General features: G+C 69.8%; 419 protein-coding genes, 4 tRNA genes and 9 pseudogenes (2 of these 432 cut by a window edge). 164 read left to right on the top strand and 268 right to left on the bottom strand.

The annotated features are described in order from the left end of the window. On the top strand, positions 1 to 442 hold the end of the coding sequence (locus AC3E6M_RS02410) for an ABC transporter ATP-binding protein (RefSeq protein ID WP_138175898.1). The gene continues 443 nt to the left of window position 1, outside the view; 442 of the gene's 885 nt are visible here — the last part of the coding sequence; its start codon lies off the left edge, out of view; the stop codon is at positions 440 to 442. Beyond that, positions 439 to 1,560 (top strand): ABC transporter permease, encoded by a 1,122-nt coding sequence (locus tag AC3E6M_RS02405; protein ID WP_138175888.1) that lies wholly within the window; start codon positions 439 to 441, stop codon positions 1,558 to 1,560. Before AC3E6M_RS02410 ends, AC3E6M_RS02405 begins: the two co-directional genes overlap by 4 nt. 61 nt (positions 1,561 to 1,621) lie before the next feature. Here the strand turns inward: AC3E6M_RS02405 and AC3E6M_RS02400 are convergent. The 11 genes and pseudogenes from AC3E6M_RS02400 to AC3E6M_RS02350 form a co-directional block, all read right to left on the bottom strand. Continuing rightward, positions 1,622 to 2,001: pseudogene (locus AC3E6M_RS02400) on the bottom strand (VOC family protein). Between the two features lie 14 nt (positions 2,002 to 2,015). After that, complete coding sequence (locus AC3E6M_RS02395) at positions 2,016 to 2,699, bottom strand: hypothetical protein (protein ID WP_138175890.1); 684 nt, start codon at positions 2,697 to 2,699, stop codon at positions 2,016 to 2,018. 144 nt (positions 2,700 to 2,843) lie between these two features. After that, positions 2,844 to 4,401, bottom strand: a pseudogene (locus AC3E6M_RS02390) (glycoside hydrolase family 32 protein). A gap of 76 nt (positions 4,402 to 4,477) precedes the next feature. Further along, positions 4,478 to 5,872 (bottom strand): glycoside hydrolase family 32 protein, encoded by a 1,395-nt coding sequence (locus tag AC3E6M_RS02385; RefSeq protein ID WP_138176887.1) that lies wholly within the window; start codon positions 5,870 to 5,872, stop codon positions 4,478 to 4,480. After that, the gene (locus AC3E6M_RS02380; protein WP_138176884.1) at positions 5,869 to 6,858 is read right to left on the bottom strand and encodes a LacI family DNA-binding transcriptional regulator; all 990 of its coding nucleotides are present in this window, start codon (positions 6,856 to 6,858) and stop codon (positions 5,869 to 5,871) included. Before AC3E6M_RS02380 ends, AC3E6M_RS02385 begins: the two co-directional genes overlap by 4 nt. A gap of 16 nt (positions 6,859 to 6,874) precedes the next feature. Next, positions 6,875 to 7,786 (bottom strand): carbohydrate ABC transporter permease, encoded by a 912-nt coding sequence (locus AC3E6M_RS02375; protein WP_138176881.1) that lies wholly within the window; start codon positions 7,784 to 7,786, stop codon positions 6,875 to 6,877. Then, positions 7,786 to 8,664, bottom strand: a complete 879-nt coding sequence (locus AC3E6M_RS02370) for a carbohydrate ABC transporter permease (protein ID WP_138176893.1) — start codon at positions 8,662 to 8,664, stop codon at positions 7,786 to 7,788. Before AC3E6M_RS02370 ends, AC3E6M_RS02375 begins: the two co-directional genes overlap by 1 nt. A gap of 73 nt (positions 8,665 to 8,737) precedes the next feature. Next, positions 8,738 to 10,075 (bottom strand): ABC transporter substrate-binding protein, encoded by a 1,338-nt coding sequence (locus AC3E6M_RS02365; RefSeq protein ID WP_138176878.1) that lies wholly within the window; start codon positions 10,073 to 10,075, stop codon positions 8,738 to 8,740. A gap of 50 nt (positions 10,076 to 10,125) precedes the next feature. Next, positions 10,126 to 11,592, bottom strand: coding sequence for a glycoside hydrolase family 32 protein (locus AC3E6M_RS02360; RefSeq protein WP_138176875.1), 1,467 nt, complete (start codon positions 11,590 to 11,592; stop codon positions 10,126 to 10,128). Positions 11,593 to 11,829: 237 nt separating this feature from the next. Beyond that, on the bottom strand, positions 11,830 to 12,501 hold the full coding sequence (locus AC3E6M_RS02355) for a hypothetical protein (protein WP_138176872.1): 672 nt from the start codon (positions 12,499 to 12,501) through the stop codon (positions 11,830 to 11,832). Between the two features lie 27 nt (positions 12,502 to 12,528). Beyond that, positions 12,529 to 14,298 carry a glycoside hydrolase family 15 protein gene (locus AC3E6M_RS02350; RefSeq protein ID WP_212743526.1) on the bottom strand — a complete coding sequence of 590 codons (1,770 nt, stop codon included), beginning with the start codon at positions 14,296 to 14,298 and terminating at the stop codon, positions 12,529 to 12,531. A gap of 114 nt (positions 14,299 to 14,412) precedes the next feature. Here AC3E6M_RS02350 and AC3E6M_RS02345 point away from each other — a divergent pair, with 114 nt between their 5' ends. Beyond that, positions 14,413 to 15,780, top strand: coding sequence for a glucose-6-phosphate dehydrogenase (locus AC3E6M_RS02345; protein WP_138176866.1), 1,368 nt, complete (start codon positions 14,413 to 14,415; stop codon positions 15,778 to 15,780). A 57-nt stretch (positions 15,781 to 15,837) separates the two neighbouring features. On the opposite strand, the gene AC3E6M_RS02340 is transcribed toward AC3E6M_RS02345, so the two are convergent. From AC3E6M_RS02340 to AC3E6M_RS02330, 3 genes are read right to left on the bottom strand one after another with little or no spacing between them, the layout of a single operon-like run. Beyond that, positions 15,838 to 16,884, bottom strand: a complete 1,047-nt coding sequence (locus tag AC3E6M_RS02340; RefSeq protein ID WP_212743525.1) for an ABC transporter permease — start codon at positions 16,882 to 16,884, stop codon at positions 15,838 to 15,840. Then, a complete protein-coding gene (locus AC3E6M_RS02335) occupies positions 16,877 to 18,478 on the bottom strand; it encodes a sugar ABC transporter ATP-binding protein (protein ID WP_490528965.1) in 1,602 nt (533 codons plus the stop codon). The genes AC3E6M_RS02340 and AC3E6M_RS02335 overlap by 8 nt, the downstream gene beginning before the upstream one ends. Positions 18,479 to 18,480: 2 nt before the next feature. Further along, positions 18,481 to 19,575 carry a sugar ABC transporter substrate-binding protein gene (locus AC3E6M_RS02330; protein ID WP_490528943.1) on the bottom strand — a complete coding sequence of 365 codons (1,095 nt, stop codon included), beginning with the start codon at positions 19,573 to 19,575 and terminating at the stop codon, positions 18,481 to 18,483. Positions 19,576 to 19,791: 216 nt separating this feature from the next. Here AC3E6M_RS02330 and AC3E6M_RS02325 point away from each other — a divergent pair, with 216 nt between their 5' ends. From AC3E6M_RS02325 to AC3E6M_RS02315, 3 genes are read left to right on the top strand one after another with little or no spacing between them, the layout of a single operon-like run. After that, positions 19,792 to 20,574: an SDR family NAD(P)-dependent oxidoreductase gene (locus tag AC3E6M_RS02325; RefSeq protein WP_138176857.1), complete on the top strand. Its 783-nt coding sequence runs from the start codon at positions 19,792 to 19,794 to the stop codon at positions 20,572 to 20,574. Between the two features lie 56 nt (positions 20,575 to 20,630). Continuing rightward, positions 20,631 to 21,845: a serine hydrolase domain-containing protein gene (locus tag AC3E6M_RS02320; RefSeq protein ID WP_212743489.1), complete on the top strand. Its 1,215-nt coding sequence runs from the start codon at positions 20,631 to 20,633 to the stop codon at positions 21,843 to 21,845. Then, a complete protein-coding gene (locus tag AC3E6M_RS02315) occupies positions 21,845 to 22,675 on the top strand; it encodes an SDR family NAD(P)-dependent oxidoreductase (protein ID WP_490528942.1) in 831 nt (276 codons plus the stop codon). Before AC3E6M_RS02320 ends, AC3E6M_RS02315 begins: the two co-directional genes overlap by 1 nt. 72 nt (positions 22,676 to 22,747) lie before the next feature. Here the strand turns inward: AC3E6M_RS02315 and AC3E6M_RS02310 are convergent, their stop codons facing one another. From AC3E6M_RS02310 to AC3E6M_RS02300, 3 genes are all read right to left on the bottom strand, one after another. Continuing rightward, positions 22,748 to 23,137, bottom strand: coding sequence for an FmdB family zinc ribbon protein (locus AC3E6M_RS02310; RefSeq protein WP_138173984.1), 390 nt, complete (start codon positions 23,135 to 23,137; stop codon positions 22,748 to 22,750). Beyond that, complete coding sequence (locus AC3E6M_RS02305) at positions 23,137 to 23,955, bottom strand: N-acyl homoserine lactonase family protein (RefSeq protein WP_138173982.1); 819 nt, start codon at positions 23,953 to 23,955, stop codon at positions 23,137 to 23,139. Before AC3E6M_RS02305 ends, AC3E6M_RS02310 begins: the two co-directional genes overlap by 1 nt. 144 nt (positions 23,956 to 24,099) lie before the next feature. Next, positions 24,100 to 24,786 (bottom strand): GntR family transcriptional regulator, encoded by a 687-nt coding sequence (locus AC3E6M_RS02300; protein ID WP_171024238.1) that lies wholly within the window; start codon positions 24,784 to 24,786, stop codon positions 24,100 to 24,102. Positions 24,787 to 24,916: 130 nt separating this feature from the next. On the opposite strand from AC3E6M_RS02300, the gene AC3E6M_RS02295 reads away from it, so the two are divergent. The 5 genes from AC3E6M_RS02295 (at position 24,917) to AC3E6M_RS02275 (ending at position 29,501) form a co-directional block, all read left to right on the top strand. Further along, positions 24,917 to 26,029, top strand: coding sequence for a zinc-binding dehydrogenase (locus AC3E6M_RS02295; RefSeq protein ID WP_490528941.1), 1,113 nt, complete (start codon positions 24,917 to 24,919; stop codon positions 26,027 to 26,029). 11 nt (positions 26,030 to 26,040) lie between these two features. Continuing rightward, positions 26,041 to 27,474, top strand: a complete 1,434-nt coding sequence (locus AC3E6M_RS02290) for an aldehyde dehydrogenase family protein (RefSeq protein ID WP_138173980.1) — start codon at positions 26,041 to 26,043, stop codon at positions 27,472 to 27,474. Next, positions 27,474 to 28,397 (top strand): NAD(P)-dependent oxidoreductase, encoded by a 924-nt coding sequence (locus tag AC3E6M_RS02285; RefSeq protein WP_138173978.1) that lies wholly within the window; start codon positions 27,474 to 27,476, stop codon positions 28,395 to 28,397. The genes AC3E6M_RS02290 and AC3E6M_RS02285 overlap by 1 nt, the downstream gene beginning before the upstream one ends. Next, positions 28,394 to 28,789: a 4-carboxymuconolactone decarboxylase gene (gene pcaC / locus AC3E6M_RS02280; protein WP_138173976.1), complete on the top strand. Its 396-nt coding sequence runs from the start codon at positions 28,394 to 28,396 to the stop codon at positions 28,787 to 28,789. Before AC3E6M_RS02285 ends, pcaC (AC3E6M_RS02280) begins: the two co-directional genes overlap by 4 nt. Before the next feature lie 127 nt (positions 28,790 to 28,916). Continuing rightward, complete coding sequence (locus AC3E6M_RS02275) at positions 28,917 to 29,501, top strand: nitroreductase family protein (protein WP_138173974.1); 585 nt, start codon at positions 28,917 to 28,919, stop codon at positions 29,499 to 29,501. 164 nt (positions 29,502 to 29,665) lie between these two features. On the opposite strand, the gene AC3E6M_RS02270 is transcribed toward AC3E6M_RS02275, so the two are convergent. The 4 genes from AC3E6M_RS02270 to AC3E6M_RS02255 all read right to left on the bottom strand — a co-directional run bounded on the left by AC3E6M_RS02270 (position 29,666) and on the right by AC3E6M_RS02255 (position 33,197). After that, the gene (locus AC3E6M_RS02270; RefSeq protein ID WP_490528940.1) at positions 29,666 to 29,998 is read right to left on the bottom strand and encodes a winged helix-turn-helix transcriptional regulator; all 333 of its coding nucleotides are present in this window, start codon (positions 29,996 to 29,998) and stop codon (positions 29,666 to 29,668) included. Then, a complete protein-coding gene (locus AC3E6M_RS02265; RefSeq protein WP_490528939.1) occupies positions 29,995 to 30,399 on the bottom strand; it encodes a VOC family protein in 405 nt (134 codons plus the stop codon). Before AC3E6M_RS02265 ends, AC3E6M_RS02270 begins: the two co-directional genes overlap by 4 nt. A 43-nt stretch (positions 30,400 to 30,442) precedes the next feature. Beyond that, a complete protein-coding gene (gene rraA, locus AC3E6M_RS02260; protein WP_490528938.1) occupies positions 30,443 to 30,910 on the bottom strand; it encodes a ribonuclease E activity regulator RraA in 468 nt (155 codons plus the stop codon). Between the two features lie 82 nt (positions 30,911 to 30,992). After that, positions 30,993 to 33,197: an ATP-dependent Clp protease ATP-binding subunit gene (locus AC3E6M_RS02255; RefSeq protein ID WP_490528937.1), complete on the bottom strand. Its 2,205-nt coding sequence runs from the start codon at positions 33,195 to 33,197 to the stop codon at positions 30,993 to 30,995. Positions 33,198 to 33,342: 145 nt separating this feature from the next. Here AC3E6M_RS02255 and AC3E6M_RS02250 point away from each other — a divergent pair, with 145 nt between their 5' ends. Continuing rightward, positions 33,343 to 34,719 carry a DUF2252 domain-containing protein gene (locus AC3E6M_RS02250; protein WP_252370924.1) on the top strand — a complete coding sequence of 459 codons (1,377 nt, stop codon included), beginning with the start codon at positions 33,343 to 33,345 and terminating at the stop codon, positions 34,717 to 34,719. Positions 34,720 to 34,736: 17 nt separating this feature from the next. Here AC3E6M_RS02250 and AC3E6M_RS02245 read toward each other — a convergent pair whose 3' ends face one another. The 5 genes from AC3E6M_RS02245 to AC3E6M_RS02225 are packed head-to-tail and all read right to left on the bottom strand — an operon-like array spanning position 34,737 to position 40,824. Beyond that, a complete protein-coding gene (locus AC3E6M_RS02245; RefSeq protein WP_138173964.1) occupies positions 34,737 to 36,143 on the bottom strand; it encodes an FGGY-family carbohydrate kinase in 1,407 nt (468 codons plus the stop codon). Beyond that, positions 36,143 to 37,606, bottom strand: a complete 1,464-nt coding sequence (locus AC3E6M_RS02240) for an FAD-binding oxidoreductase (protein ID WP_138173963.1) — start codon at positions 37,604 to 37,606, stop codon at positions 36,143 to 36,145. Before AC3E6M_RS02240 ends, AC3E6M_RS02245 begins: the two co-directional genes overlap by 1 nt. Before the next feature lie 31 nt (positions 37,607 to 37,637). After that, positions 37,638 to 38,417, bottom strand: a complete 780-nt coding sequence (locus AC3E6M_RS02235; RefSeq protein WP_138173960.1) for an SDR family oxidoreductase — start codon at positions 38,415 to 38,417, stop codon at positions 37,638 to 37,640. Between the two features lie 2 nt (positions 38,418 to 38,419). Continuing rightward, positions 38,420 to 39,898: an NAD-dependent succinate-semialdehyde dehydrogenase gene (locus AC3E6M_RS02230; RefSeq protein WP_490528936.1), complete on the bottom strand. Its 1,479-nt coding sequence runs from the start codon at positions 39,896 to 39,898 to the stop codon at positions 38,420 to 38,422. Continuing rightward, entirely contained in the window at positions 39,895 to 40,824 is a 930-nt protein-coding gene (locus AC3E6M_RS02225; RefSeq protein WP_252370923.1) for an NAD(P)-dependent oxidoreductase, read from the bottom strand. Before AC3E6M_RS02225 ends, AC3E6M_RS02230 begins: the two co-directional genes overlap by 4 nt. 152 nt (positions 40,825 to 40,976) lie before the next feature. Here AC3E6M_RS02225 and AC3E6M_RS02220 point away from each other — a divergent pair, with 152 nt between their 5' ends. From AC3E6M_RS02220 to fae, 6 genes are all read left to right on the top strand, one after another. Beyond that, entirely contained in the window at positions 40,977 to 41,840 is an 864-nt protein-coding gene (locus AC3E6M_RS02220) for an IclR family transcriptional regulator (protein ID WP_138173954.1), read from the top strand. Positions 41,841 to 41,945: 105 nt separating this feature from the next. Then, positions 41,946 to 42,611, top strand: a complete 666-nt coding sequence (locus AC3E6M_RS02215) for an ABC transporter permease (protein ID WP_138173952.1) — start codon at positions 41,946 to 41,948, stop codon at positions 42,609 to 42,611. Beyond that, the gene (locus AC3E6M_RS02210) at positions 42,604 to 43,641 is read left to right on the top strand and encodes an ABC transporter ATP-binding protein (RefSeq protein ID WP_490528935.1); all 1,038 of its coding nucleotides are present in this window, start codon (positions 42,604 to 42,606) and stop codon (positions 43,639 to 43,641) included. The genes AC3E6M_RS02215 and AC3E6M_RS02210 overlap by 8 nt, the downstream gene beginning before the upstream one ends. Next, positions 43,638 to 44,429: an ABC transporter permease gene (locus tag AC3E6M_RS02205; RefSeq protein WP_138173948.1), complete on the top strand. Its 792-nt coding sequence runs from the start codon at positions 43,638 to 43,640 to the stop codon at positions 44,427 to 44,429. Before AC3E6M_RS02210 ends, AC3E6M_RS02205 begins: the two co-directional genes overlap by 4 nt. Positions 44,430 to 44,481: 52 nt before the next feature. Then, positions 44,482 to 45,426 (top strand): glycine betaine ABC transporter substrate-binding protein, encoded by a 945-nt coding sequence (locus AC3E6M_RS02200; protein ID WP_138173946.1) that lies wholly within the window; start codon positions 44,482 to 44,484, stop codon positions 45,424 to 45,426. Then, positions 45,426 to 45,935: a formaldehyde-activating enzyme gene (gene fae, locus AC3E6M_RS02195; protein ID WP_490528934.1), complete on the top strand. Its 510-nt coding sequence runs from the start codon at positions 45,426 to 45,428 to the stop codon at positions 45,933 to 45,935. Before AC3E6M_RS02200 ends, fae begins: the two co-directional genes overlap by 1 nt. 53 nt (positions 45,936 to 45,988) lie before the next feature. Here fae and AC3E6M_RS02190 read toward each other — a convergent pair whose 3' ends face one another. Continuing rightward, positions 45,989 to 46,978, bottom strand: a complete 990-nt coding sequence (locus tag AC3E6M_RS02190) for a GlxA family transcriptional regulator (protein WP_490528933.1) — start codon at positions 46,976 to 46,978, stop codon at positions 45,989 to 45,991. A gap of 85 nt (positions 46,979 to 47,063) precedes the next feature. Between AC3E6M_RS02190 and AC3E6M_RS02185 the strand changes: the two genes are divergently transcribed. Continuing rightward, entirely contained in the window at positions 47,064 to 47,381 is a 318-nt protein-coding gene (locus AC3E6M_RS02185; protein WP_490528932.1) for a hypothetical protein, read from the top strand. Here AC3E6M_RS02185 and AC3E6M_RS02180 read toward each other — a convergent pair. From AC3E6M_RS02180 to AC3E6M_RS02165, 4 genes are all read right to left on the bottom strand, one after another. Next, a complete protein-coding gene (locus tag AC3E6M_RS02180; protein ID WP_490528931.1) occupies positions 47,357 to 48,571 on the bottom strand; it encodes a glycosyltransferase in 1,215 nt (404 codons plus the stop codon). The two genes, AC3E6M_RS02185 and AC3E6M_RS02180, sit on opposite strands and share 25 nt — an antisense overlap. Positions 48,572 to 48,575: 4 nt before the next feature. Beyond that, entirely contained in the window at positions 48,576 to 49,784 is a 1,209-nt protein-coding gene (locus AC3E6M_RS02175) for a glycosyltransferase (protein WP_490528930.1), read from the bottom strand. A 143-nt stretch (positions 49,785 to 49,927) separates the two neighbouring features. After that, positions 49,928 to 51,955, bottom strand: a complete 2,028-nt coding sequence (locus AC3E6M_RS02170) for an ABC transporter ATP-binding protein (protein ID WP_138173934.1) — start codon at positions 51,953 to 51,955, stop codon at positions 49,928 to 49,930. After that, positions 51,952 to 53,679, bottom strand: coding sequence for an ABC transporter ATP-binding protein (locus AC3E6M_RS02165; RefSeq protein WP_138173932.1), 1,728 nt, complete (start codon positions 53,677 to 53,679; stop codon positions 51,952 to 51,954). The genes AC3E6M_RS02170 and AC3E6M_RS02165 overlap by 4 nt, the downstream gene beginning before the upstream one ends. Positions 53,680 to 53,820: 141 nt before the next feature. On the opposite strand from AC3E6M_RS02165, the gene AC3E6M_RS02160 reads away from it, so the two are divergent. Then, entirely contained in the window at positions 53,821 to 54,414 is a 594-nt protein-coding gene (locus AC3E6M_RS02160; RefSeq protein ID WP_138173930.1) for a hypothetical protein, read from the top strand. Between the two features lie 75 nt (positions 54,415 to 54,489). On the opposite strand, the gene AC3E6M_RS02155 is transcribed toward AC3E6M_RS02160, so the two are convergent. The 6 genes from AC3E6M_RS02155 to AC3E6M_RS02130 form a co-directional block, all read right to left on the bottom strand. Further along, complete coding sequence (locus AC3E6M_RS02155) at positions 54,490 to 55,299, bottom strand: potassium channel family protein (protein WP_490528929.1); 810 nt, start codon at positions 55,297 to 55,299, stop codon at positions 54,490 to 54,492. Positions 55,300 to 55,399: 100 nt separating this feature from the next. Continuing rightward, complete coding sequence (locus tag AC3E6M_RS02150) at positions 55,400 to 55,837, bottom strand: heat shock protein transcriptional repressor HspR (RefSeq protein WP_138173926.1); 438 nt, start codon at positions 55,835 to 55,837, stop codon at positions 55,400 to 55,402. A 67-nt stretch (positions 55,838 to 55,904) separates the two neighbouring features. Then, a complete protein-coding gene (locus tag AC3E6M_RS02145) occupies positions 55,905 to 56,900 on the bottom strand; it encodes a DnaJ C-terminal domain-containing protein (protein ID WP_490528928.1) in 996 nt (331 codons plus the stop codon). 8 nt (positions 56,901 to 56,908) lie between these two features. Then, on the bottom strand, positions 56,909 to 57,514 hold the full coding sequence (locus AC3E6M_RS02140) for a nucleotide exchange factor GrpE (RefSeq protein ID WP_138173922.1): 606 nt from the start codon (positions 57,512 to 57,514) through the stop codon (positions 56,909 to 56,911). A gap of 11 nt (positions 57,515 to 57,525) precedes the next feature. Beyond that, positions 57,526 to 59,397, bottom strand: a complete 1,872-nt coding sequence (dnaK, locus tag AC3E6M_RS02135; RefSeq protein ID WP_138173920.1) for a molecular chaperone DnaK — start codon at positions 59,395 to 59,397, stop codon at positions 57,526 to 57,528. 286 nt (positions 59,398 to 59,683) lie between these two features. Further along, a complete protein-coding gene (locus AC3E6M_RS02130; RefSeq protein WP_490528927.1) occupies positions 59,684 to 61,429 on the bottom strand; it encodes a DEAD/DEAH box helicase in 1,746 nt (581 codons plus the stop codon). A 138-nt stretch (positions 61,430 to 61,567) separates the two neighbouring features. Between AC3E6M_RS02130 and AC3E6M_RS02125 the strand changes: the two genes are divergently transcribed. Continuing rightward, positions 61,568 to 62,950 carry an MFS transporter gene (locus tag AC3E6M_RS02125; protein ID WP_490528964.1) on the top strand — a complete coding sequence of 461 codons (1,383 nt, stop codon included), beginning with the start codon at positions 61,568 to 61,570 and terminating at the stop codon, positions 62,948 to 62,950. A 291-nt stretch (positions 62,951 to 63,241) separates the two neighbouring features. Here the strand turns inward: AC3E6M_RS02125 and AC3E6M_RS02120 are convergent, their stop codons facing one another. Next, positions 63,242 to 63,757 (bottom strand): MarR family winged helix-turn-helix transcriptional regulator, encoded by a 516-nt coding sequence (locus tag AC3E6M_RS02120; protein ID WP_138173916.1) that lies wholly within the window; start codon positions 63,755 to 63,757, stop codon positions 63,242 to 63,244. Between the two features lie 106 nt (positions 63,758 to 63,863). Between AC3E6M_RS02120 and AC3E6M_RS02115 the strand changes: the two genes are divergently transcribed. After that, positions 63,864 to 64,562 carry a hypothetical protein gene (locus AC3E6M_RS02115; RefSeq protein ID WP_490528926.1) on the top strand — a complete coding sequence of 233 codons (699 nt, stop codon included), beginning with the start codon at positions 63,864 to 63,866 and terminating at the stop codon, positions 64,560 to 64,562. Positions 64,563 to 64,681: 119 nt separating this feature from the next. Here AC3E6M_RS02115 and dcd read toward each other — a convergent pair whose 3' ends face one another. Next, a complete protein-coding gene (gene dcd / locus AC3E6M_RS02110; RefSeq protein ID WP_138173912.1) occupies positions 64,682 to 65,287 on the bottom strand; it encodes a dCTP deaminase in 606 nt (201 codons plus the stop codon). Between the two features lie 200 nt (positions 65,288 to 65,487). Between dcd and AC3E6M_RS02105 the strand changes: the two genes are divergently transcribed. Continuing rightward, a tRNA-Gly gene (locus tag AC3E6M_RS02105) sits at positions 65,488 to 65,561 on the top strand. A gap of 202 nt (positions 65,562 to 65,763) precedes the next feature. Here the strand turns inward: AC3E6M_RS02105 and AC3E6M_RS02100 are convergent. The 11 genes from AC3E6M_RS02100 to AC3E6M_RS02050 all read right to left on the bottom strand — a co-directional run bounded on the left by AC3E6M_RS02100 (position 65,764) and on the right by AC3E6M_RS02050 (position 76,553). Then, positions 65,764 to 66,030, bottom strand: coding sequence for a GlsB/YeaQ/YmgE family stress response membrane protein (locus tag AC3E6M_RS02100; RefSeq protein WP_138173909.1), 267 nt, complete (start codon positions 66,028 to 66,030; stop codon positions 65,764 to 65,766). Between the two features lie 194 nt (positions 66,031 to 66,224). Next, on the bottom strand, positions 66,225 to 66,512 hold the full coding sequence (locus tag AC3E6M_RS02095) for a hypothetical protein (protein WP_490528925.1): 288 nt from the start codon (positions 66,510 to 66,512) through the stop codon (positions 66,225 to 66,227). 90 nt (positions 66,513 to 66,602) lie between these two features. Then, the gene (locus AC3E6M_RS02090; RefSeq protein ID WP_138173905.1) at positions 66,603 to 66,992 is read right to left on the bottom strand and encodes an ester cyclase; all 390 of its coding nucleotides are present in this window, start codon (positions 66,990 to 66,992) and stop codon (positions 66,603 to 66,605) included. Positions 66,993 to 67,183: 191 nt separating this feature from the next. Beyond that, positions 67,184 to 68,794: a GMC oxidoreductase gene (locus AC3E6M_RS02085; RefSeq protein WP_490528924.1), complete on the bottom strand. Its 1,611-nt coding sequence runs from the start codon at positions 68,792 to 68,794 to the stop codon at positions 67,184 to 67,186. Then, positions 68,787 to 70,301, bottom strand: coding sequence for an MFS transporter (locus AC3E6M_RS02080; protein ID WP_490528923.1), 1,515 nt, complete (start codon positions 70,299 to 70,301; stop codon positions 68,787 to 68,789). Before AC3E6M_RS02080 ends, AC3E6M_RS02085 begins: the two co-directional genes overlap by 8 nt. A gap of 130 nt (positions 70,302 to 70,431) precedes the next feature. Next, the gene (locus AC3E6M_RS02075) at positions 70,432 to 71,424 is read right to left on the bottom strand and encodes a fumarylacetoacetate hydrolase family protein (RefSeq protein ID WP_490528922.1); all 993 of its coding nucleotides are present in this window, start codon (positions 71,422 to 71,424) and stop codon (positions 70,432 to 70,434) included. Continuing rightward, positions 71,421 to 72,431 carry an amidohydrolase family protein gene (locus AC3E6M_RS02070; protein ID WP_490528921.1) on the bottom strand — a complete coding sequence of 337 codons (1,011 nt, stop codon included), beginning with the start codon at positions 72,429 to 72,431 and terminating at the stop codon, positions 71,421 to 71,423. The genes AC3E6M_RS02075 and AC3E6M_RS02070 overlap by 4 nt, the downstream gene beginning before the upstream one ends. Beyond that, a complete protein-coding gene (locus AC3E6M_RS02065; RefSeq protein WP_490528920.1) occupies positions 72,428 to 73,561 on the bottom strand; it encodes an FAD-dependent monooxygenase in 1,134 nt (377 codons plus the stop codon). The genes AC3E6M_RS02070 and AC3E6M_RS02065 overlap by 4 nt, the downstream gene beginning before the upstream one ends. A gap of 36 nt (positions 73,562 to 73,597) precedes the next feature. Then, the gene (locus AC3E6M_RS02060; RefSeq protein ID WP_490528919.1) at positions 73,598 to 74,590 is read right to left on the bottom strand and encodes a cyclase family protein; all 993 of its coding nucleotides are present in this window, start codon (positions 74,588 to 74,590) and stop codon (positions 73,598 to 73,600) included. Beyond that, positions 74,587 to 75,534 carry a fumarylacetoacetate hydrolase family protein gene (locus tag AC3E6M_RS02055; protein ID WP_490528918.1) on the bottom strand — a complete coding sequence of 316 codons (948 nt, stop codon included), beginning with the start codon at positions 75,532 to 75,534 and terminating at the stop codon, positions 74,587 to 74,589. Before AC3E6M_RS02055 ends, AC3E6M_RS02060 begins: the two co-directional genes overlap by 4 nt. A gap of 2 nt (positions 75,535 to 75,536) precedes the next feature. Next, positions 75,537 to 76,553, bottom strand: a complete 1,017-nt coding sequence (locus AC3E6M_RS02050; protein WP_138175394.1) for a VOC family protein — start codon at positions 76,551 to 76,553, stop codon at positions 75,537 to 75,539. 216 nt (positions 76,554 to 76,769) lie between these two features. Here AC3E6M_RS02050 and AC3E6M_RS02045 point away from each other — a divergent pair, with 216 nt between their 5' ends. Then, complete coding sequence (locus tag AC3E6M_RS02045; RefSeq protein ID WP_138175392.1) at positions 76,770 to 78,044, top strand: ROK family protein; 1,275 nt, start codon at positions 76,770 to 76,772, stop codon at positions 78,042 to 78,044. A 115-nt stretch (positions 78,045 to 78,159) separates the two neighbouring features. Then, positions 78,160 to 78,438: pseudogene (locus AC3E6M_RS02040) on the top strand (cytochrome P450); the annotation flags it as partial. A gap of 12 nt (positions 78,439 to 78,450) precedes the next feature. On the opposite strand, the gene AC3E6M_RS02035 reads toward AC3E6M_RS02040, so the two are convergent. The 5 genes from AC3E6M_RS02035 to AC3E6M_RS02015 all read right to left on the bottom strand — a co-directional run bounded on the left by AC3E6M_RS02035 (position 78,451) and on the right by AC3E6M_RS02015 (position 82,662). Beyond that, positions 78,451 to 79,455, bottom strand: a complete 1,005-nt coding sequence (locus AC3E6M_RS02035) for a sugar phosphate isomerase/epimerase family protein (protein ID WP_490528917.1) — start codon at positions 79,453 to 79,455, stop codon at positions 78,451 to 78,453. 11 nt (positions 79,456 to 79,466) lie between these two features. Next, positions 79,467 to 80,654, bottom strand: a complete 1,188-nt coding sequence (locus tag AC3E6M_RS02030; RefSeq protein ID WP_490528916.1) for a Gfo/Idh/MocA family protein — start codon at positions 80,652 to 80,654, stop codon at positions 79,467 to 79,469. Further along, positions 80,651 to 80,794: a hypothetical protein gene (locus tag AC3E6M_RS02025; RefSeq protein ID WP_490528915.1), complete on the bottom strand. Its 144-nt coding sequence runs from the start codon at positions 80,792 to 80,794 to the stop codon at positions 80,651 to 80,653. Before AC3E6M_RS02025 ends, AC3E6M_RS02030 begins: the two co-directional genes overlap by 4 nt. 66 nt (positions 80,795 to 80,860) lie before the next feature. Then, positions 80,861 to 81,697, bottom strand: coding sequence for a carbohydrate ABC transporter permease (locus AC3E6M_RS02020; protein ID WP_490528914.1), 837 nt, complete (start codon positions 81,695 to 81,697; stop codon positions 80,861 to 80,863). After that, positions 81,697 to 82,662, bottom strand: a complete 966-nt coding sequence (locus AC3E6M_RS02015) for a carbohydrate ABC transporter permease (RefSeq protein WP_490528913.1) — start codon at positions 82,660 to 82,662, stop codon at positions 81,697 to 81,699. The genes AC3E6M_RS02020 and AC3E6M_RS02015 overlap by 1 nt, the downstream gene beginning before the upstream one ends. Positions 82,663 to 82,819: 157 nt before the next feature. Here AC3E6M_RS02015 and AC3E6M_RS02010 point away from each other — a divergent pair, with 157 nt between their 5' ends. The 4 genes and pseudogenes from AC3E6M_RS02010 to AC3E6M_RS01995 form a co-directional block, all read left to right on the top strand. Next, positions 82,820 to 85,981, top strand: a complete 3,162-nt coding sequence (locus tag AC3E6M_RS02010) for a glycosyl hydrolase (RefSeq protein ID WP_490528912.1) — start codon at positions 82,820 to 82,822, stop codon at positions 85,979 to 85,981. 141 nt (positions 85,982 to 86,122) lie between these two features. Continuing rightward, positions 86,123 to 87,406, top strand: coding sequence for an extracellular solute-binding protein (locus tag AC3E6M_RS02005; protein WP_138175382.1), 1,284 nt, complete (start codon positions 86,123 to 86,125; stop codon positions 87,404 to 87,406). 179 nt (positions 87,407 to 87,585) lie between these two features. Next, positions 87,586 to 88,524 carry a LysR family transcriptional regulator gene (locus tag AC3E6M_RS02000; RefSeq protein ID WP_138175380.1) on the top strand — a complete coding sequence of 313 codons (939 nt, stop codon included), beginning with the start codon at positions 87,586 to 87,588 and terminating at the stop codon, positions 88,522 to 88,524. A gap of 53 nt (positions 88,525 to 88,577) precedes the next feature. Next, a pseudogene (locus AC3E6M_RS01995) lies at positions 88,578 to 88,841 on the top strand (amino acid permease); the annotation flags it as partial. Between the two features lie 29 nt (positions 88,842 to 88,870). Here the strand turns inward: AC3E6M_RS01995 and AC3E6M_RS01990 are convergent. The 7 genes from AC3E6M_RS01990 to pcaH all read right to left on the bottom strand — a co-directional run bounded on the left by AC3E6M_RS01990 (position 88,871) and on the right by pcaH (position 95,641). Continuing rightward, positions 88,871 to 90,349 (bottom strand): C-glycoside deglycosidase beta subunit domain-containing protein, encoded by a 1,479-nt coding sequence (locus AC3E6M_RS01990; RefSeq protein WP_490528911.1) that lies wholly within the window; start codon positions 90,347 to 90,349, stop codon positions 88,871 to 88,873. Between the two features lie 11 nt (positions 90,350 to 90,360). Further along, on the bottom strand, positions 90,361 to 91,662 hold the full coding sequence (locus tag AC3E6M_RS01985) for a C-glycoside deglycosidase beta subunit domain-containing protein (RefSeq protein ID WP_490528910.1): 1,302 nt from the start codon (positions 91,660 to 91,662) through the stop codon (positions 90,361 to 90,363). 144 nt (positions 91,663 to 91,806) lie between these two features. Then, positions 91,807 to 92,187 carry a 4-carboxymuconolactone decarboxylase gene (pcaC, locus tag AC3E6M_RS01980; RefSeq protein ID WP_138175372.1) on the bottom strand — a complete coding sequence of 127 codons (381 nt, stop codon included), beginning with the start codon at positions 92,185 to 92,187 and terminating at the stop codon, positions 91,807 to 91,809. Then, positions 92,184 to 92,954 carry an alpha/beta fold hydrolase gene (locus AC3E6M_RS01975; RefSeq protein ID WP_138175370.1) on the bottom strand — a complete coding sequence of 257 codons (771 nt, stop codon included), beginning with the start codon at positions 92,952 to 92,954 and terminating at the stop codon, positions 92,184 to 92,186. Before AC3E6M_RS01975 ends, pcaC (AC3E6M_RS01980) begins: the two co-directional genes overlap by 4 nt. After that, the gene (locus AC3E6M_RS01970; protein WP_490528909.1) at positions 92,951 to 94,276 is read right to left on the bottom strand and encodes a lyase family protein; all 1,326 of its coding nucleotides are present in this window, start codon (positions 94,274 to 94,276) and stop codon (positions 92,951 to 92,953) included. Before AC3E6M_RS01970 ends, AC3E6M_RS01975 begins: the two co-directional genes overlap by 4 nt. Beyond that, positions 94,266 to 94,829, bottom strand: coding sequence for a protocatechuate 3,4-dioxygenase subunit alpha (gene pcaG, locus AC3E6M_RS01965; RefSeq protein WP_490528908.1), 564 nt, complete (start codon positions 94,827 to 94,829; stop codon positions 94,266 to 94,268). Before pcaG ends, AC3E6M_RS01970 begins: the two co-directional genes overlap by 11 nt. Beyond that, entirely contained in the window at positions 94,829 to 95,641 is an 813-nt protein-coding gene (gene pcaH / locus AC3E6M_RS01960) for a protocatechuate 3,4-dioxygenase subunit beta (RefSeq protein WP_490528907.1), read from the bottom strand. Before pcaH ends, pcaG begins: the two co-directional genes overlap by 1 nt. A gap of 90 nt (positions 95,642 to 95,731) precedes the next feature. Here pcaH and AC3E6M_RS01955 point away from each other — a divergent pair, with 90 nt between their 5' ends. Together AC3E6M_RS01955 and AC3E6M_RS01950 are read left to right on the top strand one after the other, a co-directional pair. After that, on the top strand, positions 95,732 to 96,484 hold the full coding sequence (locus AC3E6M_RS01955) for an IclR family transcriptional regulator (protein WP_138175364.1): 753 nt from the start codon (positions 95,732 to 95,734) through the stop codon (positions 96,482 to 96,484). A gap of 221 nt (positions 96,485 to 96,705) precedes the next feature. Next, positions 96,706 to 97,884 carry a 4-hydroxybenzoate 3-monooxygenase gene (locus AC3E6M_RS01950; RefSeq protein WP_138177354.1) on the top strand — a complete coding sequence of 393 codons (1,179 nt, stop codon included), beginning with the start codon at positions 96,706 to 96,708 and terminating at the stop codon, positions 97,882 to 97,884. Between the two features lie 66 nt (positions 97,885 to 97,950). On the opposite strand, the gene AC3E6M_RS01945 is transcribed toward AC3E6M_RS01950, so the two are convergent. The 3 genes from AC3E6M_RS01945 to AC3E6M_RS01935 are packed head-to-tail and all read right to left on the bottom strand — an operon-like array spanning position 97,951 to position 101,167. Continuing rightward, positions 97,951 to 98,949: a magnesium and cobalt transport protein CorA gene (locus tag AC3E6M_RS01945; RefSeq protein WP_138177352.1), complete on the bottom strand. Its 999-nt coding sequence runs from the start codon at positions 98,947 to 98,949 to the stop codon at positions 97,951 to 97,953. A 57-nt stretch (positions 98,950 to 99,006) separates the two neighbouring features. After that, positions 99,007 to 99,876, bottom strand: coding sequence for an EamA family transporter (locus tag AC3E6M_RS01940; protein ID WP_138177350.1), 870 nt, complete (start codon positions 99,874 to 99,876; stop codon positions 99,007 to 99,009). 19 nt (positions 99,877 to 99,895) lie between these two features. After that, positions 99,896 to 101,167, bottom strand: coding sequence for a serine hydrolase domain-containing protein (locus AC3E6M_RS01935; RefSeq protein WP_490528906.1), 1,272 nt, complete (start codon positions 101,165 to 101,167; stop codon positions 99,896 to 99,898). Between the two features lie 173 nt (positions 101,168 to 101,340). Between AC3E6M_RS01935 and AC3E6M_RS01930 the strand changes: the two genes are divergently transcribed. Continuing rightward, positions 101,341 to 101,994 (top strand): biliverdin-producing heme oxygenase, encoded by a 654-nt coding sequence (locus tag AC3E6M_RS01930; RefSeq protein WP_490528905.1) that lies wholly within the window; start codon positions 101,341 to 101,343, stop codon positions 101,992 to 101,994. On the opposite strand, the gene AC3E6M_RS01925 is transcribed toward AC3E6M_RS01930, so the two are convergent. Together AC3E6M_RS01925 and AC3E6M_RS01920 are read right to left on the bottom strand one after the other, a co-directional pair. Beyond that, positions 101,982 to 103,358, bottom strand: a complete 1,377-nt coding sequence (locus AC3E6M_RS01925; RefSeq protein WP_138177344.1) for an ATP-dependent DNA helicase — start codon at positions 103,356 to 103,358, stop codon at positions 101,982 to 101,984. The genes AC3E6M_RS01930 and AC3E6M_RS01925 overlap by 13 nt on opposite strands. Before the next feature lie 9 nt (positions 103,359 to 103,367). Further along, positions 103,368 to 103,823: a MerR family transcriptional regulator gene (locus AC3E6M_RS01920; protein ID WP_138177342.1), complete on the bottom strand. Its 456-nt coding sequence runs from the start codon at positions 103,821 to 103,823 to the stop codon at positions 103,368 to 103,370. A gap of 6 nt (positions 103,824 to 103,829) precedes the next feature. Between AC3E6M_RS01920 and AC3E6M_RS01915 the strand changes: the two genes are divergently transcribed. After that, positions 103,830 to 104,711: an NAD(P)/FAD-dependent oxidoreductase gene (locus tag AC3E6M_RS01915; RefSeq protein ID WP_490528904.1), complete on the top strand. Its 882-nt coding sequence runs from the start codon at positions 103,830 to 103,832 to the stop codon at positions 104,709 to 104,711. Between the two features lie 38 nt (positions 104,712 to 104,749). Here the strand turns inward: AC3E6M_RS01915 and AC3E6M_RS01910 are convergent, their stop codons facing one another. The 6 genes from AC3E6M_RS01910 to AC3E6M_RS01885 are packed head-to-tail and all read right to left on the bottom strand — an operon-like array spanning position 104,750 to position 112,510. After that, a complete protein-coding gene (locus tag AC3E6M_RS01910) occupies positions 104,750 to 105,874 on the bottom strand; it encodes a serine hydrolase domain-containing protein (RefSeq protein WP_138177340.1) in 1,125 nt (374 codons plus the stop codon). Then, positions 105,871 to 107,457, bottom strand: coding sequence for a CocE/NonD family hydrolase (locus tag AC3E6M_RS01905; RefSeq protein WP_490528903.1), 1,587 nt, complete (start codon positions 107,455 to 107,457; stop codon positions 105,871 to 105,873). The genes AC3E6M_RS01910 and AC3E6M_RS01905 overlap by 4 nt, the downstream gene beginning before the upstream one ends. Positions 107,458 to 107,494: 37 nt before the next feature. Then, a complete protein-coding gene (locus AC3E6M_RS01900; protein ID WP_490528902.1) occupies positions 107,495 to 108,349 on the bottom strand; it encodes a carbohydrate ABC transporter permease in 855 nt (284 codons plus the stop codon). Positions 108,350 to 108,351: 2 nt separating this feature from the next. Next, positions 108,352 to 109,263, bottom strand: a complete 912-nt coding sequence (locus AC3E6M_RS01895; protein ID WP_490528901.1) for a carbohydrate ABC transporter permease — start codon at positions 109,261 to 109,263, stop codon at positions 108,352 to 108,354. After that, positions 109,248 to 110,564: an ABC transporter substrate-binding protein gene (locus AC3E6M_RS01890; protein ID WP_490528900.1), complete on the bottom strand. Its 1,317-nt coding sequence runs from the start codon at positions 110,562 to 110,564 to the stop codon at positions 109,248 to 109,250. The genes AC3E6M_RS01895 and AC3E6M_RS01890 overlap by 16 nt, the downstream gene beginning before the upstream one ends. 14 nt (positions 110,565 to 110,578) lie before the next feature. Beyond that, complete coding sequence (locus AC3E6M_RS01885) at positions 110,579 to 112,510, bottom strand: glycoside hydrolase 5 family protein (RefSeq protein WP_490528899.1); 1,932 nt, start codon at positions 112,508 to 112,510, stop codon at positions 110,579 to 110,581. A gap of 93 nt (positions 112,511 to 112,603) precedes the next feature. Here AC3E6M_RS01885 and AC3E6M_RS01880 point away from each other — a divergent pair, with 93 nt between their 5' ends. Both AC3E6M_RS01880 and AC3E6M_RS01875 read left to right on the top strand, forming a co-directional pair. After that, positions 112,604 to 113,215 carry a TetR/AcrR family transcriptional regulator gene (locus AC3E6M_RS01880; protein WP_138175716.1) on the top strand — a complete coding sequence of 204 codons (612 nt, stop codon included), beginning with the start codon at positions 112,604 to 112,606 and terminating at the stop codon, positions 113,213 to 113,215. Positions 113,216 to 113,269: 54 nt separating this feature from the next. Then, positions 113,270 to 114,352 carry a hypothetical protein gene (locus tag AC3E6M_RS01875; protein WP_138175718.1) on the top strand — a complete coding sequence of 361 codons (1,083 nt, stop codon included), beginning with the start codon at positions 113,270 to 113,272 and terminating at the stop codon, positions 114,350 to 114,352. Between the two features lie 15 nt (positions 114,353 to 114,367). Here AC3E6M_RS01875 and AC3E6M_RS01870 read toward each other — a convergent pair whose 3' ends face one another. From AC3E6M_RS01870 to AC3E6M_RS01780, 19 genes are all read right to left on the bottom strand, one after another. Then, on the bottom strand, positions 114,368 to 116,365 hold the full coding sequence (locus tag AC3E6M_RS01870; protein WP_490528898.1) for a bifunctional copper resistance protein CopD/cytochrome c oxidase assembly protein: 1,998 nt from the start codon (positions 116,363 to 116,365) through the stop codon (positions 114,368 to 114,370). 77 nt (positions 116,366 to 116,442) lie between these two features. After that, the gene (locus AC3E6M_RS01865; RefSeq protein ID WP_022878194.1) at positions 116,443 to 116,730 is read right to left on the bottom strand and encodes an HU family DNA-binding protein; all 288 of its coding nucleotides are present in this window, start codon (positions 116,728 to 116,730) and stop codon (positions 116,443 to 116,445) included. Between the two features lie 259 nt (positions 116,731 to 116,989). Next, a complete protein-coding gene (gene rpsN / locus AC3E6M_RS01860) occupies positions 116,990 to 117,295 on the bottom strand; it encodes a 30S ribosomal protein S14 (RefSeq protein WP_022878196.1) in 306 nt (101 codons plus the stop codon). Between the two features lie 4 nt (positions 117,296 to 117,299). Further along, entirely contained in the window at positions 117,300 to 117,470 is a 171-nt protein-coding gene (gene rpmG, locus AC3E6M_RS01855) for a 50S ribosomal protein L33 (RefSeq protein WP_013584775.1), read from the bottom strand. Continuing rightward, positions 117,470 to 117,706 (bottom strand): 50S ribosomal protein L28, encoded by a 237-nt coding sequence (rpmB, locus tag AC3E6M_RS01850; RefSeq protein WP_013584774.1) that lies wholly within the window; start codon positions 117,704 to 117,706, stop codon positions 117,470 to 117,472. Before rpmB ends, rpmG begins: the two co-directional genes overlap by 1 nt. 139 nt (positions 117,707 to 117,845) lie before the next feature. Then, positions 117,846 to 118,544 (bottom strand): DNA-3-methyladenine glycosylase, encoded by a 699-nt coding sequence (locus AC3E6M_RS01845; protein WP_138175722.1) that lies wholly within the window; start codon positions 118,542 to 118,544, stop codon positions 117,846 to 117,848. Beyond that, entirely contained in the window at positions 118,541 to 119,947 is a 1,407-nt protein-coding gene (locus AC3E6M_RS01840; RefSeq protein WP_490528897.1) for a hypothetical protein, read from the bottom strand. The genes AC3E6M_RS01845 and AC3E6M_RS01840 overlap by 4 nt, the downstream gene beginning before the upstream one ends. After that, positions 119,937 to 120,794 (bottom strand): TIGR03943 family putative permease subunit, encoded by an 858-nt coding sequence (locus tag AC3E6M_RS01835; RefSeq protein ID WP_138175726.1) that lies wholly within the window; start codon positions 120,792 to 120,794, stop codon positions 119,937 to 119,939. The genes AC3E6M_RS01840 and AC3E6M_RS01835 overlap by 11 nt, the downstream gene beginning before the upstream one ends. Continuing rightward, entirely contained in the window at positions 120,787 to 121,821 is a 1,035-nt protein-coding gene (locus AC3E6M_RS01830) for a permease (RefSeq protein WP_138175728.1), read from the bottom strand. The genes AC3E6M_RS01835 and AC3E6M_RS01830 overlap by 8 nt, the downstream gene beginning before the upstream one ends. Then, positions 121,802 to 122,215, bottom strand: coding sequence for a Fur family transcriptional regulator (locus tag AC3E6M_RS01825; RefSeq protein WP_138175730.1), 414 nt, complete (start codon positions 122,213 to 122,215; stop codon positions 121,802 to 121,804). The genes AC3E6M_RS01830 and AC3E6M_RS01825 overlap by 20 nt, the downstream gene beginning before the upstream one ends. A gap of 49 nt (positions 122,216 to 122,264) precedes the next feature. Further along, entirely contained in the window at positions 122,265 to 123,125 is an 861-nt protein-coding gene (locus AC3E6M_RS01820; RefSeq protein ID WP_138175732.1) for a metal ABC transporter permease, read from the bottom strand. Beyond that, positions 123,122 to 123,934 carry a metal ABC transporter ATP-binding protein gene (locus tag AC3E6M_RS01815; RefSeq protein ID WP_138175734.1) on the bottom strand — a complete coding sequence of 271 codons (813 nt, stop codon included), beginning with the start codon at positions 123,932 to 123,934 and terminating at the stop codon, positions 123,122 to 123,124. Before AC3E6M_RS01815 ends, AC3E6M_RS01820 begins: the two co-directional genes overlap by 4 nt. Next, positions 123,931 to 124,950, bottom strand: coding sequence for a metal ABC transporter solute-binding protein, Zn/Mn family (locus AC3E6M_RS01810; RefSeq protein WP_490528896.1), 1,020 nt, complete (start codon positions 124,948 to 124,950; stop codon positions 123,931 to 123,933). Before AC3E6M_RS01810 ends, AC3E6M_RS01815 begins: the two co-directional genes overlap by 4 nt. Positions 124,951 to 125,040: 90 nt before the next feature. Continuing rightward, positions 125,041 to 127,623, bottom strand: coding sequence for a family 78 glycoside hydrolase catalytic domain (locus AC3E6M_RS01805; RefSeq protein WP_490528895.1), 2,583 nt, complete (start codon positions 127,621 to 127,623; stop codon positions 125,041 to 125,043). After that, positions 127,620 to 128,660 carry an NAD(P)-dependent alcohol dehydrogenase gene (locus AC3E6M_RS01800; protein ID WP_490528894.1) on the bottom strand — a complete coding sequence of 347 codons (1,041 nt, stop codon included), beginning with the start codon at positions 128,658 to 128,660 and terminating at the stop codon, positions 127,620 to 127,622. Before AC3E6M_RS01800 ends, AC3E6M_RS01805 begins: the two co-directional genes overlap by 4 nt. Continuing rightward, entirely contained in the window at positions 128,657 to 129,550 is an 894-nt protein-coding gene (locus tag AC3E6M_RS01795) for a carbohydrate ABC transporter permease (RefSeq protein WP_138175742.1), read from the bottom strand. Before AC3E6M_RS01795 ends, AC3E6M_RS01800 begins: the two co-directional genes overlap by 4 nt. 6 nt (positions 129,551 to 129,556) lie before the next feature. After that, positions 129,557 to 130,441, bottom strand: a complete 885-nt coding sequence (locus AC3E6M_RS01790; RefSeq protein WP_138175744.1) for a carbohydrate ABC transporter permease — start codon at positions 130,439 to 130,441, stop codon at positions 129,557 to 129,559. A 67-nt stretch (positions 130,442 to 130,508) separates the two neighbouring features. Next, a complete protein-coding gene (locus AC3E6M_RS01785; protein WP_490528893.1) occupies positions 130,509 to 131,801 on the bottom strand; it encodes an ABC transporter substrate-binding protein in 1,293 nt (430 codons plus the stop codon). 93 nt (positions 131,802 to 131,894) lie between these two features. Next, complete coding sequence (locus AC3E6M_RS01780; RefSeq protein WP_138175752.1) at positions 131,895 to 132,917, bottom strand: LacI family DNA-binding transcriptional regulator; 1,023 nt, start codon at positions 132,915 to 132,917, stop codon at positions 131,895 to 131,897. Between the two features lie 153 nt (positions 132,918 to 133,070). Here AC3E6M_RS01780 and AC3E6M_RS01775 point away from each other — a divergent pair, with 153 nt between their 5' ends. Further along, entirely contained in the window at positions 133,071 to 134,513 is a 1,443-nt protein-coding gene (locus AC3E6M_RS01775; protein ID WP_138175748.1) for an MFS transporter, read from the top strand. A gap of 117 nt (positions 134,514 to 134,630) precedes the next feature. On the opposite strand, the gene AC3E6M_RS01770 is transcribed toward AC3E6M_RS01775, so the two are convergent. The 6 genes from AC3E6M_RS01770 to AC3E6M_RS01745 form a co-directional block, all read right to left on the bottom strand. Then, positions 134,631 to 135,272 carry a hypothetical protein gene (locus AC3E6M_RS01770; protein WP_490528892.1) on the bottom strand — a complete coding sequence of 214 codons (642 nt, stop codon included), beginning with the start codon at positions 135,270 to 135,272 and terminating at the stop codon, positions 134,631 to 134,633. A 190-nt stretch (positions 135,273 to 135,462) separates the two neighbouring features. Further along, on the bottom strand, positions 135,463 to 136,776 hold the full coding sequence (locus AC3E6M_RS01765; protein WP_490528891.1) for a dihydrolipoamide acetyltransferase family protein: 1,314 nt from the start codon (positions 136,774 to 136,776) through the stop codon (positions 135,463 to 135,465). Positions 136,777 to 136,897: 121 nt separating this feature from the next. Continuing rightward, the gene (locus tag AC3E6M_RS01760) at positions 136,898 to 137,875 is read right to left on the bottom strand and encodes an alpha-ketoacid dehydrogenase subunit beta (protein WP_490528890.1); all 978 of its coding nucleotides are present in this window, start codon (positions 137,873 to 137,875) and stop codon (positions 136,898 to 136,900) included. Continuing rightward, positions 137,872 to 139,002, bottom strand: coding sequence for a thiamine pyrophosphate-dependent dehydrogenase E1 component subunit alpha (locus tag AC3E6M_RS01755; protein ID WP_490528889.1), 1,131 nt, complete (start codon positions 139,000 to 139,002; stop codon positions 137,872 to 137,874). Before AC3E6M_RS01755 ends, AC3E6M_RS01760 begins: the two co-directional genes overlap by 4 nt. A gap of 95 nt (positions 139,003 to 139,097) precedes the next feature. Next, complete coding sequence (locus tag AC3E6M_RS01750; RefSeq protein WP_490528888.1) at positions 139,098 to 140,573, bottom strand: glycoside hydrolase family 43 protein; 1,476 nt, start codon at positions 140,571 to 140,573, stop codon at positions 139,098 to 139,100. 8 nt (positions 140,574 to 140,581) lie between these two features. Continuing rightward, positions 140,582 to 141,658 carry a histidinol-phosphate transaminase gene (locus AC3E6M_RS01745; RefSeq protein WP_490528887.1) on the bottom strand — a complete coding sequence of 359 codons (1,077 nt, stop codon included), beginning with the start codon at positions 141,656 to 141,658 and terminating at the stop codon, positions 140,582 to 140,584. 59 nt (positions 141,659 to 141,717) lie between these two features. Here AC3E6M_RS01745 and AC3E6M_RS01740 point away from each other — a divergent pair, with 59 nt between their 5' ends. The 4 genes from AC3E6M_RS01740 (at position 141,718) to AC3E6M_RS01725 (ending at position 145,222) form a co-directional block, all read left to right on the top strand. Next, positions 141,718 to 142,122, top strand: coding sequence for a phage holin family protein (locus AC3E6M_RS01740; RefSeq protein ID WP_138176088.1), 405 nt, complete (start codon positions 141,718 to 141,720; stop codon positions 142,120 to 142,122). Positions 142,123 to 142,156: 34 nt separating this feature from the next. After that, positions 142,157 to 142,663, top strand: coding sequence for a low molecular weight protein-tyrosine-phosphatase (locus AC3E6M_RS01735; protein WP_138176086.1), 507 nt, complete (start codon positions 142,157 to 142,159; stop codon positions 142,661 to 142,663). A gap of 27 nt (positions 142,664 to 142,690) precedes the next feature. Continuing rightward, positions 142,691 to 144,070: an adenylosuccinate lyase gene (gene purB / locus AC3E6M_RS01730; RefSeq protein ID WP_138176084.1), complete on the top strand. Its 1,380-nt coding sequence runs from the start codon at positions 142,691 to 142,693 to the stop codon at positions 144,068 to 144,070. A gap of 111 nt (positions 144,071 to 144,181) precedes the next feature. Beyond that, the gene (locus AC3E6M_RS01725) at positions 144,182 to 145,222 is read left to right on the top strand and encodes a zinc-dependent alcohol dehydrogenase family protein (RefSeq protein WP_490528886.1); all 1,041 of its coding nucleotides are present in this window, start codon (positions 144,182 to 144,184) and stop codon (positions 145,220 to 145,222) included. A 3-nt stretch (positions 145,223 to 145,225) separates the two neighbouring features. Here the strand turns inward: AC3E6M_RS01725 and AC3E6M_RS01720 are convergent, their stop codons facing one another. The 5 genes from AC3E6M_RS01720 to AC3E6M_RS01700 form a co-directional block, all read right to left on the bottom strand. After that, entirely contained in the window at positions 145,226 to 145,576 is a 351-nt protein-coding gene (locus AC3E6M_RS01720) for an amino acid transporter (RefSeq protein WP_138176080.1), read from the bottom strand. Continuing rightward, the gene (locus tag AC3E6M_RS01715) at positions 145,573 to 146,208 is read right to left on the bottom strand and encodes an acyl-CoA synthetase (RefSeq protein WP_252371007.1); all 636 of its coding nucleotides are present in this window, start codon (positions 146,206 to 146,208) and stop codon (positions 145,573 to 145,575) included. The genes AC3E6M_RS01720 and AC3E6M_RS01715 overlap by 4 nt, the downstream gene beginning before the upstream one ends. Before the next feature lie 94 nt (positions 146,209 to 146,302). Continuing rightward, the gene (locus tag AC3E6M_RS01710) at positions 146,303 to 147,376 is read right to left on the bottom strand and encodes an NEW3 domain-containing protein (RefSeq protein ID WP_490528885.1); all 1,074 of its coding nucleotides are present in this window, start codon (positions 147,374 to 147,376) and stop codon (positions 146,303 to 146,305) included. A 59-nt stretch (positions 147,377 to 147,435) separates the two neighbouring features. Then, positions 147,436 to 149,427 carry a purple acid phosphatase family protein gene (locus AC3E6M_RS01705; protein WP_490528884.1) on the bottom strand — a complete coding sequence of 664 codons (1,992 nt, stop codon included), beginning with the start codon at positions 149,425 to 149,427 and terminating at the stop codon, positions 147,436 to 147,438. A 119-nt stretch (positions 149,428 to 149,546) separates the two neighbouring features. Beyond that, entirely contained in the window at positions 149,547 to 150,761 is a 1,215-nt protein-coding gene (locus AC3E6M_RS01700) for a HupE/UreJ family protein (protein ID WP_490528883.1), read from the bottom strand. A 123-nt stretch (positions 150,762 to 150,884) separates the two neighbouring features. Between AC3E6M_RS01700 and AC3E6M_RS01695 the strand changes: the two genes are divergently transcribed. Further along, the gene (locus tag AC3E6M_RS01695) at positions 150,885 to 151,541 is read left to right on the top strand and encodes a type 1 periplasmic-binding domain-containing protein (protein WP_490528882.1); all 657 of its coding nucleotides are present in this window, start codon (positions 150,885 to 150,887) and stop codon (positions 151,539 to 151,541) included. Positions 151,542 to 151,565: 24 nt separating this feature from the next. On the opposite strand, the gene AC3E6M_RS01690 is transcribed toward AC3E6M_RS01695, so the two are convergent. Beyond that, positions 151,566 to 151,898, bottom strand: a complete 333-nt coding sequence (locus AC3E6M_RS01690) for a hypothetical protein (protein ID WP_490528881.1) — start codon at positions 151,896 to 151,898, stop codon at positions 151,566 to 151,568. A gap of 226 nt (positions 151,899 to 152,124) precedes the next feature. On the opposite strand from AC3E6M_RS01690, the gene AC3E6M_RS01685 reads away from it, so the two are divergent. From AC3E6M_RS01685 to AC3E6M_RS01665, 5 genes are all read left to right on the top strand, one after another. Further along, positions 152,125 to 152,994, top strand: a complete 870-nt coding sequence (locus AC3E6M_RS01685; protein WP_490528880.1) for a pyruvate, water dikinase regulatory protein — start codon at positions 152,125 to 152,127, stop codon at positions 152,992 to 152,994. After that, the gene (gene ppsA, locus AC3E6M_RS01680) at positions 152,991 to 155,408 is read left to right on the top strand and encodes a phosphoenolpyruvate synthase (protein WP_138176076.1); all 2,418 of its coding nucleotides are present in this window, start codon (positions 152,991 to 152,993) and stop codon (positions 155,406 to 155,408) included. Before AC3E6M_RS01685 ends, ppsA begins: the two co-directional genes overlap by 4 nt. Positions 155,409 to 155,483: 75 nt before the next feature. Beyond that, the gene (locus AC3E6M_RS01675; protein ID WP_212743520.1) at positions 155,484 to 156,227 is read left to right on the top strand and encodes an ABC transporter ATP-binding protein; all 744 of its coding nucleotides are present in this window, start codon (positions 155,484 to 155,486) and stop codon (positions 156,225 to 156,227) included. Continuing rightward, on the top strand, positions 156,224 to 157,537 hold the full coding sequence (locus AC3E6M_RS01670) for an FtsX-like permease family protein (protein WP_490528879.1): 1,314 nt from the start codon (positions 156,224 to 156,226) through the stop codon (positions 157,535 to 157,537). The genes AC3E6M_RS01675 and AC3E6M_RS01670 overlap by 4 nt, the downstream gene beginning before the upstream one ends. Before the next feature lie 65 nt (positions 157,538 to 157,602). Further along, positions 157,603 to 158,010 carry an NUDIX hydrolase gene (locus AC3E6M_RS01665; protein ID WP_490528878.1) on the top strand — a complete coding sequence of 136 codons (408 nt, stop codon included), beginning with the start codon at positions 157,603 to 157,605 and terminating at the stop codon, positions 158,008 to 158,010. On the opposite strand, the gene AC3E6M_RS01660 is transcribed toward AC3E6M_RS01665, so the two are convergent. The 5 genes from AC3E6M_RS01660 to AC3E6M_RS01640 all read right to left on the bottom strand — a co-directional run bounded on the left by AC3E6M_RS01660 (position 158,011) and on the right by AC3E6M_RS01640 (position 164,910). After that, positions 158,011 to 158,592: a TetR/AcrR family transcriptional regulator gene (locus AC3E6M_RS01660; protein WP_490528963.1), complete on the bottom strand. Its 582-nt coding sequence runs from the start codon at positions 158,590 to 158,592 to the stop codon at positions 158,011 to 158,013. It abuts the gene before it with no gap. Between the two features lie 14 nt (positions 158,593 to 158,606). Further along, positions 158,607 to 160,580, bottom strand: coding sequence for an acetyl/propionyl/methylcrotonyl-CoA carboxylase subunit alpha (locus AC3E6M_RS01655; protein ID WP_490528962.1), 1,974 nt, complete (start codon positions 160,578 to 160,580; stop codon positions 158,607 to 158,609). Then, positions 160,580 to 162,136, bottom strand: a complete 1,557-nt coding sequence (locus AC3E6M_RS01650; RefSeq protein WP_490528877.1) for a carboxyl transferase domain-containing protein — start codon at positions 162,134 to 162,136, stop codon at positions 160,580 to 160,582. The genes AC3E6M_RS01655 and AC3E6M_RS01650 overlap by 1 nt, the downstream gene beginning before the upstream one ends. 126 nt (positions 162,137 to 162,262) lie before the next feature. Beyond that, positions 162,263 to 163,750 (bottom strand): SDR family NAD(P)-dependent oxidoreductase, encoded by a 1,488-nt coding sequence (locus AC3E6M_RS01645; protein WP_490528876.1) that lies wholly within the window; start codon positions 163,748 to 163,750, stop codon positions 162,263 to 162,265. An 83-nt stretch (positions 163,751 to 163,833) separates the two neighbouring features. Further along, positions 163,834 to 164,910, bottom strand: coding sequence for a LacI family DNA-binding transcriptional regulator (locus tag AC3E6M_RS01640; protein ID WP_490528875.1), 1,077 nt, complete (start codon positions 164,908 to 164,910; stop codon positions 163,834 to 163,836). A gap of 172 nt (positions 164,911 to 165,082) precedes the next feature. On the opposite strand from AC3E6M_RS01640, the gene AC3E6M_RS01635 reads away from it, so the two are divergent. The 5 genes from AC3E6M_RS01635 to AC3E6M_RS01615 are packed head-to-tail and all read left to right on the top strand — an operon-like array spanning position 165,083 to position 169,782. Beyond that, complete coding sequence (locus tag AC3E6M_RS01635; RefSeq protein ID WP_490528961.1) at positions 165,083 to 165,943, top strand: ABC transporter substrate-binding protein; 861 nt, start codon at positions 165,083 to 165,085, stop codon at positions 165,941 to 165,943. 35 nt (positions 165,944 to 165,978) lie between these two features. Beyond that, on the top strand, positions 165,979 to 166,767 hold the full coding sequence (locus AC3E6M_RS01630) for an amino acid ABC transporter permease (RefSeq protein WP_138176066.1): 789 nt from the start codon (positions 165,979 to 165,981) through the stop codon (positions 166,765 to 166,767). Further along, a complete protein-coding gene (locus AC3E6M_RS01625) occupies positions 166,764 to 167,534 on the top strand; it encodes an amino acid ABC transporter ATP-binding protein (protein ID WP_490528874.1) in 771 nt (256 codons plus the stop codon). Before AC3E6M_RS01630 ends, AC3E6M_RS01625 begins: the two co-directional genes overlap by 4 nt. Beyond that, positions 167,534 to 168,577, top strand: a complete 1,044-nt coding sequence (locus AC3E6M_RS01620; protein ID WP_490528873.1) for a Gfo/Idh/MocA family protein — start codon at positions 167,534 to 167,536, stop codon at positions 168,575 to 168,577. Before AC3E6M_RS01625 ends, AC3E6M_RS01620 begins: the two co-directional genes overlap by 1 nt. A 29-nt stretch (positions 168,578 to 168,606) precedes the next feature. Further along, on the top strand, positions 168,607 to 169,782 hold the full coding sequence (locus AC3E6M_RS01615; protein WP_490528872.1) for an NAD(P)/FAD-dependent oxidoreductase: 1,176 nt from the start codon (positions 168,607 to 168,609) through the stop codon (positions 169,780 to 169,782). Positions 169,783 to 169,995: 213 nt separating this feature from the next. Here AC3E6M_RS01615 and AC3E6M_RS01610 read toward each other — a convergent pair whose 3' ends face one another. The 3 genes from AC3E6M_RS01610 to AC3E6M_RS01600 all read right to left on the bottom strand — a co-directional run bounded on the left by AC3E6M_RS01610 (position 169,996) and on the right by AC3E6M_RS01600 (position 173,234). Continuing rightward, positions 169,996 to 170,154, bottom strand: coding sequence for a hypothetical protein (locus AC3E6M_RS01610; protein WP_490528871.1), 159 nt, complete (start codon positions 170,152 to 170,154; stop codon positions 169,996 to 169,998). A 377-nt stretch (positions 170,155 to 170,531) separates the two neighbouring features. Further along, positions 170,532 to 171,719 (bottom strand): acyltransferase family protein, encoded by a 1,188-nt coding sequence (locus AC3E6M_RS01605; protein ID WP_490528870.1) that lies wholly within the window; start codon positions 171,717 to 171,719, stop codon positions 170,532 to 170,534. Positions 171,720 to 172,625: 906 nt separating this feature from the next. Beyond that, complete coding sequence (locus tag AC3E6M_RS01600) at positions 172,626 to 173,234, bottom strand: TetR/AcrR family transcriptional regulator (protein WP_490528869.1); 609 nt, start codon at positions 173,232 to 173,234, stop codon at positions 172,626 to 172,628. Between the two features lie 106 nt (positions 173,235 to 173,340). Between AC3E6M_RS01600 and AC3E6M_RS01595 the strand changes: the two genes are divergently transcribed. The 4 genes from AC3E6M_RS01595 to AC3E6M_RS01580 all read left to right on the top strand — a co-directional run bounded on the left by AC3E6M_RS01595 (position 173,341) and on the right by AC3E6M_RS01580 (position 177,990). Next, on the top strand, positions 173,341 to 174,177 hold the full coding sequence (locus tag AC3E6M_RS01595; RefSeq protein WP_490528868.1) for a sugar phosphate isomerase/epimerase family protein: 837 nt from the start codon (positions 173,341 to 173,343) through the stop codon (positions 174,175 to 174,177). Beyond that, positions 174,174 to 175,301 carry a Gfo/Idh/MocA family protein gene (locus AC3E6M_RS01590; RefSeq protein WP_490528867.1) on the top strand — a complete coding sequence of 376 codons (1,128 nt, stop codon included), beginning with the start codon at positions 174,174 to 174,176 and terminating at the stop codon, positions 175,299 to 175,301. The genes AC3E6M_RS01595 and AC3E6M_RS01590 overlap by 4 nt, the downstream gene beginning before the upstream one ends. A 518-nt stretch (positions 175,302 to 175,819) precedes the next feature. Beyond that, positions 175,820 to 176,299 (top strand): GNAT family N-acetyltransferase, encoded by a 480-nt coding sequence (locus AC3E6M_RS01585; RefSeq protein ID WP_490528866.1) that lies wholly within the window; start codon positions 175,820 to 175,822, stop codon positions 176,297 to 176,299. A 191-nt stretch (positions 176,300 to 176,490) separates the two neighbouring features. Continuing rightward, entirely contained in the window at positions 176,491 to 177,990 is a 1,500-nt protein-coding gene (locus AC3E6M_RS01580) for an HNH endonuclease signature motif containing protein (RefSeq protein WP_490528865.1), read from the top strand. Between the two features lie 397 nt (positions 177,991 to 178,387). On the opposite strand, the pseudogene AC3E6M_RS01575 reads toward AC3E6M_RS01580, so the two are convergent. From AC3E6M_RS01575 to pdxH, 9 genes and pseudogenes are all read right to left on the bottom strand, one after another. After that, positions 178,388 to 178,558 (bottom strand): annotated as a pseudogene (locus AC3E6M_RS01575) (MBL fold metallo-hydrolase); the annotation flags it as partial. A gap of 53 nt (positions 178,559 to 178,611) precedes the next feature. After that, the gene (locus AC3E6M_RS01570) at positions 178,612 to 178,881 is read right to left on the bottom strand and encodes a VOC family protein (protein WP_490528864.1); all 270 of its coding nucleotides are present in this window, start codon (positions 178,879 to 178,881) and stop codon (positions 178,612 to 178,614) included. A 21-nt stretch (positions 178,882 to 178,902) separates the two neighbouring features. Continuing rightward, positions 178,903 to 181,134, bottom strand: a complete 2,232-nt coding sequence (yicI, locus tag AC3E6M_RS01565) for an alpha-xylosidase (protein ID WP_490528863.1) — start codon at positions 181,132 to 181,134, stop codon at positions 178,903 to 178,905. Beyond that, positions 181,134 to 182,021, bottom strand: coding sequence for a carbohydrate ABC transporter permease (locus AC3E6M_RS01560; RefSeq protein ID WP_490528862.1), 888 nt, complete (start codon positions 182,019 to 182,021; stop codon positions 181,134 to 181,136). Before AC3E6M_RS01560 ends, yicI begins: the two co-directional genes overlap by 1 nt. Then, positions 182,018 to 182,983, bottom strand: a complete 966-nt coding sequence (locus tag AC3E6M_RS01555; RefSeq protein WP_490528861.1) for a carbohydrate ABC transporter permease — start codon at positions 182,981 to 182,983, stop codon at positions 182,018 to 182,020. Before AC3E6M_RS01555 ends, AC3E6M_RS01560 begins: the two co-directional genes overlap by 4 nt. Beyond that, on the bottom strand, positions 182,983 to 184,308 hold the full coding sequence (locus AC3E6M_RS01550) for an ABC transporter substrate-binding protein (protein ID WP_138173365.1): 1,326 nt from the start codon (positions 184,306 to 184,308) through the stop codon (positions 182,983 to 182,985). Before AC3E6M_RS01550 ends, AC3E6M_RS01555 begins: the two co-directional genes overlap by 1 nt. Before the next feature lie 114 nt (positions 184,309 to 184,422). Then, the gene (locus AC3E6M_RS01545) at positions 184,423 to 185,439 is read right to left on the bottom strand and encodes a LacI family DNA-binding transcriptional regulator (protein ID WP_490528860.1); all 1,017 of its coding nucleotides are present in this window, start codon (positions 185,437 to 185,439) and stop codon (positions 184,423 to 184,425) included. 150 nt (positions 185,440 to 185,589) lie between these two features. Next, positions 185,590 to 185,940: a hypothetical protein gene (locus tag AC3E6M_RS01540; RefSeq protein WP_490528859.1), complete on the bottom strand. Its 351-nt coding sequence runs from the start codon at positions 185,938 to 185,940 to the stop codon at positions 185,590 to 185,592. Between the two features lie 51 nt (positions 185,941 to 185,991). Next, positions 185,992 to 186,633: a pyridoxamine 5'-phosphate oxidase gene (gene pdxH / locus AC3E6M_RS01535; protein WP_490528858.1), complete on the bottom strand. Its 642-nt coding sequence runs from the start codon at positions 186,631 to 186,633 to the stop codon at positions 185,992 to 185,994. A gap of 214 nt (positions 186,634 to 186,847) precedes the next feature. Here pdxH and AC3E6M_RS01530 point away from each other — a divergent pair, with 214 nt between their 5' ends. Then, positions 186,848 to 187,924, top strand: a complete 1,077-nt coding sequence (locus AC3E6M_RS01530; protein ID WP_490528857.1) for an alkene reductase — start codon at positions 186,848 to 186,850, stop codon at positions 187,922 to 187,924. On the opposite strand, the gene AC3E6M_RS01525 is transcribed toward AC3E6M_RS01530, so the two are convergent. After that, the gene (locus AC3E6M_RS01525; protein WP_490528856.1) at positions 187,903 to 188,346 is read right to left on the bottom strand and encodes a nuclear transport factor 2 family protein; all 444 of its coding nucleotides are present in this window, start codon (positions 188,344 to 188,346) and stop codon (positions 187,903 to 187,905) included. The genes AC3E6M_RS01530 and AC3E6M_RS01525 overlap by 22 nt on opposite strands. A gap of 107 nt (positions 188,347 to 188,453) precedes the next feature. Beyond that, the gene (locus tag AC3E6M_RS01520; RefSeq protein WP_490528855.1) at positions 188,454 to 189,092 is read right to left on the bottom strand and encodes a DsbA family oxidoreductase; all 639 of its coding nucleotides are present in this window, start codon (positions 189,090 to 189,092) and stop codon (positions 188,454 to 188,456) included. Positions 189,093 to 189,193: 101 nt separating this feature from the next. Between AC3E6M_RS01520 and AC3E6M_RS01515 the strand changes: the two genes are divergently transcribed. Then, complete coding sequence (locus AC3E6M_RS01515; protein WP_212743477.1) at positions 189,194 to 189,787, top strand: TetR/AcrR family transcriptional regulator; 594 nt, start codon at positions 189,194 to 189,196, stop codon at positions 189,785 to 189,787. A 26-nt stretch (positions 189,788 to 189,813) separates the two neighbouring features. Here the strand turns inward: AC3E6M_RS01515 and AC3E6M_RS01510 are convergent, their stop codons facing one another. From AC3E6M_RS01510 to AC3E6M_RS01480, 7 genes are read right to left on the bottom strand one after another with little or no spacing between them, the layout of a single operon-like run. After that, positions 189,814 to 191,061, bottom strand: coding sequence for an MFS transporter (locus AC3E6M_RS01510; protein WP_490528854.1), 1,248 nt, complete (start codon positions 191,059 to 191,061; stop codon positions 189,814 to 189,816). Continuing rightward, positions 191,058 to 191,954 (bottom strand): nitrilase-related carbon-nitrogen hydrolase, encoded by an 897-nt coding sequence (locus tag AC3E6M_RS01505; protein WP_138173395.1) that lies wholly within the window; start codon positions 191,952 to 191,954, stop codon positions 191,058 to 191,060. Before AC3E6M_RS01505 ends, AC3E6M_RS01510 begins: the two co-directional genes overlap by 4 nt. Continuing rightward, positions 191,951 to 192,805: an ATP-binding cassette domain-containing protein gene (locus AC3E6M_RS01500; RefSeq protein WP_138173397.1), complete on the bottom strand. Its 855-nt coding sequence runs from the start codon at positions 192,803 to 192,805 to the stop codon at positions 191,951 to 191,953. Before AC3E6M_RS01500 ends, AC3E6M_RS01505 begins: the two co-directional genes overlap by 4 nt. Then, a complete protein-coding gene (locus tag AC3E6M_RS01495) occupies positions 192,802 to 194,538 on the bottom strand; it encodes an ATP-binding cassette domain-containing protein (protein ID WP_490528853.1) in 1,737 nt (578 codons plus the stop codon). The genes AC3E6M_RS01500 and AC3E6M_RS01495 overlap by 4 nt, the downstream gene beginning before the upstream one ends. Before the next feature lie 4 nt (positions 194,539 to 194,542). Further along, the gene (locus tag AC3E6M_RS01490) at positions 194,543 to 195,478 is read right to left on the bottom strand and encodes an ABC transporter permease (RefSeq protein ID WP_138173401.1); all 936 of its coding nucleotides are present in this window, start codon (positions 195,476 to 195,478) and stop codon (positions 194,543 to 194,545) included. 60 nt (positions 195,479 to 195,538) lie between these two features. Beyond that, a complete protein-coding gene (locus tag AC3E6M_RS01485; RefSeq protein ID WP_490528852.1) occupies positions 195,539 to 197,056 on the bottom strand; it encodes an ABC transporter substrate-binding protein in 1,518 nt (505 codons plus the stop codon). A 49-nt stretch (positions 197,057 to 197,105) separates the two neighbouring features. Then, positions 197,106 to 198,443, bottom strand: a complete 1,338-nt coding sequence (locus AC3E6M_RS01480; protein ID WP_138173405.1) for an amidase family protein — start codon at positions 198,441 to 198,443, stop codon at positions 197,106 to 197,108. A gap of 159 nt (positions 198,444 to 198,602) precedes the next feature. Here AC3E6M_RS01480 and AC3E6M_RS01475 point away from each other — a divergent pair, with 159 nt between their 5' ends. Next, the gene (locus AC3E6M_RS01475; RefSeq protein ID WP_490528851.1) at positions 198,603 to 199,850 is read left to right on the top strand and encodes an ROK family protein; all 1,248 of its coding nucleotides are present in this window, start codon (positions 198,603 to 198,605) and stop codon (positions 199,848 to 199,850) included. A 128-nt stretch (positions 199,851 to 199,978) separates the two neighbouring features. Here the strand turns inward: AC3E6M_RS01475 and AC3E6M_RS01470 are convergent, their stop codons facing one another. Continuing rightward, positions 199,979 to 200,545: a hypothetical protein gene (locus tag AC3E6M_RS01470; RefSeq protein ID WP_490528850.1), complete on the bottom strand. Its 567-nt coding sequence runs from the start codon at positions 200,543 to 200,545 to the stop codon at positions 199,979 to 199,981. A gap of 239 nt (positions 200,546 to 200,784) precedes the next feature. On the opposite strand from AC3E6M_RS01470, the gene AC3E6M_RS01465 reads away from it, so the two are divergent. Then, a complete protein-coding gene (locus AC3E6M_RS01465; RefSeq protein ID WP_490528849.1) occupies positions 200,785 to 201,606 on the top strand; it encodes a hypothetical protein in 822 nt (273 codons plus the stop codon). A gap of 135 nt (positions 201,607 to 201,741) precedes the next feature. On the opposite strand, the gene AC3E6M_RS01460 is transcribed toward AC3E6M_RS01465, so the two are convergent. From AC3E6M_RS01460 to AC3E6M_RS01450, 3 genes and pseudogenes are all read right to left on the bottom strand, one after another. Beyond that, the gene (locus AC3E6M_RS01460; RefSeq protein ID WP_490528848.1) at positions 201,742 to 202,074 is read right to left on the bottom strand and encodes a WCX domain-containing protein; all 333 of its coding nucleotides are present in this window, start codon (positions 202,072 to 202,074) and stop codon (positions 201,742 to 201,744) included. Between the two features lie 42 nt (positions 202,075 to 202,116). After that, positions 202,117 to 202,173 (bottom strand): annotated as a pseudogene (locus AC3E6M_RS01455) (WYL domain-containing protein); the annotation flags it as partial. Between the two features lie 94 nt (positions 202,174 to 202,267). Beyond that, entirely contained in the window at positions 202,268 to 202,507 is a 240-nt protein-coding gene (locus AC3E6M_RS01450; protein WP_490528960.1) for an MmyB family transcriptional regulator, read from the bottom strand. A gap of 375 nt (positions 202,508 to 202,882) precedes the next feature. Between AC3E6M_RS01450 and AC3E6M_RS01445 the strand changes: the two genes are divergently transcribed. Then, entirely contained in the window at positions 202,883 to 203,221 is a 339-nt protein-coding gene (locus tag AC3E6M_RS01445; RefSeq protein WP_490528847.1) for a hypothetical protein, read from the top strand. A 285-nt stretch (positions 203,222 to 203,506) separates the two neighbouring features. Next, complete coding sequence (locus AC3E6M_RS01440) at positions 203,507 to 203,914, top strand: hypothetical protein (RefSeq protein WP_490528846.1); 408 nt, start codon at positions 203,507 to 203,509, stop codon at positions 203,912 to 203,914. A gap of 79 nt (positions 203,915 to 203,993) precedes the next feature. Here the strand turns inward: AC3E6M_RS01440 and AC3E6M_RS01435 are convergent, their stop codons facing one another. Continuing rightward, entirely contained in the window at positions 203,994 to 204,116 is a 123-nt protein-coding gene (locus AC3E6M_RS01435; RefSeq protein ID WP_490528959.1) for a hypothetical protein, read from the bottom strand. 35 nt (positions 204,117 to 204,151) lie between these two features. Continuing rightward, positions 204,152 to 204,955, bottom strand: a complete 804-nt coding sequence (locus AC3E6M_RS01430) for an MmyB family transcriptional regulator (RefSeq protein WP_490528845.1) — start codon at positions 204,953 to 204,955, stop codon at positions 204,152 to 204,154. 547 nt (positions 204,956 to 205,502) lie between these two features. Between AC3E6M_RS01430 and AC3E6M_RS01425 the strand changes: the two genes are divergently transcribed. Continuing rightward, the gene (locus AC3E6M_RS01425; RefSeq protein ID WP_490528844.1) at positions 205,503 to 206,720 is read left to right on the top strand and encodes a beta propeller repeat protein; all 1,218 of its coding nucleotides are present in this window, start codon (positions 205,503 to 205,505) and stop codon (positions 206,718 to 206,720) included. Between the two features lie 191 nt (positions 206,721 to 206,911). Here AC3E6M_RS01425 and AC3E6M_RS01420 read toward each other — a convergent pair. The 6 genes and pseudogenes from AC3E6M_RS01420 to AC3E6M_RS01395 all read right to left on the bottom strand — a co-directional run bounded on the left by AC3E6M_RS01420 (position 206,912) and on the right by AC3E6M_RS01395 (position 213,015). Next, positions 206,912 to 207,502: pseudogene (locus tag AC3E6M_RS01420) on the bottom strand (MmyB family transcriptional regulator). A gap of 133 nt (positions 207,503 to 207,635) precedes the next feature. Beyond that, positions 207,636 to 208,733, bottom strand: a complete 1,098-nt coding sequence (locus AC3E6M_RS01415) for a glycoside hydrolase family 172 protein (RefSeq protein ID WP_490528843.1) — start codon at positions 208,731 to 208,733, stop codon at positions 207,636 to 207,638. Between the two features lie 20 nt (positions 208,734 to 208,753). After that, a complete protein-coding gene (locus tag AC3E6M_RS01410) occupies positions 208,754 to 209,605 on the bottom strand; it encodes a carbohydrate ABC transporter permease (RefSeq protein ID WP_490528842.1) in 852 nt (283 codons plus the stop codon). Next, a complete protein-coding gene (locus AC3E6M_RS01405; protein ID WP_490528841.1) occupies positions 209,605 to 210,522 on the bottom strand; it encodes a carbohydrate ABC transporter permease in 918 nt (305 codons plus the stop codon). Before AC3E6M_RS01405 ends, AC3E6M_RS01410 begins: the two co-directional genes overlap by 1 nt. Positions 210,523 to 210,576: 54 nt before the next feature. Then, positions 210,577 to 211,899, bottom strand: a complete 1,323-nt coding sequence (locus tag AC3E6M_RS01400; protein ID WP_490528840.1) for an ABC transporter substrate-binding protein — start codon at positions 211,897 to 211,899, stop codon at positions 210,577 to 210,579. Between the two features lie 87 nt (positions 211,900 to 211,986). After that, positions 211,987 to 213,015 (bottom strand): LacI family DNA-binding transcriptional regulator, encoded by a 1,029-nt coding sequence (locus tag AC3E6M_RS01395; RefSeq protein ID WP_490528839.1) that lies wholly within the window; start codon positions 213,013 to 213,015, stop codon positions 211,987 to 211,989. Positions 213,016 to 213,238: 223 nt separating this feature from the next. Between AC3E6M_RS01395 and AC3E6M_RS01390 the strand changes: the two genes are divergently transcribed. Continuing rightward, a complete protein-coding gene (locus tag AC3E6M_RS01390; RefSeq protein ID WP_490528838.1) occupies positions 213,239 to 213,817 on the top strand; it encodes a DinB family protein in 579 nt (192 codons plus the stop codon). Positions 213,818 to 213,997: 180 nt separating this feature from the next. Here the strand turns inward: AC3E6M_RS01390 and AC3E6M_RS01385 are convergent. Together AC3E6M_RS01385 and AC3E6M_RS01380 are read right to left on the bottom strand one after the other, a co-directional pair. After that, positions 213,998 to 214,768, bottom strand: a pseudogene (locus AC3E6M_RS01385) (nucleotidyl transferase AbiEii/AbiGii toxin family protein). Then, on the bottom strand, positions 214,768 to 215,445 hold the full coding sequence (locus AC3E6M_RS01380) for a type IV toxin-antitoxin system AbiEi family antitoxin domain-containing protein (protein WP_354646057.1): 678 nt from the start codon (positions 215,443 to 215,445) through the stop codon (positions 214,768 to 214,770). Before AC3E6M_RS01380 ends, AC3E6M_RS01385 begins: the two are co-directional and overlap by 1 nt. Between AC3E6M_RS01380 and AC3E6M_RS01375 the strand changes: the two genes are divergently transcribed. After that, the gene (locus tag AC3E6M_RS01375) at positions 215,386 to 215,574 is read left to right on the top strand and encodes a hypothetical protein (RefSeq protein ID WP_490528966.1); all 189 of its coding nucleotides are present in this window, start codon (positions 215,386 to 215,388) and stop codon (positions 215,572 to 215,574) included. The genes AC3E6M_RS01380 and AC3E6M_RS01375 overlap by 60 nt on opposite strands. Before the next feature lie 48 nt (positions 215,575 to 215,622). Here the strand turns inward: AC3E6M_RS01375 and dnaB are convergent, their stop codons facing one another. Next, positions 215,623 to 216,990, bottom strand: coding sequence for a replicative DNA helicase (dnaB, locus tag AC3E6M_RS01370; protein ID WP_138176249.1), 1,368 nt, complete (start codon positions 216,988 to 216,990; stop codon positions 215,623 to 215,625). 604 nt (positions 216,991 to 217,594) lie between these two features. On the opposite strand from dnaB, the gene AC3E6M_RS01365 reads away from it, so the two are divergent. Together AC3E6M_RS01365 and AC3E6M_RS01360 are read left to right on the top strand one after the other, a co-directional pair. Beyond that, positions 217,595 to 218,665, top strand: coding sequence for a hypothetical protein (locus AC3E6M_RS01365; RefSeq protein ID WP_490528837.1), 1,071 nt, complete (start codon positions 217,595 to 217,597; stop codon positions 218,663 to 218,665). Positions 218,666 to 218,745: 80 nt separating this feature from the next. Further along, on the top strand, positions 218,746 to 220,296 hold the full coding sequence (locus AC3E6M_RS01360) for a hypothetical protein (RefSeq protein WP_490528836.1): 1,551 nt from the start codon (positions 218,746 to 218,748) through the stop codon (positions 220,294 to 220,296). A gap of 745 nt (positions 220,297 to 221,041) precedes the next feature. On the opposite strand, the gene AC3E6M_RS01355 is transcribed toward AC3E6M_RS01360, so the two are convergent. The 6 genes from AC3E6M_RS01355 to rpsF form a co-directional block, all read right to left on the bottom strand. Beyond that, entirely contained in the window at positions 221,042 to 221,473 is a 432-nt protein-coding gene (locus AC3E6M_RS01355) for a cupin domain-containing protein (RefSeq protein WP_490528835.1), read from the bottom strand. Further along, positions 221,466 to 222,791 carry an amidohydrolase family protein gene (locus AC3E6M_RS01350; protein WP_490528834.1) on the bottom strand — a complete coding sequence of 442 codons (1,326 nt, stop codon included), beginning with the start codon at positions 222,789 to 222,791 and terminating at the stop codon, positions 221,466 to 221,468. Before AC3E6M_RS01350 ends, AC3E6M_RS01355 begins: the two co-directional genes overlap by 8 nt. A gap of 91 nt (positions 222,792 to 222,882) precedes the next feature. Continuing rightward, a complete protein-coding gene (gene rplI, locus AC3E6M_RS01345) occupies positions 222,883 to 223,335 on the bottom strand; it encodes a 50S ribosomal protein L9 (RefSeq protein ID WP_138177627.1) in 453 nt (150 codons plus the stop codon). A gap of 10 nt (positions 223,336 to 223,345) precedes the next feature. Then, positions 223,346 to 223,600: a 30S ribosomal protein S18 gene (gene rpsR, locus AC3E6M_RS01340; protein ID WP_013584646.1), complete on the bottom strand. Its 255-nt coding sequence runs from the start codon at positions 223,598 to 223,600 to the stop codon at positions 223,346 to 223,348. Positions 223,601 to 223,701: 101 nt separating this feature from the next. Then, positions 223,702 to 224,214: a single-stranded DNA-binding protein gene (locus AC3E6M_RS01335; RefSeq protein WP_138177629.1), complete on the bottom strand. Its 513-nt coding sequence runs from the start codon at positions 224,212 to 224,214 to the stop codon at positions 223,702 to 223,704. 5 nt (positions 224,215 to 224,219) lie between these two features. Next, positions 224,220 to 224,612: a 30S ribosomal protein S6 gene (rpsF, locus tag AC3E6M_RS01330; RefSeq protein WP_138177630.1), complete on the bottom strand. Its 393-nt coding sequence runs from the start codon at positions 224,610 to 224,612 to the stop codon at positions 224,220 to 224,222. A 188-nt stretch (positions 224,613 to 224,800) separates the two neighbouring features. Here rpsF and AC3E6M_RS01325 point away from each other — a divergent pair, with 188 nt between their 5' ends. Further along, positions 224,801 to 225,892: a hypothetical protein gene (locus AC3E6M_RS01325; protein WP_490528833.1), complete on the top strand. Its 1,092-nt coding sequence runs from the start codon at positions 224,801 to 224,803 to the stop codon at positions 225,890 to 225,892. Positions 225,893 to 226,125: 233 nt separating this feature from the next. Here the strand turns inward: AC3E6M_RS01325 and AC3E6M_RS01320 are convergent, their stop codons facing one another. Both AC3E6M_RS01320 and AC3E6M_RS01315 read right to left on the bottom strand, forming a co-directional pair. After that, entirely contained in the window at positions 226,126 to 226,875 is a 750-nt protein-coding gene (locus AC3E6M_RS01320) for a 3-hydroxybutyrate dehydrogenase (protein ID WP_490528832.1), read from the bottom strand. A gap of 5 nt (positions 226,876 to 226,880) precedes the next feature. Then, a complete protein-coding gene (locus AC3E6M_RS01315; protein ID WP_171024380.1) occupies positions 226,881 to 228,239 on the bottom strand; it encodes an MFS transporter in 1,359 nt (452 codons plus the stop codon). Between the two features lie 104 nt (positions 228,240 to 228,343). Between AC3E6M_RS01315 and AC3E6M_RS01310 the strand changes: the two genes are divergently transcribed. Then, complete coding sequence (locus tag AC3E6M_RS01310; protein WP_490528831.1) at positions 228,344 to 229,246, top strand: LysR family transcriptional regulator; 903 nt, start codon at positions 228,344 to 228,346, stop codon at positions 229,244 to 229,246. Positions 229,247 to 229,306: 60 nt separating this feature from the next. Here the strand turns inward: AC3E6M_RS01310 and AC3E6M_RS01305 are convergent, their stop codons facing one another. The 9 genes from AC3E6M_RS01305 to AC3E6M_RS01265 form a co-directional block, all read right to left on the bottom strand. After that, a complete protein-coding gene (locus AC3E6M_RS01305) occupies positions 229,307 to 230,659 on the bottom strand; it encodes a carboxylesterase family protein (RefSeq protein ID WP_138177635.1) in 1,353 nt (450 codons plus the stop codon). Beyond that, a complete protein-coding gene (locus AC3E6M_RS01300) occupies positions 230,656 to 232,380 on the bottom strand; it encodes an ABC transporter ATP-binding protein (protein ID WP_490528830.1) in 1,725 nt (574 codons plus the stop codon). Before AC3E6M_RS01300 ends, AC3E6M_RS01305 begins: the two co-directional genes overlap by 4 nt. Continuing rightward, the gene (locus AC3E6M_RS01295) at positions 232,377 to 233,315 is read right to left on the bottom strand and encodes an ROK family protein (protein WP_490528829.1); all 939 of its coding nucleotides are present in this window, start codon (positions 233,313 to 233,315) and stop codon (positions 232,377 to 232,379) included. Before AC3E6M_RS01295 ends, AC3E6M_RS01300 begins: the two co-directional genes overlap by 4 nt. 50 nt (positions 233,316 to 233,365) lie before the next feature. Beyond that, positions 233,366 to 235,846 carry a glycoside hydrolase family 2 protein gene (locus AC3E6M_RS01290; RefSeq protein ID WP_490528828.1) on the bottom strand — a complete coding sequence of 827 codons (2,481 nt, stop codon included), beginning with the start codon at positions 235,844 to 235,846 and terminating at the stop codon, positions 233,366 to 233,368. Beyond that, the gene (locus AC3E6M_RS01285; protein WP_490528827.1) at positions 235,843 to 236,745 is read right to left on the bottom strand and encodes a carbohydrate ABC transporter permease; all 903 of its coding nucleotides are present in this window, start codon (positions 236,743 to 236,745) and stop codon (positions 235,843 to 235,845) included. Before AC3E6M_RS01285 ends, AC3E6M_RS01290 begins: the two co-directional genes overlap by 4 nt. After that, positions 236,742 to 237,686 (bottom strand): carbohydrate ABC transporter permease, encoded by a 945-nt coding sequence (locus AC3E6M_RS01280; protein ID WP_138175936.1) that lies wholly within the window; start codon positions 237,684 to 237,686, stop codon positions 236,742 to 236,744. The genes AC3E6M_RS01285 and AC3E6M_RS01280 overlap by 4 nt, the downstream gene beginning before the upstream one ends. A 64-nt stretch (positions 237,687 to 237,750) precedes the next feature. Beyond that, complete coding sequence (locus tag AC3E6M_RS01275) at positions 237,751 to 239,046, bottom strand: ABC transporter substrate-binding protein (RefSeq protein WP_490528826.1); 1,296 nt, start codon at positions 239,044 to 239,046, stop codon at positions 237,751 to 237,753. Positions 239,047 to 239,117: 71 nt separating this feature from the next. After that, positions 239,118 to 242,333, bottom strand: a complete 3,216-nt coding sequence (locus AC3E6M_RS01270) for a cellulase family glycosylhydrolase (protein WP_490528825.1) — start codon at positions 242,331 to 242,333, stop codon at positions 239,118 to 239,120. 99 nt (positions 242,334 to 242,432) lie between these two features. Further along, positions 242,433 to 243,281 (bottom strand): LacI family DNA-binding transcriptional regulator, encoded by an 849-nt coding sequence (locus AC3E6M_RS01265; RefSeq protein ID WP_490528824.1) that lies wholly within the window; start codon positions 243,279 to 243,281, stop codon positions 242,433 to 242,435. A gap of 67 nt (positions 243,282 to 243,348) precedes the next feature. Between AC3E6M_RS01265 and AC3E6M_RS01260 the strand changes: the two genes are divergently transcribed. Next, positions 243,349 to 244,575 (top strand): ROK family protein, encoded by a 1,227-nt coding sequence (locus AC3E6M_RS01260; RefSeq protein WP_490528823.1) that lies wholly within the window; start codon positions 243,349 to 243,351, stop codon positions 244,573 to 244,575. A gap of 44 nt (positions 244,576 to 244,619) precedes the next feature. On the opposite strand, the pseudogene AC3E6M_RS01255 reads toward AC3E6M_RS01260, so the two are convergent. After that, positions 244,620 to 244,976: pseudogene (locus AC3E6M_RS01255) on the bottom strand (LLM class flavin-dependent oxidoreductase); the annotation flags it as partial. Between the two features lie 123 nt (positions 244,977 to 245,099). Here AC3E6M_RS01255 and AC3E6M_RS01250 point away from each other — a divergent pair. Next, positions 245,100 to 246,161: an LLM class flavin-dependent oxidoreductase gene (locus tag AC3E6M_RS01250; RefSeq protein WP_490528822.1), complete on the top strand. Its 1,062-nt coding sequence runs from the start codon at positions 245,100 to 245,102 to the stop codon at positions 246,159 to 246,161. A 135-nt stretch (positions 246,162 to 246,296) separates the two neighbouring features. Here the strand turns inward: AC3E6M_RS01250 and AC3E6M_RS01245 are convergent, their stop codons facing one another. After that, positions 246,297 to 247,241, bottom strand: coding sequence for an ATP-grasp domain-containing protein (locus AC3E6M_RS01245; RefSeq protein ID WP_490528821.1), 945 nt, complete (start codon positions 247,239 to 247,241; stop codon positions 246,297 to 246,299). 141 nt (positions 247,242 to 247,382) lie between these two features. On the opposite strand from AC3E6M_RS01245, the gene AC3E6M_RS01240 reads away from it, so the two are divergent. The 8 genes from AC3E6M_RS01240 to AC3E6M_RS01205 all read left to right on the top strand — a co-directional run bounded on the left by AC3E6M_RS01240 (position 247,383) and on the right by AC3E6M_RS01205 (position 254,556). Beyond that, positions 247,383 to 248,213: a class I SAM-dependent methyltransferase gene (locus AC3E6M_RS01240; RefSeq protein WP_490528820.1), complete on the top strand. Its 831-nt coding sequence runs from the start codon at positions 247,383 to 247,385 to the stop codon at positions 248,211 to 248,213. An 8-nt stretch (positions 248,214 to 248,221) separates the two neighbouring features. Then, complete coding sequence (locus AC3E6M_RS01235; RefSeq protein WP_490528819.1) at positions 248,222 to 248,692, top strand: hypothetical protein; 471 nt, start codon at positions 248,222 to 248,224, stop codon at positions 248,690 to 248,692. Between the two features lie 137 nt (positions 248,693 to 248,829). Further along, on the top strand, positions 248,830 to 249,366 hold the full coding sequence (locus AC3E6M_RS01230) for a hypothetical protein (RefSeq protein WP_490528818.1): 537 nt from the start codon (positions 248,830 to 248,832) through the stop codon (positions 249,364 to 249,366). 86 nt (positions 249,367 to 249,452) lie between these two features. After that, a complete protein-coding gene (locus AC3E6M_RS01225) occupies positions 249,453 to 250,388 on the top strand; it encodes an ABC transporter ATP-binding protein (RefSeq protein WP_490528817.1) in 936 nt (311 codons plus the stop codon). Further along, entirely contained in the window at positions 250,385 to 251,182 is a 798-nt protein-coding gene (locus tag AC3E6M_RS01220) for an ABC transporter permease (RefSeq protein ID WP_490528816.1), read from the top strand. Before AC3E6M_RS01225 ends, AC3E6M_RS01220 begins: the two co-directional genes overlap by 4 nt. A 20-nt stretch (positions 251,183 to 251,202) precedes the next feature. Next, the gene (locus AC3E6M_RS01215) at positions 251,203 to 252,309 is read left to right on the top strand and encodes a sensor histidine kinase (RefSeq protein ID WP_490528815.1); all 1,107 of its coding nucleotides are present in this window, start codon (positions 251,203 to 251,205) and stop codon (positions 252,307 to 252,309) included. Between the two features lie 54 nt (positions 252,310 to 252,363). Then, entirely contained in the window at positions 252,364 to 252,969 is a 606-nt protein-coding gene (locus AC3E6M_RS01210; protein ID WP_490528814.1) for a response regulator, read from the top strand. Positions 252,970 to 253,458: 489 nt separating this feature from the next. After that, positions 253,459 to 254,556 (top strand): ImmA/IrrE family metallo-endopeptidase, encoded by a 1,098-nt coding sequence (locus tag AC3E6M_RS01205; protein WP_490528813.1) that lies wholly within the window; start codon positions 253,459 to 253,461, stop codon positions 254,554 to 254,556. Here AC3E6M_RS01205 and AC3E6M_RS01200 read toward each other — a convergent pair. Both AC3E6M_RS01200 and AC3E6M_RS01195 read right to left on the bottom strand, forming a co-directional pair. Then, on the bottom strand, positions 254,553 to 255,488 hold the full coding sequence (locus tag AC3E6M_RS01200; RefSeq protein ID WP_490528812.1) for an alpha-glutamyl/putrescinyl thymine pyrophosphorylase clade 3 protein: 936 nt from the start codon (positions 255,486 to 255,488) through the stop codon (positions 254,553 to 254,555). The genes AC3E6M_RS01205 and AC3E6M_RS01200 overlap by 4 nt on opposite strands. Next, positions 255,488 to 256,435 carry a thymidylate synthase gene (locus AC3E6M_RS01195; protein ID WP_490528958.1) on the bottom strand — a complete coding sequence of 316 codons (948 nt, stop codon included), beginning with the start codon at positions 256,433 to 256,435 and terminating at the stop codon, positions 255,488 to 255,490. The genes AC3E6M_RS01200 and AC3E6M_RS01195 overlap by 1 nt, the downstream gene beginning before the upstream one ends. 96 nt (positions 256,436 to 256,531) lie before the next feature. Between AC3E6M_RS01195 and AC3E6M_RS01190 the strand changes: the two genes are divergently transcribed. Continuing rightward, positions 256,532 to 256,963 (top strand): (deoxy)nucleoside triphosphate pyrophosphohydrolase, encoded by a 432-nt coding sequence (locus tag AC3E6M_RS01190; protein ID WP_490528811.1) that lies wholly within the window; start codon positions 256,532 to 256,534, stop codon positions 256,961 to 256,963. A gap of 143 nt (positions 256,964 to 257,106) precedes the next feature. On the opposite strand, the gene AC3E6M_RS01185 is transcribed toward AC3E6M_RS01190, so the two are convergent. From AC3E6M_RS01185 to AC3E6M_RS01170, 4 genes are all read right to left on the bottom strand, one after another. Continuing rightward, entirely contained in the window at positions 257,107 to 257,514 is a 408-nt protein-coding gene (locus tag AC3E6M_RS01185; RefSeq protein ID WP_490528810.1) for a DUF779 domain-containing protein, read from the bottom strand. A 63-nt stretch (positions 257,515 to 257,577) separates the two neighbouring features. Continuing rightward, the gene (gene exaC, locus AC3E6M_RS01180) at positions 257,578 to 259,128 is read right to left on the bottom strand and encodes an acetaldehyde dehydrogenase ExaC (RefSeq protein WP_490528809.1); all 1,551 of its coding nucleotides are present in this window, start codon (positions 259,126 to 259,128) and stop codon (positions 257,578 to 257,580) included. A gap of 236 nt (positions 259,129 to 259,364) precedes the next feature. After that, positions 259,365 to 259,889: a hypothetical protein gene (locus tag AC3E6M_RS01175; RefSeq protein ID WP_490528808.1), complete on the bottom strand. Its 525-nt coding sequence runs from the start codon at positions 259,887 to 259,889 to the stop codon at positions 259,365 to 259,367. Positions 259,890 to 259,917: 28 nt separating this feature from the next. Further along, complete coding sequence (locus tag AC3E6M_RS01170; protein ID WP_490528807.1) at positions 259,918 to 261,225, bottom strand: GAF domain-containing protein; 1,308 nt, start codon at positions 261,223 to 261,225, stop codon at positions 259,918 to 259,920. Positions 261,226 to 261,599: 374 nt separating this feature from the next. On the opposite strand from AC3E6M_RS01170, the gene AC3E6M_RS01165 reads away from it, so the two are divergent. Continuing rightward, positions 261,600 to 262,634 (top strand): NAD(P)-dependent alcohol dehydrogenase, encoded by a 1,035-nt coding sequence (locus AC3E6M_RS01165; protein WP_490528806.1) that lies wholly within the window; start codon positions 261,600 to 261,602, stop codon positions 262,632 to 262,634. A gap of 187 nt (positions 262,635 to 262,821) precedes the next feature. Here AC3E6M_RS01165 and AC3E6M_RS01160 read toward each other — a convergent pair whose 3' ends face one another. Both AC3E6M_RS01160 and AC3E6M_RS01155 read right to left on the bottom strand, forming a co-directional pair. After that, complete coding sequence (locus tag AC3E6M_RS01160) at positions 262,822 to 263,823, bottom strand: helix-turn-helix domain-containing protein (protein WP_490528805.1); 1,002 nt, start codon at positions 263,821 to 263,823, stop codon at positions 262,822 to 262,824. A gap of 164 nt (positions 263,824 to 263,987) precedes the next feature. Continuing rightward, the gene (locus AC3E6M_RS01155; protein WP_490528804.1) at positions 263,988 to 265,427 is read right to left on the bottom strand and encodes a hypothetical protein; all 1,440 of its coding nucleotides are present in this window, start codon (positions 265,425 to 265,427) and stop codon (positions 263,988 to 263,990) included. Between the two features lie 267 nt (positions 265,428 to 265,694). Here AC3E6M_RS01155 and AC3E6M_RS01150 point away from each other — a divergent pair, with 267 nt between their 5' ends. Then, positions 265,695 to 266,054, top strand: coding sequence for a PadR family transcriptional regulator (locus AC3E6M_RS01150; RefSeq protein WP_138174058.1), 360 nt, complete (start codon positions 265,695 to 265,697; stop codon positions 266,052 to 266,054). Continuing rightward, positions 266,051 to 267,142, top strand: coding sequence for a hypothetical protein (locus AC3E6M_RS01145; RefSeq protein WP_490528803.1), 1,092 nt, complete (start codon positions 266,051 to 266,053; stop codon positions 267,140 to 267,142). Before AC3E6M_RS01150 ends, AC3E6M_RS01145 begins: the two co-directional genes overlap by 4 nt. 243 nt (positions 267,143 to 267,385) lie before the next feature. Here AC3E6M_RS01145 and AC3E6M_RS01140 read toward each other — a convergent pair whose 3' ends face one another. Both AC3E6M_RS01140 and AC3E6M_RS01135 read right to left on the bottom strand, forming a co-directional pair. Continuing rightward, positions 267,386 to 268,813 carry a CCA tRNA nucleotidyltransferase gene (locus tag AC3E6M_RS01140; protein WP_138174054.1) on the bottom strand — a complete coding sequence of 476 codons (1,428 nt, stop codon included), beginning with the start codon at positions 268,811 to 268,813 and terminating at the stop codon, positions 267,386 to 267,388. Between the two features lie 118 nt (positions 268,814 to 268,931). Next, on the bottom strand, positions 268,932 to 270,446 hold the full coding sequence (locus tag AC3E6M_RS01135; RefSeq protein ID WP_490528802.1) for a DUF7059 domain-containing protein: 1,515 nt from the start codon (positions 270,444 to 270,446) through the stop codon (positions 268,932 to 268,934). Positions 270,447 to 270,545: 99 nt separating this feature from the next. Here AC3E6M_RS01135 and AC3E6M_RS01130 point away from each other — a divergent pair, with 99 nt between their 5' ends. From AC3E6M_RS01130 to trxA, 4 genes are all read left to right on the top strand, one after another. Next, complete coding sequence (locus AC3E6M_RS01130) at positions 270,546 to 272,699, top strand: DUF6049 family protein (RefSeq protein WP_490528801.1); 2,154 nt, start codon at positions 270,546 to 270,548, stop codon at positions 272,697 to 272,699. Beyond that, positions 272,696 to 274,294, top strand: coding sequence for a murein biosynthesis integral membrane protein MurJ (gene murJ, locus AC3E6M_RS01125; RefSeq protein WP_490528799.1), 1,599 nt, complete (start codon positions 272,696 to 272,698; stop codon positions 274,292 to 274,294). The genes AC3E6M_RS01130 and murJ overlap by 4 nt, the downstream gene beginning before the upstream one ends. Positions 274,295 to 274,367: 73 nt before the next feature. Beyond that, entirely contained in the window at positions 274,368 to 275,354 is a 987-nt protein-coding gene (trxB, locus tag AC3E6M_RS01120) for a thioredoxin-disulfide reductase (RefSeq protein WP_138174046.1), read from the top strand. Positions 275,355 to 275,416: 62 nt separating this feature from the next. Beyond that, positions 275,417 to 275,740 carry a thioredoxin gene (trxA, locus tag AC3E6M_RS01115; protein ID WP_138174044.1) on the top strand — a complete coding sequence of 108 codons (324 nt, stop codon included), beginning with the start codon at positions 275,417 to 275,419 and terminating at the stop codon, positions 275,738 to 275,740. A gap of 227 nt (positions 275,741 to 275,967) precedes the next feature. Here the strand turns inward: trxA and AC3E6M_RS01110 are convergent, their stop codons facing one another. The 3 genes from AC3E6M_RS01110 to AC3E6M_RS01100 form a co-directional block, all read right to left on the bottom strand. Beyond that, positions 275,968 to 276,315, bottom strand: coding sequence for a tryptophan synthase subunit alpha (locus AC3E6M_RS01110; protein ID WP_138174042.1), 348 nt, complete (start codon positions 276,313 to 276,315; stop codon positions 275,968 to 275,970). A gap of 83 nt (positions 276,316 to 276,398) precedes the next feature. Then, positions 276,399 to 277,373: a ParB/RepB/Spo0J family partition protein gene (locus tag AC3E6M_RS01105; protein WP_490528798.1), complete on the bottom strand. Its 975-nt coding sequence runs from the start codon at positions 277,371 to 277,373 to the stop codon at positions 276,399 to 276,401. Continuing rightward, a complete protein-coding gene (locus tag AC3E6M_RS01100; RefSeq protein WP_138174038.1) occupies positions 277,373 to 278,290 on the bottom strand; it encodes a ParA family protein in 918 nt (305 codons plus the stop codon). Before AC3E6M_RS01100 ends, AC3E6M_RS01105 begins: the two co-directional genes overlap by 1 nt. A 4,480-nt stretch (positions 278,291 to 282,770) precedes the next feature. Here AC3E6M_RS01100 and AC3E6M_RS01095 point away from each other — a divergent pair. After that, positions 282,771 to 283,142, top strand: a complete 372-nt coding sequence (locus AC3E6M_RS01095) for a hypothetical protein (protein WP_490528797.1) — start codon at positions 282,771 to 282,773, stop codon at positions 283,140 to 283,142. Positions 283,143 to 283,162: 20 nt separating this feature from the next. On the opposite strand, the gene rsmG is transcribed toward AC3E6M_RS01095, so the two are convergent. From rsmG to rpmH, 6 genes are read right to left on the bottom strand one after another with little or no spacing between them, the layout of a single operon-like run. Next, complete coding sequence (rsmG, locus tag AC3E6M_RS01090; protein WP_252370926.1) at positions 283,163 to 283,792, bottom strand: 16S rRNA (guanine(527)-N(7))-methyltransferase RsmG; 630 nt, start codon at positions 283,790 to 283,792, stop codon at positions 283,163 to 283,165. A 10-nt stretch (positions 283,793 to 283,802) separates the two neighbouring features. Beyond that, a complete protein-coding gene (locus AC3E6M_RS01085) occupies positions 283,803 to 284,309 on the bottom strand; it encodes a Jag family protein (RefSeq protein WP_490528796.1) in 507 nt (168 codons plus the stop codon). A 13-nt stretch (positions 284,310 to 284,322) separates the two neighbouring features. Next, positions 284,323 to 285,393 (bottom strand): membrane protein insertase YidC, encoded by a 1,071-nt coding sequence (yidC, locus tag AC3E6M_RS01080; protein WP_490528795.1) that lies wholly within the window; start codon positions 285,391 to 285,393, stop codon positions 284,323 to 284,325. A gap of 3 nt (positions 285,394 to 285,396) precedes the next feature. Continuing rightward, entirely contained in the window at positions 285,397 to 285,753 is a 357-nt protein-coding gene (yidD, locus tag AC3E6M_RS01075; RefSeq protein ID WP_138174032.1) for a membrane protein insertion efficiency factor YidD, read from the bottom strand. Beyond that, a complete protein-coding gene (gene rnpA, locus AC3E6M_RS01070) occupies positions 285,750 to 286,088 on the bottom strand; it encodes a ribonuclease P protein component (protein WP_490528794.1) in 339 nt (112 codons plus the stop codon). Before rnpA ends, yidD begins: the two co-directional genes overlap by 4 nt. An 8-nt stretch (positions 286,089 to 286,096) precedes the next feature. Next, entirely contained in the window at positions 286,097 to 286,234 is a 138-nt protein-coding gene (gene rpmH, locus AC3E6M_RS01065; protein ID WP_076492700.1) for a 50S ribosomal protein L34, read from the bottom strand. A 294-nt stretch (positions 286,235 to 286,528) separates the two neighbouring features. Between rpmH and dnaA the strand changes: the two genes are divergently transcribed. The 10 genes from dnaA to AC3E6M_RS01015 all read left to right on the top strand — a co-directional run bounded on the left by dnaA (position 286,529) and on the right by AC3E6M_RS01015 (position 297,200). Beyond that, complete coding sequence (dnaA, locus tag AC3E6M_RS01060) at positions 286,529 to 287,956, top strand: chromosomal replication initiator protein DnaA (protein ID WP_138174028.1); 1,428 nt, start codon at positions 286,529 to 286,531, stop codon at positions 287,954 to 287,956. Between the two features lie 451 nt (positions 287,957 to 288,407). Beyond that, a complete protein-coding gene (gene dnaN, locus AC3E6M_RS01055; RefSeq protein ID WP_138174026.1) occupies positions 288,408 to 289,559 on the top strand; it encodes a DNA polymerase III subunit beta in 1,152 nt (383 codons plus the stop codon). Positions 289,560 to 289,607: 48 nt separating this feature from the next. Continuing rightward, positions 289,608 to 290,759, top strand: a complete 1,152-nt coding sequence (gene recF, locus AC3E6M_RS01050; protein WP_490528793.1) for a DNA replication/repair protein RecF — start codon at positions 289,608 to 289,610, stop codon at positions 290,757 to 290,759. Beyond that, on the top strand, positions 290,746 to 291,240 hold the full coding sequence (locus tag AC3E6M_RS01045; RefSeq protein ID WP_138174022.1) for a DciA family protein: 495 nt from the start codon (positions 290,746 to 290,748) through the stop codon (positions 291,238 to 291,240). Before recF ends, AC3E6M_RS01045 begins: the two co-directional genes overlap by 14 nt. A gap of 119 nt (positions 291,241 to 291,359) precedes the next feature. Beyond that, a complete protein-coding gene (gyrB, locus tag AC3E6M_RS01040) occupies positions 291,360 to 293,393 on the top strand; it encodes a DNA topoisomerase (ATP-hydrolyzing) subunit B (protein WP_490528792.1) in 2,034 nt (677 codons plus the stop codon). Positions 293,394 to 293,424: 31 nt separating this feature from the next. After that, positions 293,425 to 296,052, top strand: a complete 2,628-nt coding sequence (gene gyrA / locus AC3E6M_RS01035) for a DNA gyrase subunit A (protein WP_490528791.1) — start codon at positions 293,425 to 293,427, stop codon at positions 296,050 to 296,052. Next, on the top strand, positions 296,049 to 296,453 hold the full coding sequence (locus AC3E6M_RS01030; protein WP_138174016.1) for a DUF3566 domain-containing protein: 405 nt from the start codon (positions 296,049 to 296,051) through the stop codon (positions 296,451 to 296,453). The genes gyrA and AC3E6M_RS01030 overlap by 4 nt, the downstream gene beginning before the upstream one ends. Before the next feature lie 68 nt (positions 296,454 to 296,521). After that, positions 296,522 to 296,595 (top strand) — tRNA-Ile (locus tag AC3E6M_RS01025). Between the two features lie 14 nt (positions 296,596 to 296,609). Continuing rightward, positions 296,610 to 296,682 (top strand) — tRNA-Ala (locus tag AC3E6M_RS01020). Positions 296,683 to 296,768: 86 nt separating this feature from the next. Beyond that, positions 296,769 to 297,200 carry an NUDIX hydrolase gene (locus AC3E6M_RS01015; RefSeq protein WP_138174014.1) on the top strand — a complete coding sequence of 144 codons (432 nt, stop codon included), beginning with the start codon at positions 296,769 to 296,771 and terminating at the stop codon, positions 297,198 to 297,200. 7 nt (positions 297,201 to 297,207) lie between these two features. Here AC3E6M_RS01015 and AC3E6M_RS01010 read toward each other — a convergent pair whose 3' ends face one another. Next, on the bottom strand, positions 297,208 to 297,681 hold the full coding sequence (locus tag AC3E6M_RS01010; RefSeq protein WP_138174012.1) for an aminoacyl-tRNA deacylase: 474 nt from the start codon (positions 297,679 to 297,681) through the stop codon (positions 297,208 to 297,210). Further along, positions 297,678 to 298,250, bottom strand: a complete 573-nt coding sequence (locus AC3E6M_RS01005; RefSeq protein WP_138174010.1) for a DNA helicase — start codon at positions 298,248 to 298,250, stop codon at positions 297,678 to 297,680. The genes AC3E6M_RS01010 and AC3E6M_RS01005 overlap by 4 nt, the downstream gene beginning before the upstream one ends. Before the next feature lie 100 nt (positions 298,251 to 298,350). Here AC3E6M_RS01005 and AC3E6M_RS01000 point away from each other — a divergent pair, with 100 nt between their 5' ends. Together AC3E6M_RS01000 and AC3E6M_RS00995 are read left to right on the top strand one after the other, a co-directional pair. Then, complete coding sequence (locus AC3E6M_RS01000) at positions 298,351 to 298,908, top strand: peptidylprolyl isomerase (protein ID WP_138174008.1); 558 nt, start codon at positions 298,351 to 298,353, stop codon at positions 298,906 to 298,908. 17 nt (positions 298,909 to 298,925) lie between these two features. Then, positions 298,926 to 299,855: a rhomboid family intramembrane serine protease gene (locus tag AC3E6M_RS00995; protein WP_490528790.1), complete on the top strand. Its 930-nt coding sequence runs from the start codon at positions 298,926 to 298,928 to the stop codon at positions 299,853 to 299,855. Between the two features lie 61 nt (positions 299,856 to 299,916). Here AC3E6M_RS00995 and AC3E6M_RS00990 read toward each other — a convergent pair whose 3' ends face one another. Further along, positions 299,917 to 300,156: a cell division protein CrgA gene (locus AC3E6M_RS00990; RefSeq protein WP_138174004.1), complete on the bottom strand. Its 240-nt coding sequence runs from the start codon at positions 300,154 to 300,156 to the stop codon at positions 299,917 to 299,919. A gap of 54 nt (positions 300,157 to 300,210) precedes the next feature. On the opposite strand from AC3E6M_RS00990, the gene AC3E6M_RS00985 reads away from it, so the two are divergent. The 3 genes from AC3E6M_RS00985 to AC3E6M_RS00975 are packed head-to-tail and all read left to right on the top strand — an operon-like array spanning position 300,211 to position 301,777. Then, on the top strand, positions 300,211 to 300,984 hold the full coding sequence (locus AC3E6M_RS00985; protein WP_138174002.1) for a class E sortase: 774 nt from the start codon (positions 300,211 to 300,213) through the stop codon (positions 300,982 to 300,984). Further along, positions 300,984 to 301,139 carry a DUF4175 domain-containing protein gene (locus AC3E6M_RS00980; protein WP_138174000.1) on the top strand — a complete coding sequence of 52 codons (156 nt, stop codon included), beginning with the start codon at positions 300,984 to 300,986 and terminating at the stop codon, positions 301,137 to 301,139. The genes AC3E6M_RS00985 and AC3E6M_RS00980 overlap by 1 nt, the downstream gene beginning before the upstream one ends. Next, entirely contained in the window at positions 301,136 to 301,777 is a 642-nt protein-coding gene (locus AC3E6M_RS00975) for an anthranilate synthase component II (RefSeq protein ID WP_490528789.1), read from the top strand. Before AC3E6M_RS00980 ends, AC3E6M_RS00975 begins: the two co-directional genes overlap by 4 nt. Here AC3E6M_RS00975 and pknB read toward each other — a convergent pair. From pknB to AC3E6M_RS00940, 7 genes are read right to left on the bottom strand one after another with little or no spacing between them, the layout of a single operon-like run. Then, the gene (gene pknB, locus AC3E6M_RS00970; protein WP_138173996.1) at positions 301,759 to 303,459 is read right to left on the bottom strand and encodes a Stk1 family PASTA domain-containing Ser/Thr kinase; all 1,701 of its coding nucleotides are present in this window, start codon (positions 303,457 to 303,459) and stop codon (positions 301,759 to 301,761) included. The genes AC3E6M_RS00975 and pknB overlap by 19 nt on opposite strands. A 41-nt stretch (positions 303,460 to 303,500) precedes the next feature. Beyond that, positions 303,501 to 305,246 (bottom strand): serine/threonine-protein kinase, encoded by a 1,746-nt coding sequence (locus AC3E6M_RS00965; RefSeq protein WP_138178117.1) that lies wholly within the window; start codon positions 305,244 to 305,246, stop codon positions 303,501 to 303,503. Next, positions 305,243 to 306,697: a peptidoglycan D,D-transpeptidase FtsI family protein gene (locus AC3E6M_RS00960; RefSeq protein WP_138178118.1), complete on the bottom strand. Its 1,455-nt coding sequence runs from the start codon at positions 306,695 to 306,697 to the stop codon at positions 305,243 to 305,245. The genes AC3E6M_RS00965 and AC3E6M_RS00960 overlap by 4 nt, the downstream gene beginning before the upstream one ends. Before the next feature lie 46 nt (positions 306,698 to 306,743). Continuing rightward, complete coding sequence (locus tag AC3E6M_RS00955) at positions 306,744 to 308,144, bottom strand: FtsW/RodA/SpoVE family cell cycle protein (protein ID WP_138178120.1); 1,401 nt, start codon at positions 308,142 to 308,144, stop codon at positions 306,744 to 306,746. Continuing rightward, on the bottom strand, positions 308,141 to 309,379 hold the full coding sequence (locus AC3E6M_RS00950) for a PP2C family protein-serine/threonine phosphatase (RefSeq protein WP_490528788.1): 1,239 nt from the start codon (positions 309,377 to 309,379) through the stop codon (positions 308,141 to 308,143). Before AC3E6M_RS00950 ends, AC3E6M_RS00955 begins: the two co-directional genes overlap by 4 nt. 9 nt (positions 309,380 to 309,388) lie before the next feature. Then, the gene (locus tag AC3E6M_RS00945; RefSeq protein WP_292898533.1) at positions 309,389 to 309,925 is read right to left on the bottom strand and encodes an FHA domain-containing protein FhaB/FipA; all 537 of its coding nucleotides are present in this window, start codon (positions 309,923 to 309,925) and stop codon (positions 309,389 to 309,391) included. Beyond that, the gene (locus AC3E6M_RS00940) at positions 309,922 to 310,659 is read right to left on the bottom strand and encodes an FHA domain-containing protein (RefSeq protein ID WP_138175946.1); all 738 of its coding nucleotides are present in this window, start codon (positions 310,657 to 310,659) and stop codon (positions 309,922 to 309,924) included. The genes AC3E6M_RS00945 and AC3E6M_RS00940 overlap by 4 nt, the downstream gene beginning before the upstream one ends. Before the next feature lie 149 nt (positions 310,660 to 310,808). Here AC3E6M_RS00940 and AC3E6M_RS00935 point away from each other — a divergent pair. From AC3E6M_RS00935 to lanKC, 4 genes are all read left to right on the top strand, one after another. Then, positions 310,809 to 310,892 (top strand) — tRNA-Leu (locus AC3E6M_RS00935). Positions 310,893 to 311,095: 203 nt separating this feature from the next. Beyond that, positions 311,096 to 312,415 (top strand): sensor histidine kinase, encoded by a 1,320-nt coding sequence (locus AC3E6M_RS00930; protein WP_490528787.1) that lies wholly within the window; start codon positions 311,096 to 311,098, stop codon positions 312,413 to 312,415. Continuing rightward, positions 312,408 to 313,097 carry a response regulator gene (locus AC3E6M_RS00925; RefSeq protein ID WP_490528786.1) on the top strand — a complete coding sequence of 230 codons (690 nt, stop codon included), beginning with the start codon at positions 312,408 to 312,410 and terminating at the stop codon, positions 313,095 to 313,097. The genes AC3E6M_RS00930 and AC3E6M_RS00925 overlap by 8 nt, the downstream gene beginning before the upstream one ends. 181 nt (positions 313,098 to 313,278) lie before the next feature. Further along, positions 313,279 to 315,852, top strand: a complete 2,574-nt coding sequence (lanKC, locus tag AC3E6M_RS00920; RefSeq protein WP_490528785.1) for a class III lanthionine synthetase LanKC — start codon at positions 313,279 to 313,281, stop codon at positions 315,850 to 315,852. Between the two features lie 429 nt (positions 315,853 to 316,281). Here the strand turns inward: lanKC and AC3E6M_RS00915 are convergent, their stop codons facing one another. Continuing rightward, positions 316,282 to 316,593 carry a hypothetical protein gene (locus tag AC3E6M_RS00915; RefSeq protein WP_138175954.1) on the bottom strand — a complete coding sequence of 104 codons (312 nt, stop codon included), beginning with the start codon at positions 316,591 to 316,593 and terminating at the stop codon, positions 316,282 to 316,284. A gap of 205 nt (positions 316,594 to 316,798) precedes the next feature. Between AC3E6M_RS00915 and AC3E6M_RS00910 the strand changes: the two genes are divergently transcribed. Genes AC3E6M_RS00910 through AC3E6M_RS00895 form a run of 4 tightly spaced genes read left to right on the top strand, consistent with a single transcriptional unit; the run spans position 316,799 to position 320,245 of the window. Then, positions 316,799 to 317,545 (top strand): 3-oxoacid CoA-transferase subunit A, encoded by a 747-nt coding sequence (locus AC3E6M_RS00910; RefSeq protein WP_490528784.1) that lies wholly within the window; start codon positions 316,799 to 316,801, stop codon positions 317,543 to 317,545. Continuing rightward, positions 317,542 to 318,189: a 3-oxoacid CoA-transferase subunit B gene (locus tag AC3E6M_RS00905; protein WP_490528783.1), complete on the top strand. Its 648-nt coding sequence runs from the start codon at positions 317,542 to 317,544 to the stop codon at positions 318,187 to 318,189. The genes AC3E6M_RS00910 and AC3E6M_RS00905 overlap by 4 nt, the downstream gene beginning before the upstream one ends. 1 nt (position 318,190) lies before the next feature. Continuing rightward, entirely contained in the window at positions 318,191 to 319,366 is a 1,176-nt protein-coding gene (locus AC3E6M_RS00900) for a thiolase family protein (protein WP_490528782.1), read from the top strand. 57 nt (positions 319,367 to 319,423) lie between these two features. Beyond that, complete coding sequence (locus tag AC3E6M_RS00895; protein WP_490528781.1) at positions 319,424 to 320,245, top strand: IclR family transcriptional regulator domain-containing protein; 822 nt, start codon at positions 319,424 to 319,426, stop codon at positions 320,243 to 320,245. A gap of 48 nt (positions 320,246 to 320,293) precedes the next feature. On the opposite strand, the gene AC3E6M_RS00890 is transcribed toward AC3E6M_RS00895, so the two are convergent. Genes AC3E6M_RS00890 through AC3E6M_RS00880 form a run of 3 tightly spaced genes read right to left on the bottom strand, consistent with a single transcriptional unit; the run spans position 320,294 to position 323,108 of the window. Further along, a complete protein-coding gene (locus AC3E6M_RS00890) occupies positions 320,294 to 322,510 on the bottom strand; it encodes a heavy metal translocating P-type ATPase (protein ID WP_490528780.1) in 2,217 nt (738 codons plus the stop codon). Next, on the bottom strand, positions 322,507 to 322,809 hold the full coding sequence (locus tag AC3E6M_RS00885; protein ID WP_138175970.1) for a heavy-metal-associated domain-containing protein: 303 nt from the start codon (positions 322,807 to 322,809) through the stop codon (positions 322,507 to 322,509). The genes AC3E6M_RS00890 and AC3E6M_RS00885 overlap by 4 nt, the downstream gene beginning before the upstream one ends. 17 nt (positions 322,810 to 322,826) lie before the next feature. Then, on the bottom strand, positions 322,827 to 323,108 hold the full coding sequence (locus AC3E6M_RS00880; protein WP_228162000.1) for a metal-sensitive transcriptional regulator: 282 nt from the start codon (positions 323,106 to 323,108) through the stop codon (positions 322,827 to 322,829). Positions 323,109 to 323,212: 104 nt separating this feature from the next. On the opposite strand from AC3E6M_RS00880, the gene AC3E6M_RS00875 reads away from it, so the two are divergent. Then, on the top strand, positions 323,213 to 323,506 hold the full coding sequence (locus AC3E6M_RS00875) for a hypothetical protein (protein ID WP_490528779.1): 294 nt from the start codon (positions 323,213 to 323,215) through the stop codon (positions 323,504 to 323,506). A gap of 10 nt (positions 323,507 to 323,516) precedes the next feature. Here AC3E6M_RS00875 and AC3E6M_RS00870 read toward each other — a convergent pair whose 3' ends face one another. Beyond that, on the bottom strand, positions 323,517 to 323,945 hold the full coding sequence (locus AC3E6M_RS00870) for a hypothetical protein (RefSeq protein WP_490528778.1): 429 nt from the start codon (positions 323,943 to 323,945) through the stop codon (positions 323,517 to 323,519). 60 nt (positions 323,946 to 324,005) lie between these two features. Further along, complete coding sequence (locus tag AC3E6M_RS00865; protein ID WP_138175978.1) at positions 324,006 to 324,623, bottom strand: GntR family transcriptional regulator; 618 nt, start codon at positions 324,621 to 324,623, stop codon at positions 324,006 to 324,008. Between the two features lie 315 nt (positions 324,624 to 324,938). Between AC3E6M_RS00865 and AC3E6M_RS00860 the strand changes: the two genes are divergently transcribed. After that, positions 324,939 to 325,145: a cold-shock protein gene (locus AC3E6M_RS00860; RefSeq protein WP_076492588.1), complete on the top strand. Its 207-nt coding sequence runs from the start codon at positions 324,939 to 324,941 to the stop codon at positions 325,143 to 325,145. 36 nt (positions 325,146 to 325,181) lie between these two features. Here AC3E6M_RS00860 and AC3E6M_RS00855 read toward each other — a convergent pair whose 3' ends face one another. The 4 genes from AC3E6M_RS00855 to AC3E6M_RS00840 all read right to left on the bottom strand — a co-directional run bounded on the left by AC3E6M_RS00855 (position 325,182) and on the right by AC3E6M_RS00840 (position 330,198). Continuing rightward, on the bottom strand, positions 325,182 to 327,245 hold the full coding sequence (locus AC3E6M_RS00855) for a bifunctional lysylphosphatidylglycerol flippase/synthetase MprF (protein ID WP_490528777.1): 2,064 nt from the start codon (positions 327,243 to 327,245) through the stop codon (positions 325,182 to 325,184). Between the two features lie 40 nt (positions 327,246 to 327,285). Continuing rightward, positions 327,286 to 328,491 carry a hypothetical protein gene (locus tag AC3E6M_RS00850; protein ID WP_490528776.1) on the bottom strand — a complete coding sequence of 402 codons (1,206 nt, stop codon included), beginning with the start codon at positions 328,489 to 328,491 and terminating at the stop codon, positions 327,286 to 327,288. Further along, positions 328,484 to 329,203, bottom strand: a complete 720-nt coding sequence (locus AC3E6M_RS00845; protein WP_138175984.1) for an HAD hydrolase-like protein — start codon at positions 329,201 to 329,203, stop codon at positions 328,484 to 328,486. Before AC3E6M_RS00845 ends, AC3E6M_RS00850 begins: the two co-directional genes overlap by 8 nt. Before the next feature lie 65 nt (positions 329,204 to 329,268). Further along, a complete protein-coding gene (locus tag AC3E6M_RS00840; protein WP_490528775.1) occupies positions 329,269 to 330,198 on the bottom strand; it encodes an AraC family transcriptional regulator in 930 nt (309 codons plus the stop codon). Positions 330,199 to 330,401: 203 nt separating this feature from the next. Here AC3E6M_RS00840 and AC3E6M_RS00835 point away from each other — a divergent pair, with 203 nt between their 5' ends. Beyond that, the gene (locus AC3E6M_RS00835; RefSeq protein ID WP_490528774.1) at positions 330,402 to 331,679 is read left to right on the top strand and encodes a nitrilase-related carbon-nitrogen hydrolase; all 1,278 of its coding nucleotides are present in this window, start codon (positions 330,402 to 330,404) and stop codon (positions 331,677 to 331,679) included. 74 nt (positions 331,680 to 331,753) lie between these two features. On the opposite strand, the gene nucS is transcribed toward AC3E6M_RS00835, so the two are convergent. Continuing rightward, the gene (nucS, locus tag AC3E6M_RS00830) at positions 331,754 to 332,446 is read right to left on the bottom strand and encodes an endonuclease NucS (RefSeq protein ID WP_138174074.1); all 693 of its coding nucleotides are present in this window, start codon (positions 332,444 to 332,446) and stop codon (positions 331,754 to 331,756) included. Positions 332,447 to 332,468: 22 nt separating this feature from the next. Beyond that, positions 332,469 to 332,642, bottom strand: a complete 174-nt coding sequence (locus AC3E6M_RS00825; protein ID WP_171024243.1) for a hypothetical protein — start codon at positions 332,640 to 332,642, stop codon at positions 332,469 to 332,471. Between the two features lie 506 nt (positions 332,643 to 333,148). On the opposite strand from AC3E6M_RS00825, the gene AC3E6M_RS00820 reads away from it, so the two are divergent. From AC3E6M_RS00820 to AC3E6M_RS00800, 5 genes are all read left to right on the top strand, one after another. Then, positions 333,149 to 333,871: a DUF305 domain-containing protein gene (locus AC3E6M_RS00820; RefSeq protein WP_490528773.1), complete on the top strand. Its 723-nt coding sequence runs from the start codon at positions 333,149 to 333,151 to the stop codon at positions 333,869 to 333,871. A gap of 121 nt (positions 333,872 to 333,992) precedes the next feature. Further along, positions 333,993 to 334,784, top strand: coding sequence for a hypothetical protein (locus tag AC3E6M_RS00815; protein ID WP_138174078.1), 792 nt, complete (start codon positions 333,993 to 333,995; stop codon positions 334,782 to 334,784). A 37-nt stretch (positions 334,785 to 334,821) separates the two neighbouring features. Next, positions 334,822 to 336,510: a copper amine oxidase gene (locus tag AC3E6M_RS00810; protein ID WP_490528772.1), complete on the top strand. Its 1,689-nt coding sequence runs from the start codon at positions 334,822 to 334,824 to the stop codon at positions 336,508 to 336,510. A gap of 183 nt (positions 336,511 to 336,693) precedes the next feature. Further along, the gene (locus AC3E6M_RS00805; RefSeq protein WP_490528771.1) at positions 336,694 to 338,016 is read left to right on the top strand and encodes an APC family permease; all 1,323 of its coding nucleotides are present in this window, start codon (positions 336,694 to 336,696) and stop codon (positions 338,014 to 338,016) included. Position 338,017: 1 nt separating this feature from the next. Beyond that, positions 338,018 to 338,329: a helix-turn-helix domain-containing protein gene (locus tag AC3E6M_RS00800; protein WP_138174084.1), complete on the top strand. Its 312-nt coding sequence runs from the start codon at positions 338,018 to 338,020 to the stop codon at positions 338,327 to 338,329. A gap of 373 nt (positions 338,330 to 338,702) precedes the next feature. Here the strand turns inward: AC3E6M_RS00800 and AC3E6M_RS00795 are convergent, their stop codons facing one another. Continuing rightward, a complete protein-coding gene (locus AC3E6M_RS00795; protein WP_490528770.1) occupies positions 338,703 to 339,944 on the bottom strand; it encodes an MFS transporter in 1,242 nt (413 codons plus the stop codon). A gap of 75 nt (positions 339,945 to 340,019) precedes the next feature. Here AC3E6M_RS00795 and AC3E6M_RS00790 point away from each other — a divergent pair, with 75 nt between their 5' ends. From AC3E6M_RS00790 to mnhG, 7 genes are all read left to right on the top strand, one after another. Further along, on the top strand, positions 340,020 to 341,069 hold the full coding sequence (locus AC3E6M_RS00790) for a LacI family DNA-binding transcriptional regulator (RefSeq protein ID WP_490528769.1): 1,050 nt from the start codon (positions 340,020 to 340,022) through the stop codon (positions 341,067 to 341,069). A gap of 95 nt (positions 341,070 to 341,164) precedes the next feature. Continuing rightward, entirely contained in the window at positions 341,165 to 344,098 is a 2,934-nt protein-coding gene (locus AC3E6M_RS00785; RefSeq protein ID WP_490528957.1) for a Na+/H+ antiporter subunit A, read from the top strand. Next, a complete protein-coding gene (locus AC3E6M_RS00780) occupies positions 344,095 to 344,712 on the top strand; it encodes a Na(+)/H(+) antiporter subunit C (protein ID WP_490528768.1) in 618 nt (205 codons plus the stop codon). Before AC3E6M_RS00785 ends, AC3E6M_RS00780 begins: the two co-directional genes overlap by 4 nt. Further along, entirely contained in the window at positions 344,709 to 346,268 is a 1,560-nt protein-coding gene (locus AC3E6M_RS00775; protein WP_490528767.1) for a Na+/H+ antiporter subunit D, read from the top strand. The genes AC3E6M_RS00780 and AC3E6M_RS00775 overlap by 4 nt, the downstream gene beginning before the upstream one ends. Further along, positions 346,265 to 346,879 carry a Na+/H+ antiporter subunit E gene (locus AC3E6M_RS00770; protein ID WP_138174098.1) on the top strand — a complete coding sequence of 205 codons (615 nt, stop codon included), beginning with the start codon at positions 346,265 to 346,267 and terminating at the stop codon, positions 346,877 to 346,879. Before AC3E6M_RS00775 ends, AC3E6M_RS00770 begins: the two co-directional genes overlap by 4 nt. Continuing rightward, entirely contained in the window at positions 346,876 to 347,142 is a 267-nt protein-coding gene (locus AC3E6M_RS00765; RefSeq protein WP_138174101.1) for an MrpF/PhaF family protein, read from the top strand. Before AC3E6M_RS00770 ends, AC3E6M_RS00765 begins: the two co-directional genes overlap by 4 nt. A 2-nt stretch (positions 347,143 to 347,144) precedes the next feature. Further along, the gene (gene mnhG / locus AC3E6M_RS00760) at positions 347,145 to 347,519 is read left to right on the top strand and encodes a monovalent cation/H(+) antiporter subunit G (RefSeq protein ID WP_138174151.1); all 375 of its coding nucleotides are present in this window, start codon (positions 347,145 to 347,147) and stop codon (positions 347,517 to 347,519) included. Positions 347,520 to 347,950: 431 nt separating this feature from the next. Here mnhG and AC3E6M_RS00755 read toward each other — a convergent pair whose 3' ends face one another. The 8 genes from AC3E6M_RS00755 to AC3E6M_RS00720 all read right to left on the bottom strand — a co-directional run bounded on the left by AC3E6M_RS00755 (position 347,951) and on the right by AC3E6M_RS00720 (position 356,974). Continuing rightward, positions 347,951 to 349,909, bottom strand: coding sequence for an MDR family MFS transporter (locus AC3E6M_RS00755; protein ID WP_138174104.1), 1,959 nt, complete (start codon positions 349,907 to 349,909; stop codon positions 347,951 to 347,953). 204 nt (positions 349,910 to 350,113) lie between these two features. After that, positions 350,114 to 350,656 carry an SRPBCC family protein gene (locus AC3E6M_RS00750; RefSeq protein WP_138174107.1) on the bottom strand — a complete coding sequence of 181 codons (543 nt, stop codon included), beginning with the start codon at positions 350,654 to 350,656 and terminating at the stop codon, positions 350,114 to 350,116. Positions 350,657 to 350,734: 78 nt separating this feature from the next. Further along, positions 350,735 to 352,630 (bottom strand): YhgE/Pip domain-containing protein, encoded by a 1,896-nt coding sequence (locus AC3E6M_RS00745; protein WP_138174110.1) that lies wholly within the window; start codon positions 352,628 to 352,630, stop codon positions 350,735 to 350,737. Then, the gene (locus tag AC3E6M_RS00740; protein WP_138174113.1) at positions 352,627 to 353,259 is read right to left on the bottom strand and encodes a hypothetical protein; all 633 of its coding nucleotides are present in this window, start codon (positions 353,257 to 353,259) and stop codon (positions 352,627 to 352,629) included. Before AC3E6M_RS00740 ends, AC3E6M_RS00745 begins: the two co-directional genes overlap by 4 nt. Further along, positions 353,256 to 353,864, bottom strand: coding sequence for a TetR family transcriptional regulator (locus AC3E6M_RS00735; protein ID WP_138174115.1), 609 nt, complete (start codon positions 353,862 to 353,864; stop codon positions 353,256 to 353,258). Before AC3E6M_RS00735 ends, AC3E6M_RS00740 begins: the two co-directional genes overlap by 4 nt. A 129-nt stretch (positions 353,865 to 353,993) precedes the next feature. Then, positions 353,994 to 355,436 (bottom strand): argininosuccinate synthase, encoded by a 1,443-nt coding sequence (gene argG, locus AC3E6M_RS00730; protein WP_138174117.1) that lies wholly within the window; start codon positions 355,434 to 355,436, stop codon positions 353,994 to 353,996. Between the two features lie 79 nt (positions 355,437 to 355,515). Continuing rightward, positions 355,516 to 356,202, bottom strand: a complete 687-nt coding sequence (locus AC3E6M_RS00725; RefSeq protein ID WP_252370929.1) for a peptidylprolyl isomerase — start codon at positions 356,200 to 356,202, stop codon at positions 355,516 to 355,518. A gap of 79 nt (positions 356,203 to 356,281) precedes the next feature. Then, on the bottom strand, positions 356,282 to 356,974 hold the full coding sequence (locus tag AC3E6M_RS00720; RefSeq protein WP_252370930.1) for a Pr6Pr family membrane protein: 693 nt from the start codon (positions 356,972 to 356,974) through the stop codon (positions 356,282 to 356,284). Between the two features lie 119 nt (positions 356,975 to 357,093). Here AC3E6M_RS00720 and AC3E6M_RS00715 point away from each other — a divergent pair, with 119 nt between their 5' ends. Continuing rightward, positions 357,094 to 358,380, top strand: coding sequence for an adenylosuccinate synthase (locus AC3E6M_RS00715; protein WP_138174121.1), 1,287 nt, complete (start codon positions 357,094 to 357,096; stop codon positions 358,378 to 358,380). 1 nt (position 358,381) lies between these two features. Then, positions 358,382 to 359,581, top strand: coding sequence for a lactonase family protein (locus AC3E6M_RS00710; protein WP_138174123.1), 1,200 nt, complete (start codon positions 358,382 to 358,384; stop codon positions 359,579 to 359,581). 30 nt (positions 359,582 to 359,611) lie between these two features. Here AC3E6M_RS00710 and AC3E6M_RS00705 read toward each other — a convergent pair whose 3' ends face one another. Then, positions 359,612 to 360,736 carry an AI-2E family transporter gene (locus AC3E6M_RS00705; RefSeq protein WP_138174125.1) on the bottom strand — a complete coding sequence of 375 codons (1,125 nt, stop codon included), beginning with the start codon at positions 360,734 to 360,736 and terminating at the stop codon, positions 359,612 to 359,614. Positions 360,737 to 360,804: 68 nt separating this feature from the next. On the opposite strand from AC3E6M_RS00705, the gene AC3E6M_RS00700 reads away from it, so the two are divergent. The 4 genes from AC3E6M_RS00700 (at position 360,805) to AC3E6M_RS00685 (ending at position 364,693) form a co-directional block, all read left to right on the top strand. Next, positions 360,805 to 361,110, top strand: a complete 306-nt coding sequence (locus AC3E6M_RS00700) for a chorismate mutase (protein ID WP_138174127.1) — start codon at positions 360,805 to 360,807, stop codon at positions 361,108 to 361,110. A gap of 324 nt (positions 361,111 to 361,434) precedes the next feature. Beyond that, on the top strand, positions 361,435 to 362,757 hold the full coding sequence (locus AC3E6M_RS00695; RefSeq protein ID WP_138174129.1) for a quaternary amine ABC transporter ATP-binding protein: 1,323 nt from the start codon (positions 361,435 to 361,437) through the stop codon (positions 362,755 to 362,757). Continuing rightward, positions 362,757 to 363,728: an ABC transporter permease gene (locus AC3E6M_RS00690; RefSeq protein ID WP_490528766.1), complete on the top strand. Its 972-nt coding sequence runs from the start codon at positions 362,757 to 362,759 to the stop codon at positions 363,726 to 363,728. Before AC3E6M_RS00695 ends, AC3E6M_RS00690 begins: the two co-directional genes overlap by 1 nt. Positions 363,729 to 363,784: 56 nt before the next feature. Then, the gene (locus tag AC3E6M_RS00685) at positions 363,785 to 364,693 is read left to right on the top strand and encodes a glycine betaine ABC transporter substrate-binding protein (protein WP_490528765.1); all 909 of its coding nucleotides are present in this window, start codon (positions 363,785 to 363,787) and stop codon (positions 364,691 to 364,693) included. Positions 364,694 to 364,755: 62 nt separating this feature from the next. On the opposite strand, the gene AC3E6M_RS00680 is transcribed toward AC3E6M_RS00685, so the two are convergent. Then, complete coding sequence (locus AC3E6M_RS00680) at positions 364,756 to 365,487, bottom strand: YqjF family protein (RefSeq protein ID WP_252370932.1); 732 nt, start codon at positions 365,485 to 365,487, stop codon at positions 364,756 to 364,758. A gap of 47 nt (positions 365,488 to 365,534) precedes the next feature. Here AC3E6M_RS00680 and AC3E6M_RS00675 point away from each other — a divergent pair, with 47 nt between their 5' ends. Next, a complete protein-coding gene (locus AC3E6M_RS00675) occupies positions 365,535 to 365,795 on the top strand; it encodes a DUF3253 domain-containing protein (protein WP_490528764.1) in 261 nt (86 codons plus the stop codon). 9 nt (positions 365,796 to 365,804) lie between these two features. On the opposite strand, the gene AC3E6M_RS00670 is transcribed toward AC3E6M_RS00675, so the two are convergent. From AC3E6M_RS00670 to fdhD, 6 genes are all read right to left on the bottom strand, one after another. Next, positions 365,805 to 366,533 (bottom strand): hypothetical protein, encoded by a 729-nt coding sequence (locus tag AC3E6M_RS00670; RefSeq protein WP_490528763.1) that lies wholly within the window; start codon positions 366,531 to 366,533, stop codon positions 365,805 to 365,807. A gap of 9 nt (positions 366,534 to 366,542) precedes the next feature. Next, positions 366,543 to 367,460, bottom strand: coding sequence for a hypothetical protein (locus AC3E6M_RS00665; RefSeq protein ID WP_490528762.1), 918 nt, complete (start codon positions 367,458 to 367,460; stop codon positions 366,543 to 366,545). 110 nt (positions 367,461 to 367,570) lie between these two features. Continuing rightward, the gene (locus AC3E6M_RS00660; RefSeq protein WP_171024245.1) at positions 367,571 to 367,708 is read right to left on the bottom strand and encodes a hypothetical protein; all 138 of its coding nucleotides are present in this window, start codon (positions 367,706 to 367,708) and stop codon (positions 367,571 to 367,573) included. 101 nt (positions 367,709 to 367,809) lie between these two features. Continuing rightward, positions 367,810 to 370,161, bottom strand: coding sequence for a phosphoribosylformylglycinamidine synthase subunit PurL (gene purL, locus AC3E6M_RS00655; RefSeq protein ID WP_490528761.1), 2,352 nt, complete (start codon positions 370,159 to 370,161; stop codon positions 367,810 to 367,812). A gap of 176 nt (positions 370,162 to 370,337) precedes the next feature. Next, complete coding sequence (locus AC3E6M_RS00650) at positions 370,338 to 372,659, bottom strand: FdhF/YdeP family oxidoreductase (RefSeq protein ID WP_490528956.1); 2,322 nt, start codon at positions 372,657 to 372,659, stop codon at positions 370,338 to 370,340. 61 nt (positions 372,660 to 372,720) lie between these two features. Then, positions 372,721 to 373,599: a formate dehydrogenase accessory sulfurtransferase FdhD gene (fdhD, locus tag AC3E6M_RS00645; RefSeq protein WP_490528760.1), complete on the bottom strand. Its 879-nt coding sequence runs from the start codon at positions 373,597 to 373,599 to the stop codon at positions 372,721 to 372,723. A 119-nt stretch (positions 373,600 to 373,718) separates the two neighbouring features. Here fdhD and AC3E6M_RS00640 point away from each other — a divergent pair, with 119 nt between their 5' ends. The 3 genes from AC3E6M_RS00640 to AC3E6M_RS00630 all read left to right on the top strand — a co-directional run bounded on the left by AC3E6M_RS00640 (position 373,719) and on the right by AC3E6M_RS00630 (position 375,748). After that, entirely contained in the window at positions 373,719 to 374,318 is a 600-nt protein-coding gene (locus AC3E6M_RS00640; RefSeq protein ID WP_490528759.1) for a hypothetical protein, read from the top strand. A 69-nt stretch (positions 374,319 to 374,387) separates the two neighbouring features. Continuing rightward, on the top strand, positions 374,388 to 375,128 hold the full coding sequence (locus AC3E6M_RS00635; protein WP_138174147.1) for a YcnI family copper-binding membrane protein: 741 nt from the start codon (positions 374,388 to 374,390) through the stop codon (positions 375,126 to 375,128). Positions 375,129 to 375,130: 2 nt separating this feature from the next. Further along, a complete protein-coding gene (locus AC3E6M_RS00630; RefSeq protein WP_490528758.1) occupies positions 375,131 to 375,748 on the top strand; it encodes a copper resistance CopC family protein in 618 nt (205 codons plus the stop codon). 427 nt (positions 375,749 to 376,175) lie between these two features. Here AC3E6M_RS00630 and AC3E6M_RS00625 read toward each other — a convergent pair whose 3' ends face one another. After that, complete coding sequence (locus AC3E6M_RS00625) at positions 376,176 to 376,664, bottom strand: DUF1990 domain-containing protein (RefSeq protein WP_490528757.1); 489 nt, start codon at positions 376,662 to 376,664, stop codon at positions 376,176 to 376,178. 122 nt (positions 376,665 to 376,786) lie between these two features. Here AC3E6M_RS00625 and AC3E6M_RS00620 point away from each other — a divergent pair, with 122 nt between their 5' ends. Genes AC3E6M_RS00620 through AC3E6M_RS00610 form a run of 3 tightly spaced genes read left to right on the top strand, consistent with a single transcriptional unit; the run spans position 376,787 to position 378,848 of the window. After that, complete coding sequence (locus AC3E6M_RS00620) at positions 376,787 to 377,995, top strand: molybdopterin molybdotransferase MoeA (RefSeq protein WP_490528756.1); 1,209 nt, start codon at positions 376,787 to 376,789, stop codon at positions 377,993 to 377,995. Continuing rightward, a complete protein-coding gene (gene mobA, locus AC3E6M_RS00615) occupies positions 377,992 to 378,576 on the top strand; it encodes a molybdenum cofactor guanylyltransferase (protein WP_490528755.1) in 585 nt (194 codons plus the stop codon). The genes AC3E6M_RS00620 and mobA overlap by 4 nt, the downstream gene beginning before the upstream one ends. Next, positions 378,573 to 378,848: a DUF6457 domain-containing protein gene (locus AC3E6M_RS00610; RefSeq protein ID WP_490528754.1), complete on the top strand. Its 276-nt coding sequence runs from the start codon at positions 378,573 to 378,575 to the stop codon at positions 378,846 to 378,848. Before mobA ends, AC3E6M_RS00610 begins: the two co-directional genes overlap by 4 nt. A 59-nt stretch (positions 378,849 to 378,907) precedes the next feature. Here AC3E6M_RS00610 and AC3E6M_RS00605 read toward each other — a convergent pair whose 3' ends face one another. Continuing rightward, positions 378,908 to 379,282 (bottom strand): hypothetical protein, encoded by a 375-nt coding sequence (locus AC3E6M_RS00605; RefSeq protein ID WP_490528753.1) that lies wholly within the window; start codon positions 379,280 to 379,282, stop codon positions 378,908 to 378,910. A 78-nt stretch (positions 379,283 to 379,360) separates the two neighbouring features. Here AC3E6M_RS00605 and AC3E6M_RS00600 point away from each other — a divergent pair, with 78 nt between their 5' ends. Continuing rightward, on the top strand, positions 379,361 to 380,107 hold the full coding sequence (locus tag AC3E6M_RS00600; protein WP_490528752.1) for a DUF429 domain-containing protein: 747 nt from the start codon (positions 379,361 to 379,363) through the stop codon (positions 380,105 to 380,107). A 49-nt stretch (positions 380,108 to 380,156) separates the two neighbouring features. On the opposite strand, the gene AC3E6M_RS00595 is transcribed toward AC3E6M_RS00600, so the two are convergent. Continuing rightward, entirely contained in the window at positions 380,157 to 380,909 is a 753-nt protein-coding gene (locus AC3E6M_RS00595) for an SDR family NAD(P)-dependent oxidoreductase (RefSeq protein ID WP_490528751.1), read from the bottom strand. Positions 380,910 to 381,090: 181 nt separating this feature from the next. On the opposite strand from AC3E6M_RS00595, the gene AC3E6M_RS00590 reads away from it, so the two are divergent. Further along, positions 381,091 to 381,474, top strand: a complete 384-nt coding sequence (locus AC3E6M_RS00590) for an ArsR/SmtB family transcription factor (RefSeq protein ID WP_490528750.1) — start codon at positions 381,091 to 381,093, stop codon at positions 381,472 to 381,474. 18 nt (positions 381,475 to 381,492) lie between these two features. After that, positions 381,493 to 382,470 carry an SRPBCC family protein gene (locus tag AC3E6M_RS00585; protein ID WP_490528749.1) on the top strand — a complete coding sequence of 326 codons (978 nt, stop codon included), beginning with the start codon at positions 381,493 to 381,495 and terminating at the stop codon, positions 382,468 to 382,470. 50 nt (positions 382,471 to 382,520) lie between these two features. Here the strand turns inward: AC3E6M_RS00585 and fdhA are convergent, their stop codons facing one another. The 4 genes from fdhA to AC3E6M_RS00565 form a co-directional block, all read right to left on the bottom strand. Continuing rightward, positions 382,521 to 383,738, bottom strand: a complete 1,218-nt coding sequence (fdhA, locus tag AC3E6M_RS00580) for a formaldehyde dehydrogenase, glutathione-independent (protein ID WP_490528748.1) — start codon at positions 383,736 to 383,738, stop codon at positions 382,521 to 382,523. A 252-nt stretch (positions 383,739 to 383,990) separates the two neighbouring features. Further along, complete coding sequence (locus AC3E6M_RS00575; RefSeq protein ID WP_490528747.1) at positions 383,991 to 384,434, bottom strand: iron chaperone; 444 nt, start codon at positions 384,432 to 384,434, stop codon at positions 383,991 to 383,993. 247 nt (positions 384,435 to 384,681) lie between these two features. Continuing rightward, on the bottom strand, positions 384,682 to 385,137 hold the full coding sequence (gene sufU / locus AC3E6M_RS00570; protein ID WP_138176486.1) for a Fe-S cluster assembly sulfur transfer protein SufU: 456 nt from the start codon (positions 385,135 to 385,137) through the stop codon (positions 384,682 to 384,684). Then, complete coding sequence (locus AC3E6M_RS00565) at positions 385,134 to 386,375, bottom strand: aminotransferase class V-fold PLP-dependent enzyme (RefSeq protein WP_490528746.1); 1,242 nt, start codon at positions 386,373 to 386,375, stop codon at positions 385,134 to 385,136. Before AC3E6M_RS00565 ends, sufU begins: the two co-directional genes overlap by 4 nt. Positions 386,376 to 386,487: 112 nt before the next feature. Here AC3E6M_RS00565 and AC3E6M_RS00560 point away from each other — a divergent pair, with 112 nt between their 5' ends. Together AC3E6M_RS00560 and AC3E6M_RS00555 are read left to right on the top strand one after the other, a co-directional pair. Further along, positions 386,488 to 386,919, top strand: a complete 432-nt coding sequence (locus AC3E6M_RS00560; RefSeq protein WP_490528745.1) for a chemotaxis protein CheY — start codon at positions 386,488 to 386,490, stop codon at positions 386,917 to 386,919. Next, positions 386,916 to 387,227, top strand: coding sequence for a winged helix-turn-helix domain-containing protein (locus AC3E6M_RS00555; protein WP_138176492.1), 312 nt, complete (start codon positions 386,916 to 386,918; stop codon positions 387,225 to 387,227). Before AC3E6M_RS00560 ends, AC3E6M_RS00555 begins: the two co-directional genes overlap by 4 nt. 494 nt (positions 387,228 to 387,721) lie before the next feature. Here AC3E6M_RS00555 and AC3E6M_RS00550 read toward each other — a convergent pair whose 3' ends face one another. From AC3E6M_RS00550 to AC3E6M_RS00520, 7 genes are all read right to left on the bottom strand, one after another. Then, positions 387,722 to 388,393, bottom strand: coding sequence for a response regulator (locus tag AC3E6M_RS00550; protein WP_490528744.1), 672 nt, complete (start codon positions 388,391 to 388,393; stop codon positions 387,722 to 387,724). Continuing rightward, positions 388,393 to 390,993: a DUF4118 domain-containing protein gene (locus AC3E6M_RS00545; RefSeq protein WP_490528743.1), complete on the bottom strand. Its 2,601-nt coding sequence runs from the start codon at positions 390,991 to 390,993 to the stop codon at positions 388,393 to 388,395. The genes AC3E6M_RS00550 and AC3E6M_RS00545 overlap by 1 nt, the downstream gene beginning before the upstream one ends. Before the next feature lie 92 nt (positions 390,994 to 391,085). Further along, positions 391,086 to 391,670: a potassium-transporting ATPase subunit KdpC gene (kdpC, locus tag AC3E6M_RS00540; RefSeq protein WP_490528742.1), complete on the bottom strand. Its 585-nt coding sequence runs from the start codon at positions 391,668 to 391,670 to the stop codon at positions 391,086 to 391,088. An 11-nt stretch (positions 391,671 to 391,681) separates the two neighbouring features. After that, positions 391,682 to 393,838, bottom strand: a complete 2,157-nt coding sequence (gene kdpB / locus AC3E6M_RS00535) for a potassium-transporting ATPase subunit KdpB (protein WP_490528741.1) — start codon at positions 393,836 to 393,838, stop codon at positions 391,682 to 391,684. Next, the gene (kdpA, locus tag AC3E6M_RS00530) at positions 393,838 to 395,523 is read right to left on the bottom strand and encodes a potassium-transporting ATPase subunit KdpA (protein ID WP_490528740.1); all 1,686 of its coding nucleotides are present in this window, start codon (positions 395,521 to 395,523) and stop codon (positions 393,838 to 393,840) included. The genes kdpB and kdpA overlap by 1 nt, the downstream gene beginning before the upstream one ends. Position 395,524: 1 nt before the next feature. Then, complete coding sequence (gene kdpF / locus AC3E6M_RS00525; RefSeq protein ID WP_138176504.1) at positions 395,525 to 395,605, bottom strand: K(+)-transporting ATPase subunit F; 81 nt, start codon at positions 395,603 to 395,605, stop codon at positions 395,525 to 395,527. Beyond that, positions 395,602 to 395,781 (bottom strand): hypothetical protein, encoded by a 180-nt coding sequence (locus tag AC3E6M_RS00520; protein ID WP_394529637.1) that lies wholly within the window; start codon positions 395,779 to 395,781, stop codon positions 395,602 to 395,604. The genes kdpF and AC3E6M_RS00520 overlap by 4 nt, the downstream gene beginning before the upstream one ends. Before the next feature lie 229 nt (positions 395,782 to 396,010). On the opposite strand from AC3E6M_RS00520, the gene AC3E6M_RS00515 reads away from it, so the two are divergent. The 4 genes from AC3E6M_RS00515 (at position 396,011) to AC3E6M_RS00500 (ending at position 398,338) form a co-directional block, all read left to right on the top strand. Beyond that, positions 396,011 to 396,340 (top strand): PadR family transcriptional regulator, encoded by a 330-nt coding sequence (locus AC3E6M_RS00515; protein ID WP_138173211.1) that lies wholly within the window; start codon positions 396,011 to 396,013, stop codon positions 396,338 to 396,340. Position 396,341: 1 nt separating this feature from the next. Beyond that, positions 396,342 to 396,701 (top strand): DUF1048 domain-containing protein, encoded by a 360-nt coding sequence (locus AC3E6M_RS00510; RefSeq protein ID WP_138173209.1) that lies wholly within the window; start codon positions 396,342 to 396,344, stop codon positions 396,699 to 396,701. Positions 396,702 to 396,791: 90 nt separating this feature from the next. Next, a complete protein-coding gene (locus AC3E6M_RS00505) occupies positions 396,792 to 397,580 on the top strand; it encodes an ABC transporter ATP-binding protein (protein WP_490528739.1) in 789 nt (262 codons plus the stop codon). Then, complete coding sequence (locus AC3E6M_RS00500; RefSeq protein ID WP_138173205.1) at positions 397,577 to 398,338, top strand: ABC transporter permease; 762 nt, start codon at positions 397,577 to 397,579, stop codon at positions 398,336 to 398,338. Before AC3E6M_RS00505 ends, AC3E6M_RS00500 begins: the two co-directional genes overlap by 4 nt. A gap of 7 nt (positions 398,339 to 398,345) precedes the next feature. On the opposite strand, the gene AC3E6M_RS00495 is transcribed toward AC3E6M_RS00500, so the two are convergent. The 7 genes from AC3E6M_RS00495 to AC3E6M_RS00465 form a co-directional block, all read right to left on the bottom strand. Beyond that, positions 398,346 to 398,711, bottom strand: coding sequence for a PLD nuclease N-terminal domain-containing protein (locus AC3E6M_RS00495; RefSeq protein WP_138173203.1), 366 nt, complete (start codon positions 398,709 to 398,711; stop codon positions 398,346 to 398,348). Between the two features lie 81 nt (positions 398,712 to 398,792). Then, complete coding sequence (locus AC3E6M_RS00490; protein WP_138173201.1) at positions 398,793 to 399,677, bottom strand: CPBP family intramembrane glutamic endopeptidase; 885 nt, start codon at positions 399,675 to 399,677, stop codon at positions 398,793 to 398,795. 11 nt (positions 399,678 to 399,688) lie between these two features. Beyond that, the gene (locus tag AC3E6M_RS00485) at positions 399,689 to 400,066 is read right to left on the bottom strand and encodes a hypothetical protein (protein WP_138173199.1); all 378 of its coding nucleotides are present in this window, start codon (positions 400,064 to 400,066) and stop codon (positions 399,689 to 399,691) included. Then, positions 400,066 to 400,548 carry a hypothetical protein gene (locus AC3E6M_RS00480; protein ID WP_138173197.1) on the bottom strand — a complete coding sequence of 161 codons (483 nt, stop codon included), beginning with the start codon at positions 400,546 to 400,548 and terminating at the stop codon, positions 400,066 to 400,068. The genes AC3E6M_RS00485 and AC3E6M_RS00480 overlap by 1 nt, the downstream gene beginning before the upstream one ends. Positions 400,549 to 400,629: 81 nt before the next feature. Continuing rightward, positions 400,630 to 401,451, bottom strand: a complete 822-nt coding sequence (locus AC3E6M_RS00475) for a MarR family winged helix-turn-helix transcriptional regulator (RefSeq protein WP_138173195.1) — start codon at positions 401,449 to 401,451, stop codon at positions 400,630 to 400,632. Between the two features lie 103 nt (positions 401,452 to 401,554). Further along, complete coding sequence (locus AC3E6M_RS00470) at positions 401,555 to 403,666, bottom strand: APC family permease (protein WP_171024198.1); 2,112 nt, start codon at positions 403,664 to 403,666, stop codon at positions 401,555 to 401,557. Between the two features lie 78 nt (positions 403,667 to 403,744). Continuing rightward, on the bottom strand, positions 403,745 to 404,602 hold the full coding sequence (locus AC3E6M_RS00465) for a serine hydrolase domain-containing protein (protein WP_138173193.1): 858 nt from the start codon (positions 404,600 to 404,602) through the stop codon (positions 403,745 to 403,747). 74 nt (positions 404,603 to 404,676) lie between these two features. Between AC3E6M_RS00465 and AC3E6M_RS00460 the strand changes: the two genes are divergently transcribed. Further along, on the top strand, positions 404,677 to 405,765 hold the full coding sequence (locus tag AC3E6M_RS00460) for a VanZ family protein (RefSeq protein WP_252370898.1): 1,089 nt from the start codon (positions 404,677 to 404,679) through the stop codon (positions 405,763 to 405,765). Positions 405,766 to 405,770: 5 nt separating this feature from the next. Next, positions 405,771 to 407,024 (top strand): wax ester/triacylglycerol synthase domain-containing protein, encoded by a 1,254-nt coding sequence (locus tag AC3E6M_RS00455; RefSeq protein WP_212743475.1) that lies wholly within the window; start codon positions 405,771 to 405,773, stop codon positions 407,022 to 407,024. Positions 407,025 to 407,169: 145 nt separating this feature from the next. Here AC3E6M_RS00455 and ypfJ read toward each other — a convergent pair whose 3' ends face one another. The 3 genes from ypfJ to AC3E6M_RS00440 are packed head-to-tail and all read right to left on the bottom strand — an operon-like array spanning position 407,170 to position 409,868. After that, positions 407,170 to 408,048 carry a KPN_02809 family neutral zinc metallopeptidase gene (gene ypfJ / locus AC3E6M_RS00450; protein ID WP_138173191.1) on the bottom strand — a complete coding sequence of 293 codons (879 nt, stop codon included), beginning with the start codon at positions 408,046 to 408,048 and terminating at the stop codon, positions 407,170 to 407,172. 55 nt (positions 408,049 to 408,103) lie between these two features. Next, positions 408,104 to 408,607 (bottom strand): hypothetical protein, encoded by a 504-nt coding sequence (locus AC3E6M_RS00445; protein ID WP_138173189.1) that lies wholly within the window; start codon positions 408,605 to 408,607, stop codon positions 408,104 to 408,106. A gap of 46 nt (positions 408,608 to 408,653) precedes the next feature. Then, positions 408,654 to 409,868 (bottom strand): amidohydrolase, encoded by a 1,215-nt coding sequence (locus AC3E6M_RS00440; RefSeq protein WP_138173187.1) that lies wholly within the window; start codon positions 409,866 to 409,868, stop codon positions 408,654 to 408,656. A gap of 214 nt (positions 409,869 to 410,082) precedes the next feature. Between AC3E6M_RS00440 and AC3E6M_RS00435 the strand changes: the two genes are divergently transcribed. Then, positions 410,083 to 411,276, top strand: coding sequence for an NAD(P)/FAD-dependent oxidoreductase (locus AC3E6M_RS00435; RefSeq protein WP_490528738.1), 1,194 nt, complete (start codon positions 410,083 to 410,085; stop codon positions 411,274 to 411,276). Positions 411,277 to 411,394: 118 nt separating this feature from the next. Here the strand turns inward: AC3E6M_RS00435 and AC3E6M_RS00430 are convergent, their stop codons facing one another. Both AC3E6M_RS00430 and AC3E6M_RS00425 read right to left on the bottom strand, forming a co-directional pair. Further along, complete coding sequence (locus tag AC3E6M_RS00430; protein WP_138173251.1) at positions 411,395 to 412,393, bottom strand: LacI family DNA-binding transcriptional regulator; 999 nt, start codon at positions 412,391 to 412,393, stop codon at positions 411,395 to 411,397. A gap of 27 nt (positions 412,394 to 412,420) precedes the next feature. Continuing rightward, positions 412,421 to 414,100, bottom strand: a complete 1,680-nt coding sequence (locus AC3E6M_RS00425) for a glycoside hydrolase family 13 protein (RefSeq protein ID WP_138173183.1) — start codon at positions 414,098 to 414,100, stop codon at positions 412,421 to 412,423. A gap of 165 nt (positions 414,101 to 414,265) precedes the next feature. Between AC3E6M_RS00425 and AC3E6M_RS00420 the strand changes: the two genes are divergently transcribed. Beyond that, complete coding sequence (locus AC3E6M_RS00420; RefSeq protein WP_138173181.1) at positions 414,266 to 414,790, top strand: adenine phosphoribosyltransferase; 525 nt, start codon at positions 414,266 to 414,268, stop codon at positions 414,788 to 414,790. A 78-nt stretch (positions 414,791 to 414,868) separates the two neighbouring features. On the opposite strand, the gene AC3E6M_RS00415 is transcribed toward AC3E6M_RS00420, so the two are convergent. From AC3E6M_RS00415 to AC3E6M_RS00400, 4 genes are all read right to left on the bottom strand, one after another. After that, positions 414,869 to 416,089: a DUF418 domain-containing protein gene (locus tag AC3E6M_RS00415; protein WP_138173179.1), complete on the bottom strand. Its 1,221-nt coding sequence runs from the start codon at positions 416,087 to 416,089 to the stop codon at positions 414,869 to 414,871. A gap of 62 nt (positions 416,090 to 416,151) precedes the next feature. Continuing rightward, positions 416,152 to 418,683, bottom strand: a complete 2,532-nt coding sequence (locus tag AC3E6M_RS00410) for a bifunctional lysylphosphatidylglycerol flippase/synthetase MprF (RefSeq protein ID WP_138173177.1) — start codon at positions 418,681 to 418,683, stop codon at positions 416,152 to 416,154. A gap of 131 nt (positions 418,684 to 418,814) precedes the next feature. Beyond that, positions 418,815 to 420,023 carry a cation:proton antiporter domain-containing protein gene (locus tag AC3E6M_RS00405; RefSeq protein ID WP_138173176.1) on the bottom strand — a complete coding sequence of 403 codons (1,209 nt, stop codon included), beginning with the start codon at positions 420,021 to 420,023 and terminating at the stop codon, positions 418,815 to 418,817. Between the two features lie 43 nt (positions 420,024 to 420,066). Then, complete coding sequence (locus AC3E6M_RS00400) at positions 420,067 to 420,576, bottom strand: hypothetical protein (RefSeq protein ID WP_138173174.1); 510 nt, start codon at positions 420,574 to 420,576, stop codon at positions 420,067 to 420,069. Positions 420,577 to 420,725: 149 nt separating this feature from the next. Between AC3E6M_RS00400 and AC3E6M_RS00395 the strand changes: the two genes are divergently transcribed. Next, the gene (locus AC3E6M_RS00395) at positions 420,726 to 421,403 is read left to right on the top strand and encodes a response regulator (protein ID WP_138173172.1); all 678 of its coding nucleotides are present in this window, start codon (positions 420,726 to 420,728) and stop codon (positions 421,401 to 421,403) included. After that, complete coding sequence (locus tag AC3E6M_RS00390) at positions 421,400 to 422,503, top strand: sensor histidine kinase (RefSeq protein ID WP_138173170.1); 1,104 nt, start codon at positions 421,400 to 421,402, stop codon at positions 422,501 to 422,503. The genes AC3E6M_RS00395 and AC3E6M_RS00390 overlap by 4 nt, the downstream gene beginning before the upstream one ends. 59 nt (positions 422,504 to 422,562) lie before the next feature. On the opposite strand, the gene hpxO is transcribed toward AC3E6M_RS00390, so the two are convergent. From hpxO to uraD, 3 genes are read right to left on the bottom strand one after another with little or no spacing between them, the layout of a single operon-like run. After that, on the bottom strand, positions 422,563 to 423,747 hold the full coding sequence (gene hpxO, locus AC3E6M_RS00385; protein ID WP_138173168.1) for an FAD-dependent urate hydroxylase HpxO: 1,185 nt from the start codon (positions 423,745 to 423,747) through the stop codon (positions 422,563 to 422,565). Positions 423,748 to 423,753: 6 nt separating this feature from the next. Beyond that, positions 423,754 to 424,074 carry a hydroxyisourate hydrolase gene (gene uraH / locus AC3E6M_RS00380; RefSeq protein ID WP_138173166.1) on the bottom strand — a complete coding sequence of 107 codons (321 nt, stop codon included), beginning with the start codon at positions 424,072 to 424,074 and terminating at the stop codon, positions 423,754 to 423,756. Next, positions 424,071 to 424,598, bottom strand: coding sequence for a 2-oxo-4-hydroxy-4-carboxy-5-ureidoimidazoline decarboxylase (gene uraD, locus AC3E6M_RS00375; RefSeq protein ID WP_138173164.1), 528 nt, complete (start codon positions 424,596 to 424,598; stop codon positions 424,071 to 424,073). Before uraD ends, uraH begins: the two co-directional genes overlap by 4 nt. 283 nt (positions 424,599 to 424,881) lie before the next feature. Between uraD and allB the strand changes: the two genes are divergently transcribed. From allB to AC3E6M_RS00345, 6 genes are all read left to right on the top strand, one after another. Then, entirely contained in the window at positions 424,882 to 426,210 is a 1,329-nt protein-coding gene (gene allB, locus AC3E6M_RS00370; RefSeq protein WP_171024197.1) for an allantoinase AllB, read from the top strand. After that, positions 426,207 to 427,391 carry an acetamidase/formamidase family protein gene (locus AC3E6M_RS00365; RefSeq protein WP_138173162.1) on the top strand — a complete coding sequence of 395 codons (1,185 nt, stop codon included), beginning with the start codon at positions 426,207 to 426,209 and terminating at the stop codon, positions 427,389 to 427,391. Before allB ends, AC3E6M_RS00365 begins: the two co-directional genes overlap by 4 nt. Continuing rightward, complete coding sequence (locus tag AC3E6M_RS00360; protein WP_394529625.1) at positions 427,388 to 427,540, top strand: hypothetical protein; 153 nt, start codon at positions 427,388 to 427,390, stop codon at positions 427,538 to 427,540. Before AC3E6M_RS00365 ends, AC3E6M_RS00360 begins: the two co-directional genes overlap by 4 nt. Continuing rightward, positions 427,537 to 429,153, top strand: a complete 1,617-nt coding sequence (locus AC3E6M_RS00355; protein WP_138173160.1) for an AtzH-like domain-containing protein — start codon at positions 427,537 to 427,539, stop codon at positions 429,151 to 429,153. Before AC3E6M_RS00360 ends, AC3E6M_RS00355 begins: the two co-directional genes overlap by 4 nt. 334 nt (positions 429,154 to 429,487) lie before the next feature. Then, a complete protein-coding gene (locus tag AC3E6M_RS00350; RefSeq protein WP_394529626.1) occupies positions 429,488 to 430,735 on the top strand; it encodes a pyridoxal-phosphate-dependent aminotransferase family protein in 1,248 nt (415 codons plus the stop codon). Beyond that, entirely contained in the window at positions 430,732 to 432,009 is a 1,278-nt protein-coding gene (locus AC3E6M_RS00345) for an allantoate amidohydrolase (protein WP_138176390.1), read from the top strand. Before AC3E6M_RS00350 ends, AC3E6M_RS00345 begins: the two co-directional genes overlap by 4 nt. Here AC3E6M_RS00345 and AC3E6M_RS00340 read toward each other — a convergent pair. Further along, positions 432,006 to 433,313: a hypothetical protein gene (locus tag AC3E6M_RS00340; protein ID WP_138176388.1), complete on the bottom strand. Its 1,308-nt coding sequence runs from the start codon at positions 433,311 to 433,313 to the stop codon at positions 432,006 to 432,008. The genes AC3E6M_RS00345 and AC3E6M_RS00340 overlap by 4 nt on opposite strands. Before the next feature lie 221 nt (positions 433,314 to 433,534). Here AC3E6M_RS00340 and AC3E6M_RS00335 point away from each other — a divergent pair, with 221 nt between their 5' ends. The 4 genes from AC3E6M_RS00335 (at position 433,535) to AC3E6M_RS00320 (ending at position 437,382) form a co-directional block, all read left to right on the top strand. Further along, entirely contained in the window at positions 433,535 to 434,392 is an 858-nt protein-coding gene (locus AC3E6M_RS00335; RefSeq protein ID WP_138176386.1) for a helix-turn-helix transcriptional regulator, read from the top strand. A 274-nt stretch (positions 434,393 to 434,666) separates the two neighbouring features. Continuing rightward, complete coding sequence (locus tag AC3E6M_RS00330) at positions 434,667 to 435,737, top strand: Fic family protein (RefSeq protein ID WP_252371021.1); 1,071 nt, start codon at positions 434,667 to 434,669, stop codon at positions 435,735 to 435,737. A 340-nt stretch (positions 435,738 to 436,077) separates the two neighbouring features. Continuing rightward, positions 436,078 to 436,464 carry an antitoxin HicB gene (locus AC3E6M_RS00325; RefSeq protein WP_138176382.1) on the top strand — a complete coding sequence of 129 codons (387 nt, stop codon included), beginning with the start codon at positions 436,078 to 436,080 and terminating at the stop codon, positions 436,462 to 436,464. A 63-nt stretch (positions 436,465 to 436,527) separates the two neighbouring features. Then, the gene (locus tag AC3E6M_RS00320) at positions 436,528 to 437,382 is read left to right on the top strand and encodes a PhzF family phenazine biosynthesis protein (RefSeq protein WP_138176380.1); all 855 of its coding nucleotides are present in this window, start codon (positions 436,528 to 436,530) and stop codon (positions 437,380 to 437,382) included. Between the two features lie 13 nt (positions 437,383 to 437,395). On the opposite strand, the gene AC3E6M_RS00315 is transcribed toward AC3E6M_RS00320, so the two are convergent. The 11 genes from AC3E6M_RS00315 to AC3E6M_RS00265 form a co-directional block, all read right to left on the bottom strand. Further along, entirely contained in the window at positions 437,396 to 437,629 is a 234-nt protein-coding gene (locus AC3E6M_RS00315; protein ID WP_490528955.1) for a DUF8462 domain-containing protein, read from the bottom strand. 440 nt (positions 437,630 to 438,069) lie between these two features. Further along, entirely contained in the window at positions 438,070 to 439,080 is a 1,011-nt protein-coding gene (locus AC3E6M_RS00310) for a Gfo/Idh/MocA family protein (RefSeq protein ID WP_138176378.1), read from the bottom strand. Positions 439,081 to 439,159: 79 nt separating this feature from the next. Next, positions 439,160 to 440,251, bottom strand: coding sequence for a nitrilase-related carbon-nitrogen hydrolase (locus AC3E6M_RS00305; RefSeq protein ID WP_138176376.1), 1,092 nt, complete (start codon positions 440,249 to 440,251; stop codon positions 439,160 to 439,162). 290 nt (positions 440,252 to 440,541) lie between these two features. Beyond that, positions 440,542 to 441,534 carry a LacI family DNA-binding transcriptional regulator gene (locus AC3E6M_RS00300; protein WP_138176374.1) on the bottom strand — a complete coding sequence of 331 codons (993 nt, stop codon included), beginning with the start codon at positions 441,532 to 441,534 and terminating at the stop codon, positions 440,542 to 440,544. 140 nt (positions 441,535 to 441,674) lie between these two features. Beyond that, positions 441,675 to 442,388: a gluconate 2-dehydrogenase subunit 3 family protein gene (locus AC3E6M_RS00295; protein WP_138176372.1), complete on the bottom strand. Its 714-nt coding sequence runs from the start codon at positions 442,386 to 442,388 to the stop codon at positions 441,675 to 441,677. A gap of 29 nt (positions 442,389 to 442,417) precedes the next feature. Then, a complete protein-coding gene (locus tag AC3E6M_RS00290; RefSeq protein ID WP_138176370.1) occupies positions 442,418 to 444,070 on the bottom strand; it encodes a GMC family oxidoreductase in 1,653 nt (550 codons plus the stop codon). A 34-nt stretch (positions 444,071 to 444,104) separates the two neighbouring features. Beyond that, on the bottom strand, positions 444,105 to 445,067 hold the full coding sequence (locus AC3E6M_RS00285; protein ID WP_490528737.1) for an aldo/keto reductase: 963 nt from the start codon (positions 445,065 to 445,067) through the stop codon (positions 444,105 to 444,107). Beyond that, positions 445,064 to 446,086 carry a LacI family DNA-binding transcriptional regulator gene (locus AC3E6M_RS00280; RefSeq protein WP_138176366.1) on the bottom strand — a complete coding sequence of 341 codons (1,023 nt, stop codon included), beginning with the start codon at positions 446,084 to 446,086 and terminating at the stop codon, positions 445,064 to 445,066. The genes AC3E6M_RS00285 and AC3E6M_RS00280 overlap by 4 nt, the downstream gene beginning before the upstream one ends. 93 nt (positions 446,087 to 446,179) lie before the next feature. Then, on the bottom strand, positions 446,180 to 447,247 hold the full coding sequence (locus AC3E6M_RS00275) for an ABC transporter permease (RefSeq protein ID WP_138176364.1): 1,068 nt from the start codon (positions 447,245 to 447,247) through the stop codon (positions 446,180 to 446,182). Between the two features lie 29 nt (positions 447,248 to 447,276). After that, complete coding sequence (locus tag AC3E6M_RS00270) at positions 447,277 to 448,836, bottom strand: sugar ABC transporter ATP-binding protein (RefSeq protein ID WP_138176362.1); 1,560 nt, start codon at positions 448,834 to 448,836, stop codon at positions 447,277 to 447,279. An 86-nt stretch (positions 448,837 to 448,922) separates the two neighbouring features. Continuing rightward, entirely contained in the window at positions 448,923 to 450,002 is a 1,080-nt protein-coding gene (locus AC3E6M_RS00265; protein WP_138176360.1) for a sugar ABC transporter substrate-binding protein, read from the bottom strand. 339 nt (positions 450,003 to 450,341) lie between these two features. Between AC3E6M_RS00265 and AC3E6M_RS00260 the strand changes: the two genes are divergently transcribed. Continuing rightward, entirely contained in the window at positions 450,342 to 450,470 is a 129-nt protein-coding gene (locus AC3E6M_RS00260; RefSeq protein ID WP_289508588.1) for a hypothetical protein, read from the top strand. An 88-nt stretch (positions 450,471 to 450,558) separates the two neighbouring features. Here AC3E6M_RS00260 and AC3E6M_RS00255 read toward each other — a convergent pair whose 3' ends face one another. Next, positions 450,559 to 451,505: the 3' end of a molybdopterin-dependent oxidoreductase gene (locus AC3E6M_RS00255; RefSeq protein ID WP_138178180.1), read on the bottom strand. The gene runs 1,846 nt beyond the window's last position; only the last 947 of its 2,793 coding nucleotides appear in the window; the start codon falls outside the window, past its right edge; the stop codon is at positions 450,559 to 450,561.

Raw genomic sequence — 451,505 nt, 5'->3', positions numbered from 1 at the left:
CGACGTGCTCATCCTCGACGAGCCGTTCTCGGGGCTCGACCCCCTCGCGGTCGACGTCGTCGCGGCAGTCCTGCAGGAGAAGGCGGCCACGGGCGCCGCCGTGCTGTTCTCGTCGCACCAGCTCGACGTCGTCGAGCGCCTGTGCGACGACCTCGTCATCATCGCCGGGGGCACGATCCGCGCCGCCGGAAGCCGCGACGCGCTCCGCGCCGAGCACGCCACGCACCGGTACGAGCTGCTGTCCGGCGGTGACGCCGGGTGGCTGCGCGAGCAGCCGGGGATCACCGTCCTCGACTTCGACGGCGGGTACGCCGTGTTCGACGCGGTCGACGACGAGGCGGCGCAGGCCGCCTTGCGCTCCGCGGTCGCACGTGGCGACGTCGCCAGCTTCGCGCCGCAGCGTCCGACGCTCGCGGACATCTTCAAGGAGGTCATCCAGTGAGCACCGTGAACCGTTCCCGGCCCGACCGGGCGCCGAGCGAACTGCAGAGCGTGTGGCTGGTCGCCGAACGCGAGATCGGCTCGAAGCTGCGCAGCAAGGCGTTCGTGATCTCGACGGCGATCCTCGTCGTCGCCGCCCTCGCCTCGGTGCTGTGGGGCGGTTTCGCCGCGCGCGACGCGGGCGGAAGCGGCATCCCGGTCGCGGTGACGGGTCAGACCCAGTCCGCGCTCTCGGGGATGGACGGCATCGACGTGACCGTCGCGGACTCCGACGACGCCGCCCGCGGCCTCGTCGAGGACGGCACGGTGGATGCCGCCCTGGTGTCGGGATCGTCGAATCCGGCGTTCGACTACACCGTCGTGGTCAAGGACGGCGTCCCGGGCACGCTGCTGCAGATGCTGAGCGAGACGCCCGAGGTGCAATCGCTCGAGCCGGGCGCCGGTGCGGCCGACGCGCTGCGGTACCTGATCGCCCTCGGGTTCGGCCTCGTGTTCCTCATCGCCGCGAGCACGTTCGGCGGCACGATCGCTCAGAGCGTCGTCGAAGAGAAGCAGACGCGGGTCGTCGAGATCCTGATCTCGGCCATCCCGGTGCGGGCGCTCCTCGCGGGGAAGGTGCTCGGCAACACGATCCTCGCGATGGCGCAGATCGTGCTGCTCGCCGCCGTCGCGGTGGTCGGTCTCGCCGTGACGGATCAGGTGGGGGTGCTCAGCGCCCTCGGCGCACCGATCGCGTGGTTCGCGATCTTCTTCCTGTTCGGATTCGTCCTGCTGGCGTCGCTGTTCGCGGCGGCGGCGGCGATGGTGTCGCGCCAGGAGGACATCGGAGCGACGACGACACCCATCACGATGCTGATCATGGCGCCGTACTTCCTGGTGATCTTCTTCAACGACAACCCCGTCGTGCTGACGATCATGTCGTACGTGCCGTTCTCGGCACCGGTGGGGATGCCGCTGCGGATGTACCTCGGCGACGCGCAGTGGTGGGAGCCCGTGCTGTCGCTGCTCGTCCTGATCGCCTCGTGCGTCGCGGCCATCGCGGTCGCCGCTCGGATCTACCAGAACTCCCTGCTGCGCATGGGGGCCCGCGTCAAGCTGGCAGAGGCGCTGCGGGGCTGACCGGCTCGGGCCCGGTCACCAGCGGGATGGATGCCATGGCTTCTGGCATCCATCCCGCTTCTCATTCTTCGAGGACCGCGAGGACGTTGCCGGCCGGGTCGCGGAACCACGCGATCAGCGGGCCACCCTCGCGCATGATGCCGCGCGGGTCGGTGGGGAAGTCCGCGTCGTCGTAGATCTTCGTCTCGACGCCGCGCGAGCGGAGATCGTCGACGGCGGCCTCGACGTCGGCCACGGGGAAGTTCAGCACCGTGAACGACGCCGGGACGTGGTGCGGCTTGCCGTACACGAGGACGATCCCCCAGATGCCAGATGGAGGCGGAGGAATCCTGATCCCTCGAGCACCTCCACGCGCAGGCCGAGGGTATCGGCGTAGAAGCGGTGGGCGGCGTCGAGGTCGTCGACGGCGAATCCGGAGAACGCGCCTTCGGAGTGGAACATGGTCGTGCCCTTCTCTAGTTCTGCCTCACATAGGCCGTGACGCTCTCGGACGGCCGGACCGGCGTCCCCGCGACGGCGTCATCGGCGGGGTCGCCGATCGCGACGGTGAGCTTCTCGTCCACCCCGAACACCGCGGCCCCGGGCCGGCCGCCGCTCGCGCACCCCGCCGACCACGGCCGGTTCTCGGTGGAGGTGAAGACCGCGATGCATTCCCCATCCCCGTCGTCGGGGACGGCGAGGTAGATGCGGAAGTCGCGGATCGTCGCGATGTAGCGGATGCTCGCCGGGTCGATGCCGCTGTCGGACAGGATGTCGCCGGAGATGACCTCCTCCGCGGTCTGCGCGAACGCGAGCTCGGGAAGGGCCGGTGCCGAGGCGTCGGCGGGAGCTGGCTGGGTGGCCGCGGCGAAGCCGATCGCGGCCCCGAGGCCGACCAGGGCGACCGCGGCGAGCGCGGTGAGGATGCCACGGGTGACGGGACGGGGCGTTCGCGGGGTGGCATCCATCGGCTCGTCGGGCGCGGGTGGCGTGGACGGTGCGGGCGGCGCGGGCGGTGCCGGCGCATCCTGTGCGGGGTCCGCCCGGATCTGATCCTCGAGCGTGCTGAGCCGGGCGATCTCGTCGGCGGTGGGCGCGGTCCCGCGCCCGCCGCACACGCGCTCGCGCAGCCGCGCCAGCTCGACGTCCTCGTCGCTCATGCCTCGACTCTGGGGCGCGGCGGGTGGGGCGGCGCTGTGGGGGTGGGGTCGGGCGGCGCTGCGTCAGTGATCTGCGCGAGCGCTGCGCACCCGAATTGCTGTCCGCGCGGAGGCGGCCGGGGCGGAGCCCCGGCCGCCCTCGGCTCACACGGGCGTCGCGAACTCGCGGATCGTGATGCCGGTGAAGGTCGCCGCGCCCCCGTCCGAATAGAACGAGATGCCGGTGTCGGTGTCCAGGAAGTGGACCTGCTGCGACAGCACCGTGTGGCCGGCGTTGACGAACACCTCGACGCTCTGCCGGTCGACGAAGATCCGCAGGTGGACCGAGCGAGCGGCCGGATCTATCGGAGCCGCGGCTCGTGTGTAGGGGACGAGGGAGTATCCGCTGCGATCCGACGGCGCCCGATCGACGTAGAGATCGGAGCCGTACTTGCCGATGTTCGTGTGCCGGGACCCGTCGGCCGAGCGCCCTACGGAAACGCCGACGTTCGTGGCATCCGTCCACGAGATGTCGAGCTCAAGCTCGTACGCGCGCCCGCTCCACGGGAGCACGGCACTGCCGTTCACCGTGCGGTCGGGAAGAGTCACGGTCGACGTGGCGTGGGCCGCCAACGTCGAGATCGGGCTGCTCAGAAGCGCGTACCGTCCGTCGGGCTGGTGCTCGAGACGGAGCTCCCGGACGATCGAGTTCTGCCCGTTGTAGCCGTCGGTCGCGTCGGTGGGGACGTCGCGCGCGGCGTACTTCCAGTTGTTCATCCACGCGATGGCGAGTCGCCGCGTGGTGGGTGCCTCGATGCTTGGCCACGTCACCGCGGCGTACCAGTCCCCCCCAGTCCAGCCACTGTGGGGTGAGGTCGTCCGCCACGAAGTGCGTGCCGTTCCAGGTGCCGGTCCAGTAGGCATAGGTCATCGGGAGGCCGACACCGTACGCGTCCATGCTCGCCCCGATCACCCAGTGGCTCGTGCCGTCACCGGCCGTCATCTGGAAGATGTCGGGGCATTCGATGCCGCCGAGGTCGTGGTTCGGGTAATCGAAGTTGCTCCGCCACGTCCAGTTCCGCAAGTCGGGCGACGTGTAGATGCCGGCGTACCGCGCGCGCCCGAGGATCAGGACCCATTCGCTGCGCCCCGCGTCCCAGTGCACCTTCGGATCACGGCACCACTCGGCGTTGTCGATCTCCGCGGGCGTCTGCGCGGTTCGGCCGTCGTTGTTGACGAGCACCGGGTCGGGCAGCATCGTGAAGCTGAACCCGCCGTCCGTCGACCAGTACAGATACTGCTCCTGGTACTTGCGGATGTTGTTCGTCGGACGCGTGGCGAGTGCGATCACCGCACCGGCACCGAAGCCCGCCGTATTGCCCGTATCGACGACGAGGCATCCCGACCAGACGGGCACGCCCCCCGAGATCGGCATCACGGTGCCGTGATGCGTGAAGCTCACGCCGTCGGTGGTCGCGTGATCCCACCCACCCGGACCGTTGTTGATGTTCGAGTGCAGGTAGTACAGCTGATACTGCCCACCCGAGACGATCGGGCGCTGCGGATCGCAGAGCCAGGCCGTCGGCGGGGTCATGTGGTAGATGGCACGCTGTGACACGGTGTCGGCGCGAGCCGCCGCGGGGACCGCGGCGGTGAGAGCAAGGCCGAAGGCCCCGGCTCCTGCGCCCTGCAACAGCGTGCGACGGGAGATCTCGAATGACATGATGCTCACTTCCTCGTTCGGTGGCGGGCGCGACGAATCGCCCGCCGGGTGGCCCGGCGGTGAGAGGGGAGTTGGATCAGACGGTCGCCGGAACCGCCCGACCCTTCTGGACGACGCCGTCGGAGACGACGAGGCGCACTCCGGGAGCCCCCGTCCCGGTCTGAGCCTGAGCCGAGACGGTCACCGGGCTTGAGCCGAGGGTCACAAGGTGCGACAGCACGGTCGCGCCGTCGTCGGCGAAGATCTCGAAGAGCGGTCCGTCGAGGATCGCAGTGAGGACGCCGGTGGGGCCGTCGAGAAGCGGGGCGACCCGGGTGCCCGCGAAGTCGGGATGCAGGGATCGGGCAACCGTTCCGTCCCTCGACACGGACAGGGTGCCGCCGGCGGGGTCATGGACGATCTCGACCGTGGCATCCCCCTCCCCCTCGAGGGTCAGTCGCAGGGCCCCGGTCACCGCCGGGTCCCACCGGACGTCCACGAGAACGTGCGGCTCGACCGTGACCGGAGCCTCGACCGCGTCCGCACGTTCGTCGCGGAGGTCGACGGACGGTCGCTGCACGAGACGCAGCTCCCCGTCGACGTCACGGAGTCCGAGGGTGCGCGGGATCGACATCGCGCCCCGCCACGGCGACGTCGGGACGACGTGGGCGTAGCGCCAGTTGCTCATCCAGGCGAGCATGACCGCCGCTCCGTGAGGGGCATCGTGGAAGGTCACGCCCGCGTACAGGTCGCGACCGTGATCGAGGGGCACGAGAGCGTCGTGATCCGCGCGGAATGCACCGTCGATGAGGTCGCCGACCACGTAGTGCATCGCGGAACCGGCGGGGTCGGGATCCTCCCCGACGGGGTTCGTGCTCAGCAGCAGCACCCAACGCCGACTGCCGGGCCGTCCTTCCACGGGGAGGTGAACGAGGTCGGGGCACTCCCACACCACGCCGTCCACACCGATCGGGTCGAAGGATCCGGACTCCCGCCACGAGAGCAGGTCGTCGGAGGCGTAGAACACCACGCGCCGCTCGACCGCTTCGACGGTCAGCATGAGCCATCCGCCGTGCGGGAGCCGCACCACCTTGGGGTCGCGGAAGTCGGAACTCCCCCGGTCGATCACCGGGTTGGCGGCATCCGGGATCCAGGTCTCGCCGCCGTCGACGCTCGTCGCACGGGACTGCGCCTGGATGCCATAGCCGTAGGCACTCGTGTAGAACGCCGTGAGCGTTCCGTCGGCGTCGATGACGGTCGAACCCGAGTAGATCTGCTCACCGGGCCCATACGGCAGGGCGACGGGATGCTCTTCCCACTGCAGGAGGTCGCGGCTGGACGCGTGTCCCCAGCTCATGTTGCCCCAGTCGTTCCCCTCGGGGTTGTACTGGAAGAAGGCGTGCCAGCAATCGTCGACGAAGACCAGACCGTTGGGGTCGTTCATCCAATTGCGGACGGGGGCGAGGTGGAATCGCGGCCGGGGAAGGTTCACAGCGACTCCCGCGGAACGGAGGGGCAGGAGACCAGCTGGCGAGCGCCCACGGCCGGAGCATCGAGTCCGAGCAGCGTCCGCACGCCGGCCGCGCCGAGTTCATAGTGCGGCAGGGCGACGGTCGACAGGGGCGGTCGGAGATGTGCCGCGATGACGTCCTGGTTGTCGAAGCCCATGACCGCCATGTCGTCGGGGATGCGCAGGCCGCGTTCACGGAGGCCGTCGTACAGTCCCATCGCGACCCGGTCGTTGTGGCAGAAGACCCCGGTGGCGCCGGAGGCGAGCACGCCGTCGACCGCCGCGTATCCGCCCTCCTGGTCGGGGGCGGTTTCAAAGGCGAGCCCGGCATCGAAGGCGATTCCGGCCTCCTCCAGCGCCGACCGGTAGCCGGCGAACCGCCCCTCCCGGGCAGGCGAGGGCGTCGTGGTGTTCAGGAAGGCGATCCGGCGATGCCCGGCCGTGAGCAGGTCCTCGGTCGCCGTCCGACCGCCCTGCTCCTCGTCGGGGACCACCGCGGGGAACGAGTCGTCGCCGGCGAAGCAGTTCACCAGCACCGTCTCCGTGTGCTGCAGCGACGGGGGGACCTCGATCTCGCGGTGATACCAGGTGGAGTACAGGATGCCGCGCACCTGGTGCTCCAGCATCATCGCGATCGCATCGTTCTCGGCGGCGGCATTGCCCTCGGTGTTGGCCACGAGGAGGACGAAACCGTGGCGCCACGCCTCGTCCTGGGCGCCGTGGATGATCTGTCCGGCGAAGGGCGTGGTGGCGATGGCATCCGCCACCAGACCGATGAAGCGGGAGCTGCCCTCCGACAGCGTCTTGGCGAGAGCGTTCGGACGGTAACCGAGCGCCGCGATCGCCTCGTGCACGCGACGCCGGGCATCCTCGCCGATGCGCGCGCCGGGCTTGTCGTTGACGACGTGCGACACGGTCGCGACCGAGACGCCGGCCGCCTTGGCGACATCGCGCATGGTGGTGGTCATGAGGGGATCCTCGTATTCATCCCTTGGTGGCTCCGCTCTCGAGGCCGGCGATCATCGCCTTGTTCAGCACCAGGAAGACCAGCAGCAGTGGCGTCACCGTGACGCACACGGCGGCGAACGTCGCTGTCCAATCGGTGTTGCCCATCGCTCCGATGTAGTTTTGCAGGCCCAGCGGGATCGTCTTCAGTCCGTCGGACAGCACGAAGGTGTTCGCGAAGACGAAGTCGTTCCAGATGAAGATGCTGTTGACCAGCACGACGGTGATGATGGTGTTCACTGACAGCGGCGCCGTGATCTGCAGGAAGATCCGGTACGGACCGGCACCGTCGAGCGAGGCCGCCTCGTACAACTCTCGCGGGATGTACTCGTAGAACGACGAGAAGAGGTAGACGCCCATCGGAAGCGAGAACGCCGCCAGCGGCAGGATCATCGACAGGTGGGTGTCGAGCAACCCCACCTGCGAGTAGTCGATGAAGAGCGGGACGAGCGCGATCTGCACCGGCACGATGATTCCGAGCAGGAACAGCGCACGGACGAGCCCGCTGAAGCGGAACCCGAGCACCTGCAGGGCGTAGGCGGCCATCATCCCGGCCACCACGATGAGCGCGCTGGCACCGAGGGTGACGATGAAGCTGTTGCCGATGTTCAGCGCCAGGTTGCCCGTCGCGAACGCACGCGCGTAATTGTCGAGCGTCCACTCCCGCGGAAGGGCGAACGGGTCGCCGCCCGCGAAGTCCGAGGCTGTGCGGAAGCTGGTGAGGAAGAGCCACAGCAGCGGGTACACCTGCACGACGACGATCAGGATCACGGTGACCGTGAGAAGCGTGCGCTGGACCGGCAGGCGCGGCGAGTGGTGCACCGGCCGGGGTTCGATCTCGGGATTCCGGGGGGCGGATGCCGCGGGCGCGGGGGCGAGAGTCGCGGTCATCACGCGTCCTTTCGACGGAGGAGCAGGAAGATGAGCCCGACCGCGACGAGGCATTCCACCACGATGAAGACGGAGAGGGCGCTGGCATAGCCGTAGTCGGTGTGCACGAATGCGGTCTTGTACATGTACGTCGTCAGGAGCTCGGATGCCTGCCCCGGACCGCCGTTCGTGAGGAGGTAGGGGATGTCGAATCCGCGCAGCGCGAAGGTGGTCGCCATCACGGTCGTGGTGATCCAGACGGGACGGATGTAGGGGAACCGGATGCACCAGAACGTCTGCCACCACGAGGCGCCGTCCAGCCGGGCGGCCTCCTCGAGCTCCTTCGGCACGGCGATCAGCGCCGCGTAGATGATGAGCATGTAGAGGCCCGTGAAGCGCCAGCCTTCGGGAATGGACACGGCGGCCAGCACGGTCTGGAGGTTCGACAACCACGCGGTCTGCAGCCCGTCGAGGCCGACGAAGGCGAGCAGCTGGTTGATCAGGCCCACCGGTTCGAGCGAGTAGATCCGGAGGAACAGGAACGCGATGGCCACCGTGGAGATCACGGCGGGCAGCAGGTACAGCGTCTTCACGAGCTCCCGTGCGCGCGGCAGCGCGGTGAGCAGACCCGCGACGGCCAGGGCTCCACCGAGCTGGAGGACGAGGCAGATGGCGAGGTAGCCGAGCGCGTTGCCGAACGCGGTCCAGAAGACGTCGTCGCGGGTGAACATCTTCACGTAGTTGTCCAGGCCCACGAAGGTCAGACGGGTGATGCCGTCCCACGAGAAGAGGCTCAGCACGAGGGACTGCACGATCGGCAGCAGAACGGCGGCCCCGTACAGGAGCAGGGGAGGCACGAGGAAGACGGCGACGGCCAGCCCGGACCGGCGGGGAAGCATCGAGGTGCTCATGGGCCGCCGACGAGTGGGCCGGCCGGCCCCGGTCACCCGGGGCCGGCCGGACGTCAGGACATCAGCCACCGACGTTCTCCTTCAAGGCGGCATCCATCGTCCCCACGAACTCGCCGGGCGTGATGTCGCCCTGAACCAGCAGGGTCAGCTCCTGCTGGAGACGCGTGTTCGTGGCGGGGTCCAGCTGCGTGTCCCACGGCATCGCGATCTTGGTGCCCACGTCGCCGGATTGGGCGATCGCCCGGTCGTACAGAGGCGTCGCATTGGACGGGATCGTGGTCTGGACGTCGGTGGTCGGCGAGAGCGCGCCGGATGCGGCGACCTCAGCGGGGTAGCGCTCGAGCGCGAACTTCAGGAAGTCCCGGACCAGGGGGTCGTACGTGGCGGTGTTCACGGCCATCCCGATCCCCGACGGGGTGACGTATTCGTTGTCGGCCGTGGCAGCCCCGGGAAGCGTGGGGAGTGTGAAGTAGTCGACCTTGTCGCGGACGCCCGCGTCGAGCTTGTCGGTCGCCAGGTTTCCGAGCTCCCACGTGCCGATGTTGTACACGGCCGCCTTGCCGGACGTGAACTGCGCCTGCGCGTCGGCGTACCCGGTCGAGGAGAAGCCCTCCTGGAAGCAGCCGGCCTTACCCAGCCCGGACAGCCACTCGGCCGCGGCGAGGCCGGGGGCATCCGAGAACTTCGCTTCTCCGGTCTTGAGCTTCTGCACGTACTCCGGGCCGACCTGGCGGAACGGGTAGTACGCCATGTACCGCTCGAGCGGCCATCCGTCGGCACCGTCCAGCGCGATCGGGGTGATGCCCTTCGCGCGGAGCGCCTGACACATCGGCGCGAAGTCGTCGAGCGTGGCCGGAACCGGGACTCCGGCCTGCGAGAGCAGATCACGGTTGTACCAGAAGAACTCGAGCTGGAATTCGAAGGGCACCATGTACAGCGAGCCGTCGTCGAAGCGCTGGTAGTTCAGGGCGGCTTCGCGGTAGGTGTCGGCGAGGCCGAGGTCCTTCAGCAGCGCGTCCACGTCGATCATCCGACCCTGCTGCGCGAGCTTCTGGGCGAACGGGGTGGCATCCGTGTCGAAGAGTTCGGGCAGCTTGTTGGCTGCGGCGAGCGTCTCGTACTTCTGAATGTAGCTGGGTCGGTCGGGCGTCGTGATGAGGTTGAGCGAGAAGCCCGGGTGGTCGGCGGCGTATTCGCCGGCGATCTTCTGCATGGCGGTGATGACGCCGCCATCCGCGGGGCGCGAGAGAAGCCACGAGATCTCGCGGGGCTTCACCTCGCCCTCGGGGTGGACGTCGGTGGGGTCCGCGCCGCCGCCGGAAGCGCCGCAGCCCGACAGGACGAGGGCAGCGGCAGCAGCGAGGGCGACCCAGGATGCCGTGCGCGTGAGGTTGACCATAGGAATCTCCGTTGATGTGTGGTTCGGGTGGCGGGAAGGAAAGGAGCGAATCAGGAGGACGCGACCAGGAGGTCGTCGTGCAGGGCGTCGGTCACGTCGGGGGTCCGCGCGGACACATCGAGTTCGAGGACGGTGACGGTCCCCTCCCCGACGAAGGCGCCGACCGCTCCCTCGGTGCGGTCGTAGAGCCGCGTACTGAGGGTCACGGCACCGTCGACGGCGGCCACGCAGAGGTCGTCGACGACGACGACGTCGAGCCGATGCCGGCCGGGCTCCAGGAGCACGGGACGCTCGAGTTCGATGGCGAACGGGACGTCGCCCGAGATCTGCCACTGCTCACCGCCGGTGCGACGGCGAGGCCAGCGATCGAACACGAGGCGGTTGCGACGGGGTTCGAGGCGCAGCACGTAAGCCTCGCCACCGTCAGCGCTCGCCCGCAGCAGGAGCCCGCATTCGGTGGTGCCCGGGGCGATGTCGAACTCCGCCTGCACCCGGAAGGTGGTGGGCGCCGTCCCGGGGAGGACGAGGTCGGAATATCCGTCGGGTGCGGACAGAACGGTCGCGGATGCCAGTCCTCCGACGCCGCGATCGAAGGTCTCGAGCAACTCGCGCGGCGGGTGGAAACGCAGCGTGCCGTCCGAATTCTGCTCCGCCTCCAGGATGGAGAGGGTACCGGCCCACTGCCAATCGCCGTCGTCGGTCGAGCCCTCTCGCGAGGAGATCCACCCGAAGAAGAAGCGGCGTCCGTCGCGCGCGGCCGATTTCGCCGCGTAGTACGCCCGCCCGTCGAGGGTGTCGTTCTCCGGCACGTTCCAGGGGCCGTGCAGGCTGCGCGAGACGCGATAGCGCGTGGTGAAGGACTCGCTGAACTCGGAGTAGACCAGGTACCACCACCCGTTCCATTCGAAGACCTCCGGGCATTCGTGCGCGAGGTAACGCCGAGGGTCCCAGAACGGCTCGGCGGGCTCCCACGACCGGAGGTCGTACGAGACGCACTGCGCGATGACACCGCGGCGGCGCTCGGGGCCGTGCGCGTGCCGGGCGGTCACGAGCATGCGCCACAGCCCGGCTTCCTCGTCGCGGAACACGAAGGGGTCGCGCCAATCGGCCGTCTCGTAACCCGCCGTGGCGCCGAACGCGTCCTCCGGATGACGTTCCCAGGTACGCATGCCGTCCGCGCTCGTCCCATGCAGCACGAGCTGAAGGGGGAGACCGTCGTTCCCGAGGACGTCCGGGTTCTGTCCGGTGTAGAAGACGTGGTGGATGCCGTCGGCCACGACGACGCTTCCGGTGTAGACGTTGAAGTCGTCGGCATCCGGTCCCCCGGAGGCCAATGCCGGGCCGGTCTCGGTGAAGCTGACGAGGTCGTCGGTGACGACCCGGTGCCACGGCATGCCGATCTTGGGCGTGCGACGTGACTCGTGCAGGTAGAAGAGGTGGAACCTGCCGTCCTCCTGCCACGGGATGACGTCACCGACCCAGCCTCCGGACGGTCGGAAGAACCCTCTTTGGTCCATGCGGATGACTCCTCGACGAGACGCTGTCTCCGATGAACCCGGGGTGGTTAATCGGTTACGCAGACCATAGCAAGGGACGCCGCGCATGGTCAATCGGTTAATCACGGCTGTTTCGGCGACGGTCCGGACTTCACCCACGGGTTCGCGTCATCACCTCAGCGATCTGCACGAACTCAGTGGCATCCGGCCCGATCGGACTGACGTTGCGCGAATCGCTGAGTAAGCGCGTGGCCGCGGTCACTCCGTCAGGTACGCCGTCACCGACTCGGACAGCCGCACGGGCAGGCCGCGGATCGACACGCGGGACGGGTCGCCGAGCGCGATGCTGAGGCGACGGTCGACGCCGAACACCGCGCCGTCGTCGAGCGCGCCGCCGGCGGTGCATCCCGCCGACCAGGGCTGGTCGTTGACCGCGATGAACGTCACGACGCACACGCCGTCTCCCCGCTCGCGCTCGGCCAGGAACACGCGGAACCCGCGCATCACGGCGATGTACCGGGTGCTCGTCGGGTCGATGCCGCTGTCCGCGATGATCCCCGACGAGATCTTGTCGTCGTCGGTCTGCGGGAACGCCAGTTCGGGATACGGGGATGCCGTCGACGCCGACGGCGCGGGGGAGGCTGCGGCGAGCGAGGGCGACGCGGCGCCCGCGGCGTAGCCCGCCCCGATGAGCGCGGCCGCGGCGACGACCGCCACGATCACCGCGAGCGCGCGGGGGCGGTGGGGCGTGGCATCCACGATCAGTTCGGGAGCGGCGGGCTCGGCCGCGGTCGACGTCGGGGCGCGGTCGAGACGCAGCTCCTCCTCGAGGGCCGCGAGTCGCGCGATCTCGGCCGCGGTGGCCGGGCCTCCGGCTTCGCCGTAGACGCGCTCGCGCAGGTGGTTCAGCTCGACGTCATCGTCGCTCATGCCCCGACTCTAGAACCGCCACGGGGGTCAGGGGGCGGTTGCGCCGAGGGCATCCGAGGCGCCCACGAGCGCTAGGTGCGACAGCGCCTGCGGGGTGTTGCCCGCCTGCCGGTTGCCCTTCGGGTCGTACTCCTCGGACAGCAGGCCGACGTCGTTGGCGACCGCGGTGAGCCGCCGCATGAGGGCGACCGCGTCGGCGCGCCGCCCGCTGTGCGCGTATTGCCGCACGAGCCAGAACGAGCACGCGAGGAACGGATGTTCGTCACCGGCGAGACCGTCGACGCCGGTCGTGCGGTAGCGCAGCAGCCAGCCGTCGGGCATGAGGGTCTGCTCCATCCGTGCGACGGTGGCGAGCATGCGCGGATCGTCGTAGGCGCAGAATCCCACCTGGGGCAGGATCAGGAGCGACGCGTCGACCTCGTCCGTATCGAAATGCTGGGTGAACCAGCCGTCCGCGTGCACACCACGGGAATCGATGTCGGCCCGGACACGGTCGCGCAGCGCGCGCCACGTGTCGACCTCGCCGTCCAGACCGTCCTGCTCGACGGCGCGGATGCCACGGTCCAGCGCCGCCCACACCATCGCGCGCGAATGCGTGAAGAAGTGGGGGTCGCCGCGCATCTCCCAGATGCCGTTGTCGGGGCGGTCGAACCAGTCCGCCAGCTGGTCGAGGAGCGCCCGCTGCAGCGACCACGAGAACGTCGTCTCCTCGACACCGGCGTTCCGCGCCGCCTCGAGGGCGACCATCACCTCGCCGATGACGTCCGCCTGATACTGGTCGACCGCCCCGTTCCCGATGCGGACCGGGCGTGCGCCGTCGTACCCGGGCAGGCTCGTGATCTCCCGCTCGGGCAGGTCGCGTTCGCCCGCGATGCCGTACATGATCTGCACATCGGCGGGATCGCCGGCGATCGCCCGCAGCAACCAGGTGCGCCACCGATGCGCCGCTTCGAGGTAGCCGTGGTCGATGTAGGCGCTCAGGGTGAGAGCCGCGTCGCGCAGCCAGACATAGCGGTAGTCCCAGTTGCGCTCTCCCCCGAACGCCTCGGGAAGCGACGTCGTCGCCGCCGCCACGATGCCCCCGGTCTCGGAGTGCGTCAGCGCGCGCAGCACGAGCAGGGAGCGCGTCACGAGGTCGGCGTGCTCACCGGCGGCTTTGACCCGTCCCGCCCATTCGGCCCACCACTCGGTGGTGCGCTTGAGGGTGGCATCCACATCGATCGCCGCGGGCGGCTGCTGCCATGACGGCCCCCAGGACAGGACCGAATCGACGGACTCCCCCGCCACGGTCGTCCACAGGGCGCGGTGCGCGGTGTCGACGGCGATCAGGCGCGGACCGCGCAGCACGACCGAATCGGGACCGGCGACGGCGAGGATCGCGTGGTCGTGCGCGTGGCCGATCTGCCGTACCCACGGGATGGCGCGGGCGTAGTCGAACCGGAATCGCACTTCGCTGACGAAGTCCATCCCGCCCGAGATCCCGACGACACGGCGCACGAGCGCCTCGACCCCCTCGTCGATCGGCATGGCATCGTGCACCTCGGCGACGCCGGTGGACGTCTCCCAGCGCGTGACCAGCACGAACGTGTCGGCGTCGTAGTGCCGGGTGACCGTGGCATCCGGATCCGTCGGACGCAAGGACCACGCCCCGTGCGACTGGTCGCCCAGCAGTGCCCCGAACATCGATGCACTGTCGTACCGCGGCAGGCACAGCCAGTCGACGCTGCCCTCCCGGGACACGAGGGCGGCGGATCGGCAGTTGCTGAGGACGGCGTAGTCCTCGATCGCGGTGCTCACCCTCGTGATTGTGGCAGGGGATGCCGACATCGCGGCCGTGCATCTCGCTAGCGGCATCCGTGTGCCCGCTGCAAGCGACCTCCCGGTGTCGGACCCGGGCGCTACGGTGTCCCCATGCCGGCGGACACCACCCTCATCATCCTGGGCGCTTCGGGCGACCTCACCTCGCGGCTCCTGCTGCCCGCCCTCGGGCAGCTGCTGACGCGCGAGCCGGGCCGCTCGGTGCGTCTGCACGGCGCCGGCATGGAGGACTGGACCGACGACCACTGGCGCGAGGTGGTGCGGACCTCCTTCGCGACGACCGACTCGGAGGCGGCGTTCGCGATGGTCGCCGAGACCACCTACAGTCAGGCCGACATCACGAAGGCCGCCGATCTCCAGCAGCTTCTGGATGCCGCCGAGGGACGGCCCGCGCTGTACTTCGCGGTTCCGCCCGCCGTCGCCGAGAAGGCCTGCGTCGCCCTCGCCGACGTGACGATCCCCGAAGGAACGATCCTCGCGCTCGAAAAGCCCTTCGGCACCGACGAGGCCAGCGCCCACGCACTCAACCTGCAGGTGGCCAAGCTCGTGCCCGAAGAGCAGGTGTTCCGCATCGACCACTTCCTCGGCCGCTCGACGGTGCTCAACCTCTTGGGCGTGCGCTTCGCCAACCGCCTCATCGAGAGCGTGTGGTCGGCAGACGACATCGCCGGGGTCACGGTCGACTACCCCGAGAAGCTGGGGCTCGAAGGGCGTGCGGGTTACTACGACCACGCGGGCGCCCTCGTCGACATGATCCAGAGCCACCTGCTGCAGGTCATGGCGTTCGTGACGATGGAGCCACCGTCCTCGCTCGATCAGCTCGACCTGCGCGATGCGACCTCGACGGTGCTGCGCGCCACTCACGTGTGGGACGACGATGCCGTGACGAACTCCCGTCGCGCGCGCTACACCGCGGGCACGATCGGCGACCGGCACTTCACCTCGTACGTCGACGAGCCCGGTGTCGACCCGGCGCGGCAGACCGAGACGCTGGCCGAGATGACCGTCGAGGTGCGCACGGCCCGGTGGCAGGGCGTGCCGATCGTGCTGCGTTCGGGCAAGGGGCTCGGCTCCGACGCGGGTGACCCCGCGGTGACGGTGACCTTCAAGCCGGTGCGGCACCTGCCGGATGGGTTCGTCGGGGAGAGCACCCCCTCGGTGCTGACGTTCTCGCTCGGCCCCGACACGATGAGCCTCGGCCTCAACGTCAACGGCGCCGACGACCCGCTGGAACTCGAACGCGTCACCCTCGCGGCCGACCTGGGCGAGGGCGGCCTCAAGGCGTACGGAGAGGTGCTCTCCGGCATCCTGGACGGAGACGCGATGCTCGCCGTGCGAGGCGATGCCGCCGAGCAGTGCTGGCGCATCGTGCAGCCGGTCATCGACGCGTGGCGCGCCGACGAGGTGCCGCTCGACGAGTACCCGGCGGGGACAGCCGGCCCGGCATCCTGGGGCCTCTGAGCCCGCGGAGGCGAGCCGGCCGCGCACTCGGCCGCCGACTCGCCCCCTTCGGCTGAGCTACCCCCGGCGCCGTCGAGCGAACGCGTCGAGCGCGACCGCGCCCACGACGATGGCACCGGTGATGACGGATTCGACGTTCACGTCGAACCCGCTCGACTGCGACACGTTGCGGATGATGGCGATGATGAGCAGTCCGACTGCCGTCCGCCACATCGCTCCCTCTCCTCCGAAGAGTGACGTGCCACCGATCACGACGACGGCGATGACATCGAGGACGATCGTCGAGCCCACGTCGGCCTGACCCACGGACAACCGCGACGCGATGATGCAGCCACCGATGGCGGCACATACGCCGACGAGGGTGTAGGTACTCGCGCTGAGAGCCTCGACGCGCAGGCCCGCGAGCCGGGCTGCCTCGGGATTGCCGCCGATCGCGAAGATCGATCGCCCGTATGCCGTCCGCGACAGGATGAACCCCGCGATGAGGAAGACGATCACCATCAGCCAGACCGACACGGGGACCGCTGCGATCATCCCCAGTCCGAGCCAGTCGAACCCGGGCTCGTTGTTGAGGACGGGCGAGGAATTCGAGAACAGGAAGGCGGCGCCGCCGAACACCGAACCCGTTCCCAGCGTCGCGACGAACGGGTTGACCTTCAGCAGTGTGATGATGGCCCCGTTGATGGCTCCCGCCGCCGCTCCGACGAGGAGGGTGAGCACGAAAGCGAGAGGGATGGGGAGAGTCAGCGCCAACTGGGCGTACACGACGGCACATCCCGCGTAGGTCGCCCCCACCGAGAGATCCAGGCCGCGCGCGATCATGACATAGGTCATGCCGACCGCGATGATGCCGAGCTGCGCGTTCTGCGACAGGAGGTTCTGCAGATTTCCCCAGGCCAAGAAGCCCGGGTAGGTGAGTTGAGCCCACAGGACGAGAAGCAGAAGCAACCACACCATGCCGAACCGGAACATGGTGTCTTTCGCTCGGCGAGCAAACTGCTTCTTCTGGGGCTCCTCGACGCCGAGCTTCTTCTCGCCGCCGAGCTTCTTCTCGCCGCCGAGCGCGAGCGCCGGGCCGCGCGAGTGTTGGTCGGTACTAGACATGTGTGTTCTCCACTTGGAACGCCGAATAAAGGATTCGCGCGACGAGGTCCTGCTCGGAATTGCGCGCGCGGTCGATGTCGAACTCGTCGACGATCCGCCCGGAGGACATCACCAGCACGCGCCCCGCGGTCTGGGCGACCTCCTCGAGCTCGGAACTGACGACCAGGACACCGGCGCCGGCCGCCGCCCGTTCGCGGAGGGTGTCGAGGATGTCGGACTTCGCTCCGACATCGATCCCGCGCGTCGGCTCATCCGCCAGGAGAAAGCGGGGCGGCCGGTGGCCCCACCGCGCCAGAAGCAGCTTCTGCTGATTTCCCCCAGAGAGGTTGCGGGCAGGCTCCCCCAAGCGCGCAGGATCGAAACCGTAGGCCGCAGCGACGCGGGTCGCACCGTCGCGGATGCGGCGAGGGGTGACGATTCCGCGACGCGAAATCGAGCGGTAATCGGAGATGACGACATTGTCAGCCGCGGAGAGCATCAGGACGAGGACCTGAGTCTTCCGATCCTCCGGCAGCAGGGCGATCCCGAGGCCGAGGGCACGACGCACCGAACGCGGCCACGGAACCTCCTTCCCATCCACCCAGAGACGCCCCACCGCGCGGGGATCCAGCCCGGCGAGCGCGTGCAGGACCGAGGAGCGGCCCGCGCCGACGAGCCCTCCGATGCCGAGGATCTCTCCCGAACGCAGCTCGAAGTCAATGCCTTCGACGGATCCGCCCACCTTGAGGCCTTCGACGCGGATCCCCTTGTCGGATCGCGAACGCCGCATCGGCTGCGCCGGTGACGTGCCCCCGTCCGCTGCCGCCGCCGCGTCTACTTTTTCGGCTGCCGCCGCGGCGACGTCCCGACCCAGCATCTCGTTCACCAACGTCTGCTTCGTCCACTCGGCGACCGGTCGACTCGCCGTCTGCCGACCGTCGCGGAACACCGTCACGTGGTCCGCGATGTTCAGCACCTCGTCCAGGGCGTGGGAGACGAACACCATGGTCACGCCGTGTGCCCGCAGGTCGCGCATGAGAGCGAAGAGCGACTCCCGTTCCGACGCACCGAGCGGCGCCGTCGGCTCGTCGAAGAAGATGATCCTGGCGTCGGAATCGAGCGCTCGCATGATCTCGAGGATCTGCTGCTGGGCGACGGAGAGATCCCTCGCGAGAGCGCCCGCCGGCACGGACACTCCCATTTGTGAAGAGAGCTCCTCGTAGCGACGACGCATTGCGCGTTCGTCGAGCACACCCGCTCGCGATCGTGGTCGTGACACGAAGACATTGGCCACCGCGGTGAGTGGGTCGATGATCGTCAGCTCCTGATAGATCGCCGCGATCCCGGCATGCTGCGCTGCTCGGGGGCTGCCGAGCGAGACCGATTCGCCGAAGACCGAGAACGATCCCTCGGATTGCTGGATCCGCCCCGCCAAGATGCCGAGCAGCGTCGACTTGCCCGCACCGTTCTCACCGACCAGAGCGTGGATGGTGCCCGCTTCGATGTCGAGATCGATGGACGACAGCGCCTGCGTCTTGCCGAACCTCTTCCCCAGCCCGCGCGTGGAGATCGCCTTCGTCGACCGTGAGGCATCCCCGTCGTTCGCCGTCATCATCGTCACGATTCGGGGGTGAAGGACGACGCGGTCTCCTTCGTGATCACGAAGAACCCCGTCTTCGCATCGGCATCCGCGGGCAGCGGGGCACCGCTGTTCTTCAGGAAGCGGGTCGGAGCCTTGCCGTCGAGCGCGTCGACGACCTGCTGCAGAGCGGAGGTGATCGTCGTACGCGGGTATTCCGGTGCCGAGGCGAGGATCGTGCCGGCCTCGAGCTGCTCGATCGAGTACTTGGAGGATCCCTTGTCGTAGATCTTGATCTCACCGGTGCGACCGGCGGCCTGCACGGCCTGCACAGCACCCTGCGTGAGGGTCACGTAGGCGGAGAACAGGATGGTCGCGTCAGGGTGCGCCTGGAGCATGTCGGCAGCCTTCTGGTTGCCCTGGGGGATCGAGTAGTCGGTGTTCGCCTCTGCGACGATCTGGAAGTCGGGGTGTGCCGCCGTCACCTTCTCGATCGCGGCATCGAGGTTGATGGTGATGCCGATGTTGTCGGGGCCCTTGAGCATGATGACCTTCTGCGGGCCCGGATTCTGCGCGATGACGTACTCGAGGTAGTCGGTCCAGTACTCGACGGTGTCCACGCCGCCGACGAACGCGAGGGTGCCCGGCGCCCAGAGCTCGTCGCCCTCGTTCACCGTCCGGCCGCACAGCGCCGTCGTCATGGCGACGACCACGATGTTCTTCGCCGGCGCCTGCTCGGTGGCCACCTTGCAGTTGAGATTGGAGTCGAGAGAGGGAAGGAGGATGGCGTTGTACTTGCCGGACTGGATGATCGTCTGCAGTGAGTTGTACTGGGTGGTCGCGTCGAACTTGCCGTCGAAGATGGTGACTTCGGCACCCGGGATCTTCGCGATGTCCGACTTCACCTGCTCGATCTGCGCCTGCAGGTAGCTGTTGTTGGTCCCGGGGAGAGCCACGGCGACGCGCAGGAGCGTCGACGCCGAGACGGGAGTGCTCGTTCCCACGTCGATCTGGACGGTCTCACCGGCCGGAGCCGGAGAGCCTCCGGGCGAGCTGCACGCGGTGGCTGTCAAAGCGAGCGTGGTGAGAGCAGCAGCCAGAATGGCGACGCGGTGCTTGCGGGTGCGGGACATGACTGTGTCCTTTCTTCATTGAAGGAGACATGGATCGACGTGCGTTACGGACTCGGATGTGTCGCGGCACTATCGATCTCGGGGGCCACGTTGTATTATCGTACGACAATAGTTCAATGTCTACCCCATCTTTCGCTCCCCCTCGGATCGAGGTGGCGAGACCCCCCGCAGGGGTATGACATGTGAACCGCTCGTCAACGAAGACCAGGAGTTCGAATGTCCCGTACCCCGTCCGACCCGCGCTCGTACATCGTCACCGGCGGCGCCAGCGGGATCGGCGAGTCCACCGTGCGCCAACTCACGCAGCGCGGGGATCGTGTCGCGATCGTCGACCGCGACACGACCCGACTCGCCGCCCTCGCCGATGAGTTCGGAGATCAGGTTCTTGCCCTCCCCGGCGACGTGAGCCAGGAAGAGGACGTCGTCGAATCAACGGACCGAGCGGCGGCCCACTTCGGTGGGCTCGACGGCGCGTTCCTCAATGCGGCGGTCCCGGGCCCGTTCCAGTCGCTGATGGAGACATCCGTCGAGGACTTCGACCGCGTGATCGCGATCGACCTGCGCGGAGTCTTCCTCGGACTGCGTGAGACCATGCGGCACCTCAGCGAGAGCACGGCCGGTGGATCCATCGTCGTCACTTCATCACTGGCCGGACTGAGCGCAGGCCGGGGGCTCGCCGCCTACACGGCCGCCAAACACGGCGTGATCGGGCTCGTCCGCAACGCGGCAGTAGAAGGCGCGGCGCACGGCATCCGCGTCAACTGCGTCGCCCCGGGCCTCACGGACACCCCCTTGCAGGCCCCCCTCCGGGAGTTCCACGGGGCGCAGGCCGATGCGCTCCAGGCACAGGTCCCCCTCGGCCGAATGGGCCGGCCGGGCGAGGTGGCCGACCTCGTGTCCTTCCTCCTCTCGGACGCTGCGGCCTACCTCACCGGCGCGGTCATCCCCATAGACGGGGGTGCACTCGCCGACTCCCCGCTGCGCACGCCCGAGAGCTGACCCCTCCCCGCGCCCCCTCGTCATCCGCCACTCATCACCACACGAAGGAACAGACAATGTCGTCCACCACCGCAACGCCCACCGCTGCCGCAGCCGAGATCGGCCGCGCCGAGAAGAGCGGGATGTCGACCCCTCAGCTGGCTCGACTCCGCTCGACGATCGAGCAGGACATCGAGGCCGGGGAGTACCACGGCGCGACCGTGATCGTCGCACGCCACGGAGACGTGGTCCTCGAGGCTGCGATCGGGTCGACGGATGCGTCCACGCAACGAAGCGCCGCCCTGGACGACGTCTTCCGCGTGCTGTCGGTCACCAAAGCCCTCACGAACACCGCCGTCTACCGCGCGATCGATGCCGGGCTCCTCACTCTGAACACCCGGGTGGTGGATGTCATCCCCGAGTACATCGGATCAGATCGATTCCTCGCACGGGGCAAGGAGACCGTCACGGTGGCGCACCTCCTGAGCCACCGGTCGGGGATGAACGGCACTCCCGAGCCCCTCCCCTACGCGCAGCTGGGCGACCTCTCGGCCGTGATCGAGAAGATCTGCGAGATGCCCCTCGCGGGCGAGCCCGGTACGACCGTGGACTACTCCCCGACCCTGAACCATGCCCTGCTCGGCGAAATGGTGCGCCGCGTGCACGGGGACACCTCCTTCTCGCAGATGATGGCGCGCGAAGTGCTGGATCCGATCGGCATGGTCGACACGGCTTTCGGTCTCCCCGAGCGTCTCGCAGAACGTGTCGTTCCGATCAGGGCGATGTTCGGCAATGAGGGGTGGCTCACGGCTCACGATCTCGAGGTTCTGAACGACGTGATCTCCGGGGACGCGGAGATGCCGTGGGTCGGGTCCGTCACGACGGCGCGGGACATCTTCCGACTGGCGGAGGTCTACCGCCGGCGCGGCAAGACGGAGAGCGGCGAACAACTGGTGTCCCCCGCCATCATCGACGTGGCGACCCGCGTGCAGACCGGCGACGACCCCAACAACCTCTATCTGGGGATGGCGAAGAAGCGCGGATGGCCGTGGGCTCCGGCGAACCTCGGATACGGGTTCCAGCTGTCGGGCCTCGGCGCAGCACCCTCCATGCTCGGCACGCTGACATCGGCGCGGACGTTCGGCAACCACGGTGCCGGATCCACGGTGTTCTGGGTCGATCCTGAGCGCGATGTGACCTTCGTGCTGCTCACCGCAGGGTCGATGGAGGAGAGCGACAACTACCTGCGCTGCCAGCGGCTGTCGGACCTCGCGATCTGCGCGGCGCTCTGATGGCGCACACCGACATCGAGGCCCGCGCGGACCACTCGACGGCCATCGTGACGGGCGGCGCATCGGGCATTGGAGCCGCGGTCGCCCATCGCCTGGCGGAGTCGGGCGTCCGCGTGTGCCTGGTCGACGTGTCCGCGGATGCTCTCGCGACCGTAGCGAGAGAGATCGGGCCCCTCGCCGTCACGTGCGTCGCGGACGTGACCGACGAAGACAGTTGCGCGCAGGCCGTGCAGACGGCGGAGGAGTTCGGTGGCGGTGCCGCTGACATCCTGATCAACACCGCGGGAGTCAGCCTCGTTCGCGCCACCACCGAGATGACCCTCGGAGAGTGGAACCGCGTCTTCGCCGTCAACGTGACGGGCCCCTTCCTCATGGCCCGTCACGCGCTTCGCGGCATGGTCCGACGGGGTCGCGGTTCCATCGTGAATGTGGCGTCGCTGGCCGCACACCGGTCACTCCCCGAGACCGCCGCCTACAGCGCCTCGAAAGCCGCGCTGGTCGCGTTCACCCGGCAGCTCGCGGCAGACTACGGCTGCCACGGCATCCGCGCCAACAGCGTCAGCCCCGGCCCCACCGCGACGCCGATGCTCCTGGGTGAGGCCCGCGAGGGCGCCGCGCGCGCGGGAATGGACCTCGATCAGTTCCTCGACCTCGTCTCCGCGGAGCTACCTCTGCGTCGCATCGGGCGAGGTCGCGACGTCGCCGAGGTCTGCGCGTTCCTCGCGAGCGACGCGGCCGCCTCGGTGACCGGGGTCGACATCCTCGTCGACTCCGGAACCGCCGGCCTGGACGCCTTCGCTCTCGCCATGACGCGCGCCGCGGGGGCGTGAGGCCCGATATGAGAAGAGGACACCCCGCCGGCATCCCGCCGCGTGGGTGTCCTCTTTCGGCCGATTCTCGCGTCAGGCTTCGGCCGAGCCCGGGGCCGTCATCGACGGCCAAGGGTCACCGGCCCGTAACGGCCTGTCCGCAAAGCGCCCCTCGTGCGCGAGGACGGGCCGACGATCCGGCGCGAGTTCAGGATGACGCTCTTCGAGCCTCTCGCGCCGCACCGCGGCGTCTCGCCACCCGCGCACCACATCCCTGTCGCCACCGCGAGTGGCCTGCCAACTACGCGGCATCTGGCTGCGCGCGGGACCTGCGGCAGCAGCGCCACCGATTCGCACACCGCTGACGAGCTTGACCAGGGTGTCGCTCCCGCAAGAGGGGCACAGCGGGGTCGCGGAGTTCATCGAAGGGACGCGCAACTCGAAACGTTCCCCGCAGGGAGGGCAGCGATAGTCGTAGAGCATCAGCTGTAATAGCCGTTCGGCGCCGTGCGAAGAGAGGGAAGCTGGTGGTCGTCATGACCGAAGATCAACTCGGCGCCGGTCCGATCCGCGATCGATCTGATCTTCTCCACCGACTCGAGCCACTTGACGTTGTCCCATACGATTGCCGCCCCCACGGCCGGCGGGCCGTAGCTTTCGGAGAGGTACAGCGCGTCAGAGGTGAAGATCTTCGTACCGTCGTTGGGCAGGTCGATCTGCAAGGACATCGTTCCCCACGTGTGCCCGGGGGTGTTGATGAGATGGACGCCCGGCACCAGTTCTTCGTCGCCCGGTGTGCCGTGGATGGGGAGGCCCTCGAACTCGCTCATCAGATGAGCGCCGTTCACGATCCCGCTCAGTGTCTTCACGCCGGCGATCTCATCGTTGTTCGCGATGATGCGCGTCTTGCCGTTGTCGAACATCCTGGCGTTGCCGACGTGGTCGTAGTGAAGGTGCGACAGGACCAGTACATCGATGTCCTCGGGCGTGAGCTCCAGCGACGCCAGGCCGGAGTCCAACCAGCCCTCGGGGGCGTCGACATCCTCGGCGACCGGGAAGTAGTCCTGGAAACCGGCGGGCTCCCACTGCGTCTCCCAGTTGCGGGGCACACCCGTGTCCCACAGGATCCGCCCCTCGGGATGCTCGATGAGGACGGCATGAGTAGGCATGTTCGCCCACACACGGGGCTCGTGGCGATGGTTCTTGTCCATCAAGGTGGTGCCCGACTTCAGCAGCAGCCAGGCCAACTCGCCCTGCAGGGTTCCGGTGCGGAGAATGTGGACTTTCATCTCATCGGTCACGTCACTGTGCCTTTCTCAAGTCGTATACGACAAACATATTGTAGGACAAAGATGAGGGCAAGCACTGGCCTCTCCCGAACGCGACGGAAGGGCGCCCGCGGACCGCGCAGCGCGCCCCGCTGGTCGATGCGGGGTCGCGAGACGTCAGCTCGCGGCGTCGCCGAGGTCGTAGTTCGCCAGCGCGAGCGCCGCCGCTCGATCGACGTGGTCCGAGAGGAGTTTCGCGATCAGGTCGCCGTCGCGGCGACGCGCCGCGTCGACGATCTCTTCGAGTTCCTGCGTCGTCTGCACCAGCCTCCCCGGCTGGGACAACGACACCCGGCGGAGCATCGTGACGCGATTGTTCAACTGCTTGAGCAGCTGAGCGATGGTCGCGTTCCCCCCGCCGGCGAGCAGTGCTGCGTAGAACTCGTTCTTCACGACCAGTTGGCGATGGGGGTCGTCCTGGACACCCGGATCCCGCAGCGCATCGACCGCCGCGGCGAGCGCATCGACATCATCGTCCGTGGCGTTCTCGACGAAGTCGCGTCCGGCACGGCTCTCCAACAACGCGCGAACAGCGTAAATCTCCCGCGCCTCGTGCTCAGTGATGACAGCGACCGACGGGCCACGGTGCAGCACGTTGACGATGAGGCCTTCGGCCTGCAATTGCTGCAAAGCCTCTCGCAAGAGAGAACGACTCACGCCGAACGCCTCGGTCAGGTCGCGCTCGACCAGCTTCTGCCCGGGCGTGAGATCGCCGTCCAGAATGAGGTCGCGCAAGCGGTTGACCAGGAGAGAACGTAACGACGTCTCCTCGCGGGCAAGTCTCAGATCAGTGGGCCTGGACACCGGAGCTCAGTCCTCTCATAGAGCGATCTTATGTGCGGCACCGTCCGAAAGGAAGGTGCCGACGGATTGACGGACAATCCGTCATTCGCTAACGTAGCGCTGTCACCATCACTATCAAGGGAGATAGCCCGTGGAAGCGCGAGCAGACACACCCGTCACCGGCCGCTTGGCCTATATGAGCGAACCCCGCGTGCTCGCTTATGCCGAATACCCCCTCCCCGAGCTCGAGCCCGACGGCATCCTCGTGGAGGTCCTGCGCGCGAACGTGTGCGGCTCTGAGTTGCACATCTGGAACGGAAAGCACCCCGTGAAGAAGCGGGGCGGACTGGGCCACGAGATGGTTCTGCGCGTCCTGGCATTCGGTGATCGCCGAACCACCGACAACCGAGGCGTCCCGCTGGCCGTCGGCGACCGCATCGTCTGCACCTATTTCCAGACCTGCCAGCGGTGCCCCCAGTGCGTGGGCGGTCAATACAACCTCTGCGACAACGCGTACGAGTTCTTCGGACGCCAGCCTGAGGAAGCTCCCCACTTCCACGCCGCATTCGCGACGCACTACTACATCCACCCCCTGCAGAACGTGTACAAGGTTCCGGACGAGATCCCCGACGCCGTCGCGGCGGGGGCCAACTGCGCACTGAGTCAGGTCTTCTACGGGATCGACCAGATCGCGCTGCAGCAGGACGAGACCGTTCTCATCCAGGGCGCGGGGGGTCTGGGTCTCTATGCGATCGCCGTCGCGAAGGAACGAGGAGCGCGCGTGCTGGTCGTCGACGGGGTGGCTGCCCGTCTCGCACAGGCCCGCGCATTCGGCGCCGACCACGTCATCGACATCAACGAACTGCCCGAACTCGAAGATCGGGAGAGAGCCGTCTTGGAGCTCACCAACGGTCGCGGAGCCGACGTGGGTGTGGAGGTGGCCGGGGTTCCCGCAGCGTTCGCCGAAGGACTTCGACTCGTGCGACGAGGCGGCCGCTACCTCGTCATGGGGAACCTCTCCCCCGGGGCCACGGTGCCGTTCGACCCCGGCTACGTCACACGGAAGGCTCTCACCATCCGGCACGTCGACCGCTACGAGGCCCGCTATCTCTGGAAGGCGCTGACGTTCCTGGCCGAACACGGGGACAAGTACCCCCTGGAAGAACTCGTCGACGCCGAGTTCTCGTTCGCCGACATCCAGGTGGCGCTGGAGAAGTCCCTCAACCGCGAGGTCACTCGCGCCGTCATCACCATCACCGACTGAGGGGAATCGATATGAACACGGCTACACCCGAACCTCTCGACCACTGGATCGACGGGGCGCCCCACCGGCCGCAGTCCGATGAATACACCGTGGGCACGAATCCTGCGACCGGTGGCTCCACCGTACGGATCGCCGCCGGCACCGCCGCAGACGTCGACTCCGCCGCCAAAGCGGCTACCCGCGCCTACCCCGGCTGGCGGTACTTCTCGGCGCCCGAACGGGGCCGAATCCTTCGCCGCATCGCAGATGCGATCCGCGCCCACGCCGACGAATTCGCCGATCTCGAGATCCAAGACACCGGCAAGCCGCGCGCAACAGCCCTCGCCGAAGTCGAGAACTCCGCGGCCTATTTCGAGTTCTACTCCGGGCTGGTGAACATCCCCGTCGGCGACGTCCTCGACGTCGAACCGGGACAGCACATCTATACCCGACGGGAGCCCTACGGCGTCGTCGGCATCATCACCCCGTGGAACGTGCCGCTGAATCAGGCGGCTCGCGCCGTCGCCCCGGCTCTCGTGACCGGCAACGTCGTGATCCTGAAGCCCGCCGAGACGTCATCGCAGACGACGATTCTGCTATGCCGCCTCGCCACCGAGATCGGGCTCCCCGATGGCGTGCTGAACGTGGTGCTGGGTTCCGGGTCGGTCGTCGGAACCGCGATCGTCAGCCACCCCGCCGTTCGCAAGGTCGCTTTCACCGGTTCTGTGCAGACCGGACGCACAATCGGTCGTATCGCGGCCGAACGCGTCATCCCCCTCACTCTGGAGCTGGGCGGCAAGTCCGCCAACATCGTCTTCGCCGACGCCGATCTGCCGAAAGCGGCCCGGGAGGCTGTCCGCGCCTTCGCCGCCAACGCGGGCCAGGTGTGCTCCGCGGGAACGCGGCTGCTCGTCGAGCGATCCATCCACGACGAGTTCGTCGCACAGGTGGCCGCGATCGCCGGCGAACTGCGCGAGGGCGACGACATCGGCCCCCTCATCACGCGCGGGCAGTTCGCACAGGTCCAGGAGTACTTCCACATCGCTCAGGACGAGGGCATCGCCGCGGTCATCGGCGGATCCGTGAGCGGCGATCCGGCTCTGGGCGGAGGGTTCTACGTGAAGCCCACCATCTACGCCGACGTCGACACCGACTCGCGGATCGCCCGAGAAGAGATCTTCGGGCCGGTGCTGGTGACGATCCCCTTCGACGACGAAGCGGATGCCATCCGCATCGCCAACGATTCGGAGTTCGGCCTGATCGCTGGGGTGTTCACGCGTGACATCGGGCGCGCACTCCGCGTGGCCGACAGCATCGAAGCCGGTCAGGTCTTCATCAACACGTGGTCCACGGGCGCGGTGCAGACGCCGTTCGGCGGGCACAAGAACAGCGGGTACGGGCGAGAGAAGGGGATCGAAGCGATGCTCCACTATTCGCACCTGAAGACGGTCGTGGCGGTGTACTGATGACGGACGTCACCTTCATCGGCCTGGGAACGATGGGCGCACCGATGGTCGCCCGCCTCGTTTCGGCCGGCCACCGCGTGAGCGTCTCCGATGCCTCACGGGAGGTCGCCGACCGGGTCGCCGCCGACACGGGCGCACGGGTGGCCGACGACGCGGAGATCGCCGCGAGCCGGATCACCATCCTCATGCTGCCGAACAGCACCGTCGTCGCATCCGTGCTCGGCACACGACGCGAGGCGGGATCCCTCGCCTCGCGTCTGAGTCCGGGCGCCCTGGTCATCGACATGGGTTCGTCCCAACCGGATGCGACGCGCGCTCATGCCGATGATCTGGCGGCCGGCGGCATCCGATTCATCGATGCCCCCGTGTCGGGAGGACCGAGGCGCGCAGCGACCGGGGAACTCGCGATCATGGTCGGCGCCCCCGACGACGAGGTGTGGAATCAGGCGCAACCGCTCCTCGCCGCCCTGGGGGCGAGCGTCACGAGGACGGGGCCCGTAGGCTCCGCTCACGCGCTGAAGGCACTGAACAACCTCCTGTCGGTCATCGGGATCATCGGGGCCGTCGAGGTCCTCAGCGTCGGCGCGAAGTTCGGCCTGGATCCGCGAGTCATGCTGGACGTCATCAATCACTCGACGGGTCGCAACCACGCGACCGAGGTCAAGATCGGGCCGCACGTCCTCGATCGCCAGTGGAACGTCGGCTTCTCGCTCGAGTTCACGGTGAAAGACATCATCACCGCCCAGCAATTGGCCGAAAGCGTCGGGATCTCGACACCCCTCTCCGACAGCGCGGTGCGCGTGGCCCGCGCGGCGCTCGCATCTTTCGACGGTGCACCCGCCGACCAATCGCACATTGCGCACTATCTCGAAGCCGTCAACGGCGTCGCCCTCGGCTCGACCGACAAGAAGGACCCCTCATGAACCACCAGCTCTTCGAAGAGGGCCTCGCCATCCGCCGGGCAGTCCTGGGCGACGACTACGTCGATGCGGCACTGGCGAAAGCCGATGACTTCTCGCAGGACATGCAGGAACTCGTCACTCAGTACTGCTGGGGAGACGTCTGGAGCCGGCCCGGACTCGCGCGCCCGCACCGTAGCCTGATCAACCTCGCGATGCTCACCGCTCTGAACCGCTCGCATGAGCTCGCCACCCACGTGCGGGGCGCGATCAACAACGGCGTGACTCGGGAAGAGATCAAGGAAGTGTTCCTGCAAGCCGCGATCTATTGCGGAGTGCCAGCCGCGTTGGAGAGCTTCCGAGTCGCAAGGGAAGTCTTCGCCCAGATGGATCTCGAACGGTCCGTTGAGGCGTAGGCGGCTGGACGGCCGGACGGGCTACCACAGGACTTTCTCCGTCATATGGGAACACCGGCGGCTGCATCGGCGTTCGATGGGACAGGTCAACGACGCCCCGGCTTCGTTCTCATCCTGAGGAGTACCCATGTCCCACGTTCTCGACCGCACCGCTCAGACCGACGTCCCGATCCTCGACGTTCTGGCCGAGCGTTGGAGCACCCGCGTCTTCGACGCCGAGACCCCCATCGACGAGGAAGCGCTGCGCGCTGCGTTCGAAGCCGCCCGCTGGTCGCCGTCGGCGAACAACACGCAGCCGTGGCGTTTCCTGCTCGCTCGCCGCGGCACCGACGCGCACGCCCGCGTCGTCGAGTCCCTCGTCGGCTTCAACCAGGGCTGGGCCCCGGCGGCCGGCGCGCTCGTCGTCGTGCTGGCGGAGACGGCCGACGCCGATGGGAACCCCCGGCCGTGGGCGACCTACGACGCCGGTCAGGCCGCCGCGTTCTTCACCGTCGAGGCCCACGCCCGCGGTCTCGCCACCCACACGATGGGTGGCTTCTCGGGTGACGGCCTGCGCGCGTCGTTCGACCTCGACGCCCGCTTCACGCCCGTGACCGTGATCGCCGTGGGCGCCTTCGGCGACCCGGATGCCGCAGACGAGGCCGTCCGCGCCCGCGAGAACGCCCCGCGCACGCGCCGTCCGCTCGCCGAGACGCTGCTGCTCGACGCCTGAGTCGCGCCGGCTCCCGGCATCCGTCCGCCCCTGCATCCGCGATCGCGGTGCGGGGGCGGGCAGGTTTCCGCCCCGGCATCACCGTCCGACGCCGGTTCTGCGCGCGGCCCGGACCGCGCGGCATCCCGCTGCTTCTTCCGCCAGATCACGCGAAGTGGCCGAGATCACCCGTTCTGGCGCGCACTGTCGGGTGGTCTCGGCGAGATCACGTGATCTGGCGCCCGGGCAGCACCCCACCGCTCCAGCGCGACGATCGTCTCGCGCAAGGCCTCGCCGCGCGGGGTCAGGGCGTAGGCGCGGGTGTTGTGTTTCAGCGGGAGCCGGACGAGCACGCCGGCTTCTTCGAGCTCGCGCAGACGCACGGCCAGGATCGCCGTGCCGACGCCGAGGTCGCGCTGCAGATCGCCGTATCGCTGCGGGCCGTCGAGCAAGCGCTCGACGATGAGCAGCGCCCAGCGCGCACCGACGACATCGAGGGCGGCTTCGAGGCCGCTCACTCGGACGCTTCGGCGTCCGGCTTCATCCAGAACGGCGAGTAGTGGTATCCGTCCGGGTCGTCGAACTGACGCTGGTACATGAACGGATAGTCGTCGGTGTCGCCGATGCGCCCGCCGGCTGCGCCCGCACGCTCGACCAGCCCATCGACCGCCTCGCGGCTGCCGAGGTCGAACGACACCGTGATCTTGGAGGGCGTGTCGGGTCCGCCGATGAGATCGTCGGTACCGCCGACGGCGGCGTACATCTCCCGGCTGCCGAGCATGACGTACTGCTCCGGAGCGATGGCGAAGCACGAGACGTTGTGGTCGGACATCTCGGCGTTGAGGGTCCAGCCGAGGGCGGTGTAGAAGGCGGTCGAGCGCGCGACGGACTCGACCGGGCAGGTGAGGAAGAGGCTCATGGCCGTGATACTTCCAAAAGTGAAGTGCTCCGTCAAGACCCGATCAGCGCTCGACCAGCACCCCGTCGGCATCGGCCCACACGTGCCGGCCCGGGGCGAAGACGACACCGCCGATCGTGACCGGCACGTCGACCTCGCCCACACCGTCCTTCGCGCTCTTGCGCGGGTTCGACCCCAGCGCCTTGACCCCGAGCGGGAGGGATGCCAGAGCCTCGCGGTCGCGGATCACCCCGTGCACGATGATCCCGGCCCATCCGTTCTGCACCGCCGATCCCGCGATGAGGTCGCCGACGAGCGCGGACTCGAGGGATCCACCTCCGTCGACGACCAGGACCGCACCGTCGCCCGGAGTGGCGAGCACGCGCTTCACCAGCGCGTTGTCGCGGTGACAGCGCACGGTGCGCACGAGCCCGTCGAACGCGACCCGACCGCCGAGGTCGAGCAGCTGCAGCGAGAGTGAGTCGAGTTCGTCGCCGCGCTCGTCGTAGAGGTCGGCCGTTGCGATCGTCATGGCGCCAGGGTAGCGAGGCGCTCCGCGAGGACACCGACGAGGGGATGCCACGCACCCGGCGCGGCATCCCCTCGGCATGCGACTACTCGACGATCTCGGCCTCGATCACGTCGTCGTCGCCGGGATCTTCGGCCTCGGCGGACGGCCCCGCGCTCGTGAGCACGAGGGACTCGCCGTCGCTCGCGACGTCGACCTTCACGAGGTCGCCGTCGTGCACTCCCCCCGCGAGGATCGCCATCGCGAGGCGGTTCTGCACCTCGGACTGGATCAGGCGGCGGAGGGGCCGCGCGCCGTACACCGGGTCGTAGCCGCGCTCGGCGAGCCAGGACCGCGCATCGGGCGTGACCGCCAGCGTGAGCCGGCGCTCCCGCAGCCGCTTGTGCAGCGCGTCCACCGCGAGTTCGACGATCTGGGCGAGGTCGTCCTCGCTGAGCGCCTGGAAGATCACGATGTCGTCGAGACGGTTCACGAACTCCGGCTTGAACGCCTGCCGGACGAGCGCCTGCACCTGCTCGCGCTTGACCTCGATCGGCAGCGTCGGGTCGATGAGGATCGACGAACCGAGGTTGGACGTCAGGATCAGGATGACGTTGGTGAAGTCGACCGTGCGACCCTGACCATCGGTCAGCCGACCGTCGTCCATGACCTGCAGCAGGATGTCGAACACCTCGGGGTGGGCCTTCTCGACCTCGTCGAGGAGCACCACACTGTACGGTCGGCGACGCACGGCCTCGGTGAGCTGACCGCCCTGCTCGTAGCCGATGTATCCCGGAGGTGCACCGACGAGGCGGGCGACGGAGTGCTTCTCGCCGTACTCCGACATGTCGATGCGCACCATGGCGTGCTCGTCGTCGAAGAGGAAGTCGGCGAGCGCCTTGGCGAGCTCGGTCTTGCCGACGCCCGTGGGGCCGAGGAAGAGGAACGAGCCGACCGGGCGGTTCGGGTCGCTGATTCCCGCGCGCGAGCGGCGCACCGCGTCGGACACCGCCTTCACGGCATCCTTCTGGCCGATCAGGCGCTTGCCGAGCTCGCGCTCGAGGTGCAGGAGTTTCTCGGTCTCGCCCTGCAGCAGGCGACCCACCGGGATGCCGGTCCACGCGGCGATCACGGCGGCGATGTCCTCGTCGGTGACCTGGTCGTTGACCATGCGGTCGCCCGCGGGCTCCTCGCGCTCGGCCGTCATGAGCTCCCGCTCGAGGGCCGGGATGTCGGCGTACAGCAGGCGCGATGCGCGCTCGAGGTTGCCCTCGCGCTGGGCGCGCTCGGCGTCCCCCCGGGCCGCGTCGAGTCGGGTCTTCAGGTCTCCGACGCGGTTGAGCGAGGCGCGCTCCTGCTCCCACCGCGCTTGCAGCTCGTCGAGCTTGGACTGCTCGGCGGCGAGGGTCTCGCGCAGCGTCGCCAGGCGCTCCTTCGAGGCGGCATCCTTCTCTTTCTTCAGCGCGAGCTCTTCGAGCTTGAGCCGGTCGACGTGCCGGCGCAGCTCGTCGATCTCGAGCGGAGCCGAGTCGATCTCCATGCGCAGGCGCGACGCGGCTTCGTCGATGAGGTCGATCGCCTTGTCGGGCAGCTGGCGCGACGGGATGTAGCGGTTGGACAGGGATGCCGCCGCCACGAGCGCCGCGTCGGCGATCGCGACCTTGTGGTGCGCCTCGTACCGCTCCTTGAGACCGCGGAGGATCGCGATCGTGTCTTCGACCGTCGGTTCGCCGACGTAGACCTGCTGGAAACGGCGTTCGAGCGCGGCATCCTTCTCGATGAACTCGCGGTACTCGTCGAGCGTCGTCGCGCCGATGAGGCGCAGCTCGCCGCGGGCGAGCATGGGCTTGAGCATGTTCGATGCCGCGACCGAACCCTCGCCGCCGCCCGCGCCCATCAGCACGTGCAGTTCGTCGATGAACGTGATGATGCGTCCGTCGGACTCGGTGATCTCTTTCAGGACGCTCTTGAGGCGTTCCTCGAACTGGCCGCGGTACATCGCCCCGGCCACGAGTGCGGAGATGTCGAGGGCGACGAGCTCTTTGTTCTTGAGGCTTTCGGCGACATCGCCCGCGACGATGCGCTGAGCGAGGCCCTCGACGACGGCGGTCTTGCCGACGCCGGGCTCGCCGATGAGGACCGGGTTGTTCTTGGTGCGGCGTGTGAGGACCTGACTGACCCGCCGGATCTCGCTGTCGCGACCGATGACGGGATCGAGCTTGCCCTGGCGGGCGCGGTCGGTGAGGTTGATGCCGAACTGCTCGAGGGCGCTGCGCGCGTCCTCCTGCCCCGGCTGCTGAGTGGCGTTCATGGTGTCTCCTGGAAATCTGTCACGCTTCAAAGTTGAGTTGCGTTGACTCAAGTTTAGCAGTCGGGTGCATTCGAGGCAATGGAGGGTGCGCGACCGGCAGGACCCTTCCCGACGACGCGAGCACCCCCGGGTCTAGGGTGAGCGCGTGAGCACGCCGCCTGCCGCCGCACCCCGCCCGGACATCCCGTGGAACCCGCCGCCCTCGGCCTCCGAACGCCGCGCGCGCGGACGAGAGGCGCGGCAGCGCGTGCCGCGACGCGACCTCGGGCGCCTCACCGTCGAAGGACGTGACCCGCTCGGCATCCTCGAAGCCCAGAACGCCACCCGCATCCCCGAACTGGTTCCGCTGCGGATCGAGCGGATGTCGGCAACCCCGTTCGCCTTCTACCGCGGCGCGGCGGCCGTCATGGCGGCCGACCTCGCCCGCGATCCCTCGACGCCCATCCACGTCGCATCGTGCGGAGACGCCCACGTCGCGAACTTCGGTTTCTACGCCTCACCGCAGCGCACGCTCGTCTTCGACCTCAACGACTTCGACGAAGCAGCGTGGGCGCCGTGGGAATGGGACCTGAAGCGACTGCTCACGAGCGTCGTCCTCGCCGGAGGCGAGACCGATCGCGACCCCGCGATCGTCCGCGACGCCGTCGCCTCGACGGTGCGGGCCTATGTCCGGGCGATCGCGGGACTCGTCGAACGGGACCCCATCGACCGCCACTTCGAGCACTTCAACGCGCACGAGGCGATCGGCTCCTACGACCGCGCGTCGCGCGAAGTCCTGACGCGCGCGATCGCCGACGCCGAGCGCCGGACCGGGGCACGGGCAGTGCGTCGACTGACCGCCGACGCGGGCTCCGGCCGCCTCACCTTCACGCATCAGCCGCCGACGATGACCCCCGTCGACGCGGAGGTCGCCGCCCGGGTCCTCGCCGTCGACGGGGCATACCGCACCTCGGCGAACGTCGATGTGCGGATGACGCTCGAACAGTACGACCTCAGCGACGTCGCCCGCCGCGTCGTCGGGGTCGGCAGCGTCGGGACGCGGTGCTACCTCTTGCTGCTGCAGGACGGCGACGGGCACGCCTTCGTCCTCCAGGGAAAGCAGGCCGGAGCGAGCGTGCTGCAGCAGTTCGGCGGCATCCGCCAGCCCGAGGCGCTGACCTCGCTCGTCGCCGCCGACGGCGAGGGCGCGCGCGTGGTGGCGCTGCAGCGTGTCCTGCAGGGCGTCTCCGACCCGTTCCTCGGCCACGTGCGCGGCGTCGACGCCGACTTCTACGTGCGGCAGTTCCACGACATGAAGGGTGGGATCGAGATGGTCGAGCTCGCGGACAAGCCCTTCCGCCGCTACGCCCAGGCGTGCGCGATCACGCTCGCCCGCGCCCACGCGCAGTCCCCGCAGGCCCCCGACATCGCCGGCTACGCCGGCGCCGGGCACGCGTTGACCGAGGCTCTCGTGCCGTGGGCGTTCGCGTACGCCGACGTCGCCCGCGAGGATCACGCCGCGTTCGTCGCCGCACACGTCTGACGCGCGCGACCGCGGCGTCACGGGCGGGCGGTGGCCATCCAGTCGGACATCTCCGCCACGCGGGACCGGATGCCGCGGTGCCACGCGCGCAGAGCCTGGTAGGTCTCGGCCGTGTCGGAGGGGAGCACGGGCTCCCCGGTGCCCGCCATCGCGGCGACCGCGCTGTCCCAGTCGCGATGCATGCCCGAACCGACCGCGGCGCAGATCGCGGCACCGATGCCGGCCGCGTCGTCGACCAGGGCACGGCGAACCGGGCGCCCCACGACGTCGGCGACGATCTGGACGAGAAGCGGCGACTGCGCGCCGCCGCCGGTGACGATCACGCCGTCGGCGACGGCCCCGCGCTCGCGCTCCATCGCGTCGATGTGGTCGGCCATGGTGAACGCGATGGCCTCCAGCACCGCTCGATAGAGGTGCCCCCGGCCCTGCGCTCCGGAGAACCCCACGAAAGCCCCTCGCCGGTTCGGTTCGTCGCCCGGGGCGAGCCAGTCCAGCACGGTCGCGACACCGTCGCATCCGGGACTCACCGCCTCGGCCTCGGCGCCCAGAACGCGATCGAACGCGTACAGATCATCGTCGGGTGACGTCGGGTGCAGCAGATCGCGCAGCCAGCTCACCGTCCACATCCCCCGACGGATGCCGGTCGACTCCGCCAGGTACTGTCCGGGGCGGCATCCGAAGTTGACCCAGTGGTGGGCACCGCCCCCGGGCCGGTCGGCGACCGTCATCGCGGCGATGTAGGTTCCCAACGACAGCAGCACGTCCGCATCCGAGGCCAGGCCGGCCCCGAGTGCTTCGACGGCCTTGTCGTTCGAGGTGGCGTAGACGGGGACCCCCTCGGGCAACCCGGTCAGGGCGGCAGCCGCCGATGTCACCCGACCGAGTTCTGCACCCGGATCCACGAGGTCGCTCAGCAGGGCCCGGTCCATCCCGGTGGAGACCGCGGCATCCGGGTCGTCCGACCACCGCCAGGTCTGCTGATCGATGGGCCAGACGCCCTGGTAGTTCCCCGCCGCGTCGCGGAACTCCCCCGTGAGCCGGTGCGCGATGTATCCGGAAGAGGTCGACACGTGCGCCACCTCGGGAGAGGCGACGTGCCGGCGCGAGACCCTCTCGTCCATCCAGCTGAGCAGCGGCTCGGCCAGCGTGCCGTCGGCGCGCAGAAGCGCGCGGCAGAACCGGATCGTGCACAGCCCGATCCCCACGATCTCGCCGGGGTCGCCGTCGAAACGCTCCATCGCCGTGCGGCACGCGCGGGCGATCGAGTCCCAGACGTCGTCGTCCGGGTGGACGCTGTGCCCCGACTCCGGCGTCGCGTAGGGCCGCAGCCCCACGCGCGCCTGCGCACGCACTCGCCCCTCCTCGTCGACGACGAGGACCTTCGTCGACTGCGATCCGTTGTCGATCGCGACGACGACCGGCATCAGGCCTCCAGCGCGAAGATGGTGCCGGGGTTCATGATGCCGTTCGGATCGAGTGCGGCCTTCATGCGCTCGAGCAGAACGAGGGCACTGCCGTGCTCCTGCGCCGTCCACGGCGTGCGGTACTTGCCGATTCCGTGGTGGTGCACCATGGACCCGCCCAGGCGCAGCGCCTCCTCGACGACGATCGCGTTCAGCGGCTCGTGGTATTCGGTGATCTCCTCGCGCGGTTCGCAGCGGATGTCGTAGTCGTACACGAAGTACAGGTTCGTGCCCGTCTGGTAGCTGTGCGAGGAGTGCGCGCCCAGCATCGTCAGATCGGCCGCTCGGGGGAATTCCCGGCGCACGCGCGCCATGACGGATTCGTACAGCTCGACCACGCGCGACCAGTCGACCGAGACCTCGGTGGTATAGCCGAGGTGCGCGCTCTCGAGCATCTCCCGCTTCTCGCGGTCGATCTTGTCCTGCCCCCAGTTCAGATTGTCGAACCAGGTCTCGATCAGGGAGTCGTCGACGCGCTCGAGCGACGTGCCCTCGGCGGCCTCCTCGATGGCCTCGGCCGTCGCCTCCGCCAGACGGCGAGGCCCCTCCGCCACCAGCACGACGACGCTCTTTCCCTCGTGGAAGTGCGAGAAGTGCTGGCGAGCGTCCTCCGGCGAGTACACGCGCGCCACGGAGGGACGGTACCCCTGTGTCACGAGTTCACGGAGCAGGTCGACACCGGCGCCGAAATCGTCGGTGAGGAACCCGAAGTACCGGTTGTTCTCGGGCGTATACGGCCAGATCTTCACGGTGACCTCGGTCACGAACGCGAACGCACCCTCGTTCCCGATGATCAGGTGACGGATGTCGGGGCCGGCCGCGCGCCGCGGCACGTTCTTGATGCGCGTCACGGTGCCGTCGGCGAGGACCGCCTCGAGCCCCACCACCATGTCTTCGATGCCTCCGTACAGCGTGGAGAACTGCCCGATCGACCGGGTCGCGACGAGGCCGCCGTACTGGGCCAGCGGCTTCGACTGGGGCGAGTGCCCGGTCGTGTAGCCCCGCGCGCGCAGTTCGTCCTCGACGCGCTGCAACGGAGCCCCGCACTGCACGGTGACCATCATGTCCACGGTGTCGATCGCGAGGGTCGCGTCCATGCGCGAACCGTCGAGCACGATCGTGTCGGCGACGACGGTCTCGAGACCGCCCTCGGTGGCGGTGCGGCCCGTGCGGGGCACGATCGCGATGCGGTTCTCGTCGGCGAAGCGCAGCACCGCGGCGACCTCGTCGGTCGAGCGGGGGTACACGATCGCCGCCGGGAAGGGCCCGTCGAAGATGCCGTGCACGGCGGAGTACTTCTTGAAGCGGTCGACGCTGGCGTCGCGCAGCTCGGCTTCACGGGTGTCGACGGCGTCGGCGCCGAGCAGGTCGGTCAGACGCGTGGCGATGTCGGAACGGGTCAGCGGGGAACGGGAATCGGCCATGTCGGTCTTCCTGGATCGGTGGGAAATCGGGTCAGCGCAGCAGGTAGCCGCCGTCGACGACGAGCGTGTGCCCGGTGACGTAGTCGCTGGCGCGGCTGGCGAGGAAGACGACCGCGCCCATGAGGTCGGCGGGGTCGCCCCACCGACCGGCGGGGACGTGGTCGACGATGCGGCGGTTCGCCTCGGCATCCGACCGGGTCTTCTCGGTGAGCGCCGTCGCGAAGTACCCGGGCGCGACGGCGTTGACCTGGATGCCGAATGCACCCAGCTCGTCGGCGTAGGCCTTCGTGAAGCCGACGATACCGGCCTTGGATGCCGCGTACGCGGGCGACTGGCGCCCGCCGAGGAACGAGAAGAGCGAGGCGATGTTGATGATCTTGCCGCGGCGGTGCGGGATCATGACCTCGGCCGCCGCGCGCGCGAAGTCGAAGGCGGCGGTGAGGTTGACCGCGATCATCGGGTCCCACTTGGCGCGATCGAAGGCGACCACGTCCTCGCTCAGCAGGTTGATACCCGCGGAGTTGACGAGCACGTCGACGCCGCCGAAACGGTCGACGCACGCGCGCACGACACGATCGGGTTCGCCCGCCGCGGTGATGTCGGACTGCGCGAACGCGTAGGCCCGTCCGTGCGCCTCGACCAGCCGGGCGGTCTCACCGTCGTCGTCCATGAGCGACGGGACGAACACGTTCGCTCCGGCCGCGGCGAGCGCGACGGAGAACGCCCGACCGAGGCCGCCGTTCCCCCCGGTCACGATGGCGGTCTTGCCGGCCAACGAGAAGAAGTCGGGCGTGAATTCGCTGATGTCCATGGTCAGGCGCTCCGGGAGGCGAACGGGTCGGCGATGCCGACGTAGACGGTCTCGAGGTATTCGTGGATGCCTTCGGCCCCGCCCTCGCGGCCGAGGCCCGATTGCTTGACGCCGCCGAAGGGCGCGGCGGGGTTGGAGACGACGCCGGCGTTGAGCCCCAGCATGCCGGTCTCCAGGCGCTCGGCCAGGCGGAGTCCCCGGTCGAGATCTCGCGTGTAGGCGAAGCAGACGAGGCCGAACTCGGTGTCGTTGGCCAGGCGGATCGCCTCCTCCTCGTCGCCGAACGTCAGGATCGGCGCAACGGGACCGAAGATCTCCTCGCGGAGGATGTCGGCGTCGGCGGGCACGTCGACGAGGACAGTCGGCTGGTAGAAGTATCCGGGGCCGGGGATCGCGGCACCGCCCACGGCGACGCGGGCACCCTGGGCGACGGCCCCGTCGACGAGGGACGCGACCTTGTCGCGAGTGGCCGCGTCGACGAGGGGTCCGACCGTGGACGACGGGTCGGTCCCGCGCGCGGGGACGAAGGCGCCGATGCGGGCGGAGAAACGCTCGGCGAACTCGGCTGCGACGGACTCGTGCACGAGGAAGCGGTTCGCCGCCACGCACGCCTCACCCCCGTTGCGCATCTTCGCCAGCACGGCACCGTCAACGGCGGCATCCAGGTCGGCGTCCTCGAAGACGAGGAAGGGTGCGTTTCCCCCGAGCTCCATCGACACCCGCAGTACCTGGGCGGCCGAGTCGGCGATGAGTCGCTGGCCGACGCCCGTGGAGCCGGTGAAGGAGAGCTTGCGGAGCCGGGGGTCGCGCACGAGCGGGCCGGTGACGGCGCCGGCGTGCGTCGTCGGGATGACGTTGAGCACGCCGTCCGGAAGGCCGGCCTCGCGCAGTACCTCGGTGAGGAGGAGCGCCGTGAGCGGGGTGAGGGCGGCGGGCTTGAGCACCATGGTGCAGCCCGCGGCGATCGCCGGAGCGATCTTGCGGGTGGCCATGGCGAGGGGGAAGTTCCACGGCGTGATGAACAGGCACGGACCGACCGGCTTCTGAACGACCAGCAGACGGTTGCGACCGTCGGGCGCGGTCGAGTACCGCCCGGCGATGCGGGGAGCCTCCTCGCTGAACCAGCGGAGGAACTCCGCGCCGTAGGCGACCTCGCCGCGTGCCTCGGCGAGAGGCTTCCCCATCTCGAGCGTCATCGCGAGGGCGAAGTCCTCGGCGCGCGCGGTGACGAGGTCGAACGCGCGGCGCAGGATCTCGGCGCGCTCCCGTGGGGCGGTGCGCCCCCACGACTCCTGCGCACGGTGGGCCGCGGCGAGCGCGGCGTCCCCGTCGGCGACGCTCGCATCGGCGACGGTGGCGAGCACGTCGCCGGTGGAGGGGTCGATGACGTCGAACCGGTCGCCGGTCGAGGCGGGGAGCCAGGCGCCGTCGATGAAGAGGTCGGTGGGGAGAGAGGCCAGGAAGGCGCGTTCGTCGGTCATCGCGTGGCTCCCGCGGGAGCGGCAGCGCGGCGGAGCGGGTCGCCGAGCAGGTCCTCGTACAGGCGGAACGGCACCATCTCGCCGGCACGGTCGCCGTACATCGCCTTGGCGCGACGGAACTGCTGGTCCACGAGGCCGGACAGCTCGTACGGCATCCCGACCGAGCGCGCCAGGTCCACCGAGAGGCCGAGGTCCTTGCAGGCCAGCGCGAGCGCGAAACCCTCGTCGTAGTCGCCGTGATCGAGGATCGACAGAACGTCGTGCTCGACGAAATTGCTGTTCGCGGGGCTCGCGACCAGGGCGCGACGCAGCACCTCGAGGTCGACCCCGGCCTTCACACCGACCGAGAGCACCTCCGCGGTGGCGATGAGGTGGGAGAACCACAGCTGGTTGATCATGAGCTTCACCGCGTATCCCGCACCGTGGCCGCCCACGTGCAGGATCCGCTCGGGCTCGCCCATGGCCTCGAACACCTCGCGGAGGCGCTCGACGTCGTCGGCGTCGCCGCCGATGAAGATCTGCAGCGTCCCGTTGGCGGCACCGACGGACATCCCGCTCACCGGCGCGTCGAGGATGTGCAGGTCGGGACGATCGGTGCGAGCGCGGTCGGCGACCTCCGGCACGGACGTGGACATGTCGACCCACGTCCCCCCATCCGGCAGTGCCTCCAGCAAGCCGTCCGGCCCGCGGAGCACCTGCTCGACGTGGCGCGGGGTGGGCAGCATCGTGATCACCAGATCGGACCGGGATGCCACCTCGGCCGCCGTCTCCACCCAGACGGCGCCACGGGACACCGCCTCCGCGGCGACTTCCGGCCGCACGTCGGTGACGACCAGGGGGAAGCCGGAGGCCTGCAGGTTGCGGGTCATTCCGCTTCCCATGCTGCCGAGGCCGATGAATCCGACGGTGAGTGTGCGCTTCGTCACGGGACCAGTCCTTGAGATCGTGGATCGGGGGCGGGCGCTCCTGCGGCTCTCGTCATCGAGCCCGCCATCGGCGACCGCAGGGACACCATAGATCGAGGATGCCGTGGGAGCATCCCTTGATGTGAATATGGCAACGGGCTAGGGTTCCCGCCATGACAGATCACTCCCCTGCCCCGCGTCGCAACTCCTCGGGCCTCGCCCGCGACGTGGAGATCCTCGAGATCCTCGGGTCGGCGGAAGCCGTCGCCGGCGGGGGGCTCGGGGTCTCGAGGGTCGCGCAGATCACCGCCCGAGACAAGGCCGTCGTCTCCCGCAGCCTGGCCACCCTGGCCGACGCCGGGCTGGTCGACCGTGACGAGAACACCCTGGCCTACCGCCTCGGCGCCCGTCTCTACGCCCTCGCCGCCCTCACCGTCGAAAGCACCCTCACGCGGGAATCGCAGCCGATCCTGCGACGAGTCGCGCAACGGGCCCGCGAGACCACCCACCTCTGCGTCCTCCGCGGTGGGAACGTGCTGACCATCGCGAGCGAGCTCAGCCCGCACGAGTTCCGCACCACGGGATGGGAGGGGGTCACGACCGCGGCATGGCGGACACCGTCGGGCCGCGTGCTGCTGAGCGATTGGGACGAGGACTCCCTCGAGCGGTGGTACGCCGAGCACGGCCAGGATCAGGCGATCGTAGGCCCGGTCCCCCCGCACGCCGCGGGGTTCTCCGTGCTGCCCAGTCCTCCCGCCGATCGTCAGGTCGTCTCCGACCTGGGAAGCCTGCGTGCCGAGCTGTCCCGCATCCGAGCGACGGGATACGCCCTCCTCGACGAGGAGCTCGAGTTGGGCGTCGTGGGGGCGAGCGCCCCGGTGCGCGACTTCACCGGGCGCATCGTCGCGGCGTTGAACGTGAGTGCGCCCAAGACCCGCATCGGCGATCGGCTCGAGGGCCTCGCGCGCTTCGTGGCCTCCAGCGCGAAGGACCTCTCCCGGTCGATCGGTTTCGCGGGGAACACCCCGGGCGCCTGAGATTGCCATATGCGCAACACCGGTTGAAGATAATCATCCCCCCGCTTTACAGTCAGCCGCAGCCGTGATCCACGGCCCATCTCGATGAGGAGAGGAGTGCGACGCATGTCCGACTTCGACCTCGGCGGACTCCTCACTTTCTGGAGCCGCCGCAGCGACGACATCCTGGAGCTCGTGCTGCAGCACGTCGCCGTCGTGGCGCTGAGTATCGTCATCGCGGCGGTGATCGGCATCGCGATCGGCATCGGCGTCTGGAACCGCCCGGTCTCCCGCGCCGTCACGATCGCCGCCGCCGGCGTCGCCCTGACGATTCCGTCCCTCGCCCTCCTCGCGCTGCTGACCCCCGTGCTGGGGCTCGGCTGGACGCCGACGGTGTTCTCGCTGGTCTTCTACTCGCTGCTCCCGATCGTGCGGAACACCGTCGTGGGGCTCCGCGAAGTGCCGGCGGCCATCATGGAGTCCGCGAAGGGCATGGGGATGTCGCCCGCGCGCATCCTTCTATCCGTACAGCTCCCGATCGCGTGGCCGATCATCCTCACCGGCGTCCGCGTGGCCGCCCAGCTCACCATCGGTATCGCCGCGATCGCCGCCTACGTCGCGGGACCGGGCCTGGGCCAGTTCATCTTCAAGGGGCTCTCGTCGCTCGGCTCGAAGAACGCGCTGAACTTCGCGCTGACGGGAACCCTCGGCGTCATCGTCCTGGCTCTCCTCATCGATGCCGCCTTCGTCCTCATCACCCGCGTCACCACCTCAAGGGGGCTCCGTGTCTGACACCACCACCACTTCCCGGCCGGCCGGCGCGAACGCCTCATCGGGAGTCGGCATCCGCCTCGAATCCGTGACCAAGGTGTACCCGGGGCAGTCGGTGCCCGCCGTCGACGCGTTCTCGATGGACGTCGATCCGGGCGAGCTGATCATGTTCGTCGGCCCGTCCGGGTGCGGCAAGACCACGACCATGAAGATGATCAACCGGATCATCGAACCCACGTCGGGCACGATCTCGATCGACGGCCGCGACGTGCTGTCGCTGAACCCGAACGAGCTGCGCCGTCACATCGGCTACGTCATCCAGCAGATCGGGCTCTTCCCCCACATGACCATCGGCGAGAACATCGCCGTCGTCCCGAAGCTGCTGGGGTGGTCGAAGAAACGCACCGCCGACCGCGTCGAAGAACTCCTCGACACGGTTCAGCTCAGCGGCGATTTCTCCTCGCGCTATCCGCGACAGCTCTCGGGTGGCCAGCAGCAGCGCGTCGGCGTCGCCCGCGCCCTGGCAGCCGACCCGCCGGTCATGCTGATGGACGAGCCGTTCGGGGCGACGGACCCGATCACCCGCGAGCGCCTACAGGCGGAGTTCCTCCGACTCCAGGAGTCGATCGGCAAGACGATCATCTTCGTCACGCACGACTTCGACGAGGCCATCCGCCTGGGCGACCGGATCGCGGTGCTGTCCGAGCGCAGCCGCATCGAGCAGTTCGACACGCCGGCGGCGATCCTCGCCGCCCCGGCCAACGACTACGTGCGCTCCTTCATCGGGCGCGGGGCCGCCCTCAAGCGCCTCGCCCTCATCCCGGTCGCCGACGCCCCCCTCGGACCGGTGACGGATGCCGGACCGGTCAGGGTCGCGCTCACCGACAACCTCCGTGATGCGCTGGATCTGCTCATCCTCCACGGCTCGCCCTCGGTCCCGGTCGTCGACGGCGACGACCGGGTGCGCGGAACCCTCACGATCGAGCGGATCTCCGCGGCCCTCGGTGTCGAGGTCACCGACCTCTCCGCCCGTTCGAACGGCGCACGATGACCACCGTCACCACCGAGACGCAGAGCATCGGCGCCGCGCGCCTGGCCGCGACGCGCCGGACGCGTTCCACGAAGGTGTGGCGCCGGCTGCTCACCCCCGCGATCGTCGTGGTCGTCCTCGCCGCCCTCTTCCTCTGGGTGTCGTCGCTGACCCTCGACTCGATCGAGCAGCGGACGATCAACGCCGACTACCTCTTCCTCCGCATCGGCGAGCACCTGAGCCTCACGGTCGCCGCCTCCGCGCTCGTGGCCGTCCTGGCCATCCCCCTCGGCATCGCGCTCGCCAAGACCCCCTCGCGCACCGTCCGGGCCGTCGTCCTGGCGCTGGCCAACATCGGCCAGGCCACGCCGGCGGTCGGTGTCGTGATCCTTCTCGCCATCGTCTGGCAGACGGGATACACGACCGCGCTGGTGGCGCTCGTGATCTACGCGTTCCTCCCGGTGCTGCGCAACACGATGATCGGCATCGAGCAGGTCGACGGCGCGATCCGGGAATCGGCCCGCGGCATGGGGATGACACCCGTCCAGGTCCTCGCCCGCATCGAACTCCCGCTCGCCGTCCCCGTCATCCTCGCGGGGCTGCGCACGGCGCTCGTCTTCTGCGTCGGCGTCGCGACCATCGCGACCTTCATCAACGCCGGCGGCCTCGGCGACATGATCGTCAACGGCCTCAAGCTGCAGCGCTACCCGGTCCTCGTCGTCGGCGCCGTCCTGGTCGCCTGCATCGCTCTGCTCATCGACTGGATCGCCGGCGTCGCCGAAGACCTGCTCACCCCCAAGGGGATCTGATCCCCGCCGCTCCACCCGCACCATCCACCGCACCACACCCCAAGGAGACACAATGAAGCGTCGTCCGCTTCTCTCGCTGACCGCCGTCGCGGCGCTCGGCGCCCTCGCCCTCACCGCCTGTTCCGGAGGTTCCGGCTCCACCGGATCCGCCGCCGGTGGCAGCGACGAACTCGCCGGCCTCACGGGCCAGATCGGCTCCAAGGACTTCTCGGAGCAGTACATCCTGGCCCACATCACGACCGAGCTGCTCAACGCCCGCGGCGCGGACGTCGAGGCCAACACGAAGCTCGTCGGTTCCGCGAACGTGCGCCAGGCGCTCGAGAACGACGAGTTCCTCGGGTACTGGGAGTACACCGGCACCTCGTGGATCACCTACAACGGCAACACCGCACCCGTCCCCGGCGCCGAAGCGCAGTTCGAGGCGACGAAGAAAGCGGATGCGGCCAACGGCATCGCCTGGCTCGACCCGGCCCCGTTGAACAACACCTACGCGTTCGCGATCCGCGCCGACAAGGCCGAGGAGCTCGGGGTCAAGACCCTCTCGGACGTCGCCAAGCTGCCGGTGAACGAGCAGACCTTCTGCATCGAGAGCGAGTTCTCGACCCGTGACGACGGCTGGCCGGGGCTGAAGGCCGCGTACGGCCTGAACGTGCCCGACTCCAACGTCGCCCTGCTGGACACGGGCGTCATCTACACGGCCACCCAGAAGGGCGACGACTGCAACTTCGGCGAGGTGTTCCAGACAGACGGCCGCATCCCCGCGCTCGATCTCGTCGTGCTGGAGGACGACAAGGAGTTCTTCCCCGTGTACCAGGGTGCCTTCACCCTCAAGCAGTCGACCCTCGACGAGTACCCCGCCATCGCGGACGTCATCGCCGAGATCTCGTCGTTGCTCACGACGGAGGAGATGCAGAAGCTCAACGCCAAGGTCGACGTCGACGGAGAAGACCCCGAGGACGTCGCGACGGACTGGCTGAAGGAGCAGGGGCTCATCTGATGTCGGTCGACGTGCAGATCGGGGAGAGCTTCGTCGGCGACGGGGCGCACGCGGCCCACATCAACACGGTGCTCGGACATCGCGACGGTCCCGTGGGAACGGCGTGGGCGACGGCTCTGGCGTCGCCGACCGCGGGCCACGTGCCCTTCGTGGCCGTCCTGCGCCCCTCCCTCCCAGTGAAACCGCTCACGCTGTTCGTCACCAAATCCGCTCCCGAGAACGATGCCCACGGGCTGCTGATCTGGGGCCCCGCGCAGGCAGGTGTGGCATCCGGTGTCGCCGATGCCCTTGCGGAGGGAGACATCCCGGCCGAGTGGGCGGACTCTCACGCGGTCATCGCCGCTGTGTGGGTCAATCCCGCCGCGACGGACGCCGAGCAGATCTACCGCAACAACCGCCAGGCCGCCCGCGAGGCGATCCGCAACGGGGCGCGGTCGCTTCCGGCGACGGAAGACGTGCTCGCGGCGCGCACCGCGCCCTCGAACCCGTTCTTCACTCCCGCGTCCTGATCCGACGCCGAATGCGGCCCCACCCCTTCGGGGGGCGGGGCCGCATTCGTCCGTCAGGCCGGGATCGCCTCGCGGGACGCCGCGACCACGTCATCCGCGCACGAGAACCGCGCCCGATAGGCGGTCGGGGTCAGCCCCATCGTGCGGGCGAAGTTCTGGCGCAGCACCGCGGCGGACCCGAAGCCGCATTCGGCCGCGATGCGGTCGAGGCCGAGATCGGTCTCTTCCAGGAGCCGCTGCGCGTGCAGCAGCCGCTGACGCGCGAGCCACGCCGCCGGGGTCGCCCCGAAGTCGGCCTTGAACCGCCGAGCGAACGTGCGCGGCGACATGTGGGCGCGCGCCGCGAGACGCTCCACCGGCAGATCGGCGTCGAGGTTCTGCAGCATCCACTCGGTGACCGGGGCGAGGGAGAGCGAGGTGTCGACCGGGAGCGGTGACGCGATGAACTGCGCCTGGCCGCCATCCCGCTGGGGCGCGACGACCATGCGCCGGGCGATGCGGTTCGTGAGCTCGGCGCCGAGCTCCTGCCGCAGCAGGTGCAGGCACGCGTCGAGACCGGCCGCCGTGCCGGCGCTCGTGATGATGTTGTCCGACTGCACGTAGAGCACGTCGGGATCGACCTCGATCCGGGGGTACATGCGGGCCATCAACGGCGCATACCGCCAGTGCGTGGTGGCCCGGCGTCCGTCGAGCACTCCGGAGTCGGCGAGGACGAACGACCCGCTGCACACGCTCAGCAGCCACGCGCCGCGCGCGTGCACGCGGCGCACGAGGTCGAGAACGCGGACGTCGACGGCACCCCACCGCTCCCGGGGGATGGGGGCGAGCACGAGGATGTCGGCATCCTCCGCGGCGTCGAGGCCCCGCTCGACGTTGATCGAGAACCCGATGTTCGACGGCACCACGCCCGGGTCGGGACTGACGATGCGAAAGTCGAAGTTCGGGACACCGTCGTCGGTGCGGTCGAGGCCGAACGCCTCGCACGCGAGACCGAACTCGAACGGGGCGAAGCCCGGCTGGACGACGACGGCGACGGAACGCATGAATCCTCCGGTTGGCAGAAAAGCGGCGATTGACGTCCATCATGCCACTCGTGGGCACTATTCGTACAGACGTAGCTTATCTGCCATGGCTTACCTCATCGCTCTCGCCGCCCTCGCCCTCGTCGCGATCGTCGCCACGGTGTGGCTGATCGGCACCGACGGCTACGGTCGCGTTCCCACCGACCCGCGGCGTCTGCCCGCCGGGACGGATCCCGCACCGTCCCGCAGCGAGAAGGCGGCTCCACCGACCGCCGCGGCCCCGGCCCACCCTGTGGACGCCCCGGCGCTCCGCGCTCAGCGCGACGCGGCGCGGGTAACCACCCGGTCCCGGCGCGCTGAGCGCGACGCGGCACGGGCGACCACCCGGTCCCAGCGCGCTCAGCGCGACGCGGCGCGGGCGTAGACCGCGACCATCGCGGCTGTGCGCGACGACTGGCGGAACCGTTCGCCGATCGTCGCGTCGGGCGCGACCGGAGTCCCGGCGGCGATATCGGCGGCCGCGCGACGAAGGGCATCGGCGAGGGCCGGGACCGTGGCATCCGCGACACTCCACACCCCGCCGCCGAGTTCCGCGGCGATGTCGGGGTCGCTGACGACGGCGGGAGTCCCCAGGGACGCGGCCTCGAACACCGTCATCCCCTGCGTCTCGAAGCCGATCGACGTCTGCACCACGGCGTCGGCGTCGGCGAGCCGGGCGAGCGTCTGGGCGTACGTCATCCGGCCCGAGAACCGGACGGATGCCACCGGACGCGTGCGCTCCACGAGGCGGCGTGCCGCGCGCGACTGCGCCCCTCCGCCGATCACCTCGACCTCGGCGTCGACGCCGGAGGCCGCGACCGCCTCGAGGAACGGTAGCAGCCGCTTCTCGGGGCTCATGCGACCGATCCACACGAAGCGCGGGCGGCCGGGGCGGCGCTCGCCCACGCCGGAGGAGACGGCCGCGTCGAGGACGTCGTCGTCGATGCCGTTCCAGATCACGTCGACTCCCCCGCCAGGCGGCACCGCGGCGTGCGCCTCGAGGCGCCGCGCGAAGTGCGCTGAGGGCGCGGTGACCGCCGCCGACAGGGCGGCGAGCCGGCGAAGGTAGGTCCACCCGTCGCTCCCGCGAGCGGCATCGCGGGTTCCTCGCGCGCGCGACGCCGGGCGCAGCGCCCGTCGCGCCCACCCGTTCAGCAGCCGCAGCACCGCGCCCGGGAACGGCGCGGTGGCCTCGATGCCGACGTCGACGCGGTTGTGCATCGTGTGCACGACCGGCAGCCCGTGGCGCGCGGCGAACCGGTGCCCGATGAACGCGCCCCAGAAATCGGCCTGCACATGGACGACGTCCACGGGCGGACGCGCCGCGATCGCGGCATCCACGAACCGGTCGGTCCGGCGCCCTGGCCAGCTGAGGGCGTACTCACGGTCGAGGGTGACCGGGATCGAGGGCATGTCGACGTACGCGGCGTCGGTTGCGGCGGGGCGGTGCAGCCGCGGCGCCACGACGGTCACCGTGTGCCCGGCGCGCTCGAGGAAGCGCCGCTGCAGCCGCATCGACACTTGTGCACCGCCCAGCGACTCGACGTGCTGGTCGGCGAACATCACCACGTGCACGAGGTCACTCCGGCAGGGGGCGTCCGCGGTACAGCGCCTCGAAGGTGTCGAGCGTGCGACCGATGTCATGCACTTTCACGCCGTCGAGCGAGGCCTGCTGCATGCGTCGACGCTCGTCGGGGCCGGCCGTGAGGACGTCGGTCAGGCGAGCGGTCAGCTGGTCGACGTTTCCCGGCTCGAAGAGGTAGCCGTTCTCGCCGTCGTGCACGAGGTGCGGCAGCGCCACGGCGTCGGCGGCCACGATGGGGAGACCGGATGCCATCGCCTCCATCGTCGCGATCGACTGCAGCTCGGCGATCGAGGCGATCGCGAAGACGCTCGCCCGCGTGTACAGCGCGCGCAGGTCCTCTTCGGAGGCGTGACCGTGGAAGGTGACACGGTCCGAGACACCGAGCTGCTCGGCCAGCTGCTCGAGGTTGCGGCGCTGATCGCCGCCCCCGACGATGTCGAACGTCGTGTCGAGCGCGGGGTCGAGCCGGGCGAGCGCGCGCAGGATGACGTCGATCCCCTTCTCGGTGGTCAAGCGGCCGACGAACAGGATGCGGTTCGCCTCGCGCGGTTCGAAGTCGGGGGTGTAGTTCGACCGGTCGATGCCGCACGAGATCGGGATGACGCCGTGGACGTCGATCGTCGACTCGAGGAAGTCCGCGGCGCGGCGCGTGGGAGTGGTCACCGCCCGCGTGAGGGCGAACGTGCGCTTCGCGTCGGCCCACGCGAGCTTCACGAAGATGCGGTCGAGGAAGTCGGGCAGGGTCGTGAAATCGAGGATGTTCTCGGCCATCACGTGGTTGGTCGCGATGACCGGGATGCCGCGCTTGCGGGCCTCGCGCGCAAGGCCGCGGCCGATGATGATGTGCGACTGGATGTGCACCACGTCGGGCTTCACCTCGTCGAGCACCCGCCGGGCGTAGTGCTTGGACCGCCACGGGAGCACGAACGTGAGCCAGTCGTGCGGCAGGAAGCGCCACGACGGGAGTCGGTGCATCGTCAGGGGCTCGCCCTCGATCACCTCGGTGAACGTCCCGGCGTTGCCGCGACCCGCGCTCGGCGCCATGACGTGCACGTCGTGTCCGCGAGCGACGAGCCCCGCGGCGAGGCGCTCCGCGAAGCGGGCAGCACCGTTCACGTGCGGGAGGAAGGTGTCGGCTCCGATGAGGATCGTGAGGGGTCGATCGGCCGTGGGGTGGTCGGCGGGCGTCGCAGGAGTGGTCACGTGTGGTGAGGCCTATCTGTGCGGCGGAACAGGTCGCACGGTGCGGTGCATGCGAACGACCACTGTACCCGAGCGGTTTCGCAGCACCCCGGAGGCGGGGCGCGGGGCGGCACCGCTGCTCTGGGCAACGTGAGGAAGGCTGCTCAGCGCGCGTCGTCGAAGCGGACGGGGGCGACGGATTCCTCGTCGCCGGCGGCGCTCTCGAACTGCGACTGGTACAGACGCCAGTACGCGCCGTGGCCCGCGATCAGCTCCTCGTGCGTGCCCTGCTCGACGATGTCGCCGTGCTCCATCACGAGGATGAGGTCGGCGTCGCGGATCGTCGAAAGCCGGTGGGCGATGACGAACGACGTCCGGCCTGCGCGGAGCGCCGCCATGGCCTGCTGCAGCAGCAGCTCGGTACGCGTGTCAACCGACGAGGTGGCCTCGTCGAGGATCAGCACCGACGGCCGCGCCACGAACGCGCGGGCGATCGTGATGAGCTGCTTCTCTCCGGCCGAGACGTTCGCGGCGTCCTCGTCGAGCACCGTGTCGTAGCCCTCGGGCAACGAGTGCACGAACTGATCGACGCGGGTGGCGACGGCGGCCTCGACGATCTCATCGTCGGTGGCCGACTCGCGGCCGTAGCGGATGTTGTCGCGGATCGTGCCGGCGAACAGCCACGGATCCTGCAGCACCATGCCGGTGCGCGCGCGGACATCGTCGCGGCGGAGGTCGGCGATGTCTTGCCCGTCGAGCAGGATCCGCCCGCCGTCGAGCTCATAGAACCGCATGATGAGGTTCACCAGCGTCGTCTTGCCCGCTCCGGTCGGGCCGACGATCGCGACCGTCTGCCCCGGCTCCACGCGGAACGACAGGTCGCGGATGAGCGGCCGGTCGGGGGTGTACGAGAACCGGACCGACTCGAACTCGATGACGCCCCGCCCCTCGACGTGCGCGGGGGCATCGGCGGCATCCGGGTCCTGCTCGTCGGCGTCGAGCAGCGCGAACACGCGCTCGGCCGAGGCCGTTCCCGACTGCACGACCGCAGCCATGCCACCGAGCTGCGACAGCGGCTGCGTGAACTGCTGCGAGTACTGGATGAAGGCCTGCACGTCGCCGAGGCGGATCTGCCCACCCGCGACCATGACACCACCGAGTACCGCGATACCCACGTATGTGAGGTTTCCGACGAACATCATGCCCGGCATGATCATGCCGGAGAGGAACTGGGCCTTGAAGCTCGCTTCGAAGAGCTCGTCGTTCTCGACCTCGAACTTCTCGCGCGCGTCCTTCTCTCGGCCGTAGACCTTGACCAGCGCGTGACCCGAGAACGACTCCTCGACGCGGGCGTTCAGGCGGCCCACCTTCTTCCACTGCTCGCCGAACGCCTTCTGAGACTTCGGGCCGATGACGCCGAAGATCACGGCCATGAGCGGGAGCGAGACGAGGGCGACGAGGGCGAGCTGCCACGAGATCGTGAACATCATGATGAGGACGCCCACCACCGTCAGCACCGATGTCAGGGCGCTCGAGAGCGACTGCTGCATCGTCTGCGTGATGTTGTCGATGTCGTTGGTCACGCGCGAGATCAGCTCACCGCGCTGGACCTTGTCGAAGTACGACAGCGGCAGCCGGTTGATCTTGGCCTCGACGTCTTCGCGCAGACGCCACATGGTGCGCACCATGATCACGTTGATGACGTAGCCCTGGATCCACGACAGCAGCGACGAGCCGACGTAGATCGCGAGGACCGTCACGATGACCATGCGCAACGCATCGAAGTCGACGCCCGCGCCCACCTGGAAGTTCTGCATCGCGGACACGATGTTGGCGACGTCGCCCTGACCGGCCGAGCGCAGGCTCTCGACGACGACGTCCTTCGACGTGCCCGCGGGGAAGTTCTCGGCGAGTCCGCGCGAGACGACGCCCTCGAAGATGATGTTCGTGGCGTCGCCGAGGACGCGGGGCGCGAGCACCGCGAGCACGACGCCGGCGGCGCCGAGCACGGACACGAAGGTGAACGACCACGCGTGCGGACGCAGCAGACCGATGAGTCGCCGGAAGCTCGGGCCGAACGCGGCCGCCTTGCCCGGCGCGACGCTGTTCCAGTCGCCGGAACTCTGGCGAGCCTGTTCGGCGAGTTCGAGCTCGGCGCGGTCTTCTTCGGTGAGGGCGTCGGGAGTGCTCATGCTTCCACCCCCAGCTGCGACTCGACGATCTCACGGTACGTGGGGCTCGTGCGGAGGAGTTCGTCGTGCGTGCCGAGGCCCACCATGCGCCCGTCCTCGAGCACCACGATGCGGTCGGCCCCGGTGATCGTGGAGACGCGCTGCGCGACGACGACCTTGGTCACGTCGGGCAGTTCTTCCCATAGGGCTTTTCGCAATCGCGCATCGGTACTGAGGTCGAGCGCCGAGAACGAGTCGTCAAAGACGAGGACGCGCGGCCGGTGCACGATGGCCCGCGCGATCGCGAGGCGCTGTCGCTGGCCGCCCGAGACGTTGGTGCCGCCCTGGGCGATGCGGGCCTCGAGGCCACCCTCCATCTCGTGGACGAAGTCGCGCCCCTGCGCGATCTCGAGCGCACGCCAGAGCTCGTCGTCGGTCGCGTCCTCTCGACCGAAACGGAGGTTGGACGCGACCGTGCCGCTGAAGAGGAAGGGCCGCTGGGGCACGAGGCCGATCCCCCGCCACAGCTCGTCGAGGTCGGCCTCGCGCACGTCGACACCGCCGATGCGCACGGCACCGCCGGTGACGTCGAACAGGCGCGGGATCAGCGAGACGAGCGTGGTCTTTCCCGACCCCGTCGACCCGACGATCGCGACCGTCTCACCGGGAGCCGCGGCGAAGGTGATGCCGGACACGACCGGCGCCTCGGCACCCGGGTAGGCGAAGGCGACGTCGTCGAAGACCACTTCGCCCGGGGTGGGGAAGGTCGAGACGGGGTTCTCGGGGCGGACGAGAGTGGACTCGCTCTCGAGCACCTCGCCGATGCGCTCCGCCGAGACGGCGGCGCGCGGGATCATCACCGTCATGAAGCTCGCCATCAGGACGCCGCCGAGGATCTGCGCGACGTACTGGATGAACGCGAACAGTGTCCCGATCTCGACACCGCCGGCGTCGACCTGGATGCCGCCGAACCAGATGACACCGACCACGGTGACGTTCAGCACCAGCATCGCAAGCGGGAAGAGCAGCACGAAGAGCGAGCCCACCTTGCGGCCGACGACCATGATGTCGGTGTTGGCTCCGCGGAAGCGCTCTTCTTCGATGCGCTCGCGCACGAACGCCCGCACGACACGGACGCCGGTCAGCTGCTCGCGCAGGATGCGATTGACGGCGTCGAGCTTGACCTGGAAGCTCCGGAACAGCGGGACCATGCGCGCGATGATCAGGGCGACGGCGACGAGCAGCACGGGCACCGCGACGCCGATCAGCCAGCTCAGCCCCACGTCCTGCTGCAGCGCCATGATGATGCCGCCGATGGCGAGGAGCGGCGCGCTCACGAGCATCGTCGCGCCCATCATCGCCAGCATCTGCACCTGCTGGACGTCATTGGTGTTGCGAGTGATGAGGGAGCCGGCGCCGAACTGCGAGAGCTCGCGCTCCGAGAAGCCGCTCACGCGTTCGAAGATGTCGCGGCGGATGTCGCGGCCGGCCGCCATCGCCGCGCGGGCCGCGAAGTACGTCGCGATCACGGCCGCGAGGATCTGCCCCAGGGAGATGACGAGCATGATCGCGCCCCGCGACCAGATGTAGCCCGTGTCTCCGCGGGCGACGCCGAGATTGATGATGTCCGCGTTCAAGCGCGGCAGGTACAGCGTCGCGATGGCCGACGCGGCCTGGAAGGCGAGGATGCCGACGAGGAGCCAGCGGTACCGCGAGAGGTAGCGGGTCAGGAGCTTTCCGAGCACGGCGTTCTCCGGGTGTCAGGTCGGTGCGGCGCGACCGCCGCGGAACAAGAGTGGCACGAACCTCCGACACGGAGGGAGCGCTTCCGCCGACGGCGTACGCCTCCCTCGGCATCCCGGCATCCCGCCTCGTAGGCTGGGGCCATGCCTCGACTCCAGGCCGACGCCCCCGCCGCACGTTGGGTGCCCGTCACGGGCTCCCTGGGCTTCGGCGGGCGACGCCACCGCAAGGCCGCCATCCGGATGCTGCTGACCCAGGCGAACCGCGCGGCGGGGGCGACCGAACGCCCCGGCAGCGGGCTTTTCGCCTGGGTGGCGAGCCAGGCCGCCCCGCTCCTCATGCGACGGGCGGCCGGCCGCGTTCTCGTGTGGGTGTGGCGGGACGCGCCCGACATGCTGGTCGTCATGGCGCAGCTGCAAGAGGCCACCCCGCAGCTGCGCGCGGCCCGGGCCATGATGCCGATGGAGTACGACGACACCGAGTCGTTCCGCAATCCACACCTGGGCGTCGGCGAGAAGCTCGCGATGCCCCTGCCGTCCGATCCGCGCACCCCGCCGTTCGCGACCTACACGTGGGACACCGGCGCCCATTTCGTCACCGTCACGGCCGTGTGCGCCGAGAGGGAGCGGTTCGGCACGGTGATCGGCGCGGTCGACGACCTCGCCCGCACCCTCCGCGTCGTGGACGAGCTGCGCGTGGGCGAGTCCGCGACGGTGCTCCGGCTCGACCCGGCCTGAGCAGACGCGTCGATCGGCGCGGACGCTCGATCGGCGCGGCCCGCTGCCGCGGCATGACATCGCGCGCGCCCCCGGTCACCCGCGGTTCTGCGGAACGCTCCCGTCCGAGACCGGAGCGGGCAGGGCGGCCAACACGCGCTCGATGTCGGCACGGGTGGCGGGAAGCTGGTCCTCGTGCCCGCGGGTCACGCGCTCGAGCACCCACGATGCGAACGTCGCGGTGATGAGGCCCACGAGCACGACGCCGCTGAGCATCAGCAACACCGCCACGACGCGCCCCTGCACGGTGATCGGGGTGAAATCGCCGTAGCCCACGGTCGTGATCGTGCAGAACGCCCACCAGACGGCGTTGCCGAAGCTCGTGATGCTCGCCCCGGGCGCATGCCGCTCGGCGGAGAGGACGGCCAGAGACGCCTGCCAGATGAGGAGCAGGGCGACACCCGCGCCGTAGATGAGCATCTGGGCGCGAAGAGAGCTGCCCACGCTCTTGCTGAAGGATGCCAACCGCGTGAACGCGCCGAGGAGCCGCACCGGGCGCAGGGTCGGGAGGATCACGACGAGGACGTCGAAGAGGTGCGCGCGCACCCACCGCCGCTTCGGGCTGCTCAGCGACAGACGCACGAGGTAGTCGGTGATGAACATGACCCACGTCAGCGCGACGACCGCCGAGCAGACGATCGACCACACCCCGACGAGGTCGCCGATCACCTGGAAGGTGTAGGCGAAGAGGAAGGCCAGGGCGGCGATGGTGAGCGGCCAGTACGTCGCACGCCCCCACGCGACGCTCGCACGCGTCTCGCCCCTCCTGCCCGCGACCGCGCGACGGAACGGCCCCGCGGTCACCGCCGCGTCCTCACCCGGAGCGCTTGTCGTGGTCGAGCCCATGCATGAACTTTACGGCTCGGGATGCCGCCGGCCGCTCGACCCTCTGCGGGGTGATCCCGGGCGAACAGCGCCTCGCCGAACGCCCGCGGTCATCCCCCGCTCAGTCGTCGTGCGGGGTGTGCGGACGCCAGAGGACCACGTCGGTCGCCCGGCGCACGCGCGCCCCGTGGCGCAGCGTCACGACCGCCCCGGTGGCCCCGGCGGCGAACACGCGCGCCCCCGGACGCGACTGTCGCTCGGCCATGAGCTGGCGCTCGAGGTCGTTCACGCGTCGCGCGAGCTCGTGCACGCGCTCTTCGAGGGCCAGCAACCGCGCGATCGCGGGAAGGCTCATCCCCTCGCTCGAGAGACGCGCCACTTCCCGCAGCTGCTGCACGTGGCGGCTGGAGTACCGCCGCGACCCGCCCTGCGTGCGGGCGGGAACGACCAGACCGAGCCGGTCGTACTGCCGCAGCGTCTGCGGGTGCATGTTGGACAGCTCCGCCGCAACGGCGATCGCGAAGATCGGAGCGTCTTCGTCGAGTTCCCTGTCGGACACGGCCTCTCCTCTCTCGTCGATCGCCTGCTCCTGGCATCCGATCATCGCGGATGCCAGGAGCCCGGCATTACTGGCGCGCCTTGGACATCAGGTCGGCGCGGGGGTTTTCTTTGGGTTCGAGCGCGTGGAAGCGCTCGAGGGCTTCGCGGGCAGCATCGTCGAGGTGGTCGGGCACGGCCACCTGGACCTCGGCGAGGAGGTCGCCGGTGCCCTTGGACGAGTGGATGCCACGACCCTTGACTCGCAGCACCCGGCCCGACGGGGTGCCCGGGGCGACGCGAAGACGCACCGGGTCACCACCGAGCGTCGGCACTTCGATCGTCGCGCCCAGCGCCGCCTCGGTGAAGGTGACCGGGACGGTGAGCCGCAGGTTGAGGCCGTCGCGCGAGAAGACCGGGTGCGTGCGGACCGCGACCGTCACGACGATGTCGCCGCTCTCGCCGCCGTCCGGCGACGGGCGGCCCCGTCCGCGCAAACGGATCTTCTGGCCGTCCGACACCCCGGCGGGGATCTTCACCTTGAACGGGACGTTGTCCTCGCCCTGGAGCGTGATCGTCTCGCCCTTGGCGGCGGTGACGAAGTCGAGGGTCGTCCGGGCCGTCACGTCGGAACCGCGCTGCGGACCGCCGAAGCCGCGGTAACCGCCGGTCGTCTGACCGAACCGGCCCGACCCGAAACCACCGGGCTGCTGGCCGAACATCGAGAAGAAGTCGTCGAACCCACCGGGCGGGGGACCCGACGCACCGCCGCGTTGCTGACCGAAGCGGCTGAAGACGTCGTCGAAGCCGCCTCCGGCGCCCGATCCCGGGGCGGAGAAGCGCGCCCCCGAGCCCATGGCCCGGATCTGGTCGTACTCCTCGCGCTGCTCGGGGTCGTTCAGCACGGCGTACGCCTCGCTGATCTCTTTGAACTTGGCCTCGGCCTTCGCGTCACCCGGATTCGAGTCGGGGTGGTACTGGCGCGCGAGCTTGCGGTACGTCTTCTTGAGATCGGCTGCACTCACGCCCTTGTCGACGCCGAGGACCTTGTAGAAGTCCTTGTCGAACCAGTCCTGACTCGCCATGCGTCCTCCTACTCGGCCGGCACGGCCACGACGACCTTGGCCGGTCGCAGCTCGATCGAGCCGAGGCGGTAACCGACCTCGACGACCTCGAGGATCGTCGCTTCGGTCACGCCGGGGGTGGGCGCCTGGAAGATGGCCTCGTGCTGCTGCGGGTCGAAGGGCTCGCCAGCGGCGCCGTACGACACCACGCCGAGACGCTCGGCCACGGCGCGCACCTTGTCGCCGATGGCCGCGAAAGCGGTGCCCTCGACGAGGTCGCCGTGCTTGACCGCGCGGTCGAGGTCGTCCATGACGGGCAGCAGGCCCTTCACGGCCTCGCCCTTGGCGCGCTCGATCTCGCGTTCGCGCTGCTCCTCGGTACGCCGACGATAGTTGGCGTACTCCGCCTGCAGGCGCTTGAGATCGACCAGCAGCGAGGCCTCCTTGTCGGAGGACGCCCCCTCTGCGGCTGCCTCGTCGGTCTGCTCGGCACCGAGGATGTCCTCGATGGTCAGGCCCTCGGCATCCGGGGTCTGGTCCGACGGCGCGGGGCCGGAGGTGTTCTCCTCCGGCCCCGTCGTCTCGTCAGGACCGGCGCCCGAGCCCTGGGGCTGTTCGTCGTCCTTGTGTGCCATGGTTCTGTCGCTTACTTCTTGTCGTCGGTCGGCTCGTCGTCGACGACCTCGGCGTCGATCACGTCTTCCTCGGGGTTCGGCGTCTCACCGTTGCCGGGCTGACCGACGTTGGGGTCGGCCTGCTCGCCCTGGGCCTGCGACGAGGCGTAGATGGCCTCGCCGAGCTTGCCCTGGCTGGCGTTGAGCTTGTCGAACGCGGTCTTGACCGCGTCGTCGTCGTCGCCGGCGAGGGCCGTCTTGAGCGCGTCGACGTCGCCCTGGACCTCGGTCTTGACCTCTTCGGGCAGCTTGTCCTCGTTCTCCTTGATCAACTTCTCGATCGAGTACGACAGGGTCTCGGCCTGGTTGCGGGTCTCGGCGGACTCGCGGCGCTTCTTGTCCTCCGCCGCGTTCTCCTCGGCCTCGCGGACCATGCGCTCGATGTCCTCCTTGGGCAACGACGAGCCGCCCGTGATGGTCATCGACTGCTCCTTGCCGGTGCCCTTGTCCTTCGCGGACACGTGCACGATGCCGTTGGCGTCGATGTCGAAGGTGACCTCGACCTGCGGGATGCCACGGGGAGCCGGGGCGATACCCGTGAGCTCGAAGGTGCCCAGCGGCTTGTTGTCACGGGTGAACTCGCGCTCGCCCTGGAAGACCTGGATCGCGACCGACGGCTGGTTGTCGTCGGCGGTCGTGAAGGTCTCGCTGCGCTTGGTCGGGATGGCGGTGTTGCGCTCGATGAGCTTGGTCATGATGCCGCCCTTGGTCTCGATACCGAGGCTCAGGGGGGTGACGTCGATGAGGAGGACGTCCTTGCGCTCGCCCTTGAGGACACCGGCCTGCAGGGCAGCGCCCACGGCCACGACCTCGTCGGGGTTGACGCCCTTGTTGGCGTCGCGACCGGTCTCCTTCTTCACCAGCTCGGCGACCGCGGGCATGCGGGTCGAGCCGCCGACGAGCACGACGTGCGCGATGTCGTCGACCTTGACGCCGGCTTCGCGGATGACATCCGAGAAGGGCTTGCGGGTGCGGTCGAGGAGGTCCTTGGTGAGGTCCTCGAACTTGGCGCGCGTGAGGGTCTCGGACAGCGACACGGGACCCGAGTCGGTGAGCGAGAGGTAGGGCAGGTTGATGCTCGTCGACGTGGACGACGAGAGCTCCTTCTTGGCCTGCTCCGCGGCCTCCTTCAGACGCTGCAGGGCGATCTTGTCGCCCGAGACGTCGACACCGGTGGTGTCCTTGAACTGCTTGATGAGGTAGTCGACGACGCGCTGGTCCCAGTCGTCGCCGCCGAGGCGGTTGTCACCGGCCGTGGCACGCACCTGGATGGTCGAGAAGTCGTCGTCCTTGCCCACCTCGAGGAGCGAGACGTCGAACGTTCCGCCACCGAGGTCGAAGACGAGGATGAGCTCGTCCTCTTTGCCCTTGTCGAGGCCGTACGCGAGGGCCGCGGCGGTGGGCTCGTTGATGATGCGCAGGACGTTGAGGCCCGCGATCTCGCCGGCCTCCTTCGTGGCCTGACGCTCGGCGTCGTTGAAGTACGCGGGCACCGTGATGACGGCATCCGTCACCGAGTCGCCCAGGTACTCCTCGGCGTCGCGCTTGAGCTTCTGGAGGATGCGCGCCGAGATCTCTTGCGGCGTCCACTTCTTGCCGTCGACGTCGAAGCTCCACGTGGTGCCCATGTGGCGCTTCACGCTGGAGATGGTGCGGTCGACGTTGGTGACGGCCTGGCGCTTGGCGGTCTCGCCGACGAGCACCTCGCCGTCCTTGGTGAAGGCGACGACCGAAGGGGTAGTCCGGAAGCCTTCGGCGTTGGCGATGACCTTCGGCTCGCCACCCTCGAGCACGCTCACGACGGAGTTGGTCGTACCGAGGTCGATTCCCACTGCACGGGGCATATGTGTCTCCTTGATCATGAGCCGGACGGATGCCACGACTCGGTGTTGATGAAGTCTGCTCGCGGGTTGAGCCGCGATGACTCAAGGTTATCGCGGGACTTCCGGCGCGTCAAGCAGACTTGATATGAATCGGCTCAACTTCCGCGCGGCGCCTCGGGCTCTTGCCCGTGGCCCGGGGGCCACGCACGACGCCCCGGGGCCACGCAGAACGCCCCGACCGCGTGGCCACGCATCGACGCCCCCGCAACCACACAGGTCGCGAGGGCGTCAGAGGGATGCCGCGGGGTCAGTCGCGATCGCGATCGCGGCGCTGCGGCCGGTCGCTGCGCTTGGCGGAGCGGCCGCCCTGGTCGAGGCGCAGGTCGATGAGCTGGCCCGAGATGCGCGTGTCGGCGAGGCGGGCGATCGTGTCGCGCGAGAGGTCGGCCGGGAGCTCGACGAGCGAGAAGTCCTGGCGGATCTGGATCGCGCCGAAGTCGTTGCGGCGCAGGCCGCCCTCGTTCGCGAGCGCGCCCACGATCTGACGCGGCTCGACGCGCTGCCGGCGCCCCACCGCGATGCGGTACGTCGCGAAGCGCCCGTCGCGCTCGCGGCGCGGGCCGCCCTCGCGGTCCCCACCCCCGCGGGGCGCACGGTCGCGGTCGCGGTCGAAGCGCGGCTGCGAGATGGTCTCCTCTTCCATGAAGAGAGGAGTGTCGCCCTGCGCCACCACGGCGAGCGCCGCCGCCACGTCGGCCTCGGGAACGTCGTGGTGCGCGACATAGTGCGCCACGACGTCGCGGAACGTTGCGATCGCGGCGGTGTCTTCGAGGGCGGTGGTGATCGCGTCGTCGAAGCGCGTCAGGCGCGTGGCGTTGACGTCGTCGACGCTCGGCAGCGTCATCTCGGTGAGCGGCTGGCGCGTGGCCTTCTCGATCGCGGTGAGCATGCGGCGCTCGCGCGGGGTGACGAAGCTGATCGCGTCGCCGGTGCGGCCGGCACGGCCCGTGCGACCGATGCGGTGCACGTACGACTCGGTGTCGATCGGCAGGTCGTAGTTGACGACGTGGCTGATGCGCTCGACGTCGAGACCGCGCGCGGCGACGTCGGTGGCGACGAGGATGTCGAGCTTGCCCGACTTCAGCTGGTTCACGGTGCGCTCGCGCTGCACCTGGGCGACGTCGCCGTTGATCGCGGCCGCGGTGTATCCGCGGGCGCGCAGCTTCTCGGCGACCGTCTCGGTCTCGTTCTTCGTGCGGGTGAAGACGATCATGCCCTCGAAGTTCTCGACCTCGAGGATGCGCGTGAGGGCGTCGATCTTCTGCTGGTACGACACCACCAGGTAGCGCTGCGTGATGCTCGCCGAGGTCGTGGTCTTGGTCTTGACCGTGATCTCTTCGGGGTTGTTGAGGTACTGCGCCGAGATGCGGCGGATCTGCGCGGGCATGGTGGCCGAGAACAGCGCCACCTGCTTGTCGGACGGGGTGTCGGCGAGGATCGTCTCGACGTCCTCCGCGAAGCCCATCTTGAGCATCTCGTCGGCCTCGTCGAGCACGAGGTACTTCAGCTCGCTGAGGTCGAGCGTGCCCTTGTCGAGGTGGTCCATGATGCGGCCGGGGGTACCGACCACGATGTCGACGCCGCGGCGCAGGGCCGAGAGCTGCTGGCCGTAGCCCTGGCCACCGTAGACGGGGAGCACCGAGACGCCCTTGATGTGCGCGGCGTATTTCTCGAACGCCTCGCACACCTGCAGCGCGAGCTCGCGCGTGGGGGCGAGCACGAGGGCCTGGGGGTTCTTGTGGCCGGTCTCCATCTGCGAGAGCACCGGCAGAGCGAAAGCCGCGGTCTTGCCGGTACCGGTCTGGGCGAGGCCGACGACGTCGCGGCCCTGCAGGAGGACGGGGATGGTGGCGGCCTGGATGGCCGACGGGGTCTCGTAGCCGACGTCTTTGAGGGCCTTGAGCACAGCGGCATCCAGTCCCAGATCGGCGAACGTGAGCTGCTCGGGGGCGGTGTCCGCCTCGACGGAGGGGGCGGGGTTTTCGGATGCCATGACTCCACGGTAGTGCGCCACCCCGGGAAACCGCCGCTTGAGGGCACGGAAGGGTCTACCCTGAGCGGACGTGCCGACGTCGGCACGTCCGCGGCCGACGTATCCGCGCGTTCACCGAAGGGTCCTAGCGTGAGCGACATGTCCTCGCCCGACACCGCCTCCGCGGCATCCGCCCCTTCCACCGACGTTCGACGGCCCGTCCTCGCCTGGGCGCTGTGGGACTGGGGCTCGGCGGCGTTCAACGCGGTCGTGACGACGTTCGTGTTCAGCACGTACCTCTCGAGCACGCTGTTCGTCGACCCGGCCATCGTGGCTGCGGCCGGCGACAACGCGAACGGCCCCGCGCTGGTGAGGGCTCTCGCCTCGAACGCCAGCCTCATCGGCACCGCGCTGATGATCGCCGGAGTCCTCGTGGCGCTGCTGGCCCCGGTGATCGGCCAGCGCAGCGACGGCACAGGGCGCCGCAAGCTGTGGTTGGGCGTGAACACCGGCGTGATCGTGCTCGCGATGGCCGCGATGGTGTTCGTCGAGGGCACGCCGGCCTACCTGATACTCGGGGCGACGCTCCTGGCGGTCGGCAACGTCTTCTTCGAGTTCGCGAGCGTCAACTACTACGCGATGCTGTCGCAGGTCTCCACGCGCGAGAACATCGGCCGCGTCTCGGGCTTCGGCTGGGGCATGGGATACGTCGGCGGCATCGTGCTCCTCCTCCTGCTGCTCGTGCTGTTCATCCAGGGGTTCGGGAATCCGGATGCCGCGGGCCTTCTCGCCGTGTCGAAGGACGGCGGTCTGAACGTGCGGCTGGCCGTGCTGGCATCCGCGGTCTGGTTCGCGGTGTTCGCGATCCCCGTGCTCGTGCGGGTGCCCGAGATCCCGGCGCAGCACCGACAGGTGCGGGTCGGGTTCTTCCAGTCGTACGTCGTGCTGTGGGGGACGCTGCGCTCGCTCTGGCGCGACAGCCGCCCGGTGCTGATGTTCCTCATCGCCAGCGCGGTGTTCCGCGACGGGCTCACCGGGGTGTTCACGTTCGGCGCGATCATCGCCGCGCAGGTGTTCGGATTCTCCTCGACCGAGGTGCTGTACTTCGCCGTCGCCGCCAACGTCGTCGCCGGCATCAGCACGATGTTCGCCGGACGCCTCGACGACCGCTTCGGCCCGAAGCGCGTGATCGTGGTGTCGCTGATCGGACTGATCGTGCTCGGCTCCGCGGTGCTGTTCATCGGCACGTCGCAGCCCGCGTTCTGGGTCGCGGGGCTCGGCCTCGGGCTGTTCGTCGGCCCCGTGCAGTCGGCGAGCCGCACCTATCTCTCCCGCGCGACGCCCGAGGGCCGCGAGGGCGAGATCTTCGGCCTCTACGCCACGACCGGCCGCGCCGTGTCGTTCCTCGCGCCGGGCTCGTTCGCGCTGTTCGTCGGGATCACGGGCGACACGCGCCTCGGCATCCTGGGGATCGTGCTGATCCTCGCCGTGGGCCTGGCGCTGATGATCCGCGTGCCCAACCGCGGGGCCGTGATTCGCTGAGGCGGGGGGCCGGGGTGCGGGCGGCCCGCGCCGCCGTGCGAAACTCCTGAGTTTCTGCCATCGACCACGCGTGGACCGGCGGAATCCCGCCGGTGCCGGCCGCGGTGCCGACGATTTCTCAGGAGTTTCGCACGCGAACCGATCCCGAACCGGATGCCGCGGGCTCAGTCCTGCGGCCGACAGCCCGGGGCCAAAACAGGCCATGCACCCAGAACAGGCCGAAACCCCGCGAACCCCCCCTGTTCTCGCGGCATCCCCTGTTCTGAGCGCACCGAACCGGATGCCGCGGGCTCAGTCCCGCGGCCAGGCGTCGGCGAATTTCGCCAGGAGACGGGCGAAGTCGGCGCGCTCGGCGTCGGTGAAGGACTCGAGCGCGGAGCGCACGGCATCCCGTCGCCGCCCGCGGACGCTCGAGACGAGGCGCTCGCCCTCGGCGGTGAGGCGGACGCGGGTGCGGCGGGCGTCGTCGGGGTCGGGCTCGCGCTCGACGAGGCGCATCTGCACGCCCTGCTGAACCAGGCGTGAGGCGCGAGGCTGATCCACGCCGACGGCCTCGGCGATCTCGCTCACGGACAGCGGGCCGGATGCCGCGACGAGCGCGTCCAGCATGCGCAAGCGTGCGACTCCGGCGAACCGGCCCTGGCCGGGGTCGGCCCAGGGCGGTCCGCCGTGGAACGGATGCCGTCCGTGCCCGTGGTGCTCGTGCTCGTGGCCGCGCGGACCGCCGGGACCGAACGGCGGACGCGGGCGACGCCCCCGCAACTGGGCGAGCGCGGCGGCGATGTCGTCGGCAGGATCGGTGGTCACATCCGGATTTTACATGTCGCTTGACAAGCATTCGGAATACATGTCACAGTACATCCGTTGTCACATGACATGTATCGGCGGATCTCCCGCCACGAAAGGACCTCCCATGAACACCTCCACACCTCTGGATCCCCGCAGCCTCGCCCACCGCCTCACGACGGTCGGCTCCGCGCTGCACCACCGCCTGTTCGCGCAGCTGCGCGACGGCGACCTCCACCCGAAGACCGCGCTGATCCTGGGCGTGATCGACGGGCGCGTCGACTCCCCGTGGATCCGCGATCGGATCGCCCGCGGAGGCAAACGCGTCACCGCCCTCGCCGAGCGCGGGTGGATCGAGCGCACCGACGACGGCTGGGCGCTCACCGCGACCGGCCGCGAGATCCTCGATCGAATGGATGCCGATCGCGCGGCGCTCCTGTCCGACGTCCCGGCCGAAGAGCTGGAGCGACTCGTCGCCTCGCTCGATGCGGTCGCCGAGGCGATGGGCATCGACGACGCCCAGGAGCGTCGGTTCGGCCCACGCGGACGCGGCGGCTTCGGCCCCGGCTTCGGCCCGGCATTCGGCCCCGGCATGCGCGGCGGCTTCGGCCCCGGCTTCGGGTCGGGCATGCGCCGAGGCTTCGGGCCCGACGCCTTCGGCGAGCACGACGCGGAACACCGCGGACACGGCGAGCACGGCCACGGGCACGGCGAGCACGGCCACCACGGCCACGGCGAGCGCGGTCACCGTGCGGCGCAGCGCGCCTACGAACGCGGCTTCGACGCCGGGTTCAGTCGCGGCCGCGAGTCCTCGACATCCGAGTGATCACCGATAAACGCTCAACCGAGTGAGACACGCCGCGAGATGGCGTGTCTCGCTCGGGGCAGCGTTTATCGGCGGGGCCGCGCGACGGGCGCGGCAGCGCGGGGCCGCGCAGGCGCGGGTCAGCGGCCGGGGGCGCCGGCGTCGCTCGTGCCGACGTCGGTGCGGTGGAAGTTGAGCGCCGAGCGCGACGCGGTCGGACCGCGCTGGCCCTGGTAGCGGTTGCCGTAGGGGCCGGAGCCGTACGGGTTCTCGGCGGGCGAAGTCAGGCGGAAGTAGCAGACCTGACCGATCTTCATGCCCGGCCACAGCTTGATCGGGAGCGTCGCGACGTTCGAGAGCTCGAGCGTGACGTGGCCCGAGAATCCCGGGTCGATGAACCCGGCGGTCGAGTGGGTGAGGAGGCCCAGCCGGCCGAGCGAGGACTTCCCCTCGAGCCGCGCGGCGACATCGTCGGGGAGGGTGACGCGCTCGAACGTCGAGCCGAGCGCGAATTCGCCCGGGTGAAGGATGAACGGCTCATTCGGCTCGACCTCGATCAGGCGCGTGAGCTCGGGCTGGTCCTCGGCCGGATCGATGAACGGGTACTTGTGGTTGTCGAACAGCCGGAAGTAGCGATCGAGCCGCACATCGACGCTCGACGGCTGCACCATGGCCGGGTCGAAGGGGTCGAGACCCAGGCGTCCGGCGGCGAGTTCGGCTCGGATGTCGCGATCGGAGAGCAGCACGCGCCCAGCCTAGGGCGTGGGACTGCACCCGCACGGGCCCACGTCGTCCAGATCACGCGATCCGGACGAACGCACCCGCGACATCGAGGCATAGGGGGTGATGTCGGCCAGATCACGTGATCTGGCGGAAGAGGGGCTCCCCGCCGACCCGGATGCCGCGGGAGACGCTGTTATGCTGGCGGAAGTGCCGTCAGGCGCTCGGGGCTGTAGTTCAATGGCAGAACATCTGCTTCCCAAGCAGATAGCGCGGGTTCGATTCCCGTCAGCCCCTCCACGGCCCTCACGGGCGGCCACCGGCCGCGCGGGAGGGCTTTCGCGTTGCCGCTCGCGTCTGTCCTCGCGCCGTGCCGCACGCCCCCGACCACCACGGGCCGCTTGCACACAGCCACAGGCCCCCAGACACTCCACACGGCCGCACGCCCCCGGACACACGACAGGGCCGGATGCCATGGCATCCGGCCCTGTGAGAGTTCGCGTCAGTTCTTGGCGCGACGTCCGACGATGAGGCCGTAGATCAGCAGCACGATGATCGAACCGCCGATGGCGAGGAGCCACGTCTGGATCGAGAAGAAGTCCTGGAGCGGTGCGTTGAACAGCAGCCCGCCGAGGAATCCGCCGAGGAGGGCGCCGACGACGCCGAGCAGCAGCGTGATGAGCCAGCCGCCGCCCTGCTTCCCGGGGAGGATCAGCTTGGCGATGGCTCCCGCGAGGAGTCCGAGGAGCAGGAATCCGAAGAAGCCCATGATGTTCCTTTCGAAGTGAATCAACGTCCGGAAACCCGGACGCTCTTTCCAGCATGGGGCGTGACGTGCACGAAACAGGGGGCCTTGCAATCCGGCGGAAATTCAGGCTGTGTTCTCAGCAACGCTGCGATCCGGGCCGCGACGCGCGACGCGACTGTGCGCCCATACGCCCGTCGGGACGATGACGAGGGGCATCAGGACCAGCGCGCGACCGACCCCGGCGAAGCGTCGCGGACCTGGCGCAGCTCGATGACCGCGGGCTCGGCGACCGAGTCGGCGTGGGCGTGGGAGACGGCGGTCATCGCGGCGACGAGGTTCGGGAAACGCCCCAGGGGACGGGAGCGGCGGCTGTAGGCGAAGTAGGTTCCGTCGGCTTCCCGGTCGACGTAGCCGAGGAAGACGCCGTGCGCGGTCGCGACATGGAAACCCTCTTCGACGCGCGCCCAGACGACCCCCGAACCGGGGCGACCGTCAGCGACCATGCGCGTACGTCCTTCCACTCCCGCGGCGGGAGTCGTGTGAGAGCGTCCGCGTGGATTCGCCTGGCCGACCGTCGAAGAGAATCCCCGGCCTCACGACAGGGCCGTCCGGATGGCTCCGGCGTCGTCGGTCCCGGATGCCTCGACGATGCGCCCGCGAGCGAGTCGGTACATGGCGAACGAGGCGATACTGACCCGCCGTCGCGTCGGAGCGAGACCGTCGAAGACTCCCGTGTGCGCGCCGCTTCCGCGCAGATGGACGGCCGCCCGGTCGTCTTCGACGAGCAGTTGGATGCGCCGCCACTGCCAGTCGGGGAATCCGCGCAACAGATCCGCGTACTCGGACACCCAGGCATCCGCACCGGCGGGAAGGTGCGCGCGCCGCACATCCGGCGAGAGGAGGTCCCGCAACGCGACGAGATCGTGGCGGTTGAGCACATCGAGGAACTCCTGGAACCAGTCGCGCGTCTCCCAGGGTTCCACGTGTTTATTATCGGGTGCGCGGCGGGGCGCGGCCGCCACGGCGTCGCCCGGCCCCCGATCCCCCCCTCCCCCCGAGGGACCTCCACCGAACCGGCGACAGGGTGCACCCGCACCCTGCGCGGCCGCGGTCCGCCCGCGGCCCGTCGCCGACCCGCCGGTGGATCGGTCCGGCCTGCCCCCGTCCCTGCCCGTCAGACCTTCGCCGGCTCCTCGTCCGCCGTGGCGGAGGAAGCGTCCTCGCGCAGTTCTTCGGCGAGCCGGCGAGCGCCGCGCACGGCGATCGCCACGCTCATCAACGTCGGATTCATCGTGTTGGCCGTGGGGATGAGCCCATTGCCTCCGACGAGCAGGTTTTCGAAGCCCCACACGTGGGAGTGCGGGTCCGCGACCGATGTGGCCGGGTCGGTACCGGCGCGCATCGTGCCCATGTAGTGCAGGCTCGATCCGTTCGGCAGCAGCCGCGGCTCGGCGATGAACTCGCCCAGGGCGTTCCCGGCGCGACGCAGGCGTTCGGTCGCCTCCGCGATCTCCGCATCCTCCCGGTCGGTCAGCGCGTACTCGATCGTGAAGTTCGGCAGTCCGCGGTAGTCCCGCTCGTCGTCGCTGAAGGTGACACCGTCCTCGACGCGCGGGAACTTGCGCACGCCGAAGCCCATGTTCACGTACCCCCACCGGTTGCCCGAGGCCGGGTGTGCGGGATCGAGGGCGAACGGGGGATCCTCGGCGTACATGATCTGCGCCGAGTACGGGTGGTCGGGCTCCGAGAACGGGATGCGATTCACCGCCGCCACGGGGTCGGCCGGGTTCGTCGCCCGGCGCGCGAGCTCCTGCTGCAGCTCGTCGTCCGACACGAGGGCGCTCATGCGCTCGGCATCCAGGGCGACGGTGCTGATGACCACGTGGTGCTCGGTCAGGTAGCGGCCGAGCGGTGCGGGGCGAATGCCGGACGCCCACAGCAATTGGGGCGACCGGAACGCGTCGGCGGCGACGACCACGGCATCCGCGGCCACGACCGACTGCTGCCCCGTCCGCAGATCCTCGACGACGACCCCCGTCGCCCGGCGACCGTCGTGCTCGACGCGGCGCACGAGCGTGAGGTCGCGCAGCTCGAAGCGCGACGCGACCTCGCTGTCGGAGTCGAGGAGCGGCCCCAGCACGGTGTCCGCACCCGCCCAACGCATCGAGCCGTCGGGCTGCGGGTCACCCGCGACGGGAAGGGTGCTCACGCCGTACCCGTCGGGCAGCTCGGCCCCGAACTCCCGGTCGAGCAACGTCCGGATCGCCGCGCCGACCGGGGAGTCCGCGAACGCCGCGCTCTGCGCGTGCAGCAGCCCCTCGGCGGTGGTGATGAGGTCCTCCCACTCCTCGCCCGCGATGAAGTCGAGCTTCTCGCTGAACGCCGGGCGCGGGATCGCGCAGGTCCAGTGCGCTCCCTGACCGCCGACGTTCGTCGCCGCGGCCGCCGCCGGGAAGGTCGGGGCGTGCGCCGATCCCTCGCCGCCGAAGTCGAGCAGGTGCGTCCCCTGCCGCGCGGTGAACATGCCCTCGACGACGGTTCCGGCGGGGATGCCGAGCGAGGCGCGGAACTCCCCGGCCTGCGGCCCCTGCGAACGCTCGCGGGCACGGGCTTTCTCGTCGGCATCGACGATGTTGCGCACGCTCGCGCCGGCGGGATCGGTGACCTGCGGTCCCGCCTCGAACATCACGACGCGCGCCGCGGGGACGCTCTCGAGGATCACGCGGGCGTAGGCGGCGCCGATCGGGCCACTGCCCACGACGACGACGGTGGGGGTGTCAGACATGTTCTCTCCTTCGAGGTCGGACGGATTCAGGGGTCGAGACGGGGGCGGATGCGGGCATCTCGTCCGAGAGCCGCCCCGCGGGCAGGAGAAGGGCGATCACGAAGCCACACGCGTACACCGCCGCCAGGCCGAGGAACACCGGCGCGAACACGTCGTGGTAGGCGACCGCGATCTCGCCCTGCACCGCGGGAGTCGCCGCGCGGGCGGCCGCGGGCGTCAGGGTGGCGGCATCCAGCCCGGCAGGGAGCGCGGCAGCCACGCCGAACCCGACGATCCCGCCGATGACCGCGGTGCCCACCGCGGAGCCGATCTGGCGCACGAGGTTCGTCGTCGCCGTCACCGCGCCGAGGTCCTCTCGGGAGGCTGCGCTCTGGACGACGGCGAAGATGATGTTCATGAAGGAGCCGGTGCCGACACCCACGACGGCCATGACCGCCATCGGGACCCACAGCGGCATCCCGGCCGGAAGCGCCGCCATCGTCGCCAGACCCGCCGCCGCCATCCCCGTGCCGAGCACGGGGTACAGGCGGTAGCGCCCCGAGCGGCTCACGAGCCACCCCGTGAGCAGGTTGCTCACGAGCATGCCGAGCACCGTCGCGATCGGCACGAGCCCCGAGACCGTCGCGCTCGTGCGGTACGCCATCTGCACGTAGGTGGGCACGTACGCAACGATCGCGAACAGCCCCGTGCCGATGATCAGCGACAGGCCGAGGCACGCGAGGACCGTGGGGTTGCGGAACAGCCTCGGCGGCAGGATCGGCGCCGCCGCGCGCCGCTCGATCACGACGAGGGCCAGGATGCCGATGACCGCCACCGCCGCGCACGCGAGCGCGGCCGGCCGCAGGACCTCGTCGCCGACCCAGGTCACGGCCAGCACCAGGGCGACCAGAGCACCCGTGAACACGAGCGAGCCGGGAACGTCGAACCGCGGGTGCGCGCCGCCGGGCAGGCGAGGAAGAGCCACGAGCGCCAGGGCGAGGGCCGCGAGACCGAGGGGGACGTTGATCCAGAAGACCCACGACCAGCCCCAGAAGTCGGTGATGAGCCCGCCCACGACGGGTCCGACGACGATCGCCACGGGGAACGCGGTTCCGATGATCGCCATGTATCGGGGACGCTGACGGGGGCTCGTGACGCGGGCGATGATCGTCTGCGACATGAGCTGGAGGCCCGCGGAGCCGAGGCCCTGGATCACGCGGGCGGCGATGAGCCAGCCGAGGTCGGGGGCGAAGCCGCACGCCAGCGAGGCGACGAGGAAGAGACCGAGCGACACGACGAAGACGCGGCGGGGGCCGACGACGTCGCCGAGCTTTCCGAGCACGGGCAGCATCACGGTGGCGGCGAGGGTGTAGCCGACCATGATCCAGCTCATGTGCTCGAGCGCGCCGAGATCACCGGCGATCGTGGCGAGCGACGTCGACACCACCGTGTGGTCGAGGGCGCCGAGGAACGACACTGCGAGAAGAGCGACGACCAGGATGCGGACGCGCGCAGGGGAGAGAGTCATACGCGGGGCGCCCGTACGACCGGGCGATCGACGCGACCGTATGTGCCGCTCCGGCTCCCTCACCGGGCGAACGGACCCGCGGGCCCCGACGTCTCGCCCAGCATACGCCGACTTTTGTCTTATTTCAACATTAGTGCGCGGTGTGCGCTTCGGCCCGGAACCGTGCCCGCGACCGTTCCCGCGCCCGAGACACCGCCGGTGCGGCGACCCGCTCCCCCACGACGTTGACGATCTCGCCGACGCCCTCGATGACCATGCGCACCTCGTCGCCGGGCTCCAGCGGACGCGGGTCGAGGCCGCCGCGGCGGCCCCACAGTTCCCCGAGGCACCCGCCGTTGCCGACGGTCCCCGAGCCGAGCACGTCGCCCGGCACCACCACGGAGTTCCGCGCGGCGTACGCCACCAGCTCGGGGAACGGCCAGCCCATGTTGGACACGAGGTCGTGCCCGATGAGCTCGCCGTTGACGAACAGCTCCGCGCGCACCGCGAGGAACCCGTCGGCATCCACGAACGGCTCGAGCTCGTCGGCCGTGACGATCCACGGACCGAGGGTCATCGCGAAGTCCTTGCCCTTCGCCGGCCCCAGCCGCACCTTCATCTCGCGCGACTGCAGGTCACGTGCCGACCAGTCGTTCATCACGGTGTACCCGAAGATGTGGGCCGCGGCCGAAGCGGCATCCAGGTTCTCGCCCTCGGAACCGGGCACGCCGCCGATCACCGCCGCGAGTTCGAGCTCGACGTCGAGCCGCTGCGTCTCGGGGATCGCGACCACATCGCCCGTCGCGCGCACAGTGTGCGGGTTGGTGAAGTAGAACGTCGGGGCCTCGTACCACTCGGGCACGACCTCGCTCTTGCCGTCGACCGACGCGCTCACGCCCTCGACGTGCTCTTCGAACGCGACGAAGTCACGGATCGAGGCCGGTACGAGCGGGGCGAGCAGCCGCACCTCGGCCAACGACCGCGCCGTCGCCGTGCCGCGCCGCGCGAACAGCGCCCGCGCCGAAGACAGCCCCTGTGCGAGCACCTCCGCCACCCGCAGCCCGTCGGGGAACGGGATCACCGAATCCCCGTCGACGAACCCCTCGCCGATGTCGGCACCGTCGACCCACCGGGCGATCCTCACGCGCGCACCCGCGTGCGCAGCAACGCCTCGGCGTTGGCCCCGAGAATCGCCGCGACGTCGGCCTCGGGCAGCCCCGATCCGCGCACGAACGCGGCCGGGTCGTCGAGCCCCATGTCGAACGGGAAGTCACTGCCCAACAGCACCCGATCGGCCCCGACGGCCTCGACGAGCCAGCGCAGCGCCCGCTCGTCGTGGACCACGGTGTCGAACCACAGCTTCGACAGGTACGTCGAGGGGGCCTCGGCGCACGCGTGCGCTTCGGGCCGCACCCGCCACGCGCGGTCGGAACGCCCGATCGCCGTGGGCAGGTACCCGCCGCCGTGCGCCGCGACCAGGCGCAGCTCCGGATGCCGATCGAGCACGCCCGCGAAGATGAGGTGCGACAGCGCCACGGCGTTCTCGACGGGCTGCCCGACCGTGTTGGAGAGGTAGAACCGGTCCAGTCGCTCGTCGAGCGAGCAGCCGAACGGGTGCAGGAACACCACGGCGCGGAGCTCGGCGGCGCGGGCCCAGAACGGCTCCAGGCGCTCGTCGCTGAGCTCGACATCGCCGGCGAACGACGAGATCTCGACTCCGGCGAGCCCGCGACCGAGCACCGCGTCGTCGAGCGCGTCGACGGCGAGGTGTGGATGCTGCAGCGGCACCACCCCGAGACCCACCAGCCGATCCGGAGCCTGAGCGACGTGCGCGGCGATGAGACGGTTCGCCTCGCTCGACGCCCACGTGGCGAGCCCCTCGCCGGCCCACGGGTAGAAGTGGTTCGGCGACGGACTGACCCACTGCCGGTCCACCCCTTGCGCATCCATGGCGGCGAGGCGCGCGGTGATGTCGGTCAACCGCGGGAAACGTTCGCCGATCATGCGGCCCGAGGCCTGGAGGCTGGCGAGACCGTTCCGACGCAACTCGAGATCGGCCGCGGCCTGCACCTCGTCGGGCACGCGCCGCTCGACCTCGGCGTGCAGCCCCGGCATCAGCAGGTGGGCGTGGACGTCGACGACCTCGCTCACGCGCGGGCCGCCGTGAGCTGTGCGACGCGGAACATCAGTCCGCCCATGTCGGCGTCGCGGACGCCGTCGAGCTGCCACTGCCCGAGCTGGACCGAGGCGTCGACGATGGCGCTCGCCCGGGCGACGCGGCGGTCGTGGAACTCGTCCCAGAGCGCCGAGTCCACGGCATCCCGGTTCACGAGCAGCTCGGTGAGGACGGCGGCATCCTCGAGCCCCTGGGCCGCGCCCTGGGCGATCGTGGGCGGGCAGCTGTGCGCCGCATCGCCGATGACGACGGCGCGGCCGCGGTTCCACGGCACGTCCACGAGGTGCCGCGTGAACCACGTGTAGTTCGCGTCGGCGCCGGCCTCGATGTCGGCGCGGATGGAGTTCCACGGTCCGTCGTACGCGCGCGACTGCTCGACCATGATGCGGCGGGCGTCTTCGGCCGAGACACCCGAGCGATCCTCGGACTTCTCGACCAGGAACGCGTACATCGTGTCGTCGCCCGTGGGGGTGTAGCCGGCGATGTACATCGGGCCGCCGTAGTACAGCTCGCTGCGGTCGACATCGGCGGGGAGCGAGACGAACGTGCGCCAGATGCCCATCCCGGTCTGTTCGGGCACCACCCGGATGCCGATGAGCTCGCGCACCGTGGAGTGCAGACCGTCCGCGCCGATGAGGAGGTCGAACACACCCGCCGACTCCCCGTCCACGGTCAGCTCGACGCCCGCGTCGCTCTGCTCGACACCGGTCACCCGACGCCCGAAGTGCACGCGTGCGCCGTTCTTCTCGGCGGCGGCGAGGAGGATCCGCGCCAGGTCGGGGCGCGACATGCCCATGGTCGAGGGGTAGTCGGGTCCGCCCGTCTTCAGGTCGGGGAGGGCGGCGACCACGGGCGCACCGGGCCCGGGCGCGCGCAGGTTGAGACCCTCGAACGCCTTCCCGGCGGCCGCGACCTCGTCCCACACGCCGAGCTCGTCGAAGACGCGCAGCGCGTTGCCCTGCAGGGTGATGCCCGAACCGCGAGTGGGCAGCGACGGTTGGGCGTCGAAGACGTCGACGTCGACTCCGGCCCGGGCGAGGAAGATGGCGGATGCCAGGCCGGCGACGCCGGCGCCGGCGATGGCGACTCGTTGGACGGCGGTCATGTCAGAACCTCTCTGTTCTTTCGACGGGGATCAGGCTTACAGCAGGGCGACGGGATTCACGGGTGATCCCACGGCGCCGGTGATCGGGAGGGGCGGCGCCGAGACGAGGAACTCCCAGCGTCCCGCAGACGCGCACGCTTCGGCCAGCGCGTCGAGGTTCCACATCTCGCCGATCGTGAGTCCGATGTTCGGGATGACGACCTGGTGCAGCGGCTGGAAGGCGGGAACGTCGAACTCGTTCGGCCGCACCTCGAAGCCCCACGTGTCGGTCGCGATCGCGGCGATCTCGGTGCGGTGCAGCCACCCCGCCGTGGTCAGCGACAGTCCCGGCGCGGGGCCGCCGGCGTAGTCGCCCCACCCCTCGCGCTGCACGCGCGTGAACTGTCCGGTGCGCACGAGCACGATGTCGCCGCGCCCGACCGCGACGCCCTGTGCCGCGGCGCACGCGTCGAGGTCGGCGGCGGTGATGGCGTAGCCGTCGGCGAGCTCGGTCGTGTCGGGGGCGAGGTGCCGACCGAGGTCGAGCAGCACTCCGCGCGAGACGATGACGTCGGCGGCGTGCTCGATCCCGGTGACGAGGTCGCCGTCGCTCGTGACGACGTCACCCGCCCGGCGCCCGTTCCAGGCGAAGCCGTGGTCGAAGATGTGGCCGAGACCGTCCCACTGCGTCGAGCACTGCAGGGGCATCGCGATGACGTCGTCGGCGCCACCGATGCCGTGCGGGAAGCCCTGGTTGCCGCGCTCGGCATCCGTCCCCGTGTCGGTCATCGTGTGCACGGGGTTGGTGCGTCGGCGCCAGCCCTTCTGCGGACCGTCGGTGTCGAAGCGCTGCGAGAGCGAGATCGAGACCCCCTCGCGCACGAGCGCGGCAGCCGCGCGACGCTTCTCGGCGTCGATGAAGTTGAGCGTGCCCAGGACATCGTCCTGCCCCCACCGCCCCCAATTCCGGTAGGCCTCGGCGCGCGCCGCGATCTCGGCCTCGGGGTTCTGGCGGTCGAGGTGGCGGGGGTCTTCCGAGAGCGCGCTCACTCCGCCGCCTCCGCGACGCAGCGCACCGTCTGCGTTCCGAGCGCCCCGATCGTCCCGGTCATGACGTCGCCGTCGCGCAGGAACCTCTTCCAGTGCTGGCCGTTGCCGGCCGGGCTGCCGGTCAGCAGCAGGTCGCCGGGGAGCAACGGGTGGGTCTGGGATGCCGCCGACACCAGCCCGGGCACGTCGAAGAGCAGATCGGAGGTGGTGGCATCCTGCATCACCTGACCGTTGAGCTCGAGTCGCACGGGGGTGTCCGCGGGGTCGACGAACCGCGCCGGCACGAGGAGCGGTCCCGTCGGCAGGAACCCGGGAGCGTTCTTGGCGCGGTACCAGTCGGTGCCGATCTCCTTCATGTCCGTGCGGAACACGAGATCGCGCGTGGTGATGTCGTTGACGATCGTGTACCCGGCGACGTGGTCGAGCGCGTCCTCCCGCGAGACGCGGAACGCCTCACGACCGATCACGACGGCGAGCTCGAGCTCCCAGTCGTGCACCTCGCTGTACGCCGGCAGGATGAGCGGGACGTCGTCGCCGACGACGCACGCGGGAAGACCGACGAAGAAGTACGGCTCGCCGCTGCGGGCGCGCTCGTCCATCATGTCGGCGGCGAACGCGCGCGCCTCCTCGGGCGTGCGGTCGGTGTTCTGCGTCAGCCCCGCGGCCACGAGCTCGATGACGTGCTGCCGGTAGTTGGCTTCCGTCTGCAGCACCTGCCGCGGCTCGACGGGCGCCGTGAGAGTGACCTCCGAGAGCGGATGCCACTCCCCCGGCGCCTCGATCAGGGCTTCCAGCCGATCCCAGTCGGGGTCGGCGAGGAAGACGTTCAGCCCGCCCCCGAGCTCGCCGTCGGAGAGCGCGCGGATGCGGTCGCCGGCCACGAGACCGATGCGCACGGCATCCCCGTCCCGGAATCTCGCCAGGGCGAAGGGGGCGGTCGTCATCGTCAGCCCCGACCCTGGACGGCGTACGGGTTGAGCAGCGCGTCCTTGATCTCGTCGGGCACGCCCTCTTCGGTGGCGCTGGGGCCGTCGGCCGGCGGGAACGACTCGGTCATCGACATCGGCATGGCGCCGTTGCGGTACATGTTGTTCGACCCGAGCGACGGCTTCCAGGTGTTCGCCTCCCAGTCGGGGACGTAGTTGCGGTAGCCGCCGGTGTTCAGCTCGATGCGCAGCGTCGACGGTTCGCGGTAGTAGAGGAAGGTCTGCTCGCCGATGCCGTGGATGTTCGGGCCGTACTCGATCGGGATGCCGTTCTCCATCAGGGTGTCGGCGGCGATGAGGAGCTCTTCGCGGGTGTCGACCCAGAACGCGTAGTGGTTGATGCGACCGGCGCGCGTGGAGCCGTCGAGCACGACGCCGAGGTCGTGCGACTTCTCGTTGGTCGTGAGCACCGAGAACACCGAGATCGGCGCCTCGTCGAGCACGGTGCGGGCCATGAAGCGGAAGCCGAGCGTGTCGACGTACCACTGCACGAACGCGTCGACGTCGCTCGTGGCGACGGTGACGTGATCGAGCTGACGCGGCGCCCCGGCGACGGAGCTGCGCTTCTCGGGGCGGTCGGGGAAGATCGACGCGGTGTGCGGCTCGGCGCCGTGGCGCTCGACGTCCCAGTGCAGCGTCATGTTGTGACCGAACGGCCCGGTGAAACGATAGGCGCGTCCGATGCCGCGGCCCTCGAACCACTCGCCCTGGATGCCGGTGGCCTCGACGCGCTTCGCGGCCTCTTCGAGGGCTTCGGCCGACGAGGTGCGCCAGGCCATGGTCTCGAGGGCCGGCTCGTCGCCGCGGACCACGACGACGGAGTAGGCGTAGTAGTCGCCCCAGCAGCGCAGGTAGACACGGTCGTCCTCGCGCGCGACCTCGGTCAGGCCCACCTGTGTGACATAGAAGTCCACCGAGGCATCGACGTCGGGCGTCGTGATCGCGACGTAAGACAGGTGCGAGAGAAGCTTGATCATCTTCGATCCTTTCGGGGAATCGGGCCGTTCCGACTCTTCTTCCACTATCCGACCGAAGTCGGTATCAGGGAAGCCGATCCCGTGGATGCCGAGTATCGATTCAATTGATGACGACCCGCCCGCACTTCAGTATGAATCATGCGGAAGTGCGAGGTTAGTGAACAATAGCGGCCTCGAAACTCGGGGTCGAGGCACGGGCTTATGTGAAGATCGAGCATGGCCAACGACTCCACCCTTCGATTCGGGGCTCAGACCGACGAGGTGACCAGCCTGCTCCGGATCGTCAACATGGTCCGCCTCGGCGAGGCGGTCACCCGGCCCGAGATCGGCCGCGTGACCGGCCTCGGGCGCGGCGTCGTGACTCAGCGGGTCGATCGCGCCATCGAGATGGGCTTTCTCGAAGACGCCGAGTACGCCCCGTCCTCCGGGGGGCGAGCACCCCGCACTCTGCGTTTCCGCGCCGAGCGCGGTCGGATCGTGGTGTGCGCGCTCGGCGGCCTCCACATTCACGTCGGCGTCACCGACCTCGACGGCGAGATCCTCGCCGAGGCTCACCGGGAGTGGGACATCGCCCGGGGCCCCGAGTCGACGCTCGCGACCGCGACCGCGATGGTCGACGACCTGCTCGCCACCGGCGGGGACCCGTCGGTCTGGGCGATCGTGGTGGGCCTGCCCGGCCCCGTCGACTTCGAAACCGGACGGCCGGTGGCGCCGCCCATCATGCCCGGGTGGAACAACTACGACGTGCGTTCGCACTTCGAGCAGCGGTACGACGCGCCCGTGTGGGTCGACAACGACGTCAACCTGCTCGCGGCGGGAGAGCGTGCGCGGCGCCGCGACGACCACCCCGACCTCATCTATTGCAAGGTGGGCACGGGCATCGGCGCCGGACTGGTCTCGCACGGTCGCCTGCACCGCGGGGCCAACGGCGCCGCCGGCGACGTGGGCCACGTCCGCGTCCCGGGCGCGCAGCAACAGTGCCGGTGCGGAAAGACCGGATGCCTCGAGGCCGTGGCCGGCGGGTGGGCGCTCGTGCGCGATGCCCACGACGCCGTGGCCTCCGGCGACACCGGGGCGATCGCCGACATGCTCGCCACGGGCGACACACTCACTCCCGAACACATCTCCATCGCCGCCGACCGCGGCGACGCGCTCGCGATCTCGCTCGTGCGGTCCTCGGCGCGGCAGGTGGGCGAGGCGATAGCGACGTTGGTGAACATGTTCAACCCCGGCGTCATCGTCGTCGGAGGCGCGGTCGCGGCGGCCGGCGAGCTGTTCCTGGCCGAGGTGCGGCACCGTGTCTACGAACTGTCGCTGCCCCTGGCCACGCGCGACCTGTCGATCGTGATGAGCGTCAACGATGCCCGGGAGCCGGTGCGCGGAGGAGTGGACCTGGCCCGCGAGCAGCTGTTCGAGGTCGTCTTCCCCCGCTGGTTCGCGGTTGGGCGGCCGACCCTGGCGGCGATCCGCGGCACGACGGCATCGTCCTGATCCGAGTTCCTCCTCTTCTCGACATCCGCCACCCGGCACCCGGCACCCGGCCGCACCTCGACTACCACACCCACTCCGCCACCGCCGCCCCCTCGGAGTCCCCTCCCGTCCGTGGTTCGACCCCGAGCGCTTCCGCGGCGTCGATGACTACGAAGCACTCGCCGCGTTCGTCCCGCACGGCGGTGCCGACGTGGCCACCGGCCACCGCTGCCCCGGCGAGAAGCTCGCCATCGCCGGCCTCGCCGCCGCGATCGCGACCCTCAGCGACCCCCGCATCCGCATCAGCGGCCGCGGGCTCGGGGTGAACCGGCGACGGATGCCGACCAAGCCCCGTTCCGGTGGGCGCGTGCGCCGCGCGGACGCACCGTCGAGCTGCCCCTTCCACCGGGGCTGAGGCCCGGCGGCGTCAGCCCTTCGTCGAGAACGCCGCGTCGAAGAGCTGGTGCGGCGGGGTGATCTCGCCGAGCTTGCGCACGAAGGCCAGAGCCTCGGGCCCGCCGACGAGGCGGTCCATGCCGGCGTCCTCCCACTCCACGCTCGTCGGACCGTCGTAGCCGATCGCGTTGAGCGCCCGGAACAGCGGCTCCCAGGGCACGGCGCCGTGACCGGTCGAGACGAACGTCCATCCGCGGCGGGGGTTGTCCCACGACAGGTGAGAGCCGAGCACGCCGTTGCGGCCGTCGAGGTTGGTCGTGGACTCCTTGCAGTGCACGTGGAAGATGTGGTCCGCGTAGTCCAGGACGAACGCCACCGAGTCCAGCTGCTGCCAGACGAAGTGCGACGGGTCGAAGTTGAACCCGAAGCTCGGGCGGTGCCCGATCGCCTCGAGGGTCTTCTTCGCCGTCCAGTAGTCGTAGGCGATCTCGGACGGATGCACCTCGAGCGCGAAGCGCACGCCCACCTCGTCGAAGACGTCGAGGATCGGGTTCCACCGGTCGGCGAAGTCCCGGTACCCGGCCTCGATCATCGCCTCCGAGGCGGGCGGGAACATCGCGACGTACTTCCAGATGCTCGACCCGGTGAACCCGGTGACCGTCGTCACGCCGAGCTTCGCGGCGAACCGCGCGGTGTTCTTGAGGTCTTCGGCCGCGCGCTGCCGCACGCCCTCGGCATCCCCGTCGCCCCACACCCGCGCGGGCAGGATGTCGTGGTGCCGCTCGTCGATGGGGTCGTCGCACACGGCCTGCCCGACGAGGTGGTTCGCGATCGTCCACACCTTCAGACCGTGGCGCTCGAGGATGTCGAGCCGCGACTGCACGTAGGCGGCGTCGTCCCAGCGGGACACGTCGATGTGGTCGCCCCAGCAGGCGATCTCGAGGCCGTCGTAGCCCCACTCGCCCGCGAGGCGCGCGACCTCGTCGAACGGCAGGTCGGCCCACTGGCCGGTGAACAGGGTGATCGGGCGTGCCATGACGAGACCTTTCACGCAGGAAGGGAGGATGTGACGCTCGTCCACGCGGACTCGCGTGCCGAACTGCGCTCGACCGCGTCGAGCACCCGCTGCACGGCGAGGCCCTCCGCGAACGAGGGGTGCGGGTCGGTGCCGCCGTCGATCGCGCCGACGAGGTCGACCACCTGATGGGTGAAGCCGTGCTCGTAGCCGAGCAGGTGACCGGCGGGCCACCACGCCGACACGTACGGGTGCACGGGCTCGGTGACGAGGATCTGCGTGAACCCCTGGCGTCCCTCGGGAGCCGTGCGGTCGTAGAACCGCAGGCTGTTGAGGTCCTCGAGGTCGAAGGCCAGCGCTCCGCGGTCGCCCGACACTTCGATCGTGAGGGCGTTCTTGCGGCCCGTGGCGAAGCGCGTCGCCTCGAACGAGGCCAAAGCGCAGTTCGACAGTCGTCCGGTGAAGATCGCGGCGTCGTCGACCGTGACGTCGCCGACCCCCTTGCCGGCCAATCCCGACAGTCCCGACCCGGCGGCCTGCAACGGCCGCTGCTTCACGATCGTCTCGAGGGTGCCGGTGACGCTCTCGATGCCCAGGCCCGTCACGAACCGGGTCATGTCGATGATGTGCGCACCGATGTCGCCGAGAGCCCCCGATCCGGCGTGCTCCTTCTGCAGGCGCCAGGCCAGCGGCATCCCGGGGTCGACGAGCCAGTCCTGCCGGTACGCCGCGCGCACCTGCTGCACGGTGCCCACGGCCCCCTCGGCGATCATGTCGCGCATCAGGGTCACCGCCGGCACGCGACGGTACGTGAATCCGACCATCGACCGGATGCCACGTGCCCGCGCCCGCTCCGCCGCCTCGGCCATCGCCTCGCCCTCGGCGACGGTGTTGGCGAGCGGCTTCTCGCACAGCACGTGCTTGCCCGCCTCCAGCGCCGCGATCGCGATCTCGGCGTGCGAGTCCCCCGGGGTGACGATGTCGACGACGTCGATGTCGTCGCGCGCGATCACCTCGCGCCACTCGGTGGACGACTCCGCCCACCCCCATTTCATGGCGGCGGATGCCACGGCATCCGCGTTCCGGCCCACCACGACGGTCATCTCTACCGCGCGCGGGAGGTCGAACACGCGGGGCGCTTGGCGCCAGCCGACCGAGTGGGCGGCCCCCATGAAGCCGTAGCCGATCATGGCGACGCGGAGCGGCCGGGCAGTGGTCATGCCAGCACCGGCTCGCGCTCGACCCCAACACAGGCGAGCCCATCGTCGGTGCGGCGGACGTCCTTCTCGGGGAGGAGCGAGTCATGGCCCCACGCGGCCTCGGTGAAGAGCAGGTCCAGGTTCGGAGCGAGCTGGTACATGGTGTCCTTTCGACGCGGCGCGACGGTCGACGGATGCCGGATCTCCTGGCATCCGCGGGGCGGGTCTCACCCCTTGAGGCCGCCCGCGAAGCCCTGGATGAAGCGCTTCTGAGCGAACATGTAGAACACGAGGATCGGGATCATCGAGATGATCACGACGGCGAAGATCTTGTTCCAGGCCGAGACCAATCCGCCGACGTAGGTGTACATCGCGACCGGTAGCGTCTGCGTCGTCGAGCCGCCGAGGAAGATCAGCGAATTGAAGAAGTCGTTCCAGACGATGAGGCCCGCCAGGATCGCCACGGTTCCGGTCGCCGGGGCCATGAGCGGCAGGACGACCCGGAAGAACGCCTGCGTGGGTGAGGCGCCGTCGATCACCGCCGCCTCTTCGTACTCGGTCGAGAGTCCGCGGAAGAAGCTCGCGTACAGGAAGACCGACAGCGGCATCAGGATGCCGATCCACAACACGATCATGCCGACGGCGTTGCCGGTCAGCCCGACCGAGCGCGCCCCGATGTACAGCGGCACCGTACCGAGCTGCGCGGGCAGGATGATCGCGATGAGCACCAGGTAGTACGTGATGGTCGTCCACCTTCGCGTCCGGCGGGCGATGACGTAGGCGGCCACCGAGCCGAACAGCACGAGACCGAGAATCGACCCGGCAGTGATCACGACGCTGTTGAGGATGCTCATCGGGATGCTGTTGCGACCGGTCGAGGTCAGCACCGCGACGAAGGCGCTGACGTCGATGCCGCTCGGCGGGGCGACGGCGCTCGAGGTGAGAGCTTCCTGGTCGCTCTTCAGCGACGTGGAGACGAGGATGTACAACGGCAGCAGCCCGATGAGTGTGATGACCCAGACGAGCGCCTCGCGGACGGCGGTGAGTTTGGTGTAGCGGAACATCACGAGACCTTCCCGACCGTGCGGTCACGGGTGGCGTACTGCTGGGCGATCGCGAAGACCAGGATGATGACGGTGAGCACGAGCGCGAGCGCGGAACCGAAACCGAATTGCCCGAGTGAGAAGGCGTTCTTGTACACCTCGGTCGCGAGCGTCTCGGTGGCCCCGGCCGGACCGCCGCCCGTGAGGGCGAGGATCTGATCGAAGATGCGCAGGCCCTGGATCAGCCCGAGGGTGGTCGCGATCGCGATCGAGGGGCGGATGGCCGGGACGACGACGTGCCAGAATCGGCCCCCCACACCGGCGCCGTCGAGGGCAGCGGCTTCCTCCACCTCGATCGGGACCGACGCGAGCCCCGCCAGGTAGATGACCATGGTGAAGCCGGTCTGCTGCCAGACGACGGTGATGAGGATCGCCCAGATCGACCACGTGGGATCGGCGAGCCACGTCTTCTGCAGCGACTCGAGCCCCAGCGCACCGAGCATCCCGTTCAGCGGGCCGTTGAACTGGAAGATGAACTTCCATACGTAGGCGACCGCGAGCGGACTGAGCACGACCGGCATGAACAACAGCGTGCGCAGGATGTAGCGCGTCTTCAGCGTGCGGTTGATGGCCAGGGCGAACATCAGGCCCAGCACGTTCGTGAGGACGACCGACCCGAAAGCGAGGAACAGCGTGTTCCCGACAGCGCCGAGCAGCCGCGGCTCCGCGAAGATCCGGGCGAAGTTGTCGAAGCCGGTGATCTGGAACGAGCCGAGACCCGTCCAGTTCGTGAAAGCGAAGAAGCCGCCGGTGAGGGTGGCGGCGTAGTGCACGCCGAGCACGAGGACAATCGCGGGGAGCGCCCACCACCACTGGCCGTAGCTGATGAGGGGCCTGCCCCCGCGTGCCGGCCGCTGAGACGTCCGACGCGCAGAGGGAGGCACGGTGAGCGTCCGCGTGGTGTCCTGTTCGATGGTCACTGTCATGTGCTCTCTGACTTCTTCGTCATTGCGCTGCGTTGCTTTGAGCGCCCGATCCTTCGACTATTGCACCCTTGTGTCGAAAAGACACATTAGTGGGATGGATGGACCGCATAAGGAGGTGGATCCTCCTTCTCCCCGCCGTCGATGCGAGGATTCGGCAGTGACGACGACGCCGCACGATGACTCTCCCGACGACCTCTGGACCCGCTTCATCGACCCTCCCGACGAGGCCCGCCCCCGCGCCTGGTGGCACTGGATGGACGGCAATGCGGATACCGCAGGCGCCGTCGCCGACCTCGAGTGGCTGCACCGGATCGGCGTGCGCGGCGTGCACATGTTCGACGGAGGCATGGGCATGCCGCTCGTGGTCGACACGCCCCGGCATCCGGGAACTCCCGAGTGGGACGACGCCATCGAGGCGGCCACGCTCACCGCCGCGCGCCTTCGCATGGAGATCGCGATCGCCACCTCCGCGGGCTGGAGCGCGTCGGGTGGCCCCTGGGTCGAGCCCGTCGACGCGATGAAGAAGATCGTATGGAGCGAGACCGTCATCGACGGCGGATCGATCGACATCGCTCTCCCCCCGCTCCCGGACGTCGCGGGCGGCTTCCAGGACGCCCCCCGCCACGGCGGCGACGGCTCGCCCCGGTGGAGCACCGACTGGCGAGTGGTGGCCTTTCCCGCGGATTCCGGGCACGAACCCCTTCTCCCGGCCGCGTACCGCGTGGACGGGAGCGACATCGAGGCGACGGCACTCACCGACCGTTCCTTCGGTCCGGCCGTCCGCCTCCCCCGCGATCCCGATGCGTGGTCGTCGACGACGCTCGAGGCGGTGTTCGACGAGCCGGTGACGGTGCGTTCGGTCGTGCTCGGCCTCCCCGGCCCCCGCGGCTTCGGCGCCGCACCGGCTCCGCACGCGACTCTGCAGGTCGAGAGCGATGGCGTTTTTCACGACATCGTCCGGCTCGAGCCGACGACTGTGACGGCTCGGACGGCATCCTTCGCCGCCATCACGGCCCGGCGGTTCCGTCTCGTGCTCTCGGCGGCGAGCGCGGCCGAGGCTCTGCCGCCGGTCGCCGCGGGGGTACGGATGCCACCCGTGCTGCGTCGCGCCGACGCGTTCGAGGTCAGCGAGTTCGCGCTCTTCGCCGCTGCCCGCGTGCATCACGCCGAGACGAAGGCGGGTTTCGCGACCGAGTCGGACTTCTACGCCTCCGACACCGTCGACGACCCCTCAGCGCGAGTGATCGACCCGACCGAGGTCGTCGATCTGACCGATGCGGTCGAGGGCGGGCGCCTGCGATGGGATGCCCCTCCCGGGTCCTGGCGCATCCTGCGCCTGGGTGCGTCGCCGACCGGACAGACGAACGGCCCCGCCCCGGCGATCGCCACGGGTCTGGAGGTCGACAAACTCGACGCTCGACGGGTGGCGGCCTACCTCCAGACCCACCTCGAACGGTACCGACCGCGCACCGGACGCTTCGATGCGCTGCTCAGCGACAGCATCGAGGCCGGGGCGCAGAACTTCACCGACGACATCGCTCGGCGCTTCGCGGACGCCCGCGGATACGACCCGACCCCGTGGCTGCCCACCCTCGCGGGGTACGTCGTCGGCGGGGCGGCACAGAGCGACGGCTTCCTCTACGACTACCGCCGCACGCTGAACGAACTGCTCGCGACGGCGTACTACGGCACCCTCGCCGACGAGGCCCACCGGCGCGGCATGACCTACTACGCCGAGGCGCTCGAAGACGGCCGGCCGCAATGGGGCGACGACCTCGCCATGCGCGCCCCGGCCGACGTGCCGATGGGCGCGATGTGGACGTTCGACCCCGCAGCGGGGCCCCGACCGACCTACGTCGCCGACCTCAAGGGAGCCTCTTCGGTCGCGCACGTGCACGGTCGGACCTGGACGGGTGCGGAGGCGTTCACCTCTTTCGGCGACCCCTGGGGATGGATGCCGTCCAACCTCAAACACATCGCCGACCTGCAGCTGACGCTGGGGGTCACACGGTTCTGCGTCCACCCGTCGCCGCATCAACCGGCATCCACCCCGCCGCCGGGCATCGCTCTGGCGCCGTTCCTCGGACAGGCGTTCACCCGACACGAGACGTGGGCCGAGATGGCGGGGCCGTGGATCGACTACCTCGCGCGCTGCTCGGCACTGCTCGCGGCCGGGCGGCCCGCCGTCGACATCGCGGTGTTCGTGGGGGAAGAGGCGCCGGTGACCGGCTTGTTCGAGCACGAGCTCGACGAGGCCGTCCCCGGCGGCTTCGACTTCGACTACCTGGGCATCGACGGTCTCGATCTGCTCCGCGTCGAGGGGGACGAGCTCGCCGTTGGGCACTCGCGCTATCGCGTGCTGTTCCTCGGCGGGTCGAGTCGGCGTCTCACGGTGCCCACGTTGCGCCGCCTGCGCACGCTGGTCGCGGCGGGAGCGAGCGTCGTGGGAGCCCGCCCCGAGAGCACGCCGTCCCTCGGCGACGACCGTGCGGAGTTCGCGGTCCTCATGGCGGCGATCTGGGGCGCCGCGAACGTGCACGACACCGCCGACCTCGCCCGGGCACTCGCCGACCTCGGCCTCTCCCCCTCCCGCCCGATCGAAGGGGGGAGTGCGCGACGCATCGCTCGGGTCGTCGACGGGCGCCGGGTGGAATTCCTCGCCAACCCGTCGGCCGACGCGGTGACCCTGACGCTGTCGGGGTTGCCCTCGCGGGTGGAAGTGTGGGATCCGGTGCATCGGCGGCGCGGCGCCCTCGCCCCCGTCCACGGCCGCGCGGACGTGACCCTGCCGCCCTTCGGGTCGGCCTTCGTCGTCGACGGCGGCGACGCACCTGCGCTCACCACGAGCACGCCCCTCGCCCTCGACGGATCGTGGCGCGTGGAACTGCCCGGCCTTCCCGCCGTCGCACACGGCGACCACCCGCATCCGTGGACGGAGGACGGCGTACGCGCTCGCGGCTTCTCGGGGGTCGGCGTGTACCGAGCGCGGCTGACGGCCCGGGAGGCCACGGTCGGCGGCGCCCTGGATCTCGATCTGGGCGACGTGCACGGCGTTGCCCGCGTCCGCGTGAACGGGCGGGACTGCGGGATCGCGTGGACGACGCCCTACCGCGTCGACGTCACCGCCGCGTGGCGCGACGGCGCGAACGACGTCGAGGTCGATGTCGCCGTCCCCTGGCGCAACCGTCTGATCGCCGAGGCCGAGCGGTCCACCGGCGAGATGTTCGCACCGATGACCGAGGTGTTCACGCTCGCAGCGGTGCCGCGGCCGGGAGGCCTGGCCGGCCCCGTGCGGCTCGTCCGGGCCGCGGCCGACTGACGGGGATCGCTCCCACTATTGCACGGCATCAGCAAATCTAATGTCGGTTTCCGACAGATGTGTGCCACGCTGATTCTGCGGTCACGCGGCCGAGCCAGCGATCCCCGGCTGGCGACAATGAAGTCACGAAAGGGTACGTCCATGCCACAGCACTCCACCCTGCGGCCCCTGCGCCTTCCACTGCTCGCAGCGCCCCTCGCCGGCATCCTCCTCCTCGCCGGCTGCTCGGGCGGCGGCGATTCCGGCAGCGGTGGCGCGGCGACCGGGTTCACCGTCATGGTGGCCCAGGCCAACGACGACGACCAGGCCTACGCCAAGACGCTCGAGGCGTACGGGAAGGAGAAGGGCATCGACATCGAGGTCATCCCCTACCCCTCCGACGCGTACAACACGCAGGTCACCACGCAGTTGCAGGCCGGCAACGCCGCCGACGTCATGGTTCTGGCGCCCGGGACCGGCCAGCCGATCTCGATCATCTCGCTCGCCGAAGCAGGCCTGTTGGCACCCCTGGCGGATTCGTCGGCCAGCGTCATCCCGAAGAACTCCGAAAGTCAGTATCAGGTCGACGGCAAGACCTACGGCCAGCCGACGTCGCTGATCCCCGTCGGCCTCGTCTACAACAACGGCGCCGCCGCCGAGGCGGGCGTGTCGAAGTACCCCGAGAGCTACAAGGCGCTGCTCGAGGACTGCACCACGGCGCGCACTGCCGGCAAGAGCTTCACGGTTCTCGCGGGAGCCATCCCGTTCAACACGGGCCTCATGGCCCAGCTCGTCTCGGCCACCCGCGTGTACGAGGCCCAGCCCGACTGGAACGCTCAGCGCGCCGCAGGCAAGGTGACCTTCGCCGGGACCGCCGGCTGGAAGGAGACGCTCCAAGACCTCGTCGACATGAACGCGGCCGGGTGTTTCCAGGACGGCGCCGCGGGTGGCACGTTCGACAACATCACCGCGGGGCTCGGCGGCGGTACCGCCCTCTCAGCGGCGATCCCGGGGAGCGCGGCCAGCTCGATCGGCGCGGCCACCGGTGCCGACCTGACGGTGCAGAGCTTCCCGCCCTCCTCAGGGCAGAAGCCGTTCCTGCTCGCCTCGGCCAACTACGCCTGGTCGGTCAACGCCAAGGTGGACGACTCGAAGAAGCAACTCATCCAGGGCTTCCTCGACTGGGTGGCGACCCCGGAACAGGCCGCGGCCTTCGCCGACCTGTTCGGCGGCGTACCGATCGTCGGCGCGTCGGAAAGCAGCCTGCTCCCCCAGTACAAGAACGTCGGTTCGCTGCTGGAGTCGAACTCCTACACGGGCCTGCCGAACGCCGCCTGGCCGAACCCCGCCGTCTACGACGCGCTGGGCGCCGGCGTCCAGGGCCTGCTGACGGGCCAGAAGACGGTCGACGCGGTGCTCACCGACATGGACAACGCCTGGGGCTGATCCCTCGTCCGACGATCGGCTGCCGCCTCCGGGCGGCAGCCGATCGTCGTTTCTGGGCCCGCTGGGGATCGCCGTGCGCAGATCACGATCAGGAATGCGATCAGCCATCCCATCGACGTCATTGATACGCTCGAGGTTCCCGATTCGTTCCGCGCCCGGCACGAGGAGAACACGACGACGTGTCCGACAACTCCGCACTCTCCCGCCTCGACCTGAACCTCCTGGTCTCCCTCGACGCGCTGCTCACCGAGCGCAGCGTCACCCGTGCGGCCGAGCGGCTGCACCTGAGCCAGCCCGCCCTCAGCGCCTCGCTCGCACGATTGCGCACCCACTTCAACGACCAGATCCTCGCCCGCCGGGGGAACGTCTACGAGCTCACGCCGTTCGCGGTGCGCCTGACCGATCACACGAGCACGGCCCTGGAGGCGGCACGACGCGTGTTCGAGAGCCAGGCCTCGTGGTCACCGTCCGAGTCCTCGCGCGAGTTCTCGATCTACGGCTCCGACTACGGCTTCGTCACCGTCGGCACCGTGGTCTCGCAGCTGGCCGCGGAGCGCGCGCCCGGCGTGCGCTTCCGGTACATGCTGCACAATCCGGGCATCGTCGAGGACGCGGCGAACCGTCTGCGCTCGGCCGACGCGATGATCATCCCCCACGGCCCCGTCTCGGATCTGCCCTACCTCGACCTCTGGCAGGACGACTGGCTCGCCGTCGTCGCCTCCGACAACGACGAAGTCGGCGAGACCCTCACGATGAAGAATCTCGCGGACCTGCCCTGGGTACTCACCTTCCAGTCGAGATCGGCGTTCACCTCGGCCGCCCGCCAGGTACAGCAGCTCGGGGTGGAGGCAAGGATCGAGGTCGTGCTCGAGAGCTTCCTCTCGGTGGGCCACTTCGTCAGCGGTACGCGACGCGTGGGCCTCGTTCAGTCGGCACTCGCACCGCACCTCCTGCGCATAGGCGGGATCCGCGTGGTGCCGCTTCCCTTCGCGGCGACGCCCCTCGTGAGCGCGCTGTGGTGGCATCCCTCCCACACGCGCGACCCCGAACACGAGTGGATGCGCGGGCTCTTCGCCGAGGCGGGGCGGATGATCGCCGCCGGCACCGCACCCGCCTGAAGATCGGTGTCAACCCGACACGACCATCCTGTGTTCGCGCCTACAGTCGGCCGGTGAGCACAGACACCTGGCATCCCTCCACCCTCCGGCGCGGAATCGGCGGACCGCTGCTGTTCGCCTTCATCCTCGGTGACGTCCTCGGAGCGGGGATCTACGTGTTGATGGGCGTGCTCGCCGAGCGTGTCGGCGGGATGCTCTGGGCTCCCCTCCTGCTCGCCCTCCTCCTGGCCCTGCTCACCGCCGGATCGTACGCAGAGCTGGTCACGAAATACCCCCGTGCCGGAGGCGCCGCCGTCTTCGCCGAGCGCGCGTTCAAGAACCGAGCGCACCCGCGCCCCGGAGTCGGTCAGGCCGACGCCGTCACGGCCCGCATCGCCGACCGGATGAGGTCGTGCTGGCGCCGCACGAGCAGCAGCGGGTCGACCTCGCCGAGTTCGGCGAAGGCGTGCCCCTCCCACTCGCTCGACCAGAAGCCGCGGTACCCGCCCTCGATGAACACGCGGACGAGTTCGGGGTAGTCGATCGCGGGCTCCTGCCCGGCGTCGTCGATGTCGTAGAACTTCGCGTGCACGTGCAGGATCTGCGGCATGATGTCGGCCCACTCCCGCGGATCGACGTGACCGTGCATGTTGAACGCGAGGTGGGCGAACGAGCCCAGACGCCCCGGGTCGAAGTCCCGCCCGCGGAGGTAGCCCAGGAACTCCTGCTGACGCGCCGGCATCGTGGCATCCGTCGCCCAGATCTCCTGCAGCTTCGCGACCGCGTCGTCGTCGAGCCCGGCCCGACGCACGGCGCGCAGCAGGGTCGGCGACATCGCGTGCATCGTCGACGAGAAGTCGGCGACGAAGCCCAGCAGGGGCGAATCGAGGTCGGCGTACGTCTCGCGCACGCGCAGGATCGCCTCGGCGTTCGGCCCCATCGGGGCGTGGATCTCGTACGCGAGCTTCAGCTCGAGATCCTCGGCGATCGGCAGCAGCCGGCGCAGCAGCTCGGGCTTCGCCGACTGGATGCGCACGAGCGGGAACCCGAGCTTCTTCGCGCCCTCGAACATCAGCTTCGAGAAGGCGAACTCCTCGTCGGGCGTCATGTCGCGATCGCGTCGGCGACCCATGTCGAGGTTCGCCCCGAACGAGCTCTCGACGAAGCCGTGCCGGTCGAACGCGTCCCTCCACGTGCGGACGAAGTCGTCGCCGACGACGGGGTAGGTCGGCACCATCTGGGATGCCACGATCTCGATGCCGGGGCCGATCCCCAGCTCCGCCACCCGGTCGAGGAGGCCGTCGAAGTCGTACCAGCCCGCGCGGAACTCGGCGCTGGCCGAGTAGAGGGTGAGACCGAGGCGGAACGGATCGTCGGCGGCGGCGACCGGCGGCGGAACGACCTCGTGCACGAGCGCCGGAGGTACGGCATCCGCGTCGACGACCGTGAGGGACCTCGCATCGTGGACGACGTTCGGCACGTAGATCCCCGGCCCACCGTTCTGTCCCGGCGCGATCTGCATGTACGGCAGGCGCAGCTCGCCGTGCAGGACGACGTCGTGCGTCTCCCCGAGGGCGACGGGCGTCGCACGGCGGGCGACGAGCAGCGGGTGCTCCTGCAGGAACCACAGGGTCTCGCTCTGCGCGGGCAGCTCGTCGAGGCGCCAGGACCGGTCACCGAGTTCGAACCGGAGGTCGGCGGCATCCACCCGTTCCCCGTCGACGGTGAGCTCGAGCGTGGTCACGGACGAGAGCCACAGGCTGCGATACCAGGGGAGGGTGAGCCTCAGCGCGAGCCCGTCGGGGTGCGCGCGCAGGCTGTCGTCGTGGATCAGTCCGTTGGGCATGGTCGTCTCTCTCAGATCCGGTCGGTGATCTGGCGCATCAGCGAGTGCTGACGGCGCACCTGCTCGATCGAGCGCCACGGTTCGCGCTCGCCCTCGTACTCGCTCGAGAGGTAGCCGGTGTACCCGGCGTCCTTCAGCGCTTTCAGCACGGGCTCCCACGGGATCTGCTGGTCCTCGAGGTCTTCGTCGATGTCGTGGAACTTCGCCTGGATGAACACGACGTGCTCGATGATGTCGAACACGTCGGCGGGATCCACATGGATGCCGTCGAGGAACGCCGGCCGCCGGCCCGGCAGCTCGTCGGGGCGGAGCGGAATCGGCCGGTCCTGGAAGATCCCGGTGTCCAGCAGCAGACCGAAGTGCTTCGTGCCGGTGCGGCGGATGAAGGCGATGTAGTCGTCGACGACCTCGTGCGTGATGGGCGTCGGCGAGTGGATCTCGGGGCAGATGATGACGTCGAGCTCTTCCGCGAGCGGGAGGGACGCCTCGACGACCTCGGTCCAGATCGGGTGCGGGATGAGGTCGCTCGACACCACGCCGATCTTGGGCCGGACGAACCCGAACCCGAGACGCTTCGCCAGCCGTAGGTCGCGCTGCAGGGCGGCAGCTCCCTCCTCGACCGTCATGTCGCGGGCGTGCGGGCCGCTGGAGTGCAGGCGCGTGTCGATCCACGAGCCGTAGTTCGTGGGTTCGAGGCCGTACTTCTCGAGCAGATGGAACCACTCGTCGACCCACTCCTGCGGGGGGTCGGGGTAGTTCGGCACATGCCCCTCGCCGAGGATCTCGACGCCCGTGGCCCCGAGGTCGGCGATCGAGGCGAGAGCGGTCTCGAGGTCCATGACCGTGCCGTAGTCCCCCATGTAGCTGTAGAGCGAGACGCCGTAGCGGAAGGGAGCACCGGATGCCTCGGGCGCGAGGGTCACGCTCTTGGCGACGCGGTAGGTGCTCGGCTGGTGCTCCTCGGGGATGTACGACATCCGCAGACGCAGGTCGATCGCCAGCTCGTGCACGCCGTCGGGGAGCCCGCCGGGCAGCGGCACCGTGATGATCGCGGCATCCTCGAGCGGCCAGCGCACGCCGTCGCCGTCCCACAGCTCGGCGAGCGTGTACTGACGACCCTGGAGGGTCCACCGCGGCACGTCGGGTTCGACGTCGACGAGCCCGGGGATGCTCACCCCGATGCCGTCGATGAGCGAGGCCGCCATGCCGCGGTACGACGGCATCCGGACGCGGAACTGGAAGCCCGTGATCTCGCCGCCCTCCCGAACGTTGCGGAATCCGACGGACTGGATGAGGTCTCTCTCGAGAAGCATCGTCGCTCACTCTCTGTGGTGTCGCTTCGACGCTACCCGCTTATGCCCGATTCAGACATAAGCGTTCCTGATCCCCCACATCAGACCGCGTGAGGGGTCAGTTTCTGTCGCTTGCGGCATCTCGAAGCGACAGAAATTGACCCCTCACGCCTCCGAGCGGAACACCTCGGTCGCGATGCGGAACGCCGTGTTCGCGGCGGGGACACCGGAGTAGATCGCTGACTGCAGGATGACCTCGCGGATCTCGTCCACGGTCAGGCCATTGCGGATCGCCGCACGCAGGTGCATCGCGAGCTCCTCGTGATGCCCGTGGGCGATGAGCGAGGTCAGCACGGCGATCGAGCGCGAGCGCCGGTCCAGGCCCGGCCGCGACCAGATGTCGCCCCACGCCACGCGCGTGATGAAGTCCTGCCAGTCGGCGGTGAGCTCGGTCGCCGCCGCGGTGGCGCGGTCGACGTGGGCGTCCGAGAGCACCTCGCGCCGCACCGTCATGCCCTGGTCGTAGCGCTCCTGATCGGTGGTCATCGCGTGCCTCCCTCGGCGATGGATGCGAAGAACGAGCGCAGCAGCGCCGCCACGGCCTCGGACTGCTCGGCGGGTGGCAGATGCCCGGCGTCGTCGATGCGCGCGACGCGGCCGTGCCGCACTCCCTCGGCGATCTCGACGGCCTTGGCCTCGGGGGCCACCGCGTCGAACTCCCCCCAGGCCGCGAGAAGCGGGGCCTCGATACGCCCGAGGTCGCCGCGCACGTCGTACGCCGCGAGCGCCTCGCAGCAGCGGGCGTAGCTCTCGTCGTCGGCGTCCTGCAGGACGTGGAGGAGGCGCCCCGTCAGGACGGGTCGCCGCGCGATCGAGTCCGGAGCGAACCACCGCTGCGCGGAGCCGATGAGAAGGCTCGACGTGCTCTGCGTCCGCGCCTGCGCGGCGCGGTCGGCCCACGCGGCCGGGTCGCCGAGCTGCGCTCCGGATGCCACGATGGCCGCCGCCCGCACCCGGTCGCCGTGGCGCAGGGCCAGTTCGAGACCGGTGGCCCCGCCGAGCGAGACGCCCGCGTAGAGGAACGTCTCGTCGGGCACCGCCGCAGCGACGGCATCGGCGAGGTCGGCGACGGTGAACGGCTCGCGGGCGACGGGAGCCGCGCCGTGGCCGGGGAGGTCCCACGCCGAGACGCGGTAGTCGTCGATCAGGAGCGGCACCACGTCGTCCCACAGGATCGTCGAGGTACCCAGCGACGGGCCGAGCACGACCAGGGGCGCGCCGGCGGGTCCGACGGGAGCGGTCAGGGCGATCATGCGCGCCCCTCCTCACGGGCCAGGCACGGCGCGAGACCGAGGTAGCCGGCCGGGTCGAGCAGCGCGTCGATGTCGAGGTCGCGAGCCTCGGGGAGCGTGCGCAGCGCGTCGCCCAGGTCGGCGTCACCCGCGACGAGCGCGGTGAATCGCTCGGCGCCGATCAAGGGCACGAGGACGCCGCGCAACCGCTCGCTGACGATGCGGCCGCCGGTGAGCGCGACGGTGCGGGCCGCGGCATCCGGATCCACCCGGAGGTGCGCGGCGAGCGAGGAGGCGTGCCACGACGCCCCGAGAGCGAGGCGCAGCAGTTCGCGCAGCGTCGGCCACTCGGCGTGCCACGCCCCATCGGGCCGCTCGTCCACGGCGAGCGCGGCGGCCAGGTGCAGGGTTGCGCCCAGCTGCGGGGCGCGCAGGGCCGCCGAGCGCAGGAGCACGGCCTCGGCGGGGTTCTGCTTCTGCGGCATCGCGGAGGAGCCGCCCCCGGTCCCCTCGGCGACCTCCGCGATCTCGGTGCGGCTGAGGGTCGCGACGTCGGCGGCGAGCTTGCCGACCGCATCGATCGCCTGCACGAGCGCGTCGCCGAGCTCGGTCACGGGCCAGCGCGTGACGTGCCACGGAGCGTCGGGCGCCTCGAGCCCCGCCGCTCGTGCGAAGGCCGCGGGCAGGGCGACCGCGGCATCCTCGGATCCGGTGATCTCGACGAACGACGCGAGCGTTCCGCCGGCACCGGCGAGCTGCGCGGGGAAGACGAGGGCGTCGAGCCGGTCGACGGCGCGACGGATGCCACGCTCCCACGCCGACGCCCGGGCACCGACCGTGGTGGGGACCGCGTGCTGCGTGAGGGTGCGGGCCGCCGCGACGGTGTCCGCGTGCGCCTCGGCTTGCGCGCGCAGCCACTGCGAGGTGTGAGTGAGCGAGGACCGCACCTGGGCGACGGCACGGCGCGCGACGATCATGGTCGCGGTGTCGAGGACGTCCTGACTCGTGGCTCCGCGGTGGATCCACGGCGCGTACTCGGCCGGGACGCGGGCCTTCAGCTCGCCGACGAGCGGGATGACCGGGTTGCCGCCGGCGACCGCGGCGACCGCGAGAGCCTCGACGTCGATCCCCTGCGACGGCCGCCCGTACTTCTCGTCGAGACCGAACGCGTGGTCGACGGCGACGGCCGCCTCCGACGGCGCGATCCCGAGCTCCGCGTAGGCCGTGACGAGGGCGCATTCGGCCCCCACCATCGCATCCAGGTAGACCCGATCGGCGACGAGATCGTCGTGACCGGCGGTGACGGGCGAGAGGAGCCCGGCGTCGAGGGGGTCAGAAGGCAAGGAAGACCGTCTCCTTCTCGCCCTGCAATCGGATGTCGTGCCGGAGGTGGCCGTCGGGCGTGCGCGTCGCCACGAGGCTAGCGCGCTCCGCCTCGTCCAGCGAGGACAGCAGCGGGTCGGCGGCGAGCGCCGCGGCGTCGCCGGGCACGTAGATGCGGGTGTGCAGCTTGTTCGGCAGCCCGCGGGCGAACACGATCGCGGCGAAGAAGCCGGGACGGTCCTGGATGCCACCGGGCTCGCGCGTCCAGAACTCGAAGTGCCCCTCGTCGTTCGTGAAGGCCCGTCCGAAGCCGGTGAAGGTGTGGTCGTCGCGACGGAACGCCCCGCGGGCGCGAGGCACCGCGCCGTCGGCATCCGCTCCGAAGATCTCGACGAGGGCGTCGGGGATCGGGGACCCCGCACCGTCGAGGACCGTGCCCGAGAGCACGATCGCGCCGGGCGAATGCGGGAAGACGACCTGGTGTTGCTTCGGGAACTCCAGCCCGTACGCGAAGAACGGACCGACCGTCTGCCCCGGGGTGGGCCGGTGGGTCTTTGCGGGAACCGTGCTCATCACTCGTCGCCTTCCTGCTCGAACCACGTCGCGTCGGCGCCGTTGACGACGATGTCGAAGCGGTAGCCGGTCGCCCACTCGGGCGACGTGAGGTCGTGGTCGTAGACGCCGACGAGGGCGTCGCGATCCTTCTGTCGGGGGATGCTGTTGTAGATCGGGTCGAGCGCGAACAGCGGGTCGCCCGGGAAGTACATCTGGGTGATCAACCGCTGCGTGAACGACGAGCCGAACACCGAGAAGTGGATGTGCGCGGGGCGCCAGGCGTTCCGGTGGTTCTTCCACGGGTAGGGGCCGGGCTTGATCGTCGTGAAGGCGTACTCGCCGTTGTCGTCGGTGATCGCGCGACCGGCACCGGTGAAGTTCGGGTCGAGCGGGGCCGGATGCTGGTCGCGCTGGTGGATGTAGCGTCCGGCGGAGTTGGCCTGCCAGATCTCGATGAGCTGGTTCGCGAGCGGACGACCCCACGAGTCGAGCAGGCGTCCGCGCACGGTCAGGCGCTCGCCGAGCGGCTCCCCCGCGTGCTGCAGCGTCAGATCGGACTCGATCGCGGCGACGTCGCGCTGCCCGAACGCGGGCGAGAACAGCTCGATCGTCTCGGGGTCGACGAGCTTCGGGTTCTTCGTCGGGTGGCGCAGCACGCTCGAGCGGTAGGCCGGGAAGTCGTACGCGGTCGCCGGCACCGCCTCGCCCGCGGCCTCGCGGGCGGCGAGCGCCGCGTGGGCTGCGCGGATCTCGCGCGTGATCTCTTCTTGCGTCGCCTGGTCGGGGGCGGCCAGCAGCGTCTCGGGCGCCGCGGCGGAGGGGTGGGACATGGGGTCTCCTTCGACCAGGCCATGTTCCGGCACCGCGCGGCGCGGGCGCCAGCCAGTTCCCGCTGAATGGGAATCGTGGCATCCTGAAGCATGGCCAACTCCCCCTCGGGCGACTCGGTGACCGACCGTCTCGTGCGGATCCTCGAGACCTTCACCCCCACGCGCACGGCCCAGACCACCGCCGAGATCGGCCGGCGCGCGGGCCTGCCGAGCTCGTCCGCGCACCGGATCGTCAACGAGCTCGTGGATGCCGGTCTGCTCGAGCGCGACGAGGAGCGCCGGGTGCGCGTGGGCATGCGGCTGTGGGAGCTCGCGACGCGGTCGTCGCACGCACTGCGACTGCGCCAAGCCGCGCTGCCGTTCATGGAGCGCGTCCAGATGCGCGTGCGCGAGCACACCCAGCTGGCGATCCTCGAGCAGGAAGAGGCGCTGTTCCTCGAGCGGCTGAGCGCGCCGGATTCGGGCGCCAACATCACCCGCGTCGCGGGACGGCTTCCGCTGCACGCCTCGTCCTCGGGACTCGTCCTGCTGGCGTTCGCCCCGCACGACCTGCAGGAACGGGTGCTCGGGGGCCCGCTCGCGCCCGTCACCCCCGCGACGATCATCGACCCCGCGGCACTGCGGCGCACCCTCGCCGAGATCCGCACCCTCGGCCGGGTCATCGCGCCCGGGTACGTCGACGAGGTGTCGACGGGTGTCGCGGTGCCCGTGCGCGACGAGACGGGGGCGGTGATCGCGGCACTGTCGGTGGTGCTCCCCCGCGACGCCGAGACCCAGTTCGCCCTCGGCGAGCTGCACCGCGCCGCCCGCGACACCGAGCGCGCCCTAGGCTACCGCCGCTGACCCCCTCCCCCCCTCTCCCCTCTCCCCTCTCCCCCCTCCCCCCTCCCCCCTCCCCCCCGCGTGAGGGGTCAAAATCTGTCGCCTGCACCGCGTCGAAGCGACAGATTTTGACTCCTCACGCCCGGAGTCGCGGCGGCAGAAGAATGCCGTTCAACGGGAATGGGGCGGCGAGGCTCCGGCATCCACGTCAGCATCGGCGGGTACCCGTCGAAGGAGACGTCATGACCCCCACCGTCCGCACCCGCGTCGCGATCGTCGGCGCCGGCCCCGCCGGGCTCCTCCTGTCCCACCTACTGGATGCCGCCGGCATCCCGTCGATCGTCATCGACCAGCGCTCTCGCGACGAGATCGAGAGCACGATCCGCGCCGGCATCCTGGAGCAGGGCACCGTGGAACTGCTCGACACCCTCGGCGACGCCTCGCGCGTGCGCACCGTCGGGCACCGCCACGACGGCATCGAGCTGCGATTCGCGGGCGAAGGCCACCGCATCGACTTCGCGTCCCTCGTCGGCCGCGGAGTCTGGCTCTACCCGCAGCACGAGGTGCTCAAGGACCTCATCGCCGCGCGACTGGCCGCGGGGCAGGACCTGCGCTTCGGCGTCACCGCCGAACGTGTCGAGGACGCCGAGACCGATCGGCCCCGCGTGATCGCCCGCGACGCCGACGGCCAGCCGTTCGAGATCGAGGCGGAGTTCGTCGTCGGCTCCGACGGCTCCCGCAGCGTGGCACGCGCCGCGGTGACCGGATCCAGCACCGGCGGCTACTTCCGCGAATACCCCTTCGCCTGGTTCGGCATCCTGTGCGAAGCCCCGCCGAGCTCGGAGGAGTTGATCTACAGCAACTCCCCCGACGGCTTCGCCCTCGTCAGCCAGCGCTCGGACACCGTGCAGCGCATGTACTTCCAGTGCGACCCCGAGACCGACACGGCCGCCTTCAGCGAGGCGCAGTTGTGGGACGAGCTGCAGAAGCGCGTCCCCGGCACCACGCTGAAGGAGGGCCCGATCTTCCAGCGCGACGTGCTGCGCTTCCGCAGCTTCGTCGCGCACGAACTGCGTCTCGGCCGCGTCGCACTCGTCGGCGACGCGGCCCACACCGTGCCTCCCACGGGTGCGAAGGGCATGAACCTCGCCATTGCCGACGTCCGCCTGCTCGCCGACGCGCTGCGCGCCCTGCTGCTCGAGGACGACACCCGTCTTCTCGACACCTACCCCGAGCGGGCGCTCCGCCGCATCTGGAAGGCGCAGCACTTCTCGTGGTGGATGACGAGCCTGCTGCACGTCGCCCCGGATGCCACCGACTTCGACCGCCACCGCCAGCTCGGCGAGCTGCACGCGGTCGTCGAGTCGCGTCATGGCCAGGCGTACTTGGCCGAGGCCTACTGCGGCTGGCCCTCTGCCTGAACGCGTGAGGGGTCACTTTCTGTCGCCTGGAGCTGCGCCAGGCGACAGAAAGTGACCCCTCACGCGTTACAGCCAGTGCTTGCGCTTGAACGTCAGCCAGAGGCCGAAGGACGTCGCCGCCATGAGCGCCAGTGCCATCGGATAGCCGAGGGTCCAGTCCAGCTCGGGCATGTTCTTGAAGTTCATGCCGTAGATCGCGCCCACGAGCGACGGGCCGAACAGGATCGCCGCCCACCCCGAGATCTTCTTGACCTGCTCGTTCTGTTCGAGGGCGGTGTCGGTCTGCCGCTGCGTGACGAGCGTGGCGTTGACGGTGAGGGCGTTGTCGAGGATCGCGCGGAGCGAGCCGAGCTTGTCGCACTGGCGCAGCACGTGATCGAGCACGTCGCGCAGCGACCGCTGCAGCTCGATGTCGACGCCGTACTTGTCGGCGCCGCGCAGGAGTGCCTGCAGCATGTCGCGCAGCGGCTCCGTCGCGCGCTGGAAGTGGATGACCTCGCGCGCGAGCTCGTAGATGCGCTGGGTGAGTTCGGCGTCGCCGACGCCGAACAGCTGATCCTCGATCTCATCGACGTCGTTCTGCAGACCCGCGGCCACCGGGTCGTACTGATCGACGACTTCGTCGAGGATCGCGTAGAGAACGGCTTCGGGACCGCGCGCGAGCAGCTCGGGCTGCCCTTCGAGACGGCGGCGCACGCGCGACAGATCGGGGACCTCCGCCTGGCGGACGGTCACGACGTAGTCGGCACCGACGAAGACGTGCAGCTCGCCGAAGTCGACCGTCTCGGTCGCATCGTCGTAACGGGCCGGGCGCAGCACCGCGAAGAGGTTGCCGCCGTAGCGCTCGAGCTTCGAGCGCTGGTGCCCCGACAGGGCGTCCTCGACCGCGAGCGGGTGGAGGGAGAACTCGGCGGCCACTCGCTCGAGTTCTTCCGGCGAGGGGCGCAGCAAGCCGATCCAGGCCATGCCGCCGTGCGCTTCCATGTACTCGAAGGTCTGGTCCAGGCTCGCCGGGTTCTTGATCCGGAAACCGTCGACGTACACCGCGCTGTCGATGATGGGCATGGGGTCCGTTCTACCGCCCCCAGGTGGACGAATGATGACCGTTGCGCTCGGGCCGTGTCAGCCCACGGGCTGCGCGGCGGCCCGCCGGGACGCCCCCCGCACTGCGCCGATGCTGGCGACGATGACCAAGGCGATGCCGCAGATCTCCAGCCACGAGAGGCGCTGACCGAGGAGCAGCAAGCCGGCGATGGATGCCGTGGCGGGCCCCAGACTCATCATGATCGCGAAAGCGGAGGCGGGTAGCCGACGCAGGGCGATCAGCTCCAGCGCGTACGGGATCGTCGACGACAACAGCGCCACCGCAGCGCCCAGCGCCAAGATCTCGGGCCGGAGGAGCACCGCGCCGGCGTCCAGGATGCCGAAGGGCAGCGCGAGCACCGCCCCCACCGTCATCGCGAGCGCGAGACCATCGAGGCGCGGGAACTCCCGCCCCACCCGGGCCGAGGCCACGATGTACAGCGCCCAGCTCACGGCAGCGGCGAGCGCGAACAGGACGCCGAGCAGGTCGAGGCGATCCCACCCGCCGGCACCGAGGGCGACGACCCCCGCCAGGGCGAGGCCCGCCCACAGCCATCGGGCGATCCCGACGGCGGTGATGATCGACAGGGTCAGCGGGCCCAGCACCTCGATCGTGACGGTGACGCCCAGCGGGAGCCGCGCGAGCGCGAGGTAGAAGAGCCCGTTCATGGATGCCAGGACCACGCCGAATCCGATGACCGACCGCCACGCCCGCGCGCCGTGTCCGCGGAGCTTCGGGCGGGCGATCGCCAGCAGCAGGAGCGCCGAGAACACCAGGCGCAGCATGACGATGCCGAGGGGTCCCGTGTCCGGGAAGAGCATCACCGCGAAGGACGCCCCGACCTCCTGACAGGCCAGACCCACGAGCACGAGCGCCGCGGCGGGACCCTGCCCGAAGCGCGTCGTCATCGCGCGACCGCGGACCCGGTCACTGTGCGGGCGGCGGGCAGATGGCGATGGTGCCGAGGTTGTCGCGCATCTGCTGCGCCGTCCACGGCAGACCGGCCTCGGGGATGCTGCGTCCTTCGGCCGCGGGGGCCTTGGAGGCGATCGCCGCGAGCTCCCACGCCAGCCACGCACCGGCGGCCTGGTTGGCCCCCGAGTTGTTGAGGACGACCGCGACGGACATACCGGTCTGGGGGTCGGCGAACGCTCCGACGATGTACCCGGGGGCGGACCCGAACTGGCCGATGAGCGATCCGGCCTGGTAGGCGCCGCCCGCGGCGGTGAACCACGTCGGGGTCTCGGGGCTCACCGGGACGGGCGCGGCGAAACGGTCGGTGCCTTCGGGCAGAAGGGCACTCGTCGCCAAAGCCTGGGCGTATCGCCCGAGGTCGGTGATGTTCGTCACGACACCGGAGTCGGCGCCGCCGATGCTCGCGGACGAGACGGTGTAGTCACCGGGGTCGGTGCAGTTCCACGCGCCCTCGGCGTTGGTCTGCGACCAGTACCCGTTGAGCGCGTTGTCCGACGGGGGCGCCGCCGCGGGCCCGGGCAGCGACGTCGCGCCGAGCCCGAGCGGGTCGGCGACGCGCTCGGCGATGAGGTCGGACAGCTTCTCGCCGGTGGCCCGCTCGACGGCCAGGCCCGCGAGGAGGTAGTTGGTGTCGGAGTCGGCGAAGGCCGCCCCGGGCGCATTGCGCCGCGGGCTGGCGATGCCGTACGCCATGAGTTCGCGGGCGTTCCACACGCGGTCGGGATTGATCAGCATCTGGCTGCGCAGGATCGCGCCGTACTCGCCGAGGCCCGAGGTGCCGTCGCACAGCTGGCGCAGCGTGATGTCGTCGAAACCGGGCAGACCGCTCACCCACGTCGACACGGAGTCGTCGAGCGAGAAGGTGCCGGCGGCGGCGAGCTCGTAGACGATGTCGCACGTCATGGCGCGCGTGACGTCACCCGCGCGGAAACCCATGTCGGCGGTGACGTCCGCGCCGCCCGGGCCCTGCGTGCCGAGGCCCGTGACCCACGTGCCGCTCCAGGGTGCCCAGACACCGACGATGGCGCCCGTCGACCCGGTGATCGCCATCGCCGAGGTCACGGCATCCTGCAACTGGGCGACGGTGTCGTCGGGAAGCGAGCCCTGCACCTGCTCGGGGACGTCGATGGATGCCGACCCCCGCGGCGTGCAGCCGGAGAGGACGAGGGCGACGATGCTGGCTCCCGCGACCGCCATGGCCGCCGAACGACGCCATCCCCGCATGTGAACCCCCACCATTCCGCGCGCGATGAAGCATGCGCTCCAAGAATTCAAACACACGCCGAACGGACGGAGTGGCGGCTTGCGTTCCGGAGCAGTCACGGCTGCATCACATCTGCGACGCCGGCCGGGCATCAGGGGTTAGGTTTACCTAACTCGTTGCGTATGATGGCCGCATGAACGCCGTCGCTTCGTTCTCCGCCGCCCTGCGGGAACGGTCGAGCGCCGCCCACGCTCCGTCCGAGATCGCGGATTTCCTCCTCGGTCTGCTCACCGGCGCCGGCACCCGCGAGGATTACATCGCCCACGTCGCGCAGCAGTGGTTCATCTACGAGGCTCTCGAGGCCGGTGCCGCTCGGCTGCACGACGACCCGGTGGTGTCGGTCTTCCTCAGCGACAAGCTGACGCGCCTCCCCGCGATCGAAGCCGACCTGGAGTTCCTCATCGGGTCGGACTGGCGCGAGCGCATCGCTCCCTTGCCGACGACCCAGGCCTACGTGTCGCGCATCCGCCGCTTGACCGCACGGTGGCCGGGCGGCTTCGTCGCCCACCACTACACGCGTTACCTCGGCGACCTCTCGGGTGGTCGCTCGATCGGTCGCGTCCTGCAGCGGCGGTTCGGGTTCGAGACGAACGGCATCGGCCTGTACCTCTTCGCCGACATCGCCGACCCCACGGCGTTCAAGCGGGTCTACCGCGACCAGCTGGATGCCGCGCCGTGGGACGACGACGAGAAGGAACGCGTCATCGACGAGGTGCTCGTCGCCGCCCGCTTCACCACCGAGCTGTGCGAGGACCTCGCGCGCGCGAAGGCCGCTCAGGTCGCCTGAGCCTCCTGCTGGCGGCCGAGCCAAGCCTGCTTCATGAAGCGCCGCACGTCTTCGTCGACGCGGATGTCGCTCGGGCGCAGCGGCCGCGTGAGATACAGCCCGTCGAGCGAGGTGAGACGGCTCAGGGCGACGTAGGTCTGCCCGGGAGCGAAGGCGCCCGCACCGAGGTCGACGACGGCGCGGTCGTAGGTCTTGCCCTGCGACTTGTGGATCGTGACCGCCCAGGCCAGGCGCAGGGGGAACTGGGTGAACTCCGCCACGATCTCGCGCGAGAGATTCTTCGTCCCCGGGTCGTAGGCGTAGCGGTACCTCTCCCACACCGCGGGCTCCACATCGTGCTCGACGCCGTCGACCTCGACGCGCACGCTGTCGCCGGCGATGCGCGTCACGGTGCCGATCGTGCCGTTGACCCAGCGGGGCGCCTCACCGAACTGCGCGCCGTCGTTGCGCAGGAACATCACCTGCGCCCCGATCTTCAGGGTCAGCGCCGGTTCCGCGGGGTAGTTGGCCTCGCCGCGCCCGAAGTCCCCCGAGATCTCGGCGTTCGCCGTCTGCGTGCGGCCCACCAGTTCCTCGAGGTGGCGCCGGTTGATCTCGTTCACGCGGTCGTTGCGCGTCGCGAGCGTGATGATGGGGTGCTCGCCGTCGGCGGGATGCGGCGGCGTGCGCGCACCGGCGCCGTTGAGCACCCCCGCCATCTCGGCGGTCACGCGCCCGTAGCGCACGGCGTTCAGCAGCGCCCGGAACCCGGGGTCGGCCTGCCGGTGAATCTCGACCAGTTCGTTCACGTGCAGGTCGGCACCGTGGCGCCCGATGTCGATGAGCCCGTCGCCCGCGGACTCCCCCGACCACACCTTCGCGTCGAAGAACCAGAACGAGCGGTAGTGGTCGCGGATGTAGCGCGCCTCGTCCCCCCGCGGCGGCACGGGGGCGAGCTGATACGGATCGCCGAACATGACGATCTGGGTGCCGCCGAACGGCTCGGCGCGACGGCCGCGCGCTTGCCGGAGCGAGCGGTCGATGGCATCCATGAGATCGGCGTTGACCATCGAGATCTCGTCGATCACGAGCGTGTCGATCGCGTTGAGGATCTTGCGGGTCGCGTCGTTCTGCTCGATGTCGCCGTTCGCGATGAGCCCGATCGGCAGGCGGAACAGCGAGTGGATCGTCTGCCCCTCGACGTTGAGCGCAGCCACGCCCGTGGGCGCGCAGACGGCGATCTGCTTCTGCGTGTTCCAGGCCAAGTGCTGCAGCAGTGTGGACTTGCCCGTCCCGGCGCGGCCGGTGACGAACACGTGCTCGCGCGTGTCCTCGATCAACCGGAACAGCGCCTGCTGCTCGGTGGACAGGGGTGGCGTGGTCACCGGTTCATGCTAGTTCGCGACGGATGCCGAGACACCGGCCGGCGGCTCGGTGTGGACGACGAGCCAGCGGGCCTGTCCGGACAGCACGTCCTCGACGTGACTGCGGAAGCGGGGGCACTCGGTGATGTCGTGCGCCCGGCACCGCAGCGCGTGCTCGGTCATCGCGCGGGCCTGGGCGATGTCGGCGGCCCGGCGATCGAGCTCCGCGACGTGCTCCTCGAGCACGCGATGACGATCGGGGGCGTCCTCGTCGAGGAGGACGCGGATCTGGTCGAGCGACATGCCCGCCGCCTTGTTGCGGAGGATGACCGCGATCCGCACGAGGTCGTCCTCGCCGAAGAGCCGTCGCCCGGCGGTGTCGCGGGCGGGGCGGAGAAGCCCCGCGTCCTCCCAATGGCGCAACACGTGGGTGTCGAGCCCGAACCGTGCTGCCGCATCGCCGATCGTCTCGCCGTTTGACTTCATGTCGACATGAAGTCACACGATGGTCGCGAACGCAAGCGAGAGGAGCCCGTCGTGTACGAGGCCATCATCATCGGAGGCGGCCCGGCCGGCCTCCAAGCCGCCCTGACCCTGGGGCGCATGCACCGCCGCACCCTGCTGCTCGACTCGGGCGAGTACCGCAACGCCACCGTCGACCACGCCCACAACCTGCTCGGCAACGACGGCGTCGCGCCCGCCGATCTGCGCCGCCGCGGCCGCGACGAACTCGCCGCCTACCCGACGGTCGAGGTCCGGGATGCCGCGGCCTCGGCGGTCGCAGCCGACGGCGACGGCGTGGACGTCGAGGTGGACGGCGAGACGCTCCGGACCGCGCACCTCGTGCTCGCGACGGGGCTGGCCGACGACCTGCCGCCGATCCCTGGCCTGGCGGAGCACTGGGGAGGGCGCGTCGCCAACTGCCCGTTCTGCCACGGTCACGAGTTCGCCGGCCGCCCCGTCGCCGTGCTGAACGCCTCGCCGCACGCCGCGATGCTGCGCGGAATGCTCGCGCCCGTGGCATCCGAGGTCGTCGTCCTCGATCCGGCGCGCGTGTCCCGCGTCGAGCCCGCGGCCGACGGTCTGCGCCTCGTCCTCGACGACGACGCGACGCTCGAGGTCGCCGGCGCGTTCGTCGCCCCCGCGTCGCGTCAGCGGGCCCCGTTCGCCGCGCAGCTCGGGCTCGAGGTGCAGGAATCCGGTGCGGTGCGCATCGACCCGTTCGGCCGCACGAGCGTGGAGCGCGTCTTCGCCGCCGGCGACATGGCCCACCCCGACCACTTCCCGGGGCCCATGGCGACACTCGCGGCGGCGATCGCCGCGGGGCAGCTGGCGGCCGTGGCGATCGTGCAGTCCTTCGCGACCGCGCCCTGAAACCCAGGGGTCGGGCACCCGACCGACCGGGCCCGCACCTACCCCCGGGCTCGTCCCGCGGCCACCCGCGCCAGGCTCGACAGCTCGATCGCGCGCGCGTCCACCCCGCCGGGGACCGTCATCCTCGTCGGGATGTAGCCGAAGGCGAGATCGTGCGCGGGGTCGGCGAAGGCGATCGCCCCGCCTGCACCGTCGTGGCCGTAGGCCCGGAAGCTCGCGAACGGCATGTCGAGGTGCGGCTTCATGAAGACGATGCCGAAGGCCAGGGACGCATCCAGGACGACATCGCGCCCGCGCACGTGCATCTGCGCCATCTCCGCGAACGTCTCCGGCGGCGCGATCGGGTCGCCGACGTGGCCGAGCGTCGCCGCGTACAGCCGCGCCAGGCCCCGCGCGGATCCGACGCCACCCGCGGCCGCCGTCCCTCGGCGCCGGACGGCCGCGGAGTGCGGTCCGAATTCGGCGAGGAGCCCGTCGCCTGGGCGGCCGAGCGGGCCGAATGCCGCGGCGGCGAGGTCGTCCCGCGGGCCGGGATCGGCCGAGCCGTCGAGCACGGCCGGACGCGGGTCGACGTACCGGGCGGCCTGATCGTCGGGGAGACCGAGGAAGAACTCGATGTCGCGCGGCGCTCGTATCCGCGACTCGTAGAGGTCCTGCAGCTCTTCACCGGTGGTGCGGCGGACCAGCTCCTCCATCAGGATGCCGATCGTGATGCCGTGGTAGCCGAAGGCGGCTCCGGGTCGCCACAGCGGCCGCTGGCGCGCGAGCCGTTCGGCCCCCGCGCGGGAGTCGATCGCGTCCTCGGGGCGGATGCCGTCGTCCGCCGCCGGCAGCCCCGCCTGGTGCGACAGGAGCTGGCGGACCGTGATTTCACCTTTCCCGGCCGCGGCGAACTCCGGCCAGTAGTACGCGACGGCGCGATCCAGCTCGAGGTTGCCCTCGCCGAGGAGCATCGCTATCACGGTCGCGGCCACGCCCTTGCTCACGGAGTACACGCCGGTGAGGGAATGCGCGCCCGGCCCGCATGCGAGGTCGACGACGACCTGGTCGCCGACGAGGATGCACAGCTGCGCGCCCCAGTCCGGATCAGCCGCGGACCACTCCGCGAGACGGGCGCGAACCGGTGCGAAATCGGGGCGGGCCCCACCCTCGACAGAGTTCACGGCATCCTCCTCGTGAGGGTCCCTCCGGCGGCGCCCCAGCCGCCGATGACCGGCAGCTCGAGGATGCTGCGGGCCTCCGATGTGGAGAGCAACCGCCGTTCCTCATGGCGCGTCGGCGCGGGGTGGAAGGGGTGGGCCGCCCCCGCGACCTGCAGCCGAAGGCGGTGGCCGGGGCGGACGGTGAAGGCCGAGGGCGACAACGTGACGGTCGCCTCGGCCGCCCCCGCCTCGCTTCGGACGAACCCGTCGGCGATGTTGCGCGACACTCCGCGCGGGTCGACGTCGCACAGACGGACGAACCAGTCCTGCGAATGGGCGAGCGGCGCGGTCGCGATCCGGACGGAGGCGCGGCCGGCGAGAGTGAGCGGATGCCGAAGCACGTCGGTCGAGAAGACCTGCACGTCGTTCCGCTTCTCGCGCGGCCGCTGGTTCCGGCGTCCGGCGAAGTCCGGATTGAGCCCCCGGCCCCCGGCCGCGGGCGGGAGATCGGACGGATCGACGGTCCAGCGCACGTCTACGCGACCGCGTGGCTCGGAGCGCAGCGAGCCGCCCTCATCCAGGATCAGTCGTCGTGTCTCCGCAGCGGGGGGCCACGCGGGGAGCTCCACCCAGCGGGACAGCCCCTCGTCCCACACCGCGGCGCCGCGACGGGCGTCGCCGTCGAGCGCCCGCAGGGTCTCGCGGATCAGGGCGGTCGCGATCGGTGCCGAGCCGTGCGTCCACGGCCCCACGACGAGCCGGACGTCACGCCCCGCCGACGTGAGCGCGTCATGATCGTCGAGCTCGCCCACCACGAACGGGTCGTACCAGCCGGCGACGAGGGTGGCCGGTGGCATCCGGTCCCGGATCCCGGTGCGACGCAGCGGGTCCCACCAGGGATCGTCGGGCGCGTCATGCTTCACCCACTCCCGGTAGGGCGGATACGACTCGCCGGCCAGCAGCACGCGGTCGGCGGCAGCGGGCGCCGCCGCGAGGGCCGCCGGCATCCGCCGCTGGAGCGCGCGAGCGGCGCGCACCCGGCGCAGGCGTGGAAGCTCCTGCGTGAGGAGCCCGCCGATCCACATCAGCGCCATCTCGGGCGCGAACACCCCGTGGGGATACACGGCCGCGGCGTGCATGTCGGTGGCGGTCACGGCGGTGGCCACCGACGCCACCCGGCCCGCATCAGCGGCGATCACCGAGTACGCGGTGTGGCCGAAATAGCTCGCACCGAGGAGCGAGATCGGTCGGTCCGCCCACGGCTGATCGGACAGCCACGCGAGGGTGTCGGCGCCGTCCTCGAGCTCGCGGGCGAACGGGTCGAACTCCCCACCCGATCCGAAGGTGCCGCGGCAGCTCTGCACGACGACCGGGTGCCCGCGCTCGGCGAGCAGCCGGGCGAGCAGATCCATGCCGTCGCGGCCGTACGGAGTACGGATGAGAACCAGCGCCGACGACGGATCGAGGGGCCGCGGGAGCCACACATCGCACAGCAGTTCGACACCGTCGCGCATGCGCGTCGGCACCGCGCGCCGGACCTCCGGGCGCGCGTTGGGCGCCGGCAGGCGCCCGATCATCCCGACCACCCGGCTGCGAAGCGTCATCCTCGTCCTCCCCTTCCGCGGGCCCGTCTGGCGCCCGTCATCCCTTCACGGCCCCCGCGGCGAAGGCGTCGATGAGGCGGCGCCGCAGGATCGCGTACATCACGAACACGGGGATGACGCTGATGACGACGCCCGCGGCCAGCCGACCGAGGTCGACGTCCGCCCCCTGGAACGCGCCCTCGCTCCGCAGCAGCGGCAGCGCCACCTGCACGGTGTACGACGCGTTCGTCGTGATGACCTGGGCGAAGATGTACTCGTTCCAGGCCGCGAGGAAGCACAGGATCGCCACCGTCGTGAGCCCGGGGAGCACGATCGGCATGAGCACGTGCCGCATCCGACTGACGATATTCGCTCCGTCGAGTTCTGCCGACTCCTCGATCTCCTTCGGGATCGCCCGGAAGAACGGGATCAGCAGCAGCACCGCGAGCGGGACGTTCATCGCGGCGTAGAACAGCACCAGGAAGAGCAGCGGCACCTGGATCAAGCCCGACCGCACCGCCATGAGGTACGTCGGCACGAGAACCGCGAACTGCGGGATGAGGAACGCCAGGCCGAACGCGATCTGGGCTCCCGTGGCGAACCGCGAGCTGCGCCGGGCGATGCCGTGCGCGGCGGGCGCGGCGAGGAGGATCGTGAGGAGCACCGACCCGACGGCCACGGCGAGGGAGTTGGCGGATGCCGCGATCAGACCGACCGCGTCATTGGCATCCGCGAATTTGGCGAACGAGAACGACCCCGGAAGACCCAGCGGGTCGAGGGCGATCTGCGTGTTCTCCTTGAACGCGCTGACGACGAGGTAGTACAGCGGGAGCACGATGAGCGCGGCGTAGAAGAGGACCGGCACGTAGGCGGCCGTCCAGCCGAGCACGCGACGGGGTGAGGACGCGGTCATAGTCACTCCTTGGTCCGGAAGGCGAAACGGATGATGCCCATACCGAGGAGGCCGACGAGGAGGCCCACGACGCCGATCGCCTGGCTGTAGCCGATGCGACCCGAGACGAATGCCTGGTCATAGAGGTAGAACGCGAGGGTCATGGTGTTCGAACCGGGGCCGCCGTTGGTGAGCAGGAGCACGGTCCCGGCGGACCCGAGCAGCAGCCACAGGAACTGCAGCATGGTCATGAGACCCACGAAGTCCTTCGACATCGGCAGGGCGATGGACACGATCTCGCGCCAGATCCCCGCACCGTCGAGGCGCGCGGCCTCGTAGACCTCGTCGGGCACGCGGCCGAGCGCCGCGGAGAAGATGACGGCGGTGGCCCCGATGCCGGCCCACGCCTCCGTCGCGATGATCGCCCACAGGGCGGTCGAGGGATCGGCGAGCCAGAGCCGCTGCAGATCGCCCAGACCGACCGCGGACAGGATGCTGTTGATCGCTCCCCGCGGTTGGTAGAGGCCGGTGAACATCATCGCGCGGGCCGAAGCCGACACGATCCACGGGGTGAAGAAGATGATCGACAGCACCGCGTGCCCGGGCGGTCGGCGGCTGAGGAAGAAGCCGAGCAAGAACCCGAGCGGGATGATCAGCAGCAGCCCGACACCGACGTACAGGACGGTGTTGACGATCGCGACGCGCAGGATCTGGTCCTGGAACAGGTAGGCGTAGTTCGCCAGCCCGCTCGGCGTCGGGATCGCGACGAGGCTGTTCCAGGTGAAGAAGCTCAGCACGATCATGGCCAGCAGCGGCACGACCATGAACAGCCCGTACCAGACGAGTGCGGGCGAGACCTCGAGCACCTGGCCCGCACCGCGGCGGCGCGCGGACGCGCGCCGTCGCGGTGCGGAAGCGATCACTGTGCTTGCCACGCCTGCTCCAGGCTCGTGGTGATCTGCTCCGCCGTGGATCCCGCCACGAAGGCCTGGGTGGATGCGCGGAAGAAGGCCGAGGTCACCGTCGGCGACAGGATGTTGTAGGTCGGCTGATACACGGTGGTCTCCGACGGCAACTCCTTCTGCGACGCGACGTTCAGCGGCGGGAGGACCGACTCGTCGAGCGTGAGGTAGCCGTCGCGAGCCGGGGAGATGTAGCCGATGTCCACGAACTGGGCAAGGTTCTCCGGCTGGTAGAGGAACGAGATGAACTTGCCGACCTCATCGATCTTCTTCTGCCCGTTGGGGCTGACCCATATGCCCGTGGACTGCCCGGCGAAGCTCACCGGCTTCGACACGGGGCTCCCCTGCGGCAAGGGGAAGCCGCCCAGCTGCACGTCGATCTGCGGGAAGGTGGCTTGCGCGTTGCCGTAGCCCCAGGACCCGTCGAAGAGCATCGCGGCTTTTCCGGCTCCGAAGGCCGCGACCTGGTCGGGGTACTTCAGCCCGGCGGAGTCGTCGCTGAAGACGCCCGCGTCGCGCAGCTGGAGCATCCCGTCGATGACCTTCTGGCCGTCGGCCCCGGCCCAGTCACCGCTCTGGAAGAGGGCGGTGACCTCGTCCTCGGTGAGGAGGGTCAACGCCACGAGCGTCAGCACGCCGGGCGCGGGGTAGTCCGCACCGCCGACCGCGAAGGGCTGCACGCCGTTCGCCCGCAGCGCTTTCGACAGCGAGATGAGCTCGTCCCACGTCTTCGGGGGTGCGCTGAACCCGGCCTGCTTCAGGAGGTCCATGTTGTACCACATCGGCCAGTTGTAGCCCTCGAGCGGGAAGGCCTGCAGCTGCCCGTCGGCGTTCGTCCACGCCTTCAGCGCCGAGTCCGAGAACACGTCTTTCAGGCCCCACTGATCGAGGTATCCCGACACGTCGACCGTCGCGCCGTTCTTCAGCCACGTCGTGGGGTCGCCCACGAGGTTCGTCATGACGATGTCCTGCTCGGTGCCCGACACGACCGACTTCCCGTAGGTCGTGGGCAGGTCGGTCTGGACGACGAACTGGTTGGTGACGGTGACGCCGGGGTTCGCCTTCTCGAACTCGTCGGCCATGGTGTTGAGCCACTTTCCGGCCGGGCTGTCGGCGGAGTAGAGGCTCAGCGTGGTGATCTCGTCCGAGCCGCCGCCCGTGTCGGAGTTCTGGGCGGTCGAACAGCCGGCCATCGAGAACGCCAGGGCAGCGGCTGTGGCGAGGCCGACGACGGCGCGGATGCGCCGGCCGTGGCCGAGGGTGTGGTGCGTCATTGCAGGGACCTTTCTCAGCGTTGAGAGGTGGGGGTGGGAAGGGGGACGACGGTGGCCCCGCGGGGAGGCAAGGACAGGTCTCGAGAGCCCCGCGGGGTGGTCAGGCGGACGTCGCGCGGTTCGTCCGCCTGACTCACGACGACGGCGAACTCCGTGCCGTCCGGGTGGACCAACAGGTCGGCGAAGACGTCGTCCGACGACGTCGTGGCGACCTCTCGCGCGCCGGACCCCTCGCCGAGGGCGCGGTACAGCCGCACGAGACCGGCGCGGTCGACGAACGGCACGCGCGCGGCGTGGAGTTCCACGGGGTAGGTGCACAGCAGCAGACGCCCCTCGCCGGTCACGCGTTCGACGATGGCCGGGCGGCCGAGGGCGTCGCGCGCGATGACCGTGTGATCCTCGGCGTCGACGGGCAGCATGACCCGGGCGACGGCGGACCCGCCGATCGGCAGGACGATCTCTTCGCCCGCGGCGATGTCGCCGAGGTGCCGTTCGAAGCGGAACGTCACGGTGTCGCCCTCGACGGGGCGCGTGAGCCCATAGCGAGCCTGCTGACGGATGCCGAAGCTCGCGTTCACGTCCGGCCACCACCATCCGCGCTGGTTGAGGGATTCACCGGAGCAGAAGCTGACCCACACGGTCGACCCCTGCTCGGCGGCAGCCTGCAAACCGCGGGCCGCCGGCGCGGTGATCGGCTTGGTGGCCGGCACGAGCAGCAGTGGAAGAGCCGGGATGCCGCGCGTCTCACGAACGAAGCCCGGCTGCAGGTCCGCCAGGCGAGCCGCGATGTACCCCTCGAGGAGCGAATCCCGGATGCCACCGGCCTCCTCCGGATTCCAGAAGGGGTAGTCGCCGTCGAGGAAGGCGCTGACCAGGATGCCGGTCCTCGACGCGACGCGGCGCGCACGGGCGAGATCGTGCTCCCGGACGGTGGCGGCGAAGGACGCGAGCTCGCCGAGCGCGGGCTTGGGCGTGCCGTCGGCGGTCGTGAGCCCGAAGTTCATCTCGTACGGGTGGTGCGAGTAGGGCTCGGCATCCGGGATCGCGAAGTCGGTGTTGTTCCACCCGAGCCATCCGGTCACCCCGGCGGCGAGGGTCGAGTGCAGCACCTGGCGGTAATAGTCGGCGGCGTTCTCGTGCGACGCGAACTCGCTGGTGACGCCGAACTCCTCGAGCACGACGGGCCGGCCGAAGGGGGCGCAGAGCTCGGCGTTGAACGCGGGGATGAGGTGCTGCCGGACCGGGTCGTCGCTCATGTGGTAGGAGTGCGGCCCGATCCAGTCGATGAGGGGAGCGGTCCAGCTGAGGCGGAAGCCGTTGTCCTGGCCCATGACTTCGCTGCCCCAGGCCCCGTCCCCGAGCGACACGGGCTGCGTTCCGCCCGCGGCGCGGACGGCCGCGACCATGAGCTCGCCCCACGTGCGGACGGCTTCCTTGTTCGTCTGCTCGGCGGGGCCCATGAGCCCGCCGCCGCCGCCGTAGAGGGGCATCTCGTTCGAGACGAGCCACGCCGACACCGCGGGATGTCCCGCGAACCGCTTCACCATCTCACCGATGAACCACGCCTGCCGCCCGACCATCCACACATCGCTGTAGAGGTCACGGCCCCCGCGCCACGCGGGATCCCAGTTCTGCCCCGACATGTGGCCGACAATGAAGGTCGGGATCGTGCGCAGCCCCGCCTCGATGTGGAGATCGAGGAAACGGGCGAACAGCGCGCACTTCTCCTCGTCGATGCGGTAGGGCTCGGGGTGGAAGTCGGGCCAGAAGAAGAACGTCCGCGTCACCGTGAGCGAGTGCTCCGCGAGAAGCGCGAGTTCCTCCGCCACCACTGCCTCGTCGAACTGCCGCCACATGTGCGGGCCGCCCGCGCGCGACCAGAAGTTGACACCGATCCACGTGTCGCCCATCGCCCGCATCGGCCGGTCGAATGTCGTCGTCGCCACGTCGCTCCATCTCATTCACGTCGTCGTTGAACGGAATGACGATAACTCGAAAACAGCTCACGTGCAATATTTTCATCGAGCTACGCTGAGCCCGTGGATCAGAAGCGCAGCCGAGGCCCGTACGCCAAGTCCGCGGCACAGCGGCAGAACATCCTCGCGGCCGCGCGCCGGACGTTCGCCCAGCTGGGGTACAACGGGGCTTCGATGCGCGGAATCGCCGAGGATGCGGGTATCACCTTCACCGGGCTGCGGCACCACTTCGCGACCAAGGACGAGCTGCTCGTGGCGGTCCTGACGCAGCGCGACGAGGAGCATCAGGCCCAGCAGGCCGACATCCACGGCACGGATCTGCTGGACGCCCTGGGCGCACTGCTGCACCAGACCCTCGACGAACCCGCCATCACCGAGATCTTCACCACGGTGTCGGGCGAGGCCGTCTCGCGCGAGCACCCCGCCCACGCGTTCTTCACGTCGCGATACGAGCGCATCCGACGGGAGTTCTCCGCCGAGCTGGAGGCCTCTCCGGGCGACACCCCCGCCGTCACCATCCCCCCGGCGAGCGCCGCGATCCTCCTGGCGGCCGTCATGGACGGCCTGCAGTTGCAGTGGCTGCTCGACGAGTCGGTCGACGTGCAAGGTGCCTTCGCAGACTTCATCGGGCTCCTGAGACCCCCGTCGAGCCCGGACATCGAGACACCCGGATAGTCAGCCCACCGACGCATTCCGCTTGTACGCAGGCGCCTTTCCTAGACTGGGTCCGTGCACGCGACGGATGGGGGCCCGGCAGCGCCTACGGGTGCTGCTCCGACGCGTCCGCGCCGCTTGGCTCGCGACCTCACGATCCTCGGCGTCATCGGCATCCTGCTGATCGCCGCGCTCGGCGCCGGGACCGCCGCCGCCTACCGCGAGCTGTACAGCCCCCGCGCCTTCGTTCTGCACTACCTCGACCTGCTGCAGGACCGCCGCGCGGCCGAGGCCCTGGCGGTGCCGGGCGTCGCGGTGGACTCCACCGAGCTCGAGGCGGCGGGATTGCCCGCCACCTCGTCCGAGGCGCTCCTGCGCACCGACGCGCTGCAGTCGATCACCGATGCCCGCGTGGTCGACGAGACCGCCGACGGTGACGTCACGCGCGTCACGGTCGAGTACCGCGCCGGCACCTACAGCGGCCGCACGGCCTTCACCGTCGGCCAGGACGGGTGGACGGGCGTGGTCCCGCGCTGGCGCTTCGAGGTGAGCCCCCTGGCGGTGGTCGATCTCACCGTGCGCGGCTCCATGAGGTTCTCGGTCAACGGCTTCGAGATCGACAAGCGCCAGGTGTCGGTCGACGGCGTGGATGCCGATCCGAGTGCGGCCGTACCGTTGCTCGTGTTCTCGCCCGGCCTGTACTCGGTGTCCGTGAACACCGCGATCTCCGCCACCCCGGGGGTCGCGATCCTGGCCGACGCGCCACTGACCGGCGTCCCGATCGACGTGCAGGCGGAGCCCACCGAGGAGTTCGTCTCGGTCGTGCAGCAGCGCGTCGAGGACTTCCTCAGCTCGTGCGCCGAGCAGAAGGTGCTCCAGCCCACCGGGTGCCCCTTCGGCTTCACGGTCCGCAACCGCATCGACGACGCCCCGACCTGGTCGATCACCGAGCAGCCGACCGTCACGGTCGTGCCCGACGGCGCGGGCTGGCGGATCCCCCAGGCCAAGGCCGTCGCCCACATCGAGGTCGACATCCGCTCGATCTTCGACGGGTCCGTGCGCACCGTCAAGGAAGACGTCCCGTTCACCGTCGACGGCGAGATCACGGTACGCCCCGACGGGTCGGCATCCATCGCCGTCGGCGGCCGCGCCGACTGACGGCGGGAACTGGCCTCAGCGCCCCTTCGCCGCCTGGCGTTCGGCCACGCGGGCGTCGCGATCGGCCATTCGCTGGAGCTCGGCGTTGTACTCATCGAGCTCGATATCGCCCACCCGGTCGACGTGGCGATCGCGTCGGCGCTGCTGGCGCTCGTCGCTGCGGCTCCACTGGATCGCCACGGCGATGGCGAGGATGAGCGTCGGGATCTCGCCGACGCTCCACGCGACACCGCCACCGGTGTACTGGTCCTGCAGCGGCGTGGCGCCCCACTGACGGCCCATCGCCCCGAACCACTCGGCCGCCATGAGCCCGGAGTTCATCATGATCGCGATGCCGAAGAAGGCGTGCATCGCCATGACTCCGATGAGCACGATGAGCCGCATCGGGTAGGGCAACCGGTAGGGGACGGGATCGATGCCGATGAGGCTCAGCACGAACAGGTATCCGGTGATGAGGAAGTGGGCCACCATCCAGATGTGGCCGACGTGGTCGTACAGCGACCACCGGAACAGGTCGGTGTAGTAGAACGCCCACAGCGACCCGATGAACAGGCCCGCCGCGACGTAGGGGTTGGTGAGCACCGTCGCGACCGGATTGTGCACCGCCCACATGATCCACTCCCGGCCCCCGCGTGTGCCGTCATCGCGCTTGCGGATGGCCCGCGCGGCGAGGGTCACGGGAGCACCGGACACCAGGAGCAGCGGGATCGCCATCGACAGCAGCATGTGCTCGATCATGTGCACGCTGAACAGGTAGTCCTGGTAGACGTTGAGCGGACCCGAGGTGACCCAGAACACCGCGAGCATGCCGAGCGACCACAGGACGGTGCGGTGGAGCGGCCACGCGTCGCCGCGCCGGCGCAGGCGCCAGACGCCGGCGAGATAGAAGAAGAGACCGAACCCCGCCACGAAGGCCCACAGCAGGTCGATGTCCCACGCGGTGAACCAGCGGTCGATGGTGAACTCGGGCGGCAAGGGCGACCCGGTCAGCACCTCGGCGGGTGTGCGACCGATCGGGGGCAGCTCGTTGGCCGGCGGAGGCGTGCGCGCCAGAGCGACGGCGACGCCGCTCGCGACGCCCATGAACGCCAGCTCCAGCAGAATGACGCCCCAGAACCGCCGTGACCCGTTCTGGTCGTCCATACGGGCGATGAGACGGCGGCGGTACCAGGCGCCGAGCACGCCGATCGCGACGAGCGCCGTGACCTTGACGAGCACGAGCACGCCGTAGGGCGAGAACAGGTTCTGCCAGCCCACCAGGCCGATCGTGGCGCGCACCGTGCCGGACACGGCCACCACGAGGAACGCCACGAGGGCGATCGAGGAATACCGCAGCATGACCGTCTGCAGCTGTGAGCGGTTCATCGCCGGGCGGACGACCACGAGCAGCACGAGACCGCCGAGCCAGACGGCCGCGGCGATGATGTGCAGCACCAGCGACGTGACCGCCGCGGTGTGGCTCGCCTCGGTGCCGGCGTGGCCCTGGGTGCCCATGGGGATGAGCGAGGCGAGGGCGAGGATGGCCACGAGGAGGGTCGGCACCCACGTGCGCACGGCGAAAGTGAGCACGGTGAGAACCGCACCGGCGATCGTCGTGAGGAGCCACGCGGGGCCGATCTCGGTCTCGACGAGGAAGCGTCCGAGCTGCTGGCCGAACACCGCGTCGAGGGTGGGCGTGGCGTTGATGACGTTGAGGAACGTCAGGAATCCCGTCGCCGCCGCCGAGACGGTGAAGACCGCCGCGCCGATGGATGCCGTGTCCAGGGCGATCTCGAACGGTCGCTCCCCCGCGCGCAGGGCGAACAGCGCGAGCACGAGAGACCCGACCATCGTCGCCGCCGACAGGTTGACCACGAGCGTGGCGACCGGGAGTCCCCAGCGCACGACGGGTCCGGGGTCGGCCAGGAGCGAGGGGGCCGCACCGCCGCCGTAGGCGAGACCCGCGACGACGCTGAGAGCCGCGACCACGATCAGGATGACGGGTCCGGCCACGCGCAGGGCTCGGGGATTCACCCCCCAAGCCTACGTCGCCGCAGAACGCAAGAGGGGGGATGCCGGGTGGCATCCCCCCTCTCGAGGTCTACGACGTCTTACTTGACGGCGGCCTTCAGCTTCGAGCCGGCGGTGACCTTGACGCGCTTGCCCGCGGGGATCGAGATCTCCTCGCCCGTCTGGGGGTTGCGGCCCGTGCGAGCCGAGGTGGCGACCTGCTCGAACGCGATCCAGCCGGGGATCGAGACCTTGCTGCCCTTGGCGACCGCCTCGGAGACGGTGGAGAAGAGGGAGTCGAGCACGCTCGACACGGCGGACTGGCTCTGCCCGGTCGCGCTGGCGATGCTCGCGACGAGCTCGGTCTTGGTGATGGACTTGTCGGCCATGTGGTTGTCCTCCAGGCGACGCTCGTGTCGCCTCTCGTTACATCGGACGAGGAGGGTTCCTCCTCGGTGGTCGGGAGACCGCCTCGACAGTATCAACCGAACCGCGGAATTACGCGGATTTTGACCGATTTCGCCCCAGACGCACCCGCGTGTCGCGTGTCGGATGTGACGCGTGTGAACCGTGAGGGCCGCGAGACGCCGAACGCCGAAGGGCGAGGGCCCCTTTCGGAACCCTCGCCCTTCGATCGTGAACGGGTGCTTACCAGCTCGACTTGGTCACGCCGGGCAGCTCGCCACGGTGCGCCATGTCGCGGAAGCGGACACGCGAGACGCCGAACTTCGTCAGCACGCCGCGGGGGCGGCCGTCGATGACGTCGCGGCTGCGCACGCGCGCGGGCGACGCGTTGCGGGGCAGCTTCTGCAGGCCCACGCGGGCGGCCTCGCGGGCCTCGTCGGTCGCGTTGGGGTCGACCAGGGTCTTCTTCAGCTCGGCGCGCTTCGCGGCGTAGCGCTCGACGACGACCTTGCGCTGCTCGTTGCGCGCGATCTTGCTCTTCTTGGCCATGTGCTTAGCGCTCCTCTCGGAAGTCGACGTGCTTGCGGACCACGGGGTCGTACTTCTTCAGCACGATGCGGTCGGGGTTGTTGCGGCGGTTCTTGCGCGTCACGTAGGTGTACCCCGTGCCGGCGGTCGAACGCAGCTTGATGATCGGACGGACGTCCTGAGCCTTCTTCGCCATTACAGCTTCACGCCCTTCGCCTGCAGGTCACGGACGACGGCTTCGATACCGCGCGCGTCGATGACCTTGATGCCCTTCGCCGAGACGTTGAGCTTGATGTTGCGACCCAGCGACGGAACGAAGTAGGTCTTCTTCTGCACGTTCGGGTCGAAGCGGCGCTTCGTCCGGCGGTGCGAGTGCGAGATGTTGTGACCGAAGCCGGGAACCGCTCCAGTCACCTGGCACACTGCTGCCATGGTGATGTCTCCTTCTGTACCGTGACACCGGACGGTGTCACCCAAGATCCCTTGTCTGCACCCCGTTCTGGACACAGCACGAGGCCGGGATCAGAGGGAGGGGTACGTACCACGCGCTGGAGTGCGCGCAGACAAGCGATCAGTCTAGCACGCTCGGCGTGTCGCCTTGACGGCCCGCCGCCTCGGCCGCGCCGCGCCCCCACCGGAACGCCGAGACCGTGGGGTCGCCGGTGAGCCAGAAGCGCCACGGGAACGCCGCCGTTCCCGCGATCCCGGCGACCCCGACGCGCGGCCCCGACGAGACGGCCGAGGCGGGGTGCTCCGGCAGCAGCAGGCGCGCCCGGGCCCCCGCGTGCTCCGCCCCGGTGACGGCGTCGATCCCGTCGTGGACCGGATGCCGTAGGCCCACGGCATCCCCCAGCCGTCCGGGGCCCCGCGCGAGATCGTTTCGCGCCCGCACGACCCCGCGCTCGCGGCGCCGCCGCTCCGCCACCTCGGCGCCCTCCAGGACCTCGCCGCCGCGCAGAAGCACACCGCCCGCAATCCCTTCCGGACCGCACACGACGTTGACGCAGGAATGGATGCCATGACTCAGGTACACGTACAGGTGTCCCGGCGCGCCCCACATCGTCGCGTTGCGCGCCGTCGGTCCGCCGCGGGCGTGCGAGCCGGGGTCGGGGCGATCGCCCGTGCCGAGCCCGTGATACGCCTCGACCTCGGTGATGCGGAGCACGACGCGCTCCCCCGCGACGTCCGTCTCGAGGTGCGCGCCGAGCAGGGTCGGCGCGACCTCGACCGGCAGCGCCGCCAGATCCACGCGGGACGCGGGTCGCGTCATCCGGGCGGCACCTGACACCAGGACAGGTCGAAGCCCTGCAGCGCGACGAGCTCCTGCCCGGTGTCGATCTCGACCAGGTGGGTCAGCAGGCGGCCCGGCAGCGGCAGCTGGTACCGGTCGAAGGGATTGTCGATCGCCTGCGGCGCGACGAGCACCGCGGCGTAGCGGCCGCTCGGCGACACGCACGTCTGCAGCACCGTGTCGCTGCCCGGCACCTCCAGCAGAGGGCGCACGGTGCCGTCGGTGTCGACGTGTCCGATCGTCGTGGCGCGATAGGCGCCGTCGGCGTCGATGTCGGCGAAGGAGCGGATCGTGCCCGCGCCCGCACCGGGGACGGGCGTCGCGCGGCCCGGCATCCCGGGCGGGTCCACCGGCTCCTCGAGAGGTTGCTCGGACCCGTCGGTGAGGTCGATCTCGCGGATCCCCTCGAGCCGCTCGACGATCGCGATGGACGACCCGCGGGCGATCCCGTCGATGGACACGGCGCTGCCGAGCGGCGCGGCGTTCCCGCCCTGCGCATCGGTGAGCAGCAGCCGCGAGTCGAACGTGAGCACGAGCATGCTGTCGGTGTCGGGCACGAAGCGCCAGTCGGCCACGCGCACGTCGCCGCCGTTGAGGCCGACCTCGACCGGCGGCGCGTCGTCGGCGGCGGATGCCGTGAACAGCTTGCTCTCACGCCCTCCCGCGGCGCCGAGGGTGGCATCCGAGAAAGTGAAGCCGACGCGCTCACCGCGGTCGGCGGACTGCAGGTTGGACACGAACCCCGGACCCGGCAGCGCGATGTCGTGCGCGTTCTGCCCGTCGAGATCGGTCACGACGACACGGGCCCGATCGCCCTCGCGCACCGAGACGACGAGGTGGTTCGCCGTGGCGCGGAAGTCCTCGATGTGCTCGTGGGTGAAGACGGGCAGGCCCGCCTCGCCTTTCAGATCGGTGCGGAAGATCGTGTCGCCCTCGGGGGTGCCGCGCTGCATGAGGAACGCGTGCAGCGGCGGAGTGCGGAACGTCTCGCTCAGCTCGGACGCGGGCCCGGCACCGAGTCCGCGCACGTCGCGCACGGTCACGCGGTAGTCGGAGTCGTCGCGGAGCGGCAGGGTGAACCGGATGCCGACGCTCCGCCCCGAGGTGTCGACGGTGAACGGCGTCGCCGGCTCGACCTCGACCTGCGCGGGGTCGACCTTCTCGAGCGATTGCGTCGTGGTGAGGATGACGCGGGCCCCGGATGCCGCGATGGCGGCGGCGGGGTCGACCTGGACGTCGGTCACGCGCGGCCCCTGCGCCACGGCGACGACACCGCCCACACCGCCGACCAGGACCAGTGCCCCGAGGACCGCCGCGAAGGCGAGGACGAATCCGCGACCGCGGCGGCGACGCGCGCGGGCGCGGCGGGAGTCAGTACTCATACGGGTCCGTCGGCTCGTCGATGGCCGCGACCTGGTCGGCGCGGACCTCGAGCGCGCCGTCGCCCGTGGACCGCACGGTTCCGGTCACCGTGACCCACTGCCCCGTCCCCGGTGCGGAGCCGGTCGCGGTGATCGGCAAGCGGGCGGTCTGCGCGTCGATGACGCAGTGCGTGATGACCAGGCGCGTGAGGTCGAAGCTCGCGCCGTCCTGCCCGGGCGTGATGAAACCCGTGAGCGTGACGGGCTTGCCGTCGAAGGTCTCGGGGTTGGTGGCGTGGGCGAAGATCGCCGACCAGTCGCCGATGCCGAAGGTCGAGGTGTCGCCCGAGGCGGCGAGGGTCACGACGTCCGAGCCGACGAACAGCGGCGGGGCACCGACGTCGCGCGAGACCGCGAGCTCGGCCGACAGCGAGGCGGGCGGGGTCAGCAGCACCGCGATGACCGCGCCCGAGGCGAGGAGCCCGCCGCTGAACGCGGCGATCCCGCCGGGTGTCAGTCGCGGCCGCGCGGCGAGGTGGTCGTGGGCGGCGTGGTCGTGGTCGTCGGGGGCGTCGGCGTGCTGGTGATCGGCGTGCGCGAACGCCTCGCGACGGGCGGGAGCCGGAGCCGGAGCGTGCCCGTGCTCGTGATCGTGTCCGTGATCCGCTTCGGCGCCCAGCGGCAGGGCGAACGTCGCGATCGAGCCGACGACGGCGACGACGGCCATGCCGATGGCGAACCACGCCGAATCGGGGTTCACGTACAGCGCGATGCGGCCGGTGAGCCACAGTGCGATCGTGGTGACGGCCAGGCACGAGGTGAGCCCGACGCCGAGCCACCGTGTCGCGAGAGCACCCGTTCTAGACAAGGAGATTCACCACCGTTCCCATCGCGAAGGCGGACAGCACCACGACGGCGGTGAGCCCGACGAGCACGCGCGTCGTGAAGGTCGTGCGCAGGAGCGCATACATCTTCAGATCGACGACGGGTCCGACCAGGAGGAACGCCACGATCGATCCGGGCGTGAAGGTCGACGCGAACGACAGGGCGAAGAACGAGTCGACGTTCGAGCACAGCGACACCACGACCGCCAGGAGCACCATCGCCGCGATCGACAGCGCGGGATCCGAGCCGATCGCCAGCAGCGCGCTGCGGGGGATCAGCACCTGCACGGCGCCGGCGATGAGCGAGCCGATGATGAGCGCCGGCATGACCGAGCGCAACTCGACGACGAACTGAGCGAGCGAGCGGCGCCCGCGGCCGCCACGCTCCTGCACGACGATCTCGCACGTCTCGAGGAACCGCTCGGTGAGCAGCTTGTCGGGATCGGGATGCCGGCTGTACAGCCAACCGATGAGGTTGGCGACGAGGAAGCCGCCGATCAGGCGCGCCACGAGGATGCCGTCGCTGAAGCCGAACGCGGCGTGTGTGCTGATGATGACGATCGGGTTCACGATCGGGGCCGCGACGAGGAACGTGAGCGTGTCCGAGACGCGGAACCCCCGCATGAGCAGACCCCGGGCGAAGGGCACGTTGCCGCACTCGCACACCGGGATGAACATGCCCAGGAGCGACAGCACGGCGCGGCGGGCCCAGGGGGCTCGTGGCATCCATCGCTCGATCGCTCCCGGGGGCACCCACACCTGCACGACGATCGAGAGCAGGACGCCCAGCACGACGAACGGCAGGGACTCGATGAGCACGCTGAGCGCGAGCGTCAGTCCGTCCTGGGCGCGGGTCGGCAGGGGGGCGGCGAAGAACGTCGGAGCGAACGCATCGATGAGAAAGAGCGCGGCGATGACGACGACACCCAGGCCGAGGGCGACGAGGGTGCGCGTGACGCCGGTGCGCGGGGGCGCCGACGTGACGGATCGACTAGTCGTCGCCACGCTCACGAGCGCGCGCCTGAGCGCACGCGGCGCACACGCCGAAGATGTCGACCACGTGCTCGGCCTGCGAGAAACCGTGCTGGGCGGCGGTGCGCTGCGCCCACTCCTCGACGGCGTCGGCCTCGATCTCGACCGCGACGCCGCACGACCGGCAGATCAGGTGGTGGTGGTGGCCGCGGGTCTCGCACGCGCGGAAGAGATTCTCGCCCTCGGGGCTCTGCAGTGAATCGGCATCACCCTGGGCGGCGAGTCCGGCGAGTGCGCGGTACACCGTGGCCAGGCCGATACCGGTGTTCTCTTCGCGCAGGGTCGCGTGCAGCGCCTGCGCGCTGACGAAGCCGCCCGCACCGGACAGCGCTTCGCGCACGCGCTCGCGCTGCCACGTATTGCGCTGGACCATACCCCGAGTCTAGCGAGGCGACCGGTGAAACGGCTGGGGACGCCGGCGGCTACAGCGCCCGCGTCGTGCGGTCGCGGCGCGCTCCGACGAGACGGCACACGAGGTAGATGAGGAACGAGATCGTGGTGATGTACGGGCTCACCGGCAGGGTCCCCGCGACGGCGAGCAGCACGCCGCCCACCGCGGACACGAAGCCGAACAGGGCCGCGAGCAGCGGCACCGACAACGGACCGGATGCCACCCGCATCGCGGCCGCGGCCGGGGTGACCAGCAGCGCCATCACCAGGAGCGCCCCGATGATGTGGACCGCGACGGCGACGATCAGGCCGAGCAGCAGCATGAATCCCAGCGACACCGCCGTCGTCGGCACGCCGCGGGCGGCGGCGGACTGCGGGTCGAGGGAGTCGAAGCGCAGCGGGCGCCAGATCATCAGCAGCGCGATCAGGACGACGAGCCCGATGACGACGAGCCACCCCAGTTGCGCGCTCTGCACCGAGACGATCTGGCCGGTCAGCAGACTGAACCGGGTGGCGCTGCGCCCGTTGTAGAGCGACAGGCACAGGATGCCGACACCCAGGCCGAACGGCATGAGCACGCCGATGATCGAGTTGCGGTCGCGGGCGCGCGCACCGAGCAGACCGATGATCGCCGCGGCGATGAGCGACCCCACGATCGAGCCCGAGACGACGTCGACGCCGATCAGCAGGGCCACCGCCGCACCGGCGAACGACAGCTCGCTGATGCCGTGCACCGCGAACGCCATGTCGCGCTGCATCACGAAGACGCCGATGAGTCCGCCCACGAGCCCCAGCACGGCGCCGGCGTAGACGGAGTTCTGCACCAGCTCGAGGATCGCGCCGTATTGACTCACGCCGCCGAACAGCGCGTTGCCCACGTCGGCCCAGTTCATGCGTCGTCCTCGTCGTGGTGGTGATGGGCCTCTTCGGCGTCGGGGGCGCCGACGACGACGAGCCGGCCGCCCGCCCGCGTCACGTAGACGGGGGCGCCGTAGAGCGAGGTCAGCGTCTCGCTGGTGAGCACCTCGTCGGGCGTGCCGAGCGTGAAACGCCCGTGGGCGATGTACAGGATGCGGTCGACGTGCGCGAGGACCGGGTTGACGTCGTGGGTGACCAGCAGCACGGCGGCGTCGCGCTCACGACGGTGCCGATCGATCAGTCGCACGACCGCCTGCTGGTTCGCCAGGTCGAGGCTGGTCAGCGGCTCGTCGCACAGCAGCAGCCGGGGGTCGTCGGCGAGGGCCTGCCCGACCCGCAGCCGCTGCTGCTCGCCCCCCGAGAGCAGGCCCACCGGGCGGTCGGCGAAGGCCGTCGCCCCGACCGCCTCGAGCAGTCCGTCGATGCGCGCACGGTCCTTGCGGCGCGAGAGCGGAAGGCCGAACCGGTGGCCGTCGACGCCGAGTCCGACGATGTCGCGTCCGCGCAACGGCGTCTCGCGCGGAAGCGGCCGCTGCTGCGGCACGTAGCCGATGTGACGGTTCCCCGCTCGACGGACCGGGGAGCCGAGCGCCTCGATCGTCCCGCGGCTCAGCCGCTCGAGGCCGAGGATGGCGCGCAGCAGCGTCGTCTTGCCGGAGCCGCTCGGACCGAGGACGGCGACGAGCTCGCCGGGCTCGACCTCGAGGTCGAGCCCGGCCCACAGCTCACGGCCGCCGCGTTCGAGGGCGGCTCCGCGGATGCGCAGGGGTGGGGCGTCGCTCACGCCGGGAGGGCGTCCGACAGTGCGGCGATGTTGCTCTGCATCCACGAGATGTAAGTCTGGCCCTCGGGGAGCGTCTCGGTGAACTCCAGCACCGGAATGTTCTTCGCCTTGGCCGCGTCCATGACCTGGGTGGTCTCGGCGCCGCCGGTCTGCGGGTTGACGATCATGACCGCGATCTGGCCCGACTCGATCAGCTGCAGCGACTCCAGCAGCGTGGCGGGGGGCACGTCCTGGCCCTCTTCGACCGACTCGCTGAACTCGTTCGGGGTCGCGTTCGACAGACCCGCCGCTTCGATCAGGTAGACGGGCACGGGCTCGGTGACGAAGACCTTCGCCCCGGCATCCTTCGCCTCGATCTGGCCGAGCGAATCCTCGAGACCGGCGATCTTCGTCGTGAACGTCTCGGCGTTCGCGGTGAAGTCGGCCGCGTGGTCGGGGGCGAGCTCCCCGAGGTGCTCGGCGATCGCCTTCGCGAGGTCTTCGACGGTGTGCGGGTCGTACCAGACGTGCTCGTTGAAGCCCTCGATGTGGTCGTGGCCGTCGCCCTCGGCGTGGTCGTGACCGTGGTCGTCCGCGGTCTCGCTCGGCGCGGGGCTCGCCGAGGCGTCGTCGGCGTGGTCGTGCGACTCGGCGCCCGGGTAGTCGTGGTTGTACTCGACGGCGGTGAGGACCTCGGCCGACGAGCCGCTGGCCTCGATGAGCGACTCCATGAAGGAGTCGTAGCCGGCGCCGTTCTCGATGACGAGCTGGGCGCCCTTGAGGGTCAGCTGGTCCTGCGCGCTGGCCTCGTACTCGTGCGGGTCCTGCGCGGTCGAGGTGATGATCGCGGTGACGTCGACGAAGTCTCCGCCGATCTCTTGGGCGATCGAGCCGTAGACGTTCGTGGATGCCACGACCGAGACCTTGCCGGCATCGTCGGTCGAGCCGCCCGCCGCGGGGGTGCCGCCGGCGCAACCGGCGAGGGCGAGCACGGAAGCCGCACCGAGGACGAGGGGAACGAGAACGCGTCGGGTCATGCCCCCACTGTATCGCTGACGATAATCGTTCTCAACATCAGCATCGAGGGAACGGCATCCCCGCCCGCGAAGGGAGGGGATGCCGTCCGCTCACGCGCCGACGGGCGCCGGGACCGGCGCGGCGAAGGTGTGCACGCCCGCGGCGACCTCGAACTCGCGACCGTCCGGGAGGCTGACGACACCCGTCGCACCGGTGGGCACGCGCACCTCGACGTGGAGCTGCTCGTCCTCGATGCGCCACGCGACCGCCGCGCGTCCGTACGGGGTCTCGTGCTCGGCCGCGGCGTGGGTGAGCCCGCCACCCGGTCGCGGCGCGAAGGCGATGCGACGGTAGCCGGGCTCCACCGGGGCGAGGCCCGCGACCGTGCGGTGGATCCAGTCCGCGACCGCGCCGAGGGCGAAGTGGTTGAACGAGGTCATGCCCCCGGGGTTGACCGTGCCGTCGGGCAGCAGGCTGTCCCACCGCTCCCACGTGGTCGTCCCGCCCGAGAGCACCGTGTACATCCACGACGGGCATTCCTTCTCGAGCAGCAGGTCGTAGGCGACCTCGACGTGCCCGGAACGCGTCAGCGCGTCGGTGATGAGCGGCGTTCCGGCGAAGCCGGTGGCGATGCGGTTGCCGCCGGCGCGCACCAGCTCGGCGAGGCGTGCGCCCCAGACGTCGCGCTCGGCGACATCGGAGTACAGCTCGAACTCGATCGCCAGCGCGTACGCGGTCTGCGCGTCGCTGCTGAGCAGCCCCGAGGCCGTGACGTACTCCCCGCGGAAGGCCTCGCGGACCTCCGCGGCCAGGCGCGCGTACGCGGCGGCGTCCTCGGCCCGGCCGAGCACCTCGGCGGACTTCGCCAGGTGCAGGCTGGACCACGCGAAGTACGCCGTCGCCACGAGGTAGCGGTCGGTCGTGGCATCCGCGGGGTCATGCGGAGGAGCGGCGGGGTCGAGCCAGTCGCCGAGCTGGAAACCGGTGTTCCACAGTCGGGACGGGCCGGCCAGTTGGGCGACGAGATCGACCCACTTGCGCGCCGAGTCGTACTGGTCGCGCAGGATCCGCGCGTCGCCGAACTGCCGGTAGAGGGTCCACGGCGTCAGCACCGCGACGTCGCCCCACGCGGCGCCCGGACGGATCGGCGTCCACTCCTCACCGCCCGGAATCACCGGCACGTACCAGGGAACGGTTCCGTCGGGGAGCTGCTCGACGGCGACGTCGCGCAGCCACGAGCGCAGCATCCCCGAGCAGTCGTACAGGAAGGATGCCGCCGGCGCGAAGACCTGCAGGTCACCGGTCCAGCCGAGGCGCTCGTCGCGCTGCGGGCAGTCGGTGGGGATGTCGACGAAGTTGTCGCGCATCGACCACCGCACGTTCTCGTGGAGGCGGTTCAGCAGCGGATCCGACGAGTCGAACCAGCCGGTGCGCTCCATGTCGGTGTGGTACACCCGGGCCACGATCGCGCCCGGCGCGACCTCGCCCGGCCACCCCGTGACCTCGGCGTACCGGAAGCCGTGGATGGTGAACCGCGGCTCCCACTCCTGCTCTTCGCCGTCCGCCACCAGCACGTCGGTCGCCGCGGCCCCGCGCAGCGGACGGGTGTAGAGCTCGCCGTCCTGCAGGACCTCGGCGTGCCGGAGCGTGATGATCTGCCCCTCGTCGGCCGCGACCCGCAGACGCAGACGCCCCGAGATGTTCTGGCCGAAGTCGAGGACCCACCCACCCGTCGCCGACCGCGTCACCGCGACCGGCTCGAGCTCTTCGGTGCAGCGCACCGGCGGCCCCTCGGGGGCGACGAGCGTGGAGTGATCGACGGGGAGCAGGCGCGCGGGCGTCCAGTCTGCGGCGTCGGCGGCGGCCCAATCGGCCCGCTGCAGGCGCGCGTCGTAGTGCTCGCCCTCGTAGATGCCGGTGGTCAGGATGGGGCTCGGGGCCGCCTCCCACGCGTCGTCGGTGGCGACGACCGTCCGGGTGCCGTCGGCGTGCTCGATCTCGAGCTGAGCGATCAGGCCGATGTCGCTGCCGTAGAGGTTGGGGTACCCGCCGTGGAAGCCGAGACGCCCGCGGTACCAGCCGTCCGCGAGCCACGAGCCGATCGCGTTCGCTCCCGCGCGGAGGTGCTCGGTCACGTCGTACGTGTAGTACCGCAAGCGTTGGCCGTAGACGGTCCAGCCCGGGGACAGCGCGTCGTCGCCGACCCGGCGACCGTTGATCTCGACCTCGTACAGACCGTGCGCCGAGACGTACAGGCGGGCGCGCGCGACGTCCGAGGCGACCTCGAACGACCGGCGGACGCGCGGAGGACGGCGCAGCGATTCGGGCTCCTCGGGCCACGCGGGCCCGACGACGCCGGCGATCCAGTCCTCGGCATCCAGGAGTCCGGCCTCCACGCGCGCGGCGGGAGACCACGCGGATGCCGTGTCGTCCGCGCCGAAGAGCCGGACGCGCAGCGTCGCACGCTCGCGCGACGCCAGCGGTGCGAAGGGCCAATCGACGAGCACCGACTCGGCGCTCTGCACGACGCCGGAAGTCTCGACGCCGCGTTCCGTCTCGATCTCGATCTCGTACGCGGTCTGCCGCCACCCCGCGGGGGCGTCGGTCTTCCACGACAGCCGCGGAGCGGCCACACCGATGCCGAGGGCATCGCGGAGGTGCTCGAACGTGAGGGGGGATACGTCAACGGTCATGCGGTGGTCGTCTCATCCTGCTGCGGGTGGATCATGGGCTTGAGGGCTGTGCGGTCTCCCCCGGGGAGGAGGAGCGCGGTGTGCACGTCGCCGAGCGCGTGCACGCTGGTCACGAGGCGACGCAGATTCACTCGGCCGGTCGCCGCCAGCTCGATGGCATCCGGGTACTGGTGGGCGTAGCGGAACGTGCCGGTCAGGGCGATCTCGCGCGACTGGATCACGTCCAGCGGCAGCGTCACGTCGCCGTCGGCGGACATGCCGACGAGCACCGCACGGCCGGCGGGGGCCAGGGCCGTGATTCCGGCGCGGATCGCCGACGACACCCCCGAGCACTCGATGAGCACTGTCGTGTCGCTGGGGAGCGGGTCGGTGAGCGGGTCGATGACCCGGGTGGCACCGAGCTCGGTGGCGACGCTCCGCCGCTCGGCAGAGACGTCACTGACCCGCACCTCGGCACCCGCGGCACGCGCGACCTGGAGCACGAGCAGGCCGACGGGGCCCGCGCCGCTGACGAGCACACGGTCGCCGATCCCGACCGCCGCCTTCCGGACGGCCCACAGGGCGACCGCGAGCGGCTCGATGAGCGCGGCCTCGTCGTCGTCGACGGCGTCGGGCACGTCGTGCGCGAAGTCGGAGGCGATCACGACGTGCGTCGCGAAGGCACCATCGATCGGCGGGGTCGCGAAGAAGCGCACACCGGGGCACAGGTTGTACCGACCGGCGCGGCACTGCGTGCACCGTCCGCACGGGACGCCGGGCTCGAGGGCCACGCGGGCGCCGACACGGTCGCGCGAGACGTCCGCGCCGACCTCGACGATGACACCGGATGCCTCGTGCCCGAGGACGAGCGGATCCTCGACGCGCGTGGAGCCGATACGCCCGTCGCTGTACCAGTGCACATCGGAGCCGCAGATGCCGACGGCGCGCACCTCGACGAGCACCTCGTGCGCGCCGAGGGCGGGCACGGGCCGCGTCTCGATCTCGGTCGTGTCGATCGCCGTCATCACGGCCGCACGGATCGTCGCCGGGGCGGTCATCCCTTCACCGCGCCGCTGGCTAGGCCCGCCATGATGCGCTGGTTCAGCACGAGGTAGATGGCCAGGATGCCGAAGACGTTGATGCAGATGGCGGCGAAGAGCGGCCCGTACTGCGTCGCGCCGAACTGCCCCGTGAAGTTGAGCAATCCCACCTGCACCGTGCGCAGCTGCGAGGAGTTGGTGAAGGTCAGGGCGATGAGCAGGTCGTTCCAGAAGAAGAAGAACTGCACGAGGCCGACCGTGACGATGGAGTTGCGCGCCATGGGCAGCGCGATCGAGAAGAAGGACCGGAAGATCGACGCGCCGTCCAGCGTCGAGGCCTCGAACACCTCGCGCGGGATCGCGCGGAAGTACGTCGCCATCATGAACACGGTGAGGGGCAGACCCGTCGCGGTGTACGTGATGATGAGCGGCCACAGCGAACCGGTGATCCCGGCCTGGAAGTAGACCGAGAACAACGGCAGCAGGATCATCTGACCGGGCACCATGATGCCCGCGAGGAACAGCAGCAGGATGCCGCTCCGCCCGCGGAAGACCATGACCTCGAGCACGAAGCCGGCGGCGACGCCGAGGAGCAGCATGAGGGCCAGGGCGGGGAACACCGCGACGATGCTGTTGCCGAGGTACTGGCCGATGTTGCCCGTGACCCACGCGTCGACGTAGTTCTGCAGGTTCAGTTCGCGGGGCAGCGCCCACGTGGGGGCGTTGAGGAATTCGTCCTGGCTCTTGAAGGAGTTCATCAGCAGCCACAGCAGAGGGAGCACCTCGATGGCGACCAGCAGGACGATCAGGACCGTGCCGGGGGTGCGGCGCAGGGCTCCGGCCCGCGGGGCGGGCTTGCGGCGCGTGCGGAGCCGGTCGGGGGACTGGGGAAGGGTGGCGGTGGACATGCGGGATCAGCCCTTCGTGACGTCGCGGCGAGACGACCGGAAGATGAAGACGGTCACGATCAGGCACAGGATCGTCAGCAGCAGCGCGATCGAGGCGCCGTAGCCGTATTCGCCGTAGCTGAACGAGGTCTGGAACATGTAGAGGGTCAACGGCGTCGTGGCCGTCCCCGGTCCGCCGTTGGTCAGGGCGACGATCGAGTCGAAGACCTTGAGCGTGCCGTTGATCGAGAAGATCACCGACGACAGCAGCACCGGCAGCGACAGCGGCAGCACGATGCTGCGGACCAGACGCCAGCCGTTCGCCCCGTCGAGCCGCGCCGATTCCATGATGTCGTCGGGGATGTCGAGCAGGCCCGTGTACAGCAGAACGGCGTAGAAGCCCATCGAGCGCCAGAGGTCCATGATGACCAGGACGACGATCGCGCTCACCGGGCTGCCGAACCAATCGACGGATGCCACCCCGAACACGTTCAACAGCGCGTTCACGGGGCCGGTCTGCGGCGCCACCTCGAACAGCTTCTGGAACATCAGGGCCACGGCGACCGTCGGGATGATGACGGGGAAGAAGACCAGGGTGCGCACGACGCTTCCGCGGTTGCGGAGCACGAAGACGTAGAACAGGGCGAGCAGGTACCCGAGCAGCACCTGGCCGACGGTGATGATCACGGCGTACAGCAGCGTGAACCGCAGCGCCTCACCGACGCGGGGGTCCGTGAACAAGCGCGCCAGGTTGTCGACCCCGACGAACTCGAACCCCGAGATCGCGTTGCCCTCGAAGAGCGTGTAGCCGAGCGACCACACCACCGGGATGAGCATGACGAGGGTGTAGACGATGAGTGCCGGGCCGAGCAGCAGCGCGATGGCGCGCGGATCGCCGAGGACTTTGTGCATGGGTCTTCCTTAGAGGTGGGGCGAGGGGTGGGGGCGGTGATGGCCGCCCCCACCCCCGGAGGATGCGTCAGCGCAGGTCGGCCTGCACGAGGCCCATGAAGTCCTGCGGCGAGATCGCACCGGTGATCAGCTGTGCGGCGTTCTTCTGGCTCGTCTCGGTGGCCTTGGCGCTGAAGAGCGCCTCGAACCACAGCACCGATTCCTTGGTGGACGAGATCCGATCCTGGACCAGCGCGGTCAGGTCGTCGACCTTGACGTCACCGTCGACCTTGAAGCCCGAGATCGTGGCGGCCTCGGAGAGCGACTCGGCACCGTAGTTGTTCGCGATGCAGGTCAGCCACTTGCCGGTGTTGTCGTTGTACGCCTTCGCCGACAGCGCCATCGGCAGACCGACGTTGGCCGGGGTCTGGCTCGAGTCACCGGCGCCGCCGGTGACGTTCGGGAACGGCAGGAAGCCGATGTTCTCGGAGCCGATCTGGTTCGCGGACGCGTCGGCGAAATTCGCCAGCGCCCAGCTGCCCATGTAGAAGAAGGCGGCCTTGCCGGTGAGGAAGGTGTTGAACGCGGTGTCGTAGTCGATCGAGCCGACGCCCTGACCGAAGTAGCCCGCGGTACCCAGGTCGGCGACCGCCTGGGCGGCGGCGACGTACTCGGGGTCGGTCAGCTTCGCCTCGCCGTCGGCGACCTTCTGCAGCGCGTCGGGACCGAGGTCGCGGAAGATGTAACCGCTGATGAGGCGGGTGAGGGGCCAGCCCTGCTCTCCCGAGGCCGCGAAGGGCTGGACGCCCGCGCCCTGCAGCTTCGCGGCAGCGGCGGTGAGCTCGTCCCACGACTCGGGCGCCTGGATGCCGTTGTCGCTGAGGAGCTTCTTGTTGTACCAGATGCCCTCGATGTTGTACTGGTACGGCAGGACGTTGAAGCCGCCGTAGAGCTGCTCGATGGTCGAGATCGCGGCGGGCTCGATCTTGTCGATGACACCGAGGTCGGTGAGGGTCTTGTTCAGGTCGAGCACCTGGCCGCCCTTGGCCAGTTCTTTGGTGAGCGCGGGAGCGTTGCCCGCGGCGTACTGCGTGGGGAGCGCGTTCTGGCCGGCCAGGAGCTGCAGCTTCTGGTCGAGCTGCGTCTGCGGCACGGTCTCGACCTGCAACGGCTGCGCCTCGTTCTCGGCCTTGCACTGGTCGGTGCTGAGGCTCGTGAGCAGCTCGGGGATCGTGGTGTTCTCCTGGTTGACCAGGAACGAGAACGACGACCCTCCGCCGGCGTTGCCGCCACCGGCGCATGCCGTGAGAGCCAGGACCGCGGCGGCACCGGTCGCGACGATCGCGGCGGCCCGACGTGAGCGCGTGAATGCTGTGGACACTTTTCCTCCTCGAAAACGCGCCTCGCTCATTGAAGCGCTTCAAGAGGATTATGCAAGGTCGTCACGACATCGTCAAGAACTTTTTGAAACGCTTCAGATTTCCCCGGCCACTGCTCGCGGGCGCCCGACCGTGCTCTCCCTGATCACGAGCTCGGGCTGCAGCAACGTCGTGACGTGCTCGTGCACCGGCCCGTCCTCGATCTCGGCCATGAGCAGTCGCACCGCCTCCCGCCCCATGTCCAGACCCTGCATCTGCACCGAGGTCAGCGGGATCATCCCGCCCCACGCGGCCGAGTTGTGGTCGCATCCCATGACCGCCACGTCGTGCGGCACGGCGATGCTCTGCGCGTTGAAGACCTGGATGATCGCCATGCCCAGCAGGTCGGTGACGGCGATGACCCCGTCGAGCCGGCCGGCGCGCACCTCTTCGGCCAGCTCCTCCCCCGCCCGCAGACCGCCGGGAGGGTCGAGGTTCTCGGTCGGGACCTCTTGCAGCGACACGCGCCCGCCCTCTTCGGCGACCGCGCGTCGCACACCCCGACGGCGCAGGGCCACGGGCTGCAGGTAGTCGCGTCCGCCGACGAAGGCGAGTCGCGTGCGTCCGATGTCGATGAGGTGGCGAGCAGCCAGATAGCCCACCTGCTCGTTGTCGACGAGCACCTGGCAGCAATCGCCCTTGCCCGAGTCGTAGTTGAGGACGACGGTCGGGCGGCCGTGACTGCGGATGCGGGCGACGTCGCCGCTGGCATCCTCCATCGGAGCGAGCAGGATGCCGCTGACCCGGGCTTCGTCGAAGAAATCGAGATCCGCCCGTTGCTGATCGGCGCGGTTGTCGCTGTTGGCCACGAGAACGTTCATGCCCAGCTCGGCCGCGAAGCGCTGAGCGCCACGCGCGATGTCGACGAAGAGCGAGTTGCTGATGTCGATGACGACGAGGCCGATGCTGCTCGAGCGCCCCGCCGCCAACTGCTGGGCGTTGGAATTGCGGACGAAGCCGAGCTCGGCGATCGCGCCCTGCACCTTCGCGAGGGTGGCCGGCGACACCTTCGCCGGGTGGTTGAGCACGTTCGAGACCGTCCCCAGAGCGACACCGGCGACCCGGGCGACGTCCGACATGCTCGGCGTCTGCTTCCCGTTCGGCACCCGCGCCCCCTTCGTCGACCCCGACCGTCTGTTTGGGATGCTACTGGATCGACGAGCGAGTTTGATGCGCTTCAAAACGGAGCCCCCGGGCGCGCCTCCCCCGCCCGGACGGATAACCTGGCATCGATGTCACGGGACGAGAAGGCGCGCAGAAGACTGTCCCGGAGCACCCCGCAGGGTCCCGTCGTGCTCGTCCTGGCCCTCGCGGGCCTCTGCTCGTCGTTCATGTTCACCCTCGTGGTGCCCATCCAGTCGCAGCTCCCCCAGTTGCTGAACGCCTCGCGCGACGACACCGCCTGGGTCGTCACGTCGACCCTCCTCGCCGCTGCGGTCATCACCCCGATCGCGGGTCGCCTCGGCGACATGTACGGCAAGCGGAGGATCGTGCTGGCTCTGCTGGCGGTCATGATGCTCGGCTCCGTGATCGCCGCGCTCTCCACGGGCCTCATCGGGTTGATCGTCGGTCGAGCCCTGCAGGGAGCGATCGTGGGCGTGGTGCCCCTCGGCATCTCGATCATGCGCGACGTGCTCCACGAGAACCGCGTCGACAGCGCGGTCGCGCTGATGAGCGCGACGCTGGGGGTCGGTGGCGCCCTCGGACTTCCGATCAGCGCTCTGGTGGCCGAGAACGCCGACTGGCACTGGCTGTTCTGGATCGCTGGCGGGCTGGGCGCGATCGTCTTCGCCCTCACCGTGTGGATCGTCCCGGTCAGCGTGCTGCGCACGGCCGGTCGATTCGACTACCTCGGTGCCGCCGGCCTCGCGGTCGGACTGATCGGTGTGCTGTTGGCCGTGTCGCGCGGCAACACCTGGGGCTGGACGTCGCCGCTCACCCTCGGACTGGCCGCCGGCGGCATCCTGATCCTGCTCGCCTGGGGCTGGTACGAGCTGCGCATCGACAGTCCCCTGCTCGATCTCCGCGTGGCTGCCCGTCGCCCGGTGCTGCTGACCAACCTCGCGTCGATCGCGATGGGCTTCGCGCTGTTCGCCTCGAACGTCGCTTATCCGCAGATGCTCGAGCTGCCCGTCGCCACCGGTGTCGGCCTCGGCCTGTCGCTCTTGGCCGCGAGTCTCGTCGTGATGCCGTCGGGTCTGGTCATGATGGTCCTCTCGCCGCTCTCGGGAGCGTTGGCGCGCACGATCGGACCGCGTGTGCTGCTGGTCGCCGGCGCGGTGTCGCTCATCGTCGCCTACGGGTTCAGCCTGGTTTTCTCGACCGAGGTGTGGCACTTCGTCGTGGCCAACATCCTCATCGGTTTCGGGATCGGCTTCGGCTACGCCGCCATGCCCATGCTCATCATGCGGTCGGTTCCGCCGAGCGAGACCGGCGCGTCGAACGGGCTGAACGCTCTCGCGCGCTCGCTCGGGACGAGTACCGCCGCCGCGATCGTCGGGGTCGTCCTGGCCACGCTCTCGACCGGCGAGGGCGACACCCGGGTGCCGACGGCGCAGGCCTTCAGCGTCTCGTTCGCGCTGGGCTTGGGCGCGGCCATCGTCGCGCTGGTCCTCGCGCTCCTGATTCCCACGCGTCAGACGCCGAGCGAACGGCATCCCGCGCTGCCGGAGTGACGCCCGCGTGAGAGGTCAGTTTCTGTCGCTTCGCAGCGTGGTCAGGCGACGAATATTGACCCCTCACGCGGAAGCGGCGCCACCCCGAAGGGTGACGCCGCTGAACTGCCCGCTTTATCAGCGCAGGATGCCGCCGAGGTCGAGCGCACCGTCGACCACGTCATCGACACCGGACGTGACGTCACCCACGACGTCATCCACCGAACCGGAGATGTCGTCCAGCGAGGCGCCGTTGTCGCCCGTGGAGACGTCGGCGTCACCGGTGGAGACGTCCGCGTCACCGGTCGAGACGTCCGCATCGTTGCCCGAGCCCACGGGCGCGTCGATCGGGGCCGTCACGTCGTTGCCGGAACCGAGGTCGTTGCCCGAACCGATCGGCGCCGAGGTGTCGTTGCCCGAACCGATCGGCGCCGAGGTGTCGTTACCGGAGACGACCGGGGTCTGGTTGTCCGAGGCGACGTCGCCGTTGAGCGAGTCGCTGACGAGCGGTCCCTGCACGAGGGGCCCGATGTTCGCGATCTCACCGACCGCGGTCTGGGGGCTGGCGGTGAAGTCGCCGCTCTCGATGAGGCCGCTCACCCACGTGTAGAACGGGTCGGACGCGTCAACGAACTGCGTCGCGGTCGTCGAGGCATCCGTCGCGGTGACGTTGTCGTCGGCCGATGCCGGCAGCGCGAGTCCGGCGACGGCGAGAGCCGCAGCTCCGGTGCCGGCCGCAGCGATCATGCCGATTCGGGTCTTCGTGTTGTACGTACGCATCAGGTTTCCCTTTCCGTTTCCGTCTACGGCGCTTCCGCCGCATGTGGGGTCATCCGAAGAGACCCCGGAATCGGATGGGTGAGAAACCGGCGGGATGCCGATCCGGGGCACCTCCCGCGCGCCACGATCCGCGCCCTGACGGCGATCGCGGGAAACCCTGGCAGAAACCTGGCAATGCCCGATCCGCGCCTCAGTCGAGCAGCAGCGCCGGCTCCTCCAGCACGGATGCCACGTCCGCGATGAACCGCGAAATCCCGTCGCCGTCGACGACGCGGTGATCGAAAGAGCCCGACACCGTGGTCACCCAGCGCGGGCGCACCTCGCCGTCGACGACCCACGGCTTCTGCCGGATCGCGCCGAGGGCGATGATGCCGGCCTCGCCGGGGTTGATGATCGGGGTGCCGGCATCCACGCCGAAGACGCCGATGTTCGTGATCGTGAACGTGCCGCCGGCCTGATCGGCGGGGGTCGTCTTGCCCTCGCGCGCGGTCAGGGTCAGGTCCTGCAGGGCGCGGGCGAGCTCGCGCGTGTTGAGCGCCTGCGCGTCCTTGATGTTCGGCACCAGCAGGCCCCGCGGGGTGGCGGCGGCGATGCCGAGGTTGACGTAGTGGCGCACGCGGATCTGCGCGCCGTCCTCGGTGTCGACCCACGTCGCGTTGACCATCGGCGTCCGGCGCAGCGCCCAGATCACGGCGCGCGCCATGATCAGCAGCGGGGAGATCTTCACATCGGCGAAGTCGGGTGACGCCTTGAGCCGCTTGACCAGCTCCATCGTGCGCGAGGCGTCGACGTCGACCCAGATCGAGACGTGCGGCGCCGAGTACGCGCTCGAGGTCATGGCGTTGGCGGTGGCCTTGCGGACGCCGCGGACGGGGATGGACTCCTCGCGCGCGTCGTCGACGGGCGCCGGTGCGGCCGGAGCCGGGACGGGGATCGTCTCCTCGCGCACGGCACCCCACTCGGGCGTCTCGATGTTGCGGAAGACGCTCGCCTGCTCGGCGTGCTTCACCACGTCATCGCGCGTGACCTCGCCGGCTTGACCGCTCGGGGTCACCGTCGCCAGGTCGACGCCGAGGTCGCGGGCGAGCTTGCGGATCGGGGGCTTGGCGACGACACCGACGGATGCCGTGACCGGGCGCTCCACCGGCTTCCGCCGCCGCGACGACACCGCGCCACCCGTGCCGTACCCGACCAGGACGGCGCCGCCCGGGTCGTCGGCCTCGGGGACCGTGGTCGGTGCCGCGGGCGCGGGGGGCGTGGCATCCACCGATCCGATCGTGATGATCGGGGCGCCGACCTCGACCGTGGCCCCCTCGGTCGCGAGCAACTCGCCCACGGTTCCGGAGAAGGGCGAGGGGAGTTCGACCAACGACTTGGCCGTCTCGATCTCGACGAGGACGTCGTTGACGGCCACTTCGTCGCCCGGCGCGACGCGCCACTGGACGATCTCGGCCTCGGTGAGTCCTTCACCGACATCGGGGAGGACGAAAGTCTGCTCGGTCACGGTGTGTCCTTTGCTCGCGAGACAGCATCTCACTGACGAGACGGCGGCGGAATGCCGCTGTCTCGTCAGGGGGCTGCAGTCTCGCGGTCCACGGGGGCGGGGAGGGGAGGGGCGGGAGGGGTCAGTAGGCCAGCGAGCGGTCGACGGCCTCGAGGATGCGGTCGGCGTCGGGCAAGTAGGTGCCCTCGAGCTTCGCGGGCGGGAACGGCACGTCGAAGCCCGACACGCGCAGCACCGGGGCCTCGAGGGCGAAGAACGCCTTCTCCATGACGGTCGCGGCGATCTCGGAACCGAGGGAGGTGAAGCCCGGCGCCTCCTGCGCGTAGACCATGCGGCCGGTACGGCGCACCGAGTCGAGCAGCGGACCGTAGTCGACCGGCGACAGCGAACGCAGATCGATGACCTCGCAGCTCGTGCCCTCGCTCTCGGCGAGCGCCGCGGCCTGCAACAGCGTCGTGACCATCGCGCCGTGGCCGACGAGGGTCACGTCGGTGCCGCGGCGGACGACGCGGCTGGCGTGCAGCGGCAGCGCCGGGGCTTCGGTGTCGACCTCGCCCTTCTGCCAGTACTTCGCCTTCGGCTCGAGGAAGACGACGGGGTCGGGCGACTCGATCGCCTGCTGGATCATCCAATACGCGTCGTTCGCCGTCGACGGGCTCACGACCCGCAAGCCCGGGGTGTGCGTGAAGTACGCCTCGGGGCTCTCCTGGTGGTGCTCGATCGCGCCGATGTGCCCGCCGTAGGGAATGCGGATGACGACGGGCATCTGCAGCGCACCCTCGTGGCGGTTCGTGATCTTCGCCAGTTGCGAGGTGATCTGGTCGAACGCCGGGAACACGAACCCGTCGAACTGGATCTCGAGGACGGGACGGAAGCCCCCCATCGCGAGACCGATCGCGGTGCCGACGATGCCGGACTCCGCCAGCGGCGAGTCGATGACGCGGCGCGGCCCGAAGTCCTTCTGCAGGCCCTCGGTGACGCGGAAGACGCCGCCGAGCGGACCGATGTCCTCGCCCATGAGCAGGACGCGGTCGTTCGTCTCGAGCGAGCGACGGAGGCCGGCGTTGAGGGCACGGCTGATCGGCATGTTCTCGGTCATTCCGCTCCCCCTTCCATCGACGCCTCGTAGTCGTCGAGCCAGCGCTGCTCCTCGGTGATGAGCGCGTGGGCCTCGGAGTAGACGCTGTCGAACATGTGCGACCGCGGCAGCCCGCCCAGCTCGTTCGTGCGCACACGGACGTCGTCGGCGAGCGCGTGGCCCTCGGCATCCGCGTCGTCGAAGAACTGCTGCGACGCACCGCGGGCCTCGAGGTAGGTGCGGAGGCGGGCGATCGGGTCGCGCCCGGCCCACGCCTCCTCCTCGGCGGACGTGCGGTACTTCGTCGGGTCGTCGCTCGTGGTGTGCGCGCCGCGGCGGTAGGTCATCGCCTCGATCGCGCGGGGGCCACCACCGGCGCGAGCCTCGTCGAGCGCGAGCTTCGACACCGCGTAGCTCGCGAGCACGTCGTTGCCGTCGACCTGAATCGACGGGATGCCATAGCCCGCCGCGCGCTGGTACAGCGGGGTGCGGGACTGCGTGGCGACGGGCACCGAGATGGCCCACTGGTTGTTCTGCAGGAAGAACACCTCGGGCGTCTGGAAGCTCGCGGCGAACACCATCGACTCGTGCACGTCGCCCTGGCTGGACGCGCCGTCGCCGTAGTAGACGATCACGGCTTCGTCGCGCTCGGGGTCTCCGGTGCCGCACTTGCCGTCGAACACGAGCCCCATGCCGAGGCCGGTGGCGTGCAGCGTCTGGGCGCCGAGGACGAGCGTGTAGATGTGGGTGTTGCCGTTCTTCGGGTCGGACGGATCCCACCCGCCGTGCGTGAGCCCGCGCATGAGCCGGATGATGTCGAGCGGGTCGACGCCGCGGATGCGGGTGACCACGTGCTCGCGGTACGAGGGGAAGATGTGGTCCTGCGGCCGGGCGGCGCGAGCCGAGCCGACCTGCGCGGCCTCCTGGCCGAACGACGGCGGCCAGAGGGCCAGTTGCCCCTGGCGCTGCAGGTTGGTCGCTTGCACGTCGAACGCGCGGATCGAGACCATGTCGCGGTAGAAGGTCTCGAGTTCCGCGTCGGTGAGGGCCTCGATCACGGGCAGATAGCGCTCGGCCTCAGGAGTGGGCGTGAGCGTGCCGTCGGCCGCCAGAACGCGCACGAGAGCCGGGTCGTCGAGCGGGGTCATGTACCCACGCTAACGCTCGCGTCATGCCCCGCACCGCATGAGGTGCACAACGGATGCCGCGTTTCGGCATGGGTTTCCGACAACGCACGTCGACCTTACTCGTCGCCGAGCGGGACGTAGCGCACCTCGACCACGCGCGCCGGGGTCGGGCCGAGCGCCCGCAGCCCGAGGGTGCGGCCGGTGAACCCGCCCGCCACCTCGGTCGAGAGGTAGCGGCCGTCGAGCGTCGCCAGCCACCGTTCGCCGTCGTCGTCGACCAGGCCGAACCGCACGTCGTCGGGGCCGTCGCGGGTGGCATCCACCGCCTCGACGACGAGCGTCACGACGTCGCCCGTCGCGCGAGCGGAACCCACGGATGCCTCGAGCGGACCGATACGCGCCCGCACCTCGGCCGCGTCGCCGTCGAGCGTGATCTCGTACCAGTGCTGATCGTCGAGCCGGACCCGCAATGCCACCGGGGCCGACGCATCGACCCGCACCTCGTACCGCCAGCGCAGGTCACGCGCGCGCACCGAGAGTGCGGCGGGAGTCGGACGGGAATCCAGCGCGACACCGCCGTCGGGGTGCGGGCTGACGAACGCGGCGAGCGCCGCGCCGGGCGACACCCAGCGCGGGTCCAACTCGGCGGAGGAGAAATCGTCGGCGAACGCCGTATCCGGACGCGCGGGCAACACGTCGTCGGTGTGCACCACCGGCCAGCCGTCCACCCACTCGACGCGGGCGAGGAACGTCTCGCGCCCGTTCACGTGGAACCCGGGCGTGAAGCCGCGCGGGCGCACGCCGAGGTACACCATCGCCCAATCCCCGTCGGGGCGCTCGACGAGGTCGGCGTGGCCGGTGTTCTGTACGGGGAAGCCCGTGCTGCGGCGGCTGAACAGCGGGGTGGAAGGCGCGAGCTCGAACGGTCCGTCGATCGACCGCGAGCGGGCGACGCACACCGCGTGCCCGCGTTCGGTGCCGCCCTCGGCGGTGAGCAGGTACCACCACTCCCCTCGGCGATACAGGTGCGGCCCCTCGGGGTGGGCGAGCCCGCTCCCCCGCCAGATCTCGCGAGGTCCGTCGAGCAGGATGCCGCGATCGAGGTCGATCCGCGCCTGCGCGATGACGGGGAGCGAACCGCCCTCGGGCCGCAGCGCCTCGTCGAGCGCGCAGTACGTCAGGACGCACGTGCCGTCGGCGTCCCACGCCAGGTCGGGGTCGATGCCCCCGAGCCCCGGGAGCACGATCGGGTCCGACCACGGTCCCGCCGGATCGGGCGCGGTGACGACGAACTGCTCGCCGCCGCGCTCGACGTTCGTGCCGACGACGAAGAACAGTCCGTCGCGGTGGCGGATGGTCGGCGCGTAGATCCCGCGGCTCGCCGCCGAGACTCCGGCGGGGAACTGGCTCTCCCGCGTCAGCACGTTGCCGAGCTGCGTCCACGTCCGCAGGTCACGGCTGTGCCAGATCGGGATGCCGGGCGCGTACTCGAACGAGGAGTTGACGAGGTAGTAGTCCTCGCCGACGCGGCACACCGACGGGTCGGGGAAGAAACCCGGGATGACCGGGGTGGTCGCGGCATCCCGAGTCATCGTGCGACTCAGCGCGGAGCGACCGAGGCGGCGACCTCGACCAGACGGTCGATCGACTCCTCCTCGCCGATCGAGATGCGGACGCCGTCGCCCGCGAACGGCCGCACGATGAGCCCGGCCTCCTCGAACGCCGCGGCGACCTCGAGGGCGCGGTCGCCCGCGGGGAGCCACACGAAGTTGCCCTGCGCGTCGGGGACGTCCCAGCCGGTCTCGCGCAGGCGGGCGACGAGGGCGTCGCGCCGCTCGGCGAGGACCGCGACGCGGTGCAGCAGCTCGCTCTCGGCATCCAGGCTCGCCAGCGCCGCCTCCTCGGCCGCGGCCGTCACCGACAGCGGGATCGCGGTGCTGCGCGCGGCGTCGAGGACACGGGTGTGTCCGATCGCGTAGCCCACGCGCAGGCCTGCGAGACCGTAGGCCTTCGAGAACGTGCGGAGCATGATGACGTTCGGGCGCGCGAGCAGCGCGCGGACGCGGTGGCCCTCGACGGCATCCGGATCGGTCACGAACTCGGCGTAGGCCTCGTCGAGCACGATGAGGACGTCGGCGGGGACCGCCTCGACGAACGTCGTGAACTCATCGAAGCCGACGGTCGGGCCCGTGGGGTTGTTCGGGCTGCAGACGATGATCAGGCGCGTGCGCTCGGTGACCGCGGCCGCCATCGCGGGCAGGTCGTGGCGGGCATCCGCCGTCAGCGGCACCTGAACGCTCGTCGCGCCGGACACGGCCACGAGAGAGGGGTAGGCCTCGAACGACCGCCAGGCGTAGACCACCTCGTCGCCGGGGCCCGCCGCGGCGAGCAGCAGCTGCGCGAGCAGCGACACGCTTCCGGCTCCGACGTGCACGTCGTCGGGCGACACCCCGTAGCGGGCGCCGAGCCGTTCGCGCAGCCGTGCGGCCGTGGCATCCGGGTAGCGGTTGATCGCCGTCGCCGCGCGGACCGCGTCGAGGACCCCGGGGAGCGGCTCGAAGGGGTTCTCGTTGCTGGACAGCTTGAACGCGTCCGGGCTGGCCTGTCGTCCCTGCCGGTAGGCGGGGAGGGCGGCGATCTCGGGGCGGATACGGGGGAGGACCGGCTCTTCGCTCACGAGCCGAGCCTATCCGCGACCCCCGTGCGCGTGTCAGACCCCCGTGCCACGATGGGTCCATGCGCTTCGTCGTCCGCGTCGCCGTCAACGCCTTCGCCATCTGGATCGTCACGCTGATCCCGGCCCTGCAGGTGAGGCTCATCCCGTTCGCCCCCGGCGAGGGGCTGCAGGTCGCCCTGACCCTGCTACTGGTCGGGCTCATCTTCGCCCTCGTCAACGGCATCATCGGCACGATCGTCAAGGTCGTCGCCATCCCGCTCTACATCCTGACCCTCGGGCTCATCTCGCTCGTCATCAACGGCTTCCTGCTGTGGCTGACGGCGATCATCACCGAGAACTGGGACTGGGGACTGCGCACCGGGGAGTTCTGGCTCACGGTCGTCGCGGCGCTGCTGATCGGCATCATCAACGCGATCCTCGGCGGCCTGTTCCGGCCGAGCCGCGACGACCGGTCACATCGCTGATGCGCTGAGCGCCCGTCCCCGACAGAATGGGGGGATGACCGCGAGTGCCGACGCGCCCTTCCGCGTCGTCTTCGTCTGCAGCGGCAACATCTGCCGGTCGCCGATGGCCGACGTGGTGTTCCGGCGTATGGCCGACACCGCCGGCCTCGGCTCGCGGGTCGTGTCGACCTCGGCCGGGACGGGCGACTGGCACGTCGGCGAGCGCGCCGACCACCGCACCCTCGCGGCGCTGGATCGTCTCGGCTACGACGGCGCGGCCCACCGCGCGCGGCAGTTCCAGTTCTCGGACTTCGAGCGCAACGACCTCGTGGTCGCCCTCGACCGCAGCCATGAACGCGTACTGCGCGGCTGGGCCCGGCACGACGACGACGCCGACAAGATCGCTCTGCTGCTGTCGTTCCTTCCGGATGCCGAGACCCTCGACGTCCCCGACCCGTACTACGCGGGGCCCCCGATGTTCGACGAGGTGCTCGGTATGATCGAACGCGCCAGCAGGGCCCTGTTCCGGCAGCTCGAGCCCGCCATCCGTTCCGCGGGCTGACCCGTTCGCTCGACCCCCGGGAGACCCGTGTCCTCTCTGCCCCCGCAGCCCCTCAGCCCGCTCGACGGCCGCTATTTCGCCACCGTCGCCGAACTCGGCGACTACCTTTCGGAGGCCGGGCTCAACCGCGCCCGCGTCGAGGTCGAGGTCGAGTGGCTCCTGGCCCTCACCGACCGATCGCTGTTCGGCACGTCGCCGGTGAGCGACGACGACCGCACCCGGCTGCGCGCGCTGTACGAGGAGTTCGGCGCCGACGAGATCGCCTGGCTCAAAGAGAAAGAGGCGGTCACCCGTCACGACGTCAAGGCCGTCGAGTACCTCGTGCGCGACCGTCTCGACAGCCTCGGACTGACGGCCCTCGCCGAGCTGACCCACTTCGCCTGCACGAGCGAGGACATCAACTCCACCGCCTATGCCCTCACCGTGCAGCGCGCGGTCGAGCGCGTGTGGCTCCCGAAGCTGCGGAGCGTCACCGCGGCCCTCCTCGAGCTCGCCGTCGAGCACCGGGATGCCGCGATGCTCTCCCGCACGCACGGCCAGCCCGCGACACCCACCACGATGGGCAAAGAGATCGGCGTCTTCGCGTGGCGCCTGGATCGTGTCATCCGTCAGCTGGATGCCGGCGAGTACCTCGCGAAGTTCTCGGGCGCCACGGGCACGTGGTCGGCCCACGTCGCCGCCGAGCCCGAGGTCGACTGGCCCGAGCTCACCCACGCCTTCATCGAGTCGCTGGGCCTGGGCTTCAACCCGGTCACGACCCAGATCGAGTCGCACGACTGGCAGGTCGAGCTGTACGACCGCGCACGCCACGCGGGTGGCATCCTGCACAACCTCGCCACCGACATCTGGACGTACATCTCGCTCGGGTACTTCACGCAGATCCCCGTCGCCGGAGCGACCGGCTCGTCGACGATGCCGCACAAGATCAACCCGATCCGCTTCGAGAACGCCGAGGCGAACCTCGAGATCTCGGGCGGACTGTTCGCGACCCTGGCATCCACCCTCGTCACGAGCCGGATGCAGCGCGACCTCACCGACTCCACGACGCAGCGCAACATCGGCGTCGCCTTCGGCCACTCCCTGCTCGCGCTCGACAACCTGCAGCGGGGGCTCACCGAGATCTCGCTCGCCGAGGACGTGCTGCTGGCCGACCTCGACACGAACTGGGAAGTGCTCGCCGAAGCAATCCAGACCGTCGTGCGCGCCGAGATCGCCGCGGGCCGCTCGCAGATCACCGACCCCTACGCCCTGCTGAAGGACCTCACCCGCGGACGCCGCGTCGGCGGGCCCGAGCTCGCGGAGTTCGTGCGGGGCCTCGACATCGGCGACGCCGCGAAGGAGCGCCTGCTCGCGCTCACCCCCGCGACGTACGCGGGTCTGGCGTCGCGGGTCGTCGACTCGCTGTAAGCCGCCGACAAACGCGATTTCCGGCAGGCAACGCCGAGGCAACGCGTTTCCCTGCGGGAATCGCGTTCCTCGCGAAGAGCGGCGGCGGGCGTGCCCGGGAGAATGGATGCCATGCGCGCGATGATCATGGATGCCGAGGCCCAGCCCCTCGAGATCCGCGAGGTGCCCTCTCCGACCGCTCCGACGGGCGGCGTCGTGGTGGAGGTGCACGCGACGGGGCTGTGCAGGAGCGATTGGCACGCGTGGGTCGGCCACGACGACATCGCGCTCCCCCACGTGCCCGGGCACGAGTTCGCCGGCGCGATCGTCGAGGTCGGGGCCGGCGTGCGCGACTGGGCCGTGGGCGACCGCGTGACGGTGCCTTTCGTGATGGGCTGCGGCGACTGCGAGTGGTGCCGGACCGGCAACGCGCAGGTGTGCCCGCGCCAAGAGCAGCCCGGCTTCACGCAGTGGGGCTCCTTCGCCGAACGCGTCGTCGTGCGATCCGCCGACACCAACCTCGTCGGCATCCCCGATGCGGTCTCGTTCGAAGCCGCGGCGGCCCTCGGATGCCGCTTCGCCACCGCCTTCCGCGCCCTGACCGCCCGCGCGCGCGTGCGCGCCGGGGAGTGGGTCACCGTCGTCGGGGCCGGGGGCGTGGGGTTGAGCGCCGTCATGATCGGCGCCGCCCTGGGCGCCCGCGTCATCGCTGTCGACCGGACTCCCGCGGCGCTCGAGGTGGCGCGACGCCTCGGCGCAGAGCACACGATCCTCGCCGACGGCGCGGACGTGCCCGCGGCGGTCGCCGCGATGACCTCGGGTGGGAGCCACGTCTCGATCGACGCCGTCGGCAGCGCGCAGACCGCGCGCGACGCCGTGCTGAGCCTGCGTCGGCGCGGTCGGCACGTGCAGATCGGGCTGCTTCCCACCGCCGACGGGATGACACCCATGCCGATGGCGCGGGTGATCGCGTGGGAGATCGACGTGCTCGGAAGTCACGGCATGGCCGCCGTCGACTATCCCGAGATGCTCGCCCTCATCGTCGGGGGAGCGCTGCGCCCGCACGACCTCATCGAACGGGTCGTCCGCCTCGACGAGGCGGCACGGCTGCTGCCCGCGATGGACTCCGCCGCCCCCGCGGGGATGACGATGATCGACCCGCGACGGGTCTGAGGGTCAGCTGCGCGGAGCCTCGGGCTCGTCGTCGCGCTTCGGCGCCTCGGCGGCATCCGCCGCGTCGGGCTCGTCGTCCTGGGGGACGAGCAGGGGACGGTCGACCTGCTTCGTCACCTGCGCGGGGTCGACGGCGAGCAACAGGAGCGCCACGCTGACGAGCACGACGATGAAGGTGACACCGGCGGCGATGCCGCCGATCACGAGCGCGCGCTGGATCTCTTCGGCGGGGCGGGCCTGGAACGCCCCCATCGACACGAGAGTGACGACTCCGGCGAACACGGCGGCGCCGAGGGCGAGCCCCAGAAGCTGGACGGGCTTCATGAGGTCGCGGCGTGTGGGCTTGTCCGTCATGATGCGGCCTCCTCGGCGGGTGCGACCGGAACCGGCTCGCTGCGGCGCGGCGAGAACCCCGCGATCGCAAGGTAGACGGCGACGATGGCCGCGTATCCGCCGAAGATGCCGACGGCGATGACGATCCCGGTGAGGGTGAACGACCCGGCGCCCTCGATGGAGTAGTCGTAGGTGTACTGCATCGGGGTGAGCAGGAAGGCGAGCGCGAGCACCAGGGTCAGGATGCCGACGGTGAGCCCGTCACGGGCGACGGCTGCCGACCGCCCGGCACGCCGATCCCGCACTGCACCGAGGATCTCGACCGCCCCGGACAGGATCGCCCACACGATGACGAGCACGAAGAAGAACGTCGTCGACCGCCACGTCCCGATGCTGGCCGCGAGTCCGGCGACACCGGTGACGACGGCGAGGAGAAGAGGCGTCGACCGCTGGCCGCTCGGGAAGACCAGCCACGCCGAGAGGACGAGGACGAGCGCCGTCGCGAGGGCGAATCCGCTGAACACGCTGGAGCCGACCGCCGCGGAGTGATCCGACGAGAACGTGACCATGACCGCGGCCAGAGCGGCGAACAGGGCGCGCGCGAGTTGGACGTGGCGCACGTCGAAGGCGCGCGCAGAAGCGGAAGTGGTCACAGAAGGCCCCGGAGAGACGGTGTCGATGGCATCCAGTCTATTCCTCGGCGGCTGGGCGCCCTCCGTGTGCGCCGATGTCGAGATATCGCGGACCCTAGCCCGCGGGTGTCGAGACGTCCTCGTTCTCGGCGAGCGTCCGGGCCACGGCCGCGGCGACCCGCGCATCTTCGGCGTCCTGGCGACGGCGACGGCGGGCCCGCACCCATCGCGGTCCGAAGACGGCCGCCGCGACGATCAGCAGCACGACGACGAGCAGAGGCCACGGGACCGCCCACCCCATCGCCGAGGCGACGACGGGAGCGAGATCGGTGGTCGAGCCCGAGGCGTCGGTGACGGTGGGAGTCGCGGTGACGGACGCCCACACCACGCCCATCGCGGCCACCGCGGGCATGCGCACGTCACGCTGCCACGATTCCCCGGGAAGGAGCACGGGCGCGGCGTCACCGGGGACGGCCGAGACCTGTCCCCAGCCGAAGGGGCCCGCGACGGCGTCGGCCTCGTCCGCGCTGAGCGAGACGTTGCCCGCGTTGTGCACGCGGTAGTGCACGGTCGCGTCGCCGAGCAGGAACGGCACGGCGCCGCCGTCCCAGTCGACGCTCACGTCGTCGATACTCAGCGCGGGCGCGAGGTCGCCGCCCACCCGGATGCCGGTACGGATGCCGAGTCGGCGGTCGACGTTGACGTTGGCCGACTGGTCGGCGACGGTGAGCGAGGTCACGACCCCGCCGGCGTAGTCGCCCGGAGTCGCGTTCGCGGGGATGTCGACGGTGAAGGGCACCTCGACGGTCTGCCCCGCGGGCACCGTCACGTGATGCTGCGGCACGACGATCCACGCGCCGACGCCCACCGGCTCCTGGGTCGCCAGGCGCAGGTCCAGCGCGCCGGTCGAGGTCGTGTAGCCGTCCGCGGCGTACACGTCGAGCTCGACCGGCTCGGTGCCGCGGTTGGCGACGACGATGCCGTCGTCGAGGTGCGCGCCCGGGTTCAGGACGTACGAGAAGTTCGTGCGGTCCGCGCCGAGCGCATTGGATGCCGTGCGCACGGTCCACGTGACGTCGTCCGTGGCCGCGGTGGCCGCGGGGGGCACGCCGATCAGCGCGGCGGCGGCGGCCAGGAGCGGCGCGAGGGTGACGGCGACGAGGCGGGGGGTGCGGGCAGAACGGTTCATGAGGGTCCTTCGGGAGGGACCGGCGGGGAGGGTCGCTCCCCGCCGGTCCGGTTCGCTGGTCAGCCGGCCAGCGCGGTGAGGGTCAGGGTCGCGCGGTAGCTACCCTTGTCGATCGAGTTGGGGATCTTCAGGTCGAGGTCGGCACCGACGACTCCGGCGCCGCGGTCGTGGCCCAGGGGGGCCGAGCTCAGCGAACGCGAGGTCGACAGACCGTCGCCCCCGTCGTAGCCCGAGCCCACGGGGTCACCCGCGACGGCACCGGCACCCGGCGTGACGACCTTCGGCGACCATCCGAGGTACTTGCCCTCGATCTTCTTGTCGCCGTCGACGAACTCGCCCACCGACGCCGAGACCGACCAGGCGGCCTTGCTGCGGCGGGTGTCGGTCACGGTGATCGGGTTGATCTCGCCGGTGGCCTGGAAGTACTGGAAGTTCTTCTCCTCCGCCGTGCCGAGGTCGACGAGACCGTTGTGCCCGTTGATCGTCCAGCCGAACTCACCGGGAGCGCCCGTGGGGACGTCGACCTGGATGTCCTGGCCGTCGCCGTGGTTGGGGTGGATGGTCACTTCGTCCTGGATCGAACCGACCGCCTCGGCCGGCTGCGTCCCGTTCTCGGGACCGCACCACACCACGCGGTTCAGCTCGACGGCCGCGTTCGGGGCCGAGCAGTCGCCGGAACGGATGTTCTGGACGACGAGCTGGTCCTTCTTCACCTGGACCTTGACGTACGTGCGGACGTGCTCCTGGTTCTGCACGGAGTTGTACCAGTAGCTGCTCGGGTTAAGCGGGTCCGCACCGTTGCCGGCACCACTGGTGCCGCTGTCGTCCGGCGCCGTGATGTCGTAGTACTTCGACCCGGAGGCCGAGTTGGCGGTGACGTACACGACGCCGCCCGGGCCCTGGAAGACCTCGTCCTGGCCCGGCTTCTCGTCGGGGTTGGCCTTGACGCCGTTCTTGATCTCGTAGCTGCGGGTGTAGACGTGGTCGTGGCCCTGGAGCACCAGGTCGACGCCGAGGTTCGAGAACACCGTCGGGAAGTCGACGCGACGGACCTTGTTGTCGGAGTCCTTGGCGTGCGCCGCGGCCGAGTAGATCGCGTGGTGGTAGACGAGCACGGTGTACTTCGCCTCCGCGCCGTGCTTGTTCACGATGTCGGTGACGTAGGCCACGTGCGCGTCGTCGCCGCCCCCACCCTGCGAGGTGGCGTAGCTGTTGCTGTTCAGGTCGATGAACAGCGTGTCCTTGTAGATGAACCAGTAGTCGCCGCCGGACTCGGTCTCGATGCTCGAGGCGCCCTTGCGGTAGTACTCCGCGGAGCGGTCCGTGTTCGGGGTGTAGAGGTGCTGCTCGTACGCCTTGCCGCCCACGTCGTGGTTGCCGATCGTCGCGACCCAGGGGTACTGGCGCAGCTGGTCGGGCGCGAGGAACGCGTCCCACTGGGGCTCGATGTTGGCCTTCTCGACCTGGTCGCCGCCCGAGACGAGGAGCTCGGTGTTCGGGTTGGCGCCGACCGCGACGTTCATGGTGTCCTGCCACCCGGCCTGGTCCTTGGACACGTCGCCCGAGGAGCCGATCTGGGGGTCACCGAAGAAGAGGAAGTCGTAGTCGCCCTCGAACGACCGCGTCGCGAACGCGTAGGTCGACGACCAGTTGCCTTCCGAGCCGACCCGGTACGAGTACGCGGTGTTCTCGGTCAGACCGGTGATGGTTGCGTGACGGTTGTAACCGCCGCTCGAGACGATGTTGGCGGTACCGGATGCCGAGAACGTGGTCGCCGAGGCGGGGAACTCGCCGTTCACGAGCGCCGAGGTGGGAGCCATCTGCACCGTCTGGGCGGTGTCGGCAGAGGAGTACCAGGTGACGATGCGCTGCGATTCGTCGGCTCCGACACCGAGGATGATGCCGGAGAGGCTGGCCGTGGTGTCGGCCAGGGCTGCCGGAGCCGTCGCTGCGCCCGAAAGCACGAGCGAGACGCCAACGGCCGCCGTTGCGATCCACGAGACACGGCGACGCGTGTGCGCCCCGTGCGACGTCGATGCGGTGAGGAACATGGCTGTCCATTTCTCTAGGTGGGGGCCCGCGGTGGGGCGGGCCCCTCCACGCTCCGCCCGCCCGGTGTCCATCACGTGAATGCTTGACTCAGCACACCTATCGCGTGGCGCAACGCCCGTCACTCGATGCCCAGGATGCGCTGCACGAACCAGATCAGCCCGGCGACCGTGACGGTGACGGCCAGCAGTCCACTCGCCCAGACGCCGATGCGGGGGGCGCGTCGGCGCAGGAGGACGAGCAGGGGGAAGACGAGCACGATGATGCCGATCTGCACCGCCTCGATCCCGATGTTGAACACGAGCAGCGACCACAGCAGCGTCCAGGACCAGGGTTGGTCGATGCCGAGCGCCGAGGCGAAGCCCAGACCGTGGACGAGACCGAAGAGGAAGACGACGCCGACGCGCACCCACCCCGCGCGATCCAACCGCAGGAATCCGTGCGCGTCCGAGAGGTCCTGGTCGACCTTCCCCCCGCGCCACTGACGCCACAGGTACCAGGCGCCGACGACGGCGATCGACAGCGCGATCGTGGGCTCGACGATCTCGGCGGGCGCGGAGACGACCCCCGTGGCGGCCAGGATGAAGGTCACCGAGTGCGCCACGGTGAAGGTCGTCGCGGCGATGACCACTTCCCGCAGCCGCCGCGAGCCGACGATGAGCGCGAGCAGGAACAGGATGTGGTCGATCCCGGTGAGCAGATGCTCGGCGCCGAGCCGGAAGAACTCCCAGAACCGCTCCAGGGTCGTCTGCGCCGTGGTGAACGAGGGGTGCTCGGCATCCAGGACCGTGCTGCCCTCGTGCAGGTCGAGCGCGTACGTGAGGATCGTCTTTGTGTCGGAGACGAATCCCTCGTCGTCGGGGAAGAGCGTCGAGACGACCTCGTGGCCGTTCTCGGACGGAGGGCACGCGTAGTCCAGGTCGAGCACCGCGTACGGCACGCCGTCCTGCCGGGTCATCGTGATGTCGTCCGCGAGCGCGGGCACACAGCTCGCCCCTCCGGCGTCGATGCGGAAACGTTCGGCCACGTAGGCCGAGACCGCGTCCCGGTGCGCCTGCAACGCCGCGACCTGCGCGGCGGAGTCCTCGGCCTCGAACGCGGCGATACCCTCGCGGAAGAGCGGGTCCTCGTGCGCCGCGTCGGCGGCCGAGACCACGAACAGGTCGTACTCGACCTGCAGCTCTGCCCGCACGACACCCGGGCCACCGCTGGAGAGGTCGGCGTAGACCACCGAGAGGATGCCGTGCGCCGAGGCGGGCGACGCGGAGGCGAGGAGCGCGACCATGCCCGCGCCGAAGAGGAGGACGCGCAGCACGCGCCGAGTGACTGCAGACATGAGGACCTTTCCGCGTCGAGGCTGCTCCTCGGGTGTGAACGGTTGTGCGCGGTGGGGCGAACGGAAACGGAACGTGTGCCCGGCGTTCGCCCGCGCGCCACCCGCGTCGCAGAGGGTGGAGCCGTGAGACGCAGGATGACGACGGCGGCGGCGACGCTCGCGTTGGTGACGATGCTGGCCGGCTGCACCGCCGCGACCGGATGGAGCGAGGTGCGCGCGGACCCGGCACCGATCGGGACGCCCGCCGCGGGCTTCTCTCCGGCGACGCCTCCGGCGCCCGAGTCGACGCACTCCCCCGCGCCGGGATCGTGGGACGGGGTGCGTGCCCCCGCGGGATACCGCGTGGTGCTCCTCACCGTCGGCGACGACGCCCCGACCGCCGTCCTCGTCCGCGCGGTGCAGGACTGGGCGGACGAGACGGCGGCCGACCTCGAGGTCGTGCACGCCGACAACAACATGATCGACGGCGCAGTCGCGGCGATGCGGCTGAACCCCGACCTCATCATCAGCGCGGGCGATGCCCTCGTCGACCCGCTCTCCACCGTCACCGCGAACCACCTCGACCGGCAGTTCCTCATCGTCGGCGCGGAGCTCGCCGAACCGACCGAGAACGTCACCGCCGTGGACTGGACGGGGGCCGCCTACCGCGGCGAGGGCCTCGGCACGGCATCCGCGTACGACCCGGCGTCGTTCACCCCGGAGCGCGCCGGCGCGGCCGTCCGCGCGGGCGTCGCCTCCGTCCTCACCGGGCAGCGCGGCATCGTCCTCTGGATCGACTGACGCCGCCGGCTCGTCGGCGGCGTCTCAGACGCGTCGGCGACGGGAGCGGGCGAGCGCGATGCCCCCGGCGAGGGCCGCGGTACCCAGCGCGACCGCGACGGCGAGGGCGGCGGCATCCCATCCGGTGGCCGGAAGGCGACCCTCCGTGTTCGGGGTGGCCGAGGGCGGCGAAGCGGCGGGGCCCGGCGTCGTGGGCGATGGGGACGGCGTCGTGGTGGGCGACGGGGACGGCGTCTCCCGTCCTCGCGCGGGGACCTGCACGACGATGATCTGGGAGTCGGGGACCGCCGTCGGGGCGACGGGCGCCGGCGACGCGGTCGCGGTGAGAGCCAGCGCGATCACCCAGGCAAGCGACATCCGGACCCCCTCTCGGCTCTTCACTGTGTCGGACCCGTGTGTCCGACGTGCCCGGGCTGACTTACCGATCGTCGAACGGGAGACGAAGGGAGAACGTCCGCGCGGTCGGATCACCGAGCCGGTCCCGCATCGACGTCGCTCAGTCTCTTAGCAGGATCGCAAGATCCGTGGATCTTTATCGCGATGAGGGCGAGAAGACCCCGATTTCACACCCTAACGTCATCCCATGGCCCCACCTTTCGACACCTCCGCCGCGCGCGCCACCGGCGCACGCGCGGTGTTCTTCGTGTCGGACAGCACCGGTATCACGGCCGAAACGCTCGGCAGCGCCCTGCTGGCCAACTTCCCCGGGGCGCGATTCGAGCGCCACACGGTGCCGTTCGTGGGCAGCGTCACCGCGGTCGAGGCGGTCGTCGCGCGCCTGCACCGCGCCGCCGCGGCGGGAGAAGCCCCGATCGTGTTCGCCACGGTCAAGGATGCCGGCATCCGGGCGCGCCTCGCCGATGCCGCCGCGGTGGTCATCGACCTGCTCGCCGGGCATCTCACCGAGCTCGAGGCCGAGCTCGGCGCGACCGCCGAGACGCGCGCCGGGCAGTACCACGGCCTCGGCGACCTCGAGCAGTACTTCCGCCGCATGCGTGCCGTGGAGTTCGCCATAGAACACGACGACGGCCAGAGCGGTCGCGACCTCGCGAGCGCCGACGTGATCATCGTGGCGCCCTCCCGCTGCGGCAAGACGCCCACGACGATGTACCTCGCCCTGCACTACGGGCTCCTGGTCGCCAACTATCCGCTCACCGACGACGACTTCCCCACCGACGGCCTGCCCCGCATCGTCGCGCCGCACGCCGACCGATGCTTCGGCCTCACGACCACCGCCCTGCGCCTCAGCCAGGTGCGGCATGAGCGGCGCCCGCACTCGACGTACGCCAGCCTCGCGCAGTGCACCCTCGAGATCCGCCGCGCCGAAGACCTCTACCGCCGTACCCGCCTCCCCTTCCTCAGCTCCGCGACCCGGAGCGTCGAGGAGATGTCCGCCGTGATCCTGCAGTCCATGAACCTGCGCGACCGACCCCACGAAAGGCCCACCCCATGACCAACATCCTGCGTTTCGACGAGATCGGTATGACCGACCTCGCCCGGGTCGGCGGCAAGAACGCCTCGCTCGGCGAGATGGTCTCGCACCTGGCATCCGCCGGCATACGGGTCCCCCCGGGTTTCGCCACGACGTCCGAGGCCTTCGGGCGCTTCCTCGGCCACGCGGGTCTGGACGCCCGCATCCGCGCCGCTGTCGACGGCATCGACGTCGACGACGTCGCGGCCCTGAGCCAGCTCGGTTCCCGGGTGCGCGCGTGGATCGAGGAACAGCCGTTCCCGGCCGACCTCGAGGCCGACATCCGCACCGCCTACGCCGCGCTCGTCGCCGACGAAGCGGACCCCGAGGCCGTGACGTGGGCGGTCCGGTCGAGTGCCACCGCCGAAGACCTGCCGGATGCCTCGTTCGCGGGGCAGCAAGAGACCTTCCTCAACATCGGCGGCATCGAGAACATCCTCCAGGCGATCCGTCGCGTGTTCGCCTCGCTCTACAACGACCGCGCGATCGCCTACCGCGCGCACCACGGTTTCGACCACCACGAGGTCGCCCTCTCCGCGGGTGTGCAGCGCATGGTGCGCTCGGACATCGGATCCTCGGGTGTCATGTTCACCCTCGACACCGAGTCGGGCTTCGACGAGGCCGTGTTCCTCACGAGCTCGTACGGGCTCGGCGAGGCCGTCGTGCAGGGCGCCGTGAACCCCGACGAGTTCTACGCCTACAAGCCGGCGCTGCGCGCCGGCCGCCCCGCGATCCTCAAGCGCTCGGTCGGCGAGAAGGCCATCGCGATGCGGTACACCGACGGTCAGCACGTCGACGGCAGCACGGCCTTCGTCGAGGTGGATGCCGCGGACCGGGGCCGGTTCTCTCTCACGGACGCGGAGGTCGAGGAACTCGGTCGCATCGCCCTCGTGATCGAGGCGCACTACGGACGTCCGATGGACATCGAGTGGGGCAAGGACGGCGTCGACGGGCAGCTCTACGTCCTGCAGGCCCGCCCCGAGACCGTCGTGTCGCGGCGCTCGACGAACGTCCTGCGCCGCTTCGTGCTCGCCGAGCGCGGCCCGGTGCTCGTCGAGGGACGCGCGATCGGTCAGCGCATCGGCGCGGGACGCGTCCGCGTGCTGAGCTCGATCGACCAGATGGCCGACTTCGCCCACGGCGACGTGCTCGTGGCCGACATGACCGATCCCGACTGGGAACCGATCATGAAGCGCGCCTCGGCAATCGTGACCGACCGCGGCGGCCGCACCTGCCATGCCGCGATCATCGCGCGCGAGCTCGGCATCCCCGCCGTCGTCGGCACCGGTGTCGCCACGCACGCCCTCCGTGACGGTCAGGAGGTGACCGTCTCGTGCGCCGAGGGCGACGACGGCGTCGTCTACGACGGCATCCTGCCCTTCACCGAGGAGCAGACCGAGCTCGATCGGATGCCGGAACCCCCCGTCAAGGTGATGATGAACGTCGGCACCCCCGACCAGGCCTTCGCGTTCTCGCGGCTGCCCCACGCCGGGGTCGGACTGGCTCGCCTGGAGTTCATCATCAACCGGCAGATCGGCATCCACCCGCGGGCGCTGCTCGAACTCGACCGGCTCGACGGCGCGCTCGCGGACGACATCCGCACGCGCATCGCCGCCTACCCCTCCCCCGAGGAGTACTTCATCCAGCGCGTCGCCGAGGGCGTGTCGATGATCGCCGCGGCCTTCGCTCCCGAGCCGGTGATCGTGCGCCTGTCGGACTTCAAGTCGAACGAGTACGCCAATCTCATCGGCGGTCCCCTGTACGAGCCCGACGAGGAGAACCCGATGCTCGGCTACCGCGGCGCCGCCCGGTACGTCTCTCCCGAGTTCCGCGCGTGCTTCGACATGGAGTGCGAGGCGCTCCGCCGCGTGCGCGACGACATGGGGCTGACGAACGTGCAGATCATGGTGCCGTTCGTCCGCACGGTCGCCGAGGCCGCCGCCGTCATCGAGCTCCTCGCCGCCAACGGCCTGCGCCGCGGCGAGAACGGCCTGCGCATCGTGATGATGTGCGAACTGCCGTCCAACGCCATCCTCGCCGAGAGCTTCCTGGAGTACTTCGACGGTTTCTCCATCGGTTCGAACGACATGACCCAGCTGACCCTGGGGCTCGACCGCGACTCGGCGCTCATGGCATCCGCGTTCGACGAGCGCGACCCGGCCGTGCGGCACCTGCTCGGGATGGCGATCGACGCGTGCTTGCGCCAGGGCAAGTACGTCGGCATCTGCGGACAGGGGCCGAGCGACCACCCCGACTTCGCGCAGTGGCTGGTGGCGCGTGGCATCCAGTCGCTGTCGCTGAACCCCGACACCGTCGTGGAGACGTGGCTCGCGCTCGCGGCGAACGAACGGCCCCGGGCCGAGATCCTCGCGGAGGCGCAGCTGTCGGGCTCGTGAGGATCGATCCTCCGATGGACCCGGATACTCCCTGCGATGGACGCCCCGGATGCCACGGCCCGGTGGGATGGAGACATGTCCGCTCTCATTCCTCCCGTGCTCACCGCCTCCGGCCTGGTCAAGCGCTACGGCGAGGTCGCCGCGCTCGACGACGTCTCGCTGACCATCCGCGCCGGGGAGTCGGTCGCGGTCATGGGCGCCTCCGGCTCGGGCAAGACCACGCTGCTGCACTGCCTCGCCGCGATCCTCCCACCGGACTCCGGGTCGGTCGTGCTGAGCGCCCCGGGAGTGGAGCCGCGTGAACTCGTCGGCCTCGACGAGGGCGAGCGCGCGCGGGTCCGCCGCACCGCTCTCGGCTTCGTCTTCCAGGAACACCTGCTGCTCCCGGAACTGACCGCGGTCGAGAACGCGGCCCTGCCGCTGCTGCTGCAGGGAATGCGCAGACAGGATGCCGAGCGGCACGCGGCCGCGTGGCTCGCCGCGCTCGGCCTCGCCGGCCTGGAGCAGCGCCGGATCGGTCAGCTCTCGGGCGGTCAGGCGCAGCGGGTCGCGATCGCCCGCGCCCAGGTCACGGGCGCACCGGTGGTCTTCGCCGACGAACCGACCGGCGCCCTCGACTCGGCCACGTCGTCCGAGGTGCTCCGCGCCCTGCTGGGTGCGACCACCGGCCAGGGCCGCACGCTCGTGATGGTCACGCACGATGCCGACGTCGCACGTCGCTGCTCGCGCATCGTCCGGCTCCGCGACGGACGGATCGTCGACGACTCGGCGGCGGCCACCGGCACCCCCGCCGACAGCGTGAGCGAGGCGGGGCGATGACCGCCGTCCTGCCGCTCGCCCGGATGCTGTCGCGCCCGAGCCGTCAGGGCCGGGCCGCGATGGTGCTGCCGATCGTCGCCTTCGCGGTGACCACGGCTCTCCTCCTCGTGGTGGCCGGCGGGGCGCGCATGTTCCTCGTCGACCCCCGGGCGGTCGCGGGAGGCTTCTACGGCACCCTCGCCGTCCTCGCCCTCGTGCTGCTCGCCGTCCCGCTCGCGACGCTCGGCGCCGCGGCCGCGCGCCTGTCCAGCCGCCGCCGCAATGACCGGCTCGCGACGCTGCGGCTCCTCGGCGCGAGCGGCCGCGAGATCTGGTCGTTGACGGTTCTGGAAGCCACGGCCACCGCCGCGATCGGTGCCCTCGCGGGAGTCGTGCTGTACGCGGCGCTGCTGCCGGCGGTCGGGATGCTGCCCTTCTTCGGCGGCCCGATCGGAGTCGGGGCCGTCGCCGCCGATCCGCTGCTCGTCGCCGCGGTCGTCGCGGTCGTCATCGCCATCGCGGCCGTCAGCGCCGCCGCGGGCCTGCGGCGGGTGACAGTCACGCCCCTCGGCGTGCGCACGCGTCAGTCGGCACCGCCGAAGCGGACGTGGGTGCTCGTGGTCGGTGGCATCCTGATCGCGCTCGTCGTCCTGGCCGTGGCCAACGTCGATGTGTTCGGGCCCGCCGCGTCGACGGCGGTGCTGCTGGCGCTGTTCGGCGCCGGCTTGGGGCTGCTGAACCTCGTGGGGGCGCCGATCATCGCCGCCCGCGGGCGCGCGATGGCCCGGAACGCCCGCACGGCTGCGCGTCTCATCGCGGGTCGCGAGCTCGCCGCGCACGCGGGTCCGGCGTGGCGTCGGGTGTCGGGCATGGCGTTGGTGTCGTTCATCGCCGTGGTGGCCGGCTGCGGCTTGGCGCTCGTCGGCCTCTCCGGCGACGTCGACACGATGCTCCTCGACATCCGCACGGGAGTGCTCGTGACCCTCGGGATCGCGTTCGTGCTCCTCGCGTGCGCCGTGGGCGTCACGCAGGCGTCGGCGGCGTTGGAGGACCGCGAGCTCATCGTGGGCCTCGATCGCCTCGGCATCCCGGACGCCGAACTGCGGCGCGCCCGCCGGCTGACGGTCATGGTGCCGCTGCGGTGGGCGGCGATCGGCGGGGCGGCTCTCGGAGCGGTGCTGGCGTTCCCGGTCGTGGGGCTGAGCCTCGTCGCCGCGCCGCTGTCGGTGGCCACGGTCGCGGGCACGTTCGTCGCGGGCTTCGCGCTCGTGGCCGCAGCCCTGGCCTCGACGCGGCCCATCGTCACCGGCATCCGCCGCGGCACGCTCTGACGCGGGCACCCGTGGGCGCTCGCCGGCGACCCGGCCGAAGCCCGCGCGGGTGCTAGCGTGCGGGGGTGAACCCGGATGCCACTTCCCCACGCCTGATCCACGTGTCCGCCGCGGTCATCACCGACGCCGACGGGCGTCTGCTCCTCGTGCGGAAGGCTGGGACCACCGCGTTCATGCAGCCCGGCGGAAAGCCCGAGCCGGGCGAGACACCCGCCGAGACCCTGGCGCGCGAACTCGCCGAAGAGATCGGCATCCGCGTCGCGCCCGCCGACCTCGAGTCCCTCGGATCCTTCACCGCCTCGGCCGCGAACGAGCCCGGCTTCGCGGTGGTCGCCGAGGTGTTCCGTGTCGAGATCGGCGAGCAGCGGCCGATCCCGGATGCCGAGATCGCGGAACTCCGCTGGGTCACCGCCGCAACGGCATCCGAGCTCGAGATCGCCCCGCTCGCGCGGGAGTACTTCCTGCCCGCCTGATCAGGCGCCCGCGAGGGCTCGCAAGGCCATGGCGGCGAGGATCTCCGACGCGTTCGCGGCCACGGCGCTGTGCGGCGTCGAGTTGAGCAGACCGAAGGTGGCGAGCAGCCGCGTCTGACGTTCGTCATCGCCGAGGTGGGGACGCAGCCGCGCGAGCACGGCATCCCACTCCTGCACGTATTCGCGCTGCAGGCGACGCACCTCGTGGTTGGCGTCGGGCGCGAGCTGCGCGAGTTCGCGGTCCTGCAGCCGGATGGTGTCGGGGTCGGCGGTGGCGAAGTCGAGGTGGAACCGCACGAGCCGCGCCAGCGTGTCAGCGGGCGCGGTCTGCTCCGCGACGATCTCGCGGCACCCGTCGAGCAAGCGTGCACTGGCGTCGGTCAGGAGTTCGGCGAGCAGAGCATCCTTGCTGGGGAAGTAGTTGTAGAGCGCCGGGCCGCTCATGCCGACGGCTTCGCCGAGCTCGACGGTCGACACCGCGGCGAACCCGCGCTCGGCGAAGAGCCGGGCCGCCGATCGCATGAGGGATGCGCGGCGGTAGGCCTTCTGCGTCGCTCGCCAGGTCGCGGTCACGGCATCCATCGTAGGTTCACGGGTCACTCGGCCTCGGGCGCGATGACGGCGAGGGTCTGCCCGCGCGACACGACGTCGCCGACACGGGTGCGGAGGGCGATGCGCCCGGCGACCGTGGAGCGCACGACGTGCTCCATCTTCATCGCCTCGACGACCGCCACCGCGTCACCGACCTCGACCCGGTCGCCGTCGGCGACGCGCAGCACGACGACGCTGCCCGGCATGGGCGACACGACGAGAGGATCGGCGTTCACCGCGGCGTCGGCCGTGTACCGCGGTCGGGCGATCTCGACGCGCAGCACGGCGCCGTCGCGCGCGAGCCAGACCCCGCCCGCGTCGACCTCGGCGGCGAACGTGCGGACCTCGCCGTCGACGGCGACCGAGACCCGCCCGTCGTCGGTCGCGCGGACGCGCGTCGGTCGCTCACCCGTGTCATCGACGAGGGTCGGATGCCGCGGGGAGCCGCCGAGGGCGGCCTCGCGCTCCGCGCCCGCCGCAGCCAGCCGGAACCGGCGCGGGGCCGCGGGTCCCAGCCGCCAGCCGTCGCCCCGCGACCACGCGCCGCCCGACGGCGAAGCGGTGGCGGCGTCGAGCAGTAGTGCCGCCTCGGCGAACGCCCGTCCGTCCGCGGCCACGGGCACGAGTCCGGCGGACTCCCGGGCGATGAGCCCCGTGTCCATCGTTCCCGCGACCACGTCGGGCACCTCGAGCAGCGCCCGCAGGAACGCCACGTTCGTCGGGAACCCGAACACCGCGGTGTCGCCGAGCGCGGCGACCAGCCGGCGGCGAGCGCTCTCGCGATCGGGGCCCCACGCGATGATCTTCGCGAGCATCGGGTCGTAGTCGACCGAGACGTCGAGGCCGTCCTCGAGCGCGGTGTCGACGCGGATGCCCGCGCCGGCGGGATGCCGCACGCGCGTCACCCGCCCGCCGGTCGGCAGGAATCCGGATGCCGGGTCCTCGGCATATACGCGCGCCTCGAACGCGTGCCCGGTCAGGGTCACGGCATCCTGGGTCACCGTCAGCGGCTCGCCGGCGGCGATGCGGAGCTGCTGCTCGACGAGGTCGAGGCCCGTGACTTCTTCGGTGACGGGGTGCTCGACCTGGAGCCGCGTGTTCATCTCCATGAAGAAGAACTCCTCGGGGGCGTCGGCCGAGACGAGGAACTCCACCGTCCCCGCGCCCCGGTAGCCGACGCTGCGGGCCGTCTCGCACGCGGCTTCGCCGATCCGCGCGCGGGTCGCGGCGTCGAGCAGCGGCGAAGGCGCCTCTTCGATGACCTTCTGGTGCCGGCGCTGCAGCGAGCACTCCCGCTCGCCGAGATGGATGACGCCCCCGTGCGCGTCGGCGAGTATTTGCACCTCTATGTGCCGCGGCGTGCGCACGTACCGCTCGAGGAAGAGCGTGTCGTCGCCGAAGCTCGCGGCCGCCTCCCGCCGGGCCGCGGCGAGCGCCGAAGCGAGCTCGCTCTCGACCTCGACGACGTGCATGCCCTTGCCGCCGCCGCCGGCCGAGGGCTTGATCAGCAGCGGATACCCGACGCCCGGGGCGGCGCCGATCAGCTCGGCATCCGTCATTCCGGCGTGCGCGACGCCCGGAACGGTCGGCACCCCGCGGGCCTCGACGGCGTGCTTGGCGGTGATCTTGTCGCCCATGACGGCGATGGCATCCGGGGTCGGACCGACGAAGACGATCCCGGCGGCCGCGCACGCGCGCGCGAATCCCGCGTTCTCGGCGAGGAAGCCGTACCCGGGGTGGATCGCCTGCGCGCCCGTCGCGCGCGCGGCGCGCAGCACGGCGTCGACGTCGAGGTAGCTCTGGGCCGCGGGAGCCGGGCCGAGACGCACCGCGACATCGGCGAGACGCACGTGGCGGGCGTCCGCATCGGCGTCGCTGTACACCGCGACCGAGCGGATGCCGAGGCCGCGCAGCGTGCGGATGATGCGGCAGGCGATCTCGCCGCGGTTGGCGATGAGGACGGTGTCGAACACGGCGATCACATCCGGAAGACGCCGTAGCCCGGCGCGTCGAGGGGCGTGCGCGAGACGACGTCGAGCGCGAGGGCGAGGACGTCACGGGTCTGGCTCGGCTCGATGATCCCGTCGTCCCACAGCCGGGCGGTGGAGTAGTACGGGCTCCCCTGCTCCTCGTACTGCGCGCGGATCGGCGCTTCGAACGCGGCCTGGTCCTCGTCCGACCACGCGCCGCCGCCGCCCTCGATCTGGTCGCGGCGGACGGTGGAGAGGACGGATGCCGCCTGCGGGCCGCCCATGACCGAGACACGCGCGCCCGGCCACAGCCACAGGAACCGCGGCGAGTAGGCGCGACCGCACATCGAGTACGTGCCGGCGCCGAAGGAACCGCCCACGACGACCGTCAGTTTGGGCACCGACGCGCAGGCCACGGCGTTGACCATCTTCGCGCCGTGCTTGGCGATGCCGCCGGCCTCGTACTCCCGACCGACCATGAACCCGGTGATGTTCTGCAGGAATACCAGGGGGATGCCGCGCTGGTCGCACAGCTCGATGAAGTGGGCACCCTTGAGCGCCGACTCGCCGAAGAGCACGCCGTTGTTGGCGACGATGCCCACGCGGTGCCCCTCGATGCGAGCGAACGCGGTGACGAGGGTGTCGCCGTACTCCCGCTTGAACTCGTGGGTACTGCCGGCATCCACGATCCGCGCGAGGATCTCTCGGGCGTCGTAGGGGGCGGTGAGCTCGACCGGGACGACGTCTTCGAGCTGTTCGACGGGGTGCTCGGGTGCGCGCGAGGCCTCTGGAGCGACCCGCAACGGCGGCATCGGCGGCAGGGTCGCGACGATGTCGCGGACGATCTCGAGCGCATGAGCGTCGTTCTCGGCGAGGTGGTCGGTGACGCCCGAGACGCGCGCGTGCACCGCCCCGCCGCCGAGATCCTCGGCGCTCACGACCTCGCCCGTGGCGGCCTTCACGAGCGGCGGCCCGCCGAGGAAGATCGTGCCCTGGTTGCGCACGATCACGGTCTCGTCGCTCATCGCGGGGACGTACGCCCCACCCGCGGTCGACGAGCCGAGCACCGCGGCGATCTGCGGGATGCCGTCGCGCGACATCCGCGCCTGGTTGTAGAAGATGCGGCCGAAGTGGTCGCGGTCGGGGAACACCTCGTCCTGCATCGGCAGGAACGCCCCGCCCGAGTCGACGAGATACACGCAGGGCAACCGGTTCTCGGCGGCGATCTCCTGCGCGCGGAGGTGCTTCTTCACGGTGACCGGGTAGTAGGTGCCGCCCTTGACCGTCGCGTCGTTGGCGACGACCATGACGTGCCGCCCGTGCACGAGCCCGATCCCGGCCACCACTCCCCCCGCCGGGCAGTCCCCGCCGTACATCCCGAAGGCTGCGAGCGGCGCCACCTCCAGGAACGGACTCCCCCGGTCGAGCAGCGCGTCGATGCGGTCGCGGGCGAGCATCTTGCCCCGGGCCACGTGGCGTTCGCGGGAGTTCTCGGGACCGCCGAGCGCGGCTTCCGCGCGGCGCTCGCGAAGGTCGGCGACGAGGGCGCGGTAGGTGGGCACCATGACAACTCTCCATCGGGTTATCGATCGGTAACTGGATCCAGATTACGGATCAGTAATCGAGTTGTCCAGAGGAGTGCGGGCGTTGCGGATGTGGGGCGGCGGGTGCGGGCGGGGGCCCGCGTCAGCTCACCAGGAGCCCTTGCGGTAGTCCTTCAGAAAGATGCCGAAGAGGTCCTCACCGGCCTCGCCGCGCACGATCGGGTCGTACACGCGCGCGGCGCCGTCGACGAGGTCGAGCGGGGCGTGGAAGCCCTCTTCGGCCAGGCGCACCTTCGTGTAGTGCGGCCGTTCGTCGGTGATCCAGCCGGTGTCGACGGCGGTCATGAGGATGCGGTCGCTCTCGAACATCTCGCGGGCGCTCGTGCGCGTGAGCATGTTCAGCGCGGCCTTGGCCATGTTCGTGTGCGGGTGGCCCGGACCCTTGTAGCCGCGGCCGAAGACGCCCTCCATCGCCGAGACGTTGACGATGTACTTCCGCCGCGCCGTCGAGGCCGCCATTGCGGGCCGCAGTCGGCTGACGAGCAGGAACGGCGCGGTCATGTTGGCCAGCTGCACCTCGAGCATCTCGAGGGGCTCGACCTGGTCGACGTGCTGCGTCCAGCTGTTGATGCGGTCCTCGTCGGGAACGAGGCCGCCGGCGTCGATCGCGGTCCCCGCGGCCAGACGCTCGAGCGACGACGACCCCGCGGCCATCGCCTCGGCGGTGAGCTCCTCGGCCGTGCGCGCGGCCGACGCCAGGATCGGGTGCGCCGACACCGATTGCGCCAGCGCGAGCGGGTGCGCGTCGTTGGTGTGACCGAAGGTGACCAGCTCGGGCAGCGGTCCGTCGGGGAGCGGGGCGAGTTCGGCATCCACCAGGGGTTTGTACGCCCCCGGCGACCGCCGCACGGTCTGCGCGGCGTTGTTGATCAGGATGTCGAGCGGGCCGTCGGATGCCACCGACTCGGCGAGCCCGATCACCTGGGCGGGGTCGCGCAGGTCGATGCCGACGACCTTGAGCCGGTGCAGCCAGTCCGCACTGTCGGGGAGCGACGAGAACCGGCGCACCGCGTCGCGCGGGAAGCGCGTGGTGATGGTGGTGTGCGCGCCGTCGCGCAGCAGCCGCAGCGCGATGTACATGCCGATCTTCGCGCGGCCGCCGGTCAGCAGCGCGCGCTTGCCGGTGAGGTCGGTGCGAGCGTCGCGCTTGGCGTGGCTCATCGCCGCGCAGTCGGGGCAGAGCTGGTGGTAGAACGCGTCGACGAGGGTGTAGTCCTCTTTGCAGATGTAGCAGGCGCGGGCCTTGATCAGCTCTCCCGCGTACGGCGTCTCGACGCGGGTCGCGAGCGGGATGCCGCGCGTTTCGTCGTCGATGCGGTCGGGGGCGCCGGTCGCGGTGGCGGCGACGACCGCGCGGTCGGCGTCGGCGATCCGCTGGCGCTTCTCTTTGCGGGACTGCCGCTTGACGTCTTTGTAGAGCTTGCCGGTCTGGCGGCGCAGCGCGATGTAGGCCGGATCTTCGGGGTCGAGCGAGGCTGCGGCGTCGAGCACGCGGAGGGCGATCTCGAGCTCGGCGGGATCGATGGATGCCACGCGGCGGGCCTCGCGATCGGGTGTCGGGAGTGTTTCGGGCACGGGAGAGTGTACCGAGGTGCGGCTGAGAGGCGTCGCCGGGGCGCGGCCCTGCGCTACGGCGCGGCCCTGCCGCGGGAGCGCGCCTACCGCCGCGGCGCGGCCACCGACCCGCGCTCGATGAGCCGCTGATCGAGCACGCGGACGACCGGCGGGGCGTTGTCGCCACGGATGCGACGGATGAGCAGGCGCGCGGCCTCGGCACCGATCTCGCGGATGGGCTGGGCCATCACCGTCACGCCGGGGGTGCTCACGCCGGTCCAGTCGGCGTCGTCGAACGAGATCAGCGAGAGATCGTGCGGGATGCCGAGCCCGAGTTCGCGCGCGACGCGGAACACCTGCAGCGCGATGAGGCTGTCGGAGCCGATGATCGCGGTCACCCCCGAGTCCCCGGTGAGCAGCCGCCGCGCGACTTCGGCGACACCGCCGCGCCGCGCGTTCAGGTGCACGAACGCGGCGGGGTCGGCCACCCCGGCCTCGGCGAGCGCACTGATGAACCCGTCGACGCGATCGGCGACCGACGACATCGACAGCGTCGCGCCGAGGCGGTACGGCTCCTCGTGGTCGAGCGTGGAGATCAGCGCGATGCGCCGGTGTCCGGCATCCAGGAGGAGCTTCGTCGCGGTGCGTGCGCCGCTCCGGTTCGCGGCGATCACCGCGTCGACGTCGACGCCCGCGACCGAGCGGTCGAAGAGCACCACCGGACGTCCGGCGTCGAGCACGCTGCGGAGATTGGCGGGATCGGTCGATGAGGCCGGCGCGAGGAGCAGCCCGTCGACGCGCTTGGCCAACTGCACCGAGAGCGCCTGCGCCTCGGTCTCGGGATCTTCGTCGGAGTTGGAGAGGATGAGGTCGAGTCCCGCCGCCCGCGCCACGTTCGCCGCGCCCCGGGTCGCTTGCGCGAAGAACGGGTTCTCGATGTCGCCGACGACGATGCCGAGAGTGTTGGAGCGACCCGTGCTCATGGTGCGGGCCAGGGCGTTGGGTCGGTACCCGAGCCTGTCGGAGGCGGCGAGCACGCGATCGCGCACGCTGTCACTGACGGCCCCGTAGTCGCCGAGGGCACGGGCGGCGGTCGCCTTGGACACGCCGGCGGCCTCGGCGACGTCGGCCACGGTCACTTCGCGACGGGAAGAGCCGTCTGCGTTGTCGCCTGCCTTCACTCGTCCTCCGTTCGAGAGTTGACGTCTCCGGTCATCTTCGCGTACGGTTCCGGGAAACGAACTGAGACCGGTCTCACTCTACCGGATTGAGACCGGTCTCATCGTGAAGCACCGCCGCTCCACCCCCTATGCACCACCGAACAGCTGCATCCGAGAGGACCTTTCCGTGACCATTCGCCGCACCTTCCGCCGTGCCGCCCTCGGCGCCGTCGTCGCCGTCGCGACCGCCGTCGCCCTGACCGCCTGCGCCGGCACCGCCGCGTCGTCGGGCGACGACAACCCCTACGGGCTCATCACCCCCGGCCAGATCCGCGTGGCCAGCCTGGGCGACTCCAAGCCCTACACGTTCACCGACGAGAAGGGTGAGTTCACCGGCTTCGACGTGGAACTCTTCCGCGACGTCGCCTCGCGCATCGGTGTCGACGACGTCGTCTTCACCGGCCAGGACTTCTCGGGCCTGCTAGCGGCCGTGGCCAACGGGCAGTTCGACGTGGGCGTCGCCGCGATCGGCATCACCGAGGAGCGCAAGAAGACCGTCGACTTCTCCGACGGCTACCTCGCCGGCTACCTCACCGTCATGGCCAGCCCCTCCGCCGGCATCGCCGACGTCGCCGACCTCGACGGAAAGCGCCTCGGCGTCGTGCAGGGCACCCTGCAGGAGGCCTACGCCGTGAAGAACTTCACCGACACCGACCTCGTGCGCTTCCCTGACAACAACGCCGCGATCTCGTCCGTCAACAGTGGAGCGATCGACGCGCACTTCCTCGACTACGAGGCGGCCAAGGAGTACGCCGCGCAGTACGGGCTCGTGAACGCGATCGACATCCCCTCCTTCGACGCTCCGGCCGGTTTCGCCATCGCCAAGGACAAGAGCGAGTTCCAGGACGCCCTGAACGAGGCCCTGCGCGCCGCGATGGAAGACGGCACCTGGAAGACGCTCTACCAGAAGTGGTTCCCGGGTTCGCCGATGCCCGAGCAGTACCTCCCCTCGTCCGAGCAGACCTCCAGCCCGTCGCCCTCGCCGACCAACTGATCGGCCGCTCCGCGGTCGTCTGAAAGGAGCCCCCGATGGACTGGCTCGACAATCTCACCAAAACGTTCCTCGACTTCGACGCGATGTGGCAGGTGTTCCCGCAGCTGCTGGGCACCGGCCTCGTCAACACGCTCGTGATCTCGGTCTGCGCGACCGTGATCGGGATCGTGCTCGGCATGATCGTGGCGATCATGGGCATCTCGCCCTCGCGCTGGCTGCGCACTCCCGCCCGCATCTACACCGACATCTTCCGCGGGCTGCCGGCGATCCTGACCATCCTGTTGATCGGTCAGGGGTTCGCCCGCCTCAGCCAGCAGCTGTTCGGGCCGTCGCCGTACCCCCTCGGCATCCTGGCCCTGTCGCTGATCGCGTCGGCGTACATCGGTGAGATCTTCCGAGCCGGCATCCAGAGTGTCGACCGCGGACAGCTCGAAGCCTGCCGCGCCCTGGGGATGAGCTACGGCAAGGCCATGCGCCTGGTCGTGGTCCCCCAGGGCGTGCGCCGGGTGCTCCCCGCCCTGGTCAACCAATTCATCGCGATCGTGAAGGACTCCTCGCTGGTGTACTTCCTCGGCCTGCTGGTGTCGGAGCGCGAGCTGTTCCGGGTGGGTCAGGATGCCGCCGTCCTCACCGGCAACCTGTCGCCGCTGGTGATGGCCGGGGTGTTCTACCTCGTGATCACCGTCCCGCTGACGCACCTCGTGAACTACTTCGACAACCGCTTCCGCACCGGGCGCCGCAAGCCCACCCCGCCCAAGAGCGGTCTGGACGAGGTCGAAGACCTCACGCCGCCGCCCGCCCTCACCTACGGAGCCAACACATGACGTACACGTCTCCGGTCCCCGTCACCGACGGGCACTTCTACGCCGGGTCGAGCCTCGAGCTGCGCGACCTGACCATGGCCTACGGCGACATCGACGTGCTGCGCGGGGTGAGCCTCGAGGTCAAGCCCGGCACCACCACCTGCATCATCGGGCCGTCCGGCTCGGGCAAGTCGACCCTGCTGCGCGGGGTGAACCGGCTGCACGAGCCGAAGTCGGGCGACGTGCTGCTGGCGGGCGAGAGCGTGCTGACGCAGAAGCCGGATGCCGTGCGCAAGCGCATCGGTCTGGTCTTCCAGCACTTCAACCTCTTTCCCGACCACACCGCCCTCGAGAACGTCGCTCTCGCCGTGCGGCACGTGAAGGGCCTCTCCGCGGCCGAGTCCCGGCGGATCGCCGAGGACCGCCTCGCCGAGGTGGGCCTGGCCGAGCGCAGCGACCACCGGCCGCGCGACCTGTCGGGTGGTCAGCAGCAGCGCGTCGCGATCGCGCGGGCCCTGGCCATGGAGCCCGAGGTCATGCTGTTCGACGAGGCCACCAGCGCCCTCGACCCCGAGCTGGTCAAAGGCGTGCTGAACCTCATGGCGAACCTCGCCCAGCGCGGGATGACCATGCTCGTGGTGACCCACGAGATGGGCTTCGCCCGCAAGGTCGCCGACCAGGCCGTGTTCATGGACGAGGGACGCGTCGTCGAGGCGGGCGCCCCGGGCGACCTCTTCGAGCGACCGCAGAGCCCGCGCCTGCAGCGCTTCCTCTCGGAGGTGCTGTGATGGCATCCACTCCCCTCCGTACCGCGGTCATCGGATTCGGCGTCTCGGGACGGGTGTTCCACGCCCCCTTCCTCGAGGCCGACCCCGCGTACCGGCTCGACCTCATCGTCACGGCGAACCCCGACCGGCGTGCCGAGGCCGAGACACGGCATCCCTCGGCCCGTGTGGTGTCCGACGTCGCCGAGGTGTGGGCTGCGGCATCCGAGCTCGATCTCGTCGTGATCGGCTCGCCGAGCGGCACGCACGCCGACCTCGCCGCGCAGGCGCTCGACGCCGGTCTCGACGTCGTGGTCGACAAGCCCTTCGCCGTCACCTCGGCCGAGGGGCGCGCGCTGATCGCCCGGGCCGAGCGGCTCGGGCGCACCCTCACGGTGTTCCAGAACCGCCGGTGGGACGGCGACTTCCGCACGCTCCGCGCGCTCGTCGACGGCGGGGAGCTGGGGGAGGTGCGGCGTTTCGAGTCGCGCTTCGAGTGGTGGAAGCCCGAGCCGCCGGCCTCGTGGAAGACCGAGGCGCGCGCGTCGGAGGGGGGTGGCATCCTGTACGACCTGGGGACCCACCTCATCGACCAGGCCGTGCAGCTGTTCGGCGCCGTCGACGACGTGTACGCCGAGGTCCACCGCCGCCGTGCGGCCACGGCCGCCGACGACGACGTGTTCCTCGCGCTGCAGCACGCCTCGGGCACCACGTCGCACCTGTGGATGAGCGCCGTGGCACCGCTGCAGGGGCCGCGCTTCCACGTGCTCGGCGACCGCGCCGGGTACACGTCCTGGGGGCTCGACCCGCAGGAGCCGGCGCTGATCGAGGGCGCCCTTCCCGGCGACCCCGGCTTCGGTGAGGTCGCCGAGGACCGCTGGGGTGTGCTCGGTGCGGGCGCCGACACACGCCGCCACCCCACGCAGCGCGGCGACTACGGCGGGTTCTACCGCGCGCTCGCCCTCCACCTGCGTGACGGAGGACCCCTCCCCGTCGACCCGCATGACGCCGTCGGCGTGCTCGAGATCATCGAGCGCGTGCACGCCGCGTCCCCCGTTTCCGCCTGATCACCGATCACAAGAGAGAGAGATTCTCCATGACCACCGGCACCTCCCCCCACGTCGCCGTCATCGGCGGCGGCATCCTCGGCACCTCCACCGCGGCGTACCTCGCCCGCGCGGGGGCCCGGGTGACGCTCGTCACCTCCGGCGAGCTCGCCGACGGCGCCTCCGGGCGCTCGATCGCGTGGCTGAACTCGTCGGGCGACCGGTCCGCGTCCTACCACTACCTGCGCCTGGCGGGCATCGACCGCTACCGCTCGTGGCAGGCGCACCACCCCGAGAGCGAGGCGTACATCCGCTTCGACGGCGCCCTGAAGTGGGCCGGCCCCGGCGAGAGCTTCCGCTCGACGTTCGACTTCGAGCGTCGCAACGGCTATGACTCCCTGTGGGTCGATCGTGCCGACATCGCCAGCATCGCCCCCGACGTCGACCCCGCGGCCGTCGCCGAGGAGGGCGCCATCTACAACCCCGGCGAGGGCTGGATCAGCATGCCCGACCTCATCGCCGCACTGGCCGCCGACGCGGTCGCCGCCGGCGCGACGGTGCACGAGAACGTCGGCCACGCGCGCGTCGACGTGCAGGGCGGCGAGGCCGTCGGGGTCGTGCTGGCCGACGGCACCCGCATCGCCGCCGACCACGTCGTGCTGGCCACCGGTCCCGCGGTTCCCGCCGACCTCGCCTCGCTCGGCGTGACGATCCCGGATGCCACCCCCGCGGCGTTCGTGCTCTTCACCGACCCCGTCGATGTCACCGTGCGCACCGTGCTCAACACCCCGCGCGTGGCCGTGCGCCCCACCCCCGACGGGCGCCTCGTGCTCGACGCCGACTGGGCCGAGCAGTCGGTGCAGGTGGCCGACGACGGCTCGCTCACGGTGCCCGAGGCGTCGGTCGAGGGCCTGCTCGCCGAGGCGTCGCGCGTTCTCGCCGGCAACCCCACCCTCACCGCGCAGCACGTCGGCGCGGGCCTCAAGCCCATCCCGGGCGACGGTGATCCCGCGGTCGGCGAGGTTCCCGGCATCCGGAGCCTGTCGGCGCTCTTCACGCACTCCGGTGCGACACTGGGGCTCATCCTGGGCGAGCTGCTCGCCGACGAGATCGTCACCGGCACGCCGTCGCCGCTGCTGGCCGACTTCCGGTTCCACCGCTTCGTCGACACGGCCGCACTCGAGCCGATCGCCACGGGTGCGTGGTCGCCGGTGGGCGAGGACTGACCGGAGAGATTCCCGGGGGGCGTGGCCGCGAGGCTGCGCCCCCTTCGTCGTTTCGGGGGGGGGCGCCGCGGGATGCCGGGGGCGCCGCGGGATGTGGGGGGGGCGCCGGTGTGCCGTCACCGAAACAGGGGGTGCGACGAGAACAGGCCGATCCGGCGCAGATCAGCCTGTCTCCGTGGCATCCCCTGCTTCGTGACGGGCGGTGGCCGCGCGTCAGGGTTTGCCGTTGTCGATCCAGCGCGTGTGCGTCTTCAGCGCGTGCGTGACCGCGAGCCTGACCACGACGTAGAGCGCCGCACCCACCACGGCCAGGCCCACGATCCAGATCAGAAGCAGCATGATCACGTGGAGTCCGTTCATCGCTGTCATCATCCGGCGACTCTAGCCGCCGACGTCGCCCCCGTCTGCCCGCCGCGATCCGGTCGCCAGAACAGGGGATGTCACGAATCGGGCCGATCGGGTGAGAAACGGCCTGTTCTCAGTGCATCCCTGTTCTCCGCACACGCCCGCGCCGCCGGCGCTGCGAGCCCACGCCGACGGTCCCCGGCCGGTCGCCCGAACCACCCCTGCCCCACCGGCCGGGCCGTCCCGGGTCGCCCCTGCCGCCCCTGCCGCCCCGGGTCGCCCCTGTCGCCCCGGGTCGCCCCTGTCGCCCCTGCCGCCCGGACAGGGGATGCCACGAAACAGGCCGATCCAGCCGAAGCAGCCTGTTCTCAGACCATCGCCTGTTCTCAGCGCGCCGCCTGTTCTCAGCGCACCGCAGCCGGCGCGGGGCTCATTGCCGGCGACGGTTGCGGCGCCGCGGACCCGCGCCGGTCGGGGTCGAAGCGCAGCAGGACGCGCTGCATCCGCGCCTCGACGCCCCGATGCAGCACCCACGCCAGGCCGAGCGAGATCGCGAAGGCGAGCACGGCGAGCGCGATCGCGCGAGGCCAATGCAGCTCGGGATGCCCGTCGGGCCAGGCCGACGAGACCGAGGCGATCACGAGCAGGTGCACGAGGTAGAACGCGAACGACAACCGCCCGAGCTCCTGCCACATCGGCCGCGCGAGGAACGTCGACGACCGGTGCGCATCGGCCGACGCGAGCGAGGCGACGAGCAGCGCGAACCCGCCGACGGTGACGGCGAGCCCGGGGCGGATCTCGGTCCCGGGCAGGGCCGGCGCTTCCGAGAGCGCGTAGCCGAGCACCGCCAACGGCAGCGCGAACCGCAGCGACGCGGGCCGCCACGACGTCTGCGCCATGAGCAGCGCGAGGGCGACACCGAGCACGAACTCGGGCAGCCGTAGGAGGGGGGTGGATGCCGCGGACATCGGCACGGGCGAGACCGTGGCGATCTGCGGGGCGAGGGCGACGAGGGCGAGCGATGCCACGACCACCGCCCAGAGCACGCGGGCTGATCGTCCGGCGACCAACCGGATGATGAGCGGGAACATCAGGTAGAAGAAGGCCTCGCACACGAGCGACCAGCTCGCCGGGTTCCCGGCCTGCCACCAGTCCGGGTTCCACCCGCTGACGAGCAGGAGGTTCGCCCCGAGCGGCGCCAGACCGTCGGTGCGGATCTCGGGCACGAGCGTCGCGGCGGCGAACAGTGCGAGGCCGAGGCCGACGACGTGGAGCGGATAGATGCGTGCGGCGCGGTGCAGCCAGAACGACCGCGCGGTCTGCGCGGGCTTGTACCCCCACGCCAGCACGAACCCCGACAGGATGAAGAACAGCGTCACGCCGGTCTTCCCGGCCTCGAACACGAAGCCCCACACGTCACCGGCGCGACCGCCGAAGTACTCCACGGCCATGATGTGGTGCCCGAAGATGAGCAACGCCGTCGCCCAGCGCAGACCGGTGAGCGACGGAAGGTGTCGGGCCGCTCCCGAGCGAGGGGATGCCACGGGCCGAGCGAGCGGACGCGGAGCCGCCACGGTGGTGCTGATGGTCATCGCCTCCTGGAACGCTCGTTTCGGCGGCGCGAGAGCCGCGCGGACCCGGGAACGTTACCCGTTCGTGATGAAAAGAAGCCTGAAAGCCGCCGGGCTTGACGCGCGGCGGTGCGCAGTGGCATCCATCGGCATCCTCGTCCCTCTTCTGGCGGGGCGTGTCCCACTTATGGCCATCTCGGCGCCCTCGAAGCCGCAGAGGCTGGGACAAGGGCGACCACCCCCGCCGCGCGAGCCCGCAGCCGCGGGGAGCGGAGGAGATTCGGCGAGCGGAGGACGCATCACGGGGTTCTGGTCCTCCCTCCGCCGCATTTCCTCCGCTGCCCGGGCGCCACCCGAGCGCCACACCCGCGCCCCGCCGCGCTCACCCCGCGCCACCCTCGCCACCCGCGCCACACCGCCGCATTCCACCCGCACCCTCCACCGCGCGAGCCCACAGCCGCAGGGAGCCCCCAGCCGTGGTGAGCGGAGGAGATTCGAGGAGCGGAGGACGCATCACGGCGTTCTGCTCCTCCCCTGGCGGAATCTCCTCCGCTGCCCGGGCGCCACCGCCCGAGCGCCGCACCCGCGCCCCGCCGCGCTCACCCCGCGCCACCCGCGCCGCCCGCGCCACACCGCCGCATTCCACCCGCACCCTCCACCGCGCGAGCCCACAGCCGCAGGGAGCCCCCAGCCGCGGTGAGCGGAGGAAATACGGGGAGCGGAGGACGCATCACGGCGTTCTACTCCTCCCCTGGCGGAATCTCCTCCGCTGCCCGGGCGCCACCGCCGGGCGCAACCGCCCGCGCGCCGCGCCCGCCCCGCCGCCCCAGCCGCCCCGCGCCACCCGCCCCGCGCCACCCAGCCGCCCCGCGCCACCATGCGACCCCACCGCCGCTGCAGCCCGCGCCGCGTCAGCCGCCGCTCTCGTCAGCCCGCGCGCGGAGGCCGCAGCAGCATCCCGAACGTGCGGAGCGTGTCGCTGAGCCCCACCGACGCATCGAGCAGCCACTGGATCTGCAGGCCGTCGGAGGCGGCGATGAGCAGGGCGGCGAGATGATCGGCCGAGACGTCGTCGCGGATGCGCCCCTCGGCCTGTTGCGCGCGAAAGATCTCGCCGAGCTCGGCGCGCAGCCGCACGAACCGCGACGTGAAGTACTCCTTGCCGACGCCGCTGTCGACCTCGAGCGCCGCGGCGACGAGCGTGGAGTACAGCTGCACGAGGCCCGGCACCTCCACGTTGGCGGTCGCTGCGGCGATCATCCCCTCGACGCCCGGCTCGACGGGGTGAGCGGCTTCTTCCTCGGCGCGTTTCGCGGCCGCGTGGTCGTACACGGCGACGAGCAACTGTTCGCGGGAGTCGAAGTAGTGCAGGAGCGCCGCGTGCGAGACGCCGATGGACTCGGCGATGCGGCGCAGCGAGGTGCCGTCGGCGCCGCGCTGGCGGAAGACCTCGATCGCGCGGTCGAGGATCTCCTGCCGACGCTCGACACCGCGCCGGCGCTGTCCGGGCCGCCCGATCGTCGCGTCGTCAGCCATGTCCCCACCTTTCCTCACTCCACTGCGCTAGCGTAACCTCCACGTGGAGGTTAGAGTATCGACACGGCCACCCGGCCCCTCCGACGACGACGTGCAGAAGGACCCCATGACCACGCCCACCTCCCTCCCCGTAGCCTCGGTGCAGCTGTACTCGCTGGCATCCGAGTTCTCGGCCGACATGTCCGGCTCGCTCGACAAGCTTGCGGCGCTCGGTCTGCGCAACGTCGAGGCGTTCGCGTTCGTCGATCGCCCCGCCGAGATCCGCGCAGCCCTGGATGCCAGCGGCCTGGCCTCCCCCACCGGCCACGCCCCGCTGCTCAGCGATGAGCTGTGGACCCCCGACGGCTCGATCCCCACGCCCGCGCCCGAGGTGGTGTTCGAGGCGGCCGCGACCATCGGCATCCAGACCGTCATCGACCCGTTCGTCTCACCCGAGCGCTGGCTCACCGAGGACGGCGTCGCCGACATCGCCGAGCGCCTGAACCGCGCCGCCGACGTCGCCGCGACCTTCGGCCTCTCGGTCGGTTACCACAACCACGCGCAGGAGTTCGTCGCCGACTTCGGCGGCCAGACCGCCTACGAGCGTTTCGTGGCGCTCACCGACGAGCGCGTACAGCTCGAGCTCGACCTCTTCTGGGCGCTCACCGGTGGCCAGAACGTACCCGCACTCGTCGCGGCCCTCGGCGACCGGCTCACGGCCGTGCACGTCAAGGACGGTGTGGTTCCGGCATCCAACCCCTGGGGTCCGGACGCGGGCGAACTGTCCACCGCGAGCCTCGACCAGCGCCACGCCGGCACCGGCGAGGTTCCGCTCGCCGACGCGCTGCGCGCCGGCACGGGCATCAAGTTCGCCGTGATCGAGTACGACCGCGCGCCCGGCGACGTGTTCGCCGACATCGCCGCGAGCCTGGCGTTCCTCACCGAGGGCGGGTTCGTCCGATGAGCCGGCCCCTCGGAGTCGGCATCATCGGTGCCGGAGTCATCAGCCAGACCTACCTCGAGAACCTCACCTCGTTCCCCGATGTGAGTGTCGTCGCCGTCGGCGACCTGTTCCCCGACCGTGCCCGGGCCAAAGCCGACGAGCACGGCGTCGCCGTCGCAGGAACTCCCGACGAGGTGCTGTCGAACCCCGACGTCGACCTGGTCGTGAACCTCACGATCCCGCAGGTGCACGTCGAGGTGTCGTCGGCGGCGATCGCGGCGGGAAAGCACGTGTGGACCGAGAAGCCGATCGGCCTCGACCGTGACGCCACGCGTGCGCTCCTGGAGCAGGCGGATGCCGCGGGCGTGCGCATCGGCTCGGCCCCCGACACCCTGCTCGGCCCCGGTTTCCAGTCGGCCAAGCGCGCGATCCAGAAGGGCGTCATCGGCGAGCCGCTGTTCGTGCAGACGTCGTTCCAGACGCAGGGGCCCGACCTGTGGCATCCGGACCCCGCGTTCCTCTTCGCGCGCGGCGCCGGTCCGCTGCTCGACATGGGGCCGTACTATTTCTCGGCGCTCGTGAGCCTCCTCGGCCCGATCGCCGGGGTCACCGCACGCGGCTCGCGGCCGCGGACCGAGCGCACGATCCACACCGGACCGCGCGCGGGCGAGACGTTCCCGGTCGAGGTGCCCTCGACCGTGCAGGTGCTCACGTCGTTCGCGGCCGGCCAGCACGGCACGCACCTGCTGAGTTTCGACTCGGCGCTCGAGCGCCACGGCGTGGTCGAGATCCACGGCTCGGAGGGCACGATGGTGCTCCCCGATCCAAACCGCTTCGAGGGACGCATCGCATACGTGAAGCCGCTCGGCGTCTTCCGCGACGGCATGAAGACCGAGCAGGAGTGGATCGAGGTGCCGAACGAGGGCACCGTCGTCGGCCGCGGCCTCGGCGTGCTCGACATGGCCCGCGCGATCGCCGCGGACCGCCCGCACATCGCCACCGGAGAGCTGGGCTTCCACGTCCTCGACGTGATGCTGTCGGCTGAAGAATCGGCCGCGACGGGCCAGACGCTCGAGATCGGCAGCACCGTCGCGCCTGTGCCGCTGCTTGAGGAGGGCTTCGACCCCTTCGCGTCGACGCTGTAGCCCGTTCGGCCTCCCGCCCCGTGGTGTCGTGTGGATGCCACGGGGCGGGGGTGTTTTCGGGGAGCGCTGCGGGTGGTTGCATGGGCGGGGCATTGCGGGCGGTTGCATGGGCGGGGCATTGCGGGCGGATGCCGCGGCGCCGGGCGAGCGGAGGAGATCCGGCGCACGGAGGGAGATCCGCGCGGCATCCATCCTCCGATCCCCGAATGCCCTCCCGTCGCGCGGTGCCCGGCAGGTGCAGGCAGTGGTGTTGCCGGAACCCGGATGCCGGAACTCCGGGCGAGCGGAGGAGATCCGGCGCACGGAGGACGATCCGCGCGGCATCCATCCTCCGCTCCCCGAATGCCCTCCCGTCGCGCGGTGCCCGGCAGGTGCGGTGGGGGATGCCGTCGGGCGGGCGGACGCTGGGCGGAGGACGGGTTCGGGAGATCGGCGCACGCGTGGGCCTTCGCGCGGACGGGCACACCGGGAGTCGCGATCAGGGCGGGCGCGGGCCCGAACCCGGACGGCGTGCGTGCGTGACTCGGCGGGTGGAGCTCGAGCGGTGCCGTCCGGAAGACGTCGAGGCGCTGACGGCGTTCCTCGAGGCGGTCGACCTCACGCTCAGCGGCCTGGACGCACCGAGCGTGCGACTGTGGGTGGAGCGCGATGAGACCGGTGCGATCGTCGGCAGCACCGGCTACGAGCTCAGCGCCGACGGTTGCCACGCGTTGATCCGCAGCGTCGCGGTGCGTCCGACGCACCGTTCCCGCGGGAGCGGCAGTGCCCTCGCGACCTTCGCGCTGACGCGAGCCGCCGAGGAAGGAGCGCGCACGGCCTGGCTCTTCAGCCGCCGATCCGGGCCGTTCTGGCAGAACCTGGGGTTCGAACCCGCCGATCGCAACGAACTGGCCGCGGCACTGGCGGATACGCATCAGGTGCGGCTGTTCCAGCAAACCGGGCAACTGAAGCGCGAGATCGCGTGGTCGAGGCCGCTCGGAGAGCGCACCGGCGCGTGAATGGGCGGGACCGTGAGTCTTCGAGACTTCACCCGCAGCGCTTCCTCCTACGGAAATCGCAGGTCGCTGGTTGATTCTTAGCGCCCCGCTATCGGCGGATCCCTCCTCCCCAGCGGGTGATGCGGCGGATCTCTCCCCATTTCGGCTCGTGGGCCGGGTTCGATGTCGGAGGTCGTGGTTAGCATGCATGCATGTCTTTCGATCGCCCTCCGACACCACCCGATGACGGGGCTTCGGCCCTCTCCTCGGTGCTGGTCGAGGTGCGCGGGGTGGATGCCGAGGTGGCCTCCGCCGAAGCCCGACGCGTGCGCGCGCTGGCCCGGGCGGGGCACCTCGCGCTCGACGCGTCTGCGGGGGTGCGGGCGTCGGCGAGGGCGGCGGAGTTGGCGTTGCGGGAGGTCGCATCCGAGATCGCGGCGGCATCCTCCCTGTCGGATCGGAGTGTGCAAGCGCAGATCGGTCGTGCGATGACCCTCGCCGATGACTTCCCGGTCACGCTGGATGCGTGGGAGGCGGGGGCGCTGACCCGGACCCACGTGCGGGTGATCGTGGATGCCGGGCTGCCCCTGCCGTCCGAGCGGCGGCACGAGTTCGACGTCCTCGCCGTCGCCACCGCCGACGGGCTGAGTCCGGGGCGGTTGAAGGCCCGACTGGCGGCGTTGGCGGAATCGCTGCAGCCCACGACCTTGGCGGAGCGGCACCTGCGCGGACGCGCGACCCGGTGCGTGCGGGTCGTGTCGGGGGAGGACGGGATGTCCGACCTGATCGCGACGCTCCCGACGGTGCTGGCGGTGGGGATCTACGACCGGCTCGTGCAGCAGAGCGCCGCGATCGTCGACATGCGCCGAGACGCCGGGCGCGGTGACGCGTCGACGGTGGAACACGCCGGCTGCGGTGACGCGTCCGTGGGGCAACACGCCGGTCGGGGCGCCGGTAGCGACGGACGCGGCGACCGCTCGGCGAACGCGACGACGACCACGCCCGATACACGGACCGCCGATCAGGTGCGCGCGGACATCCTCGCCGACCTGCTGCTGACTGCCGCACCCGAAGCCGACCCCACCCGTGGCGACGACGGCCCCGGCACCCTCGGCGCGATCCGCGCGCGGGTGCAGGTCGTGGTCCCGGCGTTGACGATGCTGCGCCCCGGGGCGGAGAAGTCCGACCCCGCCGACCTCGTCGGGCACGGACCCATCGACGCCGACACCGCCCGCGCCCTCGCCGAAGCCACCCCCGTTCCCTGGGACCGTGTCATCACCCACCCGGTCTCGGGCGAGGTGCTCCGCACCGACACCTACCACCGCACCGCCGCGATCGACCGGCACCTCCGCGCCCGTGACCGCCACTGCCGGTGGCCCGGCTGCGTCGCCCCGGCCGTGCGCTGCGAAGTCGACCACACCCACGACTGGGCGCTCGGCGGACCCACCGCCGTGCGAAACCTCGCCCACCTCTGCCAAAGACACCACACCCAGAAACAGTTCACCCGCTGGACAGTCCGACAACTCCCCGGCGGGGTCCTCGAGTGGACCTCTCCGACGGGACGCGTCTACACCGACGAACCCCTCCCCTACACGCCAGCGGTCCGATTCCTCCCCGACGAGCCCACCCCGCCCCAGCCCTCGACCGACCCGCCACCCCCGACCGACCCGCCACCCCCGACCGACCATGAACACGAACCGGCACCGTTCTGAAACCGGACGTCGGCGCGTCCGCGCGGGCGGGCGAGGGCGCGCGGATGCGCGGCCGCGCGGGGGCCGGCGCGTCCAGAAGGGCGGGCACCGGGTCGCACGACTCCGCCGTCTGCCGCACGTCGGCGAGGTACCGCCGGTCGGCCGCCAGCCGCGCCAGCGCGTCCGAACCCACCGATCCGTGCCCGGGAATCACGAACCGCGCGGCCCGCGCGTACGGCTCCAGCACGTCGAGCGCCCTCTCGTACGCCGGAACGTCGTCCGGATCGAACGGCAACGGCAGCTCGACATCGCTCAGCATGTCGCCGGCGACGAGCACCCGCGGCCCCGGCAGCCAGACCGCCGTATGTCCCGGCGGGGAACTCCGCCCCGACGCCCACCGCGGCACGTCTCCGAACAACGGATGCCACAGAAGATGGTCGTGATGCGCGTGGGTCGCGAACCCCTCAGCGACCGTCAGCCCCCGCTCCCGCAACGCCGCGGCGAGCGCGTCGAGTTCGTCCGGCATCCATCCCGGATCGATCAGCAGCGCCCGACCGGCCTCGACGACCACCGTCGTGTTCGTCTGCATCACGCGGCTCGTGGCGACGGGCACACCCGGTGCCACCTCGCGGAGCGGAACCATCACGGAGCCGCGTCGATCACGCAGAACCGGTTACCCTCGGGGTCCTGCAGGATCACGTAGTCCGCGTCGGCGGGCCTGCCGTCCCATTCCACCTCGGTCGACCGCTGCGCGTCGAGGGACAGGTTCGGCCCGGTGCCGTCGGCCGAGTGCAGCAGCGCGAAGTCGTTGTCGATCGGCTCCCGCACGGTGTACCCGAGCGCCGCCGACCAGAACCGGATCTGGGCGTGCAGATCATCGACGCGGATGACGATCGACCCGACCACGAGCATGCCGTCAGCGTACGCCGGGGGTCACTCCGTCACCTCCGCGCGATCCACCAGGAACGTCTCCGTCCGCCCGTCGGGCGCCGTCACCGTCACTTCGGCCATGCCCTCGCCGCCGGGGAAGACGCGCAGCGTCAGCCCGTCGAGGTAGTCGTAGTCGGGCCGGTCGTCGCGCGCACCCCACGGCAGAACAGCCCCGGGCCGCACGTACAGCGGCAGCGAGTCGAAGCCGTGCTGCTCGCGCCGCCACCCGCCGCCGGTCACGCGCTCCCCGGTCAGCAGGTGCGTCCACTCCCCCGCGGGCAGGTAGACGCTGACGTCACCGGATGCCGAGAACACGGGCGCCACGAGCAGGTCCGGGCCGAGCATGTACTGTCGGTCGAGGTGAAGCGTCGTGGGGTCGTCGGGGAACTCCAGCGCCATCGGCCGCATCACGGGTGTGCCGGTGACCGTGGCATCGCGCGCCGCGGCATAGAGGTACGGCATGAGCCGGAGCTTCAGCTTCGAGAACAGCCGCGTCACCTCGACTGCCTCGTCGTCGAACGCCCACGGCACCCGATACGAGTCCGATCCGTGGAAACGGCTGTGCGACGACAGCATCCCGTACGCGACCCAGCGCTTGAATACCGCCGGGTCGGGCGTGCCCTCGAAGCCGCCGATGTCGTGGCTCCAGAACGCGAACCCGCTCCAGGCCAGCGACAGCCCGCCGCGCAGGGTTTCGGCCATCGACGCGAACGTCGAGGAATTGTCGCCGCCCCAGTGCACCGGCATCGTCTGCCCGCCCGCGGTCGCCGACCGGGCGAAGAGCACGGCCTCGCCCTCGCCGCGCTCGTCGACGAGCACCTCGTGCACGGCGGCGTTGTAGAGCTGCGCGTAGAGGTTGTGCATGCGCTCGGGGTCGGTGCCGTCGAAGTAGACGACGTCGGTGGGGATCCGCTCGCCGAAGTCGGTCTTGAAGCAGTCCACGCCCTGAGCGATCAGCCGGCGCAGGTACGACTGGTACCAGCGCACGGCATCCGGGTTGGTGAAGTCGACGAGCGCCATGCCCGGCACCCACAGGTCCCACTGCCACGTCGAGCCATCCGGCCGACGCACGAAGTAGCCGTTCTCGGCCCCCTCGGCGAACAGCGGTGAGCGCTGCGCGATGTACGGGTTGATCCACACCGACACGCGCAGACCGCGATCGTGGAGGCGGCGGAGCATGGCATCCGGGTCCGGGAACACGCGCTCGTCCCACGTGAAGTCGCACCAGTTGAACTCGCGCATCCAGAAGCAGTCGAAGTGGAACACCGAGAGGGGCAGGTCGCGCTCGGCCATGCCGTCGATGAACGCGTTCACGGTCGCTTCGTCGTAGTCGGTGGTGAACGATGTCGTGAGCCACGTGCCGAACGACCACGCGGGCACGACGGGCGGGCGACCGGTGAGCGCGGTGTATCGCTCGAGAACGTCCTTCGGGGTCGGACCGGCGATGACGAAGTACTCCAGCGCCCCGCCCGAGACCGAGAACTGCACGCGTTCGACGTTCTCAGAATCGACTTCGAACGACACGTGTCCTGAGTCGTTGACGAGCACGCCGTAGCCGCCCGACGAGACGTAGAACGGCACGCTCTTGTACGCCTGTTCGCTCGAGGTGCCGCCGTCGGCGTTCCAGATGTCGACCGTCTGGCCGTTCTTCACGACGGGTCCGAAGCGTTCGCCGAGGCCGTAGATCGTCTCTCCGACGCCCAGGTCGAGCTGCTCGTGCAGGTAGTGGCGTGCGGCCGGCACTCCGGTGTCGGCGCCGGCGTTGCCGATCACGCCGGTCTCGACGTCGGCTCCATCGGCGAGGCTCACCCGACCGAGTGACCGGATGCCACTGCCGGTGAGCCGCGTCCCGTCGAGCTCGAACGACAGGTCCCACGGGGCGCCGGGCGCAACGCGGGCGACGAGCCCGCCGGTCGTGAGGGCGCCCCCCTTGTCGGTGACCTCGACGGAACCGCCGCCGGCCGCGGCGCCGGGGAGTGCGAACCCCGTCGCACGGGTATCTCCGGCGTGGTGGACGACGCGGACCCGCACGACCCCCTCGAGCGGAGACGACAGGGTGACGGTCAGGACCGTGCGGTTGAGCACGTCGCCGCGTTTGGCGATGACCTTCGTCGGTGCGTGCACGACCAACCCCGGACCATCGGGGGTGTCGGTCGAGCCGATGTCGTACGCCTCGGCGGCGTAGTCGACGGTGACGCCCGGACGCATCAGCCAGAACCCATCGGTGAACTTCATTACTTGACTGCTCCTGCCGTGATGCCGCGTGTGAGCGTGCGCTGAAAGATGAGGAAGAAGATGAGCGTCGGGATGATGCCCAACAGGGCCGACGCGCTGATCGTGGTGACGTCCATGAGCCGGTCGCCCTGGAGCACGCTGATCGCGACCGGGACGGTCTGGTTGTCGTTGGATGCCAGGAACGTCAGGGGGATCAGGAACTCGTTCCACGTCCAGATCAAGAAGAAGATGACGAGCACCGACAGCGTCGGGCGGCTGATCGGGAAGATCACGCGCCACAGGATCTGCCAGCGGCTCGCGCCGTCGATCGCGGCGGCCTCGAGGATCTCGCGGGGGAACGTGCCGTACACCGACGACAGCAGGTAGGTGCCGAACGCCGCCTGCACCACGGTGAAGACGATGATGACCGACCACACGTTGTCGTACAGGCCCACGGATTTGAACATGTAGTACAGCGGGTACAGCAGCGCCTCCTGCGGCAGCAGGTTCGCGAGCAGGAACAGCAGCACGATCCCGGTGCGTCCGCGGACGCGCCCGATGCCGATCGCGAAGGCGTTCAGCACTGAGATCAGCACCGCGAGCACCGCGACGACGCCCGAGATGAGGATCGAGTTGCCGACCTTGCGCGGGAAGTCGACGCGGTTCCAGAAGTCGACGATGCCGCCGAAGTCGAGCTGCTGCGGAAGGGCGAGCGGGCCCGAGGTCGCGTAGTCGACGGGCGACTTGAACGAGTTGACGAGCACGAGGTAGAAGGGCGCGAGCACGAGCAGCGCGCCGACGACGACGAGCGCGAGCAGCAGCCAGTCGACGGGGCGGCGACGGGTCATGCCGCCGCGGCCTCCGCGGCGCCGGGGACGTCCCGTGGTGATGACGGCGGTGGTGGTCATAGTCCCGCCCTTTCCTTGCGTTCGAGCGAGGTCTGCACCCGGATGAACACGATCGAGACGATGACGACGACGATCGTGAGCACGGTGGCGATCGTCGCGCCGTAGCCGACGTTCCGCTTGGTGAAGAACTCGAGATAGGCGTAGTACGCCGGGACGATCGTCGATCCCGCCGGACCTCCCTGCGTGATGACGTACACGGGCCCGAACACCTTGAGCGCGGCGATCGTGCAGGTGAGGGTGACGACGAAGATCTCGGGGCGGATGATGCTCATCGTGATCGCCGTGAACCGCTGGAACCAGTTGGCGCCGTCGAGTTCGGCGGCCTCGTAGAGCTCGGGGTCCACGCGCTGCAGCGCGGCCATGAACACCACGACCGGGTACCCGATCTGCACCCAGACCAGCACGACCATGAGCACGATGAGCGCCGAGGGCATCTGCCCCAGCCAGTCGTACGAGGGGAGGCCGAGCCCGCCCAGGATCTGGTTGAGCGCGCCGTTGTCGCCGGGGCGGACGATCCACCCGATGACGATGCCGGCCACCGCGACCGGCAGGATCTGCGGCAAGTAGTAGGTGGCGCGGAGGAAGCTGCCGACCTTGCCGCCGAACTTGCGGCCGACGACGTCGAAGAGCAGGGCCGCGACAGCGAGGCCGACGACGGTGGGGACGACGACCATCGCGAGGACCATCCACACCGAGTTGGTGAACGAGGTCCAGAAGTCGTCGTCGGTGAGCAGCTTGGCCCAGTTCTCGAGCCCGATGAACTCGGGGTCGCCGACGCCGCGCCACTTGGTGAAGGTGAGGAACACGTTCCACACGAGCGGCACGATCACGATCACCAGCAGCAGCACGAAGCCGGGCAGCAGGTACAGCCAGTAGCCGGCAGTGCCGCCGCGGCGCTGGGGGATGGCCGGCTGCTCGGGCGGGAGTGCCACCCGAGCAGCCGGACGCGTGAGGAGGGCCATCAGCGGAAGTCCGCCGTGCCTTCGTCGTACTTCTTGCCGAGGTTCGCGTTCGTGGTCGCGGCATCCTGCGATCCGGTGACGAGACCCTGGAGCTCCTGCACGAGCACGTCGTAGAAGCCGGGAGCGGGCCAGTCGGGGTAGAACGACAGGCCGTCGTCGGCGAGCACGCCGTTGAACGTGTCGATGAGCTCCTTGCTCTTGGCATCCGTGATGTCGGCGGTGTTCGCCGCGACGGGAACGCCGCCGTTGTTGCCGATGATCGCCTGGATCTCGGGGCTCATCGTGATGTCGATGAACTGGTAGGCGAGGTCCTTGTTCTTCGAACGCTCCGGGACGACCCACAGGTTGCCCGACGAGCCGAGCGAGAGCTTCGACCCGGGGAAGGCCGCGAGCGTCCAGTCGAACGTCGTGGCTTCGCTGGCCATGCGGCCGTACCACCACGAGCCCGACACGAAGATCGGCGAGGTGCCGTTGATGAAGGAGACGCCGGCGTCCTCGGCCTTCACCGACGAGACGTCCTTGGCGATGTAGCCCTTGTCGACGTACTCCTTGAGGGTGTCGGAGGCGTAGGTCACCTCGGACCCCTTCCAGTCGACCGGGTTCTTGTAGAGCTGGTAATCGTCGACCCACGATCGGTCGGCCTTGCTCAGCGCGAGCTGGTACCACAGCTGCCCGAGCGGGTACTCGGCACCCGCCTCGGCGAGGGGCGTGATGCCCTTCGCGACGAAGGCGTCGAGCACCTTCACGAACTCGTCGTAGGTCTTGGGCACTTCCAGGCCCGCCGCGGCGAAGGCGTCGAGGTTGTAGTAGACGCCGACGAACTCGCCGTAGTTGGGCACGCCGTACCAGGTGTCGCCGCCCATGACGCCGTCGGAGGAGTACTTCGCCGTCGTCTGCAGCGACGGGGCGAGCTTTGCATCCCAGCCGTACTGGGTGACGGCGTCGCTGATGTCGGCGATGAGCCCGGTGCTCGCGAGGAAGCCCGCGGTCGCGTTGCCCTTGTTGAACTCCATGAGGTCGGGCGCGGCGTCGGTGTCGAGCACCTGGCTCGCCGTCTTCTGGATCTGCTCGAAGGACTTCTCCTCGATCTTCACCGTCGCACCGGTCTTCTCCTCGAAGATCGGGACGGCGGCGTTCCAGGCCTTCGCCATGGCGCTGTCGGCGCCTTCGTAGTGCCACAGGGTGAGGGTCTTGCCCTCGCCGTCCGTGGATCCGCTGTCGCCTCCCCCACCGCTGCAGGCGGCGAGGGTCAGGGCGGCGACGGCGATGGAGCCGACGACCGAGAGGGCTCGGGTCGCGCGTCGTTGGGCGTTCGTGCGTGCCATCGTTGGCACTCCTTTCACTGTGTTCCGCTGGTTCAGGGGTGTCCGCTAGCGGAGGCGGATGTGTCGAAGCGCTTCGATTATGGGCGAACGGCACAGGCTGTCGAGTTGGGCGGGTCAGGCGGAGCCGGGCGCGGCGACGGAGCCGCGCTCGAGATAGGTCGGCGGGATGAGATGGAGGCCGGATGCCACGGGGCGCCCGGCGACGAGCTCGATCGCCAAATCGACCGCGAGCTCGCACGAGTTCTGCGGGACGAGCGGGATCGAGTCGACCGGGGTGGCGAGGGCGTCCGTGTCGAAGCTGCTGCCGACCGAGACGATCGACACATCGTTCGGCACGCTCTTGCCGAGCGCGGCGAGCTCGACGAGCATCACCTGCAGCACTTCTTCGGGCGCGTGCAGGACGATCCCGGTGACCCCGGCCCCGACGAACGCGCGCACCGAGCGGCGCACGAGATCGCGGTCGGTGACGACCTCACCGGATGCCACTGCGGTGGCGTTCATCCCGCGTTCGGTCGCCCGCTCCAGGACGGTGCTGCGGACACGGGGCGGGAAGTTCGACTTCTCGTACGCGCGGCGAGACCCGCCGATGAGCCCGATCTCGCGGTGCCCGGCGTCGGCGAGCCGGTCGACGGCCTGGACGGCGGCGCTCTCGAAATCGAGGTCGACGCACACGAGTTCGTCGTGCTCGTTCGGGATGCCGACGAACACCGTCGGCGTCGCGCTCGCGCGGGCGATCGCGACGCGCGGGTCGGCGGGGGCGACGTCGAGCACGAGGATGGCATCCACGAGTCCGCTCGCGGCGACGCGCTTCATCCCGGCCGAGGCGTCCTCGTCGGTGAGAAGGAGCATGTCGTACTCCTTGCGCCGCGCCGCGACGGTCATCGCGTGCATGAACGCCATGTGGCTGGGCGCGTGACTGTCGGCGCGGAGCGGCTCGGACAGCGCGAAGATGTTGGTCTGGCTGCCGGCGAGCATCCGCGCTCCGGCGTTGGGGCTGTACCCCAACTGCTGCACGGCATCCTGGATGCGCCGGCGCGTATCGGCCGAGACCGGACGCTTGCCGCTCAGCGCGTAGGAGACGGTGCTGATCGACACGCCCGCAGCGCGGGCGACCTCGTCGATCCCTGCCATAGCGACTCCTTCGTAGCTGTCGAAGCGCTTCCGAGAAGCGCTTCGACGGCAAAGCTAAACCACGTTCGCCGTCGAGCGCAAGAGGTAAGTTGGCGCGGGCAACAAAAGGGCACCTCCCACCGAGGGCCGGGCACGCGGGGGACGAATGACTCAGCGCTCGTCCGACTCCCGACGCCGCTGGATGGCCTCCGCGATCGGGTCCATCGGGAGAGCCGGCCCGAACTGGGCGTTCGGCTTCGTGTCGCGGTGCGGATGCCGCGGTCGCCCCCGTCCGAGGGAGATGTCGCTGTACGCGTCCGACGCGTAGAGGTCTTCACCGCGACGGGACGGCGCGCGACGACGGGTCGAGAGGAGCGAGACCGCGGCCAGGGCGACCACAGCTCCGACCGGCAGCGCCCACAGCGGAGTGTCCCACTCGAAGGCGAGCGACGCCCAGTAGAGGGCGAAACCGCCCACGAGGATCACGGCGATCGCGATCCGCCGCCAGAGCTGCAGGGCCATACTCGACGGTATCCCGCCACGGGCGATCCCGCGACCCCGACGAACGGCCGGTCAGGGCTGCCGCCGCACCGCCGCCCATCCGTCGCCCTCGCGCGTGAACACGATCCGGTCGTGCAGCCGCGACGGGCGGCCCTGCCAGAACTCGATCTCACGCGGCTCGATGCGGTAGCCACCCCAATGCGGTGGCCGCGGCACGGGCGCGTCGTCGGCGAAGCGCGCTTCGACGGCATCCATGGCGTCCTCGAGGGCGGCTCGGGATGCCACGGGCTGCGACTGCGCGCTCGCCCAGGCCGACAGCTGCGACCCGCGCGGACGCGACGCGAAGTACGCGTCGTCGCGCTCGGCCGGCAAGGGCGTCGCCGCGCCCAGGACGATGACCTGCCGCTGCAGCGCGTACCAGGGGAACAGCGCCGACACTGCCGGATTCCCGGCGAGAGCCCGGCCCTTCCGCGACAGCCGGTTGGTGAAGAACCACAGCGCACCGTCGTCGTCGATCCCGCGCAGCAGCACGGCGCGCGACGACGGTCGGGCCTCGGCATCCACCGTCGACACGACCATCGCGTTCGGCTCGGGCAGGTCGGCGGCGTCCGCCAGCCACCGCTGGAACAGCGCGATCGGCGAGGCGGCGAGCGCGCCGTCGTCGAGTTCGGCGAGGGTGTAGTCGAGCCGATGGGCGAGGGGGTTCTCGGTCATCGCGCGGTCCTCCGGATCGGGCTCGGGAGGCACCATCGTACGGCCGGCTCGGCGCGACGAGCGGAGGACTCTCGCCCAGCGGAGGACGATTCCCGCGGCCTTCGTCCTCCCCTCCCCGCTTCTCCTCCGCTCCTCCCGGCGCCGATCCGGAATATCCGCCGAACGCAGCGAGTTGAGCACACCCGGCCCCGTTCCCCCTCGAAAGGACCCCCGCGTGAGCCTGTTCAGCCCCACCACCGTCGGCGATGTCGACGTCCGCAACCGCGTGTCGCTCGCCCCGATGACCCGCCTGCGCGCAAGCGCCGACGGCGTCCCCGGGCACCTCGTCGCGACTTACTACGCGCAGCGCGCGGGCATCGGTCTGCTGGTGACCGAGGGCGTGTTCCCGAGCGCCGAGTCGCGGGCGTACCCCGGTCAGCCGGGCATCGTCACCGACGAGCAGGCAGCCGGCTGGGCGAAGGTGGCGGATGCCGTGCACGCCGAGGGCGGAGCCGTCTTCATGCAGCTCATGAACGGCGGACGCGTCTCGCACCCGCTCCTCACCGGAACCGACCGCATCGTCGCCCCCTCGGCGATCGCGATCGAGGGCTCGACCCGCCTCGCTGACGGCACGAAGGTCGACTTCCCCGTGCCGCACGCCCTCGCGACGGAAGAGCTCGCCATCGTGCGCGACGAGTTCGTCGCCGCGGCCCGTCGAGCGGTGGATGCCGGCATCGACGGCGTCGAGCTCCACTCGGCCAACGGCTACCTGCTGCACGAGTTCCTCTCCCCCGCGTCGAACCAGCGCACCGACGCCTACGGCGGCTCTCCCGAGGCTCGTGCCCGGTTCGTCATCGAGGTCGCGCGGGCCGTGGCCGCCGAGATCGGCGCCGGTCGCGTCGGCATCCGGATCTCGCCCGCCCACAACATCCAGGACGTGTGGGAGAAGGACGAGGCCGAGACCCGCGCCACCTACGAGGCGCTCATCGCCGGCCTCGCGCCCCTGGGCCTGGCGTACCTCAGCGTGCTGCACGCCGACCCCGCGGGCGACTTGATCCAGGACCTGCGCCGCGCCTTCGGCGGCACGTTCATCGTGAACTCCGGATTCTCGGTCGTCACGACGCGCGACGAGGCCGTCCAGGCGATCGACGACGACATCGCCGACCTCGTCGCCGTCGGCCGCCCCGCGATCGCCAACCCCGACCTCGTCGCCCGCTGGGAGCGCGGCGCCGACGAGAACGAGGTGCACCAGCCCTCGGTCTACGGCGGAGACGAGCGCGGATACACCGACTACCCGTTCCTCGAGGGCTGAGCGACGAGATTCGGCCCGACGTTCACCATCGACCCCATGCGGACGATGCGGCGACGGATGCGCAGGCCCGAGTCGGTCCGGACCATCTCGTCGTCGTACCAGGCGTTCGCGATCGTGCCCGCGAGGTTGTCGCCCTCGAGCACGAGCGCGTCGCCGTAGGTGCGAGCGGTCAGGGGGTCGACCCCGGTGATGACGGTGTTGGTCATGCGGTGGAGGGTCCGCCCGGCCGGGTCGTGCGTTTCCTGCATGAAGGCGCTGAAAGCGTCGCCGCTTTCCCAGCGCGCGAAGCCGAAATCGACTTCAGCGTCGTCGGTGAAGACGGTGCGGAAGAGGTCCCAATCCCGCGTGTCGATTCCGGTCGCGTACCGGTAGACGAGGTCGAGGACCTCGAATCGCAGGTCGGCACTGATGGTGGCGCTCATGGTGTCCTTTCGATTGTCGTTCACGGGTATTTCGGGAACGGTGCAGGCGCCATCGGCACAGACGATGGCGACCCCGCCGCTCAGATCGCGAAGCGGGGGCGACGCCGTCATGCGTTCGCGACCTGGGCGAGGATGCTCTTCAGCTGGTCCACCTCGACCGCGCCGGGGATCGCATAGGCGCCGTCGATGACCACGAACGGAACGCCGCGCGCTCCCAGCTCGTGGGCCGTGGCGGCATCCCGGTCGACGGCCTCCGCGAACTCGCGCGACTCCAGCGCCCGTCGAGCGGATGCCACGTCGATCCCGACGTCGGCCGCGAGGTCGAGCAGCGACTCCACCGTGCCGATGTGCCGCCCCTCGGCGAAGTACGCGGCGTAGAGGCGGTCGCTGAGTGACGCCCGCGCTCCAACGGTCTCCGCGTAATGCAGCAATTCGAGCGCCAGATGCGAATTCGTGGGGCGAATTCTCTCGGGTTCGTACCCCAGCCCCTCCGCGGCGGCCGTCTTCTTCATCGCGGCGAACACGCGTTCCTGCCCGGCGGCATCCATTCCGCGGTTGGCCTCGAGATATTCGCGAGCGTCGAAATCGACGGGGAAACCGGGCTGCAATTCGAAGGATCGATGCACCACGTCCACCTCCCCGGGAAAGTCCGCCAGCGCCTTCTTCCACCGGGCATCTCCGACGTAGCACCAGACGCACTGCACGTCGGACCACACCTCGATCCGCATCGGTCGGCTCTCTCGCATGGTTCCTCCTGGCTGGCATCCGTCCGGCAGCGGACGTAAAGTGGGGGGTGGCTCCGTTTCACAATATGGGGTCACCCCCCACTTGTCAAAGAATGGATGCCATGGCCAGGCCCCTCCGCGCAGATGCCCGCCGCAACTACGACGCGATCGTCCAGGCGGCGGTGGAAGAAGTCGGATCACGGGGGGCGACGGCATCCCTCGAAGACATCGCGAAGCGCGCGGGCGTCGGATCGGCGACCCTGCACCGCCACTTCCCCACCCGCAATCTGCTGCTGCAGGCCGTCTTCGCCGACGGTATTGCGGCGCTGGCCTCCCGCGCGTCCGACCTGGCGCAGGAACGCGATGCCGGAAGCGCCCTGCGCACCTGGCTGTCGGAGCTCGCGGCCTACAGCGCGAGCACGCGCGGCCTCGCCGACACCCTCGACCTGTCCGCCGGGGTCGACGCCGACCCCGACATGCACACGTGCGAGATCCTGCTGCTGGGGGCGGCCACCACCCTGCGGGATGCCGCGGCGAGCGCCGGCGCGATCCGCCGCGACGTCGGCGCGTACGACCTGCTGTCGCTCGTCAACGCGATCTCGCTCGAGGCCCGGAACCACACCGATCCCGAGGCGTTCGCGACCCGTCTGCTCGACCTCGCGTTCGACGGCATCTCGCGTTCGACGCCATCTCCCGCGACGGACAGTCGCACCTGATTGGGGCGCGTCGCCGGGCGGGCCGGTCAGGACCGACGTGCCCTTCCCAGCGTCAGCCAGGCGAAGAGCACGCAGACGAGAACCGTGGCCCCGAGGACGGCCGAGGCCGAGCGGGGATCGAGCGAGTCCGCGAGCACCCCGAAGACCGGCGCGCCGACGGGGATGCCGATGAGGAGGAAGACCGAGAACACCGCGGACACCCGCCCACGGAGCTCCGCGGTCGCGCGCGCCTGGACCGTGCTGCCGGATTGCGTGACCAGCATCATCGCGGCGAACCCGGCCGCGACGAGGGTGCCCATGTAGACCGCGATGTTCGGGCTGGCCAGCGCGAGGATCGCGAGCACCCCCACTCCCACGGCTCCCCATCGCACCAGGACGACGGACGTGCTGTTGCGCCAGGCGGCGACGAGGGCGCCCGCGATCGTGCCGACCGCGAGGGCCGTCGCGGCCAGCCCCACCTGCTCGGGGCCGGCATCGAAATCCTCCGTGAGGATCAGCGTCGCGAAGGTGACGAAGTTCGGCCCGACGAGTCCCCCCACGGCGGCGATGACGAGCACCTCGGGGAGGACCGGGTCGCGTTTGATGAACGCGAGCGCGGGCCCGAGCCCCCTCGACACGGATGCCACGACCGTGTGGCGCGGCCCTCCCAGCGTCGCGAGGACGATGGCGAATCCCCCGAACAGCGCGGCCCCCACCGCAAACGGCAGAACGAACCCCGTTGACGCCACCAGCACGCCCCCGACGGCGGGGCCGACGAAGCGACCCAGCTGGAGGAAGAGGGCGTTGAGGCTGACGGCGTTCGCGATCCGACCCGTGGACACGAGGTCGACGACGACGGCCGATCGCATCGTCTGCTCCATGAGCGAACCGAGGCCGAAGAGAGCGGCGAGGACGAGCACCGAGGTGATCGAGGCGAGGCCGAGGGCGATGAAGGCCGCTTGCGTCGTGGCTACGGTCATCATCACCAGTTCGCCGACCATCAGCACCCGTCGGGGGCCGATGCGATCGGCCAGCACTCCCGTCCACGGCCCGAACAGCAACAACGGGAGCGACTGGATTGCGAGCGTGAGTCCCAGCAGCGCGCCGCTCCCGCCGGAGAGCTCGAGGATGAGCAGGGACTGCGAGAGCTGGATCATCCAGCTCCCCGTGTAGGCGAACTGCGCACCGAGCGCGTACCGGCGGAATCTCAGGTCGGCGAAAGACGAGAACATGCGCGCCAGGGTGGCGAGGAGCCCGCGACCGGCAGACTCCTCGCCGTACGTGCCCTGCGTCACGGAAGGGGCAGAGCCGCGAGCGGGTCCGCGTCGAAGATCCGGCGTACGCGCGACAGGTCGATCTCGGCGACGAGGATGCCGTCGTGGTCGTGCGCGAGAGGCTCGACGACATCCTGGCCGTCGGGGCCGAAGATATGCGTGGCTCCACCGCCGACGCTGATCTTGCCGGCCCGTTCCGGCGTGTCCGAGTACCGCTGCGCGAACTCCTCGCCGATCACCTGCGTCGGCGCGACGACGAACATGCCGCCTTCGGCTGCGTAGAAGCTCGTCGCCCCCATGTTCACCTTGGCGCCCATCGTGACGACCTCGGGGACCAGCCCGAACGCGGGCCACGCGGCCACGTGGATCTCCTCGCCCAGCCCGTACATCACATGACGGAGCATCGGTCGCTTGTGCTCAGAGCAGTTCAGCGCGCCGATCGTTCCGATACTCGTGTCCGTGACGACGAGGTTGGTCTCGGGGTCGCCCGGGGCGAAGAACGAACCCTCGACCGACGACGGCTTGAGCTTGCGGCGCGCGAGAACCGTCGCGCCGGTCTCGTCGATGATCCACTGCGCCATGTAGATGCGGCCGGCGTCATCGCGTTCGCTCAGACCGAGGACGACCTGGATGCCGTGCTCGGCCGCGGCATCCGCGATGCGAACGTGCTCGGGCCCGCCGTGCACCGCCGAGTTGGCGATGTAGTGCTCCCGCTGGTCCGCCTGCCACTCGTCCGTCCCGAGCCAGAGGAACACCGGGTAGCCCGGGAGCCACACCTCGGGGAACGCGATCAGGTCGGCGCCGGCGGCGGCCGCCTCCGCGATCAGTGTCAGCGTTTTCTGCGTCGTCGCCTCGAGATCGAACCACACGGGCTCGCTCTGTACGGCCGCGACGGTGAATCGACGTTCGCTCATGGGGTGTTTCCTTTCGAAGCCGCGTCGAGGAGGCGGAATTCCGTCCTGCGTTCGCGTTGGCGGATGGGGTCGGGGACAGGGGATGCCATGATCAGGCGCTGGGTGTATTCCTGCGTCGGCTGGGCGGTCACGGCATCCGCCGGACCGGATTCGACGATGCGGCCGGCCTCGAGCACGGCGACATCGTGGGCCATGTGCCGCACCACGGCGAGATCGTGGGAGATGAAGAGGTACGTGAGCCCGAGTTCCCGCTGAAGGTCGAGGAGCAGGTTCAGCACGGTCGCCTGTGTCGAGAGATCCAGCGCGCTCGTGGGCTCGTCGCAGACGATCAGCTCGGGGTCGACCGCGAGGGCCCGCGCGATCGCGATCCTCTGCCGCTGCCCGCCGGAGAAGTCCCGTGGGAGGCGCCGGGCGGCATCCGTGGGAAGGCCGACGTGATCGAGAAGGCCCCGGACCTTCGCCCCCGCGTCCACGGACGACAGCCGCTGGTGGAACTCCAGCGGCTCGCGAAGCGACTCCTCGATCGTCTTCGTCGGGTTGAGGGAGCTGTACGGGTCCTGGAAGATCATCTGGATGCGAGAACTCATCTCCCGACGGGCTCGCTTCGCGGTTCCGGCGAGATCGTTCCCTTCGAAGAGGATGCGGCCCCGGGCCGGACGGACGAGACCGACGACCGCGCGGCCGATGGTGGATTTTCCCGATCCGGACTCGCCGACCAACCCCAGGGTCTTGCCGCGGGCGATCGAGAGGTTCACGCCGCTGACCGCGCGGTGGAGGCGGGTGCGCAGTCCCCGCCGCCGGTAGGTCACGTCGAGTTCCTGGATGTCGAGGAGGACCGTCTTGTCGTTCATCGCGACTCCATCAGGGCGTTCAAGGTGGGCAGCGCGGTGAGCGGGACACGTCCGTAGGGGTTCGCCGCCAGAAGGGCCCGCGTGTACGGGTGCGTCGGCGAGGCGAAGAGCTCTTCGACCGGCGCCTCCTCGACGACAGACCCGTTGCGCATCACGACGGCGCGATCGGCGATGTCGGCGACGACCCCGAAGTCGTGCGTCACGAGGACCAGCGCCATCCCGGTGCTCTCGGTGAGCGAGCGCAGGAGCAGCAGGATCTCCGCCTGCACTGTGACATCGAGCGCGGTCGTCGGCTCATCGGCGATCAGAAGCGTGGGTTCGCCGGCGAGGGCCATGGCGATGCACACGCGCTGGGCCATGCCACCGGACAGCTGATGCGGGTACGACGCGGCGACGCCCGCGGCATCCCGCAGATTGACCTTCGTCAGGAGCTCCATCACCCGCGCGCGAACCTGAGGGCGCGGCACGATGCGGTGCGTCTCGAGGACCTCACTGATCTGGCTGTAGACGGTGCGGACGGGGTCCAGCGCGACCATGGGTTCTTGGCCGATGTAGGCCAGACGAGTCCCGCGGATCCGGTTGAGCTGCGCATCGGTTCGTCCGAGCAGTTGCTGCCCCTCGAATCGGATGCTCCCGCCGTCCACCTCGACGCCGCGAGGGATGAGCCCGAGGATCGCCATCGCGGTCATGGTCTTGCCGCTGCCGGATTCCCCGACCAGAGCCACGCGTTCACCGGCTCGGACGGAGAGATCGACCCCATGGAGGATCGTGGCCCCGCCGTCGGTCGCGACGCGAACGGTCAGGTCTCGCACGTCGAGGACGCCGTCGGCCTCGCCCGACTCCGTGATGCGGAGCGGTCGCTTCCGCAGGGTGGGCCGCCACGGCGCGCCGGAGACCTGTGCTCCGCGGAGCCGCGAACGCAGGTGGTCGCCGATGACGGCGAACGAGAGCACCGTGAAGACGATGACGAGTCCCGAGGGGACCATGAGCCACGGCTGGCGGTTGATGGCGGCGCTCGCGTCACTGACGAGTCCGCCCCAGCTGGGCGCGGGCGGTGGCGCCCCGAGCCCGAGGAAGTTCAGTCCCGACTCGGTCAGCATGGCGATACCCAGGATCACGCTGGCCTGTACGAGAACCGGCGTGACGATGTTCGGTGCCACGTGCCGCAAGAGGATGCGATGTTCCGGCAGGCCCGAGACGCGGGCGGCGTCGACGTACGCCTCGGCGCTGGCCGACCTCGCGGCATCCCGCGACAGTCGGTAGAAGACCGGACTGGTGATGAGTCCGAACACGGCCATCGCACTGTAGATGTTGCGACCGGTCATCGCCAGGATCGCGAGAAGCAGCACGATCACCGGCACGCTCTGCACCACGTCGAAGACGCGGGAGATCACCGTGTCGACCGCGCGGCTGGAGTATCCGGCGATCAGCCCGAGTGATACGCCGATCGTCGCGGCCACCAGAACCGCCTCCGTGGCGCTCAAGAGGCTCACCCGGCCGCCGTAGAGCAGACGAGAGAGGACGTCGCGGCCGAGCGCATCCGTGCCGAGAGGATGCACCAGCGAGGGAAGCTGCATGGCGCTGGAGAGGTCCTGCTGGATGGGATCGTATCCCGTGAAGAGCGGCGCACCGAAGCACCCGACGACGATCACGATCAGCCAGAGGGCCGCCAGCGCGAGACCGAACGTCGGACGCGGAAGGCGGGGACGACGGGAAGCGGACGAGGATGCCATGAGGTCACCGCACTTTCGGGTTGAGCCAGGCGACGATGACGTCGCTGATGAGGTTCACGACGATCACGAGAAGAGCCATGACGAGCACGAGCGCCTGCATGAGCGGGAGGTCGAGACGGTTGACGGCCTCGAAGATGAGGCTGCCGAGCCCGGGGAGTCCGAAGACCTGCTCGATCACGACGACGTTGCCGAGCATCGTGATGAACTGCAGGCCGACGACGGCGATGATCGGTCCGGCCGCGTTGCGGAGGAGATGACCCCACACGATCGAGCGGGGGCTGATCCCCTTCGCCCTCAGCGTGCGCACGAACTCCTGGTTCATGAGGCCGAGCATCGCCGCGCGGGTCTGCAGTGCGACCGCGGCGGTCGCTCCGGCCGCCAGCGCGACGGCGGGAAGGATGATGTACCGCGCCCATTTGCCCGGGTCGTCGAACAGGTCGGTGTAGCCCGACGGAGGAAGGACGCGCAGCCAGATGGCGAACACGATCACGATGACGAGACCGAGCCAGAAGCCCGGCACCGACATGCCCAGGGTCACCACGACCTGCGCGACGCGATCCAGTGCCCCACCTCGCACCGCGGCCGCCGCCCCCAGGGAGACGCCGACGAGGACGGTCAACACGGTGGCGGCGCACGCGAGCGACAGCGTCACGCCGATGCGGCCCGCGACGACGTCCGCGACGGGCTGCGACGAGAAGTAGCTCTGCCCGAGGTCGCCGGTGAGGGCGGACCCGAGCCACTGCGCGTACCTTTCCCCGATCGGCAGGTCCAGGCCCAGCTGCGAGCGCAGGGCGGCGATCTGCTCCGCGGACGCGGACTCGCCCAGGATCGCCGTGGCGGGGTCACCGGGGAGAAAGGGCACCAGGAGGAAGGTGAGGAGCGAAACGACGAAGAGGATGGGGAGGGCGAGGGCGATCCGTCGCCCGATCACAGCGAGCATCGTGCCTCCTTTCGAGGAAGGGGTGGTGAGCGGAAGGGCGCTCCGCTCACCACCCGGTCGTCAGGACGTGGGAGCGAACGAGTAGATCCACGGGGTGCTCATCCCCGGCCAGATCTCGACGTTCACACCGGGGTCGGCGTAGGCGATCGTGTAGCCGTTGTAGATCGGCACGAACCACGCTTCTTCGGTCAGGATGCCGTTGATCTTCTGCCACTTCTCGGCGGCGTCCTCGGGCGTCGCCGTCGCGATCTGCGCGTAGAGGTCGCTGATCTCGGTGTTCTCCGACTTGAAGGGGTTCTGGAGCCCACCGGGGAAGAGGATGTTCGGCGCGAGCGAGAAGAGGTCGAGCTGGGCGTTCTGGAGCGTGTACGCCGGGGTCACGCCCTTCTGAACGTCGGGGAAGAAGTTCGCTTGGGAGTCGTTGATCGTGACGGTCACTCCGATCTCGGCGAAGTACCCCTGAATCGCCTGGATGAGAGCGGTGTGGATCGGCGGGATCGTGATCGCCATCTCGAACCCATTCGGGTACCCCGCCTCCGCGAGGAGCTTGCGCGCCCGGTCGGGGTCATACGTGTACGTGCCCTCGAGGGCTTCGTCGTAGCCGGCGGTCTGGGGCCCGAACCACTGGTCGGTCACCGTCCCGTAGCCGAGCGCGACGGTGTTCAGGATCGCCTCGCGGTCGATCGCGAAGTTCAGCGCCTGCCGTACACGGACGTCGCCGAGCGCGGGAAGCATGGTGCCGTCGCGGTCGGAGAGAACGATGCCGACGGTGTTCGTCTCCGCCGTGATGACGTTCAGACCCGCCGACTTCGCCGCGTCGGCCGTGTCGGCGGCACCGTAGGCGATCTGGACTTCGCCCGCTCGCACGGCATTGAGCACCGCGTTGGCATCCGCGTACTTCTTGAATCGCAGCTCGTCGTACGGGAATGCGTCGGCACCGCCCCAGTAGTCCGGGTTGCGGACGAAGGTCCAGTGATCGCCGGTGAGCGAGTCGGCGGCATCGAGGGTGTACGGCCCGGTGCCGACTGGCGCGGTCGCCAGGGTCCCGCCGTCGATCGCGGCGGGGCTGGCCATCATGCCCAGGTTCTTCGAGAGCGTCAGCTCGAGGGAGGGGTCGGGCGAGGTAAGGGCGAGCGACACGGTCGAGTCGTCGACGACGGTGACCGACGCGACCTTCGAGAAGAGGCTGGCGTCGGGTCCCGCGGCGGTGGCGACGCGGTCGAGGTTCTCCTTGACGGCTTCTGCGTTGAACGGGGTGCCGTCGCTGAACGTGACGCCCTCACGCAGCGTCATGACGAACTCGAGGTCGGACGGACGCTCCCACGACGTGGCGAGGTTGGGTTCGAAGCCGCCGTCGACCGTGTAGCGGATCAACTGGTCGTAGACCGGCTGCAGCATCCACGGCGCGACGCCGGAGTCGGAGAGGATCGGGTCGTACGTCGTCAGCGGTCCGATGACGGCGATGCCCAGTTCGTCTGTTGCGCCCTCGGCGGAGCCGGTGGCGGTGGAGCCGGAGCAGCCGGCCAACAATGCGCCGGTCATGACGACGGCGAGGGCGGAGAGGAGAGTTCTTCGCACGCGATTTCCTATCGTGTCGGGGATTGCAAAGAGAACGGAGAGGGGCGGGTCATACCTCGGGCAAGGGCGCGGATGCCGGTGCACCGAGGTTCTTCTCGAGTCCGTAGGCGAGATCGAGAAGCATCTGCTCCGCATCCGGCTGCGTCGCCAGTGCGGTGGTGAAGTGCATGAGTCCGTCGGCGCCGACGGCGCCCGGGATCGTGAGGGCGGGATACCCCGACTTCGAGCTGAAGTAGGCCGCACCGCCGCCGGGGAACAGCACGACATCGACCGAGAACCGCTCGTGGATCCGCTCGAGGGTGCGACGCGTGCCGGATCGCTCGAGCTGCCAGACGTCATCGCGATGGGATCGGTCGCGCTCCAAGTCGACCTTCGCCGAGCGGAGCAGATTGTCCGCGCCGTACGGCATCCGGGCCGTCGGGTCGGCGAGGTAGTGGGCGACGAGCGAGTCGAAATCATCGACGCCGGTCGGTGCCCGTACGCCGGCGAGGTAGGGGTCGATATTCTCGCGGAAATCGTAGGTGGGCACGGTGAGGTCGCCGTGCCCTCGCCAGGGGAGGTCCTCGAGCAAAGGGACGAGGGCGGCACCGGCGGCCCGTAGGTGTGCGAGCCGCTCGCGCCAGTGGGCGAGGTCCTCGCCGGAGACCCCCGCGAGCATCGGGATTCCGACCGTCAACGACTCCATGCGGCGGTCGTCGAGGCGGGAATGGAACTCGTCCGCGCGCTCGTGCACGATCGCCGACATCGTGGCCGCCAGGTGCCGCGACGAGAGCGACATGGGTCCCGGGGTGTCCTGACGCGGTGAGATCGGAACGACTCCGCGGACGCTGACCCGGCCCACCGTAGGGCGGAGACCGAAGACACCGTTCAGGCCCGCCGGATTGAGGATGGATCCGCCGGTATCAGTGCCGATGGCGACATCGACGTACCCTGCCGCGACTGCGACGGCGGCACCCGAGCTCGAGCCGCCCGTCGACAGTCGTGGGTTGTGGGGGTTGAGCGGGCGGCCACCGAGTGCGCTGTAGCCCGCCGGCGCGGCGAACGTCACCCAACCGGACAGTTCGAGCTGGGTGGTCTTGGCGACGAGCAGTGCCCCCGCGTCACGGAGCGCGTCGACGACGTCGGCGTTCCGCACAGGCTCAGCGCCCTCGAGAGCGAGAGATCCCGTCGTCGTCGGAAGTCCCACGACGTCGATGTTGTCTTTGACGGCGACGGTCAGCGCGCTCAGGGGCCCCTCGGGATGGGTGGCCGGTCGGGGCGCCAGGGAACTGATCGCGTTCAGCCCGTTGTGGCCGCCGTCGAACGCGCGGATGCGACTCCTGGCCGCGTTCCATTTTTGCTCACCGAAGGACGAAACCGGCGGTGCAATAGGCGTCGGGTTGATCACAAAAGCAGTAGACCACGCCGAATACGCCGCGCTTTCCTGCGGAAGCGAGACTTAATGGACGTGCAACGTCACGGAAACATGCCGACGTTTACAGGAAAGATCTCAGCAATTTTGTCGCCAAAAGCACCGAACCGGACGGATTAACGTATCGTGGCGTCCATGACCGATCTCTCCCATCGCAGCGTCTCCTTCGCGTCGTACAACCGCGCTGCCGCCCTCGATCTGATCCGGCGGAGCGGTCCGCTCACTCGACGTGAACTGGCGGATGCGCTCGGACTCTCACGCGCCGGGATCGCCACGGTCGTCGATCAGCTCGTGATGAGCGGCGCTGCCGTGGAGGAGCAGGGGGAACGAACGAAAGGGGGTCCCGGACGACCTCCGCGGCTCATCACCCTGGTCGAGGAGGGAGGCGCGAGCGTCCTCGCCCTCATCGTGCGGCCTCGACGCGTCGAAGCGGCGCTCGTGTCGTCCGGTGGCGAGGTCACGGCGTCGAGGTCCGCGGAGATGCCCTTGAGTTCGGATGCCTCGGCTTCCGCGCGAGAGCTCATCGCCCTCGCGAAGGCGGTGACGGCGGGCGTCGAACCTGGCCCGTCGGCGGCAGCGCTGGTTCTGCCGACCCTCGTTCACGACGGCGGACGCATCGACCACCACGGTGCACGGGAGTTGATGCCGACGTGGCTCGACGAGGACGTGGTGCTCTCCCTCGAACGTGAGCTCGGACTGTCGGTGGACGTGGTGAACGAGACGGTCGCGGCGGCCGTGGGCGAGGCGGCGCTCGCGGGCACGGGGGTGGAGCGCTGCGCGATCTACGTCAAGGTCGGCGCCTCGGGCACCGGGATGTGCACCCTCGTCGGCGGCGTTCCGTTCGGCGGCGCCTCGGGCATCGCCGGCCAGCTGGGGCACATCAGCATCCGCGGCCAGGGGGTGCGCTGCCCGTGCGGTCAGCGCGGGTGCATCGCCGCCGAGATCGACTATCAGGTGCGCGAAGAGCTCGAACGGCGTCGCGGGCACCTCACGCGCTTCTCCGTCGAAGACCTCGTCCGCGAGGCGAAGGACGGCGAGCCCGCCACGCGACGGTTCTTCTATGACATCGGCATCCAGCTGGCCCCCGCTCTGGGCGCGGCGATCAATCTTCTGCAGCCGTCCACCGTCGTCATCGGCGGGGATCTCGCGGACGGGGACACCGGCTTGCTCGCCGGCCTGGAGGGCGAGCTGTCCCTCTCCGTGCACCCCGGTATCGCGGAGGGACTGCAGGTGTCGGTCTCGCGCTTCGGCTCGATCTCTACCGCAGTCGGGGCCGCGTCGTTGATCGGTGATCGTGCGCGGAGCCAGGGGCCGCGGATGCCGGTCCCCCTGACGCCTCATCCCGCGGGTGCGCCGACCGCGACCATCGTCTCGCCACGTTGACGGCCGTAGTGACGAAGTGTGCACTCGACGAGCTCGAGATTCAGCTCCACCCCGTCGAGCAGCCGCGGCCCGCTCCGACCGACCCAGGGCGCTTCAGTGCCCCTATCGTGTGTTCCCGGTGGAACCGGTCAGCCCTGTGTGTAGAAGAATCGTTCGCCGGTGATTTGCCCGTTCTGGTTGTTCGTCGCGACGACTTGGGCGACCACGTGGTCACGGGTGTAACCCGCCGGCAGGACACCAGCGACGTGGAGGTACTGGCGAAGTGGCATCTGTGCGCCCGCGGGAAGCGGCGAGGCGTTGGCCAGCCGAATGTAGGCGATTCCGTCGCTTGTCGTGGCTGTGCCGATCATGTTCCACCCAGATGCGACGCCCACATAGTTCGGGATCAATGCCGAAGGCTGGCTGATCTGAACGTAGAAGGCCCCCGCTGCGAGGTCGCAATCTCCGACGTTGGCAAGCACCAGGTCAACGAATGGCTCATCGTTGGCGTGATACAGGGGCTCGCCGTTGTGGACGGCGGTGGGGTACAGGTCCATCGAGAAGATCCCGACGCTGGTCGTGCAGGTGGTCGAGGCCGACGCGGCGGGCGCGGCGACAGCGACCGCGATGGCCGGGATGGACCAGGCGGCACCCTTCATGATCGTGCGACGAGGAATCCCCGTCCGGTCCTGCGCGGTGCTGTTCTTGTCGTCCATGGAAGACCTCTTTCATTCTCAATTGCGCACGGTTGTTGGACTGGCACGAGTTTGGCGAGCGGGGCCGTCGAAGAATGGTGCGATCCAGGGATTTGCAACAAACCAGTCCCTGTGACGCACATTTGTCGCCGCAACTTTGTGGACGGCGCTCTTATGCGGGAATGATTGCTTGCGCGGCTCACTGGGGAGAGTCAGCCACGAGCTAATCGAAGCCGGAGGTACCGAAACCCATGACGTCTATGGGCGAGGAAGCAGCAGAGAATTGCGACGAGTTCGGGTGGCATCCGCACGGCTTCATTGACCCCGCCTTAGTCGCGGAAACAGCGCAGAGTCCGCGGCACGGATACGGTCGTGCCTGGTCCAAGACCTCCACATACTCCCTTCGGCCCGACGAGCGACTGCTGTATCTCGTGCACACTGTCGAGGGGGCCTTTGATTTCACGATCGAAGGGGAAACCGTGCGAGCCGAACCCGGGCAAACGGTGTGCTTTGACGGGAGCGCGTCGGTGCACGCGCAGACCGTCATGGACACTGCCCGCTACGTGTGGTTCTTCCCCGGCAATCGCCTCGGACCCGACCGATCGCTGCTGCGCGCACACGAGCCCATCGTGCTGACGAACGCCTCTATGCAAGGGCTGATGTCCATGACGAACGCCCTGCTGAACGTTGACGCTTTACCTGCCGGCCCAGCTCACGAACAGGTTGGATGGGCGATGGAGAGCCTTGTTGCCGCTGCTTTGCACCAATCGACGCGCGTCACCGACGAAGACGCCATGCACCGTGACGGCCTCTTCACGGCGGCACAGTCCGTGATCCGCGCCCGCTTCCGGGATCCCGGCTTCACCGTGGCCGAGCTGGCGCGAGATCTGTCCAGCAGCCGCAGCAACGTCCACCGATCGTTTATCTCAATGGGGACGACGCCCCGCCGAGAGATCGAACGCTACCGCCTCACAGAAGTCGAACGGCAACGCGCTCTGGTCCCCCCGCTGAGCGAGCTCGTCGAGGCGGCGGGGTTTACCTCGGTTCGCCAATATCGAATGGCGCTCACCCGTTCCGAGTGAACAGGCCCCATAATCATCGACTTCTGAGCGGTGCGCAGCCCGTCTATTCGGACGCGCAAATCCAAGCCTCCCACTCTGTTCCACGCCTGCCGCGTCTAGCGCACGCTGACCGTGGATACCTGCAAACTTTCGCGCCTACCTGAGGAGCCGGTTATCACCGCTCTTAGCCCCTGCGCGCGCGAACCGCTCCGCCAACCCCGCGAACGCCTCTGCCAACTCCGGCGGCCCCACGACCTCCATCTCGGCCTCGAACCGCCCGAACGACGCGGCGAGCGCTCCCCACGACCACGACCCCGCCTCCAGCGTGCAGCTCCCCTCGTCGACCGCGGTGACCGTCCCGTCGCCGGCGAAGGGCAGCACGTCGCGCGCCGGGAGGCGCAGCAGAACCGTTCCGCGGCACGGCCAGGCGTTGGCATCCGCTCCCTTGAATCGGGCCGAGACGAACGCGTCGACGTCGCCGCCCGGCACCGTGCGCGGGGTGAAGGGGGCGCCGTGCGGGATACGCGGATGGAGGCGATCGACCCGGTAGATCCGCCAGTCGTCGCGGTCGAGGTCCCACGCGACGAGGTACGCGGGTCACGCCGCCGTCAACCAGGGGGCACGAGCGACGCACACCGTCGGTCCGGATCGCCGACTTGGCATCCTGCGCCAACCTGTCTCGTTATGTACACACCCCATCGTGAGCGACGTTGTTCGCGTAGCGCGGCGGCGAGATCTGCCGTTCACCCGCCGCTAGACTTCCCATCGCCGCCGGGTGGGGATGCAGGCGCTGGCCGTCACTGTCGGGCAAGTACAGCACATCGTAAGGCAGTTCGAGGTCGCCCACCTGCGGGTGATGCAACCGCCTTGTTCCGCTCGACACCAACCGCCCGTCGTGCTCCGCCCACAGGCGCGCGTGAATTCCCGACTGTCCATTGACAGCTCACCCACGAACTCGCAAGAGCGGGACCGTCCGCATATTGCCCCGCCGCCAACCACAGCGACGCCACCGCCCATGCCGCGTCTCTCGCCCAAGAAGCGTGCCTCCGGCGACATCCTGCACCATAGTGGCGCTGGCTCGCGCCGACGACGATTGGAAAAGCGAGCGCGAAGATCGGACCGTGCCGATGTGGTGAGCCAAGTCCGGGCTGGCACCGGCTGGACCTCCCCTCATGGACTTGATCGTCTATTTGTTCGGTCCACGCGGATCTTATGCATTCCTGGTGGCTGAGTTGTGAACATCTTGAGACTGTGTGCCTATTCTTCAGATCACACAAGCCCATGAAGGGGGCACAGCATGGAGGTTTGGAGCATCTTGGCGCTCGTCATCGCGGTGGTGTCGGTGGCCGTTGCCTTGTGGCAGGGCTTCATTTCGAAGCAGCAGTTGCAACTGGCGAGAGACACCGAAAAGCGAACGGAGGACACACTGACTGAGATCAGGAAAGAGACGGGGGAGACGCGGAGGGTTGCGCAGGACATCAAGTCGAACATCGACGAGCGAATTACCAAGATCCTCGACAGCAAGCTCGCTGCCGAACAGCAGTCTCAGGCGGCCTCAGCTCAGATGAGTCAGATGTTCACTCAAAAGCTCTTTGAAGGCCTCGGGGTCACCCAGCCAAAGCCTGATGCGAACTAGTACCAGAAGGCGCTTCAGAGGACTGAGCGCTTTCTCAGTGGGGGCGATCGTGGTGATCGCCATCGGATGCGTGGGCTTTGTCGAGGTGTCCGGGCCACACGACGCATTCTCTGGTGGGCAGAGCTATTCATCCCGGCACTGGTCGGCGCGGGGACGGTTTTGGTCTCGTACGCAGCGTTCGCGGCTTCGCGCCGCGCAACAGACGTAGCGGCAGAGTTCGAGAGGCAGCGCGAGTTCAATGAGGCACAGCGCGCCAGAGACGAGCGCAAGCGGAGGCTTCAGGATATGGCGCTCGAAGAAGCACGGGCACTGAACCGACTTGTCGTCGAGACGTACGTGTCCGACCCTCGAATGCCCCACCACCGGTCGCAACTGAAGCAGGCCGAGATTGATGCCCGCGTTGCGCTCGAGCAGAGCATCGTTCCTGGGGCTGAAACGCTCTACAACATCACGGTCTACGATCTGAAGAATCGGTCCATGTACGTCATGATCCACGACGAAGAGTCGGTGGTTTCGAAGGCACGCAAGCGCCGGATCGCGAGCATGCGCCGTGAACGCACGAAGGATCGCATCCGGGCTTGGGCACTGGACCCTGAGGCGCAGGTTGCGTCGCTCGAGGCGGAGTCCCGCGACATCGAGGATGCCCCACTCGACTACCTGATGTTCGGCGAAGACCCCAGACCCGCCGCCTGACGCGGTCTACGGCCCCGTAGATTCGGGGTTCCCCGGTTAGGCGAACGATTGCGGCGACTGCACAAGCAGAAGCAGTGGACTAGCGCTCAGCCAGACCGCGGCCACGCTGTATGGGTATTCGCCCGACCCACCGCTTGATGAAGAATCGGATGTTGGCGTGGCGGCACTGGTCGCGGCTGTGCCTCACCCAGTCCGGAACCATCGGGCGGTGGTGTGGGGCGGGCTTGACGCCCTTGATCACCGACTCATTCCCGTTGGGACCTTTCCCGGCAGGGCGGCGATGCAGCATGCCCGGAGCGGCGCAGCTCGTCGGCTGAGAACGCCATCGACCTGGCATCCGTCGGGAGACGCGCCTTGTAACGCACGAACCGGTTGAGTGTCATGTTGGTTCCGAGCCTGCGGCCGGATCTGGCATCTGCTCGCCATAAACGTTGTCCTCACCCCAGCAGCGCCAACGCATCGGCCGACGCGCTTTCCCACCGCCGCCGTATGCGTGAGCAGCCGCTGCCCGTTGCTGTCGGGCAAGTGCAATACCTTGTAATGCAGGTCGAGGTCGCCCACCTGCGGGTGGCGCAACCGCTTCGTTCCGCTCGAACACAACCGCACGTCGTGCTTCGCCCACAGACGCGCGAACTCCCGACTGCCCATCGACAACTCGCCCACGAGCTCAGTGAGCGCGCAATCGTACGGATACTGCCCCGCCACATACCGCAACGACGCGACCGCCGACGCCGCCTCATCCGCCCAAACGCGGTGCAGCCCACGCGTATGCCGGTCGAGGAACAGCAGGCGCATCTGGTTCGGACGCGTCGCCGGATCCTCCGGATCCGTGAACGCCAGATGCCCCGCCACCAGCGCGTGCCCCAGCGGATTCCACGCCAACACGTCATTCCGCCGCCCCAGCAGCAACGCCGGCACCGACGGCATCGACGCCAGCAGCGCCAACGCCCCGGGCACCGCCACCTCCGCGCGCGTCACGCGCTTGCGCCGCGGAGGAACCGGACGCGCCAGCTCATACAGATGCAATGGTTCGCCTCGCAAGTTCCCGACCGTTCAACGACAGCTACGACGAGCTCACCCGGCGCGTGCGCACGTCACGCCTGAGGTGAAGTCGTGGGGCGAGTGAGGTGAGCTCGAGGGTGCTTCGAGAATGACGGTCCACCGCAGCGCCAGTCCGCGCCGGCCGGCCGTCCGGTGCGCACCAGCGAATTGGCGCGAAGTCGCAGCGCGCCAAGGGAGCCGCATGCATCAGAAGTGAGCTTCACCACCGAGAAACAGGACGCTCTCGGGGACCTGGGGTTCCTAAAAGGTTCGGAGAATCGACCGTTACTCCGGTCATCTCAGCAACGACCTCACCCGAAAGGCACCTCCATGTCTCAGACGCCCGACAACACGTCAGCCATTACCCCCCCCCCCCCCCCCCGCTGATCTGAATCGCCGCACCATCCTGCAGGGCGCGGCTTGGACCATCCCCGCCATCGCCGTCGCCACCGTCGCCCCCGCGGCATCCGCGTCCACCAACGCCGTCCTCGCCTTCAACCAGGCCAGCTACTCCGGCACCGCTTGCGGCACCATTACCGGCGCCTACGTGACCGTCACCGTCGGCGGCACCCCCACCCCCGGCCGCTCCGTCACCACGACGTTGAGCAACGGGTACACGTTCGCGGGTGGTTCGACCACGAACACTCAGGTGAGCGACGCCAATGGGCGTGTGAACCTGCCGAGCATCTCTGTGGCGTCCGTGGTCGGTTCGGGAACGCTGACGGCGACTACGTCCGGGAGTCCGGCGGCCACCGCAAGCATCGTTTCCACGAGCCCGGGCGCAGCCGTGGCGTTCACGCAGGACTCGGGGACGTCCACCGGCTGGCCCGCACTCCCCGCCGGGGTCACCGCCAGGTCCATCAACGCCGGCTCACCTGACAACATCAGCCGCGTCTGGGTCTACGGCAGCGACAACAACGTCTACCGCAGCAGGGGCTACGGCGCCTGGACCAAGGTCTCCACCGGCACCGTCGACGCCTTCACCGCAATCAACAACACCACCGCCGGATTCTGGGCCGCGGGATCTACCGTTGGATTCTCGGATGACTCGGGAACCTACACGGACTGGCCAGCACTGCCCGCCGGGGTCACCGCCAGGTCCATCAACGCCGGCTCACCTGACAACATCAGCCGCGTCTGGGTCTACGGCAGCGACAACAACGTCTACCGCAGCAGGGGCTACGGCGCCTGGACCAAGGTCTCCACCGGCACCGTCGACGCCTTCACCGCCACCAACAACACCACTGGCGGAATCTGGGCCGCGGGATCTACCGTCGGCTACACGGATGATTCCGGAACCTTCACCACCTGGCCTGCACTCCCCGCCGGAGTGACCGCCAAGTCCATCAACGCCGGCTCGCCCGACGGAACTAGCCGCGTCTGGGTCTACGGCAGCGACAACAACGTCTACCGCAGCAGGGGCTACGGCGCCTGGACCAAGGTCTCCACCGGCACCGTCGACGCCTTCACCGCAATCAACAACACCACCGCCGGATTCTGGGCCGCGGGATCTACCGTTGGATTCTCGGATGACTCGGGAACCTACACGGACTGGCCAGCACTGCCCGCCGGGGTCACCGCCAAAGCCATCAACGCCGGCTCACCTGACAACATCAGCCGCGTCTGGGTCTACGGCAGCGACAACAACGTCTACCGCAGCAGGGGCTACGGCGCCTGGACCAAGGTTTCCACCGGGACCGTCGACGCCTTCAACGCAATCAACAACACCACCGGAGCGATTTGGGCCGCATCTCCCGTTTGCTAACAATCAATCGGTAGATCGCAGAACACCGACACGGCACCCGGCGAAGCTCGCAGCTCGCCGGGTGCCTTGCCGTTCAGGGTCCGAACAGGTGAGCCGGTCGGCCCAGAACACCTCTACTCGGCATTCGGCGGTTGTCGCGCCTCATGAACACCCGTCGAGAGCGACGTTGATCGCGTAGCGCAGCGGCTGAGTCATGGCATCCATTCGCCCGACACCACGCACTCACCCAGCAGCGCCAGCGCATCCGCTGCCGCACTCCCTACCTCCGCCGTATGCGTCAGCAACCGCTGGCCGTTGCTGTCGAGCAGGTGCAGCACCTCGTAGAGCAGGTCGAGGTCGCCCACCTGCGGGTGGTGCAACCGCTTCGTCCCGCTCGAACACAACCGCACGTCGTGCTTCGCCCGCACGCGCGCGAACTCCCGACTGTTCATCGACAACTCACCCACGAGTCCGGCGAGCGCACGATCGTCCGGATACTGCCCCGCCACCTACCGCAACGACGCGACAGCCGACACCGCCTCCTCCGCCCAGTCGCGATGCAGCTCACGCGTATGCCGGTCGAGGAACAGCAGGCGCATCTGGTTCGCACGCGTCGCCGGATCATCCGGATCCGTGAACGCCAGATGCCCCGCCCCCAGCGCATGCCCGAGCGCATTCCACGCCAGCACGTCATTGCGCCGCCCCAGCAGCAACGCCGGCATCGACGGCATCGACGCGACCAACGCCAACGCCCCGGCACCGCCACCTCGGCGCGCGCGCTTCCGCCGCTCGGGGGCATCCACGACAGCGACTCCATCTCGGTGACCGCACCGGGCGCGATCAGCACCCATCGTCGATGACACCGCCCCACCCGTCGTGTCCACGGTGCCCGGGATCCGGCCGTGCGAGCGCCGAGGCCCGCACGGCCGTGCCGCCTCAGCGTGGCATCCGGTCGGCCGCGCGCGGCAGCTCAGGGAAACGTGATCCGACCGACGACTGGTACCAATATGCCGTGGTCGCGATGTCGTCCGACCGCTCGAACAGCCCGTGATCCCACGTACCGATCTGCTGGAGCGTCACGCGCAGGTCTTCGCCGAAGAAGATCGGGTCGGGCAGATGCCAGCGGTACAGGCCGTGCATCGGCATCATCGCCGTCGTGAACTCCGACGCCCGCGTGGTGTCGATCGCGCTGGCGAACGGGTAGCCGAAGTACGGTGCGGAGAAGGTGAGCGCGCGGGGCTCCGGGTCGGCCCGCAGCGCGTCTTGGAATGCCCACGCACCGCCGGCGTAGTCCTCGAGGCCCGTGCTGCACAGGGTCGGCAGGTCAGTGTCGCCGTCGACGAAGAACTTCACTTCGCCTTCGCCCCACCAATACCGGTGCAGCGAGGTCAGCGCGACGTACGTGCCCACGTACGTACCGCTTCCCCGAACCCCATCGAGAATGACGTGGTCCTCGCCGAGAGCCGTGGTGCCGTTGCTCCGCCGCCACTGCGCGTGGAAGTAGCCGGGCCACTCATCGAAATCGTCGCCGGTGGTGTAGTCGACCTGGAAGAAGACGTGCCCCAGGTCGCCGCCGTGCTCGCTGTGCAGTTCCAACCGCGCGCCGGTACGGAACGGCATCGGGAAGTACGAGTTCATGCCGCCGGTGGGGGCGACCACGATCGGCTCCGACGTGACGAGGGCCCGCTCGCCGAACCCGTTGCAGAAGAAGTCGCCGAGCGGGACCTCGACGGATGGGTGCGGCGAGTCGTCCCAGAACGCGCGCAGCACGAGATCGCGCAGGACGAACGGCCCCGCGGGAGTCTTGTCGGTCACGGTGATCCAGATGTGGCGGATCACCCCGGGGCCGGAGATGTCGGCGAGAACCACGGTCTCACCGGCCGGCAACGCGTACCAGGCGCTTCCCTTGCGGCCCGGGCCGAGGTGCGAGCTCGCAGACCCCGCCGCGCCGACTGCCCCGTCGGGGTTCTCAGCGTTGATGGCGCGGCTACGTCGGGTTCCGTCGTTGCGAAGGGTGTTCCACTGCGTGGGCATGGTGATTCTTTCGTGTCGAGTTACTTCACGGCACCCGCGGTCACACCGCGGCTGATCGTCCGTTGGAAGAGGAGGAAGAAGATGAGGGTGGGAATGAGCGACAGCAGCGATCCCGCGTTCACGACGGTGATGTCGATCGAGTGCTGCCCGCGCAGCGTCGACAGCGCGATGGGAACGGTCTGCGACGCGGGGTCACCCAGCAGGATGAGCGGGATGTAGAACTCGTTCCACGACCAGATGAAGATGAACACCACGAGCACGCTGAGCGTGGGCCGGACGATCGGGAACACCACGGTCCAGAGGATCCGCCAGCGCCCCGCACCGTCGATCGCCGCCGCTTCCAGCACCTCGCGCGGGAACGTCGACAGCACGCTCGAGAGGATGTACGTGCCGTACGCGGCCCACAGCACGACGAACACGATGATGATCGACCAGATCGAGTTGAGCGTGCCCGTGGCCTGCGCGCCATAGAACAGCGGGTAGATCAGCGCTTCGTGCGGCACCATCGTGGCCACCAGCAACAGCGCCGTGATCGCCGTGCTCGCGCGGATGCGACCGATCCCGATCGCGTACGAGGCGAGGAGCGCGAGCCCGGTGCCGGCGAACGCGATCACCGTGGAGCTGAGAATCGAGTTCCACAGCGCTCGGAAGAAGTCCACGCGACCGAGGTAGTCGGCGAAGGCGTCGAAAGTGAACGTCGTCGGCCACGCCAGCGGACCGTTCGTGGAGTAGTCCGCTCCGGTCTTAAACGCGTTGAGCACCAGCAACAGGAACGGAGCCGCCATGAGCAGAGCAACGACACCTGCGACGACGAGCATCGCCCAGTTCGCGAGGCTCCGGCGAGGGGTGCGGTGAGTGATGGTGGCCGACATCAGCGGCGTTCCTTCCGGCTCTCGCGGTGCTGCCAGGTGAGCATCACCGCGGCGACGATGAAGATCACGACCGACATGACCGTGGCGATGGTGGAGCCGTAGCCCACGCGGGACAGCTCGAAGAAGCTGCGATACGCGTAGTACGAGGGCACCACGGTGGAGTTCTCGGGTCCTCCCCCGGTGAGGATGAGGATCGGAGCGAAGACCTTCAGCGCGGCGATGGTCGCCGTCAGGACCACGACGAAGATCTCCGGGCGGATCTGCGGAATGGTGATCGCCTGGAAGCGCCGCCACCACCCGGCACCGTCGAGCTCCGCCGCCTCATACAACTCCGGGTCGACGCGCTGGAGAGCGGACATGAAGATGACCACCGGGTAGCCGATCTGCAGCCAGACCAGCATGAGCATGACCGAGTAGATCGCGATCGCCGGGTCGCCGAGCCAGTCCGGCGGCGAGGCGATACCGATGCTCTCGAGCAGCACGCTCAAAGAACCCTGCTGCGTGTTGAGGATCGTCGACCAGATGAACCCCGCGACCGCGATCGGCAGAATCTGCGGCAGGTAGTACGTCGCCCGCAACACGGCGATCGCTCGATCTCCGAAGCGGCGCCCCAGATAGTCGAACAGGAGGGCAGCGAGCAGGATGCCGATGATGGTGGGGATGACGGTGATGGCGACGATCATCGCGATGCTGTTCTGGAACGAGCGCCAGAACGTTTCATCGGCGAGGAGGGTCGCGTAGTTCTCGAGCCCCGCCCACCGCATCGGGCTCTGCCCGCCCTTCCAGTGGAACAGGCTCGTGTAGACGTTCATCGCGAACGGCGCCGCGACGACGACGAGGAACCCGGCCGCCAGGGGTAAGAGATAGAGCCAGTAGGTGCCCCGTCGCTCCGAGGAGGCGCGCTTGGTGTCGCTCATGGTGTGGTGTCTCCGGGAAGGGGGCCCGCCCGCGCCAGCGGGCGGGCCCGGGGGTCAGCCGGCGAGCGCGGTCTCGCGGCCCTCGTCGTAGAACTTCTGCAGGTTCGCGGTCCACTCGTCGGCAGAGGTGTTGCCGTTGGACATCGCCTGCATCCCCGACTGGATGAAGTCGAGGAAGCCGGGCACGGGGTAGTCCGGGTAGAAGCTCAGGGTGTCGGCATACAGGAGTTCGTTGAAGCGCTCGGTGTACTCGCGCGTCAACGGGTCTTCGATGGTGGAGGCGTCACCGGCGAGCGGAAGTCCGCCGAGCTGGCCGATCCTGTTCTGCACCTCTTCGCTGAGCGTGATGTCGATCCAGTCGTACGCGAGCTCCTTGTTGGTTGCGTTGGCGGGCACACCCCAGAGGTGGCCGCTCGAGCCCATCTGCATGTTCGCTCCGGGCAGCGTGAAGTAGCCCCATTCGAACGGCGCCTGCTCGCGAATGCGCGCGAATTCGCCCTGGTTCCAGATCAGCATGGCTTTTTCGCCGCTCAAGAAGTTGACGGTCGCCTGCTCGAAGTTGAGCCCGCCGAGTTCGGTACCGACATAGCCCTTGTCGATCCACGATTCGAATTTCTTCGCCCCGTCGATCCAGGGCGCGGCCGAGAAATCGACCGGCTCGCGGAGGAACATGAAGTCGTCGATCGACTTCCGGTCGGCGGCCGCCGACACGAGCGAGTACCAGACCCACATCTGGTTGAAGCCCTGGCTCGTGGCGGCCGACGACGAGATCGGCGTGATTCCCGCGGCCACCAACTTGTCCATGGCGGCCTCGAAGCTCGCCAGATCGGTCGGCTCCTCCGTGATACCCGCCTGCGCGAACAGGTCTTTGTTGTAATAGAACATCACGTACTCGCCGATGTTCGGGATGCCGTACCAGTCGCCCGATCCGGCCAGTCCCTGCTCGTCGTACTGGGCGAAGGCCTGCATGGCGCCGGTGATCTTCTCGTCCCAGCCGCGCTCGGCGACGACGTCGGTGAGGGGTTCGAGCAGCCCCTGAGCCGCGAGCTGGCCCCCATCGGCGTTTCCCTTGTTGAACTCGATGACGTCGGGGACGCTGCCACCGGTGAGCGTGATCTTGGAGTTCTGGCGGGCCGCGTCGAAACTGGTGGTCTGATAGTCCACCTCGACGTCGGGGTGCTTCTCTTTGAACAGCTCCAGAGCGAGCGCCCAGCCCTGCCCTTGAGCGGTGTCGGGGTTCTCGTACTGCAGGATCGTGAAGGTGTTGTCACCGGAGTCGGCGCCGGAGCCGGCGCATCCGGCGAGTGAGACGGACACGACGGTCGCGGCGAGGATGCCGAGTCCGACACGCGCCGCACTGCGCTTGGTCGCTTTCATTTCTCTCCTCTGATGGGGGCGGCCGCGTTCGCGGGCGCGCCGGATACCGGCCATGCGCGTGCACGGCCGGACGGTTCGGGGCGGTGGCTAGGTTCGGGGCGGGGGGCCCACGGACCCGCGCTCGATGAGGGGGCATGTCAACGTCGTCACGCCGGGCGGCGCCGACACCCTGCCGTGGATGCGGTCGATCACCCGGCGGGCCGCCCATGCGCCCATGTCGTGATGGGGGAGGCGCATCGTCGTGAGACCCGGTCTCAGGGCATCGGCGATGAACCGCTGATCGTCGAAGCCCACGACAGACAGGTCGTCGGGGATGCGCAGCCCGAGATCCGTTGCCGCTTGGAAGACCGCGAAGGCGATCTGGTCGGAGAAGCAGAACACGGCAGTGGGCCGGTCGGGACGCTCGAGGAGCCGTCGTACCGGCGCATACGCCGCGGCGGTAGCGGGTTCGGGCAGCTCCACGATGAGCGACGGGTCACCCACGATGCCGTCAGCGTCAAGGGCATCCTGGTAGCCGGCGCGCCGCAGTTCCGTGGCGACAAACGTCCCGCTCTGCACCGTGCAGAACGCGATCCGTGTGTGGCCGTGTCGGATGAGGTGGGTCGTGGCGTCGAAGGCGGCGCCGCGTTCGTCGGGAACCACGCCGTCCGCCACAGCGTTGGCGGCGGCGAACCCGTCGAGCACCACCACCGGCAGGGTCGGCGGGATGACAGGGAGCCTGACCTCGCGATGGAACTGCGCTGCCACGATCACGGCGTCGATGTCGCGCTGCAGCAGAGCGCGCGACGACTGGTCGAGCATCTCGGCGCGATCGGTGGTGTCGATGATCATCGCGAGGTAACCGCTGTCCCACGCCTCGCTCTGCACCCCCTCGAGCATCCGCCCAGCGAAGGGCACGCTGGCGACCTGGTCGGACAACACCCCGATCGTGTGCGTGCGCTTGGTCTTGAGTCCTCGCGCGAGCTGGTTGGGGATGTACCCCATGTCTGCAGCCATCACACGGATGCGGGCCGCTGTTATCGCATTCACTCGTCCGACGTGGCGGTCGTTGAGCACCAGCGACACCGCGGAGGGCGATACGCCCGCTGCGGCGGCGAGGTCTTTCAACGTGATCACGACGGCTCCTTCGACATCAATCGTTTGACGCTTACGGTGAGAACCCGCGTCAAACGTTTGATGTGACCGTAGGAGCGTCAAACGCGTTGACGCAAAAGGTCGTTACCGATTCGTTGCCGGATCGCACGGGCGACCTCCGCGCCTGTCGCCGAGGGTCGCCGTGGGCGCTAGGTCTCGCCCGTACTCCTGGTTCATGTCGGTGACCGGGAGTACCGTCGGCGCCATGAAACCGGACGAGCTCTTCCTCCATGCCGACGCCGCCATTCGCGAAGTCATCGACCGCATCGATCCCGCCGACTTCTCGGCCCCTGTTCCAAAGGAGTGGAGCCAGCTCGAGTCGCCGACGCTGCTCGGCATCATCGGCCGGCACGCCTACGACGAAGCGTGGATCCCCGACGTGATCGCCGGACGCGCCGCCGCCGACGGCGATCCGTACGCCGACGCCGACCTGCTCGGCGACGATCCGATCGCGTCCTACGACGCGCTGAACGATGTGGCCACCGCCGCCGTTCGCACGGGCGAGTTCGCCGAGACGTTCCGGTTCACGTACGGCGACTACCCGGCGGCCGAGGGTTTCGCGCACATGGCGACCTACCGCGCATTCCAGGCGTACTCGATCGCGAAGCACTTCGGCATCCCGTTCCGCCTCTCCCCCGAACTGATCGACGGGCTCAACGAGCACGTCGTGCCGCACGCCGACGAGTGGCGCCAGTGGGGCGTGTTCCCTCCCGCGATCGAGCCGCCCGCGGACGCGGACGACGAGACTCGGCTGCTGTGCGCAGTGGGGTTCTGGGTGGAGTAGGTGCGACCCACCCGACTCACTCGAACCAGGACCGCGTTTCTCGATTCCAGGTACCGGACGTTCGTTCACCCGACAGAATCGGATCCAGGCACGCACGGGCCTCGTCCAAGACGCATCGAGCGGATAGAGCCGGCTCGGGTATTCGGCGAACGTCCTCGCCTGGCGCGGGAAAGCATCGCGCTACTGATCTGACGGCGCCACCAGACGGTCTGGCAACGTCATCCTGCGTCGACCTGATTCACGGCGCAGCACCGTGATCAAACGTGCAGCGTTCAGGGGACCGGCATCCAAGATGCGGACGATGTCGGCGAGATCTCGGTAGCGAGTTGACGGAGATGTCCCCCCGCGGCCATGCAACTCATACATGGCGCACACCTTGTCGGCCAGGTGATTCTCCAGCGGAGTCGTCGGCACCGACGGAAGGTCGGTCAAAGTCTCGTGCTCAATGACCGCCCTGAGTGGCACTCGGTCGACGGGCACGTCGAGATGACGCCGCTCCGTGAGGTCGATCGTGAATGCCTCGAAGACCTATGAACGAAGTCGAGCCTGCACCTTGGCGTTTGCCGTCTTCGTTCCATAGCCAAACGGGTCCACTTCGGAGTGCTCTTCGACCGAGGCGATGACGAAGGTGAACGGGTCCCGAGCAGCCGGTGCGTCAGCGAGCGACTGCAATTCGCGTCGCACGTCTTCGCCCGTTGTCCATGCACTCTGACGGGCCAGGTCGATGTCCTGTGTGAAACGTCCTCCACCCGTTCGGATGAGCAGTGCGTTCCCCCCGAGGAGCACCCACGGCGGCTGTGGGTCCGCGTCGAAGAGTCTGCTCAGGAACAGCGTGAAGACGTACTGCTTGCGGATAACATCCGCTGCGACGCCCCGCTGGCGGGCCTTCGCGTTCAGCTTCGCGCCGAGCGAACGGGCAAGGCGGCCAAGTTCGACTGCTGTCGGCGCCACTAGGTGTCCTCACGCACGGGTGACTTGCCTCTAGCGAGCCGGTCGTGGACGAGTGCCAGGAGCGCGTTCGAGCCGCCCGGCTCTTCGAGCAGATCCAGCGCCTGCTGTCGAAACTGGCTCGAAAGCATCACGGCTTCGTCAACAACACCGCGGAGCGCCGCAGCGAGGTACCCGGGTGCCATCCCCGCCAGCAATGCGCGTCCCGAGTCGAATCCGTACCGGGCAGCATGGGGTGTGAGCGCGGTCGCAAGAGCCTCCATACCCACACCGGGGCGCTCGACTGCATCGGACAGCACACGCGCGAGCTGATCCGAATCCAGCGACGACGCGGCGAGATCGCCGACAGTGCGCACCACGCTCGTGACGGGAAGGCCATCGACCAGAACCACCTCGTCGTCGCTCAGAGCGGCGCGGTGGAAACGAACGTCGGGCAGCGTGCTCTGTCTGCGCACGGCCGCGGTGAACTCATGCGTCGCGGGGACGAGGTCGCCGAGGCGATGCACAGCCGCCGCAGACGCCCTCGAGACAACGACGTCGCCGTTCGCCGAGGCTGCCAACCATGCGGCCCGCAGCTGCTGCAGGCGATCCACGCCCGCTGAAGGCAGTACGTACACGCCGTGGCGAACGCGAAGAAGCCGGCCGGCGTCGGCAAGGCGTGTCAGATCTACCCCGGCCAGACCCGCTTCGCGCGCCTGAGCGGTCGTGACCAGACCGCGCTGCGTAGAACCCGCGAGCTCGAGGGCCTCCAGCGCATCTACAGCTCGCATCGCGACACCTCCCATCGGCGCTTTGAATATTACACCTGAATGTAATTTTCCGAGCACTAAAGCAACCGAGCGGCTTCGATGCCCCGACTACATCCCCGGCGCCATGTCGGCGAACCGCGAGTAGTGCCCCTGGAACGCCACGGTGATCGTGTCGGTCGGACCGTTACGGTGCTTCGCCACGATCAGGTCGGCCTCACCGGCGCGCGGCGAGTCCTTCTCGTACGCGGCCTCACGGTGGAGGAGCACCACCATGTCGGCATCCTGCTCGATCGATCCGGACTCACGCAGGTCGGACAGGGCGGGCTTCTTGTCGGCCCGCTGCTCGGCGCCACGGTTCAGCTGCGACAGCGCGATGACGGGAACCTGCAGCTCCTTCGCCATCAGCTTCAGCGCACGCGAGAACTCACTGACCTCCTGCTGGCGCGACTCCACGCGCTTACCGCTTGTGAGCAGCTGCAGGTAGTCGATGACCACCATCTTCAGCCCCTCGCGCTGCTTGAGGCGACGGCACTTCGCCCGGATCTCGACCAGCGTCATGTTCGGGCTGTCGTCGATGTAGAGGGGGGCGTCGTTGATGCGACCGCGGGTCGAGGCCACCGTCGTCCAGTCGCGCGAGTCGAGCGTTCCCTTGCGCATGCTCTGCAGTGGGATCGACCCCTCGGCACTCAGCAGACGCATCGCGATCTCGCTGCGCCCCATCTCGAGTGAGAAGAAGATGCAGGGCGCGTTCGACTTGATCGCGGCGGCGCGAGCGAAGTCGAGCGCGAGCGTCGACTTACCCATAGCGGGACGCGCGGCCAGCACGATCATCTGGCCCGGGTGCAGACCGTTCGTGAGCTGGTCGAGGCCGGCGAAGCCGGTCGGAATGCCGGTCATCGACCCGTCGCGACCGCGAGCAGCCTCGATCTCTTCGACCGCGGCATCCACCGCCATCGTCAGGGGGATGTAGTCCTCGGCACTGTCGTCGCCCGACACGTTGTAGATCTCGGCCTGGGCGCTGTTGACGAGCTCGGTCGGGTCGCCCTCGCCCGCGTAGCCCATCTGCACGATGCGCGTGCCGGCCTCGACCAGGCGGCGGAGCAGCGCACGCTCGGCGACGATCGACGCGTAATACCCGGCGTTGGCCGCCGTCGGCACGATCGAGGTGAGCGTGTGCAAGTAGTCGGCTCCGCCGGCGCGCTGCAGCTCACCCGTCTTGATGAGCTCGTCGGTGACGGCGACGACGTCGGTCGGCTCACCGTGCGAGTAGAGCGTGAGGATCGCCTCGAAGATCAGCTCGTGCTTCGGGACGTAGAAGTCGGGCCCGCGCAGCGTCTCGATGACGTCGGCCACCGCGTCTTTCGACAGCAGCATGCCGCCCAGGGCGCTCTGCTCGGCCAGGATGTCGTGCGGCGGCGTGCGCTCCTGACGCTGGGGTCCCCCGAGACGCTCGTTGGCGATGTCGGCAATCGACACAGGCACTCCTTCTCAGTTTTCGGACGCACTCGCCCCATCGACGACGTCCGGCAACGGATCACGTCGGGTGGGTCGAGACGACGACCTCGAGCAGCATCGAATCACCAAGTTCCGACATCGACGCGCGGATGGTGACGGGTGTGCCCGATGGGATGCACCCACGCTAAGGACGACCCTTCCTCCACGCAAACAGGCCTGTGGATAACTCTGTGGACAGCTTGCGAGAAACGCCGCGATTGCTGTGCACAACTGCTGTGGACAACTCCGTGGATCATGTGGAATCCCGTTTCGAAAAACAACCACGACCAGGCTTTTATCTATCCACAGGAAAGCTGGGGGAATCCTGTTTGAAGGATGAGTTGAAGGTTCTCGGACTTGACAAGAACATGTGTACAACTCGGGGGATAACTGCGCCGGTCAGCTACTGACAACCGCGCTCGCTGTCAAGTCACGTTCGCATGCGGCGTGTCGGTCGCTTCCCCGCTGGTCACCGGCTGGTAACTGGGGGTTCGCTGAGACTCTGGCCTTCGTTCGGCGAGCGGCGTAGAGTCGCGCGTCATAGACACGTCATAGACGCGTGTCGATCGACTGTGGGGAGTCAGATATGGATGCCGTGGCCCGGCGAAGCGCACCTCCTGCGCTCCGCCTGCTCGGCCTCTCGCTCCTCGCGGCTCTCGCGTGGGTCATCCTGTCGCTGACTCTCTCGACCTCGTCCGCGTCGGCGAACGACGACTCCCCCTCGGGCCTTCTCGGTGCGATCTCCGACACCGTGAACGACACCACGAGCACCGTGAAGGGCCTCGTCGGCACGGTCGACGACACCGTGGCATCCGTAGTCCAGACCGTCGAGCCGGTCACCGCTCCCGTCACGGCCGTCGTTCCCGAGCCCGTCCGCCAGCCCGTCACCGAGGTCACGCAGACGACGGTGGATGCCGTGAACACGGTCGTCCACCGCGTCGACGACACCGCGGCGAGCGCCGTGGACACCGTGACAGAGACCGTGTCGCAGGTCGCCGACGCCGCGGTCGTCGGAACCGTCGTGACCCCCGTCGTCGAGACCGTCGTCTCGGTGCCCGTGGTCGGCGGAATCGTCTCGGAGGCCGGCCTCGACGACGTGCTCACGGGCGTGGCCGACACGGTCGACGAGGTCGTCCCTGCCGTCGTCGGGACGCCCGGGGCCACCGACCCCCTGCTGCCCACGATCCCGGGCGGCACGGTCGACGCGGTCATCGGCCCCGTCGCCCCTTCCGCTCCCGCGACGCCGACTCCTGGCATCCCCCCTCTCGACGGCACCGCGGTGCCCGCGCAGCCCGAGACGACGGATGCCACGGCGCCCACGTCCGCGGCCACCACCGTCGCGCACGGCTCCCCCGCAGAGCGCGTCCGTGCGGCGGCCGCGGCGTTCGCCGCCTCGGCGTCGTCGGGTACGGGCGAGAGCTCCGTCCACGCCAGCGGCTCCCCCGCGCCCGCCGGATCGCCCGTCACGCACGCCCTGGGCGATGGCATCCCGGGCTCGTCTTCGGCATCCGTGTCGTCCGGCGGAGCCGCCCCCGCGGCCGCGCGCCTCGATGACCGCGCGGGCTCGCCGACCTTCGTTCTTCTCTCTCGCAGCGCACTCGTCGACGACGATCTCCCCGGCGCACCCACCTTCGCCACCGACGTCTCCCCTGACTGAGGCGGGCCGCGTCGTGCTCCGGCACGACACACGGTCCCGCGCGTTCGCGCACCTCATTCACAACTCAGGAGAGAACTCTCATGCGCAAGATCTACTCGCGCGCCATCCTCGGCGCGCTGATCGGCGGCGGCTTGGCCGTCGTCGGAACCGGCATGGCACATGCCGCGGAGACGTCGGGCACCGACGGCCTCCTCTCGGGCGACCAGGCGATCATCTCGGTCGACCTGCCCGTCACCCTCGGCGGCAACGCCGTGTCGGTCCTCGGCGACAGCCATTCCTCGGATGCCGAGACCTCGGTGCCCGCGTCGCAGCCGGCGCCGGACGTCACCACCGACGGCGGTGACAGCCTCCTCGGCGGCAACCAGGGCCTCGTCTCGGTGGACGTGCCCGTGACCGTCGGCGGCAATGCCGTGTCGGTCATCGGTGACAGCCACAGCGAGGATGCCGAGACCTCGGCGCCCGCGGCGGCACCCGCGGCCGCTCCCGCTCCCGCTCCGGAGGCGGCGCCGGTCGCCGACGTCGAGACCGACGGCACCGACAGCGTCGCCGGCGGCAACCAGGCGGTCGTGCCGATCGCGGTGCCCGTGACCATCGGCGGCAACGCCGTGTCGGCCGTCGGTGACAGCCACAGCGAGGACGCGGGCACGACCGGCGGCTCGGTGGGCTCGGGCTCGGGAGCGGGCGGCTCCGGCGACGTTGAAACCGGCGGATCCGACAGCCTGCTCGGCGGCAACCAGGCGGTCCTGCCGATCTCGGTGCCCGTGACCATCGGCGGCAACGCCGTCTCGGTCATCGGCGACAGCCACACCGAGGACGCGGCCACCGCAGGCGGCTCGGCCTCGGGCTCGGGCGGCTCCGGCGACGGGTCCGGCGACGTCGAGACCGACGGATCCGACAGCCTCGGCGGCGGCAACCAGCTGGTCGCCCCGGTCGCTCTGCCCGTCACCATCGGCGGCAACGCGGTTTCCGGTATCGGCGACAGCACTTCGGAGAAAGCCACGACCATCGGCGGTGCGGCCTCGGGCGGATCGGTCGACGACGTGTCGACCGACGGCTCCGACAGCATCCTCGGCGGCAACCAGGCGGTCCTTCCGATCAGCCTGCCCGTCACCATCGGCGGCAACGCGGTCTCGGGCATCGGTGACAGCACCTCCGAGAACGCCACCACCACCGGCGGCACCAATGGCGGCCTGATCGGTGGCGTGACCACCGACGGCAGCGACAGCATCCTCGGCGGCAACCAGCTGATCATTCCGATCAGCCTCCCCGTCACCATCGGCGGAAACGCGGTCTCGGTCATCGGCGACAGCACGACGGTCGGTTCCGAGACGGGCACACCTGGAACCCCGGGCACCCCCGGCACGCCGGGCACCCCTGGAACGCCGGGCACTCCGGGCACCCCCGGCACCCCTGGCACCCCGGGAACGCCGGGCACTCCGGGAACCCCGGGAACGTCGGTCGTGACCGGCTCCTCCGCCTCGGTGTCGTCGTCGTCGGCCGTGGCCTCGGGTGCGCGCACCCTGGCCGTGACCGGCACGGACGCGGGAGCGCTGTGGGGCCTCGGCCTCTCCGCTCTCGTGATGCTCGCGCTCGGAGGCACGGCGCTCGCCCGCCGTCGCGTCACCGCCTGACACCCACCGCCGGGAGCGGCTTCGGCCTCTCCGGGCACCGGATGCCGCGGCCGTTGGGGGCGTGGCATCCGGTATCCGGCGTGTCCGGGGTCAGTCAGTCAGGTGCATGATCGCGGCGCCGCACCTCGCCCCGCGCCACCCCGCACCACCGCACCCCGGGCCACCGCACCCAACGGCCCCAGCCTGAGGCACCACACCCCACGACGGGAGGAGAATCTCGCAGCGGAGGGCCGCCGGCATCCCTTCCATCCTCCGCTCCCCGAATCTCCTCCGCCGCCCGCACCCGCAGCGCCGGCCCGAGGCGTTCGCCCCAAAGCCATCGCGCCCGAACCGCCCCAGGGCCACACCCCACCCCTCAGCCCGCGGCACCACACCCCACGACGGGAGGAGAATCTCGCAGCGGAGGACCGCCGGCATCCCTTCCGCCCTCCGCTCCCCGAATCTCCTCCGCCGCCCGCACCCGCAGCGCCGGCCCGAGGCGTTCGCCCCAAAGCCATCGCGCCCGAACCGCCCCAGGGCCACACCCCACCCCTCAGCCTGAGGCACCACACCCCACGACGGGAGGACAATCTCGCAACGGAGGACCGCCGGCATCCCTTCCATCCTCCGCTCCCCGAATCTCCTCCGCCGCCCGCACCCGAACCGCCCCGGCCCGCGCCCGCCGCACCCCCACCCGAGGCAACCGCGCCAGACCAACCGCGCCAGACCAACCGCCCCAGACCAACCGCCCCCGAGCGGCCCCGGCTCAGTCGGCCAGGCGCCAGTCCTCGAAGCTGAACCCGGGCGAGACGAGGCAGCTGACGACACATTCCGCGTCGTCGACGAGGCGTGCGGCCTGCCACACGCCCGCGGGGACCGTGGCCTGCAGCCGCTCCCCCGCCGCGAGGTCGGCGCCGAGGACGACGGCATCCGTGAGCTCGGGAGAGAGCCCGTCGCCGCCGAACGACAGCTCCAGGCGGCCCGGTCCGTGCCAGAGCCACACTTCGTCGCTGGTCACGACGTGCCACGCGCTGTGCTCCCCCGGAGTGAGCAGGTAGTGGATGCAGGTCGCCGCCGGCCGCACTCCCGCGGGCGTCTCGACCGCGTACGAGCCGGTCCACATGCGACGAAACCACCCGCCCTCGGGGTGCTGCGCGAGGTCGAGCAGTCGCGCGGTGGTGGGGCGGTCGTCAGTCACAGGACACTCCGGTCTCTCGGGTGAAGGCGGCGGATGCGAAGCGCACCTCGCCGTCGATGAAGGTCGCCGCCGCGCGCCCGGCGCCGTCGACGACGAGGTGCTCGATCGTGTCGTCGACGTCAGCGGGAGCGATGTCGAAGAACGCGAGGTCGGCCACGGCGCCGACCGAGAGGTATCCGGTGCGGTCGGGTCCGGTGTCGAGCCCCATCGCATGCGCCCCGCCGAGCGTCGCCGCCCGCAGCAGCAGCGCGGCCAGGTCGCGGTTCGCGTATCCCTGGGCGCGCGCGAGGCGGTGCAACGCCGCCACGTCGGCGAGCAGGTCGAGCGACGGCGACGACGACAGCGAGTCGGTGCCCACGGCGATCGCATTGCCCTCGACGAGGTACGCGGCCACGGGCGGCTCGTCGAGCCCGATCACAGCGTTCGACCGCGGACACAACGCCACGGTGGTCCCGCGTTGCCGCAACACCGAACGGTCGCGCGCGGTCATGTAGACGCCGTGCGCGATGTGGCAGTCGGGTCCGAGCACGCCGAGCTCGTCGACGAACTCCGTCGCCCCCGTGCCGAAGCCCTCGTCGCGCAGCGCCTGGAAGCTCGCGGGCCGCCGCTCTCGCCACGGCAACGCCTCACCGTGCTCGCGCTCGAACGCCGCCTCACCGAGGTGGATGTGCAGCCGGCTCCCCCGCTCGCGCACGATGTCGGGGATCTCCAGCAGCGGCTCGACGTCGAGCGAATACGGCGCGTGCGGCGACAGGCCGGTTCCGGGCGGTGACGGCAGCGAGTCCAGCCGCGCCTCGACCTCGGCCCTCCCCCGCTCGGCCCACGCGGCGTTCGTCCAGCTCATCACCTCCCAGTAGGTGATGCCGTGCAGCCGGGCGTCATGCAGAGCGGATGCCGCCTCGACGTCGGTGACGATGTCGGCCACGGCGGTCGTGCCGGCGGCGATCATCTGTGCGGCTCCCGCCCTGGCATCCGCCGCCCAGTCCAAGCCCGACTCGTAGACCGGCTCGAAAGCCTCGGCCCAGTCCTCGAACCCGGTGTACGAGCCTCGGCCGACCTCGGCCATGCCGGTGTACTGCAGGTGGGAGTGGGCGTTGACGAGCCCGGGGGTCAGGATGCCGGGCCAGTGGACCTCGTCGAACTCCACGCCGCGCTGGCGCAGCTCGTGCCGCACCCACTCGCGCTCCCCCACGTGGCGGATGCGCCCACCGGCCACGGCGATCGCCCCGCCCACGATCGGAGGCGCGGTGATGGGGACGACGAGGGATGCCGAATACAGCACGACCCGCGGGCGCTCGGGTGCGCGATCGACGGTCATGCTGCTCAGCCTAGAAGGCCTGCGTTACGGTCTCGGAACGCAGAACGGCCCCGGCCTGCCGAAGCAGAACCGGGGCCGTGTCAGGCGCGAATTACTTCGCGGCGACCACCTGGAGGGTGATCACGGCGGTGACGTCGTCACGCAGGCGAACGGTCGCCTCGTGCTCGCCGACCGACTTGATCGAGGAGGTGATCTGGATCTTGCGCTTGTCGAGCTCGCCCAGGCCGGCAGCCTTGACGGCGTCAGCGACGTCGCCGGTCTTGACCGAACCGAACAGACGACCCTCGGCACCGGCCTTGACGGCCAGCTTGACGGTGGTCGACTCGAGCGAGTTCTTCAGGGCCACGGCGTCTTCGTGGTCGTGGATCGCGCGGGCTTCGCGGGCGGCGCGAATCGACGCCACCTGCTTCTCGCCACCACGGGACCAGGACACGGCGAAGCCCTGGGGGATGAGGTAGTTACGGGCGTACCCGTTCTTGACCTCGACAACGTCACCGGCGCTACCGAGCCCGGTGACCTCATTCGTGAGAATCAGCTTTGCCATCGGGTGCTCCTTAGCGGCCGGCGCCGGCGTAGGGCAGGAGAGCCATCTCGCGCGCGTTCTTGATGGCGCGGGCGATCAGGCGCTGCTCCTGCACGGAGACACCGGTGATACGACGGGCGCGGATCTTCCCGCGCTCCGAGATGAACTTGCGGAGGGTCGCGACGTCCTTGTAGTCGATGACGCCGACGCGGATCGCCTTCGCGGGGGCTGCGTTCTTCGCGCCCTTCCGCGGCTTGCGGCGGTCGCCAGTGGCCTTTCCAGCCATGCTTCCTTCTTTCGTGTGGGTTCGGATGCCGGGGCGGGCGAGCCGCCTGGCGGGTGGCATCCGGAATTTTCGGGGTCGTCACGCCGTGAGGCGCAGCGAGATCAGAACGGGGTGTCGTCTCCGTAGGAACCGGGAGTGCTCCACGCGTCGGCGCCGCCGCCCTGGTTCGACCCGGGGGTCGACCACGGCTCGTCGGCACCCTGCTGGACCTGCTGACGCTGTCCACCGCCGCCACCGGCGCCGCCCGAAGAGGCAGCGCGGGTGACCTGAGCGGTCGCGTAGCGGAGCGAGGGGCCGATCTCGTCGACCTCCAGCTCGATCGAGGTGCGGTTGTTGCCCTCGCGGTCCTGGTAGGAGCGCTGCTTCAGGCGACCGGTCGCGATGACACGGGAACCCTTCGTCAGCGAACCGGCGACATGCTCGGCGAATTCGCGCCACACCGAGGCGCGCAGGAACAGCGCCTCGCCGTCCTTCCACTCGTTCGCCTGACGGTCGAACGTGCGGGGGGTCGACGCGATGGTGAAGTTCGCCACCGGCAGCCCGTTCTGCGTGTACCGCAGCTCGGGGTCGGCCGTGAGGTTGCCCACGACGGTGATGACGGTTTCGCCGGCCATCGTCGTTACTTCGCAGCCTTCTCGGCGGACTCGACCTTGCGGGGAGCGGCAGCCTTGCGAGCGGCCTTCTCCTCGGAGCGCTTCGCCTCGGCGGCGACCTGAGCGATGGCCTCTTCCGCACGGAGGACCTTGGTACGCATGATCTGCTCGTTCAGCTTCAGCTGACGGTCGAGCTCCTGCGTGGCCTCGCTCGTGGCGGTGAAGTCCACGACGGCGTAGATGCCTTCGTTCTTCTTCTTGATCTCGTAGGCCAGACGGCGGCGGCCCCAGACATCGACCTTCTCGATGGTTCCCCCATCGTTGGTGATGACCTTGAGGAACCCGTCGAGCTTCGGAGCGACCTGGCGCTCGTCGACCTCGGGGTCGAAGATGACCATGAGTTCGTACTGGTGCGTCACTAACCCACCTCCTTCGGACTAGAACGGCTGACGGGCATTTCCCGGCAGCAGGAGGGTGTGTTGCACGTCGTCTCGGGCTTACACGCGCATGGGCGTCGCCAGACAACCTTCGTAGTCTAACGGATGCCACTCCCCTGCGGGAATCGAGCCTCTCGGCCGCAGTCCGCGACGCTCGGTAGCGTGGGGACATGAGCGGTACGGCACTGGACACCTCTGCCCTGACACAGCCGGTCGACCGCGCGGAGGTGCGCGCGTTCACGGCCCGACTGCGGCGCGAGGGCAAGCTCACGAGCATCGTCATCACGGTGGTGGGGTTCGTCGTGGTGGGCGGCATCCTGCTGCTCTCGGCGACGCTGCTCGCCGCGGTCGTGAGCTTCGGGCTGCTCGCGGACGCCGACGGACGGCCGAGCCCGATCGGCATCCTCTTCCTCCTGGTGTTCGTCGCCGCGGTGCTCGCCGTCGGATACGCGCTGGCGAAGCTGTTCCACGGGCGGGCCGAGCGCCGCTACCGGCTCGCGCGCTTCGCCGAAGCCAACGGCATGTCCTGGACCCCGACGGTCCCGAACCCCGCGCTGCCCGGCATGATCTTCAGCGAAGGACGCGACCGTGAGGCGACCGACGTCGTGCGGGGACCGCTCCCCCGCGGCGTCGAGATCGGCAACTACACGTACAAGACCGGGTCGGGCAAGAGCGAACAGACGCACAAATGGGCGTACGTCGAGATCCGGCTCGACACGCCGCTGCCCCACATCGTCCTGGATGCCGTGGGCAACAACGGCCTGTTCGGCGGGTCCAACCTCCCGGCGATGTTCAGCCGCGATCAGCGTCTGAGCCTCGAGGGCGACTTCGACCGGTACTTCGCGCTGTACTGCCCCAAGGGCTACGAGCGCGACGCCCTGTACCTTTTCACCCCCGACGTCATGGCGCGGTTCGTCGACAACGCCGCCGCCCTCGACGTCGAGATCGTCGATGACCGCCTGTTCCTCTACGCCCGGCGCGAGCTCTCGACCCTCGACCCCGCCGTGTGGGAGTGGATCTTCGGCACAGTGGATGCCATCGACGACAAGCTCGCGCAGTGGGCGCGGTGGCGCGACGAGCGTCTCTCCGCCGACGCCGCACCCGCCGGGTCGGGCGTCCCGCTCCTCACTCCCCCGCCGGCGGGCGTGGCCCGCGAAGGCCGGCGGCTGCGCCGCGGGTTCTCGTGGGTCGGGGCCGTGATCGCGGTGCTCGCGATCGGGTGGTGGCTGTTCTCGGTCGTCGTGGACATCGTCGGCGGCTGACCACGGGGCGGTCGGTGACGCGCGGCGCGCGTCGAACTTCTGAGATCCGGGCGGCCGCTGGTCGGCGGCCTGGGCCGAACTCCTGACTTTTCGCCGGTAGACGGCTTTCGCCGCGGCATACGGCGGCTGAACCATCGGATGTCAGGAGTTCGGCCCCGGGCGACCCGCCATCGGCGTCTCGGAACTCAGGAGTGTGGCGCACACTCCCGCCCCGGCCGGACTCGCCGCTGCGCTCAGTGCGCCGACCAGCCGCCGTCCATGACGTAGCTCGTGCCGGTGACCATCGCGGCATCCGGGCCCGCCAGCCACAGGGCGAGAGACGCGACCTCGGCCGGCTCGACGAGCCGTTTGATCGCGGCATCCTTCAGCAGCACCGTCTCGAGGACTTCGGATTCCGGGATGCCGTGCGCCCGCGCCTGATCCGCGAGCTGCTTCTCGACGAGCGGCGACCGCACGTACCCGGGGTCGATGCAGACACTCGTGACGCCGTGCGGGCCACCCTCGAGAGCCGTGGTCTTCGACAGACCCTCGAGTCCGTGCTTCGCCGTGACGTACGCCGACTTATATGCCGATGCGCGTATTCCATGCACGCTCGACACGTTCAGCACACGACCGAAGCCGCGCGCGTACATCCCCGGCAGGGCCGCGCGGATCAGCAGAAATGGCGCCTCGAGCATCAGCCGCAGCATGAACGAGAAGCGCTCGGGCGCGAAGTCCTCGATGGGGCTGACGTGCTGGATGCCGGCATTGTTGACGAGGATGTCGACGTCGAGGCTGAGGTCGGCCAGGGCCGCCGTGTCCGACAGGTCGACCGCCCAGGAGCGACCGCCGATCTCGTCCGCGAGCGCCGCGGCACCCTCGGCGTTGAGATCGGCGACCGTCACGGTGGCGCCGGCCTCGGCGAACGCACGCGCGATCGCGGCACCGATGCCGCTGGCACCGCCGGTGACGAGGGCGCGGCGTCCGCTGAGGTCGATGCTCATGGTTCCTACTTCCCCCGTGCCGCGTCGGCGGCGTCGATGGCGCGCAGCGAGATGCCGCGCGTCTCCTTCAGCGACAGTACGGCGACCGACGTGACGATGCAGGCCGCCACGATGTACATCGCGATCGGCAGCCACGAGCCGAAGTCGCGCAGCCACTGCGTCGCGAGGATCGGCGCGAGCGAGCCCGCGAGGATCGCGGTGACCTGGGCTCCCAGCGAGACGCCCGAGTAGCGCATGCGCGTCGGGAAGAGCTCGGCCATGACGGCCGGCTGCGGCGCGTACATACCGGCGTGGAACACCAGGCCGATCGAGACGGCGGCGACGATGACGACGGGGTTGAGCGTGTCGAACATCGGGAAGGCGAAGAACGCCCAGGTCGCGCTGAGAATCGCGCCGGCGAGGTACACGGGCTTGCGACCGATGCGGTCGGCGAGACGGCCGAGCGGGGGGATCACGGCGAAATGGATCACGTGCGCGATGAGCAGCGCGAGGAGCAGCTGGCTCGTGTCGTACGAGTGCACGAACTTCAAGTAGACGATCGAGAAGCTCACGACGATGTAGTAGACGATGTTCTCCGCGAAGCGCACGCCCATCGCCTGGACGACACCCTTGGGGTAGCGGCGCAGCACCTCGACGACGCCGAACGACGTGGCCTTCTCTTGCTCGACCTGCTTCTTGGCCTCGAGGAAGATCGGCGCCTCTTCGACGTGCGTGCGGATGTAGAAGCCGACGAGCACGATCACGGCCGAGAGCCAGAACGCGATGCGCCAGCCCCAGTCGAGGAACGCCGCGGGCGAGAGCACGAACGACGTGATCAGCAGCACGGTCGTGGCCAGGAGGTTTCCGACGGGAACGGCCGCCTGGGGCCAGCTCGACCAGAACGCGCGCGTGCGGTCCGGGCTCTGCTCCGCGACGAGCAGCACGGCGCCGCCCCACTCGCCGCCGACGGCGAAGCCCTGGATGAAGCGCAGGGCCACGAGCATCGCGGGCGCCCAGTATCCGACGGAGGCGAAACCGGGGAGGCATCCCATCAAGAAGGTCGCCGCGCCGACGATGACGATCGTCGCCTGCAGCGTGGGCTTGCGGCCGAACCGGTCACCGATCTGGCCGAAGACGATGCCGCCGAGCGGGCGGGCGATGAAGCCGACCGCGTACGTGACGAAGGCGGCGATGATGCCGTCGAGGGGAGACCCCGACGACGGGAAGAAGAACGTGCCGAACACCAGGCTCGCGGCCGTGGCGTAGAGGAAGAACTCGTACCACTCGACGACCGTGCCGGCCATCGAGGCGGCGACGACGCGGCGGATCTTGCTCGTGGGGGCGGTGGGGGAGGCGCTGTGGTGCGCGGTGGTGGGGGATTCCATGCTGCTCCTTCGGTGTCGACGGTGACACCCGCGAGACAGTCTGCGGAGGCACGGACCATGCGGCAATGCCCAATGGTGCGGGTCCTGTGTGCAGAATTGCACACATGGATGCCACGAACGTCCGCGCCGACGACCTCTTGATGCTGCTCGCGGTTGCCCGCACCGGCCGCTATACCGCCGCCGCGCAGGTCCGCGGCGTCGACCACACGACGGTCGCGCGGCGTATCGCCGCACTCGAGGACGCCCTCGGTGGGCGCGTCGTCGCCGCGTCCGGCCGGGGGTGGGAGCTGACGGCGTTGGGGCAGCACGCCGTCGAGACGGCCGGACGCATCGAGGCGGCGATGTCGCGCTTGTCTGGCGGGGGAGAGGAGCCGGATCCGGTCTCGGGCGTCGTGCGGATGTCGGCCACCGACGGCTTCAGCGCCTACATCGCCGCACCCGCGATCGCGGCGTTGCGACAGCGGCATCCGGAGCTGTCCGTCGAGATCGTGGCGACGCAACGGCGAGCGGCGCTGCACCGGCCGGGCCTGGATCTCGAGGTGGTGGTGGGGGAGCCGCAGACCTCGCGCGGCACCGCGACCCGTCTCGGCACGTACACGCTCGGCATGTACGCCTCGCGGGCGTACCTGGATCGCGAGGGTACGCCCGCGGATCTCACCGAGCTCGAGCGGCACCGGCTCGTGTACTTCGTCGACTCGATGCTGCAGGTCGAGGCGCTGGATCTTCCTCGGCGGCTCGTGCCGCGCATGCGCGACGGGCTCACCTCGACCAACGTGTTCGTGCACGTCGAAGCGACACGGGTAGGTGCCGGAATCGGCATGCTCCCGTGCTTCGCCGCCGACCGGCATCCGGATCTGGTCAGGTTGCTGCCCGAAGTCGTTTCCGAACGGTTGCCGTACTGGATGATCGTGCGCCCCGACTCGCTGCGGATCCCCGCCGTCGCGGCCCTGGGCGACGCGCTGTGGGCGCAGACCGCGGCCGCCCAGTCCATGCTCGACGGGGCATGAAGCCCGCCAGCGTGCGTCAGCGCCGCGCTCGGTTGATGCGGATTGGGGAAGGGCTCGGCCTCACAAGCGTTCGCAGAAGGCGCCCGACTCGGCCAGTGTGGCACGCAGCTGCGCGTCACTCGAATCCACGAAACGCGGCTCGCGCGTCCACGCGTAGAGTCCATGAAGGGACGAGCTCCAGTCCGGTTCGCTCGACGGGCGGCCGTCGCGCGCGAACGAGCCCCAGGCGTTCATCATGCGTCGGGACAGGCGACCCGTCGAACGTGAACGGGCGGCCGCCGTTCCGAAGACGAGCGGCAGTTCACCGGAGTGTCCAGGATCGACCCCGTCGACGCCCACGGGATCGAAGACGTAGGCGAACGTCGGGGCGTTCCCGCGTGCTCGGACGACACGGTCGACCGGGGAGCGGTACATGAGCTCCGATAGCACGGCCTCGCGAAGGCGCCGTGCGGTCGGGGTCCGACGGTGATCGTGCTCGAAGGCAGCCGAGAGGTCGGCGACACGAAGGCGTGGGGCGACGTCGTGCAGCAGCGCGTCGAGGGCCCGATCGTCGCCGGACTCCGGTCCCATCCAGGGCAGGGCCTCGCGACGGTTCGATCCGATGAGCAACGGCACGTCCGCTCCCTCGCCCGCGGCGAGCGCGTCGAGCGGGCGCCGCTGCACGAGGGCGCCGTCGACAACCGGTCGGAACGGCAGCGAGTCGATGGGTGCGGATGCCGCGCGCTCGTCGATCACCTGCGTCTGCGCGCGGATCAGGTCGGTGACCGGAAGATCACGCAGGGCTTGCGCGGAGGGAACGCCGGCGGCGTTGACCAGCTGATCGCGGACCTCGGCCGCCGTCGTGGGGGTCAGCGTCCGCTCGGCCGTGCAACTATGCGCGATGACGCGGTGCAGGAGCGAACGTCCGGCCGCCAGAGAGAGGAGCGCGAGCGCGTCCACCCCGCCCGCCGACTGACCCATGACCGTCACCGACGCGGGGTCTCCTCCGTAGGCGCCGATGTTCTCGCGCACCCACCGCAAGGCGGTGAGCTGGTCGTGGAGGGCCGCATTCGCGGCATCCGGGAACGGGTCGTCCAAGAGGAGGTGGCCGAGCGCACCGAGGCGATACTGCACGGCGACGACGACAAGCCTCTGTGCCGCGGCGAGGCGGGCGCCGTCGGTGACGGGGTCAGACGCGCTGCCGCTCACGTGCGCGCCGCCGTGGATCCAGACGAGAACGGGGGCGGTGTCCGCGCCGACGGCCGCCCACACCGTCAGGTGCAGGCAGTCCTCCGAGCCGTCCACGCCGGGTTGCGGAGCGGGAGCCGACAGCCGGTCCGCCCCGCGCGGTTCCGCGACGGGGAGCCGGAAGCGCGCCGCCCGGGCGTACCGGATGCCGCGATCCACGCGCACCGCCCCGTGCGGCGCGCTCACCGCGCCGCCTCGGCGCGTTCCAGCATCGTCCGGTAGTACCCGTCGACGGCGGAGAGGGCGCGGTGATCGCCCTGCTGCACGATGCGCCCGCCGTCGAGCACGACGATGCGGTCCGCGGCACGGATGGTGGTCAGCCGGTGGGCGACGATGAGGGTCGTTCGTCCCGCGCGCAGCGTGGCGAGAGCGTCCTGAACGGCCGCCTCGGACTCGCCGTCGAGCGCGGCCGTAGCCTCATCCAGCAGAAGCACCCTCGGATCGCGCACCAGTGCGCGCGCGATCGCCAAGCGCTGGCGCTGACCGCCCGACAGGCTCCCCCCGCGCTCGCCCACCACCGTGTCCCACCCCTGCGGTAGATCGCGGACGAACCCGGCAGCGTTCGCGCCGACCAGCGCCGACCAGACCGTCGCGTCGTCGAGGTCGGGAAGACCGTAGGCGACGTTCTCCCGGATGGTGGCCGCGAACAGGACGGGTTCCTGCGGCACCACCGATACGAAACGTCGGTACGTGCGGCGATCGATCTGGCGGAGGTCGTGGCCGTCGATCGAGACGCTCCCACTCTGCGGTGCCATCAGACCGAGAGACAGGTGCAGCAGGGTGGACTTCCCCGACCCCGACGGCCCGATGAAGGCGATGGTCTCGCCGGGACGGATCGTCAGATCGATGTCTCGCAGCACGGGCTCATGCGCGTAGGCGAAGGTCATCCCCTCGAACCGGATCTCGCCCGACACCCGCGTGAGGGCGGGCTTGCCCTCGTTCTGCTCGATTTCATCGGCGGCGAGAAGCTCGTGCATCGACGAGATCGACTCGCGGCCGCGCGTGATGAGCGGAGCGAGCTGGAACACGGCGACCATCGTCGCCGTGAGCAGCCCAAAATAGCTGCTGAGAAGGATGACATCGCCCGCCGACACCGCGACGGTCCCCGTGAGCGCGGCCAGCACCGCGCCGAACAGGCAGGCGAGACTGAGTGTCTGGAAGCTCGCCCACGACATGGCACCGAAGCGTCCGTTGATGCGGTCCAGGTCGAAGCCCGCGGCGCGGACGTGCTCGGCGCTGGTCGCGACCCGCTCGACGGCCACGGCCTCGAGGCCGTGGGCGCGAGTGACCGACAGCAGAGAGCCCATCTCGCTGATGCGTGTCGACAGGTGCTCCACCTCGCGGCGGAACCGTTCGTTGGCGGCGGTCGTCCTGAGCCGCAGCCATCGGATGAGCACGACGGCCACCGGTACGGTCACGGCGAAGAACACGAGGAATGCCGGAGCGCGTACCGCCATGGTGGCGCTCGCCCCCACGAGGACGGACGCCGCGGTGAGGACCGGTCCGAAGCACTGCTGCAGCATCAGTTCGACGTTCTCGACGTCGCGCACGAGCTTGGTCTGCGCGAGCGCACTCGCCGACCGGGAGTGGTAGCTCAGCGAGAGCGTCTGTAGGCGATGCGTAAGGCTACGACGCAGGTCGAGGCCGAGGCCGCGGACCACCGAGAAGTAGGCGCGCACGTAGACGGCGTTCGCCACCACGTTCACGGTCACGACCGCCGCCGCCAGCAGCGCCCACGGGACGAGCCGGTCGGCTGATGCGCCGGTGATGAGCAGGTCGATGACCTCCGCGGTGACGATGGGCAGCACCCACAGGGGACTGTCCTTCACCACGAATGCCACCGCGGCCAGGGCGACACGCCACCGGTGCGGACGTAGGAACGGGCGCAGGGTGCCGAGAGCCGTCACGGCGCCACGGGTGGGAGGGAGGCCGCGCCCCCGTGGAGCGCGAGGGCGGCCGCTCCGAGCAGCGGCCCCTCGTCGCCGAGACCCGAGGGGGCGATGCGCACGCGGCGGGCGTAGGCGAAGAGCGCGTTGTCGTGCGCGGAGCGCCGCACGATGTCGACGTAGTCGGGGCGGACGCGCGCGAATCCCCCGCCGATCGCGACCGACTCGAGATCGAGCAGGGTCGCGGTACTCGCCACGGCCTGTCCCACGAGTCGCGCCGAGCGTCGCGTGGCCTCCTCCGCGATCGGGTCGCCAGCGAGGACGCCCCGGGCGAGGTCCTCGCCGCTCCTCCCCTCCCACCCGCGTGCGCGCGCCCATCGCACGGTCGCCGGACCGGATGCCACGGCCTCCAGGGTGCTGTCCTCGACGGCCGCGGTCGGTTCACCGACGTGGACGTGGATCTGCCCGATGTGTCCCGCGTTGCCGGAGGCGCCCGCCAGAGGGCGCCCGTCGACGACGATCCCGCCGCCGACGCCGGTGGAGACCACCATGCTCATCGACACCTTGCTGCCTCGCGTCGCCCCGAGCCAGCTCTCGGCGACGGCGATGCACGTTCCGTCCAGACGGAGCACTGCGGGTACGCCCGCGGCGTCCGCCACGATCTCCCGAACGGGCAGCCCTCCCAGCAGGGGGAGATTGTGAGGACTGACCGTTCCGGCGAGGAGGTCGACGGGACCCGCCGATCCGATGCCTGCGGCGAACACCGGCGACGGCGCGGCCGCGAGGCTCTCGGCGATGCTCGCGCGCAGTGCCGCGACGGTCTTGCCCCTGTCGCGTGCCCGTCCGGTCGCGCGACGCAAGCGTGTGCCCGGAACGATCGAACCGTCGCCGCCGACCACGGCGGTCTCGAACTTGGTGCCGCCGATGTCGACGGCGAGGACGAAGGTGTCGTGCATGGGTCTTCCCCCGGTGGACGCGGGCAGGGCCCAGCCCTGCCCGCGTGCGATCAGTTCCAGTCGGCGACGAGCTGGTTCGACGAGCGCAGCACGTCGGGTGCGCAGAAGCGCTCCGGCTCGCCGTCCCAGGCGGTCTGTACCCGGAACGTGACCGACTCCCCGGGCAGCAGGGTGACGAGCATGTCGTCGACCACCGCCGCGGGGTCGACCTTGTCCACCAGCAGGGCGATGTCGCGCACGAGGTTGTGGGCCTCCACCGTGATTTCGACTCCGGATGCCGTGCGCCGAGCGCTCGTGGTCACCTCGGCGCGGGCGAGCGCCGATTCGCGATGCTCAGCGAAGAACCAGAACGCCCGCGTCCCGGCGGATTCGACGACGATCAGTTCGCTCGCGGCATCCACGGGTACGGCCACGTCGTCGGGCAACGTGAGAGTGGCCTCGCCGCGCGCGTCGATGTCGGACGAGAAGTGGGCCTCGGCACGGACCGTCCCGTCGAACGAAAGCCGCCGGGCGACGACCGGTCCGCTCCATGGAACGGACGTGTCGTTGACCGCGATGGCGGCGAGACCGCCGTCACGCGGCTGGACCGTGAGCAGACGATCGGCGTACACGTGGCGCAGCGCGTAGAGCAGCGGCTTCGCGCGACCGTAGCCGTCGACGGCCGCCCACGAGGTGACCGGCCAGCAGTCGTTGAGCTGCCACACCACGGATCCCATGCAGCGCGGCGACTCGGAGCGCATGTGCTCGATCCCCACGGTCACGGCGAGCGCCTGGTTCAGCGACATCGCCCAGTGCCAGTCCTCGGTGGTGTCTGGCAGCGGCAGGTGGGCGACGAGTCCGTCGGTCAGCTTGTCGTTGCCATCGGTCGCCTTCTGGTGATGGAACATCCCGGGCGACTCGGGCGTGAGGGGCGAGTCCGAGATGGCGCGGGTGATGCTCGACCAGGTCGCCGGGCCCTGCCATCCGAACTCGGCGACGAAGCGCGCGTGGATGTCGCGGTACGCGGGGTAGTCGACGCGGTTCCACAGCTCCCAGAGGTGAACGGAACCGTGATCCGGGTCGTTGGCGAAGATGGACGGGTCTCCCGACCACGGGCTCGCCGGGGTGTACGACCGCGCCGGGTCCAGCTCGGCGACAAGACGGGGGAGAAGGTCGAGGTAGTATCCGAGGCCCCAGGTGCGACCCTGGAGGCGCTTCGCCCAGCCCCACTCCTCGTATCCCCAGACGTTCTCGTTGTTACCGTTCCACAGCGCCAGGCTCGGGTGCGGCATGATCCGCGCGATATTGTCGCGCGCCTCCGCCTCGACCTCGGACCAGAGCGGCTCCTCCTCGGCATAGCTCGCGCACGCGAAGAGGAAGTCCTGCCAGACGAGGATGCCGCGCTCGTCGCACAGGTCGTAGAAGTCGTCCGACTCGTAGTAGCCGCCGCCCCAGATCCGCAGGAGGTTCATGTTCGCGAACTCGGCTTGGTCGAGGCGCTGGGCAAGACGCTCGCGTGTGACACGGGTGACGAACGCGTCGTCGGGGATCCAGTTCGCCCCGCGGATCCAGACCGGCTCGCCGTTCACGACGAAACGGAACGAGGTGCCCTCATCGTCGCGCTCGAGCTGCACGTCGACGGTTCGAAACCCGATGCGGTGAGTCCGCTCGGCGATCGTCACCTTCTCGCACTCCAGAGTGACGGTGAGGTCATACAACGGCTGCTCGCCGAATCCGCGAGGCCACCACAGCTCGACATCGGCCACCCGCAGCTCGACCACGCCCGCGGTCGCCCCGTCGGTGAGGTCGAGGTGGGAGGTACGACCGTCGGCGAGCGCCACCACGACGCGATAGTCGGCATCGTCGGCGCGCTCGATCTCAACGTGCACCGATACGACACCCGTGGTGTCCTCGACCGTCACCACCGGCCGAGCGGCGGCCAGACGAGCCCCCGACCAGGCTTCGAGGCGTGCCTGCTTCCAGATGCCCGACGACGCCGCATCCAGTCCCCAGTCCCATCCGAAGTTGCAAGCGGCCTTGCGCACGGCGTTGAAGGGGTGGAAGTAGGTGTGCGGGCGGTACCCGATCTCCAGGCTCGCCCGGTCGGCCTCCGCCACCGGGGAGGCGAAGGTCACGACGAGCTCGTTCTCGCCCTCTCGCAACGCCTCGTCGACCCCGAAGCGGTACGTGCGGTGCTGATTGCGCGTGCGCCCGAGCGAGTGGCCGTTCAGCACGATCTCGGCGAAGGTGTCGAGACCCTCGAAGACCAGTTCGTGACGATCTTGCCCGTCCGCCTCCCAGGTGAAGCTCGTGGCGTACTCCCAGGCGCTCTGTCCGATCCACGTGACCTGGTGCTCATTGCGGTCGAGGAAGGGGTCGGGGATGAGTCCCGCCTCGAGGAGGGAGACGTGGACCAGGCCGGGCACGCGCGCCGGGATCGTGCGGCCCGCGATGTCGGCGGGCACGGGCCCGTCGACGGCGCGCAGGTTCCACACCTCGGGAAGGGCCACGGCGCGGGAGGCGACGGGTCGGGCGGTGGTGACGTCGGTCATTTGGTGGCTCCAGAGGTGAGTCCGTTGTAGATGAATCGCTGCAGGAAGAGGAAGGCGACGAGGGTGGGGACGATGACGAGGATGGTGCCGGCGGCGATGACCTCCCACTGCGACCCGAAAGGCCCCATGAAGCGGAACAGCGACGTGGAGATGACTCCGAGGTCTCGCGAGGGCATGTAGAGGAACGGGATGTAGAACTCGTTGTAGACCGCGATCCCCTTGATGATCACCACCGTCGCGATGGCGGGCTTGAGCAGGGGCAGGATGATGCGCCAGTAGACGGTGAATCGGTTGGCGCCGTCGATCATCGCGGCCTCGTCGAGGGCGACGGGGATGTTCTGCATGAACTGCAGGAAGATGTAGATCGCGATGATGTCGGTGCCGGTGAACAGCACGATCGCCGCCCACCGCGTATTGAACAGGTCGAGGGCGCTGATCACCTGGAACGTCGCCACCTGCGTGGTGATCGAGGGGACGAGCGTCGCGAGCAGGAAGACGCCGGTGACGAGAGCACGGCCCCGGAAGCGGAACCGATCCACGGCGTACGCGGTCATCGTCCCGATGAAGATCGTCCCCGTGATGGATACGACGAGGATGACCGCGGTGTTGACGAAGCCGGTCAGCATCCCGCCCTGTGTGAAGGCGATCACGAAGTTGTCGAGGTTGAACCAGTTCGACGGCGGGTCCAGGGGACCGGTCGAGCGGTACTCCTCCGGGGTCTTGAACGCCAGGGCGAAGATCGTGACGATGGGCAGCAGTGCGAACAGGCTCCCCACCACCAGCGCCGTGTACTTCAACACCGTCGCTATCCACCCGAGGTCGACCCGCCGGCGGCGCTTCTTCGCCGGCGCCGGCGCGACGCGGGGCGGTGCGTCGGTGGGGATGAGGGTGCCGGTCATTGCACGCTCGCTTTCTCGTCGGGGAAGAACCGTCGCTGCACGGCGGTGATGATGAGCACGATCGCCAACAGCACCACGGCCATGGCCGACGCCAGACCCACCTGCGCGAAGCGGAAGGCGGTGTCGACGGTCTGGATGACGAAGGTCTCGGACCCGTTCGCTCCGCCGGTCATGATGTAGGGCATCTCGAACGCCGACAGCGCGCCCGAGACGGCGAGGATCAACGAGAGCCCCAGGATGCGGCGGATGCTCGGCAGGATGATGAAACGGAACTTCTGCCAGGAGTTCGCGCCGTCGAGGTCCGCCGCCTCGTACTGCTCGGCGGGGACCGACTGGATGGCACCGAGGAACAGCACGAAGTTGAGCCCCATGTAACGCCACACGGACGTCGCCGCGAGCGAGACGTTCACGATGGACGGGTCGCCCAGCCACTGCGGCGGATCGACCAGGCCGAGGGCGGCGAGCACGCTGTCGAGGGTGCCGCCCGGTCGGAAGAAGAAGAGGAACATCAACCCGATCGCGACCCCGTTGATGAGGTACGGGAAGAAGATGACTCCCTTGAAGAAGTTCTTGAAGCGGGTGCGGAAGCTCAGGAGAACCGCGAACAGCAGCGCCAGGCCCAACTGCGCGATCGCTCCGAGCAGGTAGTACAGGCTGACCGCGAACACCTGGAAGTACTCGGGCCGCGTGAAGATCTGAATGTAGTTGTCGAGGCCGACGAAATTCTGCTGCGGGTCCAGTCCGTCCCAGTCGGTGACGCTGTACCAGAACGAATTCACGACGGGGACGTACGTGAAGAGGATGAGGAACGCCAGCGGCACGATCAGGAAGAGCCACGGGGTGGCGCGCCAGCCGCGGGCGGCGGAGCGACGGGGACCCGCCCGACGTACGCGTCGTCGGGCGGGGAAGGTTTCGAGGGGGGTGCCTTCGGCGATGGCCATCGCGCACTCCTTTCCGTCAAGGGTGATGCGGGGCGGGCTACGGCGCCCGCCCCGCATCGGCGTGTCACTGGCTCTGGGAGACCGCCTGGCCCCAGCGCGAGTTCAAGTCGGAGAAGAACGACTCCTTGTCGCCGTCGCGGGCGCCGCGGGCGGTGTCGATGAGCTCTTGGCGGTACTGCTCGCCGAACAGGGTGATCTCCGCCGCGTTGGCGATGTCGGTGATCAAGCTCTCCTCACCCTGGGGACGAGGAGCGAGCTCGACGTACTGCACGCCGAGGTCGGTGAAGTCGGAAAGAGTCGCGGGGGCATCGTCGGCCTTGAGCGGGCTGATCGCGCCCTGGCTCTCGGCGAAGCCGGACTTTGTTTCGAACCAGTCGACCCACGCCTTGGCGGCCGGCTTGTTCTCGGAGAACTTGCTCACGGCGAGCAGCTTGTCGGTTGCGGTGACCGAGGTGAACTGGCCGTCGGTCTGCCAGGGCATCGGCCAGAAGCCGATCGTGTCGCGCGACTTCCCGGCGGCCTCGGCGGCATCCTGCATCTGGGTCACGGCCCAAGAACCGAGGATCATCGACCCGATCTCGCCGTTCGCGAGGAGCGTCTTGGACTCCTCCCAGTTGGTGGTGGTCGGATCGGTCTCGCTGAGGCCCGCGGCGACGGTGTCGTACAGCAGCCCGTCGATCGCGGCGATGTCCTTCCCAGAGGTCCAGGGGGCGTCGTCGGTCGTCATCTCGTTGAGCGCGTCCGGACCGGTGACGCCGCCGATGTTGCCCGCGAGCGACGACAGCGGCCAGCCGTCCTTGTAGTTCGTGTAATACGGCGTGACACCGGTGTCCTTGACCTTCCGCAGAGCGTCGAGGTACTCCTGCTCGGTCGCCGGGGGCGTCGTGACACCGGCCGCCGTGAAGACATCGCGGTTGAAGACGTAGCCCATCGCCGACCCGAAGGTCGACAGCCCGTAGACGGTCCCGTCGTAGGCGCCGTCGTTGGTGAAGCGGTACGTCTCGGACAACTCCTCCTCGTCGCCGAGCGGCTCGAAGAAATCGGGGTACTGATCGCGCGTGACATTGGACGTCGGGACGAGCAGGACGTCGCCGTAGTCGCGCGAGTTCAGGCGGATGCGGACGTCGCCCTCGTAGTCGGTCAGCGCTTCGAACTTCACCTGGACGTCGGGGTAGGTCTTCTGGAACTCGGTGACGTAGTCGGCGAAGACGGTATCGACGATGTCGGTGCGGTTGGTCAGGACCGTGATCTCACCGGACGGGTTCTCGTCGGTGCTGGCCGGCCCGCCGCCGGAGCAACCGGCGAGGGTCAGGGCCGCCACAGCGGTCAGGCCGGCGGCGGCGATGAGGTGCCTTTTCATGGTTTCTCCTTCGAGAGGGTGCGGCGGCGGCATCGCCGCCGCACCGCGTGTGGGGGTGTGCGGGTAGCGGGTCAGGAACGGGTGCGACGGCGACGGAGAACGACGCTGACGGCACCGGTGAGCAGGAGGAGGATGCCGATCACGGCCACCCCGGCCGGCAGGGTCGAGCCGGTCGTTGCGAGCGAGCCGGACGGGTCGGTAGCCGCGCCAGAAGCGGGCGAGCCCTCGCCCGATGCCGGCGTCTGTCCGGTGTCCTCGACCGGAGCCGCCGTGGGCGCCGTGGTGGGGTCGGGCGTACCGGTCGGTTCCGGAGTGGGCGTGGGCCCGGGACCGGGGGCGACGGTGGGCGCCAGCGCGGCGATGTCATCGACGACCACCGCGCCCTGCGCCGTCCCGGCTACGTACAGCGCGATTTGCGTGACCTCGGACAGGTCGAGACGCGATTCCCCCGCCCAGGCGGGGGGTGCGAAGTCCTCGAAACCGAGCTCCACACGCTGGGCGCCGGGCTTCTCGACGGGGACCTGGGTCTCCCAGTACCCGCCCGAGGCGACGAACTGCACGGTCACTGTCGCGCCGACGGGCGCGTCGAGGGTCAGCCCGATGCCCTCGTAACCGAACCAGCTCACGGGTTCCGTGAGCGTGCGGATCACACCCGCGTACCCGGGCGCACCGAGGTCGTAGGTGAAGACGCCCGCGTGGTCGCCCTGGCCCGCCCGGAGGGTCGGGGTGATCGCGCCGCCTCCGGTGTTGCGCACGTAGGCCTGGGTCAGCGCGGCGTCGTCGACATAGGACTCGAAGTCGTCGATCACGAGGTCGCTCGTCGGGCGCGCGGCGGTCGTGAAGCTCCACGTCGACGAGCTGGTGGAGCCGAGACCGTTCACGGCATCCACGCGCCAGTGATAGGTGGTCTGCGGCTGCAGGTCGATCGCGGGCCGGTACGACGGCGACGACAGCCCCGTCGCGGAAGCGACAACGTCGGTCAGCGCGGCGTCGGTGGCCAGGGTGAAGCGGTAGTAGGCGGCATCCGTGCCGGGTGTCCACCGGAACGCGGGGGTCGCCCGGATGTCGCTCGCGCCGTCGGCCGGGGTGTCCGCCGTCACCGCACCCGGCGCACCCAGCTCGGGTGCGTTGGGCGAGTACAGCGAGATCTGTGACAGCTGCGGCGTCCAGACTTCGCCGGCAGCTCCGTCCCACGAGACGCGCAGGTGGTTCACGTCCTGCAGATCGCGTAGGCGGTACACGTAGCGCTTCCAGTTGCCGTCGCCCCCGTCGATGGCGGGGTCGAGCGTGCGCCACTGCTCGCCGTCGCTCGATCCCGACAGGGTCAGCGGGATGACGGGCTGGTCGGGCCAGTAGAACGCGATGAGGTCGGCGCCGGAGATGCCGTCATAGGCCCAGGTCACCGACTCGGCGCCGTCGGCGGCGTCGCGCTTCAGACGCGAGGTGTCACCCATGAACTGCGCCGGATTGCCCGTGTCGAACGACAGGCTCCCGCTGTGGGCGGAGGTGCGGCTGAAGTCGTCGAGCGGGTCGAACAGCGCGACGCGGGGCGCGGCGCTCCAGACGGTCGCCCGCTCCAGCACGGAGCCCCGGGCCCAGCTCACGCGGACGTACTCGCCCTCGATGGTGGATGCCACCACCTCGCTCGAGCCGTCGACCTCGCGACTCTCGGAGGGCACGGTGGTCCACGTCGATCCGTCGACGCTGACGCTCACCTCTACGCCCTCGGCGTCGTCCAGCCGGAATGCGGCGGCACGGATGCCCGCCGCACGCCACACGGCGGTCGCCGTGGCGTCCACGGCGAGCGCTCCCTCGGGCGCGACGAGTTCGGCACCGCTGTGTCCGGACACGATGCGCCAGTCCGACAAGGGGTCGGCGGTCACCGTCGCGCCGTCGGGCTCGACGGTGTCCGATGCGGTCTCGGAGCCGTCGGCGGTGCGCGCCACGACGCGGTACGCGGCACCGGCGGGCGACTCGAGGTCGGTGACGGGGGACAGAGCGGCACCGGACTCGGCGTTCAGATCGCTCCACGCTCCACCGTCGACGCTGCGTTGCACGAGGTAGCCCTGCGCCCCGGCGGATCCGCGCCAGGAGATGCGGTTGATGGCGTTGTTCTGCTCGATCGAGACGATGAGCGGCGCGTCGGCGGGACCGGTCGCGATCGGCAGGCCGAGGTCACGGCCGAAGTCCTCGATCGCCCCCACCGACTCGCGCATCCGGTCCGTCTCACCCGGGTAGTGCAGGGTGAAGCCGTCGTCGTGGGGCACGAGACCCCCGCGGTCGTTGTTGCCGAACAGAGACCAGAAGAACATGCCCGACACGTTCTCGTCGGAGGCCGCGGCATTCAGCAGGGCGGAGCTGGCGGCGGTCGAGGCGTACTCGCCGCCGATGTAGACCTTGCCCGCCTCGGTGACGGTCGCGGCATCCGCCGACACCCGCTCCGCGGTGGGCGGGTAGTAGTGCACGTCGACGATGTCGAGATCGGGTGCGGCGAGCGTGTCGGGATCGATGTCGAAACGGCGACCGGCGGCGATGAGCTGCTGGGGTGCCCGTTCCGCGATGAAGTCAACCTGGGCGTTGATCCAGTCGAGGGTCATGCCCTCGAGCTCGTTGCCGAGTTCCCAGGCCAAGACGGTGGGGTCGTCGACGTACTTGACCCCGGTGAGGGGGTTGGTGCGCGAGAGCACCACGTCGACGTACTCCTGATACGCCGCGATCGCGTCGGGAGAAGTGTAGAAGTCGGCCGACTCGAGCCCCAGGGGGGTCGTGAAGTCGCGGTGGCCGCCGTGGTAGTAGGCCCATTCGTCGGTGAGCGGCAGGATGAGGCGGATGCCGAGGCTACCGGCGTAGGCGACGGCGAAGTCGATCGTGCGGAACGCCTCGTCGTTGTACTCACCCAGGCGCGGCATGATCGCTAGCGGGTTCGCGTCGTCCTGACCGGTGGAGGTCATCATGTGCGAGCGCACGACGTTGACGCCCATGCGGCTGGCGGTGTCGAGCGCGTCTTTGATGCGGAAGTACGTCGGGTAGTCGACGCCGCCCACGTTCTCGTCGAGTCCGAGCCAGTAGATGTTGGTGCCGCTGGCGCGGAAGGCCTGGCCGTCGAGCGTCAGCCGCGCACCGTCACGTTCGACGAAGGCGGTGTTCTTCGACGTGAGATCGAGGGCGGATGCCACGGGGGCTGCGGCGGCGGCGGCCCCTGGGGCGGCCAGCAATGATCCGGCGACGACCGAAGCACTGAGCGTCGCGGCCATGAGGCTGCGGACGGAAGTTCGGGGATGAGACAACGACCAGGCTCCTTCGACCGGTGGGTGGGGTGTCGCCGTGCGGCGATGAACCCAGCATCGGTGAGAAGGAGGAGGAGGTCAAGGGGTTAGATAAATAATTTATGTAACGGGTCGGTCTCGGTCGGAGCTGCGTCGGACGCGCAGCGCCGCATCAGCGGCGTGCCGTACGGCGGCGGGTTCGCCGGCGATGACGTCCAACACCGCTCGCCCTATGAGTCGACCGACAGCGCGGGTGTCCCGCGCGATGGCGCTGAGGGGAGGGGTCGACAGCTGCGCCTGGGTAGAGTCGTCCCAGGCGATCACCGCGAGCGATTCCGGCACACCGCGGCCCACGGTCGCGGCCGCGTCGAGGCCCCCGAGCGCCATCAGGTCGCTGTCGTACACCGCCGCGGTGATGTCGGGATGCTCCCGCAGCGCAGCCACCGTCGCAGCCTCGCCCGACGCCCGCGAGTAGTCCCCCGTGGCCAGGCGCGCGACGACCTCGGCCTCGGCGCACGTCTGCGCGAAGGTGTCCCGGCGAGACGACGAGTGCCGGGTATGCGTCGGTCCGCCCACGTGCAGGATCTCCCGGTGACCCTGCCCGATGAGGTACTCGGCTGCGAGACGCATCGCGGCATCGTCGTCCGTCCAGACCGTCATGAGGTTCTCGGTGACCGGCGGGCCGACCACCACCGCCGGAAGCCCCAGCTCGACCGAGAGGGCCGGACGCGGATCATCCTCCTGGATGTCGACGAGCAGAACGGCAGCCACCGCCCGGGTGTCCGTCCACGATCGATACAGCCGGTCTTCGTCTGCGCGCGACGGGAGCACCCGGAGCAGCACCGGGTGCCCCTGGGGGAGGGTCACTTCCTCGATGCCCGCGATGAGGTCGTGGAAGTAGGGCTCCGCGCCGAGGATCTCGGTGTCGCGCACCAGCGCGAGACCGATGGGTGGTCGCAAGTGCGTCACGGGTACGATCCTCTCGGGGTTCATCCAGGCCCTGCGTAATCTACCGAGCGCCGCAGGAGGCACACCGATGGCACGGCCGCAGGCGACGCCGGAGTCTCCCGGCAGCCGCGCGCTCGTCGTCGACCTGATCCGCTCCGCCGGCCCCATCAGCCGCGTGGAGCTGACGACCGCGACCGGACTGACCCAGCCGGCGATCTCGCTCATCGTGCGCAAGCTTCTCGACGACGAGGTCATCGTCGAAGCCGGAACGGTGCCCTCAACCGGCGGCAAGCCGCGACGCCTGCTTGACATCAACCGCCGGGCGCGCCACGGAGTCGGCATCCAACTCGGGTTCGAGTCGGTGACGTTGGTGGCCACCGACACCAATGGCGGCGTGGTCGCGCGAGAGCGCCTGCCGGGGGTCGGTGACGACGAGCCCGCGGGTGTCATCGAGCGCCTCGCAGAGTCCATGCGGGCCTTCATGACCGCGGCGGACATCCCCACGGCGAGCGTGCAGGGTGTCGCCGTCGTCCTGCCCGGACCCATGCGCCCCGACCCCGACACCGTCATCGAGGCGCCGACCCTGCCCCACTGGCGCGAGGTGGCGCTGCGCTCGGCGTTCGAGGCAGCGCTGCACATGCCGGTGCTGGTCGACAACGACGCGAGTGCGGCCGCTCTGGGTGAGTTCTGGAGTCGAGGAGTCTCGCGGTACAGCTCGTTCGCGTGCGTGTACATCGGATCCGGGATCGGGGCGGGCGTCGTCGCGGACGGTGCCCTCTTCCGCGGCTCGAGCTCGAACGCAGCGGAGCTCGGACACATCACGGTCGATCTCGCCGGCCCCGCATGCTTCTGCGGAAACGTGGGATGCCTCGAGGTCATCGCCGCCCCGCGGGTCGTGGTGGCCAAGGCCCTGGCGGAGCAGAACCTCGCGCGGGCACTCGAGCTCGATGAACACGCGACCGTCGCCCAGAACTGGGAGGTCCTTTCGCGCGCGGCCGTCGAGGGTCAGCCGCTGGCGGCAGCGCTCGTCACCGACAGTGCACGTGCCGTGGCGGGTGCCGTTCTGACCCTCGCCAACCTCTTCGATCTCGACGAGGTCGTGCTGTCGGGGCCCGGTGTCGCAACGGCCGGGTCGATCTTCGTCCGCGAGGTGCGAGCGGCGATGGGGCGCGCCTTCGCACGCAAGGCACACCCCACGGCCGTCGAGCTGTCGATCAACCCCACCGACTCGGCCGCCATCGGCGCCGCCGCCCTCACCCTGCAGGGCCAGCTCGCACCGGGTCACGGCCCGGCGCTGCGTTTCGCCGGACCGTGACGACGGTCAGGGCAGGCCGAGCTCGCCCTGATTCAGCACTCGCGAGCGGCACGGCCGTGCGAGAACTGGTCGGCGGTGTTGATGAACTTCGCCAGGACCGCCGGATGCCAGATCCCGGGGTGGATGGCCGAGATCACCTTGAGCTTCTCGGTGGCCAGCAGCAACGCGAGACTGATCGAGGTGGACTCGTGCTGCTGCGCCGCCCCGTAACTCGAGGCGTACCGCACCTGGCTGAGGGCGTATTCGAATCCGACACGTTCCGCGGTGCGGGCGAGCTCGACGTTGTAGTCGAGGCTCCAGTCGGTGCGTTGCTCGATCGAGCTGATCACCAGGCCGCCGCTGACATTGGGGACCCAATAGGCGAATTTCAGCGGCTCGTGGGTGGGCGCGATGTCGGTCATGGGGGCTCCTCGGTGATCGGTTGCGGGCTACCGTCGCATCGGCCGCGCGAGCGGTCAACGACATGTGACGGCCCGTTTCTCCCCGTGACGACACACACCGGATGCCGGGTGAGGATGGATGCCATGACCTCCCCCCAGCGCGTGCGTTTCGGCTACTGGACCCCGATCTTCGGCGGGTGGCTCCGTAACGTCGACGACGAGCACACGCCCGTGTCGTTCGCTCACATCGCGGAGATCGCGCGGGCGGCGGAGGAGGGCGGGTTCGACCTCACGCTCATTCCTGAGCTGAACCTCAACGACATCAAGGGCGTCGAGGCGCCGTCGCTCGACGCGTGGGCGGTGACCGCGGCACTCGCGGCGGTGACGTCGAAGCTGGAGCTGCTCGCGGCGGTGCGCCCGGGATTCCACAACCCGTTCCACACCGCGAAGCAGGCCGCGACGATCGACGAGATCAGCGGCGGGCGCTTCACGCTCAACGTCGTGTCGGCGTGGTGGGCCGAGGAGGCGAAGCAGTACGACGGCCTGTTCAGCGCGCACGACGACCGGTACGCCCGCACGATCGAGTGGGTCGAGGTGCTGCGCGGCCTGTGGACGCAGACGCCGTTCGCGTACGAGGGGGAGTACTACCGCACCGAGGGCACGTTCCTCGAGCCGAAGCCGCGGGTGATCCCGCGTCTGTACGCCGGGGGAGAGAGCGAGGCGGGACGTAACGCGATCACGCGGTTCGCCGACGCGTACCTGACGCACGGCGGCACGCTCGACGAGCTGTCGACGAAGGTCGCCGACATGCGGCGTCGCCGCGCCGAGGCGGGCGCCACGCCGTTCGAGGCGTTCGGCATGGCGGCCTACGCGGTCGTGCGCGACACGGAAGACGAGGCGCAGGCCGAGATCGACCGCATCACCGACGTGCGCGGGGGAGCGGCCTACGGCTCGTACCAGGACTTCGTGAGCAAGTCGAAGCTCGATACCCCCGTCGACCTGAAGGAGTACTCGGTCTCGAACCGGGGCCTGCGCCCCAACCTCGTCGGCACGCCCGACCAGGTCGCGGAACGCATCGTGGAGTTCGCGAACGTTGGCGTCTCGACCCTGCTGCTGCAGTTCTCGCCGCACATGTCCGAGCTGCAGCGGTTCGCCGCCGACGTGATCCCGCGCGTGCGGCGGTTGGAGGCGTTGCGCGACGTGTGACGCGCGGCAACGCGTGATCGACGCGTCCGCGCACGCGAGCCCGCGCCGAGTGGAGCCCGCGCGACCCCGAGTCCCGCGCGGCCTCGAGTCCGGGCGGAATCGAACCCGCGACCCCCAACCCGCGCGCCCCTGACCTCAGCGCTGCGCGAGGGCCGGAGCGTCCTGCTCGAGCAGCGCCCCGAGCCAGCGCGCGATCTGGCGCGGACCGGAACGGGGAGCGGATGCCTCGACGTCGGGGTTGTAGTTCGTGTTGGTGTTCACGTCGTAGGTGACAACGCGGCCGTCGCGGGTCTCGATGAACTCGATCCCGGCGACGCCGATGCCCTCGGCCGCGAGGAACGCGAGGTACCGGTCGATGAGCGCCGGGTCGACGTCGTCGCGGAGGCGGAACAGCGGCTCGGGCTCCACGCCGTCGGCACCGGGGATCGCGCACGCCTCGGCCGGGCACAGCTCGAAGCTGCCCGCGCTCGTGTCGACGCGCACGGCGTAGACGAACTCGCCCCCCACGAACTCAGCGCGCGTGATGAACGGCGCGCGGGCGACGAGCAGCTCCTGCAGCAGCGTGATGCCGTCGGGCGACGGCTCGAAGTCGGCGCTGTCGACCCACGCCGCGAACTCGGCGTGCGACTCCCACCGGCGCACGCCCAGGCCCTTGCCGCCCTGATTGTGCTTGCTGATGAACGGCGCCTCGAACTCCTCGGCCTTCGCCGCGAGCTGCGCGGTACCGAACACCGCCGTCGTGCGCGGAACCTCGACGCCCGCGTGCCGGAGCGCGGCGTGCTGCGCCACCTTGCTGACCTCGAGCTCGAGGACGTCGGCGCCGTTCACGACCGTGCGACCCCACGAGGCGAGCCAGCGCAGCACCGCACGGCCGTACTCCTTGCTCGCCGCGTGATCACGCGTGTGCGCCGACGCGCTCAGCCGCGACCAGAACACGCCCTCGGGCGGCTCGACGGAGAGGTCGATGGACCCGTCCGTCAGCAGCCATTCCTCGAGCGGAACCCCCTCGGCCTCGAACGCCGCCTGGAACGGCGGAAGCCACTGGGGGTTCTCGTGGATGACATAAACGCTGCCCGACATGTTCTCCACGCTAACCCGGGCCCCCGACACCGGGACGGGGCGGCGTCATGGGCCGTCACGGCCTACCGCCGGGTGCAGGCCCGGGGGAGTGGCATCCGGAATCTGTATCGTGGCAAGGCTGTACGACCGGAAAGGGATGCCATGACCGCCGAGTACATCGATGCGAACCGCGCCAATTGGAACGAGCGCGCCACTCTGCATGCCGCTCGCGACGGGTCGGGATACGGCGTGCTGCGGTACGTCGAGGACCGCACCGCGTTGAGCGACGTCGTGCGCTTCGACCTGCCCTTGCTCGGCGACATCGCCGGCAGGCGGGCGGTACATCTGCAGTGCCACATCGGCACGGACACTCTGTCGCTCGCGCGCCTGGGTGCGCGGGTGACGGGGCTCGACTTCTCGGAGAACGCGGTGGCCGAGGCGCGCCGTCTCGTCGCCGAGACAGGTGATGCCGTCGATTTCATCCAATCGGACGTTTCTCGCGCGACGGATGTGCTGCCAGCGGGGGAGTTCGACCTCGTCTACACGGGCATCGGGGCCCTGTGCTGGCTGCCGTCGATCACGGAATGGGCCGGTGTGGTCGCGGATCTGCTGGCTCCCGGTGGCACGCTGCACATCCGCGAGGGGCACCCGGTGCTGTGGTCGATGAACGAGACGCTCCCGGGGCTGACGCTCGCGTTCCCGTACTTCGAGCAGCCCGCACCGCTGGAGTGGGATGACGACAGCACCTACGTCGAGGTGTCCGCTCCGCTGCAGTCGACCCGGACGTACGAGTGGAACCGCAGCCTCGGCGAGATCGTCACAGCGCTGCTGGACCGCGGGCTGCGGCTCGACGCGCTCATCGAGCACGACAGCGTGCCGTGGGAGGCGCTCCCGGGCCGCATGACCCTCCGCCCCGACGGCGAATACGCCCTCGCCGAGCAGCCGTCGGTCATGCCGCTGAGCTACACGATCCGCGCCTCGAAGCCGGCCTGACCGAGACTATGGATGCCACCCGCCCCGCGCTCACACTCCTCGCGGCAGCCGCGCTCGCCCTCACCGGCTGCGCACCGACGCCGCTGCCGACCTACGAGGCGGTCCGCAGCCAGGCACAGGCTGCGATGCAGCGCGTCGTCGACGAGCTCCCGCCTGACGTCCGCGTCCAGAAGAATCCCTCGGACAAGCCTTTCGGATGCGAAGGGGACGGCGTCTTCTATACCGGCCAGTGGACGGTGTTCCCTCCCGAGGGCTTCGACGGTCAGAGTTTTGTGGATGGGCTCCCCGCCGCGCTCGGTTCCGACTTCCGCACCGATGACCGAGGGCTCGAACTCAACTATCCGGCCGCGAGTTTCATCGCCACCGGCTACGCCAACAGCACTCTCGACGTCTCGGTGCTCACACGCGACGAGGGAGTCGTCGTCGACCTCCTCTCGACTTCGCAGTGCGCGCAGCCTCCCGCGACCGAAGCACCGTAGTCCGCCTCACGCATCACCTCGGTCTGTCAAGGGCCCGCCCGTGGGGCGAGGGGGGCTGACTCCGCCGCACGGAACGGGCACCGTAGAGGAGGAGGCGACGGCACCGCGCCGCGCACGGACGGAGGAGGGCGAGAAACATGACCCCGAGCAAGACAACGACCATCGGCGGAGTTCTCGTCCTCGCGGCCGTGAGCCTGGCCGGGTGCACGGCCGAGCCCCCGAACGCCGGTCCTCCCGCATCGCCCAGCTCCCTCTCCTCGGTGAGCGCCTCGCCCTCGGCGAGTACGACGACCGCACCGAACGATGAGGCGCTGCTTCCCCTCCCGCCAGACGAGATCAGCGATTGGGCCGAGGGGGCCGTGCCGCTCTCCGAAGGCGCCGCGCGGACGGGTCGACTCTTCGGCTGGCTCAGCCAGAACACCTCGCCGCATCAGCGCAACTCGCTCGCAAACCTTCCCGCAGGGTCGTACCAGGCCCAGCTGGCCTGCCGAGGAACCGGCACGATCACGATGTCCGCCGGCGAGCTCGACGGCGACTCCCCGTCCGCCACCACGAGCTGCACCAACTCGACGATCGCGTTCGAGATCTCGATCGAGGGGACGGGGATGACGATCGACCTCGACCTCGACGGCGACCCGACGATCTACGCCATCTCGCTCATCAAGATGGCGTGAGCCACCGACCACCCATGACGAACGTCACCCCCACAAGGTGACCCCCGCCCCAGGCACGGGGCCGGGCGCCGGGCCAGCATGAGGACATGGCATCCTCCACTACCGCCCCCGCCGCGATCGACGCGCGGGGCGTCGTCAAGAGCTTCGGCTCCGTCCACGCCGTCCGCGGCGTCGATCTGCGGGTGCAGCCCGGCGAGATCGTGGCGTTCCTCGGCCCGAACGGCGCCGGCAAGACCACGACGATCGACATGATCCTCGGCCTCACGAACCCCGACTCGGGCTCCATCAGCGTGTTCGGGCACACCCCGCGCGGCGCGGTGTCGCGCGGCCTCGTCTCCGCCGTCCTGCAGACGGGGGGCCTGCTGAAAGACCTCACAGTCCGCGAGACGGTCGAGCTCACGGCAAGCCTGTTCGCCGAGAAGCGTCCCGTGGACGAGGCGCTGGAGCGGGCTGGCATCCGGAATCTGGCGAATCGCCGCGTCGGACTCTGCTCGGGCGGCGAGCAGCAGCGGCTGCGCTTCGCGATGGCGCTCGTGAGCGACCCGGCGCTGCTGATCCTCGACGAGCCGACCACCGGCATGGATGTCGAGGCCCGCCGCTCGTTCTGGAACGCGATCCGGACGGATGCCGCCCGCGGCCGCACCGTGATGTTCGCGACGCACTACCTCGACGAGGCCGACGAATACGCCGACCGCATCGTGCTGATGCGCAGCGGCGAGATCGTCGCCGACGGCACCACCGCCGAGATCAAGAACCTCGTCTCCGGTCGGATCGTGCAGGCGACGATTCCGGATGCCGATATCACGGCGCTCGCGTCCCTCCCGGGCGTCGATTCGGTCGAGGCCGCCGGCGAGCGCGTGACGCTGCACACCCGCGACTCCGACGCCCTCGCGCGCCAGTTGCTGACCACGACCGCCGCGCGGGACCTCGAGATCACCGCGCGAAACCTCGAGAGCGTGTTCGTCGCGCTCACCATCGACTCCCCGGCATCCGCCGACGCCTCGAACGGAGCAACCCGATGACCGCCATCAGCCTCGACCGTCCCGCCCCCGTCCTCGGCGGCTTCACACTCACGTATCTGCGGATCGAGCTGGTCCGCAAGCTCCGCAACCCGCGGGCGCTGTTCTTCACCGTGGCGTTCCCGGTGCTGATGTTCTTCATCATCGGCTACCAGATGCTCGACGAGCCGCTCACGGCGGTGCCGGTGGCCGACGGGGGAGTGTCGGTGGCCGCGTACATCATGGTGTCGATGGCGATGTACGGCGCAATGATGTCGGCGACCCAGGCAGGGGCCGCGGTCGCCGTCGAGCGCGCGCAGGGCTGGACGCGTCAGCTGCGGCTCACTCCGCTGAATCCCCTGGTCAACGTGATCATCAAGCTCCTGGCGGGCATGGTGTTCGGGCTCATCGCGGTGGTTGCGACGTATGTCGTGGCATCCCTGGTCGGGGTTGATCTGTCGGCGGCGCAGTGGATCGTCACGGGTCTGGCCGCGTGGCTGCTGGCCGGAGCGGTGTTCACGACGCTCGGACTCATGGTCGGGTACATGGTTCCGGGTGAGAACGTCGCGCAGATCACGAGCCTCGCGGTGGTGCTTCTGTCGTTCCTCGGCGGCCTTTTCTACCCGCTGTCGACGATGCCCGACTTCCTGCAGACGATCGGCAAGCTGACGCCCGTGTACGGCATCGCCGAGCTGGCGCGGGCGCCGCTGACGGGGGATGCCTTCGACCTCGGCGCCCTGATCAATGCGGTGGTGTGGCTCGCGGTGTTCGTCGCCGGCACCGTGTACTTCTTCCGGCGGGACACGCGGCGTTCGTGAGCCGCTCTATCGTGAACGACATGGACGAGACGACCGGCCCGGGGCGCATCGGTGCCCCGGGCCGGCGTCCGTTCACGCGGGGGTGGTTCATCGGCGGGGGCATCTCGCTCATCTGGACTTTCCCGACGCTGGTGTCGATCTGGGAAGTGCCCGATCCCGTCGCTCACGCCGTGGGAACGCTGATCGTGGTGGTGTTCGCGGCCGTGTTCCTCGCGAGCGTCCCGTTCGCGCGTCGCACGACCTCGGGGTGGCGCCGCCTGCTCCCCGGCGCCGTGATGTTCGCGCTGAGCCTGAGCCTGGCGCCGTGGATCGGCGGCGACGTGCGGTGGATGTGGACGTTCGTCGGCGTCGCGGTCGCGGTGTCGAGCGTCGCACGGCGCCCCACGTGGATCCTCGTCGCGCTGCTGAGCGCGCTGTCGTTCGTGGTGGGGGAGTGGAGCGGCGCCGACACGTTCACGAACGTCCTGAACTCGGCGATCATCCTGTCCATCTCGATCATGATGCTGAGCTTCGTGCAGAACATCACGACCCTCGAGCGACTGCGCGCGGCGCAGGAGCAGGTCGCCGAGCTCGCCGCCGAACGCGAGCGCAGCCGCGTCGCGCGCGACGTGCACGACATCCTCGGCCACTCGCTGACCGTGATCACGGTGAAGGCCGAGCTCGCCGGAAGACTGATGGATGCCGGCTCCCCGGCCGCACGCGACGAGGTGGCGCAGATCGAGCAGCTGTCGCGCGGTGCGCTCGCCGACGTCCGCGCGACGGTGCACGGATATAGAGGTGTGAGCATCAGCGGCGAGCTCGCCGCGGCCCGCGCGGCGCTGGAGAGCGCCGGAGTCACGCCCGAGCTGCCCGGGTCGACGGATCAGGTGCCATCCGACCGGCGTGAGCTCGCGGGGTGGGTGGTGCGCGAAGCGGTGACGAACGTGGTGCGGCACGCCGAGGCATCCGTGTGCCGGGTATCGCTGGACTCGCGCTCGGTCGAGGTCGCCGACGACGGGCGCGGGCCGTCCGGTGCGTCGTCCGGCTCGGGGCTGTCGGGGCTGCGCGAGCGCGTCGAGACGGCCGGCGGCCGCATGTCCGTGGGTCGCAGCGACCTCGGCGGATTCCGGGTGAGGGTGACCTGGTGATCGGGATGACCTTGGGCCGCAGCGACCTCGGCGGATTCGGGGCGGTGTGACGTGGTGATCCGACTTCTCATCGCCGACGATCAGGCGCTCGTGCGCGGCGCCCTCGCCGCTCTGCTCGGTCTGGAGCCCGACATCGAGGTCGTCGCCCAGGTCGGCCGCGGCGACGAGGTGGTCGAGGCCGCCCGCGCGTCCGAGGCGACCGTCGCGCTGCTCGACATCGAGATGCCCGGCATCGACGGCATCGCCGCCGCGTCTCTTCTGCGCACCCAGGTTCCCGGATGCCGCGCCCTCATCGTCACGACCTTCGGCCGGCCGGGGTATTTGGCGCGCGCCATGCAGGCCGGCGCGTCAGGGTTCGTGGTGAAGGACACCCCGGCGGCCGAGTTGGCGGATGCGGTGCGGCGGGTGTCGGCGGGGTTCCGCGTCGTGGACCCTGTTTTGGCTGCGGAGTCGCTGGCACAGGGGGACTCACCGCTGACGGAGCGGGAGACGGATGTGCTGGCCGCCGCCCGTTCGGGCGGGTCGATCGCGGATATCGCGCGTATGGTGCACCTGTCCGAGGGGACGGTGAAGAATCATCTGTCCAGCGCCATCGGGAAGACCGGCGGGCGGAATCGGGCGGATGCCGTACGGGTGGCGGTGGAGCGGGGGTGGCTGTGAGTCAGGGGTGGTCGCGGTGACGTGCGGTCGCGACAATCCGCAGCCGACACAGCGCAGGCAGCAAAGCCAATCCTGCAGGATGGGTTTGAGACCCCACTAGGCTGCAGCACGTGGCCAACCTGTTCCTAACCCGAGGCCAGTAATGACCCAGCGATCGCAGAGCGCGTTATGCAACTGAGTTTTGGGGGGATCGCGATACGAACAATCTGCCTCCGCGGTCAGGTTGACTCGTTCGGAAGTGCAACAAGCGAGTCACTTCGAGCGACGATTGCGGACTTACAGGCCGCGCCCACGTTCGCTGATCTTCCGTTCGGCGCGGATGTCCTGGACGTTGGTCGCGGGTCAGTTACGGTTGCACTAGACCAAGAGGCGGAGCTGCTAGGCGCGCTCCTTCTCCGACCTGGTCGGTCCGCACCCACGACTCCCGCGGAGTGGGGCGTCGCTCGAAGGATACGAATTGACGAGATCCGGGCAAAGGAGGATCGGTAGATGTCCACAACCACCTTCGAACCGCGTTGGGCTTCGGCGCCCGCTGTCAGCATCCATCGTGCACTGCGCCGCCACAACTGGACGGTTGACGACTTGTCGGATCGTCTTGGCGTGGGGGACCCGGAGACTCGGCGAATCCTCAACGGCGACCGCCCGATCGACGCGCACCTTGCCGAGCTTTTGGCACGCACTCTTGGAGGGTCCTCCGACTTCTGGCTGCATCGAGAGAGCCAGTTCGCGGAAAGCGTCCGCGCGCTGTCGGATGAGGAATTCGCCCAGCGCCTCCCGCTGAAGCAGATGGTTCGACTTGGATGGATCGAATCCTCCACGAGTTGGAGATCGCAAGCACGTAGCGCGCTCGATTTTTTTGACGCAAAGACCCCAGCCGAGGGGGCGTCCCGCATCGAGAGCACTCTCCAAGAGGCGAAGTACCGCGCCTCCGCGTCCTTCGACTCCGATGCCGTCACACTAGCCACGTGGATGCGGCAAGTAGACCGGATCGCGGACGCTCAGACGCTCCGTTCGTGGGATCCTGCCGCGTTATCCGATCAGCTCCGCAACCTCCGGGATCTGTCGAGACTTGCTGATCCGCGCGACTTCCTCCCGAAAATTCAAGCGCACCTCGCCGCTGCCGGGGTAGGTTTCGTGGTTTTGAGGCCGCTCGAGGGTATGCGGATCAGTGGCGTGTCATTCTGGAGCGCCGGTAAAGCCCCACGCATAGCACTCACCGCAAGACACATGACCGATGACCACCTGTGGTTCACGCTTTTCCATGAGATCGGGCACTTACTTATACACCCTGAGGGTGATGTCTTCGTGGATGAGTTCGACGCGGGGCAAGATTTCTCCCATATGGAGCAAGAGGCAAACACCTTCGCGGCCGACAACCTCTTGCCCTTCGGGATAGCGGAGCTAAATCCCAAAAGGACGAACGGGCCGACTATGCGCGAAGTGACAAGATTCGCCTCGAGGAATACAATCGCTCCTGGCATCGTTGTTGGTCAGCTGCAGCATTCAGGCGTGCTACGCCTAAATCAGCTCAATGGCCTTAAACGTCGATACCGCTGGGACGACGCCGATCTGTCACGCCGCGCCTAGCCGGAGAACCGCTGATAAGCATCGGGGGACTTCTGCCAGTTACAGACTGCGTCTTCCATCACATCACCACGAATCCCAATCGACCGGGACAGCACTTGCAACTCCCGCTGCAAATCGCGCGCGAGCCCTTCGCCAACCCTACCTCTGAGCAGAAGTTGCGCGCCGCGGAGCGGACCCGTCGCACCGACAAGGTAAGAGTGCGGCACATCTAGCTGCACTAGCCCAAGCTTTAGCAGGGTGGTCAGGTAGTCGAAGCGGGCGATACGCCCAAATCGCGCGACAGCGGACATCGATCGATATAGCGCATCGAATCTGTCGGCGGGATCCAGAACGTCGAATTGCGCAAAGAAGGCGGCATGGTCGCCGCCGCCAGACAAGATCCAACGCACGTAACTCTCGAATGCTTCGCCGGTTCCCGTCTTCTCCCAAGCGTTGAGACTCTCGTACTTTCGATGGTTGCTAAATCCCCGCGGCCCCGGGGCGGCCAACAGTTCCTGCTGATGATCGGCGAGCCAGTAGCGGAACCCAATCGGGTCCGCGGACACCGACGGCCAATCCCAAAGTCGTCCGTCGCCTAACCTTCCATACACGTCGCGCACATATCGCCAGCCAGCAACGCGATGGCGACCGAAGTGAACGAAGAGGAAGACAAGCCAAACAGCTTCGTCATAGTTCCCGCGCTCCGCGTGAATTATGGACGCACGCAACGGGTCGAAAGACGTGCTCCCCGGATCTACACTGTTGGCGTCGAGCGTGCGCCCACGCAACCGCGCAAAGTAGGCAACTCTCTGTTCGGAGTCGATAATTTGATCGATTAACCCCTCACGGCAGCTCGGATCGAGGATTCCCGGCAACGCTCCGTACTCGGCCTCGAATGCGTCCAGAGCCGCGCCGATGCGCTCAGCATCTCGGCGATAGTTATTCCTGATCATCAGGATTCCTCCAACTGCTGCCGTCGATCGCGCAAGTACGGTGAGTAGAAGGAATTCGTAAGCTGACCCTCCAACTCCTCGATTTCCTCCGCTCTCTTAGCCGCGACAGCCCGTAGCAACAAGACGATGTCGCCCCAATAGCTGTCGGAGGCTAGTTCCTGATCCACGGCCGCCTGAGACCCTGACGTGCGTATCGCGACCTCAGCGGACAAGAGCTTCGACAAGAAATCATCCACTCGATCTGGCGGCATTGTTGGCATCGCTCCCGGGTACTGCCAACCTTCGACGTCCAGATAACGATCAATCTGGGTCATATTGTCTTCGTAAATGTGCATACTTCCCACGAAGTGAACATAACGTCCGAGCGAGAGACCAAGCTGGCACGCAACGATCTCTTGAAGCATGGTGAACGCAAATACGTCATGGGGGAAGCCAAGGTAAGCATCGTTCGAACGCATACTGACAACGAGGTTGAGTTCGCCGCCCCGAGATAGAAACTGCATTGAGGTAGTGCACGGAACGTCGGCAACATTCACCAGGTCAGCATGATCAAAGATCTGGACTACAGCACGGCGCGAGTCACGGTTGTCTCTGAGTATCTGAACAACATCCGCAAGTCTCGCCCCGACGCCAAAGAGCCTTGGACCATAGCCCCCCTCGACCCGGCCTTCATGGGCCGAATGGACATACGCGGGGATGTAGTAGCTGATCATTTCGACATCGTCAGTGCCGCCGATATACCACAGCAGCTCGCCGAGGGCACTGAAGATTCGGCCACGTGTCTGGCTGCGACTGACTCGAGATCGTGGATTAGAGATCTCTATGCTCGCCCCGATGATTTCGCGCGCAGGCCCCTTTCTAGGATGGATTGGCTCACCGCCCGTTCGCAGCCCGGCGAACACATCATTCAAGGCGTCGTCTAGAGACTCCTGCCGCACTATGAGCATCTCCGCGCCTCGCCTTCGTTTGTGCATGCCTCGGGGCCGATCATACTGAGCGCCTTCGACTCGTGTGGATCCGACGTACTGGGTCCCGACCGACGGATGGGGGACAATGAATCCGTGGGTACCCCTATGCGAGTTGCTGCCGCGATTGTCGTCAATGATGCAGGCCGCGTGCTCATCGGGCGACGCCGCCCAGGGCTACGGAGCGCGGGTTGCTGGGAGTTTCCGGGAGGGAAGATCGAGGCAGGAGAGGCGCCCCCCGCCGCGATCGTTAGGGAGCTTCGGGAGGAGCTGTCAATAGAGGTAAAACCGGGCGAAGAGCTGTGTCGGACAGTCGCCGTAGACGAGAACATCGAACTGATCTGTGTGTGGGCGACACTCGTCTCCGCTGCGCCAGTTAGGAGCACTGAGCACGACATTTTCCTGTGGGAGTCCCCGGAATCACTTCCTCTCTCCGGTTGGTGCACCCCTGACCTCGAGGCGGTAGCGCTCCTTCGGCGTGGTGCGACATCCCCCACCACCTACACGTGACCGGGCCGGTCCAGGGCCGGAAGCTCGGTAGAGACTGTTGAGAATCAACCACAACCAACGAGCACGACTTCCGTGGAATCACGTGGCCAACAAGCAATCATGAGCACCCACAAGCCCGGCGCATACAACTTATGATTCTGAGGTCACCGGCTCGCGAACCCGCCCCGCTGCACCCCCGCCCCGAACGCCACCGCTTCCTCCTCCGTCAGCATCCGCGACCGGATCAGAAACCGCATCCCCGTCGGCCCCTCGACCGAGAATCCGGCCCCACGCCCCGGAACCACATCGATCGTGAGGTGCGTGAACTTCCAGTACTCGAACTGCGACTCCGACATGTAGACCTCGATCGGGTCATCCAGGCCGACGTCAATGGAGCCGAGGTGCACGTCGCTGGGGCCGGTAAGGAACATCCCCACCGGGTAACACATGGGGGAGCTGCCGTCGCAGCAGCCGCCTGACTGGTGGAACATCAGGGGGCCGTGCTTCGCCGTCAGGTCGCGCAGCAGCGCGGCCGCGGCATCCGTCACGTCGACGCGTGAGAGTTCTGGCATCCGCTTCTCTCCTTCCGAAAAGAGGAAGGCCCCCGGGCCGTACCCGGGGGCCAGATCGCCGGCTTAGAAGAAGCCCATCGCGCCTTCGGCGTACGACACCAACAGGTTCTTCGTCTGCTGGTAGTGGTCGAGCATCTTGAGGTGGTTCTCGCGGCCGATGCCCGACTGCTTGTACCCACCGAACGCGGCGTGCGCCGGGTACTGGTGATACGTGTTGGTCCAGACGCGTCCGGCCTCGATCGCCCGGCCGGCGCGGTAGGCGGTGTCACCGCTGCGGCTCCACACACCGGCGCCGAGGCCGTAGAGGGTGTCGTTCGCGATCGAGATCGCGTCATCGAAGTCGTCGAACGACGTGACCGACAGCACGGGGCCGAAGATCTCCTCCTGGAAGATCCGCATGTCGTTCGTGCCCTCGAACACCGTCGGCTGGACGTAGTACCCGCCCGACAGCTCGCCGCCGAGGTCGACGCGCTCGCCACCGGTGAGCAGCTTCGCGCCGCCGGCCTTGCCGATCTCGATGTACGACAGGATCTTCTCGAGCTGGTCGTTCGACGCCTGCGCGCCGATCATCGTCTCGGGGTCGAGCGGGTTGCCCTGCTTCACCTTGCCGACACGGGCGAGGCCGTCGCCGAGGAACTGGTCGTAGATCGACCGCTGGATCAGCGCCCGCGACGGGCACGTGCACACTTCACCCTGGTTCAGCGCGAAGAGCGTGAAACCCTCGAGTGCCTTGTCGTAGTACGCGTCGTCGGTCGCGCGGGCCACGTCCTCGAAGAAGAGGTTCGGGCTCTTGCCCCCGAGTTCCAGCGTCACCGGGATGAGGTTCTGCGACGCGTACTGCATGATCAGGCGGCCCGTGGTGGTCTCGCCCGTGAAGGCGACCTTGCGGATGCGCTTGTGCTGCGCCAGCGGCGCCCCGGCCTCGATTCCGAAACCGTTGACGATGTTCACGACACCGGCCGGAAGCAGGTCGCCGATGATGTCGAACAGGAACAGCAGGGATGCCGGGGTCTGCTCGGCCGGCTTGATCACGACGCAGTTGCCCGCGGCGAGCGCGGGAGCGAGCTTCCACGCGGCCATGAGGATCGGGAAGTTCCACGGGATGATCTGCGCCACCACACCGAGCGGCTCGTTGAAGTGGTACGCGACGGTGTTCTCGTCGAGCTGGCTGAGCGACCCTTCCTGGGCCCGCAGCACACCCGCGAAGTAACGGAAATGGTCGACGGTCAGCGGGATGTCGGCGGCGAGCGTCTCGCGCACCGGCTTGCCGTTCTCCCACGTCTCGGCGACCGCGATCTGCTCGAGGTTCTGCTCGATGCGGTCGGCGATCTTGTTCAGGATGACGCTGCGCTCGGCGGGCGTGGTCTTCTTCCAGGATGCGAACGCCTTCCAGGCGGCATCCACGGCCCGGTCGATGTCGGCGGCGTCGCCGCGCGCGACCTCGCAGAACGGCTTGCCGGTGACGGGAGTGATGTCTTCGAAGTACTCACCGCTGTGCGGCTCGACCCATTCGCCACCGATGTAGTGCCCGTACCGCGAGCGATACTCGGCGACGGCCCCGCGCTGTCCGGGGGCGGCGTAGACGCTGGAAACGCCTTCTTCGACGATGGTCATGCGTGTCTCCTTCGACGGTCATGAACGCCGCAACGGCCTTGGGGCGGCGATGCGCCGACGGTACGCCGGGGGAGGTTGCATCGGGTTGCACGCACCCGGACCGCGCCGCACGGCCGCCTGCACCCCGCGCCACCCCAACGACCACGCCAGCCGAACCCGCCGGGGGCCGACCCCGCCGTGGCGCAGAACGACGAATGCCGCGACCCCAAAGCCGCGGCATCCGTCAAACGAAACACCTACGCGTCGGCGTCGGCCAGGACCGACCGCAGCGGCGGAACGTTGACCTCGTGGAGGTCGACGTTGTCGAGACGCTCGATGCTCTGCACGCGCGGGGCGATGACGCGGTCGTCGGCGACGATCCAGCTGCCGACGAGGAGGAAGCGGTCGTTGCCCGCGGTGATCGGACCGGTGACGGCGAAGGTCTGGTGCGTGGGCGTGAGGAACGTCACGCGCACGGGCGTGCCGTGGGGGAGCGTCGAGGGGTCGACGACGTCGGCCGACAAGGCCGGCTCGGGGGCAGGGATGCCGAGGTCGATGCGCTGGATCTCGGCGCTCGTGGCGAGGATCACGTCGCCGACGAGCGGCTGACCACCGACACCGATGCGTACCGCGCCCTCGAGGGCGTAGAGCCCGTAGCGAGGGGAGCGGACGATGACACGAGCGATGTCGCCGGCCTTGACCTCGGCGAGGGCCTCGCGGATGCGCCCCACGTCACGTCGCGCGCGAGCAGCCGAGAAGATGTCGAGCGTCTGTTCGTCCATGCAGCCAGCGTAGCCAGGGCCTCCGACATCAGTCCCCTTCGAGGCGCTCGATCCGGGTCACGAGTCCGGCACGCTTCGGCGACCGCGCCGGCAGCATCCCGAGGCACAACCGCAGCAGCTCGACATCCTCGCGCGCGTCGGCGGTCTCGGCGTACGCGAGCAGCACGTCGACCCCCGCCTCCTCGATGAGCGCTTCGCGCAGCGCCTGACGCACCGACTCGCGCACCTCGACGACCCCGGGCGCCACCGAATCGGGCAGCACCGGCCCGCGGTAGGCGGCGAGGGCCACGCGATGAGCCCCGCGATCGAGCAGCGACAGCACCTGCTGCGCGTCGGTCTCGAGGACGTCGGGCAGCCGATACGGGCGGGATGCCGGCACGAGCCCCGGCGCGAGGGGCGCGAGCACGCGCCGCAGCCGCACCATCTCGGGCCGCAGCGTTTCGGTCGCCGGGTGCCCGTAGACGGCCTCGCTCAGCACCTCAGCGGACATGCCCTCGCGGTGCACGGCCAGGAGCAGCAGGATCTCGGCGTGCCGCGCGCCGAGCTCGATCACCGTCTCGCCGGTCTCGCCCGACACCTCCAGCAGCGCGCGGTCGCGGCCCAGGATCCGCAGCACCGCCCGCGTCCCGGGGGAACGGCGCGGGGACCGCGGCGGAGGAGTCTGCTGCGCCCGGAGCCGTGCGACGAGGATCTCGCTCTCGATCGCCCGGGCCGTGGCATCCACCAGCAATTGGGCCTGCGGGGTGACGGCCTCGGGCCCTCCCGTGACGTCGATCATCCCCAACAGCTGCCGCGTCTCGGGATCGTGCACCGGTGCCGCGGTGCACGACCACGCCTGCACGAGCCGGTTGAAGTGCTCGGCCCCGCGGATCTGCACCGACCGGTCGAGGGTCAGCGCCGTTCCGGGGGCCGAGGTGCCCACGGCATCCTCCGACCAGTTCGCGCCGGCCACGAAACCCATGTCTCCCGTGAGCGTGCGGACGCGCTGATCGCCCTCGACCCAGAGCAGCCGCCCGGCCGCGTCGCCCACGGCCACGACGACGCCGGAATCCTCGGCCGACCCGGGCAGCAGCAACGCGCGGACCATGTCCATGACCCCGGCGAGCGGATGAGCCCGGCGGTACGCCTCGAGCTCGTCGCTCGCGAACTCGAGCGTCGGCAGGCCTTCGGGTCCGACGAGGGATGCCAGCGACCGGCGCCACGAGTCCTGCACCAGGGGCCGGACGTCGTCGAGACGGCGATCGTCGTTGCCCGCGAGGAGTTCGTCGTGCGCACGCGCGATGAGCAATCCCGAGGTCTCGGGGGAAATGGTCGGTCGCGACCATGGAGAAGGCACGGGACTCCCATCGACGGTGACGGAGGTGGCACCAGTGTAGGTCGGCGCGTGCCACCGCGGCAGGGTTCACGGCGGGATGCCAGGCACCTGGCGCTGCGGGCCGCGTGCGGGAGCAGCCTCGGTGGCCCCGGGGCCACGCACAACGCCCCGGGGCCACGTTCCGCGCCCCGAACCGGCGGGGCGCGACACAAGCGGAGCCGACCTCGCGGCACCAGCGCGCTCGCGTCGGCGTGTCGCTCCCGGCATCCGCCAGTCCATTCACGTGCATTGATGAGTTCCGTTCTCAAGCGCGGAAAACGCCGCCACCCCCCTCGACACGCCCCCGCGACGGGAGGACGGTGGAAGTACCCGAACCACCGACAGAAAGGGATGCCATGAAGGCAGTGCAGTACCGCGAGATCGGTAAAGGACCCGAGGTCGTCGAGATCGACGATCCCCACCCCGGCCCCGGTCAGGTGCGCCTGAAGGTGACCGCTGCGGGCCTGTGCCACTCGGACTGGTTCGTCATGGACCTGCCCGAGGAGCAGTACACCTACGGCCTGCCCCTGACCCTGGGCCACGAGGGCGCGGGCGTCGTCGACGAGCTCGGCGAGGGTGTCGAGGGCGTCGAGATCGGCGCCGCGTACGCCATCTACGGCCCCTGGGGCTGCGGTCGCTGCCACGCGTGCGCCAGCGGCGCCGAGAACTACTGCCCCTACGCCGCCGAGATGGGCATCACCCCTCTCGGACTCGGCAGCCCGGGCGCCATGGCCGAGTACGTCATCGTCGACGACCCGCGCCACCTCGTGCCGCTCGGCGACCTCGACCCCGTCGAGACGGTCTCGCTGACGGATGCCGGACTCACCCCGTACCACGCGATCGTCGCCGCGAAAGAGAAGCTGTACCCCGGTGCGACGGCCGTTGTGATCGGCGTCGGCGGCCTCGGACACGTGGGCGTGCAGATCCTCCGCGCGATCACGCAGGCCACCGTCATCGCGGTCGACGTCAGCGAAGACAAGCTCGCCCTCGCCCGCGAGGTCGGCGCCCACCACACGGTGACCTCCGACGAGCACGCCGCCGAGCGGATCCGCGAGCTCACCGGCGGCCTCGGCGCGTCGGCGGTGTTCGACTTCGTCGGCGCGCAGCCGACGATCGACCTGGCCCGCGAGGTCGCGGCGATCAACAGCTTCATCCACATCGTCGGCATCGGTGGTGGCATCCTGCCCGCCGGCTTCTTCTCGACGCCGATGGGCGCCGCCGTGCGCGCGCCGTACTGGGGCACCCGCAGCGAGCTGATCGAGGTGCTCGACCTCGCCCGCAGCGGTGCCGTGGGCGTGCACGTCGAGAAGTACGACATCGACTCCGCCGTCGAGGCCTACCAGCGCCTGCACCACGGCGAGGTGCGCGGCCGCGCGGTCGTCGTTCCGTAAGCGGGCGTCGCGCTCCGGGGCGTTCGATGCCGGGCGTTCGGGGCGTGATCCGTGCAGTGGGGCGCGCAATGGACCGCCCCATCTGCCGTTTCGCGGCCCCAGACCGGCCAGAGCGTCGAGGGGGTGGCATCCGGGAGTGAATGCCACCCCCTCGGTAGTCGTGGTGGCGACACTCACCCGACCGAGGTCAGCTGGCGCGTGACTGCGACGGCGATTCGATGAGTCCGCCGGCGTCGCGAATGTCTCGGGGCGTCTTTCCGAGGTGGCGCAGGCAGGCTCGCCGCAACGAGTCGACCGATCCGAAGCCACTCCGCTCGGCGACCTCCTCCAAACTGTGGGGAGGCTCCTCGCGCAAGAGCTGAAGCGCTGCCTCCACCCGCACCTCTCTCAGGGTCTGAGCGACCGTACGACCGTGTGCAGAGAAGATCCTCTCCAGGCTTCGTCGCGACATCCCCAACACCTCGCTCACCTGGTCGGGACCGAAATTCGGTGCGTGCGCGTTGCGCTTGAGGATGAGGATGATGCGGTCGAACTCGTCATCCGCCTGCTCCGCGACGCCCGATGCCTCCTGCACGAGTGCGCGCGCCATGCCGCGAGTCAGCTCCCGCAGAACCGAGACGTTCCCCTCGTCGTCCGCGGTTCTGCTGTCCACCAATCCGCACATGAATGTGCAGGCTGAGCGGAGCACAGGCGACGTCATCGACATCGGCTCGGGCGACAGCGGATCCTCGCTCAGTCCACCGACCTCGTCCCGATCGAACGTGAACACGACAACCTCGGAGGGGACCAGAAACTCGGTCACGATCCGGTCGCTCCCCGGGCGAACTACGAAGACGCCATTGTTCTCTACGACCGTTCGCGGCACGTCGGTGGTCACTGCGACGGCGCCGGACATCACGAACAGGGCAAGGAACCGCCGACTAGAGCGCGGCCGCGCACGAGTCCACTCCATCGCGAGAGATCGCGTGGTGAATCGCGCGACCAAGAACGAGTCGAACCGTAGTGCCGCGAGGTCCATATCGACGGGTCTGATCGGTGGAAGGAGGCTCGCCCCCGCGTCACTGAAGACCTTCCGCAGCACCTCGACGTCTGTCGTCCTGGCCGTGATGCGCTGAAACCCGATCGATCCGAGCCATCCGACACCATCGTGAAACCTGAGGGAGCCGAGTGCGGAGTGGTCATTCTTCATGGGCGCACCTCGAGGAAATAGTAAGACGCATCTAGCTCGAGCGCATTTCAGTCACCGAAATCGAACATTGTAATCCCGGCGACGGGAGACCTCGAAGCTCAATCAGCGTCGAGATCCCCCGCCACCACCGCCCCGTCGGGGCGGTCAATTCCCTTGATCCGCCGTCAGACCGCGCAGGTGGTGGTCGTCTTGATCCACAGGGCGTCACCCGTCGTGCCATTCGAGTAATTCACGTACCCGGACTGGTTGGTCTCCGTCGACCCGCCATCGCCGACCTTGACCCACGGGCGCTCTGCCGAGGTCGTACGCCAGACCTCACCGTTCGCCTTCACGGCAACCGCACCGTTATCCGACGCCGACAGACGCACGAAACCGGAATTACTCGCCGCAGCGATATTCGCCGCCTTCGAGCCATACCGCAACGCGCCATCCTTTACCCACAGCGCATCCCCGGACTCACCGTTCCCGAAAGCCACATAGCCGGACTGATTCGCCTCCGTCGACCCGCCATCGCCGACCTTCACCCACTCCGGCGCATCCGACGTCGTACGCCAGACCTCACCGTTCGCCTTCACCGCGACCGCACCGTTATCCGACGCCGACAGACGCACGAAACCGGAATTACTCGCCGCAGCGATATTCGCCGCCTTCGAGCCATACCGCAACGCCCCATCCCTGATCCACAGGGCGTCACCCGTCGTGCCATTCGAGTAATTCACGTACCCGGACTGGTTGGTCTCCGTCGACCCGCCATCGCCGACCTTCACCCACGGGCGCTCTGCCGAGGTCGTACGCCAGACCTCACCGTTCGCCTTCACCGCAACCGCACCGTTATCCGACGCCGACAGACGCACGAAACCGGAATTACTCGCCGCAGCGATATTCGCCGCCTTCGAGCCATACCGCAACGCGCCATCCTTTACCCACAGCGCATCCCCGGACTCACCGTTCCCGAAAGCCACATAGCCGGACTGATTCGCCTCCGTCGACCCGCCATCGCCGACCTTCACCCACTCCGGCGCATCCGACGTCGTACGCCAGACCTCACCGTTCGCCTTCACCGCGACCGCACCGTTATCCGACGCCGACAGACGCACGAAACCGGAATTACTCGCCGCAGCGATATTCGCCGCCTTCGACCCGTACTGCAAGGCACCCGTCGTCCGGACGGGAAAAGCGGTCTGGATATTCGCACCAGAAACGGTCGCGGAGATCACACCCGTTTTCGGACCGGCGAGGATGTCTCCCGCTGGAACCGTAACGACGCCGTCCGACCCGCTGATGTAGGTACCGGTCACGCCGGAACGGAAGCGCGCGCCATCGGGCAACGTGACCGTCACGGCACGCCCCGCTGCGGGGGCACCGTTCTCGGTGACCGTGAAACGAATGGGGGTGACCGTCGCGCTGCACGCCGTGGTCTGGGTGGGCGGCTCAGTGACGACGATGGCGAGAGTGGTCGACGCAGAGGCGGATGGAGCGGCGACAGCGACGGTGATGGCGGGGACGGACCATGCGCCCGCAACGACGATCGACCGGCGCGAGATACCCCGCTGGCTCCGGGAGGCGTCGCCGACGGGCTCAGGGGATGTGGGCGTGGGTGTCATAAGTGCTCCGATCGGTCAACGCAAGGACGGCAGGCCACTGCCCCCGCGCCAAGCTATGCAGCCGAGTCCTCTCCACGTCATGGCCTCAAGCCACTGACGGATATTGCAGTCCCAGGTGACGTCGATTGCGTTCTACGGCCCGATCACCGCTCATGCGAGGGGCATTTCGAACATCGCGCACGGCACGCCACACCGGTGGCATCCGCACCGCGCACTACTGCGCATCGCGTGGTACTGTCCCTCACAGACAAGCGAAAGGGGGCGCGCGTGGATACGACGCAGCTGCTCAAGGGGGTGCTGGATGCCGCCGTGCTCGCGGTCGTGCAGCACGACGACGGGTACGGCTACGACATCGTGCGACGCCTGCGCGATGCGGGCCTCGGTGGGGTGGGGGATGCCTCGGTGTACGGCACGCTGCGTCGGCTCTACTCGGCCGGCGCGCTGTCGAGCTACGTCGTTCCGTCGGACGGCGGACCGCACCGCAAGTACTACGCGATCAACACCCAGGGCCGGGAGCTGCTCGACGCGCAGCGCACCACCTGGGCTCACTTCTCGTCGGCGATGACCGACCTGCTCGACGACACCGCCCGCCCGAAGACCCTGCGCACGATCGGAGACGCCCGATGATCACCACGCCCGCTCGCGAAGACATCCGTGCGTTCGCCGCCTCCGTGCGCGCGCAGCTCGACGACCTTCCCGCCGACGAGATCGACGACCTGCTCGACGGCCTCGAAGCCGATCTCTCCGACCAGGCCACCGAGGCCGGCGACGACTTCGAACTCCCGGATGCCACGACCTACGCCGCCGAACTGCGCGCGGCCGCGGGACTCCCGGAACGCAGCGATGCGGTTGCGGCGACGCGGAAGTCGCTGGCTCAGCAGGTCCGCGAGGGATGGCGCGAACTCGGTGCGAGCCTGACGGCGAACCCCGCGGGCGCATGGACGCTCGATCTGCTGCGGTCGCTCCGGCCGGTGTGGTGGCTCGTGCGCGGATTCGTCTGGTACCTCATGGCCTACTTCGTCATGCTCGTGCTGGTCCCCAGCGCACCCTCGGGCGGTCTTCTGGGCGCCGTCTTCTTCGTCACCGGCAACCCCCTCACGTGGGTCATCCTGCTCGGTGCGGTGCTGCTGAGCGTCCAATGGGGTCGCGGCCGCTGGCTCCCGCGACCGTGGGTACGCGTACTCCGCACCGTCATGAGCGTCGGCGCGGTGCTCGCGCTCCCCGTTCTCGCCCTCGCGATCTCGACTGCCCTCACGCAGGCACTGACCCGCGACTCCTACATCCCCGACGCCTCGTACGTCCCCGGGCTCTCGGTCGACGGCCAGCGCGTGCGCAACATCTTCGCGTTCGACGCCGAGGGGAATGCCCTCCCGGCGGTGCAGCTCTTCGACCAGGACGGCACTCCGCTCACCACCGTCGGCCGCGAGATGGGACAACAGCCGTACGACTCGTACTTCTACGGCGGGGGAGGGCCTGTCCCGGTGCCGTACACCGCACCCGGAGCCAGCGACGCGTGGAACATCTATCCGCTGCGTGAGATCCCGGCCGACGCCATCAGCTGGGACGACGTCGACGACGTCGCGAAGGCGAAGCCGACGACGTTCCCGTTCCTGCGGGTTCAGCCCATTCCCACCGATGCGGTCCCCTCGCCGGAACCGTCCCCGACGGCACCCGTCGCGACGCCCAGTCCCGGCGCGGAGGCGGCGGCGCCGTGAGCGACCAGCCCAGGATCGTGAGCATCGATCTCACGCACCTCGTGGTCGCGGCCCTGGCCGAGGCTCACGACGAGGACGACTGAACATCAAGATTTCGGGGCGTGATCCGGCGGATTGGGGGCGCCGGATCACGCCCCGCTGCGCTTGCGGTTGGGCATGGGGCGCGATCCATGCACCGGGACGCACAGTGACCGCCCCGCTGCACGATCAAACCCGTCACGGCCCGAAACGTGCGGACCAAACTCAGCCCCGCGCAGCCCACCACTCGCGCAGCCGCTTCTCGGCCTCGTCCTCGCCAAGGACGCCCTCGTCGAGGCGCAGCTCGAGGAGGAAGCGGTACGCCTCGCCGACCTCGCGACCGGGCTTCAGCCCCAGGATCTGCTGGATGCGATTGCCGTCGATCTCGGGGCGGATCGCGTCGATCTCCTCCTGCTCGCGCAGGGCGGCGATCCGGGTCTCGATGTCGTCGTAGGCGGATGCCAAGCGCTGGGCCTTGCGCTTGTTGCGCGTGGTCACGTCGGCCCGCGTGAGGATGTGCAGGCGTTCCAGCTCGTCGCCGGCGTCGCGGACGTAGCGGCGGACGGCGGCATCCGTCCAGGCTCCCTCGGCGTAGCCGAAGAACCGCAAGTGGAGTTCGACCAGGCGCGACACCACGGTCGTCGTGTGGGCGTCGAACCGCAGGGCCTGCAGGCGCTTGCGCGTCATGCGCGCGCCCTTGATGTCGTGGTGGTGGAACGTGACGCCGCCGCCCGGTTCGAGACGCCGGGTCGCGGGCTTGCCGATGTCGTGCAGCAGCGCGGCGAGGCGCAGCGGCACGTCGGGGCCGGCATCCGGATGCCGCTCCTTCTCGAGCGCGATCGCCTGGCGCAGCACGGTCAGGGAGTGCTCGTACACGTCCTTGTGGTGGTGGTGCTCGTCGACCTCGAGGCGCAGCGCCGGGATCTCGGGCAGGAACTCGTCGATCAGCCCCGTTTCGACGAGGACCCGGATGCCGCGCACCGGGTCATCGGTCTGGAGCAGCCGCACGAGCTCGGACTGCACGCGTTCGGGGCTCACGATCTCGAGCGTTCCGCGCAGCTCGGCGATGGCATCCAGGGTGTCGGGGTCGACCGTGAACTCGAGCTGGGACGCGAACCGGGCCGCCCGCAGCATGCGCAGCGGGTCGTCGCCGAAGCTGACGGCCGGGTCGATGGGGGTGCGCAAACGCTGCGCGAGGAGGTCTTCGACACCGCCGGTCGGGTCGACGAGCGTGCGGGCGGGGACGCGCAGCGCCATCGCATTGACGGTGAAGTCGCGGCGGCTGAGGTCGGCCTCGAGGGTGTCGCCGAACTCGACCGTGGGCTTGCGCGTGACGCCGTCGTAGCTGTCGGCGCGGTACGTCGTGATCTCGACCTGTTCGCCGCGCACCTTGGCGCCGATCGTGCCGAAGGCCCGCCCGACGTCCCACTGCACCGACGACACGGGCTTCACGAGCGCCAGGATCTCGTCGGGGCGCGCGTCGGTCGTGAAATCGAAGTCGTGGGTCGTGCGGCCGAGCAGCGCGTCGCGCACCGGACCGCCGACGATCGCGAGGTCGCGACCGGCGTCGGCGAACACGCGAGCGAGCGTCGAGACGACGGGGTGCTCGGCGAGCTCACCGAGGCGCGCGACACCCTCGGCCATGTTCAGCATGCCTTCGAGCCTAACGGGGGCCGCGAGACTGCATCCGGCTGACAACTCCCCTGCAAACTGCATCGCAGATGTCAGTGAGATGCGGTCTCGGCGATCAACGCGCGACGCGCGCCCGAACTCACGCGTCCGTGAACGTCAGGAATCCGGTGACGATGAGCTCGCGCACCCGGGGCAGGATGTCGACGCGGAGCTCGTCGGCATCCACTTCCAGCAGCTGCGCGATCGCCTCGACGAGCGGACCGACGGCGAGGTCGCCGTCGCACGCGCCCACGAGCGCGGCGAGCGCCGAGTCGACCTCGAGCGTGCGACCGAAGCCGCCGCCCTGGCGCAGCTCGATCACCGACGGCGACTCTTCGCCCGGGCGGTGGTGACGCGCCTCGGTGACGTCGGGCGCGACACGGAGGATCGCGGATGCCAGCCCCTCGTCGTCGAGCAGGGCGGCGCGGTCGTGGTTCTCGAGGCATGCCGCGAGGTGCGGCCCGAACGCGGACTCGCCTCCGCCGGCGACGCGCTCGTAGCGCGCGAGGGTCGGGGCTCCCGCGAGCGGACGCCGCAGCAGCACGTATCCGAACCCGATGCCGTTCACGCCCCGCTGCGCGAAGTCGTCGAGCCACGCGTCGATGAGCCGGGCGTACGCGGGGGTTCCGGGCACCGTGCCGCCGTCGCGCACCCACAGCTCGGCGTACGCGAGCGGGTCGAGCACCTCGCGCTCGATGACCCAGGCGTCCAGCGAGGGATCGACCCACTCCCGGATCCGATCCAGACCCGAGTGCCCGTCGCGGTACTCCCAGTTGCCGAGCGACTGCGCGACCCCGCCCGGCGACAGGTGCGCGGCGACCCCCGCGACGACCGAGGCCACGAGCGCGTCCCCCTCGAGCCCGCCGTCGCGGTACTCGTACGCCGGGACCCCCGCGACGCGCGGAGTGATCACGAACGGGGGATTGGATGCCACCCGCTCGAATGTCTCACCCTCGACGGGGTCGAAGAGCGAGCCGAGGCGCGTCTCGATACCGTCCACGTCGTTGAGCAGGGCGTTCAGACGCGTGAAGCGCAGAGCCCGTTCGGAGATGTCGGTCGCGACCACGTGCGGAACGAGGCGCCGCAGCCGCAGGGCCTGGATGCCGCACCCCGTGCCGAGGTCGAGAGCCGTTCCGCCACGCCACGTGAGCTGCAGGCGTGCGAGGGTCTGCGAGGCCCCGCCGACGCCGAGCACGTGGTCCTCGGGGAGCGGTCCGCCCAGGGCCGCCTCGTCGAGGTCGCTCGCGATCCGCCACTCCACGCTGCCGTCCGCGTCGCCGAACGGCTGCGGGCGCACGAGGACCGCGGGGACCACGCGATCGCCGTCGACCTCGACGAGCCCGAGGGTCACGGCCCCCGCCACACCGAGGTTCGGCAGTGCCGCGGCCGCGGCCTCGACGTCGACGGCGAACCCGAGGCACCACAGCCGGCCGAGCGTCGCGAGCGCGTCGCGCCGATCGCCCAGGGCGCGCAGGGCCGGCTGACGCAGACCGCGGGACACGGCGTCATCCGCCTGCTCGCCCCACGCGTCGCGCAGAGCCGCCCCCGAGAAGCCCGCGGAGCGCAGGTCGTCGGCGAGAGCACGGCACAGGATCGGGTCGGGTTCGGGGAGCACCGGTCCATTCAATCGTCTGCGCGAGGCTATCGGGGGGCTCCGAGGTGCGCGGGCCTAGACTCGTCGCGGTGCGAGGCCGCCTCGCCCACCGACGCTCGTATGACCGTGACCTCCCTGCCCTCGGGCTCACCCGTGCTGCGGCGCCCCTTCACGCGCCGATTGCTGGCGACCCTCGCCGCGGCCGCGCTCGCGGTCGGTTTGGCGGTCCCGGTGGCTGCGACGGCGGCCGCGACGCCGTCGCCCAGCCCGTCCGCGAGCGCGGCGCCCCCGACCCTGGCGGCCGCCCCGAGCGGCAACGGCATCCTGCGCCCGGGCGACACGCTCGCCGTGCTCGCGACCCTCGCCGCCCCCGCGGGCACGAGTGCCACGGCGAGTTCGGCGGCGCTGTCGATCGGTACCTCCGCGCTCGGCGACGACGCCGCGCTCACGCGGTGGCTGAGCGGGGACGCGTCCGGCGTCGCACTGCAGCAGATCGCCACGGGCACCCTGGATGCCACCGCCTCCGGCACACAGACCTCGGTGTCGTTCACCGTTCCCGGCACCGACCCGGCGCTCGTCGGCCGCGCGCCGGGGGTGTACCCCGTGCTCGTGCGCACCGACGGAGGAACGTCGCTCCAGGCCCCCACGGTCGTCGTCATCCCCGCCGACGGCGCGGCCACTCCTCTCGCCGTCGTCGTGCCGATCACGGCCGCTCCGCGCATCCGTGGCCTTCTCACCGCGAGCGAACTGGCCGAGTTGACCGCGGTCGACGGCGCGTTGTCGGCCCAGCTCGATGCGGTGGCGGGCACGCTCGCCACCCTCGCGATCGATCCGGCCCTCCCGGCCTCGATCCGTGTGCTCGGGTCGTCCGCGCCGCCGACCGCGACCGCCTGGCTGCAGCGCCTGCTCTCGCTGCCGAACGACCGCTTCGCCCTGCAGTTCGGTGACGCCGATCTGTCGTCGCAGATTCGGGCGGGCGTGACGACGCCGTTGCACCCCACGTCGCTGCAGGCCTACATGGCCGCGGCCGACTTCACCCAGCCCGGATCCGCCGTCGCGCCGAGCCCGGGCGCGACCCCGGCGCCCGGACAGCCCTCGTTTCCCGACCTCGCGGCGCTGCTCGACATCGGAAGCGCGGCGGCGAACGTCTTCTGGCCCGCCACCGGCTCCGTCGACCCCGGCGTCGTGACCGCCCTCGGCGCGCTCGGCACCGACGCGGCTCCCGCCCGGGTCCTCGTCGGCTCGAGCAACCTCGGCGCTGCGCCCGGCACCGCGAGCGCGACCGTGGGCGGGGTGTCCACCCCCGTCTACGACACCGAGGTCTCGCGCGCCCTCACCGCCGCCGCTGCCGAGAATGACAGCGCCCGGCGGGGATCTGCTCTGGCGGCCGCGGCCGGCCACCTCGCGTTCGCCCGCACCGGCACCGCCGACCGTCCCGTGCTCGCCGTGCTGGACCGCGGCACCGACCGTTCGCGCGGCAGTCTGCGCGCGACCCTGGGCGCCCTGGCATCCGCCCCCGGTTACACGCCGTCGACGTTCGCCGCGGTCGGCGCGGCACCCGCGACGGAGGTCGCGCTCGGGAATTCCGAACCGGATGCCGCCCGCGCCGCCGACGTCGCCGACCTCCTCTCGGACGAGCAGGTGATCGACCGTTTCGCGACGATCCTCGACCAGCCCGAGCTCCTCACCGGGCGCGAGCGCGCGGAGGTCCTGCAGACGTTGAGCGTCGCCTGGACCGGGGATGCCGCCCGCCAGGCCGTCACCGACCACCGCGCCGCGACGCAGACGACGCTCGACTCCGTCGGCATCCTCTCGTCGGACTTCCGTCTCGTCAGCTCCAGCGCGCCCCTGCGCCCCTGGGTGCGCAACGACCTGCCCTGGCCGATCTCGGTGGTGTTGCGCTCACAACCCGACGACGCCCGCCTGCGCGTGCAGGCGACCACACCGATCGAGGCCCAGGCGTCCGCGAACACCCGCATCGAGGTGCCCGTCGAAGCCCGCATCGCCAACGGCGAGGTCGACGTCGCGATGCAGCTGTACAGCCCGACGGGCGAGCTCATCGGCAGCCGGCAGAACGTGCAGGTCGAAGTCCGTGCCGAGTGGGAGAGCATCGGGCTCATCGTCATCATCGGACTCGTCGTCGTGTTCCTCGGCGTCGGCATCCTCCGCACCATCGCGCGTCGACGGCGCACCCAGACCGAGGATGCCGCGGCATCCGAGGACGCATCGGATGCCCCCACCCCCTCGGACACCCCACAGGAGAAGAGCCCGTGAGCAGTATCGGACGGGCCAGTGTGCTCATCGGGGCGGGGACGATCGTCTCGCGCGTGAGCGGACTGGTCCGCACGATCGTCCTGGTCGCCGCGATCGGATCCATCAGCGGCGCCGGCGACGCGTTCGCCGTCGCGAATCAGCTGCCGAACAACATCTACGCGATCATCTCGACGGGCCTGCTGACCGCGGTCGTCGTCCCGCAGATCGTCAAGGCGGCCGCGCACGCCGATGGGGGCCAGGCCTTCATCTCGAAGCTGTTCACCCTCGGCACGGTGGGGCTGCTCGGCGCGACGGCGCTCGCCATGATCGCCGCGCCGCTGCTCGTCCAGGTGTACGCGAGCAAGTTCACCCCCGACCAGCTCGCTCTGTCGACGGCGTTCGCGTACTGGTGCCTCCCGCAGATCTTCTTCTACGGCCTGTATGCCCTCCTCGGCGAGATCCTCAACGCCCGGCGCGTCTTCGGCCCGTACACGTGGGCGCCGATCGTCAACAACATCGTGTCCATCGCGGGCTTCGGGGCGTTCATCCTCGTGTTCGGCGGGCCTCAGACCGTCGTGCAGGACTGGACCCCGGGGATGATCGCGGTCCTCGCCGGGACCGCCACCATCGGAATCGTCGTGCAGACGCTCGTGCTGCTGTTCTTCTGGCGACGCGCCGGGCTCGCCCTGCGACCCGACTTCCAGTGGAAGGGTGTGGGGCTGCGGCACATCGGCCGTCTCGCGGGCTGGACGTTCCTCATGGTCGTCGCCGGTCAGCTGGCCGGCATCGTGCAGTCGAACGTGCTCTCGGGGGCGTCGGGAGAGGATCCCGCCATCTTCGCCTCGCAGAACGCGTGGCTGCTCTTCATGCTCCCGTACTCCATCATCGTGCTGTCGATCGGGACGCCGTACTTCACGCAGCTCAGCGAGCACGCCGCGGCCGGGCGTCACGACGAAGTCCGCGCCGACATCTCCCGCAGCATCCGCACCCTCGGGTTCTTCATCGTCGCCGCCACGGCCGCCCTCGCCGTCGCCGCGGTCCCGGCGAGCCGCATCTTCACCAACGGCCCGGAGCAGGCCGCAGCCGCCGCTCCCGTGCTGCTGTGCTTCCTCGTGTGCCTCGTGCCCCTCGCCGTCCTCTTCGTCGTCCAGCGCACGTTCTACGCCTACAACGACACCCGCACGCCGTTCTTCTTCACGCTCCTGCAGTGCGTGCTCGTCGCCGGGGGAGCCCTGACCGCCGGAGCGATCCTCGACCGGGGAGAACTGGCCGCGGGGGTGGCGCTGACGCAGTCGTTCGCGAGCATCGTGCAGGTCGTCGTCGCCACCGTGCTGCTGCACCGGCGTCTCTCGGGCATCGGCACGGCCTCGTGGCTCCTCGCCCTGCTGAAGTTCACCCTGGCCGCGATCCCCGCCGCCGCCGCGGGCTTCGGCGTCTCGCTGCTGCTGGGCGGACCGGCGGGCTGGACCACGAACAGCGCCCTCGCCGGGGCCGCCGGAGCCGCGATCATCGGCACGGTCGTGCTCGCGGTGTATCTCGGCATCCTCGCTCTGCTGCGCACCCCCGAACTCGCGCCCGCGCTCGCTCTCGGGCGGCGTTTCCTGCCCAAGCGCTAGCCCCCGGACGGCGGAATACCGCCGGGCTAGCATGTGTTTCATCCGACGGAATCAACGAAGGGAACGCGCCACCGTGCGTCACGTCATCATCATCGGATCGGGCCCGGCCGGCTACACGGCCGCGATCTACGCTGCCCGAGCCAACCTCGAGCCCCTCGTCGTCGCGAGCTCCGTCGAAGCCGGCGGCGACCTCATGACGACGACCGACGTCGAGAACTTCCCCGGCTTCCCCGACGGCATCCTCGGACCCGACCTCATGGCCAAGATGCAGGCCCAGGCCGAGCGTTTCGGCGCCGAGGTCCTGTACGACGACGTCGTGTCGCTCGACCTCGAGGGCCCGGTCAAGACCGTCACCCTCGGCAGCGGCAAGGTGCACGAGGCGGCGTCGATCATCTACGCCACCGGTTCGGCCTACCGCAAGCTCGGCCTCGAGGGCGAAGAGCGCCTGTCGGGTCGCGGTGTGTCGTGGTGCGCCACGTGCGACGGCTTCTTCTTCCGCGAGCGGACCATCGCCGTCGTCGGTGGCGGCGACTCGGCGATGGAAGAGGCGAACTTCCTCACGAAGTTCGCGTCGAAGGTCTACATCATCCACCGCAAGGACGCGCTCCGCGCTTCGAAGATCATGCAGGAGCGCGCGTTCGCGAACCCGAAGATCGAGTTCGTCTGGAACAGCGAAGTCGCCGAGATCCTGGGCGACGAGGCCGTGAACGGTGTGCGTCTGCGGTCGACGGTCGACGGTTCCGAGCGCGACCTCGAGATCGAGGGTCTGTTCGTCGCGATCGGCAACGACCCGCGCACCCACCTGGTGCACGACAAGCTGCAGCTCACCGACCAGGGCACCATCTGGGTCGACGGTCGGTCGTCGCGTACGTCGGTCGACGGCGTGTTCGCCGCCGGCGACGTGATCGACCCGACCTACCGCCAGGCCATCACGGCCGCCGGCAGCGGCACCGTGGCCGCGCTCGACGTGGAGCACTTCCTCGCCGCGCGTGGTGAAGCGGGCGAGCCCGCCGTCGCCGAGAGCCCGATCGAGGGCCTCCCCGACGCCGCTGTCGTCTGAGGAACAAAACCGCGCCCACCGGGGTTTCCCCCGGTAACGCTTTCATCTAAGGAGATATGCACATGACCGCCAAGGCGACGACCAGCGCGACCTTCGAGCAGGACGTCCTGCAGGCCGAGGGTCCCGTTCTCGTGGACTTCTGGGCCGAGTGGTGCGGACCGTGTCGTATGGTCGCCCCCGTCCTCGACGAGATCCAGTCCGAGAACGCGGACAAGATCACCGTCCTGAAGCTCAACGTCGACGAGAACCCCGATCTCGCGATGAAGTACCAGATCACCTCCATCCCCGCGATGAAGGTCTTCCACGGTGGTGAGGTCAAGACGACCATCATCGGCGCGAAGCCCAAGTACGCCCTCGAGCAGGACCTCGCAGCCTTCCTCGGCTGAGTCCTCCGCTCGTCGACAGCCCCCGGCATCCTCGTGATGTCGGGGGCTTCGTCGTTGGTGGGGGCGTCGCCCGGTCCGGCGCGGACGGATGCCGGGATACAGGATGCCGCGCACGGAGCGCTCGGTTCGAGACGGGATGCCGTGAGCCTGGGGTGGCCGCCAGCCGCGCCAAGCCGCACGACGGCCATGGCATCCGGTCGTCGTCGGGTTCGGCCGTCAGGCGGCCGTCAGGAGGCGTCGAGGCGCACGGAGGTGTCCCACCGCCGGTGCGGCTCGTCGTCGCCGAGAATGCGCCACACAGCGCGCGTCAGCGGGGGATACTCGAGCGCGATCTGCCGCAGCACACGGTAGTTCCGCGACGAGTTCGGGCGAGCCCCACCGTTCTCGGCGATGTTCTCGGCCCTCAGCGTGAGCACCACCAGCTCGTCGACGCTGGGAAGGTCTTCCATGAACTCCCACGGGTCTTCACCACCACGGAGGCGTTCGTGGATCAGGACGGCGAGTTCATCCGAGGCTTCAGCGCGCAGCAGCTCGAGACTGGCGCGGCGGCGAGGGCTCTGGTCGTTCGCGGTCACCAATCCAGCGTACGTCGCCGGTCCGACATGAGGTTCGTCGTCTCGCAGGTTGAGCATATGCCCAGCCGGGAATAAGGCGGTGATCAGCCCGCGTATCCCTCTTCGCCGAGAACAGCCAAGATGCGATTGAGATCCTGAATCGTGGCGAAATCAATGTTGATCTGGCCTTTTCTTGCCGTCAACGAGACGCGGACCTTCGTGTCGAATCGATCGCCCAACCGTTCGGCCACGTCGTCGAGGCCAGAACGACGAGAACCTGCCTTGGGCTTCTGCCGAACGGGTGCCACCCCCGGCATCTTCGCCGCGGCCTCGGCCGCGCGCACTGAGAGATCCTCGTTGACGATCTTGTCGGCGAGCTTCTGCATCTCACGCGGGTCCTCGAGCGAGAGGATCGCTCGCGCATGACCCGCGCTCAGGACACCCGCGGCGACCCGCTGCTGGACAGGCACAGGGAGCTTCAACAGACGGATCGTATTGCTGATCTGAGGCCGCGACCGGCCGATGCGGGTCGCGAGTTCCTCTTGAGTGATGCCGAAATCCTCGAGCAGCTGCTGGTAGGCGGACGCCTCTTCGAGCGGGTTGAGCTGTGAACGGTGCAGGTTCTCGAGCAGAGCGTCCCGGAGGAGGTACTCGTCCTCGGTCTCGCGCACCACCGCCGGAATGGACGTCAGACCGGCCTCGCGCGAGGCACGCGTACGACGCTCACCCATGATGAGCTCGTACGTTCCGTCACCCTTGTCGCGGACGACGACCGGCTGCAGCACGCCGAACTCGCGGACGGAGTGGACGAGTTCCGCCAGGTCCTCGGGGTCGAAGTGCGTGCGCGGCTGACGGGGGTTCGGGACGATCGACTTCGGGTCGACGTGCACCAGCCGTGCGCCGGGAACGGTGACCAGCTCGGGCTCAGCGACGTCGGTCGAGGTCGGGGTCGAGTCCTTCTTCGCCGTCTCGGATGCCGAAGCTCCGGGGAAGAAGACGTCCACCGGACGTGACTCCGACGATTCCGCCGTGGGGATGAGGGCACCGATACCGCGGCCCAGTCCGGTTCTCTTGGCCATCAGTCTTCCTTCGGGGTGGTGTCGCGTCCGACAATCTCGACCGCTGCTTCGCGGTAGGCGATCGCGCCCGCTGACTGGCCATCGTACGCGATGACCGTCTGACCGAAGCTCGGTGCTTCGGACACGCGGACAGATCGGGGGATGACCGTGTGGAGGACTTCGTCAGAGAAGTGCTCGCGCACTTCGTCCGCCACTTGCTGCGCGAGGCGGGTCCGCCCGTCGTACATAGTGAGCAGAATCGTCGACACGTGCAGCGACGGGTTGAGGTGCTTCTGGATCATCTGCACGCTGCCGAGCAGCTGACTCAAGCCCTCGAGCGCGTAGTACTCACACTGGATCGGGATGAGAACCTCATCCGCCGCGGTGAACGCATTGATTGTGAGGAGTCCCAGCGACGGCGGGCAGTCGATGATCACGAAATCGAGGTGGTTGTCCTCAATCGCGAGGTAGTCACGAAGCGCGCCGCGTAGGCGGTGCTCGCGAGCCACTTGGGACACGAGCTCGATCTCCGCACCCGCGAGATGGATCGTGCTCGGCGCGCACAGAAGGTTGGGCGACTCCGGGCTCGTCTGAATGATGTCAGCGAGCGGGAACTCGTCGATGAGGACGTCGTAGATGCTGGCCGTATCGGCGTTGTGGGGCACACCGAGTGCGGTCGATGCGTTCCCCTGTGGATCGAGGTCGATGACCAGGACTTTCGCGCCGAGTGATGCGAGCGCCGCGGAGATGTTCACGGCGGTCGTCGTCTTTCCGACCCCGCCCTTTTGGTTGGAGACCGTGAACACACGAGTACGACCGGACAACGTCACCTCGGTAGCCTCCAGCGCTCGGCGTCGCGCCGACAGATCGGCGATCTCACGGGCAATCGGGGAGTCTTCGAAGGAGGGGGAGCCTGACGACTCACCGGACTGTTTCACGTGAAACGCGCTCCTTCATCTCCGGGGACAACATCCCAAGTCTACCGGCGGGACGGTCGCTACGTCGGGGTGATCCGAGGCGGATGCGCGAGCGTGTGCGATTCTTCGCTGGAGAGATGGTCACTGCCCGCGAGCGCTGGCCGACGGACACACTCTCAACGGCGTTCTTGGGCACTCGGCATCCGCGTTCTGATGTCCGTCCCGGTGACGCAACCCGCGGGGGAGTGCCCCGCACCTGTTCGCGTTGTTGTTGGCTTGGTGGATGCCATGACCGGCAGTGTTCCTGCGGTGAGCCCGGCGATCACGACTGAGTCATCGCCGTACCGATCCATCCAGGTGCTCCGCGAGCGGGCTGGCACGTCGTTCAACGTTTCACGTGAAACATCCCCCTCGGGCAAGATGCCCGAAGCCGGCCTACGGGGTCACATTCCATGAAGCGCCGCGGCTCTTCGACGTGTGTGTGCCACGGCATACGTCCTCGTCACGCGCGAAGATCCGGTTGCGCCATGGGCCGCGCATGCCCCGTGCATGCAGCGGATGGGCGGGCAACAGCCGACAGCCTTTCGCGCCGCATCGGTGCGACCGATGCGAGGTTTCGCGGGTGGCAGCATGCGGGGGAGGGCGCGGGTGGCCATGAAGGATCCCGGTTTCCCCCACCCGGGGTGCTTCGGCCATCCGGTCGACTAGTGGTCGTCCATTCACTACCGCCAGTCAGAGATGCCGGACGGGCTCCGCCCAAGCGCATACCCAGCGCCGCTATAGACCGCGCGGGGCTGGGAGCGTCCAGCTTGCGCGCCTGAGCCTGGCGATGGGTGGCGGCTCTCTTACGGGCCAGGGCCGCCCCTGCCGCGGGGCTACCCTGTTTCGCGTGGAATACGGCTGCCACGCTCAACCGGACATGGGGGACGACCTCAATCCCAGTACCCGCCGCACCTCATGAGCCAGGGCGAGAAAGCTGGTTGGCGCCACGAGGTACCCGCATCCATGGCACACCCCGCCATGGCGCCGCCCTGTTTCACGTGAAACACCTGGAGATCTGCGTAAACGCGGCGCGGACGAGCAGCCGCGGCTGTCGCATCTCAAGTGGAGATCTGTGACGATCCCAGTACCCGCCGCGCCTCATGCGGCAGGAGGAGGGATTGGGCTGGCACGGTGAGGCAGCCGCGCACCGATCGCACACCCCACCACGGCGCCACCATGTTTCACGTGAAACACCTATCTAAAGACGCAGCCCTGACGCGCACCTGCGGCTCGCGCACTCAACCGGACAGGGGGAACCATCCCACTACCCGCCGCACCTCATGAGCCAGCTCGAAGAACCCGGTTGGCACCACGAGGCACCCGCACCAGTGGCGCATCCCATCACCCCGGCGTCATGTTTCACGTGAAACACCTGAGGATCCAAAGACGCAGCCCGTGCACCTGCGGCTCGCACGCTCAACCGGATAGCGGCGACCATCCCACTAACCCGCCGCACCTCATGAGCCAGCAAGAAGGATCCCGGGGGCGCCGCGGGCAGCTGCGCACCAATGGCGCACCACAGCACGGCGCCGCCATGTTCCACGTGAAACACCTGGGGATCTGAAGACGCAGCCCGGACGCGCACCTGCGGATCGCACACTCAACCAGACAGGGGTGACCATCCCACTACCCGCCGCACCTCATGAGGCAGCAGGGAGGATCCCGCGGGTACCGCGGGCAACTGCGCACCAATGGCGCACCCCACGGCGCAGCCATGTTTCACGTGTGCCACTCGGAGATCCGCTGTGAGTCAGAGCGGAGGTGCACCGCGCCTCGCCCGCTCGACCGGACATCCGTGACCATCCCAGTACCCGCCGCACCTCTTAAGCCAGGGGAGAGACTCGGCTGGCGCCGTCAGGCAGCCGAGCACCGATGGCGCACTACAGCACGGCGCAGCCATGTTTCACGTGAAACACTCTGAGGCCTGCTGCGGTATAGCCCGGACGTGCACCCGCGGCGATCACACTCAACCGGGCAGAGGCGACTACCCCTACCCGCCGTACCTCATGAGCCAGGAAGAAGGATGCGGCTGGCGCCGCGGGGCAGCCGCACGCCATTGGCGCTCACGGGGATGCCGCCCTCTCCGTCAGGTGCGCAATCAACTCTGCGCACACCCTCGGTCGCGACTGTCTGGCGGGCTCCGGGAGAGAGCGGATCAGGGCGTCCATCTCGACGTACCCCGACCTCCGTCGTCCATCGACCGAGGGGCCTGAACAGTCCCGCGCTCGAAGGATGACCGTGTCTCGGTGCGGGTGGGACATGGGCCGTCCGGTGATACTGGTGCCAGTCGTTCCCCGAGGAACATCGCAGCCATCTCCGTATCCCAGTTCCGCACGGCGTGCTCGATGTGCCGGAGAGGGTGACTTCGGGCCGGTAACGACGGGCCGCGACCCGCCCGGCGCGGGGGAGGGCGTGTGCGTCAGTGCCCGTGTTTCACGTGAAACATCCCGCCCCGCGCGCACATCCAGACGAAACGACGGAGCCGCCGTCGCACCCCACGTCCACTCACCGACGCGTCTGCACGGCTGTGCGACGGTTGCCACGGGTTCATGTCACGTTCGCAACGGTTCACGGTGCTTACCCGAGTGGAGCGTTCGCGGGCCCTTCGACGTCACACCAGCTCATGCGACGGCGTCTGCCCAACGTGACGATGTGGCCTCGAGTTCCCTCGACTCCGCGCAATGGGAACGAGATCGATTGGCACGGCTGACGAGCACCCCGGGCATCCTCTGTGCACCCTGAGATCTCGGGTGTCCTCACGGTGTGCCTACCGAAGCAAGGGGCCACTGATCTGCGCACGACGTTGTCTCACCTCACGCGGAGACATCCCCCGCCGCTGCGCTCTGGTCGGCGTGCCTCTGAGACCTGCATCCACACGCCCAGCGTCCGGTCGCCGCGACGAGGAACGCATCGCGTGGGGGAGGACTCATAGCCCGTAGACGGATCACGAACAACGGAGGGTAAACAAGCCGGTCCTCAGCTCTCGCATCCCCATCGCCCCACGCTCCGGTTGTCACTCGACCGGACGACGAGCGGGTCCGCCAAGGATGGTCGGACGGATATCGGACGGCGACCCCGCATTCACACGCTTCGCCTCACCATGGCACGGGTCGGCGACCGGAAGACGGGCGGCTGTGCATCCGGTCTGCCGCCCGTTGCTTGACATCCGTCGACTCCGGAGCCACCCCCATCGCCAGTTGCGACAGGTCGGAGATCGTCATCGCCTCCCTCGGCCCCGAGCAGCTCCTGGGACTCGGTAGCCCGCGTGTGTGTGGGTCACGCCCCCTCACAGACGACCTCGCTCGCAGCGCGGCACTCCACGGGCAGCTCTCTCATCTTCATCGCCGGTGTGACCTGGATCCTTGTCGGACGGCCACCACCGCGCAACAGACGTCTCGCGGAGCGTCCGCAGATCCTCCGCCTGGACACGTCCCTGATGCGCAGCAGCGGGGGAACGCTGCGGAACCAGAGGCCGCGTGGGATACCCACATGGCAACCGCATGTGGCCCCGAACGTGTTCGGTGATGTGGACCAGCCGCGCCTAAGCGTTGGGGCAGTGGCAGCGGCCGGGTTCAACTCACCCGCGACCCCGGGTCTCACGGCGCAGCAAGGGGGGAGGGTTTCACGTGAAACACCGGGCACCCCTCGGTCTCGGTGCCATCGCGATGGCCGGCAGCCCCCGGCCACTCAGCGCGTCCACGCGCCTCGCTTCCCCTCGGTCTTGGCCGACCTCCGCTCCACAGGGACGAATCCGCCGTTCCTCATGCCCCTCGCAGACGCGCACCCACACAGACAGCCACCCTGCAGCGAACAGCGCACCCTTCGCGGCGTACAGTGGCACCGCGGTCGTCGGACTCCACTCCGCAGCTGCCGCGCCATCTCTACCGTTTCACGTGAAACATCGCGACCACGTTGAGAAGTACAACGCGCACGACGCCGCCCACGGCCGCGGGATCGCATGAACAGACGAACCGCAGGGGAGTGGGTCCCGGCGCTACACGGCTCGCGCACACCCGAACACCACACAGCGGGCGCATGCGGGACCGTGCAAGAGCGAAGGCACCCGAGGCGCACGTCATCCACTGTCAAAGTGACTCCCGTGCGCTGTTCCCCTGGCCTCGCTCCCGCTCCACATTTCCCGCATCGAGATGAATGCCCGCACGTGTGCGCATCCGCCCTCGTGACACAACCACCCAGCCACAACGCGCGCACCCCGAGACGAGGGGCCGACCCGCCCGCACACTGATGTCGGACTCCCGCGCGATACTCGATGCGTGGCACGCTCAGACGCCACCGCCCTTCTTCCGCATCCCCGTCGGACCGCTGATGTCGACGACGACTTCTCGGCGGGGGTCCTGCGAGACACGTGGATTCCTCACTACCTGCCACACTGGACGACCCCCAGATCGCTCACGGGCGCGTACGGGCTTCACCGACGCCGGAATCGACCTGCGCATCGATGCCGATCGTCGGAACCGAACACCTCGATCCCGGTGATTCGGGAGAGATCGGCGTCGCCGAGATCGAGGCGGATGCGATCGGCCGAAGGACCCGCGTGCGTTGCGGGATCAGGGCCGACCACGACGACCGCCTCCGCGACGACATGATCACGGTCGTCGTCGACGAAGACGGCCACGACATCCTCACCTGGACCGTCATATGGAGGTGGCGAGACGAGCGCGATCGGATGCCAGGGGCGCGTCGTCCACACCTTCGATCAGGCGCCGACGTACCCGCTCCCGCTCATGATCGACGTCCTCGAGATGTCACCGGGGCGAGGAACATGCCCCAAGCCGCCACTGTACGCCGCGTTCAGGCGTGGCGAGGATAATCCCATTGAATGGGGACTGATCAGCGGGAAACCGTCGCGGTGAGCACACGCGTCGGCTCCTCGACGATGCCCTCACCGACGATGTGGATCTCGACGTCGGTCACGCCGAAGCGACGGATCTGCTTCTCGGCGGCGTCGACCTCGGCCGCGACGTTCGCGCCCTTCAGGTACGCCAGGCGACCACCCACCCGCGCCAGTGGGGCCGTCCACGGGATCAGCGTCCGCAGCGCGCTCACGGCGCGCGCCGTGACCACATCGAACACCCGACCTTTCGCCCACTCCTCGGCTCGGAGACGCTCCACGGTGACGTTCTCGAGCCCGAGCGCACCCACCTGCTCGGTGAGCCAGACGGTCCGGCGCTCCATCGGCTCGATCAGCGTGAACTCGACGTCGGGTCGAGCGATTGCCAAGACGATTCCCGGAAGCCCCGCGCCCGAACCGACGTCCGCCACACGTCCCGAAAAGAACGGTGCGGCGACCGCGCTGTTCAGGATGTGCCGTGACCACAGCCGCGGAACCTCGAGAGGTCCGATCAGTCCGCGCTGCTCTCCGTGCTCCGCGAGTGCCGCGGTGAACCGGCGCGCGAGGTCGATGCGGTCACCGAACACCGCGACCGCGGCATCCGGTTCCGCTTCGAGGTGGTTCTCCACGTCGTGCAGATCAGCCGCGGCGCAGGACCGTGTGCCGGTCTGCGCCCTCGCCGAACGACTCCGAGGAGTAGCCGCGGTCGGCCGCAATGTCGTGCACCAGCTTGCGCTCGTAGCTCGACATGGCCGGCAGGGAGGCCTGCGAGGCGCCCTCATCGAGGCGCTGGATCGCGCGGTCCACGAGCGTCTCGAGCTGGCGCTGACGCGCGTCCCGTGAGCCACCGATGTCGAGGATGAGCCGCGAGAAACGGCCCGTGGAGTTCTGCACGGCCAGCCGCGTCAGCTCTTGCAGCGCCTGCACGGTATCGGGGTGCGACAGCGTCGACAACGCCGCCACATCGTCGGCCTCAACGGACACGTACGCGCGGCCCGCGCGCACATCCAGGGCGAGATCCCCATCGATGTCGGCGATATCGAGAAGCCCTTCCAGGAAGTCGGCGGCGACGTCGCCCTCCTGCTCGAGCTGCTCCTCAGTAACGGCGGTCGGTTCAGTCGCGATCTGCTCGGACATCGTCATCATGTGCTCCGGATGCTCAGGAGGGGGTCTCGGTGCCGGGCTTCGCCGGCGTGCGCGGCGTCGGGTTGGCGCCCTTCGGGGATTGCTGCTTCTTCGCGCGCTGCTTGCCCACGGGCTGCTGACGCTTGGGCTGAGCCGCACGGGCACGCTCGGCCTCTTCGAAGAGCCGCTGCTGCTCGGCCTCGTACTTCTCGATCGGCACGACCTTACCGCTGGAGTCGATCGCCTTGGCCTTGCGCGCCAGGCGCTCCTCGCGGGCCTTCGCCGCGTCGGAACCGGGAGTCGGCATCTCGCGGATGACGATGAACTGCTGAACCATCGTCCACAGGTTGCTGACGAACCAGTAGATGACGACGCCGAGCGGGAAGAAGACACCCGAGAAGATGAAGGCGAGCGGCAGGATGTAGAGCATGATCTTCTGCATCTGGTACGCCTGACCGGTCTTGGCCTCGGGCGACAGGTTCTTCGAGATGATCTGCAGCTGAGTGAAGAACTGCGACGCGATCATCAGCACGACCAGCGTCAGCAGGATCGCGACGGTGATCTGACCGTCGGACTGGCCCCACGCGGTGACGAGGTTGACGTGCATGGATGCCACGTCGAACAGGCGCGCGTCGTAGAACTCGCGCGTCAACTCGGGCGTCAGCAGCCCCACACCACCCTGATTGCTGGTGGCGTGCTTGGCGACGTCGTTCAGCACGCTGAAGAGGGCGAAGAAGATCGGCATCTGCACCAGGAGGGGCAGGCAGCTCGAAACCGGCGTCGTGCCGTGCTTCTTGTAAAGCGCCATCGTCTCGCGGCTCATGGCCTCACGAGACAGCTGATCCTTCTTGCCCCGGTACTTCTCCTGTACCTTGCGCAGCTCGGGAGCGATCTCCATCATCTTGCGCTGACTCTTGATCTGCTTCACGAACAGCGGGATCAGAGCAGCGCGCACGATGAGCACGAGGCCCACGATCGACAGCACCCAGGTGATGCCCGCAGCCGGCGCCATCCCGATAGCGGTGAAGAGCGTGTGCCAACCGACCAGCACGAGCTCGACGGCCCATTTCAATGGCCAGAGGACGATTCCAATGAGATCCGGCACGGATCAGTCCTTTCGGGAGGGCACGACGAAACCGTGCGGAGTGAGTTCGTGGCGGAAGGCGTGGTGCGGACGGACGTCGTCGATGCCACCCTGGGCCCAGGGATGACAGCGGGCGAGGCGGGCCGCGGTCAACGCGACGCCTTTGACGAGTCCGTGCTGCTGCACGGCGCCCACCGAATAGGCGGAACAGGACGGGTAGTACTTGCACACGTCGCCGTAGACGTGCGAAATCGTGGCCCGGTACGCGTGCAGAAGCGCGAGACCGGCGTTCCGGGGGAGAAGCGGAACGGATGCCGCGACGGAGCTCCACTCGAGGTGTCCGGCGCCCGTCGACGAGGTGGGCAGCGTCGAGGTGCTCACGCGGCGGCCTTACGTTCCAGGCACCGGACGACGTCGGCGCGAAGAGTTGCGTAGTCAGCGGTCGCCGCCGAGGGCAGCGCACGAATGACGACCGAGGCGCCCCCGCGAACCAGCGGGAGCGCCTCGGCGCACACCGCCTTGAGACGGCGGCGCACGGTGTTGCGTGTGACGGCAGAGCCGACCTGGCGGCTCACGATGAAACCGAAGCGTGCCGGACCCTCGTCCGGCACGCTGCCGACGTACGTCACGGTGTGCGCTCCGGCACACCGAGAACCCCGACGGACGGTGGTCTTATAGTCCGATCCGCGGGTGAGTCGGTTCGGCTTCGCGAGCACTAGGTGGGTCAGGCCGAGAGCTCGGTGCGACCCTTGGCGCGACGCGCCGCCAGGATCGAGCGGCCGGCGCGCGTGCGCATGCGGGCACGGAAACCGTGCTTCTTGGCGCGGCGGCGGTTGTTGGGCTGGAAGGTGCGCTTGCTCATGGGTCACTCCGGAGGTGATGTCGCCCGATGCTCTTCTGCCGGGGACGTGGTCGGGACTGCCGTTTAGGCATAAGTCAACCGACTAAGGCTACGTCGCGCGCGACGTTAACTCAAACCGAGAAGCCGACCGCTCATTATCCCCAACCCCCGTCCACACCCGTGGCAAAGACACGCGAGCGCGTTCTACAGTTGATTTGGCTCCGTGCGGACCGCGAACTAGCGTGTCCCCGGAAGTTATCCACAGGTTCGGCGCGTCGCACGTCGACAGCCGCGCGCCGAGATCCCGGAGGGGATATGTCACTGCACCAAGTACCGGATGTCCCCGTCTGGTCCGCCGTGCTCGACCATCTCCTCACCGACGACCGCGTCACCCCGCAGCTTCACGGCTTCCTCAATCTCGCCGTGCCGCAGGGTGTGATGGGCGGGACGCTCTATCTCGACGTTCCCAACGACCTGACCGCCGCGCAGATGAACAAGCGCATGCGCGCGCCCATCCTCGAGGCCCTCACTCACGTGCAGGGCATCGACCCCGAGGTCAGCAATTTCCGGGTGGTCGTGAACCCCGATCTCATCGAGTCGCACCGCTCGGCTCCCTCGGCCGAAGAACGTCCGAACTCGGCTCCCACCGCGCCGACGACGAGTTCGTCGATCACCGAGCAGACCCCCGACCCGATCGTCCCGGCATCCCGCAACGACACCCGGCTCAACCCGAAGTACACGTTCGACAACTTCGTCATCGGGCAGTCCAACCGCTTCGCGCATGCCGCCGCCGTCGCCGTGGCCGAAGCCCCCGCAAAGGCGTACAACCCTCTCTTCATCTACGGCGACTCGGGACTCGGCAAGACCCACCTCCTCCACGCCATCGGCGATTACGCCGCGAGCATGTACGCCGGCATCCGCGTGCGGTACGTCTCGAGCGAGGAGTTCACGAACGACTTCATCAACTCGATCGCGAACAACCGCGGCTCTGCCTTCCAGGCCCGGTACCGCGACGTCGACATCCTCCTCATTGACGACATCCAGTTCCTGCAGGGGCGCGCCGAGACCCAGGAAGCCTTCTTCCACACCTTCAACACGCTGCACGATCACGACAAGCAAGTCGTGATCACGAGCGACCTGCCTCCGAAACAGCTGACCGGCTTCGAAGACCGCATGCGCAGCCGCTTCGAGTGGGGCCTGATCACCGACGTGCAGGCACCCGACCTCGAGACCCGCATCGCGATCCTGCGCAAGAAGGCACAGAGCGAGCGTCTGCTGATCCCGGACGACGTGCTCGAGTACATCGCCACCGTGGTCTCGTCGAACATCCGCGAGCTCGAAGGCGCGCTGATCCGCGTGTCCGCGTTCGCCAGCCTGAATCGCTCGACCCTCGATATGTCGCTGGCCCAGACCGTCCTGCGCGACATCATCGACCAGGATGACGCGAACGTCGTCTCGCCGACCGACATCATCACGGCCACCGCGCAGTACTTCAAGCTGTCGGTCGACGACCTGTATGGATCGAGCCGTTCGCAGGCGGTCGCCACGGCCCGGCAGATCGCGATGTACCTCTGTCGAGAGCGCACGAGTCTGTCGTTGCCCAAGATCGGCCAGCTTTTCGGCAACCGCGATCACACGACCGTGATGTACGCCTACAAGAAGATCAGCGACCTCATGAAGGAGCGACGCTCGATCTACAACCAGGTCTCCGAGATCACGACCCAGTTGGGGCGCATGCGCTGAGCGCCCACCAGAACCGAGGGGTTCGTCCGCATCCGCGGGCGAACCCCTCCGTCGTTCTGCGCCGCGAGCGAGGCTCCTAAAGCCGTTCGCGGCACATAGTTCAGTCGGTTCTACACAGTGTGGAAAACCTGTGGATAACTCGGATTCTCTGCGGATGAGATGTGAACGACACGCGTCCGCCTGTGGAGGAGCCTCAGAACCGACGACCTCTCGATCGTGTTAACTGCCCAGGCTCTCCGCAGTGCGTCCACAGGTCACACGCGTGTAGTCCCCTTCTGTTAACACGCATCGCGCAAGTTATCCACACTCTCCACAGCTGTTAACAAGATGAAGATCCCATTCATGAGTTAACAGAGATTCGATGACCTTGTGGTGCGGCCGGGCTCCCGACATGTGCGGACGCAGTCGGGGACTAGCATGGGTAAGCCATACCGCCGTCAAGGGAGCGCCCGTGAAGTTTCACGTCAATCGCGATGTCTTCAGCGAAGCCGTTTCGTTCGTGGTCAAGCTCCTGCCGCAGCGCAACCCGCAGCCGATCCTCGCCGGTGTGCTGATCGAGGCCGGCGACCAGGGGCTCACCCTCGCGGCGTTCGACTACGAGGCCTCCGCGCGCACGACGATCGAGGCCACCGTCGACGAGCCGGGCACGATCCTCGTCCACGGCCGGTTGCTCTCGGACATCGCGAGTCGACTCCCCAACGCACCGATCCAGATCACCGTCGACGACGACGGAGGGATTCTCCTGACCTGCGGCTCCGCCCGCTTTACGCTCGCGTCGATGCCCGTCCAGGAATACCCCGCGATCCCCGAGGTCACGGGCGAGTCCGGACTCGTGCCGGCCGACGACTTCGCCACCGCGATCGCGCAGGTCGCGTTCGCCGCCTCGCGCGACGACGTCACCCCGGTGCTCACCGGCGTGCAGCTCGAGGTGACGGGAACGCGACTGAGCCTCGTCGCCACCGACCGCTACCGCGTCGCTCTGCGCGAGATCCCGTGGGACGGCGGTGCTGCGGCATCCGACGAGCCCACCGCAGCCCTCGTGCCCGCCCGTACGCTCCAAGAGGTCGGCAAGACCTTCGCGCACGGCGGCGACATCTCGATCGCGTTCTCGGGCTCGGGCGATCGCGAGATCATCGCCTTCACCGCGGGCAACAAGACCGTGACGTCCCTGCTCATCAAGGGCAACTTCCCGCCGGTCCGCCGGTTGTTCCCCGAGCAGACCGAACACCACAGCGTCGTCAACACGGCCGAGCTCGCCGAAGCGGTCCGCCGTGTCGCGCTCGTGCTCGACCGCTCCGCGCCCCTGCGGTTCACCTTCGGGCCCGACGGGGTGTCCATGGATGCCTCGGGCACCGAGCAGGCGCGCGCCACCGAGTCCGTCGACGCGACGCTCCTCGGCGACGAGGTCACGCTGGGTCTGAACCCCCAGTACCTCCTCGAGTCCCTGGGTGCCGTTCGTAGCGAATTCACGCGGATCACGTTCACCTCGAGCGACAACGCGAACAAGCTGAGCCCCGTGCTCATCACCCCGCAGACCTCGGTCGACAAGGGTGGCGAGGGCTCGTTCAAGTACCTCCTGCAGCCGAACCTGCTGCTGCGCTGAGCCAGAGGCGGGCCGTCCGATGTCGGGGGCGGCGGGTAGTCTGACCCGGTGATCGTGGAGCAGCTCGAACTGACGGACTTCCGCAATTACGCGGCGGCCGGCGTCTCGCTCTCCCCGGGAGCCAATCTCTTCGTCGGGCGTAACGGGCAGGGCAAGACCAACCTCGTCGAGGCCGTCGCCTACCTTGCGACGCTGGGCTCGCACCGCGTCTCGAGCGACGCGCCGATGGTGCGCGATGGAGCGGATGCCGCGATCGTCCGCGCCCGTCTGGCGCACGGTGACCGCAGCGTCCTGCTCGAGCTGCAGCTCAACCGGCAGGGATCGAACAAAGCGCGCGTCAACGGCGTGAACGTCCGCACCGCCGAGCTGCCCCGGTACGCCCAGGTCGTGCTGTTCGCCCCGGAAGACCTGCAGATCGTGCGCGGTGACCCGTCGTCCCGCCGGCGCTTCGCGGATCAACTCATCGTGCAGCGGACGCCGCGATTGGCCGGTGTGCTCGCCGATTACGACCGCGTTCTGCGCCAGCGCACCGCGCTGTTGAAGTCCGCCCGCGCGCGGGGGATCCGCGGCGATGCCCTCGGCACCCTCGACGTGTGGGACGACAAGCTCGTCACCCTCGGCACCGAGGTCATCGAGGCCCGGTCAGCGTTGGCATCCGACCTCTCCGCCCCGGTCGCCGAGGCGTACACCGCGATCGCCGGAGCCGATCACGACCCGCGTCTGCGCTGGGCGCTGTCGGTCGGCGGTTCCGACCCGGAAGAGGGCGACGAGGTGGCGGTCGGAGCATCGTCCGGATCGCTCGCCGAGCAGTTCCGAGCCGCACTGGCGGCTCGACGGTCGGCCGAACTCGAGCGCGGGCTCACGCTCGTGGGCCCCCACCGCGACGATCTGGTTCTCGAGGTACGCGGCCTTCCCGTCAAGGGGTACGCCTCGCACGGTGAGTCCTGGTCGGTCGCCCTCGCCCTCCGCCTCGCATCGGCCGAGCTGCTGCGCGCCGAGTCGCGCCTCGGAGACCCCGTGCTCATCCTCGACGACGTCTTCGCCGAGCTCGACGCCGGTCGGCGCACCCGCTTGGCGGAACTCGTCGCCGGCTACGAGCAGGTCATCGTGACGTCGGCCGTCGAAGAAGACGTCCCCGACGGGCTGCGCGCCCACATCGTCCGGGTCGACGCGGGACGGATCCTGGATGCCGATGGCTGACGAATCCGATCTCCCCGAGACGATGGCCACGTATTTGCGCCTGCGAGGTCTCGAGCCCTCGCCGTACCGCAAGAAGAAGCGCCGACGCCGCGCCGACGACGGCGAGAACGCACCATTCACCCCCGGTCGGGATCCCCGCGGTCTCGGCGACGTGCTGTCGGCCTTGACCCATTCGGCCGGGTGGGAGCCGCAGCTCGCCCGTGAAGACCTGGTTCGCACGTGGCACGACGTGGCCGGCGCCGATACGGCCGCGCACACGCGCCCGGTGGCGATGGACGGCGGGACGCTCACCGTCCAGGCCGACTCGACCGCGTGGGCGAAGCAGCTGCAGTTGATGCGCGCGCACATCCTGTCGGAGATCATCCGACGATTCCCCGAGGCGGGGGTCGAGTCGATCCGCTTCATCGGGCCGGACGTCCCCTCTTGGAAATGGGGGACGAGAGCCGTTCCAGGCCGCGGCCCGCGCGATACCTACGGCTAGGCCATGGTCTGTGTCGGCGCGACGCGATTTCTCCCCGCATATGGGCGTACACACCGCGAGAAGAAGCCCCGCGCGGTAAGATGGACGTTCCGACGAATCGATCTGGAGCTCGCGAAGTCATGACGTCCGAAAACCCCGACAGCGTTTCCGAGGAACCCGAGAAGACCAACCCCAAGGTGACCAACGAGTACGGGGCCGACGCCATCCAGGTGCTCGAGGGTCTCGAAGCGGTCCGCAAGCGTCCCGGCATGTACATCGGCTCGACCGGTGAGCGGGGTCTGCACCACCTCGTGCAAGAGATCGTCGACAACTCCGTCGACGAGGCGCTCGCCGGCTACTGCGACACGATCGATGTCACGATCCTCTCGGACGGCGCCGTCCGCGTGATCGACAACGGTCGTGGCATCCCGGTCGACATGCACCGCACCGAGGGCAAGTCGACCGTCGAGGTCGTCCTGACCGTCCTGCACGCCGGTGGAAAGTTCGGCGGCGGCGGGTACGCCGTCTCGGGTGGTCTGCACGGTGTCGGCTCGTCCGTCGTCAACGCCCTCTCGACGCGCCTCGAGGTCGAGGTCAAGCGTCAGGGCCACGCGTGGCGCCAGTCCTTCCGTGACGGTGGCGTCCCTCTCGCTCCGCTCGAGCAGGCCGAAGAGACCGAAGAGACCGGCACGTCGATCACCTTCTGGCCGGATGCCACGATCTTCGACACCGTCGACTTCGACTACGACACGCTCCGCACGCGCTTCCAGCAGATGGCGTTCCTCAACAAGGGACTTCGCATCAGCCTGCGCGACGAGCGTCCCCAGTCGGTGGTGACCGAGGGCGAGCCCGGCGAAGAGGTCACGCAGGGGCGGCACGACAGCTTCCTCTACGAGCGCGGTCTCGTCGACTACGTCGAACACCTCAACCGCGTACGCAAGGCCGACGTCGTCAACGACGAGGTCATCGAGGTCGAGTCCGAGGACACCGACCGCAAGATCGCGCTCGAACTCGCGATGCAGTGGACGACGGCGTACACCGAGAACGTCTTCACATACGCGAACACGATCAACACGCACGAGGGCGGCACGCACGAAGAGGGCTTCCGCGCCGCGCTGACCACGCTCGTCAACCGCTATGCGCGCGCGAACAATCTCCTGAAGGAGAAGGACGACAACCTCACGGGCGAGGACATCCGCGAGGGGCTCACGGCCGTCATCTCGGTCAAGCTGTCGGAGCCGCAGTTCGAGGGCCAGACCAAGACCAAGCTGGGCAACACCGAGGCCCGCGCGTTCGTGCAGAAGGTCGTCGGAGACAAGCTGGGCGACTGGTTCGACCGCAACCCGGGCCAGGCGAAGAACATCATCCGCAAGGCGATCGACGCCGCGACGGCCCGCCTGGCCGCCCGCAAGGCGCGCGAGACCGCTCGTCGCAAGAGCGTGTTCGAGTCCGCCGCGATGCCCGACAAGCTCAAGGACTGCACGTCGAAGGACCCCTCGATCAGCGAGATCTTCCTCGTCGAGGGTGACTCCGCCGGCGGTTCCGCGGTCCAGGGCCGCGACCCCCACACGCAGGCGATCCTGGCGCTGCGCGGCAAGATCCTCAACGTCGAGCGTGCGCGTCTCGACCGCGCACTCGGCAACAAAGAAGTCCAGGCGATGATCCAGGCCTTCGGCACGGGCATCGGCGAGGACTTCGACATGGCCAAGGCGCGGTATCACAAGATCGTGCTGATGGCCGACGCCGACGTCGACGGCCAGCACATCACGACGCTGCTGCTGACGCTGCTGTTCCGCTACATGCGCGGACTCATCGAGGCCGGGTACGTCTACCTCGCGCAGCCGCCGCTGTACCGCTTGAAGTGGTCGAACCACCCGCACGAGTACGCCTACAGCGACCGGGAGCGCGACGCGATGCTGGTCGATGGCCAGGCCTCGGGCCGTCGCATCCCCAAAGACAACGGCATCCAGCGCTACAAGGGTCTCGGCGAGATGAACGACCACGAACTGTGGGAGACCACGATGGACCCCGAGACCCGCACGCTCAAGCAGGTCACGATCGACGACGCGGCCGCGGCCGACGAGATCTTCTCGGTCCTCATGGGCGAAGACGTCGAGTCGCGTCGCAGCTTCATCCAGCGCAACGCCAAAGACGTCCGCTTCCTCGACATCTGATCCGGTCGACTCGATACGAAACTGAGAATCCATGGCTGACGACACCACTCCCGAGCCCGCCGACGCGCGCGAGGACGCCGCACACAACCACGGCAAGATCGACCAGGTCGACCTCCAGCTCGAGATGCAGCGGAGCTACCTCGACTACGCGATGAGCGTCATCGTCGGGCGCGCGCTGCCCGACGTGCGCGACGGACTCAAGCCCGTCCACCGCCGAGTGATCTACGGCATGTACGACGGCGGCTTCCGCCCCGACAAGTCGTTCTCGAAGTGCGCCCGCGTCGTCGGCGAGGTCATGGGGCACTACCACCCGCACGGTGACGCCCCGATCTACGACGCCCTCGTGCGTCTCGTGCAGCCGTGGTCGCTGCGCTACCCGTTGGCTCTCGGCCAGGGCAACTTCGGTTCGCCCGGCAACCAGGGCGCCGCCGCTCCGCGGTACACCGAGACGAAGATGGCTCCCCTCGCGCTCGAGATGGTGCGCGACATCGAAGAAGAGACCGTCGACTTCGAGGACAACTACGACGGCCAGACGCAGGAGCCCACGGTCCTGCCGTCGCGCTTCCCGAACCTCCTCGTCAACGGCTCCGTCGGTATCGCGGTCGGTATGGCGACCAACATCCCGCCGCACAACCTGCGCGAGGTCTCCGCCGGCGCCCTGTGGGCCCTCGAGAACCCGGATGCCACCCGCGAAGAGCTGCTCGAGGCGCTCATGGAGCGCATCCCCGGGCCCGACTTCCCGACCCACGCCCAGATCCTCGGCACGCGGGGCATCAAGGAGGCCTACCGGACCGGTCGTGGATCCATCACGATGCGGGCCGTGGTCAACATCGAAGAGATCCAGGGCCGCACGTGCCTCGTGATCACCGAGCTGCCGTACCAGGTCAACCCCGACAACGTCGCGGTGAAGATCGGCGATCTCGCCCGTGAGGGCAAGATCACCGGCATCGCCGACATCCGTGACGAGACCTCGGGCCGCACCGGCCAGCGCCTCGTCATCGTGCTCAAGCGCGACGCGGTCGCCAAGGTCGTCCTGAACAACCTGTACAAGCACACGCAGCTGCAGGAGAACTTCGGCGCCAACATGCTGGCCATCGTCGACGGTGTGCCGCGCACGCTCTCGCTCGACGGCTTCATCAGCCTGTGGATCGACCACCAGGTCGAGGTCATCGTCCGGCGTACGCGCTACCGTCTGCGCAAGGCCGAAGAGCGCATGCACATCCTGCGCGGATACCTCAAGGCGCTCGACGCCCTCGACGAGGTCATCGCCCTCATCCGTCGCTCGCCGACGGCCCAGGATGCCAATGAGGGCCTGCAGAAGCTCCTCGACATCGACGACATCCAGGCGCAGGCCATCCTCGACATGCAGCTGCGTCGCCTGGCGGCCCTCGAGCGGCAGAAGATCGTCGACGAGGCGCAGGAGCTCGAAGCCCGCATCGCCGACTACAACGACATCCTCGCCACCCCCGGCCGCCAGCGCACGATCATCCGCGACGAGCTCACGGCGATCGTCGACCGCTTCGGCGACGACCGGCGCACCGAGATCCTGCACGGCTTCGACGGCGACGTGTCGATCGAAGACCTCATCGCCGAAGAAGAGATGGTCATCACGGTCACCCGCGACGGCTACATCAAGCGCACGCGCAGCGACAACTACCGTTCGCAGCACCGCGGCGGCAAGGGCGTGAAGGGTGCGCAGCTGCGCGCCGACGACGTCGTCGAGCACTTCTTCGTCACGACGACGCACCACTGGCTGTTGTTCTTCACGAACAAGGGTCGCGTCTACCGCTCGAAGGCCTATGAGGTCCCCGAGGCGGGTCGGGATGCCAAGGGCCAGCACGTCGCGAACCTCCTCGCGCTGCAGCCGGACGAAGAGATCGCCCAGATCCTCGACATCCGCGACTACACCGTCGCGACGTACCTCGTCCTGGCCACGCGTGCGGGACTGGTGAAGAAGACGCGCCTCACCGAGTACGATACCAACCGTCAGGGCGGTGTCATCGCGATCAAGCTGCGCGGTCAGGCCTCGGACGACGGTGACGACACCGAGCCCGGTGCCGCGGACGAGCTCGTGAGCGCTCTGCTGGTGGACGAGGGCGACGACATCCTCCTCATCAGCCGCCTCGGCATGTCCCTGCGCTTCTCGGCCACCGACAGCGCGCTGCGCCCGATGGGCCGGTCGACGTCGGGTGTGAAGGGCATGGACTTCCGTGCCGGCGACAGCTTGCTCTCGGCATCCGTTGCCAAGGACGACGAGTTCGTCTTCATCGTGACCGAGGGCGGGTACGCCAAGCGCACGTCCGTCACCGAATACCGCATGCAGAACCGTGGTGGACTGGGCATCAAGGTGGCCCGTCTGACCGAGGATCGCGGTGTTCTCGCGGGCGGAATGATGGTCTCCGAGGGCGATGAGGTCCTTGTGGTTCTAGCCAGCGGCAAGGTGGTACGCTCCTCCGTGGCCGAGGTGCCCGCTAAGGGACGCGACACCATGGGCGTCGTGTTCGCTCGCGCCGGAGGCGATGACCGCATCATCGCGATCGCGAGGAACAGCGAGCGGAACCTGGCCGAGACGACGGAGACGACAACCGATCCGGCAGCAGAAGACGCCGCCGAGACCGCCTCCTCTTCCGAGACCCCCGAGGAAAGTACTGACGCATGAGCACGGTAGCCGACAAGCTGGCCAAGAAGTCGACGCACAAGACCTCCGCGAAGCAGGTGCGCCTGCGCCTGGTGTACATCGACTTCTGGTCGGCCGTGAAGCTGTCGTTCCTGGCTGCCGTGGCAATCGCCGTGGTCACGGTCGTGTCGTATTTCCTGATCTACCTCGTCGTGAGCGCGACCGGACTCATCGTCAAGGCAGACGAGTTCTTCGCGAGCTTCACGGACGGCAGCGCGACGCTGTCGCAGTACGTCGGACTGCCGCAGGTGATGGCGTTCGCCGCGATCGTGGCGATCCTCAACCTCATCGTCGTGACCGTGATGGGCGCCGTCGTCGCCGGCATCTACAACCTCGCGGTCAAGGTCACGGGCGGCTTGCTCGTGGGCTTCACCTCCAACTGACGCCGATTCGGAAAAACCTCGGGATTCAGGTAAAGTCTTCGAGGTTGACGACGTTACGTCAGCGAGACGGGGCTATAGCTCAGGCGGTTAGAGCGCTTCACTGATAATGAAGAGGTCCCAGGTTCAAGTCCTGGTAGCCCCACCCGTTCCCTTCCCGGGGCCTTAGCTCAGCTGGTAGAGCGCCTGCTTTGCAAGCAGGATGTCAGGAGTTCGAATCTCCTAGGCTCCACAATTTCTCCCCGAAGAGTCGGCCTCGGCCGATTCTTTCGCTTTTCGGCCCACGGCGTCGCAGTCGGCGCGGCTAGGGTGATCGCAATGGACATGCGAGTCGCCGCCTACGCCGTCGTCACCGACGCCGACGACCGTGTCCTGCTCGCCCACTGGGTCGAGGGGCGTCGCGCCGCCTGGACCCTGCCCGGCGGTGGCCTGGAGGCGGGCGAGGACCCGGAGCGCGCGGTGCGCCGTGAGGTGCGCGAAGAGACCGGATTCCGTGTCATGGTCGACGAGCTTCTCGGCATCCACTCGCGGGTGATCCCGGCCGAGGCGCGCCTCTCCGACGACCGGAGCGGGCCGTTGCACGCCCTCCGTATCGTCTACCGCGCCCATGTCGTCGGCGGACGCCTCCGCAACGAGGTCGACGGGTCGACCGATCGAGCGGAGTGGTTCTCGCTCACGGCCGTGCGCAAACTGCGTCGCGTCCAGCTGGTGGACATCGCCTTCAAGATGGCGGGGCTGCAGCGAACCTGACGAAAGCTCAGTCCCGGGTCGAGGTGATGTCGGCCACGGTCGCGTCGTAGGCCCGGATGAGTTCGTCGGCGTCGACGAAGAGGCTGTAGCCGTGTGCGCCGGCGCCCATCGCGATGCGGCGTCCGACGATGCTCTCGTCGGCATACACGGGCCAGTCGGTCGAGCTGCCGATGGGGACGATCGTGCCGCGCTCGTACCCGGTGGCGGCCAGGGCCAGCTCGGGCTCGGGGAGCCGCAGCTTGTTGACGCCGACCACCGCCCGTAGCTTCGGCCACGAGATGACGCGGTCACCGGGCACGAGGGCGAAGAGGAACGTGTCGTCGGAACGCTTCACGACGAGCGTCTTGACGATGTCGTCGGGACGGATGCCGAGTAGGGCCGCCGCGTCGTCGAGCGAGGCCGCGGCGGGGCGCTCCCGCACATCGACAGAGAGGCCGCGCTCGCGCGCGGCCTCTCTGACTCTGATGGTGGGATCGCTCATGCGTCGGGAGCGCGGAGCGGGTCGTCGGCCACCCACAGCTCGTCGTCGGCGCGCAGGGTCTGCCAGGCGGCGTACGCGACGCCCACGGCAGCGGCGACGCCGAGGAGGATGGCGATGACGCCACCGGCACCGATGCCGTCGTTCTGCTTCGGGAGCTTGGCGGCGAGCTTCTTGCTGGCCTTCTTGCCGTATTTCTCGGCGCGCTTGGCGTACTTGTGCGTGTCGAGTTCGAACCCGCGCCCCTTGGCCAGGCGGTCGCGGGTGTCGCCCGCGGCATCCCAGACCGACATCGCTCCACCGACGACGGCACCCGCTGCGGGGATCACCTTGCCGCTGAGGAAGCGGTTGGCGGAGGTCACGCTCTTGTCGACGTACGGCGCAGCGTACTTCTCGTATCCGTCCTGGACGGTGGGAACGAGGTCTTCACGGCTGAAGCGACCGAGCTGGCGACCGGCTTCGCGGGCCACCTTTCCGCTCTCGCCCAGCAGAACCTGCTGGGACTCCCACACCTTCGCGGCGTGTTTCTGGAGCTTGCGCAGTTCCTTCTTGCTCTTGCGGCTGAGGCCCACGGCTTCATCCTCCCTGTCGATGGGATGTACGCCCTTCATCTTGCCAGAACAGGGCTCTCCGTCCGCCGACCCTTGCAGATAACTCTGAGAGAATGTACCCATGGCTTCCCACACCGCCGTCGCGACCCTGCACACCAACCACGGCGACATCGTCGTCAACCTGTTCGGCGACCACGCTCCCCGGACCGTCCGCAACTTCGTCGGCCTCGCCGACGGGTCCCAGGAATGGACCAACCCCGCCACCGGCGCCAAGGGTGAGGGTCCGCTCTACTCGAACGTCGTGTTCCACCGCATCATCCCCGGCTTCATGATCCAGGGTGGCGACCCGCTCGGCCAGGGCGTCGGCGGTCCCGGCTACACGTTCAACGACGAGATCCACCCCGAGCTCGACTTCTCGGCGCCCTACAAGCTCGCGATGGCGAACGCGGGCCTGCGTCGCAACGCGATCACCGGTCAGCCCGAGGGCACGAACGGCTCGCAGTTCTTCATCACCACCGACCCGACTCCCTGGCTGCAGGGCAAGCACACGATCTTCGGCGAGGTCGCCGATGACGCCTCCAAGAAGGTCGTCGACGCTCTCAGCAAGGTTCCCACGGCCGCCGGCGACCGTCCCATCGAGCCGGTCGTGCTCGAGTCGGTCGACATCGTCGCCGTCTGACCCTCGGGCGGCGGCGGGTGTCTACGACCGAGGAGTTCCGTCGCAACGGCGATAACTTCTGTTACCGGCATCCCGACCGGCAGAGCTTCGTCCTCTGCCAGCGGTGTCTGCGCACGGTTTGCCCTGACTGTCGGACACCCGCTGCCGTCGGCGTCATCTGCCCGGAGTGCCTGGCCCAGCAGCGGGCCTCCGAGACCCCGGCCCAGAAGAAGGCCCAGCGGCGATGGTCGCGATCGCGGCCGGTCGCGGTCGTGGCCTCGGGTCGCCCCACGGCGACGCTGGCCATCATCGCGATCACGGGCCTGGCCTACATCATCGGGCTGATCCCGGGCGTCGGGGGCATCCTCACGAACGCGCTGGGGTTCTCCGCGCTCTATCTGGTCCCCCAGTTCGGGCCCATCGAGCCCTGGCGGCTTCTCACCGCCGCCCTCGTGCACTCGGGGTTCTTCCACGTCGGCCTGAACATGCTGGTGTTGTGGTTGATCGGCCGAAACCTCGAGCCGCTGCTCGGACGCTGGCGGTTCGTCGCGCTTTATGTTCTGGGAGCGCTGGGCGGCTCCGTCGCCGTGGCGCTGCTCGCACCGTCCACGTTCGTGGTCGGCGCCTCGGGAGCGATCTTCGCGCTCTTCGGTGCGCTGCTCGTGATCGGCCGCCACATCGGAGCCGACATACGGGTCATCGCGATCCTCATCGGGATCAACTTCGCCTGGCCGTTCGTCGTCGCCCTCGTCACGTCGCTCGCTACCGGCAACTTCATCGCCGCGCTCAACAACGTGGGCGTCTCGTGGCAGGCGCACCTCGGCGGACTGGTCGTGGGAGCGCTGATCGGGCTGATCTACGCCCGCACGCGTCTCGCTCGCCAGCGGTCGGTGCAGATCGGCTTGCTCGTCGTGCTCGCCGTCGCCCTGTTCGCGCTTCTGGCGATCCCGGCCCTGGTCTACTACTGAGAGTTATCCACAGGTTCATCCACAGGTGGGGATGAATTACACGAGTGTAAGTCGGGTGATCTCAGCGCCAGCGCGTGGTCATCAGGAAGCCGACGAAGGCGATTCCGAAACCGATGACGAGGTTCCACGCCCCGATGCCGGGGATGGGGAACTGCGAGTTGCTCAGGTAGAAGACGAGGACCCATACCAAGCCGATGAGCATGAGGCCGATCATGATCGGCAGGAACCACACCGGGTTGGGCGTGGATCCGCTCTCGTTGCGCTCAGCGATCGGGTCTTCGCCGTTGCCAGTACGTGCCATGCCGGTCAGTCTAACGGGCCGGTCGTGCTCCACCCGCGGAACTAGACTCGGCTCGTGTCCACCGCTGACCAGCCCCTCACACGACGCGGCTCTCGCCGGCGTCCGCCGCGCCGGCGTCGTGTCACGGTGCTGGGGGTGCTCGGAGACCTGTTGCTCACCGCCGGGGTCCTCGTGCTGTTGTTCGTCGCGTGGCAACTGTGGATCGGCGACGCCATCATCGGTGCGAAGTTCAAGAGCGAGGCCGACTCGCTAACGCAGGAATGGGCGTCCGCACCGGCGACGCCCGCTCCCACTCCGGATGCCGATGCCCCCGGCCCCGAGGAGCCCCCTGCCCTTGCGCAGCCCGGGAACGGCGAGGTCTTCGGCGTTCTGCGCATTCCGCGGCTCGGACCCGATTACCAGTTCAAGCTCGCCGGCGGGGTCAGCGCGGCGGTCACCCTCGATCCCATCGGAATCGGCCACTATCCCGACACGGCCATGCCCGGTCAGACGGGGAACTTCGCGATCGCGGGCCACCGCGGCAGTCACGGTGCTCCGTTCGCCGACCTCCCCTCCCTTCGCGTCGGCGACTCCGTCGTCGTGGAGACGCCCGACGGCTGGTACACGTACCGCTTCCGCAATCTCGAGTACGTGCGTCCCGACGGAGTGCAGGTCCTGCTGCCGGTTCCGCAGGCACCGGAAGTCCTTGCCACTGACAAGGTGATCACGATGACCACGTGCAGCCCGCGATACGGCTTCTCGGAGCGCGCCATCGCGTACGGCGTCTTCGACTCGTTCACTCCTCGCGCGGATGGACCGCCCGCGTCACTCACCGAGGGAGCAGCCTGATGTACGGAGCCCTCTGGCGCATTCTCCCCGGACCCTGGTGGGTGCGCCTGCTGATCGTGCTCGTGCTGGCCGCGGCGGTGCTCTACGGGCTCTTCTTCTACGTCTTCCCGTGGGTGAGTGACATCGTCTATCCACAGGAGGTCACGGTCGAGTGAGCTTCCGGGTGGTCGTCGTCGACAACCGCGACAGCTTCGTCCACATCCTCGCCGGCTATCTCACCGACCTGGGGGCCGAGATCGCTCTACGACCGGCCGTCGGACTCGATCCCGCGGCCGCGGTGGGGAGCGCTGACGCGATCCTGGTCTCACCCGGACCCGGCCACCCCCGGGATGCCGGCGCTTCGGTCGACGTGATCCTCGAGGCGCACGCGCGTGGCATCCCTCTCCTCGGCGTGTGTCTCGGGCACCAGGCCCTCGCGGTCGCGTTCGGTGCACGCGTGTCGCGCGCACCCGAACTGCTGCACGGGATCACCAGCCGGATCCACCACGACGGGAACGGGGTGTTCGCGGGTCTGGCCGACGGGTTCGAGGCCACGCGCTATCACTCGCTCGCCGTCGACCCCGACACCGTTCCGGACGATCTGGCCGTGACCGCCCGCAGTGAATCCGGTGTCATCATGGGCCTCGCGCATCGCACGGCGCCCTTGACGGGCGTGCAGTTCCACCCCGAGAGCGTGCTCACCGACGGTGGTCACACGCTGCTGGGGACGTGGCTCGAGGATGCCGGGCTGCGCGGGGCGGCAGAGACGGGGCGCCGCCTCCACCCCCGCCGGAATCAGGAGCCGGTGCAGTAGGTCAGCGTGATCTCGCTGTGCACGGGCACCTCGCCCGGAGCAAGCGACTGCGTGGTGACGAGCGACGGCGTCGTGGCGCGGCATCCCGGGTCCTCCTGGGTGCGCACGGTCAGCTGCTTCTCCGTCGACTCGAGCTCGCGCTTGGCAACGTCGACGGGATAGTCCTTGTAGTTGACGATCACCACGGTGCCGCTGGCGACCACGAGGTTCACCGTCGTGCCCTTGGCCACCTCGGTCTCGGATGCCACGCTCGCCGACATCACGACGCCCGAGGCCAGCGCCGGATCCGGTTTGCGCTGCACGAGACCGAGCGAGAGTCCCGCCGATTCCAGGGCGGCACGCGCCTCGGACTCGGTGATGCCCTCGAGGGTGGGCACGGTGGCGGTGTCGGCCCCCGAGGACACGTACACCGTCACCTGCTGGCCTGCCGCCACCGACGTATCGGCACTCGGCGTCGTCCGGATGACGTTACCGGCGGCGATGGAGCCGTTGGACTCATCGACGCGTTTGGCGAACAGGTCTTCCTTCTCGAGCGTCTCCACGGCGCGGTCGTACGACATGTCGACGACGTCGGGGATCGTGCGTCCGGCGGAGGGCACATCGTTGGACGGCTGGATCTGCACCACCCACAGCAGCACCGAGACCAGCAGCACGGCCAGGACCGCCACACCCGCCCAGATCCAGGCAACCGGAGGGCCGGGCTGGGTGCGCCGCATCGTCGTGTCGGTGCTGAGCTGACGCAACGATCGCGCCGTCTCGGCCGCCTGGCGCGGGTTGGGTCCGTACAGCTCGTTCGACAGCGCCGACATCTGGCGCTTGGTCGGCTCCTTGCCCTCGACCGTGGCATCCAGGTCTTCGCGGAAACCGGCCGCGTCCTGGGGACGCTGGAACGGATCCTTCGCGAGGGCGCGGAGCACGACGGCGTCGAGCGCACGCGGCACCGACTCGTTGAGGTCGCTGGGCGGGACCGGCGCCTCACTGACGTGCTGGTAGGCCACGGCGACGGGGGTGTCGCCACGGAACGGCGGGCGGCCGGTGAGGAGCTCGTACAGCACGACTCCGGTGGAGTACAGATCGGCTCGTGCGTCGACCGACTCGCCCTTCGCCTGCTCGGGGGAGAAGTACGCGGCCGTCCCGACGATCGCCGTCGTCTCGGCGACGGTGGAGGAGGAGTCCGACACCGCGCGCGCGATGCCGAAGTCCATCACCTTGATGCGTCCCGAATCGGTGATCATGACGTTGCCCGGCTTGATGTCGCGGTGCACGACGCCGGCACGATGCGAGTACTCCAGGGCCTCCAGGATGCCGTCGACGTAGCGCAGGGACTCGTCGATGGGCACGGGCCCGGCGGCGATGACGTCCTTCAGCAGCTTGCCGTGGACCAGCTCCATCACGATGTACGGCACCGGGTGCTCGTGCCCGTCGGCACCCACCTCGACGTCTTCTCCCGCATCGAAGACCCGCACGATCGTGGGGTGGGCCATGCGGGAGGCGGCCTGGGCCTCGAGACGGAACCGCGTCCGGAACGCGGCGTCGCCGGCGAGGTCGGCCTTCAGGATCTTGATCGCCACCGTGCGCCCGAGCGTCTGATCGTAGCCACGGTAGACGCTGGCCATACCGCCGCGACCGATGAGGTCGTCGACACGGTAGCGCCCGGAAAGGACGCGCGTCTCAGTGGTCACGGTGGGAACTCCTGGAGGGGTGGGGGGATGAGAGGGGCGGGTCAGCGCGTGGCGCTCGGGCTGGGCGACGGGGTGTTGCCGCCGGTGATCGACGCGGAGGCCTCGCCCGAGGGTCCCGCCGTGCGGTCGGTGCCCGAGCAGCTCACGGTGTAGGTCACCCGAAGGCTCTGCCCGACCGAGTTGCTCACCTGCAGCTCGGCGTTGCGCGCATCCGGAGCGAACGACGCCGAAGACTGACCGTTCTCGGAGAACGTGCCATTGGTCGCGGTGAGGTTGTAGGACGCCACGTTTCCGGTACCCGCGGGACACGTGTACTGCTGCCACGAGACCTGCACCGTGCTGCCGGCGGTGACGGATGCGCCGGGCAGCGTCGGGGTGCCGGGGGTCGGAAGCGGAGTCTCTTCGCCGAACACGCGCAGCGTGATGATCGTCCCGGCGGGGACGCGACCGGTGGGGTTCACCGTGTCGACGAGACCCACCTGATCGGGTCTGGTCGCGGCGTTGCCGGTCTCGCACTGCGCGCCGAGGTCGTTCGCGCTGAGGATCTCGCTGGCGGCCTCGCAGGACTTGCCCGTCAGACCGAGGGAGTTGACATCGACGAGCTGCGAGGTCTGCGAGGGCGACGACGAGGGCGTCGCGCTCCGTGACGGCGTGGCCGAACTCGGTGTCGGGCTGGAGGGGGCCGTGTTCGGGTCGTTCTGGTTGCTCAGAACCGCGAAGAGCGTGCCGCCGAGCACGAGCGCCAGAAGGGCGATGAGGGCGACGAGCGGCCACGTCCAGGGACTGCGCTTCTTCTTCTGCGGGCGCGGGTCGTCCTCGGTGTGCTCCTCGGAGAGGAGCGACGAGGACGGTGCCGGCAGCAGACGGGTCGCGGCAGAGGTCTGCCCCGCCGTCAGGAGCTGCGTGGCCTCGTCGGCGACGGCGACGCCCGCAGCGATGGCGGGTACCGCGGCGGCGGCGGCCGTGAGGTCGCCGCGGCGCAAAGCCGTGGCGGCGCGCGAGACAGCCGCGGCCGAGGCCGGACGCTCGTCGGGCTTCTTCGCGATCATCGCCATGACGAGGTTCTGCACCGGGACGGCGACCGTCGGCGGCAGCGGCGCGGGCTGCTCGTTGATCTGCGCCATGGCGATGGCCACTTGCGACTCGCCCGTGAAGGGGCGCTTCCCGGCGAGGGACTCGTACGCCACGATGCCGAGCGAGTAGATGTCGGTCGCGGGCGACGCGGGGTGCCCCGACGCCTGCTCGGGCGAGAGGTACTGCACCGTGCCCATGACCTGACCGGTGGCCGTCAGCGGAACCTGGTCGGCGATGCGCGCGATACCGAAGTCGGTGATCTTCACGCGGCCGTCGGGCGTGATGAGCAGGTTGCCGGGCTTGATGTCGCGGTGTACGAGGCCCGCGGCGTGTGCGGCCTGGAGGGCCGCGGCCGTCTGCGCCACGATGTCGAGGGTCTTGTCGGTCGACAACGAACCCTCGCGCTCGAGGATGGTCGACAGTGCCTCACCGGGTACCAGTTCCATCACGAGGAAGGCGCTGCCATCCTCTTCGCCGTAGTCGAACACGCTCGCGATGCCCTCATGGTTGACGAGCGCGGCGTGACGGGCCTCGGCGCGGAAGCGTTCGAGGAACCCGGGGTCGCCCATGTACTCGTCTTTGAGGATCTTGATCGCGACGGTACGTCCGATGACATGGTCGGTCGCTTCCCAGACCTCACCCATGCCGCCGATCGCGATCCGCGACTCCAGCTCGTACCGTCCTCCGAAGGTCACTCCCTGCGTCGGTCTCATTTGCCCAGCACCGCCTCCATGACCTTCTTCGCTATCGGGGCGGCGATCTCGTTGCCGCTCCCGCTCTGCCCCTGGCCTCCGCCGTTCTCGACCACCACGGCGACAGCGACCTTCGGGTCGTCCGCCGGGGCGAAACCGGTGAACCAGAGAGTGTAGGGACGAGAATCGTTCTCTGCGGTGCCGGTCTTACCCGCCACCTGGACCCCGTCTATTCTTGCATTCGACGCCGCGCCGTCCTGGACGTTCGCCGTCATCATCGTGACCATCTGAGCCGCGAGGTTCGAGTCCAAGGCGCGGCCGAACTCGCTGCTCGTGCCCTCGTCGTCGACGGACAGGGTGGAGCCGATGATCCGGTCCACCATCCGCGGGTTCATCACGACGCCCTGGTTCGCGATCCCGGCGGACACCATCGCCATCTGCAGCGGTGTCGCGCGGACCTGGCCCTGTCCGAAGCCGCTGAGCGCGGTCTGGGGGGCGTCGAGGTTCGCGGGGTAGGACGACGGAGTCGAGGTCAGCGGCATCGAGAACGACGTGTTGAAGCCGTACTTCTGGGCCTCGGCGCGGATCGCGTCGTCGCCGAGTTCGACCGCCAACTCCGCGAAGGGGATGTTGCAGCTCAGTCGCAGTGCCGTGGCGATCGTGACGGTGTCGCCGCCGCCGCACGTGCCGCCCCCCGCGTTGCTGACGACGCTCGAGGACTGCGGCAGCGTGTACGACGCGAGGTTGGGGAACGCCGAGTCCGGGGTGTACCGACCGGATGCCAGAGCGGCCGAGGCCACGACCAGCTTGAATGTCGACCCCGGGGGGTTCAGGTCGCCCTCGATCGCGCGATTCACCAGCGGCTGCGACGGATCGGCAGCGAGCTGGTCGTACGCCGCGTTGACGGCATCCGGGTCGTGGGAGGCCAGGGTGTTCGTGTCGAAGCTGGGCTTGGACACCATCGCGAGGATGCGTCCCGTCGAGGGTTCGATCGCCACGACCGAGCCCTGCTGGTCGCCGAGGGCGTCCCACGCGGCGCGCTGTACGCCGGCGTCCAGCGACAGCTCGACGTTCGATCCGCGCGGAACCTGGCCCGTGGCCGCTTGCTCCAGGCGCGAGAAGAACTGACTGCTGTTGGCGCCGCTGAGCACGGAGTTCTTGTCGAGCTCGATCCGCGTGCGCGCGTCGAGCACGGGGTTCATGTATCCGGTGACGGGCGCCCACATCGCGGCATCCGTGTACTGACGCTGCCAGCTGTAGACGTCGTCGGACGGGACGGACGAGGCGATCACGGTTCCGCCGGCGATGATCGATCCGCGCTGGACCTGGTACGAGTCGTACAGCGCGCGGCGGTTGCCGGCGGTGTTGGCGAGGTTCTCGGCCTGGCCGACCTGGATGACGCTGGTGGAGACGAACAGCGCGAGGAACATCGCCAGCATGACGACGCTGAGGCGTCGGAGTTCTTTGGTCACGGTGCCTCCTCCGGGGTGACGGTGCGGGTCGGCGTGGGCGCGGACATCAGCCGATCACCACCCGGGGACGGCTGCGCACGGCATCCGAGATGCGCAGGAGGAAGGCGACGATGATCCAGTTCGCGACCAGGGACGAACCGCCGGCGGCCAGGAAGGGCGTCGTGAGACCCGTCAGCGGGATCACGCGGGTGACACCGCCGACCATGATGAACACCTGCAGCGCGATCGTGAACGAGAAGCCCGTCGCGAGGAGCTTGCCGAAGTCGTCCTGACCGGCGAGGCCGATGCGGATGCCGCGGCTGGCGAACACCATGTAGAGCGAGAGGATCGCGAACACCCCCACGAGGCCGAGCTCTTCGCCGAGACTGGGCAGGATGTAGTCGCTCTGCGACAGCGGGGTGATGTACGGACGGCCCTGACCGAGCCCCGTGCCGAACAGGCCGCCGTGCGCGAGGCCGAAGATGCCCTGCGTGAGCTGGTAGCTGCCGCCGTCGCGGTCGATGACCTCGGGGTTGAAGGCATCCAGCCAGTTGGCGAACCGGCCGTAGACGTAGGGCAGGACACGGGATGCCAGGAACGCCCCGGTCGCGGCGAGCACGACGCCGATCAGCACCCAGCTGGTCTTGCCGGTGGCGACGTAGAGCATCGCGACGAACATGCCGAAGATGAGCAGACCCGTGCCGAGGTCGCGCTGCAGCACGATGATGCCGAGCGAGACGGCCCAGATGATCAGGAGCGGTCCGAGCTCGCGGGCACGCGGCCACGTCATGAACAGGAACCGGGTTCCCGTGGAGGTGAGGCTTTCGCGCGTGCGCACGAGGTAGCCGGCGAAGAAGATCGCGAGAGCGATCTTCGCGAGCTCGCCGGGCTGGAACGACACGAAACCGAGCGACACCCACACGTCGGCGTTCTGCTCGGTGCCCAGGCCCGGGACGAACGGCAGGAGGAGCAGCAGGATGCCGACGAGGCCTGACAGGTAGGTGTAGCGGAAGAGCACGCGGTAGTTGCGGACGAAGATCACCACGAGCAGGGCCGCGATCAGGGCGATCGCCGCCCAGGCGATCTGCCGGATGGAGGTGGCATCCCATCCCTCCAGGCCCACCGCGAGGTCGATCCGGTAGATCATCGCGATCCCCAGGCCGGTGAGGATGGTGGCGATGGGGAGGACGAAGGGGTCGGCGTCGCGGGCGCGCAAGCGCAGCACCACGTGGAGGACGAGGGCCAGCACTGCGGGAATGGCCGAGAGGATCAGGTAGCCGGACTCGACGACACCGTCCACGCCGAGCTGCACCAGGACGATCGCCGAACCGTAGACCGCGATCGCGAACAGCAGGAGTCCCAGCTCGCGGTTGCGCTGCGTCGCGGGCACGCGGATCTTCTTCAGTGCGCGCATGACGGCGGTGTCGGTGGACACCGCGTCCGGCCGGGTCAGTTTCTGGTCTGTCATCCGGTGGCCTCCGGTGCGGGTCGCAGGCGATCCACGATGAGCTCGGCGTCCGAGAGGGAACGGGCCGAGATGGTGCTCTCGACCGCCTGCCGGTCGAACTCCGAGAGATCGGCGAGCACGATGTTGGTGTCTTCGTAGACCGACGAGAGCGAGAGCGGTCCGATGGACTGCTGCACACCGCGGTAGATGACGACCGAGTTGTCGTCGGCGCCGACGTAGTAGCGCGTCTGGGTCCACGTGTAGCCGGCGAACAGGCCCGCGCCGATGGCGACGAGCACGAGGATGAGAGCCGCGAGCCACCCCAGGCGACGTCGGCGTGCGCGGCGCCGATCCTCTTCGATGAGCTCCTCGAGGAACTCCGCGGCGGGTTCGAAGTGCGTCGGCTCGTTCGCGGCCTGGCGCGCCGTGTGCAGCCACGAGGACCGCGTCGGGCGCGCGGCGGGGACGACGACACCGCTGGGGTTGGACGCCGACCCGACGATCGTCGGAGTTCCGATGAACACGGGGTGCTGACCGCCCACGTCGACGATCACGACGGTGACGTTGTCGGGGGCGCCTCCGTCGAGGGCCTGCTTCAGCAACGCGTCGGCGGTGCGGGCCGGCGGCATCCCGAGGGCGAGAGCGCGCGTGGTGTGCACGTCGTCGACGACGCCCGAGAGGCCGTCGGAGCACAGCAGCCACCGGTCGCCGTCCTGCGTCGGCATGATGAACGTGTCGACCTCGGGGTCGGGGTCCATGTCACCCAGGACGCGCATGAGCACCGAACGGCGCGGGTGGTACCGGGCCTCTTCCGGGGTGATGCGTCCCGAATCCACCAGACGCTGCACGAACGTGTGGTCGGTGGTGATCTGCGTGAGCGTGTCGTCGCGGTACAGGTAGACGCGCGAGTCTCCGATGTGCCCGATCACGGCGTAGTCGTCGACCATGATGACGGCGCTGACCGTCGTCCCCATGCCGGCGAGCTCAGGGCGGCGGGCGACGGTGTCGATGAGATCCGTCGCGGTGTCGGCGAGAGCGTCGCGCAAGGCGTGCTCGGCCGCGGTCGTGCTCGTGAAGGGCTGATCGAGTTCGGTCAGTCGGGCGATCGCCAGGCTCGAGGCGACGTCACCTCCGGCGTGCCCGCCCATACCGTCGGCGACCACGAAGAGGTTGGACCCGGCGTAGCCGGAATCCTGGTTGTTGGAGCGAACCTTGCCCGTGTGGGAGATGGCCGCGCTCGAGCCCTGGAAGACCATGGAGGAGGGTTACTTCCTCAACTCGAAGGTCGTCGCGCCCACCTTGATCGGCGCGCCGACCTTCACCTGCACGGGGGATGCCACACGGACACCGTCGTGCGAGGTGCCGTTGGTGGAGTCGAGGTCTTGCAGCATCCACTGCTCGCCCCACAGCACGAGACGCGCGTGGTGGCTGGAGGTGTAGTCGTCGCGGACGACGAGACCGGACTCGCTCGAGCGCCCGATCGTCAGCGGCTCGGTGCCGAGGGGCAGTTCGAGCCCCGCCTTCGGGCCGCTGGTGATCACGATGCGCGAGACCGACGATGTCGTCGCCAGTCCGCCGACGGGTGCCGGTGCGGGAGCGGCGGGGCGCTTGACCTGCGTCGTGACCGCGTTCGGCGACGCCGTGGGCGCGGGGGCGGCGGGGGCGGATGCCGCGGGCTCGGGGAGCTTGCGTACCTTCACACCGAACAGGTCGGCGCGCAGCGAATACACGACACCGAAGACGAAGAACCACAGCAGGATGAGGAATCCGCCCTGGAGCAGCAGAAGGGTCAACGGACTCATGACAGGGGTCCCCGCTCCCGAACGTCGAAAAGCTGCGTCGCATCGGACGGCGCCGCTCGCCGTGCGGTCTGTGCCTGCGCGACCACACGGAACACGATATTGGTGCGACCGATCGAGATGGTGGAGTCCGGCGGCAGAGCGGCTTCGGACACCTTGCGACCGTTGAGGTTCGTGCCGTTGGTGGAACCGAGGTCGCGGACCATCGCGCGCTCGCCGTCCCACAGGATCTCGACGTGCTTGCGGCTCGTGCCGGCGTCGGGGATCGTGATGTCGGCGTCGCTGCCGCGGCCGATGACCGTGCGCGCCTTCGTCAGCGGATGCCGCGTGCCGTTGATGTCGACGACGCCCCGCCACGACACTTGGCCTTCGCTGGTCTGCGAGTCCACGCGGAGGGTGCCCGTCGACAGTGAGGCATCGCGCTCGATCGAGATGGTGACCGGCCCCGCGAACGAATAGCCCTGCGTACGCGCGTGCTTCTTGACCAGCGTGTCGAGCTCGGACACGAGCGTCGAGCCCAGAGCGCTCATCTTCTCGTCGTCGGCGGGCGACAGACGCACCGAGAACGAATTGGGCGCGAGGATGCGGTCGCGCGTGACGACCACAGCCTTCTTGTCGAGTTCGCTGCGCAGAGCAGAAGCGATCTCCACCGGCTGGATGCCACTGCGGAAGGTCTTCGCGAACGCACCGTTGACGGCGCGTTCGAGACCCTTCTCGAAACTGTCGAGTAGTCCCACGAGACTCCTTCAGGCAGGCAGACCAGTAGGCACATCGTAGTCAGCACGCCTGGACACCACATGGATGCGGGGTGGGACGCGCGTTTCGTCGCGCGCTGGCGGGCGTGATATTCTCGGGAAGTTGAGTGCATCCACGGATGCCGAGACGCGCGCGAGTGGCGGAATAGGTAGACGCGCTGGCTTCAGGTGCCAGTGCCCGCAAGGGCGTGGGGGTTCAAGTCCCCCCTCGCGCACAGAACGACGAAGGCCCCGGGTTCATCCCGGGGCCTTCATTGTTGTGTGCGGGAGCGGGAGGGCTGTCGCGCCGCACGCCCGGCGAAGGCCGTTTCACCGCAGTCCGCGGCTGTGCTGCCCTGTTCGGACCCCCGCACAGGAGAATGCTCCTTATGGAAACCCCGTCGCGCCGGGCCTTCGGCCCTCACGAGCCGCTCTTCCCATGACCGCCCAGACAGCGGATCCGGTGTCCCTCTCCGAAGAGCCCGCGGCCCCCGACGTCCTGCTGCCGCCGCGCGGAGTGAACGGTGTCGTGGCCACGATGCGCTCGCCCGTTTTCCTCGCCGTGGTGTTCCTCGCCACCGTGGTGCAAGTGTGCAGCGACCCGGTACTCGCGATCATGGGCGGCACGGGGGAGTGGGCCCACACCCTGTCGCCGCACGTCGTCATCACGCTCGTCGCGGTCATCTGCCTCGCGCAGGCGATCTGTGTCTCGCAATTGGCCTCGCGTCCCGAGCTGGCGGTGCTCGGCGCGCTCGCCTGCTATCTCCTGGTGGCGGTGGTCTTGGGCGTCCCCACCTGGGCGACGCCCATGCAGCTCGTCATCGCGATCGCGATGTTCGCACTGGGCAGTGCCCGGTCGATCCCCGTGGCCGCCGCGTGGGCGGCGGCCGGCGTCGTCGGCGCGCTCGCAGCCCTCGTCGGATGGGCGGCGAGCGTGGGTGCCCCACCCGGAGCGATCGCGGGCTTCCTCCTCACGGAGGGCACGTCGCTGGCATCCCTCTCTTTCGCCGGCGTGACGCTGGGGATCCTGTGGGCCGTGCTCGAACGGCGGACCGAGCGGGCACGCCAGCACGCCCTCGACCTGCAGATGCAGCAGGCCGAGGCGATCGAGGCGTCGCGCACTGCCGAGCGGGGCAGGATCGCTCAAGAACTCCACGACGTCGCCGGGCAGCACTTGGCCGGGTTGGTCTCGCTGTGCGACGCGTCGGCCGACCTCGCGCCCGCGCATCCGCAGCAGGCGCTGCGGCTCATCGACGAGGTTCGGGCCGAGGGGCGCTACGCCGCGGCGAGCCTGTACGGCGCGCTCGGTGACCTCCGCGCCGTGGAGGCCACCGCGCACACCCCGACCCCCGACCTGCGCAATCTCGACGATCTCGTCGTGTTCTGGCGGGAGCGCGGCATGGATGTCGCCGCGCAGACCCACGGCGACCCCGAGACTCCTCCCGTCGTCGTCTCGACGACGGCGTACCGCGCCGTCCAGGAAGCCCTGTCGAACGCCGCCAAACATGCCGCCGGCGCCCCTGTGCGCATCCGGGTCGACATCGACCCGGGGCGGCTGAACGCGACCGTCGTCAACGGCGCCCCGCGCCGACCTCGCGCCGACGAAGGTGGTCTCGGACTGGGCTGGGGTTTGGATAACCTGCGCCAGAAGCTCACCCTCGTCGACGGGTCGCTCCACGCTGCCGCCGACGACGAAGGGGGATGGCGCGTGGGGGTGGAGATCCCGCTCCCGCGGACGACGGAGGACGTACGTGACTGACAGTGTGCCCATTCGGGTGCTCATCGCCGATGACAACCGCCCGTTCCGGCGCGGCGTGCGGCTGCGGCTGGAGCACGCGGAGGGGATCGCCGTCGTCGGTGAGGCGGCGAACGGTCGGGATGCCGTGGAGGGCGCGATCACCGAACAGGCGGACGTCGTGCTGATGGACCTGGAGATGCCGGAGATGAACGGCATCGACGCCATTCGCGCGGTCGTCGACGAGTCCGGCGGAGCGACGCGCGTCATCGCCCTGACCAGCCATGGCGAGGATCACCTCGTCATGCGCGCCCTCAGCAACGGCGCCTCGGGCTACCTCCTGAAGACCCACGACAGCTCACAGCTCGTCGAAGCGATCCGGGCCGCACATCGCGGCGACGCGTTGATGTCGTCGCGCGTGACCCGCTCCGTCCTCACCGACATCGCGCAGCGTCGCCTCAGCCAGGACGACCGGGTGAAGGTGGCATCCCTCAGCCCGTCCGAGAGTCGTATCGTGCACCTGCTCAGCGATGGGATCACCTCGAACGAGCAGCTCGCGGCCGAGCTGGTCGTGTCGGTGAACACCGTCCGCCGCCACATCCAATCGTCGATGCGCAAGGTCGGAGCCACCGATCGCACCCAGCTCGCCCTCTGGGGAGTCCGCGTGCGTTCCGAGCTCGTGTCTCATCCGAACGGACGAATCTGAGGGCACTCTTTTTCCGCCCCGACCCTCTCGGCCGGAGCGAGCGATTGGCCGCGTGATCGGCCGAATAGCCCACCTCCGCTGGTGACGTCCGCATCGGCTCCATCCCGCACGCACTCCTTCCTCGAACACACCATGGCCTCGCGCCGCGTCCTTTCGGCGCAATCGAGGCAGGGGTGGGGGCATGGACGCGATCTATCCGGTGTTCGCCCGCGCGGACAGGGTCTTCTACGACCACCCCCGTCGGCGTGCTGCGCCGGAGACCGACCGCCCGTTCGTCGCGGACGTCGATCCGTCGTGGGGTCACGTTGACGACGGCATCTGGAGCTACTTCGAGCCGCGCGGCAGCACGCTCCCCGAGCAGGGCTGGAAGGTGCACCTGAGCATCGTTCCGGATGCCGCCGAGCTCCTGCTGCAGATCGTCTCCGCGTACTGCGCTCGAGAGGGCCTCGCGTTCAAGCACCTCTCGAGTGCGGGCGTGCTCGCCGCGTCGAATGCCAAGGATGCCGGACGTGAGGGGTCGGGCAAGTTCGTCACGATCTACCCGGTCACGATCGCGCAGCTCCATCGCACCCTGATCGACCTCGGTCGCCTCACGGTCGACCTGGACGGCCCCCATATCCTCTCCGACCTCCGCTGGCACGAGGGCCCGGTCTTCGTCCGCTACGGCGGGTTCCACCGGATGTTCGTCGAGATCGACGGTGTGCAGACACCGGCGATCCGGCATCCCGAGGGGCACTTGGTCGCCGACCTGCGACGCCCCGGGTTCGAGCCGCCCGCGTGGGTCGGCATCCCGCCCTTCCTGCGGGAGCTGGTCGACGAGCTGCGCGAACTGCGCCCACCGGAGGGGTTCCCGCACGTCACGGGCGTGTTGCACCACTCCAACGCGGGCGGGGTCTACACCGCCACGGATGCCGGGCGAGAGGTCGTGGTGAAGGAGGCACGGCCGCACGCGGGCGTGACCCCGGACGGCCTCACCGCCGTGCAGCGCGCGGAGCGCGAGGCCCGCATCCTCCGACAGCTTCCGGGCCGCGGGACGGTCGCGCTGGTCCGCGACTTCGCCGCCCTGGGGCACCGGTACCTCGTGCTGGAACGCGCGCGCGGGGTTCCCCTGCATCAGGCCGTGGTCGCTCGGCATCCACTCGTGTCGGCCGCCGTCGACGAGGCCGACGTGGACGCGTACCGGGAATGGGCGCGAGACGTGGGCGATCGCGTGCAGGAGATCATCGAGGGCGTGCACGCGGCGGGCTTCGCTCACGGCGACGTGCACCCCGGCAACTTCCTCGTCGACGACGACGGCGAGATCACCCTCATCGACTTCGAGATGTCCCGGCCGGTGGTCGAGAACGCGCCCGTCGCGATCGGCGCGCCCGGCTTCGTCGCGCCCGACTTCGTCTCGGCGGACGCTCGCGGCGGAGCGGCCGCGGACCTGTTCGCGGTGCGCCGCATCCAGCTGTTCCTCTTCGCGCCGATGACCCCGCTGCTCGACCTGCACCCGGGAAAAGAGGCGGAGGTGAGGGCATGGGTCACGGAACGGTTCCGCCTCGACGGCGACGCGCCCGCGTCCGTCGGCGAACCGTCCGACGACGCTCTCTCGCCCCTCGTCCAGGACGTCTCGCGCCAGCTCGTCGCGGATGCCACCCCCGACCGGGGCGATCGGCTGTGGCCGGGCGATCCCGCGCAGTTCGACGAGCCGCCCTACGCCCTCGCCCACGGCGCGCTCGGGCCGCTCCTCGCCCTGCACGCGGCGACAGGGAACGCGCCGGAGCGGCTCGTGGACTGGTGCACGGACGCGATGCGGACGGCGCCCGCACGGTCGGGGCTCATGGATGGTCTGGCGGGAGCCGCGGCCTCGTGGGAGATGCTCGGACACCCCGGTACGGCCGACGTGGCGCTCGAACGCTGCCTCGATTCCCCGCTGCGGTGGGAGGCGCCCGGTCTGTACGGCGGTCCGGCGGGGACCGCTCTCGGCCTGCTGCGTCTGGCGGATCGGCATCCGGAACTCGTCGCAGAGGCACGGCGCATCTTCGACGAAGTGGCCGAGCGCGCGGACGGGTGGCGCGAACGCTCGTCGGCTCCCGTGGCGACCGGAGCGGGTGGGCTGCTGCGCGGCCCGAGCGGAGCCGCGCTGCTGGCGCTGTCACTGTTCGACCGCGGGGGCGACCGTGGGCTCCTCGAGCTGGCCGAGGCGGCGATCGGTTCCGACCTCGCCCGGTGCGTGCCGACCGCCGACGGCTCGCTCCAGATGAACGAAGGATGGCGGCTGCTGCCGTACCTGGGCTCGGGGTCGGCGGGAGTGGCGCACGCGCTCGCCGCGCTGATCGAGCGGGACCCCGCCACCGAGCTCGCCGCGGCGCTCCCGGCCCTCGACCTCGCCGCCCATCCCGAGTTCGTGCTCGAATCGGGGCTGTTCCAGGGCCGCAGTGGGCTGATGCTCTTCCTCGCGGGGTCGGGTCCGGCCACCGCCGACCGCGCGGCCGCGCTGCGGCGCCACACGCGAGCACTGGCCCTGCACGCTCTTCCCCGGCCCGAGGGCGTGGGCTACCCCGGCCGCGCCCTTCTGCGCCTCTCGTGCGACCTGGCCACCGGCTCCGCCGGTGTGCTGTGGACTCTCGCGAGCCTCCGTGACCAACGGCGCCTGTCGGTGCCGTTTCTCGACCTCCCCCCGGTCGACGTTGCCCGAGTGCGGGCACGAGGTCCGGGGGGAGGTGACACGAATGGGATACCTGCTCTCCTTGCAGACGCTCGAGCGCGGTGAGACCGAGCGCAGCGAGGTCTTCGCCAGCTCCTGGAGCACGTCGATCTGCTACAGCAGCACGTCGACCGGCCTCTGCTGAGCCGTCACGACTCGATCGATGCGGGCGCGGGGTCTTCGGACCGCGCGCCCGCATCCGTGTGTCCGGCCGCGGAGAAGAGGGGGGCGGGGGCCGCCCCCAATGCGGCCCCCGCCCAGCGTCGGCGCCCGACCCGAACGGACACCGAATGCGTCGAGACCATCGACGCTTCCGCGGACGATCCCAATGCCCAGACGGTAAGCGCATCGGTGCGGGCGGGTGTCCGGGGTTTCCGGTGCGCGCGAGGCGGATATCCCCGTCTTTCCGCGGGATTCTGCTTCTCGGCGGCGCCGGCCACTTCGACGAATGTCACGTGAATCTCATCCGAATAGACGACGGCGCCCCGGATCGCATCACTCGGGCAGGCGGACCCGGCGATTGTGGATCGCGACCCCGACGACGTACGGGGCGAGGAGCAGCACGATCAGTGTGGCCATCGCGACGACGGACGCCGCCGGCGCCGAGGCGGTCAGAGCGGGCGAGGCCATCGCCGTCCCGAAGACGGCGAGGCCCGTTCCCGCGGCGCGCAGCACGACCGCGCGGCCCGGAGCCTTCGTCGGCGTGGCCCACAGTGGCATCCGTTCTCCCCGGTAGGCGCGGAGCGCGAGCGCCAGCGACCACCACCACAGCGCGGCACCGGCGACGACGAGAACGATCCACCCCATCGCTCCATCCGAACACGGTCCGTGCCGTGCGACAAGGGTGCGCCGAGAACAGGGGAAGTGTCCGCAACAGGCTGATTCGGCGTACGTCGGCCTGTTCTCGTCGCTTCGCCTGTTCTCGGCGCACAGGGGATGCCACTGGCGCGGCACCCGATCGCGGAGTATCGTACATTTACGAACAGGTGTTCGCTGAACGAACAGAGGAACCATGATCGACAAGACCGTGCCCGACGTCGCGGCGGCCGTGGCCGGCATCGCCGACGGCGCAACCGTGATGATCGGCGGCTTCGGGCGCGCGGGCCAGCCGGTCGAGCTCATCGACGCGCTCATCGCCCACGGCGCGCGCGACCTCACGGTGGTCAACAACAACGCCGGCAACGGCGACACCGGGCTCGCGGCTCTGCTGAAGGCCGGCCAGGTGCGCAAGATGATCTGCTCGTTCCCGCGGCAGAGCGACTCGTGGGTGTTCGACTCCCTCTACCGCGAGGGGAGGATCGAGCTGGAGCTGGTTCCGCAGGGCAACCTCGCGGAGCGGATCCGGGCGGCCGGCGCCGGGATCGGCGGCTTCTTCACCCCCACGGGGTTCGGCACGCAACTCGCCGACGGCAAGGAGACCCGTCGTATCGGCGATCGCGACTACGTGCTCGAGTACCCGATCCACGCCGACGTCGCCCTGATCAGCGCTCGCCGCGCCGACCGGTGGGGCAATCTCGTCTACCGCGAGACCGCCCGCAACTTCGGGCCGATCATGGCCGCGGCGGCGACGACCACCGTGGTGCAGGTCGATGAGATCGTCCCCCTCGGTGACCTCGACCCCGAGTCCGTGATCACTCCCGGGCTCTACGTCGACCGGGTCGTCGCGGTGGGGGAGCGCCCCTGGCTGCGCGACGGCGCCTTCGTCGGCGGCGTCGACATCGAAGGGCGACCGCTCGCCCGGAACGGAGAGGCATCGTGACCACCCGCGTCTCGCGTACCGCGCTCGCCGCGCGCGTGGCATCCGACATCCCCGAGGGTGCCGTGGTCAATCTCGGCATCGGTGCCCCGACGCTCGTGGCCGACTACCTGCCCGAGGGCCTCGAGATCGTGCTGCACACCGAGAACGGGATGCTGGGCATGGGCCCCGCGCCCGTGGCCGGACGGGTCGACCCCGACCTCATCAACGCCGGCAAGCAGCCAGTCACGGCGCTCGCCGGTGCGGCGTACTTCCACCACGCGGACTCGTTCGCGATGATGCGCGGGGGACACCTCGACGTGTGCGTGCTCGGTGCCTTCCAGGTCTCGGCCGGCGGCGACCTCGCGAACTGGTCGACGGGCGAGCCGGGCGCGATCCCCGCGGTCGGCGGCGCGATGGACCTCGCGATCGGGGCCAAGGACGTCTACGTCATGACCGACCTGCTCACCAAGCAGGGCGCCCCAAAGCTCGTCGCCGCGTGCACGTACCCGCTCACGGGTGTCGGCTGCGTCTCGCGCGTCTACACCGACCACGGCGTCTTCGACGTCACCCCCGACGGCTTCCGCGTGCGGGAGTTGTTCGGCGACAACACGCACGCCGAGATCGAGGACCTGCTCGGTCTCCCCGTGATCGCCCGAGGAGACTGAGATGACCGCCAGCTACGTCTACGACGCCGTCCGCACGCCTTTCGGCCGCGCCGGGGGAGCGCTGTCGGCGGTGCGCCCCGACGACCTGGCCGCTCTCGTCATGGCCGCGACCGTGGAGCGCACCGGACTGGATGCCGCCGGGATCGACGACGTGATCTTCGGCAACGCCAACCAGGCCGGTGAGGACAACCGCAACGTCGCGCGCTTCGGGGCGTTGCTGGCCGGCTTCCCGACGACCGTCACCGGCACCACCGTCAATCGCCTGTGCGCCTCATCGCTCGAGGCCGTCATTCAGGCCTCGCGCGCGATCGAGGCGGGGGATGCCGAGATCGTCCTCGCCGGCGGCGTGGAGTCCATGAGCCGCGCGCCCTACGTCGTCGAGAAGTCGCCGAAGCCCTTCCCCGCGGTGGGTAACGCGACGATGTGGAACACCGCGATCGGGTGGCGCATGACCAACAGGGCGCTGCCGGAGCACTGGACCATCTCGAACGGCGAGTCCGCCGAGAAGATCGCGCGCGAGTGGGGGATCACGCGGGAAGAGCAGGATGCCTTCGCCGCGCGGTCGCATCAGCGGGCCGCCTCCGCGTGGGCGGCGGGCGTCTTCGACGGCGAGATCGTGCCGGTGCCGGGCGTCGCGCTCGCCCGGGACGAGAGCATCCGCGACGACACCTCGGTCGAGAAGCTCTCGGGGCTGAAGGCCCTGTTCGCCGCGGACGGTCAGGGGAGCGTGACGGCGGGCAACTCGTCGCCCATCAACGATGGCGCCTCGGCGGTGCTCATCGGCGCCGAGGGGGCGCTGGACGGCGAGCCGCTCGCGCGGATCGCGGGCCGTGCGGCCCACGGCGTCGACCCCGACGTGTTCCCCATCGCCCCCATCGAGGCCGCGAACAAGGCGCTCGCCCGCGCGGGGAAGACCTGGGCCGACGTCGATTTCGTCGAGCTCAACGAGGCCTTCGCCTCGCAGTCGCTCGCGTGCCTGGCCGGGTGGCCCGACCTCGACCCCGAGAAGCTCAACGTCCACGGCGGGGCGCTCGCGATCGGCCACCCGCTCGGGGCGTCCGGCGGCCGCATCATCGGGCGCGCGGCGCACGAGCTCGCGCGCCGTGGCTCCGGTGTCGCGGTCGTCGCGATCTGCATCGGTGTGGGGCAGGGTCTCGCCGTCGTTCTCGAGCGGTGACCGGGGCGGCGCGGCCCGGGGCCGTGGAGCCCGACGCGCGGCGGATAGGGTGAGCCGGTGACCGACGCCGACCCTACCGACGCCGACCCCACCGACGCCGCGCCCGCCGACGACGGCGACGGCGCGGGCGAGGTCGTGCAGGCGTTCGTCCGGGGCCTCGCGGTGATCCGCGCGTTCGACGCCGAGAACCCCGAGTTGACGCTGAGCGACGTCGCGCGGCGCGCCGGGGTCACGCGCGCGGCCGCCGGCCGATTCCTCCGGACTCTGCAGACCCTCGGGTACGTTCGCAACGACGGCCGATCCTTCGCGCTCACGCCCCGCGTGCTCGAGCTCGGCTACAGCTACCTCTCGGCCCTGTCGCTGCCCGAAGTCGCGCAGCCGCACCTCGAGGCGCTGTCGCGCTCGGTCGGCGAGAGCGCTTCGGCGGCGGTGCTGGACGGTGCCGAGGTCGTCTACGTCGCTCGCGTCCCCGTCCGCCGCATCATGTCGGTGGGCATCACGGTCGGCACGCGCTTTCCGGCCGCGGCCACGAGCATGGGCCGCGTGCTGCTCGCCGCGGCATCCGCCCCCGTCCGCGACGAGGTGCTCGAGCGTGTCCCGCTGACGGCCCTGACACCGCGCACCCTCACCGACCCCGACGCCCTGCGTCACGAACTCGATCGGGTCCGCGCGCAGGGTTGGGCGCGGGTCGACGGTGAACTGGAGCCCGGTCTGCAGTCGCTCGCCGCTCCCGTGCGCTCGCGCGGCGGCGAGGTCGTGGCCGCGATCAACCTGTCGATGACGAGCGGGCGCTACAGCGAACCCGAGGTCGCCGAGAGGCTGATCCCCGCACTGCTGACCGCGGCCCGCGCCATCGAGGCCGACCTCCGCACGCCCTGATCCGGGAGCCGCCGACCCGGCTCGCGCGGCCCGCCGGTGTCGGCGGTCTCAGCCCGCGGTCTCCGCGCGGAACCGCCGCAGGCGCAGGCTGTTGGTGACGACGAACACCGACGACAGCGCCATCGCCGCGGCCGCGACGACGGGGTTCAGCAGGCCCGCCATCGCCACCGGGATCGCCGCGACGTTGTACGCGAACGCCCAGAACAGGTTGCCCTTGATGGTGCCGAGCGTCCGGCGCGCGAGCCGGACGGCGTCGGCGACGACGAGCAGGTCGCCCGAGACGACCGTCACGTCGCTCGCCGCGATCGCGGCATCCGTCCCTCCGCCCATCGCGATTCCCAGATCGGCGGCGGTGAGGGCTGCGGCATCGTTCACGCCGTCGCCGACCATCGCCACGACCCGCCCCTCGGCCTGCAGCGCTCGCACGACCTCGAGCTTCTCGGCCGGGGTGACCTCGGCGCGGACGTCGTCGATCCCGACCTCGGCGCCCACGCGCGCGGCGGTCGCGGCGTTGTCTCCGGTCAGCAGCACCGGTCGCAGCCCCAGACGGCGGAAGCGCACGATGGCCTCGGCGCTCGTCGGCTTCACCGTGTCGGCGACCGCGATCGCGCCGAGGTACTGCCCGTCGCGGGCGACGGCGACGATCGTGGCGCGCTCTGCGAGAGCGTCGAGATCCGGACCGGATGCCGACGGCCCCACGCTCCACTGATCTCGCAGCCACGACAGCCGACCGGCGACCACGGCCGAACCGTCCACGATTCCCTGGACGCCCAACCCGGCGTGCGCGGCGAACGACTCCACGGGCGGGACACTCCCCGCGGCCGCGGCGATCGCGCGCCCCACCGGGTGCTCGGACGCGGCCTCGACGGCCCCGGCGGCGGCGAGCAGCTCGTCGCGGCTCACGCCCTCGGCGGGAAGGACGTCGGTCACGGCCATGCGCCCCGTCGTGACGGTGCCCGTCTTGTCGAGCACGATCGTGTCGACGCGGCGCGTCTGCTCGAGCACCTGCGGACCGCGGATCAGGATGCCGAGCTGCGAGCCGCGACCCGTCCCGACGAGAAGGGCCGTCGGGGTGGCCAGGCCGAGGGCGCACGGGCACGCGATGATGAGCGTCGCGACGGCGGCGGTGAAGGCGAGCTCCAGCGACCCGCCGGCGACGAGCCACCCGACGAAGGCCGCGACGGCGAGCAGGATGACGACCGGGACGAAGACCGCGGAGGCCCGGTCCGCGAGGCGCTGGACCTCGGCCTTCCCGGTCTGCGCCTCTTCGACGAGCCGGCCCATGCGGGCGAGTTCGGTGTCCGCTCCGACGCGGGTGATCTCGACGACGAGGCGCCCGCCGACGTTGATCGTGGCGCCGACGACGCGGGCGCCGGGTTTCACCTCGACCGGCGTGGACTCGCCGGTGAGCATGCCGGCATCCACCGCCGACGTTCCCTCGACGACCAGGCCGTCGGAGGGGATCTTCTCGCCGGGCCGCACGACGACGACGTCGCCGACCGCGAGGCTCGCGACCGGTACCTCACGCTCGCGGCCGTCGACGAGACGGGTCGCCGAGGTCGCGCCGAGGTTCAGCAGGGCCCGCAGCGCGCTCGACGACGCCGCGCGTGCCCGCGCCTCGGCGTAGCGTCCGGCGAGGAGGAACACGGTCACGAGTGCGGCGACCTCGAGGTAGATCTCGTGGGCGCCGGCCTCGGGGGCGCCGAAGAGCGTGAAGCTCATCGTCATGCCCGGCATCCCGGCCCCGCCGAGGAACAGGGCATACAGCGACCATCCGAACGACGCGATGACGCCGAGGCTGATGAGCGTGTCCATCGTCACGGCGCCGTGGCGCGCATTCACCGCGGCCGCGCGGTGGAACGGCCACGCGCCCCACACCGCGACCGGCGCCGTGAGGGTGAGTGCGAGCCACTGCCAGTTCTCGAACTGCAGCATCGGGACCATCGACAGCACCGCCACCGGCACGGCCAGCGCCGCACTGATGAGCAGCCGGGTGCGGAGGGCGACGGTCTCGGGGTCGACCGTGTCGTCGGTCGGCTCGGCGGGCGCGGGCGGAGCGGGCACCTCGGCCCGGTAGCCGGCGGCCTCGACCGTCGCGATGAGGTCGGCCGGGTCGAGGTCGGACCCGCGCACGCGCGCCTTCTCGGTGGCGTAGTTCACCGAGGCCTCGACGCCGGGCAGTTTGTTCAGCTTGCGTTCGATCCGGGTGGCGCACGAGGCGCACGTCATCCCGGTGATGTCGAGCTCGACGTCCGTGGCGCTCATGCGGGCACGTCCGCGAGGGAGTAGCCGGCCTCCTCCACGGCGTCGCGCACGAGCGCGGTGTCGAGAGGGGTGGTGCTGGCGATCGTCACGCGCGAGACGTCGCCGACGTGGAGGTCGACCGACACCCCCCGCACGCCGGCGATCTCGGAGATCTCCTCGGTGACGCTGCGGACGCAGTGCGCGCACGTCATCCCGGTGACGCCGACGTGCTGCACGACGGCGTCGTCGGGGAGGGGAGTGGATGCCGGGGTCTCGCCGCCGCGGATGTCGCGGAGGCCCAGGTCGATGCGATCGGTCATGGTGTTCTCCTCGGGGATCAGGAGCGGACGAGGCGGGCGATGGCGTCGTTGGCCTCGCGGATCTTGTCGGCGGCGACCTGGCCGCCCTCCGCGCTGGCCTCGGCGACGCAGTGGCTGAGGTGATCCGACAGGAGCGACAGCGCGACCGTCTCGAGCGCCTTCGTGGCGGCCGAGACCTGCGTGAGGATGTCGATGCAGTACTTGTCCTCATCGACCATCCGCGCGATCCCGCGCACCTGGCCCTCGATCCGGCGCAGTCGCTTCTGCAGATCGTCCTTGTGCCCGTCGTACCCGTTCATGCTGCATACCATACCCCCCTAGGGTATGCAGGAGGGCCGTTCGGCCGAATGTCATCCGTCCGGTTCCCACCTCGATCCTCATCTCCGACGCCCTCGGGCCCTACGTGCTCGACACGACCGCGGGCTCCACGCTGGGCGTCCCCAGCGGCGTCTGGCGACCGGCCGACGGGACCGGGCCGACACTCGTCGCGGCCCATCCCCTCCCGCCGCTCCCGCTCATCGTCGACGAGTGGAGCGCCGGGATCGACTGGGTCGCCCGGCAGTGCGTCGGTGCGGACGTCATCCTCCACGTTCTCGTCGGCTCGGCGTGGAGCGTGCGCGGATTCGCGGTGCGCACCGACTTCGACGACGCCGGCAGCGACCACCGTCCGGTCGTCGCCGTGCTCGCGCGACGGTGAGCCGCGCGGGTCACTCCAGCGTCGGCGGCAGCACGTAGACGATGTCGGCGCCGTCGCGCTTGTGCTCGACGAAGCCGAGGTGCGCGAGAGCGGCGTGGAAGGGGTCGTCGTCGGCCGCGACGCAGGCGTACAACGGGCGCTCCGGCTCGAGCGCGGTGAGCAGGCGCAGCGCCTCGGTCGCGGACTCCCGCGTCGTGCGGGGCGACACCGCCAGAAGCGCCTCGCGATCTCCGTCGACGTCGAGCGTCGCGGCGAGGCCCACCACCTCGTCGCCGTCGACGATCGCGCGCGCCGTGACGAGGTCTCCGTCCACCCACTCATCGAAGGCGCCGCGGTCGGCGAAGGCGCCGCGCGGCCACGACGATGCGCTCGCGCGCACCGCGGCGTACGCGGCATCCCGGTCGTCGTCACGGAGGTCGCGGAGCTCGATGAGGGTCATGGCGTCACGTTATCGGGCCGGTCGCCGGCGACGGGATGCCTTGCGCTCGGCGCGACGGCGTCAGTAGAGGCCGTGCAGCGTGAGCCAGAGGTGAGCGGAGCGCGCCGTGTCGCGGTCGCGGATCGCCTCGGCGAGTCCGTCGAACAGCTCGTCGCAGTCACCCTCGCCGGCGCACATCCACCCCTGGAGGTTCCGCCGCACGACGAACTCCGTCTGACGCAACGTCTCGCGCAACACGATGTTGCCGGACGCGTGCGTGAAGTGGGCGAGCAGGGCGAAGCCGGCGTCGACGTAGGCGGGCGACGACTGCGAGCGGGCGGCGTCCGCGACGGCGCCGAACAGACGCACTCCCTCGGCGATGTCGTCATCCGAGCAGCGCGGCAGGGCGAGGTGCATCGTCATCGCGATCATGTGCACCGCGTAGTCGCGCATGTCCGACATCTCTTGCGCCGTCGGGGTGCTCACGCGGGTGAAGCGGTGGGGCGAGACCTCGACTAGCCGGATCGCCTGCAGGCGCTGCAGCGCCTCGCGCACGGGCGTGCGGGAGATGCCCATGTGGGCCGCCAACTCGATGTCGCGGAGCCGGTCTCCGGGCCGAAGGCGCCCGTCGACGATCGCCTCGCCGAGGGCCGCATACGCCTCGTCGACGAGGGCGGAAGGCTGTCGCCGCGCGTCCACACGCGGAGTCTATGCCGCTCGGTTATCACACATCGCCGTCATAAGTCAGGAATTCATAGGTTTCGTGTCGCGCGAAGTGCTTTCGCGGAGGTAAAGTGATCGCCGTCACGCCTTGCGTGACATATCCGGGGGGATCCGTCGACGCCCGGGCTTCGAGCTTCTGCTCAGCCCGGGCGTCGTATGGGCCCAAGGGCAGTGCGCCCGTGACGGCGTGCAACGTTTGTGTCACGGTCCCGTGCGCGGCTCGGGTGGCAGCCGTTAGCGTGGGCAGTGACCGGCGCGCTCGGTGCCGGCACAGCGCAGAACGGCACGTCGATGAGCACGCAGGGCACGGTCAAGTGGTTCAACTCGGAGAAGGGCTTCGGCTTCATCGCTCCGGATGAGGGCGGTCAGGACGTCTTCGCCCACTACAGCGCCATCCAGTCGGGCGGATACCGCTCGCTCGAGGAGAACCAGCGGGTCGAGTTCGACGTCGCGCAGGGTCCCAAGGGCCTGCAGGCAGAGAACATCCGACCGCTCTGAGGGACTCCGCCGCTGCGCCGTCCGCGCGCGGCGCGGTCAGCGCTCCGGCCGGACCAGGTCCAGGCCGGCCGCGGCGAACTGCCGCAACGTCGCATGCGGCAGGAACGCCCGGGTCAGGGCGGCGCCGATGCGCGTGAGATCGGCCTCGTCCCGGAAGAGCAGGTACATCGTCTCGTACCGCGGGTGGAATTTCTGCTTGAACCGGTGCAGCGACGAGAAGCCGTAGACCGGCTCGAGGATCTCGGACAGCCGCTTCTGCAGATCGGCGATCGCCCCGGCATCCTCGGGATACTCGTGCGCCAGCGGCGCGCCCGACAGCGACATCACCTCGGCACCCTCCTCGGAGAACGCCTTCGCCGACGAGCCGATCAGGTACTCCATGACGGGCCCGAAGCCGCCGTCCCGTCGCCGCATGAGGTCGAGCGTCCACCCGCGCACGCCGCCCTCGCCGTAGATCGGCAGCCAGGACAGGAACCCGTCGACGTCGCCCGCCGGTGAGATCGCGAGGGCGACGCGCACCTCGGGGTCGCCGGCCTCCTGCAGCGTGCCCAGGGTGAAGCCCATCTCCGGCAGCCCCTTGTCACCCACCCAGCTCTCCGAGATCGCGCGCAGCTGCTGCCGCACGCCCCAGGTCTCATCCGCGAGGCGGGACAGCCGGAAGGTCATCCCCTCGCGCTCCGCCCGGTTGAGCGACGTGCGCACGGCTCCCCACGCCTTGCCCGTGAACTGCAGACCGGGAAGGTCCACGATCGTGTCGTCGGCGACGACGATGCTGCGCCAGCCCGGCGGCAGCGCCTGCCGCGTGGCGTCGCCGGCGCTGAAGAAACACGGCGCGAGGCCGGCGTTCTCGGCCCGCTCGACGAAGGACCGGACGGTGTCGCCTCGTGTGTCCACGGGGCCGAGCGGATCGCCGAGCGCGAGGGCGACACCCGAACGTCGCTGGAACGCGACGATCCCGCGGCCGAAGCGCGCGTACGACATCCCCTCCCACGTCGTCATCCAGGACAGGGTGCCGCCGCCGGTGGCGCGGAGCTCGGTCTTCACGGCCTCGACGTCGGGGGCGGGCGTGTCGCCGAGCGCTGCGCGCGGTCGCGCGCGGAACGCCCCGCGGACGAGGATCAGGTAGACGGATGCCACGACCCACGTGACGGACGACCCGAACGTGATCGAGAGGTCGAGATCGATCGTGCCCTCGATGCCGCCGAGACCGACCGCCAGCACGATCACCCCGAGGAGGACCAGCAGAAGGGCGTTGAGCGCTCCGTAGATCACCAGGAGCACCCACGCCCATCGGCGTCCCCGGCGCAGACCGGTGGCGACGACGAGGACGACGACGGTGTTCACGGCGACGTCGACCCACGAACCCGACACCGGTGCGGACGTGCCGAACGGACCGGTGGTCGGGCTGAGGTACGTCAGGATGTCGATCGCTCCGAGCGCGCACACGACGACGAACGCGATCAGACGCTGCTCCCGGACCGACACCCCCTGGGGGCGCAACGACCGGTCGACGCCGAGAACGAGGGCCACGGCCAGCACGTGCTCGAGGTCGTTGAGCGATCCCCAGTACAGGAAGACCACCGAGACGACGGCCACCAGCACGGTCCACGCACGCAGACGCCACGGCGACGGGAGCAGAGAGATCGCCGCCGCGAGGCACACCACGATTCCGGGGGAGGGGCCGACGTCGAGTGCGGTGGCCTGCTCCTGAGCCCACGGCCAGGGGAGGAAGGCGGCCGCCCAGAGCACCGCGGATGCCAGGAGCACCGCACCGAGCTGTCCGCCGACGAAGTAGGCCGCGGCCACGCGTGAACCGCGACGGAACTCCAGATACCCCATTCCGGCCAGTCCCACGATGAGCACGGGATAGAGCCACGGCACGGACACGAAGAACGTTCCGGTGAGCGGAGTCCACCACCGTCCGTCCTCCAGCGACGGAAGCCCGTAGGCGACGGTGTCGTGCAGCGGTGAGGCCGCGAACGGCGACCACAAGCCGGCGGATGCCACACCCACCGCGAGCAGGATGACGACGAGCGCGGCGGTGGCCGGGAGACGGCGGGCGACCACGGCGACGCGACGGAAGGTCAATCTCTCCCCCATGACGCTCACGATAGGGCACCGTGGCGCCGGGGCGGCGCGTTCACCCGTGCTCCGCGGCTCTCCACGCCGCGCGAGCCGCGGAGAGGGCCTGGCCGGCATCGGTGGCGGCGCGGGCAGCGGCCAGGTCGCGTCGAGCGGCGTCGAGACGGAGTCGGACCTCGATCGTCGGCGCATCCGCGAAGGCCTCGGCCGCGGCGACGGCCGCGCGGGCGCACGCGAGGGTGCCGGGAAGGGCGGCGCGGGCGGCCTCGAGCCGATGACGCGCGCTCGGCGCCGCGCCGAGCGCATCGTCGCGCACCTCGCGGGCACGAGCCACCGTCTCGATCGCCGCGCGCGGGCGGCGGGGGAGTGCCCCGGCAGCCGCGTCGATCTCCGCCGCGACGACGGCCAGACGCTCGGCGGCATCGGGCGCGCACGCGGCCGGGCGGGCCTGCACGATCTCCCTCGCCGCCGCAATCTCGGCCTGGGCGGCGGCGATCTCGACGGCCGCGTTGTCGGCGGCCTGCAGCGTGATGCGGTGCGCGTCCTCGATCGCGCGCAGCATCCGCCCGGCCCGGCGCAGGGCCGCGGTCGCCTCGAGGACCCGCGGCTCGGCGACGGCAGGGTCGTCGACGGCGGCGTCGGCGGCGTCCAGCGCGGCGTCGGCGCGCTCCAGCGCCGCCCGTGCCTCGCTGTCGGCGCGGTCGGCATCCGCCCACTCCACGTCGTCGAACCGCTCGCGCACGTCGGCGACGAGCCGTGCGGGATCGCCGCTCGTGCGCGCGATCTCCTCGCGTCGGGCTCGAGCCGCGACGATGCGCGAGGTGGTGCTGCCGTGCGTTCCCGCCCACGCCGTCAGCCGGGCGTGGGATACGTCGACGGCGGCGATCCGACGTTCCAGGTCGTCGCGCAGTCGCACGGCGTCAGTGCGCCGATCGGACGGGAGCCGCGTCGACGACGCGAGGGCGGCGACCTCGGCGAATCCACGGTCGCGCCCCCGCAGGGCCGCCGCCCGCGCTCGCCGCAGATCGGTGGGTGCATCGTCGTCGCCGAGGACGTCGGCCGCTTCGAAGGCGATGTCCAAGTCGGTCGCCGCGTCGTCCAGGCGCAAGAGCGCCGACTCGGCGGCGGTCCGCTCGGCGGCTGCGGCTGCGGCGGCTCTCGGAGACCGTCGGCGTGCGCGGACGATCAGTGCGACGACCGCGACGATCACGAGCGCAGCCAGCAGCGCGAGCGACGCCGGAAGCGTCCAGCCGATGTCAGACACCGTCGGTGGAACCGGCGACGAACTGCTCCTCGGCCGCGGGCTCCGGCACCAGGAGCAGCGCGCGCAGCTCGTCCGTGTCATCCACTGCGGCCTGCGCGCCGTCCGCTTCGTGCGGCCAGCTGAAGCCCCAGCGTACGAAGATCACCGGCACACCGGCATCCGCGCCGCCTGCGACATCATGGTGCCGATCGCCGATGAGGACGGGGCGCGAGGTGTCGTAGCCGCGCACCTCCAGGCGCCGCAGTGCTTCGCGCACGATGTCGGACTTCGCGCTGAGCGTGCGCTCGTCGGGCGACGCGCCGACGGTGGCCTCGAGCGAGGAGGCGAGACCGAAGTGGTCCATGAGGGCAACGACCTGCACCTCGGGCTTCGAACTCGCGGTCGACTGCGGAATCCCGGCCGCGTGCAGATCGTGGACGAGCTGGGCGACGCCCGGGTAGAGCTGTGCGCTGCCGGTGTAGCCCTCGCTCTTGTTCAGTCCGCGGTAGAAGGTGACGGCTTCGGTCGCCTCGGCAGGCGTCATACCGACGTTCACCTGGAAGGACTCGAACATCGGCGGCCCGATCCAGTGCGAGAGCTCGCCGCGCGTCGGCGGCTTCCGCCCGAAGTGTTCGAGGGTGATGGTCAGACGGCGGAGGATGCCCTCGGACGCGTCGACGAGGGTTCCGTCGACGTCCCAGAGGACGCACGACCAGGGGGAGCGCACGGGCATGGCCTCCACGCTACCCGGCGGTGCGGTCGGCGTGTCCGCCCGCAGCACCGTGACGCGGGTCCCGGTCAGGCGCTCGCCGCCGGCGAGGTGGCGCTCAGATCGTGGGCGCGTCGCGCGATCGCCACGTGGCGGAAGGTCCGCGGGCTGATCCCGGCATGGGCCTTGAACGCGCGGTGGAACGTGCTGACGTCCGAGAAGCCCGAGCGCAGTGCGATGTCCGACACCGGATCGTCGGTCGCGGCGAGAGCCGCCCGGGCGATCGCGATGCGTCGGCGACGGATGATGGCGGCGGGTGACTCGTCATGGGCCTCGAACGCCGCGTACAGCCTCCGCGGCGACACCGCCAATGCGCGTGCAGCCACCGCGGCGGTCAGGGCTGGATCGGCCGCACGCGTGTGCACGTACCGCGCGAATCGCGCGCGGATGGCGCTGTCGGGGGTGTCGACGTGATGGTCACGCAGGGCGGAGAGCATCGCATCCACCAGGTAGACGACGGTCTCGTTCAGATCAGAGGCATCCGATCGGCCATCGAGAACCTCGGAGAGGTAGGCGCTGAGGGCTCGGATGCCGGTCCGGGCCGGGAGGGTGCGCGCGGTCAGGGCCTCGATGTTCGCTCGGGATGCGGTGAGCTGCTCGAGGGGCACGTGGACGACGATGCCCTCCCCGGTGTCGGGGAACCGCAATTGGTAGGGCCGATCGGTCAGGTAGGCGACGGCGTCACCAGGTCCGTGCTGCGCCGAGCGACCGAACTGGTCGACCTGCCCGCGTCCGTGTCGTTGCACGTAGAGGAGGACGCTCGTGGGCGAGGAGTCATCGACGGACGCGCGCACGAGGTGAGTGGCAGCGGAGCGCACACGGTGGACAGCGGTGCGCGGACCGCAGGCGACGGAGTGGACCGAACCGACGAAGTCGCGATCGATCGACCGGACGCTCAGGGGGACGAAGCTGGCGGAGACCAGGTCCTCCCACTCCGCGGCGTCCGTGACTGTCTGCATGCGCCGAGAGTGCCGGGTCCGTGTTTCCTGGCATCGCGTGCTGTGTTTCCCCCCGATTTCCGCGGCCCCGTTCCCGCCCGAAATGCACGAAGTGCCACATTCTCGGCACGCACTGCCATGACAGCCGGGGCGTTGGTTCATTGACTCGTGAGTCGACGGTCAATGGCGATCACGACCCTCCTCACACCCGAGAAATGAGCAGCATGAAAACGACACTCCTCCGCGGACTCACCGTCGGTGCCGTCACCGGCGTCACGCTGGGACTCGCGGGCGCCGGCGTCGCCCACGCGGTCGTCCCCGTGACCACCGAGCCGTACACCGTTGCAGCGATCAGCGCGGCATCCGTCGAGTTCGATCTCGACGCCAGCCTCGACCTCGCCGACCGACTCACCGCGGATGCCGCCGCCTCCGGCGCCGAGCTGGTCACGTTCGGCGAGCTCTGGCTTCCCGGTTTCCCCCGCCAGATCAACTCCGATCCCAGCTGGGCCGCGGCGAACTTCCCGGACTACGCCGCGAACGCCCTGACCGTGGGCGACGCGAACTGGGAGCGCTTGCTCGACATCGCCGACGAACACGACGTCTACCTGTCGATGGGCTTCGCCGAGCGCGAGGGCGACCACCTCTACATGGGCCAGGCGCTGATCGGACCCGACGGCGCAGTGCTCGAGACGCGGCGCAAGATCCGCCCGTCCGGCAGCGAGCGCAACTTCTTCTCCGACGACGTGATGGACGGCAACCTGGAGGTCACCGAGACCGCGCTCGGCCGGATCGGGATGCTGGAGTGCTGGGAGCACCTGCACCCGCAGATGACGTACCCGATGCACGCGAAGGGCGAGAACGTCCACGTCCTGGCGTGGCCCTACAACCCGACCGACAACACCGGGGTCTCCTTCTGGGAGGACGGACGCGTCGCCGAGTCCGCCGCGCGCATGTATGCGATGACCGGCGGCACGTGGGTGGTCTCACCCGCCGCCGGGTGGGCGTTCGTCATGAACCCGTTCGGTCAGATGATCGCCCAGTCGAAGCCCGGGGACGACTTCGTCACCGCGAAGATCGACCCGCGTGGTTTCGGTGGCAGCGACGTCTACAACCCTCGAGGCGAGCACTCCTGGGGTGTGTGGGAGATGATCGGTGACACGTACCCGGACTCGGCGAAGGTGCCCGACCCGGAGCACGGCACGCGCAACGTCGTCTCGCTCGCCGGGCTGGGCGTCGGGGGCGCGGGGAGCACGCCCACGCCCACCCCCACCCCCACGCCTACGAGCGACCCGACCGCCTCGCCGACGCCGAGCGTTGCGCCGGCCGTCGCGCTTCCGGGCGGTGACGCGGGGAATGGCGGGCTCGCCTCCACCGGCGTCCAGGTCACCCCGTGGGGCGTGGCCGCGTTCGGCTCGATCGTGATCGGTGCGGCGCTCGTGTGGATGGCCCGCCGGTCGCGCGCACGCGGAATGCTGTCGGTCGTCGCGCCCGCCCGGAAGTAGCCGACGTCGACCGCGAGGGCGGGTTGCTCCGGGTATCCGGCGCGGCCCGCCTCTCGCGTTCCGGGTGCGAGGCGTCAGAACAGCCGCGGAGCCCCCGACTCGGTGCCCTTCATCCCCTCGTAGTCGAGGGTGAGGCAGCGGATGCCGCGATCGGTCGCGAGCACGCGGGCCTGGGGCTTGATCTCCTGGGCGGCGAAGACGCCGGTGACCGGCGCCAGGAGCGGGTCGCGGTTGAGCAGTTCCAGGTAGCGCGTGAGCTGTTCGACGCCGTCGATGTCGCCGCGACGCTTGACCTCGATCGCGATCGTGCCGCCGTTGTCGTCGCGCAGCAGCAGGTCGACGGGGCCGATCGCGGTGGGGTACTCGCGGCGGACGAGCGTGAGGCCGTCGCCGACGACGGAGACCTGCTCGGCGAGGAGCCGCTGCAGGTCGGCTTCGACGCCGTCTTTGATGAGGCCGGGGTCGACGCCGAGCTCGTGGGTGCTGTCGTGGAGCACCTCGTAGATCTTCACGACCAGCGCGTCGCCGGACTTCTTGTGCGTCACGCGCCACTGCTCGACGACGCCGACGCTCGCGGCATCCTCTTCGGGCTCTTCGACGGTGAGCGTGCACGGCGGGCTCATCCAGTTCAGCGGCGCGTGCTGCACGTCGCGATGGAACGCGACGGTGCCGTCGGCCTTGATCATGACGAGACGGGTAGCGAGGGGGAGATGCGTGTTCAGTCGACCGGAGTAGTCGACGGAGCAACGGGCAATGACGAGGCGCACGGCTCCATTGTCCCAAGTCACGTCACCAGCGGTCACCAGATCGCTCACGGTCGGCACTGGGAACGATCCGCCGAAGACCGCCGACGGTGAGGTCAGCGAGGATCACGCGAGCTTCGCTGAGGTGGCTGATGTCATCCACCCGCGTAACCAGTTTCAAATCGTCCACCATGCGCAACAAGGTCTGCCACGCTGGCATCAGCGACCCGTTGAGCACCGCCGAGCGGGATCCCCCAACCCCGCACATGTGCATGCGCACCGAGGACGACGCCGGAAGCTGCAGCAGCCAGCGACCCGATGGGACGACCAGCGTGCGCGGGCAACCCAGCCAGCAGCGCCCGGCCTTGCACGCTTCGCATACCTGCGTGGTGCAGATATCTCGAGGCGAGCATCGTGGAGAGACCGAGTCGGCCAAATGAGGCGGGGGTGTCTGGGTATGCCGACCAACGGAGACAGCGCGAGCCAATGGGGCCTGCCCCGGGCGGGCAGGGCAAGCGAGATCGGTGGCATGCCGCCAGCGTGGCGAAACCACCGGCTCCCCGCCGGGGCAGACACGCCGACCTTCAGCGCAGCTTCGGCTGAGATGATGCCCGTCCCGTCGCGCGTGGGTCACGGCCACGATGTCTCATTTAACGTTCGTCAATCTTCATCTCGCGCTCGACTCCGGCAACATCCAAGAATCTTCGGCGGGAGAGAGTGGCCACCATGGTTCGAACCCGTGCACCTCGTCGGCTCGCCGCCTTCACGCTGAGCCTGCTCGCCGTGACCGTCCTCGCCACCCTGCTCACCGTGACCCTGCTCAGTTCCACCTCTGGTCCGATGGATTCTGAGACGCCACGAGTGCAGGACCTGTCCGGGCGCGGATCCGATCCACGCGCTGACCTCGACTCGTTCGGCTTCACAAGCTTTGATGCGGGCACCATCCCCGAGGAGGGGGCGAACGCGCTTCCGAATGATTACGACCTGGCCTTCGCCGTGATGATGATCCCTCATCACCAATCAGCGGTCGACATGGCCGACATGCTGCTCATGACGGACGGCCTGGATCCTCTCATTCGGCAACTTGGCGAATGGATCATCAAGGATCAGAGGACCGAGATCGACCTGATGACCGAGTTCGTCGAGGCCTGGGATAAGGCGCATCCTGAGCTGGATGCCTGGCACCCGGATGAAGCTGCTATCGCCGCGGTGGGTGACGGCATGGGCGGAATGACACACGAGCACGGGACCATGGGGTCAAGCCCCGGCTTCGCCACCTACGGATTCCTCACTCAGATGATCCCGCACCATGAGGGGGCCATCGAGATGTGTCGAGTGACGCTCGTGAACGGCGTGAATGCGTTCGTGAAGTCGCTCTGCACGCACATCATCTCGGAGCAGGCCGTGGAGCTGGAAGCCATGGAGAAGCTCCTCCGCGACTACCCCTGAACGGATATCACTGTCCCGCGTCGCCCGGCTTGCCCAACTGTCTCATTTGAGGTTGCGCAAGCTTCACCGGGGACCCGATCGCGGCAACATTCGCGTCTTCTGCTTCCGTCAGAGTGCCTTCATGGTTCAGCCGCAGTCATTCCGTCGCCATCCGCTGGTGTGGGGTATCGGCGTCATCGGCGTCATCGCCGTCGTCGCCGTCCTCGCCGCTGTGCTCGTGTTCACCGCAGGAGGAGGGGGTGGTCGTGCGGAAGCCACGTCCGGTGCCGACCGGGTTGAAGCAGTTGAACGTGCGCTTACCGAACCCGTCCCCGGCATCCCCGACGGCATGCCGACCGAGAGACCGAACCAGTTGGGCCGTACCTCTGACCAGGCCTCGCCCGAAGAGATCGGGTACGCCCGCTACCTCGCCTACAAGGCGCAGGGCACGACTGCCACACGAGTCGACGGCACCCCGGGCTACGAGTTCATCGCGGCAGACGTGAAGACACAGGGAGTGCCGGCCGGTGAGCGCCACATCGAAGTCCTCTCATACGACTACTCGACCGACACCTCCATCCTGCAGGTGGTGGATCTGGTCGATGGAACAGTCACGGAGACCAGGGGAGGAGCTGCGACCGCGCCGCCGTCCGCTCGGGAGTCGCTCTTCGCAATGGATCTGCTCATCCGATCCGACGAGGCCACCGACATCCGCGCCGCCTTCGCAGAACGCACAGGAGAGGAGCTGACGAGTCCGAGTCAGGTCAGCTACGTGTCGTCTGCGCAGCTGCCTGCCGGAACCCGTTACCTCGCACCCCAATGCGAAGGGCACCGTTGCGTGGTCTTTCAACCGCATTTCGGCGCTGACGTCGCCCTCTACTACGGCGACGTGGTGGTGGATCTGTCCGCCTCGCAGGTCTACCGAGTTTCCTGACCGACCGCAAGCTCCACCATCAAGAGAAGGAAGAAACATGAAGCTAACCACACTCGTCGCAGCAGCGGCTGCAGCGGTGTTGTCCGTTGGGCTCGTCGGCTGTACCTGGGCATCGGAGCCGAAGAGCGCTGACGATGTAGCGGCCGTCTCGTTGCCGGATGACGAGTACGCCGGGGCCTTCTGCTCTGGCGACCAGCGCGTCACGACCACCTTCCGCACCGGAAGCACCTGGGATCTATGCTGGCGGTTCGACGATGTCGGCGGACTCACTCTCGAGAAGGTCTTCTTCCAGGGCGTCAACGACAAGCAGCCCATCCAGGTGCTCGACTCGGTCGCCCCCGTGACCATGACCGTTCCTTACGACGTCGGCACCACGGAGTACAACGACATGGGCTTCGGCGGCTGGGGCGCCGCCTCCGCGAACGAGATGACCGAGGCGGAATGCCCGACCGGCACCATCCACAACCTCACCGCCTCAGACTTCGACTACGGGGGCAATGAGGTTCTCGTCGAGGACAAGCCCACCGTCTGCCAGGAGGTCGTCGCCACCGGCTTGGGTGGACGCTCCGCGTGGGTCACGGACGAGGGGCCGTCCGAGTTGCTCGCCCCCGAGAAGCGCACCCTCACCACCTGGCAGGGCAGCGCACTCGTCATCTCCGCGAACACCGCAGTCGGCAATTACGAGTACTCATCGAAATACACCCTCCACGACACCGGCCAGATCGATGTCGCCCTCGGCGCAACAGGTGAAGTGAACGTGGCGCTCTGGGCAGATCAGCTCGAAGGCATCGACGAGGAGCGGTACGGCTGGCCGATCGGTGAAGGTCAGACGGACTACTCCCCGTCGCACTTCCACAACGGCGTGTGGAAGGTCGCATTCGCCATCGACGGCAAGGACGACCAAACAGTCGAAGAGCTCAACACGGCGTGGACGGGGGAATACGGCACACATTCGTCGCTGTACGAGACCACCCGCACCGTCCTTGACACGGAGACCTCGCGGATGAACGACTCGCTTCGGTCATGGCGTGTCTTCAACCCCAGCAGCCTCAACGACGACCAGCATCCGCGCGGGTACGCCATCGTCATGAACGAGAGTGCGGAGTACGAGGCGAACCCGGTCCTCCAGCCGACCGTCACATTTACCAACCGCAACGAGTGCGAGATCCAGCCGCTCCAAAACTCCGGCACTGGATGCGAAGGTGCCACGCTGCTGGACTTCACGAACGGGGAGACTCTCACCGATCCCATCGCCTGGGTGAACGTTGGGTTCCACCACGTCGTCCGCGACGAGGACCAGTCCCCGATGCCCATTCACTGGCAGGGCTTCACCCTCTATCCGCACGACTTCTCGGCTCTGTCGCCCATCGCGTTGCGGGCTGATCGCAATGGTTACATAGGCGAGAAGGATGCCGCGGCCGGGGCGACGAGCGAGGTCACGCCTGAATCAATCACGACACTCGCAGTGACCGGTATGACGGCTCGAGTAACGGTGTCGGCGACAGACGACGAGGGCAATGACGTCGTCCCGACGACCGGGTGGGTCACCATCCTCGAAGGCGACCTAGAAGTGACACGAGTTCCATTCACGCATGGTGCCGGCGGAGCGCTCGAGGTCGACCTCGGGGCGCTGAGCAGCGGCAGTCACGACCTGACCGCGAAGTACGTCGGTAGCAACCAGGTTCGCGGCAGTGTGTCCGATGCCGTGACTGTCGTCATCCCGTAACACCCAGGAGACACCAAGCGCGCACGCTGGTGGAGCCGGCGCAGGCCGCGCCGGCTCCACCACCGTGCTGTCGCTGTATGCAAGGAGATGAACGTGAGCGCCATCGGGGAAGCATTCCGACAGCCGCAGGAGGTCCCCGGAGTCTCGGCGCGCAACGAACTTCATGGACTCCGGAGAAGAACCGTGAGCCAGGTGGACATCGTTGCGCAATCTGTGGCATCCGTCGCACCCGTGATGTGGGCCCTGTCGACAGCGCTCGTCACCGGGGTCGTGGCCGAGCAAGGCGCATGGATCAGCATCATCCTGGCCGCGGCGATCTCATGGGGGGTAGCTCGGAGCTTCGGCGAGTTCGGCTCTCGCCTCGCAGGCTCCGGGTCGCTGTTCACCTTCGTCGCCAGATCGGGGTTCCGGTATGTGGCGCTCGTCGTTGCGCTCCTGCTCTGTACCGGCTACGGCACCTTCGCGATGGCTGGTCTCAGTCTGGCGAGCGGTCACATGCTCGCCATCGTTTCCTCGGAGGCGCCTTCCCGCGACAGCGCCGCGGACGGATTGACGATTATCGTCTTCGTGGCTCTCATCTGTCTGGGCATCATCGTGATGGGTGTGCGAGTCACCACTCGAGTGACACTCGTGACGGAGTCAGTAGGTCTGGTTCTGCTCGCCCTGCTGATCGTGGTTGCTCTGATGGATCACGGTGCCCCGGTGGGCGATCTGTTCAGTCTGCACGGCGTCGATTGGGCGAAGGTATCGGCTGGCACCGTAGTCATGGTGGGCGGATGGTTGGGGTTCGAGAGCAGCGCAGCACTTGGGGCTGAGGCGCGACGGCCACTCGCATCTGTGCCTCGCGCAATGACACTTGCGGTGCTGCTGGCAGCCGGCGTGTATCTGGCGGCGTGGTTCGCGCAACTCGCTCAGCTGACATTGGATCGTGGGACCAACGCCATCGTTCACCTCTCGCTGGCGATGTGCTTGCTGGCCGCAGTTACGGCGTTCTGGACGGCATTGACCAGGCTCTTTTTCCTCTTCGGCCGCGAAGTCATTCTTCCGTCCTGTCTTGGACGCACTCACCCGAGACTGCAGACCCCGCACATTGCGGCGATTGCCTCATTTGTCCCCGTTGTCTGTGGTGCGGTCATCTTCAACACCTTCGGAATCTCGACAGATGCCCTCGAGATGGTCGCCGCACCAGCGTTGATGCTCAGTTACGTCATTGCCACCGCGGTGCTGATCGTGTTTCTCGCACGCCTAGGGGAGCTGACCGCACCCGTGGCATTGCTTGCCGGAGTGTCGGCCTTGCTCACGGCCACCGTTCTCGCGGTGGACCTGAAGCTGGACTTGTCTGGCGGCAGCTGGCTTTCGCTGGCGACGGTGGTCGGCGCATGTGCTGCTGGATGGGCCTGGTGGTCCGTGCTCAGGTCGCGCAGGCCAAACGCATTGGACGACCTTGGCATGTACGACAGCGCTATTGCGGCGGACGTGCTCGGTGCCGAGAGCCGTTCGAACTGACATGCCCGTGGATGCGACGGGCGAAGTGCGTTGGAGTGACAACTTCAACGGGCGCCAGCCTGCAGCCGTCGCGTCCGCGTTTGCGGTTCTCGAGCAAGTGGCGCGGGCCGGTCCGGGAATAACCGCACGAGAGATAGCCGAAAGCCTGAAGATGCCGCGGGCAACTGCATATCGCCTCATCAAGCAGTTGACCGAGTCCGAGTACCTGGTCCGGACGCTCGATCTGCGAGGCTTCGCGCTAGGCAGTCGACTGGTGGAACTTGTGCGGTTGGGCTCCGACTCGGCTGATCCGGAACAACCTCTCCAGGAGTAGACGTGCCGACGCAGTTCACTCGACACGGAACCGTACACACGATCAGCAGTCGTCAGTACAGCAAGGCCAACTCACTCATTGCTCTCCTGCATGTGGTGGGGCTGCTCTGTCTAATCGAGGACGAGTAGCCCACCAAAGAAGAGGGGGCGCGAGGAACCAACTGGTAACCGGTCAAGTTGCCACCGATTCGTTCCTCACTCCCTCCAGCGCATCGTGGTGCGCCTCGGCCTCAGTCACGACATGGCCGAGCTGCTCCTCGACGCGATCCGCGAGGAGGTCGCGTTCCTCGAGGACCTGAGCGCCCCCCATCCCGCGCAAACGACCCACGACCGGCTTCGCACACTGAACCGGGCGTGAACCGCGGAAGACAGCGTCAGGCCTGCTGGGCGGGCTCAGCCTCCGCGTCATCCGCGACCACGAGGGGCTTCGCGGCCCCCGAGAAGAGCCCGGATGCCACGATCAGGCCGACCACGATCAGCAGCGTGTTCAGCAGGCCGATGTGGTCGCCGATCCACCCGAGGATCGGCGGGCCGCACAGGAAGGCGACGTAGCCGATCGTGGCGGCGGCCGCGACGCGCGAGGCTGCCTTGGCGGGGTCGTCGGCGGCGGCCGACATGCCGATGGGGAAGCCGAGCGAGGCACCGAGACCCCACAGGGCGGCGCCGATGTAGACCAGCGGCCCGAAGGGCGCGACGATGAAGAGCAGGAGGCCCGCGGCGGCCGTGACCGCGAGGATGCGGAGCACCCACACGCGCCCGAAACGGTCCACGACCGGCCCGCCCGCGAGACGTCCGAGGGTCATCGCGACCGAGAACACCGCCAGAACGGCCGGGCCCGCTTCTTCGGGCGCGCCGTGGCCGAAGACGACCGCCGAGGGGAGCCAGTCGTTGGCGCTGCCCTCGGCGAAGGCCATGCCGAGCATGATGACGCCGAGCGTGTAGGTCCGCGGCTCGCGCCATGCGGACAGGGACTCGCCGAGCCGCTCGCGCCAGTGCGCGCGCTGCGCGGCGGGCGCGGCATCCATGGCCGTCTCCCGGGCGGGCACGTTCGCGATCGCCACGACGGCCACCACCGCGATCACGATGCCCATCGCGACGCAGTGCGCGATCACGTCGACGTTCCCGCGCACGGCGAGGAAGCCGATCCCGGCCCCGATCACGGTGCCGAAGCTGAAGAACGCGTGCAGCAGCGGCATCACGGTGCGCCCCGTGGCCTTCTCGAGGGCGGCGCCCTCGACGTTCATCATGACGTCGACGGATCCGTTGCCGAACCCGAACAGGGCGAGACCGACGAGGGCGACGCCGAACAACTGGAGCGTGTCCGATCCGAGCCCGATGATGACGACACCCACGGCGACGCACGCGAGCGCCGCGAGCATGCCCCGACGCGCACCCAGCCGGGCCATGATGACGGGCGCGACCGACAGGCCGATGATGGATGCCACCCCCATGCCCAGCAGCAGCAGGCCGACGCCGGAGTTCTCGATGCCGAGGGACTCGCGGATCGCGGGCACTCGCGACGCCCACGTCGAGATGCTCAGCCCGCTCGCGAGGAAGATCGCGCAGATCGCGATGTACCAGCGCACGAGGCGCGCACGGGTGAGCACGGAATCCATGTCGCCAGAGTATCGAGGATGGTCCCGCAGATCGAATCGATTCGAGACGGCGGGGAGGGGAGGTACGATCAGGCGGTGAGCACGCGCCGCGCCACCATCAGCGACGTCGCCCGAGAGGCGGGCGTCTCCGCGTCGACGGCATCGGTGGTCTTCAGCGGCAACACGCCGACCTCCGAAGCCACGCGGGCCCGCGTGCTCGCCGCGGCCGCGAAGCTCGGCTACACCGGGCCCGACCCCCGAGCGGCCTCGTTGCGCCGCGGCAGATCGGGGATCGTCGGCGTCGTCTTCGACCAGCACCTCGGAACCGCCTTCCTCGATCCCGTCACCACGCACATGATGGACGGCCTCGCCGACGGCGTCTCCCGTCTCGGGGCGGCGCTGCTCCTCCTCCGCGATGACGGCGAGATGGTGCGCGAGCCCTCGCTGCAGACCGCTCCGATCGACGCCGCCGTGCTGATCGGCTGCAGCCCGCGCCTGCGCGACTCGCTCGAGATCGTGCGGGCCCGCGGCATCCCCGTCGTCGTCGTCGAGGGCGATGCCGGGCCGGGCGTTCCCCGCGTCCTGCTCGACAACGTCGAGGCCCAGCGCGAGGCGGCCTGGTATGTGGCCGATCTCGGTCACCGCGACGTCGTGCTCGTCACTCTCCCCGTCGACATCGAACGACGCCGCGGGTGGATCCCCGATGACGCCGTCGTCAGCGTCCACGTGACCGCCGATCGCCTCGCCGGTGCGCGTGAGGTCTTCCCACAGGCCCCCGCGCTGGCCGCCGCCGGCAGCTCGATCGACGAGGGTGCGATCGCCGGGCGCGCGATCTTCGCCGATCCCGACCGGCGTCCCACCGCCGTGATCGCGCAGACCGACCTGCTGGCCGCCGGGGTCATCCGGGCCGCCGAAGAAGCCGGTCTGCGCGTGCCGCTCGATGTCAGTGTCACCGGCTTCGACGGTGTCGTCGTGGATGGTCTCGCGCCCCACGTGCTCACGACGCTCGTGCAGCCGGCCAAGGCCAAAGGCCGGGCCGCCGGCGAGGCCGTATCGGCGATGATCGAGGGATCCACGCCCGCCGGTCTCGACCTCACGTGCGTCTTCCGGGTGGGCACGACGACCGCTCCGCCGCGTACCACATGAGGTCCTCGGCGCAGGGCCCCGGATGCTCCCGGTAGAATAAGAGTCCACACCCCGAGAGCCCGGGCATTTGCCCGTCGACCCCGAGGAGGCCCACACTGCTGGCATTCCTCGGCGCGTTCGCGCTCGTCCCGATGCTGTTGCCTCTCCTGGTGGCCCGCATCGGAGCTCGTGCGTTCTACGTCGCAGCGGTTCTGCCGGCACTCGCCTTCGCGTACGCGATCGTGCAGGCCCCTGCCGTCTTCTCCGGCGACATTCCCTTCGAGGAATACTCGTGGATCCCGGGGCTCGGCATCTCCCTCTCGATGCGCATGGACACGCTCGGGTGGCTCCTGACGCTGGTCGTGACCGGGGTCGGCGCGTTGGTCATGCTCTACTGCCGCTGGTACTTCCGCGGCAAGACGCAGGGGGTCGGGCAGTTCTCCGCCGTTCTCCTGGCTTTCGCCGGAGCGATGTACGGCCTCGTCCTGACCGACGACATCGTCGTGCTGATCATGCTGTGGGAAGTCACGAGCGTCCTGTCGTACCTGCTCATCGGGTACTACCACGGCCGCGCTGCCAGCCGCCGCGCCGCCCTGCAGGCGCTGCTGGTGACCACGCTCGGCGGTCTGGTGATGCTGATCGGTGTCGTGCTGATCGTCGTCCAGTCCGGCACCACGAGCTTGTCGGCCATCCTCGCGGACCCGCCCGTGGGCCCCGTCGTCGACGTCGCCGTGCTGCTCCTCCTCGTCGGCGCGCTGAGCAAGTCCGCGATCTTCCCCTTCCATTTCTGGCTGCCCGGCGCCATGGCCGCCCCGACGCCGGTCAGCGCCTACCTGCACGCGGCGGCGATGGTGAAGGCGGGCATCTACCTCGTCGCGCGCCTCGCCCCGGGGTTCGCCGACACCCCGCTCTGGCGGCCCACGCTCATCACGTTGGGCGTGTTCACGATGCTCCTCGGCGGTTTCCAGGCGCTGCGCGAGCGCGACCTGAAACGCATCCTCGCCTTCGGTACCGTGAGCCAGCTCGGCTTCCTGACCGTGATGCTCGGGTACGGGACTCGGGATGCCGCTCTCGCCGGCGTCGCACTCCTGCTCAGCCACGCCCTGTTCAAGTCCTGCCTCTTCCTCGTCGTCGGCGTCATCGACCGCCAGCTCTCCACTCGCGACATCGGCGAGCTCTCGGGCCTCGGCCGGCAGGCGCCGGTCATGGCGACCGCCTCGTTCATCGCGATCGCGTCGATGGCGGGCGTCATCCCCACTCTCGGCTTCGTGGCGAAAGAGACGGCGCTGACGGCGCTGTGGCACGAGGCCACCGCCGGAGCGCCCTGGGGCCTCGTCGCCCTGTTCGGTGTCGTCGCGGGTTCCGCGTTGACGGCGGCCTATGGCATCCGGTTCCTCTGGGGCGCGTTCTGGACGAAGCCCTCCATCGAGCGCACCGAGTGGCCCGACCCGCCGATCGGGTTCCTCGCCTCCCCCGTGCTTCTGTCGGGGGCGACCCTCGCGCTGGGCTTCCTCGCCCCCATGCTCGACGGGTGGCTCGCGCCGTACGCCGATGGACTGCCCGAGGCGACCGCGGGAGTCCCGGCGCCCGAGTACCCGTACCACCTCGCGCTGTGGCACGGTCTCGAGCCTGCGCTGTTCCTGTCGCTCGGCACCCTGGCACTGGGTGCGGCCATCTTCTGGGTCGTGCGGCGCACGCAGCTGCACCGTCGGCGGCGCGTCCTCCCCTTCACCGCGAACGACGTCTACAACGCCGTCGTGCGCGGGATCGACCGCACGTCGGAGTGGACGACGGCGCGCCTCCAGCGCGGATCGCTGCCGTTCTACGTCGGGACGATCTTCGTCGTGCTGGTCGTCGCCGAGGGCACCGCACTCATCGCGTCCGACGAGTGGCGCGCGCAGCTCGACGCGTGGCAGTCCCCCGCGCAGCTCATCGCGGCCCCGATCATGATCGCCGCCGGAATCCTCGCCGTCCGCGCACGCAAGCGCTTCACGGGCGTGGCGCTGGTGTCGGTGACGGGGTTGGGCATGGTGGTGCTCTTCGGCACGAGCGGCGCCCCCGACCTCGCGCTCACCCAGGTGCTCATCGAGACCGTCACCCTCGTGGTGTTCGCCCTCGTCCTGCGCCGGCTCCCCGCCCGCATGGGTGAGCACAACGCCTCCGTCGCGCCCCTGGCGCGCGCAGCGCTCGGCGTCGGGGTCGGACTCACGATGGCCCTCGTCGCCATCGTCGCCACCGGTGCGCGGCAGGACCTCCCCATCTCGCTGGAATGGCCCGCCCTCGCGTACGAGATCGGTCACGGCCGCAACGTCGTCAACGTCGCGCTCGTCGACCTCCGCGGCTGGGACACGATGGGCGAGTTGTCGGTGCTCATCCTCGCGGCCACGGGCGTGGCATCCCTCGTCTTCATCACCGATCGCAGCGACAACCTCTCCCGCCGCCGGTCCGGCACCGCACGCAGCCGCGTGGGCCTCGGACGCCGCCGTCCGCTCATCGAGACCGACAGCGGTGTGCGTGCGCAGCGTGCGGGAGAGGCCGACGCCCCGCGCGCATGGCTCATTTCGGGGTCGAAGGTGCAGCCCGAGAACCGGTCGATCCTGATGGAGATCATCATCCGGGTGCTCTTCCACGCGATCATCATCGTCTCGCTCTATCTGCTCTTCGCGGGGCACAACCTCCCCGGTGGCGGATTCGCCGGCGGTCTCGTCGCGGGCATGGCCCTCGTGATGCGGTACATCGCCGGCGGGCGGTGGGAGCTCGGCGCCGCCGCGCCCACCGACGCGGGGCGACTCCTGGGCGCGGGCATGGCGATCGCCGTCCTCTGCGCGATCGTCCCGCTGTTCTTCGGGTTTGCACCGCTGCAGAGCTTCACGTTCGAGGGCGAGATCCCCGTCATCGGTCACTGGGAGTTCGTCACCAGCACGATCTTCGACGTCGGCGTGTACCTCGTGGTCATCGGCCTCGTGCTCGACGTCCTCCGCAGTCTCGGCGCCGAGGTCGACCGACAGTCCAAGGATGCCGTCGACACCGAGGCGGTGACGCTGCCGTGACCATCTCGTTCGTCCTCGTCGTCATCATGGCCGTGCTCTTCGCGTGCGGCGTCTACGCCATGCTCGAGCGCAGCCTCACCCGCGTGCTGATCGGCTTCCTGCTGCTCGGCAACGCGGCCAATCTGCTGCTGCTGATCGTCATGGGCCGCCCGGCCATGGCACCGTTCTACGACGGTGGGCAGACCGACTCCGCCGACATGTCCGACGCCCTGCCGCAGGCGCTGACCCTCACCGCCATCGTCATCACCTTCGGCATCTCGGCGTTCCTGCTCGCCCTCATCTACCGTTCGTGGCAGCTTGGCGAGGCCGACACCGTGGTCGACGACGCCGAGGATGTCGCGCTCCGCGAGCGCACGGCATCCGAGCCCGAGGATGCCATCGACGACGAATCCCGCTCGGACGACGACGACGTGACGACCGACTTCGTCGGCGACGACGTCTCGCCCATCCGCGTGCTGCACCAGGGCGACCTCTCGCACCTGGTGGACGATGCCCCGGTCGACCGCGTCGCCGTCCGCCGCACCCGACCCGAGGGCGACACCCGCGGCCCCGAGGGCGGCATCCACGACCCCGAGGACGATGCCCGCGACCCCGAGGACGGTGATCGCTCGTGAGCGCCCTGGTCCCCCTGCTCGTCGGCATCCCCCTCATCGGTGCGGCCATCAACCTCGTCTTCGGTCGCCGCAAGAAGACGCAGATCGTCGTGTCGGTGGCATCCCTCACGCTCGTGCTCGTGCTCGCCGCGATCCTGCTCGTCGCCGTCGACACGACCACCGGTCCCATCGCCGTGGCGATCGCCGGGTGGGACATCCCGCTCGGCATCGTGCTGTACGTCGACGTCCTGGCGGCGCTGCTGGTGATGGTGTCGGCCATCGTGCTGCTGGCGGTGCTGCTGTTCTCGATCGGGCAGGGAGCGGCCGACAACGACGAAGACACCCCGGTCTCGATCTTCTATCCGGCGTATCTGATCCTGGGTGCGGGCATCTTCAACGCCTTCATCGCGGGCGACCTGTTCAACCTCTACGTCGGTTTCGAGATCCTGCTCGTGGCCTCGTACGTGCTCATCACTCTCGGCAGCACCGAGTCGCGCATCCGCACCGGCGTGGTCTACATCGTCGTCTCGCTGGTGTCGTCGATCCTCTTCCTCGCGGCGATCGCGATGGTCTACGGCGCCCTCGGCACCGTGAACATGGTCCAGATCAGCGAGCGGATGGCGCAGCTGCCGCAGGACATCCAGACGATCCTGCACCTCATGCTGCTGCTCGCGTTCGCGATCAAAGCCGCCGTCTTCCCGCTGTCGTTCTGGCTCCCCGACTCGTACCCCACGGCACCGGCGCCGGTCACGGCGGTGTTCGCCGGCCTGCTGACGAAGGTGGGCGTCTACGCGATCATCCGCACCGAGACGCAGCTGTTCGTCGACAACGACCTCAACTTCCTGCTGATGATGGTCGCGCTGGCGACCATGATCGTCGGCATCCTCGGCGCGGTCGCGCAGGCCGAACTCAAACGCATCCTGTCGTTCACGCTGGTCAGCCACATCGGGTACATGATCTTCGGGCTGGCGATCAACACCCCGCTGGCGGTGGGCGCGACGATCTACTACATCGTCCACCACATCATCGTGCAGACGACCCTGTTCCTGGCCGTGGGCCTCATCGAGCGTCGAGCCGGGAGCACCTCCATCCTCAAGGTGAAGGGGCTCATGCGTGCGGCCCCGTTGCTGGCGGTCCTGTACTTCATCCCGGCGATCAACCTCGGTGGACTGCCCCCGTTCTCGGGCTTCATCGGCAAGTACGCGCTGTTCGACGCCGCCGCCCAGGTGGGGACGCCGGTGATGATGGTGCTGATCGTCGGCGGCATCGCGACCTCGATCCTCACGCTGTACGCGCTCATGCGGGCGTGGAACCTCTCGTTCTGGCGCGAGGAGAACGACTCCACCGAGACCCTCGAGCGGATCGCCTACCTGGGCAACGCCCCCGCGGCATCCATCTCGACCGAGCGCCGCACGATCCCCCGCATCATGACGTTCGCGACGGCGGGGATGGTCGTCGTCACGCTCTCGCTGACGGTGTTCGCCGGCCCGCTGCTGGACGTGTGCCTGCGCGCCGGTGAGCGCATCACCGACGGCATCACGCTCGTGCAGTTGCAGGAACAGGTGGCTGATCGATGAGCCCCTCACGCCGGTCGCAGTTCGGCTTCTTCGCGCAGCAGTTGCCCTTCTTCGTCATCCTCGTCGCGCTGTGGATGCTGCTGTGGGGACAGTTGACGTGGCTGGCGCTGATCACCGGACTCGTGGCCGCCGTGTTCGTGACCCGCGTGTTCCGCCTTCCGCCCGTCGACCTGTCGGGCCGCTTGAACCTCTGGTACGGCCTCGTCTTCGTGGCGACGTTCTTCGCCGCCGTCGTGCGCGGCTCACTCGTCGTGGCGTGGCAGGTGCTGGACTTCCGACGGCCGCCGGGTGCCGCGATCATCGCGGTTCCGCTGCGCGTCGACGACGACGTCATCATGGCGCACACGGCGGTGACGGCCTCCCTCATCCCCGGTTCCTTGATCATCGACGTCGACCGCGAGGGGCGCACCCTCTTCTTGCACACCATCGGCATCCGCAGTGACGAGGATGCCGAGCACCAGCGCCGCGTCGTGCTCGGCTGGGAGGCACGCATCACGCGGGCCGTGGGCTCGCGCGAGCAGCTCGCCGATCTGCGTCGCCAGATCGCCCAGGCCGACGAGGACGCCCACCACGGGGCGGCTTCGCCCCGCGACGGACGGACCCCGCTATGACCGCTCTCGTCATCGTCATCCTCGTCGTTTTCGCCGTCGCCGCGGTGTTGGCGCTCATCCGGCTCGTCATCGGTCCGTCGATCCTGGACCGCGCCGTCGCCGCGGACGTGCTGCTGACCGAGGTGCTGTGCATCCTCGGGGCCGACATGGTCATCAACCACCACACGCGCTCGCTCCCGACGATGCTCATCATCGCCGCGGTCGGCGTCTTCGGGTCGATCGCGGTGGCCCGCTTCGTGGCGCGGAAGGAGAACCCCCGGTGACCCTGGAATCCGTGCTCGACGTCGTCGCCCTCGTGCTCGTGCTGATCGGCGCGGTGCTGTGCCTGACCGCGACGATCGGTCTGCTGCGCTGGCGCGATGTGCCCTCACGTCTGCACGCGGCGACGAAGCCGCAGGTGCTCGGCGTGGTGCTCATCGTGACCGCGGTCGTGCTGTCGCTGCGCACGTGGGAGGCGCTGGCCTTCGGCATCCCGATCGTCCTGATCCAGTTCGCCACCGCGCCGCTCGCCGCGCACATGGTCGGCCGTGCCGCCTACCGCAACCGGACGATCGACGAGGCCGGCCTGTACGTCGACGACCTGCAGCACCGCACCGAGGACGGCGGCTCGATCGCGGCACCCTCCCGCCCCGAGAGCTGAGGGCACCCCCAGCGATAAACGCCGTTACGAGTGAGACACGCAGCGACACCGCGTGTCTCGCTCGCCGCAGCGTTTATCGGGACGCGGCGGCGGATGCCGCCGCGGGTGTCGGCGGGGCTCAGCCGAGCGCGATGGGGCCGGGGCCTCGACCCCGCGCCGTGGCCCGGCCCGGGGCGAGAGGCGTCCACGCCCGAGCGATAAACGCTGTGGCGAGGGTGAAGCGGCCGCTCTGAGCGATAAACGGTGCGGCGAGCGGGAAGCGGCCGTACCATCAGCGATAAACGCCGTTACGAGTGAGACACGCAGCGACACCGCGTGTCTCGCTCGCCGCAGCGTTTATCGGGACGCGGCGGCGGCGGCAGCCGCGGGGCGTCACCTGCCGCCCCCCGGCCCCCCCCGGCCCGCCGCTGCCCGGCCCGCGCCGCCCGGGCTCAGCCGAGCGCGATGGGCTCGGGCTGGCGCTCGGCGTCGTGCGACTCCTGCAGCGCCGACTTGGCGCGGAGCGGCGGCGTGCGGAAGAACAGCGTGAGCACGAAGGCGAGGAGCGCGACGGCCATGCCGACCCAGTAGACGCTGGTCGTCGACTCGTTGAACGACACCAGCAGCGGCTTGCTCAGCCGCGGGTCGGCACCGTTGAGGAACGACGTGTCGTCCATCGTGCTGTTGTCGAACGACGAGTCCGACGAGCCCGACGCGTCGATGATCTGCGGCACGGCCTGGTCGACGAAGGCGCGGCGCGCGGTGGCATCCGAGAAGTCGAGCGTCACGGTGCCGTCGGCGGCGACCCGGGCGACCGGGACCTGCTGCTGGATCGCCGCGCCGGCCTGAGCGATCGCCTGCGTCTGCGCGGCCGCGGTGGCCTGGTCCTGTGCGGCGGCCGGAATCGTGCCCGCGGCGACCTGCTGCGCGACAGCGTCGGCGGCGGCGGTCTTCGCCTGCGCGATGCCGTCCTGCGCACCGCTGAGGGCGCCGTCCGAGAGCTTCTCGACGAACGGGTCGTAGACCTTCTGCATGATGCCCTGGTTGGCGGGAGCCGCTGCGACCGTCGGGTCGAGGGCGGCATCCAGGGCGTCGGTCAGCGACGCGGGGTCGCGGAAGTTCGCCTGCAGGTTCACCGGCACGAGCGTGAACAGCAGCGACAGCAGTACAGCCGTGCCCAGGGTTCCACCGATCTGACGGAAGAAGGTGGATGCCGAGGTGGCCACGCCGATGTCACGCGGGCCGACCGAGTTCTGCGAGGCGATGGTGAGGGTCTGCATCAGCTGGCCGAGGCCGAGTCCGATGAGCAGCATGGAGCCGGCGATCTGCCAGTACGAGGTGTCGTAGCGCACGAGGGTCAGGGTGAAGAAGCCGAGAGCCATGCAGGCGGTGCCGATGGTCGGGAAGATCCGGTAGTGGCCGGTGCGAGAGATGATCTGGCCGCTCACGATCGACGAGATCATGAGGCCGAGGATCATCGGCAGGAGCTGGAACCCGCTCTCGGTCGGGCTGGAGCCCAGCACCAGCTGCAGGTACAGCGGCAGGGTCAGCATCGCGCCGAACATGGCGAATCCGACGAAGATGCCGATCACGGTCGCCATCGAGAACGTCGACGAGCGGAAGAGCTTCAGCGGGATGAGGGCGTCGTCCTTCATCGTGCGCTCGATGAGGATGAAGGCCAGGATGCCGAGGCCGCCGACGACGTAGCAGGCGATCGCGATGGGCGAGGTCCAGCCCCACTCGCGGCCCTGTTCGGCCACGAGCAGCAGTGGCACGAGGGCGACGACGACCGTCGCGGCACCGAACCAGTCGATGCGTACCGATCCATGCGGGTGGCGGGGGATGTGCAGGAACCGCAGCACGATGGCCAGGGCGACGAGGCCGATCGGCACGTTGATGAGGAACACCCAGCGCCAGCCGGCGATGAAGAGGATCTCGGGGGCGCCGGCGAACAGGCCGCCCACGAGCGGTCCGATGACCGAGGAGATGCCGAAGATGGCCAGGAAGTAGCCCTGGTACTTCGCGCGCTCGCGCGGCGCGAGGATGTCGCCCATGATCGCCAGTGGCATTGACATCAGTCCGCCCGCGCCCAGGCCCTGGATCGCGCGGAAGGCGGCGAGTTCGACCATCGAGGTCGAGAAGCTCGCCGCGATCGAGCCGAGGATGAAGATCACGATGGCGATGAGGAACAGCGGGCGTCGTCCGAAGATGTCGGAGAGCTTGCCGTAGATGGGCGTCGAGATCGTCGACACGATGAGGTAGGCCGTGGTGACCCACGCCTGCTGGCTCAGACCGTTGAGGTCGTCGCCGATGGTGCGGATCGCGGTGCCCACGATGGTCTGATCGAGCGCGGACAGGAACATTCCCGCCATGAGCCCGAAGATGACGAACAGGATCTGGCGGTGAGTCATCACCGGGGTGCTTCGGGTGGTCGGGGTCGACACGGCAGCAGTGGTCACGTTTCCTCGGAAGGGCGAGAGGGCCGAAAAGGGATGCCGCACGGCAGGGGCGCGCGCGGTGGACCGGGAGGACGGGTGTCGCCGGTGCCGAAAAGAAGTTGTGTTTTGTCAACTATACGGCTGGCGAGGCCGCGCGCGGGCGCGTTCTCCCGAGGTTCAGATCTCGGCTTCGGCCGCGTCACTCTCGGCCTGCGGTGAGGCGGAGCCCTCGGACGGGTCCGGTGTGTGCGTGCGGGCCTCGAGTTCGCCCGCCTCTCGCTCCTCGCGACGACCCTCGGCGAGGAAGGCCAGACGGGTCAGGCACTCGTGATTGCGCAGCCGCAGCAGAGGCCGCCAGAGGATGCCGGGAAGCAGCGCCGGCAGCCCCGACACGGGCTCCTCGGCGATCGTGACGGCGATCCCGTCGCCGTGCGGGCGGACGTCGAAACGGATGACACCGCGTCCCAGCGGTCCGGCCTTGGGGCGCAGTCGCACCCGGCGCGGCGGGTCCCACTCCACCATCTCGGTCGTGTCGTGCAGCATCACCGGCCACACCCCCAGCGAGTGGTGGATCCGGGCGCCCTCTCGCGGCCACTCCGCGTCGACATCGCGCATGCGGGCCGCGCCCACGACCCAGACCGGGTACAGCCAGCCGTCGGAGAGCACGGCGAACAGGTCGTCCGGTGTGCAGCGCATCAGGCGGGTGTTGCGGCTGGCCATGGCATCCCCTCGCGGTTCTCGTCCCCCGACCCTATTCCGCCGAGGGCTCCGCGCGCGCTCTCGACGCTCGTCGCGACCTCAGCCGATGAGGCTCGGCTGCAGGTCGTGGAGCGTCCGGTGGTGCGTCATGCGTGTCACACCCAGCGCCGCGAGCAGCACGCCACCCACCAGCCAGGCGCCGAGCACGAGCAGGTCGGTGCCCACGCGGCCCAGGTCTCCGCCGTACATCACCTGCCGCATGGCATCCACGACGTAGCCCATCGGCAGCACGTGGTGCAGGGCCGCGAGCGGAGCGGGCAGCGTCTGCCAGGGGAAGGTCCCGCCCGCCGTCACCAGCTGCAGCACCATCAGCACCAGGCCGAGGAACTGTCCGACCGACCCGAGCCACACGTTCAGGGCGAGCACGATCGCCGCGTAGGTGGCTGAGGCGAAGAGCAGGATGCCGAGCGCGGCCAACGGATTGGCGAACGAGAACTGCAGCGCGACGGCGAGCACCGTGAACAGGCCCACCATCTGCACCGAGCCGAGCGCGGCCGGGGTGAGCCACCCGGCGAGCGTGACGCGGAAGGGGGAGCGCAGCGCCGTCACGGCGCGCTTGGAGACCGGCTTGACGATGAGGAACAGGGCGTAGATGCCGATCCAGCCGGCCAGTGCCGCGAAGAAGGGCGCGAGGCCGGCGCCGTAGTTCTGCGCCTTGGTGACCGACGTCGACCCGACGCTGACCGGATCGGAGATCGTGGCGGCCTGCGCCTGGCGGGTCTGGTCGTCGGAGTCGGGGATCTGCTGCACGCCCGACGCCAGACCGTCGCGCAGCTTCGCCGCCCCCTCCGAGAGCTGGCCGAGGCCGCCGTCGAGGGTGCTCGCCCCATCGCGCAGTTGCGCGGCGCCCGAGGCCGCGGTGGCGGCACCGTCGGCGAGAGCGGAGGCGCCGTCGGCCGCGCCGGCCGCGCCCGAGGCGAGCGTGGCGCTCCCGTCGGCGACTTGGCGGGCGCCGGAGTCGAGGCGGTCGATCTGCGTCACGGTGTCCTGCACGCGGGCGTTCGCCGTCTCGAGGCGCTGGCCGACGGGGTCGAGCCGGGAGAGCACCTCGTCGATCTTCTGCGGGTCGACCCCGGCGTCGGCGAGGGCGGCCGCGATGTCGCTGCGGGCCTGCGGAAGCAGCGCCGCGGCCTCACCAGCGGCCGTGCCGACCTGTCGGGCGACGGTGTCGATACGGTCGACCCCGCCCGCCACCTGTTGGGCGCCGTCGGCGACGCGCGCCGACCCGTCGCGTAGCTGCGCGGTGCCGTCGCGTAGTTGCGCCGCGCCGTCCGAGAGCCGGGCGGTGCCGTCGGCGAGCTGCGCCGAGCCGGATGCCAGCTGCGCCGAACCGGATTTCGCGGTGCCGAGGCCGTCGACGAGCTGCGTCGCGCCCGTCGTGGCATCCACGAGGCTCACCCGGATCGTGTGGAGCGCGTCGAGCAGAGTGAGCCCGGCTTCGTCGACGACCTTCTGCGCCACCGAGGCTTGGATGCGGGAGACGGCTTGCGAGCCGATCGTCGAGGCGAGGTAGTTGTTGGCGTCGTTCGTGCGCAGCTCGATGCCGGCCTGCCGCGGGGTATCGCTGGAGAGGGATGCCACGGCGTCGCTGAAGTCGGACGGGATCGTCACGATGAAGTCGAAGTCCCCCCGCTCGAGCCCGGTCGTGGCCTGATCGGCGTCGATCCGATGCCATTCGAACGTGTCGCTGTCGAGCAGCTGGTCGGCCGCCTCGTCGCCGAGGTTGCGCTGCTCGCCGTTGATCTCGGCGCCGCGGTCGTCGACGACGAGGGCGACGGGCACGTGCGACAGATTGCCGTAGGGATCCTGATTGGCCCACAGGTACAGGCCGCCGTAGAGGATCGGCACGGCCAGGAGCGCCACGAGGGCGAGCACCGACATGCGCGTCGCGGTGAGGCGGCGCAGCTCCGCCGTGATCATCTGTGGGATCTTCACCGGACGTCCTCCTGCCGGGTGCTGTCGATCGTTCCGGAGCCGAGGGCGTCCAGCGCCGTCCGGGAGGCCTGCCCGGCGATGACGAGCACCGCGTAGCCGCGTTCGGCGAACTCCTCGGCGATCCGCCACCACGCGCCGGGCTCGCCGCCGTGGCGATCGGGGGCGACGAGCACGAGCCCCTCGACGCCCTGGCGGAGTGCGGCGAGCTCGAGCAGCATCCGGATCCGCTGCGCCGCCTCGACATTGCCGATCGGCAGGGATGCCAGCGACTCCAGGCCGATGCCCTCGAGCCACCGCTGCGCGGCGAAGGGAGTGGGCGCATGCCCGGCGAACATGAGCTCCTCGGCCACGACGCCGGTGACCGTGACGTTCGGCTCCGGCTCGGAGACCACGGGCGCGTCCACGAGCGCGACCCGGCGGCGGATGGCACCGGGGTCGGTGCGTCCGTCGATCGTGACGGATCCGGCGTCGATCTTCATGCGACCGGATGCCACGAGGCCCAGCACCGTCGGGCGCTGTTCGGTCTCGGCGACGACGAGGGTCGCGCGGCCTGTCTCGTACGAGGTGGTCGTCTCGGGGAGTGCGCGTTGCGCGCGTCCCTTCGCGACCGCGTCCAGGACGATTCTCACTGCGCCTCCAGTTCGGGGTGGCGGGTCAGCAGGTCGCGGGCATCGACCCACGACATGCCGGCGATGCCGAGGACCGCCGTCACGGCGATCGCGCGGGCGCTCGCCGACTCGGCGTCGACGCGGGCGACGACCATGCGGCCGGTCTCTTCGAGCAGTCTCGACAGGGTCGGAGCCGGCAGGTCGGCGCGCAGTTCACCGGCCTCCTGTCCGCGACGCACGATCGCGTCGATGCGGCGGCGCAGCGGCGCCAGTGCGGCAGAGGTTTCGGGCAGATGCGCGTCGTCGAGGGCGAGGGCGGCCGCCGCCTGCACGTGGGCGGCCTCTCGCCACAGTTCGGAGGCGAGCCGGGCCAGGGCGAGGCGGGAGTCGGGATCGTCGATGCGGTCCGCGATGGCGTTGAAGCGCGCGGCGCCGGCGGCGATCACCTCGCGGACGATCGCGTTGCGGTCGTCGAAGTGGCCGTACAGGGCGCGGCGCGACAGCCCTGCGCGTGCCGCGATCGCCGCGATGGAGGCATGGGGATCATGGCCGATGGCGGCGGTGGCGGCATCGACGATGCCGGCGCGGTTCTCGACCGCGTCACGACGACGGGCAGGCGTACTCACGGTCCCCGAGTGTACGCCCTATCTTGCACTCCCGTGTGCACTTTCATCCGCGTGATGGGTCAGAATGTGTCGCCTGCCGTGCGCTGAAGCGACACATTTTGACCCCTCACGCGACCGTGAGGAGGGGGCTCAGTCGGTGCCGGACTCGAACGCGGCGGACTCGCCGGCGGCATCCGTCGCGCCGGCAAGGCGCTCGCCGGCTGCGTCGAGCGGCGTGGCGGGCTCGATGATCTCGCGCGCGCCACCGGCGGCGACGTCGCCCACGAGCTCGCCCGTGGGGCCACCGATGAGTCCGAGCGCCGCGTACTGCTCGAGGCGCGCGCGCGAGTCGGCGATGTCGAGGTTGCGCATGGTGAGCTGGCCGATGCGGTCGACGGGACCGAACGCGGCGTCGCCGACGCGCTCCATCGACAGCTTCTCGGGCGAGTACGACATCCCGGATGCCACGGTGTCGAGGATCGTGTAGTCCTCGCCGCGGCGCAGGCGCAGGGTGACCGAGCCCGTGATGGTCGACCCGACCCACTTCTGGATCGACTCGCGCAGCATGAGCGACTGCGGCTCGAGCCAGCGCCCCTCGTACATCAGACGACCCAGGCGGCGACCCTGCTCGTGGTAGGTCGCGAGGGTGTCCTCGTTGAGGATGCTGTTGACGAGGCGCTCGTACGTGATGAACAGCAGCGCCATGCCCGGAGCCTCGTAGATGCCGCGGGACTTCGCCTCGATGATGCGGTTCTCGATCTGGTCGCTCATGCCGAGACCGTGGCGGCCGCCGATCGTGTTGGCCTCGCGGACCAGCGCGACGGGGTCGTCGAAACGCGTGCCGTTGATCGCGACCGGGCGCCCGGCCTCGAACTCGACGGTGACGTCCTCGGTCTCGATCTCGACCGCGGGGTCCCAGAAGCGCACGCCCATGATGGGCTCCACGACCTCGAGCGACACGTCGAGGTGCTCGAGCGTCTTGGCCTCGTGCGTGGCGCCCCAGATGTTGGCATCCGTCGAGTACGCCTTCTCGGCGCTGTCGCGGTACGGGAAGTCGTGGGCGACGAGCCACTCGCTCATCTCTTTGCGGCCACCGAGCTCGGTGACGAAGTCCGCGTCGAGCCACGGCTTGTAGATGCGCAGGGCCGGGTTGGCGAGCAGGCCGTAGCGGTAGAACCGCTCGATGTCGTTGCCCTTGTAGGTGGAGCCGTCGCCCCAGATGTCGACGCCGTCCTCTTTCATCGCGCGCACGAGCAGTGTGCCCGTGACGGCGCGACCCAGCGGCGTGGTGTTGAAGTACGTGCGGCCGCCCGAGCGGATGTGGAACGCGCCGCAGGCGAGGGCGACGAAGCCTTCTTCAACCAGGGCGGTCTTGCAGTCGACCAGACGCGAGATCTCGGCGCCGTACTGCGTCGCGCGGCCCGGGATCGAGACAATGTCGTCTTCGTCGTACTGCCCGAGGTCGCCGGTGTAGGTGCAGGGCACGGCGCCCTTGTCGCGCATCCACGCGACGGCCACCGAGGTGTCGAGACCACCCGAGAAGGCGATGCCGACGCGCTCGCCGACGGGAAGGGACTGCAGGACCTTGGACATGCGCTCGATTCTATTCGGGACGGATGCCGCGCCCCGAACCCGTGGTCGGCGGCGACGTGCGCTCGAGGCTCGGGGGTAATCAGCCGACGGTGACGCCGGTGATCGTGACCGCGGTCGCGGGAGGCCCGTCGGCGCCTCCGCCGGCGACGCCGGCTGCGCCGATCTTCTTCACGACGTTGAGGCCCTCGGGGGACAGCCGGCCGAACACGGTGTAGTCCGGCGGCAGCGGGGAGTCGGCGTAGACCAGGAAGAACTGGGATCCGTTGGTGTCGGGACCTGCGTTGGCCATCGCGATCGTGCCCGCCGGGTATTCCTCGCTGCCGTCCACCTCGTCCGCGAAGGAGTAGCCGGGCCCGCCGCGGCCGGTGCCCGCGGGATCTCCGCACTGCAGCACGAAGATGCCCCGGGTGGTGAGGCGGTGGCAGTCGGTTCCGGTGAAGTACCCCTGCTCCGCGAGCGAGACGAAGCTCTCGACCGTGCAGGGGGTGCGGTCCCCGGTGAGCGTCATCGGCACGGCTCCGGCCGAGGTCTCGAGCGTGACGGTGACGGCGCCGGACGTCGTCTCGCCGGCGGGCGGGGGCGTGACGTCGCGGGCGGCCTGCCCCTGCGCGCGGTACGCGCACGCGCCCGAGGCGGCGGCTGCGGAGGCCGGGGAGGAGGCGCTCGGCGAATCCGGCGATGCCGGGGCCGGAGCACTCCCCGCACAGCCGGCGAGAACGAGGAGGGCCGAGGCGATCAGGGCCGCGGGGAACAGGCGCGCATGCACATCGACCACGGTAGCGGCCGCGGGGCGTTCCGGTGGCCGCGCGTTCCGGGGCCGGGAGTCCCGCGGCGTCGACTCCGCCTCAGGAACTCCGGATGCCGCGCCGCCGGCCGATCGCGACGGCGCCTACGGCGACCACGACGATCGTGACCGCGATGCCGATGATGTAGCCGATGACGCTGCCCCAGCTGCTGTCGTACGGGTTCAGGAACGGGTACGGATACCAGTACGGCTGGCCGGTGGTGGGGTTGGTGACGAGATTCGCGCGCAGCAGCGTGTAGACGATCCAGGCGATCGGGAAGATCGCCGCGCCGAACGCCGCTTTCCACGGCAGGCGTCGCCGGCACGGCCCCAGGAACAGGTCGAGGAGGAGGAAGAGCGGCCCCCACACGTGCATGACCTCGTTCGACCACCCGACCGTCTCGGGCTGCAGCGGGAGGCCGCGCAGCAGCAGGTTGTAGACCACGCCCGTGATCACCATGTACGTCGAGACCCACGCCAGGGCCGCGGCGAGAGGGAGCGGATCGGGTTCGAGGCGACGCCGACGCGCGAGGAAGCGGATGCCCGCCCATGCCAGCACGGCGACGCTCGCGGTGTTGGAGAGGATCGTGAAGAAGCTGAAGAAGTTGGCGATCGTCGTCGGTACGTCGCGGTCGGCGGCAGCGGCGCCGGCGACCGTGGAGACGAACTGGGCGACGACGGCGGCGGCGATGAGCGTCGCCATGGCCAGACGCAGCGCGGTCCAGCCAGTGGCCCAGGTGCGGGAACGGAGCATGCGCTCAGGGTAGTGACCTCGCGCGGACGCGGGGCGGGGTTGTGCACAACCCCGAAAGGGCGTGTCGAGCACGCTCGATAGGATGGGGTGTACCGCCGGATAACACGCGAGGAGCGCACATGCCCGGAATCGTGATCGTCGGCGTCCAGTGGGGCGACGAAGGCAAGGGCAAGGCCACCGACTTGCTCGGTGAGCGCACCGACTGGGTGGTGAAGTTCAACGGCGGCAACAACGCCGGACACACCGTCGTCATCGGCGACGAGAAGTACGCGCTGCACCTGCTGCCCAGCGGCATCCTCTCGCCGGGCGTCACCCCCGTCATCGGCAACGGCGTCGTGGTCGATCTCGAGGTGCTCTTCAACGAGCTCGAGGCCCTCAACGCCCGGGGCCTCGACACGAGCCGGCTGAAGATCAGCGCCAACGCGCACATCATCACGCAGTATCACCGCACGCTCGACAAGGTCACCGAGCGCTTCCTCGGCAAGCGCATGATCGGTACCACCGGCCGCGGCATCGGCCCTGCTTACGCCGACAAGATCAACCGCGTCGGAATCCGCGTGCAAGACCTCTTCGACGAGAACATCCTGCGGCAGAAGGTCGAGGGCGCTCTCGACCAGAAGAACCACCTCCTCGTCAAGGTCTTCAACCGCCGATCGATCACGGTCGACGAGGTCGTCGAAGACCTGCTCTCGTACGCCGAGCGCGTCCGGCCGATGGTCAGCGACATCTCCCTCCTGCTGAACGACGCCCTCGACCAGGGCGATGTCGTCGTCTTCGAGGGCGGCCAGGCCACGATGCTCGACGTCGACCACGGCACCTACCCCTTCGTCACGTCGTCCTCGGCGACGGCCGGTGGCGCGTCGACGGGTTCGGGCGTCGGGCCCAACCGCCTCGATCGCATCGTCGGCATCGTGAAGGCCTACACGACGCGCGTCGGCTCGGGTCCGTTCCCCACCGAGCTCTTCGACGAGAGCGGCGACTGGCTGCGTTCGCGCGGCTTCGAGTTCGGCACCACAACCGGTCGCCCGCGCCGAGTCGGCTGGTACGACGCTCCCATCACGCGCTACGCGACCCGCATCAACGGCATCACCGACCTCGTGCTGACCAAGCTCGACATCCTCGGAGGCCTCGAGCAGATCCCCGTGTGCGTCGCGTACGACGTCGACGGCGAGCGGTTCGACGACCTGCCGGTCAACCAGACCGACTTCCACCACGCGAAGCCGATCTACGAGTACCTGCCCGGGTGGAGCGAAGACATCTCCACGGCGCGCACCTTCGACGAGCTTCCGAAGACGGCTCAGGAGTACGTCCTGGCCCTCGAAGAGATGAGCGGCACGCGCATCTCGGTCATCGGTGTCGGGCCCGCGCGCGACCAGGTCATCGTCCGCCACGACCTCATCGACTGACGTGCGCTTCTGGGTCGGCGCCTACACCTCCGACGCGGGTTCCGCCGAGGGCATCGGCATCCTGCAGGCCGGCGACGCCGACTCGTCGTGGGCCTCGGGGCCGCTGGGCATGGTCGGCACCGCGGTCGCGGCGCCGGGATCGCCGTCGTGGGTGGCGGAGCACCCGCAGCACGACGTTCTCTACGCAGCGCTCGAGTCCGACGGCACGGTGCAGGCCTACCGCCGCACGGGCGAGACGCGGCTCGTTCCGTTCGGGTCCCCCGTGGAGGCCGGCGCTGCGGTGTGCCACGTCGCCGTCGCGCCCGACGCGTCCTTCCTCGTCGCGAGCTGCTGGAGCGACGGGCGCGTGGTCCGCATCGCCCTGGATGCCGCGGGCCGCCCGGCAGCGCCGGTGATCGCGGCCGCCGCGACCGATCCGTACGACCCCGCTCCCGACGGATCGGTGGTCGAGACCGGTGCCCATGTCTCGGGTGCCGTCGTCCCCGACCTCGCCGCCGCCGCGCGGGCGCTGCGAGAGGCCGCGGGCGACGAGTTCGGTCACCTCGTCCCGGCCTACGACGACGTTCCTGAGACCCATGCCGAGTCCGAAGAGGCCGCCGCCGGCGCGCGGGTGTCCCGCACGCACGAGACGATCTTCCTGCCCGGCGGGCTCCTGGCCACCACCGACATGGGCCTCGACCTCGTCCGCTTCTGGCGCGCGACCGCCACGGGACTGCGTCTCGATCACGAGGTCGCGCTGCCGAAGGGGAGCGGCCCGCGCCACGGGGTGTGGCATCCGTCGGGTCACCTCTACGTCGTGACCGAGCTCAGCCGCGAGGTCTTCGTGCTGGCCCCGGATGCCGAGACCCGTTGGCGGGTCGTCTCGGGGCAGCCGCTCCTCGGCACCCTCGACGGTGACACCGCGGCCGAACTGTGCATGAGCCGTGACGCGTCCACGCTCTACGCCGGGGTGCGCGGCAGCGACACGATCGGCGTCCTGGCGGTGCGCGGAGCGGGCGAGAGCCTGCAGCTCACGGCTCTGGCCGAGGCCGGCACGCACTGGCCGCGGCATCACGTCGTCGTGAACGACACGTTGTTGGTGGCCGGGCAGCTGGCCAACGAGATCGTGTCGCTCCCGCTCGACCCCCGCACGGGAGTGCCGGGCCGCGTGCGTCACCGCACGGCATCCCCGTCCCCGACGCGCCTGCTCCCGATGCGCTGAGCGCCGTCCCGCTGAAGGCGGTCGCGACCGCTACTTCTTGGCATCCTGTCGCGGGATGATGATCTGCTTGAGGATGAGCAGCAGCGATGCGGTCACGGGAATCGCGACGAGCGCGCCGAGCAGGCCCAGGAGCGTTCCGCCGACGAGCGCGCCGATGACCACGAGCGATCCGGGGACCGAGATAGTCCGGCTCATGACGCGCGGCGTCAGCACGTATGCCTCGAGCTGCATATAGATCAGGTAGACCACGGCGAAGATGAGTCCGGCAGTCGGGTCGACGATCAGGGTGAACACGGTGGCCGTGCCCCAGAACAGCACGGAACCGACGAGCGGGATGAGCGTGATCCCGAACGCCAGGGCCGCGAGCAGGGCCGCGAACGGTTGCCCGACGATCGTGAGCAGGATGAAGGCGAACACCGCGTTGATCAACGCGAGGACGACCATGCCCGAGAGGTAACCACCGACCGAGTCGGTGATCTGCCCGGTCATCTTCGCGACCGTCTCGCGGTTGCGGGCCGGGCTCAGACGCACGAGCGAGTTCTTCATCGTCGGCAGCGATGCCAAGAAGTACAGGCTCAGCACCAGCACGATGATCGCCCCGGAGATGCCGGTGGCGATCGTGACGCCCACCTGCAGCAGGCCCCCGCCGATCGCGGTGAGGTTCGACGGGTTGGTGAAGAACTTCTGCACCTCGTTGATGATCTCGCCCACGCTGTCGCTGAGATTCGCCTCGATCCAGAGCACGAAGTCGCTCGTGCGCAGGTCGGAGACGAAGGACGGGACGTCTCTGACGAACTGCTCGACCTGACGGACGACGGGCGGGATCAGCAGCCACAGGGCGCCGATGAGGACGATCGCGAGACCGCCGAAGACGATGACGATCGCCCACGCGCGCGACAAACCCCGCCGCACGAGCATCCGGACCAGGGGGTCGAGCGCGAGCGCGAGGAAGAGGGCGATCGCGATGTAGATGAGGACCGTGGAGAGGTTGCTCAGTGCGAGCGCCAGCAGGATCGCCGTCAGCCCGCCGAGGGTGAGGAAGAAGCCCGCCGCATACGGGCGCGCGATCGCCGACCATACGGGCCGATCCCGGGAGGTGACCTCGCCGGCGTCGGCGCCGGCGGCGGAGGGATCGGGGCGCGTGGATCGGCTCATGGTCACACTGTAGGGCGTGCTCTCGCGCGGGTGTGGGTGCGCGATAGGGTCGGGAGCCGGGAGGACCCATGACCGACGCCGATCCGACGATGATCCTGCAGGGCCTGCGTGGCAGCATTGACAACATCGACGCCGCTCTCATCTTCTTGCTCGCCGAGCGTTTCCGCTGCACGAAGCAAGTGGGCGTGCTCAAGGCGCAGCACGGGATGCCGGCATCCGACCCTTCTCGCGAGGAGCAGCAGATCGCGCGATTGAAGCGTCTGGCGGCCGAAGCCGACCTCGATCCCGAGTTCGCCGAGAAGTGGTTCAACTTCGTCGTCGCCGAGGTCATCCGCCACCACCGCTCCGCGGCCGCCGGCACGGCGGGCGACTGACAGGACGCTCCGCGACACGCCCGGGCCGTCTTCGCGAACGTGCGGCCCACGCCCCGTCGGCGGACTCTGGTACGCGCCCGCGCGTGCCACGCGTCGTCGGCGATCGCAAGCCGAGGGCCGATTTGCCAGGCGATCCATCACCGTGAAACGTTGGGGGAGGCCCGAAATGGGCCGCCCACCCGACCAGTCCGCGGTCGTCGGTGCCGGCTCGGGGGAGTCGCGCCGCGAGCGTACGGTCGGCGGCCTGGACGCGGATCAGACATCCGCCGTCGACGCGCTCACCCCCGCACGAGCGCCGGACGGGCTGCCACCCGGGCGTGACCGATGCGGCCACCCGAGGCCGCCCAGGTGCACACAGTGACCCACCCGCATGCCATCGCGGCGAAGAACCTCTTCAAGGTCTTCGGCCGCGCCCCTCAGACCGCGGTCGAGAAGCTTCGCGCGGGAACCCCGCGCGACCAGCTCGGCGACGCCGGAACGGCCGCCGTCATCGATGCGAGTTTCTCCGTCGAACCCGGCGAGATCTTCGTCATCATGGGGCTCTCCGGCTCCGGTAAGTCGACCATCATCCGCATGCTCAACGGGCTGCACGACGTCACGGCCGGAACGGTCGAGGTGCAGGGCGACCCCCTCACCGGCGTCAGCCCGTCGCGGTTGCGCAGCCTCCGTCGCGAGCGCATCGCGATGGTGTTCCAGCACTTCGCTCTGCTCCCGCACCGCACGGTGGCCGCGAACGTCGCCTATCCGCTCGAGATCCGCGGCGTCGGCAAGGCCGAGCGCCTGGCCAAGGCGAACGAGATCCTCGCGCTCGTGGGCCTGGACGGATGGGGCGAAAAGCTCCCCTCGGCCCTCTCCGGCGGCATGCAGCAGCGCGTCGGCATCGCCCGCGCTCTCGCGGCCGACACCGACATCCTGCTCATGGACGAAGCCTTCAGCGCGCTCGATCCGCTGATCCGTCGCGAGATGCAGGAGCAGCTGCTGGAGCTCCAGCGCACGCTGAAGAAGACGATCGTCTTCATCACCCACGACCTCAACGAGGCGATGTTCCTCGGTGACCGCATCGCGGTCATGCGCGACGGGCGGATCGTCCAGATCGGGACCCCCGAAGACATCCTCACCGACCCCGCGAACGACTACGTCGAGCAGTTCGTGCAGGACGTCGATCGCGCCCGCGTGCTCACGGCCGCGAACGTCATGGAGCGTCCCCGCCCCCGAGTGGATGCCACGGCGGGTCCGCGCACCGCGCTGCGGCAGATGCGCGACGCCTACATGTCGGCCGTGTACGTCACCGACCGTGACCGCCGGCCCCTCGGCATCATCACCGACCGGGATGCCATGAAGCTCGTGATCGCGGGAGAGAACTCGCTCCACAGCAAGCTCAAGCCGATGCCGCAGACCGTCCGCGAGGACGACGTCCTGATGAACCTGTTCGTCCCCTCGGTCGAGTCGCCCCTCCCGCTCGCGGTCCTCGACACCGAGGGACGCCTCGCCGGCGTCATCCCGCGCGTCACGCTCCTCGCCGCGCTCGGCCCCGGACCCACCGCCACCGAGGAGATCACCGTGCTCCCGCAGCCCATGCCGTCCGCCGAGATCGACGCGGTGCTCGCCGACGAAGTCGTGGCATCCGAGACCGAGGGGGTGCGCTGATGGAGGGCTTCCGCATCCCCGTCGGCGCCTGGGCCGCCGCGGGCGTGGACTGGGTCCGCGACAACCTCTCCGGGCTCCTCGACCTCATCGCCGTCGTCGTCCGCTTCCTCGTCGGCGGGCTGAGCGACGCCCTGCTGGCCGCGCCGATCGTCGTCGTGATCGTCGTGGCTGCGCTTCTGGCCTGGGCCGTGAAGTCCTGGAAGCTCGCCCTCGGGACCGCGATCGGCTTCGCGCTCATCCTCGGGATGGGCCAGTGGGTCACCGCGATGCAGACCCTCGCGCTCGTGCTCGTGGCGACCGTCGTCGCCGTCGCGATCTCAGTCCCGCTCGGCATCTGGTCGGCGCGCAACGCCACGGTCCGGGCGATCCTCAAGCCCGTCCTGGACCTCATGCAGACGATGCCGGCGTTCGTCTACCTGATCCCGGCGATCACGTTCTTCAGCATCGGCGTCGTGCCCGGCGTCGTCTCCACGGTCATCTTCGCGCTGCCTCCCGGCGTGCGCCTGACCGAGCTCGGCATCCGCGGGGTCGACTCCGAGACGGTCGAGGCCGGACACGCCTTCGGAGCCACGCCCGCGCAGATCCTCCGCGGCATCCAGTTGCCCCTCGCGATGCCCACGATCATGGCCGGCATCAACCAGGTCATCATGCTGGCGCTGTCGATGGCGGTCGTGGCCGGCATCGTGGGCGCTGACGGACTGGGCAAGGAGGTCGTGCAGTCGATCTCCACCCTGAATCTGCCCAAGGGCGTCGAGGCCGGACTCAGCGTGGTCATCCTCGCCGTCTACCTCGACCGGCTCACCGCCGCGCTCGGCAGCCCCGCGGAGCAGACCTCGTCGCTGCGCGGCATGCTCGGCCGCCGCCGGGCCGGGTCGTCGACGGTCCCCGCGAAGGCCTCCGCGGCCGCCGCGACCGAGGCGGAGCGCGAGAAGGCGTCCCCGCGCCGCGCGCCGATCTCCACCGGCGTCTGAGCGCACGGCATCCCCACCACCCATACGAAACGCACGAGAGATACGGAAACACTCACATGACGAACAAGCGACACCTCACCACGACCCTCGCGCTCGGCGCCGTCAGCGCGCTCGCGCTCGCCGGTTGCGCGAGCGGCAACCAGGCCGAGGGCGGCACCGGCGGATCGGGCGACAAGGGCACGATCACGCTCGGCTTCCTCCCGTCCTGGACCGACGGCCTCAGCACCGCGTACCTGCTCGAGGACCAGCTCGAGAAGCTCGGCTACACGGTCCAGATGCAGACCCTCACCGAGGCCGGCCCGCTGTACACCGGGCTCGCCCAGGGCGACGTCGACATCTACCCCTCGGCGTGGCCGGAGCTCACGCACAAGTCGTACATGGACCAGTACGGCGACAAGATCGAGGACCTCGGCGCGTACTACGACAACGCCAAGCTCACGATCGCGGTGCCCAGCTACGTCGACATCGACTCGATCGACCAGCTGAAGGACAACGCCGCGCGCTTCGACGGCCGCATCTACGGCATCGAGCCGGGTGCGGGTCTGACCAAGCAGACGCAGGAGAGCATGCTGCCCGGCTACGGCCTGGACGGCGACTTCGAGCTCGTGACCTCGTCGACCGCGGCGATGCTCACCGAGCTCGACAACGCCATCGCGGCGCAGAAGGACATCGTCGTGACGCTGTGGCGCCCGTTCTGGGCCAACGACGCGTACGACGTGAAGGACCTCGAAGACCCCCAGGGCCTCATGGGCGACCCCGAGAAGCTCCACTTCCTCGGCACGGCCGGCTTCGCGGAGACGTACCCGGATGCCGCCGAGCTCATCGCCGGCATCCAGCTCGACGACGCGCAGTACGGCTCGCTCGAAGACCTCGTGGTCAACGAGTACGGCGAGGGCCGTGAGGCCGAGGCCGTCGACGCGTGGCTGAAGCAGAACCCCGAGGCGTTCTCGACGCAGCGCAGCTGACGTCCCGCCTTCGAAGGCCCCTTCCGCCCCGCGGCGGAGGGGGCCTTTCGCGTGGGCGGCGCTCAGCCGATCGCGTGGGCGGCGCTGAAGCGCGTGCGGAAGCCGGGGTGCCCGGCCGGCATGGCGAGCACCGAGTCGGGTGTGCGCCCGACCAACTGCGGGAAGCCGGAATCCGCGACGAGGTCGTCGTCGAGCGCCTCGAGCTCGGCCGTGACGAGCGGCCACGGCTCGTGCGTGTTCGCCGCCCAGATCGTTCGACCGAGGTGCCGCTCGTGGAACCCCCAGCGCGCCGTGAGGAACCGTGACAGCGGGGTGTCGACGGGGTCGGTGCCCAACCGTGCACGCAGGCGGGTTCCCGGATGCCGTCCGCCGTGGCGGCGCGACCGGTACTCGATGCGCGCGCCGTCGGTCCGCACCCCGGCCCGGGCCCAACGGTAGGGGAGGCCGAACAGCGCGCGGGCCGCGAGCACCGGGGCGAGGTGCTCGGCCTCGAGCGTGCGGAAGACGACTCCGCGCCGCCCCGCGTCATCGACCGCGTACGTGCGCACGTTGATCTCGGTGAAGGTGCCGACCAGTGGCACGGGCGGGAGGGGCAGGAACCGGAACTCGCTCAGCACGAACGGCACGAGCCCCACCCACGCCGAACCGTCGTGCACGTCTGGCCGGGTGCCCGGTGGCAGGAGCGGGGCCACGTCGGCGGGGTCGACGCGCCAGTGGACGAACACGGCGCGGTTCCACCGCTGCTCGATGACGGCGCGGCCCGGAAGGGCGGGGGAGTGGCGTTCGAGGGTCACGGGGGGATTCTCGCCCCGGCGCCTGTGCACGGAGGGAGACTGGACACATGCCCTCGTCGTCTGCTGCGGATCCCCGGCTCGTGGCATCCATCCGCTCCCTCTTGGCGGCGCGGGCCGAGGGGGCGACGATCTGCCCGTCCGAGGCGGCTCGTGCCGTGGGCGGAGACGAGTGGCGCGCCCTCATGCCGTCGGCGCGGGATGCCGCGCGCGTCCTCGCCGAGGAGGGTGAGGTCGAGGTGACCCAGCGGGGCGAGGTCGTCGACGTGACGACGGCGCGCGGACCCGTGCGGATCCGCCGCACACGCTGAGGCGGCGAGTCAGACGGCGGGCTCCGGCGGGGTGCCGGATGCCGAACGCGGAAGCTCGAGAGCGACCTTCTTCTCGAGCTCCTCGACGGCTTCGTCGCTCAGCCAGATGAGGCCGTCGAGCTCCTGCCGCACGCGGCGGTACGCGACCTGCCGTTCATTCGGCGTGGCCGCCTGATCGACGGCGACGCCGAGCAGCTGCTGCGCGGTATCGAGGCGTTTGCGCTCGTCGGGAGTGAACGCGGCGGCCTTGACGCGTCGTGCGTCGCGCTCGGCGACCTCGAACGCGACCTCGTAGTCGGTCACGGCGTCGCGGTACTCCTTCGCCCGCTCCGGCGAGGAGGTCTCTCCCGGTGCCGGGCGCAGGGTGTCCGCGACCTTCTTGGCCCGGAGGAACGCGGCGGTCAGCGGCTGCCGCCCGTCGCTCATCGCGGGGTACGCGATGAGCTTGGACACGTCCAGCTCGTAGTCCAGCCAGCGGTGGGTGACGTCGTCGTGGCGGGCCTGCACGCGCGAGAGATCGTCGGAGACGGGAGTCGGCGCGGCCGCGGCAGGCGGGGTGGAAGCGGATGCCGGCAGCCCACCGCTCTGCGCGCGCATGAGCTCGAGCTGCTCGCGGTGGCGACGGCGGGCCGAGAGCTCGCGCTGCTTGTTCACGGTGCCGATGGCGCCCATCGTCATGCCGAACAGCGGGAACACGAGCCACCAGTAGTTTCCGGCGAACTCCGCGATTTCGTTCACGCCGCCACGCTACGCGTCCGGGTCGTTCTTGCGCGCGCGCTTCGCGTGACGGTCGTTCCACGATCGGGCCGCCGCCCGGCCCATGTTCTCCATCGACCAGGCCAGCGCCCGCTGCGCCTGCTCGGCCCAGTCCGACGTCATCCGTCCCCACGCGTCGGCGGGGTCGGCCTCGGGGCGGTCGTCGCGACCGCGGCGGGCGGCGCGCTCGGCGCGCTCGAAGGCGTGACCGAGCTGACGGACGGCGTCGCGGTACGCGAGGAAATCGGCCGGCTCCAGACGGGAGTCGACCGCGGTGGGGCGCAGCCACTGGGCCCGCTCCTGTGCGCGCAGGAAGTCGGCCAGGAGGGGCGAGCGCGAGTCGCTCATCGCCGGGAAGTCGATCGCGAGCGCCGGGTCGGTCTCGTACGCCATCCACCGCACGAGGATCGTGTCGTGCTCGTGGAACAGCCGGGCCACGGGCAAGGGGGCGCTGCCCGAGCGGATCGCGGGGAGCATCGCCTTGGCAGCCTTGACCCCGGCCCGGCGGGCACGCACCTCCGCGGCGGCGGCCCGCAGCTCGCGCTGCGCGGCGGTGAGTCGGGAGCGCGCGGCTGCGACGGCGTCGGACGACACCCGGGATGCCGCGCGCTCGGCCTGGGCGCGGACGACCTCCGCGTCCGCGACCTTCACTTCGGCGCGGCCCCGGGTCACGGCGTGACGTGCGGTCTGCAGGTCGAGGAGAGCGGCATCCAGCTCGAGGCGTCGGGCCGCGGTCTTGCTCAACGGCCGGTTCGCCCACGTCCGTGCGGCGCGATCCGAGGTCGAGGCCCCGGCCGGGAGGGCGCGCTGCTGCGAGCGGCGCACACCGATCCAGCCGACGGTGCCGGCACCGGCCGCAGCGGGGCCGATCCACCACCACTCGGCGATCAGCGCCACGAGCGGTTCCACGTCTCCATGCTACGTCGGCGGCCCGCGAGCGCGCCCGGGAGAGCGGGACGGGGGCGGGGATGTGAGATCGTTTCGGAGTGAGACACCGTCGACGGGCGCCGGTCTGAGCGTCAGCCGAAGATCAGCGAGAGCACCGTCGCGCCGCCGCCGGTGAGCACGAGCGCGGCGATCACCACCCAGGCGGTGATCTTGACGCGGCGCTGACGTCGCTCGTCGAACCCGGCCATGTCGTCGTCGTGGTCGGTCATCGCGCGACTCCTTTCGTGCCGCGGTGCTCCGCGGGGGTCATCAGGTTCTCGTACGGCGGTGCGCCGAGGCTGCCCGGCGCCGTGGGGCCGGGCCCGCGGGGTCAGGCGACGGGCTCGGCGACCGTCGGGCCGAACACGGCCGGCAGCGTCTCGGTCGACAGGCGGCGCAGCTCGGACACCGGGACGGTGAAGACGTCCTGGATCTCGAGCGTGGCCTCGGTGCCCGGCTCCACGTCGGTGACGCCGATGCGCAGCACGGGGTAGCCGCGACCGTGGCAGAGGCCCCGGAACTTCACGTCCTCTTCGCGCGGCACGCTCACGAGCACGCGGCCGGTGGACTCGCTGAACAGGGCGGCGGTGGCATCCACGCCGTCGCGCTCCATGAGCTCGGTGATCCAGACGCGGGCGCCGACGCCGAAGCGCATGACGCCCTCGGCGAGGGCCTGCGCGAGACCGCCGGACGACAGGTCGTGCGCGCTCGAGACGAGCGACTGGGACCCCGCGGCCTGCAGGAGCTCGGCGAGCTTGCGCTCCTGCGCCAGGTCGACCTTGGGCGGACGGCCGCCGAGGTGGTCGTGGATCGTCCCGGCCCACTGCGAACCGTCGAGCTCGTCGGCGGTGACGCCCAGCAGGTAGAGGTTCTCGCCGGCATCCTGCCATCCGCTCGGGATGCGCGCGGCGACGTCGTCGATGATGCCCATGACACCCACGACGGGGGTCGGGTGGATCGGCTGGTCGCCGGTCTGGTTGTAGAACGAGACGTTGCCGCCGGTGACCGGGATGCCGAGCTCGAGGCATCCATCGGAGAGACCCTCGACGGCCTGGCTGAACTGCCACATGACCTCGGGGTTCTCGGGGCTGCCGAAGTTCAGGCAGTCGGTGACCGCGGTGGGCACGGCGCCGGTGACGGCGACGTTGCGGTACGCCTCGGCGAGGGCGAGCTTCGCTCCGTTGTAGGGGTCGAGCTGGCAGTAGCGGCCGTTGCAGTCGGTGGCGATCGCGAAGCCGAGCCCGCTCTCTTCGTCGACGCGGATCATGCCGGCGTCGTCGGGGAAGCTCAGGGCCGTGTTGCCGAGCACGTAGTAGTCGTACTGGTTGGTGATCCACGACGTGTCGGCGAGGTTCGGGCTCGCGACGAGGGTGGTGAACTGGTCGCGCAGCGCGTCGTTGTCGGCGGCACGGGGGAGCTTCGCGGCCGAGTCCGCGTTGAGCGCGTCGATCCAGGTCGGGTAGGCGACCGGGCGCTCGTAGACGGGGCCGTCGACCGCGACGGTCGAGGGGTCGACATCGACGATGCGCTCGCCGTACCAGTCGATGACGAGGCGGCCGTCGCCGGTGACCTCGCCGAGGACGCTCGTCTCGACGTCCCACTTGCCGACGACGGCGAGGAACGCGTCCAGCTTCTCGGGCGCGACGATCGCCATCATGCGCTCCTGCGACTCCGACATGAGGATCTCTTCGGGCGTGAGCGACGGGTCGCGCAGCAGCACCTTCGACAGCTCGACCTTCATGCCGCTGTTGCCGTTCGCGGCCAGCTCGCTCGTGGCGCACGAGATGCCCGCCGCACCCAGGTCTTGAATGGCCTCGACGAGGTCGTCGCGGTACAGCTCGAGGCAGCACTCGATGAGCACCTTCTCGGCGAACGGGTCGCCGACCTGGACCGCGGGACGCTTGGTGGGTCCGCCGTCGGCGAAGGTGTCGGATGCCAGGATGCTGGCGCCGCCGATGCCGTCGCCGCCCGTGCGGGCACCGAACAGCACGACCTTGTTGCCCGCGCCGGAAGCGTTGGCGAGCTTGAGGTCTTCGTGGCGGAGGACGCCGACCGCGAGGGCGTTCACGAGCGGGTTGCCCTGGTAGACGGAGTCGAACACCGTCTCGCCACCGATGTTCGGCAGCCCGAGGCAGTTCCCGTAGAACGAGATGCCGCTCGTGACGCCGTGCACGACGCGCGGGGTGTCGGGGTGGTCGATGGCGCCGAAGCGCAGCTGGTCCATGACGGCGACCGGCCGCGCGCCCATCGAGATGATGTCGCGCACGATGCCGCCGACGCCGGTCGCGGCGCCCTGGAACGGCTCGATGTAGCTGGGGTGGTTGTGCGACTCGACCTTGAAGGTGACCGCCCAGCCGTCGCCCACGTCGACCACGCCGGCGTTCTGGCCCATGCCCACCATGAGGCGGGTCTTCATCTCGTCGCTGACCTTCTGGCCGAACTGGCGCAGATAGATCTTGCTGGACTTGTAGGAGCAGTGCTCGCTCCACATGACCGAGTACATCGCCAGCTCACCGCTCGTGGGGCGGCGGCCCAGGATCTCGCGGATCTGGGCGTACTCGTCGTCCTTGAGGCCGAGGGCGCCGTACGGCTGGTCCTTCTCGGGCGTGGCGATCGCGTTCTCGACCGTGTCGGCCAGGGCCGTGCGGTGGGCGGGTGCGGCGGATTCGGGTGAGTGGGTCACGCGGCTGAGCTCCAAGAATCGCGGGGGCCGGACGGAGTCAGTCTAGTTGGGCGGGTGATCCCGGTCTGCCGCGCGGCCTGGCCCCGGGCCGCAACCTCAGTGATGTGCACGACCTCAGCCACGCCGCGGGACATCGGGCTGAAGTCGTGCGAATCGTCGAGGTTGTACTGCGGCCGCTAGGCGGTCTTCGCCACTCGCACGCGCAGGCTCTTCATCAGCGGCTGGTCGCTCTGGCGGCTGTAGTCGTCGGGGCCGAGGAGCACGTTCATCTCGGGGAAGTACCCGGCGGCGCTGCCGCGCGGGGTGTCGTACTGCAGCGCGCGGAACGCCGTGACGCTGCGCACCGACCCGTCGCGCGAGGTCGCGACGATGTCGACGAGGTCGCCCTCGGCGATGCCGCGCTCCTTCATGTCCTTCCGATTCATGAAGATGAGCTCCCGGATGTTGCGGACGCCGCGGTACCGATCGTCGGCCGAGTAGATCGTGGTGTTCCACTGGTCGTGCGAGCGCATGGTCTGCAGCACCAGCACGTCGGAGTCGGCGGGGATGACGTCGGGGAGCTCGGCGAGCGAGAACTCGGCCTTGCCCGACGGCGTCCGGAAGTCGCGCTCGCGCGCGGGCTGTGGGATGCGGAAGCCCCAGTGCTGGCGGACGAGCTCGTTGAAGCCCTCGAACCCGGGCAGCACCTTCGCCATGGTGTCGCGGATGCGGTCGTAGTCGCCGACGTACCACTCCCACGGCGTCTGCGAGTCGGGCATCGCCGCCCGCGCGATGCGCGCGATGATCGCGGGCTCGCTGAGCAGGTGCGGTGATGCGGGCTTGCGCGACCCGAGCGAGAGCATGACGGAGCTCATGGCATCCTCGGTCGAGATCGACTGGGGTCCCGCCTCCTGCTCGTCGCGCTCGGTGCGTCCGAGGCAGGGGAGGATCAGCGCCTCTTTTCCGTGGGTGAGGTGGCTGCGGTTCAGCTTCGTGCTGACGTGCACGGTGAGGTCGCAGCGGCTCATGCCCTCGGCGGTGAGCGCGGTGTCGGGAGCGGCGCGCACGAAGTTGCCGCCCATGCCGACGAACACCTTCAGGTCGCCGCGGTGCAGGGCCGCGACGGTGTGCACGGTGTCGAGTCCGGGATCGCGGGGCGAACGGATGCCGCACACCTCGTCGAGCTTCGCGAGCCACGCCTCCGTGGGCTTGTGGTTGATGCCGCACGTGCGGTTGCCCTGGACGTTGCTGTGGCCGCGCACGGGCGAGGGGCCGGTGCCCAGGCGCCCGACGTTGCCGCGGAGGAGCAGCAGGTTGACGATCTCGCGGACGGTGTCGACGCCGTGCTCGTGCTGGCTGACGCCGAGGCACCAGCTGATCACGGTGCGGTCGGCGGCGAGGTAGACGCCGGCGGCGGCGCGGATCTCGGTCTCGGTCAAGCCCGACTGGGTGACGAGGTCGTCCCACGCGGTGGCCTCGACGAGGGCGCGGTACTCGTCGAACCCATGCGTGTAGCCCTCGACGAACGCGCGGTCGAGCACCGAGGGGTCGGTCTCGGCGGCCTCGAACACGACCTTGGCCATGCCGCGCACGAGCGCGAGGTCGCCCCCGGGCCGCACCTGGAGGTTCATCGTGCTCGTGGGGTGGTCGGTGAACGTCGCCATGTCGACGATTTCGTGCGGCACGATCGTGCGGGTGGCCGCGACCTCGCGGAGCGGGTTCACGTGCACGACCTGGGCGCCGCGCTCGACCGCCTCGGCGAGGCTCGTGAGCATGCGTGGGGCGTTCGACGCGGCGTTGACGCCCAGCACGAACAGCGCGTCGCAGTTCTGCCAGTCCTCGAGGTCGGCGGTTCCCTTGGGCGTGGCGAGGGATGCCGTGAGCCCCCGGCCCGAGCCCTCGTGGCACATGTTCGAGCAGTCGGGGAGGTTGTTCGTGCCGAGCTCGCGCGCGAACAGCTGGTACAGGAACGAGGCTTCGTTGCTCAAGCGTCCGGAGGTGTAGAACGCGGCCTGATCGGGGCTGTCGAGGCCCTGGAGGTGCTGCCCGATGAGGCGGAACGCGTCGTTCCACGAGATCGGCACGTAGTGGTCGGTCGCGGCGTCGTACGCCATCGGACCCACCAGGCGTCCGGCATCCTCGAGGGCGAAGTCGGTCCACTCGGCGAGTTCCGTGACCGAGTGCTCGGCGAAGAACTCCTTGCCCACACGCTTGTGGGTCATCTCCCACGTGACGTGCTTGATGCCGTTCTCGCAGATGTCGAGGGCGACGCCCTTGTCGTCGGGCCACGCGCACCCGGGGCAGTCGAAGCCGCTCTTGGGGTGGTTCATCGTGAACATCGCCTTGGTGCCGGCGATCGGCTGACGCTGCTCGAGCAGCACCTTGCCCACGGTGAGCGCCGCGCCCCACCCGGCGGCGGGGTGCGTGTACTCGCCGGTGCTCGACCAGTCGCCCGAGACGGCGGGGCCGAGGCCCCCCTGGCGCGGTGCGTCTTTCATCAGCCCGAACGCGTCACCCATGCTCACCCTCCGATGATCTCGGCGCCGAGTCGATGGCATCCATGCTCCGAGCGCCCTCGGGTCAGCGTACGCCCGACGCCTCCTCGAGGGAGGGGGTTGTGGACGGCGCGGCGACACGGTCGGCGCGCGTGTAGAGGTTCATGCTGCCGCCGCGGACGAACCCGGCCACGGTCAGACCGGCGCGCTCGGCGAGCTCGACCGCGAGCGACGACGGGGCCGAGACGGCGGAGAGGATCGGGATGCCGGCCATGACCGCCTTCTGCACGAGCTCGAAGCTCACGCGTCCCGACACCTGCAGCACGGTTCCGCGCAGCGGCAGTCGATCGTTCAGCACCGCCCAACCGACCACCTTGTCGACGGCGTTGTGCCGACCGACGTCTTCGCGCACCACGAGCATCTCGCCGGAAGCGACATCGAACAGGGCGGCGGCGTGCAGCCCCCCGGTCTTCTCGAACACCTTCTGCCCCTCGCGGAGCCGGTCCGGCAGCGCCGCGAGATCTTCGGCCGGGATCCGGATGCCGTCTTCCGACACGTCGTACGACGACACCTTCTCCACCGCCTCGATGGATGCCGTTCCGCACACGCCGCACGAACTGGTCGTGTAGAAGTTGCGCGCGATATCGGGCGAGGGGAGCGCCACTCCGGGCGCCAGGGTCAGGTCGAGGACGTTGTAGGTGTTGCCGTCGGCGCCGCCCGTGCCGGGGCCGCCGCAGTGGATGGCGCGCGCGAACTGGTCGCCGCGGTGGATCACGCCCTCGGACACCAGGAACCCGGCGGCGAGCTCGACGTCGTGGCCGGGGGTGCGCATCGTCACCGACAGCGGCGCCCCCGCGACACGGATCTCGAGCGGCTCCTCGACGGCGATGGCATCCGGTCGCATCCGGTTCACCCCATCGAGGGTGATGCGGGTGACGCGGCGCGAGGCGGTGAGGCGGCCCACGTCAGAACCGTCGCTGCGAGGTGGGGGACATGCGTCGAGCGTACGCCCGGGTCATCGGGCGCGGCCCGTGTCGGAGCCGTGTGGTGGAATGGCTGCGAACGGGACGCCGGAGGAGGAGCATGTCAGCGAGAGCGGGACGCGCCCGCCGCGCCGCGCGCGGTGTCTCCGCCGCCGTGCTCGCGACCTTCGTCGCGACCCTCTCGCACTCCGTCGCCGCGGGTGACCTCCCCGCCGTGCTGAACGTCGTGCTCGCCGTCAGCCTCGCCGCGCCCCTGTGCATCGCCCTCGTCGGGCGCACCGTGTCGTGGGTTCGGCTCACGGCCGCCATCGCGACGAGTCAACTGCTGTTCCACTCCCTGCTGGCCCTCGATCTGAGCGGGACGGGTGTGCCGGTGGGCGCCTCGCACCACGGCGGCGCCGTCGCGCTCGCCGAGGCCGCGGCATCCGGGCACGCGCACATGCTCACGGGCACCGAATCGCCGTGGATGTGGGCCGCGCACGCCCTCGCCGCGGCGGTCACCGTCGTGGCGCTCGGCTCGGGGGAACGCGCGCTGCGCACTGTCGCGGGGCTGATGGTCGACACGTTCCGGGCCCTCGTCCCGGTGCGGGAACCGCGCCCGGTCGCGGTGCCGCGCCTGCGGCCCGAGCCGCCGCTGCTCACGGCCTCGATGACCGTGCTTTCCGGGATGAGGCACCGGGGTCCGCCGCTCGCGGCCTGACTCCGACTCTCCTCACCCTTCGCGCTCGGGCGTGCCTTCACGCCTGCGCACTCTCAGAAAGCAGCAGCCATGTCCCGTAAGACCCTGCGCGCCCTCGTGGGCGCCACCGCCGGCCTCGCGCTCGCCGTCGGCATTCCCCTGGCGGCGTCCGCCCACGTCACCGTCAACCCCAACACCGCGACTCCGGGCACGTACGCCACGGTCAACTTCCGTGTGCCCACCGAGTCCGCGACCGCCTCCACGGTCAAGGTCGAAGTGACCCTGCCCACCGACACCCCCTTCACGGCCGTCCTCGTGCAGCCCGTGCCCGGGTGGACAGCGACCGTCGAGAAGGGGGCGCTGCCGGCGCCCGTCGAGGTGGACGGCAACACCATCAGCGACGGTCCGCTGAAGATCGTCTGGCAGGCCGACCCCGGCGTGGGCATCGGTCAGGACCAGTTCCAGATGTTCTCGGCCGTGCTCGGGCCCGTGCCCGACACCGGTCACGTCGTGCTCCCCGCCGTGCAGACGTACTCCGACGGCGAGGTCGTGAACTGGGCCGCGACGCCCGATGAGGTCGCCGCGGACGACACCCTCGAACCGGCACCGGTGCTGTACATCACCGACACTCCGCCGGCATCCGGTCACGGAGCCGGTCACAGCACCGCCACGCCGGCGCCTTCGGACGACCACGGCGCGGCCGAGGCCTCGACGACGACCGACGGTTCGGCCGGCGCAGCCCTGGGTCTCAGCATCGCGGCGCTCGTGATCGGCATCGGCGGCGCCGTGCTCGGCGCCCTCGCCTTCGCCCGCCGTCCGAAGAAGGCCTGACCGTGGGTGCGCCCACGGGGGCTGCGCGTCGGGTCCGCGGACGCGGTGCGGTCGCCGCCCTGATCGTCGCCGCCGCCGTGGGCGCGTTCGGCGGGGCTCAGGCCGCGTCCGCGCACGACAGCCTCGTCTCGTCGACGCCGTCGGCGGACGAGACCGTGTCCACGGCATCCGAGGTGGAGCTGACTTTCAGCGCCAACCTCCTCGGCGCGGACGGCGGCAACGAGGTCATCGTCGTCGGCCCCGACTCCCGCCACTACGAGACGGACTGCACGGCGCTCGCCGGTCCGACGCTGACCACCCCGGTCCAGCTCGGCCCCGCGGGCGAGTACCAGGTGACCTGGCGGGCGGTCTCGTCCGACGGGCACCCGGTCTCGGGCACGTATGAGTTCGCCTACGCCCCCGCCGCGGGCGCGCCGGCCGCCCCGGGAGCGGAGACTTCGCCGTGCGCGAAGGTCGCCGCCGACCAGTCGGCGCCGGCGACGGATGCCACGGCCCCCGCGTCCGGCCCGTCCGGGCTCGTGATCGGCCTGGGCGTCGGAGGCGTCGCGGTGATCGCGGTCGGTGTCGTGGTGTTCCTGCTGGTGCGGACGCGTCGGGGGGACGACTCCGACGGCGAGTGAGCGGACGGGGAGGGGCCGGGTGCGGCGCCTCCCCGTTCTCGGCCTCGGGGCGTGGCATCCGGACGTCGCACAACTCCTGCAGATTCGTGTCGCGGTGGGGCCTGGGTGGGCGGGGTGCGGGTTTTGCCGGAGTTGTGCGCGGTGCGGCTTGCCCGCGGTGCGGCGCCTCCCCGGTCTCGGCCTCGGGGCGTGGCATCCGGACGTCGCACAACTCCTGCAGATTCGTGTCGCGGTGGCGCCGGGGTGGGCGGGGTGCGGGTTTTGCCGGAGTTGTGCGCGGTGCGGCTGGCCCGCGGTGGCGCGGGCCGGGTCGTCCGTTCGGGACGTCCGGCCGGCGGGCACAACTCCTGCGGAGCCGGCTCGGGGTGGGGCTGCGGGGGCCTGGTATCCGGATTGCCGGAGTTGTGCGGTATTCGTCCCGGGACGCTCAGCGCGTCGGGGAGTCGAGCGTCCGGAGGTAGCGCGCCGTCATGCGCTTCTGCACGAGGCGGTTGAGCGGTCCGGCCAGGCGCGTGAACCAGCGTCCGGGCCGTGAGAACGCCGTGATCGTGAAGGTCACCTCGCCCGATGGGGCCAGGGTGAGCGCGAAGCGCTCCTCGCCGCACTCGGGGTGCCCGGGCAGCGAGCCGTACGCGAAGCCCGCGTGATCGTCGTCGCGTTCCGCCCACACCACCAGACACGGGATGCCGAAGGGCCCCAGCCGCATGTCGAACCGGGTTCCGTCGCTCAACGGGGACTCCGACAGGCGCACGGTCGCGCCGGCGCGGCGCTGCACCGCCCCGCTGAGCAGGGCATCGGCGGCCTGCTCGAACGCGACCCGGCCGTGCCCGATCACCCGCTCGGCGCGGACGTGGTGGTACCCGGCGGGCAGCGGACCCGCCGTCGCCCCGATCTCGGCGTAGGTCAGGTCGGTCATGCACGACACGGTACGTGGGCCGGGTGGCAGCGCCGACCCCCGGGTGTGCGGACACGCCGGATGACACGACCCGCCGCCTACGCTGAAAGCATGCCTCTCGACATCCGCGCGGTCGGAGCGCCGTGATCGAGGTCTCCGCGCACCTCGCCGCGATCCTGGCGGCCGTGGAGCCCCTCGACCCCGAGGAGCTCCCCCTCGACCGTGCGCGGGGCCGGGTGCTGCGGCATCCGGTGATCGCCGCGGTCGACGTGCCGGGCTTCGACAACTCGGCGATGGACGGCTTCGCGGTGCGGTTCGACGACGTCGCCACGGCGCCCGCCGAGCTGCGGGTGGTCGCCGACCTCCCGGCGGGAACCGGGGCGGATCCGCGCCTGGGCCCGGGTGAGGCCGTACGGATCATGACGGGCGCCCCCGTGCCGACGGATGCCACGGCGATCGTGCCCTTCGAAGACACCCGCCACGGGCTGGCCGAGTCGCTGTCGTCGACCGTGGTGCTCCGTGCCCCGCGCGGCCCCGGCGCGCACGTGCGCCGCCGCGGGTCGGACACGCGGGCGGGGCAGACGGTCGTCGCCGCGGGGCTGCGGCTCACCGCCGCGCGGATTGCCGCGATCGCGGCATCCGGGGTCCCGTCGGTGCGGGTGGCGCGGGCGCCGCGCGTGGCCGTGGTGTCGACGGGGTCGGAGCTGATCGCGCCGGGCGAGTTGCTGCGGTACGGGCAGATCCCCGAGTCCAACAGCCTGCTGCTCGCCGGCCTCGCCGAAGAGGCGGGGGCCGACGTGGTGCTGCGCGAGAGCATCGGCGACGACGGTGACGGCCCGCGCCGGATGATCGCCGAGGCCGAGCGGCTCGGGGCCGACGTCGTGGTGTTCTCGGGCGGGGTGAGCGCGGGAGCGTACGAGGTGGTGAAGAACACCCTCGGCGACCTGCTGACGTTCACGCAGGTGCGCATGCAGCCGGCGCGGCCGCAAGGTTTCGGGCGGACTCCGGCGGGGACGCTCGTGTTCGGTCTCCCCGGCAACCCCGTGAGCGCGGCGGTCTCGTTCGAGGTGTTCGTGCGGCCGGCGCTGCACGCGCTCGAGGGCGATGCCGACCTCGGCCGCCCGACCGTGCGGGTGGCGCTCGCCGAGGGATGGCGCGTGCGCCCCGACCGTGTGCAGTACGTGCCCGTGCGCCTCGACCGCACCGACCCGGCCCGGTGGCGCGCGGTGCCGCCCGTCCCGGGCACGCGCGGATCGACGCGGGGGCTGGGGGATGCCACGGCCTACGCCGTGATCCCACCGGGCGAGCTCGACCTGGAGCCGGGCGACACCGTCGAGGTGCTGCTGCTGTGAGCGTCGAGGCGATCCTCCTCGCCGGGGGCCGCGGCTCCCGGGTGGACGGGGCCGCGAAGCCGCTGTTTCGCGTCGGCGGGACGACGCTGCTCGCGGCCGCGATCGCCGCCGCGCGGGCCGGCGGGGCGGAGCGGATCGTCGTCGCCGCGCCCGAGCTCGACCCCGCGCTCGACGTCGAGTGGGTGCGCGAGGATCCGCCCTTCGGCGGACCGGTCGCGGCGGTCGTCGCCGCTCTCGCGACTGTCCGCGCCGACGAGGTGCTGCTGCTCGCGTGCGACCTCGTCTCCCCGGCCGGAGCGCTCGCCGCGCTCCCCCCGATCGCCCCCGACTCCGACGGCGTATGCCTGAGCTCCGACGGCCGACCGCAGTGGCTCACGGGCCGGTACCGCACCGCGGCGCTGCGGTGCGTGGCATCCGGGCTCGAGAACGGGGGGCGGGATGCCGCGATGCGGACGCTCCTCGGAGGGTTGCGGATCGCGCTCGTCGATGCGCCTGCGGAGGTGTCGCGCGACATCGACACGTGGGACGATCTGACCGCGGCCGGGGGATCGGCCGCGTGTGAGCCCGAGGAGGAACCGTGACCGAATCCCGCACCCTGCCGCCCGAGGCGCTCGAGGACTGGAGCGCCGCGCTCGCCGAGCGGTTCGGTCTGGCCGAGGGGGACATCCCCGTCGCGCTGATCCTCGACCTCGCCCGCGATGTCGCGAACGGCGTCGCCCGGCCCGCCGCCCCGCTCAGCGCCTTCGTCGCGGGGCTCGTCGCCGGCCGCGCGGGCGGGACCTCCGCCGACACCGAGGCCGCGGTGGCCGCGGTCGTGGAGATGGCCCGGGGCTGGGAGACGAACGGCCGCTGACCCGGGGGTGCGGCGGGGGAGTTGTGCCGGGCTCCGGAGATGCGGGGCTCGGGTGCGCGTCAGTTCAAGAAGACCGCGGTGCTGAACAGCCCGATCGACAGCGACAGCAGGAAGGCCGCGACACCCGCGATGAATCCGGCAGCGGCGAGCTCCCGCGCCATCCGCGCGTTCAGACTCAGGATGCCGGTCACGAACGACACCAGGGCTAGGGCCCAGATGCCCAGCTGGATCCACAGCAGCTGATCGAACTCGGCGACGGCGCTCACCGACACCAGGAAGGTGTGCCACGCCACCACGATCGCGCCCGTGACGACGGCGATGATCGAGACCGCGCGCAAGTCGCCCCGCGGGGACGGGGGAGCGGGTGGTTCGGGCCGCGGCGGGACGCTCTCGCCCGGCTCGAGCGAGTCGGGGAGGTCGTCTTCCGTGGGCATGGGTCGATCCTGACAGGTTCTCGTCCTCGATGGGGAGGGTGGCGCCGCGGTGTCGGTGCCCCCGCGTACTCTGCCGGGATGAGAACGATCGGCGTCGACCTCGCCGCCGGGGTACCAGGGACGGCGCTCGCCGAGATCGAGTGGGCGCCCGGCAGAGCCCGGCTCGTGCGGCTGCAGGTCGGTGTCGACGACGTCGACATCGTGGCATCCGTGGGCGCGGACGGCTGGCTGGGACTGGACTGTCCGCTGGGGTGGCCCGACGCGTTCGTCGACTTCGTCGGGGCGCATCACCTCGGCGAGCAGCCGCACCTCGGCGAGGTCGACGGCGGCGCCGACTGGCGACGCGGGCTCGTCTACCGCCGCACTGACGTCGTCGTGCGCGACCGCATCGGGCGGTGGCCGCTCAGCGTCTCGACCGACCGGCTCGGGGTGACCGCGCTGCGCGGCGCGGGCCTGATGCGCCGTCTCGCGGTGTCGGGATTCCCCGTGGGTCGCGCGGCCGAGGGTCGGCTGTTCGAGGTCTACCCCGGCGGCGCGCTGCGGATCTGGGGTTTCGACACGATGAAGTACCGAGTGGATGCCGCCCGCCGGGCGACCCTGCTCGACACGCTGCAGCAGCGGGCGCCGTGGCTCGACGTGGGTGCGTTCGCGCCGGTCGCGGTGTCGTCGGGGGATGCGTTCGACGCGCTGATCGCAGCGCTCGCGACCCGCGCGGGAGCGCTGGGAAGGTTCGCGCGGCCAGCTGCCGTCGACCTCGAGATCGCGCGACGCGAGGGGTGGGTGGTGCTGCCGGACGGGACGCTCGAGGAGTCGGTCGCACCCTGATCATGCCGCGGCGACCGGGACGCTGGCCCCGCCGCCGCGGCATCCGGGATCAGGCGGCGGTGTAGCCGCCGTCGACGAGGTGGTAGCTGCCGGTGATGAAGCTCGCGGCGTCGCTGGCGAGGAACGCGATGAGATGGGCGACCTCGTCAGGCTTGCCGAGGCGGCCGATCGGGTGCTTGCTCACGAGGAACGCCTTGGTGTCGTCGTCGAGTGCGCTGAGGAGCGGCGTGTCGATGAAGCCGGGGCCGACGGAGTTCACGCGCACACCGTGCGCCGAGTACTCCAGCGCCGCCGTCTTCGTCATGCCGACCACGGCGTGCTTCGCGGCGACGTACGCGGGCGACGTGGCGAAGCCGACGCTGCCGAGGATCGACGCGATGTTGACGACGGAGCCGCCGCCGTTCGCGAGGATCGAGGGGATCTGCGCCTTCATGTTGCGGAACACCGCGTTGAGGTTGATCGCGATGACCTTGTCCCAGGCCTCTTCCGTGTACTCCGCGGTGGGGGCGGCGGCGCCGCCGATCCCGGCGTTGTTGACGCCGATACGCAGGGGCGCGAGGGTGTTGGCGAGCTCGACCGACGACGCGATCCACGCGCTGTCGGTCGCGTCGCCGACCGAGGCCTCGGCCGTACCGCCGGCCGCGCGGATCTCGTCGACGACGGCGTTCGCGTTGTCGGCGTCGAGGTCGTTCACGACCACGGCGGCGCCGTTCCGGGCCAGGAGCAGGGCGGTCGAGCGGCCGATTCCGCTGCCGCCTCCGGTGACGATCGCCGAGCGGTTCGAGACGTCGTACTGAGCCATGGATGGGCTTCTTCCCGGGCGGGCACGGTGCCGGGAGATCTTCTCGGACGGTCCGTCCTCTGCTTCGAGCCTACGCCCGCGAGAGGGATGTGGATGCGGGTGAATGGATTTCGAACGGGGTGCAAAAAGGTGGGTGAGGGTGTCTTGCCCCCACGCCCGCCCCCTGCTAACGTCCAACCAAATGGTTGAACAACGCACTCCCCCCGACGCCGACATCGACCGCGTCTTCCACGCGCTCGCCGATGCGACACGGCGCGACATCGTGCGCCGGACGCTCGTCGCCGAGCAATCGGTGTCCGCGCTCGCCGCGGGCTACGCGATGTCGTTCGCCGCGGTCTCCAAGCACATCGGGGTGCTCGTCGAGGCGCGGCTGGTGACCAAGCGCGCCGAGGGGCGAGAGCGGCTCGTGCGCGCCGACCCCGCCGCCATCGCGCGGGTGCAGCAGCTCCTCCGCTCCTACGAAGACCTCTGGCGGGGACGCATCGATCGCCTCGACGCGCTCCTCGCTGAAGACCCGGATGCCACGGCATCCGGCATCCACCCTCCGACCACGACCGAGAACTGAAAGACGAAGGAGTCCCTCATGCCCGTCACGTCCGTCGACACCGACACCGAGTCGCTCACCATGACCCTCGTCGCCGACTTCCCGGTCGGCCCCGAGCGGCTGTGGGCGGTGTTCACCGACCCGCGGCAGCTCGAGCGGGTGTGGGGCCCTCCCGGGTGGCCGTCGACCTTCGACCAGTTCGACTTCGCCCCCGGCGGGCGCGCGAAATACCGCATGACGTCGCCGACCGGCGAGAGCGCGAACGGCACCTGGGAATTCCTCTCGATCGATCCGCCACGCGGATACGAGGTCATCGATTCGTTCGCCGATGACGACGGCAAACCGCTCGAGACGATGCCGGCGATGCACATGGCGCTGACGTTCGAAGCGACGCCCGAGGGCTCGCGTCTCACGAGCGTGTCGCGCTTCGCCTCGGCCGAGGCGCTCGAGCAGGTCGTGGCGATGGGCGTCGTCGAGGGATCCACTCTCGCGATGAACCAGCTCGACATCGTGCTGCAGGACCTCCGCGCCTACGCGCAGGGCAAGGGCACGCAGCTCGAGGTGCTCAGCGACCAGCACGTGCGCATCACGCGCCTCATCGACGGGCCGCGCGACCTCGTGTGGCGCGCGCACACCGACCCCGACCTCATGCGGCAGTGGCTGCTCGGGCCGGACGGGTGGCGGATGACCGAGTGCGAGATCGGCGACACCGCGGGCGCGACCTACCGCACGGCATGGGCGCCCGAGCCCGGCACCGAGGGCGAGGCGTTCGGCTTCGACGGCGAGGTCCTCCTCATCGACGCGCCTCGACGCGTGGTGCAGACCGAGCACATGACCGGCACCGACTTCCCGTCCACGACGAACGACCTGTCCCTCTACGAAGAGGACGGGGCCACCCTGCTGACACTGCTGATCGAGTACCCGGATGCCGCGACCCGCGACATGGTTCTCGCCACAGGCATGGTCGACGGCATGGAGACCAGCTACCAGCGCCTGGAGGGCGTGCTCGTCGGCTGAACGCCGAAGGCGGCGGGCCGGACGATCCGGCCCGCCGCCCCCGATCCCGCTCAGGTGCGGATGTAGCCGTTCGGGTTCAGCACGTACTTGCGCGGCGCGCCCTTGTCGAAGTCGGCGTAGCCCTGCGGAGCCTCGTCGAGACTGATCGGCGTCGCATTGACGGCCTTCGCGATCTGCACCTTGTCGTGCAGGATCGCCATCATCAGCTGCCGGTTGTACTTCATCACCGGGCACTGCCCCGTCGTGAACGACAGCGACTTGGCCCAGCCGAGACCCAATCGCAGCGACAGCGAACCGACCTTGGCCGCCTCGTCGACACCGCCCGGGTCGCCCGTGACGTACAGACCCGGGATGCCGAGGGCGCCACCGGCCGCCGTCACCTGGAACAGTGAGTTCAGCACCGTCGCAGGGGCTTCGTGTCCGGCGTCGGCCCCGTGGCCGCGTGCCTCGAAGCCGACCGCGTCGACCGCGGCATCCACTTCGGGAACCCCGAGGATCTGCTCGATCTGGTCTCCCGGATCACCCTTCGACACGTCGACGCTCTCGAATCCGAGGGAGCGCACCTGCGCGAGGCGCTCGGGGTTGAGGTCGCCGACCAGCACCGCGGCCGCGCCCAGCAGCTGCGCGCCGACCGCCGCGGCGATACCCACCGGACCCGCGCCCGCGATGTACACCGTGGATCCCGGGCGGACGCCCGCGGTGTACGCGCCGTGGAAGCCGGTCGGGAAGATGTCGGAGAGCATCGTCAGGTCGAGGATCTTCTCCAGCGCCTGCTCGCGGTCGGGGAACACCAGCAGGTTCCAGTCCGCGTACGGCACGAGCACGTACTCGGCCTGACCGCCGACCCAGCCGCCCATGTCGACGTACCCGTAGGCGCTGCCGGGGCGGTCGGGATTGACGTTCAGGCAGATGCCGGTCTTGCCCTCCTTGCAGTTGCGGCAGCGGCCGCACGCGATGTTGAACGGGACCGAGACGATGTCGCCGACCTTGACGAACTCGACGTCGGGTCCGACCTCGACGACCTCGCCGGTGATCTCGTGGCCCAGCACGAGGCCGGCCGGGGCGGTGGTGCGACCGCGCACCATGTGCTGGTCGGATCCGCAGATGTTCGTCGACACCGTGCGCAGGATCGCTCCGTGCGGCACCTTGCGGCCGACGTTGGCCGGGTTGACCCCGGGCCCGTCCTTCAGCTCGAACTCCGGATAGTCGGTGTCGATGACCTCGACGACCCCGGGCTCCTTGTACGCGACTGCTCTGTTCCCTGACATCTTCGTCCTCTCCAGCCGGTCGCCCGACCGATCGTGTCGTGCAGGCAGGATCCGTAGACCCTCCGACGCGGCGGCGATCTCGCGATCACGACGTCGTGACGGATGTCTTCACCCAAACCCCGGGCGCACGGCCGCGTCAATGCGTGTCGCGGTCGGCGCCGCAGTTGAGAAACGTTCTCTCGCGAGGGGGCGCGTCGTATGGCGGGGAGACTCCGGATGCCAGGGCCCACGGCCGTGGCATCCCTCCGCTGGTCAGGTGGTGGGGGCGGCCCGCCGCACGAGGACGCGGATCGCGTCTTCGACCTCGGGCGTGACCTCGAGCACCGCGTAGGACACCGGCCACATCGGGCCGTCGTCGAGTTGCGCGGACTCGTCGAAGCTCACCGTCCCGTAGCGGGTCTGGAACTTCGACGCCGGCTGGAAGAACACCACGACCTTGCCGTCGTTCGCGTACGCGGGGAATCCGTAGAAGGTCTTCGGGTTCAGGTGCGGTGCCTCCTCGAGCACGATGACGTGCACGCGCTCCGCGATGGCCCGGTCGTCGCCCTCGAGCTTCTCGATCGCCTCGAGGCAAGCGTCGTTCTCCTTCGCGAGCTTCGCCGCGCCCTTGAGGCCCTTCATGGCCTTGAGCTCTTCGGCGCGCTGCTTCATTGCCGCGCGTTCTTCGTCGCTGAATTCCGCTCCGCCTGCCGCCATGGCATCCGTCCTTCCGAAGGTCTGGGGGTCTGGGGGCAGGATAGCGCCGCTGTCGGCGCTGAGACAGGGCCATGCGCGAGGGCGTGGGTCAGTGCGCGTTCGCTCAGGGATGTGCGCAAAGTCGGTGGCGGTGGGGTGGATGCCACTGAGGTTGTGCGGATCGCTGAGGTTGTGCCACGCCGGGCTGGGTGGGCCGGTGCCTGCGCGGCGCCCCGGCGCGGCGCGGTGACGGGGCGGCGCAACGCCCTCAGGCCTGGCGCAGCCCCTCTTCGAGCGCGACCCACGCCAGCATCGCGCACTTCACTCGCGCGGTGTACTTCGAGACGCCCGAGAGCGCGGCGGCGTCGGCGAACGTCTCCTCGTCGAGGGGGATCTTTCCGCGAGAGCGCAATGCCTCGCGGAACTTCCCGATCAACGCCTCGGCGTCGGCCTTCGGCATCCCGTCGTCGCCGCCGTCTTCGCGGAGAAGGGCGACGAGCATGGATGCCGAAGCCTGGGAGATCGAGCAGCCCGCACCCTCCCAGCTGACGGATGCCACGCGGTCGCCGTCGACGTCGACCCGCAGCGTGATCTCGTCGCCGCAGACCGGGTTGCGCTGGTGCACGGTGGCGCTGTGCGCGCCGGGGTCGACGAGGCCGAAGCCGCGGCGGTTCTTGGAGTGGTCGAGGATCAACTCCTGATACAGCGACTCGAGCCCGCTCATGCGCTCACCCCGAAGAAGCCGCGGATGCCAGACACGGCGTCGAGGAACGTGTCGACCTCGGCTTCGGTCGTGTGGATGGCCGCGCTCGCACGGACGGATGCCGTCATGCCGAAACGCCGGTGCAGGGGTTGCGCGCAGTGGTGCCCGACCCGGACGGCGACCCCGCGGGCATCGAGGAACTGACCCGCATCGTGCGCGTGCACCCCCTCGACCTCGAACGCCTGGAGGGCGACGCGGCCGGCGGCATCCGTGTCTCCGAGCAGACGGATGCCGTCGATCGACCGCAGCCCTTCGCGCAGGCGCCGCTCGAGTGCGGCCTCGTGCGCGTGGGCGGCGTCGAGGTCGAGGCCGCCGAGCCAACGCACGGCCGCGGCGAGAGCCACGGCCTGCGACACCGGCTGCGTGCCGGGCTCGAAGCGCTGGGGCGGCGGGAGGTACTCGGCCCGGTCGAGCGTGACGGTCGTGATCATCGAGCCGCCGGTGGTGAACGGCGGGAGGTCGGACAGCACTTCGTCGCGGCCCCAGAGCCCGCCGATCGCGTACGGCCCGAAGATCTTGTGCCCCGAGAACACGGCCAGATCGACCCCGAGGGCCGGAAGGTCGAGCGACAGGTGCGGCGCCGACTGGCAGGCGTCGAGCACCGTGAGCGCGCCGACGCTGCGGGCCAGGGCGACGAGCTCGGCGACCGGGTTCACGATGCCGAGCACGTTCGAGACGTGCGGGAAGGCGACGACCTTCGTTCGCTCGCCGACGAGGTCGGCCGCGGCGGTCATGTCGAGGGTGCCGTCGTCGTGGACGGGGATGTGGCGCAGGCGAGCGCCGGTCCGGGCGGCGAGCTCCTGCCACGGGATGAGGTTCGCGTGGTGCTCGGCCTCGGTCACGACGATCTCGTCGCCCGCGCGGAGGCGGCCCGCGTACCCGAGCGAGCCCGCGACGAGGTTGAGGCCGGCGGTGGCACCGCTCGTCCAGACGAGCTGCTCCGGCTCGCCGCCGACGAAGCCCGCGACGGTGGCGCGGGCGTCTTCGAACAGCTCCGTCGCCTCGGCCGCGAGGAAGTGCGCGCCGCGGTGCACGGCGGCGTTCGCGTGCTCGAGGAAATCGCGCTCGGCGTCGAGCACCGCACGCGGCTTCTGGCTCGTGGCGGCCGAGTCGAGGTAGACGAGGGGCCGGCCGTCGACCTCGGTGCCGAGGATCGGAAACTCGGCCCGCACGGCGGCCACGTCGAAGGGGAGGGTCACCCCTCCAGGCTACGTCGCGTGAGGCGGGTGGGTGCCGCGCCGTCGGAATAGAAGAAAGTACTTGCCGAAAGTGAAAGTAGTTGCCAGAATATGCTCAACGAAAGGATCCGCCATGGACCACACGCCCGCGATGGCCCCGTCCGAAGCCCGACTGCTGCTCGACCGCGCCGACCGCCTCAGCCACGCCGCGCACAACGCAACGCGGTGGCCGTACATCAGCTTCATCCTCGCGCTCGGGGTGGCGACCTCGATGGGCACCTTCGCGATGGCCGTCGCGACCGGAGACGCTTTCGGCCTCGCCTATGTGAGCCTGCTGGCCATGGTGTTCGCCCTCATCATCTTCTTCGTCGTCAGCATCCAGGGCCGCGCCGCCTTCGCCCGCGGCCGCCGCTGGACGGGCTACATCGCGAGCTGGTTCGTCTCGTACGCTCTCGCCCTGGCTGTCGTTATCTGGGCGCACGGCAACGTGCTGCTCGCGGCGCTGGCCTCGGGCCTCGTGCTCGTCGTCTCCCTGAGCTGCGCGGCACGCGAGGCTCGGTCGTGACCACGTCGACTCCGCATCCCCGGCACCGGCTCGACGAGCTGCTGCAGAACCCCGTCCGGTTCTCCATCGTCGCGGCTCTCGACCGGGCGACCACGCTGAGCTTCAAAGAGGTCCGGGATGCCGTCGAGGTCACCGACTCGGCGCTGAGCAAGCAGGTCTCGACCCTCGAGGCCGCCGGCTACCTCGCCGTGGGGAAGTCCTTCGCGGGCAAGTTGCCCCGCACCTCGCTCACCCTGACGAAGGAGGGGCGAGCGGCGTGGAGGAGTCACCTCGACACGCTTCGCGAGATCGCGGGGACGTCGATCTGAGCCGTGGGATCCTCCGACACCCCGCTTCCCCGACTTCTCACGGACACGTCGGTGAGGCGCGGTGTCGCGAGTGAAGAGTGAGACTGACAAACCCACTGCAGCATGACGCCCTGTTGTCGGGCGGATGCAGTCTCGCGGGTCGTGGCACCGCCTCGGGCGCCCCGGCGGCCGCGGGCGCTGAGGGGTCGAGGGCCGCGGAGGGGCGGCCCAAACTCCTGAGTTTCTGTGCCTTCGGCGCCTCACGGCCGCGCGGAGAACCGCGAGGGCGCGTTTTCTCAGGAGTTCGGCCCCGGCCTGGACTCGGCCGGCGACCCCGGCCGCGACCCCGGCCGGCGGCCCCGGCCGCGACCCCGGCCGCGACCCCGGCCCCGGCCGCGGCCCCGGCCCGGTCCCGACCCCGGTCCCGGCCGCGCGTCGGACACCCACCGACCTGGCCCGGGCCGCGGGTCCCGCTGCCGCGCCGCCCGCCGCCCGCCCGACCTCCCGCCCGCGGGCTACAGCACCAGCCGATACCCCATGCCCTGCTCGGTCAGCAGGTGCGCGGGCGCGGACGGCTCGGCCTCGAGCTTCTTGCGCAGCTGCGACATGTACAGCCGCAGGTACCCGGAGTCGGCGACCTGCTCGCTGGCCCAGATCTCCTTCAGCAGCGTCTGGCGGGTGACGAGCGAGCCGGGGTTGCGGGCGAGGAACTCCAGCATCCGCCACTCCGTCGGTGTGAGGTGCACGCGGGCGCCGGCGCGTGTCACGGCCTTGGCGGCGAGGTCGACCTCGACGTCGCCGAACCGCACGACCGACTCGCCGCTCGACGGCACCGAACGCCGCGCGTGCACCCGCAGCCTCGCGAGCAACTCGTCGATCTGGAAGGGCTTGGTGACGTAGTCGTCGGCCCCGGCGTCCAGCGCCTCGACTTTGTCGGCCGAGCCCGTGCGCCCGGACACCACGACGATCGGTGCGGTCGTCCAGCCGCGCAGCGCCTGGATCACCTGCACGCCGTCGAGGTGCGGCATCCCGAGGTCGAGCAGCACGATGTCGGGGTGAGCCTGTGCGGCGAGCGTGATCGCCGCGGCGCCGTCGGCGGCGGCCACGACGTCGTATCCGTGGGCGGCAAGGGTGATGCGCAGCGCCCGCACGAGCTGCGGGTCGTCGTCGGCGATGAGGACCTTCATCACGTCTCCGTCCGGGGAAGGGATGCCGGGTCTGCGTCAGCGCGGTCGGACGCGGCACCGCGGCCGCTCCGGTCGGCACCGGATGCCGCGGCCCCGACGCCGCGCGGGGCCGGAGGCGCCTCGGCGACCGGCAGCGCCACGACCATCGTCAGCCCGCCGCCCGGGGTCTCCTCGGGGGTGAGGGTGCCGCCCATGCCCTCGGTGAATCCGCGCGAGAGGGCGAGGCCGAGGCCCAGGCCGACGGTGTTGTCGGTGTCGCCGAGGCGTTGGAACGGGGCGAACATGTCGCTCTGTCGCTCGGGGGCGACGCCGGGGCCGTGGTCGACGACGCGGATCTCGGCGACGCCGCCCAGTCGGCTCGTGGCCACGCGGGCGCGCCGCCCGGCGGGGGTGTACCGCACGGCGTTGCTCAGCACGTTCACGAGCACGCGCTGCAGCAGCACGGGGTCGGCGCGAAGAGCGGGAAGGTCGGGGTCGAGGGCGAGTTCGACGTCGTCGGGGCCGAGGCCCAGCTCGTCGAGGGCCGCGATCACCACGTCGGCCGCATCGACCGCCGTCAGCGACACGGCGAGCACTCCCGCCTGCACGCGGCTGACGTCCAGCAGGTCCGTGACGAGGACCGACAGGGTCGCGAGGCTCTCGTCGGCGGTCTCGAGCAGTTCGCGGCGGTCGTCGTCGGAGAGGTGGTCGCCGGCCGCGCGCAGGCCGCCCAGCGCCGCCACCGCCGCGGCGAGGGGGCGCCGCAGATCGTGGCTCACCGCGGACAGCAGGGCGCTGCGCACCTGATCGGTCGCGGCGAGCACCCCCGCTTCGGCGGCGGTCTCGGCCAGGTCGGTGCGCTCGAGCGCGGCGGCGAGCTGCGCGACGACGACGTCGAGCAGCCGCCGTTCGGCGGCATCCAGGTCTCGACCGTGCAGCTCGAGGCGCGCACGTCCGTCGCCCACGGCGAGATCGGTGCGGCGTCCGTCGCGCACGGGCTCGCCGTCGGTGGCGAGCACCGAGCCGTCGGATGCCACGAGCCGCACCCCCGACAGGCCGAACGCTTCACGGGCACGGCTGACGAGCGCCGGCACCGCGCTCTCACCCCGCAGGACGCTGCCCGACACCGTGGCGAGCAGCTCGGCTTCGGCGGCGGCACGGCGAGCGGCCCGGGCCCGGCGTGCGGCCTGGTCGACGACGAGGCTGACGAGGACCGCGATGATGACGTACAGCACGAGCGAGAGCGCGTGGTCGGGGTCGGCGATCGTGATCGTGTAGAGCGGTTCGATGAAGAGGAAATCGAGGGTGAGGCCCGACAGCACCGCTGCCGAGACCGCCGGCCAGATCCCGCCGATGAGCGCGACCACGACGACGAGCAGTTGGTACGCCAGCACGTCGGTGGAGATGGAGTCCTCGGTGCCGGTGGCGATGAGCAGCCACGACAGGAGGGGGCCGCCGGCCAGGGCCGTGACGAAACCGAGCACGCGGCGCTTGGCGCTCAGCGCCGGGCCGGTGAGGCGCGGGAGGGTGAAGCGGCCGCCGGCGCGGGCGTGGTTGACGATGTGCACGTCGATGTCACCGGAGAGACGGATGACGGTCGCGCCGATGCCGGGCCCGGTGAGGGCTGCTCCGAGCCGCCCGCGGCGGCTCACGCCGATCACGAGCTGCGAGGCGTTGACCGAGCGCGCGAAGTCGACCAGGGCGGCGGCGACGTCGTCGCCCACGACCTGGTGGTACGTGCCGCCGAGCGACTCGACGAGCGCGCGCTGGGCGGCGAGGGCGCCGGGTTCTTCGGCGCGCAGGCCGTCCTGCGTGGACACGTGCACCGCGAGCAGTTCACCGCCCGCGGACCGTGCGGCGATGCGCGCGCCGCGGCGCAGCAGCGTCTCTCCCTCGGCGCCGCCGGTGAGGGCCACGACCACCCGCTCGCGCGCCTGCCACGACCCCTCGATGCCCTGCTCGACGCGGTAGCGCTGCAGCGCGGAGTCGACTTCGTCGGCGAGCCACAGCAGCGCGAGCTCGCGCAGCGCCGTGAGGTTGCCGAGCCGGAAGTAGTTCGACAGGGCCGCGTCGATGCGCTCGGCCGGGTAGACGAAGCCGGATGCCAACCGGTCGCGCAGTGACTGCGGCGCGAGGTCGACGACCTCGATCTGGTCGGCGGCGCGCACGATGGCATCCGGGACCGTCTCGCGCTGCACGACACCGGTGATCTTCTCGACAACGTCACCGAGCGAGGCGATGTGCTGCACGTTGACGGTGGTGATGACGTCGATGCCGGCGTCCAGGAGCGCCTCGACGTCCTGCCACCGTTTCTCGTGCGTCGAACCGGGGGCGTTGGTGTGTGCGAGCTCGTCGACGAGCGCGAGATCCGGATGCCGCGAGAGCACGGCATCCAGGTCCATCTCGTCGAGGTCGACGCCCCGGTGGGCCACCGCGCGCCGGGGCACCGCTTCGAGACCCTCGGCTTGCGCCGCGGTCGCGTCGCGGCCGTGGGTCTCGACGATCGCGATGACGACGTCGCGACCCTCGGCCGCGAGGCGGCGCCCCTCTTCGAGCATTTCGTACGTCTTGCCCACGCCGGGCGCTGCCCCGAGCAGAACGCGCAGGTGACCGCGTTTCACGCGGCGCTCCCGGGGGCCGACGCGCGCCACCGCCGCCGCGCACGGGGCGCGACGGCGGGACGGAGCGAACGCATGTCAGCGATTCTCGCGCGTCATCGGGCGTCCAGCGCGCGATTGAGCTCGAGCACGTTGACGCGGGGCTCCCCGAGGAACCCGAGATCCCGGCCCCGAGTGCTCTCGGCGACGAGGGCCTCGACGTCGGCGACCGGGATGCCGCGGGCCTCGGCGACGCGCGCGACCTGGCGCTCGGCGTTGTCGACGGAGATATGGGGGTCCAGGCCCGAGCCCGAGGAGGTGACCGCGTCGGCCGGGATCACGCCCGCACCGTTCAACGCCTCGAACGCGGAGCGGTTCTCCGAGATCGCGGCGGTGAGGTCGGTGTTCTCGGGGCCGAGGTTCGATCCGGTCGAGGCGGCGGAGTTCCACGACGCCGCCGAGGGCCGCGACTGGAAGTACTGCGGGAGCGCCCGGCCGTCGGCATCCTGGAACGACTGCCCGATCAACGTCGAGCCGACGGCCGCGCCGTCGGCCGAGCGGACGAGCGACCCGTTCGCCTGGGCGGGGAGGGCGAGCTGGCCGATCCCGGTGATCAGGAGCATGTAGCCGACGCCGAGGACGGCGGTGAAGACGAGCATCGCGCGGACGGCGACGCCGGCGGTACGCAGGGTGGTGCGCATGGCAGGGCCTTTCAGAATCCCGGGAGCAGGCTCACGACGAGGTCGATGAGCTTGATGCCGATGAAGGGGACGAGGATGCCGCCGAGCCCGTACACGAGCAGGTTGCGGCTGAGGATGCGCGAGGCGCTCGCGGCGCGGTACTTCACGCCGCGCAGGGCGAGCGGGATGAGCACGATGATGACGATCGCGTTGAAGATGATGGCGCTGAGCACCGCCGAAGCGGGCGACGACAGCTGCATCACGTTCAGCACGCCGAGCCCGGGGAAGACGCCCATGAACATCGCCGGGATGATCGCGAAGTACTTCGCGATGTCGTTGGCGAGGGAGAACGTCGTCAGGGCGCCGCGCGTGATGAGCAGCTGCTTGCCGATGCGCACGATGTCGATGAGCTTGGTCGGGTCGCTGTCGAGGTCGACCATGTTGCCGGCCTCCTTCGCGGCCGACGTGCCGGTGTTCATCGCGACGCCCACATCGGCCTGCGCCAGCGCGGGAGCGTCGTTGGTGCCGTCGCCGGTCATCGCGACGAGGTTGCCGCCCTCCTGCTCGCGGCGGATGAGCGCGAGCTTGTCCTCGGGCGTGGCCTCGGCGAGGTAGTCGTCGACGCCGGCCTCGGCGGCGATCGCCTTCGCCGTGAGCGGGTTGTCGCCCGTGATCATCACGGTGCGGATGCCCATGGCCCGCAGCTCGCCGAACCGCTCGCGCAGACCGTCTTTGACGACGTCCTTCAGGTGGATGACGCCGAGCACGCGCCCGCGGCCGTGCAAAACTCCTGAAGAATCGGGGGAGACGGTCGCAACCACCAGCGGAGTTCCGCCGGACTCGGCGATCGCGTCCGCAATTCTCAGGAGTTCGGCACGGGTGACGTCGGGCACAGCCGCCTCGAGGCCGTCCAACCAGGTCAGAACGGCCGACGCCGCTCCTTTTCGCACCATCTCGCCGCTGTGCAGGTCCACCCCCGACATGCGGGTCTGCGCCGTGAAGGGCACGGGCTCGGCGCCCCGGGGCATCTCGGCGACGACCCCCTGCGCGGCGGCGAGCTCGACGACCGAGACGCCCTCGGGGGTGGGGTCGGCCTGCGACGACAGCGAGGCGTACTCGGCGAGCTCGGGGGAGCCGACGCCCGGCAGCGCGACGAACGCCGACGCCCGGCGGTTGCCGTACGTGATGGTTCCGGTCTTGTCGAGCAGCAGCGTCGTGACGTCGCCCGCTGCCTCGACGGCGCGGCCCGACATCGCCAGGACGTTCCGCTGCACGAGGCGGTCCATACCCGCGATGCCGATCGCGCTGAGGAGAGCACCGATCGTCGTGGGGATGAGGCAGACGAGGAGTGCCACGAGCACCGGGATCGACACCGGAGCGGCGGCGTACGACGCGATCGGGTTCAGCACCAGCACGACCACGACGAACACGATCGACAGGCTCGCCAGCAGGATGTTCAGCGCGATCTCGTTCGGCGTGCGCTGCCGCGACGCGCCCTCGACGAGCGCGATCATGCGGTCGACGAACGTCTCGCCCGGCTTCGAGGTGATCCGCACGACGATGCGGTCGCTCAGCACCCGCGTGCCGCCGGTGACGGCGCTGCGGTCGCCGCCGGACTCGCGCACGACCGGGGCCGACTCTCCGGTGATCGCCGACTCGTCGACCGTGGCGATGCCCGCGACGATGTCGCCGTCGCCGGGGATCAACTGCCCCGCCTCGACGAGCACGACGTCGCCGACCCGCAGTTCGCCCGAGGGCACGTCCTCGACGGAGGCGGTGGATGCCAGCGGGTCTCCGGGGGAGTAGGCGACGACGCGACGGGCCGTCGTGGTCGTGCGGGTCTTGCGGAGCGTCGCGGCCTGCGCCTTGCCGCGACCCTCGGCGACCGACTCCGCGACGTTCGCGAAGAACACCGTGAGCCACAGCCAGACCGCGATGCCCCCCGTGAACCCGAACGGGAGCGACGCGTCGGCGCCGCCGAGGAACGGCTCGGTGAGCGCGATGAGGGTCGTGAGGGCCGCCCCCACCCACACGAGGAACATCACGGGGTTGCGCCACTGCGACGCGGGATTGAGCTTCTTCGCGGCTCCCGGGAGCGCGGCGATGATTTGCGCGGCGCTGAACGCGCGGCGCGGAGCGGCCGGAGTCGGGGCCGCGGCGGGAGCCGGGGCGTGGGTGAGCGTGGACATCAGCGCGTAAGTCCTTCGGCGAGGGGGCCCAGGGTGAGGACCGGGAAGTAGGTGAGGGCCGTGACGATGACCGCCACGCCCGCGAGGAGGCCCGCGAACTGCGGGCGGTGCGTCGGCAGGGTTCCGGGGGTGGCGGGAACGGCATCCTGGGCCGCGAGGGATCCCGCGAGGGCCAGCACGAACACGATCGGCAGGAACCGGCCGAGGAGCATCGCCACAGCCAGGGCCGTGTTGAACCACGGGGTGTTCGCGGTGAGCCCCGCGAACGCCGAACCGTTGTTGTTCGCCGCCGACGTGAAGGCGTAGAGCACCTCGCTCAGGCCGTGGACGCCCGGGTTGAGGATCGAGGTGGTCTCGACGTCGCTCCGGATGCCGGGGAGCGCGAAGCTCAGCGCGGTTCCGGCCAGCACGAGCGTCGGTGTGACGAGGATGTACAGGCTCGCGAGCTTGATCTCGCGCGGCCCGATCTTCTTGCCGAGGTACTCGGGCGTGCGGCCGATGAGCAGGCCGCCGACGAACACCGCGATCACGGCGAGGATCAGCATCCCGTACAGGCCCGAGCCGACGCCGCCCGGCGCGATCTCGCCGAGCATCATGTTGATCATCGGCATCCCACCGCCGAGCGCCGTGTAGCTGTCGTGCATCGAGTTGACCGCGCCGGTGGAGGTGAGGGTGCTCGTCGATCCGAACAGCGTCGAGCCGAAGATCCCGAACCGCACCTCTTTGCCCTCCATGGCGCCGCCCGCGAGCTGAGGAGCCGCCCCGGCACCGGCGAGCTCGGCCCACGTGAGAAGGGCCGTGGATGCCGCGAAGATCGCGGCCATGACGCCCAGGATCGTGTAGCCCTGACGGTCGTCGCCGACGATGCGGCCGAACGCCCGGGGGAGTGAGAACGGGATCACGAGCATCAGGAAGATCTCGAACAGGTTGGTCCACGGCGCGGGGTTCTCGAACGGGTGGGCCGAGTTCACGTTGAAGAACCCGCCGCCGTTGGTGCCGAGGAGCTTGATCGCCTCCTGGGATGCCACCGGGCCGCCGGGGATCGACTGAGCCGCGCCCGCGAGGGTCGTGGCATCCGAGAACCCGTTCAGGTTCTGGATCACGCCGCCCGCGAGCAGCACGACGGCCGCGGCCACCGAGAGCGGCAGCAGCAGGCGGGTCGTGCCGCGCACGAGATCGACCCAGAAGTTGCCGATGACGCCGCTCCGGCGGTACGCGAAACCGCGGACCAGCGCGACCGCGATCGCGACGCCGACGGCCGCGCTCACGAAGTTCTGGACGGTCAGCGCCGCGAACTGCACCGTGTAGCCGAGCGTCGTCTCGCCCGAGTACGACTGCCAGTTCGTGTTGGTGACGAACGACACCGCGGTGTTGAACGACAGCGCCTCGCCGGGGGCCTCGAGGCCCAGGGCGAAGGGCAGGAGCGGCTGCAGGCGCATGATCGCGTACACGAGCACGACACCCATCGCCGAGAACAGCAGCACCGATCGCAGGTACGCCTGCCAGGTCTGGGAGCTGCGGGCGTCGACTCCGATGAGGCGGTAGGTGCCGCGCTCGACGGCGAGGTCGCGCTCGCCGGTGTAGATGCGGGCGATGTAGTCGCCGAGGGGGCGGTAGGCCAGACCCAGGGCGACGATGAGCGTGAGGCTGGTCAGCACGATGGACCAGATCGTTCCGGCATCCATGTCAGAACTTCTCGGGGCGGACGAGGGCGACCACCAGGTAGACGACCGCGGCGATGGCGAGGACGGCGGCGAGGACGCTCATGCGGAGTCGCCCCCTCGCTCGGGCGCCGGGGCGGGGGCGGGCGGCTGGGCGCCGCGGCCGGGGGTGCGCGCGGAGGGAGCGCCGGGCTGCGGGCCCAGCTTCTCGACCCCCTGCGCGATGAGGGCGACGAGCGCGAAGAGCGTCAGGATCGCGACGAGGTAGACGACATCGAGCACGATGACTCCAGGTTCGGGAGCTTCCGCGCGACTGCTGCGGCGCGGGCGCCGCGGGGCGGCACGTGTGTCGATGCAACTCCTGTCCGCGGCGGCATCCCGCCGTCCTTACGGTTTCCCTACGCCCTTCCGCCGGACGCATACGCCGTGCTCACGCGGCCGGTATCCGCTCTTGCTGAGTACCGGTACTCAGTGTTACTTTCTAGCGGTAGTCAACGATGAGGAGTAGCGGATGGGCAGACAAGACACCGAGATGCTCAAGGGGGTGCTCGAGGGTGTCGTCCTCGCCGTGCTGGCGCGGCGACCGGCGTACGGGTACGAGATCACCGTCGACCTCCGCGACCGGGGCTTCGCCGACCTCGCCGAGGGCACGGTCTACGCGATCCTCGTCCGCATCGAGCAGCGCGGTCTCGTCGATGTCGAGAAGGTGGCATCCGAGAAGGGGCCGCCGCGCAAGGTCTTCACGCTCAACGACACCGGGCGGGCGCAGCTCGCCGAATTCTGGACGACCTGGAGTCTGCTCGCCGACCGGCTCGAGCAGCTCCGCGAAGAAGGGAACTGACATGGCCTGGTACGAGAAGATCATCGGCGACCTGAGCGCCAAGAAGCAGTGGCGCGAGTATCGGCGCCGCCTCGACGCCCTCCCCGCGCCGTATCGGCAGGCGGGTCGAGCCCTCGAGCGGTACGTGCTCAACCTCGGGCCGACGAGCGAGCCTGACGCCCTCATCCGCATGGTGACCGACCTCGCCGACCTCCTCGAGCAGGCCGCGGCGGCCGGCACGCCGCTGCGGGATCTGACCGGCGACGAGCCGGCGGCCTTCGCCGAGGAGTTCATGGCGAACTACGGCGACGGCAGCTGGATCGGACGCGAGCGCGCGCGCCTTGCTCGCGCGATCGACGAGGCGACCCGCTCCCAGGGCTGACCCCCCCATCCGCACACGCCTCCGGACCCGGCTGGCCGGGGGCGATGGTCTCGTGCGCCCTCCGGCCGGTACCCACGAGAGGAAAAGTGCATGTCCATCATCGATACCGGCCCCGCGATCCGCGTGCGGGGCCTCCGGAAGTCCTACGGCGACGTCGCCGTGCTCGACGGCGTCGATCTCGACGTCGAGCGCGGCACCATCGTCGCGCTCCTCGGCTCCAACGGCGCGGGGAAGACCACGGTCGTCCGCATCCTGTCGACGCTGCTCCGCGCCGATGCCGGGACGGCGGTCGTCGACGGAGCAGACGTCGCGGCCCAGGCGGCGCGGGTGCGCGCCTCGATCAGCCTCACCGGACAGTTCGCCGCCGTCGACGAGGTCCTGACCGGTCGCGAGAACCTCACGCTCATCGCGCGTCTGCGGCATGTGCCCGACCCCACCGGCGCGGCGGACGAGCTGCTCGCGCGGTTCTCGCTCACGGATGCCGCACGCCGAGCGGCATCCACGTATTCCGGCGGCATGCGCCGTCGCCTCGACATCGCCATGAGCCTCGTCGGCCGGCCCGCGGTGGTCTTCCTCGACGAGCCGACGACCGGACTCGACCCGCAGGCGCGTCTGGAGGTGTGGGATGCCGTGCGCAACCTCGCCGCATCCGGCACCACCGTGCTGCTCACGACGCAGTACCTCGACGAAGCGGAGAACCTCGCCGACCGCATCGCGATCCTGCACGGCGGACGCATCATCGCGGAGGGGACGCTGGCCGACCTGCGGGCGTTGTTCCCCCCGACGACCGTCGAGTACGTCGAGAAGCAGCCCACCCTCGAGGAGATCTTCCTCGCCATCGTCGGCTCCGCCGGCTCGCTCGACGAGGGGGAATCATGACCACGCACGCTCTGTCCGACACCGCGGTGCTCACCGGCCGCTCCCTGCGGCACATCCTCCGCAGCCCCGACACGATCGTGACCACGGCGATCATGCCGGTCGCGATCATGCTGCTGTTCGTCTTCGTCCTGGGCGGCGCCGTCGACACTGGCGGCACCGCGTACGTGGACTTCCTGCTCCCCGGCATCCTGCTGATCACCGTGGCATCCGGCATCGCGTACACCGCGTATCGCGTGTTCCTCGACGTACGCGGAGGCATCGTCGATCGGCTCCGCTCCATGCCGGTTGCGCCGGCGAGCGTCCTGTGGGGACATGTCCTCACGTCGCTGCTGGCGAACGGGGTGTCTCTCGCGCTCGTCATCGGGGTGGCGTTGCTCGTGGGCTTCCGGTCGGGAGCCTCGGTCGGGGCATGGCTGGCGGTCGTCGGCATCCTGATGGCGTACACGCTCGCCCTCACCTGGGTCGCGGTGGTGGCGGGGCTCGCGGCGAAGACCATCGACGGCGCCAGCGCCTTCAGCTACCCGCTGATCTTCCTGCCGTTCGTGAGCTCGGCCTTCGCACCCACCGACACCATGCCGGGGCCGGTGCGCTGGTTCGCTGAGAACCAACCCGTGACCTCGCTCGTGGATGCCATTCGCGCGCTGCTCGCGCAGCAGTCCGTCGGCGCGAGCGTGTGGATCGCGCTGGCGTGGTGCGCGGGCATCCTCGCCGTCGCGTGGATCGTCGCGGTCGCCCGGTTCCGGCGGTCGGGACGCTGAGGCCGGGTTACGCGGGTGCGTAGCCGTCGGCGCGGCGGCGGCGCACCTGCTCCTCGAGGTCGGCGAGGTGCATCTCGCGCTCGAGGTCGGCGATCTGCTGCTCGGTCGTCCGTGCGTCGGAGGCGCGCGGGGCCGGAGCCGGCTCGGCATCCTTCTGCCACCGCCGCGGGTCGCCGAAGCTCATCGGCTCGCCCCGCCGCTCCCACTCGCGGCCGATCGTGAACCACAGGATCGACCCGATCAGCGGCAGCAGCACGATGAAGAAGACCCACGCGAACTTCGGCAGGTGCTTCACCTGGTCGTCGCGCCGGGTGATGGCGTCGATGAGCGCGACCACCATGACGGCGAGGGTCAGCAGGGCGAGGAGCGGCATGGCATCCACCCTCTCCCACGCGTGGACGCATCTCAAGGCTCGCGTGTCCGGCGCGGAGGGGCGGATGCCGGGGCCCGGGGCTCAGGAGGCGACGCGGACGCGCGGCTCCTCGTCGGCGTCGGCGCGGCCCTGCGCGTCGCCGCGCGTCACGATCAGCAGCACGACCGCCCAGACGACGTAGGCGACGGTGCCGACGAGCGCCACGACGTTCGCCGAGTTCACCGACGCGTGGGTGCCGTCGTCGATTCCGCCCGACGCGAGGATCGTCGTCGGATCCGTGAGGGTGTGCAGGACGATCGGCCACACCAGCGAGCCGCCCACGCGCAGCGTCGCGTACATGCAGATGCCGAACGCGAACGTGTAGACGACGGTCGGACCGACGGTGGAGATGCCCTGCCCGGTGAACAGGTTCGAGAAGTGCAGCGAGGCGAAGATCGCCGACGACAGTGCCATGACCGCCCACTCGCGGTACCCGTGCCGACGGAGCATCACGACGACCATTCCGCGCGTGAGGAACTCCTCGGAGAAGCCCACGAACAGTCCGGCGACGAGCACCGCGATGACGACGGCGACCCCGTAGCGGGCGTACTCGATACCGAAGAAGTGGAACACGATCGGCACGAGCACGAAGATCGGGCCGAGCCAGAACCACCACTTGCGCGGCACCGGCTGGCGTCCGAACAGGGGGCGGGGGAGCCAGCCGAGCGTCGCGGCGATGATCAGGAGCAGGACGCTCCCGAACAGCGGTTGCAGACCGATGGCGATGAAGGCCGAGATCGGCGTGGCGAAGATGTCGTCGGCATCCGCCAGCCCTCCCACGAGGGGGCGCAGCGCCAGTCCGGCGAGGTTGTACGACGCGATGTAGATCACGGCCATCAGGACCGCGCGCCACCAGCCGCCGCGGTTCCAGAACCGCTGCCACCCGTTCGTGCCCGTCACGTCGTGACGGCGGGAGTCGTCCCGCATCGACGTCCCGCTCACGCGAAGAACCGGTTGGCGCGCTGGGTGTAGAGCAGCGAGATCCCGGCGACGGCGAGCAGGATCGTGATGATCGCGCCGACCAGGACGTTGGCGTCCCGGTGTGCGATGGCCTGCAGGATGGCGCTGAGGATGGTGAGTCCGAGGGATGCCGTGACGATCACGCGGGCGATCCGGTTGGCGCCGAAGAGACCGAAGCTGACCAGCAGGGTGATCACGCCCACCACGATCGCGACCCACGTCGAGGGGATGGACACACCGGCCGGGGAGATCGCCCCGGTCAGGATGAGGATCGAGAGGCCGATCTGGAGGACGGCGGTGATCCAGGCGAGGACGGCGACGAGGGTCACGCCGCCGGGGCGGTCGTTGTAGGCCATCAGTCCGCGTCCTTTCCGAGCTCTGCCAGGAGGTCGTTCAGGCCGAGACCGCCGATGGTCTGCGCCTCGAACTCGAGGGTGTTCCCCGTCGTGGTGTCGGTGAGCTCGATCACGCGGACGGTTCCGCTGTGGCGGCGCTCGACCTCGAGGTCGGCGCGGTCGATATGGGCGACGGGGCGGAGGTTCTTCCACCCGCCCACGACGCCGGTGGACTGCCGGCCGAGGACGTAGAGCTTCGTCTCGGACAGGGCCAGGACGATCGAGGGGTAGCTCCCGTGCGACGCGCTGTGGGCGCGCTGGGCCAGCATTCCGCCCGCGACACCCCACGCCATCTGGTTGTTGCCCCCGGCGCTGACGCCGATGATCGAGCCCACGAGGCCGGACTTCGTCGACCCCCGCGGCATGACGACGGCGACGTCGGTGATCTGGTCGTCGGGGATGACGGCCTGTGCGCCCTCGCGCGCGTGCTCTTCTCTGGACATGACTGGCCCCTTCCGTCCTTTTAGGACATCACTGAACAACAGCCTTCCAGGACATGCCTGAACAATGCAAGGGGGGTCATCTCACGGTCGGAGTGTGGGCGGAGCCCACTCTGCGACCTCGGCGAAGAGGGCGACCAGGCGCTCGCGCTCGTGCTCGATGCCGTCCATCACCGCCCCGATCGCCCGCAGGCCCGCGGCGGTGGCCGCGAGCACCACGGCGCGCCCATCGCCGGGCACGGCCCCGCGCCGACGTTCGACGAACCCCTTCGCGCACAGCTGGTCGACGATGTACACCACGCCGGGCGGTGAGACCTCGAGGGGCTCGGCGAGATCGTTCGGCCGGATGCCACCCGCCCCGGCGATCATCACCAGAGCCGCACGCTGGCGGGCCGCGAGTCCGCCGCGGGTCGCGGCCGGAGGCATGTAGGCCACGAGCGCGGCTCCCGAGGCGCAGATGCGGAGGAGGAGCTCGAGGGGGTCGACCGACGGACCCGACGTCGGCGACGGGGAAGCGCCCTGCAGCCCCTGGCTGATCTCGCGGGCGATCCCGTCGCTTCGGCGGAGGAATGTCGTCACCTCGGCGCGCAGCCGCTCGGTCTGTTCCTCGCCGCGATCGGTGAGGACGACCTCGACCGCGCGTTTGTCGGCATCCGAGGGTCTGGTGGAGACGAGACCCTCCGTCTGCAGCCGCAGGACCAGCCGTGAGACGGCGCGCCGCCCGAGGCCGCTCACGTCGGCGATCCGGCGCGTCGTCACGACGTGCTCGGATGCCACGACCACCCGCGCGAGGATCTCCTCGATCTCCGCCCACTGGGTGCCGAAGACGGCGTCGACGACGCGCGTCATGTCGTCGTTGAATCGGCCCAGCAGCTCAACTGCGCGGGCCCGGGCCGTGGCATCCATCGGGGTGGTCGCTCCTTTTCGCCCCCTATCCAACCAGGGCTTCGTCGAAGCATCCCGACCGTGACGCCCGCGACGGGACGGACCCCGCGGGCGGGCCCCGCGGTCAGGCGCCGGAGTCGCCGACTTTGCGTCCCCGGCGGGCCGGATTCTGCGCGGAGTCGTGCGCCGACACCTGGGCGACGGGCTGGCCGCCGCGCTGCTGGCCGGGGAGCGGCCGCGAGCGGCGGCCGTAGATGAGCTCGGACGAATCGAGCAACCACGGGACGAGGGTGATCGAGACGCCGTGGACGAGCATGAGTTGCTGCGCCAGGCGCCGGGAGCGACGGTTGTGGAGCATCGACTCCCACCAGTGGCCGACGATGAACTGCGGCAGGTACACCGTCACCACCGCCGAGCCGTGCTTCTCGCGGTAGCTCTTGATGAAGCTGATCACGGGCGAGGTGTACGTGCGGTAGGGCGACTCGATGATGACGAGCGGGATGGGCATGTCGTGCTCGGCCCAGTCGCGCTGGACCCGGGTGGCATCCTCGTCGTTGATGGCGACGTGCACCGCGAGGGTTTTGTCGTGCTTGGCGGCCAGGGCGTAGTCGATCGCCTTCATGACCGGCTTCTGCAGCCGGTTGACGAGGATGATCGCCACGTCTCCCGACGACCCGAAGTGCACCGTGTCGTCCATGCGGATCTCGTGCTCGACGTCGCGGTAGTAACGGTTCACTCCGAGCATCAGGACCGCGAGGATCGGGATGGCGATGAACACCAGCCACGCACCGTGCGTGAACTTCGTGACGGTCACGATGAGCAGCACCACGACGGTGAGGGTCGCGCCGACGGAGTTGATCCACAGTCCCAGCACCGCCGAGCGACGCTCGTAGCGCGCGGACTCCTGTTTCGCCGCTTCGGGTGTCAGCAGTCGCAGTTCGCGCAGCGTTCGACGCCAGTGTCGGACCATGCCGATCTGTCCGAGCGAGAACGACACGAACACGCCGATGATGTAGAGCTGGATCAGCGTCGTGAGGTTGGCCTGGTAGACGATCAGCACGCCGATGGCGACGATGCCGAGGATGACCATGCCGTTGGAGTACACCAGGCGGTCGCCGCGGGTGTTGAGGGCCTTGGGCGCGTAGCCGTCGCGGGCGAGCACGGCGCCGAGCAGCGGGAAGCCGTTGAACGCGGTGTTGGCCGCGAGCAGCAGCACGCACGCGGTGGCGGCCTGGATGATGAAGAACGGGATGCTGCCCATGCCGAAGGTGGCCGCGGCCACCTGTGCCATGAGGCTCGGCTGCGGCAACGTGCAGTCGAAGCCGATGAGGTGGCAGGGGTTCTCGGCGTAGTGCACGCCGGAGAGCAGCGCCAGGGCGGTGAGCCCGACGAACAGCACGATGGCGATGCCGCCCATGAGCGTGAGGGTCGTCTGGGCGTTGCGGATCTTCGGTTTGCGGAAGGCGGGCACGCCGTTGGAGACGGCCTCGACGCCGGTGAGGGCCGAGCAGCCGCTCGAGAACGCCCGCAGCACGAGCAGGATCAGCGCAGCCTGCGTGAGGGATTCGGCCTGCACGGCGTACTCGGCGCTCGAGGCGACGGGCACGTCGCCGAGCAGCGCGCGGCCGAGGCCGACGACGATCATGAGGCCGACCGACCCGATGAACAGGTACGTGGGGATCGCGAAGACCGACGACGCCTCGCGAACACCGCGGAGGTTGACGATCACGATGAGGATGACGAATCCGACGGCGATCTCGACGCGGAACGGGTTCAGCCCGGGCAGCGCGGAGATGATGTTGTCGACACCGGATGCCACCGACACGGCGACCGTGAGGACGTAGTCGACCAGCAGGGCCGCCGCGACCACGACACCGGGCACCTCGCCGAGGTTCTTGCTGGCGACCTCGTAGTCGCCGCCCCCGGAGGGGTACGCCTTGATCAGCTGCCGGTAGCTCAGCACGACCACGACCAGCAGCACCACGACAGCCACCGCGACCCACGGGCTGAGCGTCAGCAGAGCCGTTCCGCCGATCAGCAGGATCATCAACAGCTCCTGTGGCGCGTAGGCCACGGAGGAGAGTGCGTCGGAGGCGAAGATGGGGAGTGCCATCTTCTTGGGGAGGAGCTGCTCGTCGAGTTTCTCCGACGTGAGCGGCTCCCCGATCAGGATGCGCTTGGCCATCGGCGTCTGTTCGCCGGGCTCGCGACTTTCGTCAGTCACGGCGCGCGACATTACGCCCCGCGGAGGCCCGGCGCAATCCGACGCGCACGGGGTTCACTCCGTCGTCGCCAGACCGTGACCACAGCAGGGTCAGGATGCCGCGATCTCGGCCGCGTAGGCGGCCACGGCGTCCGCCCCGAGGTGGTCGTCCGCCGAGATCGTCACGACCGTGTCGCCGGTGACGACCACCAGCTGTCCGTACGCCCCGTGCAGGCGCCATGCCGGCCCCGGTCCGTCCCACGCGCCCTGCGCGTATCGGCGGTACCCGTCGGTGTCGCCGCCCGTGTCGACCCATGCCGTGTGCACGGCATCCGCCCCCTCCGCGGGGATCACGCGACGCCCGTTCCAGACGCCGCGGTCGCGCAGGAGCGCGCCGAGCCTCGACATCTCCTCCGTCCGCAGCGACAGTCCCTCGCCGGCGAGGATGCGCCCGTGCGTGCAGCGTCGCCACTCGAGGCCCTCGAGCCCGAGAGGGGCGAACAGGCGCGGCTCGAGGAAGGCGGCGACGTCGCCCACGCGATGCGCGAGAAGAGCCATCGCCGTGTATGTGCTCGCGTTGGAATATTGGAAGACACGGCCCCGCGACGGGCGGGAGAGGAACTCCCCGGCGACATCCGGCCAGTCGGTCATCATCGTCGCCGACCACGGGAAGTCGATGCCGCTCGTCATCGACAGCAGGCGGCGGAGGGTGGTCTGCGCGCCCGCGGCCAGGTCGGGGGCGATCGCCTCGGCCGGCTCGTCGAGCCCGACCAGGCCCTCGGCGACGGCGAACCGCGCCGCGAGCGTGCAGACGGACTTGCTGACCGAGTGGATCTCCTCGCGCACGTCGGGAGTCCACCGGTACTCGGCGACCTCGTCGCCCGACCGCACGTGGAGACCGTGCGCGGTGAATCCGGTGGCGTCGATCCGAGCGACGAGGCGATCGCGGAGGTCGTCGGCGCGGGTCATCGTCCCAGGCTAACGAGCCCGCCCGTCCGGGCGCTCGCCCGGCATCGGCTGTCGCGCATGCCTAGGATCGCGGAGTGAACAACATCCTCGGGCCGGGCATGCTCGCGGTCGCCCTCGGCGGAATCGTCGCGTTTCTCGCTTTCATCCCCTTCGTCGCGGTCAGCTACCGCCGTCGCGGCGGACTGACCACCGGCCGCACCCTGCTGTGGGCGGGTGCGGCGGTGTACTTCTGGGCCATCTGGACCTACACGCTCGTCCCGGTGCCCGACTCCGACGACTACCGGTGCGCCGGCCGGAACTTGCGGCCGTTCGAGTTCGTCGACGAGATCCGCGCGGCCGTCGCGGTCTCGGGCCGCTACCTCACCGATCCTGTCGTGCTGCAGGTCGCGCTGAACGTGCTGCTGTTCGTGCCCCTGGGGTTCTTCCTGCGGGTGCTCGGGGGCCGCGGCATCCTGATCGCGGGCCTGGTGGGCCTGGGCATCTCGGGGATCATCGAGACGACGCAACTCACCGGCGTATGGGGCATCTTCCCGTGCGCGTACCGTGTCTTCGACGTCGATGACCTCATCGTCAACACTTTCGGCGCCCTCCTCGGATCGCTCCTCGCCTTCGCGGTGCCCAAGAAGCACCGTGGCGCGCAGAAGACCCCGGATGCCGAGATCCCCCGCCCCGTCACGCGCGGGCGTCGCCTGCTCGGCATCCTGTGCGATGTCGTCGGGGTCGGGCTCGTCGGCTCGGGTGTGGCGGTGGCGGTGCAGGCGGTGCTGCTGCTGGTCGTGGGCGACCCCGGCCGTACCGGCGACATCGCCTCGGTCGCCGGGAACACCGTGGCCGCGCTCGTGTGGCTGGTCGTGATCCTCGGCACGGGTCGCTCGATCGGCGACCTCGCGACCCGCGTGCGGTACACCGACGGCGTGCTGCCGCGCTGGCTGGCGCGGCCGCTGCGATTCCTCACCGGGGCCGCGGCTTACACCGTGCTTCAGAGCCTTCCCGCGCCGTGGTCGCTGTCGGCGTTCCTGCTCGCGCTCGCGACCGTGGTGCTGCTCTTCGTGTGGCGCGACGGTCGGGGTCTCACCGGCTGGATCGGCCGCCGGCGCCTGGTCGACGACCGCGAGGGCGTCGTGAGCCCGACGGTGGATGCCCCGTCGGGACGCCTACGCTGATCGGCATGGGGGAGCCTCTTTCTCCGGACGATGCGCGCATCCTCGCGCTCGAATCCGACGCGGTCCGCGGGCACGCGCTGAAGCTGCTGATCCTCGAGCCCGGCACGGCGCTCGACCTGGATGCCGTGCGCGCGGGCGTGCTCGCCCGTCTCGCCGCTTTCCCGCGGGCGCAGCAACGGGTCGTCGACGGCCCCGACGGGCCATCGTGGCAGGACGTGGACGACCTCGACCCGCGCGCCCACGTGCGGAAGTTCCCGGCCGCGGATCCCGTCGAACTGCGTTCCGTCGTCGGCCGGCTGATGTCGGAACCGCTCGACCGCGCCCGACCGCTGTGGACGATCGACCTCATCGGCCCTCTGGCCGACGGCCGCGAGGCCCTGGCGATCCGCGTGCACCACGCGATGGCCGACGGCATCACGGCGGTCCGCTTCCTGGACACGGTGGTGTTCGAGCCGCACGACGCCCCGGCGCACGACGTCGGCATCCGCGATCCCGAGGCCCGTCCGACCCGCTGGCGGGAGTGGGAACGGATGCCGCTCACCCTCGCCCGCGAGCTGGGTCACCCGGGTTCTCCGTCGCCGTTCGACCGCCCGCTCACGGCCCTGCGGGCGCTGGCATTCGCGGACGTGCCGCTGCGCGAGGCCCGCGAGGTGGGGGCGTCGCGGCCGGATCACGCGACCGTGAACGACGTGCTGCTGGCCGTCGTCGGCGGAGCGGTGCGCCGTGTGCTCGAGCGGCGCGGGCACGTGCCGCACCTCAACGCTCAGGTGCCGGTGAGTCTGCACGAGGCGGGGGAGGACGCCGCGACCGTCGGCAACCGCGACTCGTTCATCGACGTCGACCTCTGCCTGCACGAGGTCGACGATGTGCGCCGCCTCGATCTGCTCAGCGCCCAGACCCGGGAGCGCAAGCACGGCCACGACGCGCGCTCGCTCGACGACCTGTTCCACGCGCTCGCGGCCGCGGGCTCGGTCGGGTCCGCTCTGCGCGGCTTCGCCGACGGCCCCCGGGCCTTCGCGCTGTCGGTGTCGAACGTGCCGGGGCCGCGGGTCGCGGTCGGTGTCGCGGGGCGACGCGTGACACACGTCTACACGTCGTCGGAGCCCGCGCCTCACCACGCGCTGCGGGTAGCGGCGATCTCGAACGACCGGTGGCTCGGCGTGGGCTTCTGCGTCGACCCTGTCGCCGTTCCCGACGTGGAGGCGTTCGCCGATGCCGCGCACGACGCGTGGGAGGCGTTGCGCGGGGCTGCCGGCTGACGTCGCACTCACACCTCTGCTCAGCGCTGGCCCGCTGCCGTGACGGGCGAACCTCGTCCCACATAGTGCCGTTTCGGTCTTCTTATGTGGGACATGCACCGCCAGAAGTGGGACGAGGCTCAGGGGGCGAGAGCGCCGGCGGACCTTACAGGCTCCCCGCCGGCACCGCGAACGTGTCGCACGCGTTCACGCCGCCCGCGCGCCCGGCCTCGAACCAGCGCTGACGCTGCTCGCTCGAGCCGTGGGTCCAGCTCTCGGGGTTGACGACCCCGCCCGATTCGGCCTGGATGTGGTCGTCGCCGACGGATGCCGCGGCAGCCAGGGCGTCCGTGATCTCCTGCGTCGTGGGAGGTTCGAGGTAGGGCGTGCCGTTCTCGTCGACCTGGTCGCCGGCGTCCGCCACCCACGCGCCCGCGAAGCAGTCGGCCTGCAGCTCGGTGCGGACACCGTTGCTCGCCGGTCCCGTGCCGTTGTTCGGGTGCTGCTCCATGACGCCGATGAGCTTCTGCACGTGATGGCCGTACTCGTGTGCGAGGACGTACAGCTGCGCGAGCGGACCCGCGGTGGTGTCGAACTGTTCGCGCAGGAGGGCGAAGAACGTCGGGTCGACGTAGACCGTCTCCTCCGGCGGGCAGTAGAACGGCCCGGTCGCGTTCGACGCCGTCCCGCACCGGGTCGAGGTCGACCCGTCGACGATGATGAGCTGCGGCTCGCGGTACCCCTCGAGGGTCTTCTGCCAGAACTGGTCGATGTTGAGCGATGCGGCCGCGAGGCGGCAATCGTCGTTGCGGTTGGCATCCTGACCCGTCTCGCAGCTCGCGATGCGCTCGCCGCCGCCGGCGGGAGCGGCCGGGTTTCCACCGCCGTCGCCCAAGAGTCCGGTCAGGTCGGTGCCGGTGAAGAGCGAGATCAGCAGCACGACGACCGCACCGAGACCCACCGCGCCCCCGCCGACCGCGGCCACCGTGCCGCCACGGCGTCGAGCCGAATTGCCGCCCACGCGGGCGTTGTCGTTGAACGTCACGTCCGAGACGGTAGCGCGCGGCGAGCGGCTCCGGTGGGGGGTTGAACCGGGCGGATCAGCCGGTCGCGCCCATCGGGCGCGTCGAGATGTCGTAGGTCGCGAAGGGGAACGGGTGCAGCAGCGAGTAGCTGCTCCAGTCGTCGACGCGGACGGTGGAGATCGCCCAGAACCCGACGGCGAACGTCACGAGCGTCAGCACCACGATCGCCATGCGGGCGTTGTTCACGACCCGCAGCGCGTCGTCGATCGTGTCGGCGCGTCTCAGCATCCGCGTCAACGACAGCACCACGATCAGGGCGATCGCGACGTAGACGAGCGGGCTCGCGCTCATCGTGACCGAGCCGCACATCGGTGCGATGTCGGTCGGCTGCCCGTCGGCGTCGAGGAACCCACCGCTGCCGGTCGCTCCACCCGAGCAGCTGCTCATCGAGCCGTGGAGGAACGTCGCGAGCATCGCCGCCGCCACGATGGCCCAGATGAGGAGGGTGCGGATGCTGACGATGATCGCGGCGCCCGGAAGCAGCACGTCGCTCGGCGACTCTTGCTGCGTGACGGTCATGGTGGCCTCCCCGGGGGTCCCCTCCACCCTCACACGGAGGCCCCGATCAGTCCAGGAACTCCCGCGCCGCGACGACGAGGTTCTCGACTCCGCGATCGATCGTGGGCTGCATCAGGGGGGCGAAGAACGGCGAGTGGTTGGTGGGGATGTCGCGCTCGATCGTGCCGCCGGCCAGGGCGTCGGCGAAGACCTGCGGATCCACTCCGCCCCAGAACCAGAACACGAGCGGCGCGCCGGACTCGCGGGCGAACCACGACACGTCCTCGCTGCCGGTGAACATGCCGGGGTCGACGACGCTCGCCTCGCCGAACGTCCGACGGAAGGTCGCGGTCAGACGGGCCGTGGCATCCGGGTCGTTGATCGTCGGCGGCAGGGAGTGGTCGGTCGTGATCGTCGGCGTCTGCTCGGCTCCGGAGGCCTCGGCTTCGGCGCGGACGATCCGCTCGACCTTGCTCATCACGCGCTCACGCGCGACGTCGTCGGGGTAGCGGAGGCTGAGCTCGAGCTTCGCCTCGGCGGGGATGATGTTGTTCTTCAGCCCCGCGTGGATCGAGCCGACGGTCACGACGGCGACGTCGCGCGGGTCGACCTCGCGCGAGACGACGGTCTGCAGGCGCATGACGGTGGCGGCGGCCATGACGACCGGGTCGATCGTGGAGTGCGGGCGCGAGCCGTGCCCGCCACGGCCATGGAGCACGACGGTGAGTCCGTCGGAGGCTGCCATCTGCGTGCCGGGGCGCACGCCGATCGTGCCGGCCGGGAGCGGGGTCACGTGCTGCCCCAGCACGATGTCGGGGCGCGGGTATCGGTCGAGCACGCCGTCGGCGATCATCGCCTGGGATCCTGCGCCGTACTCCTCGGCGGGCTGGAACACCGCGACGACCGTGCCCGACCACTCCGCGGTGGTGGCGACGAGTCGCTCGAGCGCGCCGATCAAGGCCGTGACGTGCATGTCGTGGCCGCACGCGTGCATGACGGGGACGGTGGTGCCGGCAGGGTCGGTGCCGCGCGCGGTGCTGGCGTAGGGCAGCCCCGTCTTCTCTTCGACGGGGAGGCCGTCCATGTCGGCCCGCAGCCACACCACGGGACCGGGGCCGTTGTCGATCTTCGTGACGACCCCGGTCGTGCCGACGCCCTCCTCGACCTCGAGTCCCAGGTCGGCGAGGTGCCGCGCGATGACGCCCGCGGTCCGCGTCTCCTGGAACGACAGCTCGGGGTGCGCGTGCAGGTCGGTGTACAGGCTCTCGAGGTCGACGCTCATGCCCCGAGCCTATGCGCCGCGTCGTCGCGGTGTCCCGTGCGCTTCCGTGCCGCGGCACCCCCCCCGCGGTTCAGTGTCCAAGACACGCGGACGTTCGATCGTGGCATCCGCATGTCTGGGACACCGAAACCGTCGCGCCGGGTCTCCGGTACCGGATGCCACGTCCCCTGTCCAGCCGTCCCGGGCGGACGACGGCGGCGGCGAGGCTGGATGCATGGCCACGACACACTTCGACTACCTCATCGTCGGCGGCGGAATGGTCGCCGACACGGCTGCCCGCGGCATCCGCGAGATCGATGCGGCCGGGTCGATCGGCATCCTGAGCGACGACATCGAGGAGCCGTACACGCGGCCCGCGCTGAGCAAGAAACTGTGGACCGACGACGAGTTCACGTGGGACAAGGTGCCGCTGAACACCGTCGATGACACCGGCGCCGACCTCCGGCTGCGGACGCGGGCGACCGCGATCCGTCCCGAGGCTCACGAGGTGGATGCCGCCGGCGAGACGTTCGAGTACGGCAAGCTGCTCGTCGCGACCGGCGGGCACCCGGTGCCGCTCCCGATCGAGGACGGCACGAACGGCGAGCGGGCGCTGTCGTTCCGTACGGCCGCCGACTACCGGCGCCTCCGCGCCCTCGCGCACGACGTCGACCGCATCGCCGTGGTCGGTGGCGGATACATCGGCTCCGAGCTCGCCGCGGCCCTCGTGCAGAACGACGTCAACACCGTCCTGATCCACACCGGGGCCGTCCTCGGCGACGCGGTGTTCCCGCCCGCCCTCGCGGAGCGGTTCGAAAGGCTGTTCCGCGATGCCGGGGTCGAGATCGTCGCGGGCGCGAAGGTCACGGGCGGCGCAGCGGGTGCCGCCGGCATCCGTCTCGCACTCGAGAACGGTGACGAGATCCGCGCCGACGCGGTCGTCAGCGGCCTGGGCATCGAGATCGCCACCGACCTCGCCGAGGCCGCCGGGCTCACGGTCGAGGACGGCATCGTGGTCGACGCGCAGCTGCGCTCCACGGCGGAGGATGTCTGGGCCACCGGCGACATCGCGAGCTACCCCGATCGGATCCTCGGACGTCGCCGCGTCGAGCACGTCGACAACGCCAACGAGATGGGCCGGGCCGCAGGCCGCAACCTCGCGGGCGCCGGGGAGCCGTACACGCACACGCCGTACTACTACTCGGCGGTGTTCGGCATCCGGTACGAAGCGGTCGGAACGCTCGACTCGTCGCTCGAGACGGTGGAGGACTGGATCGACACCGACCGCGGTGTCGTCTACTACCTCGACGACGATCGCGTCGTGGGCGTGCTGCTGTGGAACGTCGAGGACGCCCGCGACGCCGCTCGCGCCGTGCTGGCCGAGGCCGACACTCTCACGCGCGACGACCTGGCCGGCCGCATCCGCTGACCGGGCCTGCACAACTCCGGCAGTTTCGCCGGTGTGGTGCGCTGCGCGCGGTGTCTGGGCTGATTCGCCGGAGTTGTGCACCCCCGGAGGCTGCAGCTCCCGGGCGCGCGGCGCCCGCTCAGGCCGCGGGCGGCGCCGTCGACCCGCGCTCGAGCAGTGCGAACGGCAGGGTGCCGCGGCGCGCGGCGGGCGCGGCGCCGTCGAGCTCGGCGAGCACGGCCTCGGCGGCCCGCTCGCCCTGGCCGCGGGCGAACTGGTCGATCGTGGTCAGGCCGAACCACCGGCCCAGGTCGTTGCCGTCGACGCCGATGATCGAGACGTCCTCCGGTACCCGCAGCCCCGCCTCGCGGGCGGCGAGCACGGCACCGATCGCCATCTCGTCCGAGGCGGCAAAGATCGCGGTCGGGCGCCCGTCCCCGCCGAACAGGCACCGGGCCGCGCCCGATCCTCCCTCGATCGTGAAATCCGCGGCGGCGAACAGCGGCACCGCGCCCGCGGCATCCATCTCGTCGGCGAAGCCCCGACGACGCAGCGCCGGCACGGACGAGACGGCGTCGGTGGTGGCATCCGCCCCGATGTGCGCGATGCGCCGGTGCCCGAGGTCGAGCAGATGCCGGGTGGCGACGCGGCCGACGGCGAGGTCGTCGACGGTGAGGGTCGTCAGCAACGGTGTCGGTCCGGCGATCGCGACGATCGGGATGCCGAGTCCTCGCAGCAGCGTCGACTCCTCGGCGTCCAGTTCGAGGGCGATCGTGATGACGCCGTCGATGCGTCGGCGCCGCAGGTGGTCGTCGAAGACGCGGCGACGTTCGGCGGGGTCGGTGCTCACGCTGTAGAGCGTGATGTCGTAGCCCTCGCGCACGAGGCCGTCGGAGATCCCGGCGAGCACGGTGCTGAAGAACCACCGGTCCAGCAGCGGCACGACCACGCCGATCGCACGGGACCGCCCGCTCGCGAGGCTCGACGCGGCCGCCGAGACGACGTAACCCAACTCCTCGGCGGCCGAGAGCACCCGCGCGCGCGTGCCCGACGACACCTGCCCGCGCCCGCTCAGAGCCCGCGAGACCGTGGCCGTCGACACGCCCGCCCGTCGGGCGACGTCGTCGATGCCGACCACGGTCTCGCGGGAACCGGATGCCACGGCTCAGGCCGCGGCGATCCAGACCGTCGTGTCGGTGGGGAGCCCCGTGCCGTCGAGCGGGCCGCTCGCGATCAGGATCTCGCCCTCCGGCAGCGCGACAGCGGTGTCGCCGAGGTTGGCGATCACGGTGACGGGACCGTTGCGGAACGCCACCACGTCGTTGCCGAACCCGTCGAGCCACTCCAGCGCGCCCGCGCCGAGGCCGCGCGCGCGACGCTCCGCCAGGAGCGAGCGGTAGAGCGACAGCGTCGAGGCCGGGTCGTCCACCTGCACGTCGCGGGCGAGCTCGGCCCACTCGGCCGGCTGCGGCAGCCAGGCGGCGCCGGTGTCGTTGAAGCCGTACGCGGGGGCGTCGGCGGTCCACGGGATCGGCACGCGGCAGCCGTCGCGGCCGTAGCGCTCGCCGTTCGTGCGGAACCACGTCGGGTCCTGACGCGCGTCGTCGGGCAGGTCGATGACCTCGGGCAGGCCCAGTTCCTCGCCTTGGTACAGGTACGACGAACCGGGGAGCGCCAGCATCAGCGAGGTCGCGGCGCGGGCGCGGCGCAGACCCTTCACGGGGTCGGGCTGGCCCGGGGACTTCGGTCCGATACCCGCGCCCTGCGGGTTCTCGGCCGTCAGCGCGAGACGCGAGGCATGACGCACGACGTCGTGGTTCGACAGCACCCACGTGCTCGGTGCGCCGACGGCACCGTACTCGTCGAGCGACTCGTCGATCACGGTGCGGAGGGCTTCGGCATCCCACGTGGTTTCGAGGTAGTGGAAGTTGAACGCCTGGTGCATCTCGTCGGGGCGGACCCACAGTGCCGTCTGCGCGACGGTGGGGAGCCACGCCTCGGCGCACAGCGCGCGGTCGCCGTCGTACTCGGAGAGCACGTCGTGCCACTCGCGCCACACCTCGTGCACGCCGGGTTGGCCCCAGTAGGGCACCTCTTCGGCGTCGCCGCCCATGGAGCCGGCGTCGGGGTCCGGGGTGTAATCGGGGAGGCCCTCGGCCTTGATGAGGCCGTGCGCGACGTCGACGCGGAAGCCGTCGACCCCGCGGTCGAGCCAGAAGCGCAGGACGTCGCGGAACTCCGCGCGCACCTCGGGGTTGGTCCAGTCGAAGTCGGGCTGCGACTCGTCGAAGATGTGCAGGTACCACTGGCCGGGGGCGCCGTCGGCCTCGGCGACGCGCTTCCACATGCCGCCGCCGAAGACGCTCTCCCAGTTGTTCGGGGGCAGTTCGCCCTTCTCGCCCGTGCCGTCGCGGAAGATGTACCGCGCCCGCTCGGGGCTGCCCGGGGCCGCGGCGAGGGCCTCCTGGAACCAGACGTGCTGATCGCTGGAGTGGTTCGGCACGAGGTCGACGATGACCCGGATGCCGCGTTCGTGCGCGCCCGCGAGCATCGCGTCGAAGTCGGCCAGGGTGCCGAAGATCGGGTCGACGTCGCGGTAGTCGGCGACGTCGTACCCCGCGTCCTTCTGCGGCGACCGCTGGAAGGGGCTGAGCCAGATGGCATCCACCCCCAGCTGCTGCAGATCGTCGAGGTGCGCGGTGACGCCGGGCAGGTCGCCCAGGCCGTCGCCCGAGGCGTCCGCGAAGGAGCGGGGGTAGATCTGGTAGATGACGGCGGTGCGCCACCACTCGGAGCCGGGGGCGGACGCGAGTTCGGGGCGCGGGTCCTCCTGCGTGAAAGTCATGCGACCACGCTAGTGCAAGCGCTTGCAGTGTGGCGAACTCCGGGCGGCGTTCCCGCGGTCAACAGAACCATGTCCCAGTGATGGCCACTTCGGCGCCCCGCATCCGGCCACCATCGGGACATGCTCCGCCAGAAGTGGGACAAGGTCCGCGTCTAGGCTGGGGCGGTGCCCGACGCCTCCGCCATCGCCCGTGCCGAATCGCTGATCGGCAGCATCCCCGACTACCCCGAGGTCGGAGTGACGTTCCGCGACATCACGCCGCTGCTGGCGGATGCCGCGGCCCTGCGCGCCACGATCGACGCGCTGCTCGAGCCCTTCGCGGGCCGCTTCGACGTCGTCGCCGGCATCGAGGCCCGCGGATTCCTGCTCGCCGGCGCCGCAGCCGTCGCGGCGGGCGTGGGCCTGGTGCCCATCCGCAAGGCCGGCAAGCTCCCGCGGCCCGCGGCATCCGTCTCGTACGCGCTCGAGTACGGCACGGCCGAGATCGAGATGCACGACGACATCGCCGACGGCACCCGCGTGCTGCTGCTCGACGACGTGCTCGCCACCGGCGGGACGCTCGAGGCCGGCCGCGCGCTCGTCGCCCGCCTCGGCGGCGAGGTCACCGGCACCGCGGTGCTGCTCGAGATCGACGCGCTGGGCGGCCGCGAGGTGCTCGGCGGCGACGTGCACTCGGTCTTCCACGTCTGACGCGGCCGGCTGCGCGCCGGTGCCCCACCGCGCGGGCATCGCTTCCGTGCCGCGTCGAGTCGTCGGCGACCCGGGGGCTCACCGGCGACCAGGTCGCTCGCTGATCCAGGCGACGGCCGCGTGCATGCCGGACTCGATCGGACCGCGGCGGAACCAGCGCAGCCACAGCACGGCGAAGATCGCGGCGACCGCGGCGAAGGCGAGGAGCACCCAGAGCGGTTCGCCGGGCATCGCGCTGAGCCCGAGCGCGTTGATGGCGAGGACGTGCCCGGTGTACACGGTCAACGACATGGTTCCCACCGCCGCGATGGGCCACGTCAGTCGCGGCAGACGCGAGGACAGCCAGATCGAGGCGGCGATGACGACGAGCGCGGCACCGACGCCCCCGATGATCTCCAACGGTGCGCCCGTGTGCTGGTCGGCGCTCAGCAGACTCGCCCACTCGACCTCGCCGGTCGGCTTCCCCTCGCCGAACGGCTTCATCCCGGCGCCCTCGGCCTTGTCGAGCATGCTGCCGAAGTCCTTCTTCGATGCCTCCCAAGTGGGGGCCGCGCCCGGAACCAGGAGGCGCGCGGCGAACGCGCCGCCGTACCCGACGATCATCAGCCCGACGCCCCACACGAGAAGGCGCACCTTGCGCAGCCGTTCGACGCCGATGCGGCCGAGCCCCAGACCGACGAAGAGGAACGGCATCCAGGTGATGGCCGGGTACGCCCCCGTCAGCAGAAGTCGTGTCACCCCTTCTCCCGAGAGGAGGGCGATCGGATCGACGCGATCGATCTGTGCCAGCGCCCCCGTGACGACGGCCGAGGACCGCAAGAGCATCGACGCGATGGGGCCCGCCACCGCGGTGGCGCCGGCAAGGATGAACAGTGTCCGAGGCGCAAGGCGGAGGAAGGGCAGAGAGAGCAGGAAGAACACCCCGTAGTAGGCCAGGATCACCTTGACCGGGGTGCCCAGGGCCACGAGGGCCGTGCCGAGAGCGAGGATCAGGACGGCGCGGACGGCGATCTTCTGCGCCGCCACGCGCGAGCTCGCGCCGATGTCGCGGCCCCCGGACATCAGGGCGAGGGACACCCCGGCGAGCGTGGCGAACAGGATCGACGACCGCCCCTGCGCCAGGGCCATGACCGAGCCGACGACGGTGCCGTCGTCGGCCGAGGGGCCCACGTGCGCGGCCAGCATGCCGAGCATCGCCACCCCGCGGGCCAAGTCGATACCCCGGATGCGAAACCGCTTCGGAGCCGGCGGCCCCTCGGGCGTCGACCGGGTGAGCGCGGCGGGAGAGGGGCTCGTCATCGTCGTGTTCCGTTCGGTCGTGGGGCGCGGTAAAGCGGACGGTGGGCGGGACGAGTCACGGCTCAGGGAGCCGCCGACTCGCGGGAGCGGCGGAGCGCTCCGGTCAGCTGGGCGGCCTTCCTCAGCGTCAGCCCGGGGATGTAGCAGCGGACCAGTGCGATCGCGATCGAGGGGAGCTGCGCGGGGTCCGGGTAGACCATCCAGAGCGGAGAGAAGACGGGCTGGAACTTCTTCTTGAAGTTCGCCAGCGACCGAAAGCCGTACGCGGGCTCGAGCAGCGCGCCGAGGGCATCCAGCCCGCGGTCCAGGGAGCTGCGGTCGTGCTCGTCGCCCGACGTATGACGGGCCAGCGGCGAGCCCGACAGGCTCAGGAACGTCATGCCGTCGGCGCGGAGCTGCTCGACGGCCCGGCCGATGAGGAACTCCATCACGCCGTTCATCGCCCCGTCCCGGCGACGCATGACATCGAGGGCATAGCCCACCACCTGGCCGTCACGGTGGACGGGGATCCAACTCGTGAAGGCGACGATGCGCTCATGCGCGTCGCGGGCCAGCAGCAGCCGCACCGCGGGGTCGTCGATCTGCTCGGTCGAGCCGAGCGTGAATCCCATCTCGGGGATGCTCTTGTCGGCCACCCAGGCCTCGGAGATGTCGCGGATCTGGCCCCGCTCGAGGAACGTCAGGGCACTCCAGCGGGTCCACTGCGAGGTGACTCCCTCGCGGTCGGCGCGGTGGGTGGCGGTCCGCACGTCCTGGCGCTTCTTTCCGGTCGGCATCCACGTGACCGGGTCGATCAGCGCCTCCTCGGCGACCTGAAGCCGCTGCCACCCCAGCGAGTCCAGACGCGCGCGGTCGGCTTCATCGACGCTGTAGAAGACCGGCGTCCAGCCGTGTTCCTCGCAGAAATCGGCGAAGGCGCGCCCGACCGTAGGGGAGGTGCGGTCGGGGCCGAAGGGGCCGCCGAGGGTCACCGCGAACCCTCCGCGGACGCGGTAGGCGACCGCGGCCTCGACGTCGGGGGAGAACCAGTACGAGTTGCCCTCCCAGAGCGTCATGTGTCCGAGGGTGTCCCCGGATCCCGCCGCGAGCAGCGTCTGCGCGCGCTCGCGATCAGGCGACCCGGCCTCGGCCCGAGAGTTCGCGATGAACCGCACGGATGCCACGGCGACCGCGACCCAGAAGAGCAGCGGCGGCAGGTACCACACGACCTGCGCCGCCCCGCTGGCCGGCACGAACGCCAGCGCCTCCGCGGGGAGGAGCGACGGGGGGAGCAGCCGGAGCGGGAGCGTCGCCATCAGGGCCGGCACGCTCGGCCACGGGCGGAACCCGCCCGCGAAGGCGAGGGTGCCGACCACGGCGATCGTGAGGGAGAGGATCGCGGACAGAAGGATCGTCGAGGCGAAGCGGCGGCGGACGATGGCGCCGGAGGGGATCTGGGCGGCCGAGCGGAAGCGGAGGAGGAGGACGGCGGCGGCGAGGGGCAGAAGCGCCCCCACGACCATGCCGAGCACGGTCTGCCACACGTCGGTGACGGCGAATGCTTCGCGTGCGCCGGCGAGCTGCTCGAGCGTGTCGATCTCGCTCAGCGCGACGAGGGCGACCATCGCGACGAACGTCATCAGGTTGATCGCCACGGCGAGGTGCAGTGCGCCGCGCCGCCCGCGCAGGATCCCCCAGGCCGCGACCAGCAGGACGACCTGCGGCAGCGCCGCGATCCACCCCGCCCACGGCTGGAGCTCGGTGTAGTCGCTCAGCGGGACCGGACACGGCGCGGCGCTCGAGCCGATGGCGCAGACGACATCGTTCACCGTCGCGAGGGGGTCGTACGACAGCCAGCCGTAGATCGACAACAGGCCCGCGCCCGACCCCCAGAGGGTCGCGATCACCGGGCCCACGGCGATGATGACGGTCAGGGCGGCCAGGAGGATGCGCTTCTCGCGGAGCGAGCTGCGCAGCACCCCGGGGGCGCTCGACCCACCCATCAGCAATCCCGCGCCCGCGCCCACCGGGAGGGCGATGAGCGCGTACATGTCGCTGGCGGATGCGGCGTAGAGGAAGAGCGTGACGGCGAAGACGATGCTGCCGAGGCGGATGCGTCGGCGCCACAGCGGTGACGCGAAGCAGCTGGCGGCCATGGCGACCGTCACGAGCGCCGCGAGAGGCGGTGCCCCCGCCACCGGCGGAGCGTTGAGGGGGATCGCCGGGATGACGTGCTCCTCGAAGACGCCGAGCGCCTGTCCGATCGTGGCAACGACCAGGCCGCCGCCGAAGAACGCCGCCAGAAGGCGACGGGTTCCGAGCACGCCCTCGGCCAATCCGCACACGACGAGGGTGACCGCGAGCACCGCAGCCAGGGTGAGCGGCTGATCCACGCGCAGAAGGGCCAAGAGCATCTCGCGGACGTCGAACGGCCCGGCATCCAGCTTGCCGCCGCCCGTGGCCATCGTCACGACGCTGGCCACCACCATGGCCGTCGCAATCGACACGGTGCCGAGGCGCCGGCGCAAGAGGGTGACGGCGGCGCGCGAGCGCGGCGTGCGAGGGTCCTGCCGCGCCGCGGGCGTCGATACCGTCGGGGTCGAGACCTGAGACATCGGTCCTCCGTCTGACGTGGATGCCGTGGGTCCGGCATCCCTCTCCATGCTTCCCGCCGCGGCTTCCGGGGCCATCGGCCATCCGGCCGTGGGTCGCATCCGATCGGGTGGTGCCGCCGCTGCCGACCGGGTCAACGAGCGCCCACCTGCGCCGGCCACAGCCACCGGACCATCAGCGGCCCGGCGATGCCGTGGAGCACCACGCTGCCCAGAACGACCATGCACGTGGCGGCGAGCACGAGGAATCCCTCCTCGCCGGGGAGGGCATTGGCGGCGATCAGGCCGAAGACGATGGATGCCGCGCCGCGTGGCCCCATCGCGGCGACGAACAGTCTCTCCTTCGGCGTCGCGTCACTGCCGATCAGCGAGAGGAGGACGGGGAGGAACCGGCCGAGCGTCAGGGCGACGAGCGCGAGGACGATGGCCGGCCACCATTCGTACGTCTCGCTCAGCAGGACGATCGCGGCGAAGCCGAAGGCGAGCCACAGCAGCAGGTTCAGCAGCCAGGACAGGTCTTCGAGCAGGGTGATCTCTGCGGCGGCGAGAGGATCCGTGCCGCGGGTGAGGCGCACGGCCACGCCCGCGACGAAGACGGCGACGAAGCCGTTGCCTTGGAGGGCGAGCGCCAACCCGAACACGATCAGCGGCGCGGCGATGAAGGCGATGCGCATGCTCTGCGGCTCCGTCCAGCCGCGACGGTCCGCGAAGCGGATCGCTCCACCGATCACGGCTCCGGCGACGGCGCCCACCAGGATGGCGATGAGACCGGCCGGTGCGGCAACGGCGAAGGCGCGGCCGGCGTCGGAGGTCGTCCCCGCCGCCGCGAAGGCGACGGCGCCGAGGAGGAAGGGCGAGACCAGACCGTCGTTGTAGCCGCTCTCGATGCTCAACCACCGGCGCACGCGCGCCGGGACACGGCTATCGCGTACGAGCGACGTCTCTGGTGAGAAGTCGGCCGGGACCGAGATGCAGGCGATGGCCAGGATGACCGCGATCGACAGCCCCAGCGGCAGCACGAGTCCGACGGCGAGCACCAGGATGAGCGACAGCGGCAGGCCGATGCCGAGAAGGCGCGCGGGCACGCCGGTGAAGTGGGAGCGCAGCGACCCGCGCACCTCGAGGGCGTCCACGAAGAGCAGGTAGGCGAGCACGATCTCCGCGAAGAAGAGGGTCGCCTTCGAGTCCAGGAACAGCTCACCCTGGCCCGGTAGCAGCGCCCCGGCGAGAAGGCCGAGCGCCGTCATGACGATGGGGCCGTTGACCGTGGCCTTGCGGAACAGCCGGCTCCACAGTGCCCAGATGAGCAGGGCGGCGCCGATGACGAGAAGGGGGACGGACAACGTGTGCTCCTGCGGTGTCGGTGGGCGGGCGAGGGCGGAGCGCTCAGCTCGCGAAGAGATCGATGTCGACCTCGTCGACATCGGGGAGGAAGCCCTGCGAAACGGTCAGGCGCACGGTCGCGATGCCATCCCACTCGCGATCGTCCCGTGGAGTCAGAGCTCGGACGCGAAGGGTGACCCCGGCGGCGGTTTCGTCGCGACTCAGCGCGAGTCTGTCGCCCCCGTCCACCCACTCGCCGTCACGGAGCAGGCTCAGCCGCGCGCGCGAGGCCGCCCCGTCGACGAGTTCGACCGTTGCCGAGGCATCGCGCGTCAGGGAGGCGACGGGGGCCGTTCGGAGTTCGACGGCGCCGGGCCTCTCGTCGGTCGGCCCGGCGGAGCTCTCCGAGGCTGCCGTCGCCTCGTCGAGGCGCGCCACACCGTGGCCCCGGATGCCGAGGGGCAGAGCGACGATGGAGAGCGTCACCGCGAGCGCAAGGGCGATCCCGCCGACGATGAGTCTGCGCCGGGCCTGTCGGGCCGTGGGAACGCGCTCGGGAGCGACAACGTGCATGCGATCTCCTCTGAACCGGGGGCGGGACTTTTCCACTGTCGCTCGTCGCCGGGAGTTCGGCACCGGCCGACCGGCTACGCTCCGGTCCGTTCGGGTAGACGAGGTCGCGTCACGCTCCCCGGGTGCCGCCGACTCCCTAACCTGGGCGCATGGCCTCCACTGCCTCCGCCCCCATCCGTGTCGTCGTCGTCGATGACGAGGCACTCGTCCGTTCGGGCTTCTCCTACATCCTCGATGCCGCTCCCGACATCGAGGTGGTCGCGACCGCTGACGGCGTGGAGGCGATGGACGTGCTCGAGGACGCACGTCCCGATGTGGTGCTGCTCGATATCCGGATGCCGGGACGCGACGGCCTGGAGGTGCTCCGCGAGATCCGCGCGCGCGGGTGGGCCATGACGGTCGCGATCCTGACGACCTTCGACTCCGACGATCACATCGCCGCGGCCCTCGAAGCGGGAGCGGCGGGCTTCCTCGTCAAGGACACCGACCCCCGTCAGCTCCCGCAACTCGTCCGCACCCTGCACGGGGGCGGCGTTGTCTTCTCGCCGACGGTGAGTCGGGCGGTGGTCGCGGGGTATCTGCGGCCGGAGCCCGGAGCCGATGAGCGGCTCGTGGCCGAGCTCACCGAGCGCGAGAAGGAGATCCTCGTGCACCTCGGGCGGGGGCTGTCCAACATCCAGATCGGTTCCGCGATGTTCCTGAGCCCCGCCACGGTGAAGGCGCACATCAGCTCGATCCTCGGCAAGCTCGGTGTCGATGGTCGTGTCTCGGCCGCCCTCGTCGCCGAGCGGGCGGGCCTCCTGCGCGACGCGGGTGGTGCCCGATGAACCGTCGTGCCCTCCTCATCGACCTCGCCCTGGTCGCGGCGGCGGCGGTGGACGGCATCCTGAATCTCTACACCGCGGGCGCGCCCGAGCTCGTCCTCACGCTCGTCGCCGCAGCGGGGCTCCTCTTCCGGCGACGTTTTCCGCTGGTGAGCGTCGCCCTGGCACTCCCCTCCCTCTTCGTGACGGGCGGACCGATCGCCTCGGTGATCGCCCTGTACACCGTCGCTGCGCTGATGACGTCGACGACGGTCGTGGTGGTGGCGTCGGTGGCGACGTTCCTCGGCCTCGTCGCATCGTGGCAGTTCTTCGAATCGCTGAACGATCTACTTCTCGCTGTGGTGTACGCGACGATGACCTCGGGCGGCGCTGTGGCGATCGGCCGTCTGCGCCGCAGCCAGAGCAGGCTGGCCGCGAGCCTGTCCGAGCTTCGGCGCGTGCGCGAAGAGGAGAACCGGCTCGCCGCCCGCGAGGCGGTCGCCGAGGAGCGCGCTCACCTGGCCCGTGAGATGCACGACGTCGTATCGCATCAGGTGAGTCTCATCACTGTGCAGGCCGGGGCGCTGATGGTGCGTGCCGCCGATCCCGAGGTCGTGGAGACGGCCGACACCATTCGCATCCTGGCGGCGACCACTCTCACGGAACTGCGGCAGATGCTGATGGTGTTGCGCGCGGACGGGCCCGAGGCGGCACCGCTGACCCCGCAGCCCACCCTCGACCACCTCGACGCGTTGCTCGACGCGACCGATCTCGACGTCACCGCGGACATCGCCCTACCGTCGGGCCTGCCGCGGGTGGCGCAGCGCGCGATCTATCGGACGATCCAGGAGGGTCTGACGAACGCGCGCAAACATGCTCCCGGCGCCCGCGTCGAGGTGACGGCCGGCGTCGTCGACGGAACCACGGCGCAGCTGCGCGTGCGCAATGCGATGCCGGAAGCGCCCGTGGCCGCACCGGTCGAGACCGCTCGGCTCGGTCATCTGGGCCTTTCCGAGCGCGCGCACATGCTCGGCGGCACCTTCCGCGCGGGACCGACGGCCGACGGTGCGTACGAGATCGAGCTGCGCTTCCCGCTCTCGGGCGCCGGAACCGCGCGGGACTGACGGGTTCTTCTGGAGTCCGGCCTCGCGCCTGCGCCCGCGGGCCCGCGCCGCGGCCCCGATCAGCGCAGCACGCTGGCGCCGAGCTCGACCGGGCTGCCCTCGATGTTGCCGACGATCCCGCGGATCACTCCCGTGCCGTCCTCGCGGCGCAGGCCGTCGTACCAGGCCTGCGTGGCCTCGACGTCGAACGCGTGCGTCTCGTGCGCGCGCTTGCGGGCGCGCAGCACCAGGTCGCCGGCCCGCTCGGTGCGGATCCGCTCGTACCGCTTCAGCGAGTCCTCGACGCCGAGGGTGGTCGTGGCGAACACGATGCCGAGGGCGAAGCTGTCCTCCAGCGCCGAGCACGCGCCCTGCCCGATGTCGGGGGCGGTGTTGTGCGCGGCATCACCGAGGATCGCCACGCGCCCCCGCACCCACGTGTCGAACGGGTCGATGTCCCAGATCTCGACGCGGTTGAGCGAGGCGTCGGGGTCGATGGCATCCAGAAGGGCCCGAACGCCCGGGGCGCCCCACGAACCGAACGCCGTCTCGAGCGCGGCCATGCGGTCCTCCAGCACGCCCGATGGGCCCGGCACGTCGACGAAGAAGTAGAAGCGGTCGCCCGCGACCGGCATGACGGCGCAGCGTTTTCCGTCGCCGACATACGTCGTCCACTGTTCGGGCGGTCCGATGCGCGGGTCGGCGTCGACCAGGCCGTTGTAGTTCACGTAGCCCGAGTAGCGCCGTTCGGGGCGGATGCCGCTGGGCTCGGTGACGTAGTCCCGTACGAGCGAGCGCGCCCCGTCGGCCCCGATGAGCAGGTCGGCGGTGTCGGTCGTGCCGTCGGCGAACGTCGCCGTCACGGTGGTGCCGTCGTCGGAGACCCCGACCAGCTGTCGGCCGAGGTGGATGTGGCCTGCGCCCACGGCATCCATCATGAGCGCCTGCAGGTCGGCGCGCGCGACGGGGTAGGGCCGCTGCCCGGTCTGGGAGGTGACGGATGCCAGGCTGAACCGGCACATCTCGTCGCCGGTGTGTCCGTCGTAGTAGGCCATGTCGTCCATGCGACCGCCGAGGGCGGCGACCTGGGGGCCGAGGCCGAGCCAGTTGAGGACCTTCACGCCGTTGGACCACAGCGACAGCGCGGCACCGACCGGGCGGTTCTCGCGCATCCGGTCGTAGACGACGACCTCGTGGCCGAGCTTCTGCAGCGCGAGGGCGGCGGAGGTGCCGCCGACGCCGGCGCCGATGACGATGACCTTCATGGCTCCTCAGCTTCCGCGGTAGGTCGTGTAGGCGAACGGGCTCAGCAGCAGCGGCACGTGCAGGTGCCCCTCGCCCGTGACGGTGAACGCCACCGTCGCGACGGGGTGGAACGACGCGACGCCGCGGGCGCGGAAGTAGGCGCCGGTGTCGAACGTCAGCGCGTAGTCGCCGTCGTCGAGGCGATCGGGGCCGAGCGCGAGGCGCCCGTCGGCGTCGGTGGACGCCGAGTCGATCGTCGCGCCGTCGAGGTGAGCCAGCGTCAGCGTGATGCCGGCCGCGGGCGTTCCGGTCGCGGCATCCAGGACGTGGGTGGTGAGGTGCGTCATTCGGCGGGCTCCGGTTCGTCGGGGGCGTCGTCGGCGAGGGTGGTCCGCAGGCGCAGCAGCGCGATCTCGGCGAGCTGCCGCGTCGCCTCGACCGTCTCGGCGTCGGGGCCGTTGCCGAGCCGCCGCTCGAGTTCGGCGCGGATCTCGCCCGGCGTGCGCCCGGCCGCGCGGATGAGGAACACGCGGCCGAAACGCTCTTCGTATGCGGCGTTGCCGGCCGCGATCGCGGCGACGTCGTCGTCGGCGGCGGTGGTCATCGCGGCCTGTTCGCGTCGGGATGCCGCGGCCTCGGCGTTCTCGCCCGACACCGTGGCGCCGATGCGCGGGTGGGCGTGCAGGGCCTGTGCGAGGTCGTCCGGCGACCAGGCGGAGGCGAGGTCTCCGGCGTAGGCGGCGAGGGCGTCGACATCCGCGTAGGGGCGGCCGGCGACGACGGCGTCCACCCACCCCGGGATGTCGGCCCACACCCGCACGACGGCGTCGGCCTCGGCGGCATCCGCGGTGTTGAAGGCGGTGAGGTGCATGCCCGCCACGCTATGCCGCGCGCGTTACGGGGCTGTGGCGCGATGTGTCGGCGATGTTGCTGTGAGGAACATTGTGGTGTGCCGGCTCTGGGTTCGGGGCCGTGGCTGGGCCGGGCTGTCGGGATTGGGGCGCGTTTCTCCGTTTGGGGCGCGTTATTCTGCGCCCCAAACGGAAGATCGCGCCCCAAACCCCGCCGACGCGACCCTATCCACGGCCCAGGTGTTCGCATGAATGTTGATGACGGTTACATCGGCGAAACGCGGGGCACTTAGCGTGATCGGCATGAGTACGAGGATCGCGGCCCGCCGCACGTTCGTCGACGGACGTTTCACTCCCGCCACGGTCGTGATCGACGAGGGCCAGATCACCGCCGTCACCGTCTTCGATCCGATGGCCGACCGCGTGCTGCCCGACGACGCTGTGCTGCTGCCGGGCCTCGTCGACTCGCACGTGCACCTCGACGAGCCCGGCCGCACCGAGTGGGAGGGCTTCGCCACCGGCACCGCTGCCGCCGCGGCCGGGGGAGTCACGACCGTGGTCGACATGCCGCTCAACAGCTCGCCGGTCACGACGACCCCCGAAGCCCTGGATGCCAAGCGCGCCGCCGCGGCGGGAAAGCTCGCGGTCGACGTGGCCTACTGGGGAGGTGCCGTCCCCGACAACCTCGGGTCGCTCCGCGCGCTGGCGGATGCCGGGGTCGTCGGGGTCAAGTGCTTCCTCTCGCCGAGCGGCATCGACGAGTTCGGCCACCTCGACGCGAACCAGCTCGAGGCGTGTCTCGCCGAGCTCGCCGTGTTCGACGGGTTGCTCATCGTGCACGCCGAAGACCCGGCGCATCTGCACGGCGACGGTCCGCTCGGACCGCGCTACGCCGACTTCGAGGCGACGCGTCCACCGCAGAGCGAGCGCGCGGCCATCCGCCGGGTCGTCGAGGCGGCCCGCCGCACCGGCGCCCGCGCGCACATCGTGCACGTGTCCGACGGTGAGGCGCTCGACGACGTCCGTGCCGCGAAGGCCGAGGGCGTGCGTCTGACCGTCGAGACGTGCCCGCACTACCTCACCCTGGACGCCGCCGAGGTGCCCGACGGGGCCGCGGCGTTCAAGTGCTGCCCACCGATCCGCGGCGCCGCGAACCGAGACCTGCTGTGGGCGGGGGTGGTCGACGGCACCATCGACGCCATCGTCAGCGACCACTCGCCCGCGACGGTGGAGCTCAAGTCCAACCCCGACTTCGGCCTGGCCTGGGGCGGAATCGCGGGGCTCCAGACCGGCCTGTCGTCGGTGCATACCGCGGGGCGGGGGCGCGGCATCCGTCTCGAAGATCTGCTGCCCCTACTGACCACAGGGCCCGCCCGCCTCGCGGGTCTCGTGGGCCTCGGCGTCATCGCTCCCGGCGCCCCGGCGCACCTCGTTGCGTTCGCTCCCGACGAGGAATTCGTCGTGGATGCCACGGCCCTCGAATACCGCAACCCGGTCTCGCCGTGGCACGGGCAGACGCTCACCGGCGTCGTACGCGAGACGTGGCTGCGCGGCGAGTCGGTGTTCCGCCGCGGTGAACCGGTGACGCTCCGCGCGGGGCGCGAGCTCGTGAACACGGTGGTCGAGGCATGAGCGCCGTGGTGGCGCCCGGCGCGCGGGTTCCCGGGGGCGCGGAGGCTCCGATCCTGCAGCCCGGCGTCGGTCCGATCCCCGGCGACCACTACGTCCGCGCGACGCCTGAGACGGTGCTGTGGGGGCGGCTTCCGTGCGCGGACGACGCCGCGGTGCTCGAGATCGCGTCGGGTGAGACCGTGACGTTCGACACCGTGAGCCATGAGGGCATCCTCGACGACCAGGGCAAAGACCCGGCGGCGTACTTCGCGTCGCACGGTGTGCCCGCGGAGCATGTGCTCGATGACGCGATCGAGATCGCGGCATCCGTCGCCCGTGACGTGATGACCGACGGCCCGCACGTCGTCGTCGGCCCCGTGCACGTGCGCGGCGCGCACCCCGGCGATCTGCTGAAGATCACGGTCGAGCAGCTCGCCCCGCGCGTGCCGTACGGCGTGATCTCGAACCGCCACGGCAAGGGCGCGCTCGTGGGCGAACTGCCCCGCGGAGAGCACAACGTCAGCGTCTTCGCCGCCGTCGCTGAACGGGACGGGGTGCTGCACGGCACGTTGCCCCTCGCGGAGGGCGCCGCGCCGGTGGTGGCGTTCCCGCTCGCACCGTTCCTCGGCACGATGGGCGTCGCCGTCGCCGGGCATGAGCGACCGCACTCGGTTCCGCCCGGCACCCACGGTGGCAACATCGACATCAACCTGCTCGTCGAGGGGACGACGCTGTTCCTCCCGGTGCAGGTCGAGGGGGCGCTCGCGTACGTCGGCGATCCGCACTTCGCGCAGGGCGACGGCGAGGTCGCGCTCACCGCGCTCGAGGCCTCGCTGCGCGCGACGCTGCGTTTCGAGGTGATCCCCGCGGATGCCGCCCGCGCGGCGTTCGGAGACATCACCGGACCACTCGTGCGGACCCCCGACTACCTCGTGCCGACCGGCATGGACCCCGACCTGGATGCCGCGATGCGCGCGTGCGTCCGCGCGTCGTTGTCGCTGATCGGGGGCCGCTGGGGCATGGACGAGCACCTCGCCTACGCGTACCTCAGCGCCGCGACCGACTTCGACATCTCGCAGGTGGTCGACATCGTGTCGGGGGTGCACGCCCGCATCCGCGAGGCGGACTTCGCGGCGGTTGCCGCCGTGGAGCCCGCGCCCCTGGCATCCATCGCCCCTGACACCGAGGGAGACGCCCCGTGACCCCCGCTCTCGCCCGCGCCTTGGCTCGCACCGAGGCTCCGTCGCCCGCTCCCGCCCCGTCGGTATCCCGCGGACGGGGGTGGGTCGCCACGACGATCGCGCGTCTCGGTCCGTCGACCGACACCGCGTCCGAGAGGGACGAGCGATGACGGATGCCACGGGTTCGGGCGCGGTCCCGGTCGATGCCGCCGTCGGCGCATCGATCCCGGCCGACCTGCGCGAGGCCTTCGACGCGTACGAACGCGCGATCGTCGCGAACGACCTCGATGTGCTCGACGCGTTCTTCGCGCCCGGGCCTCAGACCCTGCGCGGCGACACGGGCGGGCTCCTCGTCGGGCACGACGCGATCAGCGGGTTCCGCGCGCTGCGCGGCGGCGTCCCTCCGCGCGAGATCGCCGAGGTGCACTACCGGCCGCTCGGCGACGACGTCGCGCTCCTTGTCTCGGTCTCGGCGTTCCGCGGCGGCGGGCGGGGGCTGCAGACGCAGGTGTGGCAGCGGATCGGCGGGCAGTGGCTCATCACCGCGGCCCACGTGACCCCGCGCACCCCGGCGCTGGACCGCACGATCTGGCGCAGCGTCGGCGACCCGTTCCAGCAGGGCGCGTGGGAGGGGCCACTCGAGGGGCTCACCGTCGCGGTGAAGGATCTGTTCGCGATCGCGGGGTTCCGCATCGGCGCGGGCAACCCCACGTTCCTCGAGGAGGCCCGCCCCGAGAAGGCCACCGCCCCGGCCGTCGCCGATCTGCTCCGCGCGGGAGCGTCGCTGCGGGGGATCGCCCGCACCGACGAGTTCGCGTATTCGATCGCGGGCGACAACGTGCACTACGGAACTCCGCCGAACGGCGCCGTCGTGGGTGCGCTGCCCGGCGGCTCGTCGAGCGGACCGGCGTCCGCCGTCGCCCTGGGCCACGCCGACATCGGTCTCGCGACCGACACGGCGGGGTCCATCCGCGTGCCCGCGTCCTACCAGGGCCTCTGGGGCCTCCGCACGACGTATGACCTCGTGCCGCGACAGGGCATGCTGCCGCTCGCGCAGTCGTTCGACACGATCGGCTGGCTCACCCGCGACGGCGAGACCCTCCAGCGCGTCGCCGACTGGTGCCTGAGCTACGACGGCTCGGCCTCGACCGAGAACGTCTACGGCGCGTCGGGCGATGACCTGCCGTGGCGCTTCCTCGTGCCCGAGGAGATTCTCGACTGCGTCGAGCCCGCCACCCGCACCGAGTTCTCGCGGATGCTCGCCGCGCTCGCGGCATCCGAGGATCCGCCCCCGTTCCGTGCCGTGCACACGGGAGACCTGGATGCCACCTTCACGGCGTTCCGCACCGTGCAGGGCGCCGAAGCCTGGCGCAACAACGGCGAGTGGATGCGCGCGCACCCCGGGGCGGTGGGTCCGGCGGTGGCGGAGCGGTTCCGCATCGCGTCGCAGATCACCGCCGCGCAGGAGACCTCGGCGCGCGCTGAGCTGGAGCCGCTCGCCGCGGCCCTGGCCGAACTCGTCGACGGTGCCGTGCTGATCTTCCCGACCGTCCCCGGCCCCGCGCCCCTGCGCACCGCCGACGTGGATGCCGTCCGCGCGGCGACCCTGCGCATGACCGCCCCCGCGGCGGTGGCGGGGCTCCCCGCGGTCTCGGTGCCGCTCTTGACCGTCGCCGGCGCACCGGTCGGCGTGTGCCTGGTGTCGCGCGCCGGCACCGACATCGCGCTGGTCCGCCTGGCCCGGCGCCTTTCGGCGCTGGTCGGTGCGGAGGCCGGCCGATGAGCCGCGTTGCCCCGTCGCCCGGCCGAGCGAAACTCCTGATTTTCTGCGCCGAGATGGCGATCGGCCGCCCCCGCGTGCCATCCGCCGCCGGTTTATCAGGAGTTTCGCCCGCTCCCGCCCGCCGCTCGCTCCGCGACCCCCGCCGCGCGTCCGCGCTCGACGACGGCGGGTCGCCCCGTGCGAAACTCCTGAGATTCCGGCGCGATCTCGCCGCTGCACCGGTGCCACCGGCATCCGCGGCCGGTTTCTCAGGAGTTTCGCACGCCCGCGCGTCCGCACCGCGACGCACCGACCCCGCCCACCCGAAGTCACACCCCCGCACCACGGAGCCAAGATGACCCACCTCCCCGGCCCGATCGACCCGCCCGCGCGTCTGCTGATGGGCCCCGGCCCCATCTCGGCGTACCCGAGCGTCCTGCGCGCGATGGGCGCCCCGCTCGTCGGGCAGTACGACCCGTTCATGACCGCGACGATGAACGAGACGCAAGAGCTGTACCGGCAGGTCTGGGGCACTGAGAACGACGCGACCCTGCTCATCGACGGCACGAGCCGCGCCGGCATCGAGGCGGCGATGGTGTCTCTCATCCGCCCCGGCGACCGCGTGCTCGTCCCGGTCTTCGGCCGCTTCGGCCACCTGCTCAAGGAGATCGCCGAGCGCGCGCTCGCCGAGGTCCACACGATCGAGGTGCCGTGGGGAGGGGTGTTCCCGGTCTCGACGATCCGCGAGGCGATCGAGCGGGTGAAGCCGCACGTCGTCGCGTGCGTGCAGGGCGACACGTCGACCACGATGCTCCAGCCGCTCGACGAGATCGGCGAGATCTGCCGCGCCCACGGCGCCCTGTTCTACACCGACGCGACGGCGTCTCTGGGCGGGAACCCGTTCGAGATGGATGCCTGGGGCCTGGATGCCGCGACCGCGGGCCTGCAGAAGTGCCTCGGTGGACCCTCCGGCTCGGCGCCGATCAGCCTGTCCGAGCGCGCGGTCGAGGTCGTGCGGTCGCGCGCCCGGGTCGAGGCGGGGATCCGGGAGGAGGGGGATGCCGAGGCATCCGACTTCATCCGCTCGAACTACTTCGACCTCGCGATGATCCTGGATTACTGGGGTCCGCGGCGCCTCAACCACCACACCGAGGCGACCACGATGCTCTACGGCGCGCGGGAGTGCGCGCGCGTGCTGCTGCTCGAAGGCCGCGACGAAGTGATCGCGCGGCACCAGCTGCACGGCGACGCCATGCTCGCCGGCGTCGAGGGCCTGGGGCTCACCGTCTTCGGCGACGTCGCCCACAAGATGACGAACGTCGTCGCGGTCGAGATCCCCGAGGGCGTCGTCGGCGACGCCGTGCGCGCCGAGCTGCTGAACGACTTCGGGATCGAGATCGGCACGTCGTTCGGCCCGCTGCACGGGCGCGTCTGGCGCATCGGCACGATGGGCTACAACGCCCGGAAGGATGCCGTGCTCACGACGCTCGCCGCGCTCGAGACGGTGCTCCGCCGTCACGGCGCGGCGGTCGCCGCGGGCGGTGGCGTCGAGGCCGCGCAGGGCGTATACGGGGCCGCCGTCACGGCCGGGGCCGCCGGATGAGGACGCGCCTGCAGGTCGCGCCCGAGCGCATCGCGTCGGCCGCGCGCCGCGTGATGGGCCGCTGCGAGGAGCTCGCGCGCGTCAGCTCGATGACCGGCGGGATCGAGCGCGTCTACCTCTCGCCCGAGCACGCCCGCGTCAACCGTCTCGCCGCGGAGTGGATGCGCGAGCTCGGCATGACCACGCGCCAAGACGCGGCAGGCAACCAGGTCGGTCGCCTGGCCCCCGCCGGCGCCCGCGACGCCCCGGCCCTGTTGATGGGTTCGCACCTCGACACGGTCCCGGATGCCGGGCGCTTCGACGGCATCGTGGGTGTGCTGATGGCGCTCGAGGTGGTGCGGCTGGTCCGTCGCGTGGACGACGAGGGGGTGGCATCCAGTCCGTTCCCGTTCGCGCTCGAGGTGATCGCGTTCTCGGACGAGGAGGGCACGCGCTTCGGCAAGGCGCTCCTCGGGTCGTCGGCCGTGGCCGGGCAGTGGGATCCGTCCTGGTGGGATCTGACGGATGCCGACGGCTCGACGCTGCGGCAGGCGTTCCGCGAGTTCGGCCTCGACCCGGGCCGCGTCGGCGAGGCCGCGCGCAGATCTGCGGAGCTGGTCGGGTACCTGGAGGCGCACATCGAGCAGGGTCCCGAGCTCGACCGCGCGGGGCTGCCGCTCGCGGCGGTGTCGTCGATCGCGTCAGCGCGGCGGTTCCAGCTCGTCGTCGAGGGCGAGGCTCGGCACGCCGGCGGCACACCCTACGACATGCGCCGCGACGCGCTGCTCGGCGCGAGCGAGGCGGCGCTCGCGGTGGAGCGCATCTGCCGCGCCGAGCACCACATCGTCGGCACGGTCGGGCAGCTCGAAGCGTTCCCGGGGGCGGTGAACGTCGTGCCCGGCGAGGCGGTGTTCTCGCTCGACCTGCGCGGCGAGTTCGACGAGACCCGCGACCACACGTGGTCCGAGATCTCCGCGGAATTGGATGCCATCATGGGCCGCCGCGGCCTGCGCTGGCGGTCACGCGAGGTGCATTCCGCACCGGCGGTGTTCTGCGAGCCGCTGTTGCAGGACGTCGTGCGGGCCGGGATCGGCGGTGAGGCCCCGACCTTGTTCAGTCGCGCCGGTCACGACGCGATGGCGATCGGGGCCATCACCGGGGTGGGGATGCTGTTCCTCCGCAACCCCGATGGAATCAGTCACCACCCCGACGAGGCCGTCTCCGCCGCCGACGTCGCGGCGGGGATCCGGGCACTCGCCGAGGCGGTGCTGGGGCTGGGGGCGGAGCGGGGTTAGCAGGCCGTGGCCCGAAGGTACTGGGCCCAGTTGTTGCCGCCGACGGAGTCCCAGAGGCTGCCGCTGCTGACCTTGGTGACGTTGGTGTCGAGGATGGCGTTGTTGTACCAGAGAGTCGTCCCGTCGAGGAAGTAGCCCCATCCGGCGAGTGGGGTGGCGGAGGTGGGAACGTTGGAGAAGGTGCCGGATGAACCGCGATTGTCCTTGTGGGTCCAGGTAGATCCCTTGAGGTACTGGACCCAGTCGAGGCCGCCGGTGGAGTTCCAGAGGCTGCCGCTGCTGACCTTGGTGACGTTGGTGTCGAGGATGGCGTTGTTGTACCAGAGAGTCGTCCCGTCGAGGAAGTAGCCCCATCCGGCGAGTGGGGTGGCGGAGGTGGGAACGTTGGAGAAGGTGCCGGATGAACCGCGATTGTCCTTGTGGGTCCAGGTAGATCCCTTGAGGTACTGGACCCAGTCGAGGCCGCCGGTGGAGTTCCAGAGGCTGCCGCTGCTGACCTTGGTGACGTTGGTGTCGAGGATGGCGTTGTTGTACCAGAGAGTCGTCCCGTCGAGGAAGTAGCCCCATCCGGCGAGTGGGGTGGCGGAGGTGGGAACGTTGGAGAAGGTGCCGGATGAACCGCGATTGTCCTTGTGGGTCCAGGTAGATCCCTTGAGGTACTGGACCCAGTCGAGGCCGCCGGTGGAGTTCCAGAGGCTGCCGCTGCTGACCTTGGTGACGTTGGTGTCGAGGATGGCGTTGTTGTACCAGAGAGTCGTCCCGTCGAGGAAGTAGCCCCATCCGGCGAGTGGGGTGGCGGAGGTGGGAACGTTGGAGAAGGTTCCCGAGCTCGTCCGGCTGTCCCTCGCTATCCACGTCGATGAACTGGATGCCGAGGTCACACTCGCCGTCGCGGTGGTAGTCGGGAGTACCGAGGCCGAGAGCGTCGCGCTGCCTCCTACCGCCGGCACGTTGATCGCTGGCAGGTTCGCGCGCCCGTCCGTCCCTGTGACCTGGGTGGTCGTCGTCGCACCGCCGCTGAACGTGTACCCATCGCTCAGCGTCACGGTGACGCTCTGGCCGGCGGTCGGAACACCGCCCACCGTGACGGTCACGTACGCACCGGTGATCGTTCCGCACGCGGTGCCGTTATACGTCGCCTTGTCGAACGCGAGCGCCGTCACGCCCGAGGCGGATGCAATCGGCGCGATGGACGCCGCGGCGATCACCGGCACCGACCACGCGGCGCCGGTGAGGATCGTGCGGCGGGACGGGGCGGACGCGCGGGGCGACGAAGTTGCTGAAGTTTCGGGATCGTGAGACATAAGGGAATGCCTTTCGGGTTCGGGTATCCGCAGCATCCCGACGGCCCCGTGTCCCGGCCAAGCGCGGGTTGTCCGCGGCCGCGAGGGTGACGACAAAACTGTGCCGTCCCGGGCCGACCGAGCGCACAAGCGATTCACCGGGTGAATCCGCAGCCGTCCCGCCGACAGGGCGGGTGGTCAGCGCCGACGCTGGGAGTACGTCTCGTCCAGATCGGAGCACCATGGCGCGCAGCCTGCGGGTCGAAGGGTCCGCTGTCATCGACTGGTTCGCCGAGCGCTCCCTCGCCGCGGCCCCCGATCCGCGCGTGCCGACCATCCTGATCGCCGACGAAGCGGAGGTCGCGGCCCTCACCATCCGGCGTGTGTGGCACACGGGTGCGACGATCCAGCCGCTCGACGAGTCGGGCCCAGGCTCGATTCTCGTCCTCCAAGCCGAGGGTTCGACGACCCTCCGCATGACCGACACGAACGCCGAACTCGAAGCGGGCGACGCCCTCCTCTATCCCCACGCCGCATTGTCCAGCGCGACCACGAGCCACCCCACGGCCCGCATCGAGATCCTCTCCGTCCACAGCCTCCTCGGCCACCCCGCCCCACTCCCCGGCGCCGATGACAGCCCGGCCTGGCGGGCCTTGGCATCCACCGTCAACGCGATTCTGAACGGCGATCACCGCCTGGGCGTCGCCGCGGAGTCGGCGCTCGGACACGCGATCGAGAGCCTGTGCGCCGCGCTCATCGCCGGACGTCCCGGAGCTGATGCCGATGCCTCGGGGTTCCGTTCGGCGCAGGCCACCTTCGCCGCCGCGACGCGCGTCCTCACCGAGCGGGCCGCCGATCCCGACTTCACGGTCGAGGAGCTCGCCCGCACACTCGACGTCTCGCGGCAGTACCTGGCGCGCGTCTTCGCGCGGCACGGCAGCACGCCGCGCTCGGCGCTGCGCGCACGCCGCCTCGAACTCGCCGACGCCCTCGCCGCCACGGGGCTCTCGTCCACCGAAATCGCGCGACGGTCGGGCTTCCCGTCGGCCCGCGCTCTGTCGCACGCCCGTCGCGACCGGGACACCCGGGATGGGCGGTGAATCGGAGGGGAATTGGCATCCGAATCGAAGCGGAACCAAGAGTAACGTTGCCGTTAATCTAGGTTAGAGCTTCTAACATGGACTAACGACGCGATTGGTCTAGGTTATGACCCCGGAAAGCCCACCCAACGAACCGGAACTCGGTGAGGTTGTAGCGGCGTGGCCGCCCCACGGTTCGCGAGTCGTGCCCTGGAAGCAAGAACGCCGCGGAGGCAGTAAGCAGGATCGGATGCTGCGCGCGGTCGAGACGCGCATTCCCCCCTTCATTGCTGACGTGGACGTTCGCATCCCCACCGACCTGATCGGCGCGAACGAAGCCGCGCTTCTCGCGCTGGGCGCGATGGACGCGGAGGCAACGGGTCAGTCGGTCGCGCTGGCGCGCTTCCTCATTCGCACGGAGTCAGTCGCATCCTCGAAGATCGAGCGAGTCTCGGCGTCCGTTGAGGATTTCGCGCGGGCTCTCGCGGGCAACAAGTCGAACACGTCCGCGATGAGCATGGTCGCCGCCACGACGACCCTCGGGACAATGGTCGAGGCGGCAGGGCGCGCGGGGCAGATCGCTGTCGAGGACATCCTTCGAGCCCACCGTGACCTCATGCGGGACGATCTCATCGAAGGTCCCTACGCCGGACGGTTGCGGGACAGCCAGAACTGGATCGGCGGAAGCGACTACAGCCCGACCGGTGCACTGTACGTTCCTCCGCCCGCGGAGATGGTCGGGGAGCTCCTCGACGATCTCGTGCGATTCGCCAACCGAGACGACATCCCGACTCTCGCGCAGGCGGCACTCGCGCACGCGCAGTTCGAGTCGATCCACCCGTTCGGCGATGGCAACGGTCGTATCGGGCGTGCACTCATCGGCGCGATCCTGCGGCGGCGGGATGTGACTCGAAACACCGTCGTTCCGGTGGCGAGCGGGCTACTCGCGCGGCGGGAGGACTACTTCGACGCGCTCACCGACTATCGCGACGGCGGGACGTCGCCCCTGCTCGAACTGATCCTGCGCGCGTCGACGGTGGCGGCGGAAGCCGGGCGCGAGTCGATCCGGCGCATTTCGGCGTTTCCCGATGAGTGGGCGGAACGGGTGGAGGCGCGTCGCGGCTCAGCTGCGGCTGCCTTGATCCCCGCGTTCTTCGACAACCCGGTGATGGGGGTCGACGACGTGGAGGCTGTCGCGGGAGTGAGAGGGCAGGCGACCTATACCGCCCTTGCACGGCTCGAAGAGGCCGGAGTCGTCCAGGAGATCACGGGCCGCAAGCGCGACAAGGTGTGGGCGGCGAGCGACCTCCTCGCGGAGCTGACCGTGCTCGACTCGCGGATCGCTGCGGGGATGCGGCGGCACTGAAGGGTCGCAGCAGTGATCCGTGTGGTCCGGCGGCTGACGCCCGGCGAACTGCGGGTGAAATCGTCGGCCCGACGGGCTAGACCCCTCTTGACGCGAGGCAATCCCGGGGTAGATTCTCGAAGGGAGAGCCCAGAAGACGCGGACGGTGCTGAAGCACCTCAAGCGGCTCGGATGGATCCGGTTTCGCGGCGGGCAGGGGAGTCACGAACTCTAGGGCCTCCCGACGGATCTCAAAGAGCATCGATTCCAGTCGGGCACCGAGAGGTGTCGGTGGGGGTGTTGCGACAGATCGAAAGAGCCGGGGTCACGCTTCCCCCGACCTGGAAGTGAGAGGAAACCGATGAGTATCCAGACCTTCGACGTGACTGTCGAGCGCGAAGGACGGTGGTGGGTGTTCGACATCCCCCGGCTCGGCACAGGTGGACAAGCGCGCTCGCTCGAGGAAGTCGACCGTGAAGCGCAGGGTGTCGCCGCGATGTGGCTCGACGTCGACCCCGCCGAGGTCGCCGTCCGTCTCGAAGTCAGCGGGGCGGAGCAGCTGCTCGCCGAGTGGGTCGCCGCCGAGCATGACGAAGCGGAAGCGCGCCGCGCGCAGGCACGTGCAGCCGAACGTCGTCGCGCCGTCGTCACGGCCCTCCGTACCCACTACACCGCTCCCGACGTCGGACGAGTGCTCGGGATCAGCAAGCAGCGGGTGTACCAGATCGAGAAGGCGAAGGCGTCCTAGCCGGTGGCCACCGAAAGCCAACTGGCCCGCGACGTCCCGGCTCGCGGCCAGGAGAATCGACGCATGACCGATGCCCCTGGCACCCTGCACCTGCTCGCCTTCGCCGCGGAACCGGGCGGCGGCAACCCGGCCGGAGTGGTCCTGGATGCCGCGGCCCTCGACGACGCAGGCATGCTGCGGATCGCGGCTGACCTGGGGTATCCCGAGACGGCGTTCGTCACGGCCCGCGACGGGGACCGGCTGCGGGTGCGCTACTTCTCGCCCGAGGCCGAGGTGCCGTTCTGCGGTCACGCGACGATCGCCACGGCGGTCGCTCTGGCCGAGGCCGAGGGGCCGGGGGAGTTCGTGTTCCAGACGACCGCGGGCGACGTGCACGTCTCGACGCGGGACGACGATGGCCGGATCGCGGCGGGCTTCACGAGCGTCGAACCCGTGCTCCGCGACTTCCACGACCCCGTACCGCTGCTCGGGCTGCTCGGATTGAACGCCGACGACCTCGACCCGCGGATGCCACTCGCCGAGGCCTTCGCGGGGAATTGGCATCCGGTGGTCGCCGTCCGCACGCTCGAGCGGTTCGACGCATTCGGGTACGAGGCGGACGCGCTGCGGGTGCTGATGGACGAGCGCGGCTGGACGGGCACCGTCACGGTGGTGCACGCAGCCGGCGAAGTCGCCGACGGTGCGGTGATCGAGGCGCGCAACCTGTTCCCGGTCGGCGACATCACCGAAGACCCGGCCACGGGCTCGGCCGCCGCCGCGCTCGGCGCGTACCTGCGCGACCGCCTCGGGATGCCGGCCCCGTTCCACGTCACAGTGCATCAGGGGAGGCACATCGGTCGCCCGAGCATCCTCAAGGTGGACGCGCCGTCGGTCGGTGGCATCCAGGTGTCCGGGACGGCCGTGCCGCTGGAGGGCTGAGCCGGTCGCGTACCTACTGATGGCTCCGCGTCATGAAATCGGCGAACAGCGGGACAGTGAAGGCTGTGTCGCCGTGCGCGGGGTTGAAGATCATTCCTTTCGTGAGGAGGCCGGAACGTTGCAACGCAACGCTCTTTACCTTCACGTCTAGCTGCGCTGCAATGTCGCCGGATCGATAGGCCTGGGTCCGAGGCTTGCCATCGCTGCGAGGTGCTCCTTCTCCTTGGGTATGAGCCTGTCGAAACAGGCAAGGAAGAGGTTCCGGTCGAGATAGTCGATGACGGTACCCTGAGCGCCGATGACGCCGTCAATCTCGATGACCTGTTCTGTACTGAGATTCCACAGGTGATATCCCCATTCCTGTAGAAAACACGGATACCCGTGGTTGAGCCCAATGATCGCGGTGATCTTCTCCTGGGTGCAGCTGACGCCGTTTCGCTCTGCCGGCGGCGCTAGCGCGTCACTTTCGTCGGCGCTGTGAGTGCGCCGATAGCCGGGAACTCGAACAGATGCTCTGCGTATGACTTGGCGCCCCGGCCAGGTCAGGCGGCTAGGGGAGTCCTGCCCCGACGAGGACCACAGGGAGATTGATCAGGAGCTTCACCGAACTTATCTCTCGGGAGCCTAAGGTCGGCCGAGACCTCGCTCGGCGTGCACCTCTGCCGATCTCGCCGATGGAGGCGGAGCCTAGCGGGGCGCCGACGCGGGCCCGGCGCTACCGGGCGCTGCGAGTCGAGCGCCGGGATCTGGCACGCCCGCGGCCTCCGCGATGTCGAAGACGAGGCGCAGGCTGCGGGCGTTGTCGGCAATCGTGGGCAGGCGCCGACATTCCTCTCCCTCCATTGCGCACACGAAGGCCCGCCAGGCAGCCAGGAGATCCTCGTCGTCCATCACGGGTGACGGCGGGACGATCCGCAGCGGATGCCTGTTCGCCTGGATGCGTAGGCTCAGATCCCGTACAGAGATCTCTCCCTCGTCGCCCTCGAACACCCAGTCACCGTCCCACGTCGTCGGGCGCTGACGGGCCGCCCAAGTGGCGCGGTACGAGACCTCGGCACCCTCGGCGAGCACCAGCTGGGCATCGACGTCAGTCATTCCCCACACATGTGCATCGTGGGGGCGGCCGACCTGGGCCTTGAGCGCACAAGCCTCCTGCCCTGTGAGGAAACGCAAGAGATCCAGATGGTGGATCGACATGTCTGCGAGGAGCGGGTGTGCGAGCACCGCGCGCTCACCGTCGGTCAGCTCCGGCTGTGCGAATTCAATGCTGACGCGGCGCAGTCGGCCAATGGTGGGCAGGTGGTCCAAGACGGTGCGGGCCCATGCGCGCATGCGATAGTTCTGGTCGACCCGAACCGTGGCGGCGGCCCGGTCACCGATCGCGATCATGTCCTGCAGTTCTGAAGGCGTCCCGACGAGAGGTTTCTCACACAAGACGGGCAGGTCGCGCTCCACCGCGAGCCGTACCGCCTCAAGGTGCTCCCCCGGAGGGAGCGTCACGATGACGGCATCGAGGCCGTGATCGCGGAGGAGGCTGCGATAGTCGCCGTAGACGCGTAGAAGGGGATTGCGCGAGCTGACGTCTGCTTGTCTGCTTCGAGCAGCAACGGCGACGACCTCGACGCCAGGCTCTTGCGCAAGGACGCGCATCCACGTCTGACCCCACCGACCCATTCCCAGGATTCCGACCCCTCGCATCCGGTACTCCTCTTCTGCGTGCGTGCGTGCGTGCGTGCGTGTGGGCGGCGGAGATCATCCGCCGCCCACACTCGGTGGATCAGCCGGCGTAGCCGGTCGGCGGTGTCAGCACTCCGCGCTCGATCAGCGTCTTGATGTTCTGCGCACGAGTCGCGTCCTCACGCGCCAGCCAGTTCTCCTCGGGCGGAGCGTCGAGGTACTGGTTCTTCGGGTAGATCGGGGTGTCGTAGATCGCCCGGTATTGCTCAGTCCGGAGATCCTTGAACTGGTTGTAGAGGCCATTTGCGACCCGCGCGCGACGCAGCGCCTCGATGTCGATCGTCGTGCACACGAAGGAATCACCCGTCGTCCATCCCCGCTGCTGAGTGAGGATCTGCCCGCGCGGGCCGACGATCATCGACTGTCCACCGAACAGGTCCTGTACTCCCCCGTCCTCTCGGTACTCGGGTCCCAGGTTCGGCGCGACGACGTACGCGGAGTTGAACATTGCGTGGGCACGGTTTTGCAGCTCCCACATCCCGTTCTGTACGGCGGGCTCGATCAGCGTCGGCCGGATGATGATCTCGGCGCCGTTCATCGCGAGACCGCGAACGACCTCGGGGTAGACGCCCTCGTGACAGATTGCGATGCCGATGTTTCCGATCTCGGTGCGGGCGACCGGGAAGATCGCGTCCATGACGTTCCCGTTGCCCTTCTTCTCAATGAACTCATCCCACACGTCGTGCGGGTTCATGTTGCCGAGCATGCCGCCCTCGTAGGCGTCACTCGTCGCCTTGTACCGCTTGTAGACGATCTCGCCGTTGGGATCGATGATGAACGCCACGTTGAAGTGGCGGTCGGGGAAGTCGTCGTCCTTCACCATGTAGAGCTCGGCGGCGATGAACGAGTTGAGCTGCCGGGCCTTCTTGGCGAGTTCGTCGGTCTCGGGACCGGGGATGGTCACCGCGAAGTGAGCTTCCCTCTCCCGGTTGCCCGGCGTGTTGGCGATCATGCCCTGGATGGCCATCTCGGGCAGGACGACGAGCTTGACGGGCGCTCCCTCCCATGCCCCGACCATGACGGCCGTGTCGATGAACTCGTTGATTCGCTTGACGTTCTCGACACCATCGCCGGGATTCTTCACGGTGAAGGTCCGGGGCGACACTGCCACAACGGCGAACGGGTCAATCATGTGTTTCTCCCTTGTGTACCGGAGCGCCGGTCTGCGGGCGGCGTAGTCCGGGTGTGTACGTACGGGCGGCGGAGACGGCCGGCCCACTTCCGTGAGAGTGACGGCTCCACTGCCATCGCTAAGTTAGCGCTCACTCAGCGTATTGCAGCACTTGGCGAAGTGCAATACTCCGCATTAAGCACCTGTTCAGAGGTGTTTTTCTCAAGACATGACCGGGCGACAGCGTTGGTTCATGAGATAGCGCTATTTGAGCGCCACGAACGGCTTGCTCTCCGAGCGCGCGAGGACCGTCAGCGGCGGAAGCGAGGTGGCGCGGTCGTGTCGCGCACGACGAGCGTCGGCTGAATCAGCGGGATGTCGCCATGCGCCTCATCGCGCATCATCTCAAGCAGACGGGTCACGGCGATGTGTCCGATCGCTTCGAAATCGAGAGTGACCGTCGTAAGCGCGGGTCGGAAGTAGGCCGACTCCTTGACGTCATCGAACCCGACGACGCTGACGTCTTCGGGCACGCGAAGACCCCGGTGCTCGAACGCCTTGATGAGCCCGAGCGCGAAAGGGTCGTTTGCGGCGAAGACGGCAGTCACGTCGTCGCGGTCGGCGAGGAGCAGTCCCGCACGGTACCCCTCTTCTGCTGACCAGCTCTCAGCGCGGAATGAAGGCGGGGCAACCTTCCCGCGGGCCGAGAGCTCTTCCGTCCACCCGCGTGACCGCGCATCGGATGCCATCCACCCCGCCGGCCCCATCACGTGGAAGACCGACTCGTGGCCGAGATCGAGCAGATGACCCACGGCGAGGCGCGCCCCGCGAACCTCGTCGATCGAGATGCTGGTCGCGCTCTCCGGGGCACCCTGCTCGAACGTGATGATCGGCGTCTCGGTGTCGAGCGCGTGAACCACGGAGAGAGCATCGTAGAGAGGGGCGAGCACGATGATGCCGTCCACGGCATCCGGTCCGATGGTGTCGAGCGCGCCCTGGATCGTCGCCCGGTCGAGCGAGCCGAGCGTCACGAGCCGCGTCGAGTATCCGTGCTTGCGAGCCTCCTCCGAGATACCGTACAGCGCCACGGATGGTCCGAGCACCGACAGCTCATAGCTCACAACGCCGAGCGTCATCGTGCGACTGCTCGCCAGCGCGGAGGCCGCCGGGTTGCGTCGGTATCGCAGCTGGGCGATCGCGGTCTCGACGCGCTCACGGATCTCGGGGGCGACATTGGTCGCGCCGTTGACGACACGGGATACCGTCTGCTGCGAGACGCCGGCGAGCCGGGCGACATCGATCATGCGCGCGCCGCGACCTCGCGAAGCAAGTCGTTCTCGGGTGTTCTGCCGCCTCGGGGGAACCGGGGCTGCAGTCGCGGACATGACCTCATTATGCAGCGCACCGGCTCCCCCGACGGGCAGCCCGGACGGAGGTTCGGGCTTCAGCGCCGGTAGCGCAGCACCTCGGGGTGACGATCGTAGGGCCACTCCGCTCCCTCGACCATGTACTTCCGCGTCGTGTACGACCCGTCCATCGTGCTCTTCAGCGTCGGCGGACCGTCGAAGCCGACGACAGCCCAACCGATGCGATGCGCATTGCCCCCGTATACGGGGTCGGCATAGAACCCCTGCCTGGTGTTGAGCACGAGGAGCGGGAAGAACTCGAGGAGATCCTCGTTCACCGGCTGGTTGCCCGCCGGTGCCCCGCCCTTCCCCTCATTCGCATCGCTCGAGACGGAGTACCGAGCAGGGCGGGGGGCTCCGGCGAGTTCTTCGAGAACGGCGTCCTGCTCGTCCTCGGAGAGCCCGACGAAGTCGCGGTTCGCCTTGGCCCGCGCCAGGGCGTCGAGCCGCTCGATGCCCTCACGGTAGAACGCCCGCCGGGTGTCGATCCGCTCTCGCCAGGCCTGCTCCTCGAGCCCCTCCATCCGGAGAAAGCCCACGCCGTCCGCGGCCGCGAACACGAACTGCGTGCCCGCCAGCATCCGATCGATGAATCGCACCACCTTGGCCTCGCGAGCACCGGGATGGTGATCGGTGGGGATGATCCGCGCCGTGGCGGCCTCGATCGTGTCCCACTCGTGCGGGGTGAAGAAAATCGGTCCCTCGACGTCATCCGTCGCGATGGGCACCGTCACCCAGTCCGCCTGTCCCATGTCTTCTCTCCTTCTGTCGATTCCGCGCCTCAGCGCTTCTTCCAGTCGTGGCGATCCACCTGCAGGATCCGGTCCGCGCACCGCCATGCGTTCGCCATGATCGTCAGCGCGGGGTTGATGCCCGTCGCCGTGGGGAAGAAGCTCGCGTCGAACACATAGAGGTTTGGCACCTCGTGGGAGCGGCACCAGCGATCGACGACGGATGCCGCCGGGTCGTCGCCCATGCGCGCCGTGCCGAGTTCGTGCGAGGTGTTCCCCGTGATCCGCTCCATGTTGACGGGGATCACCTTGGAGGCGCCGGCGGCCTCGAGGATCTCTCCGTTCTTCGCGACCTGCCAGCGCTCGTGCGCGAAGTCGTTCGCGTGCGGTGTGTGGGTGATGCGGGCGACCGGCAGACCCCAGGCATCCTTCACGTTCGGGTCGAGGTCGACCCGGTTGCTCTCGACAGGCATGTCGTGCAGAAGCATGCCGATCTTCATGCTGTGGTTGAAGAAGTCGCGGTCGGCATCCTTCGCGGCGGGGCCCCAGCTGGGCCGCCCCGGGAAGCTCCAGTTGACCGGGTGCCCGATCATCGAGGGGAAGATGAGCGAACCGAGGATGTGGCCGCGGCTCTCATCAGTCTCGTAGAAGTCGAACGAGCACAGGCTCATGTAGTGTCCAGCCCAGCCGTAGAGCGGGTCGTGGATCTCCTTGTCGAACAGGCCCACCGAGAACGAGTACTGGTGGAACGTGGCGTTCTTGCCCACCATCCCGCTGCCGTTCCCGAGTCCGTCCGGGAAGAGCGCCGAGGTCGACATCAGCAACAGCCTCGGAGTCTCGATGCCACCGCCACACACGATGACCGCCTCGGCGTGCTGCACGAACTCGTCGCCGTCCTCGTCCTGGTAGCGCACACCGGTGGCACGGCCGTCGCGCCCCACGAGGATCTCACTCACGTAGCAGTCTGAGCGCAGGTCGTAGCGTCCCGTGGCGATGGCGTCGGGAATGAAGGAGATGAGGGTCGAGGACTTCCCTGTGCCCGGGTCGGGATACTGCTGCCAGAATCCGTTCTCGCTGAAGGGCTCGCGGCCGCGATACGGCTCGGTCACCATGCCCTGCGGCATCGGGAACGTGCTGTGCCCCATCTTCGCCATCGCGGTCGCAAAGGTGCGGCCGATCTGGCTCAGTGGTGACGGCTTCGTCGGGTATCCCCGACTCCGCCATGCCTCCCACTTGTTCGCCCCGGCGAGACCCGAGGTACCGAACTCCCACTCCACACGCGTGTAGTACGGCTCGAGCTCGTCGTACGTGATCGGCCAGTCCACGAGGCTCGCACCTGGCACGTCGCCGTGCAAAGACCGGAGCTTGAAGTCGCTCTCAGCCATTCGCGGCACCATGCCGCCCCAATGGGTGGTTCCGCCTCCGACCACCTGCGGCGTCGCCGAGAAGTTGGTGATGACCGCTTCTTCCTGATCGTTCGGGCGATAGGTGCGGGGTTTGAGCTTCGGGTCCTGCCAGATGAAGTTGCGGTTGAGGTACTTCAGCTCGTCACCCGACGCGTGCTCGGGCTTGAGCCACGGACCACGCTCCAGCCCCACGACTTTCAGGCCCGCCTCACTGAGCACCTTCGCGGCGGTGGCACCGCCGGCGCCGGCGCCCACGATCACGACGTCGACGGGTTCGGGGTTACGTTTGGTCGTCATTGTCCATCTTTCTCTCGTGGCCTGCGTCACCGCCTCAGCGGCCGACCAGTGCGCTTTCTCCGTCGACGCCGTCACGACCGGCGGCGACAAGGGGCCGTAGGGCATCCCACAGGGCGTCGGGAATCGACACCTCGAGCAGCGCCACTGTCTCCTCCACCCGCTCGGGGCGAGACATCCCGACGATCGTCGATGTGACGCGCGGGTCATGCACGGAGAACTGCAGCGCTGCCGCCGCGAGCGGCACACCGTGCGCGTCGCACAGACGCTCCATCTCGAGGACGCGCGCGAGCGTCGCGTCGGAGACCGGCTGGTAGCAGTAGCGCGGAACCTCGCGCGGCCCCCGCGAGAGCATCCCGCCGCCGAAGGGCGCGGCGTTGACGACCGCGACGCCGCGCCGCGCGGCGTCCTCGAGGAGCGGTTCCGCTGACTGGTCGACGAGGGAGAAGCGGTTGTGGGTGATGACGACCTCGAAGGCGTCGGTCGCGAGGTACTGGAGTTCGAGGTCGATCGGGCCGCCTGCGACCCCGAGGTGCCCGATCGCGCCCTGGTCACGCAGCTCGATGAGCGCCTCGAGCGGGCCGCCGGGGGCGACTCCCTCCTCGAAGGAGATCTTCTCCGGGTCGTGCAGGTAGACGAGCGGGAGCGTGTCCTGTCCGAGCCTCTCGAGACTCTCCTCGACCGACCGCCTCACACGGTCGCCCGAGAAGTCCGAGCTCCCACGGATCGGGTCGACCTTCGTGGCGACGACCACGCCGGCGGGGATGCCTCCGCGCTCGGCCAGCGCCCGCCCGATCCTCAGCTCGCTGTTTCCGCCGCCGTATTCGTTGGAGGTGTCGATGAAGGTGAACGGACCATCGAGCACGCGCCGGATCGTCGCCACGGCGGTCTCGTCGTCCACGTCGTACCCGTACTGCTCGGGGAAACCCCCGAGGGCGCTCGTGCCCACGCAGATTTCGGACACACCCAGGCCGGTTCGGCCGAGAGGTCGGACAGTCATGGATTTCTCCTTTGTTCGTCGGTCTGTTCGATGACCGTGAGGGGATGGTGGCGTGCACTGCCGCGCACGATGAGCTCCGGAAGCACCGGGCCCGCCGGGCCGGGTCTTCCGCCCGCAATGAGCTCGAAGATGTGGTGCGCGGCGCGACGACCGGCCTCCGCGAAGTCGAAGCGCACGGTGGTCAGCGGGGGCCGGAAGTACTCCGACCCCGGGATGTCGTCGAAGCCCACGACCGAGACGTCGTCGGGCACCTTCCGACCTGCGTCGTTGAGCGTCTTGATGGCCCCGAGCGCCATCTGGTCGTTGGCGGCGAAGACCGCGCTCACCTCGGTGCGCGTCGCCAGCTGCGCCGCGCACGCGGCACCGCCCGCAGCGGTCCAGTCGCCCTCGACGATCGCCGGCGGGTGGATGCCGCGGGCCTCGAGAGCGCGACGCCATCCCGCCACGCGCGCCGAGGTGCCGAGCCACCCCGCCGGCCCGCTGATGTGATGCACCGTCGGATGACCGAGGTCCAGGAGGTGCGTCGTCGCCAGTTCCGCCCCCTGCACTTCGTCAGTCACGACCCGCTGCTCATGGGCGTGCGCGCCGGGATAGAAGAGGACGAGCGGCACGTGGACCTCGACACCCGCCATAGCGGTCAACGCGGCATCCACCGGTGCGAGCACGATGATGCCATCGACGCTGTCGTCGACCAGATGCCCGACGGCGGCCGCCATACTGTCGACATCCACGTCGAGCAGGCTCGTCAGGCTCGTCGAATATCCGGCTTCCTGTGCCTCGCGGGCGATCCCCGCCAGCGCCTCCGACGGGCCGTACTGCGCCAGGCCGAAGCTCACCACCCCGATGCTGAAGGTGCGGTTGGTTGCGAGGGCGCGAGCGGCCGGATGCCGGCGATACCGTAGCTGCGCCACCGCTCGTTCGACGCGGTCGCGGATGTCGGGGCTCACTCCCCCCGAGCCGTTTACTACTCGGGAGACGCTCTGGTGCGAGACGCCGGCGAGGCGGGCGACGTCGATCATGCGAGGTCCGCGGCTTTCGCGAGTTGTCGGAGACATGGGGGTACCTCCCTTCCGGGCTAGCTGCGAAAAATGAGTCGTGGGGGCGGCAGGCGCTCAGGTGGCGCTTGCCTGCGCGCGCCCGAATCGCTTGGCGAAGAACCCCGAGATCCGTTGGACCCCTCCGGCGCTGGAGAGGAAGACGGCGATGATGATCACTGCCCCTTTGATCACAAGCTGCGGTTCGGAAGAGATTCCGACCAGGTTCATGATGTTGATGATCGTCGTGAGAACGAACACACCGATCACGGCGCTGATCGGGTCGCCCTTGCCACCCATCAGCGATGCACCGCCCACGACGACGGCGGCAATCGCATCAAGCTCGTAGCCGACTCCAATCAACGAACTGCCTTGCCTCAGCTGTGCGGCGGCGATGAGGCCGGCGAGCCCGGCGAGCACGCCCGACATCGTGTACGTGATCAAGAGGTTGCGCGCCACCGGCAGTCCGGACAGACGGGCGGCCTCCGGGTTACCACCGATCGCGTACAGCGACCGGCCGAAGGTTGTGAACTTGGCGAGGACCGCGCCGGCGATCGTCACGGCGATGAAGATCCAGACGGGATTGCGCACGCCGAGGAAGGAACCTCGCGAGAACGCCTCGATGAATCCCTCGTCAAGGATCTGGATGAGGCTCGTCGATTGAATGATGTAGCTAAGTCCCTTGACCGCGCTCATCATCGCGAGCGTTGCGATGAACGGCGGAATGCGCAGGAACACCACCAGGATGCCGTTGACGAGGCCAGCAAGTCCGCAGCAGAACAGGGTGACCACGACGGAAAGCCCCGCAGACATGCCGGTCTGCAGCGTCAAGGCGACAACGACGGTCGACATCGCGAGGATGGAGCCAACCGAGAGATCGATGCCGCCGGTGAGAATCACGAAGAACTGTCCGACAGCGAGTACTGCGACGATTGACGCGGCCGCAATGACGTTCTCCGCGTTGCGGATGGAGAGGAAGCCCGGTGAGACGGCGTAGCCGATGGCGATGATCGCCAGGAGCACGAGCAGGAGGTAACTCTTCGGCAGCGCCTTCTTGCCGAAGGAGCGCAGGCCTGCCGCCGGGCCTCCGGCCCCGGCATTCGGCGCCGATCGACGCTGTGTTCCGTCAAGTGTGTTGCGCGACATTGATCTTCCTTTGGGAGGTTTGGGGGTGTTCAGGCGAAGTGCGAGAGGATCGCGCGCCCTTGGGGGTCGATGTCCTCGTGCTCCAGCTCGGCGACTACTCGACCGCGCGCCATGACGAGTACGCGGTCGCACATCATTGCTTCGCTGATCTCGGACGTGGAGATGACGACTGTGCCGCCGCCTGCGGCGAAATCGCGAAGGAGCTCGTACATGTCTTCTTTCGCGCCGACATCAACGCCGCGTGTGGGCTCGTCGCAGACGAGGATGCGACAGTTGCGTACGAGCCACCGGGCGAGGATCGCCTTTTGCTGCGTGCCGCCGCTGAGCGTGGCCAAGGGTTGGTGCACGCTGGAGACCTTCATCCCTAGCCGCTCGACCATCGCGGTTGCGGTTGCGTTCTCACGCTTGCCGTTGATGAACGAGAACCGGCTGAATTGGGGCAGGCTTGCGAGCGTGACGTTACCGGCGACGCCCATGTCGGGGATGAATCCCGCGCTCTTGCGGTCCTGAGGCAGCAGCCCCACCCCGCGACGGATCGCATCACGCGGGGCGGCGAAGTCGGCACGCTTGCCGTCGATCGTGAGCCGGCCGCTCTCTCGCTCGCGTGCACCGGCGAGCAGTCCCGCGAGCTCGGACTGTCCGCTGCCGATCAGTCCGACGATGCCTAGCACCTCTCCCTCGCGGAGCTCGAATGTGACGTCCTTCACACGCTCTCCCTCGGACAGGCCGGACGCGGACAGGATGGCTCGTTCGCGGGCGCCGGATCCCATCCGGGGAGCGCGTTCGCCGCGCAGCGCCGCATCCGCCATCGACCCCTCGAGGTTCTTGCCCACCATCGCGCTAACGACGTCGGTAGGTGCCGAGTCGGCCGTTCGCAGGTCGGCGGCGTTGACGCCGTCACGCAAGACAGTGACGGCATCGCACAGCGAGTAGAGCTCGTCCATGCGGTGGGAGATGTAGAGCAGGGTGACGTTCTGCTCGGAGAGGGAGCGAAGCACCGTGAAGAGCCGCTCGACGTCGGGAAGGGGCAGCGTCGAGGTCGGCTCGTCGAGAAGGAGCACGCGTGCATCCTTGTCGAGGGCCTTAGCGAGCTCGACGGCCTGCTGCTGAGCGGTCGAGTAACTCGCAACGGGGAGGGTCACGTCGAGATCGAATCCCACGCGGTCGAGCGCCGCTCGCGCACCCATCTTCATGCGCGCCCAGTCGACCGCGCCACGCTTGCGGGGCAGCCGACCCAGGTAGATGTTCTCTGCGACGGAGAGGGAGGGCACGAGCGAGAGCTCCTGATAAATGGTGTGGATGCCGGCGCGCTGGGCATCCATGGGTTCCCGGAACCTCTGAAGCTGTCCGCCGAGGCGTATGGTCCCGGCGTTGGGCTCCTCGGCGCCCGAGAGGATCTTCACCAGGGTCGACTTTCCCGCGCCGTTCTGCCCCGCAAGAGCGTGGATGCTGCCACGCGCGACGGCGAAACTGACGCCCTTCAGCGCCTGGACGCCCGGATAGCTCCTGGTGATCCCCGAGAGTTCAAGCTCCACGGGGGACTGTCCGTGCGCGGCGCCCTCCTTGAGGGCCTCGGTCGGTGCATTCATGATGTGTTCCTTCGGATCGCGACGACTCGCCCCTCCGCGGGGCAGGGATGCCCGACCGCGCTGACGACGCGGCCGGGCGCCCAGTGCTAGTCCTGCGCCCTGACGTACGTGTCTTCGGCCACGTAGTAGTCGGCGGCGTTCTCAGGGGTGACGACGGTGGTATCGATGAAGAGGGTCTGGTCAGGGCATGCCGACTGCTCGTCGTTGTAAGCAGCGAGCGCCATCTTCACGGCCGCGACGCCCTGGTCCCAGGGCTGGTTGGAGGCCGTCGCCTGCAGCGGGCCGGCGGGGTTGTCCATCATTTCCTTGACGGAGACCATGCCGCCGTCGTAGCTGGACAGGATGACTCCGTCCCCCCAGAGGCCCGCCTGCTGAAGACCCGAGACGACGCCACCGTTCATGACGTCACTCATGCTGTAAACGATCTTCAGGTCGGGATTGGCGGTCGCCACATCCCGGATGGGGGCGAGTGCCTTGTCGGGCTTCCACTCGCCGTACTTCGTCTCGAGCTTGACGGTCTCGACGCTGGGATGTTCTGCCATAACGGACTCCCAACCCTGCATGAAACCGTTGAAGCGCAGGTCGGTGAGCACGTCGCCAGGGAATCCGCCGATGCCCACGACCTTCATTTCGCCGGATTCGCCGAACTTCTCGATCGCCTTGTTCGCGGCGACCTCTCCGGCGAGCGACCCGGTGTGCTCCTGGTCTTCTGCCACGTAGCAGAACATGTTGGGGATGAGCGACGCGTCGAGGTTCGAGTTGACGGTGACGAGGGGGATTCCCGCGTCGGCGAGAGCCTGCACCGAAGGCGCAACGCCGATCGGGTCGTTCGGGTTCATGATGACGACGTCGACGCCCTTCGTTATCAGGGTCTGGACGTCGGCGTTCTGACGGACGGTGTCTCCGTTCGCGTCGAGCAGTTCGATGCGGGCGCCGATTGCATCCGCTTCTGCCTGGCCTCCTTCAACCAGCGTCTTCCACCAGTCGCTGCCGCTGATTCCGCGCTGACTCCAGCCGATGACCAGGCCTTCGCCGGTCGCTTTCGCTTCGGCATCCCCGCCGTTGCCCGCACCGGTCTGACACCCCGCCACGAGGACGGCGGTCGCGGCGAGCACGCCGAATACGAGTCCTTTTCGAGCGGATCGGATTCTGCTGTTGTTCTTCATTCGACACTCCTTTGTGCGATGACCCGCGTGACCATCGGGATGATCGGTCACCAGTGACCTCGGGCCGCGCCTTCGCGTAGTGTGATGTTAGCGCACTATCGTCGGGGCGCAATAGGTTCGTGCGAGGTGTCCCGGCGGTGGAATTCGGCCTTAGGGCTCCTCCGCGTTCTATAAATACCTGATCAAGTCCCTATCAGATTCCAGGCGAAGGGGATGCGTACTAGCGAGCCGGGAAACCAAACGCCGAAAGAGCGAGCGGTCGATACATGCCGGAGTTACCGTTCATCTGAACCCGGCTGTCAGCGAGCCATAGCGCACGGCGTATACGACCGCCTCGGGATGCCGGCCCCGTTCCACGTCACGGTGCACCAGGGGAGGCACATCGCTCGCCCGAGCATCCTCGAGGTGGACGCGCCGTCGGTCGGTGGCATCCGGGTGTCCGGGACGGCGGTGCCGCTGGAGGGGTGAACCTTCGGGGCTCGATCCGTGCAGTGGGGCGCGCATTTCCCGCCCCGATGCACGGAAGGCGCCCCAAACTGAGTCCGCCGCCCCCGCCTCACTCCCCGCCGGCCAGCCTCCACACGCGGTCGCGCGAGAACGGCAGCTCGTAGCCGCGACGGCCGAGCGCGCGCGACACCGCGTTGCCGATCGCCGCGCCCACCGGGTTGTACGGCGACTCGCTCATCGACTTCGCACCGAACGGACCCAGCGCATCGTCGGTCTCGGCGAAGTACACCTCGGTGTCGGGCACGTCGGCGAACTGCGGCACGCGGTACGTGCGGAACACGGCGTTCTGCACCACCCCGTCCTCGAGCATCACCTCTTCGTACAGCGCGCCGCCGAGAGCCTGCGCGGCACCGCCCTCGATCTGCCCGCGGCACTGCGCCGGGTTGATCACTACCCCGGCGTCGGCGGTCTGGATCGACTGCAGCACCTTCACCGTGCCCGTCTCGGGGTCGACGGCCACTCGCGCGGCGTGCACGTTGAACGCGAGCGAGCGGAAGTCGCCGAACTCCGCGCCGTCCGCCGTGAGTCCGTGCTCGTCGAGCATCGTCTCGGGGGCGGCCGCGACGATCCGGTCCCACGGCACCAGCTCGTCTCCGGCCAGGATTCCGGATGCCACGATCTCGGCGGAGTCGGCATCCCCTCCGGCGAGCTCCACGGCGATGTCGATCATGCGCCGGCGCAGCACGGTGCAGGCGCCGTGCAGCGCCTTCCCGGCGACGGTGGTACCGGCGGAGGCGAAGGCTCCGGTGTCGTGGCGGACGGCGTCGGTGTCGGCGGCCCAGAGTTCCAGGCGCTCCGGAGAGGCGTCGAGCACCGTCGCCGCGATCTGCCGGTGCACGGTCGAGGTGCCGTTGCCGAACTCCGCGGTGCCGACGCGCAGCAGGTACGTGCCGTCGGGGCGCAGGGTCGCGGTCGTGTGGGCGATGTGCCCGCGCGGGGCCATCGTCGCGATCATCGCGGCGGCCATGCCCTCGCCGACCGCCCAGCCCGCGGGGG

This window comes from Microbacterium sp. SCPM-O-B-15248 (M128), assembly GCF_058214835.1.
The sequence above is the reverse complement of the archived record's forward strand: the minus strand, read 5'-3'. Positions and strand labels throughout refer to the sequence as shown.

What these genes read in the sequence shown, in the direction of transcription:
- AC3E6M_RS01630 (WP_138176066.1), top strand. Translation starts at nt 165,979, where the DNA reads ATGGACTGGCTCGACAATCTCACCAAAACGTTCCTCGACTTCGACGCG.
- AC3E6M_RS00835 (WP_490528774.1), top strand. Translation starts at nt 330,402, where the DNA reads ATGAAAACGACACTCCTCCGCGGACTCACCGTCGGTGCCGTCACCGGC.
- AC3E6M_RS01740 (WP_138176088.1), top strand. Translation starts at nt 141,718, where the DNA reads ATGCGCTTCGTCGTCCGCGTCGCCGTCAACGCCTTCGCCATCTGGATC.
- AC3E6M_RS02340 (WP_212743525.1), bottom strand. Translation starts at nt 16,884, where the DNA reads ATGTCTAGTACCGACCAACACTCGCGCGGCCCGGCGCTCGCGCTCGGC.
- AC3E6M_RS01625 (WP_490528874.1), top strand. Translation starts at nt 166,764, where the DNA reads ATGACGTACACGTCTCCGGTCCCCGTCACCGACGGGCACTTCTACGCC.
- AC3E6M_RS01935 (WP_490528906.1), bottom strand. Translation starts at nt 101,167, where the DNA reads ATGCGGGGATGGCGTCGTTCGGCGGCCATGGCGGTCGCGGGAGCCAGC.
- AC3E6M_RS00320 (WP_138176380.1), top strand. Translation starts at nt 436,528, where the DNA reads ATGACCGATGCCCCTGGCACCCTGCACCTGCTCGCCTTCGCCGCGGAA.
- AC3E6M_RS02005 (WP_138175382.1), top strand. Translation starts at nt 86,123, where the DNA reads ATGCCACAGCACTCCACCCTGCGGCCCCTGCGCCTTCCACTGCTCGCA.
- pcaC (WP_138173976.1), top strand. Translation starts at nt 28,394, where the DNA reads ATGAACCACCAGCTCTTCGAAGAGGGCCTCGCCATCCGCCGGGCAGTC.
- AC3E6M_RS00815 (WP_138174078.1), top strand. Translation starts at nt 333,993, where the DNA reads ATGGTTCAGCCGCAGTCATTCCGTCGCCATCCGCTGGTGTGGGGTATC.
- AC3E6M_RS00495 (WP_138173203.1), bottom strand. Translation starts at nt 398,711, where the DNA reads ATGCCGCTCCTCGCCCTGCTGACCCTCGCCGTCATGGTGGTCGCGCTC.
- AC3E6M_RS00910 (WP_490528784.1), top strand. Translation starts at nt 316,799, where the DNA reads ATGATCGACAAGACCGTGCCCGACGTCGCGGCGGCCGTGGCCGGCATC.
- AC3E6M_RS02200 (WP_138173946.1), top strand. Translation starts at nt 44,482, where the DNA reads ATGAAGCGTCGTCCGCTTCTCTCGCTGACCGCCGTCGCGGCGCTCGGC.
- AC3E6M_RS01800 (WP_490528894.1), bottom strand. Translation starts at nt 128,660, where the DNA reads ATGACCGCCCCGGCGACGATCCGTGCGGCCGTGATGACGGCGATCGAC.
- AC3E6M_RS01440 (WP_490528846.1), top strand. Translation starts at nt 203,507, where the DNA reads ATGGCGCTCGAAGAAGCACGGGCACTGAACCGACTTGTCGTCGAGACG.
- AC3E6M_RS01245 (WP_490528821.1), bottom strand. Translation starts at nt 247,241, where the DNA reads ATGTCGGGCAGCGTTTATGTCATCCACGAGAACCCCCAGTGGCTTCCG.
- AC3E6M_RS02185 (WP_490528932.1), top strand. Translation starts at nt 47,064, where the DNA reads ATGGCTTACCTCATCGCTCTCGCCGCCCTCGCCCTCGTCGCGATCGTC.
- AC3E6M_RS00300 (WP_138176374.1), bottom strand. Translation starts at nt 441,534, where the DNA reads ATGATCGATGTCGCCCGGCTCGCCGGCGTCTCGCAGCAGACGGTATCC.
- AC3E6M_RS00950 (WP_490528788.1), bottom strand. Translation starts at nt 309,379, where the DNA reads ATGGTCTTCCAGGGCTCGAGCGCGGCCATCTCCCACACGGGCAAGGTT.
- kdpA (WP_490528740.1), bottom strand. Translation starts at nt 395,523, where the DNA reads ATGGATGCCGGAACGATCTGGTCCATCGTGCTGACCAGCCTCACGCTC.
- AC3E6M_RS02015 (WP_490528913.1), bottom strand. Translation starts at nt 82,662, where the DNA reads ATGACAGTGACCATCGAACAGGACACCACGCGGACGCTCACCGTGCCT.
- pcaH (WP_490528907.1), bottom strand. Translation starts at nt 95,641, where the DNA reads ATGTCCCACCCCTCCGCCGCGGCGCCCGAGACGCTGCTGGCCGCCCCC.
- AC3E6M_RS00845 (WP_138175984.1), bottom strand. Translation starts at nt 329,203, where the DNA reads ATGCCCGTGCGCTCCCCCTGGTCGTGCGTCCTCTGGGACGTCGACGGA.
- AC3E6M_RS00350 (WP_394529626.1), top strand. Translation starts at nt 429,488, where the DNA reads ATGACCCACCTCCCCGGCCCGATCGACCCGCCCGCGCGTCTGCTGATG.
- AC3E6M_RS01675 (WP_212743520.1), top strand. Translation starts at nt 155,484, where the DNA reads ATGTCCGCTCTCATTCCTCCCGTGCTCACCGCCTCCGGCCTGGTCAAG.
- AC3E6M_RS00505 (WP_490528739.1), top strand. Translation starts at nt 396,792, where the DNA reads ATGTCCATCATCGATACCGGCCCCGCGATCCGCGTGCGGGGCCTCCGG.
- AC3E6M_RS00550 (WP_490528744.1), bottom strand. Translation starts at nt 388,393, where the DNA reads ATGAAGGTCCTCATCGCCGACGACGACCCGCAGCTCGTGCGGGCGCTG.
- AC3E6M_RS01325 (WP_490528833.1), top strand. Translation starts at nt 224,801, where the DNA reads ATGAGCGGTACGGCACTGGACACCTCTGCCCTGACACAGCCGGTCGAC.
- AC3E6M_RS02375 (WP_138176881.1), bottom strand. Translation starts at nt 7,786, where the DNA reads ATGACCGCGACTCTCGCCCCCGCGCCCGCGGCATCCGCCCCCCGGAAT.
- AC3E6M_RS00335 (WP_138176386.1), top strand. Translation starts at nt 433,535, where the DNA reads ATGGCGCGCAGCCTGCGGGTCGAAGGGTCCGCTGTCATCGACTGGTTC.
- AC3E6M_RS01790 (WP_138175744.1), bottom strand. Translation starts at nt 130,441, where the DNA reads ATGCACAAAGTCCTCGGCGATCCGCGCGCCATCGCGCTGCTGCTCGGC.
- AC3E6M_RS00800 (WP_138174084.1), top strand. Translation starts at nt 338,018, where the DNA reads ATGCCCGTGGATGCGACGGGCGAAGTGCGTTGGAGTGACAACTTCAAC.
- AC3E6M_RS02220 (WP_138173954.1), top strand. Translation starts at nt 40,977, where the DNA reads ATGACAGATCACTCCCCTGCCCCGCGTCGCAACTCCTCGGGCCTCGCC.
- AC3E6M_RS00575 (WP_490528747.1), bottom strand. Translation starts at nt 384,434, where the DNA reads ATGGCGGCAGGCGGAGCGGAATTCAGCGACGAAGAACGCGCGGCAATG.
- AC3E6M_RS02255 (WP_490528937.1), bottom strand. Translation starts at nt 33,197, where the DNA reads ATGAACGCCACTCAGCAGCCGGGGCAGGAGGACGCGCGCAGCGCCCTC.
- AC3E6M_RS01220 (WP_490528816.1), top strand. Translation starts at nt 250,385, where the DNA reads ATGACCGCCATCAGCCTCGACCGTCCCGCCCCCGTCCTCGGCGGCTTC.
- AC3E6M_RS02320 (WP_212743489.1), top strand. Translation starts at nt 20,631, where the DNA reads ATGTCGTCCACCACCGCAACGCCCACCGCTGCCGCAGCCGAGATCGGC.
- AC3E6M_RS00500 (WP_138173205.1), top strand. Translation starts at nt 397,577, where the DNA reads ATGACCACGCACGCTCTGTCCGACACCGCGGTGCTCACCGGCCGCTCC.
- AC3E6M_RS01140 (WP_138174054.1), bottom strand. Translation starts at nt 268,813, where the DNA reads ATGCTGAACATGGCCGAGGGTGTCGCGCGCCTCGGTGAGCTCGCCGAG.
- AC3E6M_RS02080 (WP_490528923.1), bottom strand. Translation starts at nt 70,301, where the DNA reads ATGACTCTCTCCCCTGCGCGCGTCCGCATCCTGGTCGTCGCTCTTCTC.
- AC3E6M_RS01920 (WP_138177342.1), bottom strand. Translation starts at nt 103,823, where the DNA reads ATGAAGTCAAACGGCGAGACGATCGGCGATGCGGCAGCACGGTTCGGG.
- rplI (WP_138177627.1), bottom strand. Translation starts at nt 223,335, where the DNA reads ATGGCAAAGCTGATTCTCACGAATGAGGTCACCGGGCTCGGTAGCGCC.
- AC3E6M_RS00270 (WP_138176362.1), bottom strand. Translation starts at nt 448,836, where the DNA reads ATGAATGCACCGACCGAGGCCCTCAAGGAGGGCGCCGCGCACGGACAG.
- AC3E6M_RS01770 (WP_490528892.1), bottom strand. Translation starts at nt 135,272, where the DNA reads ATGCGTACGTACAACACGAAGACCCGAATCGGCATGATCGCTGCGGCC.
- AC3E6M_RS01975 (WP_138175370.1), bottom strand. Translation starts at nt 92,954, where the DNA reads ATGATCGCCCTGACCGCTCCCGTCGGACCCGCCGGCGCGCCCCTGGTC.
- AC3E6M_RS01840 (WP_490528897.1), bottom strand. Translation starts at nt 119,947, where the DNA reads ATGAGTACTGACTCCCGCCGCGCCCGCGCGCGTCGCCGCCGCGGTCGC.
- AC3E6M_RS01615 (WP_490528872.1), top strand. Translation starts at nt 168,607, where the DNA reads ATGACCACCGGCACCTCCCCCCACGTCGCCGTCATCGGCGGCGGCATC.
- AC3E6M_RS01030 (WP_138174016.1), top strand. Translation starts at nt 296,049, where the DNA reads ATGAGCACGGTAGCCGACAAGCTGGCCAAGAAGTCGACGCACAAGACC.
- AC3E6M_RS01175 (WP_490528808.1), bottom strand. Translation starts at nt 259,889, where the DNA reads ATGGACGAACAGACGCTCGACATCTTCTCGGCTGCTCGCGCGCGACGT.
- AC3E6M_RS01275 (WP_490528826.1), bottom strand. Translation starts at nt 239,046, where the DNA reads ATGAAAAGGCACCTCATCGCCGCCGCCGGCCTGACCGCTGTGGCGGCC.
- AC3E6M_RS00625 (WP_490528757.1), bottom strand. Translation starts at nt 376,664, where the DNA reads ATGACCGACCTGACCTACGCCGAGATCGGGGCGACGGCGGGTCCGCTG.
- AC3E6M_RS01915 (WP_490528904.1), top strand. Translation starts at nt 103,830, where the DNA reads ATGAAGTCACACGATGGTCGCGAACGCAAGCGAGAGGAGCCCGTCGTG.
- AC3E6M_RS01240 (WP_490528820.1), top strand. Translation starts at nt 247,383, where the DNA reads ATGACCGCCGAGTACATCGATGCGAACCGCGCCAATTGGAACGAGCGC.
- rpmB (WP_013584774.1), bottom strand. Translation starts at nt 117,706, where the DNA reads ATGGCAGCAGTGTGCCAGGTGACTGGAGCGGTTCCCGGCTTCGGTCAC.
- AC3E6M_RS01865 (WP_022878194.1), bottom strand. Translation starts at nt 116,730, where the DNA reads ATGGCCGACAAGTCCATCACCAAGACCGAGCTCGTCGCGAGCATCGCC.
- AC3E6M_RS00465 (WP_138173193.1), bottom strand. Translation starts at nt 404,602, where the DNA reads ATGACCCGCGCCGACGACCTCCGCGATCGCCTCGTCGCTCGGATCGAC.
- lanKC (WP_490528785.1), top strand. Translation starts at nt 313,279, where the DNA reads ATGGACGCGATCTATCCGGTGTTCGCCCGCGCGGACAGGGTCTTCTAC.
- AC3E6M_RS01400 (WP_490528840.1), bottom strand. Translation starts at nt 211,899, where the DNA reads ATGAAAGCGACCAAGCGCAGTGCGGCGCGTGTCGGACTCGGCATCCTC.
- AC3E6M_RS02055 (WP_490528918.1), bottom strand. Translation starts at nt 75,534, where the DNA reads ATGACGACCGCCCCCTTCGCCCTGGCGAGATTCCGGGACGGGGATGCC.
- AC3E6M_RS00860 (WP_076492588.1), top strand. Translation starts at nt 324,939, where the DNA reads ATGAGCACGCAGGGCACGGTCAAGTGGTTCAACTCGGAGAAGGGCTTC.
- AC3E6M_RS01215 (WP_490528815.1), top strand. Translation starts at nt 251,203, where the DNA reads ATGGACGAGACGACCGGCCCGGGGCGCATCGGTGCCCCGGGCCGGCGT.
- AC3E6M_RS01610 (WP_490528871.1), bottom strand. Translation starts at nt 170,154, where the DNA reads ATGATGACAGCGATGAACGGACTCCACGTGATCATGCTGCTTCTGATC.
- AC3E6M_RS01905 (WP_490528903.1), bottom strand. Translation starts at nt 107,457, where the DNA reads ATGACGCTTCGCAGCCGGGTGGTCGGGATGATCGGGCGCCTGCCGGCG.
- AC3E6M_RS01500 (WP_138173397.1), bottom strand. Translation starts at nt 192,805, where the DNA reads ATGAACGACAAGACGGTCCTCCTCGACATCCAGGAACTCGACGTGACC.
- AC3E6M_RS01000 (WP_138174008.1), top strand. Translation starts at nt 298,351, where the DNA reads ATGGCTTCCCACACCGCCGTCGCGACCCTGCACACCAACCACGGCGAC.
- AC3E6M_RS00855 (WP_490528777.1), bottom strand. Translation starts at nt 327,245, where the DNA reads ATGGGGGAGAGATTGACCTTCCGTCGCGTCGCCGTGGTCGCCCGCCGT.
- AC3E6M_RS00810 (WP_490528772.1), top strand. Translation starts at nt 334,822, where the DNA reads ATGAAGCTAACCACACTCGTCGCAGCAGCGGCTGCAGCGGTGTTGTCC.
- AC3E6M_RS00470 (WP_171024198.1), bottom strand. Translation starts at nt 403,666, where the DNA reads ATGTCGCGCGCCGTGACTGACGAAAGTCGCGAGCCCGGCGAACAGACG.
- AC3E6M_RS00275 (WP_138176364.1), bottom strand. Translation starts at nt 447,247, where the DNA reads ATGTCGCGCAACACACTTGACGGAACACAGCGTCGATCGGCGCCGAAT.
- AC3E6M_RS00640 (WP_490528759.1), top strand. Translation starts at nt 373,719, where the DNA reads ATGTCAGCGAGAGCGGGACGCGCCCGCCGCGCCGCGCGCGGTGTCTCC.
- AC3E6M_RS01250 (WP_490528822.1), top strand. Translation starts at nt 245,100, where the DNA reads ATGACCTCCCCCCAGCGCGTGCGTTTCGGCTACTGGACCCCGATCTTC.
- AC3E6M_RS01525 (WP_490528856.1), bottom strand. Translation starts at nt 188,346, where the DNA reads ATGAGCGCCACCATCAGTGCCGACCTGCGATTCGAGGTCCTCGACCTC.
- AC3E6M_RS01160 (WP_490528805.1), bottom strand. Translation starts at nt 263,823, where the DNA reads ATGAAGAATGACCACTCCGCACTCGGCTCCCTCAGGTTTCACGATGGT.
- AC3E6M_RS02085 (WP_490528924.1), bottom strand. Translation starts at nt 68,794, where the DNA reads ATGTCTGACACCCCCACCGTCGTCGTCGTGGGCAGTGGCCCGATCGGC.
- AC3E6M_RS01595 (WP_490528868.1), top strand. Translation starts at nt 173,341, where the DNA reads ATGACCACGCCCACCTCCCTCCCCGTAGCCTCGGTGCAGCTGTACTCG.
- AC3E6M_RS00955 (WP_138178120.1), bottom strand. Translation starts at nt 308,144, where the DNA reads ATGACAGACCAGAAACTGACCCGGCCGGACGCGGTGTCCACCGACACC.
- AC3E6M_RS02140 (WP_138173922.1), bottom strand. Translation starts at nt 57,514, where the DNA reads ATGGCACACAAGGACGACGAACAGCCCCAGGGCTCGGGCGCCGGTCCT.
- AC3E6M_RS00765 (WP_138174101.1), top strand. Translation starts at nt 346,876, where the DNA reads ATGACCGCTCTCGTCATCGTCATCCTCGTCGTTTTCGCCGTCGCCGCG.
- AC3E6M_RS02155 (WP_490528929.1), bottom strand. Translation starts at nt 55,299, where the DNA reads ATGGGCTCGACCACGACAAGCGCTCCGGGTGAGGACGCGGCGGTGACC.
- AC3E6M_RS00930 (WP_490528787.1), top strand. Translation starts at nt 311,096, where the DNA reads ATGACCGCCCAGACAGCGGATCCGGTGTCCCTCTCCGAAGAGCCCGCG.
- AC3E6M_RS00600 (WP_490528752.1), top strand. Translation starts at nt 379,361, where the DNA reads ATGAGAACGATCGGCGTCGACCTCGCCGCCGGGGTACCAGGGACGGCG.
- AC3E6M_RS00885 (WP_138175970.1), bottom strand. Translation starts at nt 322,809, where the DNA reads ATGACCGATCGCATCGACCTGGGCCTCCGCGACATCCGCGGCGGCGAG.
- AC3E6M_RS00660 (WP_171024245.1), bottom strand. Translation starts at nt 367,708, where the DNA reads ATGACCGACCACGACGACGACATGGCCGGGTTCGACGAGCGACGTCAG.
- rpsN (WP_022878196.1), bottom strand. Translation starts at nt 117,295, where the DNA reads ATGGCCAAGAAGAGCAAGATCGCGCGCAACGAGCAGCGCAAGGTCGTC.
- AC3E6M_RS01570 (WP_490528864.1), bottom strand. Translation starts at nt 178,881, where the DNA reads ATGCTCGTGGTCGGGTCGATCGTCATCCGCGTCGATGATCTGCACGCC.
- AC3E6M_RS02130 (WP_490528927.1), bottom strand. Translation starts at nt 61,429, where the DNA reads ATGGCATCCGAAAACCCCGCCCCCTCCGTCGAGGCGGACACCGCCCCC.
- AC3E6M_RS01350 (WP_490528834.1), bottom strand. Translation starts at nt 222,791, where the DNA reads ATGACCGTCGATCGCGCACCCGAGCGCCCGCGGGTCGTGCTGTATTCG.
- AC3E6M_RS00440 (WP_138173187.1), bottom strand. Translation starts at nt 409,868, where the DNA reads ATGAGCGTCGACCTCGAGAGCCTGTACACCGACCTGCACGCGCACCCC.
- AC3E6M_RS00260 (WP_289508588.1), top strand. Translation starts at nt 450,342, where the DNA reads ATGCCGGCCCCGTTCCACGTCACGGTGCACCAGGGGAGGCACATCGCT.
- gyrA (WP_490528791.1), top strand. Translation starts at nt 293,425, where the DNA reads ATGGCTGACGACACCACTCCCGAGCCCGCCGACGCGCGCGAGGACGCC.
- AC3E6M_RS01605 (WP_490528870.1), bottom strand. Translation starts at nt 171,719, where the DNA reads ATGACCATCAGCACCACCGTGGCGGCTCCGCGTCCGCTCGCTCGGCCC.
- exaC (WP_490528809.1), bottom strand. Translation starts at nt 259,128, where the DNA reads ATGACCATCGTCGAAGAAGGCGTTTCCAGCGTCTACGCCGCCCCCGGA.
- AC3E6M_RS01795 (WP_138175742.1), bottom strand. Translation starts at nt 129,550, where the DNA reads ATGTCCACCGCCACCCTTCCCCAGTCCCCCGACCGGCTCCGCACGCGC.
- AC3E6M_RS00445 (WP_138173189.1), bottom strand. Translation starts at nt 408,607, where the DNA reads ATGACCGTCACGCAGCAAGAGTCGCCGAGCGACGTGCTGCTTCCGGGC.
- AC3E6M_RS01685 (WP_490528880.1), top strand. Translation starts at nt 152,125, where the DNA reads ATGGCCCCACCTTTCGACACCTCCGCCGCGCGCGCCACCGGCGCACGC.
- AC3E6M_RS02380 (WP_138176884.1), bottom strand. Translation starts at nt 6,858, where the DNA reads ATGACCACCACCATGCGCGATGTCGCCAAGGCGGCCGGCGTCTCGGTC.
- gyrB (WP_490528792.1), top strand. Translation starts at nt 291,360, where the DNA reads ATGACGTCCGAAAACCCCGACAGCGTTTCCGAGGAACCCGAGAAGACC.
- AC3E6M_RS01750 (WP_490528888.1), bottom strand. Translation starts at nt 140,573, where the DNA reads ATGACTCGGGATGCCGCGACCACCCCGGTCATCCCGGGTTTCTTCCCC.
- AC3E6M_RS02125 (WP_490528964.1), top strand. Translation starts at nt 61,568, where the DNA reads ATGTCCTCGCCCGACACCGCCTCCGCGGCATCCGCCCCTTCCACCGAC.
- ppsA (WP_138176076.1), top strand. Translation starts at nt 152,991, where the DNA reads ATGACCAACATCCTGCGTTTCGACGAGATCGGTATGACCGACCTCGCC.
- AC3E6M_RS02235 (WP_138173960.1), bottom strand. Translation starts at nt 38,417, where the DNA reads ATGGACATCAGCGAATTCACGCCCGACTTCTTCTCGTTGGCCGGCAAG.
- dnaK (WP_138173920.1), bottom strand. Translation starts at nt 59,397, where the DNA reads ATGCCCCGTGCAGTGGGAATCGACCTCGGTACGACCAACTCCGTCGTG.
- fae (WP_490528934.1), top strand. Translation starts at nt 45,426, where the DNA reads ATGTCGGTCGACGTGCAGATCGGGGAGAGCTTCGTCGGCGACGGGGCG.
- AC3E6M_RS02115 (WP_490528926.1), top strand. Translation starts at nt 63,864, where the DNA reads ATGAACACCTCCACACCTCTGGATCCCCGCAGCCTCGCCCACCGCCTC.
- AC3E6M_RS00595 (WP_490528751.1), bottom strand. Translation starts at nt 380,909, where the DNA reads ATGGCTCAGTACGACGTCTCGAACCGCTCGGCGATCGTCACCGGAGGC.
- AC3E6M_RS00265 (WP_138176360.1), bottom strand. Translation starts at nt 450,002, where the DNA reads ATGAAGAACAACAGCAGAATCCGATCCGCTCGAAAAGGACTCGTATTC.
- AC3E6M_RS01365 (WP_490528837.1), top strand. Translation starts at nt 217,595, where the DNA reads ATGGATGCCGTGGCCCGGCGAAGCGCACCTCCTGCGCTCCGCCTGCTC.
- AC3E6M_RS01660 (WP_490528963.1), bottom strand. Translation starts at nt 158,592, where the DNA reads ATGGATGCCGTGACCGCGACCTGGCGAGCGACGCAGAAGGCCTACCGC.
- AC3E6M_RS01690 (WP_490528881.1), bottom strand. Translation starts at nt 151,898, where the DNA reads ATGTCGCTTGCCTGGGTGATCGCGCTGGCTCTCACCGCGACCGCGTCG.
- AC3E6M_RS02290 (WP_138173980.1), top strand. Translation starts at nt 26,041, where the DNA reads ATGAACACGGCTACACCCGAACCTCTCGACCACTGGATCGACGGGGCG.
- AC3E6M_RS02045 (WP_138175392.1), top strand. Translation starts at nt 76,770, where the DNA reads ATGGCCAACGACTCCACCCTTCGATTCGGGGCTCAGACCGACGAGGTG.
- yicI (WP_490528863.1), bottom strand. Translation starts at nt 181,134, where the DNA reads ATGAAGTTCACCGATGGGTTCTGGCTGATGCGTCCGGGCGTCACCGTC.
- AC3E6M_RS01705 (WP_490528884.1), bottom strand. Translation starts at nt 149,427, where the DNA reads ATGTTCCTCACCGCATCGACGTCGCACGGGGCGCACACGCGTCGCCGT.
- AC3E6M_RS01225 (WP_490528817.1), top strand. Translation starts at nt 249,453, where the DNA reads ATGGCATCCTCCACTACCGCCCCCGCCGCGATCGACGCGCGGGGCGTC.
- AC3E6M_RS01390 (WP_490528838.1), top strand. Translation starts at nt 213,239, where the DNA reads ATGAAACCGGACGAGCTCTTCCTCCATGCCGACGCCGCCATTCGCGAA.
- AC3E6M_RS02355 (WP_138176872.1), bottom strand. Translation starts at nt 12,501, where the DNA reads ATGAGCGACGATGACGTCGAGCTGAACCACCTGCGCGAGCGCGTCTAC.
- AC3E6M_RS01580 (WP_490528865.1), top strand. Translation starts at nt 176,491, where the DNA reads ATGTCTTTCGATCGCCCTCCGACACCACCCGATGACGGGGCTTCGGCC.
- AC3E6M_RS01045 (WP_138174022.1), top strand. Translation starts at nt 290,746, where the DNA reads ATGCCGATGGCTGACGAATCCGATCTCCCCGAGACGATGGCCACGTAT.
- AC3E6M_RS00395 (WP_138173172.1), top strand. Translation starts at nt 420,726, where the DNA reads ATGGCCTCCACTGCCTCCGCCCCCATCCGTGTCGTCGTCGTCGATGAC.
- AC3E6M_RS01775 (WP_138175748.1), top strand. Translation starts at nt 133,071, where the DNA reads ATGTCACGGGACGAGAAGGCGCGCAGAAGACTGTCCCGGAGCACCCCG.
- AC3E6M_RS00280 (WP_138176366.1), bottom strand. Translation starts at nt 446,086, where the DNA reads ATGATCGACGTCGCCCGCCTCGCCGGCGTCTCGCACCAGAGCGTCTCC.
- AC3E6M_RS01725 (WP_490528886.1), top strand. Translation starts at nt 144,182, where the DNA reads ATGCGCGCGATGATCATGGATGCCGAGGCCCAGCCCCTCGAGATCCGC.
- pcaG (WP_490528908.1), bottom strand. Translation starts at nt 94,829, where the DNA reads ATGAGCACGGTTCCCGCAAAGACCCACCGGCCCACCCCGGGGCAGACG.
- AC3E6M_RS00435 (WP_490528738.1), top strand. Translation starts at nt 410,083, where the DNA reads ATGGCCACGACACACTTCGACTACCTCATCGTCGGCGGCGGAATGGTC.
- AC3E6M_RS02325 (WP_138176857.1), top strand. Translation starts at nt 19,792, where the DNA reads ATGTCCCGTACCCCGTCCGACCCGCGCTCGTACATCGTCACCGGCGGC.
- AC3E6M_RS01410 (WP_490528842.1), bottom strand. Translation starts at nt 209,605, where the DNA reads ATGTCGGCCACCATCACTCACCGCACCCCTCGCCGGAGCCTCGCGAAC.
- AC3E6M_RS01900 (WP_490528902.1), bottom strand. Translation starts at nt 108,349, where the DNA reads ATGACCGCGTCCTCACCCCGTCGCGTGCTCGGCTGGACGGCCGCCTAC.
- AC3E6M_RS02335 (WP_490528965.1), bottom strand. Translation starts at nt 18,478, where the DNA reads ATGATGACGGCGAACGACGGGGATGCCTCACGGTCGACGAAGGCGATC.
- AC3E6M_RS01545 (WP_490528860.1), bottom strand. Translation starts at nt 185,439, where the DNA reads ATGGCAGGGATCGACGAGGTCGCCCGCGCTGCGGGCGTGTCGATCAGC.
- AC3E6M_RS01890 (WP_490528900.1), bottom strand. Translation starts at nt 110,564, where the DNA reads ATGACGCACCACACCCTCGGCCACGGCCGGCGCATCCGCGCCGTCGTC.
- AC3E6M_RS01820 (WP_138175732.1), bottom strand. Translation starts at nt 123,125, where the DNA reads ATGAACTGGGCCGACGTGGGCAACGCGCTGTTCGGCGGCGTGAGTCAA.
- AC3E6M_RS00410 (WP_138173177.1), bottom strand. Translation starts at nt 418,683, where the DNA reads ATGTCTCAGGTCTCGACCCCGACGGTATCGACGCCCGCGGCGCGGCAG.
- AC3E6M_RS00490 (WP_138173201.1), bottom strand. Translation starts at nt 399,677, where the DNA reads ATGCGGGACGACTCCCGCCGTCACGACGTGACGGGCACGAACGGGTGG.
- AC3E6M_RS00755 (WP_138174104.1), bottom strand. Translation starts at nt 349,909, where the DNA reads ATGACTCACCGCCAGATCCTGTTCGTCATCTTCGGGCTCATGGCGGGA.
- AC3E6M_RS01930 (WP_490528905.1), top strand. Translation starts at nt 101,341, where the DNA reads ATGAACGCCGTCGCTTCGTTCTCCGCCGCCCTGCGGGAACGGTCGAGC.
- AC3E6M_RS02025 (WP_490528915.1), bottom strand. Translation starts at nt 80,794, where the DNA reads ATGTACCAGCTCGCTCCGAACCTGGACCTGCTCTTCACCGAGGCCGCG.
- AC3E6M_RS01290 (WP_490528828.1), bottom strand. Translation starts at nt 235,846, where the DNA reads ATGACCGACGTCACCACCGCCCGACCCGTCGCCTCCCGCGCCGTGGCC.
- AC3E6M_RS00915 (WP_138175954.1), bottom strand. Translation starts at nt 316,593, where the DNA reads ATGGGGTGGATCGTTCTCGTCGTCGCCGGTGCCGCGCTGTGGTGGTGG.
- AC3E6M_RS02020 (WP_490528914.1), bottom strand. Translation starts at nt 81,697, where the DNA reads ATGTTCCGCTACACCAAACTCACCGCCGTCCGCGAGGCGCTCGTCTGG.
- sufU (WP_138176486.1), bottom strand. Translation starts at nt 385,137, where the DNA reads ATGAGCGGGCTCGAGTCGCTGTATCAGGAGTTGATCCTCGACCACTCC.
- AC3E6M_RS01650 (WP_490528877.1), bottom strand. Translation starts at nt 162,136, where the DNA reads ATGGTGCCCACCTACCGCGCCCTCGTCGCCGACCTTCGCGAGCGCCGC.
- AC3E6M_RS01700 (WP_490528883.1), bottom strand. Translation starts at nt 150,761, where the DNA reads ATGTCTGCAGTCACTCGGCGCGTGCTGCGCGTCCTCCTCTTCGGCGCG.
- AC3E6M_RS00820 (WP_490528773.1), top strand. Translation starts at nt 333,149, where the DNA reads ATGGTTCGAACCCGTGCACCTCGTCGGCTCGCCGCCTTCACGCTGAGC.
- AC3E6M_RS01550 (WP_138173365.1), bottom strand. Translation starts at nt 184,308, where the DNA reads ATGGCACGCACGAACGCCCAACGACGCGCGACCCGAGCCCTCTCGGTC.
- AC3E6M_RS01735 (WP_138176086.1), top strand. Translation starts at nt 142,157, where the DNA reads ATGACCGCGAGTGCCGACGCGCCCTTCCGCGTCGTCTTCGTCTGCAGC.
- AC3E6M_RS01165 (WP_490528806.1), top strand. Translation starts at nt 261,600, where the DNA reads ATGAAGGCAGTGCAGTACCGCGAGATCGGTAAAGGACCCGAGGTCGTC.
- AC3E6M_RS00400 (WP_138173174.1), bottom strand. Translation starts at nt 420,576, where the DNA reads ATGCACGTTGTCGCTCCCGAGCGCGTTCCCACGGCCCGACAGGCCCGG.
- AC3E6M_RS02095 (WP_490528925.1), bottom strand. Translation starts at nt 66,512, where the DNA reads ATGGTCGCTGACGGTCGCCCCGGTTCGGGGGTCGTCTGGGCGCGCGTC.
- AC3E6M_RS01845 (WP_138175722.1), bottom strand. Translation starts at nt 118,544, where the DNA reads ATGACGCGACCCGCGTCCCGCGTGGATCTGGCGGCGCTGCCGGTCGAG.
- AC3E6M_RS00990 (WP_138174004.1), bottom strand. Translation starts at nt 300,156, where the DNA reads ATGGCACGTACTGGCAACGGCGAAGACCCGATCGCTGAGCGCAACGAG.
- AC3E6M_RS00695 (WP_138174129.1), top strand. Translation starts at nt 361,435, where the DNA reads ATGCGGCCACCCGAGGCCGCCCAGGTGCACACAGTGACCCACCCGCAT.
- AC3E6M_RS00750 (WP_138174107.1), bottom strand. Translation starts at nt 350,656, where the DNA reads ATGGCCAGCCGCAACACCCGCCTGATGCGCTGCACACCGGACGACCTG.
- AC3E6M_RS01590 (WP_490528867.1), top strand. Translation starts at nt 174,174, where the DNA reads ATGAGCCGGCCCCTCGGAGTCGGCATCATCGGTGCCGGAGTCATCAGC.
- AC3E6M_RS00650 (WP_490528956.1), bottom strand. Translation starts at nt 372,659, where the DNA reads ATGGGTGACGCGTTCGGGCTGATGAAAGACGCACCGCGCCAGGGGGGC.
- AC3E6M_RS00715 (WP_138174121.1), top strand. Translation starts at nt 357,094, where the DNA reads ATGCCCGGAATCGTGATCGTCGGCGTCCAGTGGGGCGACGAAGGCAAG.
- AC3E6M_RS00455 (WP_212743475.1), top strand. Translation starts at nt 405,771, where the DNA reads ATGGGGGAGCCTCTTTCTCCGGACGATGCGCGCATCCTCGCGCTCGAA.
- AC3E6M_RS00475 (WP_138173195.1), bottom strand. Translation starts at nt 401,451, where the DNA reads ATGGATGCCACGGCCCGGGCCCGCGCAGTTGAGCTGCTGGGCCGATTC.
- AC3E6M_RS02345 (WP_138176866.1), top strand. Translation starts at nt 14,413, where the DNA reads ATGCCGGCGGACACCACCCTCATCATCCTGGGCGCTTCGGGCGACCTC.
- AC3E6M_RS02395 (WP_138175890.1), bottom strand. Translation starts at nt 2,699, where the DNA reads ATGAGCGACGAGGACGTCGAGCTGGCGCGGCTGCGCGAGCGCGTGTGC.
- AC3E6M_RS01805 (WP_490528895.1), bottom strand. Translation starts at nt 127,623, where the DNA reads ATGACCGTTGACGTATCCCCCCTCACGTTCGAGCACCTCCGCGATGCC.
- AC3E6M_RS00705 (WP_138174125.1), bottom strand. Translation starts at nt 360,736, where the DNA reads ATGAGCCGATCCACGCGCCCCGATCCCTCCGCCGCCGGCGCCGACGCC.
- AC3E6M_RS00590 (WP_490528750.1), top strand. Translation starts at nt 381,091, where the DNA reads ATGGTTGAACAACGCACTCCCCCCGACGCCGACATCGACCGCGTCTTC.
- AC3E6M_RS01985 (WP_490528910.1), bottom strand. Translation starts at nt 91,662, where the DNA reads ATGCTTCTCGAGAGAGACCTCATCCAGTCCGTCGGATTCCGCAACGTT.
- AC3E6M_RS01470 (WP_490528850.1), bottom strand. Translation starts at nt 200,545, where the DNA reads ATGGACGACAAGAACAGCACCGCGCAGGACCGGACGGGGATTCCTCGT.
- AC3E6M_RS02190 (WP_490528933.1), bottom strand. Translation starts at nt 46,978, where the DNA reads ATGCGTTCCGTCGCCGTCGTCGTCCAGCCGGGCTTCGCCCCGTTCGAG.
- AC3E6M_RS00345 (WP_138176390.1), top strand. Translation starts at nt 430,732, where the DNA reads ATGAGGACGCGCCTGCAGGTCGCGCCCGAGCGCATCGCGTCGGCCGCG.
- AC3E6M_RS00945 (WP_292898533.1), bottom strand. Translation starts at nt 309,925, where the DNA reads ATGAGTCCGTTGACCCTTCTGCTGCTCCAGGGCGGATTCCTCATCCTG.
- AC3E6M_RS02365 (WP_138176878.1), bottom strand. Translation starts at nt 10,075, where the DNA reads ATGGTCAACCTCACGCGCACGGCATCCTGGGTCGCCCTCGCTGCTGCC.
- AC3E6M_RS00795 (WP_490528770.1), bottom strand. Translation starts at nt 339,944, where the DNA reads ATGGATTCCGTGCTCACCCGTGCGCGCCTCGTGCGCTGGTACATCGCG.
- AC3E6M_RS00295 (WP_138176372.1), bottom strand. Translation starts at nt 442,388, where the DNA reads ATGGGACAGGCGGACTGGGTGACGGTGCCCATCGCGACGGATGACGTC.
- AC3E6M_RS02310 (WP_138173984.1), bottom strand. Translation starts at nt 23,137, where the DNA reads ATGCTCTACGACTATCGCTGCCCTCCCTGCGGGGAACGTTTCGAGTTG.
- AC3E6M_RS01130 (WP_490528801.1), top strand. Translation starts at nt 270,546, where the DNA reads ATGACCGTGACCTCCCTGCCCTCGGGCTCACCCGTGCTGCGGCGCCCC.
- rpsR (WP_013584646.1), bottom strand. Translation starts at nt 223,600, where the DNA reads ATGGCTGGAAAGGCCACTGGCGACCGCCGCAAGCCGCGGAAGGGCGCG.
- AC3E6M_RS00305 (WP_138176376.1), bottom strand. Translation starts at nt 440,251, where the DNA reads ATGATTGACCCGTTCGCCGTTGTGGCAGTGTCGCCCCGGACCTTCACC.
- AC3E6M_RS02205 (WP_138173948.1), top strand. Translation starts at nt 43,638, where the DNA reads ATGACCACCGTCACCACCGAGACGCAGAGCATCGGCGCCGCGCGCCTG.
- AC3E6M_RS01520 (WP_490528855.1), bottom strand. Translation starts at nt 189,092, where the DNA reads ATGCGAGAGAGCCGACCGATGCGGATCGAGGTGTGGTCCGACGTGCAG.
- AC3E6M_RS02240 (WP_138173963.1), bottom strand. Translation starts at nt 37,606, where the DNA reads ATGGCCGATTCCCGTTCCCCGCTGACCCGTTCCGACATCGCCACGCGT.
- AC3E6M_RS01620 (WP_490528873.1), top strand. Translation starts at nt 167,534, where the DNA reads ATGGCATCCACTCCCCTCCGTACCGCGGTCATCGGATTCGGCGTCTCG.
- AC3E6M_RS02275 (WP_138173974.1), top strand. Translation starts at nt 28,917, where the DNA reads ATGTCCCACGTTCTCGACCGCACCGCTCAGACCGACGTCCCGATCCTC.
- AC3E6M_RS02285 (WP_138173978.1), top strand. Translation starts at nt 27,474, where the DNA reads ATGACGGACGTCACCTTCATCGGCCTGGGAACGATGGGCGCACCGATG.
- uraD (WP_138173164.1), bottom strand. Translation starts at nt 424,598, where the DNA reads ATGCACCTCACCGCCTTCAACACCGCGGATGCCGCCGAGGCCGACGCC.
- AC3E6M_RS00685 (WP_490528765.1), top strand. Translation starts at nt 363,785, where the DNA reads ATGACGAACAAGCGACACCTCACCACGACCCTCGCGCTCGGCGCCGTC.
- AC3E6M_RS00585 (WP_490528749.1), top strand. Translation starts at nt 381,493, where the DNA reads ATGCCCGTCACGTCCGTCGACACCGACACCGAGTCGCTCACCATGACC.
- kdpC (WP_490528742.1), bottom strand. Translation starts at nt 391,670, where the DNA reads ATGCGCACCACCCTGCGTACCGCCGGCGTCGCCGTCCGCGCGATGCTC.
- AC3E6M_RS02145 (WP_490528928.1), bottom strand. Translation starts at nt 56,900, where the DNA reads ATGGCGAGTCAGGACTGGTTCGACAAGGACTTCTACAAGGTCCTCGGC.
- AC3E6M_RS01540 (WP_490528859.1), bottom strand. Translation starts at nt 185,940, where the DNA reads ATGGCCCTGCAGCTCTGGCGGCGGATCGCGATCGCCGTGATCCTCGTG.
- AC3E6M_RS01010 (WP_138174012.1), bottom strand. Translation starts at nt 297,681, where the DNA reads ATGAGCGATCCCACCATCAGAGTCAGAGAGGCCGCGCGCGAGCGCGGC.
- AC3E6M_RS01260 (WP_490528823.1), top strand. Translation starts at nt 243,349, where the DNA reads ATGGCACGGCCGCAGGCGACGCCGGAGTCTCCCGGCAGCCGCGCGCTC.
- rpmH (WP_076492700.1), bottom strand. Translation starts at nt 286,234, where the DNA reads ATGAGCAAGCGCACCTTCCAGCCCAACAACCGCCGCCGCGCCAAGAAG.
- AC3E6M_RS01230 (WP_490528818.1), top strand. Translation starts at nt 248,830, where the DNA reads ATGACCCCGAGCAAGACAACGACCATCGGCGGAGTTCTCGTCCTCGCG.
- AC3E6M_RS01495 (WP_490528853.1), bottom strand. Translation starts at nt 194,538, where the DNA reads ATGGCATCCTCGTCCGCTTCCCGTCGTCCCCGCCTTCCGCGTCCGACG.
- AC3E6M_RS00285 (WP_490528737.1), bottom strand. Translation starts at nt 445,067, where the DNA reads ATGACTGTCCGACCTCTCGGCCGAACCGGCCTGGGTGTGTCCGAAATC.
- AC3E6M_RS01555 (WP_490528861.1), bottom strand. Translation starts at nt 182,983, where the DNA reads ATGGCCCTCCTCACGCGTCCGGCTGCTCGGGTGGCACTCCCGCCCGAG.
- AC3E6M_RS00560 (WP_490528745.1), top strand. Translation starts at nt 386,488, where the DNA reads ATGGACCACACGCCCGCGATGGCCCCGTCCGAAGCCCGACTGCTGCTC.
- AC3E6M_RS01105 (WP_490528798.1), bottom strand. Translation starts at nt 277,373, where the DNA reads ATGGCCAAGAGAACCGGACTGGGCCGCGGTATCGGTGCCCTCATCCCC.
- AC3E6M_RS01185 (WP_490528810.1), bottom strand. Translation starts at nt 257,514, where the DNA reads ATGCCAGAACTCTCACGCGTCGACGTGACGGATGCCGCGGCCGCGCTG.
- AC3E6M_RS00840 (WP_490528775.1), bottom strand. Translation starts at nt 330,198, where the DNA reads ATGCAGACAGTCACGGACGCCGCGGAGTGGGAGGACCTGGTCTCCGCC.
- AC3E6M_RS02330 (WP_490528943.1), bottom strand. Translation starts at nt 19,575, where the DNA reads ATGTCCCGCACCCGCAAGCACCGCGTCGCCATTCTGGCTGCTGCTCTC.
- AC3E6M_RS00870 (WP_490528778.1), bottom strand. Translation starts at nt 323,945, where the DNA reads ATGACCCTCATCGAGCTCCGCGACCTCCGTGACGACGACCGGGATGCC.
- AC3E6M_RS00325 (WP_138176382.1), top strand. Translation starts at nt 436,078, where the DNA reads ATGAGTATCCAGACCTTCGACGTGACTGTCGAGCGCGAAGGACGGTGG.
- argG (WP_138174117.1), bottom strand. Translation starts at nt 355,436, where the DNA reads ATGTCCAAGGTCCTGCAGTCCCTTCCCGTCGGCGAGCGCGTCGGCATC.
- pcaC (WP_138175372.1), bottom strand. Translation starts at nt 92,187, where the DNA reads ATGACCACCGATCAGGAGCGCTACGACCAGGGCATGACGGTGCGGCGC.
- AC3E6M_RS01825 (WP_138175730.1), bottom strand. Translation starts at nt 122,215, where the DNA reads ATGGTCCAGCGCAATACGTGGCAGCGCGAGCGCGTGCGCGAAGCGCTG.
- AC3E6M_RS00390 (WP_138173170.1), top strand. Translation starts at nt 421,400, where the DNA reads ATGAACCGTCGTGCCCTCCTCATCGACCTCGCCCTGGTCGCGGCGGCG.
- AC3E6M_RS01205 (WP_490528813.1), top strand. Translation starts at nt 253,459, where the DNA reads ATGTCCACAACCACCTTCGAACCGCGTTGGGCTTCGGCGCCCGCTGTC.
- AC3E6M_RS01095 (WP_490528797.1), top strand. Translation starts at nt 282,771, where the DNA reads ATGCCGATCGTCGGAACCGAACACCTCGATCCCGGTGATTCGGGAGAG.
- AC3E6M_RS02035 (WP_490528917.1), bottom strand. Translation starts at nt 79,455, where the DNA reads ATGGCACGCCCGATCACCCTGTTCACCGGCCAGTGGGCCGACCTGCCG.
- AC3E6M_RS00965 (WP_138178117.1), bottom strand. Translation starts at nt 305,246, where the DNA reads ATGAGACCGACGCAGGGAGTGACCTTCGGAGGACGGTACGAGCTGGAG.
- AC3E6M_RS00290 (WP_138176370.1), bottom strand. Translation starts at nt 444,070, where the DNA reads ATGACGACCAAACGTAACCCCGAACCCGTCGACGTCGTGATCGTGGGC.
- AC3E6M_RS01320 (WP_490528832.1), bottom strand. Translation starts at nt 226,875, where the DNA reads ATGAGCATCGACCTCAGCGGACGCCGCGCCCTCGTCACCGGCGGTGCC.
- AC3E6M_RS02265 (WP_490528939.1), bottom strand. Translation starts at nt 30,399, where the DNA reads ATGAGCCTCTTCCTCACCTGCCCGGTCGAGTCCGTCGCGCGCTCGACC.
- AC3E6M_RS01295 (WP_490528829.1), bottom strand. Translation starts at nt 233,315, where the DNA reads ATGCACGACACCTTCGTCCTCGCCGTCGACATCGGCGGCACCAAGTTC.
- AC3E6M_RS00310 (WP_138176378.1), bottom strand. Translation starts at nt 439,080, where the DNA reads ATGCGAGGGGTCGGAATCCTGGGAATGGGTCGGTGGGGTCAGACGTGG.
- AC3E6M_RS01335 (WP_138177629.1), bottom strand. Translation starts at nt 224,214, where the DNA reads ATGGCCGGCGAAACCGTCATCACCGTCGTGGGCAACCTCACGGCCGAC.
- AC3E6M_RS02360 (WP_138176875.1), bottom strand. Translation starts at nt 11,592, where the DNA reads ATGGACCAAAGAGGGTTCTTCCGACCGTCCGGAGGCTGGGTCGGTGAC.
- AC3E6M_RS00690 (WP_490528766.1), top strand. Translation starts at nt 362,757, where the DNA reads ATGGAGGGCTTCCGCATCCCCGTCGGCGCCTGGGCCGCCGCGGGCGTG.
- allB (WP_171024197.1), top strand. Translation starts at nt 424,882, where the DNA reads ATGAGTACGAGGATCGCGGCCCGCCGCACGTTCGTCGACGGACGTTTC.
- AC3E6M_RS01435 (WP_490528959.1), bottom strand. Translation starts at nt 204,116, where the DNA reads ATGGTTCCGGACTGGGTGAGGCACAGCCGCGACCAGTGCCGCCACGCC.
- AC3E6M_RS01600 (WP_490528869.1), bottom strand. Translation starts at nt 173,234, where the DNA reads ATGGCTGACGACGCGACGATCGGGCGGCCCGGACAGCGCCGGCGCGGT.
- AC3E6M_RS01560 (WP_490528862.1), bottom strand. Translation starts at nt 182,021, where the DNA reads ATGACCACCACCGCCGTCATCACCACGGGACGTCCCCGGCGCCGCGGA.
- AC3E6M_RS02050 (WP_138175394.1), bottom strand. Translation starts at nt 76,553, where the DNA reads ATGATCAAGCTTCTCTCGCACCTGTCTTACGTCGCGATCACGACGCCC.
- AC3E6M_RS01315 (WP_171024380.1), bottom strand. Translation starts at nt 228,239, where the DNA reads ATGGAATCCCCCACCACCGCGCACCACAGCGCCTCCCCCACCGCCCCC.
- AC3E6M_RS00485 (WP_138173199.1), bottom strand. Translation starts at nt 400,066, where the DNA reads ATGGCCTACAACGACCGCCCCGGCGGCGTGACCCTCGTCGCCGTCCTC.
- AC3E6M_RS02245 (WP_138173964.1), bottom strand. Translation starts at nt 36,143, where the DNA reads ATGCCGGTCGTCGTCGCGATCGACAACGGATCGCAGTCGACGAAGGTC.
- AC3E6M_RS01955 (WP_138175364.1), top strand. Translation starts at nt 95,732, where the DNA reads ATGGCCAACTCCCCCTCGGGCGACTCGGTGACCGACCGTCTCGTGCGG.
- AC3E6M_RS00980 (WP_138174000.1), top strand. Translation starts at nt 300,984, where the DNA reads ATGTACGGAGCCCTCTGGCGCATTCTCCCCGGACCCTGGTGGGTGCGC.
- AC3E6M_RS02370 (WP_138176893.1), bottom strand. Translation starts at nt 8,664, where the DNA reads ATGCTTCCCCGCCGGTCCGGGCTGGCCGTCGCCGTCTTCCTCGTGCCT.
- AC3E6M_RS02215 (WP_138173952.1), top strand. Translation starts at nt 41,946, where the DNA reads ATGTCCGACTTCGACCTCGGCGGACTCCTCACTTTCTGGAGCCGCCGC.
- AC3E6M_RS01780 (WP_138175752.1), bottom strand. Translation starts at nt 132,917, where the DNA reads ATGTCGGACGTCGCCCGGGTCGCCGGTGTCGCTCTGGGGACGGTCTCG.
- trxA (WP_138174044.1), top strand. Translation starts at nt 275,417, where the DNA reads ATGACCGCCAAGGCGACGACCAGCGCGACCTTCGAGCAGGACGTCCTG.
- AC3E6M_RS00355 (WP_138173160.1), top strand. Translation starts at nt 427,537, where the DNA reads ATGACGGATGCCACGGGTTCGGGCGCGGTCCCGGTCGATGCCGCCGTC.
- AC3E6M_RS01940 (WP_138177350.1), bottom strand. Translation starts at nt 99,876, where the DNA reads ATGACGACGCGCTTCGGGCAGGGTCCCGCCGCGGCGCTCGTGCTCGTG.
- AC3E6M_RS02160 (WP_138173930.1), top strand. Translation starts at nt 53,821, where the DNA reads ATGCCTCGACTCCAGGCCGACGCCCCCGCCGCACGTTGGGTGCCCGTC.
- AC3E6M_RS01465 (WP_490528849.1), top strand. Translation starts at nt 200,785, where the DNA reads ATGGGCGAGGAAGCAGCAGAGAATTGCGACGAGTTCGGGTGGCATCCG.
- AC3E6M_RS01155 (WP_490528804.1), bottom strand. Translation starts at nt 265,427, where the DNA reads ATGACACCCACGCCCACATCCCCTGAGCCCGTCGGCGACGCCTCCCGG.
- AC3E6M_RS01085 (WP_490528796.1), bottom strand. Translation starts at nt 284,309, where the DNA reads ATGATGACGATGTCCGAGCAGATCGCGACTGAACCGACCGCCGTTACT.
- AC3E6M_RS00425 (WP_138173183.1), bottom strand. Translation starts at nt 414,100, where the DNA reads ATGACTTTCACGCAGGAGGACCCGCGCCCCGAACTCGCGTCCGCCCCC.
- AC3E6M_RS01505 (WP_138173395.1), bottom strand. Translation starts at nt 191,954, where the DNA reads ATGAGCGAACGTCGATTCACCGTCGCGGCCGTACAGAGCGAGCCCGTG.
- AC3E6M_RS01490 (WP_138173401.1), bottom strand. Translation starts at nt 195,478, where the DNA reads ATGCTCGCTGTGATCGGGCGACGGATCGCCCTCGCCCTCCCCATCCTC.
- AC3E6M_RS01285 (WP_490528827.1), bottom strand. Translation starts at nt 236,745, where the DNA reads ATGACCGGCACCCTCATCCCCACCGACGCACCGCCCCGCGTCGCGCCG.
- AC3E6M_RS00605 (WP_490528753.1), bottom strand. Translation starts at nt 379,282, where the DNA reads ATGCCCACGGAAGACGACCTCCCCGACTCGCTCGAGCCGGGCGAGAGC.
- AC3E6M_RS01710 (WP_490528885.1), bottom strand. Translation starts at nt 147,376, where the DNA reads ATGAACCGTTCTGCCCGCACCCCCCGCCTCGTCGCCGTCACCCTCGCG.
- AC3E6M_RS00510 (WP_138173209.1), top strand. Translation starts at nt 396,342, where the DNA reads ATGGCCTGGTACGAGAAGATCATCGGCGACCTGAGCGCCAAGAAGCAG.
- AC3E6M_RS01200 (WP_490528812.1), bottom strand. Translation starts at nt 255,488, where the DNA reads ATGATCAGGAATAACTATCGCCGAGATGCTGAGCGCATCGGCGCGGCT.
- AC3E6M_RS02170 (WP_138173934.1), bottom strand. Translation starts at nt 51,955, where the DNA reads ATGAGCACTCCCGACGCCCTCACCGAAGAAGACCGCGCCGAGCTCGAA.
- AC3E6M_RS01945 (WP_138177352.1), bottom strand. Translation starts at nt 98,949, where the DNA reads ATGCCCATCATCGACAGCGCGGTGTACGTCGACGGTTTCCGGATCAAG.
- AC3E6M_RS00900 (WP_490528782.1), top strand. Translation starts at nt 318,191, where the DNA reads ATGACCGCCAGCTACGTCTACGACGCCGTCCGCACGCCTTTCGGCCGC.
- AC3E6M_RS00700 (WP_138174127.1), top strand. Translation starts at nt 360,805, where the DNA reads ATGACCGACGCCGATCCGACGATGATCCTGCAGGGCCTGCGTGGCAGC.
- AC3E6M_RS02100 (WP_138173909.1), bottom strand. Translation starts at nt 66,030, where the DNA reads ATGGGCTTCTTCGGATTCCTGCTCCTCGGACTCCTCGCGGGAGCCATC.
- AC3E6M_RS00675 (WP_490528764.1), top strand. Translation starts at nt 365,535, where the DNA reads ATGCCCTCGTCGTCTGCTGCGGATCCCCGGCTCGTGGCATCCATCCGC.
- kdpB (WP_490528741.1), bottom strand. Translation starts at nt 393,838, where the DNA reads ATGTCCACGCTCACCCACGCCCCGGCTCCCGCCGCGGCCCCGACTCCG.
- rpmG (WP_013584775.1), bottom strand. Translation starts at nt 117,470, where the DNA reads ATGGCGAAGAAGGCTCAGGACGTCCGTCCGATCATCAAGCTGCGTTCG.
- AC3E6M_RS00890 (WP_490528780.1), bottom strand. Translation starts at nt 322,510, where the DNA reads ATGAGCGCCACGGACGTCGAGCTCGACATCACCGGGATGACGTGCGCC.
- pdxH (WP_490528858.1), bottom strand. Translation starts at nt 186,633, where the DNA reads ATGACCGAGAACCCCCTCGCCCATCGGCTCGACTACACCCTCGCCGAA.
- AC3E6M_RS01405 (WP_490528841.1), bottom strand. Translation starts at nt 210,522, where the DNA reads ATGAGCGACACCAAGCGCGCCTCCTCGGAGCGACGGGGCACCTACTGG.
- AC3E6M_RS02315 (WP_490528942.1), top strand. Translation starts at nt 21,845, where the DNA reads ATGGCGCACACCGACATCGAGGCCCGCGCGGACCACTCGACGGCCATC.
- AC3E6M_RS00480 (WP_138173197.1), bottom strand. Translation starts at nt 400,548, where the DNA reads ATGTCCAGAGAAGAGCACGCGCGCGAGGGCGCACAGGCCGTCATCCCC.
- AC3E6M_RS00770 (WP_138174098.1), top strand. Translation starts at nt 346,265, where the DNA reads ATGAGCCCCTCACGCCGGTCGCAGTTCGGCTTCTTCGCGCAGCAGTTG.
- AC3E6M_RS00635 (WP_138174147.1), top strand. Translation starts at nt 374,388, where the DNA reads ATGTCCCGTAAGACCCTGCGCGCCCTCGTGGGCGCCACCGCCGGCCTC.
- AC3E6M_RS01280 (WP_138175936.1), bottom strand. Translation starts at nt 237,686, where the DNA reads ATGGCCATCGCCGAAGGCACCCCCCTCGAAACCTTCCCCGCCCGACGA.
- AC3E6M_RS00415 (WP_138173179.1), bottom strand. Translation starts at nt 416,089, where the DNA reads ATGACGAGCCCCTCTCCCGCCGCGCTCACCCGGTCGACGCCCGAGGGG.
- rraA (WP_490528938.1), bottom strand. Translation starts at nt 30,910, where the DNA reads ATGACGATCGCAACGGCCGACCTCTACGACGAGCGCGGCGACGAACTC.
- AC3E6M_RS00340 (WP_138176388.1), bottom strand. Translation starts at nt 433,313, where the DNA reads ATGTCTCACGATCCCGAAACTTCAGCAACTTCGTCGCCCCGCGCGTCC.
- AC3E6M_RS02030 (WP_490528916.1), bottom strand. Translation starts at nt 80,654, where the DNA reads ATGACCACTGCCCGGCCGCTCCGCGTCGCCATGATCGGCTACGGCTTC.
- AC3E6M_RS00365 (WP_138173162.1), top strand. Translation starts at nt 426,207, where the DNA reads ATGAGCGCCGTGGTGGCGCCCGGCGCGCGGGTTCCCGGGGGCGCGGAG.
- AC3E6M_RS01445 (WP_490528847.1), top strand. Translation starts at nt 202,883, where the DNA reads ATGGAGGTTTGGAGCATCTTGGCGCTCGTCATCGCGGTGGTGTCGGTG.
- AC3E6M_RS01950 (WP_138177354.1), top strand. Translation starts at nt 96,706, where the DNA reads ATGACCCCCACCGTCCGCACCCGCGTCGCGATCGTCGGCGCCGGCCCC.
- AC3E6M_RS01810 (WP_490528896.1), bottom strand. Translation starts at nt 124,950, where the DNA reads ATGACCCGACGCGTTCTCGTTCCCCTCGTCCTCGGTGCGGCTTCCGTG.
- fdhA (WP_490528748.1), bottom strand. Translation starts at nt 383,738, where the DNA reads ATGTCAGGGAACAGAGCAGTCGCGTACAAGGAGCCCGGGGTCGTCGAG.
- AC3E6M_RS01720 (WP_138176080.1), bottom strand. Translation starts at nt 145,576, where the DNA reads ATGACGGACAAGCCCACACGCCGCGACCTCATGAAGCCCGTCCAGCTT.
- AC3E6M_RS01515 (WP_212743477.1), top strand. Translation starts at nt 189,194, where the DNA reads ATGGCCAGGCCCCTCCGCGCAGATGCCCGCCGCAACTACGACGCGATC.
- AC3E6M_RS01235 (WP_490528819.1), top strand. Translation starts at nt 248,222, where the DNA reads ATGGATGCCACCCGCCCCGCGCTCACACTCCTCGCGGCAGCCGCGCTC.
- AC3E6M_RS02230 (WP_490528936.1), bottom strand. Translation starts at nt 39,898, where the DNA reads ATGACCGACGAACGCGCCTTCCTGGCCTCTCTCCCCACCGACCTCTTC.
- kdpF (WP_138176504.1), bottom strand. Translation starts at nt 395,605, where the DNA reads ATGAGCGTCCTCGCCGCCGTCCTCGCCATCGCCGCGGTCGTCTACCTG.
- AC3E6M_RS01760 (WP_490528890.1), bottom strand. Translation starts at nt 137,875, where the DNA reads ATGACCGAGAACATGCCGATCAGCCGTGCCCTCAACGCCGGCCTCCGT.
- dnaA (WP_138174028.1), top strand. Translation starts at nt 286,529, where the DNA reads ATGTCACTGCACCAAGTACCGGATGTCCCCGTCTGGTCCGCCGTGCTC.
- AC3E6M_RS00720 (WP_252370930.1), bottom strand. Translation starts at nt 356,974, where the DNA reads ATGCTCCGTTCCCGCACCTGGGCCACTGGCTGGACCGCGCTGCGTCTG.
- AC3E6M_RS01990 (WP_490528911.1), bottom strand. Translation starts at nt 90,349, where the DNA reads ATGCCCAACGGACTGATCCACGACGACAGCCTGCGCGCGCACCCCGAC.
- AC3E6M_RS01195 (WP_490528958.1), bottom strand. Translation starts at nt 256,435, where the DNA reads ATGCTCATAGTGCGGCAGGAGTCTCTAGACGACGCCTTGAATGATGTG.
- AC3E6M_RS01670 (WP_490528879.1), top strand. Translation starts at nt 156,224, where the DNA reads ATGACCGCCGTCCTGCCGCTCGCCCGGATGCTGTCGCGCCCGAGCCGT.
- AC3E6M_RS01360 (WP_490528836.1), top strand. Translation starts at nt 218,746, where the DNA reads ATGCGCAAGATCTACTCGCGCGCCATCCTCGGCGCGCTGATCGGCGGC.
- AC3E6M_RS02065 (WP_490528920.1), bottom strand. Translation starts at nt 73,561, where the DNA reads ATGACCGCCGTCCAACGAGTCGCCATCGCCGGCGCCGGCGTCGCCGGC.
- AC3E6M_RS01475 (WP_490528851.1), top strand. Translation starts at nt 198,603, where the DNA reads ATGACCGATCTCTCCCATCGCAGCGTCTCCTTCGCGTCGTACAACCGC.
- uraH (WP_138173166.1), bottom strand. Translation starts at nt 424,074, where the DNA reads ATGACGCACCTCACCACCCACGTCCTGGATGCCGCGACCGGAACGCCC.
- hpxO (WP_138173168.1), bottom strand. Translation starts at nt 423,747, where the DNA reads ATGAAGGTCATCGTCATCGGCGCCGGCGTCGGCGGCACCTCCGCCGCC.
- AC3E6M_RS01310 (WP_490528831.1), top strand. Translation starts at nt 228,344, where the DNA reads ATGGATGCCACGAACGTCCGCGCCGACGACCTCTTGATGCTGCTCGCG.
- AC3E6M_RS00880 (WP_228162000.1), bottom strand. Translation starts at nt 323,108, where the DNA reads ATGAACGGGTACGACGGGCACAAGGACGATCTGCAGAAGCGACTGCGC.
- AC3E6M_RS01415 (WP_490528843.1), bottom strand. Translation starts at nt 208,733, where the DNA reads ATGCCCACGCAGTGGAACACCCTTCGCAACGACGGAACCCGACGTAGC.
- AC3E6M_RS01145 (WP_490528803.1), top strand. Translation starts at nt 266,051, where the DNA reads ATGATCACCACGCCCGCTCGCGAAGACATCCGTGCGTTCGCCGCCTCC.
- AC3E6M_RS00825 (WP_171024243.1), bottom strand. Translation starts at nt 332,642, where the DNA reads ATGCCAGCGTGGCAGACCTTGTTGCGCATGGTGGACGATTTGAAACTG.
- AC3E6M_RS01190 (WP_490528811.1), top strand. Translation starts at nt 256,532, where the DNA reads ATGGGGGACAATGAATCCGTGGGTACCCCTATGCGAGTTGCTGCCGCG.
- AC3E6M_RS00515 (WP_138173211.1), top strand. Translation starts at nt 396,011, where the DNA reads ATGGGCAGACAAGACACCGAGATGCTCAAGGGGGTGCTCGAGGGTGTC.
- AC3E6M_RS01755 (WP_490528889.1), bottom strand. Translation starts at nt 139,002, where the DNA reads ATGACCCCGCTCGACGACCCGGCTCTCGTGCGCGTTCTGGCGGCCGAC.
- AC3E6M_RS01015 (WP_138174014.1), top strand. Translation starts at nt 296,769, where the DNA reads ATGGACATGCGAGTCGCCGCCTACGCCGTCGTCACCGACGCCGACGAC.